419 protein-coding genes, 10 tRNA genes, 1 pseudogene and 3 riboswitches (2 of these 433 running past the window's edge) are annotated in these 454,673 nt (G+C 62.4%); of the genes and pseudogenes, 217 read left to right on the top strand and 213 right to left on the bottom strand.

All coding sequences use genetic code 11. The features are described 5' to 3' along the window. From VWY60_RS12045 to glmM, 7 genes are all read left to right on the top strand, one after another. A protein-coding gene (locus VWY60_RS12045) for a DUF6446 family protein (protein ID WP_416540584.1) crosses the window boundary here: on the top strand, window positions 1-88 show its end. It extends 446 nt beyond the left edge of the window; 88 of the gene's 534 nt are visible here — the last part of the coding sequence; its start codon lies off the left edge, out of view; its stop codon occupies window positions 86-88. 145 nt (window positions 89-233) lie between these two features. Beyond that, window positions 234-2,462, top strand: coding sequence for a glycine--tRNA ligase subunit beta (glyS, locus tag VWY60_RS12040; protein WP_416540583.1), 2,229 nt, complete (start codon window positions 234-236; stop codon window positions 2,460-2,462). Window positions 2,463-2,657: 195 nt separating this feature from the next. After that, a complete protein-coding gene (locus VWY60_RS12035) occupies window positions 2,658-5,237 on the top strand; it encodes a putative PEP-binding protein (RefSeq protein WP_416540582.1) in 2,580 nt (859 codons plus the stop codon). 135 nt (window positions 5,238-5,372) lie between these two features. After that, window positions 5,373-6,056, top strand: a complete 684-nt coding sequence (locus VWY60_RS12030) for a cell wall hydrolase (RefSeq protein WP_340546285.1) — start codon at window positions 5,373-5,375, stop codon at window positions 6,054-6,056. Window positions 6,057-6,206: 150 nt separating this feature from the next. Continuing rightward, entirely contained in the window at window positions 6,207-7,127 is a 921-nt protein-coding gene (locus VWY60_RS12025) for a dihydroneopterin aldolase (protein ID WP_340544682.1), read from the top strand. Further along, window positions 7,124-8,119 (top strand): dihydropteroate synthase, encoded by a 996-nt coding sequence (gene folP / locus VWY60_RS12020; RefSeq protein ID WP_416540581.1) that lies wholly within the window; start codon window positions 7,124-7,126, stop codon window positions 8,117-8,119. Before VWY60_RS12025 ends, folP begins: the two co-directional genes overlap by 4 nt. 21 nt (window positions 8,120-8,140) lie before the next feature. Beyond that, window positions 8,141-9,487, top strand: coding sequence for a phosphoglucosamine mutase (gene glmM, locus VWY60_RS12015; RefSeq protein WP_416535785.1), 1,347 nt, complete (start codon window positions 8,141-8,143; stop codon window positions 9,485-9,487). A gap of 117 nt (window positions 9,488-9,604) precedes the next feature. Here the strand turns inward: glmM and VWY60_RS12010 are convergent, their stop codons facing one another. The 3 genes from VWY60_RS12010 to ilvC all read right to left on the bottom strand — a co-directional run bounded on the left by VWY60_RS12010 (window position 9,605) and on the right by ilvC (window position 12,636). Continuing rightward, window positions 9,605-10,522, bottom strand: a complete 918-nt coding sequence (locus VWY60_RS12010) for a DMT family transporter (RefSeq protein WP_416540580.1) — start codon at window positions 10,520-10,522, stop codon at window positions 9,605-9,607. Between the two features lie 93 nt (window positions 10,523-10,615). Beyond that, complete coding sequence (locus VWY60_RS12005; RefSeq protein WP_416540579.1) at window positions 10,616-11,524, bottom strand: DMT family transporter; 909 nt, start codon at window positions 11,522-11,524, stop codon at window positions 10,616-10,618. Between the two features lie 89 nt (window positions 11,525-11,613). Further along, window positions 11,614-12,636 carry a ketol-acid reductoisomerase gene (ilvC, locus tag VWY60_RS12000; protein WP_340544688.1) on the bottom strand — a complete coding sequence of 341 codons (1,023 nt, stop codon included), beginning with the start codon at window positions 12,634-12,636 and terminating at the stop codon, window positions 11,614-11,616. Window positions 12,637-12,768: 132 nt separating this feature from the next. On the opposite strand from ilvC, the gene VWY60_RS11995 reads away from it, so the two are divergent. Further along, window positions 12,769-13,224: an Lrp/AsnC family transcriptional regulator gene (locus VWY60_RS11995; RefSeq protein ID WP_340544689.1), complete on the top strand. Its 456-nt coding sequence runs from the start codon at window positions 12,769-12,771 to the stop codon at window positions 13,222-13,224. Beyond that, a complete protein-coding gene (locus VWY60_RS11990; protein WP_340544690.1) occupies window positions 13,221-13,679 on the top strand; it encodes an Lrp/AsnC family transcriptional regulator in 459 nt (152 codons plus the stop codon). Before VWY60_RS11995 ends, VWY60_RS11990 begins: the two co-directional genes overlap by 4 nt. A gap of 88 nt (window positions 13,680-13,767) precedes the next feature. On the opposite strand, the gene VWY60_RS11985 is transcribed toward VWY60_RS11990, so the two are convergent. The 3 genes from VWY60_RS11985 to VWY60_RS11975 form a co-directional block, all read right to left on the bottom strand. Beyond that, window positions 13,768-14,964 (bottom strand): UbiH/UbiF family hydroxylase, encoded by a 1,197-nt coding sequence (locus tag VWY60_RS11985; RefSeq protein ID WP_340544692.1) that lies wholly within the window; start codon window positions 14,962-14,964, stop codon window positions 13,768-13,770. Window positions 14,965-15,075: 111 nt separating this feature from the next. Continuing rightward, a complete protein-coding gene (locus VWY60_RS11980) occupies window positions 15,076-15,318 on the bottom strand; it encodes a hypothetical protein (protein ID WP_340544693.1) in 243 nt (80 codons plus the stop codon). 181 nt (window positions 15,319-15,499) lie between these two features. Continuing rightward, entirely contained in the window at window positions 15,500-16,141 is a 642-nt protein-coding gene (locus VWY60_RS11975; protein ID WP_416540578.1) for a pyrimidine 5'-nucleotidase, read from the bottom strand. 180 nt (window positions 16,142-16,321) lie between these two features. On the opposite strand from VWY60_RS11975, the gene VWY60_RS11970 reads away from it, so the two are divergent. Continuing rightward, window positions 16,322-16,975, top strand: coding sequence for a GntR family transcriptional regulator (locus tag VWY60_RS11970; RefSeq protein WP_340544695.1), 654 nt, complete (start codon window positions 16,322-16,324; stop codon window positions 16,973-16,975). On the opposite strand, the gene VWY60_RS11965 is transcribed toward VWY60_RS11970, so the two are convergent. Both VWY60_RS11965 and carA read right to left on the bottom strand, forming a co-directional pair. Further along, entirely contained in the window at window positions 16,972-18,924 is a 1,953-nt protein-coding gene (locus VWY60_RS11965; protein WP_416540577.1) for a glycosyltransferase, read from the bottom strand. The genes VWY60_RS11970 and VWY60_RS11965 overlap by 4 nt on opposite strands. A gap of 137 nt (window positions 18,925-19,061) precedes the next feature. After that, complete coding sequence (carA, locus tag VWY60_RS11960; protein WP_260087337.1) at window positions 19,062-20,225, bottom strand: glutamine-hydrolyzing carbamoyl-phosphate synthase small subunit; 1,164 nt, start codon at window positions 20,223-20,225, stop codon at window positions 19,062-19,064. A gap of 220 nt (window positions 20,226-20,445) precedes the next feature. Here carA and VWY60_RS11955 point away from each other — a divergent pair, with 220 nt between their 5' ends. Next, window positions 20,446-20,919 carry a GatB/YqeY domain-containing protein gene (locus VWY60_RS11955; RefSeq protein ID WP_260087338.1) on the top strand — a complete coding sequence of 158 codons (474 nt, stop codon included), beginning with the start codon at window positions 20,446-20,448 and terminating at the stop codon, window positions 20,917-20,919. A 27-nt stretch (window positions 20,920-20,946) separates the two neighbouring features. On the opposite strand, the gene VWY60_RS11950 is transcribed toward VWY60_RS11955, so the two are convergent. The 3 genes from VWY60_RS11950 to VWY60_RS11940 all read right to left on the bottom strand — a co-directional run bounded on the left by VWY60_RS11950 (window position 20,947) and on the right by VWY60_RS11940 (window position 24,321). Further along, a complete protein-coding gene (locus tag VWY60_RS11950) occupies window positions 20,947-21,768 on the bottom strand; it encodes a prephenate dehydrogenase/arogenate dehydrogenase family protein (protein ID WP_416592522.1) in 822 nt (273 codons plus the stop codon). Window positions 21,769-21,998: 230 nt separating this feature from the next. After that, window positions 21,999-22,490 carry a DUF2244 domain-containing protein gene (locus VWY60_RS11945; RefSeq protein ID WP_340544699.1) on the bottom strand — a complete coding sequence of 164 codons (492 nt, stop codon included), beginning with the start codon at window positions 22,488-22,490 and terminating at the stop codon, window positions 21,999-22,001. Window positions 22,491-22,647: 157 nt separating this feature from the next. Next, window positions 22,648-24,321, bottom strand: a complete 1,674-nt coding sequence (locus VWY60_RS11940) for a cytochrome c oxidase subunit 1 (RefSeq protein ID WP_340544700.1) — start codon at window positions 24,319-24,321, stop codon at window positions 22,648-22,650. Window positions 24,322-24,647: 326 nt separating this feature from the next. On the opposite strand from VWY60_RS11940, the gene VWY60_RS11935 reads away from it, so the two are divergent. Both VWY60_RS11935 and VWY60_RS11930 read left to right on the top strand, forming a co-directional pair. Beyond that, complete coding sequence (locus VWY60_RS11935; RefSeq protein WP_416540799.1) at window positions 24,648-25,076, top strand: HIT family protein; 429 nt, start codon at window positions 24,648-24,650, stop codon at window positions 25,074-25,076. A 451-nt stretch (window positions 25,077-25,527) separates the two neighbouring features. Next, entirely contained in the window at window positions 25,528-27,441 is a 1,914-nt protein-coding gene (locus tag VWY60_RS11930; RefSeq protein WP_416540575.1) for an alpha/beta fold hydrolase, read from the top strand. 29 nt (window positions 27,442-27,470) lie between these two features. Here the strand turns inward: VWY60_RS11930 and lipB are convergent, their stop codons facing one another. After that, window positions 27,471-28,142 carry a lipoyl(octanoyl) transferase LipB gene (gene lipB / locus VWY60_RS11925; protein ID WP_416539331.1) on the bottom strand — a complete coding sequence of 224 codons (672 nt, stop codon included), beginning with the start codon at window positions 28,140-28,142 and terminating at the stop codon, window positions 27,471-27,473. Between the two features lie 124 nt (window positions 28,143-28,266). On the opposite strand from lipB, the gene VWY60_RS11920 reads away from it, so the two are divergent. Next, entirely contained in the window at window positions 28,267-29,940 is a 1,674-nt protein-coding gene (locus VWY60_RS11920; RefSeq protein WP_416540574.1) for a peptidoglycan-binding domain-containing protein, read from the top strand. A 156-nt stretch (window positions 29,941-30,096) separates the two neighbouring features. After that, a tRNA-Leu gene (locus VWY60_RS11915) sits at window positions 30,097-30,183 on the top strand. A 533-nt stretch (window positions 30,184-30,716) separates the two neighbouring features. On the opposite strand, the gene VWY60_RS11910 is transcribed toward VWY60_RS11915, so the two are convergent. Then, the gene (locus VWY60_RS11910) at window positions 30,717-33,011 is read right to left on the bottom strand and encodes an adenosylcobalamin-dependent ribonucleoside-diphosphate reductase (RefSeq protein WP_416535840.1); all 2,295 of its coding nucleotides are present in this window, start codon (window positions 33,009-33,011) and stop codon (window positions 30,717-30,719) included. Window positions 33,012-33,196: 185 nt separating this feature from the next. Here VWY60_RS11910 and VWY60_RS11905 point away from each other — a divergent pair, with 185 nt between their 5' ends. Further along, on the top strand, window positions 33,197-33,628 hold the full coding sequence (locus VWY60_RS11905; protein WP_416538417.1) for a DUF1489 family protein: 432 nt from the start codon (window positions 33,197-33,199) through the stop codon (window positions 33,626-33,628). Window positions 33,629-33,763: 135 nt separating this feature from the next. Here VWY60_RS11905 and VWY60_RS11900 read toward each other — a convergent pair whose 3' ends face one another. Together VWY60_RS11900 and VWY60_RS11895 are read right to left on the bottom strand one after the other, a co-directional pair. Continuing rightward, window positions 33,764-34,081, bottom strand: a complete 318-nt coding sequence (locus VWY60_RS11900) for a DUF1244 domain-containing protein (protein ID WP_416535842.1) — start codon at window positions 34,079-34,081, stop codon at window positions 33,764-33,766. A gap of 89 nt (window positions 34,082-34,170) precedes the next feature. Further along, window positions 34,171-34,908, bottom strand: a complete 738-nt coding sequence (locus VWY60_RS11895; protein WP_416540573.1) for an N-formylglutamate amidohydrolase — start codon at window positions 34,906-34,908, stop codon at window positions 34,171-34,173. Between the two features lie 120 nt (window positions 34,909-35,028). Here VWY60_RS11895 and pyk point away from each other — a divergent pair, with 120 nt between their 5' ends. The 7 genes from pyk (at window position 35,029) to pheT (ending at window position 42,229) form a co-directional block, all read left to right on the top strand. Beyond that, on the top strand, window positions 35,029-36,474 hold the full coding sequence (gene pyk / locus VWY60_RS11890; RefSeq protein WP_416540572.1) for a pyruvate kinase: 1,446 nt from the start codon (window positions 35,029-35,031) through the stop codon (window positions 36,472-36,474). Window positions 36,475-36,511: 37 nt separating this feature from the next. Further along, window positions 36,512-36,733, top strand: coding sequence for a hypothetical protein (locus VWY60_RS11885; RefSeq protein WP_340544710.1), 222 nt, complete (start codon window positions 36,512-36,514; stop codon window positions 36,731-36,733). A gap of 190 nt (window positions 36,734-36,923) precedes the next feature. Continuing rightward, window positions 36,924-37,124, top strand: a complete 201-nt coding sequence (rpmI, locus tag VWY60_RS11880; RefSeq protein ID WP_014873788.1) for a 50S ribosomal protein L35 — start codon at window positions 36,924-36,926, stop codon at window positions 37,122-37,124. Window positions 37,125-37,139: 15 nt separating this feature from the next. Further along, window positions 37,140-37,505: a 50S ribosomal protein L20 gene (gene rplT / locus VWY60_RS11875; protein ID WP_014873789.1), complete on the top strand. Its 366-nt coding sequence runs from the start codon at window positions 37,140-37,142 to the stop codon at window positions 37,503-37,505. A gap of 215 nt (window positions 37,506-37,720) precedes the next feature. Then, window positions 37,721-38,794 carry a phenylalanine--tRNA ligase subunit alpha gene (gene pheS, locus VWY60_RS11870; protein WP_340544717.1) on the top strand — a complete coding sequence of 358 codons (1,074 nt, stop codon included), beginning with the start codon at window positions 37,721-37,723 and terminating at the stop codon, window positions 38,792-38,794. 127 nt (window positions 38,795-38,921) lie between these two features. Next, window positions 38,922-39,743, top strand: coding sequence for an alpha/beta hydrolase family esterase (locus tag VWY60_RS11865; protein ID WP_416540571.1), 822 nt, complete (start codon window positions 38,922-38,924; stop codon window positions 39,741-39,743). A gap of 89 nt (window positions 39,744-39,832) precedes the next feature. Further along, window positions 39,833-42,229 carry a phenylalanine--tRNA ligase subunit beta gene (pheT, locus tag VWY60_RS11860; RefSeq protein WP_416540570.1) on the top strand — a complete coding sequence of 799 codons (2,397 nt, stop codon included), beginning with the start codon at window positions 39,833-39,835 and terminating at the stop codon, window positions 42,227-42,229. A gap of 67 nt (window positions 42,230-42,296) precedes the next feature. Here the strand turns inward: pheT and VWY60_RS11855 are convergent, their stop codons facing one another. Continuing rightward, on the bottom strand, window positions 42,297-43,175 hold the full coding sequence (locus VWY60_RS11855) for a LysR family transcriptional regulator (protein ID WP_416540569.1): 879 nt from the start codon (window positions 43,173-43,175) through the stop codon (window positions 42,297-42,299). Between the two features lie 87 nt (window positions 43,176-43,262). Here VWY60_RS11855 and VWY60_RS11850 point away from each other — a divergent pair, with 87 nt between their 5' ends. The 3 genes from VWY60_RS11850 to VWY60_RS11840 all read left to right on the top strand — a co-directional run bounded on the left by VWY60_RS11850 (window position 43,263) and on the right by VWY60_RS11840 (window position 45,050). Next, the gene (locus VWY60_RS11850) at window positions 43,263-43,898 is read left to right on the top strand and encodes a class I SAM-dependent methyltransferase (protein ID WP_340544723.1); all 636 of its coding nucleotides are present in this window, start codon (window positions 43,263-43,265) and stop codon (window positions 43,896-43,898) included. A 178-nt stretch (window positions 43,899-44,076) separates the two neighbouring features. Continuing rightward, window positions 44,077-44,526 (top strand): YtoQ family protein, encoded by a 450-nt coding sequence (locus VWY60_RS11845; protein ID WP_416535848.1) that lies wholly within the window; start codon window positions 44,077-44,079, stop codon window positions 44,524-44,526. Beyond that, window positions 44,523-45,050 (top strand): GNAT family N-acetyltransferase, encoded by a 528-nt coding sequence (locus tag VWY60_RS11840; protein ID WP_416540568.1) that lies wholly within the window; start codon window positions 44,523-44,525, stop codon window positions 45,048-45,050. Before VWY60_RS11845 ends, VWY60_RS11840 begins: the two co-directional genes overlap by 4 nt. 60 nt (window positions 45,051-45,110) lie before the next feature. On the opposite strand, the gene VWY60_RS11835 is transcribed toward VWY60_RS11840, so the two are convergent. Together VWY60_RS11835 and mscL are read right to left on the bottom strand one after the other, a co-directional pair. Next, the gene (locus VWY60_RS11835) at window positions 45,111-45,917 is read right to left on the bottom strand and encodes a mechanosensitive ion channel family protein (protein ID WP_416538424.1); all 807 of its coding nucleotides are present in this window, start codon (window positions 45,915-45,917) and stop codon (window positions 45,111-45,113) included. A gap of 130 nt (window positions 45,918-46,047) precedes the next feature. Continuing rightward, window positions 46,048-46,482 (bottom strand): large conductance mechanosensitive channel protein MscL, encoded by a 435-nt coding sequence (gene mscL / locus VWY60_RS11830; RefSeq protein ID WP_340544729.1) that lies wholly within the window; start codon window positions 46,480-46,482, stop codon window positions 46,048-46,050. 409 nt (window positions 46,483-46,891) lie between these two features. Between mscL and VWY60_RS11825 the strand changes: the two genes are divergently transcribed. Further along, the gene (locus VWY60_RS11825; protein ID WP_416540567.1) at window positions 46,892-49,261 is read left to right on the top strand and encodes a Hint domain-containing protein; all 2,370 of its coding nucleotides are present in this window, start codon (window positions 46,892-46,894) and stop codon (window positions 49,259-49,261) included. 37 nt (window positions 49,262-49,298) lie between these two features. Here VWY60_RS11825 and VWY60_RS11820 read toward each other — a convergent pair whose 3' ends face one another. Then, the gene (locus tag VWY60_RS11820; RefSeq protein ID WP_340544732.1) at window positions 49,299-50,843 is read right to left on the bottom strand and encodes an alanine/glycine:cation symporter family protein; all 1,545 of its coding nucleotides are present in this window, start codon (window positions 50,841-50,843) and stop codon (window positions 49,299-49,301) included. 19 nt (window positions 50,844-50,862) lie between these two features. After that, entirely contained in the window at window positions 50,863-51,297 is a 435-nt protein-coding gene (locus VWY60_RS11815; RefSeq protein WP_416535851.1) for a universal stress protein, read from the bottom strand. A 146-nt stretch (window positions 51,298-51,443) separates the two neighbouring features. On the opposite strand from VWY60_RS11815, the pseudogene VWY60_RS11810 reads away from it, so the two are divergent. Beyond that, window positions 51,444-51,575 (top strand): annotated as a pseudogene (locus VWY60_RS11810) (AsnC family transcriptional regulator); the annotation flags it as partial. Window positions 51,576-51,578: 3 nt separating this feature from the next. After that, entirely contained in the window at window positions 51,579-51,899 is a 321-nt protein-coding gene (locus VWY60_RS11805) for an Lrp/AsnC family transcriptional regulator (protein WP_416543842.1), read from the top strand. 90 nt (window positions 51,900-51,989) lie between these two features. On the opposite strand, the gene VWY60_RS11800 is transcribed toward VWY60_RS11805, so the two are convergent. The 6 genes from VWY60_RS11800 to VWY60_RS11775 form a co-directional block, all read right to left on the bottom strand. After that, on the bottom strand, window positions 51,990-53,210 hold the full coding sequence (locus tag VWY60_RS11800) for a cytochrome-c peroxidase (RefSeq protein WP_416540566.1): 1,221 nt from the start codon (window positions 53,208-53,210) through the stop codon (window positions 51,990-51,992). Beyond that, window positions 53,207-53,956 carry an SCO family protein gene (locus tag VWY60_RS11795; protein WP_416540565.1) on the bottom strand — a complete coding sequence of 250 codons (750 nt, stop codon included), beginning with the start codon at window positions 53,954-53,956 and terminating at the stop codon, window positions 53,207-53,209. Before VWY60_RS11795 ends, VWY60_RS11800 begins: the two co-directional genes overlap by 4 nt. Before the next feature lie 72 nt (window positions 53,957-54,028). Then, the gene (locus VWY60_RS11790; protein ID WP_416540564.1) at window positions 54,029-55,342 is read right to left on the bottom strand and encodes a selenium-binding protein SBP56-related protein; all 1,314 of its coding nucleotides are present in this window, start codon (window positions 55,340-55,342) and stop codon (window positions 54,029-54,031) included. Window positions 55,343-55,364: 22 nt separating this feature from the next. Then, entirely contained in the window at window positions 55,365-56,177 is an 813-nt protein-coding gene (locus VWY60_RS11785) for an IclR family transcriptional regulator (RefSeq protein ID WP_416540563.1), read from the bottom strand. Between the two features lie 177 nt (window positions 56,178-56,354). Beyond that, complete coding sequence (locus VWY60_RS11780) at window positions 56,355-57,320, bottom strand: NAD(P)-dependent oxidoreductase (protein ID WP_416538430.1); 966 nt, start codon at window positions 57,318-57,320, stop codon at window positions 56,355-56,357. 225 nt (window positions 57,321-57,545) lie between these two features. Beyond that, window positions 57,546-58,583, bottom strand: a complete 1,038-nt coding sequence (locus tag VWY60_RS11775; RefSeq protein WP_416540562.1) for a LacI family DNA-binding transcriptional regulator — start codon at window positions 58,581-58,583, stop codon at window positions 57,546-57,548. A gap of 94 nt (window positions 58,584-58,677) precedes the next feature. Between VWY60_RS11775 and VWY60_RS11770 the strand changes: the two genes are divergently transcribed. Beyond that, a complete protein-coding gene (locus tag VWY60_RS11770; protein ID WP_416540561.1) occupies window positions 58,678-59,862 on the top strand; it encodes a phytanoyl-CoA dioxygenase family protein in 1,185 nt (394 codons plus the stop codon). Between the two features lie 12 nt (window positions 59,863-59,874). Here the strand turns inward: VWY60_RS11770 and iolG are convergent, their stop codons facing one another. Genes iolG through iolD form a run of 5 tightly spaced genes read right to left on the bottom strand, consistent with a single transcriptional unit; the run spans window position 59,875 to window position 65,426 of the window. Further along, window positions 59,875-60,861 carry an inositol 2-dehydrogenase gene (gene iolG, locus VWY60_RS11765; RefSeq protein ID WP_416540560.1) on the bottom strand — a complete coding sequence of 329 codons (987 nt, stop codon included), beginning with the start codon at window positions 60,859-60,861 and terminating at the stop codon, window positions 59,875-59,877. Beyond that, the gene (locus VWY60_RS11760; RefSeq protein WP_340544747.1) at window positions 60,855-61,694 is read right to left on the bottom strand and encodes a class II fructose-bisphosphate aldolase; all 840 of its coding nucleotides are present in this window, start codon (window positions 61,692-61,694) and stop codon (window positions 60,855-60,857) included. Before VWY60_RS11760 ends, iolG begins: the two co-directional genes overlap by 7 nt. Continuing rightward, window positions 61,691-62,548 carry a 5-deoxy-glucuronate isomerase gene (locus VWY60_RS11755; RefSeq protein ID WP_416535861.1) on the bottom strand — a complete coding sequence of 286 codons (858 nt, stop codon included), beginning with the start codon at window positions 62,546-62,548 and terminating at the stop codon, window positions 61,691-61,693. The genes VWY60_RS11760 and VWY60_RS11755 overlap by 4 nt, the downstream gene beginning before the upstream one ends. A gap of 11 nt (window positions 62,549-62,559) precedes the next feature. Then, window positions 62,560-63,552 carry a 5-dehydro-2-deoxygluconokinase gene (gene iolC / locus VWY60_RS11750; RefSeq protein WP_416540559.1) on the bottom strand — a complete coding sequence of 331 codons (993 nt, stop codon included), beginning with the start codon at window positions 63,550-63,552 and terminating at the stop codon, window positions 62,560-62,562. Beyond that, on the bottom strand, window positions 63,552-65,426 hold the full coding sequence (gene iolD, locus VWY60_RS11745) for a 3D-(3,5/4)-trihydroxycyclohexane-1,2-dione acylhydrolase (decyclizing) (RefSeq protein WP_416540558.1): 1,875 nt from the start codon (window positions 65,424-65,426) through the stop codon (window positions 63,552-63,554). The genes iolC and iolD overlap by 1 nt, the downstream gene beginning before the upstream one ends. Window positions 65,427-65,545: 119 nt before the next feature. On the opposite strand from iolD, the gene VWY60_RS11740 reads away from it, so the two are divergent. Genes VWY60_RS11740 through VWY60_RS11730 form a run of 3 tightly spaced genes read left to right on the top strand, consistent with a single transcriptional unit; the run spans window position 65,546 to window position 68,734 of the window. Beyond that, window positions 65,546-66,649, top strand: a complete 1,104-nt coding sequence (locus VWY60_RS11740; RefSeq protein ID WP_416540557.1) for a Gfo/Idh/MocA family protein — start codon at window positions 65,546-65,548, stop codon at window positions 66,647-66,649. A 22-nt stretch (window positions 66,650-66,671) separates the two neighbouring features. Continuing rightward, window positions 66,672-67,565 carry a sugar phosphate isomerase/epimerase family protein gene (locus VWY60_RS11735; protein ID WP_416540556.1) on the top strand — a complete coding sequence of 298 codons (894 nt, stop codon included), beginning with the start codon at window positions 66,672-66,674 and terminating at the stop codon, window positions 67,563-67,565. An 11-nt stretch (window positions 67,566-67,576) separates the two neighbouring features. After that, a complete protein-coding gene (locus VWY60_RS11730) occupies window positions 67,577-68,734 on the top strand; it encodes a Gfo/Idh/MocA family protein (RefSeq protein ID WP_416540555.1) in 1,158 nt (385 codons plus the stop codon). A gap of 64 nt (window positions 68,735-68,798) precedes the next feature. Here the strand turns inward: VWY60_RS11730 and VWY60_RS11725 are convergent, their stop codons facing one another. Then, window positions 68,799-69,800, bottom strand: coding sequence for a LacI family DNA-binding transcriptional regulator (locus VWY60_RS11725; protein ID WP_416540554.1), 1,002 nt, complete (start codon window positions 69,798-69,800; stop codon window positions 68,799-68,801). Window positions 69,801-70,025: 225 nt separating this feature from the next. Between VWY60_RS11725 and VWY60_RS11720 the strand changes: the two genes are divergently transcribed. The 3 genes from VWY60_RS11720 (at window position 70,026) to VWY60_RS11710 (ending at window position 72,948) form a co-directional block, all read left to right on the top strand. Continuing rightward, the gene (locus VWY60_RS11720) at window positions 70,026-70,976 is read left to right on the top strand and encodes a sugar ABC transporter substrate-binding protein (protein ID WP_416535867.1); all 951 of its coding nucleotides are present in this window, start codon (window positions 70,026-70,028) and stop codon (window positions 70,974-70,976) included. A gap of 63 nt (window positions 70,977-71,039) precedes the next feature. Further along, a complete protein-coding gene (locus VWY60_RS11715) occupies window positions 71,040-72,161 on the top strand; it encodes an ABC transporter permease (protein WP_340544756.1) in 1,122 nt (373 codons plus the stop codon). A 1-nt stretch (window position 72,162) separates the two neighbouring features. Next, complete coding sequence (locus VWY60_RS11710; protein WP_416540553.1) at window positions 72,163-72,948, top strand: ATP-binding cassette domain-containing protein; 786 nt, start codon at window positions 72,163-72,165, stop codon at window positions 72,946-72,948. A 63-nt stretch (window positions 72,949-73,011) separates the two neighbouring features. Here VWY60_RS11710 and VWY60_RS11705 read toward each other — a convergent pair whose 3' ends face one another. The 10 genes from VWY60_RS11705 to VWY60_RS11660 form a co-directional block, all read right to left on the bottom strand. Further along, window positions 73,012-74,928: a beta-galactosidase gene (locus tag VWY60_RS11705; RefSeq protein WP_416540552.1), complete on the bottom strand. Its 1,917-nt coding sequence runs from the start codon at window positions 74,926-74,928 to the stop codon at window positions 73,012-73,014. An 8-nt stretch (window positions 74,929-74,936) separates the two neighbouring features. Next, a complete protein-coding gene (locus tag VWY60_RS11700) occupies window positions 74,937-75,809 on the bottom strand; it encodes an SMP-30/gluconolactonase/LRE family protein (RefSeq protein ID WP_416540551.1) in 873 nt (290 codons plus the stop codon). Beyond that, window positions 75,799-76,410 (bottom strand): 2-dehydro-3-deoxy-6-phosphogalactonate aldolase, encoded by a 612-nt coding sequence (locus VWY60_RS11695; RefSeq protein WP_416540550.1) that lies wholly within the window; start codon window positions 76,408-76,410, stop codon window positions 75,799-75,801. Before VWY60_RS11695 ends, VWY60_RS11700 begins: the two co-directional genes overlap by 11 nt. Beyond that, the gene (locus VWY60_RS11690; RefSeq protein ID WP_416535871.1) at window positions 76,407-77,384 is read right to left on the bottom strand and encodes a 2-dehydro-3-deoxygalactonokinase; all 978 of its coding nucleotides are present in this window, start codon (window positions 77,382-77,384) and stop codon (window positions 76,407-76,409) included. The genes VWY60_RS11695 and VWY60_RS11690 overlap by 4 nt, the downstream gene beginning before the upstream one ends. Continuing rightward, a complete protein-coding gene (locus VWY60_RS11685) occupies window positions 77,381-78,151 on the bottom strand; it encodes an SDR family NAD(P)-dependent oxidoreductase (protein WP_416540549.1) in 771 nt (256 codons plus the stop codon). Before VWY60_RS11685 ends, VWY60_RS11690 begins: the two co-directional genes overlap by 4 nt. Then, entirely contained in the window at window positions 78,151-79,866 is a 1,716-nt protein-coding gene (locus VWY60_RS11680; RefSeq protein WP_416540548.1) for an IlvD/Edd family dehydratase, read from the bottom strand. The genes VWY60_RS11685 and VWY60_RS11680 overlap by 1 nt, the downstream gene beginning before the upstream one ends. After that, a complete protein-coding gene (locus VWY60_RS11675; protein WP_416540547.1) occupies window positions 79,863-81,962 on the bottom strand; it encodes an alpha-galactosidase in 2,100 nt (699 codons plus the stop codon). The genes VWY60_RS11680 and VWY60_RS11675 overlap by 4 nt, the downstream gene beginning before the upstream one ends. Further along, entirely contained in the window at window positions 81,959-82,807 is an 849-nt protein-coding gene (locus tag VWY60_RS11670; RefSeq protein ID WP_340544765.1) for a carbohydrate ABC transporter permease, read from the bottom strand. Before VWY60_RS11670 ends, VWY60_RS11675 begins: the two co-directional genes overlap by 4 nt. Further along, window positions 82,807-83,745 (bottom strand): carbohydrate ABC transporter permease, encoded by a 939-nt coding sequence (locus VWY60_RS11665; protein WP_340546288.1) that lies wholly within the window; start codon window positions 83,743-83,745, stop codon window positions 82,807-82,809. The genes VWY60_RS11670 and VWY60_RS11665 overlap by 1 nt, the downstream gene beginning before the upstream one ends. A 160-nt stretch (window positions 83,746-83,905) precedes the next feature. Then, complete coding sequence (locus VWY60_RS11660; RefSeq protein ID WP_416540546.1) at window positions 83,906-85,156, bottom strand: ABC transporter substrate-binding protein; 1,251 nt, start codon at window positions 85,154-85,156, stop codon at window positions 83,906-83,908. A 134-nt stretch (window positions 85,157-85,290) separates the two neighbouring features. Here VWY60_RS11660 and VWY60_RS11655 point away from each other — a divergent pair, with 134 nt between their 5' ends. Together VWY60_RS11655 and VWY60_RS11650 are read left to right on the top strand one after the other, a co-directional pair. Next, entirely contained in the window at window positions 85,291-86,082 is a 792-nt protein-coding gene (locus VWY60_RS11655; RefSeq protein WP_340544767.1) for an IclR family transcriptional regulator, read from the top strand. 17 nt (window positions 86,083-86,099) lie between these two features. Continuing rightward, entirely contained in the window at window positions 86,100-87,161 is a 1,062-nt protein-coding gene (locus VWY60_RS11650; protein ID WP_340544768.1) for an ABC transporter ATP-binding protein, read from the top strand. 31 nt (window positions 87,162-87,192) lie between these two features. Here VWY60_RS11650 and VWY60_RS11645 read toward each other — a convergent pair whose 3' ends face one another. After that, a complete protein-coding gene (locus tag VWY60_RS11645) occupies window positions 87,193-87,789 on the bottom strand; it encodes an SDR family oxidoreductase (protein ID WP_416540545.1) in 597 nt (198 codons plus the stop codon). A gap of 62 nt (window positions 87,790-87,851) precedes the next feature. Continuing rightward, window positions 87,852-88,466, bottom strand: a complete 615-nt coding sequence (locus VWY60_RS11640) for a glutathione S-transferase (protein WP_340544770.1) — start codon at window positions 88,464-88,466, stop codon at window positions 87,852-87,854. Between the two features lie 266 nt (window positions 88,467-88,732). Between VWY60_RS11640 and VWY60_RS11635 the strand changes: the two genes are divergently transcribed. Beyond that, the gene (locus VWY60_RS11635; protein ID WP_340544771.1) at window positions 88,733-89,002 is read left to right on the top strand and encodes a DksA/TraR family C4-type zinc finger protein; all 270 of its coding nucleotides are present in this window, start codon (window positions 88,733-88,735) and stop codon (window positions 89,000-89,002) included. 201 nt (window positions 89,003-89,203) lie between these two features. Then, window positions 89,204-90,325, top strand: coding sequence for a serine/threonine protein kinase (locus VWY60_RS11630; RefSeq protein ID WP_416540544.1), 1,122 nt, complete (start codon window positions 89,204-89,206; stop codon window positions 90,323-90,325). 162 nt (window positions 90,326-90,487) lie between these two features. Here VWY60_RS11630 and VWY60_RS11625 read toward each other — a convergent pair whose 3' ends face one another. The 6 genes from VWY60_RS11625 to VWY60_RS11600 form a co-directional block, all read right to left on the bottom strand. Further along, window positions 90,488-90,949 carry a DUF995 domain-containing protein gene (locus VWY60_RS11625; RefSeq protein ID WP_416540543.1) on the bottom strand — a complete coding sequence of 154 codons (462 nt, stop codon included), beginning with the start codon at window positions 90,947-90,949 and terminating at the stop codon, window positions 90,488-90,490. Window positions 90,950-91,081: 132 nt separating this feature from the next. Then, window positions 91,082-91,318, bottom strand: a complete 237-nt coding sequence (locus VWY60_RS11620) for a hypothetical protein (RefSeq protein ID WP_416540542.1) — start codon at window positions 91,316-91,318, stop codon at window positions 91,082-91,084. A gap of 51 nt (window positions 91,319-91,369) precedes the next feature. After that, window positions 91,370-91,564, bottom strand: a complete 195-nt coding sequence (locus tag VWY60_RS11615; protein WP_416540541.1) for a hypothetical protein — start codon at window positions 91,562-91,564, stop codon at window positions 91,370-91,372. Then, window positions 91,561-93,405 (bottom strand): M3 family oligoendopeptidase, encoded by a 1,845-nt coding sequence (locus VWY60_RS11610; RefSeq protein WP_416540540.1) that lies wholly within the window; start codon window positions 93,403-93,405, stop codon window positions 91,561-91,563. Before VWY60_RS11610 ends, VWY60_RS11615 begins: the two co-directional genes overlap by 4 nt. A gap of 162 nt (window positions 93,406-93,567) precedes the next feature. After that, entirely contained in the window at window positions 93,568-94,530 is a 963-nt protein-coding gene (locus VWY60_RS11605; protein ID WP_416540539.1) for an alpha/beta hydrolase, read from the bottom strand. Further along, window positions 94,530-94,817 (bottom strand): SCP2 sterol-binding domain-containing protein, encoded by a 288-nt coding sequence (locus VWY60_RS11600; protein ID WP_340544777.1) that lies wholly within the window; start codon window positions 94,815-94,817, stop codon window positions 94,530-94,532. Before VWY60_RS11600 ends, VWY60_RS11605 begins: the two co-directional genes overlap by 1 nt. Before the next feature lie 97 nt (window positions 94,818-94,914). Here VWY60_RS11600 and VWY60_RS11595 point away from each other — a divergent pair, with 97 nt between their 5' ends. The 6 genes from VWY60_RS11595 (at window position 94,915) to VWY60_RS11570 (ending at window position 101,158) form a co-directional block, all read left to right on the top strand. Next, on the top strand, window positions 94,915-95,484 hold the full coding sequence (locus tag VWY60_RS11595) for a tetratricopeptide repeat protein (protein WP_416540538.1): 570 nt from the start codon (window positions 94,915-94,917) through the stop codon (window positions 95,482-95,484). Between the two features lie 41 nt (window positions 95,485-95,525). Beyond that, on the top strand, window positions 95,526-98,534 hold the full coding sequence (locus VWY60_RS11590; RefSeq protein ID WP_416540537.1) for a helicase-related protein: 3,009 nt from the start codon (window positions 95,526-95,528) through the stop codon (window positions 98,532-98,534). A gap of 19 nt (window positions 98,535-98,553) precedes the next feature. Next, complete coding sequence (locus tag VWY60_RS11585) at window positions 98,554-98,928, top strand: RNA-binding S4 domain-containing protein (RefSeq protein WP_416540536.1); 375 nt, start codon at window positions 98,554-98,556, stop codon at window positions 98,926-98,928. Window positions 98,929-98,991: 63 nt separating this feature from the next. Beyond that, window positions 98,992-99,330: a ferredoxin FdxA gene (gene fdxA / locus VWY60_RS11580; protein WP_008559821.1), complete on the top strand. Its 339-nt coding sequence runs from the start codon at window positions 98,992-98,994 to the stop codon at window positions 99,328-99,330. A gap of 364 nt (window positions 99,331-99,694) precedes the next feature. Further along, on the top strand, window positions 99,695-100,204 hold the full coding sequence (locus tag VWY60_RS11575) for a CarD family transcriptional regulator (RefSeq protein ID WP_340544782.1): 510 nt from the start codon (window positions 99,695-99,697) through the stop codon (window positions 100,202-100,204). A 180-nt stretch (window positions 100,205-100,384) separates the two neighbouring features. After that, window positions 100,385-101,158 carry an ion channel gene (locus VWY60_RS11570; RefSeq protein ID WP_340544783.1) on the top strand — a complete coding sequence of 258 codons (774 nt, stop codon included), beginning with the start codon at window positions 100,385-100,387 and terminating at the stop codon, window positions 101,156-101,158. A gap of 20 nt (window positions 101,159-101,178) precedes the next feature. Here the strand turns inward: VWY60_RS11570 and VWY60_RS11565 are convergent, their stop codons facing one another. Next, on the bottom strand, window positions 101,179-101,937 hold the full coding sequence (locus VWY60_RS11565; protein ID WP_416540535.1) for an adenosylcobinamide-GDP ribazoletransferase: 759 nt from the start codon (window positions 101,935-101,937) through the stop codon (window positions 101,179-101,181). Between the two features lie 99 nt (window positions 101,938-102,036). Between VWY60_RS11565 and cobT (VWY60_RS11560) the strand changes: the two genes are divergently transcribed. After that, window positions 102,037-103,053, top strand: coding sequence for a nicotinate-nucleotide--dimethylbenzimidazole phosphoribosyltransferase (gene cobT, locus VWY60_RS11560; protein ID WP_340544785.1), 1,017 nt, complete (start codon window positions 102,037-102,039; stop codon window positions 103,051-103,053). Window positions 103,054-103,082: 29 nt separating this feature from the next. Here cobT (VWY60_RS11560) and VWY60_RS11555 read toward each other — a convergent pair whose 3' ends face one another. From VWY60_RS11555 to VWY60_RS11545, 3 genes are all read right to left on the bottom strand, one after another. Next, window positions 103,083-104,975, bottom strand: a complete 1,893-nt coding sequence (locus VWY60_RS11555) for a monovalent cation:proton antiporter-2 (CPA2) family protein (protein ID WP_340544786.1) — start codon at window positions 104,973-104,975, stop codon at window positions 103,083-103,085. 247 nt (window positions 104,976-105,222) lie between these two features. Next, window positions 105,223-106,443, bottom strand: coding sequence for a PAS domain-containing protein (locus VWY60_RS11550; protein WP_340544787.1), 1,221 nt, complete (start codon window positions 106,441-106,443; stop codon window positions 105,223-105,225). Window positions 106,444-106,505: 62 nt separating this feature from the next. Beyond that, complete coding sequence (locus VWY60_RS11545) at window positions 106,506-106,961, bottom strand: Lrp/AsnC family transcriptional regulator (protein ID WP_340544788.1); 456 nt, start codon at window positions 106,959-106,961, stop codon at window positions 106,506-106,508. A gap of 144 nt (window positions 106,962-107,105) precedes the next feature. On the opposite strand from VWY60_RS11545, the gene hppD reads away from it, so the two are divergent. After that, complete coding sequence (gene hppD, locus VWY60_RS11540; protein ID WP_340544789.1) at window positions 107,106-108,206, top strand: 4-hydroxyphenylpyruvate dioxygenase; 1,101 nt, start codon at window positions 107,106-107,108, stop codon at window positions 108,204-108,206. A 111-nt stretch (window positions 108,207-108,317) separates the two neighbouring features. On the opposite strand, the gene VWY60_RS11535 is transcribed toward hppD, so the two are convergent. Then, entirely contained in the window at window positions 108,318-110,981 is a 2,664-nt protein-coding gene (locus VWY60_RS11535) for a hypothetical protein (RefSeq protein ID WP_416540534.1), read from the bottom strand. 169 nt (window positions 110,982-111,150) lie between these two features. Here VWY60_RS11535 and VWY60_RS11530 point away from each other — a divergent pair, with 169 nt between their 5' ends. Continuing rightward, complete coding sequence (locus tag VWY60_RS11530) at window positions 111,151-111,867, top strand: SIMPL domain-containing protein (RefSeq protein ID WP_340544792.1); 717 nt, start codon at window positions 111,151-111,153, stop codon at window positions 111,865-111,867. A 60-nt stretch (window positions 111,868-111,927) separates the two neighbouring features. On the opposite strand, the gene VWY60_RS11525 is transcribed toward VWY60_RS11530, so the two are convergent. Together VWY60_RS11525 and VWY60_RS11520 are read right to left on the bottom strand one after the other, a co-directional pair. Continuing rightward, complete coding sequence (locus VWY60_RS11525; RefSeq protein ID WP_416540533.1) at window positions 111,928-113,220, bottom strand: O-acetylhomoserine aminocarboxypropyltransferase/cysteine synthase family protein; 1,293 nt, start codon at window positions 113,218-113,220, stop codon at window positions 111,928-111,930. 172 nt (window positions 113,221-113,392) lie between these two features. Further along, window positions 113,393-114,382 carry a hypothetical protein gene (locus tag VWY60_RS11520; RefSeq protein ID WP_416540532.1) on the bottom strand — a complete coding sequence of 330 codons (990 nt, stop codon included), beginning with the start codon at window positions 114,380-114,382 and terminating at the stop codon, window positions 113,393-113,395. A 379-nt stretch (window positions 114,383-114,761) separates the two neighbouring features. Between VWY60_RS11520 and VWY60_RS11515 the strand changes: the two genes are divergently transcribed. The 3 genes from VWY60_RS11515 (at window position 114,762) to VWY60_RS11505 (ending at window position 117,683) form a co-directional block, all read left to right on the top strand. After that, a tRNA-Thr gene (locus VWY60_RS11515) sits at window positions 114,762-114,837 on the top strand. Window positions 114,838-115,242: 405 nt separating this feature from the next. Next, window positions 115,243-116,925 (top strand): ATP-binding protein, encoded by a 1,683-nt coding sequence (locus tag VWY60_RS11510; protein ID WP_416540531.1) that lies wholly within the window; start codon window positions 115,243-115,245, stop codon window positions 116,923-116,925. Between the two features lie 155 nt (window positions 116,926-117,080). Further along, a complete protein-coding gene (locus VWY60_RS11505; RefSeq protein ID WP_416540530.1) occupies window positions 117,081-117,683 on the top strand; it encodes an acyl-homoserine-lactone synthase in 603 nt (200 codons plus the stop codon). Between the two features lie 35 nt (window positions 117,684-117,718). Here VWY60_RS11505 and VWY60_RS11500 read toward each other — a convergent pair whose 3' ends face one another. The 11 genes from VWY60_RS11500 to VWY60_RS11450 form a co-directional block, all read right to left on the bottom strand. Then, window positions 117,719-118,828, bottom strand: a complete 1,110-nt coding sequence (locus tag VWY60_RS11500) for an alpha-hydroxy acid oxidase (RefSeq protein WP_416540529.1) — start codon at window positions 118,826-118,828, stop codon at window positions 117,719-117,721. Next, complete coding sequence (gene comE / locus VWY60_RS11495) at window positions 118,828-119,382, bottom strand: sulfopyruvate decarboxylase subunit beta (protein WP_416534739.1); 555 nt, start codon at window positions 119,380-119,382, stop codon at window positions 118,828-118,830. The genes VWY60_RS11500 and comE overlap by 1 nt, the downstream gene beginning before the upstream one ends. Beyond that, window positions 119,379-119,885: a sulfopyruvate decarboxylase subunit alpha gene (comD, locus tag VWY60_RS11490; protein WP_416540528.1), complete on the bottom strand. Its 507-nt coding sequence runs from the start codon at window positions 119,883-119,885 to the stop codon at window positions 119,379-119,381. Before comD ends, comE begins: the two co-directional genes overlap by 4 nt. Window positions 119,886-119,924: 39 nt before the next feature. Next, window positions 119,925-120,335 (bottom strand): universal stress protein, encoded by a 411-nt coding sequence (locus VWY60_RS11485; RefSeq protein ID WP_416540527.1) that lies wholly within the window; start codon window positions 120,333-120,335, stop codon window positions 119,925-119,927. Between the two features lie 30 nt (window positions 120,336-120,365). Continuing rightward, a complete protein-coding gene (locus VWY60_RS11480) occupies window positions 120,366-121,346 on the bottom strand; it encodes an alcohol dehydrogenase catalytic domain-containing protein (protein WP_416540526.1) in 981 nt (326 codons plus the stop codon). Further along, the gene (locus VWY60_RS11475) at window positions 121,343-122,104 is read right to left on the bottom strand and encodes an SDR family NAD(P)-dependent oxidoreductase (RefSeq protein WP_416540525.1); all 762 of its coding nucleotides are present in this window, start codon (window positions 122,102-122,104) and stop codon (window positions 121,343-121,345) included. Before VWY60_RS11475 ends, VWY60_RS11480 begins: the two co-directional genes overlap by 4 nt. Continuing rightward, a complete protein-coding gene (gene hisD, locus VWY60_RS11470; RefSeq protein ID WP_416540524.1) occupies window positions 122,097-123,404 on the bottom strand; it encodes a histidinol dehydrogenase in 1,308 nt (435 codons plus the stop codon). Before hisD ends, VWY60_RS11475 begins: the two co-directional genes overlap by 8 nt. An 11-nt stretch (window positions 123,405-123,415) precedes the next feature. Further along, the gene (locus VWY60_RS11465; protein ID WP_340544842.1) at window positions 123,416-124,744 is read right to left on the bottom strand and encodes a TRAP transporter large permease; all 1,329 of its coding nucleotides are present in this window, start codon (window positions 124,742-124,744) and stop codon (window positions 123,416-123,418) included. A 13-nt stretch (window positions 124,745-124,757) separates the two neighbouring features. Then, window positions 124,758-125,270 (bottom strand): TRAP transporter small permease, encoded by a 513-nt coding sequence (locus VWY60_RS11460; RefSeq protein ID WP_340544843.1) that lies wholly within the window; start codon window positions 125,268-125,270, stop codon window positions 124,758-124,760. A 113-nt stretch (window positions 125,271-125,383) separates the two neighbouring features. Further along, window positions 125,384-126,529 carry a TRAP transporter substrate-binding protein gene (locus VWY60_RS11455; RefSeq protein WP_416539260.1) on the bottom strand — a complete coding sequence of 382 codons (1,146 nt, stop codon included), beginning with the start codon at window positions 126,527-126,529 and terminating at the stop codon, window positions 125,384-125,386. A gap of 23 nt (window positions 126,530-126,552) precedes the next feature. Next, on the bottom strand, window positions 126,553-126,738 hold the full coding sequence (locus tag VWY60_RS11450) for a hypothetical protein (protein WP_340544846.1): 186 nt from the start codon (window positions 126,736-126,738) through the stop codon (window positions 126,553-126,555). A gap of 128 nt (window positions 126,739-126,866) precedes the next feature. On the opposite strand from VWY60_RS11450, the gene VWY60_RS11445 reads away from it, so the two are divergent. The 4 genes from VWY60_RS11445 (at window position 126,867) to argE (VWY60_RS11430) (ending at window position 131,929) form a co-directional block, all read left to right on the top strand. Next, window positions 126,867-127,892, top strand: a complete 1,026-nt coding sequence (locus VWY60_RS11445) for a LacI family DNA-binding transcriptional regulator (protein WP_416534747.1) — start codon at window positions 126,867-126,869, stop codon at window positions 127,890-127,892. 298 nt (window positions 127,893-128,190) lie between these two features. Continuing rightward, the gene (locus tag VWY60_RS11440) at window positions 128,191-129,564 is read left to right on the top strand and encodes an aspartate aminotransferase family protein (RefSeq protein WP_416592521.1); all 1,374 of its coding nucleotides are present in this window, start codon (window positions 128,191-128,193) and stop codon (window positions 129,562-129,564) included. A 21-nt stretch (window positions 129,565-129,585) separates the two neighbouring features. Continuing rightward, window positions 129,586-130,770, top strand: a complete 1,185-nt coding sequence (locus tag VWY60_RS11435) for a M24 family metallopeptidase (RefSeq protein ID WP_416540522.1) — start codon at window positions 129,586-129,588, stop codon at window positions 130,768-130,770. A 4-nt stretch (window positions 130,771-130,774) separates the two neighbouring features. Further along, window positions 130,775-131,929 (top strand): acetylornithine deacetylase, encoded by a 1,155-nt coding sequence (argE, locus tag VWY60_RS11430; RefSeq protein ID WP_416540521.1) that lies wholly within the window; start codon window positions 130,775-130,777, stop codon window positions 131,927-131,929. A 27-nt stretch (window positions 131,930-131,956) separates the two neighbouring features. Here argE (VWY60_RS11430) and VWY60_RS11425 read toward each other — a convergent pair whose 3' ends face one another. Next, the gene (locus tag VWY60_RS11425; protein ID WP_416540520.1) at window positions 131,957-133,288 is read right to left on the bottom strand and encodes a GH1 family beta-glucosidase; all 1,332 of its coding nucleotides are present in this window, start codon (window positions 133,286-133,288) and stop codon (window positions 131,957-131,959) included. 39 nt (window positions 133,289-133,327) lie between these two features. Continuing rightward, on the bottom strand, window positions 133,328-134,356 hold the full coding sequence (locus VWY60_RS11420; protein ID WP_340544854.1) for a substrate-binding domain-containing protein: 1,029 nt from the start codon (window positions 134,354-134,356) through the stop codon (window positions 133,328-133,330). Between the two features lie 247 nt (window positions 134,357-134,603). Here VWY60_RS11420 and VWY60_RS11415 point away from each other — a divergent pair, with 247 nt between their 5' ends. The 5 genes from VWY60_RS11415 (at window position 134,604) to VWY60_RS11395 (ending at window position 141,113) form a co-directional block, all read left to right on the top strand. Next, complete coding sequence (locus VWY60_RS11415; protein WP_340544856.1) at window positions 134,604-135,956, top strand: ABC transporter substrate-binding protein; 1,353 nt, start codon at window positions 134,604-134,606, stop codon at window positions 135,954-135,956. Between the two features lie 140 nt (window positions 135,957-136,096). Continuing rightward, window positions 136,097-137,104: a carbohydrate ABC transporter permease gene (locus VWY60_RS11410; RefSeq protein WP_416540519.1), complete on the top strand. Its 1,008-nt coding sequence runs from the start codon at window positions 136,097-136,099 to the stop codon at window positions 137,102-137,104. A gap of 13 nt (window positions 137,105-137,117) precedes the next feature. After that, entirely contained in the window at window positions 137,118-138,266 is a 1,149-nt protein-coding gene (locus VWY60_RS11405; RefSeq protein WP_416540518.1) for a carbohydrate ABC transporter permease, read from the top strand. A gap of 65 nt (window positions 138,267-138,331) precedes the next feature. Next, a complete protein-coding gene (locus VWY60_RS11400) occupies window positions 138,332-139,990 on the top strand; it encodes an alpha-amylase family glycosyl hydrolase (protein WP_416540517.1) in 1,659 nt (552 codons plus the stop codon). Window positions 139,991-140,021: 31 nt separating this feature from the next. Beyond that, the gene (locus tag VWY60_RS11395) at window positions 140,022-141,113 is read left to right on the top strand and encodes an ABC transporter ATP-binding protein (RefSeq protein ID WP_416540516.1); all 1,092 of its coding nucleotides are present in this window, start codon (window positions 140,022-140,024) and stop codon (window positions 141,111-141,113) included. A gap of 22 nt (window positions 141,114-141,135) precedes the next feature. Here VWY60_RS11395 and VWY60_RS11390 read toward each other — a convergent pair whose 3' ends face one another. From VWY60_RS11390 to VWY60_RS11380, 3 genes are read right to left on the bottom strand one after another with little or no spacing between them, the layout of a single operon-like run. Further along, a complete protein-coding gene (locus tag VWY60_RS11390; RefSeq protein WP_416540515.1) occupies window positions 141,136-142,215 on the bottom strand; it encodes an ABC transporter substrate-binding protein in 1,080 nt (359 codons plus the stop codon). Next, on the bottom strand, window positions 142,185-143,600 hold the full coding sequence (locus tag VWY60_RS11385) for a sensor histidine kinase N-terminal domain-containing protein (RefSeq protein WP_416534755.1): 1,416 nt from the start codon (window positions 143,598-143,600) through the stop codon (window positions 142,185-142,187). The genes VWY60_RS11390 and VWY60_RS11385 overlap by 31 nt, the downstream gene beginning before the upstream one ends. Further along, window positions 143,597-144,262: a response regulator transcription factor gene (locus VWY60_RS11380; protein ID WP_260090142.1), complete on the bottom strand. Its 666-nt coding sequence runs from the start codon at window positions 144,260-144,262 to the stop codon at window positions 143,597-143,599. Before VWY60_RS11380 ends, VWY60_RS11385 begins: the two co-directional genes overlap by 4 nt. Window positions 144,263-144,393: 131 nt before the next feature. On the opposite strand from VWY60_RS11380, the gene VWY60_RS11375 reads away from it, so the two are divergent. The 3 genes from VWY60_RS11375 (at window position 144,394) to VWY60_RS11365 (ending at window position 147,533) form a co-directional block, all read left to right on the top strand. Then, window positions 144,394-145,371 carry a Bug family tripartite tricarboxylate transporter substrate binding protein gene (locus VWY60_RS11375; protein WP_260090143.1) on the top strand — a complete coding sequence of 326 codons (978 nt, stop codon included), beginning with the start codon at window positions 144,394-144,396 and terminating at the stop codon, window positions 145,369-145,371. Between the two features lie 148 nt (window positions 145,372-145,519). Further along, a complete protein-coding gene (locus VWY60_RS11370; protein WP_416540514.1) occupies window positions 145,520-146,014 on the top strand; it encodes a tripartite tricarboxylate transporter TctB family protein in 495 nt (164 codons plus the stop codon). A gap of 1 nt (window position 146,015) precedes the next feature. After that, on the top strand, window positions 146,016-147,533 hold the full coding sequence (locus tag VWY60_RS11365) for a tripartite tricarboxylate transporter permease (RefSeq protein ID WP_340544868.1): 1,518 nt from the start codon (window positions 146,016-146,018) through the stop codon (window positions 147,531-147,533). Between the two features lie 58 nt (window positions 147,534-147,591). On the opposite strand, the gene VWY60_RS11360 is transcribed toward VWY60_RS11365, so the two are convergent. Genes VWY60_RS11360 through VWY60_RS11330 form a run of 7 tightly spaced genes read right to left on the bottom strand, consistent with a single transcriptional unit; the run spans window position 147,592 to window position 154,230 of the window. Further along, entirely contained in the window at window positions 147,592-148,524 is a 933-nt protein-coding gene (locus tag VWY60_RS11360) for an AEC family transporter (protein ID WP_416540513.1), read from the bottom strand. 51 nt (window positions 148,525-148,575) lie between these two features. Beyond that, window positions 148,576-149,373 (bottom strand): MBL fold metallo-hydrolase, encoded by a 798-nt coding sequence (locus VWY60_RS11355; protein ID WP_340544870.1) that lies wholly within the window; start codon window positions 149,371-149,373, stop codon window positions 148,576-148,578. Next, window positions 149,373-150,194, bottom strand: a complete 822-nt coding sequence (locus tag VWY60_RS11350; protein ID WP_416540512.1) for a TatD family hydrolase — start codon at window positions 150,192-150,194, stop codon at window positions 149,373-149,375. The genes VWY60_RS11355 and VWY60_RS11350 overlap by 1 nt, the downstream gene beginning before the upstream one ends. Before the next feature lie 44 nt (window positions 150,195-150,238). Continuing rightward, a complete protein-coding gene (locus VWY60_RS11345; RefSeq protein ID WP_416540511.1) occupies window positions 150,239-151,360 on the bottom strand; it encodes a DNA polymerase III subunit delta' in 1,122 nt (373 codons plus the stop codon). After that, window positions 151,357-152,061: a dTMP kinase gene (tmk, locus tag VWY60_RS11340; protein ID WP_416540510.1), complete on the bottom strand. Its 705-nt coding sequence runs from the start codon at window positions 152,059-152,061 to the stop codon at window positions 151,357-151,359. The genes VWY60_RS11345 and tmk overlap by 4 nt, the downstream gene beginning before the upstream one ends. Then, window positions 152,058-153,248 carry a D-alanyl-D-alanine carboxypeptidase family protein gene (locus VWY60_RS11335; protein ID WP_416540509.1) on the bottom strand — a complete coding sequence of 397 codons (1,191 nt, stop codon included), beginning with the start codon at window positions 153,246-153,248 and terminating at the stop codon, window positions 152,058-152,060. Before VWY60_RS11335 ends, tmk begins: the two co-directional genes overlap by 4 nt. A gap of 52 nt (window positions 153,249-153,300) precedes the next feature. Continuing rightward, entirely contained in the window at window positions 153,301-154,230 is a 930-nt protein-coding gene (locus tag VWY60_RS11330) for an SPOR domain-containing protein (RefSeq protein WP_416540508.1), read from the bottom strand. Window positions 154,231-154,563: 333 nt separating this feature from the next. Between VWY60_RS11330 and VWY60_RS11325 the strand changes: the two genes are divergently transcribed. Further along, window positions 154,564-154,653 (top strand) — tRNA-Ser (locus VWY60_RS11325). A 75-nt stretch (window positions 154,654-154,728) separates the two neighbouring features. Here VWY60_RS11325 and cobF read toward each other — a convergent pair. The 7 genes from cobF to cbiE form a co-directional block, all read right to left on the bottom strand. Beyond that, the gene (gene cobF / locus VWY60_RS11320; protein WP_340544877.1) at window positions 154,729-155,496 is read right to left on the bottom strand and encodes a precorrin-6A synthase (deacetylating); all 768 of its coding nucleotides are present in this window, start codon (window positions 155,494-155,496) and stop codon (window positions 154,729-154,731) included. 69 nt (window positions 155,497-155,565) lie between these two features. Then, the gene (locus tag VWY60_RS11315; RefSeq protein ID WP_416534760.1) at window positions 155,566-156,243 is read right to left on the bottom strand and encodes an energy-coupling factor ABC transporter permease; all 678 of its coding nucleotides are present in this window, start codon (window positions 156,241-156,243) and stop codon (window positions 155,566-155,568) included. A gap of 27 nt (window positions 156,244-156,270) precedes the next feature. After that, window positions 156,271-156,487, bottom strand: a riboswitch (cobalamin riboswitch). Window positions 156,488-156,674: 187 nt separating this feature from the next. Beyond that, window positions 156,675-157,439, bottom strand: coding sequence for a uroporphyrinogen-III C-methyltransferase (gene cobA / locus VWY60_RS11310; RefSeq protein ID WP_416540507.1), 765 nt, complete (start codon window positions 157,437-157,439; stop codon window positions 156,675-156,677). After that, entirely contained in the window at window positions 157,436-158,755 is a 1,320-nt protein-coding gene (locus VWY60_RS11305; protein ID WP_340544880.1) for a cobyrinate a,c-diamide synthase, read from the bottom strand. The genes cobA and VWY60_RS11305 overlap by 4 nt, the downstream gene beginning before the upstream one ends. A 4-nt stretch (window positions 158,756-158,759) precedes the next feature. Next, on the bottom strand, window positions 158,760-159,554 hold the full coding sequence (gene cobM, locus VWY60_RS11300) for a precorrin-4 C(11)-methyltransferase (RefSeq protein WP_340544881.1): 795 nt from the start codon (window positions 159,552-159,554) through the stop codon (window positions 158,760-158,762). Then, window positions 159,551-159,928, bottom strand: a complete 378-nt coding sequence (locus VWY60_RS11295; protein ID WP_416540506.1) for a cobalamin biosynthesis protein — start codon at window positions 159,926-159,928, stop codon at window positions 159,551-159,553. The genes cobM and VWY60_RS11295 overlap by 4 nt, the downstream gene beginning before the upstream one ends. After that, the gene (gene cbiE, locus VWY60_RS11290) at window positions 159,925-161,121 is read right to left on the bottom strand and encodes a precorrin-6y C5,15-methyltransferase (decarboxylating) subunit CbiE (protein ID WP_416540505.1); all 1,197 of its coding nucleotides are present in this window, start codon (window positions 161,119-161,121) and stop codon (window positions 159,925-159,927) included. Before cbiE ends, VWY60_RS11295 begins: the two co-directional genes overlap by 4 nt. Here cbiE and VWY60_RS11285 point away from each other — a divergent pair. Further along, window positions 161,120-161,860: a cobalt-precorrin-6A reductase gene (locus VWY60_RS11285; RefSeq protein ID WP_416540504.1), complete on the top strand. Its 741-nt coding sequence runs from the start codon at window positions 161,120-161,122 to the stop codon at window positions 161,858-161,860. The two genes, cbiE and VWY60_RS11285, sit on opposite strands and share 2 nt — an antisense overlap. Here the strand turns inward: VWY60_RS11285 and cobJ are convergent. The 7 genes from cobJ to VWY60_RS11250 form a co-directional block, all read right to left on the bottom strand. Continuing rightward, window positions 161,857-162,621, bottom strand: coding sequence for a precorrin-3B C(17)-methyltransferase (gene cobJ, locus VWY60_RS11280; protein ID WP_416540503.1), 765 nt, complete (start codon window positions 162,619-162,621; stop codon window positions 161,857-161,859). The genes VWY60_RS11285 and cobJ overlap by 4 nt on opposite strands. Continuing rightward, complete coding sequence (locus tag VWY60_RS11275; protein ID WP_260087413.1) at window positions 162,618-163,346, bottom strand: precorrin-2 C(20)-methyltransferase; 729 nt, start codon at window positions 163,344-163,346, stop codon at window positions 162,618-162,620. Before VWY60_RS11275 ends, cobJ begins: the two co-directional genes overlap by 4 nt. A gap of 3 nt (window positions 163,347-163,349) precedes the next feature. Further along, complete coding sequence (locus VWY60_RS11270; protein ID WP_416540502.1) at window positions 163,350-163,979, bottom strand: precorrin-8X methylmutase; 630 nt, start codon at window positions 163,977-163,979, stop codon at window positions 163,350-163,352. A 1-nt stretch (window position 163,980) separates the two neighbouring features. After that, window positions 163,981-165,159, bottom strand: a complete 1,179-nt coding sequence (cobG, locus tag VWY60_RS11265; protein ID WP_416540501.1) for a precorrin-3B synthase — start codon at window positions 165,157-165,159, stop codon at window positions 163,981-163,983. Next, complete coding sequence (gene cobN / locus VWY60_RS11260; RefSeq protein ID WP_416540500.1) at window positions 165,156-168,401, bottom strand: cobaltochelatase subunit CobN; 3,246 nt, start codon at window positions 168,399-168,401, stop codon at window positions 165,156-165,158. The genes cobG and cobN overlap by 4 nt, the downstream gene beginning before the upstream one ends. A 91-nt stretch (window positions 168,402-168,492) precedes the next feature. Further along, window positions 168,493-169,572, bottom strand: a complete 1,080-nt coding sequence (gene cobW / locus VWY60_RS11255) for a cobalamin biosynthesis protein CobW (protein WP_416534771.1) — start codon at window positions 169,570-169,572, stop codon at window positions 168,493-168,495. 4 nt (window positions 169,573-169,576) lie between these two features. Next, complete coding sequence (locus VWY60_RS11250; RefSeq protein ID WP_416540499.1) at window positions 169,577-169,984, bottom strand: DUF1636 family protein; 408 nt, start codon at window positions 169,982-169,984, stop codon at window positions 169,577-169,579. A 97-nt stretch (window positions 169,985-170,081) separates the two neighbouring features. After that, window positions 170,082-170,302, bottom strand: a riboswitch (cobalamin riboswitch). 50 nt (window positions 170,303-170,352) lie between these two features. Between VWY60_RS11250 and cobO the strand changes: the two genes are divergently transcribed. Together cobO and VWY60_RS11240 are read left to right on the top strand one after the other, a co-directional pair. Further along, window positions 170,353-170,988 (top strand): cob(I)yrinic acid a,c-diamide adenosyltransferase, encoded by a 636-nt coding sequence (cobO, locus tag VWY60_RS11245; protein WP_340544893.1) that lies wholly within the window; start codon window positions 170,353-170,355, stop codon window positions 170,986-170,988. A 247-nt stretch (window positions 170,989-171,235) separates the two neighbouring features. Then, window positions 171,236-172,468, top strand: a complete 1,233-nt coding sequence (locus VWY60_RS11240) for a PAS domain-containing protein (protein WP_340544895.1) — start codon at window positions 171,236-171,238, stop codon at window positions 172,466-172,468. Window positions 172,469-172,774: 306 nt separating this feature from the next. Here the strand turns inward: VWY60_RS11240 and glpD are convergent, their stop codons facing one another. The 12 genes from glpD to VWY60_RS11180 all read right to left on the bottom strand — a co-directional run bounded on the left by glpD (window position 172,775) and on the right by VWY60_RS11180 (window position 185,862). Continuing rightward, window positions 172,775-174,364 carry a glycerol-3-phosphate dehydrogenase gene (glpD, locus tag VWY60_RS11235; protein ID WP_416540498.1) on the bottom strand — a complete coding sequence of 530 codons (1,590 nt, stop codon included), beginning with the start codon at window positions 174,362-174,364 and terminating at the stop codon, window positions 172,775-172,777. Further along, complete coding sequence (locus VWY60_RS11230; RefSeq protein WP_416534773.1) at window positions 174,357-175,142, bottom strand: DeoR/GlpR family DNA-binding transcription regulator; 786 nt, start codon at window positions 175,140-175,142, stop codon at window positions 174,357-174,359. The genes glpD and VWY60_RS11230 overlap by 8 nt, the downstream gene beginning before the upstream one ends. A 94-nt stretch (window positions 175,143-175,236) precedes the next feature. Further along, window positions 175,237-176,331, bottom strand: a complete 1,095-nt coding sequence (locus VWY60_RS11225) for a DUF1513 domain-containing protein (protein WP_416540497.1) — start codon at window positions 176,329-176,331, stop codon at window positions 175,237-175,239. A 3-nt stretch (window positions 176,332-176,334) separates the two neighbouring features. Continuing rightward, entirely contained in the window at window positions 176,335-177,465 is a 1,131-nt protein-coding gene (locus tag VWY60_RS11220; RefSeq protein ID WP_416540496.1) for an imelysin family protein, read from the bottom strand. Next, window positions 177,465-179,099, bottom strand: a complete 1,635-nt coding sequence (locus tag VWY60_RS11215; protein ID WP_416540495.1) for a di-heme oxidoredictase family protein — start codon at window positions 179,097-179,099, stop codon at window positions 177,465-177,467. The genes VWY60_RS11220 and VWY60_RS11215 overlap by 1 nt, the downstream gene beginning before the upstream one ends. A 216-nt stretch (window positions 179,100-179,315) precedes the next feature. Next, a complete protein-coding gene (locus VWY60_RS11210) occupies window positions 179,316-180,584 on the bottom strand; it encodes an imelysin family protein (RefSeq protein WP_416540494.1) in 1,269 nt (422 codons plus the stop codon). 78 nt (window positions 180,585-180,662) lie between these two features. Then, window positions 180,663-181,169, bottom strand: a complete 507-nt coding sequence (locus VWY60_RS11205; RefSeq protein WP_416540493.1) for a hypothetical protein — start codon at window positions 181,167-181,169, stop codon at window positions 180,663-180,665. Then, on the bottom strand, window positions 181,166-181,333 hold the full coding sequence (gene hemP / locus VWY60_RS11200) for a hemin uptake protein HemP (protein WP_317961085.1): 168 nt from the start codon (window positions 181,331-181,333) through the stop codon (window positions 181,166-181,168). The genes VWY60_RS11205 and hemP overlap by 4 nt, the downstream gene beginning before the upstream one ends. 427 nt (window positions 181,334-181,760) lie before the next feature. Beyond that, a complete protein-coding gene (metG, locus tag VWY60_RS11195) occupies window positions 181,761-183,479 on the bottom strand; it encodes a methionine--tRNA ligase (protein WP_340544907.1) in 1,719 nt (572 codons plus the stop codon). A gap of 107 nt (window positions 183,480-183,586) precedes the next feature. After that, window positions 183,587-184,810: an MFS transporter gene (locus VWY60_RS11190; RefSeq protein WP_340544909.1), complete on the bottom strand. Its 1,224-nt coding sequence runs from the start codon at window positions 184,808-184,810 to the stop codon at window positions 183,587-183,589. A 162-nt stretch (window positions 184,811-184,972) separates the two neighbouring features. After that, complete coding sequence (locus tag VWY60_RS11185; RefSeq protein WP_416540492.1) at window positions 184,973-185,374, bottom strand: rhodanese-like domain-containing protein; 402 nt, start codon at window positions 185,372-185,374, stop codon at window positions 184,973-184,975. 86 nt (window positions 185,375-185,460) lie between these two features. Next, window positions 185,461-185,862, bottom strand: a complete 402-nt coding sequence (locus tag VWY60_RS11180; RefSeq protein WP_340544911.1) for a rhodanese-like domain-containing protein — start codon at window positions 185,860-185,862, stop codon at window positions 185,461-185,463. A gap of 180 nt (window positions 185,863-186,042) precedes the next feature. Between VWY60_RS11180 and VWY60_RS11175 the strand changes: the two genes are divergently transcribed. Then, window positions 186,043-187,086, top strand: coding sequence for an aldo/keto reductase (locus VWY60_RS11175; RefSeq protein ID WP_416540491.1), 1,044 nt, complete (start codon window positions 186,043-186,045; stop codon window positions 187,084-187,086). 68 nt (window positions 187,087-187,154) lie between these two features. Here the strand turns inward: VWY60_RS11175 and VWY60_RS11170 are convergent, their stop codons facing one another. After that, the gene (locus VWY60_RS11170) at window positions 187,155-188,246 is read right to left on the bottom strand and encodes a GlxA family transcriptional regulator (RefSeq protein WP_416540490.1); all 1,092 of its coding nucleotides are present in this window, start codon (window positions 188,244-188,246) and stop codon (window positions 187,155-187,157) included. A gap of 132 nt (window positions 188,247-188,378) precedes the next feature. Here VWY60_RS11170 and VWY60_RS11165 point away from each other — a divergent pair, with 132 nt between their 5' ends. The 3 genes from VWY60_RS11165 to VWY60_RS11155 all read left to right on the top strand — a co-directional run bounded on the left by VWY60_RS11165 (window position 188,379) and on the right by VWY60_RS11155 (window position 191,641). After that, window positions 188,379-189,296: a 3-keto-5-aminohexanoate cleavage protein gene (locus tag VWY60_RS11165; protein ID WP_340544914.1), complete on the top strand. Its 918-nt coding sequence runs from the start codon at window positions 188,379-188,381 to the stop codon at window positions 189,294-189,296. 102 nt (window positions 189,297-189,398) lie between these two features. Then, a complete protein-coding gene (locus VWY60_RS11160) occupies window positions 189,399-190,871 on the top strand; it encodes a carnitine 3-dehydrogenase (RefSeq protein ID WP_416540489.1) in 1,473 nt (490 codons plus the stop codon). A gap of 11 nt (window positions 190,872-190,882) precedes the next feature. Further along, a complete protein-coding gene (locus VWY60_RS11155) occupies window positions 190,883-191,641 on the top strand; it encodes an SDR family oxidoreductase (protein WP_416540488.1) in 759 nt (252 codons plus the stop codon). A 78-nt stretch (window positions 191,642-191,719) separates the two neighbouring features. On the opposite strand, the gene VWY60_RS11150 is transcribed toward VWY60_RS11155, so the two are convergent. After that, complete coding sequence (locus VWY60_RS11150; protein ID WP_416540487.1) at window positions 191,720-192,592, bottom strand: helix-turn-helix domain-containing protein; 873 nt, start codon at window positions 192,590-192,592, stop codon at window positions 191,720-191,722. Window positions 192,593-192,700: 108 nt separating this feature from the next. Between VWY60_RS11150 and VWY60_RS11145 the strand changes: the two genes are divergently transcribed. From VWY60_RS11145 to VWY60_RS11135, 3 genes are read left to right on the top strand one after another with little or no spacing between them, the layout of a single operon-like run. After that, window positions 192,701-192,907 carry a DUF2061 domain-containing protein gene (locus VWY60_RS11145; protein WP_340544921.1) on the top strand — a complete coding sequence of 69 codons (207 nt, stop codon included), beginning with the start codon at window positions 192,701-192,703 and terminating at the stop codon, window positions 192,905-192,907. Further along, window positions 192,900-193,841 carry a fatty acid desaturase gene (locus VWY60_RS11140; protein ID WP_416540486.1) on the top strand — a complete coding sequence of 314 codons (942 nt, stop codon included), beginning with the start codon at window positions 192,900-192,902 and terminating at the stop codon, window positions 193,839-193,841. Before VWY60_RS11145 ends, VWY60_RS11140 begins: the two co-directional genes overlap by 8 nt. A 17-nt stretch (window positions 193,842-193,858) precedes the next feature. Then, window positions 193,859-194,761, top strand: a complete 903-nt coding sequence (locus VWY60_RS11135; RefSeq protein ID WP_340544924.1) for a DMT family transporter — start codon at window positions 193,859-193,861, stop codon at window positions 194,759-194,761. Between the two features lie 32 nt (window positions 194,762-194,793). Here VWY60_RS11135 and VWY60_RS11130 read toward each other — a convergent pair whose 3' ends face one another. Together VWY60_RS11130 and VWY60_RS11125 are read right to left on the bottom strand one after the other, a co-directional pair. Continuing rightward, the gene (locus VWY60_RS11130; RefSeq protein WP_416534784.1) at window positions 194,794-195,561 is read right to left on the bottom strand and encodes an NUDIX hydrolase; all 768 of its coding nucleotides are present in this window, start codon (window positions 195,559-195,561) and stop codon (window positions 194,794-194,796) included. 28 nt (window positions 195,562-195,589) lie between these two features. Beyond that, the gene (locus VWY60_RS11125) at window positions 195,590-196,006 is read right to left on the bottom strand and encodes a DUF983 domain-containing protein (protein WP_416540485.1); all 417 of its coding nucleotides are present in this window, start codon (window positions 196,004-196,006) and stop codon (window positions 195,590-195,592) included. Between the two features lie 235 nt (window positions 196,007-196,241). On the opposite strand from VWY60_RS11125, the gene VWY60_RS11120 reads away from it, so the two are divergent. The 4 genes from VWY60_RS11120 to VWY60_RS11105 all read left to right on the top strand — a co-directional run bounded on the left by VWY60_RS11120 (window position 196,242) and on the right by VWY60_RS11105 (window position 198,378). Next, window positions 196,242-196,745, top strand: coding sequence for an EF-hand domain-containing protein (locus VWY60_RS11120; RefSeq protein WP_416540484.1), 504 nt, complete (start codon window positions 196,242-196,244; stop codon window positions 196,743-196,745). A 64-nt stretch (window positions 196,746-196,809) separates the two neighbouring features. After that, window positions 196,810-197,433 carry an RNA polymerase sigma factor gene (locus VWY60_RS11115; protein WP_416540483.1) on the top strand — a complete coding sequence of 208 codons (624 nt, stop codon included), beginning with the start codon at window positions 196,810-196,812 and terminating at the stop codon, window positions 197,431-197,433. Then, a complete protein-coding gene (locus VWY60_RS11110; RefSeq protein WP_416540482.1) occupies window positions 197,426-197,902 on the top strand; it encodes a hypothetical protein in 477 nt (158 codons plus the stop codon). The genes VWY60_RS11115 and VWY60_RS11110 overlap by 8 nt, the downstream gene beginning before the upstream one ends. Further along, complete coding sequence (locus VWY60_RS11105; protein ID WP_416540481.1) at window positions 197,899-198,378, top strand: periplasmic heavy metal sensor; 480 nt, start codon at window positions 197,899-197,901, stop codon at window positions 198,376-198,378. The genes VWY60_RS11110 and VWY60_RS11105 overlap by 4 nt, the downstream gene beginning before the upstream one ends. Before the next feature lie 318 nt (window positions 198,379-198,696). Here the strand turns inward: VWY60_RS11105 and VWY60_RS11100 are convergent, their stop codons facing one another. Continuing rightward, window positions 198,697-200,127 (bottom strand): diguanylate cyclase domain-containing protein, encoded by a 1,431-nt coding sequence (locus VWY60_RS11100; RefSeq protein ID WP_416540480.1) that lies wholly within the window; start codon window positions 200,125-200,127, stop codon window positions 198,697-198,699. 115 nt (window positions 200,128-200,242) lie between these two features. On the opposite strand from VWY60_RS11100, the gene VWY60_RS11095 reads away from it, so the two are divergent. The 6 genes from VWY60_RS11095 (at window position 200,243) to VWY60_RS11070 (ending at window position 206,849) form a co-directional block, all read left to right on the top strand. Further along, window positions 200,243-200,527, top strand: coding sequence for a DUF3572 domain-containing protein (locus tag VWY60_RS11095; RefSeq protein WP_340544939.1), 285 nt, complete (start codon window positions 200,243-200,245; stop codon window positions 200,525-200,527). 297 nt (window positions 200,528-200,824) lie between these two features. Continuing rightward, on the top strand, window positions 200,825-201,514 hold the full coding sequence (locus tag VWY60_RS11090; RefSeq protein WP_416539306.1) for an HAD family hydrolase: 690 nt from the start codon (window positions 200,825-200,827) through the stop codon (window positions 201,512-201,514). 202 nt (window positions 201,515-201,716) lie between these two features. Then, entirely contained in the window at window positions 201,717-203,276 is a 1,560-nt protein-coding gene (locus VWY60_RS11085) for a trimethylamine methyltransferase family protein (RefSeq protein ID WP_416540479.1), read from the top strand. Window positions 203,277-203,369: 93 nt separating this feature from the next. Further along, entirely contained in the window at window positions 203,370-205,157 is a 1,788-nt protein-coding gene (locus tag VWY60_RS11080; protein WP_416540478.1) for a DUF4153 domain-containing protein, read from the top strand. A 94-nt stretch (window positions 205,158-205,251) separates the two neighbouring features. Continuing rightward, on the top strand, window positions 205,252-205,839 hold the full coding sequence (locus VWY60_RS11075; RefSeq protein ID WP_416540477.1) for a heme NO-binding domain-containing protein: 588 nt from the start codon (window positions 205,252-205,254) through the stop codon (window positions 205,837-205,839). Beyond that, window positions 205,839-206,849, top strand: a complete 1,011-nt coding sequence (locus VWY60_RS11070; RefSeq protein WP_340546291.1) for a diguanylate cyclase domain-containing protein — start codon at window positions 205,839-205,841, stop codon at window positions 206,847-206,849. Before VWY60_RS11075 ends, VWY60_RS11070 begins: the two co-directional genes overlap by 1 nt. Before the next feature lie 292 nt (window positions 206,850-207,141). On the opposite strand, the gene VWY60_RS11065 is transcribed toward VWY60_RS11070, so the two are convergent. The 6 genes from VWY60_RS11065 to VWY60_RS11040 form a co-directional block, all read right to left on the bottom strand. Next, window positions 207,142-207,216: transfer RNA gene (locus VWY60_RS11065), tRNA-Glu, on the bottom strand. A gap of 272 nt (window positions 207,217-207,488) precedes the next feature. Beyond that, window positions 207,489-207,563: transfer RNA gene (locus VWY60_RS11060), tRNA-Glu, on the bottom strand. Between the two features lie 134 nt (window positions 207,564-207,697). Beyond that, window positions 207,698-209,440: a single-stranded-DNA-specific exonuclease RecJ gene (recJ, locus tag VWY60_RS11055; protein ID WP_416540476.1), complete on the bottom strand. Its 1,743-nt coding sequence runs from the start codon at window positions 209,438-209,440 to the stop codon at window positions 207,698-207,700. A gap of 143 nt (window positions 209,441-209,583) precedes the next feature. Continuing rightward, entirely contained in the window at window positions 209,584-210,567 is a 984-nt protein-coding gene (glpX, locus tag VWY60_RS11050) for a class II fructose-bisphosphatase (protein ID WP_416540475.1), read from the bottom strand. A gap of 133 nt (window positions 210,568-210,700) precedes the next feature. Continuing rightward, on the bottom strand, window positions 210,701-211,987 hold the full coding sequence (locus VWY60_RS11045; protein WP_416540474.1) for a homoserine dehydrogenase: 1,287 nt from the start codon (window positions 211,985-211,987) through the stop codon (window positions 210,701-210,703). 213 nt (window positions 211,988-212,200) lie between these two features. Then, the gene (locus VWY60_RS11040) at window positions 212,201-212,530 is read right to left on the bottom strand and encodes a hypothetical protein (RefSeq protein WP_416540473.1); all 330 of its coding nucleotides are present in this window, start codon (window positions 212,528-212,530) and stop codon (window positions 212,201-212,203) included. A gap of 97 nt (window positions 212,531-212,627) precedes the next feature. Here VWY60_RS11040 and VWY60_RS11035 point away from each other — a divergent pair, with 97 nt between their 5' ends. Then, the gene (locus VWY60_RS11035; protein ID WP_340544955.1) at window positions 212,628-213,245 is read left to right on the top strand and encodes a TetR/AcrR family transcriptional regulator; all 618 of its coding nucleotides are present in this window, start codon (window positions 212,628-212,630) and stop codon (window positions 213,243-213,245) included. Between the two features lie 62 nt (window positions 213,246-213,307). On the opposite strand, the gene VWY60_RS11030 is transcribed toward VWY60_RS11035, so the two are convergent. Continuing rightward, window positions 213,308-214,219: a pirin family protein gene (locus VWY60_RS11030; RefSeq protein ID WP_340544957.1), complete on the bottom strand. Its 912-nt coding sequence runs from the start codon at window positions 214,217-214,219 to the stop codon at window positions 213,308-213,310. A 236-nt stretch (window positions 214,220-214,455) separates the two neighbouring features. On the opposite strand from VWY60_RS11030, the gene VWY60_RS11025 reads away from it, so the two are divergent. Further along, a complete protein-coding gene (locus VWY60_RS11025; protein WP_340544958.1) occupies window positions 214,456-214,971 on the top strand; it encodes a hypothetical protein in 516 nt (171 codons plus the stop codon). A 90-nt stretch (window positions 214,972-215,061) separates the two neighbouring features. On the opposite strand, the gene VWY60_RS11020 is transcribed toward VWY60_RS11025, so the two are convergent. From VWY60_RS11020 to VWY60_RS11010, 3 genes are read right to left on the bottom strand one after another with little or no spacing between them, the layout of a single operon-like run. Continuing rightward, window positions 215,062-215,661, bottom strand: a complete 600-nt coding sequence (locus VWY60_RS11020) for a TadE/TadG family type IV pilus assembly protein (protein WP_416540472.1) — start codon at window positions 215,659-215,661, stop codon at window positions 215,062-215,064. 3 nt (window positions 215,662-215,664) lie between these two features. Continuing rightward, window positions 215,665-216,225, bottom strand: a complete 561-nt coding sequence (locus VWY60_RS11015; protein ID WP_416540471.1) for a TadE/TadG family type IV pilus assembly protein — start codon at window positions 216,223-216,225, stop codon at window positions 215,665-215,667. Continuing rightward, window positions 216,222-217,904, bottom strand: coding sequence for a pilus assembly protein TadG-related protein (locus VWY60_RS11010; RefSeq protein WP_340544962.1), 1,683 nt, complete (start codon window positions 217,902-217,904; stop codon window positions 216,222-216,224). Before VWY60_RS11010 ends, VWY60_RS11015 begins: the two co-directional genes overlap by 4 nt. A 359-nt stretch (window positions 217,905-218,263) precedes the next feature. Here VWY60_RS11010 and VWY60_RS11005 point away from each other — a divergent pair, with 359 nt between their 5' ends. The 9 genes from VWY60_RS11005 to VWY60_RS10965 all read left to right on the top strand — a co-directional run bounded on the left by VWY60_RS11005 (window position 218,264) and on the right by VWY60_RS10965 (window position 230,527). Further along, window positions 218,264-219,694, top strand: coding sequence for a Glu/Leu/Phe/Val family dehydrogenase (locus tag VWY60_RS11005; protein ID WP_340544963.1), 1,431 nt, complete (start codon window positions 218,264-218,266; stop codon window positions 219,692-219,694). A 528-nt stretch (window positions 219,695-220,222) separates the two neighbouring features. Beyond that, window positions 220,223-221,476 carry a sarcosine oxidase subunit beta family protein gene (locus tag VWY60_RS11000; protein WP_340544965.1) on the top strand — a complete coding sequence of 418 codons (1,254 nt, stop codon included), beginning with the start codon at window positions 220,223-220,225 and terminating at the stop codon, window positions 221,474-221,476. An 81-nt stretch (window positions 221,477-221,557) separates the two neighbouring features. Continuing rightward, on the top strand, window positions 221,558-221,818 hold the full coding sequence (locus VWY60_RS10995) for a sarcosine oxidase subunit delta (RefSeq protein ID WP_416534798.1): 261 nt from the start codon (window positions 221,558-221,560) through the stop codon (window positions 221,816-221,818). Continuing rightward, a complete protein-coding gene (locus tag VWY60_RS10990; protein WP_416540470.1) occupies window positions 221,818-224,739 on the top strand; it encodes a sarcosine oxidase subunit alpha family protein in 2,922 nt (973 codons plus the stop codon). Before VWY60_RS10995 ends, VWY60_RS10990 begins: the two co-directional genes overlap by 1 nt. Then, a complete protein-coding gene (locus VWY60_RS10985; protein ID WP_416540469.1) occupies window positions 224,732-225,277 on the top strand; it encodes a sarcosine oxidase subunit gamma in 546 nt (181 codons plus the stop codon). Before VWY60_RS10990 ends, VWY60_RS10985 begins: the two co-directional genes overlap by 8 nt. A gap of 37 nt (window positions 225,278-225,314) precedes the next feature. Then, window positions 225,315-225,653 (top strand): hypothetical protein, encoded by a 339-nt coding sequence (locus tag VWY60_RS10980; protein WP_416534801.1) that lies wholly within the window; start codon window positions 225,315-225,317, stop codon window positions 225,651-225,653. Window position 225,654: 1 nt separating this feature from the next. Further along, the gene (gene dnaG, locus VWY60_RS10975; protein WP_416539315.1) at window positions 225,655-227,880 is read left to right on the top strand and encodes a DNA primase; all 2,226 of its coding nucleotides are present in this window, start codon (window positions 225,655-225,657) and stop codon (window positions 227,878-227,880) included. A gap of 131 nt (window positions 227,881-228,011) precedes the next feature. Then, window positions 228,012-230,000 (top strand): RNA polymerase sigma factor RpoD, encoded by a 1,989-nt coding sequence (rpoD, locus tag VWY60_RS10970; protein ID WP_340544973.1) that lies wholly within the window; start codon window positions 228,012-228,014, stop codon window positions 229,998-230,000. 227 nt (window positions 230,001-230,227) lie between these two features. After that, window positions 230,228-230,527 (top strand): hypothetical protein, encoded by a 300-nt coding sequence (locus tag VWY60_RS10965; RefSeq protein ID WP_416539316.1) that lies wholly within the window; start codon window positions 230,228-230,230, stop codon window positions 230,525-230,527. Window positions 230,528-230,642: 115 nt separating this feature from the next. On the opposite strand, the gene VWY60_RS10960 is transcribed toward VWY60_RS10965, so the two are convergent. Beyond that, complete coding sequence (locus tag VWY60_RS10960; RefSeq protein ID WP_416534804.1) at window positions 230,643-231,317, bottom strand: SDR family oxidoreductase; 675 nt, start codon at window positions 231,315-231,317, stop codon at window positions 230,643-230,645. A 246-nt stretch (window positions 231,318-231,563) separates the two neighbouring features. Here VWY60_RS10960 and VWY60_RS10955 point away from each other — a divergent pair, with 246 nt between their 5' ends. The 5 genes from VWY60_RS10955 to ribD all read left to right on the top strand — a co-directional run bounded on the left by VWY60_RS10955 (window position 231,564) and on the right by ribD (window position 234,654). Then, window positions 231,564-231,974, top strand: coding sequence for a hypothetical protein (locus tag VWY60_RS10955; protein ID WP_416539317.1), 411 nt, complete (start codon window positions 231,564-231,566; stop codon window positions 231,972-231,974). A 34-nt stretch (window positions 231,975-232,008) separates the two neighbouring features. Further along, a complete protein-coding gene (locus VWY60_RS10950; RefSeq protein ID WP_416540468.1) occupies window positions 232,009-232,500 on the top strand; it encodes a hypothetical protein in 492 nt (163 codons plus the stop codon). A gap of 34 nt (window positions 232,501-232,534) precedes the next feature. Beyond that, window positions 232,535-232,951, top strand: a complete 417-nt coding sequence (locus tag VWY60_RS10945; RefSeq protein WP_416540467.1) for a secondary thiamine-phosphate synthase enzyme YjbQ — start codon at window positions 232,535-232,537, stop codon at window positions 232,949-232,951. Between the two features lie 120 nt (window positions 232,952-233,071). Beyond that, entirely contained in the window at window positions 233,072-233,539 is a 468-nt protein-coding gene (gene nrdR, locus VWY60_RS10940) for a transcriptional regulator NrdR (protein WP_340544979.1), read from the top strand. A gap of 38 nt (window positions 233,540-233,577) precedes the next feature. Further along, window positions 233,578-234,654: a bifunctional diaminohydroxyphosphoribosylaminopyrimidine deaminase/5-amino-6-(5-phosphoribosylamino)uracil reductase RibD gene (gene ribD, locus VWY60_RS10935; protein WP_416540797.1), complete on the top strand. Its 1,077-nt coding sequence runs from the start codon at window positions 233,578-233,580 to the stop codon at window positions 234,652-234,654. Between the two features lie 19 nt (window positions 234,655-234,673). On the opposite strand, the gene VWY60_RS10930 is transcribed toward ribD, so the two are convergent. The 3 genes from VWY60_RS10930 to VWY60_RS10920 form a co-directional block, all read right to left on the bottom strand. Continuing rightward, on the bottom strand, window positions 234,674-236,704 hold the full coding sequence (locus VWY60_RS10930) for a capsular polysaccharide biosynthesis protein (RefSeq protein WP_416540466.1): 2,031 nt from the start codon (window positions 236,702-236,704) through the stop codon (window positions 234,674-234,676). Between the two features lie 4 nt (window positions 236,705-236,708). After that, on the bottom strand, window positions 236,709-237,845 hold the full coding sequence (locus VWY60_RS10925) for a polysaccharide biosynthesis/export family protein (protein ID WP_340544981.1): 1,137 nt from the start codon (window positions 237,843-237,845) through the stop codon (window positions 236,709-236,711). 96 nt (window positions 237,846-237,941) lie between these two features. Next, complete coding sequence (locus tag VWY60_RS10920; RefSeq protein ID WP_416540465.1) at window positions 237,942-239,234, bottom strand: capsule biosynthesis protein; 1,293 nt, start codon at window positions 239,232-239,234, stop codon at window positions 237,942-237,944. A 254-nt stretch (window positions 239,235-239,488) separates the two neighbouring features. Here VWY60_RS10920 and VWY60_RS10915 point away from each other — a divergent pair, with 254 nt between their 5' ends. The 6 genes from VWY60_RS10915 to VWY60_RS10890 all read left to right on the top strand — a co-directional run bounded on the left by VWY60_RS10915 (window position 239,489) and on the right by VWY60_RS10890 (window position 244,157). Continuing rightward, a complete protein-coding gene (locus VWY60_RS10915; protein ID WP_340544983.1) occupies window positions 239,489-240,082 on the top strand; it encodes a riboflavin synthase in 594 nt (197 codons plus the stop codon). 427 nt (window positions 240,083-240,509) lie between these two features. Then, window positions 240,510-241,631 carry a 3,4-dihydroxy-2-butanone-4-phosphate synthase gene (ribB, locus tag VWY60_RS10910; protein ID WP_416534810.1) on the top strand — a complete coding sequence of 374 codons (1,122 nt, stop codon included), beginning with the start codon at window positions 240,510-240,512 and terminating at the stop codon, window positions 241,629-241,631. 1 nt (window position 241,632) lies between these two features. Then, on the top strand, window positions 241,633-242,184 hold the full coding sequence (locus VWY60_RS10905; RefSeq protein ID WP_340544985.1) for a 6,7-dimethyl-8-ribityllumazine synthase: 552 nt from the start codon (window positions 241,633-241,635) through the stop codon (window positions 242,182-242,184). Next, window positions 242,181-242,672: a transcription antitermination factor NusB gene (nusB, locus tag VWY60_RS10900; RefSeq protein ID WP_416538353.1), complete on the top strand. Its 492-nt coding sequence runs from the start codon at window positions 242,181-242,183 to the stop codon at window positions 242,670-242,672. The genes VWY60_RS10905 and nusB overlap by 4 nt, the downstream gene beginning before the upstream one ends. A 237-nt stretch (window positions 242,673-242,909) precedes the next feature. Then, the gene (locus VWY60_RS10895; protein WP_416534812.1) at window positions 242,910-243,239 is read left to right on the top strand and encodes a hypothetical protein; all 330 of its coding nucleotides are present in this window, start codon (window positions 242,910-242,912) and stop codon (window positions 243,237-243,239) included. Between the two features lie 447 nt (window positions 243,240-243,686). Further along, a complete protein-coding gene (locus tag VWY60_RS10890; protein WP_340544988.1) occupies window positions 243,687-244,157 on the top strand; it encodes an MmcB family DNA repair protein in 471 nt (156 codons plus the stop codon). A gap of 63 nt (window positions 244,158-244,220) precedes the next feature. Here VWY60_RS10890 and VWY60_RS10885 read toward each other — a convergent pair whose 3' ends face one another. Next, window positions 244,221-244,409 carry a DUF6324 family protein gene (locus VWY60_RS10885; RefSeq protein ID WP_340544989.1) on the bottom strand — a complete coding sequence of 63 codons (189 nt, stop codon included), beginning with the start codon at window positions 244,407-244,409 and terminating at the stop codon, window positions 244,221-244,223. Between the two features lie 204 nt (window positions 244,410-244,613). Between VWY60_RS10885 and VWY60_RS10880 the strand changes: the two genes are divergently transcribed. Then, window positions 244,614-244,690, top strand: a tRNA-His gene (locus VWY60_RS10880). 117 nt (window positions 244,691-244,807) lie between these two features. Here VWY60_RS10880 and VWY60_RS10875 read toward each other — a convergent pair. After that, window positions 244,808-245,122, bottom strand: a complete 315-nt coding sequence (locus tag VWY60_RS10875) for a DUF6476 family protein (RefSeq protein WP_416538355.1) — start codon at window positions 245,120-245,122, stop codon at window positions 244,808-244,810. Here VWY60_RS10875 and VWY60_RS10870 point away from each other — a divergent pair. From VWY60_RS10870 to VWY60_RS10860, 3 genes are all read left to right on the top strand, one after another. Continuing rightward, the gene (locus VWY60_RS10870; protein ID WP_416538356.1) at window positions 245,121-246,155 is read left to right on the top strand and encodes an RluA family pseudouridine synthase; all 1,035 of its coding nucleotides are present in this window, start codon (window positions 245,121-245,123) and stop codon (window positions 246,153-246,155) included. The two genes, VWY60_RS10875 and VWY60_RS10870, sit on opposite strands and share 2 nt — an antisense overlap. A gap of 220 nt (window positions 246,156-246,375) precedes the next feature. Beyond that, on the top strand, window positions 246,376-247,272 hold the full coding sequence (rpoH, locus tag VWY60_RS10865; RefSeq protein WP_340544992.1) for an RNA polymerase sigma factor RpoH: 897 nt from the start codon (window positions 246,376-246,378) through the stop codon (window positions 247,270-247,272). A gap of 263 nt (window positions 247,273-247,535) precedes the next feature. Continuing rightward, window positions 247,536-249,470 carry a methyl-accepting chemotaxis protein gene (locus VWY60_RS10860; protein WP_416540464.1) on the top strand — a complete coding sequence of 645 codons (1,935 nt, stop codon included), beginning with the start codon at window positions 247,536-247,538 and terminating at the stop codon, window positions 249,468-249,470. A 294-nt stretch (window positions 249,471-249,764) separates the two neighbouring features. Here VWY60_RS10860 and thiD read toward each other — a convergent pair whose 3' ends face one another. The 7 genes from thiD to thiC are packed head-to-tail and all read right to left on the bottom strand — an operon-like array spanning window position 249,765 to window position 255,866. Then, a complete protein-coding gene (gene thiD, locus VWY60_RS10855; protein WP_416538090.1) occupies window positions 249,765-250,559 on the bottom strand; it encodes a bifunctional hydroxymethylpyrimidine kinase/phosphomethylpyrimidine kinase in 795 nt (264 codons plus the stop codon). Continuing rightward, window positions 250,556-251,545: a ThiF family adenylyltransferase gene (locus VWY60_RS10850; protein WP_416540463.1), complete on the bottom strand. Its 990-nt coding sequence runs from the start codon at window positions 251,543-251,545 to the stop codon at window positions 250,556-250,558. Before VWY60_RS10850 ends, thiD begins: the two co-directional genes overlap by 4 nt. After that, a complete protein-coding gene (locus tag VWY60_RS10845) occupies window positions 251,521-252,114 on the bottom strand; it encodes a thiamine phosphate synthase (protein ID WP_416540462.1) in 594 nt (197 codons plus the stop codon). Before VWY60_RS10845 ends, VWY60_RS10850 begins: the two co-directional genes overlap by 25 nt. A 30-nt stretch (window positions 252,115-252,144) precedes the next feature. Further along, window positions 252,145-252,912 (bottom strand): thiazole synthase, encoded by a 768-nt coding sequence (locus VWY60_RS10840; protein WP_416540461.1) that lies wholly within the window; start codon window positions 252,910-252,912, stop codon window positions 252,145-252,147. 2 nt (window positions 252,913-252,914) lie between these two features. Beyond that, window positions 252,915-253,112, bottom strand: coding sequence for a sulfur carrier protein ThiS (gene thiS, locus VWY60_RS10835; protein ID WP_416540460.1), 198 nt, complete (start codon window positions 253,110-253,112; stop codon window positions 252,915-252,917). After that, entirely contained in the window at window positions 253,081-254,055 is a 975-nt protein-coding gene (locus VWY60_RS10830; protein WP_416540459.1) for an FAD-dependent oxidoreductase, read from the bottom strand. The genes thiS and VWY60_RS10830 overlap by 32 nt, the downstream gene beginning before the upstream one ends. Further along, entirely contained in the window at window positions 254,052-255,866 is a 1,815-nt protein-coding gene (thiC, locus tag VWY60_RS10825; protein WP_340545000.1) for a phosphomethylpyrimidine synthase ThiC, read from the bottom strand. Before thiC ends, VWY60_RS10830 begins: the two co-directional genes overlap by 4 nt. A gap of 121 nt (window positions 255,867-255,987) precedes the next feature. Then, a riboswitch (TPP riboswitch) is annotated at window positions 255,988-256,116 on the bottom strand. 209 nt (window positions 256,117-256,325) lie between these two features. On the opposite strand from thiC, the gene bioB reads away from it, so the two are divergent. From bioB to VWY60_RS10790, 7 genes are all read left to right on the top strand, one after another. Then, the gene (bioB, locus tag VWY60_RS10820; protein ID WP_416535518.1) at window positions 256,326-257,303 is read left to right on the top strand and encodes a biotin synthase BioB; all 978 of its coding nucleotides are present in this window, start codon (window positions 256,326-256,328) and stop codon (window positions 257,301-257,303) included. Continuing rightward, window positions 257,303-258,442: an 8-amino-7-oxononanoate synthase gene (locus VWY60_RS10815; protein ID WP_416540458.1), complete on the top strand. Its 1,140-nt coding sequence runs from the start codon at window positions 257,303-257,305 to the stop codon at window positions 258,440-258,442. The genes bioB and VWY60_RS10815 overlap by 1 nt, the downstream gene beginning before the upstream one ends. Beyond that, window positions 258,439-259,158, top strand: coding sequence for a dethiobiotin synthase (gene bioD, locus VWY60_RS10810; protein WP_416540457.1), 720 nt, complete (start codon window positions 258,439-258,441; stop codon window positions 259,156-259,158). Before VWY60_RS10815 ends, bioD begins: the two co-directional genes overlap by 4 nt. Continuing rightward, on the top strand, window positions 259,155-260,453 hold the full coding sequence (bioA, locus tag VWY60_RS10805; RefSeq protein WP_416540456.1) for an adenosylmethionine--8-amino-7-oxononanoate transaminase: 1,299 nt from the start codon (window positions 259,155-259,157) through the stop codon (window positions 260,451-260,453). The genes bioD and bioA overlap by 4 nt, the downstream gene beginning before the upstream one ends. A gap of 3 nt (window positions 260,454-260,456) precedes the next feature. Then, the gene (locus VWY60_RS10800; protein ID WP_416540455.1) at window positions 260,457-261,077 is read left to right on the top strand and encodes a pimeloyl-ACP methyl esterase BioG family protein; all 621 of its coding nucleotides are present in this window, start codon (window positions 260,457-260,459) and stop codon (window positions 261,075-261,077) included. Further along, entirely contained in the window at window positions 261,074-261,862 is a 789-nt protein-coding gene (locus tag VWY60_RS10795) for a methyltransferase (protein WP_416540454.1), read from the top strand. Before VWY60_RS10800 ends, VWY60_RS10795 begins: the two co-directional genes overlap by 4 nt. Window positions 261,863-261,958: 96 nt before the next feature. After that, the gene (locus VWY60_RS10790) at window positions 261,959-262,486 is read left to right on the top strand and encodes a DUF2478 domain-containing protein (RefSeq protein WP_340545007.1); all 528 of its coding nucleotides are present in this window, start codon (window positions 261,959-261,961) and stop codon (window positions 262,484-262,486) included. Between the two features lie 224 nt (window positions 262,487-262,710). On the opposite strand, the gene VWY60_RS10785 is transcribed toward VWY60_RS10790, so the two are convergent. Beyond that, a tRNA-Tyr gene (locus tag VWY60_RS10785) sits at window positions 262,711-262,794 on the bottom strand. Between the two features lie 120 nt (window positions 262,795-262,914). On the opposite strand from VWY60_RS10785, the gene rlmB reads away from it, so the two are divergent. The 3 genes from rlmB (at window position 262,915) to VWY60_RS10770 (ending at window position 265,362) form a co-directional block, all read left to right on the top strand. After that, complete coding sequence (gene rlmB / locus VWY60_RS10780; RefSeq protein ID WP_340545008.1) at window positions 262,915-263,691, top strand: 23S rRNA (guanosine(2251)-2'-O)-methyltransferase RlmB; 777 nt, start codon at window positions 262,915-262,917, stop codon at window positions 263,689-263,691. A gap of 218 nt (window positions 263,692-263,909) precedes the next feature. Further along, window positions 263,910-264,524 (top strand): YHS domain-containing (seleno)protein, encoded by a 615-nt coding sequence (locus VWY60_RS10775; RefSeq protein WP_416540453.1) that lies wholly within the window; start codon window positions 263,910-263,912, stop codon window positions 264,522-264,524. A gap of 367 nt (window positions 264,525-264,891) precedes the next feature. Then, window positions 264,892-265,362 (top strand): CoA-binding protein, encoded by a 471-nt coding sequence (locus tag VWY60_RS10770; RefSeq protein WP_416535524.1) that lies wholly within the window; start codon window positions 264,892-264,894, stop codon window positions 265,360-265,362. Window positions 265,363-265,575: 213 nt separating this feature from the next. Here the strand turns inward: VWY60_RS10770 and VWY60_RS10765 are convergent, their stop codons facing one another. Genes VWY60_RS10765 through VWY60_RS10755 form a run of 3 tightly spaced genes read right to left on the bottom strand, consistent with a single transcriptional unit; the run spans window position 265,576 to window position 267,169 of the window. Beyond that, complete coding sequence (locus tag VWY60_RS10765; RefSeq protein WP_416540452.1) at window positions 265,576-265,893, bottom strand: phosphoribosyl-ATP diphosphatase; 318 nt, start codon at window positions 265,891-265,893, stop codon at window positions 265,576-265,578. After that, window positions 265,890-266,651, bottom strand: a complete 762-nt coding sequence (gene hisF, locus VWY60_RS10760) for an imidazole glycerol phosphate synthase subunit HisF (protein ID WP_340545012.1) — start codon at window positions 266,649-266,651, stop codon at window positions 265,890-265,892. The genes VWY60_RS10765 and hisF overlap by 4 nt, the downstream gene beginning before the upstream one ends. A gap of 35 nt (window positions 266,652-266,686) precedes the next feature. Then, window positions 266,687-267,169 carry a DUF2867 domain-containing protein gene (locus tag VWY60_RS10755; RefSeq protein ID WP_416535526.1) on the bottom strand — a complete coding sequence of 161 codons (483 nt, stop codon included), beginning with the start codon at window positions 267,167-267,169 and terminating at the stop codon, window positions 266,687-266,689. Window positions 267,170-267,442: 273 nt separating this feature from the next. Between VWY60_RS10755 and VWY60_RS10750 the strand changes: the two genes are divergently transcribed. Then, window positions 267,443-267,889: a DUF302 domain-containing protein gene (locus VWY60_RS10750; RefSeq protein WP_416540451.1), complete on the top strand. Its 447-nt coding sequence runs from the start codon at window positions 267,443-267,445 to the stop codon at window positions 267,887-267,889. Window positions 267,890-268,007: 118 nt separating this feature from the next. Here the strand turns inward: VWY60_RS10750 and hisA are convergent, their stop codons facing one another. Next, complete coding sequence (gene hisA, locus VWY60_RS10745) at window positions 268,008-268,730, bottom strand: 1-(5-phosphoribosyl)-5-[(5-phosphoribosylamino)methylideneamino]imidazole-4-carboxamide isomerase (RefSeq protein ID WP_416540450.1); 723 nt, start codon at window positions 268,728-268,730, stop codon at window positions 268,008-268,010. A gap of 193 nt (window positions 268,731-268,923) precedes the next feature. Between hisA and VWY60_RS10740 the strand changes: the two genes are divergently transcribed. Further along, complete coding sequence (locus VWY60_RS10740) at window positions 268,924-269,310, top strand: DUF2147 domain-containing protein (RefSeq protein WP_416536739.1); 387 nt, start codon at window positions 268,924-268,926, stop codon at window positions 269,308-269,310. 72 nt (window positions 269,311-269,382) lie between these two features. Here the strand turns inward: VWY60_RS10740 and VWY60_RS10735 are convergent, their stop codons facing one another. Further along, a complete protein-coding gene (locus VWY60_RS10735) occupies window positions 269,383-269,634 on the bottom strand; it encodes a WGR domain-containing protein (RefSeq protein WP_416536740.1) in 252 nt (83 codons plus the stop codon). Between the two features lie 172 nt (window positions 269,635-269,806). Then, complete coding sequence (locus VWY60_RS10730; protein WP_416540449.1) at window positions 269,807-270,343, bottom strand: peroxiredoxin-like family protein; 537 nt, start codon at window positions 270,341-270,343, stop codon at window positions 269,807-269,809. A 102-nt stretch (window positions 270,344-270,445) separates the two neighbouring features. On the opposite strand from VWY60_RS10730, the gene VWY60_RS10725 reads away from it, so the two are divergent. Continuing rightward, window positions 270,446-271,177 carry an AraC family transcriptional regulator gene (locus VWY60_RS10725; protein WP_416540796.1) on the top strand — a complete coding sequence of 244 codons (732 nt, stop codon included), beginning with the start codon at window positions 270,446-270,448 and terminating at the stop codon, window positions 271,175-271,177. 94 nt (window positions 271,178-271,271) lie between these two features. On the opposite strand, the gene hisH is transcribed toward VWY60_RS10725, so the two are convergent. After that, on the bottom strand, window positions 271,272-271,910 hold the full coding sequence (hisH, locus tag VWY60_RS10720; RefSeq protein ID WP_340545020.1) for an imidazole glycerol phosphate synthase subunit HisH: 639 nt from the start codon (window positions 271,908-271,910) through the stop codon (window positions 271,272-271,274). Further along, window positions 271,911-272,498, bottom strand: coding sequence for an imidazoleglycerol-phosphate dehydratase HisB (gene hisB / locus VWY60_RS10715; protein ID WP_340545021.1), 588 nt, complete (start codon window positions 272,496-272,498; stop codon window positions 271,911-271,913). It lies immediately after the preceding gene. A gap of 203 nt (window positions 272,499-272,701) precedes the next feature. On the opposite strand from hisB, the gene VWY60_RS10710 reads away from it, so the two are divergent. Then, window positions 272,702-272,941: an Lrp/AsnC family transcriptional regulator gene (locus VWY60_RS10710; RefSeq protein ID WP_340545022.1), complete on the top strand. Its 240-nt coding sequence runs from the start codon at window positions 272,702-272,704 to the stop codon at window positions 272,939-272,941. A 508-nt stretch (window positions 272,942-273,449) separates the two neighbouring features. Here the strand turns inward: VWY60_RS10710 and VWY60_RS10705 are convergent. The 6 genes from VWY60_RS10705 to VWY60_RS10680 all read right to left on the bottom strand — a co-directional run bounded on the left by VWY60_RS10705 (window position 273,450) and on the right by VWY60_RS10680 (window position 277,685). Beyond that, entirely contained in the window at window positions 273,450-274,802 is a 1,353-nt protein-coding gene (locus tag VWY60_RS10705; protein WP_416540448.1) for an aminotransferase, read from the bottom strand. Between the two features lie 201 nt (window positions 274,803-275,003). Further along, window positions 275,004-275,078: transfer RNA gene (locus VWY60_RS10700), tRNA-Gly, on the bottom strand. 243 nt (window positions 275,079-275,321) lie between these two features. Further along, window positions 275,322-275,396 (bottom strand) — tRNA-Gly (locus VWY60_RS10695). Between the two features lie 67 nt (window positions 275,397-275,463). After that, complete coding sequence (locus VWY60_RS10690; protein WP_416540447.1) at window positions 275,464-276,375, bottom strand: NaeI family type II restriction endonuclease; 912 nt, start codon at window positions 276,373-276,375, stop codon at window positions 275,464-275,466. Between the two features lie 102 nt (window positions 276,376-276,477). Next, entirely contained in the window at window positions 276,478-277,452 is a 975-nt protein-coding gene (locus VWY60_RS10685; protein WP_416540446.1) for a DNA cytosine methyltransferase, read from the bottom strand. Between the two features lie 158 nt (window positions 277,453-277,610). Then, window positions 277,611-277,685: transfer RNA gene (locus VWY60_RS10680), tRNA-Gly, on the bottom strand. A gap of 233 nt (window positions 277,686-277,918) precedes the next feature. Here VWY60_RS10680 and VWY60_RS10675 point away from each other — a divergent pair. Beyond that, window positions 277,919-278,125 carry a hypothetical protein gene (locus VWY60_RS10675; RefSeq protein ID WP_416539190.1) on the top strand — a complete coding sequence of 69 codons (207 nt, stop codon included), beginning with the start codon at window positions 277,919-277,921 and terminating at the stop codon, window positions 278,123-278,125. A gap of 115 nt (window positions 278,126-278,240) precedes the next feature. On the opposite strand, the gene VWY60_RS10670 is transcribed toward VWY60_RS10675, so the two are convergent. The 3 genes from VWY60_RS10670 to VWY60_RS10660 form a co-directional block, all read right to left on the bottom strand. Then, entirely contained in the window at window positions 278,241-281,681 is a 3,441-nt protein-coding gene (locus VWY60_RS10670) for a pyruvate carboxylase (protein ID WP_416536747.1), read from the bottom strand. Between the two features lie 126 nt (window positions 281,682-281,807). Next, complete coding sequence (locus VWY60_RS10665) at window positions 281,808-283,013, bottom strand: alpha-hydroxy acid oxidase (RefSeq protein WP_416540445.1); 1,206 nt, start codon at window positions 283,011-283,013, stop codon at window positions 281,808-281,810. Between the two features lie 585 nt (window positions 283,014-283,598). Then, window positions 283,599-285,395, bottom strand: coding sequence for a diguanylate cyclase (locus tag VWY60_RS10660; RefSeq protein WP_416540444.1), 1,797 nt, complete (start codon window positions 285,393-285,395; stop codon window positions 283,599-283,601). 230 nt (window positions 285,396-285,625) lie between these two features. Between VWY60_RS10660 and VWY60_RS10655 the strand changes: the two genes are divergently transcribed. Further along, a complete protein-coding gene (locus VWY60_RS10655) occupies window positions 285,626-287,986 on the top strand; it encodes an ATP-dependent helicase (RefSeq protein ID WP_416540443.1) in 2,361 nt (786 codons plus the stop codon). A 335-nt stretch (window positions 287,987-288,321) separates the two neighbouring features. Here the strand turns inward: VWY60_RS10655 and VWY60_RS10650 are convergent, their stop codons facing one another. Further along, on the bottom strand, window positions 288,322-288,540 hold the full coding sequence (locus VWY60_RS10650; RefSeq protein WP_340545031.1) for a DUF1127 domain-containing protein: 219 nt from the start codon (window positions 288,538-288,540) through the stop codon (window positions 288,322-288,324). 328 nt (window positions 288,541-288,868) lie between these two features. On the opposite strand from VWY60_RS10650, the gene VWY60_RS10645 reads away from it, so the two are divergent. From VWY60_RS10645 to mraY, 8 genes are all read left to right on the top strand, one after another. Continuing rightward, window positions 288,869-289,939 carry an Mrp/NBP35 family ATP-binding protein gene (locus VWY60_RS10645; RefSeq protein ID WP_340545032.1) on the top strand — a complete coding sequence of 357 codons (1,071 nt, stop codon included), beginning with the start codon at window positions 288,869-288,871 and terminating at the stop codon, window positions 289,937-289,939. Window positions 289,940-290,637: 698 nt separating this feature from the next. Next, entirely contained in the window at window positions 290,638-291,141 is a 504-nt protein-coding gene (gene mraZ / locus VWY60_RS10640) for a division/cell wall cluster transcriptional repressor MraZ (RefSeq protein ID WP_340545033.1), read from the top strand. 3 nt (window positions 291,142-291,144) lie between these two features. Further along, window positions 291,145-292,149 carry a 16S rRNA (cytosine(1402)-N(4))-methyltransferase RsmH gene (gene rsmH, locus VWY60_RS10635; protein ID WP_416540442.1) on the top strand — a complete coding sequence of 335 codons (1,005 nt, stop codon included), beginning with the start codon at window positions 291,145-291,147 and terminating at the stop codon, window positions 292,147-292,149. Beyond that, entirely contained in the window at window positions 292,149-292,523 is a 375-nt protein-coding gene (gene ftsL, locus VWY60_RS10630) for a cell division protein FtsL (protein ID WP_014874069.1), read from the top strand. Before rsmH ends, ftsL begins: the two co-directional genes overlap by 1 nt. Beyond that, window positions 292,520-294,307, top strand: a complete 1,788-nt coding sequence (locus tag VWY60_RS10625) for a peptidoglycan D,D-transpeptidase FtsI family protein (RefSeq protein ID WP_416540441.1) — start codon at window positions 292,520-292,522, stop codon at window positions 294,305-294,307. The genes ftsL and VWY60_RS10625 overlap by 4 nt, the downstream gene beginning before the upstream one ends. A gap of 15 nt (window positions 294,308-294,322) precedes the next feature. After that, the gene (locus tag VWY60_RS10620) at window positions 294,323-295,807 is read left to right on the top strand and encodes a UDP-N-acetylmuramoyl-L-alanyl-D-glutamate--2,6-diaminopimelate ligase (protein ID WP_416540440.1); all 1,485 of its coding nucleotides are present in this window, start codon (window positions 294,323-294,325) and stop codon (window positions 295,805-295,807) included. Continuing rightward, the gene (locus VWY60_RS10615; protein ID WP_416540439.1) at window positions 295,804-297,216 is read left to right on the top strand and encodes a UDP-N-acetylmuramoyl-tripeptide--D-alanyl-D-alanine ligase; all 1,413 of its coding nucleotides are present in this window, start codon (window positions 295,804-295,806) and stop codon (window positions 297,214-297,216) included. The genes VWY60_RS10620 and VWY60_RS10615 overlap by 4 nt, the downstream gene beginning before the upstream one ends. 27 nt (window positions 297,217-297,243) lie before the next feature. Further along, on the top strand, window positions 297,244-298,326 hold the full coding sequence (mraY, locus tag VWY60_RS10610; RefSeq protein ID WP_061048820.1) for a phospho-N-acetylmuramoyl-pentapeptide-transferase: 1,083 nt from the start codon (window positions 297,244-297,246) through the stop codon (window positions 298,324-298,326). Between the two features lie 331 nt (window positions 298,327-298,657). Here mraY and VWY60_RS10605 read toward each other — a convergent pair whose 3' ends face one another. After that, window positions 298,658-299,572 carry a glutaminase gene (locus tag VWY60_RS10605; protein WP_416536756.1) on the bottom strand — a complete coding sequence of 305 codons (915 nt, stop codon included), beginning with the start codon at window positions 299,570-299,572 and terminating at the stop codon, window positions 298,658-298,660. 129 nt (window positions 299,573-299,701) lie between these two features. Between VWY60_RS10605 and murD the strand changes: the two genes are divergently transcribed. Then, complete coding sequence (murD, locus tag VWY60_RS10600) at window positions 299,702-301,132, top strand: UDP-N-acetylmuramoyl-L-alanine--D-glutamate ligase (RefSeq protein WP_416540438.1); 1,431 nt, start codon at window positions 299,702-299,704, stop codon at window positions 301,130-301,132. Next, complete coding sequence (locus tag VWY60_RS10595; RefSeq protein ID WP_340545040.1) at window positions 301,132-301,473, top strand: thiamine-binding protein; 342 nt, start codon at window positions 301,132-301,134, stop codon at window positions 301,471-301,473. The genes murD and VWY60_RS10595 overlap by 1 nt, the downstream gene beginning before the upstream one ends. Window positions 301,474-301,529: 56 nt before the next feature. On the opposite strand, the gene VWY60_RS10590 is transcribed toward VWY60_RS10595, so the two are convergent. Beyond that, complete coding sequence (locus VWY60_RS10590; RefSeq protein WP_416540437.1) at window positions 301,530-302,711, bottom strand: NAD(P)/FAD-dependent oxidoreductase; 1,182 nt, start codon at window positions 302,709-302,711, stop codon at window positions 301,530-301,532. Window positions 302,712-302,843: 132 nt separating this feature from the next. Here VWY60_RS10590 and ftsW point away from each other — a divergent pair, with 132 nt between their 5' ends. From ftsW to VWY60_RS10510, 16 genes are all read left to right on the top strand, one after another. Then, a complete protein-coding gene (gene ftsW / locus VWY60_RS10585) occupies window positions 302,844-304,013 on the top strand; it encodes a putative lipid II flippase FtsW (protein ID WP_416536759.1) in 1,170 nt (389 codons plus the stop codon). An 84-nt stretch (window positions 304,014-304,097) separates the two neighbouring features. Beyond that, complete coding sequence (locus VWY60_RS10580; protein ID WP_340545042.1) at window positions 304,098-305,195, top strand: UDP-N-acetylglucosamine--N-acetylmuramyl-(pentapeptide) pyrophosphoryl-undecaprenol N-acetylglucosamine transferase; 1,098 nt, start codon at window positions 304,098-304,100, stop codon at window positions 305,193-305,195. After that, window positions 305,192-306,589: a UDP-N-acetylmuramate--L-alanine ligase gene (murC, locus tag VWY60_RS10575; RefSeq protein ID WP_340545043.1), complete on the top strand. Its 1,398-nt coding sequence runs from the start codon at window positions 305,192-305,194 to the stop codon at window positions 306,587-306,589. Before VWY60_RS10580 ends, murC begins: the two co-directional genes overlap by 4 nt. Before the next feature lie 58 nt (window positions 306,590-306,647). Then, window positions 306,648-306,902, top strand: coding sequence for a DUF2484 family protein (locus VWY60_RS10570; RefSeq protein WP_340545044.1), 255 nt, complete (start codon window positions 306,648-306,650; stop codon window positions 306,900-306,902). Continuing rightward, window positions 306,899-307,150, top strand: a complete 252-nt coding sequence (locus tag VWY60_RS10565) for a DUF2484 family protein (protein WP_340545045.1) — start codon at window positions 306,899-306,901, stop codon at window positions 307,148-307,150. The genes VWY60_RS10570 and VWY60_RS10565 overlap by 4 nt, the downstream gene beginning before the upstream one ends. A 193-nt stretch (window positions 307,151-307,343) precedes the next feature. After that, on the top strand, window positions 307,344-308,267 hold the full coding sequence (gene murB / locus VWY60_RS10560; RefSeq protein ID WP_340545046.1) for a UDP-N-acetylmuramate dehydrogenase: 924 nt from the start codon (window positions 307,344-307,346) through the stop codon (window positions 308,265-308,267). Between the two features lie 286 nt (window positions 308,268-308,553). Continuing rightward, window positions 308,554-309,474, top strand: a complete 921-nt coding sequence (locus tag VWY60_RS10555; RefSeq protein ID WP_340545047.1) for a D-alanine--D-alanine ligase — start codon at window positions 308,554-308,556, stop codon at window positions 309,472-309,474. Beyond that, window positions 309,462-310,355 (top strand): cell division protein FtsQ/DivIB, encoded by an 894-nt coding sequence (locus VWY60_RS10550; RefSeq protein ID WP_340545048.1) that lies wholly within the window; start codon window positions 309,462-309,464, stop codon window positions 310,353-310,355. Before VWY60_RS10555 ends, VWY60_RS10550 begins: the two co-directional genes overlap by 13 nt. 1 nt (window position 310,356) lies before the next feature. After that, window positions 310,357-311,691: a cell division protein FtsA gene (gene ftsA, locus VWY60_RS10545; protein ID WP_014874087.1), complete on the top strand. Its 1,335-nt coding sequence runs from the start codon at window positions 310,357-310,359 to the stop codon at window positions 311,689-311,691. A 438-nt stretch (window positions 311,692-312,129) separates the two neighbouring features. Next, entirely contained in the window at window positions 312,130-313,908 is a 1,779-nt protein-coding gene (ftsZ, locus tag VWY60_RS10540; protein ID WP_340545049.1) for a cell division protein FtsZ, read from the top strand. Between the two features lie 213 nt (window positions 313,909-314,121). Beyond that, window positions 314,122-315,057, top strand: a complete 936-nt coding sequence (gene lpxC, locus VWY60_RS10535) for a UDP-3-O-acyl-N-acetylglucosamine deacetylase (RefSeq protein WP_416536765.1) — start codon at window positions 314,122-314,124, stop codon at window positions 315,055-315,057. A 641-nt stretch (window positions 315,058-315,698) separates the two neighbouring features. Next, window positions 315,699-316,547 carry an outer membrane protein assembly factor BamD gene (locus VWY60_RS10530; RefSeq protein WP_340545051.1) on the top strand — a complete coding sequence of 283 codons (849 nt, stop codon included), beginning with the start codon at window positions 315,699-315,701 and terminating at the stop codon, window positions 316,545-316,547. Between the two features lie 28 nt (window positions 316,548-316,575). Beyond that, entirely contained in the window at window positions 316,576-318,222 is a 1,647-nt protein-coding gene (gene recN / locus VWY60_RS10525) for a DNA repair protein RecN (protein WP_416540436.1), read from the top strand. Between the two features lie 113 nt (window positions 318,223-318,335). Beyond that, window positions 318,336-320,027 carry a chloride channel protein gene (locus tag VWY60_RS10520; protein ID WP_416540435.1) on the top strand — a complete coding sequence of 564 codons (1,692 nt, stop codon included), beginning with the start codon at window positions 318,336-318,338 and terminating at the stop codon, window positions 320,025-320,027. A 216-nt stretch (window positions 320,028-320,243) separates the two neighbouring features. Then, window positions 320,244-320,435: a hypothetical protein gene (locus tag VWY60_RS10515; protein ID WP_416540434.1), complete on the top strand. Its 192-nt coding sequence runs from the start codon at window positions 320,244-320,246 to the stop codon at window positions 320,433-320,435. A gap of 168 nt (window positions 320,436-320,603) precedes the next feature. Beyond that, window positions 320,604-320,747 carry a hypothetical protein gene (locus VWY60_RS10510; RefSeq protein ID WP_416540433.1) on the top strand — a complete coding sequence of 48 codons (144 nt, stop codon included), beginning with the start codon at window positions 320,604-320,606 and terminating at the stop codon, window positions 320,745-320,747. A 90-nt stretch (window positions 320,748-320,837) separates the two neighbouring features. Here VWY60_RS10510 and VWY60_RS10505 read toward each other — a convergent pair whose 3' ends face one another. The 4 genes from VWY60_RS10505 to cobS all read right to left on the bottom strand — a co-directional run bounded on the left by VWY60_RS10505 (window position 320,838) and on the right by cobS (window position 326,324). Next, window positions 320,838-321,179: a DUF427 domain-containing protein gene (locus VWY60_RS10505; RefSeq protein WP_340545056.1), complete on the bottom strand. Its 342-nt coding sequence runs from the start codon at window positions 321,177-321,179 to the stop codon at window positions 320,838-320,840. A gap of 62 nt (window positions 321,180-321,241) precedes the next feature. Next, entirely contained in the window at window positions 321,242-323,032 is a 1,791-nt protein-coding gene (locus VWY60_RS10500) for an aminopeptidase P family protein (RefSeq protein ID WP_416540432.1), read from the bottom strand. A gap of 235 nt (window positions 323,033-323,267) precedes the next feature. Beyond that, the gene (gene cobT / locus VWY60_RS10495; protein WP_416540431.1) at window positions 323,268-325,145 is read right to left on the bottom strand and encodes a cobaltochelatase subunit CobT; all 1,878 of its coding nucleotides are present in this window, start codon (window positions 325,143-325,145) and stop codon (window positions 323,268-323,270) included. Window positions 325,146-325,337: 192 nt separating this feature from the next. Continuing rightward, window positions 325,338-326,324 (bottom strand): cobaltochelatase subunit CobS, encoded by a 987-nt coding sequence (cobS, locus tag VWY60_RS10490; protein ID WP_416536769.1) that lies wholly within the window; start codon window positions 326,322-326,324, stop codon window positions 325,338-325,340. 429 nt (window positions 326,325-326,753) lie between these two features. On the opposite strand from cobS, the gene VWY60_RS10485 reads away from it, so the two are divergent. Then, window positions 326,754-328,847: a DEAD/DEAH box helicase gene (locus VWY60_RS10485; RefSeq protein WP_416540430.1), complete on the top strand. Its 2,094-nt coding sequence runs from the start codon at window positions 326,754-326,756 to the stop codon at window positions 328,845-328,847. Between the two features lie 224 nt (window positions 328,848-329,071). On the opposite strand, the gene VWY60_RS10480 is transcribed toward VWY60_RS10485, so the two are convergent. Then, entirely contained in the window at window positions 329,072-329,695 is a 624-nt protein-coding gene (locus tag VWY60_RS10480) for a DnaJ domain-containing protein (RefSeq protein WP_340545061.1), read from the bottom strand. A gap of 118 nt (window positions 329,696-329,813) precedes the next feature. Here VWY60_RS10480 and VWY60_RS10475 point away from each other — a divergent pair, with 118 nt between their 5' ends. Then, on the top strand, window positions 329,814-330,068 hold the full coding sequence (locus VWY60_RS10475; protein WP_416540429.1) for a BolA family protein: 255 nt from the start codon (window positions 329,814-329,816) through the stop codon (window positions 330,066-330,068). Window positions 330,069-330,142: 74 nt separating this feature from the next. Here VWY60_RS10475 and VWY60_RS10470 read toward each other — a convergent pair whose 3' ends face one another. Next, complete coding sequence (locus VWY60_RS10470) at window positions 330,143-330,814, bottom strand: DUF4177 domain-containing protein (RefSeq protein ID WP_416540428.1); 672 nt, start codon at window positions 330,812-330,814, stop codon at window positions 330,143-330,145. A gap of 232 nt (window positions 330,815-331,046) precedes the next feature. Further along, window positions 331,047-332,558 (bottom strand): Asp-tRNA(Asn)/Glu-tRNA(Gln) amidotransferase subunit GatB, encoded by a 1,512-nt coding sequence (gene gatB / locus VWY60_RS10465; RefSeq protein WP_416540427.1) that lies wholly within the window; start codon window positions 332,556-332,558, stop codon window positions 331,047-331,049. Window positions 332,559-332,845: 287 nt separating this feature from the next. Here gatB and VWY60_RS10460 point away from each other — a divergent pair, with 287 nt between their 5' ends. Beyond that, on the top strand, window positions 332,846-335,239 hold the full coding sequence (locus VWY60_RS10460) for a Tex family protein (protein WP_416540426.1): 2,394 nt from the start codon (window positions 332,846-332,848) through the stop codon (window positions 335,237-335,239). Window positions 335,240-335,258: 19 nt separating this feature from the next. Here VWY60_RS10460 and VWY60_RS10455 read toward each other — a convergent pair whose 3' ends face one another. From VWY60_RS10455 to pepN, 3 genes are all read right to left on the bottom strand, one after another. Further along, complete coding sequence (locus VWY60_RS10455; protein WP_416540425.1) at window positions 335,259-336,593, bottom strand: hypothetical protein; 1,335 nt, start codon at window positions 336,591-336,593, stop codon at window positions 335,259-335,261. A gap of 177 nt (window positions 336,594-336,770) precedes the next feature. Beyond that, window positions 336,771-337,247: a hypothetical protein gene (locus VWY60_RS10450; protein WP_416540424.1), complete on the bottom strand. Its 477-nt coding sequence runs from the start codon at window positions 337,245-337,247 to the stop codon at window positions 336,771-336,773. A gap of 105 nt (window positions 337,248-337,352) precedes the next feature. Next, entirely contained in the window at window positions 337,353-339,917 is a 2,565-nt protein-coding gene (pepN, locus tag VWY60_RS10445; protein ID WP_416540423.1) for an aminopeptidase N, read from the bottom strand. Window positions 339,918-340,038: 121 nt separating this feature from the next. Here pepN and VWY60_RS10440 point away from each other — a divergent pair, with 121 nt between their 5' ends. The 4 genes from VWY60_RS10440 to VWY60_RS10425 all read left to right on the top strand — a co-directional run bounded on the left by VWY60_RS10440 (window position 340,039) and on the right by VWY60_RS10425 (window position 344,083). After that, window positions 340,039-340,239: a hypothetical protein gene (locus VWY60_RS10440; RefSeq protein ID WP_340545069.1), complete on the top strand. Its 201-nt coding sequence runs from the start codon at window positions 340,039-340,041 to the stop codon at window positions 340,237-340,239. 236 nt (window positions 340,240-340,475) lie between these two features. After that, window positions 340,476-342,608, top strand: coding sequence for a malate synthase G (locus tag VWY60_RS10435; protein WP_416540422.1), 2,133 nt, complete (start codon window positions 340,476-340,478; stop codon window positions 342,606-342,608). A 66-nt stretch (window positions 342,609-342,674) separates the two neighbouring features. Then, complete coding sequence (locus VWY60_RS10430; protein ID WP_416540421.1) at window positions 342,675-343,100, top strand: GlcG/HbpS family heme-binding protein; 426 nt, start codon at window positions 342,675-342,677, stop codon at window positions 343,098-343,100. Between the two features lie 203 nt (window positions 343,101-343,303). Next, the gene (locus VWY60_RS10425; RefSeq protein WP_340545072.1) at window positions 343,304-344,083 is read left to right on the top strand and encodes a gamma-glutamyl-gamma-aminobutyrate hydrolase family protein; all 780 of its coding nucleotides are present in this window, start codon (window positions 343,304-343,306) and stop codon (window positions 344,081-344,083) included. 87 nt (window positions 344,084-344,170) lie between these two features. Here the strand turns inward: VWY60_RS10425 and VWY60_RS10420 are convergent, their stop codons facing one another. Together VWY60_RS10420 and VWY60_RS10415 are read right to left on the bottom strand one after the other, a co-directional pair. After that, window positions 344,171-346,411 (bottom strand): molybdopterin cofactor-binding domain-containing protein, encoded by a 2,241-nt coding sequence (locus VWY60_RS10420; protein ID WP_416540420.1) that lies wholly within the window; start codon window positions 346,409-346,411, stop codon window positions 344,171-344,173. A 3-nt stretch (window positions 346,412-346,414) separates the two neighbouring features. Beyond that, complete coding sequence (locus tag VWY60_RS10415) at window positions 346,415-346,879, bottom strand: (2Fe-2S)-binding protein (RefSeq protein WP_416540419.1); 465 nt, start codon at window positions 346,877-346,879, stop codon at window positions 346,415-346,417. Between the two features lie 102 nt (window positions 346,880-346,981). Here VWY60_RS10415 and VWY60_RS10410 point away from each other — a divergent pair, with 102 nt between their 5' ends. Continuing rightward, window positions 346,982-347,563 (top strand): TetR/AcrR family transcriptional regulator, encoded by a 582-nt coding sequence (locus VWY60_RS10410; RefSeq protein ID WP_416540418.1) that lies wholly within the window; start codon window positions 346,982-346,984, stop codon window positions 347,561-347,563. Between the two features lie 86 nt (window positions 347,564-347,649). Here VWY60_RS10410 and kynA read toward each other — a convergent pair whose 3' ends face one another. From kynA to VWY60_RS10390, 4 genes are all read right to left on the bottom strand, one after another. Then, window positions 347,650-348,483: a tryptophan 2,3-dioxygenase gene (gene kynA, locus VWY60_RS10405; protein ID WP_416540417.1), complete on the bottom strand. Its 834-nt coding sequence runs from the start codon at window positions 348,481-348,483 to the stop codon at window positions 347,650-347,652. Window positions 348,484-348,635: 152 nt separating this feature from the next. Further along, complete coding sequence (gene kynU / locus VWY60_RS10400) at window positions 348,636-349,829, bottom strand: kynureninase (RefSeq protein ID WP_416540416.1); 1,194 nt, start codon at window positions 349,827-349,829, stop codon at window positions 348,636-348,638. A 99-nt stretch (window positions 349,830-349,928) separates the two neighbouring features. Further along, window positions 349,929-350,312 (bottom strand): MmcQ/YjbR family DNA-binding protein, encoded by a 384-nt coding sequence (locus tag VWY60_RS10395; protein ID WP_416540415.1) that lies wholly within the window; start codon window positions 350,310-350,312, stop codon window positions 349,929-349,931. Next, a complete protein-coding gene (locus tag VWY60_RS10390; protein WP_416540414.1) occupies window positions 350,312-351,064 on the bottom strand; it encodes an SDR family NAD(P)-dependent oxidoreductase in 753 nt (250 codons plus the stop codon). The genes VWY60_RS10395 and VWY60_RS10390 overlap by 1 nt, the downstream gene beginning before the upstream one ends. Before the next feature lie 248 nt (window positions 351,065-351,312). Here VWY60_RS10390 and VWY60_RS10385 point away from each other — a divergent pair, with 248 nt between their 5' ends. The 8 genes from VWY60_RS10385 (at window position 351,313) to VWY60_RS10350 (ending at window position 358,871) form a co-directional block, all read left to right on the top strand. Beyond that, window positions 351,313-352,266 carry an MBL fold metallo-hydrolase gene (locus tag VWY60_RS10385; RefSeq protein ID WP_416540413.1) on the top strand — a complete coding sequence of 318 codons (954 nt, stop codon included), beginning with the start codon at window positions 351,313-351,315 and terminating at the stop codon, window positions 352,264-352,266. A gap of 299 nt (window positions 352,267-352,565) precedes the next feature. Next, a complete protein-coding gene (locus tag VWY60_RS10380; RefSeq protein WP_340545081.1) occupies window positions 352,566-353,027 on the top strand; it encodes a methyltransferase family protein in 462 nt (153 codons plus the stop codon). Window positions 353,028-353,164: 137 nt separating this feature from the next. Continuing rightward, window positions 353,165-354,736, top strand: coding sequence for a Re/Si-specific NAD(P)(+) transhydrogenase subunit alpha (locus VWY60_RS10375; protein WP_416540412.1), 1,572 nt, complete (start codon window positions 353,165-353,167; stop codon window positions 354,734-354,736). A gap of 13 nt (window positions 354,737-354,749) precedes the next feature. After that, complete coding sequence (locus VWY60_RS10370; RefSeq protein WP_416539218.1) at window positions 354,750-356,183, top strand: NAD(P)(+) transhydrogenase (Re/Si-specific) subunit beta; 1,434 nt, start codon at window positions 354,750-354,752, stop codon at window positions 356,181-356,183. Between the two features lie 98 nt (window positions 356,184-356,281). Beyond that, complete coding sequence (locus tag VWY60_RS10365) at window positions 356,282-356,656, top strand: VOC family protein (protein WP_416536785.1); 375 nt, start codon at window positions 356,282-356,284, stop codon at window positions 356,654-356,656. 70 nt (window positions 356,657-356,726) lie between these two features. After that, the gene (locus tag VWY60_RS10360) at window positions 356,727-357,095 is read left to right on the top strand and encodes a MerR family transcriptional regulator (RefSeq protein ID WP_416540411.1); all 369 of its coding nucleotides are present in this window, start codon (window positions 356,727-356,729) and stop codon (window positions 357,093-357,095) included. After that, a complete protein-coding gene (locus tag VWY60_RS10355; protein ID WP_416539221.1) occupies window positions 357,088-357,459 on the top strand; it encodes a carboxymuconolactone decarboxylase family protein in 372 nt (123 codons plus the stop codon). Before VWY60_RS10360 ends, VWY60_RS10355 begins: the two co-directional genes overlap by 8 nt. A gap of 131 nt (window positions 357,460-357,590) precedes the next feature. Continuing rightward, window positions 357,591-358,871 (top strand): DUF3422 family protein, encoded by a 1,281-nt coding sequence (locus VWY60_RS10350; RefSeq protein WP_340545087.1) that lies wholly within the window; start codon window positions 357,591-357,593, stop codon window positions 358,869-358,871. Here VWY60_RS10350 and VWY60_RS10345 read toward each other — a convergent pair. The 4 genes from VWY60_RS10345 to VWY60_RS10330 all read right to left on the bottom strand — a co-directional run bounded on the left by VWY60_RS10345 (window position 358,807) and on the right by VWY60_RS10330 (window position 363,972). Next, window positions 358,807-359,880: a YeeE/YedE family protein gene (locus VWY60_RS10345; RefSeq protein ID WP_416540410.1), complete on the bottom strand. Its 1,074-nt coding sequence runs from the start codon at window positions 359,878-359,880 to the stop codon at window positions 358,807-358,809. The two genes, VWY60_RS10350 and VWY60_RS10345, sit on opposite strands and share 65 nt — an antisense overlap. Window positions 359,881-360,146: 266 nt before the next feature. Continuing rightward, entirely contained in the window at window positions 360,147-361,118 is a 972-nt protein-coding gene (locus VWY60_RS10340; RefSeq protein ID WP_416540409.1) for an ABC transporter permease, read from the bottom strand. Continuing rightward, window positions 361,111-362,118, bottom strand: coding sequence for an ABC transporter permease (locus VWY60_RS10335; RefSeq protein WP_416536790.1), 1,008 nt, complete (start codon window positions 362,116-362,118; stop codon window positions 361,111-361,113). The genes VWY60_RS10340 and VWY60_RS10335 overlap by 8 nt, the downstream gene beginning before the upstream one ends. A 153-nt stretch (window positions 362,119-362,271) precedes the next feature. After that, window positions 362,272-363,972, bottom strand: coding sequence for a peptide ABC transporter substrate-binding protein (locus tag VWY60_RS10330; protein WP_416536791.1), 1,701 nt, complete (start codon window positions 363,970-363,972; stop codon window positions 362,272-362,274). A 329-nt stretch (window positions 363,973-364,301) separates the two neighbouring features. Here VWY60_RS10330 and VWY60_RS10325 point away from each other — a divergent pair, with 329 nt between their 5' ends. The 5 genes from VWY60_RS10325 (at window position 364,302) to VWY60_RS10305 (ending at window position 371,128) form a co-directional block, all read left to right on the top strand. Continuing rightward, window positions 364,302-366,122 (top strand): ABC transporter ATP-binding protein, encoded by a 1,821-nt coding sequence (locus VWY60_RS10325; RefSeq protein ID WP_340545092.1) that lies wholly within the window; start codon window positions 364,302-364,304, stop codon window positions 366,120-366,122. Window positions 366,123-366,126: 4 nt separating this feature from the next. Then, on the top strand, window positions 366,127-367,293 hold the full coding sequence (gene argE, locus VWY60_RS10320) for an acetylornithine deacetylase (protein WP_416540408.1): 1,167 nt from the start codon (window positions 366,127-366,129) through the stop codon (window positions 367,291-367,293). Between the two features lie 241 nt (window positions 367,294-367,534). After that, window positions 367,535-368,701 carry a M20 aminoacylase family protein gene (locus VWY60_RS10315; RefSeq protein ID WP_340545094.1) on the top strand — a complete coding sequence of 389 codons (1,167 nt, stop codon included), beginning with the start codon at window positions 367,535-367,537 and terminating at the stop codon, window positions 368,699-368,701. A 10-nt stretch (window positions 368,702-368,711) separates the two neighbouring features. After that, window positions 368,712-369,875, top strand: coding sequence for a M20 aminoacylase family protein (locus VWY60_RS10310; protein ID WP_416540407.1), 1,164 nt, complete (start codon window positions 368,712-368,714; stop codon window positions 369,873-369,875). Window positions 369,876-369,964: 89 nt separating this feature from the next. After that, window positions 369,965-371,128, top strand: a complete 1,164-nt coding sequence (locus VWY60_RS10305) for a M20 aminoacylase family protein (protein WP_416540406.1) — start codon at window positions 369,965-369,967, stop codon at window positions 371,126-371,128. 84 nt (window positions 371,129-371,212) lie between these two features. Here the strand turns inward: VWY60_RS10305 and VWY60_RS10300 are convergent, their stop codons facing one another. The 3 genes from VWY60_RS10300 to moaA are packed head-to-tail and all read right to left on the bottom strand — an operon-like array spanning window position 371,213 to window position 374,622. Beyond that, window positions 371,213-372,256, bottom strand: a complete 1,044-nt coding sequence (locus VWY60_RS10300; protein WP_416540405.1) for a glycosyltransferase family 4 protein — start codon at window positions 372,254-372,256, stop codon at window positions 371,213-371,215. A gap of 13 nt (window positions 372,257-372,269) precedes the next feature. Further along, window positions 372,270-373,613: a 3-deoxy-D-manno-octulosonic acid transferase gene (locus VWY60_RS10295; RefSeq protein WP_416540404.1), complete on the bottom strand. Its 1,344-nt coding sequence runs from the start codon at window positions 373,611-373,613 to the stop codon at window positions 372,270-372,272. 1 nt (window position 373,614) lies between these two features. Then, window positions 373,615-374,622 carry a GTP 3',8-cyclase MoaA gene (gene moaA / locus VWY60_RS10290; RefSeq protein ID WP_340545099.1) on the bottom strand — a complete coding sequence of 336 codons (1,008 nt, stop codon included), beginning with the start codon at window positions 374,620-374,622 and terminating at the stop codon, window positions 373,615-373,617. Window positions 374,623-374,724: 102 nt separating this feature from the next. Between moaA and VWY60_RS10285 the strand changes: the two genes are divergently transcribed. Further along, window positions 374,725-375,195: a hypothetical protein gene (locus VWY60_RS10285; RefSeq protein ID WP_416536798.1), complete on the top strand. Its 471-nt coding sequence runs from the start codon at window positions 374,725-374,727 to the stop codon at window positions 375,193-375,195. A gap of 117 nt (window positions 375,196-375,312) precedes the next feature. On the opposite strand, the gene VWY60_RS10280 is transcribed toward VWY60_RS10285, so the two are convergent. Genes VWY60_RS10280 through glmU form a run of 3 tightly spaced genes read right to left on the bottom strand, consistent with a single transcriptional unit; the run spans window position 375,313 to window position 379,192 of the window. Continuing rightward, window positions 375,313-376,032, bottom strand: coding sequence for a DNA alkylation repair protein (locus VWY60_RS10280; protein WP_416540403.1), 720 nt, complete (start codon window positions 376,030-376,032; stop codon window positions 375,313-375,315). Continuing rightward, window positions 376,029-377,837, bottom strand: a complete 1,809-nt coding sequence (gene glmS, locus VWY60_RS10275; RefSeq protein WP_340545102.1) for a glutamine--fructose-6-phosphate transaminase (isomerizing) — start codon at window positions 377,835-377,837, stop codon at window positions 376,029-376,031. Before glmS ends, VWY60_RS10280 begins: the two co-directional genes overlap by 4 nt. Continuing rightward, complete coding sequence (glmU, locus tag VWY60_RS10270) at window positions 377,837-379,192, bottom strand: bifunctional UDP-N-acetylglucosamine diphosphorylase/glucosamine-1-phosphate N-acetyltransferase GlmU (protein ID WP_416540402.1); 1,356 nt, start codon at window positions 379,190-379,192, stop codon at window positions 377,837-377,839. Before glmU ends, glmS begins: the two co-directional genes overlap by 1 nt. Window positions 379,193-379,324: 132 nt before the next feature. On the opposite strand from glmU, the gene VWY60_RS10265 reads away from it, so the two are divergent. Next, complete coding sequence (locus VWY60_RS10265) at window positions 379,325-379,990, top strand: HAD-IA family hydrolase (protein ID WP_340545104.1); 666 nt, start codon at window positions 379,325-379,327, stop codon at window positions 379,988-379,990. Between the two features lie 94 nt (window positions 379,991-380,084). Next, window positions 380,085-381,293, top strand: a complete 1,209-nt coding sequence (locus VWY60_RS10260; protein WP_340545105.1) for a DegT/DnrJ/EryC1/StrS family aminotransferase — start codon at window positions 380,085-380,087, stop codon at window positions 381,291-381,293. A gap of 21 nt (window positions 381,294-381,314) precedes the next feature. On the opposite strand, the gene VWY60_RS10255 is transcribed toward VWY60_RS10260, so the two are convergent. Further along, the gene (locus tag VWY60_RS10255) at window positions 381,315-382,379 is read right to left on the bottom strand and encodes a Hint domain-containing protein (protein WP_416540401.1); all 1,065 of its coding nucleotides are present in this window, start codon (window positions 382,377-382,379) and stop codon (window positions 381,315-381,317) included. 198 nt (window positions 382,380-382,577) lie between these two features. Here VWY60_RS10255 and VWY60_RS10250 point away from each other — a divergent pair, with 198 nt between their 5' ends. After that, window positions 382,578-383,738 (top strand): isovaleryl-CoA dehydrogenase, encoded by a 1,161-nt coding sequence (locus VWY60_RS10250; RefSeq protein ID WP_416540400.1) that lies wholly within the window; start codon window positions 382,578-382,580, stop codon window positions 383,736-383,738. 152 nt (window positions 383,739-383,890) lie between these two features. Here the strand turns inward: VWY60_RS10250 and VWY60_RS10245 are convergent, their stop codons facing one another. After that, entirely contained in the window at window positions 383,891-384,493 is a 603-nt protein-coding gene (locus tag VWY60_RS10245) for an OmpW/AlkL family protein (protein WP_416540399.1), read from the bottom strand. A 149-nt stretch (window positions 384,494-384,642) separates the two neighbouring features. Between VWY60_RS10245 and VWY60_RS10240 the strand changes: the two genes are divergently transcribed. The 28 genes from VWY60_RS10240 to VWY60_RS10105 all read left to right on the top strand — a co-directional run bounded on the left by VWY60_RS10240 (window position 384,643) and on the right by VWY60_RS10105 (window position 412,438). Beyond that, entirely contained in the window at window positions 384,643-386,184 is a 1,542-nt protein-coding gene (locus tag VWY60_RS10240; protein WP_416540398.1) for an AMP-binding protein, read from the top strand. A gap of 152 nt (window positions 386,185-386,336) precedes the next feature. Beyond that, a complete protein-coding gene (locus tag VWY60_RS10235; protein ID WP_340545110.1) occupies window positions 386,337-386,657 on the top strand; it encodes a hypothetical protein in 321 nt (106 codons plus the stop codon). Beyond that, window positions 386,654-388,258: a carboxyl transferase domain-containing protein gene (locus VWY60_RS10230; RefSeq protein WP_416540397.1), complete on the top strand. Its 1,605-nt coding sequence runs from the start codon at window positions 386,654-386,656 to the stop codon at window positions 388,256-388,258. Before VWY60_RS10235 ends, VWY60_RS10230 begins: the two co-directional genes overlap by 4 nt. 90 nt (window positions 388,259-388,348) lie before the next feature. Then, entirely contained in the window at window positions 388,349-390,298 is a 1,950-nt protein-coding gene (locus VWY60_RS10225; RefSeq protein ID WP_416540396.1) for an acetyl/propionyl/methylcrotonyl-CoA carboxylase subunit alpha, read from the top strand. Window positions 390,299-390,389: 91 nt separating this feature from the next. Beyond that, complete coding sequence (locus VWY60_RS10220) at window positions 390,390-391,250, top strand: hydroxymethylglutaryl-CoA lyase (protein WP_416540395.1); 861 nt, start codon at window positions 390,390-390,392, stop codon at window positions 391,248-391,250. A gap of 90 nt (window positions 391,251-391,340) precedes the next feature. Beyond that, window positions 391,341-392,123, top strand: coding sequence for a crotonase/enoyl-CoA hydratase family protein (locus VWY60_RS10215; RefSeq protein WP_416535937.1), 783 nt, complete (start codon window positions 391,341-391,343; stop codon window positions 392,121-392,123). Between the two features lie 238 nt (window positions 392,124-392,361). After that, window positions 392,362-392,727 (top strand): NADH-quinone oxidoreductase subunit A, encoded by a 366-nt coding sequence (locus VWY60_RS10210; protein ID WP_014874151.1) that lies wholly within the window; start codon window positions 392,362-392,364, stop codon window positions 392,725-392,727. Then, window positions 392,718-393,251: a NuoB/complex I 20 kDa subunit family protein gene (locus VWY60_RS10205; RefSeq protein WP_082996117.1), complete on the top strand. Its 534-nt coding sequence runs from the start codon at window positions 392,718-392,720 to the stop codon at window positions 393,249-393,251. The genes VWY60_RS10210 and VWY60_RS10205 overlap by 10 nt, the downstream gene beginning before the upstream one ends. A 24-nt stretch (window positions 393,252-393,275) precedes the next feature. Next, entirely contained in the window at window positions 393,276-393,881 is a 606-nt protein-coding gene (locus tag VWY60_RS10200) for an NADH-quinone oxidoreductase subunit C (protein WP_340545115.1), read from the top strand. Beyond that, window positions 393,881-395,092: an NADH-quinone oxidoreductase subunit D gene (locus VWY60_RS10195; RefSeq protein ID WP_416540394.1), complete on the top strand. Its 1,212-nt coding sequence runs from the start codon at window positions 393,881-393,883 to the stop codon at window positions 395,090-395,092. Before VWY60_RS10200 ends, VWY60_RS10195 begins: the two co-directional genes overlap by 1 nt. After that, on the top strand, window positions 395,092-396,285 hold the full coding sequence (locus VWY60_RS10190; RefSeq protein ID WP_416540393.1) for an NADH-quinone oxidoreductase subunit E: 1,194 nt from the start codon (window positions 395,092-395,094) through the stop codon (window positions 396,283-396,285). Before VWY60_RS10195 ends, VWY60_RS10190 begins: the two co-directional genes overlap by 1 nt. 52 nt (window positions 396,286-396,337) lie before the next feature. Further along, window positions 396,338-396,565: a DUF5337 domain-containing protein gene (locus VWY60_RS10185; RefSeq protein ID WP_014874156.1), complete on the top strand. Its 228-nt coding sequence runs from the start codon at window positions 396,338-396,340 to the stop codon at window positions 396,563-396,565. A 6-nt stretch (window positions 396,566-396,571) separates the two neighbouring features. Next, window positions 396,572-397,870 carry an NADH-quinone oxidoreductase subunit NuoF gene (gene nuoF, locus VWY60_RS10180; protein WP_027247636.1) on the top strand — a complete coding sequence of 433 codons (1,299 nt, stop codon included), beginning with the start codon at window positions 396,572-396,574 and terminating at the stop codon, window positions 397,868-397,870. A gap of 16 nt (window positions 397,871-397,886) precedes the next feature. After that, on the top strand, window positions 397,887-398,237 hold the full coding sequence (locus tag VWY60_RS10175; RefSeq protein ID WP_340545119.1) for a hypothetical protein: 351 nt from the start codon (window positions 397,887-397,889) through the stop codon (window positions 398,235-398,237). A gap of 113 nt (window positions 398,238-398,350) precedes the next feature. Next, window positions 398,351-398,755 (top strand): DUF5333 domain-containing protein, encoded by a 405-nt coding sequence (locus VWY60_RS10170; protein WP_340546294.1) that lies wholly within the window; start codon window positions 398,351-398,353, stop codon window positions 398,753-398,755. 3 nt (window positions 398,756-398,758) lie between these two features. Beyond that, window positions 398,759-400,777 (top strand): NADH-quinone oxidoreductase subunit NuoG, encoded by a 2,019-nt coding sequence (gene nuoG / locus VWY60_RS10165; RefSeq protein ID WP_416540392.1) that lies wholly within the window; start codon window positions 398,759-398,761, stop codon window positions 400,775-400,777. Beyond that, window positions 400,774-401,160 (top strand): hypothetical protein, encoded by a 387-nt coding sequence (locus tag VWY60_RS10160; RefSeq protein ID WP_416535934.1) that lies wholly within the window; start codon window positions 400,774-400,776, stop codon window positions 401,158-401,160. The genes nuoG and VWY60_RS10160 overlap by 4 nt, the downstream gene beginning before the upstream one ends. 6 nt (window positions 401,161-401,166) lie before the next feature. After that, on the top strand, window positions 401,167-402,204 hold the full coding sequence (nuoH, locus tag VWY60_RS10155; RefSeq protein WP_340545122.1) for an NADH-quinone oxidoreductase subunit NuoH: 1,038 nt from the start codon (window positions 401,167-401,169) through the stop codon (window positions 402,202-402,204). A 3-nt stretch (window positions 402,205-402,207) separates the two neighbouring features. After that, window positions 402,208-402,702, top strand: coding sequence for an NADH-quinone oxidoreductase subunit NuoI (gene nuoI, locus VWY60_RS10150; protein WP_340545123.1), 495 nt, complete (start codon window positions 402,208-402,210; stop codon window positions 402,700-402,702). Beyond that, entirely contained in the window at window positions 402,699-403,118 is a 420-nt protein-coding gene (locus VWY60_RS10145; protein ID WP_340545124.1) for a carboxymuconolactone decarboxylase family protein, read from the top strand. The genes nuoI and VWY60_RS10145 overlap by 4 nt, the downstream gene beginning before the upstream one ends. Further along, entirely contained in the window at window positions 403,115-403,717 is a 603-nt protein-coding gene (locus VWY60_RS10140; protein ID WP_416537793.1) for an NADH-quinone oxidoreductase subunit J, read from the top strand. The genes VWY60_RS10145 and VWY60_RS10140 overlap by 4 nt, the downstream gene beginning before the upstream one ends. 4 nt (window positions 403,718-403,721) lie before the next feature. Further along, the gene (gene nuoK, locus VWY60_RS10135) at window positions 403,722-404,027 is read left to right on the top strand and encodes an NADH-quinone oxidoreductase subunit NuoK (RefSeq protein ID WP_014874166.1); all 306 of its coding nucleotides are present in this window, start codon (window positions 403,722-403,724) and stop codon (window positions 404,025-404,027) included. A gap of 6 nt (window positions 404,028-404,033) precedes the next feature. Then, on the top strand, window positions 404,034-406,151 hold the full coding sequence (nuoL, locus tag VWY60_RS10130) for an NADH-quinone oxidoreductase subunit L (RefSeq protein ID WP_416540391.1): 2,118 nt from the start codon (window positions 404,034-404,036) through the stop codon (window positions 406,149-406,151). Then, window positions 406,151-407,698, top strand: a complete 1,548-nt coding sequence (locus tag VWY60_RS10125; RefSeq protein ID WP_340545127.1) for an NADH-quinone oxidoreductase subunit M — start codon at window positions 406,151-406,153, stop codon at window positions 407,696-407,698. The genes nuoL and VWY60_RS10125 overlap by 1 nt, the downstream gene beginning before the upstream one ends. A 13-nt stretch (window positions 407,699-407,711) precedes the next feature. Continuing rightward, entirely contained in the window at window positions 407,712-409,151 is a 1,440-nt protein-coding gene (nuoN, locus tag VWY60_RS10120; protein ID WP_340545128.1) for an NADH-quinone oxidoreductase subunit NuoN, read from the top strand. Between the two features lie 70 nt (window positions 409,152-409,221). Then, the gene (locus VWY60_RS10115) at window positions 409,222-409,971 is read left to right on the top strand and encodes a biotin--[acetyl-CoA-carboxylase] ligase (protein WP_416540390.1); all 750 of its coding nucleotides are present in this window, start codon (window positions 409,222-409,224) and stop codon (window positions 409,969-409,971) included. A gap of 21 nt (window positions 409,972-409,992) precedes the next feature. Continuing rightward, window positions 409,993-410,781, top strand: a complete 789-nt coding sequence (locus tag VWY60_RS10110) for a type III pantothenate kinase (protein ID WP_340545130.1) — start codon at window positions 409,993-409,995, stop codon at window positions 410,779-410,781. Then, on the top strand, window positions 410,771-412,438 hold the full coding sequence (locus tag VWY60_RS10105; protein ID WP_416540389.1) for a ribonuclease J: 1,668 nt from the start codon (window positions 410,771-410,773) through the stop codon (window positions 412,436-412,438). Before VWY60_RS10110 ends, VWY60_RS10105 begins: the two co-directional genes overlap by 11 nt. Window positions 412,439-412,630: 192 nt before the next feature. Here the strand turns inward: VWY60_RS10105 and VWY60_RS10100 are convergent, their stop codons facing one another. From VWY60_RS10100 to VWY60_RS10070, 7 genes are all read right to left on the bottom strand, one after another. Beyond that, window positions 412,631-412,804: an RSP_7527 family protein gene (locus VWY60_RS10100; RefSeq protein WP_416535930.1), complete on the bottom strand. Its 174-nt coding sequence runs from the start codon at window positions 412,802-412,804 to the stop codon at window positions 412,631-412,633. Window positions 412,805-413,020: 216 nt separating this feature from the next. Next, the gene (locus VWY60_RS10095; protein ID WP_416540388.1) at window positions 413,021-414,574 is read right to left on the bottom strand and encodes a DEAD/DEAH box helicase; all 1,554 of its coding nucleotides are present in this window, start codon (window positions 414,572-414,574) and stop codon (window positions 413,021-413,023) included. 179 nt (window positions 414,575-414,753) lie between these two features. Further along, window positions 414,754-415,719, bottom strand: coding sequence for a glycosyltransferase family 2 protein (locus VWY60_RS10090; protein ID WP_416540387.1), 966 nt, complete (start codon window positions 415,717-415,719; stop codon window positions 414,754-414,756). Beyond that, entirely contained in the window at window positions 415,716-416,477 is a 762-nt protein-coding gene (locus VWY60_RS10085) for a hypothetical protein (protein ID WP_416540386.1), read from the bottom strand. Before VWY60_RS10085 ends, VWY60_RS10090 begins: the two co-directional genes overlap by 4 nt. 21 nt (window positions 416,478-416,498) lie before the next feature. Beyond that, window positions 416,499-418,106, bottom strand: a complete 1,608-nt coding sequence (locus VWY60_RS10080) for a peptide chain release factor 3 (protein ID WP_416540385.1) — start codon at window positions 418,104-418,106, stop codon at window positions 416,499-416,501. A gap of 89 nt (window positions 418,107-418,195) precedes the next feature. Beyond that, window positions 418,196-418,627, bottom strand: a complete 432-nt coding sequence (locus tag VWY60_RS10075; protein ID WP_416540384.1) for a nuclear transport factor 2 family protein — start codon at window positions 418,625-418,627, stop codon at window positions 418,196-418,198. Window positions 418,628-418,794: 167 nt separating this feature from the next. Then, window positions 418,795-419,763 (bottom strand): Hint domain-containing protein, encoded by a 969-nt coding sequence (locus VWY60_RS10070; protein ID WP_416540383.1) that lies wholly within the window; start codon window positions 419,761-419,763, stop codon window positions 418,795-418,797. A gap of 295 nt (window positions 419,764-420,058) precedes the next feature. Between VWY60_RS10070 and VWY60_RS10065 the strand changes: the two genes are divergently transcribed. From VWY60_RS10065 to VWY60_RS10055, 3 genes are all read left to right on the top strand, one after another. After that, entirely contained in the window at window positions 420,059-420,838 is a 780-nt protein-coding gene (locus VWY60_RS10065; RefSeq protein ID WP_340545139.1) for an SDR family oxidoreductase, read from the top strand. Between the two features lie 13 nt (window positions 420,839-420,851). After that, the gene (locus tag VWY60_RS10060) at window positions 420,852-421,979 is read left to right on the top strand and encodes a hypothetical protein (protein WP_416540382.1); all 1,128 of its coding nucleotides are present in this window, start codon (window positions 420,852-420,854) and stop codon (window positions 421,977-421,979) included. Window positions 421,980-422,150: 171 nt separating this feature from the next. Next, window positions 422,151-423,278 (top strand): ABC transporter ATP-binding protein, encoded by a 1,128-nt coding sequence (locus VWY60_RS10055; protein WP_340545141.1) that lies wholly within the window; start codon window positions 422,151-422,153, stop codon window positions 423,276-423,278. Window positions 423,279-423,288: 10 nt separating this feature from the next. Here the strand turns inward: VWY60_RS10055 and VWY60_RS10050 are convergent, their stop codons facing one another. Together VWY60_RS10050 and VWY60_RS10045 are read right to left on the bottom strand one after the other, a co-directional pair. Continuing rightward, complete coding sequence (locus VWY60_RS10050) at window positions 423,289-423,996, bottom strand: helix-turn-helix transcriptional regulator (RefSeq protein WP_416537781.1); 708 nt, start codon at window positions 423,994-423,996, stop codon at window positions 423,289-423,291. Between the two features lie 134 nt (window positions 423,997-424,130). Continuing rightward, on the bottom strand, window positions 424,131-424,439 hold the full coding sequence (locus VWY60_RS10045; RefSeq protein ID WP_416535921.1) for an antibiotic biosynthesis monooxygenase family protein: 309 nt from the start codon (window positions 424,437-424,439) through the stop codon (window positions 424,131-424,133). Between the two features lie 225 nt (window positions 424,440-424,664). Between VWY60_RS10045 and tatA the strand changes: the two genes are divergently transcribed. The 5 genes from tatA to VWY60_RS10020 all read left to right on the top strand — a co-directional run bounded on the left by tatA (window position 424,665) and on the right by VWY60_RS10020 (window position 427,877). Further along, entirely contained in the window at window positions 424,665-424,883 is a 219-nt protein-coding gene (gene tatA / locus VWY60_RS10040) for a twin-arginine translocase TatA/TatE family subunit (RefSeq protein ID WP_260080776.1), read from the top strand. A 6-nt stretch (window positions 424,884-424,889) separates the two neighbouring features. Continuing rightward, a complete protein-coding gene (gene tatB, locus VWY60_RS10035; RefSeq protein ID WP_260087519.1) occupies window positions 424,890-425,375 on the top strand; it encodes a Sec-independent protein translocase protein TatB in 486 nt (161 codons plus the stop codon). Beyond that, a complete protein-coding gene (tatC, locus tag VWY60_RS10030) occupies window positions 425,372-426,346 on the top strand; it encodes a twin-arginine translocase subunit TatC (RefSeq protein WP_416540381.1) in 975 nt (324 codons plus the stop codon). Before tatB ends, tatC begins: the two co-directional genes overlap by 4 nt. 185 nt (window positions 426,347-426,531) lie before the next feature. Beyond that, entirely contained in the window at window positions 426,532-426,987 is a 456-nt protein-coding gene (rpiB, locus tag VWY60_RS10025) for a ribose 5-phosphate isomerase B (protein ID WP_416535920.1), read from the top strand. Window positions 426,988-427,034: 47 nt separating this feature from the next. Next, window positions 427,035-427,877, top strand: a complete 843-nt coding sequence (locus VWY60_RS10020; RefSeq protein WP_416540380.1) for an ATP-binding protein — start codon at window positions 427,035-427,037, stop codon at window positions 427,875-427,877. 108 nt (window positions 427,878-427,985) lie between these two features. Here the strand turns inward: VWY60_RS10020 and VWY60_RS10015 are convergent, their stop codons facing one another. From VWY60_RS10015 to VWY60_RS09925, 19 genes are all read right to left on the bottom strand, one after another. Next, window positions 427,986-429,206 (bottom strand): LysM peptidoglycan-binding domain-containing protein, encoded by a 1,221-nt coding sequence (locus tag VWY60_RS10015; protein ID WP_416540379.1) that lies wholly within the window; start codon window positions 429,204-429,206, stop codon window positions 427,986-427,988. 139 nt (window positions 429,207-429,345) lie between these two features. Next, window positions 429,346-429,993 carry a protein-L-isoaspartate(D-aspartate) O-methyltransferase gene (locus tag VWY60_RS10010; RefSeq protein WP_340545148.1) on the bottom strand — a complete coding sequence of 216 codons (648 nt, stop codon included), beginning with the start codon at window positions 429,991-429,993 and terminating at the stop codon, window positions 429,346-429,348. Then, on the bottom strand, window positions 429,990-430,772 hold the full coding sequence (gene surE / locus VWY60_RS10005; protein ID WP_416535917.1) for a 5'/3'-nucleotidase SurE: 783 nt from the start codon (window positions 430,770-430,772) through the stop codon (window positions 429,990-429,992). Before surE ends, VWY60_RS10010 begins: the two co-directional genes overlap by 4 nt. Before the next feature lie 270 nt (window positions 430,773-431,042). Further along, entirely contained in the window at window positions 431,043-431,696 is a 654-nt protein-coding gene (locus tag VWY60_RS10000) for an SDR family NAD(P)-dependent oxidoreductase (protein WP_340545150.1), read from the bottom strand. Window positions 431,697-431,795: 99 nt separating this feature from the next. Then, a complete protein-coding gene (locus tag VWY60_RS09995) occupies window positions 431,796-432,065 on the bottom strand; it encodes a hypothetical protein (protein WP_340545151.1) in 270 nt (89 codons plus the stop codon). A 241-nt stretch (window positions 432,066-432,306) separates the two neighbouring features. Continuing rightward, a complete protein-coding gene (locus tag VWY60_RS09990) occupies window positions 432,307-432,849 on the bottom strand; it encodes a DUF2199 domain-containing protein (protein ID WP_340546295.1) in 543 nt (180 codons plus the stop codon). 113 nt (window positions 432,850-432,962) lie between these two features. Next, entirely contained in the window at window positions 432,963-434,420 is a 1,458-nt protein-coding gene (gene purF / locus VWY60_RS09985) for an amidophosphoribosyltransferase (protein WP_374015315.1), read from the bottom strand. Window positions 434,421-434,710: 290 nt separating this feature from the next. Further along, window positions 434,711-435,421 carry a Hint domain-containing protein gene (locus VWY60_RS09980; RefSeq protein ID WP_416540378.1) on the bottom strand — a complete coding sequence of 237 codons (711 nt, stop codon included), beginning with the start codon at window positions 435,419-435,421 and terminating at the stop codon, window positions 434,711-434,713. 575 nt (window positions 435,422-435,996) lie between these two features. After that, a complete protein-coding gene (locus tag VWY60_RS09975; RefSeq protein ID WP_340545154.1) occupies window positions 435,997-436,551 on the bottom strand; it encodes a CvpA family protein in 555 nt (184 codons plus the stop codon). Between the two features lie 40 nt (window positions 436,552-436,591). After that, on the bottom strand, window positions 436,592-437,956 hold the full coding sequence (gene radA / locus VWY60_RS09970) for a DNA repair protein RadA (protein ID WP_340545155.1): 1,365 nt from the start codon (window positions 437,954-437,956) through the stop codon (window positions 436,592-436,594). A 187-nt stretch (window positions 437,957-438,143) separates the two neighbouring features. After that, entirely contained in the window at window positions 438,144-438,587 is a 444-nt protein-coding gene (locus VWY60_RS09965; protein ID WP_416535914.1) for a paraquat-inducible protein A, read from the bottom strand. A gap of 127 nt (window positions 438,588-438,714) precedes the next feature. Further along, on the bottom strand, window positions 438,715-439,461 hold the full coding sequence (locus tag VWY60_RS09960) for an ABC transporter ATP-binding protein (protein ID WP_340545157.1): 747 nt from the start codon (window positions 439,459-439,461) through the stop codon (window positions 438,715-438,717). Further along, entirely contained in the window at window positions 439,458-440,258 is an 801-nt protein-coding gene (locus tag VWY60_RS09955) for an MlaE family ABC transporter permease (RefSeq protein WP_340545158.1), read from the bottom strand. The genes VWY60_RS09960 and VWY60_RS09955 overlap by 4 nt, the downstream gene beginning before the upstream one ends. Continuing rightward, window positions 440,255-441,292, bottom strand: a complete 1,038-nt coding sequence (gene alr, locus VWY60_RS09950) for an alanine racemase (RefSeq protein WP_416540377.1) — start codon at window positions 441,290-441,292, stop codon at window positions 440,255-440,257. Before alr ends, VWY60_RS09955 begins: the two co-directional genes overlap by 4 nt. 338 nt (window positions 441,293-441,630) lie before the next feature. Continuing rightward, entirely contained in the window at window positions 441,631-443,151 is a 1,521-nt protein-coding gene (locus tag VWY60_RS09945) for a replicative DNA helicase (protein WP_416535911.1), read from the bottom strand. A gap of 273 nt (window positions 443,152-443,424) precedes the next feature. Then, window positions 443,425-444,105: an orotate phosphoribosyltransferase gene (locus VWY60_RS09940; RefSeq protein WP_416535910.1), complete on the bottom strand. Its 681-nt coding sequence runs from the start codon at window positions 444,103-444,105 to the stop codon at window positions 443,425-443,427. A gap of 77 nt (window positions 444,106-444,182) precedes the next feature. Next, window positions 444,183-445,223: a dihydroorotase gene (gene pyrC, locus VWY60_RS09935; protein ID WP_416540376.1), complete on the bottom strand. Its 1,041-nt coding sequence runs from the start codon at window positions 445,221-445,223 to the stop codon at window positions 444,183-444,185. 81 nt (window positions 445,224-445,304) lie between these two features. Then, a complete protein-coding gene (locus tag VWY60_RS09930; RefSeq protein ID WP_340545163.1) occupies window positions 445,305-446,264 on the bottom strand; it encodes a phosphoadenosine phosphosulfate reductase in 960 nt (319 codons plus the stop codon). 198 nt (window positions 446,265-446,462) lie between these two features. Further along, window positions 446,463-447,542, bottom strand: coding sequence for a glycosyltransferase family 2 protein (locus VWY60_RS09925; protein WP_416540375.1), 1,080 nt, complete (start codon window positions 447,540-447,542; stop codon window positions 446,463-446,465). Between the two features lie 310 nt (window positions 447,543-447,852). Between VWY60_RS09925 and VWY60_RS09920 the strand changes: the two genes are divergently transcribed. The 3 genes from VWY60_RS09920 (at window position 447,853) to VWY60_RS09910 (ending at window position 452,147) form a co-directional block, all read left to right on the top strand. Next, on the top strand, window positions 447,853-448,866 hold the full coding sequence (locus tag VWY60_RS09920; RefSeq protein ID WP_416540374.1) for an AAA family ATPase: 1,014 nt from the start codon (window positions 447,853-447,855) through the stop codon (window positions 448,864-448,866). 18 nt (window positions 448,867-448,884) lie between these two features. Continuing rightward, window positions 448,885-450,150, top strand: a complete 1,266-nt coding sequence (locus tag VWY60_RS09915) for a vWA domain-containing protein (protein WP_416537766.1) — start codon at window positions 448,885-448,887, stop codon at window positions 450,148-450,150. Window positions 450,151-450,272: 122 nt separating this feature from the next. Continuing rightward, window positions 450,273-452,147, top strand: coding sequence for an OmpA family protein (locus tag VWY60_RS09910; RefSeq protein ID WP_416540373.1), 1,875 nt, complete (start codon window positions 450,273-450,275; stop codon window positions 452,145-452,147). A 90-nt stretch (window positions 452,148-452,237) separates the two neighbouring features. Here VWY60_RS09910 and rsgA read toward each other — a convergent pair whose 3' ends face one another. Both rsgA and VWY60_RS09900 read right to left on the bottom strand, forming a co-directional pair. Next, window positions 452,238-453,329, bottom strand: coding sequence for a ribosome small subunit-dependent GTPase A (gene rsgA / locus VWY60_RS09905; RefSeq protein ID WP_416537764.1), 1,092 nt, complete (start codon window positions 453,327-453,329; stop codon window positions 452,238-452,240). Between the two features lie 252 nt (window positions 453,330-453,581). Continuing rightward, window positions 453,582-454,673 carry the 3' portion of a vWA domain-containing protein gene (locus tag VWY60_RS09900; protein ID WP_416535903.1) on the bottom strand. It continues 93 nt past the right edge of the window, so 1,092 of the gene's 1,185 nt are visible here — the last part of the coding sequence; its start codon lies beyond the right edge, outside the window; it ends in the stop codon at window positions 453,582-453,584.

Here is a 454,673-nt window from a genome sequence, read left to right as displayed (position 1 = left end):
GCTGAACGATTGCGGCCAGAAAGCCTATGACGGCACGGTTGTGGGCGAGGAATGCCCGCCCTGGCCAGAGGCGGTCGGAGGCGAATGATGCTTGCCTTTCTGAAGAGTACCGCCCCTCTGGGGCAGCGCAATAGCGCCACCCCGCGGGACGGCGCAGCCCTTCGTTCAGAAGCGGCTCCGTTCCGTCAACACGTATTTTCCGCGCCGCGCGCGGCCATCCGTAAGGACATCTGATGCCTGATCTTCTGATTGAACTGTTTTCCGAGGAAATTCCGGCCCGTATGCAGGCGCGTGCGGCGGAGGATCTGAAAAAGCGCGTGACCGATGGTCTGGTCGAAGCGGGGCTGACCTATGCCGGTGCCCATGCGCTATCGACGCCGCGCCGTCTGACGCTGGCGCTTGAGGGGCTGCTGGAGCACTCCCCGACAGTGCGCGAGGAGCGCAAGGGGCCGAAAGTGGGCGCGCCGGACAAGGCCATCGAAGGCTTCCTGCGCGGTGCGGGCCTCACACGCGAGCAGCTGGAAGAGCGCGACACCCCGAAGGGCGCAGTCTATTTTGCGCTGATCGAAAAGCCGGGGCGCCCGGCGGCAGAGATCATTGCAGAGGTGCTGGAAGACACCATCCGCAATTTCCCCTGGCCGAAGTCCATGCGCTGGGGATCGGGCGCCCTGCGCTGGGTGCGCCCGCTGCATTCGATCCTCTGTCTCCTGTCCAAGGAGGATGGCGCCGAGGTTGTGCCGCTGGAGATCGACGGGATTGCATCGGGCAAGACCACATTTGGCCACCGTTTCATGGCGCCGGATCAGATCACCGTATCCAGCTTTGACGATTATGCCGCCAAGCTGAAGCGGGCGCATGTGGTGCTGGATCCGGCCGAGCGGGAAGCGGCCATCTGGCAGGAGGCCACCAATCAGGCCTTTGCCAGCGGGTTGGAGGTTGTCGAGGACAAGGGTCTTCTGGCCGAGGTCGCTGGTCTGGTGGAATGGCCGGTGGTGCTCATGGGGGCCATCGACGATGAATTCCTGGCGCTGCCGCCGGAGGTCTTGCAGACCTCGATGAAGGAACATCAGAAGTTTTTCTCGGTGCGCAATCCGAAGACCGGGCGGATCGAGAAGTTCATCACCGTCGCCAACCGCGAGACCGCCGACAATGGCGCGACCATCCTGGCGGGCAACCAAAAAGTTCTGTCGGCACGGCTGGCGGATGCGAAGTTCTTCTGGGAGAATGATCTGCGCACGGTGACCGAGCAGGGGTTTGAGCCCTGGGTTGCGAAGCTGGGCAATGTGACCTTCCACAACAAGCTGGGCACGCAGGCGGCGCGGATTGACCGTATTGCCGCGCTGGCCCGCGAGATCGCGCCGGTTGTCGGCGCCGATGCCGATCTGGCAGAGCAGGCTGCACGGGTTGCAAAGGCCGATCTGAGTTCCGAAATGGTCTATGAGTTCCCGGAATTGCAGGGCCTGATGGGGCGCTACTACGCGGAGGCGGCTGGCCTGCCGCAAGAGGTGGCCAATGCCTGCGAGGCGCATTATTCGCCGCTTGGCCCGTCGGATGATGTGCCTTCCGAGCCGGTCTCGGTTGCCGTGGCGCTGGCCGATAAACTGGACACGCTGACCGGGTTCTGGGCGATTGATGAAAAACCCACCGGCTCCAAAGACCCCTTTGCCCTGCGCCGTGCTGCGCTGGGGGTGATCCGGCTGGTGCTGGACAATGATGTGCGGATGCGGCTGGACGGGGCAATTGATGCCCATCTATTGCGCCATGAAATGGCCCAGAACGGTGGTGACCCGGTTGCAACGGGGCTGATGCAGGACATGCTGAACGAGATCGCCGATCACGGTGTCTTTGGTTCTGCTGTGCGCACGGTGCTGGATGCCTTTGACGGGGATCTGCCCAAACATATCGAGCGGCTGAAGACGCAGCTGCCGGATGTGTCGCGTGACCTCCTCTCCTTCTTCCACGACCGTCTCAAGGTGTTCCTGCGTGATCAGGGCATCCGTCATGACGTGATCGACGCCTGCATCGCGATGGAGGCCAACGATGACCTCACGCTGCTGGTGAAACGCGCCCGTGCGCTGGAGGAGTTCATGGCCTCCGAGGATGGCGAGAACCTGTTGCAGGGCTTCAAACGGGCCAACAATATCCTGGCGCAGGCCGAGGAGAAGGATGGCGTAGAATATTCCTACGGCGCGGATAAGAAATTCGCCGAGGATGACAGCGAAGTGGCCCTGTTCGATGCGCTTGCGCAGAGCGAGGGGGCGATCTCTTCGGCCATCGAGGCCGAAGATTTCGCGGCTGCCATGGGCAGCATGGCCGCATTGCGCGCCCCGGTGGATGCGTTTTTTGAAGCGGTGCAGGTCAATTCCGACAATGAGGTGGTGCGCCGCAACCGCCTGAACCTGCTGAGCCAGATCCGCAAGGTCTGCGGGCAGGTCGCCGATCTGACCCGGATCGAGGGCTGAGCCCCCCCGCAGGGCCGCGATCTGACCGCGCAGTCCCGGCAGTCCGGGCAGGCAAAACAACGAGAAACCGGGGTGATCGCAGGGTCGTCCCGGTTTTCTCCTTTTGGTCCACGTGCTTTTCCTTGCGGGAATGGACGACAGGGCTATGCTGCATAGCAAAGGAAAGGCGCCGCAGTGCAGAAAAATGATCGAGACATGGCTCGTGCCCCACAGGATGAGACGCCGGATTCCGTGCTGATCACGCCGGTGGCACCCATTGCCAATCACACCCATGGCGGGCGGGCGAAATGCCTGCAACGTCTGGTGCGGCTGGATCTGCCGGTGCCGCGCACCGTGGCGCTGTCGTTTCAGGCGGTGCACGGGATCGCCCAGGGCGAGATGCCCGATATGGCGGCGATTGTTGACGCCTTTCCGTCGGATGCGCTGCTCTGTGTGCGCCCGTCGTCACAGGATCCCGATTGGGGCGGCCCCGGTGCGATCCTCAACATCGGCATGAATGATGCGCGCTATGTCGACCTTTGCGACAGTCTTGGGCGCGACGGGGCGGCGGCCTTGTATCTGCGGTTTGTGCAGTCTTATGCGGTGCATGTGGCGCGGCTGGACCCGGATGTCTTTGACGATGTGGAGGACGGTGGGCCGGATGCGCTGAGCGAGGTTCTGCACGCCTATGAGGCGGAGACCGATGAGCCGTTTCCACAGGATCCGGCGGAGCAGCTGGCGGCGGTGTTGCGGTCGATGGCGCGGGCCTGGGAAGGCACCTCGGCCCGGCTGTTGCGGCAGGCCAAGGGCGCGCCTGCGGATGCCGGGCTGGGTCTGGTGGTGCAGGAGATGGTGCCGGGCTTTGGTCAGGGCGAATGCGGTTCGGGTGTGTTGCAGCTGGTCAATACCAAGACCGGTGAGCCGCAGATCACCGGGCGGTACCTGAGCCAGAGCCAGGGGCGCGATGCGCTCGGGGCGGGGGCCGAGGCGCTGTATCTGGAGCGTGACCCGCGCGGGCCATCGCTGGAGGAATCGGCGCCCGAGGCCTTTGCCGATCTGAAATCCCATGCCCGGCTGATGCGACAGCGTCTGCGCGAAGAGATGCAGGTTGAATTTGTGATCGTGAGCGGCGCGGTGCATATCCTGGACGGGGTGCGGGTCACCCGGTCGGCACAGGCGGCGGTGCGGATCGCGGTGGCGCTGGCCGAGGATGGCATTATCCCGCGGCAGGAAGCGGTGATGCGGGTCGACGCGCATATTCTGACCGAGCTGCTGCACCGGCAGGTGGCGCCGGGGGCGACCCGTGATGTGATCGGAAAGGGCATTGCCGCCAGCCCGGGTGCTGCCACCGGGCGGCTGGTGTTTACCGCTGCGGAGGCGCAGGCCAGTGCGGCGCGCGGTGAGCCCTGCATTCTGGTGCGGCGCGAAACCTCGCCCGAGGATGTGCGGGGTATGCACGCGGCGGTCGGGGTGCTGACGGAGCGCGGCGGGATCACCAGCCATGCGGCGGTGATCGGTCGCGGTCTCGGGCTGCCATGTATCGTCGGGGCCTCTAACCTGAAGTTCCACAGTCGGCGCAAGCAGCTGGTGGCCCAGGGCGACCGGGTGTTCAGCCGTGGCGATATCATCACCATCGACGGCAGCAGTGGCGAGGTGCTGGCGGGCGAGCCGGAGATGCTGGAGGCGGCGGAGGACGGCGCCTTTCAGACCCTTCTCACCTGGGCCGATGAGGTGCGCGATATCGACATCCGCGCCAATGCCGACACGCCGGAGGATGCCGAGACCGCGCGCAAGTTCAACGCGCAGGGGATCGGCCTGTGCCGGACCGAGCATATGTTCTTTGATCCCGGCCGGTTGACGGTGATGCGGGAGATGATCTTTGCCGAGACCTCGGAGGGGCGGGCTGCGGTGCTGGCGCGGTTGCTGCCGATGCAGCGGGAGGATTTCTTTGCGCTGTTTCGCATCATGGAAGGGCTGCCGGTCTGTATCCGGCTGTTCGACCCGCCGCTGCATGAATTCCTGCCGACCTCCAAAACCGGGCAGCGGGAGCTTTCGGAAGCCTTGGGCATCCCGGTGAGCGATGTGACCCGCCGGGTCGAGGAAATGGAGGAATACAACCCCATGCTGGGCCTGCGCGGCGTGCGGCTGGGGGTGACGGTGCCGGAAATCTACGACATGCAGGCACGGGCGATTTTCGAGGCCACTCTGGATGCCTCCAAGGAGGGCGATCCGGTGGTGCCGGAGATCATGATCCCGCTGGTCTCGGCCAAACGTGAGGTGGAGCTGGTGAAGGCGCGCATTGATGCCGTCGCGCTGGCGGTGAAGGCCGAGCGTGGCGAGGATTTCACCTATCGTCTGGGGGTCATGGTGGAGACCCCGCGTGCGGCCCTGCGCGCGGGTGAGATTTCGCCGCATACCTCGTTCCTCAGCTTCGGGACCAACGACCTTACCCAGATGACCTATGGCATGTCGCGGGACGATGCGGGGCGGTTTATGTCGGCCTATGTCAATCAGGGCGTCTTTCCAGAGGATCCGTTCCACGTGCTGGATACAGACGGGGTCGGCGAGCTGCTGAAACTGGGGGTTCAGCGGGGCCGTGCAGAGAACCCGCAGATCACGCTATCGATCTGTGGCGAGCATGGCGGCAACCCCGAATCGATTGCGTTCTGTCGCGAGGCCGGGTTCGATTACGTCTCCTGTTCCCCGTTTCGGGTGCCCGTTGCACGGCTTGCTGCGGCGCAATTGGCGATTTCCAGCCAAACCGGAGATTCACCACGCGAATCTCTAAAATCGTAAAGAAAACAAGGGGCTTTCGCAGGGGCAGCAGAAAGCAGCGGATTGGCGCTTAACCAAGGGGCAGCGGGGTGCGCTGTCCCGTCGCTGGACGTTTGGAGGGATTTCCACTAGGAGGTGCGATCGCGTGACGTTGGGATGGCCGTGCGCGATCTGTCTAGTGGGGATGCCCTTATGAAGATTCTGACTGTAGCTGCCGTGTTTGCTGCCGCCTTGGCAGCGGCCAAAGATGTATATGCGGATTCCGGTTTGGACGCGCTGTTCGAACGTGAGCAATCCACCCTGAACGCCGTGCCGACCGGGCGTTTGAACAATTTCTTCAACTTCAACCGCTCGGCCAAGAAGGCCAAGGCGACCGAAGTGAAATTCACCAAGGCATGGCTGGACACCATTCCGGCCGCCAAGGGGGGCGAGAATTTTGCCTGCCTCGCCGAAGCGCTGTATTTCGAGGCGCGCGGTGAAACCGTGAAGGGCCAGTTCGCCGTCGCCGAGGTGATTATGAACCGCGTGAAATCCTCGCAGTTCCCTGACAGCCTGTGCGGCGTGATCAACCAGGGGACCGGGCGCAAGTATCAGTGCCAGTTCACCTACACCTGCGACGGCCATAAGGAAGTGATCCGCGAGAAAACCGCATTTGAGCGGGTCTCCAAAGTGGCCCGTCTGGTGATGGATGGGGCGATCACCGGGATCACCGATGGCGCGACCTATTACCATACCACAGCGGTGCGTCCGCGCTGGAGCAAGAGCTTCACCAAGACCGCGCGGATCGGCGTCCATCTCTTTTACCGCGATGATCGTTTCCGGACTGCGCTCAACAACTAAGGCGTGTCAGGGGCGGGTGCTTGCCGTGGTTGAAACCCTGGCAGCGCCGTTTTCGGCCACTGGTATGGCGCATGAAGGCCTGTTATGCGGGCGCGGCATGTTTATGCTGGAACCTCACCGCCAGATAGCCAGTTCAGGGGCTCGACCGTCATGTCTTCAGAAATTCGTCTCGCATTTGCGCATCCTTCCGAACGGTCGGAGGCCACTGCAGCGCGCGGACCGCTGGATCGGATTTCGCTCAGGGATCACATCGTCGAGGTGGAAATCGGCGCCTTTCAGGCAGAACGCGGAACCACCCAGCGTATCTGCTTCAATGTGGTTGTTGAAGTTGCGCCGCTGCCTGCGGATCTGGATGATGATGTCGATCGCATCCTGTCGTATGACCGGGTGACAGAGGCGATTGCGCGTGAGCTGTCCGAAGAACGTCTGAACCTGCTGGAAACCCTGGCGGAGCGCGTGGCCGAGCGGATCCTGCTGGAACCGCAGGCCGTGCGGGCCTTTGTGCGGATTGAGAAACTGGATCGCGGGCCGGGGGCGCTGGGTGTGGAAATCGTGCGCGCCCGCAATCAGGTCGCGACCGGTGTCGACAGTGAAGAGCGCCCGCATCCGCGGCTGATGTATTTGTCCAACCGTGCCATCGACAGTGACCACCTGACCGGCTGGATCGACCAGATGCAGTGCCGCAAGCGTCCGTTGATCCTCTGTGTTGGGGCGCATGAGCTGGCCACGCCGCAGACCGGTCACAAATGGACCCAGCGCCGGATTGATCTGCTGGCGATTGAACAGAACGCCTGGCGGCTCGCGGCAAAGGATGATCGCTGTGTCGTCGTTTCAACGAGAACGGAGCTGGACTGGGCCATGAAAAACGGGCAGATTTGCGTCTGGGCTCCGTCAAAAATCGTTTTGGATGCGGTAGATGGCCCTTCGGCGGCGCCCTCTGACGCGGTGGCGCTGGCTGCTTGGTTCGCCGCCACATTCGAGGCCGGCGAGATGATCGTGATTGGCGCCGCACTGCCTGGCAATCCGGGGGTGCCGCTGCGCGCCGTGGATGTGGAGCAGACCCAACTGTGAGTTATTACCGACCGCTGGTACAACATGGGGACAATCGCCCCGAGGGGGCGTTGTCGCTGATCAGTGGCGGGCTCTGGTTTACCCAGGTGGAAGTGCTGGAGCGCGGCGCGCCACCGCGGCTGATGCCTGCCGGTCTGCTGCCCGAGGATGTGCGCCACCGGCTGACGGCGCGGCGGGCAACGATTGCCGGGCTGGATATGACACAGCCGCAGATCATGGGCATCCTGAATGTGACCCCTGACAGTTTCTCGGATGGCGGGCAGCATGATGAGGTCGGCGCCGCCTGCGCGGCGGCTTTGCAGATGGTTGCCGATGGGGCAAGCATCATCGACGTTGGCGGAGAATCCACCCGCCCCGGTGCCGCGCTGGTCCCCGAAGATGAGGAGATCCGCCGCACCGCTCCGGTGATTGAAGCGATCCGCGCCCGTTCGCAGGTGCCGATCTCCATTGATACGCGCAAGGCGGTCGTTCTGGCCGAGGCGCTGGATGCCGGAGCGAGCCTGACCAACGACGTGTCGGGATTTACCTTTGATCCGGCTCTGGCACCCTTGACTGCGCAGGCCGGGGTTCCTGCTTGTATCATGCACGCCCAGGGCGACCCGGCGACGATGCAGGAAGATCCGACCTATGAGAACGTCCTGCTGGATGTCTATGATTTCCTGAAGGGGCAGATCGACAGGCTGGAAGATATCGGGGTGGTGCGCGAGCAGATCGTGGTTGATCCGGGCATCGGGTTTGGCAAGACGCTGGACCACAATCTGACCCTGTTGCGCAATCTCAGCCTGTTCCATGGGTTGGGCTGTCCAATCCTGCTGGGGGTGTCGCGCAAGGGTTTTATCGGCAAGCTGGGCCATGAGCCGGATGCTGCCGCCCGCGCGCCGGGCTCTATCGCGGTAGGGCTTGCAGCCCTGGCCCAAGGCGTGCAATTCCTGCGGGTGCATGATGTTGCCGAGACGGCGCAGGCGGTTCGCCTGTGGCAGGCCGTCCGATAAGACCCGACCGAAAGGGCTGATATGCGCAAGTTTTTTGGCACGGATGGCGTGCGTGGCACGGCCAATATCCATCCTATGACAGCGGACATGGCGCTGCGCATTGGCGCGGCTGTCGGCCGGTATTTCCGCCGCGACGCCTCAGGGGTGCACCGTGTGGTGATTGGCAAGGACACCCGCCTGTCGGGCTACATGTTCGAAAGCGCACTGACCGCGGGGCTGACGTCGACCGGTATGAATGTGCTGCTGCTTGGCCCGGTGCCGACACCGGCGGTGGGGCTGATGACCCGCTCGATGCGCGCCGATCTTGGCGTGATGATCTCGGCCAGCCACAATCCGGCGGCGGATAATGGGATCAAGTTCTTTGGACCGGATGGTTTCAAACTGTCTGATACCGTCGAAATGGAACTGGAAGCTCTGATCGAGGCCGGTGTCGAACCCGCGCAGGCGCAGAATATCGGGCGTGCGAAACGGATTGATGACGCGCGGTTCCGCTACGGTGAGCGGGTCAAAAGCTCGCTGCCCCGCGATATCCGGCTGGACGGGCTGAAGGTGGTGATTGATTGCGCCAATGGGGCTGCCCACCGGGCTGCGCCGGAAATCCTGTGGGAGCTGGGCGCCGATGTGATACCGGTGGGTGTTTCACCCGATGGCACCAATATCAACCGCGATTGTGGCTCTACTCATCCGGGGACCGCGGCGGAGACCGTTGTGGCCCATGGCGCCCATGTGGGGATCTGTCTTGACGGGGATGCCGACAGGGTGATCCTGATCGACGAGACCGGAAAAGTGGCGGATGGCGATCAGCTGATGGCGCTGCTGGCGACCCGCTGGGCCGAGGATGACCTGCTGTCCGGCAAGGCTCTGGTGGCGACGGTGATGTCCAATCTGGGGCTTGAGCGGCACCTCGACGCGCGCGGGATCGGGCTTGAGCGGACGGCAGTTGGTGATCGCTATGTCGTGGAACGGATGCGCGAAGGCGGCTTCAACCTCGGCGGCGAGCAGTCCGGCCATATTGTCATGTCGGATTACGCGACCACCGGGGACGGGCTGATGGCAGGGCTGCATTTTCTTGCGGAGATGATCCGCTCCGACAGCCCGGCATCGCAGCTGGCGCAGCAGTTCACCCCGGTGCCGCAGCTGCTGAAGAATGTCCGATTTGCCGCCGGGCAGACACCGCTGGAAACAGATCAGGTGCAGAGCGCAATCCAGAGCGCCGAAGCCTCTCTTGCGGGGCAGGGACGTCTGCTGATCCGCAAGTCAGGCACCGAACCGCTGGTTAGGGTCATGGCCGAATGCGAAGATGCTGCCGTGCTGAGAGAGGCGGTGAATAGCGTGGTTGCTGCGGTTGAGGCGGCTGTGGCTGAATAGTCCGGTCGTCGGACATGCCCTGTGACAGGGCTTGTGACATTACAGGGCTTGTGACAGGCCGATGGACAGCTGAGATGGACCCGCTACCCGTGACCGGGTGGCGGGTTTTGCCTTGTCTCAGGGCCGCAGCTTGCGCGGGGAGCCAAACAATCGCCGCAACGCACCGAACTGGCTGATGCCCAGACCGCCGAGGATCAGGGCCATCGCCAGCAGCATGGAGGGCGGAAGTTCCTCGCCCAGAAATATGGCCCCCAGAACCACCGCCCAGACCGGAACCTGATAGTTGGTCAGTGTCATGAAGGTGGGGCCTGCTTCACGAACGACAATGACCCGCAGCAGATTGGCAGCGGCGGTGGGGATCAGGCCCAGAACCGCTGCAATGCCCAGGGTTTGCATGTCCGGGATCACCGGTGGTCCCTCCAGCAGCCAGGCCGCAGGCAGGGTCACGGCAGAACCGATGATGAGCAGGATGGCGGCCAGCCCCAGCGGATCCACTGGCGGCAGGCGTCGGGTCAGGATGGAGCTGACCGAATAGCAGGCGGCGGCGGACAGGCAGGCGGCCCGGCCATAGCCCTCCAATGCGGCGCCGGTGCTCTGAAACGCCTTGCTGCCGATCAGGACCGCGACCCCGACAAAGCCGATGGAAAACCCGATCAGGCGGCGCGGGGTCATCTGCTCTCCCGGCACAAAGACATGCGCCAAGGGCAGCACCATCAGCGGAATCGCCGCCATGCTGACGCCGGTAAATCCGGAGGAGACATGCTGCTGGCCCCATGAAATCAGCATGAAGGGCAGCGCGGTGCTGAGGACGCCGATGATCACCAGCGATGGCCAGTTGGTCTCATCCTTGAACAGCCTGAACCCGCGCAGACCCCAGATCGCGGTCAGCAGCAAAGCTGCAAACCCGATGCGACTGGCCGCGAGCCAGAACGGCGTCGTGCCCGTCAGGGCCAGCTTGATCAGCAGGAATGTCCCACCCCAGACAAAGCCCAGGGTGGCGATCATCAGCCAGTAGCGCGGGGCGATATCGGGCATCGCGATCTCCCTTTGTGGTGTCGCGCGACAAGACCCCGACGGAGTGGCCGGGTCAATCGCAATTGCTTTGTCCGCTATCGAACGATTTGCGGTTCAGGCCATGCGCGGGCGGCGGCTGCGGCTGAGGAGCAGGCCGCCGAGGATCAGGGCCAGCGCGGCAAACAGCTGCGGTGGCAGGGTTTCCCCCAGCAGCGCCGCACCAAAGATCACCGACCAGACCGGCACCTGATAGTTCACGGTGGACAGGAAGGCCGGGCCTGCGCTGCGGGCGACCTGCACCAGCAGCACCTGGGCGAGCGCGGTGGGCAAGAGGCCGAGGTAGATCACGGCGCCCAGTGGCAGGGCGGCGGGCAGCTCTGGCAGCCCTTCGACCCAAAGCGCGGCCGGCACCATCATTGTGGCTCCGCACAGGAGGGTTGCTGCCGAGAGCGAGAGCATATTCACCTGTGGGCAGAGCCGGGTGATGATCGCACCGATGGCATAACAGAGCGAGGCCCCAAGGCAGGCGAGGCGGGCCAGCGATTCAAAATCCGTTCCGGCAGAGCGGAGGGCGTCGACCCCGATCAGCAGCACCACGCCGGCAAAGCCGATCAGGAAGCTGATGCTGCGGCGCAGGGTCATATGCTCGCCCGGCACCAGAAAATGCGCCAGCGGCAGCACAAACAGCGGTACCACCGCCATGCAGACCCCGGCAAAGCCGCTGGCCACAAAAGTCTGCCCCCAGCTAAGCAGGGTGAAGGGCAGCGCATTGGTAAAGAGCCCCATGCCAGCCGCGCAGGCCCAGATGATGCGGCCGTCGCGGTTGCGCAGGGTGGGCAGGCCGATTCCCATGGCGTAGACAACCGCCAGCAGACAGGCTGCACCGATGGAGATCCTGAGCGCGGCAATGGTCAGCGGCGCAAAGCCCCTGAGCGCCAGTGACACCGCCATGAAGGAGGCGCCCCAGATCACACCTAGGAACAACAGCTTGGCCCAATTGGCGGCACCGGGGGAGTCTGGCATCGGATCACCTCAGTGAAATAAATGAAAAAGGGCGCCCCAAACAGGAGCGCCCCGGAGAGCTAGGGTGTGCGAGCAGTCTCGCGGGCGCCTTAGTTCTTCTCTTTGTCGACCATCTTGCCTGCGGAAATCCAAGGCATCATGTCGCGCAGCTTGCCGCCGACCACTTCGATCTGGTGCTCGTCGTTGGCACGACGCGACGCTTTGATGGTGGGCTGGCCCACAGCGTTTTCCAGCATGAAGTCGCGCACGAATTTGCCCTGCTGGATGTCTGTCAGCACGTCCTTCATGGCTTTTTTGGTCTGCTCGTAGGGCAGGATGCGCGGGCCGGTGACATACTGGCCGTACTCTGCGGTGTTGGAGATCGAGTAATCCATGTTTGCAATGCCGCCTTCATAGATCAGGTCAACGATCAGCTTGGTTTCGTGCAGGCACTCGAAATAGGCCATCTCGGGTGCGTAACCGGCTTCGACCAAAGTTTCGAACCCGCAACGGATCAGCTCGACGATGCCGCCGCAGAGAACCGCCTGCTCGCCGAACAGGTCGGTTTCGCATTCTTCGCGGAAGTTGGTCTCGATGATGCCGGAGCGGCCGCCACCGATGGCGGAGCAATAGGACAGGCCGATTTCCAGCGCTTTGCCGGTGGCGTCGGTGTCAACAGCCACCAGGCAGGGCACGCCGCCGCCTTTGGTGTATTCACCGCGCACGGTGTGGCCGGGGCCTTTGGGGGCCATCATGATGACGTCGACGCCTTCTTTCGGCTCGATCAGGCCGAAGTGCACGTTCAGGCCGTGGGCAAACGCGATCGCGGCACCCGGACGGATGTTGTCGTGGACGTATTTCTTGTAGGTTTCTGCCTGCAGTTCGTCGGGCATGGTGAACATGATCACGTCACACCAGGCCGCCGCTTCTGCGATACCCATCACCTGCAGGCCTTCGCCTTCGGCTTTCTTCGCGGAAGGGGAGCCTTCGCGCAGGGCGACGACAAGGTTCTTGGCGCCGCTGTCGCGCAGGTTCAGCGCGTGGGCGTGGCCCTGAGAGCCATAGCCCAGGATGGCCACTTTCTTGTCCTTGATCAGGTTAACGTCGCAATCGCGGTCATAGTATACACGCATGATCATCGTCCTTTTGGTTCGTGTTTGGATGCAGCATAGGCATGTTTTCAATAAAGGAGAGGCGTATCTGGCGCGAAAATCTGCAAATTATTGCAATGGTCATTCGTGTATTATGCAATTATAATGAAAATCATGCTTGATGACTTGGACCGACGCATACTTCGCCATCTTCAGGCGGACCCAGAACAATCGCTGCCTGATCTGGGGGATCGCCTTGGCCTCACCGCCTCGCGCCTGTCGCGGCGGCTGGAGAAGCTGCGCGAGACCGGCGTGATCCTTGGGCAGCGGGCGGTGATCGACTGGCGTGCGCTTGGCTATGAGGTGGAGGTTTCGCTGCGGATCACGCTGGACAAGACCAATCCCCGCGCCTTTGATGAATTCATCCCCGCCGCGCGTGAGATCCCGGAGGTGCTGGAAATCCAGACCTTCCTCGGCCAGGTCGATGTACGGCTCTCGGTGATTGCGCGGGACATGGCACATTATCAGGGGATTTACCGCAGCCAGATCCTGATCCTGCCGCATATCACCGACATCGAGGCGCTGATGCATGTGGCACGCATCAAATCGGACGAGGCGCTGCCGATATGATGGCTCTGGATGACATCGACCACGCGCTGCTGCGCGCATTGGGACGGGATGCCACGCAATCGGCCGGCGCCTTGGGGCGCGAACTGGGGCTGAGCCAGCCCGCAACCTGGCGCCGCATCCGCCGCCTGCAGGAGACGGGGATCATCCGGGGCCGCAAGCTGGATCTTGATGCCGGCAAGCTGGGCTTTGGTGTGACGGTCTTTCTGGGGCTCAAACTGGCCACCAAGGGGCGCGTCTCGCTTGAGGATTTCGAACGTGCGGTGACTGCCATCCCGGAGGTGCAGACGGTCGAACATGTGCTGGGCATGTATGACTATCGCCTGCGGGTGACGGCGCGCGACATTGCTGATTTTGAACGCGTGCTGCGCCGCCGGATCATGACCCTGCCCGGGGTGGGCAATGTGGATGCCAATGTGCTCTTGAGCGAAGAGCGCCGACCCGGCCCGCTCGGCTAGACGCCGCCGTCGCCCGGATGCGACAGCCCTGTCATCTTTCCCCAAATACTCTCGCCGAAGGCACCGGTCCCCGCAGGGGGGCGGATCCTTATTTTACCCCAAGCCCCATCTGCATCAGGGTCTTGCGTACGGGGGCCATGGAATAGAGCGCATTCAGGCCAAACGCGCGTAAATCGCGCAGCGGGCGAGGCGACAGCATCGAGGTCCGGTTCAATAGGTCGATCCCCTTCACCCGCATCAGAATGTCGCCATGGCGGGCCTTGTGATAGCTCTCGAGCATCCTGGCGTCGCCCAGGGCCTCGGGCCGGGTCTGTGCCAGATCCAGCAGCACCCGCAGATCTCCCAGCGACATATTCAGGCCCTGGGCGCCGATTGGTGGCACCACATGGGCGGCTTCGGCCATCAGGGCAAGGCGTTCGCCCGACATGCGGGCGGCAGACTGGCTGATGATCGGCCAGATGCTGCGGCGGGAGGCCAGCCGCAGTTCTCCCAGCACACCGCAGCTGCGCCGGTTCATCTCGATTTCGAACGGGGCCTGATCCATCCGCTGCAATGCCTCGGCTCTTGGGCCGCGTTCCATCCAGACAATCGCAGAGGAGGGCCGACCGTCGTGATCGGGCAGCGGCACCAGAGTGAAGGGGCCGCCGGAGCGGTGAATTTCGGTCGAGACATTCTGATGGGGCAGGTCGTGGGTCACGGCGAAGGCCAGCGCCTTCTGTCCGTAACGGGTGGTCCGCACAGGGATGCCCGCTGCCCGCCGCATCGGGCTGTCGCGCCCGTCACAGGCGAGCACAAGACGGGCCGTGACCCGGGTGCCATCGCTCAGGGTGACCTGGGCGGAGTCCGTGCGCGTGAACAGGCCGGTGGTGCCCAGACCCGCACGGAAATCCACCGTCTCCAGATCGTCCAGACGCGCCAAAAGTTCCCGCCGCAGGAGCCAGTTGGGCAGGTTCCAGCCAAAGGGCTGATCGGAGATATCGGCGGATTTGAAATCCTTGGTGACACGGGCCACCGGCTCTGCCCCGCCAGCGTCGATGATCCGCATGATGTCCAGCGGCGCGGCGTGGGCGTCGAGCCGGGTCCAGATCCCGGCGTCCTGCAACAGCGCCTTTGCCGGTTGCAGTATTGCGGTGGTTCGCAGATCGGCACCGGCCTCGTCGCGCAGTGTTACGGGCGCAGTCGGGTCGACGCAGATCACCCGGAACCCGGCGGCGCCAAAAGTTGCGGCGGCGGTGAGCCCGGCGATACCGCCACCCGAAATCAGAATGTCACAGCTGTCAGTCATCAGACCTGCCTTTCATCACTGGTCCTGAGATAGGCCGCTGGCAGCTGGAATGACAAGCGACATACTGTCCTTATGCCGGGCCTTTTTCGGGGTTCAATTGGCGCCGCGCCCCTAGCCACGGGTGATCATCACCAAGACGACAAACATGATGCCGGTCTTGGCGACCGCAGGGAGGAACAGCGCGGGCAGGCCCCAGATCGCAACAGCGAGGCCCCAGAGCAGAACATAAAGGAGGATAGCCAGAAGCGCCTTTGTGGCGCCACTGTTATGGCTGTCGGCAGGCACGGGAGCCGCGGCCGGGGCTGCGGTCACAGTGGTGCGGTGCTGGCTGTGGTCGAACGTCAGGTCATTCATCGGGCGGGCATCCTTGGCTGTGGCGGAGTGCGCAGCCTGATGGCGGAAGGGCCGGGCCTGCGCGGAAAAGATACCTGCCATATAGAGGTTAGCACTCCCGGAAAAAGTCGGGTGCGGCGGCGCGCCACGGGGGTGCGACAGGATGCGCAGGCCGGGGCCACCTTACGCGGTCCGCAGGCGGCTACAGCAGCCCGAGAAACCCGGTCAGATCATCCGTGTGGTGGTGAATATGCGCGCCGGTCGCCGCGGTTGGTGCCACATGCACCGTACGCATCCCCAGATCATGCGGCGCCTGCAGATTGCGCGGATCGTCCTCGAACATCGCAGCTTTTGTCGGGTTGATCTTTGCCTTGGCAAAGATGATGTCAAAGGCCTGACGTTCGGGTTTGGGGCGGTAATTGGCATGTTCGACCCCGTAGATCTCGTCAAAGCAGCCCTCAAGACCCCGCGCCGCCAGCACCCGCTCGGCATAGGGGGCGGTGCCATTGGTATAGATGATCCGCTTGCCCGGCAGATCCCGGATCCGTTCGGCCAGCAGGCTGTCCGGCGTCAGATGATCGAAATTGATGTCGTGGACCTCGATCAGGAACGGGTCCGGGTCCAGATCGTGATGGGCCATCAGCCCGGCAAGGGTGGTGCCATGTTCGCGCCAGTAGTCATCTCGCAGCTTATTGGCCATCTGCTGGTCGACGCCAAGCGCGGTCATGACGTAGTCCGTCATCTTGACCTCGATCTGATCGAACAGCCGGGCGGAGGGGTGATAGAGGGTGTTGTCGAGATCGAACACCCAGTGGCGGACGTGAGAAAAAGATTGCGATACCATGGCCTGTGACCTAGGTCGCCCGCCGCATGATTGCAACTGTCGCCATGCGCCGGTGCACTACATCGTCGTGGCGTCTTCGGGTCGATCCGAGGGGCTGATTTTAACTGCGTGGTCGGGGCGGGGTTGATTGCACGGCGGCCGGACCTGTAGACATCGGGGGTCAACAACCCAAGGATCGACATGAACCTGACCCGCAGCACCAGCCAGACCGACGCTTACGCGCTGATCCTTGAAGCCATTGATGTCGGGGTTTACCGGCCCGGAGACCGTCTGGTCGAGAGCGACCTTGCCGAACGGTTCGGTGTCTCGCGCACGCCCATCCGCGAGGCGTTGCAGCGGCTGGAGACCCAATCGCTGCTGGAGCGCGATGGCCGGTCGCTGATTGTTGCCTCGCTGGATCACAACCAGATGGCGGAGCTATATGTGGTGCGGCGCGAGCTGGAAGGGCTGGCGGCCAGCCTTGCGGCGCGGCACGCTACCGAGGAGGAGGTCCGGGTGCTGCAGGAGATGGTCGCCTCTGACGATGCCTTTGTAGACAATCCGACGGAGCTTGCGAAGGCCAACCGCCGGTTTCACGAGCAGATCCATCTGGCGTCACATAACCGGTATCTGGTGCAGCAGCTGAACCTGGTCCACCGCACGATGGCGCTGATGGCGACCACCTCGCTGGCGGCGGAGGGGCGGGGCCGGATTGCGCAGGCCGAACATAAGACCATCGTGAACGCGATCGAGCGTCGCGATGAAGAGGCGGCGGGGCGGGCGCTGAAGGATCATATTTCTGTCGCCTTCATGACCCGGCTGAAACAGGACGCGGGCGATCGCAGCAAGGGCTAGGTGCCACCGGTCGGGAGCCTCGGGGCGAGCGGCTTGCGAGCCTTCGCAGGTTGGCCGTGCGCGGTCTTGTCCCAGAAGAACGGTTTGAAAATCAGCTCGTAGAGCGCCTTGTAGACGGCAATCACACCCATCGGAAAATAGAGCATCATGCTGGGCGCCCAGAGCGCCAGCGATCGCCGACCGCTGGCAAAGGCCGCTGTAACGGCGATGATGATGCCAAGGAGTTCAAAGAAAACCAGGGCGGCAGCGGCCAGATAGGGCGCGCCTGCGGGCAGCAGCGGGGCGCTGGGATGGCCAAGGCCGAGGGTGATCAGCCAGAAGGTCCAGAGGCAGGGCGCCAGCAGGAACTGGCCAACGGTGCCGAGGAAGAAGGCCTGAAGGCCGAGGAACTGGCGCCAGCCCAATTGCCGCGCCAGTACGGCGGGGCGGCGCATATGGACCAGATAGGTGACCATGAACCCCTTCAGCCAGCGCGAGCGTTGCTTGATCCAGGGCCATGCGCGGCAGTTGGCCTCCTCATAGGTGGTGGTGGGCAGCATTTCCGTGCGATAGCCAAGGCGGCTGAGGCGGACGCCAAGATCGGCATCCTCGGTCACGTTATGGGCGTCCCAGCCGCCCAGCTGTTCCAGAACGTTACGGCGGATAAACAGCGTGGTGCCACCCAGCGGAACCACCAGCCCAAGGCGGGCGATGCCCGGCAGTACGATGCGGAACCAGCTGGCGTATTCGAGGGTGAAGCAGCGCGAGATCCAGTTCTGATCCGGGTTGTAGTAGTCGAGCGCGCCTTGCAGGCAGGCCAGATCGTTATCGCCCTGCGCAAAGGCACGTGCGACCTGTTCCAACTGGTCGGGATCCGGGGCATCTTCGGCATCCCAAACACCGATAATTTCCCCCCGGCAGTAGTTCAGCGCGTAGTTCATCGCCCGTGGCTTGGTGGTCAGGCCGCCGTGGGCGGGCACTTCGATCACGCGGAACCAATCGGGTAAATCGGCGCAATGGATGGCGTTGCGGGTGACCTCGTCGTCTTCTTCGAGGACCAGCAGTACTTCGAGCAGGCTGCGCGGGTAGGTGAGTTTGCACAGGCGTCGCAGGAGGGCGCGGCCGATTTCGGCCTCTTTGTAGAGCGGGACAAGGACCGACATGCGCGGCAGGCGCCGTCCCGTGGCCGCCAGCTGTAGAGGGCCTGCGCTGGGCGGCTGCTTTGGTAGAGGCTGCGTGCTCTCGTGCAGACGTCGCCGCCGCCGGTCCTGCAAATGGGATACGAATCCTGCACATTTCAGCAGAATGAACAGCAAGAGCGTAAAGAGCGCCAACCCGCAGAGCAGGGTGAAAACCAGCCTTGGCCGGGTCGCGGTCAGGCCAAGGCCGGCGAGTCCCGTCAGCAGCGGCAGGCCTAGCCAGTTCGGCTGGCGCAAAGTGCGGCAGCTATAGCGCAGCGGTACAGAGGCGCTGGCGTCGCGGGCAAGATCCTCGCGGAAATGACTGCTGAGCAGTTCGGTGATCTGCGCTTCGCTTGCGATCACCGGCCGCACATCGTCAAAGCTTTCTGCAAGGTCGTGCTGCACCTCGGCAAAGGCGGCTGGATGCGCTATCGCGACGATCACGGTCTGCCCCAGTTGCATGTATGGCAGCGCACAGCGACGCAGCCAGAACCGGGCGGGTTTGCGCGCGAGCAGACGCGCCTGGGGGCGATGCCCGCCCAGATCAACCCGTGGCATCCCGTGCTGGGACGACAGCGCATCCAGAACCTGCTCCTGACTGGCCCATCCTTCGGAAACAAGGATCTGATCAATCGGAGCGCGCTGATGCTGACGCAGAACCAGCGCCCGCATCAGGTGATCCTTGCTGACGGCGTGATCTTCCACCAGCCGCCGTTCAAAGGAGGTCTGGCGTTCGCGCCGAATGAGGGGTCGTGCCGCCTCTAGGAATTTGAGGTTGTGTTCAACCATGACAGCACAGTTTATGCGGTCATGGATTCGAGCAAGAGGTTTTTACAGGGGCGCATTTATCAAGCCCTTGTTTTCCATGGCAAAAGCTTGCCATGGAACCGTGTTTTTTGCGTAGGCTTATCTCAGCCCCGCTGAATTTACGCAGATTTGCGCGCAGCCATAGCCTCGGCGAAGCGCTCGAACAGGTAGAAACTGTCCTGCGGGCCGGGGCTTGCTTCGGGGTGGTGCTGCACCGAATAGACCGGACGATCGGAGATGCGAATGCCACAGTTGGAGCCGTCGAACAGCGACACATGCGTCTCTTCGACACCGTCAGGCAGGCTCTGCCCGTCGACGGCAAACCCGTGGTTCATCGATGTGATCTCAACTTTGCCGGTGGCATTTTCCTTCACCGGGTGGTTGGCGCCGTGGTGGCCGTGGTTCATTTTGACGGTCTTGCCGCCAAGCGCCAGTGCCAGCATCTGGTGGCCGAGGCAGATCCCGAACATCGGCAGATCCGTGGTGTCGAGGATCTGCTGGATCATCGGCACGGCATAAACGCCAGTGGCGGCGGGATCACCGGGACCATTGGAGAGGAAGACACCATCGGGGTTATGGGCCAGCACCTCATCAGCGGTGGCAGAGGCCGGCAGGACGGTCACGTCACAACCCGCCGATGCGAGGCAGCGCAGGATATTGCGCTTGGCACCGTAGTCGATGGCGACAACCTTGTGCTTGGGGTCTTCCTGACGGGTATAGCCCTCGGGCCAGGCCCACCGCATTTCGTCCCAGCGATAGCTTTGCGCGCAGGTAACGTCCTTGGCCAGGTCGCGTCCTTCGAGGCCCGACCATTCGCGGGCCTTGGCGATCAGTGCTTCGATGTCGAAATTGCCGTCGGGATCATGGGCCAGGGCCACATGCGGGGCGCCCTGCTGGCGGATCGCACGGGTCAGGCGGCGGGTGTCAACGCCGCCGATGGCGATACGTCCGGTGCGGGTGAGCCAGGTTTTCAGCTCTTCGGTGGCGCGCCAGTTGGAGGATTGTGTCGGATCCCATTTCACCACCATGCCTGCGGCGACGGGATCGGCGGTTTCGTCATCCTCGGGGGTGACGCCGGTGTTGCCGATGTGAGGGAAGGTGAAGGTCACGATCTGCCCCGCGTAGGAGGGGTCGGTCATGATTTCCTGATAGCCGGTCATGGCCGTGTTGAAGCAGAGCTCTGCCACGGTTTCGCCGGTGGCACCAAAGCCGTTTCCATAAAAGATGGTGCCATCAGCCAGTGCCAAACATGCGGTGGGCTTGGGTGGGACGGTATCGGCCATGGCGCGACTCTCCAATATGGGCAAAATTCACGGGTATCTAAGGGGTGTGCGCCAAGCCGTCAAGCCTCCGTCGCTGCGATCTGGGCCTGTTTGCGGGGCGAGGCCGGCACCATCTAACGGTGTTTGGGTGCCCCAACGTCATTTGTCTGGCCCCAACTTGAACTTGACTACCACTTTAGGTAAAGATCCGGTTTCCGACTCCGTGGGAATGGACAGATAAATGGATACGCGAACTCGGGTCAATATGGCCCTGAAACAGGCCATGAAGGACCGCGCAGCTGCCCGACTGGCAACCTTGCGTCTGATCAATGCCGCGATCAAGGACCGTGAAATTGCCGACCGGGTCGATGGTGAAGGGGGCGGAATTGGCGATGCAGAGATCCTCGCCATTCTGGGCAAGATGACCAAGCAGCGCAACGAAAGCGCACGCGCCTACGAGGAAGGCGGACGGCTGGACCTGGCCGAACGCGAGCTGGGTGAGATTGCTATCATTGAGGAGTTCCTCCCCAAACAGCTGAGCGACGACGAAATCGCCGAGGCGGTCAAGGCTGCGGTTGCTGATACTGGTGCGCAGTCGATCCGTGACATGGGCAAGGTGATGGGCGCCCTGAAGGGCAAATACACCGGCCAGATGGATTTCGGCAAAGTCGGCCCCCTGGTGAAGGATCAGCTCTGCCACAGCGGCGACTGCTGACGCTGATCTGAGCCAATCGCTGTCAGATCAGAAGCCCGCCACCTTTGGCGGGCTTTTTGCTGGGCATTGGGTTGCCGACCAGGGGGTTGCCCGGGGCTGGTATGTGGATGATTGGCCGAGGTCGGCCGCGCATTGCAGGAAGGTGGCGCGCACCTCAGCGGCAAAGGGATTGTCGCGCAGGATCGCCTGCTGCACGTTGGGGGCATCTCCGGCGACCATCCGGCTGGCCTGTTGCATCAGTTCGAAACTGGCTGTGGTCATCCGCAGGGGACCCGGGGCAACCTGACTGAGCGCCTGGGCGATCAGATGGGTCAGACCCTGTACTGTCGCCAGCTCGCGATCATGGGCCTCGGGTGTGGTCCAGATGACATCGAGCCCGAAGACATGGCGCAGCAGCGCCGCCAGACGCAAGGGGCGCCCGCCGCGTAAGGGGCAGAGAGCGATTTTCTGACCGGCGAGACCCTGCGCGGCGCTTTGGGGGCCGAACAAGGGATGGCTTCCCAGAAGCTGGACCTCAGGCGGCAGGGTCCGCAGCATCACCTCCGCCGGCGCCATTTTGACAGAGCCGACATCCATCACCAATGCGCCGGGGGTGAGCAGCGGTGCAATCTCGTGGCAGAGCTGCTCCATCGCACTGACAGGGACGGCAAGAATGACCAGCGGGCAGGCGGCGGTTTCGGCAAGCGGGCAGAAACGCAGGGACGGGTGTTGCGGCAGGTCACAGCCTGAGGCTGGATCATGCACGCAGATCGGCACCAGCGGCGACAGGTGACGGGCGATCAGCTGGCCAAAGGCGCCAAAACCAATCAGGCCAACGCGGGGGAATCTGGTGGAAAGCGACATCGACATCGGGCTCCAGTCTGTGCCGCGCTGCCGTTGGGATGATGTGAGATGCTGCCTCTGTCCGCCGGAACGCGGCGGGATGAACATCAAGAAATGAGAATACGTCCGCCGTTATGAAAACAGCGGATAATACTGGATCGAAAAGGATACGGACGTATTGAACATATGCCTCTGATACGCGGCGCCCCGGCCAAAGTCAAAGGCGCAGTTATGCGGGGCGCTCCGGCATCGGGGTGTCACGGGCTGTGCCGGTGCAGCGCGGTCTTCAGATCCTCATAGAGCGCCTTGCGTTCCTCCTCGGACAGGAAGGCGCCGATTTCGACCTCTCGGCCACTGCCGCGCAGGGTGACGTAATTCGGCACGGGTCCGTCATCGGCATGCAGTTCGACCTGTGTCCAATAGCGGTTACAACGCCAGTTCTGGCGCTGTCCGGTCGGGTTGATGCGCTCCAGATGCGCTTCGGTGGAGTCCAGCGTCAGCACTTCCAGCACATGCCGGTCACGGCGACTGCGATCCAGCGCCCATTTCACCGCAAACAGCGTCGCTGTTACAAAGGGCAGAACTCCCCAGAGCGCCGCACTGCCCAAAAGGGGGATCATCGGGATGGTGATCAGCGCCGCAAGCACCCCCAGAAAGCGGACATAGCCCTCTGGCGGCAGCGACTGATGCGGCCAGAGGTGCAGCTCTTGGTTGCTGTCGGTTCGGGCTGTGATCCATTGATACGGCATGGCGTGAATTTAGCGTCCGCCAGCGGCCTGTCCAGCATCTCGACAGGGCCATGCGTCGCAGCTGCAAAAGGGGGGAACCGGGTCGGTGCTGCGGGCAAAAAGGAAGGCCCCGAAGCGGGTGCTCCGGGGCCTGTCTGTCATTCAGTTCATCAACACCTTAGTGCGAATGGGAGCGATCCCAGTCTTCCTGCTTGGGCAGGATTTCGAAGGTGTGCTCCGGCGGCGGAGAGGGCAGGGTCCACTCCAGCGTATCCGCATATTCGTTCCAGTAGTTGTTCTGGGTGATGCGGGCACCGCGCAGCAGCGAGTAGATCACAACGCCAAAGAACAGCAGGAACGATGCAAAGGACAGGAACGCGCCATAGGACGAGATCTTGTTCCAGTACGCAAAGCCTTCCGGGTAGTCGATGTAACGACGTGGCATGCCCTGACGGCCCAGGAAGTGCTGGGGGAAGAAGGTCAGATTGGCGCCGATGAAGAACATCCAGAAATGGATCTGGGCGCCCAGCTCGGAGTACTGACGACCGGTCATCTTGCCGAAGTAGAAGTACACACCGGAGAAGATCGCAAAGACAGCACCCAGCGACATCACGTAGTGGAAGTGCGCAACCACATAGTAGGTGTCGTGATAGGCGCGGTCGACAGCCGCCTGCGACAGAACCACACCGGTCACACCGCCGACGGTGAACAGGAACAGGAAGCCGAAGGCGAACATCATCGGTGCTTTGAACTCGATCGAGCCGCCCCACATGGTGGCGATCCAGGAGAACACCTTAACGCCTGTGGGCACCGCGATCACCATGGTGGCCAGCATGAAGTAGGCCTGCTGGTTCAGCGACATGCCGACGGTGTACATGTGGTGCGCCCAGACGACAAAGCCCAGAACACCAATCGCGATGATCGCCCAGACCATCGGCAGGTAGCCGAAGACCGGTTTGCGGGCGAAGGTCGCGATCACGTGGGAGATGATGCCAAAGCCCGGCAGGATCACGATGTACACTTCCGGGTGGCCGAAGAACCACAGGATGTGCTGATACAGGATCGGGTCGCCGCCGCCGGCAGGGTCAAAGAAGGTGAACCCAAAGTTGCGGTCCATCAGCAGCATGGTGATCGCGCCGGCCAGAACTGGCAGGGACAGCAGGATCAGCCAGGAGGTGACGAAGATCGACCAGGAGAACAGCGGCACCTTGAACAGGGTCATGCCGGGGGCACGCATGTTCAGGAAGGTGGTGATCATGTTGATCGCACCGAGGATCGAGGACGCACCAGAGACGTGAACGGCGAAGATCGCCAGGTCCATGGAGAAGCCGCCTTCGTTGGTGGACAGCGGCGGGTAGAGAACCCAGCCGACGCCGGAACCGGCCTGGTCGTTGCCGCCCGGTGCGAGGACCGAGGCAACCGCCAGCGAGGTGCCCGCGACATACATCCAGAACGACAGGTTGTTCATCCGCGGGAACGCCATGTCCGGCGCGCCGATCTGTAGCGGCATGAAGTAGTTGCCGAACCCGCCGAATAGCGCGGGAATAACCACGAAGAACATCATCAGGATGCCGTGGCCGGTGATCAGAACGTTCCACAGATGCCCATTGGGGGTACATGCCGCAGACGCATCTGCAAAAAGACGTGCACCTTCAAGGCACATGTACTGAACGCCGGGATCCATCAGTTCAAGCCGCATGTAAACGGTGAACGCGACGGAGATGAAACCAACGATCGCCGAAACGATCAGGTAGAGAATGCCGATATCCTTATGGTTCGTGCTCATGAACCAGCGGGTGAAAAAACCGCGCTCGTCTTCGTGGCCGTGACCATGAATGGCTGCATCTGCCATTAAGGTGCCTCCTGTTGCATAACGATAGGCCAACAAACACCGTCCCCGGCGGGCCTAGACTCATCCTGCGTTTTAGTTCGCCGGCAACAGGCCTTCAATGGCGGAGTTTGATATGGATCAAGAATAATTGTCGCGGGCAGGCCCTTTCGGGCTGCCTTTCTGATCCTTTGGCGCCGCGGTCCGGCGTATGTCACGGCGAAGCGCCCCCCGGCCTTGGGTCGTCCGGGAAGGATTTAGCCGTGTTTTATCGAACGGGCGGTTCTTGCGTGCTTGACCAGCGGGCGATAGCCGCGCAAGTTCCCGTTGATAGCTACGGAGGGCAGATAGTGGCGGTGTACGATCCAGACAATATCTTCGCAAAAATTCTGCTCGGAGAACTGCCAGCGCACAAAGTCTACGAAGACAATGACACCCTGGTGTTCATGGATATCATGCCGCGCTCCGACGGGCACATGCTGGTGATCCCCAAGACGCCCTGCCGGAATGTCCTTGACGCATCACCGGCCCAGCTGGCTGCGGTCATGGCGACCGTGCAGAAGATCGGTCGGATCGCGATGCAGGCATTTGACGCCCAAGGGATTACCATTCAGCAGTTCAACGAGGCTGCGGGTGGGCAGGAGGTGTTCCATCTGCATTTCCACGTGTTGCCACGTCGCGACGGCGATACAGTGCGACCACCGGGCATAATGGCCGATCCGGGTGTTTTGCAGGCACATGCGGAGATAATGCGCAAGGCCGTGGACGCCGCCGCCTGATAGAGGCCGCATGTTCTCAGAGTAAGCGATTACCGGCGGGCTGTCCTGGCCTGTCGCGGCTCGTGCTGCTGTGCTGATGCACAGGCGCGAAGTCGCGGACCAGTTATTCTACCTTTGGATGAAATTTATATTGATATGTGTGACCCGTTTATCCTAGGGTCCCGGCAGTCTCGGCCATAGGGCCTGAAGAACTGAGAACTGAACCGATATCGGGAGGGGGCTTGGCAGCGCAGCTGTCCAGGCGGAGCGATGTGGGTTTCATGTTTATGGCGGCCTGTCCCTGGCCTGCCCGTGGTGTCTTTGCAGCGCCCGGCGAAGGGGAACCGGAAATGAAAGTTGCGGCAGTCTCGTATTGGTCGGGGCTGGTTGTGTTCATACCAACCTGCGCAGATGCGCCATGGTTTTGCAACGTGACGGGCGTTTGGCCTGTGTATGTTGCTGAGGAGGGGCCGTGGGTAAGACGGCAGAGGATAGTGGTGATCTAAGGGGGCTGTCGGACGAGACAGTGGCAGCGGCCGTCTACGGCTCTGTTCTTGGCGCGTCCAATGCGGTCGCCTGGCGGGACCGGCTGATCCGTGCGGGCTATGATGGTGTCGCCGGGAAAGCCAAGAGCGCACTGATAGGATCGACGCCGGTTGGCGCCGGTAAGGCGGTTGCCAGCTCCTGGCAGGGATCTGCGGGCTCTTCTGATGGGGTGGGGCTTTCGGCGCATTTGTCACCTGAAGGCGAGCTTGCCGGGGCGGCGCTGATCGGACGTCACTTTGACCGCGCCATCTATCTCAGGAGTCGCCTGATCGCGGCGCAGAACCATGGATCCTGGCCAGAGCTTCAGGCAGTGCTTCCCTGCGGTGCGAGAAACTGGCTGCTGGTATCGCGCGAGGCGGAGATTCTGGCCGCAGGTGATGACTGGCCGAGTCGTGGGCGCATCACCGCGCCCTGGATCGCTCAGGCCATCGGGGTTGCGGATGCCAAGCTGCCGCTGTGGCACACGCTTTTTGATGAGGATAGCCCGCGCCCTGCACTTACGTTGCTGCGGGGCGAGGGGGGGCGGCTGCTGATGTGCCAAGCGGTGGGCGGCCGCGGGGAGAGGCTGGGCGCCGTCGATGGTGTTTCTGGCGCGCGCCCGTCTGACATGGCTGCATGGCGCGGCCGATTACGGGCCGTGGACCCCTCGGCACCGGCGGTTCTGGTGGAACAGCTTACGACCGGCTGGTCGGATGTGGCGGCAGATCAGGTGGCATTGCGGTTCGGCTTTGATCCGGAGGAAATGTCGCTGCTGCGTCATCTGTTGATTGAGGCCGACTGGATTGAGCTGCGCATCGGGACCGGTGCCGAACGCGGGCCTGAACTTGCCCTTCTGGGCCAGATGCTCAGCAAAACTGCAGCGCCAAACTGCCCTGAGATGCTGCGGTTCCTTGCCTATCTCATGCAGCAGACGACTCGCGATCACGATATAGCTGCGGGTCGCGCGTCACCCCCACAACGCGTACTGAGCCTGGCGTCCGGGCTGACTTCACAATATTTGCAGTTTGGCGCCGAGCGCGGCCAGCCGGTGATCTTTGTCCATGGTATCTTTGACGGGGTTGCGGCGATCCAGCGGCTGCAACCGCAGTTGCGGGCGCGTGGCCTGCGGTGTCTTGCACCTTTGCGCTGCGGCTATGGTGGCTCGGACAGTTTGCCGAGCGGGACTGATCCGATTGATTTATTCGTAACCCAGTTGGATGCGCTGATCGACGCGGAGGGTTTGGTCAATCCCATCCTGATGGGGCATCGCAGCGGATGCCTGTTTGCCGCCGCCGCCGGGCGCAGGCTGCGTGACCGGCTGGGCGGGGTGGTCTGTATCGGCGCGACACTGCCATTGCCCAGTATCGGACATGCAAGGGCCCTGCGCGGGCATCAGCGCGCGCTAGCGCTGAGCGCGGTCCATGCCAGCGCGGTGCTGCCGCTTGTGGTGCGCAGCTGGTCACGGTCCGTGCGGCAAAAGGGGCCGCAGGTCCTGGTGTCGCGCCAGATCGCCCGCGAAAGCGCGGACCGTCAACTGCTGGCTGACCCCGCGTTGAGCGCGGTTCTGGACCAGAGCCACAGGATGATGATGCAGCAGGGGCGCGGCGGCTACGAAATTGATCTGCGGCTGGCGGTTCGCTCGCGCGACATGCGCCATTGTGCCAAGGCCGCGCCGACCATCTATCTGCATGGCGGAGAAGATACCGTGACGCCGGTCGACAAATTGCAGGCCGCGCTGGGGAGTGGTCACGCCAACCTTCAGATCCGGGTCAGCAAACGCGCCGGTACCATGCTGCTCTATGCCCAGCCGGAGCTGGTGTTTGCAGCGATCGACGACCTGCGTCAGCGCATGACGTCATGATCGGCCTGTCCCGCAACGGGGGCTGACGCCTAGTCGAGGGCACAGGTATCGGTTGTGGCAAAGGCGACATCGAAACATTGCTTCAGCGCCACATCCACATCCGTCATCGTGACCGGCAACCCCAGATCCACGAGGCTGGTAACGCCGAATTCGGTGATGCCGCAGGGGACGATGCCGTCAAAATGGCTGAGGTCAGGCTCCACGTTGATCGAAATGCCGTGAAAGCTCACCCATTTGCGCAGGCGGATGCCGATTGCAGCGATCTTGTCCTCGGTCTTCTCTCCGTTGGGCCGCAGGGGTTTGTCGTCCCGCTCCACCCAGACGCCGACACGGCCGTCGCGGATATGGCCGGTCACGTTGAACCGGTCGAGCGCCAGGATCACCCAGCGCTCCAGCTGGCGGACGAAACAGCGCACATCGCGGCCCCGTTTGGCGACATCCAGCATGACGTAAACCACGCGCTGGCCGGGTCCGTGGTAGGTATATTGTCCGCCGCGCTTGCTTGCGTAGACCGGGAAACGGTCGGGGTCGGTCAGATCGCCGGGCCGCGCCGAAGTGCCGGCCGTATAGAGCGGGGGATGTTCAACCAGCCAGATACATTCCTCGTGGGTTCCTGCGGCAATACCCGCCGCACGCTCCTCCATGAAGGTGACGGCCTCGTCATAGCCGGTCAGGCCGGAGGTGGTGATCCATTCAACCATCGACGGTGTCCTTTGTTATGACTTTTGTAACCACTATAGAGCAATGCGCGGAATTTTCTGGCCTGCGTGATGGGTCGTGCGCTACCGTGATTGCGTGTATTCATCAATGGGGGGGACGCGTAATATGTTCTCAAAATCTCTTAAAACTACATTGGCAGCATCAATTCTGGCGACCTCCGGGGCTGCTCCGGCGGTTGCCGACAATCTTGGCGCGGCGCTGGTCGGCAGTATCATCGGCGGCGTGATCGTCAATGAAGCGCATAAAAACCGCGCGCGCAAACAGCCAGTGACCCGCAAACGGACCTATTCGCCCGCGCGGGCACAGAACCGTGAAACGCAGACGGCGCTGAATTACTTCGGCTTTCCCGCCGGCTCCCCCGATGGCGTGATGGGGCGCAAATCCCGCAGCGCCGTGGCGCAGTATCAGGGGCATATGGGTTTCCCGGCGACCGGGCAGCTGACACAATATGAACGGGATTTCCTGGTGTCGTCCTACAGCCGCGCCCAGATTGGCGGCCCGCAGGTGATCAAGGCGATGCAGGGTCCCAATGGCGTCCGCGGGCTGTTGCGGATCTGGCGGGATGAGGCGACCGGCACCCGCAGCGCGAGTGCAGCCGGTTATGGCAGCTACGGCGGCCTGCCGTTTGAAGTCAGCCAGGCCGTGGATGAAATCGCGGCCAGCGCCGATCCTAGCGCCGAACAGCTGTTGCAACGTTCGGGTTTCATGCAGCTGGCGGATCTGAACGGCGATGGCAAGAACGACTACATGATCGACACCTCGGTGTCCGGCAGCTCCTTCTGGTGCGGTGCGTCGCATTGCTCCGTCATGGTCTTTGCCTCAACGCCGCAGGGCTATCAGCGCAATGACTTCATGGCGCGGGGCGTCACGACGGCAAACTTCGCCTGTCATCAGGGCGTCTGCCGGATGACGGATGAGCCGACGTCTGGCACGGTTCAGGCGGCTGTGCCAACCCCGGCCCCTGCGCCCGCACCCGCTCCGGGAGCAACTGTGCTGGCCTCCGCGCCGCAGGCCGTCGCTCCGGCGCCTGCTCCCGCACCCGCTCCTGCCGGAGGCGGGCTGGCCGGCATTCAGCTGTTCCAGCAACCGGCACCGGCGGCAAGCACCGCGTCGCTCACCAGCCATTGCAGCAAGGTCAGCCTGCTCACCAGTTCCAACGGTGGCTATATGACCGTTGCCAATCTGCGCGACCCGGAGCTAGCATTGGGTGAGCAGTTCTGCCTGACCCGGTCCTATGCGATCAATTCCGGCGAAGCGCTTGTGGCCAAGGTGCAGGGAGTGAGCCAGGCACAGGTCGACAGCCAGTGCGACGCCTTTGGGCCTGCTGTTCAACCCTATCTTGCCAAACTGGCGACCACGGGCAGTGACGCCTTGATTTCCGACGTGCAGAAATTTGTGCTGCAATCCAACATGTCGATCGAGCAGCTGTCCAATACCGCCGGGATCTGCCTGTTCTCGGGGTATCGCCGTGACAATATGGAGGTGGCGCTAGGAGCGGCGCTCATCATGGTTGGTGTCGGCCAGCGTCCCTATGCCGAGCTGATTGGCCATCACCTGGCGCAGGGCTTTGGTGTTGCGAAATCGCGCGAGCAGGCACAGGGCTGGTATCAGACAGCTGTTTCCGCGCTGGAGGCCGGGGTTGATCCGGTCTTCGCACCCGGACAGCCGGAACGAGTCGCCCTGATCAGGGCCGCCGCTGCGGGCCTGACCGGCGCATTGGCGCAACCGGTACCGGCGTCCAGCACCGCAGCCGCGCTGCCGAGTTTCTCAACGGACTGATCGGTTTTCACACCATCAGACCTGTCAACGGGGGCGGAATGATCATCCGCCCCCGTTCCTTTTTCGGGCGAGCAGAAAAGCCTGAGAAATGATCATTTTGCATCTTCACAACCGTCCCGCGCTCGTCTATACGCCGCTACACCAAGTCAAGACAGTGCGGTCGTGGCGGAATTGGTAGACGCGCAGCGTTGAGGTCGCTGTGGGGTAACACCCGTGGAAGTTCGAGTCTTCTCGACCGCACCATTTCACATTTTGATGTGAAGATATCCAAAAATCCAAAACTCTCAGCAGCTTGCGCCCTGCGGCAAACGGTCTATCTGTCGTAGGCCCATGGTGATTTGATGGTCGCGTTGAAGATGGTTCTTGTCCCAAGAGCCATCGCTTTTCTTCGGTATTCCAGGGGCTTGACAGGAAATCGCTCACAGGCTCGATCGTTTCACCGAGGGGGAGGCCGATTGGTTTCTGACAGGATGCGTGACTCACGGTTCGAAAACTGAGTGTTGACCATGTCTGATCTCTTCTAGCTGACGGATGCGCAGCTAGCGAGTTTTTTCCCTCTTCCCGGGAGCCGATGGCGAACTCCACGTTGAAGGCAGGCTGCTTTTCCTGAAAGAAACCTCCAACAAAGTCGGTGTTTTGCAGAAAGTATGCTTAATAGAAAACCACCGAGAGCGGGGCTCCCGGTGGTCTATTTACTGTGCATCAGAAGGCTAAGAAGCGCCTCTGAATGGGCAGGTCATGCTGCGTCCGACTGTCGAGACATCAGGTGCCGCAGGTTACCCGCATTTGCTGTGGCCGCAGCTGCGGCAGGTCATGCAGCCTTCCACCATCTGCAGATCGTATTGGCCGCAGCTGGGGCAGGGTTTGCCGCGTGGAGCATTGAGGGAAACCACTTCCGCTTGCGGATCTGATTTCAGCCCCATGCCTTCACCTTCGAGGAAGCCGGTTGCCACCATATGGGTTTCAATCACGCCGCCGATCGCCGCCAGAATGGAGGGGATGTATTTGCCTTGCACCCAGGCGCCGCCCCGCGGATCGAAGACCGCTTTCAGCTCCTCGACGACAAAGGACACATCGCCGCCACGGCGGAACACGGCCGAGATCATCCGGGTCAGCGCCAGGGTCCAGGCGTAATGCTCCATGTTCTTGGAGTTGATGAAGACCTCAAACGGGCGGCGGTGGCCGTTGATGATGATGTCGTTGATGGTGAGGTAAATGGCGTGCTCGGAATCCGGCCACTTCAGCTTGTAGGTGTGACCTTCCAGAGACTGCGGGCGGTCCAGCGGCTCTGACATATAGACCACTTCGGCGCCATTCTCGCCCATATCACTTTGATGCGGTGCATCGGCGCTTTCGCCCGGCGCCTTGTCGGAGCTTTCGCTGACGGTCAGGACTGAGCCGGTTACGTCATTGGGGCGATAGGTGGTGCAGCCTTTGCAACCGAGGTCCCAGGCCTGCATGTAGACGTCCTTGAACTCATCAAAGGAAATGTCTTCGGGACAGTTAATGGTCTTGGAGATCGACGAGTCGATCCATTTCTGCGCCGCCGCCTGCATCTTGACGTGGTCGGAGGGGGGCAGGGTCTGGGCGTTGACGAAATAGTCGGGCAGCTCCTTGTCGCCGAACTTGTCGCGCCACATCTGCACGGCGTAATCCACGACTTCCTCTTCAGTGCGGCTGCCGTCCTTTTGCAGGACCTTGCGGGTATAGGCATAGGCAAAGACGGGTTCGATCCCCGAGGACACGTTGCCCGCATAAAGCGAGATGGTGCCGGTCGGTGCGATGGAGGTCAGCAGCGCGTTGCGGATACCGTGTTCGCGGATTGCGTCGCGCACATCCTCGTCCATATTCATCATGGTGCCCGACGCCAGGTAGGCGTCCGCATCGAACAGCGGGAAGGCGCCTTTCTCCTTGGCCAGATCCACCGAGGCCAGATAGGCCGCGCGGGCGATCGCGTGCAGCCAATCCTCGGTCTGACGCGCGGCTTCGTCCGAGCCATAGCGCAGCCCCAGCATCAGCAGTGCGTCGGCAAGGCCTGTTACACCAAGACCGATGCGGCGCTTGTTCTGGGCCTCCTGTGCCTGGGCCTCCAAGGGGAATTTCGACACGTCTACAACGTTGTCCATCATCCGCACCGCGGTGGCGACCAGCTCTTTCAGGGCCTGCGGATCCAGTTCGGAGTCTTTCTCGAAGGGGTTCTTGACCAGGCGCGCCAGATTGATCGAGCCAAGCAGGCAGGCGCCATAGGGGGGCAGGGGCTGTTCGCCGCAGGGGTTGGTCGCCGCGATCTGTTCCACGTAGGACAGGTTGTTGGCCTTGTTGATGCGGTCGATGAAGATCACACCGGGTTCGGCGTAATCATAGGTCGCCTGCATGATCTTGTTCCACAGGTCCCGCGCCTGGACGGTGTGATAAACCTTGTCACCAAAAACCAGATCCCAGGATCCATCTGCCTTTACCGCTTCCATGAAGGGGTCGGTGACCAGCACGGACATGTTGAACATGCGCAGGCGGGCGGGGTCGGATTTCGCGGTGATGAAGGCCTCGATATCGGGATGGTCGCAGCGCATGGTCGCCATCATCGCGCCCCGGCGCGAGCCTGCGGACATGATGGTTCTGCACATGGCGTCCCAGACATCCATGAAGCTGAGCGGGCCAGAGGCGTCTGCGGCAACACCTTTCACATCGGCGCCGCGCGGACGGATGGTGGAGAAGTCATAGCCGATGCCACCGCCCTGCTGCATGGTCAGCGCGGCCTCTTTCAGCATGTCGAAGATGCCAGCCATGCTGTCGGGGACGGTGCCCATCACGAAGCAGTTGAACAGGGTCACCTGCCGCGCTGTGCCGGCACCGGCGGTGATCCGGCCAGCGGGCAGATACTGGAAGTCCTCAAGCGCACCGTAGAATTTGTCCTCCCACATCTTGGGATCGGTCTCAGCCCGTGCCAGGTCGCGGGCGATGCGGCGCCAGCTGTCTTCGACGGTCTGGTCGATGGGGGTGCCATCGGCCTGTTTGAAACGGTATTTCATGTCCCAGATCTGTTCGGCAATCGGGGCGGCAAAGCGGCTCATATGGCGAATCCCTATGGTCGGTCGTGGCAAGGTGGCGGCCTGACTACACCAGCCGCGCCGATATCCTCAACGCAGAAATCGCGCGGAGGCGTAAATTTATCATCATCGTACCACAACACCTTGTCGATCTGCCAGTCTGACCTACAATATAGAGTTGATCATCTGGACGACTCTGTGGGCATCTTGTGGATAACTATATCAACCTCGTGAAACTTTCCGTTGGGACTGAAACTGTTGACGGGCTGGCAGCCTGGCAGGCGGAGTACCGCAAGCAGTTGCCGGAGGGATTGCCGCGCCATGTTACGCGGATGTGGCCCAAGCGCGAAGCGGAGATCCTCAATGGTGGGTCGATCTATTGGGTGATCAAGGGACAAATCCAGTGTCGTCAACGCATTCTGCGGCTGGACGAGGTGATCGGTGGCGACGGAATCCGCCGCTGTGCAATTGTTCTGGAGCCGGAAATCCACCGTACACAGGTCGCAACGCGGCGGGCTTTTCAGGGGTGGCGCTATCTGAAGCCGGAGGACACGCCGCCGGATCTGCGAAAAGGGCGTGTGGCGGAAAAGCCGTTGCCGCCTGAGCTGTCGCAGGCGCTTGCGGAAATCGGCGTGATCTGACCAGCCGGCGACCAATCGGCTATGATCGCCTATGTGTCAGGGGCGCAGTGACGCAAAAAAGGCCCCTGACGGGGCCTTCATCAGGTCGCTTCACGCGGCAGCAACCTCGCGGTCCGTGGTGGCGGCGCTGGACCGTCAGGAGGGCTCTTTTCCTACATTCTCTTGAAATGCGGTCTCAAAAGCGGCCTGTTTCTCGACAGAGGCCTCGGTCTGATAGTTGGCTTTCCATTCATCCATGGTCATGCCGTAGAAGCTTTCACGTGCCTCGGCTTTTCCCATCTCGATGCCGCGTTCATTGGCGGCTTCCTGATACCAGCGCGACAGGCAATTGCGGCAGAACCCTGCGAGATTCATCATGTCGATGTTCTGCACATCGGTGCGGTCTTCCATCAGGTGCTGGCGCAACCGGCGGAAGGCGGCCGCCTCTAGTTCGATCTGGGTCTGCTTGTCCATGTCGGGCTCCTTCCATGACACTATCTGCGTGACTAGCAGTTGCACCCGGGCGGGGCAACTCGCACCGGTGGTCGCGCCCTAATCGGGTGTCAGAGACCTGATTTGTCCAAGGCGCAGGGCAGTACATTGGCCAGACGTTCGGCCCAGCCCTGCTGCTCGGCTGCACTGGCAATCAGATCGTTGCGCAGTTCGATCAGCGTGTTTGGGCGCGCATGGGCGGTGCCATGTCGATCCAGCGTATCGCCGGGCAGATAGCCTGTGTAGGGCGCATTCACGCCGACGCAGAGGTCCGGCTGCGCCTTCAGCTCGGTGACGATATGGGGCGACAGGGGTTCGTTGTCAGGTGACAGGATTCCGATGTGCCAAGGGCGTGGCGGGCGTCCGCGCAGCTGGCGGGTGAAGGAGTGGATGGACACTAGAATTGCGCCGGGCCGCATCAGCAGCTCGGCCAGGGCATCATGATAGGGGTGGTAGCAGGCCGCCATCCGCGCCGTTCGCTCGGCCGCATCGGCGTGGCGGTTGCCGGGAATGATGGTCCCGTCGTAGAGTTTCATAAGCAGGGTCGGATCATCCGGGCCACGGTTTGGATCAATCACCAGTCGCGAGAAATTGGAGGCGATGACCGGCGCATCCAGAAGCTGCCCCAACTGCTGTGCCACCCCATAGGCGCCGATATCATAGGCAATGTGGCGCTCCATGTCCGCGCGCGGCAGGCCAAGTTCGCCGTTGTTCACAAAGGGGGGGACATGATTGGTGGCGTGATCGCAGCAGATCACCCAGCGGGCAGGGCGCCCGGCCCCATGCAAGAAGAATGGTGAATATGTCATCTGTCCGTCGCCATTTGATGATGAAGCTTTAGGGGAGTTGCGGCAAAATGGGAATTAGGCGATAAGCGCCGCAGCAATGTTTGCGATAACACCGTTCCAGCCGATGAAGAGGATGACCCCATGAGAAGATCGCGCAATGTAAAGATTGTTGCCACCCTTGGGCCGGCATCCGAAACCTATGAGACCATCCGTGCCCTGCATGAGGCGGGTGCAGATGTGTTCCGTCTGAACATGTCGCACGGCAGCCACGAAGAGATTGCCGCCAAACATGCGATTATTCGCAAGGTCGAGGCTGATCTGGACAGCTCGATTGCCATCCTCGCCGACCTTCAGGGGCCGAAGCTGCGTGTCGGCGTCTTTGCCAATGGTTCGGAGGAGCTGATCGAAGGCGCGTCCTTCCGGCTGGATCTGGACAAGGCAGAGGGTGACGTGAATCGCGTCTGTCTTCCCCACCCCGAGATTTTCGAAGCCCTGCAGCCCGGTGCCCATCTGCTGGTCAACGATGGCAAGATTCGCCTGAAGGTGGAGACCTGCGGCAACGACTTCGCCAATTGTACCGTCACCACAGGTGGGACAATCTCCAACCGCAAGGGGGTGAATGTTCCCGATGTGGTGCTGCCGCTGGCGGCCCTGTCGGAGAAAGATCGCGGCGATCTGGAATTTGTCTGCGGGCTGGGCGTCGATTGGCTGGCGCTGTCCTTTGTTCAGCGCGCCAAGGACGTCTACGAGGCACGTGGTCTTGCGGATGGTCGCGCGGCAGTGCTGTCGAAAATCGAAAAACCGGCTGCGGTCGACAATTTCGATGAAATCCTAGATGCCTCCGACGGGATCATGGTTGCGCGCGGCGATCTGGGTGTTGAACTGCCGGTTGCTGCAGTGCCGCCGATCCAGAAACGTCTGGTGCGTCGCTGCCGTGCAGCTGCCAAACCGGTGATCGTGGCCACCCAGATGCTGGAAAGCATGATCGAAAGCCCGATGCCGACCCGCGCCGAAGTCTCCGATGTGGCAACCGCGATCTACGAGGGGGCGGATGCAATCATGCTCTCCGCTGAATCCGCGGCAGGCCAGTACCCGATCGAAGCGGTGAAGACGATGGATAATGTCGCCACCGAGGTAGAGGTGGATCCGACCTATAGCCAGATCATTGCCTCTTCCCGCTCGGCCAAAGGCGATACCGTCGCCGACGCCATTGTCGCTGCCGCGCGTGAAATCGCCGAGAAGACCGAGATCAAGGCGATCTGCTGCTATACCCAAAGCGGCACCACCGCGCTGCTGACCGCACGTGAGCGTCCGGGCGTGCCGATCATTGCGCTGACGCCGCTGAACCGGACAGCCCGCCGTCTGGCGCTGAGCTGGGGCTGCAACTGTGTTGTGACGCCGGATCAGGAACGCTTCAAAGGCGCTGTGGTCGGTGCCGCGCGTGCCGCCCGTTCCGGCGGGTTCGCCGGGGAAACCGATCAGATCGTCGTGACGGCCGGTGTGCCTTTCAACGTTCCGGGCACCACCAACATCCTGCGTGTGGCACCCTGCGATGAACGTTTGATCTACAGCACCGACCCGGAGTAACCTGAACGCGTCTTAGTCTTCTGCGAGGACGCGCAGCATGGATACGGATCTGGCACTGGTGCTTGGGTTGTTGCTGGCTTTTCTGGCAATACCCGCGCTGTTGTCTGCCGCTACCGACCGCCGCACCCCCAGGGTGTCGGCGGTTTTTCTTGTCGTGGCGGTGGGTCTGCTCCTATATGCGTTCAGTACCAAATCCGGCGGGTATCAGATCGACGATATCCCGAAAGCCATTTTCCGGGTGATTGGCCGCTTTACCTGAGCGTCATGGCGCGCGCTGACTGTCGAGGCCGCGCTGACTGAACCTCAAGGAGGGCGGATTGGCCGCCTGCTCGAAGAATCTGCTTGCCCTTATGGTCCAGCTTGCGTAAACGGCAGCCCTGTTCGCGTGGCCGGCCCAGTGTGGCATGCCGAGTCGCGCATAGACCGAACCCGCATTGAAGGAGACGGAAATGCCCAAAATGAAGACAAAATCGAGCGCCAAGAAGCGCTTCAAAGTGACCGCGACCGGCAAGGTCCTCGCAGGTCAGGCCGGCAAGCGCCATGGCATGATCAAGCGGACCCGCAAGTTTATCCGCGACGCCCGCGGCACCACTACCCTGTCGGCACCCGACGCAAAGATCGTCAAGGGCTTCATGCCCTACGACCGCTAAGAGGAGATCTGAGATATGTCCCGCGTTAAAGGTGGTACCACAACTCACGCCCGTCACAAGAAAGTCATCAAGGCCGCAAAAGGCTATTATGGCCGTCGCAAGAATACCTTCAAGGTCGCGCGTCAGGCTGTTGACAAGGCAAACCAATACGCAACCCGCGACCGTAAGAACCGCAAGCGGAATTTCCGCGCGCTGTGGATCCAGCGGATCAACGCAGCTGTGCGTAGCCACGACGAGGCTCTGACATACTCCCGCTTCATCAACGGCCTGACCCTGGCCGGTATCGAAGTGGACCGCAAAGTGCTGGCCGATCTGGCCGTACACGAGCCCGAAGCATTCGGTGCCATCGTGAAGCAGGCACAGAGCGCACTGGCAGCCTAAGCTTAGGCGCAAGACAATTCCGAAAGGGCCGCTCTGCAAAGGGCGGCCCTTTTGCTGTTGCTGATCTGCTAGAGAGGCAGGCTATACGGTCTGACGGAGGCGGGGAGGCTGCCGGATTGTCGCGATTGCCGCCCGATTGGCAGAGAACCGGTTCAAAAGCTTGCTTTCAGCTTCTGCTGTGGTAGCAGGGCTGCAGCATTATTCAGGGGACCGTCATGGACGATCTTAAAGCAAAATATCTCGGGCAGATCGCCGATGCTGCCGATGAAAACGCGCTGGAGACCATCCGGGTTGCAGCTGTTGGGAAAAAGGGCGAAGTCGCGCTGAAGATGCGTGAGCTGGGCAAGATGACGCCTGAAGAGCGTCAGGTTGCGGGTCCGGCCCTGAACGCGCTGAAGGATGAGATCAACGCCGCACTCGCCGCCAAGAAGGCCGGGCTGGCCGATGCCGCATTGGATGCGCGCCTGCGGACCGAATGGCTGGACGTCACCTTGCCGACCCGCCCGACGCGCAGCGGGACTCTGCATCCGATCAGCCAGGCCAGCGAGGAGTTGACCGCGATCTTTGCCGAGCTGGGTTTCTCCGTTGCCGAAGGTCCGCGTATCGACACCGACTGGTACAATTTCGATGCGCTGAATATTCCCGGTCACCATCCAGCACGCGCTGAGATGGACACGTTCTACATGCACCGCGCCGAGGGCGATAACCGTCCGCCGCATGTGCTTCGCACCCATACCAGCCCCGTCCAGATCCGCTCGATGGAGAAGATGGGTGCGCCTTTGCGCATCATCTGTCCGGGTGGCGTTTACCGCGCTGATTACGACCAGACCCACACGCCGATGTTCCATCAGGTCGAAGGCCTCGCGCTGGACAAGAACATCTCCATGGCGAACCTGAAATGGGTGCTGGAAGAATTCGTGAAATCCTTCTTTGAGGTGGACAGCGTCGATCTGCGTTTCCGTGCGTCGCATTTCCCCTTCACCGAACCGTCGGCCGAGGTTGATATCCGCTGTTCCTGGAAAGATGGCACCTTGAAAATCGGTGAGGGTGACGACTGGCTTGAAATCCTCGGCTCCGGCATGGTGCACCCCAAGGTGATTGCCGCTGGCGGGATCGACCCGGACATCTATCAGGGGTTTGCGTTCGGGATGGGGATCGACCGGATCGCGATGCTGAAATACGGTATTCCTGATCTGCGCGCCTTCTTCGACAGCGACCTGCGCTGGCTGCGCCACTACGGTTTCCAGTGTCTCGACGTGCCAACGCTGCACGGTGGTTTGAGCCGCTAGGCCCGGATGACGGACTTCTGAACGCCTGCCTCGTACCTGAGGCGGGCGTTTTGGTTTGGGGGCCTAGGTTCACCGCCCCACAAACATGTGAAATGACAGGGGCGTGGTGTCGGGTAGTCTCCCGTCTATGACACGTTTTCTACTCTTGCTCTCAACCGCTTACATGTACGCCACCTCTGTCGCGGCCATGGGGCCGTGGAAGGCAAATGCAGACCCCTGCGGCGAAGAGCTGGCCTGCGCGCTGGGAGATCGCAGCTATCACGTGATGGAGCCTGATAACTGGGACGGTGTCGCGCCGCTGCCTGTGCTGATGCATTTTCATGGCTGGTCGCGAACAGGCAAACATGCGCTGCGCTCCGATCGGGTCGGGGCCTCGGCCAAACGGCGGGGCGTATTGCTGGTCACCCCGAATGGCCGTGGCAAGAGCTGGAATTTCTGGACGGCAGACACCGAGGATGTGACCTTTGCCGATGCGGTGCTGGCGGATGTGGCAAAACGCTACCCGGTCGATGCCGAACAGGTCTTTGTCTCGGGCTATTCCTACGGATCCGCCATGGCCTGGCGTTACGCCTGCCAGAGCGGCAAGGGGATTGCGGCATTGCTGGCGGTGGCGGGCAGTATTGATCAAACCGAAACCTGCGCCGAGGCCCCGCAGGAGGTTCGGCATGTGCACGGGCTTGCGGACACGGTGATGGATTTTCCGATGGGGCCGGGGGGTGATGTGACCTATCCGGTGGCCTTGTGGCGGCGGGCGTTCGACTGTTCCGGCGGAGGCGAGGCGCAGGGAGATTGGCAGGTCCGCAGTTTCCTGACGTTTTCGCGCACCGGCTGGAGCTGCGGTGGGCATGATGTCACCCTGGATCTGCACTCGGGCGGGCATTTCATCCCGCATGGTTGGATCGGTCGGCAGCTGGATGAGCTTTTGGGTCTCACCCCCAGCTATCCTTAGGCCGAGAGCGGAGCCAAGGCTTGCACATGGGGGCAATCTTTGTCATTGCCTGCTGCAACATGCATGGCTTGCCATAGGAAACCGGACCGATGAAATTCACTCTTTCTTGGCTGAAAGACCACCTCGACACTGAGGCCTCCGTCGAGGACATCACCGAAACACTGACCGACCTCGGGCTTGAGGTCGAAGGTGTGTCGAACCCTGCGGACCGGCTGAAGGATTTTACGCTCGGCTATGTGAAACATGCCGAGAAACACCCCGACGCGGACAAGCTGCGGGTGTGCAAGGTCGACACCGATGAAGGCGAGATGCAGATCATCTGCGGCGCGCCCAATGCCCGTGAAGGTATCACCGTCGTGGTTTGCAAACCGGGCATGTATATTCCCGGTCTCGACATCACCATCGGTGTGGGCAAGATCCGCGGTGTCGAGAGCTTTGGCATGATGGCGTCCGAGCGCGAGCTGGAACTGTCGGATGAACATGACGGCATCATCGAGCTGCCTTCGGGCAATGTCGGCGATCGCTTCGTCGATTGGCTGGCCGAGAATAGCCCGGCCAAGGTCGATCCCGTTATTGAAATCGCCATCACGCCGAACCGCCCGGATGCGCTGGGGGTTAGGGGGATCGCGCGGGATTTGGCCGCACGCGGGCTGGGCACATTGAAGCCGCTTGATATCGAGCCGGTCGACGGCGGATTCGAAAGCCCGATCAAGGTCAATATCGACGCAGATACGCTGGATGGCTGCCCGCTGTTCACCGGTCGCCTGATCCGCGGCGTGAAGAACGGCCCTAGCCCGCAGTGGCTACAGGACCGGTTGAGCGCCATTGGTCTGCGTCCGATTTCGACACTGGTTGATATCACCAATTATTTCACCTTCGATCAGAACCGCCCACTGCATGTCTTTGACGCAGCCAAGGTAGCGGGCAATCTGCGCATCCACCGGGCAGCGGGTGGCGAGACGCTGACCGCGCTGGATGAGAAGGACTACACCTTCGCCGAAGGGCAGATGGTCATCTCCGACGACAACGGCCCGGAGAGCATTGCGGGCATCATGGGCGGGGCCGACACCGGGTGCACCGAGGAAACGACCGATGTGTTCCTTGAGAGTGCATTCTGGGACCATGTGCAGATCGCGACCACTGGCCGGGCGCTGAAAATCAACTCGGACGCGCGCTACCGTTTCGAGCGGGGCGTCGACCCCGAATACACCCGTGAAGGTCTCGATCATGCCACCCGGATGATCCTCGACCTCTGCGGTGGCGAGCCGTCGAATGTGGTGATCGCAGGCGCTGTACCGGATCACGCGCGCGCCTACAAGCTGGATCCCGAGCGGGTCCAGTCGCTGGTCGGGATGGATATCCCGGAATCCGAGCAGCGCCAGACCCTGACCCGTCTGGGTTTCCGGCTTGAGGGCAATATGGCCCATGTTCCGAGCTGGCGCCCGGACGTGATGGGGGAGGCTGATCTGGTGGAGGAGGTGGCGCGTATCGCGTCGCTCACGAAACTGGAAGGCAAGCCGTTGCCGCGCCTGACAGATGGCGTCCCTGCACCGGTGATGACCCCTGAGCAACGCCGCCAGCAGATCGCGCGGCGGACCTGCGCCAGCCTCGGCTATAACGAGGTGGTGAGCTACACCTTCATCGACAAGGCCTCTGCAACGCTGTTTGGTGGCGGGGACGATGCGACCATGCTGGCCAATCCGATCTCCTCCGAGATGTCGCACATGCGTCCGGCACTGTTGCCCGGGCTGTTGCAGGCTGCCGCACGCAATCAGGCGCGTGGCTTCATGGATCTGGCGCTCTTCGAGGCGGGACCTGCTTTTCACGGTGGTGAACCGGGTGAGCAGCATAACCTGATTTCCGGCCTTCTGGTTGGCCGTACCGGCCCCAAGGACGTGCATGGCACCAGCCGCGCGGTCGACACGTTTGACGCCAAGGCAGATATCGAGGCGGTTCTGGCCGCAATCGGTGCGCCGGCCAAGGTCCAGATCCTTCGCGGGGCAGAGCCCTGGTGGCATCCGGGGCGGCATGGCAAAATCTGCCTGGGTCCGAAGAAAGTGCTGGGTGTCTTTGGCGAACTGCACCCGAAGGTTCTGAGCGAAATGGGGATCAAGGGGTCCGCTGTTGCCTTTACCATATGGCCTGACGAAGTTCCGATGCCACGCAAAACCGGGGCCAATCGTGGTGCGCTGGTTCAAAGCGACCTGCAAGCGGTCGAGCGTGATTTCGCCTTTGTCGTGGCCGAGGACGTCGAAGCCCTTACCCTGGTCAATGCCGCCGCAGGCGCCGACAAGGCGCTGATTGATGATGTGCGAGTTTTTGACGAGTTCATCGGCGGCAGCCTGGGAGAGGGCAACAAGTCTCTGGCCATCACGGTCCGCTTGCAGCCGACCGAAAAAACCCTGACCGAAAAGGATATCGAAGCGGTCAGCGACAAGATTGTCACAAAAGTCACCAAGGCCACCGGCGGAACATTGCGCGGATAACGGCGCCTGTGACCTCTGGCTGAAACCTGTATTATTCTGGAAACGCGCCCAGGTTGAGGGCGCGTTTTCAGTTCTGGGCGAGAAAATCTGCCAGAAGGTCAAAGACCAGCCGGATGCGGCGGCTGGTGTGGAGCTCGCGGTGAGTGGTCAGCCAGATCGGAAATACGATTGGATCCAGCCGCGGCAGTAGCCGTTCAATGCCGGGCGTGGGCTCGGCCACATCCTCCATCATCGGGCAGATGCCGAAGCCCTGTTTGACCAGCTCCCAGGCGGTAAGACCGCTGGAGGACTTGATCCGAAAGTTTTCCGGCGCAAGATGGATTCCAAGCGGTGCCAGGAAGTCAATCGAACGGTCCACATCGGCAAAACCGACAAAATCGTGGTCTGCCAACTCCTTGGTTGATGCCGGACGACCCCGTCGCTCCAGATAGCTCGGGGCCGCGTAGAAATGCGCCCGGGCTTCGCGCACGAGGCGCGCGATCAGTTCCGGCTGGTCAGGGCGCACATGGCGGATGGCAATATCCGCTTCGCGTCGCATCAGGTCCCGGATGTCGTTGGCGGCCACGACATCAATCGTCAGCCGCGGCGCGCGCTGTCGGATCTGGCGCAGCACAGGCGGCAGCACATAGGCCGACACGACGTCGCTTGCGGTAATCCGAATGGTGCCTTCGATGGTTTGGGCCGAGGCGCTGGCCGCCAGTGACAGGCCCTCGGCTGCGGCCCCCATCCTGCGGCTGTGGTCCAGCAGATCCTGCCCTGCGGAAGTCAGTGCCAGACGGCGCCCCGGACGTTCAAACAGCATCACACCGAGATCGGCTTCGAGGGCTGCGACCTGTCGGGACAGGGTCGGTTGGGTCAGCCCCAGCTTGCGCGCACCGGCGGAGAGGGAGCCGGTTTCTGCCGTCGCCAGAAACGCCCGGATATGATTCCAGTCGAGTTTATCCATACAAATATGTATACCTCAACTGCAAATTTTGGCAATTTTACTTATGTTTCTGCATGGGTAGCCTGTAGCCATCTTAGGAGGACAGAGATGACAACCGATGCGCGCTTCTGGGACAGGACTGCCCCCAAATACGCCAAATCCAAAATCCGGGATGAGGCCGCCTATCAATACACGTTGGAGCGCACGAGAGCCTATCTGAAGGCGGGCGACCACGTGCTGGAAGTGGGCTGCGGTACGGGATCCACCGCGATCGCACTGTCGGACGCGGTTTCGGCGATGACCGCAACCGATCTGTCGGAGGGAATGCTGCGCATCGGTCGCGACAGGGCCGCGCAGGCCGGTGCGGACAACGTGACCTTTGAACATTGCGGTGACGACGCGCTGCCAGCCGGACCGTTTGACGTGGTGATGGCTTTCAACCTTCTGCATCTGGTTCCGGATGTGGATGCCGCACTTGCGTCGGTCGCCGAACGCGTGCCGAGTGGGAAGCTGTTCATTTCCAAGACACCCTGTCTGGGCGAGGCGCGTGGCAGCCTGAAATACTGGATGTTCTCGGTACTGATCCCATTGATGCGTCTGGTCGGAAAGGCGCCGAGTTCGGTGGCTTTGCTAAGTATTGCTGAGCTGGAGGCCGCTGTGGAGCGGGCCGGGTTCGAGATTATCGAGACCGGCAATTACCCGATCTCGATACCGAGCCGTTATCTGGTGGCACGGCGGCGCTAGCTTCCTGACCTGACGCGAAGCGGTGGACGAATTGTTGCAGCTGTTGGATACTCTGCCTGCTGGCCGAACGGGCTGTGGTCCCGGCGCCAGGGCACATCACATTGGCGGGGCCAGGAACAGACAGCATCTGGCAGGGCGGGCCGAAACCGTCAGCTGCTCGCGCAGGAAAGGACATTCCGTGACTTTGAACGTATATCTCTCAGGCGAAATTCACACCGATTGGCGGGACCAGATTATTGATGGTGCAGCGGGCCTGGATGTGCATTTTGCCAGCCCGGTTACCGATCATGACGCCAGCGATGACTGCGGTGTGGCTATTCTGGGCAGTGAGCCGAACAAGTATTGGCACGACCACAAAGGCGCGATGGTCAATGCCATTCGCACCCGCAAGGGTCTGTCAGACGCGGATATCGTCGTGGTCCGCTTTGGCGAAAAATACAAACAGTGGAACGCGGCCTTTGATGCGGGCTATGCGGCCGCTCTGGGCAAGTCGCTGATTGTCCTGTCCCAGGATGAGCATCAGCATGCCTTGAAAGAGGTACATGCCGCTGCCTTGGCTGTCGCGAAAGAACCGCGGCAGGTTGTCGAAATCCTGCGCTACGTGTTGCAGGGGAGCCTGCCTGCGTGACCGGGCCGACATTGACGACGGAGCGGCTGTCGCTGCGCCCGCACCGGCTGGAGGATTTTGATGCGCTGACGGCGTTGTGGATGGATCCGGTGGTTGTCCGTCATACGATCGGTCGCCCGGCCAGCCGCGAGGAAACCTGGACGCGCCTGTTGCGCTACATCGGACATTGGCAGGTGCTGGGTTACGGTTACTGGGCGATCACCAGCCACGACGACGGACGCTATCTCGGCACCGCCGGCTTTGCCGATTATCAGCGCGATATCGACCCTCCGCTCGGCTCGGTGCCCGAGGCGGGCTGGGGGCTGATGCCAGCGGAGCATGGGAAGGGGCTGGCGACAGAGGCGGTCGAGCGCATACACCGGTGGGCTGCCGAGGCGACCCAATGGCGATCAACCTGTTGTCTTCTGGATCCTGACAACGCAGCCTCGATCCGAGTCGCCGAGAAGATGGGCTACAGCGCCAGTCACGAAGCCAACTACCGTCAAGAGCCGACACTGGTGATGACCAGAGCGATCCCGCGCTAACACGCTTTCGAAGCCATAGACAGCCGCCCTGCACGTAGATCCGGGGCGGCTGCCGGGAGATCAGCCCTCTTTCTTGATTTCCACGCTGTGCGGGTAGGGGATTGAGATGCCCTTGTCGTCAAAAGCCTCTTTGACGGCTTGGGTCATTGCGAACTTCAGCTCCCAATAATCCGCGGCCTTGCACCACAGACGTGCGGTGAGATCGACCGAGCTGTCGCCAAGATTGGTCACCCGGACCCAAGGAGCAGGATCCGCCATGACCCGTGTATCGGCCTCGGCGAGGGCCATGATGATCTCCTTGGCGTCATCGGCGCTGTCGCCATAGTCGATACCAAAGACCATATCCACGCGGCGGGTGTCATGGGCGGAGTAATTGGTGATGATTGCACCCCAGGCCTGACCGTTGGGAATGATGATCTGGACGTTGTCCGGTGTGACCAGTTCGGTCACGAAGAGGTTCAGGTCAACCACGGTGCCGGAGGTGCCGCCGATATCGACATACTGGCCGAGCTTGTAGGGGCGAAATAGAACCAGCATGACGCCCGCAGCCAGATCGCTCAGCGTTCCCTGGAGAGCAAGGCCAATCGCCAGGGTCGCAGCGCCGAGCATGGCGACCAGGCTGGTGGCCTCTATCCCAAAGATGCCAAGCACGGCGACCAGCACGATGGCCAGCAATATCCAGCGGACGGCACTGGCGGCAAAATTACCGAGTGTTTGATCCAGATGTGGCGTCGCGTTGATGCGACGGCGCACGGCGCTGCTGATGATACCGGCGGTTATCCAGCCAAGCACCAGCACAACCAGCGCCTTGGCCGTACTGATTAGCAAGGGCCAGAGCGCGCCCAATTGTTCGATCCATTCTTCCATGTCGTTGTCTGGTCCCTGCCATTGTCTCAAAGGAATGCCCGATCACCGGCAACGCGAGGTCGCCGGTGCCCGAGATGTGGCCTTAGTCCGACCGGCCGCAGGATGCCACCTGCGGATCGTCTGTGTCTGCTTACCGTTTCAGGGAGTCGCGGATTTCCAACAGGACATCCAGCTCTGTGGGGCCGGCGGGGGCTTCCTCGGCGGGCATGGCTTCCTGCTTGCGGAAAGCGGCGTCTTTGACCTTGTTGACGTAGCGCACCAGCATGAACACCACGAATGCGATGATCAGAAAGTTGATCACTGCCATCACAAAGGCACCGTGAGCAAACACAGCGGCGCCCGCCTCACGTGCGGCCTCCAGGCTGGCACCTTCAGGGACGTTGCCCGCAAGGACCAGGTAGGAGTTGGTGAAATCGATCCCGCCAGTGAACAATCCGATGATGGGGTTGATCAGGTCGTTGACCATGCTGCTGACGATCGCGGTAAAGGCGGCGCCGATGATGATGCCGACGGCCATGTCCATCACATTGCCCTTGGCAATGAAATCTCTGAATTCCTGAAGCATGTTGTTTGTCCCTGTTAACGAAGTCATTTTCATTGAGCAGACGTCGCGACCATCTGCGCGCTGCATGAACGCAGTTTAGTCAGGTTTTGGCCGCCGCTGCTATTGATTTTGCATTGAAAACTCTAGCCGTAGCCCTGTCGCGCGGACCATCGCAGCGGCACCGGTCCGGCGTTTCGCCATATTCTGACCGCAAAATGGGCCAGCACCGGTCCCAGAGCGGTCCTGTGTTGGACGTGTTTGCCGGGTAAATCTTGGCCGTTGGATGTGTTTTTCCCTGGACCCGAACAGCGCGCCGCCTGTGGGATCTGGGCGCGGGCGCGTCATCGGGGGCGCCGGCTGTATCGGCGCGGGGTGTCCGCTGCTGTTGCTGGAGCGGAGTTAATTGTTAGGTACAAGGTAGACGCGAGACATGGCCATTCTTGACAATGCGATCTGGTTGACCGGCATCAACGGCACCGCGCAAAGTGGGTCTACCTCACTGAGTGAAGGCGGCAATACCACGGTTGTGACAGGCACGTTCACAGCGGACAGCTGGGACAGTTCGCAGGATGGCTACGCGGTTTCCGATTTCGGTGCCTTTGGCGTCAGCGATCCCATCACCGCAAGTTACGGGTTCTCCAATCCTGTCACAAATTTACGGTTTGATCTTCAGCATGTGAATTCGAACGGCAGTTCGAATGACGATAAGTTTACGCTTCGGGTGCTGGACGCAAGCGGTGTGTTGATCCCCGCATCGCAGATCATTGCCGGGTTGACCGGGGTTACCCACCATCAGGTCACGGTCAACGCCGATGGTACGGTCTCGATCGAGGCTGAGGGCAGCACAGCCGCCGATATCGGTATTGCAATCGACGGCCCCGTTTCGCAGCTGGATGTGATCTTTGACAATGGGGGGGACGCACCTGTTTCCGGCGGAGCGGGACTGTCCGATCTGACGTTCACGATCCCGCCGGCCTTGGATTACATCGTCGAAGGCACCGAGTCCGGCGAGCGCATCGACGTCAACTATCTGGGCGATCCCGAAGGCGATCGGGTCGACAGCGCCGACGCGGCTGATGGCTCCCAGGATGACGTGATCGAGGCCGGCGGCGGCAATGATACCGTTATCGCAGGTGAGGGGGATGATCGGGTCGATGCAGGCGCCGGCGATGACTCGGTCGAAGGGGGTATCGGGTCGGACACCCTGCTTGGCGGCGATGGGAACGATCTGCTACAGGGCGGCGCTGGTGATGATCTGCTGCAAGGTGGCATCGGTAGCGACACGCTGGAGGGCGGCGCCGGGCGCGACACGCTGGAAGGTGGTATCGGGCATGACTCGCTTAGCAGCGGCGACGATAACGATCTGCTGTTGGGCGGCGATGGCAACGATACGATCACCGCAGGCTATGGCGATGACACGATCTATGGCGGGGCTGGCAATGACCAGCTCGAAGGGCTCTATGGCAACGATCTGATCTATGCGGGGGAAGGGGACGACCATGTCTTTGGCCGCGATCAGGATGACCTGATTTATGGTGAAGACGGCAATGACACGCTGATCGGCAGCATGGGAACCGACACCGTCTGGGGCGGGGCTGGCAATGACATTCTGGCGGGCAGCCAGGGCAATGATGAGATCCATGGCGGCGATGGCGACGACCTCGCCTTTATCGGTGTCTATGAAGATTCCGACCGCATCTTCCTCGACGATGGCAATGACTATCTCGATGGGAGCACCGCCGGGTCATCCTTTTATGGCGAAGGTGGCCGTGGCGACGACGTGATGAACAGCGGCGTCGGCAATGACACGTTGCTGGGCGGCGAGGGCTATGACCAGCTGAGTGGCGGCGCAGGCGGCGACTCGTTGGATGGCGGCAGCGAAGATGACATAATCGAAGGCGGAAGCGGCGCTGATACGCTGATCGGCGGTGCGGGTGCGGACAGCCTATACGGCGAGGATGACCGGGATCTGTTGATCGGCGGGGCCGGGGATATCGTCGATGGTGGCGAAGGTGGTGATGATTACGACCGGCTTGATATCAGCGAGCTGCGCGCGCTTGGAAACACCCGGATCATCTATACCAGCGCTGACCGCGAGGACGGCCGGGTCGAGGTCACGAACAACAACAATGACACCGTTGGAACGTTGACCTTCTATAACATCGAGGAGGTCATTCCCTGTTTTACGCCGGGCAGCCTTGTCCTGACACCTCAGGGTGCGGTTCCGGTTGAGGATCTGGAGATTGGTGATCGCGTCCTGACGCGCGACAGCGGGTTGCAAACCCTGCGCTGGACCGCGCGACGGGTGGTTACAACGGCAGAGTTGGCACGCCGCCCTCAGTTCCAGCCGATCCTGATTGAGGCCGGGGCGCTCGGCCAGGAGGGGGCCGAGCTTGTGCCGAACCAGGATATGATGGTGTCACCGCAACACAGGATGCTGCTGACGGGAAGCCGTGCCGAACTGCTGTTCGGCTCAAACGAGGTGCTGGTGGCGGCTGTGCATCTGATCAACGATCGCGATATCCGCCGGGCGCGAACACTGGATGTGACCTATATTCATCTGCTCTTCGATCAGCACGAAATCATCTGCGCCGATGGAGCCTGGAGCGAGAGTTTTCAGCCCGGTGACCTGACACTGGCGGGGATGGATATGGCCCAGCGGTCAGAGCTTTGCCAACTGTTCCCGGAGCTGGAGAGTATGGGGCAGGCCTTTCCGACGGCGCGGCGGTCCTTGCGCAGCCATGAGGCGCGGGTGTTGCTGTCCGAAGGTCGGCACAATCGCGGCGACGGATCAGCCTAATAACCCGGCCACCATCGGCGGCCGGGTTGCTGCTTTGTTACTGGAACTTCTTGATTTCACCGGTCTTGAGGCGTGCCATGTAGCTGTTCAGCTCACCCTTGACGATTGGCATCAGGAAGTAGAGCGCGACGATGTTCACCACGGCCATGGCAAAGATTGCCGCATCGGAGAAGTCGATGACCGGACCCAGGCTTGCCGCGGCGCCGATGATGACAAACAGGCAGAAGATCACCTTGAAGACCAGTTCAGTGGTCTTGCCCTCACCGAACAAGAAGGTCCAGGCTTTGAGGCCGTAGTAGGACCAGCTGATCATGGTGGAGAAGGCAAACAGGATCACCGCGATGGCCAGAATATACTTGAACCAGCCAAATGCCGACGAGAAGGCCGCAGATGTCAGAGCCACGCCGGAATTGCCATCCACGGTCTGGATCGCGCTTCCTGCCTCGTTCAGCACGTAGAGACCGGTTTCAGGGTTGCTGACCAGCTGGCCGGTGATGATGATCACCAAGGCGGTCATGGTGCAGATCACCACGGTGTCGATGAACGGCTCCAAGAGCGAGACGAAACCTTCGGTGATCGGCTCCTTGGTCCGCACGGCGGAGTGGGCAATTGCCGCGGAGCCAACGCCCGCTTCGTTGGAGAAGGCCGCGCGTTTGAAGCCCTGGATCAGTGCGCCAACCATGCCGCCCGCAACGCCAAGACCGGTAAAGGCACCGTCGAAGATCTGGCCAAAGGCCCAGCCGATTTTGTCAAAGTTCATCAGGATGATCACCAGCGCGGTCAGCACATAGAGCACGCCCATGAACGGCACCACTTTTTCGGTGACTTTGGCGATCGACTTCAGGCCACCAATGATCACGGCAAAGACGACACCAGCGAAGATAACGCCGGTGACCCAGCCCGGATAGTCGCCCAGAACATTGGTCAGCTGGGCATGGGCCTGGTTGGCCTGGAACATATTGCCGCCACCAAGGGCGCCCAGAATGCAGAAGATCGAGAACAGGACCGCCATGAACTTGCCCCCGGGCAGGCCACGTGCAGCAAAGCCCTTGGTCATGTAGTACATCGGGCCACCGGAAACAGTGCCGTCAGGGTATTCGTTGCGGTATTTCACACCGAGCGTACATTCGGTGAATTTCGACGCCATCCCCATCAGACCCGCGAGGATCATCCAGAAGGTTGCGCCAGGACCACCGATGCCAACCGCAACCGCGACGCCTGCGATATTGCCAAGGCCAACGGTGCCGGAAAGCGCAGTGGCCAGAGCCTGGAAATGGCTGACCTCGCCTGCGTCATTCGGGTCGGAGTAGTCGCCCTTCACCAGCGAGATCGAGTGCGGGAAGGCGCGGAACTGGATCAGGCCGAAATAGATGGTGAAAATCGTCGCTGCAATTACCAGCCATGCCACGATCCACGGGAAGCTGGTGCCCGGAAATGGGCTGAAGATGAAATTGACAAACCAGCCCGTGGAACTGGCAAAGAGATCGTTGACCTTCTGGTCGATGCTCTGTGCCATTAGCGGACCCGACAGCACTAGGGCGCCGGGGACGGCCAGTGCGGCCGCTTTGGAAAAACTGTTCATGATGACCCCTGTCGATCAGTTATGGGACAATGGTGACCGGAACCGGCGCAGCCTGCGCCAGACTGCCTGCGACCGAACCAAACAGCCGCGATGACAATGCGGAATGGCCGGTGCGCCCGATAACCACGTGATTGGCCCCTTCGGACTTCGCGATGGACACGAGAACCTCGGCGATATTACCGTATTTCACGGTGGCCGTGACCTCGACACCGCTGGTCTCAAGATCCTTGAGCAGGGGCTGGATCAGCGCGGTCTCGGCGCGTTCAAGCTCTTCGGTGCGGCGCTTGTGGCGCTCTGCCAGCTCGGCTGCGGATAGAAAAGAATATGGTGACCATTCCAGCACATGCGCGACTACGATGCTGCCGCCCTGTGCCTTTGCTACACCCAGCGCAAAGTTGAGCGCACTCCGCGCGCTTGTGCTGCCGTCGTAGCCAACTACGATTTTTGAGGCCATCTGCCCCTCCCTTGGTTACGTCATCCCTGTGACGAAGTGTCTCAATTTTATGACGTCGTTGATAGGAAAGGTTCTCGATTTCCTTGCCTATTCGGAAAATTTCGGAAAAATGTGCGGATAACGATTAAGTACTGGGAAAATTTCCGATGGACATGCTGGATTCTCGTATTCTTTCCGCCCTACAGCAGGATGGTCAGATATCAATGGCGCGCCTCTCGGAGAAAGTAGGGCTGTCTTTGTCCGCATGTCACCGTCGTGTCAAGTTGATGGAAGCCAGCGGTATGATCGAAGGCTATGCCGCGCGGCTGGATCGCAAGAAGATTGGTCTGGAGCTTCAGATCTTTATCGAGATCAAGCTGGTCGGTCAGCAGCGCGAGCATATCCAGGCCTTTGAGAACACCATTGCCCGTATGCCCGAGGTGTTGGAATGCCACCTGATTTCGGGGGAGTTCGACTATCTGATACGTGTCGCGGCGCGCAATACGGAAACCTATGAAAACCTCTATCGCAACCGGTTGTCGGACATCCCGTCGGTCGCACAGATGAAGACCTTGCTGGCGGTTTCTACGGTGAAGGAGTTTCGCGGCTATCACCTAGAGTGAGACGCGCCCTCTTCAGGTCTGTTTCGGCTATTGATCATGGAGTTTGGGCGATTTCAGGACGCCCGACCGGTTTCGCGGGCTGTTCGGCGCCTATCGCTGGCGTGCCTCCGCGACGAGGCAGTCCAGTCCCGAAGAGGTGAGCGTCTCGAGGAAGCTCAGCAGGTCTCGCTGTTCGCCATCGGTCAGACGGAGCGGTCGAATGCGCGGATCCTGACCGGGCAGATTGGCACCGCCACCATTGTAGAAGTCGATCACCTCAGCAAGGGTGCCGAACCCGCCGTCGTGCATATAGGGCGGCGAGACGGCGAGATTGCGCAGCGTCGGCGTGCGGAAACGCCATCGGTCGCGTGGATCCTCGGTGACTTCGTAGCGCCCCAAATCGGCCTCCCGCGGACCGCTGACGGCGCGAACCAGCGCGTAGTCGATCTGATGGACCACGCCGGGAGCGACCTGAACCGGCAGGGTTTCGGGCGGGTTCTGTCGCGCCAGTTCGCGCATCTGCCCGTAGCCTGTGTCGTGGAACTGCTGATCGGTGAAGAGCGCGTCATCTGGTCCGATGCTGTGGCAGGAGACGCAGCCTGCCTTGCCGCGAAAGACGTCAAAACCACGTTTGGCGGCCGAAGAAACAGCAGCGCTGTCGCCGCCATAAAACCACCGATCGAACGAGCTGTTGCCCAGCGTCAACGCGCGCTGGTAGGCCGCGAGCGCCATACCTATGCGATCCAGAGACGCGGAGGCACCAAATGCCTCGCGAAACAATCGGTCATAGTCAGCCTGCTCCTGAAGATAGGCAACCACGTGGTCCACCGATGGGTTTGCCATCTCGTTGCGGGCGGTGAGCGGTCCGATGAACTGGGTTTCCAGTGTAGGGTCGCGCCCATCATGAAACAGGGGCCGCAGCAGGCCGACATTGATCAGGCTGGGAGCATTCCGCTTCACGCTGCGCCCCTCGACGCCGATGGAGGTCGCCAGCTCCCAATTGGCAAATCCCTGTTCCGGCACATGGCACATGGCGCAGGACATGGTGTTGTTGATCGACAAGGCGCGATCAAAAAAGATCCGTCGGCCAAGCGCAATGCGTGCTGCTGTGGGCGGGTTGTCGGCCGGATGTTGCAATGGCGGTAGGCCGAGCTGCGGCGTCAGGCTACGTCTTGACGCAGCTTCAGCCCAATTATCGGGTGAGCGTTCACAGGTTTCCGCCGAGATCTGTAGCGGTGCCGCAGTCGATGCCGGGACGGTCCAGAGCAGAGCCAGAAGCGCCGCACATGGTGCAAGACGTTGACGCAGCAAGGCGGGCGGGCGGCGGGTCACTCTGCGGCCTCCGCCATCAGTAGGGTCTCCACGTCGGTCATCAAAAGGCGCGGGTCGATCAGGCCAAGACCATAGACGTTGCGGATCATGCCTTGGGTGTCGACCAGATACATCCGCAGCAGGTGATTGATCTGATCATCCGAGGATCCGCGATCAATCACCTGGCCAAATCCATCCAGCAAGGGGCGCAGCGCCTCCGCGTCAGCGGTGGTCAGGATGTGCCAGTCCAGTTTCTGCGCGCTGGCGGGGTCGCTGCTGACCGGGTGGGCAAAAGCGGCGATCGCCTCTACCGTGTCGCGCTCGGGGTCAAAGCTGATGGTCATAAGCTGCACCTTCTGGCGCAGTCCGGGCAGCTGGGCGCTGGCATCATGGATGTCATAAAGCGTCGAGAAGGCCAGCGGGCAGCCGTCCACATCGCCACAGGTAAGATAGACAAAGCTGACGAGGGTGATTTTCTCGTCGAACAGCTGGTGCAGGCGGGTTTGTATTCCGTTTGTGGTCAGAACCGCGCCATCGGGTGCGGGCTTCAGCCGGTTCAGCCTATAGGATCCCGGTTCCGGTGGGCTGAACTGGAAGGCGGGATCGCTCGGGAAGATATCGGAAAAGGGAGTGGTGGCGGTCCGCAGCGCAGCAGGTGTCAACCGTGCGAGCAGATCTGAGGGACGCCAGGTGTCGGCCAGGGCGACAACGCCCGTCAGCAAGGCCGCAGCGGCGGTAATGGAAACAGCGAGTGTTGTCTTGCGCATGGAGATCCTCCGGCAAGTTTAGGTCCGCAAGGGGAGACCGGAGCGGCAGCTGGCCGCCCCGGGAACTGGCAGTCAGGCTGAGTAAAGCGCCGAACTGCCAAAGCGCATGATGTGAGCGCGGCCCAATCCAGCGGCATAGAAGTCGATATTGAAATCTTCGACCAGATCTGTGCCGTCCCATGTATAGGCGCGCAGATATTGCACATCGTCCTCGCCCTTCTTGTCCCAGTTGGCGAGCAGCGACGACGAGAAATAGACCCGTTTGCCATCCCAGCTCTGGCTGACCATATTGACCTGCCGGTCGATGGTCTTCTCGTAGATTTGCGACGGGTTATGCGGGTCCGAGATGTCAAATAGGCGGGTTTTGCCATCCATGAAGGAATTGACCCAGAGCGTCTGATCATCCGCAGCGATGGAGATATCGACGGGCAGGGGGATGTCCTCCGGGTTGCCGATATCCGCGACCGATTTGGCCTGCCATTCGCCATCATCGTCTTCGTAGATCAGCCACAGCTGCGAGGTGAGCGCGGTGGTGGAGAAGGCATAATTGGCATTCGGACCCCAGGGAAAGCGCACTTCCAACGGTGCGCCGGGCACATTGAATACCTTGCGGGGCTGGCGGGTGTGCAGATCCCACAGCACCATCGTGTTTCCAAAGCGTTTCATCGCTTCGGGATCCTGCAACATCTGGCCAAAATCCATCATGTAGTTGGACCAGCCCGTGAAGGAGGAGGTGAGCATGACATTCTTGCGGATCAGCGCGCGGATATCGTAGCCGTAGCCATCGGCAACCGCGCCATCCACCGCAACGGCGCCCTGCATGTCATTTGCGGTGGGCATCCAGTAGGTGGCGACGTAATCTCCATCATCGTTATATTCGACCAGCGCGGTGCGACCGCCGTGATCGTCCTGATTGCTGAGCCCGGTGATCATCATGCTGCCGGGCAGGGCAAAAAACGTGTGGGGACCAACCACACCGCCGGAATCGGTGACGAAGGTTTCAATCACCTTGTGCAGCTTGGGGGCCGCCGGGTCGCTGTGAATGTCAAAGATGAAGATGCGATTGGTATCAAGCCCGCCGGTCCAGAAATACCGACGATCTGCGGAGAAGCCGCCATGATGGGCCTCGTTTCGGCCCCCTACAGAGAGGCTGTGGATGACCTCTCCACGCGTGGATGAGCCAGGGCGGAGGTCGACGGTTACCATCTTGTCCTGCTCGTCGCCCATCCCCTCGACACCGAGGGTCCAGACGTACACAAATTCTTCTTGGCCCGTAATCTTGGGCATATAGGGGGATTGGCAGGTCTCGTCTGCAAAGGCGCGAAATGGACCGGCCATGGCCAGTGCAGCAGCAGCGGTCAGCCCGCCGAATTCTCTTCTGTTCATGTTCTTTCTCCCTTCAATAAATTCAGTGTTGTTGGTTCGACCTTTCCTTTGCTGCAGCCAGTGACATGGCATTTGTGGTTTCCGCCTCAACGACCGAGCAATGCTGAATGGCCGCAGCGGCGTGAAAGGCTTCTTTCGACAAAATTGGCAGAATGCGGGGGTGAATGGCCGGAGTGATGCGGGCAGATGGCCCGACCACGCCCACGGAAAAAACCGCGCCGAGACGATCAATAATGATTGGTACGGCGATGCTGGTGATACCGACGTTGATCTCGCCGTCGCAGGTTGCATAGCCGTGGCGGCGCACCTGCTGCAATTCGCGGGTGATCTGCTCGGGGTCGGTGCGGGTCTTGTCGGTAAAGCGCGTGGGTTGCGTTTCAATCAGATCACACTGGAGCTCCGGTGCCAGAAATGCGGCAATAACCTTGGCCGAGGAGCAGGCATGAACCGGACGCGCGCCCAACCCGGGGTAGATATGGGGAACAGAAGGATCTGTCGGGACCTGCGTATGGATGAGGTCAACGCGCCCAGCTCGGTAGCGCGCCAGAAATGCGGTTTCTCCCAGGTCTTTGACCACCCGTAGCAGCACGGCGGAGACCGCGTTGATCACATGAGTGTCCGATTTTCCGGTCAGCGCAATCTTGATGAACCGCATGCCCAATACGTAACGGTTGCCGGTGTCGATCTCTTCCAGGAACCCGCAGGCCAGCAGGGTGGCAATATGGCGATAGAGGCTGGCCCGAGGGGTCGCCGTCATTCTGGCCAGCTCGCTTGCGCTCACTGGCGTCGCGGACGACGCTACCGCTTCCAGAAGGAGGATCTGACGGTCCTGCATGTGAATCCCATAATACGGACAATAGTACCGTAATTCGGGAAAAATGAGTCCGGCAAGACTCTATAGGGTGTGTCGGCGGAACTATGCGCAACTAGCCCGCGAGCCAACGCACCGGGCACAGGTGCCTAAAGGGGGGCACCGCCAGACGCCCCCACTACCATTTTCCGTATCGGAGATTTAGCTGCCGCTAGCTGCGTTGCGGCCCGTGGGGATCACCTCGTAGCCCGGTTCCTCCGGCTCGTCGTCGACCATCTCAGCCGGAAATCCGGGCGCTCTGATGTCTAGCCCTGTTGCCTCTTCCAGCCGCCGGATGATGTTTGGCGACAATTCGCGGCTGCCGAAACGGGCTTCGCCGTCCTTGAAGATCTTGATCATCAACGGGTTGATTTCGAGGGGGACGTTATGCCGATCCGCCACTGCCTGAAACAGGCCGATATCCTTTGAAACCAGATCCATGGTGAAGGAAATATCGCGGGATCCATTCAGGATCACTTGGCTTTCCGTTTCATGCACGAATGAGGTGCCGGAGGAGATCTTGATCGCCTCATAGGCGGTGTTGAGATCCATGCCTGCAGCCTTTGCCGTGACCAGCGCCTCGCAGCAGGTCAGCAGGTTGGCGGTGGCCAGATAATTGGTGATGACTTTCAGCACCGACGCCGAGCCGATCGGCCCAGTGTGCAGAATGCGCCGCCCCATGGTTTTCAGCAGGGGGACGATCCGTTCGAAGGTTTCGCGGTCACATCCGGCGAAGATCGAGATGTTTCCGGTATCGGCCCGGTGGCATCCGCCCGACACCGGGCAGTCTACGGCTGTGCCGCCCGCCTGCGCCACCAGCTCGCCGAGGCGTTTGACCTCTGCCTCATCGGTGGTGGACATCTCCATCCAGATCTTGCCGGGGCCAATCTCCGGCAGCATCTGCTGCATAACCTGATCCGAGGCCGCAGGCGACGGCAGGCAGGTGATCACCGCGTCACAGCTGCGCATCAATTCGGCGGGGTTCTTCGCTGCCGTCGCTCCCGCCTCGGCCGCCTTTGCGACCAGCGTGTCGTTCAGGTCATAGACGCTGAGGTCGATACCATTGCGCAGCAGGCTGCCGCTCAGTTTGCCGCCGACGTTGCCAAGGCCAATAAATCCTACTTTCATGCCGCTCTCCCTGCTGGCTATTGTCGAAAGCATTCCAAGAATGAGCGCAAAGAGAAACAAGAATTGCATCTTCGAGGCTGAAAAATCGGCCTTAGGCGAGACGGCCTTTCAGCGCCAGGACTGGCGCTTGCAATCAAAAGGGCATTTGCGTCGCAGGCTATGTTGAAAGCGCCAGCGCAGAAATATTCTTGTGTTCCGGAAGAAGCCGATAAAGGCACGCTTTGGTCAGCTTTCGCTGGCGTCGAAGGGCGTAACCATGGAGATCCGGCTCTGAGTCGCGGGGGGAGGTGCCTTCAGGATGTGGTTGGCATGGAGCAGGCTGAGAAAGGCATTGCGCATATCGCTGGCGATGTCGTGTTGCAGGACCACGGTGATCTTGCCCTGACGCATCAGGGTTCGATTTTCCGCATCCAGATCATGGGCGATATAGGCGCGGGGCTGGTGGCCAAAGGCGCTCAGCTGTTCGATGATGGCGCGATTGGCGCCGCCCATTGAATAGACCGCTACTATCCGGCCGAGATCCGGTTCGGCCAGCCGTTGACGCAGCAGCTCCGTGGTTTCCAGCGCAAGGCCTGCACCGGCACTGAGGGTGACCAGTCTCAGATCCGGGCGGCGTTCCTGCAAGACGCGCAAGAAGCCGCGCCGCCGTTGTTCCTCACCGTGGAATGCCATCTGGCTAAGGGTGGTCAGGATGGTTGCGCCCGGGTCAGGGATGCCGGGAAGGCATTTGTCGATCATGTAGGCGGCAGACTGGCCCGCCGCATAATTGTTGGGTCCGCAATAGAGCCTGCGGGGGCTGTTTGGCAGGTCGGTAAAGACACAGACAACAGGAATGCCTTTGCTGTCCAGTTCGGCCACCGTTGCAATAATCTGAGGCAGATCCCGTGCCTTCAGCACAACCCCATGGCTGCCGCGCCGGGCGATCTGCCCGAGGATTTCAACGCAGTCATCGGCGGACATAATCTGTCGGAAACTGTAGCGGGTATGGATCACCGCCGGACCGATGGTTGGAAGGACGGCCTCGGTCGCGAGACGGATTTCCCGGCTGAACCGTTCGGGAGCCTCGACAACAACGTCGAAATAGAGGCGTCGCCCACGGGCTGAGAGCTGCTGTTCCTGGCCCTCCAGCTCGGCGATGGCCGCCGCGACCCTGGCGCGACTGCGGGCGCTGACATTGGCGCGCCCGTTCAGGACGCGGTCCACGGTTGCCGTGCTCAGCCCGGACTGCCGAGCGATATCCTTAATCGGGAAGCGATGGCTCATTGATGTATTTTTGATGGATCATGCGGCTGACCACAAGTGATTACACCGGCAGTCTGATGGCAGGAGATTTGAAACCACGCAAAGGAGAACATGGATGGCGGACAGAGCAGCAAGGAGAGGAGATACCTATTTCGACCCTGCCGGATCTGACTTGAGTGATTTTCGGAAGCTGGTTGAACAGGGTTTGACGGCGGATCAGGTGCCGCTCGCGGGTGCCATCGAGAAGAATATCCCGATCTACGACATGGCGGCCCTCAGCGGGATGCTCGGCAACAGTGATGACCGGCGGCGGCTGATGGCGGAATGGGCGCAAGGTTTGGGCGAAGGGGCCGGCGTATTGGTGCTGAAACAGGCCTATCAGGACACGGCTGCTATCGACAGCGCGAGCGCGATATATGAACAGATCATCGCGCAGGAGAAGCCGGCCAATGGTGGCGGTGCGGATCACTTCGCGGCGGCAGGCTCGAATGACCGGATCTGGAACTCTCTTCAGAAACTCTGCGAGGCCGCGCCGGAGGTCTTCGCGCGTTACTTTGGTAATGTGGCGTTGGCCGCAGTTTGCGAGGCTTGGCTGGGGCCGAACTACCAGATGACGGCGCAGATCAATCTGGTTCGGCCGGGCGGTGAGGCCCAGCAGGCGCATCGCGACTATCATCTGGGCTTTCAAACGGCGGAAACATCCTCGCAGTATCCAGCCCATGTGCATGATCTGTCGCCGGTTCTGACCTTGCAGGGGGCGGTCGCCCATGGGGACATGCCTGTTGAAAGTGGCCCAACCAAGCTGCTGCCGTTCTCGCAGAGATACCGGGAGGGCTATGTGGCCTGGCGGCGGCCGGATTTCCGCGCCTATTTCGAGGAGCGCTATGTCCAGCTGCCACTGGCCAAGGGCGATGCGGTGTTTTTCAACCCGGCTTTGTTTCATGCCGCAGGCGCCAACCGGTCGCAGGATGTCCAGCGCATGGCGAATTTGTTGCAGGTCTCGTCTGCCTTTGGTCGCGCGATGGAAACCGTGGATCGGCTCGGCATGTCCGAGCGGCTTTATCCGGCGCTGGTGCAATTGGAGGCTGAGGGCGCGATGCCAGAGGCGGAGCGCGCCGCGGCAATCGCAGCCTGCGCCGAGGGCTATTCCTTTCCGACCAATCTGGATAGAGATCCGCCGACGGGAGGTCTGGCCCCGCAGACGCAGGCGGATTTGCTGCATCAGGCGCTGGCTGAGGGCTGGCCGCCCGAGCGTTTCAACGAAGCGCTGGCGGCGCAAGACGCGCGCCGCCGGGCATAATGATCTGACCCGCTACAGTTTGACCGGTGCCCCCGTCTCAAGCGATTTGGCGGCGGCATCGGCCAACATCTGAGCGCGAAGCCCGTCGTCGATACTGGGCGACGGGGTGGTGCCTGCCTGAACAGCCTCGACGAAGCGGGCCATTTCGTTGCGATAGGCAGCCTCGTAGCGCTCAAGGAAGAAATGCTGCGCGGGCGCTGTCTGGAAGCCATTGGCCCCGGCAACCTCGACCGTGTTTTCCAGCATGTTGGCAGCGCGCAGCATCCCTTTGGAGCCATGCACCTCAACCCGCTGATCGTAGCCATAGGTGGCCCGGCGCGAGTTCGAGATCTGGCAGATCTTTCCGCTGGCCGTGGTCAGGGTGACGGCGGCAGTGTCCACGTCACCTGCCGCGCCAATAGCCGGGTCGACCAGGGCCGAGCCGACTGCGAAGACCTGAATTGGCTCTTCGCCCAGCAGAAAACGCGCCATGTCGAAATCATGGATCATCATATCCCGGAACAACCCGCCTGAGGTCTTGATGTAGCTGACCGGGGGCGGAGAGGGATCGCGCGACAGGATCGAGACGATCTCCACATCACCAATCTCGCCCGCGCGCAGACGCTGCTGCAGATTGGCAAAGTTGGGGTCAAACCGTCGGTTGAACGCGGTCAGGAACGCAACCCCTGCCTCCGCCACCACCTTCTGGCAATCACGGATGCGGTCGGCGGACATATCGACCGGTTTTTCGCAGAAAATTGCCTTACCCGCCGCTGCGGCCTGATGGATCAAGTCGTAATGGGTATCGGTAGGTGTGCCAATCACCACCGCGTCTACGTCCGCGCTGGTGATCAGCGTCGAGGCGTCGCGCACATCCGCGCCGATCTTGCTGGCCAGCGCGCTGGCGGCTTCCGGCACGGCATCGGCGACGGCTGTCACACGCACGCCGTCCAATTGTCCAACAGAACGGGCGTGGACCTGACCGATGCGCCCGCAGCCCAGAAGGCCGATATTCAACATTGTGTTTCTCCCTTGAAGGCGCGAAGAACGCCGCGCGCCGCGGCAACGACCGGATCGTGGGTTTCCGACAGGATGCTGACCCTGTCAAAGCGGTCCGGGTCCCGGTTGACCGCATCGCGCATGGCGGCGCCGAAAGCCATGCGCAATTCGGTGCCGATATTGAATTTGCAGATACGCGACTCGCGGGCCAGCATTCTGCGCTGAGCGACCGGTACGCCGGAGCCGCCATGGATGACCAGCGGCACCTCGGTGAGGGCCTCGATGGCGCGGATCCGGTCAATATCCAGCCCGCCGTCCTTGTCCTGTTGCAGATGCACATTGCCGACCGAGATTGCCATCGCGTCCACGCCGGTTTCCAGTGCAAAGCGGCGGGCCTCTTCAGGATCAGTTCCTGCCGACCCTTCGCCGCCCGAGTAGCCGACAAATCCGATTTCACCCTCGCATGAGACACCTGCGGCATGGGCCATTTCGGCGATGGCAGCGGTTTCGGCGATATTGTCCTCAAGAGGTTTGCGCGAGCCGTCGAACATCACGGAGGTAAAGCCGCTGTCGATGGCAATACGGCAATCCTCTGGGGTGTAGCCATGATCGAGATGTGCAACCACCGGAACCGATGCGGCCTCGGCCAGATGGTGGAACATCTTGCCCAGGATTGGCAGCGGCGTATGGGCGCGACAGGATGGCCCCGCCTGCAAGATCACAGGCACGCCTTCGGCCTCTGCCGCTGCCACATAGGCGCGCATGTCTTCCCAGCCCAGCGTCACCAGCCCGGCGACGGCATAGCCATCGCGCAGGGCCGGTTGCAGGACCTCAGCCAGAGTTGCAACGGTCATTTGAACTTGGCCACCATATCCTTGATGCCGGGGATCGTTTCGACCTGATAGGCATGGGTTGGCTGGAAATACTGGATCAGGCTGCGCTGGCTCAGACCGCCAAGGATGGTGAAATAATACATCTCATATCCCGGCATCACGGCGCAGGGGTGATAGCCCTTGTCGATCATGATGGTAGAGCCGTCCATCAGTTGGTAAGCATCCCCCGGCTTGCCTTCTTCGCGTTGCAGGATCTGGACGCCGGAACCATGGTTGGGGCGGAAGCGGAAGTTATAGGTCTCGTCATGACGCGTTTCGATGATATTGCCATCGGCGTCCTTGCGATCGGTGTCGTGCTTGTGCGCCGGAAAGCCGGACCAGCCGCCTTGACCCACAGTGAACAACTCCGAAACCAGCAGGCGTCCGACCTTGTCATGCTGCTTCTGTCCGAGAATATGTTTGATCTTCCGGTGAGTCTTGGTGTCATCAGATCCGTATTGCACGAGGTCGATGCCATCCGCACGGACGTCGAACGGCTCCAGAACCTTGTCGTATTTTGCACCGGCAACGAAGGTTTCCGTTGCGTCGGTGGTGCAGGTTATCGTGACCTTTGCGCCGACCGGGATATAGACGCCTTCTGGTTCGCCATCCCAGACGTCCGCGGTTCGGTTGCCGATCCCGGCATAGCTCAGACCTTCCACTTCGATATCCACGGTACCGGTGGCGGGAACGATGCAGGTCTCATATCCGGGGACCTGATATTCGAATGTCTGGCCCTTGGTCAGCTTGACGATGTTGAAATAGTTGAGCGGCACCAGATCGTTGTCGGCATCGACGATGGCTTTGTTCTGGTTGTCATGGGGGGCGATATGCATGGGGGGTCCTTTCAGATTTCGGTGGCGCCGGGGTGCGTTGCGAGGAACGCCTCCAGTGCAGCAAGATCGGGCATCGCCGGGGCGCAGCCGGGTTTGGCTACAACAACGGAGGCACAGGCGGAGCCGCGTAGAATGGCCTCTTTCGTATGGCGTCCTTCGGAAAGCGCGGCGAGGAAGCCGGCCATGAAGCTGTCGCCCGCGCCGGTTGGTTTCAGCGCATCAACAGGGTAGATGCCGGTGCGGATTTCCTGCCCGTCGGCAAAGGTGATGGCGCCCTCTGGACCCATCTTGTAAACCACGACGGAGGCGGTGGTTTGCGCAAGGCTGCGCGCCTTGGCGAGCCCCATGTCAGCGCCACCGGCCATGAACCCGAATTCTTCGTCGTTGCCGACGATGATGTCGGACAACTCACCAGCACGCGACAGAACATCAGCGGCCACCTCGGCCGAGGGCCAGCTGTAGGGCCGGTAATCGACGTCAAAAATGATTGGTAAGCCCGCAGCGCGCGCCAGTTCAAAGGCGCGGAAGGTCGCGCTGCGCGATGGTTCGGCAGCAAAGACCGTGCCTGCGGTGATCAGCGCGCTGTATTGGCTGTAATCCACCGCCTCGACATCAGCGATGGTCATCTGAAAGTCGGCGGCGTTGTTGCGGTAGATCACGCTCTGGTGGTCTTCCACACGGCTTTCGTAGATCGCAAGCGATGTCCGATATTCGCCGGTGATGCGTTTCACGTGAGTCCTGCCGATCCCGTAGTGATCCAGCTGGTTCAGGCAATACCAACCCACGGCATCGTCTGAGACGCTGGTGACCAGCGCGGCACGGCATCCCATTTTGACCAGTCCAGCGGCGATATTTGCGCTGCTGCCGCCCATCGCCACCATCATGTCTTGGGCATCTTTTGTTGCGGTGCCTGCCGGGGTTGGACAAAGATCCATGCCCACCCGCCCGATGACCAGAAAGTTGCGCCCTGACAGATCGCCATGGGCTTTGGATGGGGTGTTCATCAGACCCCCCGCCGTTGTTTGCTGCGGCTGGATTCCCATTCGACATGGGCCTCCTGCACATCGGGATTGTTGGTGATATGCGGCGTGCCGACTTCCCACCAGGCGTGACCTTCCGTCGTCCAGCCCTCGTAGGCATCGACGTTCATCACGATGACGGTGGTTCGGTCGTTGCCCTGAGCACGCTTGAAGGCCTCTGCCAGCTCGCCCGGATTGGCGACCGTTTCCGCAATCGCGCCCATAGCGGCTGAATGCGCGGCGAAGTCCACGCCAAAGGCCTCAGGGATGGTCGGGCAATCGGCGAGAAGGTTGTTGAAACTGGTGTTGCCCGTATTGTTCTGCAGCTTGTTGATGACGGCGAAACCGCCATTGTCGAGCACGAGGATGATCAGTTTCTTTCGGCTCAGTACGCTGGAGTAGATATCAGAGTTCAGCATCATATATGAGCCATCGCCGACAAAGACGATGGTGTCACGCTCCGGCTCACGCTCGGTTTGGGCGATGCGAGCTCCCCAGGCACCGGAGATTTCATAGCCCATGCAGGAAAATCCGAACTCGACATCGACCGTGCCAGGTTCCAGCGTGCGCCAGTTGGCGGTGACCTCGGCGGGTAGGCCGCCCGCCGCTGCCACGACGCGGTCGCGCGGGTCGCAGAGCGCGTTCACCACGCCGATGGCCTGGGCATAGGAATTGGGCCGGTTGTCGCCATAGGATATATTGTCAGCCACATAGGCGACCCAGCTGCGTCGTTCCTCCTGTGCGCGGGCCACCCAGTCCTGCGGGGCGCTGTAGCCTTGGCAGGCAGAGCCGAGGTCGAGCAGGGCGCGCTGGGCGTCACCGACAACCGGCAATGCACAGTGCTTGCCTGCATCATGGCGTGCCGCATTGATCGAGATGAACTGGGCATCCTGCGCAAATGCGGTCCAGGAACCGGTGGTAAAATCCTGCAACCTTGTGCCCACTGCGAGGATCACATCCGCCTCTGCCGCGATGGCATTGGCGCTGTCCGACCCGGTCACGCCAATCGGGCCGATGTTCAGCGGATGGGTGTCGCGCAGGTTCGCGCGGCCTGCGATGGTTTCCACGACGGGGATCTGATGGGCCTCGGCAAAGGCGGTCAGCTCAGCCACCGCGCGGCTGTATTGCACGCCACCGCCTGCGATGATCATCGGGCGTTTGGCACCGCGCAGCGCTGCTGCGGCTTCGGCAATCTCGGCGGTGTCCGGTGTGACACGGCGAATGCGATGGGTCTTCTTTTCAAAGAAAACCTCCGGGTAATCATAGGTCCAGCCCTGGACGTCCTGTGGCAGGCCGAGGAAGGCCGGGCCACAGTCGCCGGGATCCAGCATCGTGGCAATCGCGGCGGGCAGAGATTGGATGATCTGCGCCGGATGGGTGATGCGGTCCCAGTAGCGCGACACGGGCTTGAACGCATCATTCACGCCAAAGGTCGGATCGTCGAAGTTCTCCATCTGCTGCAACACCGGATCGGGCAGGCGGGTTAGGAAGGTATCGCCGCAGAGCATCAACATCGGCAGCCGGTTGGCGTGCGCCAGCGCCGCCGAGGTCACCAGATTCGATGTGCCGGGACCGGCACTTGCCGTGCAGAACATGAAGCGTTGGCGCAGCCATTGTTTGGCGTATCCCGCGGCGGCAAATCCCATGCTCTGTTCATTCTGACCGCGATAGAGCGGTAGCGCCTCGCGCGCTTCATAAAGGGCTTCTCCGAGGCAGGTTACGTTGCCATGGCCAAAGATCCCGAAGCCGCCGCCGCAGAGGCGCATTTCCTCCCCGTCGATCACAATGAACTGATTGGAGAGCCATCGGATGATGGCCTGGGCGGCGGTCAATCTTATCGTATTCGGCGGCGTCGTCATAGGCAGGGATCCCTGGGATGGTCGGTGGTCGGGTCGATTTGATCTTGCGAGATATCGAATCCCAAGATACAAGTTTTGCAACCGGTTGCAAATCGAATTTCATGGATTGGGAGGCCTGAATGACCGAAATCGGTATCGGAATTCTAGGCGGTGGGTACATGGGCAAGGCTCATGCCGTCGCGATGGCCGCAGTGGGGGCGGTGTTCGATACGTCTTTGCGCCCACGGCTGGAGATGGTCTGTGCCTCAACCCCCACCAGTGCAGAGCGATATCGGCGGGCCTATGGTTTTCGTCGTGCGACGGATGACTGGCAGGTATTGGTCAATGACCCAAAGGTTGAGGCGATTGTGATTGCGACCCCGCAGCAGACACATCGTGCGGTGGCAGAGGCGGCCTTTGCGCTGGGTAAACCGGTTTTCTGTGAAAAACCTCTCGGCGCTTCGCTGGCGGACAGCCGTGCGATGGTCGAGGCGGCCCGGGTTTCGGGCTGTCCCAACATGGTAGGCTTTAATTACATCCGTACACCGGCTAGCCAATTTGCCCGCCAGTTGATTGCAGATGGCGTGATCGGCGAGGTCACCTGGTTTCGTGGCGAACATACCGAGGATTTCTATGCCGATCCCCATACCCCGGCGAGCTGGCGGACCAAAGGAGAGGCGAATGGCACGATGGGGGATCTTGCCCCGCATATGATCAATGCAGCGATAGCGCTGATCGGGCCGATAGCAGAGCTGATTGCTGAGGTTGAGACCGTCCATAGCGACCGCCCCGGTGGCCTTGTCACCAATGACGATCAGGGCCAGATGATGTGCCGCTTTGCCGGTGGGGCAATGGGGCAGATGTTTTTCAGCCGGATCGCGACGGGCCGCAAGATGGGCTATGCCTATGAAATTACGGGAACAAAGGGTGCGATCAGGTTTGACCAGGAGGATCAGAACGCACTTTGGCTCTACCTCAGCGAGGGCGAGGACGCTACCCGTGGCTTCCGCAAGATCCTGACCGGTCCCGCGCATCCCGACTATCTGCCGTTCTGCCAGGGCCCTGGACATGGCACTGGCTATCAGGATCAGATCCTGATCGAGGCGCGCGACTTCCTGCGCGCGATTGAGACACAGACACCGATTTGGCCGACATTCGAGGATGGCATGGCCGTAAATCAGGTGGTTGCCGCTGCCATGGCGTCGTCCAAGGCCCGGTCGTGGCAAACCGTATCAAAGTTCTAAGCATCTAAGAAAGCACTGCAAAATGACGATCAGAATTGGCAATGCCCCATGCTCCTGGGGGGTGGAATTTGCACAGGATCCCCGCAATCCGGAATGGCGCAGCGTTCTGAAGGACTGCGCCGATGCTGGCTACAAGGGGATCGAATTGGGACCAGTTGGGTATATGCCTGAGGACCCTGCGATCCTGCGGGACGCGCTCGCCGAGCATGATCTGGAACTGATCGGTGGCGTGGTCTTCCGTGCCTTCCACGATCCGGCCCAATGGGAGGATGTGCTGGACGGGGCGCACCGCACCTGCAAGGCGTTGAAAGCCCATGGAGCCGAGCATCTGGTGCTGATCGATTCGATCTCGCCGCGCCGTGCGCCGACTGCTGGCCGCGCTGATGAAGCCGAGCAGATGGATCGCGACGAATGGTCGGCATTCCGTGACCGGCTCGCCACCGTCGCGCGGATTGGCACCGAGGACTACGGTCTCACCGTCGGCATCCACGCCCATGCGGCGGGGTTCATGGATTTCGAGCCGGAGCTGGAGCGGCTGCTGGATGAGGTCGACGACAGGATCCTGAAGATCTGTTTTGACACCGGCCACCATTCCTACGCCGGTTTTGATCCCGTCGCTTTCATGAAACGGCACATGGATCGTATCAGCTATATGCATTTCAAGGATATCGACCCGAAGGTGAAAGCCGATGTGATCGCCAAGCGGACGAACTTCTATGATGCCTGCGGGCAGGGGATTTTCTGCAATCTCGGCGAGGGTGATGTGGATTTTTCGGCGGTGAGGCAACTGCTTTTAGACGCTGGATTTTCCGGCTGGTGTACGGTTGAGCAGGATTGCGATCCAACGCTGGATCCCGACCCGGTGGGGGATGCGCAGGCCAACCGTGAATATCTTGAATCCATTGGTTTCAACTAGGGGGTAACACCATGGCAAAGCTGAAGTGGGGCATGATCGGCGGTGGTGAAGGCAGCCAGATCGGACCGGCCCATCGTCTGGGAGCAGGGCTTGACGGGGCGTTTGAATTCGCCGCAGCGGCATTGGATCACCGCCCCGACGAAGGGCGCGCCTACGGTCAGCGGCTGGGGCTGGCCGCAGACCGCGCCTATGGCGACTGGCAGGAGATGCTGGAGGGGGAACGTCATCGCAACGACCGCGTTGATCTTGTCACCGTTGCCACACCCAATGCCACGCATTTTGAAATCACCAAGAGCTTCCTTGAAGCCGGTTTTCATGTGCTGTGCGAAAAACCGATGACAATGACCGTGGAGGAAGGCGAGGAAATCGTCAAAATCGCCAAGGCGCAGAGCAAGATCTGCGCGGTGAACTATGGCTATTCCGGCTATTCGCTGGTCCGCCACATGAAGGCGATGGTGGCGCGTGGTGATCTTGGAAAGATCCGCCTTGTGAAGGCCGAGTTTGCCCATGGGCATCATGCTGATGCGGCTGATGCGGACAATCCGCGGGTGCGCTGGCGCTATGATCCGGCTCAGGCCGGGGTTTCTGCTCAGTTTGCCGATTGCGGCATCCATGCGCTGCATATGGCCAGTTTTGTGATCGGGCAGGAACTGGAACGCCTTTCTGCGGATACGGTCAGCTGTATTGAGAGCCGGGTTCTGGAAGACGACGCCATGGTCAATATGCGCTTTGATGGCGGCACCGTCGGGCGGCTCTGGACCTCGTCTGTGGCAATCGGACGCCAGCATGGGCTGACCTTGCAGGTGTTTGGTGAAAAGGGCGGTCTGCGCTGGTCGCAGGAGCAGCCGAACCAGCTCTATTGGATGCCGCTGGGCGGCCGCTTGCAGGTAATCGAACGTGGTGAAGCCAAACTCAGCCCCGAAGCGGATCGCACCAGCCGCGTGACAATTGGCCATGCCGAGGGGATGCCTCTGGCTTTTGCCAATATATACAGCGATTTGGCCGAAGCCATCGGCGCGCGGAAAACCGGGCGATCCATGGACCCGGCGGCGGATCTTTATCCACGGGCCGAAGATGGGCTGCGGTCCATGGCGGCTGTTTTTGCCGTCGCCGAAAGCGGCGCAACAGATGGCGCCTGGGTTGATGCCCGGCCGCCGATGTTTCGCTGACACAGTGGTCTAAGCAATCGCAGGGCACCCGGCAGCGGGTGTCCTTTTCATGCCTAGGATCGCTTCAGGATGTCAGCGGTCGCAATGTGCCGCGATCCACCACATGGCAGGGAAAGATGCGGGCTTCAGGATAGCGATCCGGCTCGTCGAGCATGGCAACAACCAGCTCGATTGATGAATTGACGATCTGTTCGATCGGCTGGTGGATGGTGGTCAGGTCTATGTTCTCCCAACGGGCCATTTCCATATCGTTGAGACCGATGACCCCGATGTCACCTGGCACCTTTAGGCCCTGTTCGCGGATCGCGCTGAGCGCCCCGATTGACAACACGTCATCCCCACAGAAATAGGCTTCGGCCGGGTCGTCCTGCAACAGGCGCAGCATTTCCCGGCGACCGGCCTCAAAGGAGTAATCATCCGCAAAACTGTAGGAGGAGACGATATCCGGATAAGCTTCCATTTCCAGCGTGAATCCCTTCCAGCGATCCTGAGTCGAGGTCGCGCTCTGTGGGCCGCCCATGAAGGCCAGTTTGCGATAGCCGCGATCAATCAGCGTTCGCGCCGCCATTCGTCCGCATTCGACGTTGTCGATCCCAACCACATGCACCTGCGGCGTGGAGGAGGAGCGGCCGAAACTGTGAACTACAGGCACGCCTGCATCTCGAAAGGCCTTGGCAAACCCCGGCGGCAGGGTCGACGAGGCGACAACAACGCCGTCAACGGAATATTGCCGCAACATACGAACCGAGTTCTCGGGGTCGGTTTCGTCAGAGAGGTTGACCAGCAGCGGGCGCAACCCCTTGTCCTGAAGCCGTCGCGTAAACCGGTCGAAGACTTCGAGAAAAATCGGGTTGTGAAAGTTGTTGGACACCAGGCCAATCAATTTGGTCCGCCCGGTTGTCAGGGAGGAGGCCAGCGCGTTCGGACTATAGCCGAGCTCCTGGGCGGCTTTCTCAACCTTGCGGCGCATCTTCTCCGATACCGATGCGCCATCGGTGAATGTGCGCGACACCGCCGAACGCGAGACCTGCGCCCGTTCAGCCACATCTTTTAACGTAACAGCCATTCCTGCTCTTCCTCTTGTCAGGGCCATCGTGGGCCCATCCACCTGTGCAACCGGCTGCGCACCGGATCAGACTATCTATCGCGGATCGAATTCAAGTTCAGCAGAAAAAATGCTGCCACAATTTGCAACCGGTTGCAAAAAAAATCGATTCGTGGTTATGCTGATCCCCGACGCGGATGGGACCGCCCGGACGCGATCGTGACGGTAAAACTTTGGGAGGAAAGAATGACGTCAATTTTCAAGACATTCCTGCTGGCGACAACGGTTGCAGCGGCGCCGATGATGCTGGCAACCACCGCCTCGGCAGAAGGCGAAAAATACATCCTTGTCAGCCACGCGCCCGATAGCGACAGCTGGTGGAACACCATCAAGAACGGCATCGCCCTCGCGGGTGAGCAGATGAATGTGGAGGTGGAATATCGCAACCCGCCGACCGGTGACCTTGCCGATATGGCGCGGATCATCGAACAGGCGGCGGCTTCCGGGCCCAATGGCATCATCACCACCCTGTCCGATTACGACGTCCTGTCCGGTCCTATCAGAGCGGCTGTCGACAGTGGTGTGGATGTGATTATCATGAACTCCGGCACCCCGGAACAGGCCCGCGAGGTGGGGGCTCTGATGTATGTTGGTCAGCCAGAATATGACGCCGGTCACGCGGCCGGCCTGCGCGCCAAATCCGACGGTGTTGGCAGCTTCCTCTGTGTGAACCATTATATCAGCTCGCCCTCTTCGACAGAGCGCTGCCAGGGGTTTGCAGATGGTCTTGGGATCGAACTGGGCGACCAGATGATCGACAGCGGTCAGGATCCGGCTGAGATCAAGAACCGGGTTCTTGCCTATCTGAACACCAACCCGGAAACTGACGCGATCCTGACATTGGGGCCGACATCGGCTGATCCGACAATGCTGGCACTGGAAGAAAACGGTATGGCCGGTGACATCTATTTCGGCACCTTTGATCTGGGCGAGGAAATCGTCAAAGGTCTGAAATCCGGTGTTATCAACTGGGGTATTGATCAGCAGCCCTTCCTGCAGGCCTATCTGCCCGTGGTGGTTCTGACCAATTACCACCGCTACGGCGTTCTGCCGGGCAACAACATCAACTCTGGCCCTGGTTTTGTCACCAAGGACGGCCTGGAAAAGGTCGAGGAGTTCGCGGGCGAGTACCGCTGACAATCTCCCCCAGGTGCGGGCGGCCGAAGCAATTTGGCCGCCCTTGTTTTTAGAGAGAGTAAAATGTCTGACGCACATACCCAATTTGCGGAGGACGAACGGATCAAGAGCCGTTCGAAGTTCCGCGAAGCCATGATCCGTCCAGAACTCGGCGGCATTATCGGCACCATCGCCGTCTTTACGATGTTTATTATTTTTGCCGGTGACAGCGGCATGTTCAACAGTCAGGGCGTGCTGAACTGGAGCCAGATCTCTGCCCAGTTCATGATCATTGCGGTTGGTGCCTGCCTGCTGATGATCGCAGGCGAGTTTGACCTGTCTGTCGGCTCCATGATCGGTTTTACCGGCATGTTGATCGCAATCTTCAGCGTGACTCTGGGTTGGCCGGTCTGGCTTGCGATCCTGGTGACTTTTGTGCTGGCGATGGCGATCGGGGCATTGAACGGCTTTATCGTAGTGCGGACGGGGTTGCCCAGTTTCATCGTCACGCTGGCGTTTCTGTTCATTCTGCGTGGGTTTGCGATCTACCTGCCGCAAACCATTGAACGCAAAACCATTATCGGTGGCGTGGCAGACGCAGCTGAGGGTGATTGGCTGGCCGCTCTGTTTGGTGGCAAGATCCTGACGGGATTGTTCCAGTGGCTGGGTGACAATGGTTGGATCGCCGTTTTTGAACGCGGCACCAGAAAGGGACAGCCGGTGGTCGACGGGCTGCCGATGTTGATCGTCTGGGCCATTCTGCTGGTTATCGTCGGACATATCATCCTGACCAAGACGCGGTTCGGGAACTGGATTTTCGCGGCCGGTGGCGATGCCGAGGCCGCGCGCAATTCCGGCGTGCCAGTGAACCGCGTGAAGATCCTGATGTTCATGTTCACCGCTTTCTGCGCGACGGTCTTTGCGACCTGTCAGGTTATGGAATTTGGTGGCGCGGGATCGGACCGGGGCCTGCTGAAAGAGTTCGAAGCGATTATTGCGGTGGTGATTGGCGGTGCCCTTCTGACTGGCGGTTACGGGTCTGTGCTTGGCGCCGCCCTGGGTGCGCTGATCTTTGGCGTCGTGCAGCAGGGGTTGTTCTTTGCTGGCGTCGAAAGTTCGCTGTTCCGCGTTTTCCTAGGGCTGATCCTGCTGTTTGCCGTGATCCTCAACACCTACATTCGTCGCGTCATCACGGGGGAGCGCTGATATGTCCATGTCTCAACCCTTGATCCGGATGCAGGGCATCGAGAAGCATTTTGGCAGCGTCATTGCGCTTGCCGGGGTTTCGGTCGATGTCTTTCCGGGCGAATGTCACTGCCTGCTTGGCGACAATGGCGCCGGGAAATCGACCTTTATCAAGACCATGTCCGGTGTGCATAAACCGACCAGAGGCGAGATCCTGTTTGAGGGTCAGCCACTTCATTTCGCGGATCCTCGCGACGCGATTGCCGCTGGAATCGCCACAGTACACCAGCATCTGGCGATGATCCCGCTGATGTCGGTCAGTCGCAACTTCTTCATGGGCAATGAGCCGATCCGCAAGATCGGCCCGCTGAAACTGTTTGACCATGAATATGCCAACCGGGTCACCATGGAAGAAATGCGCAAGATGGGCATCAACCTGCGCGGCCCGGATCAGGCGGTTGGAACCCTGTCGGGAGGGGAGCGTCAAACGGTTGCCATCGCCCGTGCGGTGCATTTCGGGGCCAAAGTGCTGATCCTGGATGAACCGACCTCGGCACTTGGGGTGCGCCAGACAGCGAATGTTCTGGCCACCATCGACAAAGTCCGCAGGCAAGGTGTTGCGGTTGTCTTCATCACCCATAACGTCCGCCACGCTATGGCCGTTGGTGATCGGTTTACCGTTCTCAATCGCGGGCAGACTCTCGGTACTGCAAAACGCGGCGAAATCACGCCAGAGGAATTGCAGGATATGATGGCCGGCGGGCAAGAGCTGGCGACACTGGAGGGGAGCCTCGGCGGTACGGTCTGAACCAATGTCGGCTCAGAAGATAACCACCCGCCGGGGCTTCTGCCCGGGCGGGTGGTTGTACGGTCAGTTGCCTCTTGCTCTGCGCAGAACGCCCGCAGGTGGCAGAGTGCCGACCTCGGTCTCTACCGCTTCAGCCAGATGATTGAACCAGAACTCTTCGGTCGCGGTCTGGCGCCGACGCACGCCCAGCGGCATCTTGCAGATGCGCAGCTTCGCACGTTTGCAAAGCATTGCGACAAGGTGATCCAGACCCGCCGCGTCCAGCCAGCCCGCGCAGTAGACTTTGTTTCCTGCGGCAACAGCCACGGGCTGACCGTTGGCCGTCTCGATCAGAGTCTCTCCCTGACGATCCAGTGTTTCCAGATAACCGGTGACGGCCCCGTCGACCTGCGCCAGCGGCAGCGGCATATCCGGTCGCAGGCTTTCGACTGCGGCAACGACAATATCTAACCCGTCCAATGCTGGGGGCAGGGGGCTGGTCGGGATGTTGAAGTCCGCATCCCGCGCGCCTGTTCGCGGCCCATAGAGCACCTGAGCCGCCGCTGTTGCCAGGGCTGCGCGCAAATGGTCGGGGAGGTGCATCAGACCGGGTGCAAGGATCAGGGCGTATCCTGCAAAATCGCTCTGTGTCGGGGGAACGATGTCCACAGACAGGCCGGCCCGTCGCAGTGCACGGTAATGCGCCAGCACAAGGTCGAAATAACTCAGACCCTGGCCATGTGGCTGCACCTGCCAGGCCCATTCGGCGTCATAGTCGAAGATCAGCGCCACGGGAGCTTGAGCCGGTGCCACCGCGCCCGCTGCGGCCAGTTCATCGGCAACCAGACGCGCCTCGGCGATGGCAGGGGCATCTTGGCTATCGGGACGCAGCAGACCGGCGTGAAGTTGTTCCTGCGCAAACGGCGCCTGGCGCCAGCGGAAATAGCAGACCGCCTCCGCACCATGGGCAAAGGCCTCCCAGGTCCAGAACCTGACCATGCCGGGCAGCGGTGCGGGATTGTAGGGTGCCCAGTTCACCGGTCCGGGTTGCTGTTCCATCACCCACCAGCGTCCGCGCCCGACGGCACGATAGAGATCATGATGGAAGGCTTGAAAATCAGGGTCGCCCTGACGCGCGTAGCGGCGCTGGTCCTCGGGGTTGGCGCCCACTCGATCTTCGAGAAAGCCCAAAGGGTAGCTGTCCCAACTGGCGATGTCGAGATCCTCGCCAACCTTGTAGTGATCGAAATCGGTCACCCGCCCCATGTAGTTATGGGCAATCGGCGCATCGGAATAGGCACGCAGAATCTCGACCTGATCGCGGTTGAAGCTCACCACCTGATCCGAAGAAAACCGCCGGAAGGCCTGCACATGCGCCGGGTTCGGTTCGGTCACGGTCAGGTTGGGCAGGCCGATCTGATCAAAGCGATCATAGTTCATCGACCAGAAATCATTGCCCCAGGCACTGTTCAACGCATGAATATCGCCGTCATAACGCGCCTCTAGCCAGCGGACAAAGGCGATCTGTGCCGCCGGGGAATAGCTGATTGTTGTGTCGTGGCAACCGTATTCATTGTCGGTCTGCCAGGCGGCGATACGGTCACCTGGGCCATAACGTTCCGCCATCAGGGAGACGATCCGCCGGGCTTCGGCGCGGTAGCCCTCGTGACTGAAACAATAGTGGCGGCGCGAGCCAAAACCGCGCGGTTTGCCGTCGGCGTCCAGCGCAAACATATCGGGGTGGCGGTCCACCATCCAGCGGGGTGGCGTAGCGGTGGGGGTGCCCAGCACCACCTTCAATCCGGCCGACACCAGCACATCAATGGCGCGATCAAGCCAGCCCCACTGCAGATCGCCTGGGCTAGGTTCAATGCGCGACCATGAAAACTCGCCAATGCGAACCCAGGTGAGCCCGGCCGCAACCATGCGCTCGGCGTCCTCCTGCCAGATGTCTTCGGGCCAATGTTCGGGATAGTAGCAGGTGCCAAGTGTGCGCTGCATGGAGATCCTCAGAGAATGACGCGGTGTTCGCGCTGGCCTTTGGCCGTTGTTTGAATGCGATAGGTCCTACCTGCAGCCGCATCATTCAGCCCGTCTGCGGCGGTGGTAACGAACAGCTCTGACAAGGTGTCCCCGCCAAGCGAAGGGCAGGAGGCCTGGGAGGTTGGGATCGGATAGATCTCAGACAGCGCGCCAGTCGAGGTATAGACAGCGACACGGCCGGCCCCCCATTGGGCATTCCAAAAGCGGCCTTCGGCGTCGACAATCGCGCCATCAGGGCCAAAATTCTGGTTGCTGAGGTCGAGGAAGACCGATGCCGCGCCAACCGGCCAGCCGTCTTTGGTCGCCAGAGGCTGGCGCATGATCTTGCCGGTCGTTGTATCGGTGAAATACGCGCAGGATTTGTCAGGGGCAAAACAGATGGCATTGGTGATGGTTTGCTGTGCGACCAGCTGGCGCAATTCGCCCCGATAGTAGCGGTAGATGGCGCCAAGGCCGGGTTCCGCTTTGTAGCCCATCGTGCCAATCCAGAACCCGCCCCAAGGATCTGCGCGCCCATCGTTGGAGCGGGTTAGCGGCTGATCGGCCTCCAGATCAATCAGATGCGTGCGGGTGCCGGTTTCGATGTCAAACCGCCATAGCGCGCGGGCGCTGGCCATGATCAGGGTCTGATCATCGACCCAGCCTGCGGCGGAAACGCAGTCGTCAAACTGCCAGTGAATCTCCGTTTCTCCGGCAACGCTCAGCAGTTGTTTTTCAAGGATATCGAACCAGAACAACTGTTTGCGCGTCGGATGCCACAGCGGACCTTCCCCCAGCGTGCAGCGCGTTTCGCTGAAGACCTGAGCTGTCATGGGATGGAGCGCCGGATCATGTGCCATCGAAGGCCTCGTCGTAGGCCGCGACGGTTTCTGCAGCGAGGAGGGCGACATCTTCGACAGAGCGGCCGGGTTTGTAGAGAGAGGACCCGATGCCAAAACCGGTGATGCCTGCCCTGTGCCAATCGGCAAAATCCGCAGGCCCGACACCGCCTACCGCGTAGGTTTCAGCATCAGCGGGCAGGACCGCTTTCAGCGCCGAAAAACCGTCCAGTCCCAGTTTGAGGGCAGGGAAGAACTTCAGACCATCAGCACCGGCTCGGAGAGCCGAAAAACACTCTGACGCAGTGAAGACACCCGGATAGGACAACATGCCTGCGGCTTTGGTTGCACGGATCACATCAGGGTTGCAGTCTGGCGAAACCACCATCTGCGCCCCCATGGCCGCGAGTTGAGCCACTGCGCCGGTGTTGAGCACCGTTCCAGCGCCGACTGTGGCGCGCCCCTTTGCCTGATCCAGCATGACGGCGATGCTGTCATAAGGCTGGGGAGAGTTCAGCGGCACTTCGATCTTGGTGATACCTGCATCAATCAGGGCATCGGTCATGGCGCGCGCCTCTTTGGGACGCAGACCGCGCAGGATGGCGATGATGTTACGGCTCATTGGGTTTGGCCTTTTTGCAGTTGGTCATATGCGGCGCATAGGCCCGCGAGTGTCAGGGATTCGGCGTCAACGCGACGGGGCTTGCACCCCAGCGCGGATAGGGCGGTTTCATAGCAGCGGGCCAGCGCATCTGTGCCGAGTATGGTGACGGATTGGTGAGACCAGTAGCCCCGGGTCGCGGCAAGCTCCGCACCGATCAAAAGCCCTGACAGGCGCGCTCTTCCGGTCTCCGCGTTCTGCCCGGACAACAGCGCATCCGCACGGATACGAAACAGCTGTGCCGAGATCGCAGCCGGCGAGGAGAGCGCCTTGGCCACGGCCTGTTTGAACGCCTTTTCGTCCCAGCCATCCTCAGAGACGCAGTGTCGAAGTACGGATTGGCCTTGCAGCAGTGCGAACATCTCGCCGGTCATGAAGGTCGAGAAGCTGGTGACCTGGCCCCGATCCAGTTTGACCCATTTGCTATGGGTGCCGGGCAGGCAAATGACCTGAGGCGCGGTCTGATTGCTGTCTTGTGCGAGGTACCCCGCAATCTGGGTTTCTTCCCCGCGCATCACATCCGCCGGATCGGTTGTCTTGATCCCGGGCAGCAGGTAAACGGTCAGGCGTTTGTCCTGTATCAGCGGTCGGGTCGCCTCGGCTATTCCCGGCGGGGGGCAGGGCGCGGTGGCATAAGGGGCCTCGGCCCAGCCCTGACGCGAACCTGCCATTCCGCAACAGATGACCGGGACCGCCCGGACATCGCTGTTGCTGCCGGGCGCCAGACGATCGCCAAGCAGGCCCAGCAGTGTCGGTTCATAGTCCTGCGGGCCAAGCCGCGACATGCCGCGGTCAGAGGAGATGCGGTCGAGGACCTGATTACGGTTGTCCATCACCCACAGCCGCAGCTGGCTCGTCCCCCAGTCAGCCGCAATCCATGCAGGCGTCGGGCCAGCTGGCATCATGTCAAAGGAACGGTTGGGATCGGCCGTCATCCTGTCACCACAACCCCGCCATCCACCACCAGCGTCTGTCCTGTGATCATGCGGCTTGTTGCCGAGGCCAGAAAAAGCGTGGAGCCGACGATATCCTGAGGGGTGAGATGATCCTTCAGGCATTGGCGATCGAGATGGGCGGCAAGCGCCTGGGGCGTGGCCCATTTATCAAGCTGCTTGTCGGTCAGCACCCACCCGGGCGCCAGCGCATTCACCCGCACGTGATCCGGCCCGAACTCGCGGGCAAGGCTGCGGGTCATGCCATTGATGCCTGCATTTGCAGTCGTATAGGCGGGGTAGCCGCTGTTGCCCATCATATAGCTGATGGAGGTGAAGTTCACGATTGACCCGCCACCGGCGGCCTGCATCCCTGGCAGCACAGCCTGACAGGTAAAGAAATAGGCCTTAAGATTGATCGCCTGCGCCCAGTCCCAAAACTCTTCGTCCACATCCAGCGTGGCGTGGCGCTGATCGTTGGCGGCGTTGTTCACCAGCGTGGTGATCGGGCCATGTGCCTCTGCCGCCTGCTCAATCGCGGATTTCAGCGCCGGGATATCGGTGATGTCGCATTGGATGAACAAGGGGCGGTTGCCGGTCTCGGCTTCCATCCGTTGAACAAATGCGGAGGCATCGGAGCGTCCGACAAAGGCGACCTTGGCGCCCTGACGCAGAAACCCCTCGCTCAGCGCGGCCCCAATGCCGGAACCGCCGCCGGTGATGAAAACCGATGTGCCCTTCAGGTCCGGAAAGATTGCAGTATCGCTCATCAGTGGCTCTCCCGTGTGACGGGGCGGGTGTCTTTGCCCACGAGAAAATCAAGATCAGCGCCTTTTTCAGCCTGAAGGACGCTGTCGACATAGAGTTTTGCATAGCCGCGCGTGTAATGCGGCGGCTCTGGTCGCCAGGCCTCCCGGCGCGCGGTCAGCTCTTCTTCCGAAACCAGAAGGTCAAGCGTGCCGTTCTTTGCGCTGACCCGGATCCGGTCGCCGGTCTGGACCAGACCAAGGGGACCACCAGCCTGCGATTCTGGCGAGACATGCAGGATCACGGTGCCAAATGCCGTGCCGGACATGCGACCATCGGAAATGCGGATCATATCGCGTACCCCGTCGCGCACCAGTTTGCGCGGGATCGGCATATTGCCGACCTCGGGCATGCCGGGATAGCCTTTTGGGCCGACGCCTTTCAGCACCAGAATGCTGTCTTTGGTCACCGGTAGATCGTCGCGGTCAATATTGGCTTTCATGTCCTCAATGGTCTCGAAAGCATGGGCGACGCCTTCGTGCTCCAGCAGATGATCGGTCGCGGCTGAGGGTTTGACGATGGCGCCATTGGGGGCGAGGTTGCCGCGCAGGACACGCAGGCCCGCGGCCGGTTTGACTGGGGTGTCAAAGCTCTTGATGACATCATCGTTGAAACATGCGGCGCCCTCGGCATATGCCGTGATGTCGCCCCCCAGAACGGTGGTGTTGCTGCGCAGGTGCCCATTATCGGCAAGTTGCTTCAGCACAACAGGCATGCCGCCCGCATAGCAGAAATCTTCCATCAGGTATTTGCCAGAGGGCATGCAGTTCACCAAGAGGGGGATGTCGCTCCCCAGACCAAAATCATCCAGGGTCAGCTCCACCCCGACACGGCCAGCCAGTGCCAGAAGATGGACAACCGCATTGGTCGAGCCGCCAACCGCTGCATTGGCCATGATCGCGTTGATGAACGCATCGCGGGTCAGAATGTCGGAGGGTTTGAGATCTTCCTCCACCATTTCGACAATCCGCTTTCCGGTGAGATGCGCCAGCGCCATGCGGCGGGCGTCCACTGCTGGCAGGGCGGCATTCGTCGGCAGGCTCATCCCCATCGCTTCGACGAGGGACGCCATAGTGGAGGCCGTACCCATGGTCATGCACACGCCCTTGGATCGGCTCATCCCGGATTCAGCCGCCATGAAGTCCTGCAAGGTCATCTCACCCGCGCGCACCGCTTCGGAGAATTTCCAGACGTCTGTGCCGGAACCGATATCCTTACCCTGCCATTTGCCGTTCAGCATTGGGCCCGAGCTGACCACGATGGCAGGCAGATCGACCGAGGCCGCTCCCATCAGCTGGCCCGGTGTGGTCTTGTCACAACCGCCAAGCAGGACAACGCCGTCAATCCCATAGGCCCGGATCGACTCTTCCACATCCATGGCCAGAAGGTTGCGGAACAGCATCGCGGTCGGTTTCATCTGGGTTTCGCCAAGCGACATGACCGGGAACTCAACCGGGAAGCCGCCAGCCTCCCAGACTCCGCGCTTCACTCCTTCGGCGAGATCGCGAAGACCGGAGTTGCAGGGGGTCAGTTCGGACCAGGTATTGCAGATCCCGATGATTGGTCGGCCGTCAAAGGCATGATCGGGAAAGCCCTGATTTTTCATCCAGCTGCGATGGATAAATCCGTCCTTGTCCAGTTTGCCGTACCAGGCGCGATTTCGTCTGTCTTTGGTCATAGGCGTGTTCCTTCAATCACCCAGATCGACTGTGGGAATGTCCAGGGCAGGGTGATCCCTTGGTGCATCAGATATTGGCCGCTAAGGGGGGCAGTGCCGGTTTTCAAAAGAGGTGAACCGCGTGACAGGCCGGGGGCATCCTTGCGGTTCAGCAGGCTGATTTCATATAGTGTATCCGGCTCCAGCCCGGTCAGGCGAAGCGGGCGGGGCAGGATCTGTGCGCTGGCCTCACAAACCCCGGCAAAGACGACAAACCGACTGCCATCCTCTGCGCGCTGTAGCTCTGCGATTACCGCCGGATCGTCACTGTCGAGCCGCAGAATATCGGCCCGCTGCATCCAGTGGCGGTTGTCTTTCCACCAGGAAGTTACCTTGCGCAGGATGTCTGCCTCTTCCTCGGTCAGCTCGCGCGGGTCCATTTCAAACCCCATGTGGCGCTGCGCTGCGACCCAGGCGCGCAGGCGGATGTCTGTCACCCGGCCAGAGGTGTGGCATTTTCGGGGCCCTACGTGGCTGCCGGTGACCACCATCGGCAGGAAAAGCGCCGCTTCATGCTGGATCCGCAGCCGTTCCAGCGGATCGTTGCTGTCCGAAAGCCAGACGCGATGGGTGCGCGATAGGATCCCAAAGTCTATACGCCCGCCACCCGAGGAGCAGCTCTCGAATTCCACCTTGGGGAAGTCTGCCCGCAGGCGGTCAAAGAGCGCATAGGCTGCCTCGGCCTGGGCGCTGTCCGGCTCGGGCAGGACACGGTTGTGGTCCCATTTCACATAGTCGATTGGGTGATCTGCCAGAACCGCTGCAATGCGGTCGTAGAGATAGGCCTGTACCTCCGGCAGGGCGATATTCAGTACCATTTGCTGGCGACCAAGCACCTGATCCAAGTCGCCCAGAACCCAGTCGGGATGGGCGCGGAACAGATCGCTTTCAGGATTGATCATTTCCGGTTCAAACCAGATGCCAAATGCCATGCCTTCGGCGTGGACATGGTCGATCAGTGGCATCAGCCCATCGGGGTATTTGCGTCTGTCAATTGTCCAATCGCCGAGCGATGTGGTATCGTCATCCCGCCTGCCGAACCAGCCATCATCCAACACAAACCGCTCTGCCCCTAGTGCCGCAGCCCGGCTTGCAATATCGCAGAGCGTGGCGTGATCATGGTCGAAATAGACCGCTTCCCAGCAGTTGTAATGCACCGGACGCGCGCGCACAGGCTCAGGTGGTCGCAGGATCTCATCGCGCAGGTGGCGTTGGAAGGTGACAGCGCAGCCATTGATCCCCCGATCCGAGAACACCGCATAGAGTGGCGCGGTCTCAAAACGCGTGCCGGATGTGCGGCGGCTGCCGGTGGCGTGTCCCCACTGGATTTGGCGACGCCCGTCGGGGAGTTCCTCTGCCAGCATTCTATGGCCCCCGGACCAGCCGTAGTGGAAGGCATAGGCGGATCCTTGGCTGTTCGTGGCACCACTGCAGGGCACAATCAGACCGGGGAAATGCTCATGCCCGGTGCGCCCTGTGGGGTTGTCCCTTAGCCGCGCGCCTGCGCTCCAGGCGGTGCGGCTGGTTTGAAATTCACCGATCCAGCGGCCATGGAAGTCGATCATCTCATGGCTGTTCTGAGGTGCCGGAAAGACCGGAGCGGAGAGCCAGTTCACGCTGACGGGCTGCTCCGAGGTGAGAGCGGCCTGCGCAGTGATCATGCTGGTTGCGGGCGTCAGCTCAAACTGTGCCTGATAGTGCAGGCCATTATTGGCATCGCGATAGTGGAGTGTGAGGGTCCGAGTGCCTTCCTCCGCCCGCTCGAAGGTGAAGCGTGGCAGCAGTGCCTTGCCCGCGCCATCCGTCAGCGACAGACCGGCCTGGCCGGGGAAGGTGCGGCGTGCCTCGGGGCAGATCGACAGCGGCGGCACCTGATCCAGCATCCCCCCCGTCACATCCATGCGCGAGGCGGCGGCGAGCACGTCCAGATCGGTTCCACCCGGCAGCCGCGGTCCCCAGTAGATGACCTCTGCCAGATCGGTGCCACGGGCGGCGAGGATCAGGCTTTGGCACTGATCCTGAAGCGCCCAGCAGCGGATGTCTCTCACCGTGCTCACTTCACGGCTCCCAGCGTCAGACCGGCGATAAAGTGGCGCTGCATCAGGAAGAACATCGCAACCGGCGGCAGGGCCGCGACGATGCTGCCCGCGCTCATCAGATGGTACGCTGCCCGGTATTGCGCGTTGAAGGAAGTGATGCCTGCGGTCACCGGCTGGCTCTCGGCGCCCTGGGTCAGAACAACTGCCCAGAAATAATCATTCCAGATGAAGGTAAAGATTAGCACGCTGAGCGCCGCAATTGCGGGTTTCATCAGCGGCAATACCACGAACCAGAAGATCCGCCATTCCGCGACCCCTTCGACGCGGGCGGCTTCGATCAGCTCAAAAGGCAGGGCGCGGATGAAGTTGCGCATAAAGAGCGTGCAAAACCCGGTCTGAAAGGCGATATGAAACAGCACGAGGCCAGTTTTGGTGTTGTAGAGCCCCATGTCCAGCGTCAGATCGCGTACCGGAACCATCAGGATCTGAAACGGCACGAAGTTGCCTGCCACAAACATGAAAAACAGCAGCAGGTTGCCACGGAATTTATACACGCCAAGTGCAAAGCCGGTCATGCAGGAGAGTGCTACGGCACCGATCACCGTCGGCACCGTGATCAGGACGGAGTTCAGTAGGTAGCGCGGCATGTCGGAGCCAAAGAAAACCTTGCCGTAATTGCTGGCGCCTTCAAACGAGCTCGGCATTCCCCAGTAGTTGCCGGTGGTAAAGTCCACATCCGGTTTGATCGAGAAGATGGCCACCGCGATCAGCGGCAACAGCCAAAGGACGAGCGCAGTCGGAACCAGGGCCTGATAGGTGGCCTGCCATCCGCGAGAACTGTTCTGAATGGGTTTCGGAAACATCAGCGGCCCCCTTTGTCGTCTTGGTACATGGACCACAGGAAGTAGGCGATGAAGCACAGCATGATCAGGAACAGCACCACTGCAATTGCTGCGCCATAACCCATGCGGAAGCCATATTCCGACAGGGCCTTTTCAAACATGTAGAACGACAGCACCCGGCTGGAGCCGAACGGGCCGCCGTTGGTCATGATGGAGATCAGATCAAAGCTGCGCAGTGCGCCGATGATTGTCACGACAAAGGCGACAAAGGTCGCCGGCCGCAGTTGCGGGATGATCACATACCACAGCATCTTGGCGCCTTTGGCACCGTCCAGCCGCGCCGCCTCGACCTGTTCGGGATCAACCGCATTGAGGCCCGTGAGGTAGAGGATCATGCAATAGGCCGTCTGCGGCCACAGGCCTGCCGCGATGATGCCATAGGTCACCAGCGTCGGATCCCCCAGTACATTCAACGGCCCAAGACCAACCCAGCCCAACACTTGATTGAGCAGGCCAAAGGTCGGGTCATAGAACCAGCTGAACACCAGGCCGACAACAACTTGACTGATCACAAATGGAAAGAAGAACAGAGACTTGTATAGGCGAATGCCGGTTACTGTCTGATTGAGGAACAGCGCGATGAACAGGCCTGCCGGGATTGCCAGCAAATACAGCAGAAGCCATTTCAGGTTATTCCAGAGCGAGACCTCAAACGCGCGATCATCCATCAGCTCCCGGTAGTTTTCCATGCCGACGAACTGTGGATCACCGAGCCCGTCCCAGCGGTAGAACGACAGGTTGAAGCTCTGTACGATCGGGAAAATCACGTAGAAGAGAAAGAAAATCACGCCGGGCGCCAGAAAGAGCCAGGGCGCAAGGGTCTGACGATTGCGCCTTAGCCAGCTGTCACGGCTGCCTGATGCGCTGGCAGACGATCTGGTTTCTGGAGCGAGGTTCATCTCAGCCACGGGAATTCTCCCTTGTTTGTCGATTGATATCAGCCTGTCGACTGGGAAGGGCCGATACGGTTCAGCATATTGCGCGCTCCGGTCCGTGACCGGGCTGCGCAGGGCCGATAGGCAGATCGGCCTTGCGCGTTGTTTTGGCCAGCAGCAGTGATCAGTAGACGCGCTCGCGGGTCTTTTCCAAACGGTTCAGGATATCATCCAGATTGTCCGGGAAGACCATGAACTCCTGGAGGCCCTCCATGGCAACGGAGGCCATTTCCGCTGGTGCATCGCGGTCAAAGAACTGCGCGATACCGCCGGGCGCGTTGGCGGACAGCATCTCGAAGCCCTGATTGAGCATTTCGTCATCATCGACGGAGGACTTTGAGTTCACAGGCAGCTGGCCGAGTGCTGCGCCGCCGTTGATCTTGGTCTGATTGTCCGCCGAGACGACGAAACGCAGGAACTCGCGCGCGGCTTCTTTGTTCTGGGCGCCGGATGGAATGTGGAAGGTGTCGGTTGGTGCGTCTTCAGCCAGCTCGACATCGGGATTGATGGTCGGGAACTGGTAGAAATCCAGCTGATCGGTGCCAAGACCGGCTTCGCGCAGCGGTGCTACGGCAAAGTTGCCCATCAGATAGGCGGCGGCTTCACCTTTGACCAAGAAGGGCAGGGCCTCCTGCCAGCTGTAGGACTGATGGTTGTCGATAAAGGCCCCCATGTCGATCAGTTCCCGCCAGTTGGCAAAGGTCTGCTTTACACGGTCATCGGTCCAGGCGACTTCACCATTGGTCAGCGCCATATGGAAATCATAGCCGTTGGTGCGCATGTTCAGGTAGTCAAACCAGCCGCCGGCCGTCCACAGGAACTTGGTGCCGATGGTGAAACACTTGCGACCTGAATCGAGAATCTTCTGGCAGTTCGCTTTGAAGGTCTCCCAGTCCTTGGGCTCTTCGAGGCCAAGCTCGTTGTAGATGTCCTCGCGGTAGTAGACGCCCCACTGGTAGTAGGTGTAGGGTACGCCCCATTGCTTGCCGTCCAATGTCATTGCGCCCTTGGTGGAGGCCAGCGCATCAGCGATTTCCGGCTCTGCCCAAAGGTCGGAAATGTCTTCGAACAACCCGGCAGAGACGTAGGGCCGCATCCGGTTTGCCGCATACCAGTTGGCCACGTCCGGTGGGTTGGCAGATAGGAAGTTGCGAATCTGCGTCTTGTAGGCCTCGCGGTCGATCACCGTCAGCTCAACGGTCAGGTTCGGGTGCATCGCGTCGAATTCAGCCGCCATCCCCTCCATTACTGCGCGCGGCGCAGGATTGGACATATCTGAGAAAATCTTGAGCGTGCCGCTCAATTCAGCCTGTGCCGCAGTGGCCAGGCCGAGGCTGAGAGCCAGGCCCGCAACTGTTCCTTTCAAAGTCTTCATGACGTCCTCCCTGTTGACGTGTTTCGTTTGGTTTCATATATTGGAACCAAATTCCAACTATTGAAACTATGACCGCGCTCGGCTAAGGATGTCAACAGTTACATCGGCCCCGCCCGATCAGAGAAAGGACAATGATGGCGAAAGCTGCGCCCCAATCGCGAGAGACAGATGGCACCGTTGGCAAGGCTTTGGCCGTGTTGGATCAGATCGCTGAAGCGGGCCGCCCAATGCGGTTCGGCGAGGTGCTGGCGGCCTCGGATCACCCAAAGGCGACGCTGTACCGGCTGGTGCAGACGCTGACCAATCAGGGGATGCTGTCCTATGATGAGACCCATCAGACCTATGCTCCGGGTTTGCGCCTGGTGCGATTGGCTCATGCTGCCTGGCGGCAAAGCGCGCTGGCTCCGGTGGCGCGGCCCTATCTGGACAAGCTGTCACAGGATATCGGCGAGACCATACATCTGGCGCAGCTGGATCGGGGGCAGGTACTCTACGTCGACAAGCGTAATGCGGCCACACCGATTGAGATGTTCAGCCAGGCGGGCAAAATAGGGCCGGGCTACTGTACCGGGGTGGGTAAGGCGATGATCGCGTATCTGTCGCGGGAGGCGCAGCAGGATGCGATCCGCAGGCAGGCGTTTTTTGCCCATACGCCCAACACGTTGGCCACGCCAGAGGCGCTGATGGACGAGTTGCAGCAGATCCGCAAAGACGGCGTTGCCTTCGACCGTGAAGAGCATGAACCGGGCATCATCTGCATTGCCGTTCCGATCCTGTCGGAGGCGGGCAAAGTGATGGGCGGGCTGTCGATCACCTCCTCCGTGCAGCGTCGCTCGCTGGAGGAGCTGGAGACGCTTCGACCGGCCCTGATGACAACCGCCAAGGAAATCGCGGCAGCGGCCGAGACCTGGCAATTTCCGAATTAACCCGAGGGAGAGAACACATGACAGGGGTCACTCTGGCCAAGGCCGTCAAGAAATATGGTGACGTTCAGGTGATCCACGACGTGGACCTCACCATTGAGGACGGTGAGTTCTGCGTCTTTGTCGGCCCATCCGGGTGCGGAAAGTCGACGCTGCTGCGGATGATCGCCGGGTTGGAGGAGACCAGCAGCGGCAGCATCCATATCGGTGAGCGGGATGTCACACGACTGGATGCGGCTGACCGTGGGGTTGCGATGGTTTTCCAGTCCTACGCGCTATATCCGCATATGACGGTTGAGGATAATATGGGGTTCGGGCTTAAGATGACCGGTCATCCCAAGGATGCGATCCGGGAAAAGGTGGCAGAGGCCAGCCGGATCCTGAAGCTGGATCAATACCTTAAACGCAAACCCAAGGCGCTGTCGGGCGGGCAGCGCCAGCGCGTCGCCATCGGACGTGCGATCGTGCGCGGGCCGGATGTCTTTCTCTTCGATGAGCCGCTGTCAAATCTCGATGCCGAGCTGCGCGTGGATATGCGGGTCGAGATCGCTCGGCTGCACAAGGAAATTGGCGCCACGATGATCTATGTGACCCATGATCAGGTGGAGGCGATGACGCTGGCAGACAAGATCGTCGTGCTTCGGGCCGGTCGCGTCGAACAGGTTGGCAGCCCGATGAAGCTATACGCCGATCCCGACAACCGCTTCGTCGCGGGATTTATCGGCTCGCCGAGCATGAATTTCCTTCAAGCGACCGTTTCCGGCGGCGCGGTCACGGTACCCGCTCTTGGCGGCCGCCGGATCGCGGCCTCTGTCACGCTGCCTGAAGAGGGTGCATCGGTCCTTGTGGGATTGCGCCCGCAGCATCTCTCTGTCGTCGCCCGTGACAGCGATCTGATCCTTGATCTGCGCGAGCGGCTGGGCGGTGTGTCCTACGACTATCTACGCACCCCAACAGGCGAGAAGATCATTGTCGAAACACGGGGGGACGAGGCGCTGCCCGAAGGAAGCGCCGTCGCCTTGGATTTTGACGATGCTGACGCCTATTTCTTTGACGGGACGACAGAGCTGCGTCTGCGCTAGAAGGAGGAGGGCTGTCAGCGATGGTCCGCGGCTACAGTGACTGCATCCGCTTTGTCTTTCCCGACCATGCCGGGTTGCTGACGGCATCTGCGAGGGTTGCGGCGACATCGCCTCGTGCGGCGACGCCTTCGGGATCGACCTGCTCGCCGAACAGCAGGTCTCCGCTGCCGTCGCCATTAGTCAGACGTACTGGGCGCAGGATCGCGTAGTCCAGTCCCGACTGTTCCAGATAAACATCCGCGTCGTGTTTGGCCTGCAGGTAATTGGCAAGTTCGCTCTCGGGATCGGGATCGCCGGCTCCTATCGAACTAAGCATGACAAACCGGGCCACGCCCGATGATTTTGCAAGATCCACAAGCGCCTTCGCGCCATCACGATCAACCTTGTCCGTCATCTCGCGAGAGGTGTCGCCACCAGATCCTGCTGCAAAGATCACGCCGTCGCACCCCTCGCAGACATCCGTAGGCAGGTCGGTAAGGTCGCCGCGCCGCGTGCCAGTCCCGGGTGGAAGCGTGCTGGTATCCGACCCCTCCCGGATCAATGCGATGGGCTGATGGCCCAGGCGCTGAAGTTTTTCCACCACCCGGCGGCCTGTATTGCCAGTAGCACCTGCGACAAGAACTTTCATAACGGTCTCCTCATTTCGATAATGGGATTGGGACAATTGGGGGGACACAGCGGGGCCACGGGTCAGAACGACGGGGCCATCGGTCCCACCTTCGCCACTGCGGCCTTGTAGCCATCCTGTGCCTGCAGATCGGTCCAGTAGCGCGCGACGCGCGGCGCATCCTTCAGCGCGCCAATCGCCGCCAGATTGGCGAGGATGTACGAGAACTGGATATCGGCGAGCGCGGCCTGATCGCCAAACAGCAAACCCGTTTCAGGAAGCTGCTGGGCGATGTAGTCCAGATGCAGGTCCAGAGCTTTCTTGGCCTCATCTCCAGAATCCTCTCCCTTCAGGGCCGGTAGGAGCACGCCCATCGCAACCTCGGCAAAGGAGCTCTCGACGTAGTCGAGCAGCTCGTCGTGGCGCAATGCGTCTGCTGTCCCCGGAGCTGGTTGATGGCGGCTGTCACCATAGCGATCAGAAAGATACCGCAGGCAGGTCGCCGATTCCGCTATCTTCATGTCGGCGTCCTCAATCACAGGCGATTTGCCGAGCGGATGAATCTTGGCAAGGCTTTCAGGCGCCCTGAAGTTATCCGTGCGGTCGTAGGTTGTGACATCATAGGGTTGCCCGAGGTCTTCCATCAGCCAGATCAGGCGAATGGCGCGGGAGTAGGCGAGGCAGTGGATCTTCAGCATGAGCGGCGTCTCCTTCAGAGTCGGTCAATTCCGCGCTCGGCTCAGATACTTGTCATGCCAGTGATGCGCGGTCACAAAAGAAAGACGGCATCGGTGCCGTCGTCGAATACTCAACAGCCCGGATCGCGATTTCGTTCCCGATAAAGCGCCCGCATTGTAGACTGCGATCCGGCGGATACCGGAACCCGAGCGGTGCGGAGGGCGTTTCGCAGCCAGGGGTGCAGCAGGTCGAAACCAGTAAATCGCAGGACAGGAGGAGAAACAGCATGGCCGGAGGATGGACCCGCGATGGTGCGGTGAGTGAACAGATCGAAGCGTCAATCAGTGACGAGCTGGCGCGTCTCAGGTCGAGGCGCGCTCCGGTCGGTGAAAGCCTGACACATTGCGCCGATTGCGAGGAGCCGATCCCCGAACCGCGGCGTAAGGCGATCCCTGGCGTCAAACTCTGTATCGAGTGTCAGCAGGAACGCGACGGCGCCCAGCAGGCGCGTGGCGGAATCAATCGGCGCGGCTCCAAGGACAGCCAGCTGAAGTAACATGGTCCTTTCGCCGGCTTGATCGCGCCGAAGTATCTTCCCCGCGCCATCTGCGGATGCTATATCCCGAGCCGGGCTCACAGGCGATGGCGTCGCCGCAGGCAGACTGCTCTGGCCCAAAACCACGCTCCTGTACGCCGGGACTTTCAATCGGGAGATTGAAGGCCCCGCCTTTGCCTCCCGAGATCAAGGGAGGCATCCATGGCCTGGTCGCCGGAAAAAACTGAAGTCAAAAGCTGGAATGAATGGGACACGCTGCGCCATGTGATCGTGGGCCGTGCCGATGATTGCCACATCCCGCCGGAAGAACCCGCGCTGGATGCCAAGGTGCCGGAAGACAGCGACATGCGCGGCCAGTGGGGCCGCCGCCCGCAGGAGACCATCGACCGTGCCAATGAGCTTTTGGACAATTTCGCCAGCCAGCTGCAGAACCGCGGCATCCGGGTGGACCGGCCGGTTTCGATTGATCATTCCCAGCCGGTGACCACCCCGGACTTCAACACCGACAGCCAGTTCGGCTGCATGCCGCCGCGTGACGTGCTGCTGACTGTCGGCCATGAGATGCTGGAAGCGACGATGTCCTACCGCTGTCGCTGGTTCGAATACCTGAACTACCGCCCGCTATTGCAGAAGTACTGGGAAGAAGACCCCAGGTTTCGCCACGAAGCCGCCCCCAAGCCGCGCCTCACGGACGCAGATTACCACCCGGATTACCTCAGCGAGAAGATCGGCGTGGCCAAGCGGCTGGAATGGGCGGCGGAGAAATTCTTTGTCACCACCGAGGAAGAGCCGCTGTTTGACGCCGCCGACGTGTTGCGCTTTGGCAAGGATCTGGTGGTGCAGCACGGCTTCACAACGAACCTCAAGGGCATTGAGTGGCTGCGCCGCCACTTCCCCGACCACAGGGTGCATACGGTTAACTTCCCGGGTGACCCGTACCCGATCCACATCGACGCAACGTTCACGCCGCTGCGCCCGGGCCTGATCCTGAACAACCCGCAGCGCCGTCTGCCGGAAGAGCAGCGCGAGATGTTCAACAAGAACGGCTGGGACATCGTTGATGCGGCGCAGCCCGCCCATAACACCCCGCCGCCACTGTGTTATTCTTCCACATGGCTCAGCATGAACGTCCTGGTGCTGGACCCCAAAACCGTCTGTGTCGAGAAATCCGAGGTCTATCAGGCCGAGCAGATGGACAAGCTGGGCATGGAGGTGGTCGAGGTCGAGTTGCGCGACGCCTATGCCTTTGGCGGCGGGTTGCACTGCTGTACGGCAGATGTCTACCGCGACGGCGACTGCGAAGATTACTTCCCGCATCAGTGAGCAGTGGCGCGCCGTCAGCTACGGCGCGCCACTCTTCGACGGTTAATCTTGACCGTACTTGTCTACCGGGAGCAGGTCTCCAGTGCAGGTATCCTGCGGACCAGTTTCGCATGCGTTGCTAACCGTAGCTACTCAGTCGGTCCGGCTCGCTGTCTGAGGCTGTCAGATGCCGTATTTCTTGCGCAGCTTGCGGACCTGTGACGAGATCTTGTTCCCGGGCTTCACGCGTTCGGCGAACTCCTTCGTCGGCTTGTACCATGATTGGTCCTTGTCGCTGTACTTCCACAGCTGGCCCTTGCTGTCTGCTCCATGGCGGAAGCATTCTTTGTTCTGATCCCCGGACCCGCCTTCGCTGCTGTACCAGAGCGCCTCATAGCACAGCTGACCCTTTGAGGTTGCGTACCATTTCCCCAAGCCAACGCTGTCTTCCCAAACGGCTTGGAAGCTCCCGTCAGGCGCCCAATACGAGCCCCCTTTGCTCCAGATCCATGTCTTGCCGGAATAAAGCTCGACAACCGTTTGTCCGCTTACGCGGTTTTTCCGGTCGGGGCCCGCTGCGAAAACCGGCGTCGCTGCCAGGGCTGACACAATCGCCAATACACAAATTTTTTTGAAAATAAACATTACTCATCCCCTCAAACTGGTGAACGGCGAAACTATACCATAAATTGTCCGAAAATCCGACAGTGCGGTTCCAGGAGTGTAAAGGCTTTTGCTGCCTGGGGTGACCGCCACCTGGCGGCGATTGATGATGGTCTATTCGCGCGGTAGGGCCATCCGCAGGATGTGCCGGGGGTCGGCAAGGCGATGGGGATAGATGCCGCCGGTGTCCTGAAACCCGCCTTTCAGATAGCAGCGAACCGCCGGAGAGTTTTTGAAATTCACCGTCAGCACCACCGCATGGCGGGCCGGGTAATGGGTCGGCAGATTGCTCTGTAAAGCAGAGACGGCTGTGGGGGCAAAACCTTTACCCTGAGCGCCGCGGTCGATCATCAACGCGCGCAGGCCCAGCTCATCTGCCGAGGCGAAATCATAGGTTTCGTGTTAAAGGCGGTCGATCTTCAAGAACCCCAGCGCGCGGGGCCCGTCGAGGATGGCGTAAAAATCCACGCCGTCCTCGTCTTCTTCAAAGGCCTGCGAAACGGTGCCAGAGAAGCGGACCTGATCCGGTTCCACACTTATATGGGCGACCAGATCAAGCTCGCTGCACGCCACCGAGCGCAGGGTAATGGGCTTCACCCCTCCATCGCTTCCAGCTCATCAATCATCTCGGAGATCATGCTTAGGCCCTTGTCCCAGAAGGTGGGATCAGAAGCATCCAGGCCAAAGGGCGCCAAAAGTTCCTTGTGGTGTTTGGAGCCGCCTGCCTTCAGCATGTCGAAATACTTGTCCTCGAACCCTTCGGCCCCCTCGGCGTAGACGGAGTAGAGCGCGTTCACCAGCCCGTCGCCAAAAGCATAGGCGTAGACGTAGAAGGGCGAGTGGACAAAATGCGGTACATAGGTCCAGAAGGTCTCGTAGCCGTCCATGAAATCAAAGGCTTCACCAAGGCTCTCGGCCTGTACCGACATCCACAGCGCGTTGATGTCATCAGGGGTCAGCTCGCCTTCGGCGCGGGCGGCATGCAATTTGCATTCAAAGTCATAGAACGCGATCTGGCGCACGACCGTGTTGATCATGTCCTCGACCTTGCCTGCCAAGAGGATCTTGCGCTCGTTCTGGTCCTTGGCGTTTTCTAGCATCTTGCGGAAGGTCAGCATCTCGCCGAACACAGATGCGGTTTCCGCTAGCGTCAGCGGCGTTGACGACAGCATTTCGCCCTGCTCGGCTGCAAGTACCTGGTGCACGCCGTGGCCCAGCTCATGCGCGAGCGTCATCACATCGCGCGGTTTGCCGAGGTAGTTCAGCATCACATAGGGGTGCACATCGGTGACGGTCGGGTGAGCAAATGCCCCCGGCGCCTTGCCCGGTTTCACGGCGGCGTCGATCCAGCCCTTGTCAAAGAATGGCTCTGCCAGATCGCCCATGCGCGGATCAAAAGCGCTATAGGCATCCATCACCATCTTGCGTGCCTCCTCCCATTTGACGGTGCGGGAGGTCTCCATTGGCAGCGGCGCATTGCGGTCCCAGACCTGCATCCGGTCCAGCCCCAGCCATTTGCGCTTCAGCTCGTAATAGCGATGCGACAGCTTGGGGTAGGCGGCCACCACAGCTTCGCGCAGGGCCTCGACGACCTCCGGCTCGACGTGGTTGGAGAGATGGCGTCCCATCTGCGGAGAGGGCATCCCGCGCCAGCGGTCCAGGATTTCCTTTTCCTTGGCCTGGGTATTGTGGACACGGGCAAAGATCTTGATGTTGTCGGAGAACACCCGGGCAAGTTCGCGCGCCGCGGCTTCCCGCTTGGTGCGGTCTTGTTCGGTCAACAGGTTCAGCGTGCCTTCGATGTTCAACTCTTCGCCGTCAACGGTGAAGGTGAGGCCGGCAATCGTTTCGTCAAAAAGCCGCTCCCAGGCGTCGCCTACAACGCCCAGATCATGCAGGAATTTCTCCAGCTCGTCAGACAGCTGATAAGGCTTCATCGCGCGAATACGGTCAAAAATCGGTTTGTAGCGGGCGAGATCGCTGTTGGCGGCGAAATGGGCCTCCAGTGCCGCGTCTTCAATCCGGTTGATTTCAAGCGAGAAGAACACCAGCGGCGTGGTGAAGATCGTTACCTTCTCCTGCATGTCGGACATGAATTTGGCGCGACCGGCATCGGTGGTCAGCTGATAATAGCGCAGACCAGCAAAGGACATGATCCGCCCGGCGATGGCGTTGATCTTCTCGTTGCGCAAGACGCAGGCCAGCAGACCGTCGGCATCCAGATCGGCCAGTTTGCCTTCGTAGTCACTGGCGAAACTGGCGCATTCTTTCTCCAGCCAGTTGAGGTCGCGATCCAGCTCTGCCGCATCCTCAGAGGTGTAGAGGTCGCTCAGATCCCACTCAGGCAGATTGCCCAGCCCATCCGGCCCGGCACCGCCCGCAGCATTGGCGTTGGCGTCTCGCATCAGGTCGCGGTCAAGGAAGGGAGCGTTGAACATCAGGGCACCTCGGGCTGTTGTGTGTCTTCTACGACATCTAAGCGCGAGGGCTGGGGATCACAAGCAAGCGGCCCGCGTCGGGCGGCGATTTATTGGCCGGGCAGGGGGCACTGCGCGCGAGATTTTAAGAACGCTGATCGCGTCAGCCTGTTCGGGGTGAACCTAGTCTGCGTATTGATCGAACAAACGGGTGATCTTGTCAAAAATGGCGCGGCGGGTTTCAGCCCCTTCCATCATCACCTCATGCTGCGCCGCCTCGACCAGATCCAGTTCGCCGCCCGGCCAGCGCGCCATCCGGTCATGAATGGCTGCCGTATTGACGATCTGTTCCTGTGTGCCGAGGAAGGTGATGCAGGGCAGTGCGGGTGAGGGCATTTTCGCAAGGGCGGCACATTCTCGCAGGCTTTCGCCCAGCCATCGGACGGTCGGCCCGCCAAGCGACAGATCGGGCTGTGCCGCAAGCTGATCCTGCATCAGGCGGTACATCTCAGGATCATTGGTGAGCGAATTGCCCTCGAACGGGCTGGCCTGCACATATGGGGCTAGGGTTGTCGTCGGGGTCCGCATTGCGCCGATGCCGAACCGGTCACCCATAGAACTGAGCAGCCGCGCCACGGGCCGCAGCGCGGGCGGGATCTGAATTCCCCACATCGGGGCGGAAAAAATGCAGGCTTTGACCGGAAGCCCTTCCATGACTGCGCGCAGACCAATGGCGCCGCCCATAGAATGGCCGAGGACGAACCATGGTTTCGGCAGAGCGAGCCGATCGGCCAGCTCGACCGCCGCTTGGACGTCTTTCTGAAAATCGCGAAAGGCGACGACGTGACCCAGCAGCCGCTCCGGCAGCATCCTGTCCGCCAGCCCTTGGCCGCGCCAGTCGATTGCCAGCGTTGCATAGCCTCGGCTTGCCAGATCCTGGGCAGCTCCGCCGTATTTTTCGATATATTCGGTGCGCCCGGGAAACAGCAGCAACGTGCCCTTCTCAGCGCCCGCAGGGCGCCAATGGCCCACGCGGATGCGCAGGCCATCGCTGGTGCTCACCCAATGGGCCTGCCCGCCGTCTGGTCCTCGCGCGATATCGGCAAAGAAGGGAGCGGGGGTCAGATCCATCGGGCGCGCGTCCATCAGGCCATCGCCGATGCCAGTTTCATCGCGGTGCCCATGTCACCGTCGATGGTCAGCTTGCCGCTCATGAACGCGGTGGTCGGGTTCAGTTCACCCTCGATGATGGACTGAAACGTCTCTGCGTCGGCGGTCATGGTGACCTCTGCCTCTTCGTCGGCGACGCGGGCCCCGTTCTGATCCAGCATGATGGTGCCCATGCCGGTGATGTCGAATTTGGCGGAGCCGTCAAAGCCACCATCCATTTTTGCGTTCAGCGTTTCTGCTGCTTGGGTCAGCGTTTCGCTCATGTTCAGTCCTCATTTTGATCCGCAGCCTGCAAATTTATGTGAAGGATGTCCTTCCCACTCTGGAAAACGCAGGCTGCGCGGTTACACTTAACCCATCATGGTTGCAAAATTCTCCAATCTCAAAGCTATCGTGGCGGCAACGTCTTTGACAGTCCTGTTTTCCGTGCCTTTGCAAGGTCACGCTCAGGAGGTTCAGGGCGAGGCGGACCTGCTGGCCGCTTTGTCCGATGCCGACCCGCAGGAAGCCATCGGTCTGGACAGATCCCTGCAGGCGCTCTGGAACAGTAGCGGCTCGCCTGCGATGGACCTGCTTTTGAAACGTGGCAAGGACGCGCTGGACCGCGGCGATACCCGGATTGCCATTGAGCATCTGACTGCGCTGACCGATCATGCGCCAGGATTTGCCATGGGCTGGTACGAGCGCGCACGGGCGTATTTCACCGCGGGCCTCTATGGCCCTGCCGTGGCCGATCTGGAGCAGACGCTGATGCTGAACCCCAACGACTACAATGCGATTTTTGCGCTGGGGGCGATGTTCGAACAGTTCAATGACCGGCAAAACGCCTATGAGGCCTATAAAAGGGCGCAGGCTATACATCCGCACCACGAGGCGATAACCAGCGCGCTCGACCGGCTGAAGACCGAAGTCGAGGGCAAAGAGCTTTAGGGCGGACAGTTGAGCTCGGTTCGGGCGTTGAGGGCAATATCATGACAGGCACGCAGAGTTCCGGGAGCGCCCGGGTCCTGGCGGTTTTGGGGCCGACCAATACCGGCAAGACGCACTATGCGATTGAACGTATGCTGGGGCATCGCACGGGTGTCATGGGATTCCCGTTGCGGCTTCTGGCGCGCGAGGTCTATGACAAGGTCGTCGCCGCCCGTGGCCCGTCGGTGGTGGCACTTATCACCGGTGAAGAGCGTATCGTGCCGCCGCGCGCACAATACTGGATCTGCACTGTTGAGGCGATGCCCGAGGGGATGGGCTGCGATTTCCTTGCGGTGGATGAAATCCAGCTCTGCGCCGACCCGGAACGGGGCCATGTCTTTACCGACCGTCTGCTAAGGGCGCGTGGCACTCATGAGACGCTGTTTCTTGGCGCTGACACCATGCGCGGGCCGATTGCTGCGTTGGTTCCGGGCGTGCAGTTTATGCGCCGCGAACGGCTTTCGGATCTGGTCTATGCCGGATCCAAGAAGCTCAGCCGGATGCCTGCGCGCACCGCTATCGTCGGGTTCTCCATCGACAATGTCTATGCCATCGCCGAACTGTTGCGCCGACAGAAGGGCGGGGCAGCCGTTGTGATGGGCGCGCTCAGCCCCCGGACCCGCAACGCCCAGGTCGAGCTCTACCAGAATGGCGAGGTGGACTATCTGGTCGCGACCGATGCCATCGGCATGGGTCTCAATCTGGATATCGATCACGTCGCCTTTTCTTCGCTCAGCAAATTTGACGGTCGCCGGATGCGGCAATTGGCCCCGAATGAACTGGCCCAGATCGCGGGGCGGGCAGGGCGCGGGATGAGTCACGGCAGCTTTGGGGTTACCGGCGATGCCCCGCCGCTGGAGGATGGCGTCGCGCAGGCGATCATGGAACACCGGTTCACGCCGTTGAAGAAATTGAACTGGCGTTCCTCGGCGCTGCAATTCGGCACGGTAGAGGCACTGATCCGCTCTCTCGAATCAGCGCCTGACGATCAGAACCTGATCCGCGCCCGCGAAGCGGACGATCTTATCGCCTTGAAATCGTTGTCCCAGCAGGATGAAATTCTGGCGCGCACAACCAACGCGCCCTCGGTACGATTGCTCTGGGATATCTGTCGCATCCCGGATTTTCGCGGTATCTCGCAATCGGAACATTCGGGGCTCTTGGGCGTTTTGTTCCAGTATTTGCACGACTCAGGCGTTGTCCCGGACGACTGGCTGGCGCGGCAGGTCAAACGGATTGATCGGGTTGATGGCGACATTGACGCATTGTCGAAACGTTTGGCCTTTATACGTACATGGACCTATGTCGCACAAAGGAACGGCTGGGTCCGTGATGAAAGTCATTGGCGCGGGGAGACGCGCGCTGTAGAAGACAGATTGTCGGACGCCTTGCACGAACGTCTGACTCAGCGATTTGTGGACCGGCGCACATCCGTGCTTTTGCGCCGGCTCAAACAGAAGGAGGCCCTTTTGGCCGAAGTGAATGATAAGGGTGAAGTGACCGTCGAAGGTGAATTCGTTGGTCGTCTTGAAGGGTTCCGGTTCTCGCCGGACAAGGGCGCACAAGGCGCCGAGGCAAAGGCGTTGAAATCCGCCTCCCTGCAAGCACTCGCACCGCATTTCCATCTCCGGGCTGACCGTTTTTACAACGCGCCGGATACCGAAATTGATTTTACCGATCAGGGCGGCCTGATGTGGGGTGAATATGCTGTCGGCAAATTGGTGGCCGGCGCTGACCCGCTGAATCCGCGCATCGAGGTGTTTGTCGACGATACTGCGGGCCCAGATGTGGCCCAGAAGGTCGAACGCCGCCTGCAACATTTCATCTCACGCAAGATCAACGCGCTGTTTGAGCCGCTGCTCAACCTGCAGCGCGACGAGGAGCTGACCGGCCTGGCCCGTGGCTTTGCCTTCCGCATGGTCGAGGGTCTGGGTCTGCTGCCGCGCGGCAGTGTCGCGCAGGAAGTGAAAGATCTGGACCAGGACGCACGTGGCGCGTTGCGCAAACATGGCATCCGCTTTGGCCAGTTCACCATCTTCATGCCGCTGCTTTTGAAGCCGGCGCCGACCCGCCTGCGGCTGGTGCTCTGGGCTCTGTCCGAGGGTCTTGGTGAATTCCCCGATGCACCGCCTGCCGGTCTGGTGACCGTTCCTGTGATCAAGGATGCTCCGCAGGGCTATGATACCATGTGCGGGTATCGCAACGCGGGCGAACGCATGATCCGTATCGACATGCTCGAACGTCTTGCAGACATGCTGCGCGCCGAAGACAGCCGCGGCGGGTTCGAGGCCAAGGCCGACATGCTGTCGATCACCGGCATGACGCTGGAGCAGTTTGCAGATTTGATGCAGGGGCTTGGCTATCAGGCCGACAGGGGCGAGCGGGTCAAGGCCAAGGCGGTTGACACGGTGGTCACCGAAACCAGCACGCCTGATGCGGATATCCCGGTGATGGACGCGGCGCAACAGGTTGAAAACACGCCTGCCGCCGCCCCGGATGAGACCGATACCGCTGCCGTTACGGAAACAGTTACCGCTGATGCAGACGCGCCAGCTGATGTTCCGGCTGATGTTGCGGCGATTGAGGACGCAGGGGTGGCACCGGTTGCAGAAACCATGGCCGACCCGGCAGCTGTTGATCCGATCCCCGAGACCGCCGAGATCGAGACCCCGGTTGGCGAAGCTGCCGATGCCAATGTCGACGAGCTGGAGATGGAGGTGTTCTACACCTTCACCTGGGGGCGCGCCCGGAAGACGGGCGGCCACCGCGGCGGTGGCCGTCGCGGTCAGGACGCTGGCGAGAGCGGCGCAAAGCGTGGCGGCGACGCTGCGCGCGGCAAGGGCAAACCACGTGGCGGCAAGCCTGGCCGCGATGGCAAGCCCGGCAAGAAGGGTGGCCGTCAGGATCAGGGCAGCAAAACCTATTCGGCCCGCCCGCCGAAGAAGGAAAAGCAGATTGATCCCGACAATCCCTTTGCAGCGGCGCTGATGGGACTGAAACAATCCGATTGATCGGCTGCTGGTGCCATGGATGACGCAGGTCTCTGAAAAGATCAGGATCGACAAATGGTTGTGGCAGGCGCGGTTCTTCAAGACCCGTAGCCTGTCCGCCAAGATGGTTAGCGCGGGCCATCTCCGTCTCAATGGCAACAAGATTGCAAAACCGGCTCAGAACGTCTCTCTTGGGGACGTTCTGACCTTCCCTCAAGGGCGCATCATCCGGACCGTCCGGGTCGAAGCACCTGGAACACGGCGCGGACCTGCTCCAGAGGCACAGGCGCTGTACTTTGATTTGACCGAAAAACAGGACCCCGTGCCGCGTAATCCGCGCTACGAAGGAAAAGGTCGCCCGGATAAGAAAGAGCGCAGGGCGCTTGATCTTAGTCGCCGGGATGGCGCGTTTTGACATCTTGAAGCCGGCGCTCGGGTGAATTAGCTACAAGCCAAACAGCTACGGGACTCGGCCACCATGACTTATGTCGTTACGGATAACTGCATCGCCTGCAAATACACCGACTGCGTCGAAGTCTGTCCGGTCGATTGTTTCTACGAGGGCGAGAATACCCTGGTGATTCACCCGGATGAATGTATCGACTGCGGCGTCTGCGAACCGGAATGCCCCGCCGATGCGATCCGCCCGGATACCGAGCCGGATATGGACAAATGGGTTGAGTTCAATCGGAAATACTCCGAAATGTGGCCAGTCATCGTCTCCAAGAAAGATCCACTGCCAGATGCAGAGGAACGCGACGGAGAAGAAGGCAAGTTGGAGAAGTACTTCTCCGAAGCTCCCGGCGAAGGCGGCTGATAACAGCAGGTGTCTGCGGCTCCAGCTGGCTGGTTGCTTCGCGACTCACCTTTGCAAGACTGCGCGGTCCGGGAACGGGCCGCACCGGAGACCCGCCGTTTTATGGCATTTTTCGGGTCTGGATCCATTGGGACCATGATGTTTCACGGAGCGCTGCCTTTTTGTGGGGCAGAAAATATGATATACTCTTTCAGTAAATGACCAACCACGGATGTCCGCCTTGACTGTGCGCCCTGCGACGCACGGGTCCTATGGCGGTTTTTCTGCGGCATTTCTGTGGGTGCGGGTATTCGGATCACCGCGCGCGTGGATGTGTGGCAGCCCAGCCGACCCGAAGGTCGGCACAGAGCGAGGAAAGACCTGTATGACTAAATCGAAGAAGCCTGAATTCCGCCCTGACGACTATGTTGTGTATCCTGCCCATGGCGTTGGCCAGATCATCTCGATCGAAGAGCAGGAAGTGGCCGGCTTCACGCTGGAACTGTTTGTGATCACCTTTGAGAAGGACAAGATGACACTGCGGGTGCCGACCAATAAAGCCACCGAAATCGGCATGCGGTCGCTCAGCTCCCCCGATGTGATCGCCAAAGCCATGACCACGCTCAAAGGCAAGGCGAAAGTCAAACGCGCCATGTGGTCGCGTCGCGCCCAGGAGTATGAGCAGAAGATCAATTCCGGTGACCTGATCTCCATTGCTGAAGTGGTCCGTGACCTGCACCGCACCGATGACCAGCGTGAACAAAGCTATTCCGAGCGTCAGCTCTATGAAGCGGCACTTGAGCGTCTGACGCGCGAGGTTGCGGCGGTTTCAGGTGGTGACGAAATCTCCGCCGCCAAGCAGGTGGACGAGGTGCTGACCTCCCGCGCGGCCTGATCCAGATCTGATCGCCGCAGGGTCCGATCCATCGGATATACGAACAAAGAAACCTAGGCCGCGCTCCAGGGCGTGGCCTTTTTCGTTTTTGCGCTATGCTTTAGGCGCTGACATGTGGATCGTGACGGCGTTCGTGTGTGACACATCGAGCCAAGACCCAAAAAACGAGCAGAGAACACCATGACGGACCTAAAGACTCGCCTGACCGATCTCTATCGCGGGACCGACAGTGCGTCGGTCCGGTTTCGCTACGGGCTGATCGGATTTGATGCGGTTACAATTCTATTCTTCATGTCGACGGCCCATATTCCCCATGGTCCCTGGCTGATCGGGCTGAGCTGGATGGCCGGTGTCGTCATCGCTTTGGATCTGGCGGCGCGGTTCTGGATCAGCGGCAACCGCCGCAAACTGCTCTGGCGCATCTATACGCTGGCCGACATTGTGGTGCTGATCTCACTGCTGCTGGAGACGATCCTGCCGGGAGGGCTGGCTTTCCTACGTATCCTGCGAGGGCTACGGCTGATCCACTCCTATCATCTGCTACAGGACCTGCGGCGCGACAGCCGGTTTTTCCGCCGCCATGAAGATGCAATCATCGCGGGGATCAACCTCTTCATCTTTGTCTTCGCAACCTCGATGACGGCTCTGGTGTTCTTCATGGATACATCCGGCAGCGATTATCCTTACATTGACGCGCTGTATTTTACCGTGGCGACACTGACCACGACCGGCTTCGGCGACATCACCATGGCCACACCAGCTGGCAAGACATTTTCGGTTTTCGTCATGGTTGTGGGGGTGACTTTGTTCGTGCGGCTGGCTCAGGCGATTTTTAACCCCCAGCGGGTGCGCTACACCTGCAGCCAATGCGGATTGACGCGCCACGATATCGACGCGGTGCATTGTAAACATTGCGGCGGGCAGCTGAAAATCCGCACCAGCGGGGTGGAGTGACCGGAACCAGGCATGGCTGTTCAGCCAAGCGCCGCCGCAAGGACCAGCAACCCGGAAAGCTCGCTCAGCTGTTGCGTCGCCCCCAGTACATCCCCGGTTTGTCCGCGAATCTTGGTACGCGCGGTTGCCGCGATCACGGCTGTCGCGGCAAGCATGGCCAGCAATACGCCCCAGCCTGACCAGCCCAGTATCAGCAGCGCCACCAGACCCGCAATCGCCAGCCCCAGCCCGCAGGCACGCCAAGGCGGTCGGCCGACGGAGGATGACAGACCCGAGCCGCGCGCATTCGCAAGCGCGGCCATCACCAGTGGCATCATGGCCCGGCTCAGCATTGCAACAGGCAGCAGGGCCCACGGGGCGGCCGCCGCCAGAATGCTGGCGTACGCCATCCAGCGCAGGCCAACGCTCAGGATCAGGGCCAGAACGCCATAGGTGCCGATATGGCTGTCCTTCATGATCTCCAGCCGCCGCTCCCGCGTGAAGCCACCCCAGAACCCATCAGCTGTATCGGCCAGCCCGTCCTCATGCATCGCCCCGGTCAGCACCGTCTGCGTCAGCAGCGCAATCCCCGCCGCGACCATCGGGCTGAGCCCGAAGGCCAGCGCCATCATCGACAGAATGCAGGCAGGTAACGCAACGGCAACCCCGGCAAAGGGGAAGGCCCAGACCGCGTGCGCATGGCGCGCAAACTGTTGTTTTTGCAACTTTGGCATCGGCAAACGTGTCAACAAGATCAACACGAGTAGAAAATCTATGCCAGATATGTCGTTTTTTCGCATTTGCGGGCCTCACAGAGGGCTTGCGGTGTCAAGATGAACGGGTACATACGGATGATCCGCTTTACCTGCGACGACCCCTTCGATGCAATGAGGCTTTCAATGCTGTCACCGCTCTTTTCGCTTGATCACTTTCGTGCGCAGCTTGCGCAGGCCCCGGGGGTGGACGAACAGGCTGAGACCGCTGCCGCCGAGCGCAACAGTCAACTGACCAAACCGCCCGGTTCGCTGGGGCGGCTTGAGGATCTGGCAATCTGGTACGGCAGCTGGCGCGGAAGCGAGCGTCCGGTGATCCGCGCGCCGCAGGTGATCGTCTTTGCCGGCAACCACGGGATTGTGGAGCAGGGGGTGTCTGCCTTTCCCAGTGAAGTGACAGCGCAGATGGTCGCGAACTTCAAACACGGCGGCGCGGCGATCAATCAGCTGGCCAAGCTGGCAGGCGCCCGGCTGGATGTTCACAGCCTTGATCTTGAAAAACCGACTCAGGATTTTACCAAAGGCGCTGCCATGGACAGCGTCGAGCTGCTCAGCGCGCTTCAGACCGGGTGGAAGTCGGTGGATCCGGCTGCGGATTTGCTTGTTGTCGGCGAAATGGGCATCGGCAATACGACCCCCGCCGCAGCGCTGGCCTGCGCGCTGTTTGGCGGCGACGCTGCGGATTGGACCGGCCGGGGGACCGGTATTGATGATACCGGGCTTGCCAACAAAACCCGGGTCGTGGCCGAAGGAGTGGCCTTGCATGGCCCAGCCATCACCGACGGTGTCGAGGCGCTGCGCCGTTTGGGCGGGCGTGAGATTGCAGCCATGGCCGGGGCGATGACTGCGGCCCGCATGATGCGTATCCCGGTTATTCTTGATGGCTTTATCTGCTGTGCCGCTGCGGCCTGCCTGATGCGGACCCATCCGGCGGCGCTGGATCATGCGGTCGCGGGTCACCAGAGCGCCGAAAGCGCCCATGCCGCGCTGTTGACCCACCTGGGCAAGCCGCCGTTTCTCTCGCTTGACCTGCGCCTTGGCGAGGGATCGGGTGCGGCTTTGGCGATCCAGGTCCTGCGGGCCGCCGTTGCCTGCCACAGCGGTATGGCGACATTTGAAGAGGCGGGCGTCTCGGTCAGCTAGGCCGGGGCGCGACGGGGCAGGATCGGCGCTCAGGCTGACTTCTGGTCAGTGGACTTCTTGGCTTCGGCAAGCTCCAGCAGGGCTGTTTCCAGATCTTTTTCCAACTCGCGGGCGCGGGCGATGTAGGCTGGGTTTTCACTGGCCGGCGTGCCCGGGATCCAGAGGCTCGCCAGTTCCCGCACAGTATGGCGGTCATGCGCATAAAAGGTCTGTTCAGCCTGTGCGGCCTCATATTCGCTTAGGCCGATCTGCTCCAGAACGTAGCGCCCCGCGCGAAGCGAGCTGTCGAACATCTCGCGGACGATATCATTCGCCCCCGCCTTATAGAGCTCAAACACGTGGTTGCGGTCGAAGGCGCGCGCAACGATATGCAGCTCCGGATGGCCGCGACGGGCATGGGCGACCAGCCTCAGCGCGGCCTCGCGATCATCCAGTGCGACAACCAGAACCTTGGCCTTGGCAATCCCCGCGGCTTTTAGCAGCTCTGGCCGGGTCGGATCGCCGAGGAAGCTCTTCACCCCGAACCGGCGCATCAGCTGTACCGAGGCCATATTGCTATCGAGCACAACCGTGTTGAACCCGCTGGCGCGCACCAGACGATTGACAATCTGACCAAAGCGGCCAATCCCGGCTATGATGACGGGACCTTCTTCGTCGATTTCGTCGGCGGCCTGTTCCTTGGGGTTGTCCTTGCTGTATTTCGACAGCACGTCATAAAGGATGAACAGAAGCGGGGTGATCAGCATCGACAATGCAATCACCAGAAGCAGCTTTTCCGACAGCTCGGGCGGCACGACATTGAGCTGCCGCGAAAATGCCAGCAGGACAAAGCCAAACTCCCCCGCCTGTGCAAGGCCCAGCGTAAACAGCCAGTGATTTCGTTTCTTCAGGCCGAAGGCCTTGCCGACAAAATAAAGCACTATGCCTTTTGCAAGGATGACGAGAAGCGCAAGGCCGATCAGATCGCCCGGCTCGGCCAGGAACAGGCGGTAGTTGATGCCAGCCCCGACCGTGATGAAGAACAGCCCCAGCAGCAGCCCTTTGAAAGGGTTGAGATCGCTTTCGAGTTCATGGCGAAATTCGCTGTTGGCCAGAACAACCCCGGCCAGAAAGGCGCCAAGCGCAGGCGAGAGACCAACCAGCGTCATCAGGAAGGAAATGCCGACGACGATCATCAGCGCCAGGGCGGTGTACATCTCCCGTAGATTCGATGCGTGGATGAAGCGGAAGACCGGGCGGGCAAGATAGACACCGGCCAGCACAATGGACGCAATCGCCCCAATGGTGACCAGCGTCACGGCCCAGCCGGGCAGCCCTTCGACCAGAGAAAGCGTTGCGTGGCCGGAGGCCGCATGGGCTTCCTCGGCGCTGCGCGCAATGGATCCATCGCCAATGATCTGAGCGCCATGCTGGGCAGCGAGCAGGGGCAGCAGTGCAAGAATCGGGATGACCGCGATATCCTGTGTCAGCAGCACCGAGAATGTCGCCCGCCCGCCACCGGTACGCATCAGGCCTTTCTCCGAGAGGGTCTGCAAGACGATCGCAGTTGACGAGAGCGAGAGCGCCAGACCAACGGCCAGGCTGACCTGCCAGGTCTCCCCCGCCAGCATGGCCGCGCCCATCAGGGCCACGGTGCTGAGAAGGATCTGTAATCCCCCAAGGCCAAGCAGTTTGTTCCGCATTGCCCAGAGCGCGCGCGGCTCAAGCTCCAATCCGATCAGGAACAGCATCATGACGACGCCGAATTCGGCGAAATGCCGCAGGTCTTCTGCTTCGCTTCCGACGAAGCCAAAAACCGGTCCGATGATGATCCCGGCCGCCAGATAGCCAAGCACGGAACCGAGGCCCAACCGCGCCGCGATGGGCACCGCAATTACAGCGGCTGCTAGGTAAATTGTCGCCTGATAAAGAAATGCGTCCATAGGCTTTGATATCGCAAGCGTAGGGCGTGTTGGCAACGTCTAACATGCCGCCGTCCCGATAGCGGAGCGTTGCCGCCGGTCGGCCTTTCACACCACCGATCATGAGACCGGGCGGGGACACGGCCGTGGATGTCAAAATGCGGAGGGATCAACGAACCCCGGAGGCGCTCCAAAGCAAGGAGCGCCCCCGGTCAGGCGCGCGAAAGCGCCATGCGAAAGAATGAGCCGCGTAACAGCTTGGTCAGTGTCAGCGTTCCAGCGAGCGGATTTCATTGCTCAATTTGGCGATACGTTCCAGGCGATGGGAAATACGTTCCTGAAACACGCCGAGCTGGTCGATGATATCGGCAAGTGTCTCGCCCGATTCCGGCAGGCGGGCGCTTTCAATCTTACACAGGACACGGGTTGAGCTGAGGCCAAGAAAATGTCGGTGCATGACCTGGCAGGCATGCATGATGCGCGAGGCCTCGCGGTCCACCTGATCCAGTCCTTTGCCCGCGCGCTCAAGCTGCGCAGCCACCAGTTCGGCCAGTACCTCACGCTCGCCCTGCATGTCGACATCGCCAAGGCTGCGCCGCTCTTTCTGCAGCTGGATGTCGCATTCCTTCAGAACGCGAACCATACATTCGACAAACAGTGAATCATCGACGGCGGTTTCAATCACCGCAAAATTGCTGTCTTTCCCCATTACATGGGCCGCGAACCAATCCGACATCTCGCGCGACATAGCACCGTAGTTCTGCGAGAGCACGGTGACCGGACCGCCTGACGGCTCAATGCGTGACGCGATGACCCGCAGGTTATGCGGGATCGTGTGCATGGCGTCGAAATCTTTGATCAGACCTTCGGTTTCCGCAACAAGCGTCTTGGCGTTGGCCAGCATCTTGCACAGATCGACGATCATCTGATCCGGCTCGTTCTCCAGCCCGATGTCTCGTGCGATCAGTTCTTCGCTCATCGCTTTTGTGGCGAATTGGCGGTAGTTTTCGTAACCATGTTCGACGATCCAGCTCTTCAGCCGTTCGGCGCTTTCCTCTGGCGACAGACCTTCGTCTTTTTCAGCAGCCAACAGCTTGGTATATAGGGCGCGCACGTTGTCAAAGATCTTGCTGCTGGGTTTGAGGCGGGCCGACAGATAGCCATCGCCGCAGGGCACGACAACCGCATAGACCCAGTAATACAGGCCATCCTTCGATTTGTTTTTGACGTAGGCGCCCATGGTCTGGCCGCTTTTGATCGTGTCCCAGAACAGTTGAAACACGCCCTTGGGCATGTCCGGGTGGCGAATGGTGCGATGCGGCGCGCCCAGCAGCTCTTCCCAGTCGTAATTGGACACCCTTTGAAATACATAGTTACCGGCAAGAATGACCCCGCGGCTGTCAGTGCGCGAGAAAAATACTTCGTTCAGCCCAAATGGGGCTTCTCCGCGGGAGGGGCGGCTTTCAATGCGACGATCTACAAAGGACACGGTCTCTATCCAATCTCTGAGTCTGTACCGTGTTTGTATATCGCACGAGTGTTCACGGAACCTTAAGTTGGCAGGGGGCCATCGCTTTTTAATTGTGCCATGACGATCTGACTTTGGACCCGCGCAACAGTGGGATGTGGCAGTAAAATTTCATGCAAAAGTCGATTCAGGGCGGCCAGATCAGTGCAAAATACCCTAAGTAAATAGTCCGCTTCGCCCGTCATCGTCCAGGCGGAGGTGATTTCCGGGCGCGATCTGACCAACCGGGAAAATCGCTCAGACTGTTCGGGTCCGTGGCTCTCCAGATGAACCTGAACAAACCCCTGCACGCTCAACCCCAACTTGTCAGGATCAAGCCGCGCCTCGTAGCTGCGGATATAGCCATCGGCCTCCAGTCGCTGCCTGCGTCGCCCCGCCTGACTGGCAGAGAGATTCAGCAATTCTCCCAGCTGCTGCGCGGTAAGATGGGCATCCTTCTGCAAGGCTGCCAGCAGTTTCTGATCGGTTGCGTCCAACATGTGCGGAACTTTCACGTAAATCACTAGATGAATGCGCGTTCTGCGCATCTGGTCCTAGGTGTAACCTAAACTATGCGCAAAACAAGCATCGGAATTGCGGTATTCTGGATGCAGCTACACCATTCCCGATCTGGAGGAAGCCGCATGGGTCCATTCCCGCATAATGCCCCGAAGTCCGTCATCAGCGCCGAAAACCCGGCCGGCACCGATGGTTTTGAATTTGTCGAATTCGCTCACCCCGAGCCTCAGGAGCTGCGCGATCTGTTTACGCGCATGGGCTATGAGCTGGTTGGTCATCATAAGGCAAAGCCCGGCGTGGAGCTGTGGCAGCAGGGCGATATCACCTATATCCTGAATGCCGAGGCCGGTAGCTTTGCCGAGAAATTCGTGGCCGAGCATGGTCCCTGCGCACCCTCGATGGGCTGGCGGGTGGTTGACGCGCAAAAAGCGTTCGAACATGCCCTGTCCAAAGGCGCCGAAGCCTATGAGGGCGACGACAAGACCATGGATGTGCCCGCGATCAAGGGGATCGGCGGCTCTCTGATCTACTTTATCGACCAGTACTATGACACCTCGCCCTATAACGAAGAGTTCGAGTGGCTGAAGCAGTCCAAACCACGCGGCGTCGGCTTCTACTACCTCGATCACCTGACCCACAATGTCTACAAGGGCAATATGGACAAGTGGTTCAAGTTCTACGGTGAACTGTTCAACTTCAAGGAAATCCGCTTCTTTGATATCGAGGGCAAGTTCACCGGCCTGTTGAGCCGCGCGCTGACCTCCCCCTGTGGCCGGATCCGCATTCCGATCAACGAAGATCGTGGCGAAACCGGGCAGATCGTGTCCTATCTGAAGAAATACAACGGTGAAGGTATCCAGCACATTGCTGTCGGGACCGAGGATATCTATGGGGCGACCGACGAAATCTCCGAACGCGGGATCACCTTCATGCCGGCGCCGCCCGCGAGCTATTATGAGATGAGCCATGATCGTGTCGTCGGTCATGACGAGCCTCTGGACCGGATGCAGAAACACGGCATCCTGATCGACGGCGAAGGGGTCGTTGACGGAGGCGAAACCAAGATCCTGCTACAGATCTTCTCCAAGACCGTGATCGGGCCGATCTTCTTTGAGTTCATTCAGCGCAAGGGCGACGATGGTTTTGGAGAGGGGAACTTCAAGGCTCTGTTTGAGTCGATCGAGCGCGAGCAGATCGCCAATGGAGAGCTTACAGGGGTAGAATAACTGTCCCTTACCCCACTGAACCAAAGAAGCCGGGCCTATGCAGGTCCGGCTTTGACAAGTCAGCTTCGAATGAGCGTCTTCAGTTAAGATGCAGCCCATAGCCACTCGGAATTAGCCACTCGGAATTTTCAGCGTCAGATTTCGATTGCCTTTCTGGTATTGCAGCTGGCTGTCGCCGATAGCGACAACGCGGCCACCGTCGATCCGGTCTCCGACCTTCACCTTCTTGTAACGCCCATTGGGCATCAGGATCAGCGCCCGGCGATTTGAAGGGGTGCCATAGACACCAATCAGGTTCACGCGCCGCAGGTTGATCGCGTTGTCGATCGTGGCCTGACGGGCCACGGACGCGCTGGACGGGATCCGGGGCGTCACGGTCTGCGGCGGGCTGCTGGCAACGGCTTCGGCAATGCTCGGCTCCGCGTTGCGCTGCGGGTTGCGTTGGGCACGATCGACCAGATTGGCAAAATTGGCCGGCCGCGCGCGCGGAACCACGGAACGCGCAATGGCCTGTGCGGTTGCAGGCAGGCTGTTCTCTTCAGCGGGCTTCAGTCCGGGCGGGCGCGGGCGGGGACGTAAGGCGCCCAGCTCGGCGCGGCTCAACCCGCCGAGCTGGGCCCGTTCGTTCTGCTCAACCAGATCCCTTGGGCGTTGCTTCGGCCGGAGTTCCGACAGGATCGCCTGTCGCGCGGCTTCCTCTGCTGCCGCTGCAACTTCGGGGTCGGGGCGGGCCGGTGTCGGCGGCGGGACTTTCTCCGGGCGACCGAGGAACACCATGACCCCATCCGGGTTCAAGCTGCCTTCCGGAGTCGCTTTGACCAAGCCGCGCTCATCCAGTTCAAACTGCTGACCGGGGGCCGTTGGCGTGCTGACCGAACCAAGTTGCAGGTCGGTCGCGTAGAGATCCGGATCCGGCAGCGCGATGGCATCTTCGGAAATATCTGTCGGGTCAATCGAGGCCACGTAAAGCGTCTCGAGGTTCTCCGCCCCCGGTGCCTCCGGCGTTTCGGGGGCGTGCTGCCAGATACCTGTGGCCGCATATTGGGCGGCGCGGGTCAGCGGTGTATCCTGTTCGGCGTCGCCCATTTCTGGGTCCGCCTCAGGTGCCAGCTCTGCCAGATCGAGGTCTTCGGTCAGCGTCTGCTCCGCCGCTTCGGGTCCCTCCTGTTCAAGCCGCAGGGCATCCAGAACCGCCGTATCGGTACTGGAAAGCCCATCCACGTCGCTCTCTGCCGGGTCGGAGGGCACGGCGGCGGCGTCATCGGAGATGTTGTCCAGCGGTAGCAGGGAACCATCGTCCGGCTGATCGGGAATGGCGCTTACCTGTGGGGCAATGTCGCCAGCCTCAGCGGTCTCGGGCGTGTCCAGAGGGACCGCGGTGCCATCAGTCACGGCGTTGCGCGTCTGCTTTTCCGCAAGTATGGCCCAGGCGGCCACGATTGCCATGAATAGGAGCAGAGCCGTCACTAGAGCAAGCCCCAGGAAACGTGGTTTGCCGCCGATTTTTTTCTTTCTGACGCCGGCCAGCAGAGCAGCCTTGCCTGCTTCATGCAGGGATTTCTTATCCTTCGGGGTGTCCGTCAGGGAAATCTCAACCATTTCATCGCGGGGCAGGACAGGCGCTGGACCCGATGGTTTTGGCGCCGGGGGGATGATGGCCTTGGCGGCTGCGGGCGGCGAAACTATGGCCGGGGCCTTGCCCAGACCACCACCAGACCCGACAGGGCTATCTGCCAGGGCGATCGTGCCAAACGCCGCATGCGGGACCACGCGACCAGCATCAGGGGATTTGCCATTAGCAGTCAGCCCTGGTGTTGTAGCAGCGACCTTGTCCGACGGTTTATCTGACGGTTGCGCCGCGTCCGTGGAAGTTCCAGCCGGGATCGACGCCACATCCGCAGCGGCGGTCGTGGCGCGCAGCGTTGGTTCGCTCCGGACTGCGCCCTCCTTGCGCCTGCGCGTGGAAAACCCGGTCGCGGCAGCGGGTTCGGCGGGGTCGCTTGGGGTGTCGGCTGTCGCTGATGGTGCGGTCTCCACCGCAGAGGTTTCGACAGTGTTGCTCGCTTCAGGCGCGGTTGCAGCCGTGTTCACAACCGCTTCGTCCGCCGTTGCGTCCTTGGCGGCAGCAGCGGCATCGGTCGGCAGGGCATCCGGCTGCTCGCCGGGTCTGGCCTCGGTGCCGTCAGACGTGCTTTCCACAGGCTCAGGCTCAGGCTCAGGCTCAGGCGGCGCGGCGGGGCCTATGTTGACGACCGCAATTCCATCAGGCTCAGCTGGTTCTTCCCCTGATTGCAGCAACGTCTGCGAGGCACCAAAGTAGGGCTCTCCCAGAAAATCCATATCGCCCGGTACCGCCACGAAACCAACCGGCAGAAACCCGTGCATCAGAGCAAAATCTTCGGCTTCCTGCAGTGTCTCCCGGGCCACTGCGGCCACATGCGTCTGCGATCCATCCTCGCTGAGGTCAAAGGCTAGTTCATCGACCCGATACGGGGTCGCCCCGTCCAGTCCCCGTTCGGCGGCGGCACGACGATCCGCAGTGTCAGTGACGCCGGTCTGAAGGGTCAGATAGCGGATCTGATCATTGGGGATGATGAGCTTGCAGGCGATCGGCCCCTGGGCGTACCGTTCGCCCAGTCGGCGCAGGTCTGCCAATGCCTCACCCAGATCCTCCACATCCAGCGCAACCGTGCCAATCTGACGCCAGCCACCAGCGGCTCGCTGCAACAGGCAAACGCCGGTGGAGGACAGAGAGAGTGCAAACCCCGGTTTCATGATGCAAACACGCCTTCAGCTCTAATGTGCCCATACCCCAGTGTGGCAAGGCGATCTTGGCGCAGACCATACGGCAGAGCGGGCGCAAGGGAAAGGAAAAGACACCATTTCCCCCTTGCAGGCGGTCAATTGCCATCCCCATGTAACACCTCAGAAAGGGAGCAGTTCTATGAAAGCGACACATATTTTGGCCTCGGCCCTGGCCGTCGTGCTGGCAACAGGTCTGGCAAGTGCCGATGAAACCCGCATCGACCGGCAGATTGCCGTCACCGGGGACGCACGTATCGCGGTCACGCCCACGCTGGCAACAATCACGCTTGGCGTGACCGAAGAAGCTGATGAGGCCGCGCTGGCCATGTCGGCCGTCTCGACCAAGATGGTGGAGGTCGTCGATGAGTTGAGAGCGGCCGGCATCGCGGCTGAGGATATGCAGACCCAGCAGATCTCGCTCAACCCGGTCTGGTCGCAGGATCGCAGCTATGACGACGGGCGCCGCAAGATTACCGGGTTCTCGGCGTCAAATACCCTGGCCCTCAGGATCCGCGATCTGGATCGCCTGGGCGAGGTGCTTGATCAGGTGCTGAGGGTCGGCGCCAATGATTTCCGCGGGCTTAGCTTTGGTGTAGCCGATCCGGCCAAGGTGCAGGACCAGATCCGGGGGGCAGCGGTAAAGGATGCCCTGCGCAAGGCGACCCAGCTCGCCGAAGCCGCTGGGGTCGAACTGGGGCCGGTACGGTCGATCCATGACCGCGAGACCGGCGGTGGCCAGCCGATGATGGCGATGGAGATGGCCCGCAGCGCCCCTATGCCGATCGAGGCGGGCGAGCTGAGCTTTAGTCACAGCGTGTCGGTTGTCTACGATATCAAATCCACCGACGCCGACTAACCACATAGCAAAAAGGCCGGGGTAACCCGGCCTTTTTCATGTTTTGGCAGTGCCGTTGCCCTAGCTGGTGGCGGCGGTCAGCGCCTGATCCAGATCGGCGATCAGGTCTTCAGCATTTTCGATCCCGATCGAGACACGCACGACATTGGCCCCGGCGCCGGCGGCTTCCTGCTGTTCCGGCGTCAGCTGACGGTGGGTGGTGGAGGCCGAGTGGATGATCAGCGACCGGGTATCGCCAAGGTTCGCGACATGGCTGAAAATCTCGAGAGAGTTCACCAGTTTGACACAGGCGTCATAGCCGCCCTTGACCGCAAAGGTGAACAGCCCGCCGGTGCCCTTGGGATAGTGCTCCTTGGCACGGGCGTGATATGGCGACGAGGGCAGCCCCGCATAGGTCACATAATCAACCCGCGGATCCTGTTCGAGCCAGGACGCAACGGTTTTGGCGTTCTCGCAGTGGCGTTCCACCCGCAGGCTAAGGGTTTCGACCCCCATCAAGGTGTAATGCGCGGCCTGTGGGTTCATCGTCATGCCGAGGTCACGCAGACCGATGGCAATCCCGTGGAAGGTAAAGGCCAGCCCGCCAAAGGTCTCGTGGAACTTCAGCCCGTGATAGGCCGGTTCGGGCTGCGACAGCGACGGGAATTTGTCATTTGCCGACCAGTCGAATTTGCCGGAATCGACAATCACGCCGCCGGTGACGGTACCATTGCCGGTCAGGTATTTCGTGGTGGAATGCACCACCAGCGTCGCACCATGGGCAATTGGATTGCAGAGGTATGGCGTGGCAGATGTGTTGTCGATGATCAGCGGCACGCCCGCCGCATCTGCAACATCCGCAATCGAGCGGATATCGGTCACATAGCCGCCGGGGTTGGCGACCGATTCCCCAAATACGGCCCGTGTATCGTCATCAATTGCGGCAGCAACCGCATCCGGGTCGTCAAAATCGACAAATTTCGCTGACCAGCCAAAGCGTTTGATGGTCTGGCTGAACTGGGTGACGGTGCCTCCATAAAGGCGCGTCGATGCAACGACGTTACGGCCCGGGCCCATCAGCGGGAACAGCGCCATGATCTGTGCTGCGTGGCCGGAAGAGCAGCAGACCGCGCCGACGCCGCCTTCCAGGGTCGCAATGCGCTCCTGGAGTACGGCGACCGTGGGGTTGGTCAGGCGCGAATAGATAAAGCCAACTTCCTGCAGATTGAACAGGGCGGCGGCGTGATCTGCATCGCGGAACACATAGGCCGTGGTCTGGTAGATCGGTGTCTGCCGCGCACCGGTGGCCGGATCGGGCTTTGCGCCCGCGTGAATCTGCAATGTGTCGAACCCGTAGCTTGGCGCTTCAGACATGGATGTGCTCCCCTTGGATGGTCGAATACGTCTCGCGCGTAAGAACACTCCGCCACGGCGCGTAAGGCAAGGCGCAATTTGGACGCGCCTCTTGATCGGTGACGCCGGGGCCGATTGAAACAGCGCTGCCTGGCCCTTGGTCCTGATCCGGGGCTGCCAGCGGCGGCGCCGGTTATCGCATCCAGAAGCCTGCGGATTTGATCCGATTGCGCAGGGCCTGCTCCTTGCGAGGCAGGTTGTCGCGGTCAAACATCGCGCGCAGCTTGGCACCGCGCCCCTGGTAGATCATCCGTTTCATCGGCTCATATTGCTTCAGAACTTTCTTGATTTTGTTCGGGCTTGCCACGGTCTCCAGCGCGTCGACAACGGCGTCGCTCTCGCGCGCATATAGCAGCGGGAAGCTGCGGTAATGGCAGCTGGTCACCCCGTCGAGATATCCCTCCGGCAGCGTGTCGCGGCCACCGCCCAGGCTGTGGATGACAAGGGGCAGGGCGATCTGGTCCAGCCAAGGGTCAAGTGACTGCCCGATCAGCGCCATGGGCAGGTCGTCGCGGATTGATGTCGCATAGTCGAGAAACCGGCGCCCAAAGACCTGCGGACAGGCACCATAGAAATAGCCGGCATTGAAGTAGAGATAGCGGCGCCAGAAATTTTCAGGCTGGCTGAGATCGAGGCTGCTGTCAAAATCCAGATCGAAACGGTCATAGAGCGCCCGCCAGATTCCTGTCATGTCGGGCCCATAGAGCGTGGGCTTCGGCCAGGTGCCTTCGCGCCGCAGCGATGCCGAGGGCCGGCCAAAATCAAACGGCACCTGATCAATTGGACCGGTGATCAGCGTATCACTGTCAAAGAAGACAAAAGGCTGCCCCTCAGGAAGCGACAGAAGCGCCTCGATCTTGTTCCCATAGGGGTAGGCCTGACCAAAGACGTCGGACTGAAATGGCAGGAGTTGCGCCCCAAGCATATCCAGCGCCTGCAAGACCGGCTGGCTGCGGATGCTCGGGTCCTTGTGCCACTTGGGTCCAGGCTGCGGAACCGCCACATAGAGCCGCCCGGCAAAATCGGGAGCATAGTGTCGCAGAGAGGCGGCAAACAGCACCGCCTCATATTGCAACCGTCCGGCCTGTCCGATGATCATAATGTTGAAATGGGGATCGGTCATGTTGTGGCGTCCGGTTTTCTGGCGATGCGGTGTTCATATACTTTCGGCACGTATGCGGCATCCCCTGCAATGCGGTTGCGGCCATGATCATATATTTCCACCACCGCTGCCAGTAGGTCTCTGGAGAGATTGGCATTTGCTGCCTGACCGCCTGCCTGTCGAACCAGCAGGCGCAGGTTTCGCCTGAGCGCTACTATTTCGTCAATGCGCCTGCAAGGCAGGGCTTCAGTGGCCTCCTGTCTGACCACGACGAACACTGCGCCGATCGCTACGAGAGGGCACGGGCTCTGCTGCGAAATTGACGCCGCGAAATTCTCGGGTGGGTGACGAATTTTTCGTCTTGCACCCTCCATCCAGAGACGCTATTTCGCTGCCCAAGGCCCCTATAGCTCAGCTGGTAGAGCAACTGATTTGTAATCAGTAGGTCCGCGGTTCGAGTCCGTGTGGGGGCACCATTTACCTGACATAGCTGGTATGATCGATTGATTTACGCTCTTTGCAGTCGCAATCAGTTGATGGGATGCCCTCAGGCGACCTTCGGTCATGACGTGGGTCTTTCCGGCCCTTGCACTGCGGGCTGGCCTTTTCGGTACAGGACCTATCCGATCCACCGCCACCGCGCAGGGTAATCGACCTGACTGTGTCAATAGGCCAGCGTGACTGTATTAAGTCATCCGTCATTATTTGACTGCAATTTAACGGTAGGGACGAATCGGTTAGCAGTGATGCAGTCAGGTGAGGCTTGTTTTCACGCTTGGGCGTAACCGAAGGGACAGCGCCAAAGAAACACGGGAAGGAGGATGCGTTTGTTTTCTTTATCGCCAGACCTCGTGAACTCCGTGTCCAGTCAAAACCAGCTTGTGCGCTCGGATCTTCCGTCGCGGTTTGCCTCCATCAGCCTGGTCTCGCTGTTGTCGCTCTACTTCCTGTCGTTTCAGGCCGTCGCGGTGGTCTATGGCGCCTATGTCCTTGTCGAAGTTGTTGGGCTGCGGGTCTATCGCAGGCTGATATCTGAGGTGACCGTCCGCAACACGCTGCTGTTTGCCGGCTCCGCATTCGTCGGCGTCTGCGTCTTTAACTCCCTGTCATTGCTGTTGTTTCTGCACCCGGAACCCTTTCCGAAACTGATGGGCGCAATGCTGCTGATCATCGCGCTCAACCACTGTGTTGTTGCGCGGTCAGCCTGGCTTCATTTCGGTATCATCACGGCGGTGCCGATCATCTGCACGGTTGGCTATATGATCAGCGCGACGCTGTCCCGGTTTGCCAGTGCGGGAGAGATGGTCATAGCAGCGGTGGTCGCCCTGCTGGGGGCCGCCTACATGCTTCATGCCATGTGGGTGCAGCACCGGCTGACCGCCCGCCTGCAAGAGGCCCTGCGTGCGGCAGAAGCTGCAAGCCGCGCGAAGAGCCGTTTCCTCGCAGCGATGAGCCATGAGATCCGCACACCTTTGAATGCGATCTGCGGCATGTCCGAGCTGATCGAGGAGGAAAACTCCGGCTCTGAAACGCTGAGGGAGCAGACGCAGCTTCTGCGCAAATCGTCTCAGGCGCTGACCGGCATTCTTGATGACGTATTGGATCACGCCAAGATCGAGTCCGGTCAGTTCGAGCTGAACCTCGCGACAGCGGTCCCGAGCGAAGAAATCTCCAGTGCCGTTGAAATGTATCGCGCACGGGCGGATGAGAAGGGGCTCAGGCTTCATATCAGATTGGAGCCGGGTATTCCCGACTATGCCGAATGTGATGCGCTGCGCCTGCGTCAGGTGATCGGAAACCTTGTTTCGAATGCCGTGAAATACACCGAGGCTGGCCATGTCGAGGTCGTCGCCGATATCGAAGAGTTCGAGGGGCGTGCGATGCTGCGTGTCGCGGTGTCTGATACCGGACGTGGCATGACACCCGAGCAGAGCGCCAAGCTGTTCACGGATTTCTATCGTGCCATCGACAAGGCTGCACCAAATGTGCCGGGCACCGGTCTGGGCCTGGCGATCGCCCGCCATCTGGCACGCATCATGGGGGGCGATATCACCGTTCGGACCAGCCCCGACTGGGGCAGCTGCTTTACCTTTTTCTGTCCGATAAAAAGCCTCGACCCTGCGGAGGTTGAGACCCTTCAACAGCCGACAACCGGTAGCGAGATCAGCGATCTCGGGGGGCTGTCGATCCTCGTGGTGGATGATACCGCCTCCAATAGAATGGTCGTTCGCGCCTTCCTCAAAAACAGCAACGTCCAGATCACAGATGCCGAAAATGGCGTCGAGGCGCTTGCCTGGCTTGAGCAGAACCCGGTTGATCTTGTGCTGTTGGACATGAAGATGCCGGTCATGGACGGTCGCGAAACACTGACCGAAATGCTGCGGCGTGGTGGACGGATCGGGGCCACCCCGGTGATCATGTTGACAGCGAATGCGGCCCCTGAGGAGCAGGAGCTGTTTTTGCAGCTGGGTGCGGCCAGTTACCTTGCCAAACCTGTCAAGAAATCGGTTCTACTGTCGGAAATTCGCAAGATAGCGATGCCGTCGTTAACTCGCACGGTCTGATCGGCTCTCACACCGACAAGAACCGTTCGTAAAAAGAAGTTCAACCCACAGGAATTAATTCAAAATTTACGATTGCCGGATAGGTTGAGTCAAATTTTCGATAAATTTGCAGAATGCACGCCCGCGGGCGGCAGGAACAGCTGGCCGGATCGCGGATGCAGTCGACAGATATTACATTTGATAATTTTGGGGAGACCGGCGCGCTCTTTACCGAGCTTTTGCGCGCGCGCTACCGTCATTTCGTCAAGCTACGGCGCTGGGATCTGCCCAATGTGCGTGGATTGGAGTTCGACCAATATGACACGCCCGAGAGTATCTACTGTGCAGTTCACGACGGGATGGCTGTTCTCGGCGGCTTCAGGCTGACCCCCACAACAGCGCAATGTATGAACACCAGCTATATGTTGCGGGATGCGCAGCTGGGCCTGCTGCCGGGGCTGCCCTCCAATGTGCTGGATGACGCCGCGCCACAGGATCCGGGGATCTGGGAGGTCAGCCGGTTCTTTGTCGAAGACACTCTGGGAGCCCGTGATAGAATGCGGGTGCGGCGGCTGCTGGAACAGGGGTTTGCCCGTTTCGCCCGGGATTGGAATATTGATACGTTCTTGTGTATCACCTCGGTGACGGCGGCGCTGCTCATGCGCAGGGCCAGCCTCTCGATAAGCTCGGCAGGCCCCCGGTTCGAAGCGGGTGGAGAAGTCTGCCAAGCCTACCACCTTAGCGTCGTTGCAAAAAGCCAGCGCAGCGATGCGGCGTGAATGCGCAGGGCGTCACGCGCGGGTATTCCGTTATCTTAGCAGATCTGATGGTCACGGCGATCCAGTGAGTTGCGCCCGGTCTGTGCCATGGCAATACTCAACTCGTCGCTGAGCGCCTGCCAAAGCTGGGTCAGCCCGGATTCTCCTTTTGCAGCAATCGCAAACTGCAAAATGCGGCCCAGAAATACAAAATCAGCCCCCATGGACAAGGCTTTCAGGACGTCTTCACCCGACCGGAGGCCGCTGTCATAGAACACCGGGAATTCCGGCCCCAGCGCGGCCCGGATCTTCGCGAGCATTTCGATAGGAGCAGGTGCTGCCTCAAGCTGCCGGGCGCCGTGGCTGGAGACTTGAATGGCATCGACGCCCGCCGCCACCAGCGCGCGGGCGTCTTCAACGTCCAGCACGCCCTTTATCACCAGTTTGCCGGGCCAGAGGTCGCGCAGCCGTGCCAGCGTGTCCCATGTGGCGCGCGCCCGGCTTTCGGTGCGGTCGAAGTCATAGCCCTCCATCTGGAAATTCGCCATCACCGGCTTGCCCTTCAGCAGGGTGGTCAGCGACCAGCGCGGGTGCAGGGCAAAATCGACGAACTGCCGCGGGCCGATGCGGAACGGCATTTTGAAGCCATGGTGCAACTCGCGCGGGCGGCGGCCCACCTCGGGCACATCGACCGTCAGCACCAGCGTCTGATAGCCGGCCGCGCGGGCGCGCTCCGCCAGTTTGAAGGTGCCGCTGCCGTCGCCGCTGAAATAAAGCTGGAACCAGGCATAGCCCTCCGCCGCCTCCAGGATAGTCTCCAAAGGGGTCGAGGCAACGGTCGAGACCCCATGCGGCACCCGGTGGCGGGCGGCCAGCCGGGCCAGCATCAGGTCGGCGCCGGGGGCGGCGAGGTTGCACATGCCCATGGGGGCAATCCCGAAGGGCCGGTCCGCCTCGGCGCCGAAGATGCGGACCGCCAGCGAGCGCCGGCTGACATCGCGCAGGATGCGGGGCCGCAGGGTGATGGCATCCAGGGCCGCACGGTTGCGCGCCGCCCCGGTCTCCTGCCCGGCGGCCCCGTCGATATAGTCAAACACCATCCTGGGCAGCCGCCGCCGGGCCAGGCGGCGGGCGTCCTCGGCCGAATGGATGGCGCCTGCACCCATCAGTCGGCCACGGCCTTCATGAAGCGGTCGCGGATTACCACCGGGTCCATCGTGATCACCGGCATCTTGGCGTTGCCGCTGTCGCATTTGACGACCAGTACCGTGGCCTCGCCGCTGGCCAAAGCCTCCTCCAGCGCAGGGCCGGTGTCCTTGTCCTGCACCTCCACCACCCGGGCGCAGCCGGCGGCGCGTGCCATGCCGGCCAGATCGGTGCGCTGGCTGGTATAGGTCGGCTGATCGCCGGTGGAGCCATAGGAGCCGTTGTCGATAATCATCAGGATATAGTTGCCGGGCGCGTTGTTGCCGATGGTGGGCAGGGTGCCGAGGTTGGTCAGGATCGAGCCGTCCCCGTCGATCACGATCACAGGCTTCGGCTGCGCCAGCGCCAGTCCCAAGCCGATGGAGGACGCCAGCCCCATGGTGCCCAGCATGTAGAAATTGCTGGGCTGGTCGTCGATGGCGTGCAGCTCTTGCGACGGAATGCCGATGTTGCAGACCACCAGTTCGTTGCGCAGGATCGGCGCGATCTCTTTCAGGATTTCGGAACGGATCATTGGTCGCCATAGCCTCCCCAGAAATTGGCGTCGGTCAGGATGGCAACGGGCTTGTTGCACATGAAGGTGTATTTCAGGATGTTGTCCAGCTCCTCGACATCTTTCTGCCAGTGGAAGTGGTATGTCGGGATGTTGAGCTGGGCCAGCAGCGCCTTGGTATGCACCGCCATTTCGACCTGGCAGGCCACCGGCTCGCGCAGCTCGCCGCGGTAGGAGATCAGCATCGGCAGCGGCATCCGGTAGTACTGGATCAGCGTCGCCAGCGTGTTGATGGTGACCCCGATGGCAGTGTTCTGCATGATGATGGCCGGGCGCTTGCCGCCCATCCAGGCGCCGGCGCACAGCCCCATGCCCTCATCCTCCTTGTTGGAGGGGATATGGAAGATGTCGTCGCGCTGGTCGATCTCCTCGATCACCCCGGCCAGCTGCTTGCAGGGCACGGTGGTGACGAAGGAGACGCCGTTGGCCGCCAGATCGTCAGCGATCCTCTTGTCTATGGTCATGGTTGGTTGCCTTTGCTTCGGGTGTCTTGTTTCTCGGGGTCAGGTGGTGCGGCAGACATGCACGGCGCAGGGCGCGTGGCGGACCACGCGGGCGGCAGTCGAGCCGAGGAAAAAGTCGCTGAGGCCCGGTTTGTGGGAGCCGACGACGATGCAGTCCATGCCGTGCTGCTGCGCGTATTCGACAATGGCGCGGTAGGACCGGCCCTTGACGATTTCCGTCGATACATCGCCATGATCGGCGGTTTTCTTTGTCAGCTGCTGGCGGGCATTGGCCAGGCCTTCGCGCAGGGTGTCCTCGTCGAGGTAGGTGCTGACGGATCCCTGTGGTGCCTCATAGACATGCAGCGCCGTGATCTGCCCGCCGGGGTTGCACAGGGTGGCGGCGGCCTTCAGCGTTGTCCCCGACACCCCGTGATCCAGAGCCATGGGAACCAGGATTTTGTCATACATCGTTGCTCTCCGTTTGTTAGGGGCGCGGGCTCAGGCCCAGGGGTCGAGGATGATCTTGGGCGCCGCCACCGCGCCGCTGCGCAGATCGCGAAAGGCAGCGGCGCCCTCTGACAGCGGACGCAGCTCAGACCAGCCCAGCGGCCCGAGACGGCCGTCAAAGATCGCCTGCGCGGTGTCGCGGAAATCCTGCGCGGTATAGGTGTAGGTGCCGATGAAGGTGATTTCCTGCAGCGTCATGCGGCGGATATCCAAGCCGCCGGTGTCCTCGCCCAAGCCAACATGAGCAATCACCCCGCCGGGCGCGGCAGTGGCAGAGGCGGCAGTGCGGGTGGCGGCATAGCCCACCGCGTCCACCACCAGCGGCACCATGCCCTGAAACTCCGCCACCGCCTGCTGGTCGCAGCGATCTGTCAGAAAGGCACGGCGCGCGGCGTTGGGTTCTTGGATGGTCACGTCCTCCACCCCCATCGCGCTGAGCGCCAGCGCCGCCGCCAGCCCGATGGCACCGCCGCCGATCACCAGCGCGCGGCGTTCGGTGTCCGGGTGCAGCGCCTCCAGCGCCAGCCGGGCGGCGTGCCAGCTGACCGCCAGCGGCTCCGCCAGCGCGGCCTTTGCCAGCGGGACCGCGTCCGGCACGGTCACCAGATTGCGTTCCGGCATCGCCACGAACTGGGCAAAGGCGCCCTCGCGCGGGGGCATCGAGATGATCTGGCGGCTGGCGCAGAGGTTTTCGCGCCCCGATGCGCAGGCGGTGCAGCTGCCGCAGGTGACCAGCGGGTTGATGGTGACGCGGCGGCCTGCCTGCGGCCCGTCCTCGACCACCCCCGCGGCTTCGTGCCCGAGGATCAGCGGTGCGGGCCGGCGGCTGTCGTGGCCTAGATAGGCGTGCATGTCCGACCCGCAGATGCCGGAGGCATGGATGCGGATCAGATGCTCGCCCGGCTGGCCCGCGGCCATCGGCACATCGCGGACGGCAAGCGTCTCAACCCCTTCATAAACCAAGGCTTTCATTTCGCGGTGAACCCCCCGTCAACCATCAGGATTTGCCCGGTGACATAGGCCGAAGCCTCCGAGCACAGGAACAAGAGCGGCCCGTCGAGATCGTCCAGCCGCCCGTTGCGGCCGATGCAGGTCTGGGCGGCGTTGCGGGCCGCGCGCGCGTCATCCTCGAATACTGATTGGGTCAGCTCGGTCGGGAAGAACCCCGGCCCGATCGCGTTGGCGGTGATGCCGTGGGGCGACCAGGCTTCCGCCATGGCGCGGGTCAGCTGGCCGATCCCGCCCTTGCTGGCGCCATAGGCGATGCCACCGGGAAAGGCGCGGGTTGTCTGGAGCGAGGCGAAATTGACAATCCGCCCCCAGCCCCTGTCCTTCATCGCAGGCACAAACGTTTGGCTAAGGAAGAAGGGCGCCGTCAGGTTCAGCGCCAGTGTGCGGTCCCAGCCCTCCGTGGTCACCTCATCCGCAGGCTGCCGCGTGTTGACGCCGGCCGCGTGGATCAGGATGTCCGGCGCGCCGAAGGGGGCCGCAACGGCGTCCCGCAGTGCCGCCAGCGCGCTGCGGTCGGCCACATCGGCCACCGTATACGCCGCGCCTGCGCCGATCTCCGAACAGAGGCTTTCCAGCGCCTCCGCCCGGCGCGCCACCGCCACCACCTGCGCCCCGGCGGCGGCCAGCGCGATGGCCGCGCGCCGCCCCAGCCCGGAGCTGGCGCCGGTGATGCAGGCGGTCCGGCCCGTCAGATCGAACAGGGCGCGCGGGTCAGCCATTGGCGGTCAGGTCAAAGGTTTCGTCCGGGAAATACTTGGCCAGCCGCACATCAGCGGCGCGGGCGTGACCCTCCATCCCCTCCAGCCGTGCGATCCGGGCCGTGGCCTCTGCCACCGGTTTCGAGCCTTCGCGGGTGGCGCGCTGCCAGGTGACGATCTTCATGTATTTGTGAACGCTGAGGCCGCCTGTATAGCTGGCCGCGCGCGAGGTCGGCAGCACGTGGTTGGTGCCCGCCGCCTTGTCCCCGTAAGAGACCGTGGTCTCCTCGCCCAGAAACAGCGAGCCGTAGCAGGTCAGCTGCTCCAGCCACCAGTCCAGATCCTTTGCCTGCACGGTCAGATGCTCGGGCGCGTATTCGTCGGAGCAGGCCGCCATATCCTCGCGGTCTTTGCACAGGATCACCTCGGCATAGTCGCGCCAGGCGGCGGCGGCGTTCTCGCGGTTCACCTCCGGCAAGTCGTCGATCAGCCCCGGCACCAGCCGCATGACGTCCTCGGCCAGGGCGCGATCATCGGTCACCAGCCAGACCGGAGAGTTATAGCCATGCTCGGCCTGGCTCACCAGATCGGTGGCGACGATATGGGCGTCGGCGGTGCCGTCGGCCAGGATCAGGCTGTCGGTGGGGCCTGCGATCATGTCGATGCCGACGCGGCCGAACAGGATGCGCTTGGCCTCCGCCACAAACTGGTTGCCGGGACCGACCAGGATATTGGCCTTGGGCAGGCCAAAGAGGCCAAAGGTCATCGCCGAAACCCCCTGCACGCCGCCCATCGCCATGATCTTGTCGGCGCCGCAGATATGGGCGGCATAGACGATGGCGGGGGCCACGCCCACGCCGGGGCGCGGCGGCGAACAGGCGGTGATGTGCTTGCAGCCCGCGACCTTGGCGGTGGTCACCGTCATGATGGCGCTGGCGATATGGCTGTAGCGCCCGCCCGGCACATAGCAGCCCGCCGCATCCACCGGGATCACCTTTTGCCCGGTGACGAAGCCGGGGGAGATTTCGGTCTCCACGTTCTGCATCGTGCTTTTCTGCAGCTCGGCAAAGCGGCGCACGTTGTCGTGGGAAAACCGGATGTCGGCCTTGAGCTTCTCCGGTACCTGCGCGCAGGCGGCTTCGATCTCCTCTGCCGTCAGCAGCACGTTGCCCTCGTATTTGTCGAACTTCGCGGCATACTCCAGCGCCTTGGCATCGCCGCCGGCCTCAATGTCGTCCAGGATGCCCTGCACGATTTTATGGGTCTCGGACGCGTCCGACTTGGGGGTCAGGGCCGCCTTTTTCAGGTATTCACGGGTCATGTCAGAGGGTCCTACTTGTAAATATCAGGAAGCAGCGTGGTCGAAATCGCGGGGATATAGGCGATCAGCAGCACCACAATCAGCATGGTCAGCACAAAGGGAATGGCGCGGGCGGCGATCTTGAGGATGGACTCGCCGGTGATGCCGGAGACGACAAAGAGGTTCAGGCCCAGGGGCGGGGTGATAAAGCCGACCCCCAGCGCGGTGATCATCATGATGCAGAACTGGATTTCGTTCATGCCGATGTTGTCGGCGAGCGGCTTCAGGATCGGCGCCAGGATCACGATGTTGGGGGTTGTCTCCATCACGCAGCCGGCCGCAATCAGGATGCAGATCATCAGCAGGATCAGCACAGAGGGGTCATCGGTCAGCCCGGTCACAGCCGTCACAAACCCCTGCGGCACACCCATGATCGCCAGCGCCTCGGCCAGCGGCGCGGAGAAGGCGATGATCGGCAGGATCACCCCGTTGACCTTCGCAGAGCTGACCAGCATCGCGGGGAAATCCGCCAGTTTCAGGGTGCCGAGGACAAAGCCCATCAGGATGGTGACGACCACTGCCGTGGCGCCGGCCTCTGTCGGGGTCAGGCGGCCTGAGAAGATGCCATAGAAGATGATCCCTGGCACGATGAAGGCATACCAGCCGGATTTCAGCGACTGGCCCAGATTGCCCAGCCATTCACCGAACCCCATGTTGCCGCCTGTCTCATAAGTGTAAAGCCGGTTCATGATGATATTGGTGACCAGGATCGACACCAGAATGGCAATCCCCGGGATCAGCGCCGCCAGGAACAGGGTGGAGGCGGAAATGCCCAGCACCAGACCGATGATGATATAGGCGATGGAGGGCGGGATCAGGATGCCGGTACAGGCGCCTGCAGCCACCAGCGCGCAGGCATAGGGGCGGGGGTAGCCGCTTTCGACCAGCCGGTTGATGGTCATCCGTCCAACGGCGGCAGCACCGGCCGCATCGGAGCCGGAGATCGCCGCGAACATGCCGCAGACCAGCACCGTGGCCGAGCCGAAGCCTCCCCGCGTCCAGCAGGTCAGCGCCTCTGCGACATCCAGAAATTTCTTGCTGAGGCCGGTGCGCACCAGCACGTCGCCGGTCAGGATGAACAAGGGCACCGCGGTCAGCGCAAAGGCATCAATGCCGGTGAACAGGCTTTCGCCGATGGCGCTCAGCGGCAGGTCGCCCGACATAACCAGCATGGTGATCGCCGCCGCGCCGATGGCGGCCCAGACCGGTACCGCCAGCGCAATCAGCGCCACGAACATGATCACCGGCAGGTAGAAGTCCCATCCAAGTTCGACCGTTTGATTGAGTGAATTCCACAGCATCGCTTAACGCCCCTCAATCAAACAGCTTGTCGCCTTCGAAGACGGGGGTGCCGTCGCGAAGGCTGCGCCAGTCGCGCAGGAAGGATTGCAAGAGCCGCCAGACCATCAGCGCAAAGCCCACAGGCACCGCCATCAGGAACCAGACCATCGAAATCCGCAGCCCGTGGCTGACCGATCCGAACTTGGCGGAGACCAGAACCGTCTCGAATGACCAGTAGAGCGCCACCAGCGCCACGATGAACATCACCAGATCGCCAAAGATATAGAGCAGCGCCTTGGGCCGTGGGCCGAGGTAGTGCATCAGCACATCAATGCGGATATGCGCACGTTCCTTGACCGCGGCGGCGGCACCGATCCAGGCCAGATAGATGAAGGAATAGCGGACGATCTCCTCGCCCCAGATCGAGGAGAAGGCAAACAGCTCGCGCCGGATCACCTCGATTGCCATGGTGATGACCAGCATCACGTAGAACACCAGAAGCAGCCAGCGCTCCGCGTTCTTGTCGATCGTTCGCAGGATCTGCATTGCCGTTCCCGTGGTTCAGGCGCACCCCCGCAACCAGCCCGGGAGACTGTTGCGGCGGCGGCTGTTGGAATAAGGACGGGCGGGGTGGCTTCGCGCTGCCCGCCCGGTCCGGCTCAGGCGTCGTGGACGAAGTATTTGCCCTGGGTGCCTGCGGCCTCCTCCAGCTTGGCGAAATTGTCCATTGAGCCTGCCAGCTCGGTCTTGAAGGAATCCCATTCGCTGCGCTGATAGCCGCCGGCCTCTTGCCATTCGCCCAGCTGATCGTCGCTGAGACTATGGAATTCGACACCGGCCTTGGTCAGTTCCGCCATCGCATAGGCGCGGGCGGAGGGCACTTTGGACAGGTTCTGATGCGCGGTCATTTCAGACCCCCACATCACGCCCTCCTGCACATCGGCGGGCAGTGAATTGAACCATTCCAGATTACAGGAATAAACTTGGCTGTCCGGCACCGCCTGGGTAAAGGTCACATGGCTGAGAATATCCTTGAAGCCAAAGACATAGAGCGCCCCGACCGATGGATCGAGCGCATCCGCCACACCCTGTTTGATGGCCGATGGCGTCTCGCCCCAGGCCACCGGCGTCGGATTGGCGCCGACCATGCGGTAATACTGCTGAAGCATCTTCGAGCCTGGCACCCGGAATTTCACCCCGGCCATGTCACCGGGTGACATCACCGCGTTGCCACCCTTGCGCACCGCCACCACACGGGGGTCGATGTTCACATAGAACAGCGCCTTGAACCCTGCGGCCTCCACTTTCGGATGCACCTCCGAGTTCCAGAAATCTGAGGTCACCAGATTGGTGAACCGCTGGTTGGAACCGCAGAGATAGGGCATGTTGATCAGGTCTACGGTAGAGGCAAAGGGCGCGAAATTTGACAGCGAATGCTGCGCTGCCTGGATGGTGCCGCCCTGTACCTTCTGCACCAAAGCGCCGCCCGCGCCGAGCTGCCCGCCGGGGGCTAGCTTCACGTAGACCTTGCCGTTGGTGGCGTTCTGGATGTTTTCCTTCAGATCCAACTGCATGATCGGATAGCTGCGCGAAGCGCCCAGCACATAGGCGGTTGCCACGGTCATGATATGCTCGGCCGCACCCTCACGTTCCTTTTCCTCCTTGGCGGTTTGCGCAACCGCCTCAGTGGACCAGAGCACACCGCCAGCCCCTGCGACCATCGCCGCAGTAAAAGAACCGGTCGAGGCCAGTTTCAGAAAATTGCGGCGCTCCGCAGATTTGAGGCCATCCTTGCCATTTGTCATTGTCTTCCTCCCTTGGAAATCCGTCAGCTGCCGTTTTGATTTTTCTGGTCAGCCTCTCGCTTGAGAATTGCCGCCACAAACAGAATGGAAGCTGCAAACAGGACCACCATTTCGCCGACATCGCCCAGGAAGCCGCCGCCGCCAAACGCGCCGAGGGCAACATTGGCAAAGAACACGACAAATACGCAAACAGACGCCATCAGAAACATCGCAAGATCCCGGTTTGTATCTCAACATCATTTGTAAGCGCTTACATCAATAATGCAAGCGCTTACATTGGTAGCTGGCAGCTGCCCCGATTTATGCTAACATACGCCAAAGACATGGCAGGTAAGACATGGGAAAAATCCCCTCAGCTCCAACACTTAACGATGTTGCCAAGGCGGCGGGCGTTTCCACCGCGACGGTGTCGCGCTGCCTGAATTCACCTGACCGGGTGATCAAGGCAACCCGCGACCGGGTGATGGAAGCGGTCGAATCGCTGGGGTACACGCCGAATTTCGCCGCGCGGGTGATGGCTGCCAAACGCAGCTTCACCATCGGGGCGATCATTCCCACCATGGACAACGCGATCTTTGCCCGCGGCCTGCAGGCCTTTCAGGACCAGCTGCGCGAGGATGGCTATACGCTTCTCGTCTCCAGCTCCGCCTACAGCCCAGACGTGGAGGAGGAGCAGATCCGGGCTTTGGTTGCGCGCGGGGCCGACGGTCTGCTGCTGATTGGCCATGAACGGGACGAGAAGATCTACCAGTATCTTGCGAAACATCAGGTGCCGGTTCTGGTGGCCTGGTCATATGCGCCCGACCTGCCTCAGATCTCCGTCGGCTTCAGCAATACCGGGGCCATGTATGAGCTGGCGCAGGCGGTGCTAACGGCGGGCCACCGTCGCATCGCCATGATCTCGGGTATCCGGCAAGGCAATGACCGGGCACAGAACCGCGTCAGCGGGGTCCGCGATGCCCTCCAAGCGCAGGGCTGCGATCCGCAGGCGCTGACATTGATCGAAACCCCCTATGAAATTGAAAAAGGCGCCAGGGCATTTGCTGAGTTGATGGCCCGTGATCCTCGTCCGACCGTGGTCATGTGTGGCAATGACGTCCTTGCAGCCGGTGCGTTGGGCGAGGCGCACCGCCTTGGCATCGCGGTGCCGCAGGATGTCTCGATAACCGGCTTTGATGATATTGAACTGGCGGAGATCGTCAGCCCGCCGCTGACGACGGTGCATGTTCCGCACCGTGAAATGGGGCGCAAGGCGGCTCAACAGCTGATCGCCATGGTTGAAGGCCGCTCCGACGGTCAGTCGATCTGCATCAACACAGCTGTTGTCAGACGGAACTCCCTGGCGCCGCCGCCTGCCGGATAGGGCTGCCGTCGAATCTGTGATACCGCGCGGTTTGGAAACAGATCTGCGGCGTCGACCATCGGGGCAGGGGCCGGCGACCACCGGTCCTAGCCACGGCGCAAAAAAATCTGTTGCCATCGGCCGGTCTCTCATGGTCCAACTGCTGCACGACCCTGGCAATAAAGGCATTGCGCGCTGCTGTCCGGGTGAGCGGAGCCTTCTTCTGCTCAAAAACAGGCCGCCCCGCTGGCCTGTCGCGTGCAACTGGCTCCCTTCATGTGACCAAAGGCGGCGCGCCGCCATAGCCAAGGACAGAGCCATGCTGCACAACGATCAACTGGACCAATGGGACCGCGACAGTTTTTTCCACCCTTCCACGCATCTTGCCGAATTTGCCCGTGGAAACCTGCCGCAGCGGGTGGTGACCGGTGGCAGTGGCTGCCATATCGAGGATCGCGATGGCAATCGGATGCTGGACGCCTTTGCCGGGCTTTACTGCGTCAACGTCGGTTATGGGCGCCCTGAGATTGCCGAGGCCATCGCCACCCAGGCCCGCGATCTGGCCTATTACCACTCCTATGTCGGCCATGGCACCGAGGCCTCGATCACCCTCGCCAAGATGATCATGGACCGGGCGCCCGATCACATGTCGAAAGTCTATTTCGGCCTTTCCGGGTCCGATGCGAATGAAACCAACATCAAGCTGATCTGGTATTACAACAACATCCTCGGCCGCCCGGAAAAGAAAAAGATCATCTCCCGCTGGCGGGGCTATCACGGATCCGGGCTGATGACGGGGTCGCTGACCGGGTTGGAGCTGTTTCACAACAAATTCGATCTGCCGCTGGCGCAGGTGGTGCATACCGAGGCGCCATATTACTTCCGCCGTGCGGATTGCAGCCAGAGCGAGGCCGATTTTGTCGCCCATTGCGTAGCTGAGCTTGAGGCGCTGATCGAGCGTGAGGGGGCCGACACCATCGCGGCCTTTATCGGTGAGCCGGTGCTGGGCACCGGGGGCATCGTGCCGCCGCCTGCCGGGTACTGGCCGGCCATTCAGGCGGTGCTGGAGCGCCACGATATCCTGTTGGTCGCGGATGAGGTGGTGACAGGTTTTGGCCGGTTGGGCACGATGTTCGGCTCTGATCACTACGGCATGCGACCCGATCTTATCACCATCGCCAAGGGGTTGACCTCAGCCTATGCGCCGCTGTCGGGCTCTATCGTGTCAGACAAGATGTGGCAGGTTCTGGAGCGCGGCACAGATGAGAACGGCCCGATTGGTCATGGCTGGACCTATTCGGCGCATCCCATCGGCGCCGCCGCTGGCGTGGCCAACCTCAATCTGATCGACCAGCTCGGACTTGTCGAAAACGCCGGTGCCATCGGCGCCTACCTCAATGATGAGATGCGCAAGGCGCTGGGAGACCATCCCAATGTGGGCGACGTGCGCGGCGAGGGGATGCTCTGCGCGGTGGAATTCGTGGCCGAGCGCGATGATCGCCGTTTCTTTGACGCCAGTGACAAGATCGGACCGCAGATCGCGGCCAAACTGTTAGAGCAGGACAGCGTGATTGCGCGGGCGATGCCGCAGGGGGATATCCTCGGCTTTGCGCCGCCGTTCTGCCTGATCCGGCAGGAGGCAGATCAGGTGGTCGCGGCAACGCACCGGGCCGTCACTGCGGTTTTGGGCTGAGGGCAGGAAGGGAAATACAAAATGGTCAAGCCAAATACCCCGTTTGAGCAATCCGAATACGAGCAGCGGCTGGCTAAGACCCGGGCCGCCATGGCTGCCGCCGGTCTGGATGCGCTCTTTGTCACCGATCCCTCCAATCAGGCCTGGCTCACCGGCTATGACGGCTGGTCCTTCTATGTCCATCAGGGGGTGATCGTCACCCATGACGATGACCCGATCTGGTGGGGGCGGCATATGGACATGATGGGGGCCCGCCGCACCTGCTGGATGGCTCAGGACAGGCTTCTCGGCTACGGCGATCACTATGTTCAATCAATCGACCGCCATCCGATGCAGGATCTGGCCGAGCGTCTGCGCGCGCAGGGGCTTGCGGGCGCCCGCATCGGTGTCGAGATGGAGAATTACTACTATTCAGCCAAGGCACATGCGGTACTGGCGGCAGAGCTGCCTCACGCCGACCTTCAGGACGCAACCGGAGTGGTCAACTGGCAACGGCTGATCAAAACCGAGGCTGAGCTGACCTTCATGCGCAAGGCGGCGCGGATCACCGATCGGGTGATCCAGACCGCCATCGACCGCGCCGAACCCGGGGTGCGCAAAAATGATCTGGTCGCGGATATTATTCATGCGGGCATCACCGGCGTGGGCGAGGACTGGGGGGATTATCCCGCCATCGTGCCGCTGACCCCTTCGGGGCTGGATGCCACCGCAGCGCATCTGACCTGGGACGGCACCCCGATGCGCGCGGGCGAGGCGACGTTCTTTGAACTCTCCGGCTGCTATCGCCGCTATCATGCGCCACTGTCGCGCACGGTCTTCCTCGGCACTCCTCCGGCGGAGATGCTGCGAACCGAGGCTGCCCAGATCGAAGGCATCGCCGCCGGAATCGAGGCGGCGCGCGCAGGCAATCGCACCTGCGACATTGCCGACGCCTTTATGGCGGTGATGGCCAGACACGGCATCGAACGCTCTGGCCGCATGGGCTACCCGGTTGGCCTGTCCTACCCGCCGGACTGGGGCGAACGAACGGCGTCGATCCGCAGCGAAGACACCACCGTGCTGCAACCGGGCATGGTGTTCCACTTTATGCCGGCGCTTTGGATGGACAGCTGGGGGCTTGAGACCACCGAAACCCTGCTGATCCGCGACACCGGCGCCGCCGAACCGCTCTGCACAGTGGAGCGGAAACTGTTCATAAAAGGATGAGCCGGTGATTGATGAAACCACCCGGATCCTGTCGGATCTCATTGCCTTTCCAACGGTCTCGGCTGACAGCAATCTGGAGATGATTGCCTATCTTGCCAACCGGCTTGAGGACTGCGGCGCCAGTGTTGATGTGCTGTTTGATGCCAGCGGTCAGAAGGCAAATCTCTTCGCCACGCTTGGTCCGGACGCCGATGGCGGGATCGTGCTGTCAGGCCATAGCGATGTGGTGCCGGTGACCGATCAGGACTGGAGCAGTGACCCCTTCACGATGGTGGAGCGCGACGGGCGGCTCTACGGACGCGGCACCTGCGACATGAAAGGTTTCATCGCGGCGACCCTCGCCATGGCGCCGCAGTTCGCCGGGCAGATCGGCAAGCGTCCCCTGCATTTCGCCTTTACCTACGACGAGGAGGTGGGCTGCGTCGGTGCCGGTCATCTGGTTCAGACGCTGCGCGACCGCGAGATCAGGCCACGACTGGCCCTGATCGGTGAACCGACAAGTATGCGCATCATTGAGGGCCACAAAGGCTGCCACGAATACACCACACGTTTTCAGGGGCTTGAGGGTCACGGGTCGGATCCGTCACGAGGGGTCAATGCGGTGGAATACGCGGTGCGCTATGTCAGCCGCCTGCTCGATCTGCGCCTGGATTTGCAGCAGCGTACCCCGTCGGACAGTCGATTTGATCCGCCCTGGACCACGCTGAACATCGGTGCGCTCAACGGTGGCAGCGCGCATAATGTCATCGCATCAAAGGCGCAGGTCGATTGGGAGATGCGTCCGGTCCAGCAGGCCGACGCCGACCATGTGAAGGACACGATGGCACGCTATTGCCACGATGTTCTGCTGCCTGCCATGCGCGCGGTCTACCCCGAGGCCAGCATCGACACCGAGGTGGTGGGAGAGGTGGCAGGGCTGGTCCCCACCACGCGGAATGAGGCCCGCGACATCATGGCGGAGCTGCTGGGCAGCAAGAGCGCGGATCTGGTGCCCTTCGGCACCGAGGCGGGCTTGTTTCAGGCGCTGGGTATGGATGTGGTCGTCTGCGGGCCAGGGTCCATCGCGCAGGCGCATAAGGCGGATGAATACCTCGCCATTGACCAGCTCGGGCAATGCCTCAGCGTGCTGGACCAGCTGGCAGCGCGACTGGCGGACTGACGCCCGCCCGCGATCGAAGCACCGGTATCACGGCGGGGGTGCCAACGCCGATTGCAGCGCGCGGTATGATGCCTTGGGGGTGCGGGTCAGCGTGTCGAAATCCACATGTATCAGCCCGAACCGTTTCTCATACCCCAGCGCCCATTCATAATTGTCCAGAAGCGACCACAGGAAATAGCCCTGCACCGGCACGCCATCCGCAATGGCACGGCGCACCGCGTCCAGATGGTCATCGACAAAGGCGATCCGGGCGTCGTCCTGCACGGTGCCATCTGTCACCATATCCGCGTTGGCCATGCCGTTTTCGGTCACGATCAGCGGCAGATCTCCCGTATAGTCGCGGGCCGTCCGGGTCAGAAAATCATAAAGCCCTTGCGGATAGATCTCCCATCCCATCTGGGTCTTGGGCAGCGGGCCATCGACCTCGGCGTAATGGGGCCAGGCGCCGCTGCCCGGCGCAATCAGCTTGCGGGTATAGTAGTTGAGGCCGCACCAGTCGACGGGGGCTGAGATGGTGGCAAAATCATCCTGCCAGCCGTGCGGCAGATGCGGTTCCAGCCCTTCCAGCGCCAGATCCGGGTAGCGCCCGTGAAAGGCACCGCCAAGGAAAAAGCCATTGTAGATCGCATCATAGCGCGCAGCGGCCTGCCGGGCGGCCTCGCTGTTGTCGGCGGGGGCTGCCCATTCCAGATTGAACACGGCGCCAAGGTTCTCCATGCCAAGGCCGCGCATCGTTTCGATGGCGGTGCCATGGGCTACCATCACATGGTGCATCGCCCGCGCCGTTGCCCGGATATCACGCAGGCCGGGCGCATGATGGCCAAGGAAATGCGACAGCCAGCCTACGCACCATGGTTCATTGATCGGCGCCGCGGAATACATCCGGTCGCCAATGCGGCCCATGATGACCGCGGTAAAGTCGCCAAACCATTTGGCGATATCGGCGTTGCGCCAGCCTCCCATATCGGCCAGCGCCTGTGGCAATTCCCAGTGGTAGAGCGTCACGCAGGGTTTCAGCCCCCGCTCCAGCATCGCATCCGTCAACCGGTCGTAGAAATCCAGCCCGTCGGGGTTGGGTGTGCCACGCCCCTCGGGCAGAACCCGCGCCCAGCTGGTGGAGAACCGGTAGCAGTCAAACCCGGCAGCTGCCGCCAGATCCAGATCCTCAGCGTAGCGGTGGTAATGATCGCAGGCGCGCTGGCCGTGCTCGGCTCGCACTACATTGCCGGGGGTGGCGGCGAAACTGTCCCAATGGGTCGCCCCGGCGCCGCCAAACCCGTGTCCTTCGATCTGATAGGCTGAGGTTGCCGCGCCAAAGAGAAAACCCTCGGGGAAGTCCTGGCGGCTGTTGCGTAACATGGCGGCTCTCCTGATTGGATGGTGCGGGCAGCGGTGAGCCTAGCGCGACGGCGCAGGCCCGGTGGAGCGGCCAACCGTCAGCTGCGCTTCCAGCAGGCGTGTCAAAGGGGCGTCACCCGGATCGCGGATCTGCGCCAGCAGCAGGTCGGCCAGCTGTCGGCCGGCCTCCTGCACAGAAGAAAGCGTCGCGGTGAATTGCGGCAGCTCATCGCCATTGCGCAGATAGGAGAGATCATCGTCATGGGTGATCACCGAAATATCGCGCCCCATCTGGCGCCCCGAATCCTCGATTGCGCGGCGCACACCCATCGCCGGGATGATCGACGACACCAGATAGGCGGTGGGCGGATCGGCCATGGCCTGAGTGTGTACGACGGTGCGGTGACCGTAGCTTTCGGTCATTTCCTCGGCAAACATCAGCGCGGGATCCAGGGGGATGCCCGCTGCGGTCAGCGCGCATTCGTAGCCTGCGCGACGACGCCATGCGAAATCCATGCTCTCCAGACCATTGACCAGACAGATCCGCCGATGCCCGAGATCGAGCAGGAATTGTGTCGCCCGTTCAAAGGCGCTTTTGTTGTTCACATCCAGCCAGCTGTACGGCCCCTCCAGATCGGAGGCCCGGCCATGCACCGCAAAAGGCAGGCCAATATCGCGCAACAGTGCAATCCGCGGGTCCGACATGCGCGGCGCATGCAGCACGATGCCATCGACGTTCCGCTTCGCCGCCATCTCGCGATAGGCCTTTTCCTGTTTGCTGTCCTCGACCAGCGACAGCACCATGTCATAGCCGGCCTTGGCGTAGCTCTCGCCCGCTCCGGCGATGAAATCGCCAAAGATCGGGTTCACCATCTCATGCTGCGATGACAGCGGAATCACATGGCCGATGGCCATTGCCCGCCCGGTTGCCAGCGCCTTGGCGCGGGTGTTGGGGCGGTAGTTGTGCTGCTCCGCCGCCGCCGCAACCCGCCTGCGGGTGGCTTCGCTTACTTCGGGAAACCCATTCAACGCACGGCTGACCGTTGTCTGTGACAGGTTCAGATGGGCGGCCAGTTCCTTCAGATTCATACGGAAAGTCTCCAAAGCGCTTTGATATTTCGGGCGCATATCGCAACGCAGTGCTCATGCTCAGGTAGTTATGGCAGGGGTGAGGTGAGGCTGGCAAGGGCCGTTTGAATTAAGAGATAAGAGGTGTTTCTTGGTAATTTGTTGACAGCGCCGCGCGAATCTAGAAGTGTAGCGAAATCCAAAGCGCTTTGGATAACCGGATCAAACAGGATCTGGCAGGGCGTTGTGATTATCGGGAGGAAATATCATGAAACGCAGGCTTACTGCCGCTGCGGGCGTGTTGGCATTGACAGCCGGACTTGCGCAGGCCGACGGGGCGCTGACCTTTCCGGTCGGTGAGGGAGAGTTCAACTGGGACAGCTTCGAGGCGCTAAAGGCGACCGATCTTGCCGGTGAACAGGTCACCGTCTTCGGACCCTGGCTTGGCCCCGATCAGGCACTGGTCGAGAAAGTGCTGGCCTATTTTGCCGAGGCTACCGGCGCCGATGTGCGTTACACCGGCTCCGACAGTTTCGAACAGCAGATCGTCGTGGACGCCGAGGCCGGCTCCGCACCCAACATCGCCGTCTTCCCGCAGCCGGGACTGGTGGCGGACATGGCGCGGCGCGGCTTTATCTCGCCTCTGGGCAGCGACACCGCTGACTGGGTGCGTGAAAACTACGCCGCTGGCGACTCCTGGGTCGATCTCAGCACCTTCAAGGGGCCGGATGGCAACGAGGATCTCTTTGGCCTGTTCTACAAGGTCGATGTGAAATCCCTTGTCTGGTACGTACCTGAAACCTTTGAGGATTTCGGCTACGACGTGCCGCAGTCGATGGAAGAGCTGAAGGCGCTGACCGATCAGATGGTCGAGGACGGCAATACGCCCTGGTGCATTGGTCTGGGGTCCGGTGGCGCCACGGGCTGGCCTGCCACCGACTGGGTCGAGGATATGATGCTGCGCACCCAGGACCCGTCCGTCTATGACCAGTGGGTCAGCAACGAAATCCCCTTCACCGATCCCCGCGTCATCGGTGCGATTGAGGAATTTGGGCATTTCGCCCGCAATGACGCCTATGTATCGGGCGGGGCAGGGGCGGTGGCCTCCACAGATTTCCGCGACAGCCCCAAGGGCCTTTTCGCCAGCCCGCCGCAATGTCTGATGCACCGTCAGGCGTCCTTCATCCCGGCCTTCTTCCCCGAAGGCACCGAGGTGGGGCTGGATGCGGATTTCTTCTACTTCCCGGCCTATGAGGAAAAGGATCTGGGCAGCCCGGTTCTGGGGGCAGGCACCCTGTGGTCGATCACCAACGACAGCAAGGGCGCGCGCGCCTTGATGGAATTCCTGAAATCCCCTATCGGACATGAGGTCTGGATGGCGCAACAGGGCTTCCTGACCCCGCACAAGGGCGTCAACACCGACCTTTATGCCACTGATACGCTGAAAAAGATGGGCGATATCCTGTTGTCCGCAGACACCTTCCGCTTTGACGCATCGGATCTGATGCCCGGCGCGGTCGGCGCGGGTTCCTTCTGGACAGGCATGGTCGGCTACGCTGGCGGCACCCCGGCAGAAGAGGTCGCGGCCGAGATCCAGTCCTCCTGGGATGCTTTGAAATAAGTCACAGGTGCGGGCTGCCTCTATCAGGTCGGCCCGCACCATTTGCAGTTTTCCCATCGAAGATCCGCGCCGATCTGCCCGCCTGCGTTGCTGCCGGGGGCTGATCTGCCCACTCCACCCCACCGCGAAGGGAGTTTCTCATGCACCCAGCCATTCAGGGCCTGCTCACAATCGCCTTTGGCGTCGGAGGGTGTGTCGGCTATTTCTACTTCTCCAATCTGGTGCTGGACCGGGTGATCTTTCCGGCACGCGGTGCGCATATCGCCCGCAATATCCGCCGCGCCAATATGATCCGACCATGGCTGTTCCTGTTGCCCGCGCTGCTGGCGTTGGGGCTCTATCTGGCCTACCCGGTGGTTGAGACCCTGCGCCTGTCGGTTACAGAACGGGTTCCCGGCGGCGGATCTGAATTCGTCGGTCTTGCCAACTACCAGCAGATGCTGGCCGAGGCGAAATTCTGGGAGGCGCTCCAAAACAATTTCCTGTGGCTTCTCGTGGTGCCTGCCGCCTCGACCGCCTTCGGCCTGCTGGCCGCACAGCTGACGGACCGGTTGGCCTGGGGCAATATTGCGAAGTCACTGATCTTCATGCCGATGGCGATCTCCTTTGTCGGGGCTGCGGTGATCTGGAAACTGGTCTATGACGCCCGCCCCGAGGGCACCGAGCAGATCGGCGTTCTGAACGCGCTCTACATCTATTTCGGCGGCGACGGGCCGATGCAGTGGCTGACCATCCCGTTCTGGAACAACTTCTTCCTGATGATGGTGCTGATCTGGATCCAGACCGGTTTTGCCATGGTGATCCTCTCCGCCGCCCTGCGCGGCATCCCCGAAGAAACCGTTGAAGCCGCCATCGTGGATGGGGCCGGACCGTTTCAGATCTTCTTCAAGATCAAGGTGCCGCAGATCATGGACACGATCGTCGTCGTCTGGACCACCATCACCATCGTTGTGCTCAAGGTCTTTGACATCGTCTTTGCCATGACCAACGGCCAGTGGGAGACGCAGGTTCTGGCCAATTACATGTACGACAAACTGTTCCGCGCCAATGACTGGGGCGTCGGCTCCGCCAGCGCCATGGTCATCATGCTTCTGGTCCTGCCGATCCTGGTCTGGAACGTCTACAACGCCCGCCGCGAAATGCGCTGAGGAGAAGACCGCCATGACAATGATTGCCGGACAAAAACCTGCGCTGACCTGGGCCTTACGCCTTTCCGTGGTGCTGCTCGTGGGGCTGTGGCTGTTCCCGACGCTGGGCCTCTTGGTGTCCTCCTTCCGCACCGCCGATCAGATCGCGACCAGCGGCTGGTGGCGCGCGATGTTCCCCAGTGAACAGAACCTGACCCTGCGCATTGACCTGCCCAGCGAACAGCTGCGACAGGGAGATCTCTTTGTGATTGAGGGCCGCCTCTTTGCCGAAGACACCAGCAGCGAGATTTCCGCCTGGGGCACCTCGGCGCGCGAGCCTGCCGCCTATCAGCCCGGTGAAACGGCCGAGCTGCGCCGTGGCGGCACCCTGTCGGTTGCGGCAGATGGCGCCTACCGATTGGAAAGCACCGAGGAAATCAGCGGCAAACGCGGCCCCCGGGTGTTTGTCACCGCAACCGTGCCGCCGGAATTCACGCTGGAGAACTATGAAACAGTGCTCATCTCCGGCAATTCAACCGACAATATGGCCAAGGCATTTTTCAACACGCTGACCGTCACCATTCCGGCAACCATCATCCCGATCCTTGTTGCCGCCTTCGCGGCCTATGCGCTGGCGTGGATGGAATTTCCGGGCCGCGCCCTGCTGGTGGCGGCCATCGTTGGCCTGCTGGTGGTGCCATTGCAACTGGCGCTGATCCCGCTGCTGAAATTCCACAATGAGATCGGCATCGGCAAAGGCTACATCGGCGTCTGGATGGCCCACACCGGCTTTGGCCTGCCGCTCGCGATCTACCTTTTGCGCAACTACATGGTAGGCATCCCACGCGATATCATCGAAAATGCCCGTGTCGATGGCGCGACCGATTTCATGATCTTCACCCGCATCATCCTGCCGCTGTCCTTTCCGGCGCTGGCCTCATTTGCGATCTTCCAGTTCCTGTGGACCTGGAACGACCTTCTGGTGGCCATGGTGTTCCTGATCGACGCCACCGGGGAAACCACCGTGATGACCAAACAGATCGTTGAGCTGCTGGGCACCCGTGGCGGCAATTGGGAGATCCTCGCAACCTCCGCCTTTGTCTCGATTGCGGTGCCGCTCGGTGTCTTCTTTGCCATGCAGAAATACCTCGTCCGTGGCCTCCTTGCAGGCTCGGTCAAGTGACGTGATCCGCAGGCCGGATCACACCGGTCCTGCCTCTTACTCTACAGACTATGGAAACAGCTGATATGAACGCTCAAGCTCAACTCGACCCGGCACAGGTTCTCGCCGCTGACCCCGATTGGTGGCGCGGTGCAGTGATCTATCAGATTTACCCGCGCAGCTATCAGGACAGCAACGGCGATGGCATCGGTGACCTCAGAGGCATCACCCAGCGCCTGCCGCATATTGCTTCGCTTGGGGTGGATGCGATCTGGATCTCGCCATTCTTCACCTCCCCGATGAAGGATTTCGGCTATGACGTCTCCGACTATTGCGACGTCGATCCGATGTTCGGCAGCCTGTCCGACTTTGACCAGCTGGTCGCAACGGCGCACGGCCTGGGCCTGCGGGTGATGATTGATCTTGTGCTGTCGCATACCTCTGACCAGCACCCGTGGTTCGGCGAAAGCCGCCAGAGCCGCGACAATGCCCGCGCTGACTGGTACGTCTGGGCCGACCCGCAGCCCGATGGCACGCCGCCGAACAACTGGCTGTCGATCTTTGGCGGCTCTGCCTGGCAATGGGATCCCCGGCGGGAGCAGTATTACCTGCACAACTTCCTTGTCTCGCAGCCGGATCTGAATTTTCACTGCCCCGCCGTGCAGGACGCGCTGTTGGATGTGACCCGCTTCTGGCTGGAGCGCGGCGTTGATGGCTTCCGTCTGGATACCATCAACTTCTATTTCCACGACGCTGAGCTGCGGTCGAACCCGGCCCTGCCGCCAGAGCAGCGCAATGCCACCATCGCGCCCTCGGTGAACCCCTATAATCACCAGGAACATCTCTACTCCAAGAACCAGCCGGAAAATCTGGCTTTCCTGGGCCGGTTCCGCGCGCTTCTGGATGAATACCCGGCCAAGGCGGCCGTGGGCGAGGTGGGCGACGCGCAGCGCGGTCTTGAGATCATGGGCAGCTACACGGCAGGCAACAGCGGCGTTCACATGTGCTACGCCTTTGAACTCCTGGCCAAGGATGTGCTGACCGCCTCCCGGCTGGCCGAAGTCTTTGCCGAGGTGGACCGTGTGGCCGCAAATGGCTGGGCCTGCTGGGCGTTTTCCAACCACGATGTGATCCGCCACAGCAGCCGCTGGGATCTCAGCCCGGAGGCGCAGCGCCTGTTCACCACCATGATGATGTGCCTGCGCGGCACCACCTGCATCTATCAGGGCGAGGAGCTGGGCCTGCCAGAGGCAGACATCGCCTTTGAAGATCTGCAGGACCCCTATGGCATTGAGTTCTGGCCCGAATTCAAGGGCCGCGACGGTTGCCGTACGCCAATGGTCTGGGAACCGTCAAACAGCGCAGGCGGCTTCAGCGAAGGCAAGCCATGGCTGCCCGTCTCGCCCGAGCATCTCAGCCTGAGCGTCGCCAGTCAGGAAGCCGACCCGCAGGCCATGCTGCACCACTACCGCCGCGCCATCGCCCTGCGCAAGGCACATCCGGCGCTCGCGGTGGGCACTCATGACCAGCTGCGGGGAGAGGGCAATGTCGCCTTCTTCACCCGTCAGGACCGCGACGAGGTGATCTTCTGCGCTTTCAATCTGGGGGACACCCCGGCAGAGATCACCCTGCCGGAGGGCACATGGCGCAGGCCCGACACCGACATCGCCCTGGCCGACCTGCCGCAAAGCGGCGCCCGTGTCGCGCTGGCACCGTGGCAGGCCTGCCTTGCGGTGCGGGTCTGACAGAAACGACGAGCAGGGGAGGGACCAGTAGATGGCAAACCTGAAATTGACCAATGTCGCCAAGACCTACGGGGGCGGCGTCGAGGTCCTGAGAGATATCAATCTCGATATCAAACAGGGGGAGCTGATCGTCTTTGTCGGCCCCTCCGGCTGCGGCAAATCCACCCTGCTGCGGATGATCGCGGGGCTGGAGCGGATCAGCGGCGGCACGCTGGAAATCGACGATGCGGTGATGAATGATATCCCGCCCGCCCAGCGGGGCATCGCGATGGTGTTCCAGTCCTATGCGCTCTATCCGCATATGACCGTTCGCGACAACATGGCCTTTGCGCTGAAAATCGCCAAGAAGAGCAAGCCTGAGATCGACGCCGCCATCGACCGCGCCGCCAAGATCCTGCAGCTGGAGCCTTATCTCGACCGCCTGCCCAAGGCGCTGTCGGGCGGGCAGCGCCAGCGGGTCGCCATCGGTCGCTCCATCGTGCGTGATCCGAAGGTCTATCTCTTTGACGAGCCACTCTCAAATCTGGACGCGGCCCTGCGGGTCGCCACAAGGATCGAAATCGCCCAGCTGAAAGAGGCGATGCCGGACAGCACCATGATCTATGTGACCCATGATCAGGTGGAGGCGATGACGCTGGCCAGCCGCATTGTGGTTCTGGCCGACAAAGGCATCGCACAGGTCGGCACGCCACTGGAGCTGTACCAGCGCCCGGAGAATGAATTTGTGGCCCAGTTCATCGGCTCGCCCGCAATGAACCTCATTCCCGGCACTGTGATCGCCACTGGCCCACGCACCACCGTGCGGCTCAACAGTGGGGAAGAGGCCATCGCCGATATCCCCACGACCGACGCCGATCAGGGGCTCGCGGTGAATGTCGGCGTCCGGCCCGAGGATCTGGTCGAAACCGGCACAGGCGGCGCGCTGATCGACAGCCGCGTCGATATTGTGGAGGCTCTGGGTGAGGTGACGGTGCTCTACATCGCCGCAGGTGAGGGCAAGGATCCCCTGATTGCGAAACTCCCCGGCATTCACAAGGGGTTGCGCGGCTCCTCTGTGCGGCTCTACGCCGACCCGGCCAAGCTGCATCTGTTCCACAACGGCCAGTCGCTGCTCTATCGTTGAGCGGTGCGGGCGGCAGGCGGGCTTATTTCTGCAACACGGTGCTGCGCCATTCTTCGATAAAACGCGCCCGTTTCAGCCGGTCCAGAAACACCAGCAGCCCCGGTCCCATCTGGATCGGGCGCAGCGCCGCCTCGGGGCTGGCGGTCCCGGTTGGATACCTTGGGAACGGATAGGCCGGATCGCGGCTGCTTCCCCAGGCCGCGCGCAGCAGATGGTCGATAAAGGCGCCGGCCAGATCCGGCCGCTCAGCCCCCTTCAGCACCACGGCGGTGCGCAGCATCATGTTGGTGTAATCCTGCGGATCCACGATCTCGATCCGATCCGCCAGATCATCCCGCGCGCGGGCGTAGCTGCCCAGCACGTTATAGGCAATCGCCAGATCTCCCCGCGCGACCGCCTCGATCATCTCGCCGGAACAGCAATAGAGCCGCAGGTCAAGACTGCCGAAAATCTCCATCATCCGCCAGAAACTCTCTGAGGTGCGCAGATCCTGCGTCGCAAACAGATAGCCAAGGCCGCTGGTCTCGACATCATAGGTGCCGATGCGGCCCCGGAACCGGTTGGGGTATCGCCGTAAGAGCGACATCAGCGCCTGCCGGCTGCGCGGCATCTCCAGCCCCTCAAAGGCCGCCGGCGACAGCACAATCGACGCAGGCTCCTGCGAGAAGGCAAAGACATGATCGCGCCAGTTGCCCCAGACCGGCAGCTGCGCCGTCGTGGTGGAGCGGTGCGCCAGCGTATAGCCGTCATTGGCCAGTTTGGTCTGCAAATCCAGCGCCGAGGAAACGGCCAGATCAAACGGCGCGTTCTCCTCCACGACCGCCCGCATCAGTTCGGCACTGCTGACAGCGACATAGTCCACCACCACGGTCGGTCGCGTCCGCAGGAAGCTATCGACAAGCGGCGCCAGCAGATCGGTGTCTGTGGTTGACAGAACCCGCAGCAAATCCGGTGCCGCCTCGGCTGCGGCAGGCCCAAAGCGACGGCGATCTTCGATCTCAAACGCCTGCGCTGCGATCCCCAGCTGAACAAGCGCCATTAGCGCCAGACACAGACCCCGCACCGGGCGGCTCACGATAGCGGAAAATACAAGGATACGCATGATCCCTCCCGTCTTGGGGCCGCCGCTGGCGGGCCGGTGGTGGCGTCGCTGGGGGCAATGCTCAGCCGTCCGCCATGGGCTTCCACCACCTCGCGCGCGATGGTAAGGCCAAGACCGGAGCCGATGGTGCCTTCGGCGTTTGTGCCACGGGCAAACCGCGCGGTCAGCGCGTCGGTGTCGCCATCCGGAAACCCACCGGCCTCATCGATGATGCTCAGCCGCAGCGCCTGTCCCTCCCGGCGCAGGATCACCTGTACATCGCTTTCGCCCGGCGCATATTTGATTGCATTGTCCAAGAGGTTGCGCACCGCGTTCTGGATCAGGATCGGATCACCCGACAGGGCCGGTGTCTGCGGCAGGTCGCAATGCAGCGCTATGTCCTTCAGCTCGGCAATCGGACGAAGCCGGTTCAGAAGCTCCCGGCAGAGCGCCCCCAGATCCACCTCTTCGCGCAAGAGGCTGTCAGTGCGAAAGGTCACCATCGCATGATCCAGCAGCTGACCCGCCGCGCGCGAGCTTTCGTCAATTGCGCGGATCATCTCGCGCAGCGAGGCGCGGTTTTCGTCCCGCTCAACCCGGCGCAGCGTGATCTCCGCCTGGGTGCGCACAGTGGCCAGCGGCGTGCGCACCCGGTGCGCGGCCTCGGCGATGAAATCCTCCGACCGAGACAGCGAAATCCGCAGCCGGTCGATAAACCGGTTGAGCGAGGACACCAGTGGGATCATCTCCGAGGGCACGGGCCTGCGCACCGGGCGCAGATCCTTGGGCCCGCGCCGCGACACCGCCCCGGCAAGTTCGGCCAGCGGCCGCACACTGGATTGCGCCGCCCAGATCGCGAGGACTGCGGCAATGACAAAGAAACCGACCCCCAGCTGCAAGGCGCGGCGTGTCAGCTGCGCCAGCTGCGCCGATTGCCCCTCGCGGGTCTGCGCCACCGAAATAATCAGGTCGGATGCCTGCCCGCCCAGCGAAACCCGCCGCGCCAGCGTCACCATCCGAATGCTGTCGCCCTTGTAGCTCAGCGTTTGAAACCGGGGCGCCCCCTGTCGCGGCAACGGGTCGGGTCGGGGCAGGTCGTCGTAACCGGTCAGCACCAGCTGATCCTGCGCCACGCGATAAAATACCCGGTCATTGCTGACGTTGCCCAGCATCGACAGCGCCGCATAGGGGATATCCACTGTCACATCGCCCGAGCGGACCGAAACGGAATCCATGATCGAGGTGGCCGAGGCCTGTAGAATGCTGTCATGGGTCTGCTGCGACACATCGCGGGTGAAGACCAGCACGATAAAGAACAAGAGCGACGCCAGAAAGGCCGCACTCCCCACCAGTTGCAGCGTCAGACGCCGCCGGATCGACCCACTGGTGCGGATGGCCTCGCTCATGCAAGCGACATCCGGTAGCCAAGGCCGCGCACCGTGGTGATCTCCACCTCAGATCCGGCCAGATGCTTGCGCAGCCGCGCCACATAGACCTCGATCGCATTTTCCGAAACGTCCTCCTCATAGGAGAACAACCGGTCCACCAGTTTCGACTTGGAAAAGATACGGTCCGGCGCGTTGATGAAAATCTCCAGCAGCCGCAGCTCCTTGTTGCGCAGCGATACGGTTCTGCCGCCCACCGTCAGGGTTCCGGCAAGCGGATCAAAGATCAGCGCACCGAATCGTTTCTGGTTGGAACTGCCGCCACCATGGCGCCGCAGCACCGCCCGGCAGCGCGCCTCCAGCTCGGAAAAATCAAAGGGTTTGGTGATGTAGTCATCCGCCCCCAGATCCAGCACACCAACCCTGTCCGATACCTCGGACCGTGCCGTCAGCACAATCACCGGCGTTGTGCCCTGACGGTTGCGATGGGATTTCAAGAAGCTGCGGCCATCCCCGTCTGGCAACATAATATCCAGTAAAATCAAATCGTAATCCGCGGTCGCCGCATAGTCATCCGCCACCGCCAGATCCGGGGCGTGATCCACCACATGGCCATCCATCCGCAGTCGGTCCTCGACGGCGGCCGCAAGGCTAAGATTGTCTTCAACCAGCAAGAAGCGCATGGGAGTCCATTCATCCAGGTGGCCGGGCAGGTGGCGGCTGCATCGGGTGTGACAGGTTTGTGTCAGCTTAACGTGTTCCCTTCCAGTCATGAGCGGCCAAGCCGCCATTTGTCAAATGGGAGGACAAACAGATGAAAACGACTTTGACCCGGCGCGCCCTGATGGCCGTGACTGCCGCGACACTGGCCTTTGCGGCGCCGGTTTCTGCGGATGAGATGGTGGACAGCATCCACTTTCTGATCCCCGGCGGCGCAGGCGGCGGCTGGGACGGCACCGCGCGCGGCACCGGTGAGGCGCTGACCAAGGCGGGGCTGGTGGGCAATGCCTCCTACGAGAACATGTCCGGCGGCGGCGGTGGCAAGGCGATCGGCTATCTGATCGAAAACGCCGAGAGCAACCACGGCACCCTGATGGTTAACTCCACCCCGATTGTGATCCGCTCGCTGACTGGTGTCTTCCCGCATAACTTCCGTGACCTCACCATGGTCGCAGGCACCATTGGCGATTACGCGGCCATCGTGGTGGGCAAGGACAGCCCGATCAACTCGATGTCCGATTTGATCGCCGCCTATCAGGCCGATCCGCGCAAGACCGCCATCGGCGGTGGCTCGGTACCCGGTGGCATGGACCATCTGGTTGCCGCAATGGTGATGAAGGCCGCAGGCGAAGAGCCGACGGCGGTGAAATACATCCCCTATGATGCAGGCGGGGTTGCCATGGCGGCGCTGCTGTCAGGTGAAATCGCAGCACTCTCCACCGGTTTCTCCGAGGCGATTGATCTGGCCAACGCAGGCGAGGTGAAAATCATCGGCGTCACCGCCGAGGACCGCGTGCCGGCCTATGCAGACGCCCCCACGATGAAAGAACAGGGGATCGACGCAACCTTCGTCAACTGGCGAGGTTTCTTTGGCGCCCCCGGCCTTCCGCAGGAAAAGGTCGACGCCTATCGCGCGGCCCTGGCCAAGATGTATGACACCCCCGAATGGGAAGAGGTCCGCGCCCGCAACGGGTGGGTCAACATCCACAACAGCGGCGATGATTTCGTCAGCTTCCTGGAAGGTCAGGAAGAAGTCATCAAGAGCCTGATGCAGGAACTCGGCTTCCTCTAAGTCTGGCAGAGCAGACAGGCGTCCGGTCCGAGAGGTGTCGGGCGCCCGCCTCTGACGACAGAAACCGGCGGCGCAGATCTTCGGGAGGAGCCGCGCTGCCTCTCAGGTTTCATTCTGAACATATCTCACCAAAGGGGGGGAGAGCCTCATGGCGCTCGACCGATGGATCGCGCTGGTCATCCTCATGATCAGCCTCGCCTATGGCTACACGGCCTTTTTCACCATGGACGAAGGGCTGCCGCCGTTCATGAAATTCAATGCCATCTGGCCCAGCACCTTCCCCAAGGGGTTGTCGGTACTGGCGGTGATCTGTGCTTTGATCATCCTGCTGTCGCCGCAGAAATCCGATGCAGGCCCAAAGACGGGTGACATCGATTACCGCCGCCTGCTGGATTACAAGCTGGGGCAGGCCGTTGCACTGCTGGCGATGATGGTGATCTATGCACTGGCGCTGCGCCCGGTTGGGTTCCTGATCGCAACCGTCGGCTTTCTGGTGATCAGCGCCATGATCCTGGGCGAACGCAAACTGCATATCCTGATCCCCATCGTCGTCCTTGCGGCAGGCGTGGTCTGGTATCTCGTGCAGGGGGTGCTGGGCATCTACCTACGCCCGCTCCCGCTCTTCCTTGGCAATGGAGTCTGATATGCTGGACGGTATTCTGATCGGCCTCGGCACCGCCTTTTCCCTCAGCAACCTGCTGATGGTCATCGGTGGCTGCCTCATCGGCACCTTCATCGGCATGTTGCCGGGTCTCGGCCCGATGAGCATCATTTCCATCATGATCCCGGTGGCGATTTCCATCGGAGATCCTTCGGCGGCGCTGATCCTGCTGGCCGGGGTCTACTATGGCGCCATATTTGGCGGCTCCACCTCGTCAATCCTGATCAACGCACCGGGCGTGGCCTCGACAGTGGCAACGTCCTTCGATGGTTACCCGCTGGCGCGGCAGGGGAAGGCCGGCAAGGCGCTGACCGTGGCCGCGATCTCCTCCTTCTGCGGCGGCACCATTGGTGCCGTCCTGCTGATGATTTTCGCGCCTGCACTGGCCAGCGTCGCGCTGCTGTTCCACTCCGCCGAATACTTCGCCTTGATGGTGGTGGGGCTGTCGGCCATCGCCGCCTTTGCGGGGACCGGCCAGGTGGTGAAGGCGCTACTGATGACGGTGCTTGGCCTGATCATGGCCACCGTGGGCGAGGGCGCGCTGTTCAACATGCCCCGCTTTACCATGGGCATCATGGATCTTCAGTCTGGCTTCGGTTTCATCACGCTGGCGATGGCGATGTTCGCCCTGCCGGAGGCGCTTTATCTGGTGCTTGATCCCAGCCGCTCTGCCAGCGAAGGCGGCAGCAGCGAGATCAAGGATCTGCGCATCACCAGAGCGGAGGCCAAGTCCATCGCGCCGGTGATTGGCCGTCAGTCGATCCAGGGCTTTCTGATCGGCGTCCTGCCGGGGGCCGGAGCCACCATCGCTTCCTTCCTGGGCTACGCGGTGGAGCGCAATATCGCGCCTAAGGACGAACAGAAAGAGTTCGGCAAAGGCTCGATCAAAGGCCTCGCCGCGCCCGAAAGCGCCAATAACGCGGCCTGCACCGGCTCCTTTGTGCCACTGCTGACGCTGGGCATTCCCGGCTCCGGCACCACTGCGATCCTTCTGGGCGCGCTGATTGCGCTCAATGTTTCGCCCGGTCCGCGCCTGATGGTGGATGAGCCGGAGATCTTCTGGGCCGTGATCATCTCGATGTATGTCGGCAATCTGGTTCTGCTGATCCTCAATCTGCCGCTGATCCCCTATATTGCCAAGGTGCTGGCGGTCCCGCGCAACTACCTGATCCCCTTCATCTTCTTCTTTACGTTGATGGGGGCCTATATCGGGCAGAACAATGCGACAGAGTTGCTGATCCTTGTGGGGCTGGGGATCTGTGCCACGGTGCTGCGCTTTGCCGACTATCCGCTCGCGCCCTTGCTGATCGGCTTCATCCTGGGGTCGATGCTGGAGGATAATTTCTCCCGCTCGATGCAGCTCTATGATGGGCTGGGCTTCCTGATGGAACGCCCGATGACCATCGGCCTGCTGGGGCTGGCAGCCATTCTGGTGATCCTGCCCAGCTACCGCGCCCGCCGCGCGCGGCTGCGTCAGGCCGGGGTGGCGGACGGCGACTGACCGGCACCATGGAAACAGACCATCGGGGGCGCTGCGGCGCCCCTGTTTGTTTGCCCCCTCAGCCCAGGATCAGCAGCCACAGCCAGACTGTCAGGATACAGCTGCCGGTCGCAATCAGCACCGAGGAGGCCGCCACCCGTTTCGCGCGCCCATACATATTGGCAAAGATATAGGCGTTGAACCCCGGCGCCATGGCCGCGTTCAGCACGCCGGAGCGGAACAGATCCGGCTGCACCTTCAGCGCCGTGCCCATGCTCCAGACAATTGCCGGATGCACCATCAATGAGATCGCGCAGACAAAGCCAATGGCGCGCAGATCGCCCTCTGGCCGGTATTGCACCAGCACACCCCCCAGTGCGAACAGCGCCGCAGGCAGGGCGGCGCGAATGACCAGCGACAGCGCCTCATCCACCGCCTGCGGGATCCACAGGCCCGAGAGATTGACGACAAACCCCAGGGCGATGCCCAGGATCAGCACATTCTTGAACATCGCGCTCAGCACGGCCTTCACCGTCTTGCTGCTGCCAGCGCCCCGGCTGCGCACGATCTCCATCACCGTGATCCCCAGCCCGTAGCAAAACGGCGAGTGAAAGGCGATGATCGCATAGTTGCCGGTCAGATTGTCGGCACCATAGGCCCGTTCCGTGATCGGCAGCCCCAGCAGGACCGAATTGGAGAACAGGCAGCAAAACCCGATCGCCACGCAATCTTCCCACTCGCGTTTGAAAATCAGCCGCGCGCCCGCCATGCCCAGACAGAAACAGGCCGCGGCGCCGGTGTAGAAACTGATCAGCAGGCGCGGATCGAAACTCGCCGACAGATCCAGCGTCGCAATGGCGCGGAACAACAGGCAGGGGATGGCAAAGCTCTGGGTGAATTTCATCAGCCCATCGACATGACTGGCCTGAAAATACCCCCGCCGGGTGGCGATATACCCCGCACCGATGACCAGAAATACCGGCAGGATGACATCAATCAGGCTCTGAAACATGACGTGCCTTCCTATCGGCGGGAGAGGGGTCTGCCCACCGGCGGACGCGGATCAGATCGGGTATTCGATCACCATCCCGTCATAGGCCGGGTCGATGTGATCGGGGGTCTCTGCGGCGACCTCGGCATAATCGAGATCAATGTGCATATTGGTCAGCACCGCGCGTTTTGGGGCCATCCGGTCGATCCACTCCAGCGCCTCGTCCAGCGACAGATGGGTAGGATGTGGCTTGCGGCGCAGCGCATCCAGAATCCAGCAGTCCAGATCCTGCAATTCCACCAGCGCGCTGTCGGGGATCTTGGCCACATCCGGCAGATAGGCCAGATCGCCAATGCGGAACCCCAGCGCATCCATGGAGCCGTGGTTGACCTCAAACGGGCGCAGGGTGATATCGCCACCGGGGCCGGAGATGGTCAGCGGTCCATCAATGCTGCGCAGGTCCAGAATGGGCGGGTAGGGAGAGCCTTCGGGCTGCACAAAGGCATAGCCGAACCGCGACAGCAGCGCGTTCTGCGTTTCACCATCGGCATAGACCGGAATGCGGTCGCGCATGTTGAAGACGATCATGCGCAGATCGTCAATGCCATGCACATGGTCGGCATGGGAATGGGTGTAGACCACCCCGTCCAGCCGCCCGATACCACTGTCCAGCAACTGGCTTCGCATATCCGGGGAGGTGTCGATCAGCACCGTTGTGGTGCCCTCCGGCCCCTCACGCTCCACCAGCAGCGAACAGCGCCGCCGGGTGTTGCGCGGATTGGTCGGGTCGCAGGCACCCCAATGCCCGCCAAGACGCGGCACCCCACCGGAGGAGCCGCAGCCCAGAATGGTAAAGCGCAGCACGCCCATCAGGCGGCAGCCTCATATTGGGCGACTTTCCAGAACAGCCGGTCGAAATTTGCCTGCGTCTGCGCGGCAAAATCGGCGTAATCCACACCAAACACCTCGGCACCCACGCGGGCGGTATGGGCGGTATAGGCCGGCTCATTGCGTTTGCCGCGATAGGGGGGCGGCGCCAGATAGGGCGCGTCGGTTTCCACCAGAATACGCTCCAGCGGGGCGGCGGCAAAAATATCGCGCAGCTCCTGGCTCTTGGGGAAGGCGGCGATGCCCGACATCGACAGGTAGAACCCCAGATCCAGCGCCGCCCGTGCCAGTTCGGGCGAGGAGGAGAAACAGTGCATGACGCAGCTATAGGCGCCCTTGGCCATCTCATCGCGCAGGATCATCGCCATATCATCATCCGCCGCGCGGGCATGGATGATCAGCGGCAGGCCGGTTTCCCGCGCTGCCGTGATATGGGTCCTGAGCGAGGTCTTCTGCACCTCCGCACTCTCAGCGGTATAGTGATAGTCCAGCCCGGTCTCGCCGATGCCGACAAACTTGGGATGCTGGGCCAGCGTCACCAGCTCATCAACCGACACCAGCGGCTCATCCGCGGCGCTCATCGGGTGGGTGCCGGCGGCATAGAACACCGGCGCATGCGCTTCGGCGATGGCGCGCACGGTGGGTTCATTGCGCAGCTTGGTGCAGATAGTGACCATCCGGGTGACACCGGCCTCTGCCGCGCGCGTGATCAGCGCGTCCAGCTCGCCCTCGAAATCGGGGAAATCCAGATGGCAATGGCTGTCCGTGATGGACGGGGTCATGGGGGAAAGGCTCTCGGTCATCTGTGCTCTCTGTCGCGTCCTGCGGGGCGGTCCGGTCGCCCGGATCAGCGCGCCGCAGTGTCCTGCATCTTGAAAACCGTATCTAGAACAAGTGCTGCGGGGTCAAGGTTCACCGCCTGACCGTGGCGCATCCGGGCTGTCACCTGCGCTGCCAGATCCGCCCAGGCCCGCGCCTTCTGCGGTGTTGGTGAAAGCCGCGACAGCACCGCGGCCTCCTGCGGGGCGGCCTCCGGCTGCGGCGCCATTCCGGTGGCCCCGGTGCGCGCCAGCCGCGCCAGCGCGGTGTCGATCAGCGTCAGCAGCAGCTCGAATTTGTCGGCCGCACCGCGCGCTGCGGCCTGTTCCGCCAGCGCCATGGCGCGCTGCCGATCCAGCCGGGGCATACTGTCCAGCAGCCGCACCACATCGCTATAGGCCTGTAGGCCGCCAAGGTTCAGCAGCCGCAGCGCCGCCCCGACAGAGCCATTGGCCAATGCGGCCAGATGATCGGCCTGACCGGGCAGCTCGGCCCCCGCCTGATTGAGCGCGGCCAGCATATCCTCAGGCCCCAGCGGCGACAGCCGCAGCAGGCGACAGCGCGACCGGATCGTCGGCAACAGCCGCGAGGGCTGATGCGACACCAGCAAGAGCGTCGTGCGGGCAGGCGGCTCCTCCAGCATCTTCAGCAGCGCGTTGGCGGCGCTGGTGTTCATCTCGTCGGCGGCATCGACAATCACCACCCGGCGCCCGCCGTCAGTTGCCGACAGGCCAAAGAACTTGTTCAGTGCGCGGATGTCATCGACAACGATCTGATCGCGCAGCTTTCCCTTGTCGTTGATGCTGTGGGTGATCGAGGCCAGCCCCGGCTCCGCCAGCGCCTGAATACGGTGCTTCACCGGGTGGTCCGCGCCAATCTCCAGCGAGGTGGCAGGCGGCGGCGCGCCAAACAGACCGGCATCCTCCGCCGGGGGCTGCGCCAGCAGAAAGGCCGCGATCCGCCAGGCCAGCGTCGCCTTGCCCACACCCTGCGGTCCGGTCACGAGCCAGCCGTGATGCAGCCGGTCCGAATTGAAGGCGGTCAGGAAATCCTGCTCTGCCTGATCCTGTCCGAACAGTTGAACCGTCTCGCGCGGGTGCGGCGCGCCAACGGTCTGATCCGCGCGCAGGGGGGCGTCATCCTTGCTCATCTCGCCGCGCCATTCTCTGCGGCGGCTGAGGTCACGCCGGGCAGCGACGGGGTGACGGTCGCCAGGACATCCTCGGCCACCAGCTCAATCGGGCGGTCCCCGTCAATGACGCGAAACCGGTCGGCAAACTCCTCCGCCAGCGCCAGAAATCCCGCGCGCATCCGCTGTTGCAGATCCAGACCGAAATCCTCGAACCGCTCCTCGCTGCCCTGACGCCCCTTGGCGCGGGCCAGCCCCTTGGCCGGGTCCATGTCGATCAGCACGGTCAGATCCGGTTCCTGCCCGATCATCAGCGCGTGCAGCTGGTCGACGCTGGCGCGCAGATCGCCGCGCGACAGCCCCTGATACATCCGGGTGCTATCGGCAAAGCGGTCGCAGACCACCACCTTGCCTGCCGCCAGCGCAGGCAGGATCCGCCGTTCCATATGGTCGCGCCGTGCCGCCGTGAACAACAGCAGCTCGGTCTCCGCAGACCAGCGGTCAGGATCCCCCTCCAGCACCAGACGGCGGATTTCCTCGGCACCATCGGAGCCTCCCGGCTCACGGGTCAGCACCACCTCATGGCCACGCGCCTCCAGCGCCTCGGCCAGCAGCCGGCATTGTGTCGATTTGCCGGACCCGTCGATTCCCTCAAAGGTCACGAACAGGCCGGGGTAAGCAGAGGCACCGCCGGAGCCAGCGGCAGGTTTGGCTGCTGTCACTGGCTGACCTCGGGACCGCTGAGGAAGCGTTTCACCAGCACCTGGGCTGCGGTTTTCACCCGCACCGGAAAGCCGCCGGTCGGAATGTCCTTCTCCGCCACCAGCGGCAGGCGCACCTCGGGCAGCTCATCCGGTTGCAGCACCAGCTCGGCCAGTTTCTGGCCCTTTTCGATGGGGGCATCAATCGGCCCGGTATAGACCACCTCGCCGGTGATTTCGCGGCCCGCAAGCGCAGGCAACAACACATTCAGATCCTCGGCAGGCACCAGCCCTACGGTTGTCTCTGCCCCGCGCCAGACCTCGGCTTCTGCGACCGGAACACCCGCTTTAGCCACCGTTTTTTTGGCAAATTGGCGAAACGACCAGTTAACGATGGCCTCGGCCTCCTCTGCGCGGGCGGTGGTGCTGTCCAGACCGGTGATCACAAAAATCACCCGTCGGTCACCCTGTGCCGCGGAGCCCACCAGACCATACCCCGCCTCGGATGTGTGACCGGTCTTCAGACCATCCGCGCCAATGCCCAGACCCAGCAGCGGGTTGCGGTTGCGCACATTGGAGGGCGCGCGGCCATCAAATTCAAACTCCCGCTCGGCAAACAGCGGATAATACTGGGGGAAATCCTCGATCAGCTTTTCCGCCAGAATCGCCAGATCCTGCACCGACATACGGTGCCCGGCGGCGGGCCAGCCGTTGGAATTGGCAAAGGTGGAATTCTCCATCCCCATTTCCTGCGCCCGCTTGGTCATGTAGCGGGCAAACCCCGCCTCGGTGCCATCCGGGCTCAGCGCTTCGGCCAGCACCACACAGGCATCATTGCCTGACAGCACGATGATCCCGCGCAACAGATCCTCGACCCGGACCCGGTCCTGGGTGTTGAGGAACATGGTCGAGCCCTTGTAGCTCATCGCGTGTTCACTGACCGGCAGCCGCTCATCCAGCGTCAGGCGGCCATCGCGGATCGCCTCAAACGCCACATAGAGCGTCATCAGCTTCGACATCGACGCAGGCGGCAGCGCCAGATCGGCGTTCTTGGCCAGCAGCACCGTGTCGGTCTCCTGATCCAGCACATAGGCGGCGCGGGCGCGGGTATCAAAAGCCGCCGCCGACAGCGCCGAGAGGCTGACCAGAAGGCCAGCCGCACAGGTCAGTTTCAAGGCAGAGCGAAACGGGGGGGGAAGAAAGGTCATGACAGGGTCGTCTTTCCGATTGGTCAGGTCAGGCAGCGCCGCACAGGCAGGGTCAATTGGTGACCGCATAGGCATCGGAGAAGCCGACGTCCTTTACGCTCTTCAGCAGCTGACTGCGTTCTGATTTCGATTGAGCCGGACCCACAAGCACCCTCCAGAACGGCTTGCCGTTGCTGGATTGGGCCAGGACAGAGGGCACAAGCCCGGCGTTGCGCATCTGATCGGCGGTGCGTTTGGCATTGGCCTCAACGCTGAAGATGCCGATCTGGATATAGGGTTTGCTCAGCGATGAGCTGGCCGCCGCCACCTTGGCTGTCGCAGCGGGTGCTGCGCTCACGGCGGCGGGCGCCGGGGCAATGGCGGTGGGGGCTGCGGCATCAATCGCAGCGGCTGCATCGGCAATCGGATCAAGCGGCTGGATGTCGATGTCAGCGGCATCGCTGATTGCGATATCCCCGTCATCCAGCAGCTCCGGCGCAGGTTGATCCGGGTCGGCCACAGCTTCGCGGCGCAGGGCGGTCACATTCAGTTCAACCGGCGCGCCCGCCAGCATGCCAAGCGCCTCGGCGGCATCGGAGGAGACCTGTAACCGGGGGCCGGGGATCTCCCGCTCGCGCCGGAACAGCGCGCCGATCACAAATTTGCCATTGGTCTGATTGCGGATGATCACCTGTTCGGGATCTTCGGCATCCGGATGCGCCACCCAGACCCCGCCCAGCGACGGGCGACCATCCCAGAGACCCGCTTCGGTCACCTGGAACACTTCCGGCGCCTCGACCTCGCGTTCCACCAGCCGGGTGCTGCTTGAGGGCGTGACGGCGCCTGCGTCCTGCGCCTTTGGTTTCAGAAAGGCCAGCCCGGGGCCGTCCTCGCAGGCACCAAGGATCATAAGCCCGGCCAATGCCGCAGCCAGCCGCGCCCCGCGACGCGGCGCACCGAGGCGTCGCGCGCTGTGTTTCCGTGTCGACATAGCGTGAACCATGTGTGCTTCCTTGCCTGTATCTGACGGCGTCCCGCGCCCGGTCTTGTGCTCAGCCATATGACCAGTCACCCACCCCGAGCCGGTTGCTCCGGCGTCAGCTGTTCCTGTACCGGTTGTTCCGGCGCCCTTATGCTGGGCGCAGCATAGCCGTCAGGCAATCGCATGGAAACCCTGCCGCCGCCTGCTCGGCAAGATTTCGAAGATCGCGGATCCGCCCGCCCTCCACGTCCCCGCAGGGGGCCAACAGCGGCTGAGCACGGCGCTGCAGAAATGCCGCCCGCTGCAATTCCCTCTTGCCAGAACGGCAACCAGCGCCTAAACCCTGCGCCGACCGGGGAGGTGGCAGAGTGGTCGAATGCGGCGGTCTTGAAAACCGTTGAACGTGAGAGCGTTCCCAGGGTTCGAATCCCTGTCTCCCCGCCACTCCAGCCGCCCTAAGCTCAAGCGCATGGCCATAGGCATAGCCGAGCGCGAGACCGGACATCTGCGCAGCTGTTGTCAGCTGCGCCGCAGCAGGTAGATATCCATGATCCAGCCGTGATCCGCACGCGCCTTGGCACGGGTCTCGATGATCTGATCGGTGACCTCGGCCAGCGGACCCGAGATCGAAATCTCATTCGCCATGCCGGCATAGGCCGTCCACCAGATGTCGATGCCGTCAGCCTCAAGAGACTGGAACGAACAGGCGCCATCCAGCATCACAACCACGGTATCTGCAGTGGCAGGCCAGCCGGCATCGCGCAGCTGTCGTCCGGTGGTGATGGTGAAGGGGCCGTTGATCGTATTGATCGGGATCGCATGGGCCGCCGTCAGCGCCTGAATGGAGGTGATGCCGGGAATGACGCGCAGGGCAATCTCGGCCCGTGTTTTCAGCCGGTCCGCAATCCGCATCGTACTGTCATAGAGCGACGGATCCCCCCAGACCAGAAACCCGACCGCGCCGCCCTCGGGCAGGTGGCTGGTGATGGTCTGCCACCAGATCTCGGCAATGGCGTCGTGCCAGTCATCCACCCGTTGGCGGTAATCCTGTGTCGCCTCATCGCGCACCGGCAGGTCGAATTCCACGATACGGGGGCCATCGCCCTGCTGTCCGCGACTGCGGATCGCCTCGGCGCAGATCGCCTGTCGCAGTCCCGCCAGATCATCTTTCCCGGCCCCTTTGTTGGGGATCAGGATCAGATCCTGCGCGTTCAGTGCCTCAACGGCCTGCAGGGTCAGATGCTGCGGGTTGCCAGTGCCAATGCCGATCAGGGTGAGGTCAATCATTGCGGGGCCTTTCAGACGAAAACACGGCCCCGAAGGCGGGGCCGTGCCGGTTCACTCATGTGCCAAGGATCAGGCGTTGTTGTAAAGACGCGGCGTGACCAGCGCGCTGCCATTGAGGCCACGCGTCGCCTTTGCCGCCGCCAGAACGGCCAGATCGGCAATCGGCTCGATCAGGATGACCAGCATATAGGCGCCGCCAAAGCTCAGCACCGAGGTCACGGTCGCGCTGCCAAATCCCTGACCGTAGAAGGCCCAGAACGCCACCCAGGCCACCACGCCGCCCTGATAGGCGGTGCTCAATGCCAGCGCCTGGCTGTATTTCAGGTCGATATAGGCGGTGCCCGGCGCGATGATGCGGCTGGCCAGCGCCTGCAGCGCAAACAGTGGCACCAAGAGCGTGGTCAGGTTGATGAAGTACATCGGCAGATCAAACGGCGCAAAGAACACGCCCTGGATCAGCAGACCCATCGCCAGACCAAAGGCCGCAGGCGCGGACCCGAGGATCAGGAACAGGGTCGAGCCGAGAATGAAATGCACCTCGGAGACGCCCACCGGGAAATGCGGCAGCACTTCAAAGAACACCAGCACACCCACGGTCGCGATCATCGCGCGCATCGCGTAGGAGGCGATATTGGTCCTTTTCAGATCCACAAAGGTCTCTTTTGCAGCATAGGTCGCGGCACCGGCTGCGGTGGCATAGGACAAGCCAATTTTGGTGGCATCAACGATGCCCGGTTCGATATGCATATCTGTCTCCTCTCCGTCTCACCCGACGGGTTGATTATGTGGTATGGCCGGTCTCCTGACTCGCGGGTCGCTGCTTGCTTTCCCCCTTCCCAGCCAGTTGGCCAGTGGGTGTTGGAAAGCTGCTCGCCGCTCACAGTCGCGGGGGCGGTTGAGGCTTCGGTGCCGCAATTGGGTCCACCGTTCCTCATTCCCGTTTCAGTCCTGACGCTTCGCGCCGTTGGACACCATATGGCGCCTATGTGGCCCCTGCGCCCCGACTCGGTCAAGTTTGAATCCGGCCCCGGAGAAGGCGATTGCGACGCGCCCTTGGGTCAGCTGCGGCGAACACGCGAAAATGGAAATGCCCCACCCGCAAAACACGGGGAGGGTGTGGCGCTCTCAGAGCGGGATGACCTCTGGTCCGGGCGCAGGGATCGCGCGGTGACGGCGGGTCAGTGGTCGTCCTTGGCCTTCACGGCGGCATGGGCCGGATCCGCAGGCTGATCGGCAAGCGGGCCATAGAGGATCAGCACCGGCGCGGTGGTCTCCATCGCACGCAGCACCTCCGGCAGCTCGCCCACCGTGTGGCAATGCAGCTCCTGCTCCGGCGTCGACACCCCCAGTGCAATCAGCGCATGGGTCTGCGGGGGCAGCCCCGCCTCCAGCAGCTTCTCCGCCAGCGCCGCAAAGGTCCGCTTGCCCATATAGACCACGGTGGTCGCATCCGGGTCCGCCAGTGCGGCGAGGTTCAGCTGATCGGGCAGCCCACCGGTCACATCATGGCCGGTGATGAATTGCAATCGCCGCGCCGTCAGCCGCCGGGTCAGCGGGATATTCGCCGCCGCCGCCGCTGCCGAGGCCGCGGTAACGCCGGGCACGATCTCGAACCCGATACCCGCCTGCCGCAGCGCGGTGATTTCTTCCTCCAGCCGGCCAAAGACACCGGAATCGCCCGATTTCAGCCGCACCACATGCAGCCCACTTTGGGCATAATCCACCAGAAGCTGGCTCACATGGTCCTGCTTGGGGGAGGGACGTCCGGCCCGTTTGCCCACGCCCACCAGATCCGCGTCGGCGCGGGCATGGGTCAGGATCGGCCCCGAGGACAGGTCGTCAAACAGCACCGCATCCGCAGCCTCCAGCCGTTTGACCGCCTTCACGGTCAAGAGCTCCGGGTCGCCCGGACCGGAGGAGACAAAGGAGACAAAACCGCTCATGCGCGCTCTCCCGTGATCAGGTGAAAGAACGTGCCGGTAACATGGCCCTTGATCGAGCCGGTCTCTGGCACCGGGCCGCCGTCGGCATCCATGACATTGGCCAGCGGCGCATCGGGTTCTTCCAGAATGGTCGAATAATGGAACTCATGGCCGCGCAGTGCTGTGCCTGCGTCAAATCCGGGCATCGCCGCCTGAAGCACCGCACGGCGGTAGCCAAGGTGGAACTTGCGCTTCTCGTAGGAGGTCACGAGGCCCAAGAGGCCCAGCATCCGGTGGCGGTTGCCCTCCTTGTCGATCAGCGCCTCGCCCAGGGCCATGTAGCCGCCGCATTCGCCATGCACCGGTTTGGTCTCGGCGTGCTTGCGGACACCGGCGCGGAAGGTCTCCGCCGCCGCCAGCGTGCCGCCGTGCAGCTCGGGGTAGCCGCCGGGCAGCCAGACCAGATCGGCATCCGCCGCAGGGGCTTCATCGGCCAGCGGCGAGAACGGCAGGATCTCTGCTCCCGCCGCGCGCCAGCCTTCCAGCAGGTGCGGATAGGTGAAGGAAAACGCCGCATCCCGCGCCAGCGCAATCCGCTGGGCAGGTGGCTTTGGCAGGCTGGCCGGCGCGGGTGCGGGACCTGCCAGGGCAGCTGCCTTGATCGCGTCGAGGTCGACATTCTCGCGCAGGAACGCCGCATAGCCCGCGATGGCGGCTTCCAGATCGGGATGCTCCACCGCCTGGATCAGACCCAGATGCCGCTCCGGCAAAGCCAGATCGCCGCGTCGGGGCAGGGAGCCGAGCACCTTGATGCCTGCCTTCTCCATCCCCAGCCGGGTCAGCCGCTCATGGCGCGGGCTGGCTACACGATTGAGGATCACCCCGGCAAAGGGCACTTCGGTGTCATAATTCTTGAACCCCAGCGCCGTGGCCGCCGCCGATTGCGCCTGTCCGCCCACGTCTACCACCAGCACCACCGGCCAGCCCATCCGCTTGGCGGTCTCGGCGGAGGAGCCAAAGCCCGACTGCCCGCGCGTCGCCACACCGTCATAAAGGCCCATGGAGCCTTCTCCGACGCAGATTTCCGCCCCCGCAGATTGCGCTGTGACTGCATCCAGCAGGCCGCCGTCCATCGCCCAGGTATCGAGGTTGAAACTGGGCCGTTTCGCCGCCGCCAGGTGAAAGGCCGGGTCGATATAATCCGGCCCGCTCTTGTAGGGCTGCACCACCAGCCCGTCTTCGGCCAGCGCCCTGAGCAGGCCCAGCATCACGGTGGTCTTGCCGGTGCCCGAAGAGGGGGCCGAGATCATCAGTCCGGGAGGGTTCATATTTGTCATGGCCTTAGTCGTCCCCATGGCTCCAGCTCGACCACGGGCTGTCGGCGCTCTGCGGCCGGTAGCGGCGATCGTATTCGGTGGAATAGAGGCAGCTTTCGTCAAAGCCTTCGCCCTTCAGCACCGGTCCAACAAGGATCAGCGCGGTGCGGGAGATTTTCTCGTCCAGCGCATCCTTCAGGGTCTCCAGCGTGGCGCGGATGATCTGCTGATCCGGCCAGCTGGCGCGGTAAACCACCGCCACCGGACAATCCGCGCCGTAATGGGGCGCGAGGCTGTCCACCACATGGTCCAGATTGCCGATCGACAGGTGAATGGCCAGCGTGGCACCGGTACGGGCGAAATTCTCCAGCGTCTCGCCCTCGGGCATCGAGGACGCGCGCCCCGGCGTGCGGGTCAGCACAACCGACTGGCCAAGGCCCGGCAGGGTCAGCTCGGTGCCGAGCGCCGCCGCCGCAGCGGCAAAGGATGGCACACCGGGGGTGACGCTCACCGGAATGCCCTCCGCCTTCAATCGGCGCAGCTGTTCGCCCATCGCCGACCACACCGACAGATCGCCCGAATGCAACCGCGCCACGTCCTGTCCCGCCTCATGCGCCGCCTTGATCTCCGCCACGATGGCATCCAGATCCATCGCCGCGGTGTTCACGATCTTTGCATCCTCGGGGCAATGGCTCAGGATCTCCTCCGGCACCAGCGAGCCCGCGTAGAGGCACACCGGGCAGGCGGCGATGATATCGCGCCCGCGCAGGGTCAGAAGGTCGGCAGCGCCAGGTCCGGCGCCAATGAAGTGAACGGTCATGGCTCAAGTCTTTCTGCTATGGCCGCGGTGGCAAGCCCATCCGCGGTGACAACTCTCGGGGAAACAAGGCGCGCGCGCGCGCCCTTCACCCCATGGCGCGCCCCGGCCAGCGCCGCGGCTTCCGCCAGCGACCCGGTGCCGAACCGCGCCTTTATCCTTGGCGAGCAGGTCAATGTCTGCTCCCCGGCTATATCCTGTTCCTGCAACGAAATCACCGGCAGCCCAAGGCTGCGCGCAAACTCCTGCATAGCGGGGGCGTCGGCCTTCTGAGCGATGGAGGCCAGCGCATCCACCCGCTCCCCGGTCAGCGCCAGCGCGGCCTGCAAATCCGCCGCAGTGGCCGCTCTGCGGAACCCGATGCCTGCCACTTTCATCGCGTGACACTCCATTGTATGACAGGCCGCGCCCGGCGCCAGTCGCGCATGGAGCCCAGCGGTCCGGCCTCGGCGATCTCCGCTTTCAAGAGATGCCCGCCACGGTCCGCATGGGCGCGCATCAGCAGGGTTTCGGTTTCCAGCGTCACCCCATTGGCAACCAGCCGGGTGCCTGCGGGCAGGATGTCCCACAGATGATCCAGCAGCGCCTGCGACCCGCCGCCGCCGATGAACACGCAGTCGGGCATCTCAAATCCGTCCAACACCTCCGGCGCCTTGCCCAGCACAGCGGTCATCCGGTGATCCAGCCCAAAGGCGGAGGTATTGGCGCGAATGTTTTCCAGCCGGCTTTCGCGCGGCTCGAAGGTGATCGCCCGCGCGCTGCGTGCCGCCAGGCACCACTCCACCGAGACGGACCCAGACCCGCCGCCGATGTCCCACAGCAGCTCACCTGCGCGCGGGGCCAGCGCCGACAGGGTCAGCGCCCGAATGGGGCGTTTGGTGATCTGCCCGTCACTGGAAAAGAGGTCATCCGCCAGCCCCGACGCCTGCGGCAGCCCGGGCCGCATGGCCTCGATGGCCATAAGGACCGGCGCTTCTGTCTGCGGCAGATCCCAGGCTTCGGCTGTTGCTTGGCGCAGCCGTTGCCTTGGCCCGCCCAGCCGTTCCATCAGATGAAGCCGCGCGTCGGGCTGGCCGTTTGCAGCCAGCCATTGCGCCAGCTCCGCCGGTGCCTTGCCATCGCGCAGGGTGCAGATCAGGCGCACGCCCCGGCCCAGAAGCGGCAGCAGCCGCGCAAAAGGTGCGGCATGAAGGCCAAGGCACAGAACCTCCTCCAGCTTCCAGCCCAGAAGATTGGCGGCCAGCGCAAAACAGGATGGCGCCGGGTGCGACACCCATTCACCCGCCTCCAGATCCCGCATCAGCGAGCCGCCGGCGCCATGCCAGAACGGATCGCCGGAGGCGAGAACAGCGACTCTGCGCCCGCGCATCGCCAGCACCGGCCCGGTGGAAAACGGCACCGGCCAGGGCTGACCCTTGCTGCCGGCCTCCACCAGCTCCAGATGCCGCGGGCCGCCAAAGATCACCTCGGCCTGCTCCAGCGCCTTCCGGCTTGCATCGCTTAAGGAATCCAGTCCATTTTCGCCCAGACCAATGATTGTGAGCCAGTGCTTGGAAAGGCCATCAGACATGACACGCATCCTTCTGCTGGGCGGCACCACCGAGGCCTCGCAATTGGCCAAAACCCTTGCGGAAACTGGCGCGGATGCAGTGTTTTCCTACGCGGGCCGCACAGCCAAACCGGTCAACCAGCCGCTGCCCACCCGCATTGGCGGCTTTGGTGGCGTGGAGGGGCTGGCGGCATACCTTCAGGCCGAAAACATCACCCATGTGGTCGACGCGACCCACCCGTTCGCGGCGCAGATGAGCACCAATGCGGTGCACGCCTGCGAAGCGGCGGGCGTGCCGCTCTGTGCCTTCGAACGCCCGGCCTGGCAGGCGGGGGAGGGCGACCGGTGGGTTCACACGGACAGCATCGAAGGCGCGGTAAATGCTCTGCCGGATTCCCCCGCGCGGGTGTTTCTGGCGATCGGCAAACAGAACCTTGCGCAATTCGCCGCCAAACCGCAGCACCACTACCTTCTGCGGCTGGTGGACGAACCTGAGGCCGACTTGCCGCTGCCAAACACCACGGTCGAAATCGCCCGCGGGCCGTTTGACGTGGCGGGCGACACAGATCTGATGCAGCGCCATGCCATCACCCATATCGTGGCCAAGAACGCCGGCGGTGCAGGCGCAGCCGCCAAACTCACCGCCGCGCGCACCCTCGGTCTGCCGGTCATCATGATCGGCAGACCCGAGGTGCCTCAGCGGCCCGTATTGGGCAGCGTGGCAGAGGTGATGGCCTGGCTGTTGCATTCCGCCGCTTAACCCTCAGCCGCGTAGCGGGGGGTGTAAACGTAATGGCCCACCCGCCGCGTGTCGCGGTTGCCGACAATAACCACCGTGCGCATGTCGGCCATCTCGGGCGTTGCGTCCTTCAGCGGCACGGTCAGCAGCTCCTGCCCGGGCTTGGTCACGTCGCGGGCAAAGGTGATCAGCGTCTCCGCACCGCAGGCCTCGCGCAGGATCTCCAGCGCGCGGGCAAACTGATGCGGTCGCGACTTGGAGCGCGGGTTGTAGAACGCCATCGCCAGACCGGCCTCGCCAACCAGTTGCAGGCGTTTTTCAATGAGGCTCCAGGGCTTCAGATTGTCGCTGAGGTTGATGGCGGCAAAGTCATGCCCCAAGGGCGCGCCGATGGCAGCAGCGGCGGCCAGCATGGCGGTGATACCGGGCAGCACCTTGATCTCCAGATCCAGCCACTCGGGGTTGCTTTCGGCACTGTTCTCCAGCGCCTCAAACACAGCGGAGGCCATGGCGAACACCCCCGGATCACCGGAGGAGACAACGACAACCCGCTTGCCCTCGGCGGCCATTTCCAGCGCATGGGTGGCGCGGTCCACTTCGACACGGTTGTCGGTGGCGTGCAGGATCAGGCCCTCACGCGGCGCGACCCGGTTGACGTAAGGGATATAGCCAACGATATCCGTGGCCTCATCAATGGCGTCGCGCACCTCCTGCGTTACCAATGCCTCGTTGCCGGGCCCAAGCCCCGCAATCACCACCCAGCCGTTTTGCGATACAGTCATGGCCGGCGCCCCTGTCCGTGAACCAAGACGATAGAGAAATAGGGCACCTCGCCGTCGATCTCCGACAGCTTCTGCACGGTTTGCCCGGGCATGGTGCCGCGTTCGACCAGCCAGGCGTCATCGGCGCGGCCCGCACGTTCCAGGGCGCGGCGCAGCTTGGGCAGGTTGCGGCCGATTTTCATGACGACCAGCGCGTCGGTTTCCGCGGCGCGTTTGGCCAGCTCATCCTCGCTGAGGGTGGCCATCGCCACGGTCAGCACATCATCGCCCCAGGTGATCGGCTGGCCGGAGGCGGTCCAGCAGCCGGACATGCCGGTGATGCCGGGAATGATCTCCTGCGCGGCCCGGCCCTGAAGGCGGGTATATAGGTGCATGTAGGAGCCATAGAGGAACGGATCCCCCTCACAGAGCACCACGACGTCCTCGGTCTGGGCAATCTCGGCCAATGTGTCGGCCCAGCGGTCATAGAACTCCGCCAGTACCCGGTTGTATTCGGGATCGGAGAAATGGATCTCGGTGGTGACCGGGTATTCCATCGCGTGTTCGGTGACGCCGTCTGCCAGCATGCCTTCGACAATCGCGCGGGCCTGGCCCTTGCGGCCGGCCTTGCGGAAATAGGCGATGTGACGCGCGCCGGAAATCATCCGGTGCGAGCGCAGGCTCATCAGATCGGGATCGCCGGGGCCGAGCCCCGCGCAGATGACTTTGCCCTTCGCAATGGTCATGGCTTACTCTTTCCAGCTCGCCAGCGCGTTCACGGCAGCGACAGTGATTGCAGACCCGCCGAGGCGCCCTTTGACGATCATCGACGGCACTGGCAGATCTTCCATCAGCGCCTCTTTGGATTCCATCGCACCGACAAAACCGACGGGACAGCCGATAATGGCGGCGGGGCGGGGGCAATCGGGGTCTTTCAGCATGTTCAACAGGTGAAACAGCGCGGTTGGGGCATTGCCGATGGCCACGACCGCACCTTCCAGTTTCGGGCGCCAAAGCTCCAGCGCGGCGGCGGAGCGGGTGTTGGACATCTCCTTGGCCAGCTCCGGCACCTTTGGGTCGCGCAGGGTACAGATCACCTCATTGTCCGCGGGCAGGCGCGGGCGGGTGATGCCCTCGGAGACCATATACGCATCGCAGAGGATCGGCGCGCCCTTGGCAAGGGCTGCGCGGGCGGTTTCGGCCATGCCTTCGGAAAACCGCACATGCTCCTCCAGCCCCACCATGCCTGCGGCGTGGATCATGCGGACGACGACAACTTCCTCGTCCTTGCTGAAGCGCGCCAGATCGGCCTCGCGGCGGATGGTGGCAAAGCTTTCGGCATAGATCGCGGCGCCATTGGTTTCATAGGTGTGGAGCATATCAGCTGCCCTCTGTCATAAGGTCTGGAGCGGCGCGTAAGCGGGCGGCGCTCAGGGAGGTGTTTAGCGGGTGATCGGCGGCAGTGCCATTGCGGATCAGGTCAAATTGGTCGTCACCGGTGGCGGTCAGCACCAGATCGGCGGGGCGGGGGTGGGCGCAGCCTTTGGCGCAGCCGGAGACATGCAGATGCAGGCCCGCAGGCACCGCAGGGGCCAGATCGCGGGCCAGAGCGCGCGTCGCCGCGCGCGCCTGCGGGCAGCCGGGTGCCCCGGTGCAGGCGCTCACCCGCAGGCGGGGATCGGTTGCATCCAGGATCAGGTCGGGCAGGGGGGGCAGGGTGCTGGCGCCTTCGACAAGCAGCATCCGCCAGGGGGTGAGCCGCAGCGCGCCGTGATCGGCCAGCGCCGCCAACGTGCGGGCAGGCATCTGGCCAAATTCCAAAGCCACCAACAGCCCCTGCGCCGATGCGCCCGGGAGAGGCCGGAAGGAAGACGTTGCGGCACCGACCGTTGCCGCATGCGCAGCAGGGGGGCCGCGGCGAGCAATCAGCCGGTGCATTCTGCCACGCCCCCCGGACGCGCCGCCTTGGTCGAGAAACCAGCGCGCCAGCGCGAGGGCGTCGCCTGCGGCACTGTCAGCCGTGACCGGCAGGCCCCTGTCTGCACCATCGGCGCGCAGGATCAGCCCGTCAGGGCCACGTTCGATGCGGATATCTGCGGCTGTCTCGGCCAGCACGGGCAGGTCACCACAGTCCACGGCAAAGCCGAACTTGCCGGGAAGCGCCAGATCGCGGGCCTCCGTCAGCGCGGTGGCCAGCGTCTGCGCAATCTGGTGGCTGTCGTCGCCTGCGCGCCAGAACGGCGTCAGGGTGATATTGCGACGCGCTTCGGCCTCTGCATCCTCATCGACCAGACCCAGATCGCCAAGACCTGCGATCAGTGGCAGATGGGCGTCCTCGCGAATGCCGCGCAGTTGCAGATTGGCGCGGGCGGAAATATCGACAATGCCGGATCCACAGCGCTGCGCCAGATCGGCCAGACCGCGCGCCTGATCCGGTGTGAGCCGCCCCAAAGGTGCGCGCACCCGCACCACCAGCCCGTCGCCCGACATCATCGGACGCAGCGCACCGGGGCACCAGCCATAGACTTTGGGCGCTGGGGAGGCGGCTTGCTCAGTCACACCGCGCCCTCCAGCTCGGCCATGATCGAGTTGCGCCGCGTGCTCCACAGGCCGGCATCAAACAGCGCGCGAAAGCGGTCGCGCATGGCAGCCAGCGCGTCGGGGTTCTCGCGCTCCATGAAGTCGACCAGATCCTTGCGGCCCAAAGTGGCCTCGAAATAGAGATCAAAGAGATGCGGCTGCACCACCTGCGCCAGATGGGCAAAGGCCGCCATATGATCCAGCGTCGCCGCGATTTCCGCCGCGCCGCGAAAGCCGTGGTTCATCATCGAGGTGGCCCAATCCGGATTGGCGGCGCGGGCGCGCGTCACGCGGGCGATCTCCTCGCCCAAGCTGCGCGCCTGCGGTTTGTCAGGCCGGGTGGCATCCATGTGGTAGAGCGCCGGTGCCTTTTGGCCGATGCGCGCCATGGCGGCGGCAAATCCGGCCTCATGCGCGGCATAATCCGAGGCCACCAGCAGGTCGGTTTCCGGCAGATCCTGCAGGTGGACAAAGCTGTCGGCGGTTTGCAGGCGGACCTCCAGGGCCTCGCGGGCATCGGTGATGGTGCCCTTGGCATCAATCGCGTGCGACGACGCGTTGAGCCAGGCCTCGCCCGCTGCCGCGCGGGCCGCGTCGCTGTAGTCATCCAGATGCGGGTTCATCGACAGGCCGTATTGTCCCGGTTTCGGGCCAAAGACGCGGGGCGTCTGCGCCAGATAGGGATTGTCGCTCGCACTTTCCTCGCGGCCTGCCAGCGCGGCGGCGGCGGCCTCGAACATCTGCGCCAGACCGGGGAAGACGTCACGGAACAGACCGGAGACCCGCAGGGTGACATCAATGCGTGGCCGGTTCAGCATCGAGAGCGGCAGCACCTCGAAACCGGAGACGCGCTCGGAGCCTTCGTCCCACTTGGGCGCCAGCCCCGCCAGATGCAGCGCCATGGCAAATTCCTCGCCCGCGGTGCGCATGGTGGCCGAGCCCCAGAGATCAATCACCAGCCCGCGTGGCCAGTCGCCATGGTCCTGAAGATGGCGGCGCAGCAGCTCTTCTGCCAGCTTGACCCCTTGCGCCTGCGCCGCGCGCGACGGCACCGCGCGGGGATCCGTGGTAAAGAGGTTGCGCCCGGTCGGGATCACATCCGTACGGCCGCGAAACGGCGAGCCGGAGGGGCCGGGGGCCACCATCTGGCCATTCAGCGCGGCCACCAGCCCGGCGCGTTCCTCAGCGCCGCATTGACCGGCGCCAAAGATATGCAGCCCTTCCCCATATTGGCTTTCCTTGATGTCGCAGACAAAGGCGTCGATCCGGGTGATCGCCTCGGCGGGCGAGGTGTCTGGCGTGAGGCCCAGATCAGCCTCCACGCCTGTGCCCTGCGCCTCGGCCCGGATGCTGTCGATCAGCCGGTCGCGGCGGGCCGGATCCAGTCCGTCAGCAGTGGAATATTCATCAAGCAGGCTTTCCAGCCGCGCCATGCCTGCGGGCAGATTGGTCTGCGCCAGCGGCGGCGGCAGATGGCCCAGGGTGACGGCGCCAATGCGGCGCTTGGCCTGTGCGGCCTCGCCCGGATCATTGACGATAAAGGGATAGGCAACAGGCAGCGGCCCGGTCAGCACCTCGGGCCAGCAGTGCTCCGACAGGGCGACGGCCTTGCCCGGCAGCCACTCCAGCGTGCCATGGGCGCCGATGTGGACAATGGCGTCGGACTGGCTGCGCAGCCACATGTAGAACGCCACATAGGCATGGCGCGGGGTGCGGTCGAGATCGTGGTAATCATCGACGCGGGTCTTGACCTCGCCGCGTTCGGGTTGCAGCGCGATCAGCGCCTTGCCTGCCCGCAACGCCTTGAAGTGAAAGGCACCATCGCGGCAATCCGGGTCTTCCTCAGCGGCACCCCAGGCCTCCGACAGCCTGTCCTGCAACACCTTCGGCAGGGTCGCCAGCGCAGCCCGGTAGCCCTTTAGCGAGATGGTCTGCGTCTCCGCCATCAGCCGCAGGCCGGTGCTTTCCAGCGGTTCCACGACATAGCCCTGATCCCAGAGCTCGCGCAGGATTTCATCGCAGGAGGCCAGCGCATCCAATCCCACCGCATGGGCCAGATTGTGATCGCGGCCCGGATAGGTGGACAGCACCAGCGCCAGACGTTTGTCATGATTGGGCAGCTGCGCCAGCCGCAGCCAGCCCTCGATCCGGTCAACGGCTGCGGTGATGCGGCCGGGATCGGCGCGATGGGCAAAGCGGGAATATTGCAGATCCGGGTCTTTCTTGCCCGGCGCCTTGAAGCTGACCAGCCCGGCGAAAATGCGGCCATCCACCTCGGGTAGCACCACATGCATGGCGAGGTCGGCCGGGGACAGCCCGCGATCGGCCTCGGCCCAGTCCTTGCGCCGCGCGGTGGACAAGGCGACCTGGAACACCGGACAGCCGGTGGTGGAGAGCGGCGACGCGCTGCCATCGGTGCCCTGCGCCGAGAAGGCGGTGGCGTTCACGATGGCTGCCGGGGCCAGTCCGGGCAGTTTGTCACGCAGCCAGTCCGCGCTGGCCGGTGCCTTGAGGCTGGCAGCAAAGGCGCCATAGGCCGCATAACCCCGTCCGCGCAGCTCATTGATCAGCGCATCCACCGGGGCGGTATCGGCCGCCGTCAGATAGGAGCGGTAGAAACTCACCAATATGAGGGGTTTGTCCTGCGCTGGCAGATCCGCCAGCACGCCTTTTTCCGGGTCATAGAACCCGTGTTCGGGCGTGCTCTTGAGGCCAAGGACCGGACCGGCATAAAGCCCCGCCGCCAGCGACAGCTGGGCAAGTGCCGCCTGTGCCGCCACCGCACCGCCGGCATCACATAGATGCTGGAGCCGGCGCAGAGTTGAAACCGGCAGGGTCGAGAGGGCGTCCAGACGGGCATCTTCGCGCCCGTCAGCCGGCAGGATCGCCAGCGCGATGCCCTTGCGCCGGGCCAGATCCTGTAGCGTGGCAAGCCCGTAGGACCAGTAGCTTTCGCCGCCGATCAGACGTACCAGAACGCCCTTGGCGCCCTCCAGTGTCTGTTCGGCATAGACATCGACCGAGAGCGGGTGTTTCAGCGCCACCAGATTGGCAAGGCGCAGGCTGGGCAGCTTGCCCTCGGCCCGGTGCCAGCCCGCCGCAAAGGCCCCGAGATCGCTGTCGGAGAACGACAGCACCACAAGGTCCGCAGGCGTCTGCCCCAGATCCTGTGGTGTATCACTCTCGTCGAGGCCGTGGCTTTCGCGGAAGACGACATGCATGGGTCAGGCCTTTGTATTCTGGCAGGCGGCGGGCGCTCTGTGGGCTGCGTCCGAGCCTGGGAGGGTGCGAATGCGCCCGACCGGCATCGGCTCAGGCCCCCAGCTCGGCGCGGATGGCGGCGGCGTCGATGTTGTCATGCTCGGCAATCACCACCAGCTGGGTACGCCGGGGCATGTCACCCCAGGGCTGGTCATATTGCGCGCGCAGGCGTTCGCCCACGGCCTGAACAAGCATCCGCATCGGTTTTCCTTCCACCGCCACATAACCTTTGACGCGCAGGATATTGCGCTCGCGGGCGAGTTTCACGATGGCATCTTGCAATGCCTGCGGATCGGAAACTTCGCCGAGGTCGACCACGATTGTATCAAAATCGTCATGGCTGTGATCATGGTGGTGATGATCGTGATCGTGGTCGTGATCATCGTCATGGTGGTGATGATGCTCATGGTGCGACGGACGCGCATCCAGATCATCTTCGGCCGCGGCCTCAAGCCCCAGAATGACGCGCGGGTCGATCACGCCTTCGGACATCGACAGGATCGGCAGTTTGCGCGGCGCTTCGGCCTCGATCATCGCGCGGGCCTTGTCCAGGCCCTCTTCACCGGCCAGATCGGCCTTCGACAGCAGGATGATGTCCGCGCAGGAGATCTGATCCTTGAACAGCTCCGACAGCGGGGTTTCATGGTCGATGCCCTCATCGGCTTCCCGCTGGGCCTGCACCGCATCCAGATCGGTGGCGAACTGGCCCTTGGCGACCGCTTCGGCGTCGGCCAGCGCAACCACGCCATCCACGGTGATGCGCGACCGGATCGCGGGCCAGTCAAAGGCCTTCAACAGCGGTTTCGGCAGCGCCAGACCGGAGGTTTCGATCACGATGTGATCGGGTTTTTCCGGCAGGTTCATCAGCTGTTCGATGGTGGGGATGAAATCATCGGCCACGGTGCAGCAGATACACCCGTTGGCGAGCTCCATGATGTTCTCTGCCGGGCAGTTCTCATCGGCGCAGGATTTCAGGATTTCACCGTCCACACCGGCGGTGCCAAATTCATTGACCACCACGGCCAGACGCTTGCCCTGCGGGTTCTGCATCAGATGGCGGATCAGGGTGGTTTTGCCCGCACCAAGGAAGCCGGTGATGACGGTGACGGGGATTTTGTTCAGATCGCTCATGGGGTCAGTCCTTGGATAAGGAGGGAGGAGTGGGAGAGGTCGCCGCAGGTGCGGGCGCAGGCGGGATACGGGCGATGGATTGCTTGCGGAACACCACGGGGCGTTCGCGCCAGGGCACCAGACCATCCGTGGTGGCGGCATAGGCGGCAGCGCCGCTCAGGATGTCGGGCACATGTTCGTCGGGATCAAGATCACCGTAGATGTAGCTCCAGCGGGCGTCGCCGCCGCTCAGCACGATGGAACAGCCACGGGTGCAGGCCGAGAGGCATTCGACACCGCGCACCGCAACGCCTTCGGGCAGATCGGCCTCTTGCAGGGCGGCCAGCATACGGGCACCGGGGCGGGGGGCCTCCGGGTCGGTCACCTCGCCGCGACGGCAGGTGGTGCAGATCGTCAATGTTACCTCGGCCATGAGCGCCCTTCACTTGGTTCAGCGAGGGGGCTGCGGGCCAGCGGGGGCGCGAGGGTCGCGCGCGGATCCCAGCCGGTCGCGGAACACCCCGTCCGCCCGTTGCATTTCGTGCGTTGGCAGGTCTCCCGGCTTGCGGATGCCAGGACCTTTTTCGGGTCCTGACGGTCATCCTGCCTTCCCGAGTGGTACTCAGTGGCGTCGGAGACCTCTCCGGTCACGGTCGCGGGGGCGGCTGTGCTTTGACGGACCCTGATGGCCCAACTGTCACATTCCCTCTTCGCCTGCCAAATGGCAGGAACCAACAAAACCCCCTTGCGCCATTGCCCCTGTCTTTGTCAAGAGATGGGCGAACCAGTAGGAGAGCCACAATGAGCGATACGCCCGAGACCGACATTTCCGAAGCAGAAGCGGCACGCCATGCGGCGAAAATGGCCAAGAAGAAGGCCGCCCGCGACCGCATGATGCAGAACAAGGATGGCGAAAAGGGGCTGATCATCGTCCACACCGGTCCGGGCAAGGGCAAGTCCAGCTCCGGATTTGGCATGATCATGCGCTGCATTGCCCATGGGATGCCCTCGGCAGTGGTGCAGTTCATCAAAGGCGCCTGGCAGACCGGTGAACGCACCCTGATAGAGGAGAACTTCAGCGAGCTGTGCCAGTTCTACGCGATGGGCGAAGGCTTTACCTGGGAAACCCAGGACAAGGCGCGCGATATTGCCGCCGCGCAGAAGGGCTGGGAGAAGGCCAAGGAGATGATCCGCGACGAGCGCAACGCCATGGTGCTCCTCGATGAAATCAATATCGCGCTGCGCTATGACTACATCGACATTGCCGATGTGGTGGAATTCCTTGAGACCGAGAAACCGCCGATGACCCATGTCGTCCTGACCGGTCGCAACGCCAAGGAAGAGCTGATCGAGATCGCTGATCTGGTCACCGAAATGGGTCAGATCAAACATCCTTTCCGCGACGGCATCAAAGCCCAGAAGGGTGTGGAGTTCTGATTTCCTGACGTGATCGTGACATGAGGCGGAAAGCTCCTGCACTATTTTGCGGGGGCTTTTTTTGTTGGCGGTTGTTGTTCGGATGCGGGGTCAGTGGCAGGCGGTGAAAGCGGACCCGCAGGGCGGGCTCCGGGCCGGGAGAGTCCGAATTCTTGAAATTTATCTCGATTTTCCACGGTGAATTTACGGCTGTGTAACGCACAAGGTTTAGGCAGGTCACCTACACAAGTAGCGATGGGAAATCACTTTGACGTTCATGGACAGCCGGATCGAAGCGCGCCCGCTCAGGGGAGAGGCTCCCTTTGCGCTCAATGAAGTATTCTACTCCAGAACGGATGGCCGTGGGGTTATTCAAATCGGAAACGAGATTTTCCGGCGGGTGTCAGACTACCCGTGGGGCGATCTGATCGGAGCGCCACATAAGATCATCCGCCACGAGGATATGCCGCGCGGGGTGTTCCAGCTGTTCTGGGAGACCATCCAGGCCGGCGATTTCTTTGGCGGCTACATAAAGAACAAGTCCCGCGATGGGCTGCACTACTGGGTTTATGCAGTTGTTGTCCCCTGCGAAGAGGGGTTTCTTTCGGCGCGGATCAAACCGACCAGCAAACTGTTTGATAAGATTGCACAAGGCTATGCGGATCTGCTGAAAGCCGAGCAGGACGGCGGGCTCAGCCCTGAGGAAAGCCGTGACAGGCTGCTGGACTGGTGTCGTGAACTGGGTTTTGAGAACTACCAGCAGTTTGCCGCCAACGCGCTGGCAGATGAGCTGGCGGCCCGCGATCAGGGGATGGAAAATGCGCCTGATCTGGCGATTGAACGCCTGCGGACCATGCTCGCAAACTCGGATGTTCTTGCAGAAGAAACCCGTGGTCTGATCGACGATTTTGCGGCGATGCGCACCATTCCCCACAACCTGCGGGTCCTTGCGTCGCGGATTGAACCGTCGGGCGGCCCGGTGACCGTGCTGTCACAGAACTACGGGTCCATCTCGCAGGAGATGTCGAACTGGTTCGCCACCCATGTTATGGGCAAGGACAGCAATTTTTCAAAGATCAAGGGGCAGGTCAGCCAGAGCCTGTTCGTGGCAGGCGTCGTACGTATTTTCAGTGAATGCAGCAAGCAGCTTCAAAGCGAAAATCATGCAGTGCTGGGTGAGGAGGGCCGGGCGCATGAGCAATCGCTGCTGCGGGCGCTAGCCATGGTACAGGAAGAACATGCTCGCACACAGCTGTCGGATGTGAACCGCGAGGCGGAGCGGATCACCAAGATCTGCGAAAACATGCAGCGCCAGCTGCTGGGGCTGAGCTCGACGCGGGTGCTGTGCAAAATCGAAAGCGCGCGGCTTCCCGAGGATGGTCATTCTCTGTCTGACATCATCGACCAGCTGGGACGATTCCAGCAGCGTATCTCGCAGCGGCTTCAGCACATCAGCAAGCTGTGCTCCAACGATCCGTCGCCCGCAGATCAGACCGCATGAGGCGCGAGAGATCCTTGGGTCGTGCCGGGACATAGCACCGGCAGGCCGCGCCGGACGAAGGCCGCTGCGGATTGTTGACCGAAGGAATATGGCAACGCTTGCTCACCCCGGGCATTGCCGCTCTTGCTGCCAACAATGTCAGCCCCTCTGACCAAATGTTTCGCGTGCGAAACAATCGGACAGGGGGGCTGATACTTTTTGTAGGCGTTGCGCAGGCTGCGGGCGCATAGGGCTGGGATGTGTTGCCGCGGGGTTAAGCCGCGCAGGCTGAAACGAGCTGAGGCGCGCCTGCTCTGCAACTGGACCTCAGGCGGTCAGATTGGCGGCCCTTGCACGGATATAGCCGTCAACTGCGGCGCGCTCTTCCTCGGTCAGGCGCAGGGCGAGTTTGGTGCGGCGCAGGAGGTAATCCTCGCCGGTGCGGACCCATTCGCGGGCGATGGTCCAGTCGAGTTCACGCGCGGTGATGGTGGCGCCAAAAGCCTGGCCAAGATCCTCGGCTGAGGTTGCCTCGCCCAATACGTCCCAGGCCTCGGTGCCATAGGCGCGGATCAGGCGGCGGGTCGCGTAGGGGCTGAGGAAGGGATAGTCCTGCGCCAGTTTCGCGGTGAGTTTTGCCACATCGCCGACCGGGAAATCGCCGCCGGGCAGGGCGACACCTGCGGTCCAGTCGCGGGGGAGGTCGGGAAACTGGGTGCCGATTTTCTCCAGCGCGGCCTCGGCCAGTTTGCGGTAGGTGGTGATCTTGCCGCCAAAGACATTCAGCAGCGGCGCGGCAGTGTTGTCCAGCGTCAGCACGTATTCGCGCGTGGCAGCGGTGGCCGAGCTGGCACCATCGTCATAAAGCGGACGCACGCCGGAATAGGTCCAGACGATATCGTCAAGGCTGAGCGGATTGGCGAAATACTGCGAGGCGAAATTGATCAGGTAATCCTGTTCCTCGGGCGTGCAGGTCGGGGCGGTTTCGGGATCCGGGTGGTCGGCATCGGTGGTGCCGATCAGCGTGTAGTCCTCTTCGTAGGGGATCGCGAAGATGATGCGGCCATCGGTGCCCTGAAAGAAATAGCAGCGCCCGTGATCGTAGAGTTTCGGGACCACGATATGGCTGCCGCGCACCAGCCGTACGCTTTCGCGGCTGTTCTGGCCCAGTTTCTGGCGCAGCACATCGGCAACCCATGGGCCGCCGGCATTGACCAGCATCTTTGCGCGCCGTTCGAAGGTCTCGCCGGTGGCGATATCCTGAAGCTGGATCACCCAGTGGTCATCGCGACGCTGGGCGCCGGTGACCTTGGTGCGGGTCATGATCTCGGCGCCTCGGGCCTCGGCGTCGCGGGCATTCAGCACCACGAGACGGGCGTCTTCAATCCAGCAGTCGGAATATTCAAAGGCGGTCTTGAACTTCGGGTCCAGCGGGCGGCCTGCGGGGTCGCTGGCGAGATCCAGTTTGGAGGTGCCGGGCAGGATGCCGCGTTTGCCGAGGCTGTCGTACATGAACAGGCCAAGGCGGATCAGCCAGGCGGGGCGGCGGCCCTTCATCCACGGCAGAAAGGTGGTCAGCAGTTTCGACGTCGGCGTGGTGTTGTCAAAGCGCATGTCCTTGTGGAAGGGCAGGACAAAACGCATCGGCCAGGAGATATGCGGCATTGCCTTCAGCAGCACCTCGCGTTCGATCAGCGCCTCGCGGACCAGACGGAATTCGAAGTATTCAAGGTAGCGCAGGCCGCCGTGGAACAGTTTGGTGGAGGCCGAGGAGGTGGCGGAAGCGAGGTCGTTCATTTCGGCCAGCGCCACCGACAGGCCGCGCCCTGCGGCGTCGCGGGCGATGCCGCAGCCGTTGATGCCGCCGCCGATGATGAAAAGATCGGTGATCTGGTCTTGCGCGTGAGTATCAGGCATTTTCGCTACTTTCGTTTTCGCCAACCCAGAGGATTTGCGTGTCCGCAGCCTCGGCTGCGCGGGAGAATTCAGGGGGGACGGGGCGGTCGGTGATCACCACGTCAAGATCGGCAACATCGCAGATGCGGACCGGGGCGGTGCGCTCGAACTTGCTGCCGTCGCAGACCAGCACCCGTTTGCGGGCGTTCTTCAGGATGGCGCGGGCAACCGAGACTTCGCGTGCATCATGGTCGAGAATGGCACCGTCGGCGTCCATGGCCGAAGCGCCGATAACGGCGATATCGACCTTGTAGCGGGCGATAAATTCCAGCGCGTCCTCGCCCACGATGGCGCCATCGCTTTGCCGGATGGCACCGCCGACAAGTATCAGTTCTTTGCTCTCGTCCTCCATCATCATATTGATAATGTTGATATTGTTGGAGAGCACCGTGAGGCCGCGATGGCCGGAGAGCGCGCGCGCGACCTGTTCGGTGGAGGTGCCGATATTGAGGGTGATGGCGCAGTTGTCAGGGATCAGATCAGCGGCAAGGGCCGCCATGGCGCGTTTGCCGCGGGCGTTCAGCTTGCGCCGTTCGGCGTAGTCGCGGCTGGCGCCACTGCTGCTGCGCACCGCGCCGCCGTGCACGCGGGAGAGTGCGCCACGGGCGGCCAGATCGCGGAGGTCGGTGCGGATGGTTTGTAATGAGACGCCAAAGCGCTGGGCGAGGTCCTCGACCTCGACCCGGTCCTGCCGGGTCAGCAGGTCCAGAATTGCCGTTTGTCTTTCGGTTGCGTCCATAGCCCGTCCTCTCGCAGGCTTATCTAGGCCTCCGATTGCGAAAAGTCACGAGTTATTTTCGTTTTGCTTTCGTTTTGCTTTCCGCTGGGGCGCGTCAGGGGATTGGAACCAGATGATTGTCCCAGGCGAGATCGGCCCGGCCCAGATGGGTCAGCGTGCCGTCGCGGATCGTGCTGACCTCACCGGTGCCGGTGGTCACGATAAAGCCCGCGCCCGCGCCAGTAAGCCCGCAGACGTCGGCCAGCCGGACCTCATGCAGCAGCGCGCCGCTGGCGCAGTCGGCGATCTGCACCACGCCGCCGCGTGGCGAGGTGACGGCGATCTGTGTTCCATCGCGGGAAAAGGCGAGGGAGCCGCCATAGCCATCAAGATTGCGCAGGCGGGGGTCATCCTCGGCCATCAGGCGGGGGGCGGAGCCGGGATTGTGCAGGCCGATGATTGGCAGATCGGCGCCCGCATCGCCCTGCCACTGCATCGCAAAGCCGACGGTGCCGGAGGCGCTGATGGCAAGGTGGCGGATCGAGTTCAGGCGCATGTCGGGGTTCAGGATCAGCTGATCGTCCAGGGTGCCATCAAGGCTGAGGTAGCTGAGGTTGGGCTGCATGGTGGCGAGGTTCAGCTTTGCGCGGCCGCTGTCGGGGTGGGTCTGGATGCCGCCGTTGGCCACCACCAGATTGTGCTGGCCGTCAGGGCTGGTGCGCAGGCGGATATCATGCGGTCCGATCCCGCCGGAGGCATGATCGCCAATGCGGCGGTAGCCCGCGCTGGCGTCCCAGATCCCGATGCGACCATCGCCACTTTCATAGGCGTTTTCGGTGGTGAACAGATAGGCGCCGTCCGGTGAGAAGACGCCATGGCCGTAGAAATGATGCCCGGTCGGTGGCGTCAGCCGCGCCAGCGCCGCGCCGTTGCGGCAGTCGATCACATCCGCGAACTGGCCGGGGCGGCGGGCAAAGGCGACCGCCTCGGGGCGGCTGGGGTGTGCGGCTGCGGCATGGCCACGGGCGGGCAGGGCGTGGCGGAACAGGATGGCGCCGCCGCGGTCCAGACCGGCGAGGAGGAAGCGGCCATCGGGGGTTTTACCGGCGGCGAGATAGGCCGGGTGGCCAAGGTCGGCCCAACTGGCCTGCGGGGCCATGCCTGCGGCGAGTAGACCGGCGAGAAAGCCGCGACGGGAGGGGCCTGCCATGGATCAGTCCCCGTCGAGCGAGTTGAACCCGGCAGTGACGCCAAGGGCCGCGCCCAGCCGGGTGGAGATCAGGTCGCGCAGGTCGTTGATATCCTGCTGTAGGGCTTCGATGCGAAAGCGGCGGGCGGGATCGGCAACCCCGGCGAGGGACGGATCGTCCAGCGCGGAGGCGCGTTTCAGCGCCTTGGCAAAGCCTGCGTCGATATCCTGCATCAGCGCGGGGTCGCCTGCTGCGAGGGCAAGGGCAAGCGGTTCCATCGCGGCGAGGTTCAGCGCGATATGGCGCTGGCTGCGGGCGGAGCGGCGGGCCTCGGCGCGGTTGGGGCGGGGGGCGTCGAACTGACCCAGCGGACGGCCCAGTCGCATGTCGGAGAGCACCTGAAACCCGGTGGTGAGGGTTTTGAACAGCTCCTGCCGGATTTCCGCCTGGGACCGGTAGCGATAGCCCGGCCCGGCGGTCACCAGCGTTGCGGCATAGCTGTTGTGCCAGTCGTTGCGGATCGCGGCACTGGTGCGGGCGATATCGCTGGTGATGGCGGCCACCAACGCGCAGCGTTGTGCGGCGCTGCCTTCGGTCTGCATGTCCGCATCGAACAGCAGATATTCCAGCGCATAGAACCCGCGCAGGGCCACCGATTGGCTGGCAAAGATCTCGGGGGTGGTCAGCTCTTCGCGCGGGGTTTCGGTGACGGCGCGGCGCAGGGTGCCGGGGATCTTGTTGCGGCTGTCGGGCCAGAAGGCGAGGGCAAAGGCACGATTGTCGGTTTCGGTGGGACCAAAGCGCAGATGGCTGACTTTGATCCAGGCATCAAAGGCACGGCCAAAGGCATCGCGCAGGGCCGGATCATCCGGGGTGCAGTGGCGGGCGCCGACCTCGGCCAGGGTGGTGCTATGGGCGGCCAGCTCGTCAAAGCCGGGGAGGATGTGGTGGGTCAGGATCCAGTCCACCTGAAGCGCGCGGCTGAGCGACGCGGGCGGCAGCTCCGGCGCGGTGATCTGAAGCGGCGCCGCGGTCTGGGCCAGCAGCGGCGGCGCGGGGAGGGTTGCGCCAAGGGTTGCGGCCAGAGCGAGACCGGTGAGGAGCGCGCGGCAGCGGCGCGATGGCGCGGGGGTGGCGTTGGGGGATGCGGGCATCAGAGCGACTCCAGAAAGCGGATCAGATCGGCGCGGTCTTCGGGCGCAAGGCCCACCACGGTGTCTCGGGCGGATTGGGCTTCGCCGCCATGCCAGAGGATTGCCTCCAGCAGGGTGCGGGCGCGACCATCATGCAGGAAACCTGCGCGGGGATTGACCTGCTGCACCAGCCCCAGCCCCCAGAGCGGCGCGGTGCGCCATTCGCGCCCGGTGGCGCGGGCTTCGGGGCGGTTGTCGGCAAGGCCGTCGCCCATGTCATGCAGCAAGAGGTCGCTATAGGGCCAGATCAGCTGGAAGCTCTGTGCGGGTTGCGCCTCCAGCCGGTTGGTGACGAATTTCGGGGTATGACAGCTGGTGCAGCCTGCGCCGTAGAACTGCGCCTTGCCGCGCAGCACGGCGGGGTCGTCCGGGGTGCGGCGCGCTGGCACGCCGAGGTTGCGGCCGTAGAAGGTGACCAGATCCATATTGGGCTGGTCGATCTCGGTCTCGCGGATGTCATCACCGCCATGGGGCGCGCTGAGGCAGCTGGTCTGCGCGGTGGTGCAATCGCCTGCATGGGCCGGAAACAGCGGCGTGGAGATGCCGATATCGCCGGAGAAGGCGGCGGCGGATTGTTCATGCACCGTGGGCTGCCCGGCCTTGTAGCCAAAGCGGCCGAGCATGATCCGGTTGTGTTCTACAGACCAGACCAGATTGGCGCGCCCGGAGATGCCGTCGCCGTTGCTGTCATCCTCGTCGGCGCCCGCCAGAATGTCGGCGGCCGGGATCGCCTCCAGCAGGCCGAGGCCGATCATGCTGGGGGCGACGCGGGGGGAGAGCATGGCATCGGGGTGCAGCGGGCCATAGCCGAGGGTATTGGCGCTGTACTCGGGGCGTTGCAGGGTGGCGATCTCGCCGCCTGCAAGCGCGATGGTGTCTTCGGTGTAGGTGACGCCGAGGCGGTATTCCGGGGCGATGCCGGGGGCGGAGAAATCCTGCATCTGGCCGCCATAGGTCGGCTCTGGCGCGGTTCCGATATAGTCGGCGATGGTTTGCATCTGCTCTGGCACCGGGCCGGGAACAGAGACGCGCAGGAACATCGTGGTCGAGGCATAGTCCGGCCTCTCCGGCACATGGCCGCGCCCGTCCTTCAGGTGGCAGCGCTGGCAGGCGCGGGAATTGTAGAGCGGGCCCAGCCCGTCGGAGGCCAGGGTGGAGGCGGGGGAGAAGACCCAGATTTTCTTGAACAGCCCGTTGCCGAGCTTGAATTCCAGCTCTTCCTCGAAGCTGAGATTGGCGCTGTGCTGCGAAAACGCCTCGTCATCGGTGCGGGCGCGGACGGTGGCGGCCCCTGCGGGCAGCGCCTCATAGGGTTCGGTCTGGTCGAACTGATTTGCCGGGCGGGTGACGGCGCGGATGCGGGTCTGTTCCTGGGCGGTGCGGGGAAGGGTGGCGAGATGCGCGTCAGTCAGAATGTCAAAGGGGGAGGATTGGCGCGCCGTGGTATTGGCAACATCCCCGGTGAGGGTCTTTGACAGCGGGGTGGCCTGCGGATTTGCCGAGGCGGGCGCAAGCGGCGCGGCCAGTGCGATCAGGCTGAGCCCCACCAAGAGGGAGGGCAGGTGCGGACGGCAGGGCGGCGGGACAACTCGCATACGGGCAGGACAACTTTTCTTGGGCGGGCGCTGTGCCTCCTTTCCATGGATAGGGGGAACCGCAGCTGGCATCAACTCTTGCCGGGGCACTAAAGTGCCCCGGTGGGCCGGGGCGGGTCCGGGGGGCAGCGGACCGGCGGGCCGACCCCCGGATAGAGGGGCCACGCGATGCGCGGCCCCTGCCTGATCAGTGCTGCTGGCGCAGTGTTTGCGGGGTTACTGGAAAACCGCCGATGGGTTGTCGAGCGAGTCGGAGCCTTCGATGGCGACGCCGTCGAGGTCCAGCGCGGTGACCACCCGTTCGATGGAGCGGGTCTGATCGACCAGACCGTTGACGCCGCCCATGATCAGCGCCTCGCCGGCCTCATTGCCCTGTTCCAGCATCTGGTCGTAGGAGAAACCAGCCTCGGCTGCGGTTTTGATCTGACCCAGCGCACGCATGGTGGTCGCAAGCTTGCTGCGCATTTCAGCGTCCAGCGCCGGGTCGATATCCTGCACCAGATCGGAGAGCGAGGCGCCGGAGACCAGGCTGCCATCGGCGCGGATATATTCGCCGAGATAGACATTCTGCACGCCCAGACCGTCGTAGTAGTGGCTGTTGTGGGTATTGTCGGAGAAGCAGTCATGCTCTTCCTCGGGGTCGTTCAGCATCAGGCCAAGGCGCATACGTTCGCCTGCGGTCTCGCCGTAGGAGAGCGAGCCCATGCCGGTCAGCATGGCGGTGATGCCTGCGTTTTCGTCCGACAGAAGCGTGGTTCTGGCCTCGCCTTCGGTGCTCCACTGTGCGGCCATCCACTCCAGATCGGAGATCAGCAGATCGGTCGCCGCCTTCAGGTAGTCGCCCCGGCGGTCGCAGTTGCCGTTGGTGCAGTCCTCGCCTGCGGCGAAATCGGTCCAGGCGCGGGTGCCTGCGCCATGGTCGGTGCCGTTCAAGTCCTGCCCCCAGAGCAGGAATTCGATCGCGTGATAGCCGGTGGCGACATTGGCCTCGACGCCGTCGGCCTCATGCAGGGTGGTTTCCAGCAGTTCGGGGGTGATGGTGCTGGCGTCGATGGTGGTGCCGGACAGCTCAAAGCTCGGATTGGCGATGATGTTCAGCGCGGCGAGGGTGTTTTCATCGGTCGGACCGCCATAGCTGGCATCGACATAATCAATCAGGCCTTCATCCAGCGGCCAGGCGTTCACCTTGCCCTCCCAGTCGTCAACGATGGCATTGCCAAAGCGGAACACCTCGGACTGCTGATACGGCACGCGGGCGGCGAGCCAGGCCTTGCGGGCGGCTTCCAGCGCCTCGGCGGAGGGTTCCGCGATCAGGCTGTCCACGGCTGTTTGCAGGGTTTTGGCGGTTTCAAGGCTGTCCTGGTATTTGGCCTGGGCAATATTTGCGTAGGTGGTCAGCACCTCAGCCTTGTCGGCCGCAAAAGCGGGAGCCGCAACTGTGGCGAGCGCTGCAACAGCGGTGCCTGCGAGGAAATGCGATGTCATCTGGTTGGTCCTTAGGTGATCGTCGAAACGGGTAAAGTGGAACGGGTTAAGCGACGGGTGCCGGTCGGCGCCGGACCGTCAGTGAAGAGTTGCCGACAGCGGGGTGAGCGGTGCCGGATGCGCGGAGGGGCGGGCCTGCCGATCCGCGAGCTGGTCGAGTACCAGGCCGATCTTGGCGGCGAGAACGGTGGCGCGCTGCGCCTGTCGGGGCTGCACCATCAGCGCGGCAAAGAGATTGGCATCCTCATATTCGCCACGCGCGGCAGCGGCGACCAGATTGGCAAAGCAGTTTTCGTCAGCGCCAAGGCAGGTGCAGGTCATCCCGTGGCGCACCAGCGGGCGGCGGCCTTCGGTCACGCAGAAGTTGCAGAGGCGGCCAAAATTCTCATAGGTCTGACGGCCAAGAACCGGGCCAAGCAGGTCTTGCAGCTGGTGGCGCAGGGCGATGCGGGTTTCGGCCCCGCTGAACCAGTGGCGCAGATGGCGCACGACCATGGCTTCCAGGGCGGGCAAGTCGGTCAGCAGACCAACAGTGGCCCCGCCCCGTGAGACCGCAGATGCGGCTGTTGCAGTATTAGAAATCATTTTGTCAGGATCAGCTTTCCGGCGCGGGTGATCCGCAGGCTGTAGATCTGGCCGTTGAGCAGAATGCGGGCCTGGTTCCCGCCACGGGCCAGTTCCTCGGCGTGGTAGGTTGGGAAGACTTCGGTGGCCGCAGTTGTCGTGGTGGTGGCGTGGTCAAAATTCATCTGGTTCATCAGGGTCACCCGTTTCTGTTTTCCGACCGATCCAGATACCACTCCAGGCAAAACCCCTGATCGCCGCGCGGCAGCCCGTAGGCGTTCAGGCTGTGCGGTATGCTCCGACCCTCGGCGGGGCGGTGGCGCAGGGAAAAGAATTGCAGAAGAAACGACACTGGACGATCTCGGTTGAATTGCTATCAGTCGGGCTGGCTGCACAATCACAGGTTGGCTGAACTGCGCTAAACCTGACCGATTTAATCGGAATCGTCAACCTGACTTTTTTAGTCAGATTAAGGTTTTTTGCGCGCCTTGATATTTTGTCAGCGCGCAGGTGTGGGTGGTGGCGGTGCTGGGCGGAATGGCCCGCATCTGACGAAAAAGGCCGCTCCCGGTGGAGCGGCCTTGGTCTTTGTCACGGGGCGCGGCCCTGAGATCAGTCGCGGGTGCCGGAGAAGCGCTCCTGCCAGTCTTCGCGCTGTTCGTCGGTGATCTTGGCAAAGAGCACCTCCGGCACGGTGAAGGCATGACCTGCGGGCAGCGCGCTGAGGGCGGCGGCCACATCGTCGGGCCAGCTGCGATCCTCGGTCTGAAGGGCGGCCAGCAGACGCTCGGTCGCGTCGGGGATGAAGGGGGCGGACAGCACCGCATAGAGCCGGATCAGGTTCAGCCCCAGACGCACCTGAGCGGCGGCCTGATCGGGGTCGGTTTTGAAGACGGACCAGGGGGCTACGGATTGCAGGTATTCATTGCCTGCGACCCAGATCGCCCGCAGCTCCTGCGCGGATTTGCGCACATCCATGGCAGCCATATGGCCCTCATAGGCGGTGACGCGGGTGCTGATTTCGTCAATCAGCGCCTGTTCGGCCTCGCCGTAGTCATTGCCTGCGGGAACCGCCTCGCCGTATTTGGAGCGGCAGAATTTTGTGATGCGGCTGACAAAGTTGCCCAGCACGTCGGCCAGATCCTTGTTCACGGATTGCTGGAAATTCTCCCAGGTGAATTCGGAATCACTGCTTTCCGGCGCATGGCTCAGCAGCCACCAGCGCCAGTAATCGGCGGGCAGGATGTCCAGCGCCTGATCCATGAACACACCGCGCCCCTGCGAGGTGGAGAACTGGCCGCCGTCATAGTTCAGGTAGTTGAAGGATTTGAGGTGGTCGACCATCTTCCACGGCTCACCCGAGCCAAGGATGGTGGCCGGGAAGGAGAGGGTGTGGAAGGGGACGTTGTCCTTGCCCATGAACTGGACGTATTTGACGTCCTCAGCGCCCTTGTCGGTGCGCCACCAGCGTTCCCAATCGGCGTCGGTCTTGCCGTTGGCGTCGGCCCATTCCTTGGCGCAGGCGATGTATTCGATGGGGGCATCGAACCAGACGTAGAACACCTTGCCCTCCATGCCGGGCCAATCTTCATCGCCTTTCTTGACCGGGACGCCCCAGTCGAGATCGCGGGTAATGCCGCGGTCCTGAAGGCCGTCGCCGTCATGCAGCCATTTCTTGGCAATCGAGGTGGTGAGGACCGGCCAGTCCTTCTTGGAGTCGATCCAGGCATCCAGCTGGTCCTTCAGCTGCGACTGGCAGAGGTACAGGTGCTTGGTCTCGCGCACTTCCAGATCGGTGGAGCCGGAGATCGCGGAGCGCGGGTCGATCAGATCGGTCGGGTCCAGCTGCTTGGTGCATTCCTCGCATTGGTCGCCGCGCGCCTTCTCATGGCCGCAGTTGGGGCAGGTGCCTTCGATATAGCGGTCGGGCAGGAAGCGGCCGTCGGCGTGGGAATAGACCTGTTTTTCGGTCACTTCTCGGATCAGACCCTGTTCGGCCAGCTTGCCTGCGAAATGCTGGGTCAGCGCATGGTTCTGCGCGCTGGAGGAACGGCCGAAGTGGTCAAAGCTGAGACCAAACCCCTTGGCAATACCGGCCTGAACCTCGTGCATTTCGGCACAGTATTCCGCCACCGGCTTGCCTGCCTTGGCGGCGGCCAGTTCGGCGGGGGTGCCGTGTTCGTCGGTGGCGCAGAGGAACATCACCTCATGGCCGCGCGCCCGCTGGTAGCGGGCATAGAGATCTGCGGGCAGCTGACTGCCGACCAGATTGCCCAGATGCTTGATCCCGTTGATATAGGGGATCGCCGAGGTAATGAGAAAGCGCGCCATATCATCCATCCAACTAAAGCTCTGCTGGCCCGTCTAGCGCATGGCGCTGCCGCCGAAAACCCCGTGGTGCGCTTTGCCGCCATTTTCCCGTATCGGGTCGCGGCGGGCTAGCGGCGCTCGCGGGAGCGTTTCAGCAGGCGGCCAATGGTGAAGGAGGTGCGCGGCGCATAGACATAGCGTGTGCGATCCTCGGGGGCGGGGCGGGCGCGCATCCGCAGCAGGCCAAAGACGATCAGCCCAAGGTGGCCCACGGCGACAAAGGCAAACAACGCGCCGGGACCGTAGTTTTCGATCAGCGCCGAGGTGATCAGCGGGGAGGCGATGGCACCAAGGGCGTAGAAGAACATCAGCGCAGCGGAGAGTTCGACGCGCTGCTGCGAGGTGGCAAAGTCGTTAGCGTGTGCGGCCGAGACCGAGAAGATCGGCATGGTGGTAAAACCGAAGAAGGCGGCAGAGGCCATCACCGCCAATGTGCCCATGCCGCTGGCCGCCATGGTGACGCCACAGGACAGGATCGCCACCACCGACAGCCAGATCAGCACCCAGCGGCGGTCGTATTTGTCGGCCAGCCAGCCGAGCGGATATTGCGCCAGCGCGCCGCCCAGGACAAAGGTGGCGAGGAAGAAGGCGATCTGGCCGACCTCCAGACCGACCTCCTGACCGTAGATCGGCCCCACCATACGGAAGGAGGCTGAACTGAGCGCGGCGACGATCACCCCCGCGACGGCGAGTGGCGAGCAGGCCCAGGCCAGTTTCGGGCGCAGGCGCGGGGCGTCGGGGATCTCCGGCTGGCTCGCCTTGGTCATGGTGAGTGGCAGCAGCGCGGCACAGCAGAGGATGGCCAGCAGGTTGTAGGACACGTAGGAGGCGGGCGGCAGCACCGCGATCAGCAGCTGTGCCGCGAGCGAGGCGGAGAGATCCGCGATCCGGTAGGTGCCCATGGCGCGGCCACGGCTTTCATTGGTGACCTTGGCGTTCAGCCAGGCTTCGATCACCGTGTAGCAGCCCGCAACGCAGAGGCCGGAGGCCATGCGCATCACGGCCCAGGCCATTGGATCCTCGGTCAGGGTGTGGCCGATCAGCCCCATGGCGCCGAGCGCGGTACAGACGGCAAAGGCGCGGCTGTGGCCGACATTGCCCATCAGGCGCGGCACCCACCAGCAGCCGACAAAAAAGCCAAGGAAATGCGCCGAGCCGAGAAAGCCGATCTGCTCCTTGTCAAAGCCAAGCGTCAGGCCAGAGATCGCGTCCAGCGGGCCAACGCCGCCGGTCGACAGTTGCAACAGGATCACCGAAAGAAACAGCGCCGCAAAGGAAATCATCATCCGCATAATGGCCAGTCATGACCGCTGCGCCGCGGGATTGCACGGGTGTTTCCGACATTTGCCGGTCAGGAATGTCGTATTGTGCAGCGGCGCGGCAGATTTGCCGCGCAGGCCTGTCAGGCGCGGGTTATTCCGGTGCAGGTCATTCCGGCGCAGGTGGGGTGCGGGTCAGTCGTCGCGCTGGGCGATTTCGCCGCCGGCCTTGCTCCATGCGGTAAAACCGCCCTCAAGGTGCATCACCGGTCCGAGCCCCATCGCCATCGCCGCCTTGGCGGCCAGCGCGGAGCGCCAGGCGCTGGCACAGTAGAAGACATAGGTCTTGTCCTGATTGAACACCGGTTTGTGGTAGGGGCTGTCCGGGTCGATCCAGAATTCCAGCATCCCGCGCGGGCAGGAAAAGGCGCCTGGAATCATGCCACTGGCCTGCAATTCGCGGATATCGCGCAGGTCGATGAAGGCATAGGCGTCATCATGGATGGCCTCTTTTGCGGTCTCCACGGACAGGGTGTCCACGACGGCGTTGGCCTCGTCAAGGAGCGCCTTGACGCCTTTTGTGATGGTTTGCGGCATGCTGTGCTCCCTCCGGCTGTCAGAGGCACAGGCTGCCGGGTTTTGCGCGGGGTGACAAGCACCGCTTGTCCGGTATCAGCCGGTATTTACCACTTGTAAGGGATGGCATCGCCCCCGTCGGCGATCCAGGCATCAAAGCCGCCTTTCAAAAAGACCACCCGCTGCAATCCCATTTCCAGCGCGGTGCTGGCAGCCAGGGCCGACCGCCATCCGTTGTCACAATAGAAGATGAAGGCCCGATCCTCGGCAAAGACCGGTTTGTGGTAGGGGCTGGAGGGATCAATCCAGAACTCCATCAGGCCGCGCGGGCAGGACAGGGCGCCGGGGATGACGCCGGTGCGTTCAACTTCGCGGATTACCCGCAGGTCGACAAACAGGCTGTCGTCACGGCCATGCAGATCTGCCGCCTCTGCCGGGGAAATCGACACCACGATGGCTTCAGCTTCTGCGATCAGGTCTTTGTAGCTTTTGGACATAGAGAACGTCATGTTGTCACTCTCCTTTTCTAGATTTGCGACAATTTTAATCATATCATATCCATCGAGTTTCACGTCTGGATTGTGCATGAAAGGTTAACGCCCTGATGCATGACGGAGGCGATCTGGTTGCACTGGGCCGCGGGTGGGCTAGGGTCTGTTGCGAGTTGCAACACGAAGGATCTGCGCGAAATGAAAAAGAACCCGCTTGGCCGCACCGGTATGGAGGTGTCGCGTATCTGTCTTGGCACCATGACCTTTGGCACCCAGACGGATGAGTCTGACGCCCATGCGCAGATCGACCTGGCGCTGGCGGCGGGGGTGAATTTTCTGGATACCGCCGAGATGTACCCGGTGAATCCGATCAGCGCCGAGACGATCGGGGACAGCGAGGCGATCATCGGCAATTGGAATGCCCGCAGTGGGCGGCGCGGGGATTACATCCTGGCGACCAAACATTCCGGCGAGGGGTTGCAGGCGGTGCGCGATGGCGCTGCGATCACCGCAGAGACCATTCCGGCCACCATCGAAGGATCGCTGCGGCGGCTGCAGACGGATTACATCGACCTCTATCAGTTTCACTGGCCCAATCGAGGCAGCTACATGTTCCGCAAGAACTGGCAGTATGATCCGGGTGGCGATGACCGGGCCGAGGTGCTGGACAATATGGCCGGCTGCCTGGAGGCGCTGAAAGCGCAGGTGGACAAGGGCAATATCCGCGCCTTTGGTCTGTCCAACGAAAGCGCCTGGGGCACGGCGCACTGGCTGCGGCTGGCGGAGGAGATGGGCGGGCCACGGGTGGCCTCGATCCAGAATGAATACTCGCTGCTGTGCCGTCTATACGATACCGATCTGGCGGAGCTGAGCGCCTATGAGGACGTCGGGCTGCTGGCATTTTCACCGCTGGCAACGGGCCTGCTCACGGGGAAATATCAGGATGGTGCGGTGCCTGAGGCCTCCCGCAAGACGCTGAACCCGGAACTGGGCGGGCGTGATACGCCGCGGGTCTATCCGGCGGTAGCTGCCTATCTGGAGATTGCCGCGCGCCATGGTCTGGACCCGGTGCATATGGCGCTGGCCTGGTGCCATACCCGGCCGTTCATGGCGTCGGCCATTCTGGGTGCCACCACGCTGGCGCAGCTGGAGCACGCGCTGGCGGGCGATGATCTGACGCTGTCGCCGGAGGTGATGGACGAGATCGACGCGGCCCATCGCGCCCATCCGATGCCTTATTGATCTGGCGGTGCTGCTGGCAGAACGGGCACGCCCGCCGGGGCGTCCGTTCTGATCTGCAAAAGGCTCAGTCAGCAAGAACCGGTTGAGTGCCGTGGCAGCGGTCCGCTCTGGCGCAGCGAGGTCTGGCCCTGCGACAGGGGGGCTTGGCTGAACAGCGGTTTGCTTGCCGCCAGACGTGGCGTTGCGGCGGTTGCGAGGCTGGTCTGGCGCAGTTCGCGCGCGGTGATGCCATGGGCGGTGCGGAAGGCGCGGGCAAAGCTCGACTGCGAGTTGAAGCCGGTGGCCAGCGCGACCTCCATGATCGGCAGATCGGTGTCGGTCACCAATCGGCGTGCCTCGGCCAGACGCAGTTGCAGATAATGGTCCTGCGGCGTCGTATTCAGCCGCAGGCGGAACTGCTGTTGCAGGCTGCGGGTGCTGGTTCCCAGTTCCTCGGCAATCTCGCTGAGCGGTTTGGGATCGTCCAGCGCGGCCTCCATCAGGGCGTTGGCCCGTGCCGTGAGCGAGGAATGTCTGGAGCTGCCAAGGCGGCTTTGTGGCCGTTCGGTCGAGCCGGGGCCATCGTAGAGGAACAGGCCGGCCACGCGTGAGGCAAAGCCCGCACCATGACGGCTGCCGATGATATGCAGCATCATCTCGATCGCCGGGGTCGCCCCGCCGGAGGTCATCCGCCCCTCGGAGAGCGTGAAGCGATCGTTGCGGCTTTGCACGCCCGGAAAGCGGCTGGCGAAATTGTCCAGATCTTCCCAATGTGTCGTCGCGGGGTGGCCGTCCAGCAGGCCGGCCTCGGCCATCAGCCAGGGGCCGCCGTCGATGCCCGCGATGGTCGCGCCACCTGCCGCCAGACGGCGCAGACCGGCGAGCAGGCTGGGGGTCGCATGGCGCGCGAGCTGGAAGCCGGCGATCACGATCAGCAATTCGCAGCTTTGCAGCCGGGCCAGCGGGATGCCGGGCACCGAGAGGCCGCTGGTCAGCATCGCAGGCTCGCTGGTGGCGGTGACATAGTCCCAGTCAAATGCGCCGCGACCTGCCAGCCGATTGGCCGCGCGCATCGGATCGACGGCAGCTGCGAAGGACAGCGTATTGCTCTCATCAAGCACCAAAACAGCGGTTTTTAGCGGCTGATTCTCGGGCTGGAGGATGTTTTTTGCGGATTTCATCAAGTTCGATTCGCATGTTGACTAGTGGGTGCACCAAGGCTGCGGCACTGTTGAAAGCAACACAAACAGGAATCTGGGGGCAGGCTTGGGGATAACTCGGGCACAACCCTGTACATCGAGGGGAAAACCAAAATGCCTCTGAATATGGCCAAAAACGTCTTTATCACCTGCGCCGTGACCGGCTCTGGCAGCACCCAGGATCGCAGCCCGCATGTGCCCAGATCACCCCAGGCGATTGCCGATAGCGCGATTGCGGCGGCCAAGGCCGGGGCGGCGATCGTGCATTGCCACGTGCGTGATCCCGAGACCGGCGCCCCCAGCCGACGGCTGGATCTGTACCGCGAGGTGACCGAGCGGATCCGCGATGCGGATGTCGATGTGGTGCTGAACCTGACAGCGGGCATGGGCGGTGACATGGTGTTTGGCGACACCGAAAACCCGCTGCCGCTGAGCGAGGCTGGCACCGATATGATCGGCGCCACCGCCCGGATGGCGCATGTGGCGGAGTGCCTGCCGGAGATCTGCACGCTGGATTGCGGCACGATGAACTTCGCCGAGGCCGATTACGTGATGACCAACACGCCGGGCATGTTGCGCGCCATGGGCCAGATGATGACCGATCTGGGGGTGAAGCCGGAGATCGAAGCCTTCGACACCGGTCATCTGTGGTTCGCCAAGGAGCTGGTGAAGGAAGGCGTGCTGAACAGCCCGGCGCTGGTCCAGCTGTGCATGGGGGTCCCCTGGGGAGCGCCCAATGACCTCAACACCTTCATGGCGATGGTCAATAATGTGCCGGGTGACTGGGACTGGTCGGCGTTCTCGCTGGGGCGCGATCAGATGGCCTATGTGGCGGCCTCCGTGTTGGCGGGCGGCAATGTGCGGGTGGGTCTTGAGGACAACCTGTGGCTCGGCAAGGGGCAGCTGGCGGAAAACTGGCAGCTGGTCGAACGGGCGGGCACCATCATCGAGAACATGGGGGCCCGCGTGATGGGGCCGCAGGACGTGCGGGAGCAGCTGGGTCTGGTGAAACGCGCACCGGTGGCGGGTTGAGCGGCGTTTGAGCCGAGTTGTAGCGGCGGACTTGGGGGCTAGCCCCCAAACCCCCAGGATATTTCAGGCCAGAAGAAACGGCCGGTTCCGAAAGGACATCACATGAAAACAGCAGCAATCATCGGCGGCGGGGTTATCGGCGGCGGCTGGGCCGCGCGGTTCCTGCTGAATGGCTGGAACGTGCGGGTGTTCGACCCGGACCCGGAAGCGGAGCGCAAGATCGGCGAGGTGCTGGCCAACGCCCGCCGCTCGCTGCCGGGCCTGGGCAATGTGGCGCTGCCTGCGGAGGGCAGCCTGACCTTCCATGATACCATTGCGGAGGCTGTGGACGGCGCGGCATGGATCCAGGAGAGCGTGCCGGAGCGGCTGGACCTGAAACAGAAGGTTTATGCCGAGCTGCAGGCGCATTGTGCGCCGGATGCGGTGATCGGCTCTTCCACCTCCGGCTTCAAGCCGTCGCAATTGCAGGACGGGCGCGAGAACCCCGGTCAGATCGTGGTCGCGCATCCGTTCAACCCGGTCTACCTGCTGCCGCTGGCGGAGCTGGTCACCACCGGGGCCAACCCGGCGGGTGTTGTCGACCGCGCCAAGGCGATCATCACCGAGATCGGCATGTACCCGCTGCACCTGAAGAAAGAGATCGACGCCCATGTGGCGGATCGCTTTCTGGAGGCGGTCTGGCGCGAGGCGCTGTGGCTGGTGAAGGACGGTATCGCCACCACCGAGGAGATCGACAACGCGATCCGCTACGGCTTTGGCATCCGCTGGGCGCAGATGGGTCTGTTCGAGACCTACCGGGTGGCGGGCGGCGAGGCGGGCATGAAGCATTTCATGGCGCAGTTCGGCCCCTGCCTCAGCTGGCCCTGGACCAAGCTGATGGATGTGCCGGAGTTCACCGATGAGCTGGTCGACCTGATCGCGGGCCAGTCGGACGAACAGTCCGGCCAGTATTCGATCCGAGAGCTTGAGCGGCACCGGGACGACAACCTGGTGGGCATGATGCGGGCGCTGGGCGCAAACAACTGGGGTGCGGGCGCGCTGCAGAACAGTCATGACCTGAACCGCGAAGGCGAGGCCGGGCTGGTGCGCCGGATCGAAGACCTGAAAGACCTGAGCCAGCCGGTTCTGACCCAGAGCCGCGTGGTGCCGCTGGATTGGACCGATTACAACGGCCATATGACCGAGAGCCGCTATCTGGATGCGTTCGCGCAGTCCACCGACCGGCTGATGATGATCATCGGCTGCGATGCGGAGTATATCGCCAGTGGCGGCAGCTATTTCACCGCTGAGACCCATATCCGCCACATCGACGAGGTGCATGCTGGCGACCCGATCCAGGTGCGGACACGGGTGATCATGGGCGCTGGCAAGAAGATGCACCTGTGGCATGAGATGTATTCGGGCGAGCGTCTGCTGGCGACGGGCGAGCATATGCTGCTGCATGTGGATCTTGCGACCCGCCGCTCTGCTCCGCCTGCGCCGCATATCGAGGCCAATCTGGTGAAGCTGGCCGAGGCGCATTCCGCATTGCCCGCGCCCGACGGGCTGGGCCGCGCCATCGGCGCGCCACGGTGAGTTCTGAAGGCATGAGCCGGGTTCTGATCACCGCCGGCGGGTCAGGAATTGGCCGCGCCCTGGCCGAGGGCTTTGCCGCCGCCGGCCATCAGGTCTGGGTCACGGATGTGAGCGCCGTCGCACTGGCAGACGTGCCGGAGGGCTGGAGGGCGACGGCAGTGGATGCCACCGATGAGGCGGGCGTCAAGGCGCTGTTTGCGGAGATCGCTGACGCCTGGGGCGGGCTCGATGTGCTTTGTGCCAATGCGGGCATCGCTGGGCCGACCGCATTGATCGAGGATATTGCGCTGGAGGACTGGCGCAAATGCGTGAGCGTCAATCTGGAGGGCTGCTTTCTGGCGGCGAAATACGCCGCACCTTTGATGAAGGCGGCAAAGGCCGGGTCGATCATCGTGACATCCTCAACTGCCGGGCAGTACGGTTATCCGAACCGGGCACCTTATTGTTCGGCCAAATGGGCAGTGATCGGGCTGATGAAGACGCTGGCGATGGAGCTTGGCCCCTTTGGCATCCGCGCCAATGTGATCTGTCCCGGAGCGGTGGAGGGGCCGCGGATGGAAGGGGTGCTGGAGCGCGAGGCGGCGGCCAAGGGCATGACCCGGGATGAGGTCTATGCGGGCTATGCGTCCGGCACCTCGATGGGCCGGTTTGTCGAGGCCGAAGACATTGCCAATATGGCGGTTTTTCTGGGGTCGGACTCGGCGCGGCTGGTATCGGGGCAGGTGATTGCGGTTGATGGCCACACGGAGAATCCGGACCCGAAGCTGTGACGGTGGAGCGGCGGGCGGAAAGGCCTGCCCAACGGTGAAATGTTCTGCCCGGCTGCAAGGCAGGCGCAGCCCTCGGTGTTAGGTGGAACCTCTGCTGATCGCGGCGCTGAGCGCTCTGAGCCGTCCCGGCAGCTGCCGGGCGGTGATATCGGCCTCGCGCACCAGATTGTCGAAATGGCTGGTGAAGGTGGCAATCCGCTCCTTGTCGCGGAAGGCCAGATAATGCGAGCCGGCATAGAACACCCCTAGGAGCGGGCCGAAGATGGTGATCGGTGAGGAATAGAGCCGCTTGGCATCAAAGAGATAGATGCGCAGGCGGGGGTAGAGTTGCTCACAGAGGCGTTCAAAGTGGGTAAGCTGCTCCCGCCGGATCTCTGCCGACAGCCCCTCATAGTAGCCGACGCCCTGAGCAAAGCTCTCCAGCTCATAGATGGGCATGGCGATTTCATAATCGGAGGCTGATTGGCGCATCCATGTCAGACGATCCTCCGACGCGCCGATGGCCTGATCGGCGGTGCGGCCCAGATGCGGGGCATATTCCCATTCCAGCAGGGCGCGGGTTTTCAGCATGTCGGGCAGGGCGGCGGGTACATGGCGGATCTTGTAGCCCTGTGCCTCCTGGTGCCATTCAAAGATACGTTCATCCACCAGCGCGCGGGGGGCCTCGGTCATCGTCAGGCTGGCGGCCACCAGATCGGCGGCGTTCTCCGGGCGGTCCGACAGGCTGAGGAGCCAGTCGGCAGAGACGCCGAGGGCCGCAGCGCAGGCGCCGACCACATGGGCGTTCGGCAGCCGCGCGCCGGCGTCGGTCAGCAGTTGCGAGATGGTGGAGCGGTCGACGCCGATGGCGCGGGCCAGCGCGCTCTGGCTGAGGCCGCTGTCGCTGAGCGCGCGGTTGAGACGCAGGCGGAACTGTTCGGCGCGCAGCCGTTTGTCCAGAATTTCAATCATGTGGTGATTATTATCATTGTTGCTGAATTTTGTTAATCATATTCCGAATTCTGCATTGTGTCGCGCCGGGGTAGGCCTGAGGGGAGCCGGAAAGACAGGAGGATGCGGATGGAAACGCGGGCGCGATCCGTGGCGAAGGCGGTGATCTGGAACCTGCTTGGCCTGATAATGATGGCGGGCGTTGGCTGGCTGGTGACCGGATCTGCCGGGCTGGGCGGCAGGCTTGCGATCCTGAACAGCTGCGTCGGGTTCCTGTGCTATGTGATCTATGAACGGGTCTGGGCAGGCGTGGGCTGGGGGCGGCGGCATGTCTGATCCGCATACCGCCCGCAGCGCTGGCCTAGACCGTTTCGTGCTCAATCCGGGGCGGGTCGAATGGGGCACGCTGGGGCTGATGCTCGGCTGTTACGCGGTCTGGGGCGCGGCGCTGATCTGGCTGCCACCTCTATCTGTCTGGCTGGCGGTGCCGGTTCTGGCCTGTCTGATCACGTTGCATTCCTCGCTTTGTCATGAGGCGCTGCATGGGCATCCGTTCCGCCTGAGGGCGCTGAACGAGGCGCTGATGGCGCTGCCACTGAACCTTGCCATTCCTTATGGCCGGTTTCGCGACACCCATCTGGCGCATCACCGGGATGAGCGGCTGACCGATCCTTATGATGATCCCGAAAGCAATTACCTGGATCCGGCGCGCTGGCGGCGGCTGGGGCTGCCGGCGCGGCTGCTGCTGCGGGTGAACAACACGCTTCTGGGGCGGGTGCTGCTGGGGCCGCTGCTGGGGCAGATCCGTTTTATGGTGGCGGACTGGCGGCTGATCCGGGGCGGGAGCATGGCAGTGCTGCGCGACTGGCTGCTGCATATCTTGGGGGCTGGGCTGACGTTGTGGCTGGTGGGACAGAGCGCGCTGCCGCTATGGGCCTATCTGCTGGCGGCCTATCTGGGGCTTGCGATCCTGAAGATCCGCACCTTTCTGGAGCATCGCGCCCATGTCAGCCCGGCGGCGCGCACGGTGATCATCGAGCGGGGCGGTGTTCTGGGGTTTCTGTTTCTGAACAACAACCTGCATGTGGTGCACCATAGCCATCCGGGGGTGCCCTGGTACGCGTTGCCGAAGCTGTACCGAAGTCGGCGCGCGGAGTTTCTCAGGCGCAACGAAGGCTATGCCTATCCGTCTTATGGCGCGGTCCTGCGCCGATATGCGCTGCGCGCAAAGGATCCAGTGGCACATCCGATCTGGTCAGAGCGCCCATAGCGCCCCATAAGGGCGGTATGACATTGTGGATCCCCATCGCTATCGCCGCGGCCAGTTTCCAGACGGTTCGCTTCATGCTGCAAAAAGTGCTGAGCAGCGTCACGCTGTCGTCGGCCGGCGCGACCTTTGCCCGGTTTGTCTATTCGGCGCCGGTGATCTGGGCTGGGCTGCTGGCCTATCTGGCGATATCGGGGCAGGGGATGCCCGCGCTGACCGGGCGGTTCTGGGTGTTTGCCACCATTGGCGGGACGGCGCAGATCCTTGCGACCGTCTGCGTGGTAGCGCTGTTTCGCCAGCGCAATTTTGCCGTGGGCATCACCTTCAAGAAAACCGAGGTGATTCAGACCGCGCTGGTGGGGCTGGTGGTGCTGGGCGATCAGATCACACCGCTGGGCTGGCTGGCCATTGTCATCGGGCTTTGCGCGGTGCTGGTGCTGTCGAAGACGCCCGAAAGCAAGGGGCCGTGGTGGCGGCATCTGTCCAGCCCGGCGTCGCTGCTGGGGCTGGGATCGGGGGTGCTGTTTGCCTTTTCCGCGGTGAGCTACCGCGCCGCCTCGCTTGAGCTTGACGCGCTGGCGCCTGCGTTTCGTGCCGGGGTCACGCTGGCCATTGTGGTGAGCCTGCAGACGCTGTTCATGCTGGTCTGGCTGAAGTGGCGGGAGCCGGGCGAAATCGCGCGGGTCTGGGCGGCGCGGCGGGTGGCGATCTGGGTGGGCCTGACCAGCATGGCGGGATCCTTCTGCTGGTTCTGGGCCTTCACCCTGCAGAACGCGGCCTATGTAAAGGCGCTGGGACAGATCGAATTGCTGTTGTCCCTGCTGGCATCGGTGCTGTTTTTCAGGGAACAGATCACGCGCCGGGAAATCCTGGGCATGGGCTTGCTGATCCTGTCCATTCTGGCACTGCTGCTGGCGATCTGAGCGATCGTGCGGGCAAGGCAACTGGCCGGGGGTCAGCCGTCCTGCGGCATCGGATAGCCGTTCAGCCGCAGAAAATGGCTCGATTCATCATCATTGCGAAAGAACGGCACGCTTGCGGGCGGGCCTTCCTGGCGGATGCGGCGGGTGACCTCGGCGAGCACCACCTCGGTGATGAAGGGCAGATCATAGGTGCGCACCTGGCTGAGCGGGATCCATTGCAGGTGCGACAGCTCATCCGAGGCGCGGGAGAAATCGTCGATATCGCTGCTGACATGCGCCGCATCCACCAGAAAGAACCGCGCATCAAAGCGGCGCGGGCGACCGGGGGGCGTGATGGCGCGAAAGACAAATTGCAGCGCCTCGGCGGCAGGCAGATGACCGGTGGCGGCAAAATCGACCCAGTCGGGGGTGGGGGCTGTCGGCCAGCTGCCGGGCTGCCCGAGGATGAGGCCGGTTTCCTCCCACAACTCGCGGATGGCTGCGGCGGCAAGGGCGTGATGCAGATCCTCCTGCGCCTGCTCCGTCAGCCGTTCGCGACAGAGGGGCGGCAGGGCGCTGGCGAGCGGGACATCGGCGTCGCCCGGATCGACGGCGCCGCCGGGAAAGACCACCTTGTTGGGCATGAAGGCGGCCTTTGCCCCGCGCTGCCCCATCAGCACCTGAGGGTCGTCGCCCATCCGGTCGCGCACGGCGATAATTGTCGCGGCGTTGCGGATCGGTGTTGTGTCCCGGCGGGCAGTGGCGGCATCGGCGTAGCCGGTGTCCATGGTTGCCTGGGCCGGGCTGGGCGATTTGCTCATGTCTGGGTCTTCCTGTCGATTTTCGGGATCAGCTGTTCTTGCCGAAGCCGTGCATCCGGCGTGCCCATTGATAGGCGATCACGATGCCTTTCATCCGTGGCAGGAGGAACAGCGAGGACAGCAAACAGCCCAGCGAGAACACCGTGAAGGTGACCATCGGCTCGGGCCGCCAGGTGAAATAGACCACATGCAGCAGCGGGGCCATGATGTGGCCGACTAGCAGAATGGTCAGATAGGCCGGGCCGTCATCGGCGCGCGCATGGGTGAGATCAAGCCCGCAGTTGGAGCAGCTGTCGTTCACCTTCAGATAGGAGTGCAGCAGCTTGCCTTCGCCGCAGTTGGGGCATTTGCACCGCCAGCCGCGCAGAACGGCGGGCATGGTGGGGCGGTCTTCCTGATCGTTCGATTGAATATCGGCCGAAAGGGCCACAGATGACTCGGTCATGACAAATCCTATCTTTTGTTCGCTTATCTGAGCGTTTCTCCCATAAGTTTAAAGAGGCAGTGCGCCACAGTGCGTCGGCATGCCGCAAGACTGCGCTGCCAAGTGCTTCAGTGCAATGGACGGTTGAAACTTTCTGCGACGGTTTTGAAGTTTTTGCGACGGAACCCGGATGGGGCTGCGTTTTGTTTCTGTGATCGGCAGCATGGGGCTGCCTGCTGCAAGAGGACGCGCAGATATGAAGCATACCAATTTTATTGCCGCTGTTGTTGCTGTCGGAGCTCTGATCGGGGCCACCGGTGCGATCGCCAAACCGGGGTTTGCGGGCAAGGGCGGGCATGGTCCACGGATGAGCTTTGAGGAGATGGACACCAATGGTGATGGTCAGGTCACCAAGAGCGAGATGGAAGGTCTGCGCGAGGCGCGCTTTGCTGCTGCGGATGCGGATGGCGATGGCAAGCTGACGCTGGCGGAGATGGAAAAGGCTGCCGAGGCCCGTGCCAAGACCCGTGCCGCAGCGATGCTGGAGCGGATGGACGCCAACAAGGATGGCGCGCTGAGCCTGGATGAGTTGCCGAAACCGCGCCGGATCGGAAAGATGTTTGACCGCGCCGATGCCAATGACGATGGTGCAATCAGCAAGGATGAATTCGAAGCTGCCCGGGCAAAGCTCCGTGACCGCCATGGCGCTGGTCACCGACCACGCGCCGGGGCGCAGGACAGCGGGACGGAACAGAACTGATCCGATACGAGAGGTGCATAATTCTGCCGATACCCTGCAGCGGGCCCGTGATGAGGGCCCGCTGATGTCACCGCCTGACGTCAAGGCGGCGGCTGATGCGGGCGCTGTGGATGGTCCTGTGTTGGATGATCCCGATGGCGCCTTACTGATCCGATTTGCGGCGGGCGACCGCGATGCGGCCGGTTTGCTGACCTCGCGGCTGGCGCCTCGGGCCTTAGGGGTCGCGATGCGAGTTCTGGGCAACCGGGCCGAGGCCGAGGATATCGCCCAGGAGGCAATGGTGCGTCTGTGGCGACAGGCGGAACATTGGGAACCCGGACGGGCGCGGCTGTCGACCTGGCTCTACCGTGTGGTGATGAACCTCTGTATCGATCACAAGCGCCGCCTGCGCGGGGGGCATGTGGATCTGGATGCGATACCCGATCCGCCCGATCCGTCGAAATCCGCCGCAGAGAAGATGCAGGATGGCGCGCGGCAGGATGCTTTGCAGGCGGCTTTGATGCAGCTGCCGGAGCGTCAGCGGCAGGCGGTGGTGCTGCGCCACATTGAGGATCTGCCGAACCCGGAAATTGCCGGGATCATGGACATCAGCGTCGAGGCGGTCGAAAGTCTGACCGCGCGGGGCAAGCGGGCGCTGGCGGCTCTTCTTGCCGGGCGGCGGGCTGAACTGGGGTATAGTGATGGTTGATAAAACTGGAAAAACTGCGCCCGCGGATATGGGCGATGATGCGCTGCATGAGCTGGATCCGGCGGCGCTGGAAGCTGCGGAGCTGGCGCTGGACGATCTGTTTGCCGAGGCGCGAACCGCCGCACCGATGGCGCTGCCCCCGGCATTGGAGCGCGCGATCCTGAGCGATGCACAGGCGACGCAGGCGGCGATCCTGCAGCGCAGCGTGCCTGTGGGGGATCTGGCGGCTGAGCCCGCTGATATGCGCGACCGGATTTTTGCCGGGCTGCGGGATCTGTTGGCCGGGCTGGGCGGATGGCCTGCCCTAGGAGGCCTTAGCGTGGCGGGCTCGGCGGGGCTGTGGATCGGGCTGGCGCCGCCGTCGTTCCTGCCCGACCCGGTGAGCCTTGCCGGGCTGGAGATGAGTGAGGATGCGTTGCCGGATGACAGTTACGATCTGGCGATGGTGCTGAGCGAGGAGATGGAATGACCAACGAACCCCCCAGACCTGAGCGGCGTCGCTGGATGCGCTGGCTTCTGATTGCCTCTCTGGCGCTGAACCTGGTGATTGTCGGCATTGTGGGCGGGGCCGCCTGGCGGTTTGCGGGCGGCAGGGCCGCTGCCGGGATGCCACCGCCGGTGGGCGCGATATTGTTCCGGGATCTGGAGGCCGAGACCCGCCGCAGCCTGCGCAAAGCGGCAGAAGGCGAGCACGGCAGCTATCAGGGACGGCGCCAGGCCGAGGCGCGCAAGGTGGTGGATCTGCTGCGGGCCGACCCCTTTGATGCCGAGGCGCTGAGCGGAATGCTGGATGAACACGCCGAGCGGCGGCATGGGTTCCAGCGCTCGGTGCAGGCGGCCTGGCTGGATCAGGTGGTGGCGATGAGCCCGCTCGAACGGGCGGCCTATGCCGACAATCTGGAACAGCGGATCAAACATCCGCGTCGGCGCCGGTGGCCGCATTGAGCCATTTCTGCGCAGGCTAACAGGCATGAGGTGCGAATGATCGGGATATAGCACCTCGTCTAATTGCAGCCATACCAAACGGGGCAGTGAGAGGATCGCTGCCCCGTTTCATGTTTCTGGACCCTTCGGCTGCTCGGCCGGTCCTGCCTGCGTCTGTGCCAGTGGCCTGCCGGGTTGTCCCGGTCTGTGGCCGCTGGCGCCCATAACACTGTCCCGTGTCTGGTGGTCGTGGTCTGTGTCCTGCGCCGCGCCATGGTCCGCGCGGATATCTCTGAGCCATTTGCCCCGCAAGAAGTCCCGGAGCCGTGGTGGACTGCGTCAGGCGGCAAGCTCCGCGAGCGAGACCTGATTGCGTCCGGCATGTTTGGCCGCGTAAAGCGCCCGGTCGGCATTGGTGATCAGGGCGCTGACGGCGCTGTCCTGATCCTGAGGCGACAGCGCGGTGCGGCTGTGCTGATCTGCCGGGGTCGATCGCCCGCCGATCACCGCACCGATGCTGATGGTCACATAGATCGGTGTCTCGACACCGGCGATGTGAAACGGCTTGCTGTTGATCCGGTTACAGAGATCGCTGGCGGCGGCCTCGGCCATGGCCTCGCCGATCGCGGGCATCACGATCATGAATTCCTCGCCGCCGATGCGGGCGAGCAGGTCTACCGGGCGCAGCGCGGTCTGCAGGCGCTTGGCCGCTTCGATCAGCACGGCGTCACCAACCGGGTGGCCGTAGAGATCATTGATCTGCTTGAAGTGGTCCAGATCGGCCAGCATGACGGCAAATGTCTCGCCGGTCTTGGCCGATGTCTGCGCGACGCGCTCCAGAAATGGCTTGGCATAGCGGCGGTTGAAGAGGCCGGTCATCGGGTCTTCGACGGCGGCGCGCAGCCCGTTGCGCAGATTGTCGCGCAGCTGGTCGATCCGCGCCTTGTTGCGCAGCTGGCTATCCAGTCGCAGCGCCAGTTCGGCGACATCGAACCCGGACTGGAGCACATCATGAGCGCCCCGGTCCAGAGCTTCTGCGGCGATGGCGGGATCGGCGGGGTGGACGACAGCGATGACGACGGATTTCCGGGTGGCGGCGCGGGCGCGCAGGTCGGCCAGCAGGCGCAGGCCCTGCGCCAGCGTATTGCGGCCGAGTTCGATCACGATGGCATCCGGCACCGGTTCGCGCATCAGCGGATGCACGGCGCTGAACTGGTGGTTGCACAGGTGGTAGGGAACCCGCGGCGCGAGCTGCGCCTGCCAGTAGACCGCAGTGGCGGTCTGTTCGGTGACCAGCGCGACATGGGCGCCGCTCAGACCGGCGCTGATATGCGGGCTGGACAGGGGAAGGGCATAGCCATGCGAGCCGCCCTGTTGCAGATGCAGCTCTTCCTGGGTGCTGCTGGCGCGCAGCAGGCTGCGGATGCGGGCCTGAAGCATGGTGTCGTCGAGCGGCTGGCAGAGCACGTCGTCGATGCCGGTGCTGAGAGCGGCCAGACGGCGGTCGGCGTCGCTGTCGCGATCAATGGCGATCATCGGGATTTCGGCAAGCTGGTCATCTGCGGCCAGCGCCTGTTTCACATCCATCGCCTCGCCATCGGGCAGTGACATCGCGCTGAGGATCAGGTCGGGGCGGCAGCGTCTGGCGGTCTTGGCAATATCGGCGACCGTTTCGGCCTGAACCACCCGGTAATAGGCGGCGGACAGCTGGACCTTTAGCATGATCCGGTTGGTCGCAACCCCGTCGATGATGAGGATAGTGCCTTGCACGTGGTGCCCTTTCGCCCCTTGCATTGGAATTGACTCAAGTTTTAATGAGACTGGTTAACAAACCCTTTCGTATTTTCATCAATTTGACAGCGAAGTGTCAGGAATGTGTGCCCATATGCTATTTTCCGCCGATGCAGCCGAGACTTTGGGCTTAAAAGCGCTTGCCTGGCTGGCGGGCAATGATGAGTTGCTGCCGGTTTTTCTGGGCGCAACCGGAGCGAGCGAGGCGGATCTGCGCGATCAGGCCGCAAATCCCGAGTTTCTGGGATCCGTCCTTGATTTTCTGACCATGGATGACGCCTGGGTCATGCAGTTCTGCGACAGTGTCGGGCTGGCCTATGATCAACCGATGCAGGCGCGGATGGCGTTGCCCGGCGGTTCGCAGGTGCATTGGACCTGAGCCACGCGGCGGGGACGCCCAGCCACGACTCCCAGCCGGGACGGCAGGTCTGCAACGGCTGTGATGGCGGGAATGTGACGCTGACGTGCGCGGCCGGTGGGCGCGGTGTTAACCGGTTTGATTAACCTCTCTGAACCAGGCGATCTGGGCGGTGCTGCCGCGCTCTGGTGTGGGGCGTGGCAATCGCCTATGACTCGGGCGACGTCTCCGGCAGCCTGCGGGCAACCGTTCCGCGTCTGACCCGTTGCGCTGATGTCAGGGCGCGGGATGAAACAGAGCTTTGATCTAGGAGAGCCCATGCCCGTTGATGCCCTGTTGTTCGACAAGGACGGAACCCTGTTCGACTTTGCCGAGACCTGGAACCGCTGGACCCGGCGGATGCTGGAGCTGCTGTCGGACGGCGATGCCGAGCGGTTGCAGGCGATGGCGGCGGCGATAGATTTTGACCTGGAGACGGGAAAGATCCTGCCCAGCAGTCTGGTGATCGCCTCGACCAATCGACAGGTTGCCGAGGCTCTGGCGCCATATGTGTCGACGATGGATCTGGATGCGCTGGAGCGTTACATGGCTGAAAGCGCCGGGGCGGCAGAGCTTGCAGAGGCGGTGCCATTGGCGGCCTTCCTTGATGATCTGCTGGCGCGGGGCAAGGTGCTTGGGGTGATGACCAATGATGCGGAACTCTCGGCCAAATCGCAGCTGAGCCGCGTCGGTGTGCTGGATCGCTTTGCCTTTGTGGCGGGGTTCGACAGCGGCCATGGCGCAAAGCCGGATGCCGATCCGCTGCTGGCCTTCTGCGCCGCCACCGGGATCGCACCTGAGCGGACGGCGATGGTGGGCGACAGCCTGCACGATCTGGAGGCCGGTGCGGCGGCGGGGATGCGACGGATCGCGGTTCTGACCGGCCTTGCCGGGGCCGCAGAGCTGGAAGCGCACGCCGATGTGGTCCTGCCGGATATTGGCCATATCCCGGCCTGGCTGGATCGCTGACCGGCGGTCAGGGTTTGACGGACTGGACACATATGCCCAGAAATATGTGTTCTGAGACGGTTTGGCGCTGAAAAGCGACAAAACCTGTCGGGAACAGGCATTCCTGCCCGGTGTGAACAGGGCCTGCTGAGAGACATGAGCCGGCGGTCGGGCGCATCTCAATGTGTCTGCTGCGGCTGGATGACAGCAGGGGAGGGCCGCCATGACATCCGAGACCAGATCCAGACGGCGCGGTGGTGGGCGCGCGGGGGCAGCTGCCCGGCGCGGCGATGCGGTGATCGAACAGATGCCCTGGTCGATTCCGCGCAACATCGACCGCCCGGTGGAACCGCTGGGGCCTGAGGGGGTTGCGGCGATCCATGATGGCGCGATGCGGATCCTGGAAGAGATCGGCATCGTGTTCCTCAACGATGAGGCGCTTGCGATCTTCAGGGAAGCGGGTTGCAAGGTGGTCGGCGACCGCGTGCATCTGGATCGTGAGTTCGTGATGGAGATGATCGCCAAGGCACCGTCTGAGTTCACCATCACCCCGCGCAACCCGAACCATAGCCTGCCGGTGGGCGGCAATCACCTGCTGTTCGGCAATGTCTCCTCGCCACCGAACTACTGGGACATGTCGCTCAATGCGAAGGTGGCTGGCACCCGCGAGCAGTGCCAGAACCTGCTGAAGCTGACCCAGTATTTCAACTGCATTCATTTTGCCGGTGGCTATCCGGTGGAACCCGTGGATATCCATGCCTCGGTGCGGCATCTGGACGTGGTTTATGACAAGCTGACGCTGACCGACAAGGCGATGCACGCCTATTCGCTGGGCAAGGAGCGGGTCGAGGATGTGATGGAGATGGTGCGCATCGCCGCAGGGCTTACTCATGAGGAGTTCGAGGCCCGTCCGCATATGTATACCAACATCAACTCCACCTCGCCGCTGAAACATGATCAGCCGATGATCGACGGCTGTCTGCGGCTGGCGCGCCGTGGTCAGGCGATTGTCGTGACGCCCTTTACCCTGGCGGGGGCGATGGCGCCGGTGACCATAGCCGGTGCAGTTGCGCAATCCATCGCGGAGGCGCTGTCGGCCATTGCCCTGTTTCAATATGTGCGCCCGGGGACGCCCTGCGTGATCGGCACCTTTACCTCCAATGTGGATATGAAGTCCGGCGCCCCGGCCTTTGGCACGCCGGAATATATGCGCTCGACCCAGATGACCGGGCAGATGGCGCGCTACTATGGGCTGCCGATGCGATCCTCCGGTGTCTGTGCGGCGAATGTGCCTGATGGGCAGGCGATGTGGGAGACCTCCAATTCGCTCTGGGCGGCGGTGCAGTCCGGCACCAATATGGTCTATCACGCGGCGGGCTGGCTGGAAGGCGGGCTGATCGCCAGCCCCGAGAAATTCATCATGGATTGCGAAATTCTCCAGCAGATACAGCGCTATATGCAGCCTGAGATCATTGGGACCGGCCCTGAGGATATCGCGTTGGACGCCATTCGCGAGGTCGGGAACGACGGCCATTTCTTTGGCATCCAGCACACGCAGGACCGCTACAGCACCGCGTTTTACCAGCCCTATCTGAGCGACTGGCGCAATTACGAGGCCTGGGAGGCGGCAGGCGCCATCTGGACCCCGCAGCGCGCCCATAACCTGTTCAAGGAGATCATCGCCCGGTTTGAGGCTCCAGCGCTGGATCCCGCTCTGCGCGAGGAGCTGGCGGAGTTTGTCGCGCGGCGAAAATCCGAGGGAGGTGCCCCGACGGACTTCTAATCCCGGTTGAGGGGAAGTTTCGCCTGTTCGGACCTCTGCCATTAATTGATGCGATTGTATAAATCAGGACGGTCTAACGAGAGAATCGCAACCATGACTGATCCGGATACCGCGACCTTGCTACGGGCCCGCTTGCCGATGGTGGCGTTGGGGGCTGGCAGCGGGTTTGCCTTCTGGCTGCTGGCGCGGTCCTGGGATCAGACGGTCCTGCCGGAGGCCGGGTTCCTGGCGGTATTTGCCTTTCTCTCCAGCTTTTGCGGTGCGGCGCTTGCGATGATTGGCCCGGTATCGCTGGCGCGGGCGCTGCGGGGGGCGCTGTGGATCGCGCTGCCGATCACGGGTCTGATGCTGCTGGCGGGAACGCGGTACGAGGTCGCAACAGGTCTCTTTGACAACCAAGTTCTGGTCCTGGTGGCCGTGGTGCTGGTGGCGATCGCCTGCCCCTTTGTTCTGTTGCGGATGGCGCAGCCGGGGCGCTGGATGCGTTTTGCTGATCTGTCGTCGGCCAGCTGGGGGATGCTGTTCCGGCTGTCCTGTGGCGCCGGGTTTGTTCTGGTGTTCTGGATCCTGGGATTCCTGTCCCATGCGCTTCTTGATCTGGTGAACATCACCCTGCTGGAGGATATCGCCGAGATCGACTGGCTGGCGCTGATGCTGAGCGGCGCTGTCTTTGGGCTGGGGCTGGCGGTGGTGCAGGATCTGGGTGGCAGCGGTGCGCCTCAGCTGCTGTTCCGGCTGCTCAGCCTGCTGTTGATCCCGGTGGCGCTGGTGGTCGGCCTGTTCCTGGCCGCTATCCCTGTGCAGGGGCTGTCCAGCGCCTTTGGCCAGCTGTCGTCGGCGGGAACCCTGATGGCGATGGCTCTTGTGATGATGATGCTGGTCTGCGTGGCGCTGACCTGGCAACAGCACCCGAGCGGGGTCAACGGGGCTGCCGCGCGCCTGCTGGCGGGTGCGCTGATGCTGGTGACCGGGCTTGCCGTCTGGGCGGTGCTGATGCGCGTGCGGCAATATGGCTGGACCCCGGATCGGGTCTATGCGCTGTGGTTCGCGGCGGTCTTGCTGCTGCATGGGCTGGCCTATGCCGGCTGTGCCGTCTTTGGCGGGTCAGGGTGGCCCGGTCGGCTGCGCCGGGCGGCTGTTGGCCTTGCGCTGGTGACCGGGGCCGCCTTGGCCCTGATCCTGACACCGGTTGTGGATGCCGGGCGCATTGCCGCCAAGAGCCAGGTGGCGCGGGTGCTGGCGGGCGAGGCCGATGCGGCGGAATTGCCCCTGTGGCAGATGGCGCATCGGTGGGGGACGGCCGGGCGCGACGGGCTGGAGCAGCTGGCGGCCTATGCCGAGGCCTCGGGCAACACGGATCTGACGACCCGGCTGCAAGAGGCGCGCAGTGCCGCGACCTATTGGGAACTGGCGGCGGATGTGCAGGATGTCACCGATGATCTGCGCCGGGACCTGCTGGAGGTGATGCCGGTGCAGCCAGCCGGAGCGGCGCCGACCCCTGAGGATTTCAGGGGGCTGAGACGTTATCAGCTGGTCCGCTGGATCCGGGGCTGCAAACAGCTGTTGCCGGATGGCGCCGCCGGATGCGTGCTGGTTCGCGGGCCACTCGGGGTGAGTGCTGATGCGGCCGACGATCAGGCGCTGCTGTTGTTCAGAGAGGGCCGCAACGGTGCCCAGCTTGAGAGTCTGGCCCTGCGGTTTGGCCCGGATGGGGCCGAGATGCTGGGCAGCGTTCTGCTTGGAGAGGCGGCCCGGACAGAGCAGACCATAGCGCAGGTCGAGGCCCTGCTGGCGGCGGCGCAGGCGGGTCGTTTCGAAATCTCGCCCGCGCGGCAAAATACGTTGAAATTGGGCGATTTGGAGGTTCTGATAACCCCCTGATCGACGGTTGAGGGAAAACCGTAGCAATTTTAATTGTTGGCCCTTTATTAACCAGGCTGGGCCAAAAGTAGAGACATGTAGCAAGGGGCCAGTGATGCACGGTCTGATCAACAGGGCATTCCAGGCGTTTGTCAGCACCACCTTCGGAACGGAGAGCTGGCAGGCGATTATGGATACGGCAGAGCTCGGCTTCAGCGAGTTCGAAGCCATGCTCACCTACACGGATGAACAATCCCAGACCATGCTGCGCACCGCCGAAGAGCTACTGAGGCGTCCGCTGCCTGAAATGCTTGAGGATATGGGCACGTTTCTGGTGTCGAACCCGCAGTTGGAGTCGCTGCGCAGATTGCTGCGGTTTGGCGGGGTTAACTATGTGGAATTCCTGCATTCTCTGGACGATCTGCCGGATCGTGCGCGGCTTGCGGTATCGGATCTGAACCTGCCCGGACTGGAACTGATCGAACAGGCACCGGGGCAATTCGAACTGCACTGCCAGCCGGGTCTGCCGGGCTATGCCCATGTTTTGATGGGCGTGCTTCGGGCGATGGCGGATGACTACGGCGATCTGGTCTTCCTTGACCACTCCGGCACGCAGGACAATGCCGAGGTGATATCGATCACATTGGTCGAAACCGAATTTGCCGAAGGCCGGGCCTTCGATCTTGGGGCCCATTCGCTATGATGCTGAGCATGCAGGAAATCTCCTCCATCGCCAATGAAATCTGCCCAATGCATGTGGTCATTAACCATGAGGGTCGGATTACCGGGGTCGGACCGACGCTGCGAAAGCTGCGCCCGGATACGGAATGGCTGGGCAGCAGGTTCTTTCGGATCTTTGATCTGGCGCGGCCGCGCCGGGTGCGCTCGACCGAGGATCTGATGAAGACGGCAGGGGCCAAACTGCACCTCAATTTCCGCGATGCGCCGCAGACCGGCCTGAAGGGGGTTCTGGCACCGTTTCCAGAGGGAAAGGGTGGGTTCATCAACCTGTCTTTTGGTATTTCCGTGCTTGAGGCCGTGCGTGATTATGACCTGACCAGCGCCGATTTCTCCCCCACCGATCTGACCATCGAGATGCTCTATCTGGTTGAGGCCAAATCGGCCGCGATGGAGGCGTCACGCCAGCTGAACCTGCGCCTGCAGGGGGCAAAAATTGCCGCCGAGGAACAGGCCTTCACTGATACACTGACCGGGGTCAAGAACCGCCGCGCGATGGATCATATCCTCAACCGGCTGATTGCCTCGGGCCGGGATTTCTCGTTGATGCATGTGGATCTGGATTTCTTCAAAGAGGTCAACGACACGCTTGGTCACGCCGCCGGCGATACCGTGCTACAGCGGGTGGCAAAGCTTATGGTGCAATGTACCCGCCAGAACGACACCGTTGCCCGGGTCGGCGGGGATGAGTTTGTTCTGATCTTCGAGGGGCTTATTGACCGGATCCAATTGTCGGGCATCGCGCGCCGTCTGATCGCCAGCATTGAAGAGCCGATCCCTTTTGGCGACAAGACCTGCAAGATCTCGGCGAGCGCAGGCACCGCGCTTTCTACGATGTTTTCTGCCGGGCTGGATGCCGCGACACTGCTCAATCAGGCCGATGTGGCGCTCTATGCGGCGAAAAACGCCGGGCGCGCGCGCCATTTCTTTTACCAGCCGGGTATGGAAGACAAAGACACCGTCAAGCCGATTTAAGCGGCTGTTCCGCGGCGGCGCGACCTGCGCGCGGCCTTCAGGCGTCTGATGCTCCCTGTGGCCTGATTTCGCGACCGGCGAGTTGGACCTGTCTTGTCGGCAGACGTCGCTGGAGGCGCATCGGAGGCAGTTTTTCAGATGGATTTGCCAGATCACCCGTTGCGCAGGGGCTCAGCATCTGCGGGGAAAACGGGTGATATATTCGAGACCCGGATACCCTTTGAACCCACCAACAGGATCAATCGGGTCTCAAGCGCGTAGGCATCTCGAAGCAAAATCGGGGGAGATACAGTGGCAGCCCGTAGGGGAATCGAACCCCTCTTTCCAGGTTGAAAACCTGGCGTCCTAACCGATAGACGAACGGGCCACTTGGTCTGTGAGGGGGTGTTTACTGAGTACGCTGCCCCGGTGCAAGAGGGATTTTCACAAGAAGACCAGTTTTTTTCCAAATCGCAAAAATCTCTGCAAGCTTCTGAAAAACCTCAGAATATAATCAGAGCTTTTCGGATTTATTCGAACGGGCCGTTTGCCGGTGTTGCAAGGGAACATGACGGCGGGAGACCCGCAGGCAGGCCACGCAGACGCGCAAAAGGCAACAGGGGCGTCACGATCAGCAGGGATATGCAAGGGGAGGAAAAGTGGCAGCCCGTAGGGGAATCGAACCCCTCTTTCCAGGTTGAAAACCTGGCGTCCTAACCGATAGACGAACGGGCCACTTGGTGTGAGCGGGTGTTTAGTGGCTCAGGCCGGAAGCCGCAAGCCAAAAAACACCGGCATCGCGATTTATTTTGTCCCCGCCAAAAGCTGGAGATTGTTGTGCTCTCCCTGGCTCTGCTGGCGGCGCGCGGTCAGGCCTCTGCCGCATCCTCCAGTCGCAGCTGCACCGACTGTCGGCCGCCCCAGGTGTTGATTTCAAGGCGCCCGGCAAAATGGAACCGCGCGCCGCCGTGGTCCAGCAGGCGCTGTCCCAATGGGGTGTCAAAGGCACCAAAGCAGATGGCGTCAATCCCGCTGCTCAGCCCGTCGCTGAGCGAGAGTTTCAGATGGCTTTCACCAACCCGTTTGGCAAAGCGTACCTGCAGATCGGGGAACCCGTAGCGCGGGGCCGGCGCGCCCGCGCCGAAGGGGCCCGCCTGTTCAATCTGTTCGATCAGCGATACCGTGGCGGCGCCCGGCATCAGCATTCCGTCGAGCTTCAGGTCGCTGGGCCCCAGATCACCGGCACCTTGCTTCGCCAGCAGCTCGCTCAGCCGTGCCATGGCGGGCTCCAGCTGGTCGCGCGCGACAGTCAGACCAGCGGCCATCTTGTGACCGCCGCCCTTGATCAGCAGCCCTTCGGCTGCGACCCGCTGGATCGCGGCGCCAAGGTCGATGCCGCTGACAGAGCGGCCCGACCCCTTGCCCTCGTCGCCGTCAAGGCCGATGACAATGGCGGGGCGACCTGCGGCTTCCTTCAGGCGAGAGGCGACAATGCCGACAACGCCCGGATGCCAGCCCTCGCCTGCGGCCCAGACCAGCGGTGCATCCAGTCCGCGCGCCTCCGCCTGTTCCAGCGCCGCGGCGCGAACGGCGTTTTCAATATCACGACGCTCGGTGTTCAGCTCATCCAGCCGGGCCGCGATTGCCTCGGCCTCGGCAGGATTCGTGGTCGCCAGCAGGCGCGCGCCCAGATCGGCCTTGCCGATGCGGCCACCTGCATTGACCCGAGGCCCAAGCAGGAAGCCGAGGTGATAGGTCGAAGGGGCCGAATCCATCCGCGAGACATCGGCCAGCGCCACCAGGCCGGGGCGCTGGCGGGCGGCCATCACCTTCAGCCCCTGACGGACCAGCGCCCGGTTGGCCTCGATCAGCGGCGCCACGTCCGCAACGGTGGCCAGCGCCACCAGATCCAGCAGCGCCATCAGGTCCGGCCCGGTGCCAAGTCCCTTGTCGCGCATCTGGCGGCGCAGCTCGACCAGCATCAGGAACACCACACCCGCGGCGCAGAAATAGCCCAGATCGCCGTCCTCATCCTGACGGTTGGGGTTCACCACCGCCACGCAGTCGGGAAGGGTTTCACCGCCCAGATGGTGGTCCAGAACCACCACATCGGCGCCTTTGGCGGCGGCAATCGGGCCGTGAGACAGCGTGCCGCAATCGACGCAGACGATCAGATCGTGATCTCGCGCCAGGGCGGCCATCGCCTCGTCATTGGGGCCATAGCCTTCGTCGATGCGGTCCGGGACATAGAGCGTGGCGCTCAGGCCGACCTGGTTCAGCCAGACCAGAAGCAGTGCGGCAGAAGACCCGCCATCCACATCATAATCGGCAAAGACCGCAATCCGCTCGCGCCGCTCCACCGCCTGCAGAAACCGGGCGGCGGCCTTTTCCATATCTTTCATCCGGCGCGGATCCGGCAGCAGCTCCTTCAGCTGCGGGGTCAGAAAGCCGCTGGCCTCATGCGCCGGGACGCCGCGTCGGGCCAGCACCTGACAGACGGCCGGGGGCAGGGTGGTCTGCTGTTCCATCATTTCGGCGGCGCGGGCGGTGTCCACGTCGGGACCGATCCAGCGACGACCGGTGAGCGAGGTCTCAACTCCCAGAAAGCTCATATCTGCGCCCCTTTCCTGCGTGCCCGCCCCTAGTCCGATACCGGGGCTGACCATGGCAAAGGCCGGATCTGCGCGGACCCGGCCTTTCACCTTTCTTCAAATACTCAAATCCCGACCGGTGCTGCAAGCCGCACGGTCAGAGCTTACTGATGCGCGCTCAGCGGAGTGCGATAGCTCATCCGGCGCACCGAGCCTGTCTTGGATCGCATCAGCAAGGTGGTGGTCTCAACCCAGCCCGGCTGGCGCTTGATCGACGGCAGCAGCGAACCGCCGGTGACGCCGGTCGCGGCAAAGATCACATCGCTGGTCACCATTTCATCACGGCTGTAGACCCGATCCAGATCGGTGATGCCAGCCTTGGCGGCGCGGGCTTTCTCATCGTCGTTGCGGAACAGAAGACGGCCAAAGATCTGCCCGCCCATACATTTCAGCGCAGCGGCGGCCAGCACGCCCTCAGGCGCGCCACCCTGGCCCATATACATGTCGATGCCGGTGATCTCGCTTTCGGCGCAATGCATGACGCCCGCAACGTCGCCATCGGTGATCAGGCGGATCGAGGCCCCGGTTTCGCGGACCTCGGCGATCATGGACTCATGACGCGGCCGTTCCAGAATGCAGACGGTGATGTCGCCGGGCGCGCAGTTCTTGGCCTTGGCGAGGGCTTCGACCCGTTCACGCGGGCTCATGTCGAGGGAGACGACATTCTCGGGCAGGCCTGGGCCGACAGCCAGCTTGTCCATATAGGTGTCAGGTGCGTGTAGCATGGAGCCGCGCGGTCCCATGGCAATGACGGTCAGCGCATTGGGCATGTCCTTGGCGGTCAGCGTGGTGCCTTCCAGCGGGTCCAGAGCGATATCGACGCCGGGGCCGTTGCCGGTGCCGACTTCCTCGCCGATATAAAGCATCGGCGCCTCGTCACGCTCGCCTTCGCCGATGACCACGACACCTGCGATGTCCAGCAGGTTCAGCTGCTCGCGCATGGCGTTGACGGCGGCCTGATCGGCGGCTTTCTCATCGCCGCGACCGATCAGCGGTGCCGAGGCCAGAGCGGCCTGTTCGGCCACACGGGCCAGGCCGAGCGACAGCAGGCGGTCGTTGAATGCGGCGTCGTTGGTGTCAGAAGTCATAGCCAATGTCCTATCTCAATCCCGGGTCGGTGCCGTCGCATACCCTGCATCTGGCAGCGCGGGCAAGGGCAGTTGGCGGTAACGGCGCGCTGCAATCGGCGCCGCTACCGTTGTTTTTCTGCGTTTGGGCCTGTCAGACCTCTTCAATCCGCAGGGCAACGGGTTCGCTTGCCACCACATCGGTCTTGGCGAGGTCTTCCAGCGCGGTCTGCAGGGTGCTGGAGGTGCATTTGTGGGTGACGATCAGCACAGGAGCGGTCGGTTCGGTATGGCCGTATTGGCGCATCCGGTCGATCGAGATGCCGGCATTGCCGAGGGCCGCCGCCACCTTGGCCAGCGCGCCGGGTTTGTCCAGCAGCGCCAGGCGCAGGTAATGCGGTGCGGCCAGGCTGGTGCGGGCGGCGGGGGCATCCTCCAGCGAGGTGGCAGGCTGACCAAAGGTGGCCAGACGAGTGCCACGGGCCAGATCGCAGATATCGCCCAGGACCGCGCTGGCGGTTGGGCCCTCGCCGGCGCCGGGGCCGCGCAGAACGATCTGTTCAACTGCGTCACCTTCGATCACGACCATATTGGTGCCGCCTTCCAGCTGGCCAAGCGGTGAATCCGCCGGCACCAGACAGGGTGTCATGCGCTGTTCCAACCCACGCCCGGTGCGCTGTGCAACGCCGAGAAGCTTGATGCGGTAGCCCATGTCGGCGGCGTGGCGGATATCATCCAGGCTGATGCGCTGGATGCCTTCCAGCTGCACGTCGTTGAAGGCGGGCTTGGTGCCGAAGGCGATGGCCGAAAGGATCGCAAGCTTGTGCCCAGCATCAATGCCGCCCACATCAAGGTTCGGATCGGCCTCAAGATAGCCCAGGCGGCCGCATTCCTCGAACAGGGCATTGTAGCCCTGACCGGTGGCTTCCATCTGGGTCAGGATGTAGTTGCAGGTGCCGTTCATCACGCCCATGACGCGGGTGATCTGATTACCGGCCAGACCTTCGGTCAGGGATTTGATCACCGGAATGCCGCCGGCCACAGCGGCCTCGAAACGGATCACGCGGCCTGCGGCCTCGGCCTGTTCGGCCAAAGCCTGACCGTGGATCGCCAGGAGCGCCTTATTGGCGGTGACCACATCCTTGCCCGCGGCCAGCGCGGCCTCGGTGGCGGCTTTTGCGGCGCCTTCATGGCCGCCCATCAGCTCGACAAAGACATCCACATCGTCGCGGGTTGCCAGCGCCACGGGATCGGTTTCCCAGGCGTAGTCGCCGAGCGGGACGCCGCGATCCTTGCTTGCGTCGCGCGCCGAAACCGCGGTGATCTCGATGCGGCGTCCGGTGCGGGCCTCCAGCATGGCCGCCTGCCGACGGACGATCTTGACCACGCCGGTGCCAACCGTGCCCAAACCTGCGATACCAAGGCGAAGCGGCTCTGTCATAGCTGGGGATCCTTTAATTCCGAAAGACGTCTCCCCGCCTTAGCGGGTTCGGCGCAGCGGTGCAACGGCAGCGGCGGCTCCGGGCGGACAATTCCGAAGAGCGGGTTTTGGCGGCAGCAATGCAGCCGCATGAGACGGATCAGCAGGGGCTGGGACCAGCGCGGAGGATCCACGCGCAGGGGGATCTCGACCGGCGCCCAAGGCAGGTGCCGCTTAGGGCTGGGCAGCGCGCAGCGCATCGGCGCGGGCCTGAAGGCGGGCAGCGCGGGCCTCCAGCGTCTGCTCGAGCGCTTTGCTCTCCTCGGCGGGGGGCGTCTCGGGGGTCAGGGCCTGCTCCAGCGGAACAAGGGCCGGATAATCGGCACCGCGCAGGTCTGGGGTCAGCCGGTCTTCCAGCTCCGGCACCCGCGCGCAGCCGCAGAGCAGCACGGCCGCGGTCAGCAAGGTCAGGCGCATGGTGGTCCCGTGGCTGATCCATGCCGCCCGCTCGTCATCAGTTGCGGGCATCTGCGGCCGGTTCTCGGGCTCTGCGGTCAACTGCATCAAAACCATCCTTGTTCGCTGTTCCCTTGATGCACATATTGGTGAAAAGGCACAAGCGGGGCTTTTATCTGAACATCTGTTCAGATATTGTTGAGGCATGGCACGTACCCAAGGTTCACATTCCGATATCACAGGCCCACGCATCCGTGCCGCCGCCCTGCAGCTGTTTGCCCAGCATGGGTATGCGGCTGTTTCAATGCGCCAGATCGCATCAGAAGTCGGGGTGCAGGCGGGGGCGCTCTATAACTATACACCAGACAAGCAGAGCCTGCTGTTCAGCCTGATGGAAGGTCACATGACCGAGCTGTTGCAGGCCTGGCAGGATCAGCGCAGCCCCGATCAGGCGGTTACAACCGGCAGTGCCGAGGACCATGTGGTGGCGCGGCTTGAGGCCTTTACCCGGTTTCACATTCGCTTTCACCTAGAACGGCCCGATGCGGTGTTCATCGCCTATATGGAGCTGAGAAACTTGTCAGAGGACAATTTCGCAGCCATCGAATCCCTGCGCCGCGAATATGAAAATACGCTGGAGACCATCTTGAAGGATGGCGTGCGGCTGGGGGTGTTTCACATCCCCGATACCAAGATCGCGACGCTGGCGGTGATTGCGATGCTGAACGGTGTGATGACCTGGTATCGCAGCGGTGGACGTCTGTCGCTGGATGAGGTCGAGGCGATTTACTGGGATATGGTGCAGAAATCCGTGCGCGCCTGACAGCCCGACAGCGGGCGCGGCGCTGTTTGCGTCGCACCCGCCGGGGCGGTGGTGTTTGAGGTCTAATGCGCCGGACGGATAAAGCTGCCGTTGCGCAGATCCCTGAAGGCCTGCCGCAGCTCTTCCTGGGTGTTCATCACGATCGGGCCGTGCCAGGCCACGGGTTCCTCGATCGGCGCGCCTGAGATCAGCAGGAAGCGTAGGCCATCGGGGCCTGCCTGCACGGTAATTTCCTCGCCGCTGCCAAAACGCACCAATGTGCGATCCCCTGACATGTCGCGGATATGCAGCTCTTCGCCTGCGACCTCTTTTTCCAGCAGGACCCCCTGTGGCGGGGCGGCATCGACAAAAGCGCCCTGACCGGCAAAGACATAGGCAAAGGCCCGTCGATAGGTGTCGATGGAGAAGGTCTTTTTCACGCCGGGAGGCACCGAGACATCCAGATACTGCGGGTCGGCGGCAATTCCGTCCACCGGGCCGCGCTTGCCCCAGAATTCGCCCACGATGACCTTTACGCGGGTGCCGTCATCGTCGATGACCTCGGGAATGTCCTTGGCGGTGATGTCCTGATAGCGCGGCGCCGTCATCTTCTGGCTGGCGGGAAGATTGCCCCAGAGCTGGAAGCCGTGCATCTGACCCTTTGCGTTGCCCTTTGGCATTTCCTGATGCAGGATGCCTGACCCTGCGGTCATCCACTGCACGTCACCTGCGCCCAGGACACCGTTGTTGCCGAGTGAGTCGCCGTGCTGAACGGTGCCGTCCAGAACATAGGTGATGGTCTCGATCCCGCGGTGCGGATGCCAGGGAAACCCCGCTTCGAAATCCGCAGGGTGGTCATTGCGGAAGTCGTCAAACAGCAGGAACGGGTCCAGTTCACTGGGGTCGTGGAAGCCGAAAGCGCGATGCAGTTTGACGCCTGCGCCCTCCAGCGCCGGAGTGGCGGGGCGGGTCTCTAGGATAGGGCGGATCGACATAGCGGGTCTCCGGTTGCTGATTGCTCCGTCATAAATAGGCCTGTGCGAGTGTGTCGAAAAGCCCTTCCGGTTAACGGCTGATGTGCGGGAGCGCACAGCCGCAGTCGGTACGGCCCCTGGTGCAGCGGTGCCGCGACAACAGGGGGGCTATGCGGTCAGACGCAATCAGGGTACATCCGCCCGGACCAACCCCGTGATGCAGGCGGGGTGCGACGAACAGGCTGAGGGAGCAGGTGATGGGCGAGATGACTGGATCGGGCGAGATGAGCGATGAGATTTTGGCAACCGTCAATGCCTCGGCACCGCGACGGCTGCTGGCGACAGTGATGCTGGTCGTGGTGGGGGCGCTGGTGATCTATGTTGCACTGGCCACGCCGCCTGCCGCGCATTGGCTGGTGTTCCTGCTGGCCATCGGCGGTTTCTGCCTGTGGCTGGCGATGCGTCTGTGGCAGGCGACAGCGTTGCGGATCGAGCTGACAGAACAGGTGCTGCGCAGCTCTGACGGGGCCGTGATCGCCGAGGTCGCAGATGTCGTCGCGGTGGACCGCGGCGTATTTGCGTTCAAGCCGTCAAACGGGTTTCTGATCCGCACCGCCTCAAAGGGCGACCGCAGCTGGCGGCCCGGGCTTTGGTGGCGGTTGGGACATCGCATTGGCATTGGGGGTGTGACGCCGGGGGCGCAGAGCAAATCCATGGCCGAGATCCTCGCCATCATGATTGCACGGCGTGAGGCGGGACAACCACAGGTCTGAGACCGAATTTGTTCGACGAACATAGTAAGGCGCCACCGTTACCGGAGGCGCCTTTGTTGTTCGATCCACTCTTGGGTGGTCCGTAGGGTGTCAGTCTGTTGACGGTGTGCTGTCGTCATGGCCGCCGCCGCTGCCATCCTGACCTTCGAATTTTACCTGTGGTGCAAAGCGGGGTCGGGTGAAGACGAAGTTCTCGATGTCCATGGCTGGCAGGCCGATGTTGAACGCAGGATCGATGTCGTTGCGGGTTTCCACCAGAATGACCCGCTCCTGATCGGGCATGTTTGGCAGGTTGGCTTTTACCTGCTGGATCGTGGCGTCCTGCCATTCGGCGAACTGTCCGCCGCGCACCTTGGACCAGTCAACGTAGTAGCGGTTGTCCGTCTCGTCCCAGCGGATCACCGAAATCCGCAGGGAGATCGACGAATCCACGCGGATCAGCAGCTTGGCCAGCTCGTGCATACTGTCGATATAGTCCTCGTTGAGCGTGGAGGTCTCCCGCGAGATGAGGTCCGAGATCGTATAGGCGGCCTTGAGGTTCACACCTTCCTGCCGGAAAGCATCGAAATAGGTGTAGATCGCCGCAAAGACACCGAGCAGCAGTGGCATGTAAAAGGCGAATTCCACCGAGACGGAACCGTCGGTCTCTCGCCTGTAGCGGCGAAACAGGGCGCGGATATTGGTCAACATGGCTTACCGAGGCTCCTGAACAAAGGCGGAGGTCGCATAGAGGCGGATCCGGCCGTCGGCGTCATTGTCCATGTCATCGGCAAGGCCCCAGTGGGGAAAGACCGGTTTGAACGCCATGCAGGCGCGGATGAACATCAGCTCGTTTGACGCCCCTGTCACGAAGGTTCGGACCGGCTGCACGTCCTCGACCCGGTTGATGCAATCGGGCTCGGGATCGACGGGCATCCAGGCGTAGGGGTCGACCTGGACCATTTCCAGCCTGAGCGATGTGCCGCAGTCGCGGATAAACCCGGACCGGCTACAGACCTCATCGCGGATTTCATTGTGCTGTTTGGGCACGCCGGTCGACAGGCGCAGGCCGCGCACGGTCTGATCCAGCGCCCGCTCCAGCATCGACTGCTGGATGGTGATCATGCCCAGTTCCACCGTATTCATCAGCAGGAACAGAAAGGCCGGGATCACGATGGCAAATTCAACCGTGGCATTGCCGTCTTCGCGATCGCGAAACAGGCGCAGCGCCCGGCGCAGCCGATGGAGGCCCTTATGCGGGAGGTGACAGGTCATTGGGTCAGCCTCAGCTGGCGGATCGACGTGGCGATCGAGGCAAAAGCGTCGTTGATCTCCAGCCCGTTGACGTCAAAGTGATGGGCATCCGAGCTGGCACAGTCCTTCAGCACCGCAGTGCCGCCGCTGGGCGCTTCAAAGCCGATGGTATAGACCACGATGCCCTGGTTCTTGGCAGCGGTGCAGATGGCGCTGGTGCGGGCGTTTTTGACGCTGGTGTTCCAGTAGTCATAGACACCGTAGTACCAGACGCTGCGCGCCGAGGACTGCCCCATCCAGTCGCCATAGAGGTTGGAATAGAGATACTTCAGCGACGTGTCGGCAAAGAGATCCGCGTAGCTCAGCCGTTGCACATTGGCAGGCTCGCCCTGTTCGTCCTGCCACCAGCAGCTATAGCTGTCGCATTTGCGGTAGCTGCCCTGACCATAGGCGTGGTCTTCCCAGCGGTTGAGGCGATCCCACCAGTATTTGTCGCGCTGCGGGTCATAGAGCGAATAGCGCGGATTGGATCCGGTCGCCGCAGAATTGTACCAGACGTCGGATGGCCCCTCGCGGTGATCCTGCTCCACATAATACTGCGCGGTGTTCTGACCGTCGGTCATCAGGACGATGACCTTGACGGTTTCACTGTCGTTGAAATTCGCAGGCCGGTTGGCAAAGGTTGCCGGAACCATAGAAGCGCCCCCCGAGGCCAGCGCGCTGATGGCCGGGCGGGCGGAGGGATCGAGCAGGGCGGTCCCCCATTTCATACCGACGTCAATCGACGTATTGCCTCTTGCGTAGAGGTTGTCGATGAAGGTTTTCAGTGTGTTTGCATCTTTCTGGAGCGGCAGCGTCTCGCGGTCTGCGCGATCTTCGCAGACGGGGCTTGCGACGAGGTCCGAGCTGCGACGGTAATCACCGCTGGACCATGGGCTGAAGTGCATTGTGCGCTGCAGCTCGATCCCGGTCGACAGGGCGGTGCTCTGGAAATGGGCGCCGGTGAAATTCACACAGTTGGAGTATTCGTGTTCATCGGTCGTTGTGTATTGGTCCATCAAATCCGCCGGGAGGCTGACCTGAGTGGCGTAGGGGATGATCGAGATCGACATCTTGTTGTCGATGGTATTGGCGACCATCGTGTCGATGAAGTCTTTGGCTGCAACCTTGAGGTTGGTCAGGCGGCTGTTGGAGTTCATCGAGCCGGAGACATCCAGCACCAGTGAAATCTCCAGCCCGTCAATGCTCTCTTCTGCGCGCGAGGTCGCGTAGAGAGGCATGTCCTGACCGCTGGAGAATTTCAGCATATGGGTTTCAAATGTGGTGTCGATGGTGCTCTGCACCTTTTTGAAACCGATCCCGGTTTCGGCCACCGGTGGGGTGTAATATTTGTTCAGCCCGGCCTTGTTGAGATAATCCTGAACAACCACTGCAGGCGGCAGTGGCTGATCGAGGTCAGCTGCTGCCAGAACCGCACGGTCGAGCGTATATTGCAGGATGGTCCGGTCGCGCTCCATGCGCATCAGATCGACGCCGATCCCGCCGACGGCCAGCATCGACAGCAGAAATCCCACCATGGGTTTCAGCAGCACGCCCGATTCATCCGCGCGGAACGCCCGCAGCCGCGCATCGCCACGGACACAGGCGGTCAGGCAGGCCTTGCGGGCCGCGATGGATATCTTGTCAAAACGCGTAGTCATAAGTCGAACCCCCAGCCGCTTAACCCCCCGGCACAGCGCCATCAGAAATGGAATTTCACACTTATTAATGCTTTATGAAGGTGGCGGAATTGGGGCGTATACCGGACCAAATCGCGCGAATTGTCGTCAATTCCAGGCCCAATGAGGTCTCGGCGCGCCGGTTGTTCGGGCGCTGCGAACAAATCGACGGTAGCTGCGAGCAAGAGGCGACTCAGTCAAATGCCCACTGTTTTCAAATTGCCTAAAAATAAATCTTTTTGCATGGGAATGGTCAAAAAGGTCGCACCTTCTTAATCCAAGAGTCATAGTGTCCGAACACTATCTCACTGAGTCGACGCAGAAGCACGGAGTACAGCCTGATGAGCAGTGCAACAGAACCCAGTTTTCGCCAGAGTGTGGACCTGATGTTCAACAGGGCAGTTGCCCTGATGGACCTGCCACCAGGCCTGGAAGAGAAAATCAGGGTTTGCAACGCGACCTATACGGTGCGTTTTGGCGTTCGCCTGCGTGGAGGCATCCAGACCTTCACCGGCTATCGCTCGGTTCATTCCGAACATATGGAACCCGTCAAAGGCGGTATCCGCTATTCGATGGGCGTGAACCAGGATGAGGTTGAGGCGTTGGCGGCGCTGATGACCTATAAATGTGCGCTGGTCGAAGCGCCGTTTGGCGGCTCGAAGGGCGGGCTCTGCATTGATCCGCGCCAGTATGAAGAACATGAGCTTGAACTCATCACCCGCCGTTTTGCCTATGAGCTGGCCAAGCGCGACCTGATCAACCCGTCGCAGAACGTTCCGGCCCCTGATATGGGCACCGGCGAACGCGAGATGGCCTGGATCGCCGACCAATATGCGAGGATGAACACCACCGACATCAACGCCAAGGCCTGTGTTACCGGCAAGCCGCTGAATGCCGGCGGGATTGCCGGCCGTGTGGAGGCCACCGGCCGTGGCGTGCAATACGCTCTGCGCGAGTTTTTCCGCAACCCCGAGGACGTGGCTGCGGCCGGTCTCGAAGGGAAGCTGGACGGCAAGCGGGTCATTGTTCAGGGTCTGGGCAACGTGGGCTACCACGCGGCAAAGTTCCTGATGTCCGAAGACGGTGCCAAAATCACCGCAGTGATCGAACGCGATGGCGGTCTGGTCGATGAAAACGGTCTGGACATCGAAGCGGTGTCCCATTGGATTGCCAACCATGGCGGCGTCACCGGTTACCCGGATGCCCGCTACGTCGAAAACGGCGCGGTTCTGCTGGAGGAGGCCTGTGACATCCTGATTCCGGCGGCGCTGGAAGGGGTGATCAACCTCTCCAACGCGGCAAACGTGAAAGCGAACCTGATCATCGAGGCGGCCAACGGTCCAATCACTGCAGGCGCTGACGAGATCCTGCGCAAGAAGGGCGTGGTGATCATTCCCGACATGTATGCCAACGCGGGTGGTGTGACGGTTTCCTACTTCGAGTGGGTGAAGAACCTCAGCCATATCCGTTTTGGCCGGATGCAGCGCCGCCAGGAAGAGGCACGCCATCAGCTGGTCGTGGATGAGCTGGAAGCGCTGTCGGAAAGCCTGGGCAAGACCTGGACGCTGGATCCAAAGTTCAAGGAACGCTACCTGCGGGGCGCCGATGAGCTGGAGCTGGTGCGGTCGGGGCTCGATGACACCATGCGCACGGCTTATCAGTCCATGCGCGAGGTCTGGCATGGCCGCGACGATGTCACCGATCTGCGCACCGCCGCTTATCTGGTGTCCATCGACAAGGTCGCCAAGAGCTACCGCGCCAAGGGGCTTTGATCGTCACGCGAAGGACCCGAACCGGATCGGGTCCCCGCAAACACACCGAGCGCTGACGCGGTTTTGCGCCCGACCTACAGGAAACCTCGCCAGCTTGGCGGGGTTTCTTGCGTTTTGGATGTCCGCTGCGACGCGTTGGAATGCCGCCGATGCCCTTCGGAAACCCCGATAAAGCAGTAGCGCTGCGATCAAGGCGGCCCGCTGGCCAGGCCCGAGGCGCGATCCGGCAACGCTGGCTTCTTTGCTCTGGACACATGTGTATTGAATGTGCTGCTGATAGCGGGCGGTGTCGTTTGCAAGGGCGGATCAGGGCAGGTGCAGCGCCGGTCGGCACGGGTGTCCCGGCCAGGGCTGGAACCGGGAACAGGGCGCGGGCCAATCGGTGTATCAGGGCTGGTATCGGGATGCGGAACGCGCCAGACTGTCGCCCGAGAGGGCGCGGCGGCTGGCATGAGATCACCGCGGGTGCAGGTGGCCTGGCCTGCGGACGACCGGGGGATCAACCGGGATGCAAAGGGGGGAGCGGGGATGCGATTTTCTGGCTGGCGTGTGCTGCGCGAAGGGCTGACAGGCAACCGGGGCTGGCAGGCCCATTGGCGCGACCCGGATCCCAAACCCGAATATGATGCGGTGATCATCGGCGGCGGTGGTCACGGGCTGGCCACGGCCTATTACCTGGCCAAGGACCACGGGATGCGCAATATCGCCGTGCTGGAGCGCGGTTATATCGGCGGTGGCAATGTCGGACGGAACACCACCATCGTGCGGGCGAATTACTATCTGCCCGGCAATTCGGAGTTCTACTCCCATTCGTTGAAGCTCTGGGAGGGGCTGGAGCAGGATCTGAACTACAATGCGATGATGTCGCAGCGGGGGATCCTGAACGTGTTCCACAATGACGCGCAGCGCGACAGCGCGGTGCGGCGGGCGAATGCGATCATCAATCAGGGCGATGATGCCGAGATCCTGTCCCGTGACCAGCTGCGCGAAATGGTGCCGCTGCTGAACTATGACAATAACCGGTTTCCCATCCAGGGGGCGCTGTTGCAGCGGCGGGCGGGCACGGCGCGCCATGATGCGGTCGCCTGGGGCTTTGCGCGGGGGGCGGATCAGCGCGGTGTCGATATCCTGCAGAATTGCGAGGTCACCGGCATTCGGACCGAGGGCGGCAAGGTCATCGGGGTGGAAACCCCCCGTGGCCTGATCCGCGCGGGCAAGGTTGCGATGGCCGCCGCCGGGCGCTCCAGCCAGGTGGCGGCCATGGCGGGGCTGACCCTGCCGATCGAGAGCCATGTGCTCCAGGCCTTTGTCTCCGAAGGGCTGAAGCCGATTATCGACCACGTCATCACCTTTGCGGAGGGGCATCTCTATATCAGCCAGTCCGACAAGGGGGGGCTGGTGTTTGGCAGCTATCTCGACCTCTATGCCTCTTATGCGGCGCGAGGCAATCTGCCGATGGTGGAACACACGATGGAGGCCTGCATGGCGATGCTGCCGGCCATCGGCAAGGCGCGGCTGCTGCGCAGCTGGGGCGGCATCATGGATATGACGCCGGACGGATCGCCGATCATTGATCGCACGCCGATTGAGGGTCTCTATCTCAATGCGGGCTGGTGTTATGGCGGCTTCAAGGCAACCCCCGCCTCGGGGCAGTGTTATGCGCATCTGATCGCCACGGATCGCCCGCATCAGGCGGCGGCAGCGTTCCGGCTGGACCGGTTTGAGACCGGTCGGGGCCTGATGGATGAGGAGGCGACCGGTGCGCAGCATAACCTGCATTGACCGTCGCGTGGTCCGCGCCGGCGTCTTGGCTGGCGTGACGGCGTATTTGAGTATTTCTGGAAAGGTGAAAGGGCGCCCGTCATGAGGATTACCTGTCCGCTCTGCGGTGAGCGTGATCGTCGCGAGTTCTATTATCGCGGGGCGGTGCTGGAGGCGCCGGAGGAGGGCGCGCCCCTCGAGGTCTGGCATGCTCATGTCCATCTGCGGCTCAACCCGGCAGGCCCGCTGGAGGAATGGTGGTATCATCAGCACGGCTGTGGCAGCTGGATCAGGGTGCGGCGCGACACCTCAAATCACGAGATGCTCGCCGCCGCGCCTGCGGCAACCGGGGAGGCGGGCTGATGCGGGTTGCAGGTTGGGGCGGCATGGCAGAGCCGCGCGAGGTCGATTTCAGTTTCAATGGGCGTGTGTTGCGGGGGCATGAAGGTGAGCCGCTGGCGGCGGCGCTGTTGGCCAATGACATTCACCTTGTCGGGCGCTCGTTCAAATATCATCGGCCACGCGGCATTCTGACCGCGGGCAGTGAGGAGCCCAATGCGCTGGTTACCCTGGGCGAGGGGGCGGCGCAGGAACCCAATCTGCGCGCCACCACCCTGCCGGTATACCAGGGGTTGGCGGCGCGGAGCCAGAACTGCTGGCCCTCGGTGGGCTTTGATGTGATGGCCGTCAATGATCTGGCGGCCCCGTTTCTGGGCGCGGGGTTCTACTACAAGACCTTCATGTGGCCTGCGGTCTTCTGGGAGAAGATCTACGAGCCGGTCATTCGTCGTGCAGCAGGGCTGGGGGCGTTGTCCGGGGCGCCGGATGACGGGACCTACGAAAAGGCATTTGGGTTCTGTGATCTTCTGGTCATCGGCGCGGGACCTGCGGGTCTGATGGCGGCGCTGACGGCGGCGCGGGGTGGTGCGGATGTGATCCTTTGTGACGAAGATAGCGCGCCCGGTGGTCGCCTGCTGAGCGAGCGCGAGACCATCGCAGGGCAGCCGGCACAGGACTGGGTGGCGGCTGTGGTTGCGGAGCTGGACAGTCTGGACAATGTGCGGCGCATGGCCTCGACCACGGTGACCGGGGTCTATGATCAGGGCACCTATGGTGCGCTTGAAACCACAGCTGCCGGGTCCGGCAAGGCTGCGCGCAGCTGTTTCTGGCGGCTGGTGGCAAAGCGCGCGATCCTGGCATCCGGCGCGCTGGAGCGGCCGGTGGCCTTTGCCAATAACGACCGACCCGGCATCATGATGGCAGGTGCGGTGCGAAGCTACCTCAATCGGTGGGGGGTGGCGCCCGGTGAGCGGGTGACGGTGTTTGCCAACAATGACGATGCTCATCGGACGGCACGGGATCTGGCGGCGGCGGGTGTTCATGTCGCGGCGGTCATCGACAGCCGCCATGACGCACCACAGAGCGATGAGTTCCGGGTGATCCGGGGCGCTCAGGTCTGCAATGCCTCAGGCCGTCAGCGATTGGAAAGCCTGACGCTGCGCTCCGTTGCGGGGGAGGAAAAGCTGCAGACCGACTGTCTGGCCATGTCCGGTGGCTGGAATCCGACGCTGCATCTGACCTGTCACCTGAACGGGCGGCCGCGCTGGCGGCGCGATCTGGCCTGTTTTGTGCCGCAGGAGGGCGCGGTGCCGGGGCTGGCGGTTGCCGGGGCCTGTGGCGGAGCTTTCTCCACTGCGGCGGCCTTGCGGGACGGGGCGGAGGCGGGCGCACGCGCGCTGGAGGCGCTGGGCAGGCGCGCTGTGCCCGTGGAGCTGCCGGAGGCCGAGGATGCGCCCTGCCGGGTGACGCCGCTTTGGTCGGTGCCGGGGCGCGGGCGGGCCTGGGTGGATTTCCAGAACGATGTGACGGTCAAGGACATCTGTCAGGCGGGGCGCGAGAATTTCCGCTCGGTCGAGCATATGAAGCGGTACACCACGCAAGGCATGGCCACCGATCAGGGCAAGAGCTCCAATGTGGTGGCTCTGGCAGTGCTGGCCGAGGCCACGGGCCGCAGCATTCCCGAGACCGGCACCACCACTTTTCGCCCGCCTTATGTGCCGGTGCCGATCGGGGTGATGGGGGCAGGCGCGCAGGATCACGGCTTTGCGCCGCGTCGGCTGCTGACATCCCATGCGCTGGCCGAGGATATGGGCGCGCATATGATGGAGGTGGGGCTGTGGTATCGCGCCAGCTATTTTCCGAAACAGGGTGAAACCAGCTGGCGGCAATCCTGCGACCGCGAGGTCGGGTATGTGCGCAATGCGGTTGGGGTGGCGGATGTCTCCACCCTTGGCAAGATCGACATTCAGGGGCCGGATGCCGCCCGGTTGCTGGACTATGTCTATGCCAATGGGTTTGCCACGCTGCAACCCGGTCGGGTGCGCTATGGGCTGATGCTGCGCGAAGACGGGTTTGTCATGGATGACGGTACCACCGCCTGTCTGGCGCCAGACCACTATGTGATGACCACCACGACCGCAGCGGCCGGGCAGGTGATGGCGCATCTGGAATTCGTGAGCCAGGCGCTGCACCCGGAGTGGGACGTGCGGATCCAGTCTGTGACCGAGCAGTGGGCGCAGTTTTCCATCGCAGGCCCGAAGGCGCGGAGGCTGTTGCAGGATCTCCTCGGCGCGGCATTTGTTAGCGAGGACTGGCCGTTCATGGCCTGTGGCGTAGTGGCGCTGGGAGAGGTCACGGCCCGGCTGTTCCGCATCTCTTTCTCGGGCGAGGAGGCCTATGAGCTGGCGGTTCCTGCGCGCTATGGCGAGAGCCTGTTTGGCGAATTGCTGCGCCGGGCGGAAGCGCTTGGCGGTGGGGCCTATGGGCTGGAGGCATTGAATGTGCTGCGCATTGAAAAAGGGTTTCTGACCCATGCCGAGATCAACGGCACCGCGACGCTGCATGATCTGGGGTTCGGTGGGATGCTCCGCTCCGGCAAACCCTGTGTCGGTCGCGCGATGGCCCTGCGCGAGGGGTTGGTCGCCAAGGCGCGGATGCGGCTGGTCGGGATCAGACCCACCGGCGCGGTGCAGCAGCTGACCGCCGGGGCGCATCTGTTTGACCCGGAGGATCCGGTCGACCGGCCACATGATCAGGGTTATGTCACCTCGGTCTGCTATTCGCCGACCTTGGGGCATATGATTGGTCTGGCGCTGATAAAGGCCGGTCCAGACCGGATTGGCGATCCGATCCGCATGGTGGATCACACGGCAGGGCTGGACGTGCTCTGCGAGATTGTCGAGCCGGTGTTCTTTGATCCAGAGGGGGAGCGTGCGCGTGGTTAAGCTGATTGCAAAATCGCCCTGTGCGGGGCTGCTGCCTGTGCAGGTGGGGGATCTGTCGCTGAGGGAGGCGACGCTGGAGGAGATGACCACCCTCGCGCCCTATGCCGGTCAAGAAGCCGCGCTCTCCGAAGTGCTGTCGGCCGCGCATGGGCTGCGCTGGCCGATGCCGGACCGAAGCAACAGCAAGGCCGGGGCGCGGATTATCTGGTTTGGCCGTGAGCTGGCGCTGCTGTCCGGCGTGCGGCCGGATCCTGCGCTGGCAGATCATGCCGCGCTGACCGATCAGAGCGATGGCTGGGCTGTGGTGCTTCTGGAAGGTGCGCAGGGCGACGCGGTGTTGGCACGGCTCTGCCCGGTGGATTTGCGGCCCGCCGTGTTCAAACGCGGCCATACCGTCCGATGTGAGCTGAAGCACATGGCGGCCTCGGTCACCCGGCTCGGGCCAAAGAGCCTGCAGATCATGGTGTTCCGCTCCATGGCGGAGACACTTGTGGATGATCTGAAAACAGCGATGGAAGCTGTTGCGGCACGGGGGTAATCTCAGGGATCACCAACTGATTCCGGGAGCCAAGTGTATGATCCGTCTTGCCCTTGTCGCAGCTTTGCTGGCCGCGCCAGCCTATGCCGCTGAAAAAAAAGAAGAAAGCTGCAAGTATCAAGGGCAGGTCATGGCGGCCGTGCAGCAGGCGCGGCTGGACCGTGTGAAACAGGCTGATGTTGCCCAGACGATTCTGGACAGTGATCCCGCCTGGCCCGAGCAGTACAGCAAAGCCATTCCGCAGCTGACCGCGCATATCTACAGTCTGCGCAAGCGCGATCTGCGCGACAATGACTTCGGCGCGCTGCTGGAGCAGCAATGTCTGGCGAATTGGGATCAGATCCAGAAGATGCAGAAGCAGTTGCAGAGCAACTGAGATGTCGCTTCCCCCCGGGTTCCTTGATGAATTGCGCACTCGCGTCAGCCTCTCTCAGGTTGTCGGGCGCAAGGTCATGTGGGATCAGCGAAAATCGAATCAGGGCAAGGGCGACATGTGGGCGCCATGCCCCTTCCACCATGAAAAATCCGCCAGTTTCCACGTCGATGACCGCAAGGGTTTCTATTACTGCTTTGGCTGTCATGCCAAAGGGGATGCGCTGAAATTCGTGCAGGAGACGGAGAACGTCGGCTTCATGGAGGCGGTGCAGATCCTGGCGCAGGAGGCGGGGATGGAAATGCCCGCCCGCGACCCCAAGGCCCAGCAGAAGCAGGACCACCGGGCCCAGTTGGCCGAGGTGATGGAACAGGCGGTGCGGTTTTTCCGCCTTCAGCTCAACACGCGGTCGGGTGAGGCTGCGCGCAGCTATCTTGCGCGGCGCGGGCTGACGGGTCAGGCCCTGGAACGCTGGGAGATCGGTTTTGCCCCTGACGGCTGGCAGAACCTATGGGACGCGCTGCGCGGCAAGGGTGTGCCGGAAGAGCTGATCATGGGTGCGGGGCTGGCCAAACCCTCGAACAAAGGCGGCAAGCCCTATGACACCTTTCGCAACCGGATCATGTTTCCAATCCGCGATGCGCGCGGGCGGGCGATCGCCTTTGGCGGCCGAGCCATGGATCCGCGCGACAATGCGAAATATCTGAACTCGCCGGAGACCGCGCTGTTTGACAAGGGGCGCAGCCTTTACAATCACGGGCCTGCGCGCACCGCGTCGGGGAAATCCGGCCAGCTGCTGGTCGCCGAAGGCTACATGGATGTGATCGCCCTTGCAGAGGGCGGATTTGAGGCGGCGGTGGCGCCTCTGGGCACTGCGATCACCGAAAACCAGCTCCAGATGCTGTGGCGCATTGCGGATGAGCCGATCATCGCGCTGGACGGCGATACCGCTGGTCTGCGCGCGGCGATGCGGCTGATTGATCTGGCATTGCCCTTGCTTGAGGCGGGGAAATCCCTGCGGTTTGCGCTGATGCCCGAGGGCAAGGACCCCGATGACCTGATCCGAGCCGAAGGGCCGGAGGCGGTGCAGAGGGTGCTTGATCAGGCGATGCCGATGGTGCGGCTGCTGTGGCAGCGCGAAACGGAGGGCAAGGTTTTCGACAGTCCCGAGCGCAAGGCCGCGCTGGACAAGGCGCTGCGCGACAAGATCCGGCTGATCCGCGATCCCTCGATCCGCCGCCACTATGGCGAGGATCTGCAGGATCTGCGCTGGCAGCTGTTTCGCGGCGGCCGCCCGCGCGAAGCGACAGCGGCACCGGGGCTGGACGCCGGGTTCGATGCGCTGCCGGATCCGGGGTTTGATACCGGTTTTGATCCGGGGCCAAGCTTTGATCCGGGCTTTGGAGCTGCGGGCGATCCCGACTTTGGCGGCGATTATGGCGATTATGATAGCGGCTACGATCCGGGCTACGACAGTGGATTTGATCCCGGTTATGAGGCGCCGCCGCCGCCCGTCACCCCGGCTCAGGCGGGCAATCAGGGCAATTACAGCGCTGGAAAATTCCGCAAGGCTGGTGGTTTCCGCGATGGTGCCCGGATGCCCTGGCGCGGCAAGAACGCCCCACCACAGCCGCTGGAGACGACCCGTAATTCGCTGCTTGCTGGCGGCAGCGAGGAAGCGCTGGTGCGCGTCCGTGAGGCAGTGATTCTGGCGACGGTGATCACCACACCGGCGGTGATTGCAAAATATGAGGTCAATCTGGAACGTATGGCCTGTGTCGGCTCGGATCACGCGCTGCTGCGCGATCTGGTGCTGCGTCATGGTGTAGATGCGCCTGAACGGCTGAAAGAGGAAATTGCACAGGCTGCCGGCAGCCATGCCCTTGAAAACCTCTTTGCGCTTCGCCATGTGGCAATCAGCCCCTGTCTGCGTCGTCCCGGCGATGTGGAAATCGCCAGCCTGACCCTGGCGGAGGAATTTGCCAAGCTGGAGGCAAGCCGGGGCCTGGATGCAGAGCTGGCCGAGGCGGAAGAGGATCTGGACGGGCTGGCTGATGAGGCTGTGACATGGCGGCTGGGACAGGCTGCCGAAGCGCGCAACAAAGCCGTGCGCAGTGAGAACGAAGACCGAGCGCAATATGATGTGGGGGAGAACGGAGCGCGTCTGAACCGTGAGGAACGCGACGCTTTCGGAGCCCTTTTGGAACGAATTGGCTACTCCAAGAAGTGACCGCTGCGCCGCAGTCAGGTCGTTTTGCTAAGGAAGAGCGAAAGAAAAACGGGTAAACCGGGTGACGAATCAGCGGATCGCGATAATGATTCGCGAAACCGAATCGCCCCAGCCCCGACGAGGAGCATTGAATGGCCGCCAAAGATACCGACGACCGCAAACCTGACGATCAGGAGCCCGAAATCTCTCTCGACATGAGCCAGGCTCAGGTCAAGAAGATGATCGCCGAAGCGCGCGAGAAGGGTTACATCACCTATGATCAGCTCAATCAGGTCCTGCCGCCGGATCAGGTAAGCTCGGAGCAGATCGAGGACGTGATGTCGATGCTCTCCGAAATGGGCATCAACATCATCGAAGATGAGGAAGCCGAAGAGGAAGAGCAGAAGGGCTCGACCGATCTGGTGACCACCGACAGCAACCGCGAAGTGGCGGTGGCTGGCGCGGCAGCTGAGAAGCTGGACCGCACCGACGACCCTGTGCGCATGTATCTGCGCGAAATGGGATCGGTCGAACTGCTGAGCCGCGAAGGCGAGATCGCCATCGCCAAGCGGATCGAAGCTGGCCGCAACACGATGATCGCCGGTCTCTGCGAGAGCCCGCTGACCTTTCAGGCGATCACCATCTGGCATGACGAACTTCTGTCCGAAGACATTCTGCTGCGCGATGTGATCGACCTTGAGGCGACGTTCGGCAACCAGCTGGACGAAGACGGTGAGGTTGGCGAGCCGGTGGTGGATACCTCTGTCGTTGCCGCGAGCAAACCTGTGGCGAAAGACACCGGTCCAGAGCTCGACGCTGACGGCAACCCGATTGCATCGGACGACGACGAGGACGAGGACGATCAGGCCAACATGTCCCTTGCCGCGATGGAAGCGGCGCTGAAGGACAAGGTGCTGACCACGCTGGAACAGATCTCCTCCGACTATGCACAGCTGAGCGAAATGCAGGACAGCCGGATTTCGGCCACCCTGAACGAAGATGGCTCTTTCAGCGCGCAGGATGAGCAGATCTATCAGTCTCTGCGGTCTGAAATTGTTCTGCTGGTCAACGAGTTGCACCTGCACAACAACCGGATCGAAGCGCTGATCGACCAGCTTTATGGCATCAACCGCCGTGTCATGCAGATCGACAGCTCGATGGTGAAACTGGCGGATCAGGCCCGTATCAACCGTCGCGAGTTCGTGGATGCCTACCGTGGCCGCGAGCTGGATCCGAACTGGCTGGCCGATATGGCGGAGAAGCCGGGACGGGGCTGGCAGATGTTTGTCGAACGTTCCACCGACAAGGTCGAAGAGCTGCGCGCCGATATGGCGCAGGTCGGTCAGTATGTCGGTCTCGACATCTCTGAATTCCGCCGCATCGTGCAGCAGGTCCAGAAGGGTGAGAAAGAAGCCCGTCAGGCGAAGAAGGAAATGGTTGAGGCCAACCTGCGTCTGGTGATCTCGATCGCCAAGAAATACACCAACCGCGGCCTGCAGTTCCTTGACCTCATTCAGGAAGGCAACATCGGCCTGATGAAGGCGGTGGATAAATTCGAATACCGCCGGGGTTACAAGTTCTCGACCTATGCGACCTGGTGGATCCGTCAGGCGATCACCCGCTCCATCGCGGATCAGGCCCGGACCATTCGTATTCCGGTCCATATGATCGAGACGATCAACAAGCTGGTCCGCACCGGCCGCCAGATGCTGCATGAAATCGGCCGCGAGCCGACGCCGGAAGAACTGGCAGAAAAGCTCCAGATGCCGCTGGAAAAGGTCCGCAAGGTGATGAAAATCGCCAAGGAGCCGATCTCTCTCGAAACCCCGATCGGGGACGAGGAAGACAGCCAGCTGGGCGATTTCATCGAGGACAAGAATGCCGTGCTGCCGCTCGACAGCGCCATTCAGGAAAACCTCAAGGAAACCACCACCCGCGTGCTGGCTTCGCTCACCCCGCGTGAGGAGCGGGTTCTGCGGATGCGTTTTGGCATCGGCATGAACACCGACCACACGCTGGAAGAGGTGGGCCAGCAGTTCAGCGTGACCCGCGAGCGGATCCGCCAGATCGAGGCGAAGGCGCTGCGCAAGCTCAAGCACCCGAGCCGGTCTCGCAAACTGCGCAGCTTCCTCGACCAGTAATGCGGCAGTTGATATCCGAACAGAACAGGCGCCCCGGTGGGGCGCCTTTTTGCTGTGTGCCTTGCAGCAGGGGGCGGTTCGGCATGGATTTTGCGGGTCCAGCCCGTCGCAGCCCGGCCCGCCTGTCTGGGTGGCGTTGTTAACCATTCCTAACAGTCAGCAATTGTTTTTGGGCCGCGAATACCTAAGTTACCAATATGTTAACTTTGCGAGATCGGAGGGGTCCAATGGCGCATCATTCGAATTTGAACGAGGCACTTAATGTGCTGGACGACAAGCTCCGCTCGCTCAGCGCGCTGACCAAGGCGAATGCCTTTCTTGTCGAAATCATGCGCAAAGATCGCGCCCTGCTTGAACAGATGGAAGCCCCTGCTGCCCGGGCGATGTTGATGGACCGCGCCTGCCAGTGCTTTGGTGAGGGCGCAGGAGATGCCGCAGATCCAGATGTTCTGGAGGTGCTGGCGACCGCCCTAACCGAAGGGCAAACAGCTGAAATCATTCCGTTCCCCACCGACCGACGTCATTGAGCGGGCCATAGGCACCGCCGCGTCACCGCGCCTGAGGTGACACATCCGGAAGGGGTGACCCTTCCGGATGTTTTTATGGGCGTTACTCCCCCGCAGTGCTGCGGCGCGTGCGGCCTCAGCCGGTCGGCATCAGGAAGACCTCCCGCACGGCATTGCGCGGGTCGGCCTCCAGCGCAAAGACAACGGCATCGGCCACGTCTTCGGGCTGGAGCTTGTCGGGCTTGGCTTCGTCGAAGAACGCGGTGTCCACCATCCCCGGCGCAACCACGGTACAGCGCCCGCCCCAGTCCTTCATCTCTTCGGCCAGATTGCCGCCATAGCCATGGACGAACCATTTTGAGGCGCCATAGATGGAGCCGGGGATATGCACCCGCCCTGCCGCCGAACCGGTCAGCACGATGTGTCCTTTCTGCGGTTTCAGATGCGGGATAGCGGCTTTTGCCGTGTAGAGCAGGGCCATGATGTTGATATGAACCATGTCATGCCATTCCGAGGGGTCGCCGTTTTCCGTCCCGGGAGTGTTGAGACCGGTCCCGGCATTGGCAAAGGCTGCGTCGATCTGGCCGAAACTGTCGCGCAGATGCTGTAGGGCGGCGACCTGATCCTCGAATTTGGTGGCATCTCCCGGCAAGGCCAGGGCGCCGTCGCCCAGTTCCTCGGCGAGGCTGTTGAGCTTGTCTTCGGACCGGGCGAACAGGCCGACGTTCCAGCCTGCCTTGTGGGCCGCACGCGCGGTTGCTGCGCCGATGCCGCTGGATGCGCCGGTGATGAACAGGGTTTTCTGAGCCATGGGAGGATCCTCTGTCTTGTGGTTGTTTGACCGCTCAACGCGGCGAGTGCCCGATTGGTTGCGCAGGTGATGGGCCTGTTTCGGCAGCGTTGAATGTGAACAGTTGTGACTGGCCGTGGTCGGCGGTATCTGGAATCCTGCCGGTGGCCCTCTATCTCTAACCTGTGGGCTTCGCGCAGATCGCAGGTCAGCTTGCGCGCGCATCCTCAGAGCCGCGGGCTGAATTACTCATCAAGGATAGGCATCATGCGACTATTTTCTGTGACTATTGCGGCGGCGCTTGCGCTGTCAGCCTGCGCCGAAGCAACCCCGACCGGCCATGTGACCGTCGATCAGGCGCGTGTCTTTGCTCTTCCTGACGGCAGTTTCGAAGTGGTCCCGCCGCAGGGCGCAGTGCGCTCGGCATTCTGGTGTGGCGCGGCGGACTACGCGCGCCGCGCGCTTGGTGCCGACTGGGGGCAGAGCATCTATGTCGTGCGCGGTATCGGCGAGGGCGTCGCCGTGAACCGTAAATCCACCGTGCATTTCAGCCTGAGCCCGGTTGCAAGTGATCGTCCCGACAGTTGGCTGAAACGGACAAATGCCTATCGCGTTGGTGACCGGCTCAGCGTTCAGGAGGCCGATCACCAGTGCACCACCGCCTTTGTTCGCTTTTGACCGGCGCCCTCATTCGCAATCGGCGAGGTTCATCATGACCGGTTTTCCCAGTTTCAAATCCCGCAGAGCGCGTCAGATCTCCAGGGGCCGTCGGGCTGGACCACGCCGGACGGCACTCGCCGTTGTGGGTGTTGGGCTTGGCCTTCTGGCGCTGGCGGTGCCGGCATCCGCCTTTCGTGCGATCAACCGGCTGGAGGTCGTGCCCGCGGGGGCGAGTCAGTTTGAGGTGATCGGACGGGCCGGGGCGCTGAAATCCGACTACTGGTGTGCCGCCGGAGACTATGTGCGCAAATCGCTCGGACTGCCCTGGCAGACAAAGATCTACGCCGTCGACGGCATCGGGGCCAGCAGCACCACCGGTGCACGTTCCGCCGTGCGGTTCACCTTGGATCCGGCCGCCGCCGGGGTGACGCCATTCTCCGGCAACTGGACCGGTGATATCCTGACGCCCGGCTATGCGTTTCGTGCCAATGCGGCCTATGGCAAATGCGAAGACTGGATTTTCCCCTTTCGCAGCCGTAACTGATAGCCGGGCAGAAGTTTGGGCATCGAGGTGATCCATGCAGGCAGAGTTCACCGTCTCCACCCGCGGGCAGGGGCTGTATGAAATCACCGATCAGATTGTGGACTGGGTATCGCGCGCACACTGCGACGCCGGGCTGCTGACGCTTTTTGTGCGGCACACCTCCTGTTCGCTGCTGATCCAGGAAAACGCCGATCCGGAGGTGCAGGGCGATCTCCTCGCTTATCTGTCGCGTCTGGTGCCGCCCGCGTCCGATCCGTCGATGGCCTATCTGCGCCACACCTATGAGGGGCCTGACGATATGCCTGCCCATATCAAGGCGGCGATCCTGCCTGTCAGCCTGTCGATCCCGGTGACCGCCGGGCGGCCTGCCTTGGGCACCTGGCAGGGCATCTACCTGTTCGAGCATCGCGACGCAGCGCACAGCCGCAGGGTGATCGCGCATTTGGTTTAAGCCCCGGCATCTTGTGGTCTTAATTCACCTCTACCCAAACCCTAGAGGCTGCCATATAGTTGTGGATAAGGGCGCAGCGGCGTCCGGTTGACCGGCGGACTGGAACAGGGGGGACAGCTGATGCGCTGCCCGTTTTGCGGAAATATCGACACCCAAGTAAAGGACTCGCGCCCTGCTGAGGATCACGTTTCGATCCGGCGGCGCCGGTTCTGCCCGGCCTGTGGTGGCCGCTTCACCACCTATGAGCGGGTGCAGCTGCGTGACCTCGTGGTGATCAAGACCAATGGCAAACGTGAAGATTTCGACCGCGACAAGCTGGAGCGCTCGATCCGCATTTCCATGCAGAAACGCCCGATTGAACCGGAACGCATAGATCAGATGATCTCGGGCATCGTGCGGCGCTTGGAGAGCATGGGTGAGACCGATATCCCGTCCAAGAAGATCGGTGAAATCGTGATGGAGGCGCTGGCCCGTATAGATACCGTGGCCTACGTCCGCTTTGCCAGTGTTTACAAGAACTTCCAGGCGGCGGATGATTTTGAGGATTTCGTTCACGAGCTGCGCCCGCCGGAGGCGCCGGAAGAGTGAACGCCTCCGGACGGATGCGGGCTGGGGATACGCGCTATATGTCGCTGGCCCTGTCGCTGGGACGACGGGGGCAGGGGCAATGCTGGCCGAACCCGGCTGTCGGCTGTGTGATCGTGCGCAAAGGCCGCATTGTCGGCCGGGGCTGGACCCAGCCGGGGGGCCGCCCTCATGCGGAGACCGAGGCATTGCGCCAGGCCGGTGCACTGGCGCGCGGCGCTACCGCCTATGTCTCGCTGGAACCCTGTTCTCATACCGGTAAGACACCTCCCTGTGCTCAGGCCCTGATCGACGCTGGCGTGGCGCGGGTGGTGGCAGCCATGGAAGATAGTGATCCACGGGTTTCAGGCCACGGGTTTGCGATGCTGCGCGATGCCGGTATCGAGGTCACCACCGGGGTGTGCTCGGACGCGGCGGCACGGGATCATGCCGGGTTTTTTCTGAAGACGGAACAAGGGCGCCCCTTTGTGACGCTGAAGCTTGCGAGCAGCTTTGATGGCCGTATTGCCACCGCTGCGGGCGAGAGCAAATGGATCACCGGACCCGAGGCCCGCCGTGCCGTCCACGCGATGCGGGCACGCCATGATGCGGTGATGGTGGGTGGTGGGACTGCCCGTGCGGATGACCCGTCACTGACCGTGCGGGATCTTGGGGTGAGCCGTCAGCCCGTGCGGGTGGTGATTTCGCGACATCTCGACCTGCCGCTGATGGGGCAGCTGGCACGCAGTGCACGCAATATCCCGGTCTGGATCTGCCATGGGACCGGCGCCGATGCTGAGCGCCTGCGCGCCTGGGAAGGGTTGGGCGCGCGGTTGCTGCCCTGCGCCGCAGAGGGTCAGCAGCTGGATGCGGCTGATGTCTTGCAGCAGCTGGGGCAGGCGGGTCTGACACGCGTCTTCTGCGAAGGCGGCAGCGCGCTTGCGGCCTCGCTTCTGGCGCAGGATCTGGTGGATGAGCTGATTGGCTTCACTGCCGGGCTGGCCATCGGGGGTGATGGTCTGTCCTCAATTGGCAGCATGGGCCTAAAGGGTTTGGCCGATGCGCCGCGCTTTGATCTGATCGACATGCGTCCCGTTGGGGCAGATATCCAGCACCGTTGGGCCCGTTCACTGGGCTAGGTCGCCTAATGGCAGCAGCCTAGCGCCAGAGATGCGCATAGGTGGAGAATAGCCCCTGAAGCTTTGCCAGGGTCCGGGTGGCGGTGCCCGGGGCAGGAATATCGCCCTTCGCCAGCCGCTCCACCACCAGTTCGACCTGACAGGGCAGGCCGCTGACCGGATCCACATAGCGCGGATAATCAATCAGCGCGGCATGTACCAACCCCATCAGGGAGGGGCGGGCCTGCCGTCGGGCAACGGGCACCGCGCCCAGATCCCGGGTCAGCCCCCAGCCCGCATAGAACGGCGCGCCAACCGTGGTCACCTTGACCCCACGCAGCAGCGCTTCAAAGCCCAGAAGCGAGGTCATCGTCCAGACCTCATGCACCATGTCAAGAAGCGCCATCGGGTCACTGTCGGGCACGACCACATCCGCCAGCCCCTCGGCGGCGATGCTGCCGTCGCGCAGCCCGGCCTCCACATCCGGGTGCGGCTTGTAGATCAGCACGGCGTCCGGGTTGGCCGCACGGGCCGCCCGCAGCAGGTCGGCATTGGTTGCGATTTTCTCACATCCCAGACGGACCGAGGCATCATCTGCCACCTGTCCGACCACGAGAATGCGGTGCCCCTCGGGCAGGTTCGGGACCGTTCCGCCGAGGTTGTATTTCGACAGGCTGTCCTGCACCAGCCGCCGGGTCAGGTTCTCGGCGCGCTGTTGCTGCTGGGCGGTCAGGGTCGCGCGGGCGGCGATCAGGTCTTCCAGGTCGCTGGGCTGATGCGGATCGTAGTAGATACCCTGCCGGTCGACGACCAGTGACAGTGGCGGCACCAGTGCCGCCCCCAGCCCGCGGGACCGCAGAAACCCGTCCTCGACACGATGGGCGCCCGGAGATTGCCCGGTGCCGGTGCGCCCGGCCCAGATCATCCAGTTGCGCCCGCTGGCGCGCGCGACCTTGGGGCTGTCGCTAAACCGCAGACGTCGGTAGCGGCCAAAGAACTGTTGCAGCGTCCGTCGTTTCCACAGCCGCATTCCTGAGGCGATCCAGCCTGCGCGATCCTGCTGCCAAGCGCGGGCTTCGGCCTCCAGCGCGTCGATCACCTCCTCCAGCTCGCAGAGCCGGTCGTGATAGGGGCTGTACCAGGTCGGATAGAGGATCATCGCCGCCGCAAACAGCTGCGCGCGGGTCAGGCGGCGCTGGCGCCGGGTGATCGGGAATTCGTCCTCGCTGAGGCCCCAGCCTGCGTAGAAGGGCTGGCCAAAAACGCGGGGTTTGTGACCGCAGAGGATGGCCTCGAACCCCATCTGCGAAGACACGGTATAAACGGCGATGGCGCCCTCCAGCAGCGCCCAGGGCGAGACCGGCGCATCAAGGATCTCGACCCGTCTCTGCGCGTCTGCGGCGGTATAGTAACCGGGGCGATGGCCTGCGCGGTCCTCCGGATGGGATTTGATGATGATGCGGGCGCCGGGATGTTCGTCCTGCGCATAGTAGAGCATCTCCTGAAAGCGCGCGTGATCGGTTCCTTCATGAGGGGTGGATGCGCGGACGGAGGCGTCGCCGCGGGCCTGATCAATCACCAGAACATAACCCGGTTCCGGCACCGGCGCGTTTGGCGAATAGGCGTTGTATTTGCTCAGATGGGCCTCCTGTAGCCGGGCAATCGCGCGCCGGGCGCGGCGCATCAGCGCGCTGTCATCCAGCGGGTGCGTGGCCAGCAGCTGCTCCAGATCCGAGGGGGTGGCGGGATCGAAATGCAACCCTGACCGGTCGAGCAGCAAGCCCAGCGGCGGCTCTCCCTCACGGCCGGGATGGATCGAGCGCAGAAACGCGTCTTCGACCCGCAGCAGGCCACAGCCCTGTGCCGCCGCCACGGCCAGACCACGATGAGCGGTATCGGCATTGCCCCAGACCGCGACAAGATCCTCTGCCGTCGGCTTGCCCAGCCGCAGGTCATAGCCCGCCAGTGACAGGATGCGCCGCAGCCGCCGCTGGCGCAGGAAACCGGCGTTGAAATAGTAAAGCCGGGAGCGAATGCCCCCGGCCCTTGTCGTCGGGTCTGTTCCCGTCATGTCATCAGCCGCCGCTGGCCAAACTTTCGACGCTGGCGATCGGCGCCAGCGGGCTGGCCAGAAGCGAGATGGTCTTGGTCCACTGGGCGTAGGGAGCCTCGGTCACATAGAGCGTGTCGGCATCGCGGATCACGAAGTCGCGCGCCACGAACAACCCGTTGGGCTTGGTCAGGTTCAGCACGTAGACCAGCCGCTGCGCCCCGATCAGATCGTTGCGCCCGAGCACCTGATTGGCAATTTCCGCAGGCTCATTACGCAAGACGAAGACGCCTGTCGGATCTGATGCGGTGGAGACCAGACCGCCGACCTGGGCGATGGCCTCAAGTGCGGACAGGTTCTGGCTTTCAAACGGGACACGCGCCTGCGCGCTGGTTGCGCCCAAAGCAGTAAAGGAGCGACTGTCCTCTTCCACCAGGATCTTGTCGCCGCCGCGCAGGGCGATGTCCAGCTCGGGGTGTTTGAACAGATCCTGGAACCAGATGGTACCGCGCTCCGCACCACGAATAACGGTGATCTGGGCGTTCTCCGGCTCAATCGCGACGCCGCCAGCGCGGGCCAGCATGGTGGCAAGCGTCCGTGTCGGACGTTCGATCGCGTAAACCCCCTGTCCTCCGACAGCCCCGGTCAGGCTGACAGTGGCGCCATCGCCTGCGAGGCGGCGGACCTGAACCTGCGGGTCGGGGGTCTGATCTTCGAGTTTCTTGGTGATGGTGCGGCGCAGCTGATCCGGCGTATTGCCTGAGGCGCGCAGCCGACCGGCATAGGGCACGAAGATAAAGCCGGCGCTGTCGACCTGCACCTCTTCCAGCACCGTGGCATTGGTGGCCTCTGCCGCCAAGAGCCCGTCATCGACGTTTTCCCAGACGGTGAGGCCCAGAACGTCACCGGGGCGGATCACGTCGGAGGTCAGCTGACCGGCGCTGCGGAAGCTTTCGGAAAAGCCAAGCGCCGGGACAACGGCGGTGGCGCGGGTCACGCGATCATTGACCGATACAATGAAGGCATCGCCTTCTTTTTGCACGGAACCGGCATAAATCTGACGCTTATTCGGGCCGACCTGGGGCAGGCCACAGGATGCTGCCAGCGTGACTGCGGCCAGAATCGCAACCGGGCGCGCCCATTGCAAGGGAACGGTTTTCACTGCTCGGTCTCCTCGACCTATTATTGTTCTGCCTCAAGTTTTAAGGCCAAGCTAGCGCAGTGTTTTGGAAAAATCCAGCCTTGGAGGTCTGGCTCGTCAGTTCACCACACGCAACTGTTGCCGCGGTGCCGCTGTCCCCTGGATCAGCGCCTGATAGGGGTCCTCCGGCGCCAGCATCATATCCACCACCTGCCGCAGCAGCTGGCGGCGGCCCTTGCGGGAATAGAAGCCACCGGGGAGCTGCGAGGTTTCCAGAAGATAGCGGCGATAATCCTTGTAGGCGCGATTGTCCGGTCGTGCGGGCGCGGCAAAGAACTCCGGCAGGGGTTGGGTGGAGACAAATTCGGGCTTGTCGTAGACCGCCTTGCCAAACACCTTCAGCGGGATGCCGCGCCAGAGTACCTGCTGGCCGGCCGTTGAATTCACTGTGACCGCTGTGCGGGCCTCGTTCAGGAGGGCGGCGAGCTTGCCGCCACGCACGTAGTGGACGCGGTGTTCCAGCCCATAGTGTTTTGCCAGCTGGCGCACCGCGCGCCGGATCGGAACACGGCCATCTTCCAGCGGATGCGCCTTGACCACCAGATGGTGATGGCGCGGCGCGCCCTCGGCAAAGCCCTGGAACACCTCGGTCAGGAAATCTGTGAGGCTGGCAAAGGGGGAATGCTCCTGAAAGGCGCTGTCATGTTCCAGTTGCAGCAGGGCCAGATGATAGGGAAAGCCGCCGTTGCGGATGCGCCGGGTCGCCAATCTGCGTTCCAGCGCCTGAATTGGCATCAGCAGCAGGCGGCGCAGATAGAGCTGAAATTCGCGGGTGACCGGCAGCGCCCGATGCGGGCGGAACTGGCGGTACCCCTGATTGAGCAGCATGACACAGCCGTGGTAAAGCGCGCCGTAGAAGACATGTTGCCGGGTATCGCCCCAATGTGAAGGGGGCAGCGGCGCCTCCATATCGGAGAGCGCAAGCGCTGAGGTCATTTGCTCCACGGGCATGTCCATCAGCCGCGAGTTGCCGTTGGAGCCGTCCCGCTCATAGGTGACCCAATAGGGGCGCAGATAGCCTTCCTCGAAGACATGTACCCGGATGCCGCGGCCCCGCGCGATGCTCACCGCCTTGGCGTGGATCGGGCGGGTATCGCCGTAGAGCACCAGATCGGTGATCTTCTTGTCGTCCAGCATCGTGTCCAGATGGGCGGGCCAATCCTGTGGGGCGCCGCGATAGGGCAGGTAGCTGGCCCGGTCGCGCCAGAACGCCTGATCGCCGGCGTTGAACCCCACCCGCCACACGTCTGAGCCCGCAGCCTGCAACATCTCTGCCAGGCTGGCAAAGAACGGGCCATGAGGCCCTTGCAGAAACAAAAAGCAGCGTTGTGGATGGTCGGTCTTGTGCATAATGGGCCGAATATATCCCGATTGTACAAACAATGGCTTAACCCCTAATCGGATTTAACCATCTTTCCGCGCAAGGGTAGGCTGGCGCGGCTGGGCGAGGCAAGCCCAGTGGCGGCCTGTTCTGCGCCACAGGGGGCCGGGCGCGCCTATCCGGCAACAGCGGGGCTTGCCGCGCGGCGGTCCAATGGCTACCAGAGAGGCGCCGGCCGACCAAGACGGCCATAACCGCATATGCAACCTGCAGGAGCCCGCCCATGTTCACAGGCATCGTCACCGATATCGGCATCATCACCGAGCTGGAGCAGCAGGGAGACCTGCGGGCGCGGATCAAGACCGGCTATGACACTGCAACCATCGACATCGGGGCCTCGATCGCCTCTGACGGTGTCTGCCTGACGGTGATCGCACTGGGGGAGGATTGGTATGATGTGCAGATCTCTGCCGAGACCGTGTCCAAGACCAATATCGGCGGCAACGGCTGGACTCTGGGCAAGCGCGTCAATCTGGAACGCGCGCTGAAGGTCGGTGATGAGCTGGGCGGCCATATCGTGTCGGGGCATGTCGATGGCGTGGCCGAGGTGGTGGATCTCCGCGATGAAGGGGACAGCACCCGCGTGACTCTGCGCGCGCCACAGGAGCTGGCGCGCTTTATCGCGCCAAAGGGATCGGTGGCGCTGAATGGCACCTCGCTGACTGTGAACGATGTCGACGGATGTGATTTCGGCATCAACTTCATCCCGCACACCAAGGAAGTGACGACCTGGGGAGATGTCGCGATTGGCGATGCGGTGAATCTTGAGATCGACACGCTGGCCCGTTACGTGGCCCGGCTGAACGAGCAGGGCTGAGCCTCTTTCACGCGCGCCCCCGTGCAATCTGGGGCTGTCTGCCTGGGGCGTCGCAAAAGGCTCCCGCCCCCGTTCCCCGGCATCGCGGATGCCGTCTCAGGCGTTGGGCGTGGCGCGCCGCAGGGGCGGCGCGCGTCAGCGATCTCCCGCGACGAGGGGAGCTGATCTTGCGGCGTAGTTTGACCTTTGTCGTGGCTGCGTCGTGCCTGTGCAAGGGGCCATCTGCCGCCGCAACCGCTGCCCCTGAAACAGCCTCTGACAGGGGAACGCGCCACCGCGACGCCGCGTCCGGAACATGGGCTGCCGCAAGCGGGGCTGGTATTTACGCTGCGGCTGGTCTATCCCGCTGGGGTATCCACGGCCTTGCTCGGGGTTGTGGAGGTCGCACTGACCATTGTCCACGACTGCCCACCGAAAGGTTGCCTGAATGAGCTTTGAAACACCGGGGCCGATTGAAGCCCAGTTGCGTGACGCAATCAGCCCTATTGAAGAGATCATCGAAGAGGCCCGTCAGGGGCGGATGTTCATCCTGGTCGATCACGAGGACCGCGAAAACGAGGGCGATCTGGTGATTGCCGCCGAATTTGCGGATGCTGCGGCGATCAACTTTATGGCGACTCACGGACGCGGTCTGATCTGTCTTCCGATGACGGCGGAGCGGGTCGATGCGCTGGGGCTGCCGATGATGGCGGTGAACAATTCTTCGCGCCATGAAACAGCTTTCACCGTGTCGATCGAAGCCCGCGAAGGTGTCTCGACCGGGATTTCCGCTGCCGACCGTGCACTGACCGTGGCGGCGGCCATTGACGAGAGCAACACGATGGCCGCGCTGGCGACACCGGGGCATGTGTTTCCGCTGCGGGCCAAACGCGGCGGTGTGCTGGTGCGCGCAGGCCATACCGAGGCGGCGGTTGATATCTCTCGTCTGGCTGGTCTGAACCCCTCGGGCGTGATCTGCGAGATCATGAATGAGGATGGCACCATGTCGCGGCTGCCGGAGCTGGTCGATTTTGCCCGGACGCACGGGCTTAAAATCGGCACCATCAGTGATCTGATTGCCTACCGCGCGCGCAACGACAATCTGGTGGTGGAGACCTCGCGCAAGACCGTCACGTCTGAAATCGGTGGCGATTGGGAACTGCGCCTGTTTACCGACCAGACCCACGGCATTGAACATGTGGTGATGACCAAGGGCGATATCACCACCCCTGAACCGGTCCTGACCCGCACCCATGCGCTGCATGAGGCAACGGATCTTCTGGGACTTGGTCCCAAACCGGGCCGGCAGCTGCCGCGCGCGATGGAACTGATCGCGGCCGAGGGGCGCGGCGTCGTCTGCCTGTTCCGCGAGCCGCGCAATTCGCTCTATGCGCAGGACGACGAAGGCCCGCGCACCATCAAGCAGACCGGGCTGGGCGCGCAGATCCTGTCCAAAATGGGTCTGCATGAGCTTGTATTGCTGACGGATTCGCCCTCGACCACCTATGTTGGACTAGACGCCTACGGCCTGAGCATCGTTGGCACCAAACCTCTTCTGAAGGACGCTTGATATGGCTGCACATGAAACTCACTATACGCTGGACCGTCCGACATTCGACAAACCGGTCAAGCTGCTGATCGTGGTCGCGCCTTATTACAAGGATATCGCCGACAATCTGGTGGCCGGCGCCCAGGCCGAGATCGAAGCCGTCGGCGGCACCTGCGAACTGATCGAAGTGCCGGGTGCGCTGGAGGTGCCGACCGCGATCGCGATTGCCGACCGCAGCTCTAACTTCGACGGCTACGTGGCTCTGGGCTGCGTGATCCGTGGCGAAACAACCCATTATGAAACCGTCTGCAACGACAGCAGCCGCGCGATTCAGTTGATGGGGCTACAGGGGCTGTGCATCGGCAATGGCATCCTGACGGTGGAAAACCGCAAGCAGGCGGAGGTCCGCGCCGATGTGAACGATCAGAACAAAGGTGGCGGTGCTGCGGCTGCGGCCTTGCATCTGATCGCGCTGACGCGTAAATGGGGCGCCCAAACCAAGGGAGTCGGCTTCAAAGCCCCTTCCGAGGCCATCAGACTGGCCGACTCAGACAATGGACCCACCACCGTATGACCACTTCGGAAAGCCAGGGCGCCGCTCGCAAGGGCAGCGACAAGCATAAAATGAAATCAGCGTCCCGGCTCTATGCCGTGCAGGCGCTGTTTCAGATGGAACATAGCAACCTGTCTTTCGACAAGGTCATCGTCGAATTTGAGGACCACCGTTTTGGGGCGGTCTACGAAGGCGATGAGATGGCAGAGGGCGATCCGAAAAGCTTTCGCAAGCTGATCGAGGGCGCAGTCAATAATCAGGCCAAGATCGACCAGATGACGGACCGCGCACTGGTGGCCAAATGGCCGATTGCACGGATCGACCCGACGCTGCGCGCCCTGTTCCGGGCCGCGGGTTCTGAGATGCTGGCAGGCAAGACACCGCCCAAGGTGGTGATCAATGAGTTCGTGGACATCGCGCGGGCCTTCTTTCCAGAGGGCAAGGAGCCGAAATTCGTGAATGCCGTTCTGGACCATATGGCGCGTGAGGCATGCCCCGAAGCCTTCTAACCAGGGCAATCTGACTGGGGCCTTCTGACCGGGGCTTGCGACAGGCGCCAGCTGCTGTGGCGCAACGAGGATCGAGAAGCGTGCCCGATGGGCGCGCTTTTTTCGTCTGCCGCCGGGCTGCCGGCACACTGCCGTAAAATGCTGGTCGACATGCGTCACATCCCGCCGATCCGGCAATTGCCGCTGGACCATGTCGCAAAGAGTGCTACCGTTTTGGCCGAAGCAGGAGGGTATGTCATGCCAAAGCTGGTGAGTCTTTATATTCGCAACGTGGTGATCGGCTTTGCCATTGCCGCAGCTTTTGTCGGGCTGCTGTTGTGGTTCAACGTGATGAACCTCTGGCATCTGGTCAGCACATCGGACAGTGGCGTTCTGGCGGTTGCGATCCTGTGGTTCATGAACGGTATCGTTTTTGCCGGGGTGCAGTTCGGCTATGCGGTGATGTCGCTGGCGCAGAAAGAAGACACCCCGCGCGGCGGGATGCGGATCACCCCCGATATGCACTCTGAGATGGTCCCGGTGCGCGTTCCGGCCAAGAAAGCCTCTCGGCAGCTGCCGCGCCGCTGATCCGCAGATCTGGACACAAAACGTCCAGACCAGCAAGCCGTCAGTCAGCCGTGCCCCTCAGGCGCGGCTTTTCTTTTGTCAGCCAGAACAGTGGTGGAATGCGGCGGGACCACCAGGCAACCGTGCGGTTATGATTCCCGAGGACCTGTATGTACAGGTGGGCGCCAGGTAAAAGGACCAGGGTCCAAACAGAGCCAGCTCCCTCGGAATTGCTTAAGGCCACTGGAATGCTACCTGTCACGAGAAGGGCAGAACCCGCCTCCGTTCTAACTAGGCGTCGGGGCAGGCAGAGACAAGGGGCGTCCGCCGTCTTTTCGACATGGCCCTCTCACCGTGGCGGATGTGGCATGGCCGCAGGCTGTCTTGATACAATATCTGACCAGTGCGTTTGCAAGGTGCCTGCGCCATGGTCTTGCCATTTGTTCATGAATTGTTCACATTGACCCCATGATGCAAGATCTTGCCCCCGGTCAGCGCCTCGCGCGTGGTGTGGCCCGCCATATGGCGGCGCTTGGTTTTGTCACGGTCGAAGAATTCGTTCCCGCCCGTGGTCTGCGGGTCGATGTCATGGCGCTTGGCCCCAAGGGTGAGCTATGGGTGGTCGAATGCAAATCCAGCCGCGCCGACTATCAATCCGACAGCAAATGGCGGGGCTATCTTGAATGGTGCGATCGCTATTTCTGGGCGGTGGATCTGGCGTTTCCGAATGAGCTGTTGCCTGACGACAGCGGTTTGATCATCGCCGATGACTATGACGCCGAGATCATCCGCATGGCGCCGGAACAGAAACTGCCCGCCGCCCGTCGCAAGAAGCTGATCCAGAAATTCGCAATGGACGCCGCCAGCCGCCTGCACCGGCTGCGCGACCCGCGACCGGGGATGGATGGGATATGGGACAGCGCGGCGCGCGGCGCCTGATTGCTGGCGGCGCGTCGGTTGGCAGGGCGGGCGCGTCAGCCCGCCGCCGGGTGTTCGTGAGGCTCAGGTATCGAGGCTGCGCGCTGCCTGGGCTGCGGCCATGATTTCTTCGGCGATTTCATTGGCCTCATCCGGATCAAAATCCATCGGGATTTCGATCCCGTCGGCTTCGATGAAGATGCGGACCATGCCTGCGTCGGTGGGGCCGATCTGCATATTGGCTTCGATGTCGCGCTCGGTGTTGATGCTCATGCGGCACTCCTGTCATGGGGCTTGCGGTGACGGGTTCTGCTAGCCTGCTGCCACTGTAATGGCAAGCACTCGCGGCTTCCAGATGGACCTCGCGGGCGGGGCAGAAGATCGCAAGCGTGACGGCAAATCTCTTCACATTCGGGGTAAAAAACTTGCCGCTTGCCTCTTGCGCTCTCATCGCCCCTGTATTAAATCGCCCTCAGTGCCGCCTTAGCTCAGTTGGTTAGAGCGCCTGATTGTGGATCAGGAGGTCCCCCGTTCGAGCCGGGGAGGTGGTACCACCCTTCAGCTGATATTGATATGACCACATCGGACCGCCAGAGGCACGATTGCCTGTTTTCATGTCGGTAATTCAGCAGCTTACCCTGTGTCAGCTTACATGAACGAGCCGGTGAAGATCAGTCGCTGACCGGTTGGATCGCCACGCGTTGCTCGATTGCGCCGCTCAGATTGTTCAAGATCAGGATCTCATCCCCATCGGTGACCACAGCAATCCAGCCGTCGCCAAAGGTCACGGCGCGCGCGCTGACCCCCGCTGGCAGCGTCACCGTTTCGGGCAGCTTTGGACCTGACGCAGACAAACGGATGACAAGCAGGGTCAGAACCACTAAGAACCCGCAAATCATGATCACCGTCAATGTGGTCACCATCCGCCGCAGGAACACCAGCTGGGGCGGTTCACTTTGAATATCTGTCTCAGAAGGATGTGTCATGGCCCGCCGCCGGATCGAGTTTGTCATCGCGGAAAACCCGCCTAAACGGCTTGATAAAGCGGTTTCGCGTGATGTGCCAGAGGAAGCCACCCTGTCGCGCACCCGTCTGGCGCGGCTGATCGAGGCAGGGCAGCTGCAGGTCAATGGCACGGTCGTGACCGACCCCAAGGCCAAGATCGAGGAAGGTGCGCTGATCGAGATCACCGTGGAAGAGGCCGAGGACAGCCACATCGGCCCCGAGGATATCCCGCTTGAGGTGATCTATGAGGATGACGATCTGATCGTTGTCAACAAACCCGCAGGCATGGTTGTCCATCCCGCCCCCGGAACACCATCGGGCACGCTGGTCAACGCATTGCTGCACCATTGCGGCGATAACCTCTCCGGCGTTGGTGGCGTCAAACGCCCCGGCATCGTGCACCGCATCGACAAGGAGACCAGCGGGCTGCTGGTGGTCGCGAAATCCGATGTCGCCCATCAGGGTTTGGCCGCTCAATTCGAGAAACATACGGTCGAACGCTATTACCGCGCTATCTGTTATGGTGTGCCGGATGCCAATGATCCGCGCCTGCGCGGGGTAAAGGGGACGAGCTTTGAACCTGGCAATATCCTCAAACTGACCACACAACTCGCGCGCCATAGAACCGACCGGCAGCGGCAGGCGGTGCTGTTCCAGGGCGGCCGCCATGCTGTCACCCGCGCCCGTATCGTCGACAGCTACGGCACGCCGCCGGTGGTGGCGCTGATCGAATGCTGGCTGGAAACCGGCCGCACCCATCAGATCCGGGTGCATATGGCCCATGCAGGCCATGGGCTGGTCGGCGATCCGGTCTATGGCGGCAAGCGCAAACTTGCCGCAAAATCGCTGCCCGAGGCCACTGCGGCGGCCATCCAGTCATTCCCGCGTCAGGCACTGCATGCTGCGGTTCTGGGCTTTGTCCATCCTGTCACCGGTGACGACATGCGATTTGAAGCGCCGGTACCAGAAGATATGACAGATCTGCTGCAAATGTTGGCAACGCCCGCGGAATAGTCACGCCTGCGACCAGCGAGCTCCTGATTTATTGCAGAAAAACCGAGGTCCCGCCGCGCGTTGCGGCGGGTCGATGGTCTGCAACTTGCTGTGAACTTCGTCACAGACCGCTTTTCTTATGATTCCTATAAGAGATAAACTTGGCAACTCTTGAACGGGGCTGTGCGTTAACCCATATGACGAGATGTTAAGTCCTTATACATTGGGAGGGACACAAAGAATGGCAAATTATGCAAATCTGCCCGCACCGACACCCGAAGGCGGGCTGAACCGGTACCTTCAGGAAATCCGCAAGTTCCCGCTGTTGGAACCGGAAGAGGAATATATGCTGGCCAAGCGCTGGGTCGAAGAGCAGGACAGTGCCTCGGCCCATAAGATGGTGACATCGCACCTGCGTCTGGCGGCGAAAATTGCCATGGGCTATCGCGGCTATGGTCTGCCGCAGGCCGAGGTGATCTCCGAAGCCAATGTCGGTTTGATGCAGGCGGTCAAACGCTTTGATCCCGAAAAGGGCTTTCGCCTGGCGACCTATGCCATGTGGTGGATCCGCGCCTCGATCCAGGAATATATCCTGCGGTCCTGGTCGCTGGTGAAACTCGGCACCACCTCGGCGCAGAAGAAGCTGTTCTTCAATCTGCGCAAGGCCAAGGCCCGTATCGGCGCGCTGGAGGAGGGTGACCTGCACCCCGACACCGTCAAGAAGATCGCCACCGACCTCGGCGTGACCGAGACGGAGGTGATTTCGATGAACCGGCGGATGTCCGGCGGCGATGCCTCTCTCAATGCCACCGTCGGCAGCGAGGGCGAAGGCACGATGCAGTGGCAGGACTGGTTGGAGGATGAGGATGCCGATCAGGCCGGCGACTACGAGGCGCGCGATGAGCTTGAGGCCCGCCGCGAGCTTCTCGCCAATGCGCTGGATGTGCTCAACGATCGCGAGAAGGATATTCTGACGCAGCGCCGACTGGCCGATCAGGCGAAAACGCTGGAGGACCTCAGCACGCAATATGGCGTCAGCCGCGAGCGTATCCGCCAGATCGAGGTGCGCGCCTTCGAGAAACTTCAAAAGAAGATGCGCGAGCTGGCGTCCGAGAAGGGCATGTTGCCGGTGAGCTGACCCGTCCGGAGCGGTCCGCGAATCGCAGATTAAACGGCCCCCTTTGCGGGGCCGTTTTTCCTGTGCCGCGAGGGGCGCCACAGCGCCGCCGCGACCAGCTGTGGCCCGAGGCGGGCGAAGGTTTCCAAACTCTTAAGATAAGAGATTGAAATTCTATGCAATAATGGCGTGAAGCCTGCGATTTTGGGTCTTTGCCTAACGCTTTGTTAGGGGCGCCGGTCCTAGTGTTCGGGGATGTAATTCCTCAAAGGACCAAGTAACCGATGCCGTCCATATTCTTTCGTCTTCCCATCCGTATCTACGCTGTGGTGGCGATGGCACTCGCGCTCTCTGTGCTGCTGACCGTCCTGCTGCTGTCACGCGCAGTCGACAACGCCTATGCCATGCGCGACCGTGAGCTCAGCAATATCATCGATACCTCAATCAGCCTGCTTGCCGATCTTGAGGCGCGGGTACAGTCTGGTGAGCTGACAGCCGAGGAGGCGCGCGCTCAGGGCCGTGAAGTGATCGAGAAAATTCGCTTCGAAACTTCCGGCTACCTCTTTGCATTCGACAAGGAACTAATCGTGCGTGCGCACCCCATGGTGCCAGACTGGGTCGGCACTGACCGGTCCGGCTTCGAAGACGTGAAGGGTATCAAGGTGTTCCAGGAGCTGGGCAAGGTTGCCGCAGCTGATGGTGCCGGCTCGGTCCGCTATTGGTTCCAGAAACCGGGTCAGACCACTCCAGAGCAGAAAATCGGCTATGTGAAGGCCTTTGAACCCTGGGGCTGGGTCATTGGCACCGGCTCCTATGTCTCTGACATTCGGGCGGATCTTGCCCAGATGCGGACCGAAGCGATGGCCACCCTCGCGATCAGCCTGATTCTTCTGGTGATTGCCTCGACGGTCCTGCTGCGCAGTGTTACTGGCCCGATCAACGGTCTGAAGGCGCGGATGGCCACGATGGCCGACGGCGAGACGGCGACGGATGTACCCTATACTCGGGCGCGCAGCGAAATCGGCGAAATGGCCCGAACGCTGGAGGCATTCCGCGGGAAGCTGCAGGAGCAAGACGTGCTGAAAGGCCAGCAGCAGACCCGCGACGCCGAGCGGTCCGATGTTGTGTCGATCATCTCCAGCCGTCTCGCGGCACTGTCGCAGGGCGATCTGACCGTGCGTATCAACGAGACCCTGCCGGAGGATTACGCCCAGCTGCAGCGTGACTTCAACCGCACCGCGGAAACGCTGAGCGCCACTGTGACCCAGGTGATCGATACCGCCGAAAGCATCCGCAACGGCGCCAATGAGATCAGCCAGGCCTCCGACGACCTGTCCAACCGCACCGAAAGCCAGGCCGCCACGCTGGAAGAAACCGCCGCCGCCCTGGACGAGATGACGGCCAGCGTGAAATCCGCCGCCGAAGGCGCCCGCAGTGTCGAAAGCATCATGCAGGAAGCCAAACAAGAGGCCGAAACCAGTGGCACCGTGGTGCAGAGCGCCGTCTCCGCAATGACCGAGATCGAGCAGTCCTCGACCCATATTTCGCAGATCATCGGGGTGATTGACGACATCGCCTTCCAGACCAACCTCCTGGCGCTGAACGCCGGTGTCGAGGCCGCGCGGGCCGGCGAGGCGGGCAAGGGCTTTGCCGTGGTCGCCAGCGAGGTGCGCGCCCTGGCGCAGCGGTCCTCGGATGCGGCGATGGAGATCAAGACGCTGATCGGCGACAGCACCAAACAGGTGGAGCGGGGCGTAGATCTGGTGGGCAAAACCGGCGATGCGCTGCAAAGCATCGTGGAGCGGGTCGGGCATATCTCGAAACTGGTTTCGGGTATCGCAACCGGTGCCAGCGAACAGTCGACCGGTCTGCATGAGATCAACACCGGCGTGACCCAGCTTGACCAGGTCACCCAGCAGAACGCCGCCATGGTCGAAGAGGCCACCGCCGCCGGACACATGCTCAATGCCGATGCCACCAAGCTGGCCCAGCTGGTCGCCCATTTCCGGGTCGCGGCGGGGGGCAGACCGGCCTCGGAACCTGCCCGCAAGACCCCAGCAGCGGCCCCGGCGTCGCGGGTCACCAGAAATGACCCCAAACCGGCGGCGCCCAGTGCCCATGGCGATGACTGGGATCTGGAGGCGGTGAAACCGACCCCGGCACCGGCGGTAGCCAGCACCAGTGGCAACGCGGCCAAGGATATCTGGCAGGATTTCTGACCCGGAAACGGGCCTTGAAAGCCAGAATTTCAACGACCGAGACAGAGACCGCGCCGGACCATCCCGGCGCGGTTTTTCCATGCCAGCGGTTTGGGTGGCGGCCTGCCGCGATGATGCCGCGATTCCCCAGTGCTCCAGTGCCATGATCCATCGGCCCTGGTGTGGCGCCGGATGCCGATCGTCGCGATCAACGGCCAATGTCAGTCTCAAAGCGCTCCAGAAATCTGCGGCTGGAAACCGACATCACGGCAGCGAGCACCGGAAACAGGCGGCGGGGAACCGACCATGCGCCAATCAGGCTGGGATCTCTTTCAGCCATTCATGCACATAGTCGCCAGCCGCCCGGCAGGCTGTCTCGATCTGTTGCGCGGCCATCAGCTGGACTGCGATTGCGGTGGCCAGGGTGCAGCCGGTGCCGCGCTTGGTCTGTTTCAGTCTTGGCCGCGGGAAGGCGACATGGGTGGCGTCGCAGAAAAGATGGTCCACTGCCATCGCGTCGGTCCCATGTCCTCCTTTGATCAGAACCGCTCCGGCGCCCGCCTGGTGAAGCTGGCCCGCCTGCGCTGCCATGCCGAAGTGCTGCGGGTCAACGCGGCTCCCGCCGCCCGGAACTGCGCCGTGCAAGCCTGGGCATAGCTGCGATGCTTCGTGCAAGTTGGGGGTGATCAGATCGGCGCGGGCCATTAACGGTGCCAGATCACCGGCGTGCATCAGCCGACCGCCTGAACTGCTGCGCAGAACCGGATCCAGCACAACCGGACAACTCGGCGGGAGCAACCGCGCCAGAGTTGCGGCAATTGCCTCGGCAGCTGCCGCGCTTCCGACCATGCCGATCTTCACCGCGCTGATCGGGCCGGTCTCAACAGCGGCCTGTATCTGACCCAGAATACCGTCAACCGGCGTCGGGTAGATCTCCTGCAAGGCCTGGTTGGTCTGCACGGTCACGGCTGTCACCACCGGTCGCAGGCTCAGCGATCGGGCCGCGAACTGCGGGATCATGCGGGCCATCGCCGTGGCGGCGGCGATATCACGGGTCAGCCCGGCGCCGCCGCTGCTGTCGGTGCCTGCGATGATCAGCAGCGCGCTCATTGCCGCCGCCCCGCTGCCAAGAGCGCCAGATCTCCGTCAAAGTCAGGCGCAAGCTCCGCCGCCTTGCGCCAGGCCCGCAGGCCACTATGACAGGCAAGCACAACCCGGCGGTCCGTCGGCAGATCAGCCGCCGTCAACCGATCCGGCAGGATGTGGACAGCGGTCGTCGTGGCCGGTTCAGCGGCCTCATCCTCCGGGCGCAATTCTATCACGTAATCGGCTGCGGTCACGCTGTTCATCCCGATAAAGGGCAGCGACCGCGCAGGCTCTGCAGCCGTGGCGAAATCAAACCCGCCCATCTGAAGCCCGGCAAAGTCGAGGCTGAACATCCGCCCCAGCGGGGTTGGCTGATGGCCCAGTAGCAACTTCAGGGCAAGCTGTGCCTGCAGGGCGCCAATCACCCCGACAACCGGCCCCATAATCCCGGCACTGGCGCAGGTGGCGCTCCTGTCGGGCGGGTCGGGGAAGACGGCGCGTAGCGAGGGGCCGCCCCCGCAAAAGACGCCGACATAACCCGATTGCGCCAGTGCCGACGCGCTGATCAGCGGACGCCCCAGCGGCTGACAGCAATCCGAAAGCGTGTAGGACACCGCATAGCTGTCGGCAGCATCTATCACCAGATCGGCGGGGCCGACCGCAGCGGCGACATTGTCCGGTGTCAGGTCGCGTGCATGGGGGTGCAGCCGCAGCTCCGGCGCCATTGCGGTCAGCCGCCTGCGCGCGGCTTCGACCTTGTAGCGGCCAACGTCCGCATATGTATAGAGCGGCTGGCGTGGCAGGTTGGTTGCCTCAACCCGGTCCCCGTCCATCACCGTGATTTCGCCAATACCGGCACCGGTAAGATATTGCAGAACCGGACAGCCAAGCCCGCCGGCCCCGACAACAAGAATATGGGCGCTGGCCAGCCTCTGCTGTCCCTCGGCGCCCACCTCCGGCAAAGCGGTCTGGCGGTCAAAGCGGCTCATCTCGCGCAGGCCCGGATCCATTCCAGGGTCCGCGCCTCCGGGTTGGCGGCCTGCTGGATATCCGTCACCACGGCAGCGCTGTCTGCACCTGCGGCAAAGACCCCGGGCAGGCGTTCGGGCGTCAGCCCGCCAATGGCAACCAGCGGTGTGTCTCCCGCCATGGCTTTCCACCGGCGCACCCGGTCAAGCCCCTGTGGGGCCCATTTCATCTGTTTCAGCAGGGTTTCATAAACCGGACCAAGCGCCACATACCCAGGGCCATGGGCGAGGGCGCGCTCTAGCTCCGCTTCGTCATGGGTCGACAAGCCAAACCGCACGCCCTTGCGGCGCAGGGCCTCGAAATCGGCCGTGTCCATGTCTTCCTGCCCCAGGTGCACAAAGCTGCAGTTCAGATCCAGTGCGGCCTGCCAATAGTCATTGACCACCAGCTGCGTGCCATGCACGGCGCAGAAATCCCGCGCGCGGGCAATCTGGCGGCGGATCTCCGGCTCCGGCAGGTCCTTCAGCCGCAGCTGCACCAGTCGCACGCCATGAGGCACCAGCAGTTCCAATTGGCTGACATGACCAACGATCAGGTAAAAACGCTCCATTGTCGTCTCCGTGAATAAGGGGGGCGCAGCTCAGCTCAGCGCTGCGAGGCCAAGAACAGGGGTGGAGGGCACCGCCATATCGCGCCGCTCCATCGGGTCTGCGTGATATCCGGCGCGCCCGGCCTCAATCGCCAGCGCCATGGCGTGCGCCATTCCGGCAGGATCCCCGGCCTTGGCCACAGCGGTGTTCAGCAGCACGGCATCCATGCCCAGCTCCATCGCCTGCGTCGCATCCGACGGGCGGCCAATGCCCGCATCCACGATCAGCGGCACCTCAGGGAAATAGGCCCGCATCGCGCGCAGGCCATCCGGGTTGCGCAAGCCCTGACCGGATCCGATCGGCGCGCCCCAGGGCATCAGCACCTCACAGCCCGCCTCAAGGAGTTTCTCTCCGACCACCAGATCGTCGGTGGTGTAGGGGAAGACCTGAAACCCATCGTCAGACAGCGTACGCGCGGCCTCGACCAGCCCGAACACATCCGGTTGCAGCGTGTCGCAATGGCCGATCACTTCCAGCTTGATCCAGGGCGTGCCGAACAGCTCGCGCGCCATCTGGGCGGTGGTCACTGCTTCCTGCACGGAGTGGCAGCCTGCGGTATTGGGCAGGATGCGGCAGCCGGTATCGCGCAGGCCGTCCCAGAATCCCGCGCCGGAGCCATCAGCGGTCTCGCGCCGCAGGGACACGGTGATGATCTCGCTGCCACTGGTCCTGATTGCCTCGCTCAGGACCACAGGCGAGGGGTATTGGGCGGTGCCCAGCAGCAGCCGCGAGGTGATCTCTTCTCCATAGATCTGCATCGTTATCCCCCCTGCATCGGGGCGAGCACTTCGATGCGGTCGCCCTCGTTCAGCTCGGTGTCAGCGCGTCGGGTGCGGGCCACAAAGGCGCCATTCAACGCGGTGGCGACCGACGGGCTGAAATAGCCCAGCTCGCGCAGCGCAGCTTCCAGCGTCCGGGCGCTCACCTCATGCGCTTTGGCGTTCACGGTGATGTTCATCTGATGTCTCCGGTCTAAGGCGGTCCGCCACCTGCTGCGCCATCGCGGGCGCCAGCAGAAATCCGTGGCGGTACAGCCCGTTGAGGAATAGCGTCCCGCCGTCCTGATGAAGGCGGGGCAGATTGTCGGCAAAGGCGGGGCGCAGCCCGGCGCCTGTTTCCACAACGCTGGCCTCGGCAAATCCGGGATGCAGCGTGAAGGCAGCATTTAGCAGCTCGCTGAGCGAGCGCAGGGTGATCGCGCGCGCTGATGTGCTTTCAACCATGGTGCCGCCGATCATGAACAGCCCGTCGCCGCGTGGGACGAGGTACAGCGGTATTCTCGGGTGCAGCAGCCGCAGCGTGCGGCTGATCTTCACCTCCGGGCAATGCAGAATGGCCATTTCTCCGCGCACCGGGCGCAGATCTGCTAGCTGTCCTGCGGCGGCGATGCCTCGGCAATCCAGATCAACGCTTCCCGGCGCATCAGCCCCCAGACAGATCTCAACGCCAAGGGCAGAGACCGCAGCCGCCAGATCCCGGATCGCCTGTCGCGGGTCCAGATGTGCCTCCTGCTCAAAGAACAGCCCCTGCGCAAACCGCCCCGCCAGCGCCGGCTCCATCGTCGCGATCTCGGCCTCGTCCACGCCCCGATGCCCGGTGGTGCGGCGGGCAAAGCGGGTCAGCTCGGCCCGGTCGCGGGCAGGCGCCACCATCAGCGTGCCGCGCCTGTGGACGCTCGTGACCTTGGCCCACCAGTCGATGGCGCGGCCACCGAGGGTGATCACCGCCTCCTCGGCGCTTTCGCGTTCGCACCAGGGGGCGAGCATGCCGCCGGCATAGCGCGCGACACTGCCTGCACCGATCGCAGCCGCGCGTTCGTAGATCCGCACGGCGGCCCCGCGCTGCGCCAGCTCATAGGCGCAGGCGAGACCGGCGAGGCCTGCGCCTGCGATGGTGATCATTCCGCCGGTTCCGCAGCCTCAGGTGCAGGCACATATAGCTCGCCGCCCTCGCGGAACTTGGCCGCCATTGCCTCCATGCCTTCCTTCTGCGCTTCGGCGCGGATGTCGTGGCTGATCCGCATGGAGCAGAACTTCGGCCCGCACATGGAGCAGAAATGCGCCACCTTATGGGCCTGTTTCGGCAGAGTCTGGTCGTGGAATTCGCGCGCAGTATCCGGGTCCAGCGACAGGTTGAACTGATCCTCCCAGCGGAACTCAAACCGCGCGCGGGAGAGCGCATCATCGCGGCGCTGGGCCCCCGGCAGACCCTTGGCCAGATCGGCGGCATGGGCTGCGATCTTATAGGTGATCACGCCGGTTTTCACGTCGTCCCGGTCAGGCAGGCCCAGGTGCTCCTTCGGCGTCACGTAGCACAGCATCGCGCAGCCGAACCAGCCGATCATCGCCGCCCCGATGCCGCTGGTGATGTGGTCATAGCCCGGCGCGATGTCGGTGGTCAGCGGCCCAAGCGTATAGAACGGCGCCTCGTGGCAGCACTCCAGCTGCTTGTCCATGTTTTCCTTGATCTTGTGCATGGCGACATGGCCCGGCCCCTCGATCATCACCTGGCAATCCTTGGCCCAGGCGATCTTGGTGAGTTCCCCAAGGGTTTCCAGCTCGGCAAACTGCGCCTCGTCATTGGCGTCGGCGATGGAGCCGGGGCGCAAACCGTCGCCCAAGGAGAAGCTCACGTCATACTGGCGGCAGATGTCGCAGATCTCCTCGAAATGCTCATAGAGGAAGCTTTCCTTGTGGTGATGCAGGCACCACTTCGCCATGATCGAGCCGCCGCGCGAGACGATCCCCGTCACCCGGTTCACGGTCATCGGCACCATGTGCAGCCGCACACCCGCATGAATGGTGAAGTAATCGACGCCCTGTTCCGCCTGCTCGATCAGCGTGTCGCGGAACACTTCCCAGGTCAGGTCCTCGGCGATGCCGTTCACCTTCTCCAGCGCCTGATAGATCGGCACGGTGCCGATCGGCACCGGCGAGTTGCGCACGATCCATTCGCGGGTGTTGTGGATGTTGCGCCCCGTGGACAGGTCCATCACCGTGTCAGCACCCCAGCGGATCGCCCAGACCAGCTTGTCCACCTCTTCCTCCATCGAGGAGGTGACGGCAGAGGTGCCCATATTGGCGTTGATCTTCACCTTGAAATTGCGGCCGATGATCATCGGCTCGAGTTCGGGGTGGTTGATGTTGGCCGGGATGATGGCGCGACCGGCGGCGATTTCGGAGCGAACGAATTCCGGAGTCACGTAGTCGGGGATATTGGCGCCAAAGTCATTGCCGTCGCGTTTGCCGTGGCAGGGCGACAGCTCGCGCAGCTGGTTTTCGCGGATCGCCACGAACTCCATCTCCGGCGTGATGATACCGGCGCGGGCATAGGCCAGCTGGGTCGGCGCGGCGCCGTCCTTGCCGCGCAGCGGGGCAGGCTTCACCGGGAACTCAGGCACCAGCCGGTCGCCCTCGACAAAACCGTTGTCCTCTGGCTTCACATCGCGGCCCTGATAGCTCTCGACGTCGCCGCGCGCGAGGGTCCACTGGCGGCGCAGGGCGGGCAGGCCCTGTCGGATATCGGTCAGCACGTCAGGGTCGGTGTAGGGGCCGGAGCTGTCATAGACCGGCAGCGGCGCCTCGCCCGCAGTGGGGTGGGTGGCGATCTCGCGCATCGGCACGCGGATGTCCTGATGGACCTCGCCTGCAACGTAGATCTTGCGCGATGCGGGCAGGCCACCTGTGGTGATCTTTGGGTTGGGGACGTTCATTATGGTGCTCCTCGAAGCCTAGACTCAGAAAAGACACCAGATGAGGCTTGGCTCGGGAAACAGAGAGCGCGCGGCCCTCTTGTTCGGTCAACGCAGGGTGGTCGGGGTGTATTTGTCCCGGCGCCATGCATGCCTAGCTTCCTACGCCAGTATCAACTGGGTCAGGTTCAAAGGGTCGCGCCGCCGGTTTGGGTTGCCCCGCACCAAAACGCCTCTCAGTCCCCTTGGCGGGACTCCCCTGCGTGCCTTAGGGGTAGGGGAGATGCTGTCATCCCGTCAACCTGTAATTTTATAGATTATTTATATGTATAAATAACAATGCACTAAATCCAAGATGACTCCTCCGGTGGGGCAAATCGCTGCATCGCAGCTTTGCGCTTGATCGCAACCCTACAAGTTATCTATAAAACCGCAACGCCATCCGCGCATGGCCGACAGGTATAGAGAACAGGAGACAGCATGCTGGACGCTGCACCCATCCGCACCGACTGGACCCGCGAGGAAGCGGAAGCGATCTACAACAAACCGTTCATGGATCTGCTGTTTGAGGCGCACAGCGTGCACCGACAGTATTTCGATCCCAATCAGGTGCAGAAATCCAAGCTCCTGAGCATCAAGACCGGCGGCTGCGCCGAGGATTGCGCCTATTGCTCGCAGTCGGCGCGCAACGGCGCGCAGCTCTCGGCCTCCAAGCTGATCGAGGTGCAGCGGGTGATTGCCGAGGCCAGGAAAGCCAAGGAAGGCGGCGCGACGCGCTACTGCATGGGGGCCGCCTGGCGCTCGCCCAAGGACCGCGACATGGCCGCACTTGAGGCGATGGTGCAGGGGGTCAAGGACCTGGGCATGGAAACCTGCATGACGCTGGGCATGCTGGACGAGGAACAGGTGTTCCGCCTGCGCGACGCAGGGCTGGATTATTACAACCACAATATCGACACCTCGGAGCGGTATTACTCCGAGATCATCACCACCCGCACCTTTGCCGACCGGATCGACACCCTGAACCGGGTGCGCGAGGCGGGCATCAAGGTCTGCTCCGGCGGCATCGTCGGCATGGGCGAGCAGCAGCTGGACCGCATCGACATGATGCTGGCGCTGGCGACGCTGGAGGTGCATCCGGATTCGGTGCCGGTCAACATGCTGATCCCGATCGCCGACACGCCGCTGGCCAATGTCGAGAAGCTGGATCCGATCGAATTTGTCCGCTCCGTGGCGCTGGCCCGCATCTTGATGCCGAAGTCGCATGTGCGCCTGTCGGCCGGCCGCACCGATATGTCGGACGAGATGCAGGCGATGTGCTTCTTTGCCGGCGCCAACTCGATCTTTGTGGGCGACACGCTGCTGACCGCCGACAACCCCGAAGAGGACAAGGATCAGCAGCTATTCGACCGTCTGGGCATCACCGCCATGGCTGCGGGTTGCGACGGCAGCCGCTGATGGCGGGCGCCTTCCCAAGGCATGACAGATCGCTGGAAGCGCTGCGCACACGCGGACGCTACCGGCAACTGATGCCGCGGGACGGGCATGACTTTGCCTCCAACGACTACCTTGGGCTGGCAGGCAGCGATGTGCTGCGCGCCGCCGCTTCAGATGCGCTGGCGCGCGGGGTGCCGGTGGGGGCGGGCGGTTCGCGCCTTTTGCGCGGCAATGACGCCGAACACCAGCTGCTGGAGACGGAGGCGGCCGCGTTTTTCGGCACCGAGGCGGCGCTGTTCATGGGCGGCGGCTTCAACGCCAATCAGGCGATCTTCTCCACCCTGCCGCAGCAGGGGGATCTGGTGCTCTATGATGCGCTGATCCATGCCAGCACCCATGACGGGATGCGGCTGGGCCGGGCAGAGACCCGCAGCTTCGCTCATGGCGATGCGGAGGACGCGGCACGGGTGCTGAAGGATTGGCGCTCGACAGGCGGTTCAGGCCAGGTCTGGATCGCGGTAGAGGCGGTTTATTCCATGGACGGCGACCTGGCGCCGCTCGGTGCGCTGATGGCGCTGGCGGATGCAGAGGGCGCAGTGCTGGTGGTGGATGAGGCGCATTCGACCGGCGTGTTCGGCGATCTGGGCCGCGGGCTGGCACATGACATCGCCCACCGCCCCAACGTCCTTTCCTTGCACACCTGCGGGAAGGCGCTGGGCGCTTCCGGCGCTTTGATTTGCGGCCAGCAGGTTTTGATCGAGACTCTGATCAACAAAGCGCGCGGCTTCATCTTCGCAACCGCGCCGTCGCCGCTGAACGCGGCACTGGTGCGGGCCGCCTTGCAGGAGCTGCAACAGAACCCGGGCCGCCGCGAGCGGGCGTGGCAGGGGATTACTCATGCGCATGATGAGGCCAAACGCCAGTGCGGGCTGGAGGGTTTCCAGAGCCAGATCCTGCCGGTGGTGATTGGCGACGATAAGCGCACCATGGCGCTGGCCGCGAGGATGCAGGCCTGCGGCTATGACATCCGCGGCATCCGCCCGCCGACGGTGCCGCGCGGCACCTCGCGGCTGCGGCTGTCGATCACGTTGAATACGGGGGCAGAGGTCATCACCCGGATGTTCGAAGACCTCGCCCGGGAAATGGAGAGTGCAGCATGAGCGCGCTGATTGTCACCGGAACCGATACCGGCATCGGCAAGACCATCTTTTCCGCCGGTCTGGTGCAGGCGCTGGGCGCGACCTATTGGAAGCCGGTGCAATCCGGGCTGGAGGAGGAGACCGACAGCCAGATCGTCGCCCGCCTGTCGGGCCGCCCGGCGCTGCCGGAGGGGTACCTGCTGCAACTGCCCGCCTCGCCGCATCTGTCGGCGAAGGCCGAAGGGGTGGAGATCGACCCGGATACGCTGCCGTTGCCCGAGGTGGACGGCGTGCTGGTGGCCGAGGGCGCGGGCGGGCTGATGGTGCCCTTGAACCGCAAGCTGCTGTACCTCGACCTGTTCGCCCGCTGGCGCGCACCGGTGATCCTCTGCGCCCGGACGCAGCTGGGGACCATCAACCATACGCTCCTGTCACTGAAGGCGCTGCGCGATGCAGGCTGTCCGGTGGTCGGCGTGGCCTTCATAGGCGACGCGGAACCGGCGGTGGAGGAAACCATCTGCCAGTTCGGCCAGGTGGCACATCTGGGGCGGCTGCCCTTCATGGAAGAGCTGAGGGCCACGCCCGAGCCTGGGCGGGTGCGAAGCGCCCTCCCGGGGGGAGGGTCGGGCGCGGCCCGGTCTATCGACCGGACCAGAACGGTGCTCGAAGATACCTTTGCCGAAAGCATCAACGTGGACCTGATCAAGGAGGCCTTGGACCAAGGAGAGATGGCATGAGTGCGGCAGACCTCACCCAGCTGGAATTCGACCAGCAGCACCTCTGGCACCCTTACACCAACGTGGCCAAGCCCGGCCCAACCTTTGTGGTGAAGGAAAGCGAGGGCATGTACATCACCCTGGACGACGGCACCCGGCTGATCGACGCCATGTCGTCTTGGTGGTGCATGATGCACGGGCATAAAAATCCGGCAATCACCAAGGCGATCCACACCCAGCTCGACACCCTGCCGCATGTGATGTTCGGCGGGCTGACCCATGACCCCGCCATCGACCTGGGCCGCAAGCTCTTGGAGATCGCGCCCGAAAGCCTGACGCGCATTTTTTACTGCGACAGCGGCTCGGTCTCGGTCGAGGTCGCGATGAAGATGGCGGTGCAGTACCAGCACGCTATCGGCCAGCCGGACCGCCAGCAGTTCGCCACCATCCGCGCCGGCTATCACGGCGATACCTGGAAGGCGATGAGCGTCTGCGACCCCGACACCGGCATGCACCACCTGTTCCAGGGCGCGCTGAGCGTGCAGCACTTCGTCTCCCGCCCGCCGGTCCGCATCCATGAGGACTGGGTGGACGACCCGGCCCGGAACGGCCTGGGTGAACTGCGCGATGTGCTGGAGGCCAACGCAGAAAGTATTGCCGCCTTCATCCTGGAACCTGTGGTGCAGGGTACTGGCGGTATGTATTTCTACCACCCGGAATATCTCAATCAGGCCCGTATCATCTGCGATGAGCTGGGTATCCTCCTGATCTTCGACGAAATCGCCACCGGCTTTGGCCGCACGGGGGAGCTGTTCGCTACCAATTTTTGCACAGTGGAGCCGGATATCATCTGCCTTGGCAAGGGGCTGACCGGCGGCCATATCTCCTTTGCCTGCACCATGACCAACGACCGTGTGGCGGAAGGCATCGGCGGCGGCAGTCCCGGTCTGTTCATGCACGGGCCGACCTACATGGGCAATCCGCTGGCCTGCGCCGCGGCTAAGGCCTCTCTGGATCTGCTGACCGGACAGGACTGGCGCGGCACCGTGGCGGCCATCGCTGAGCAGTTGCAGGCCGAACTGGCCCCGGCCCGCGATCTACCCAATGTGGCTGATGTGCGGGTCTTGGGCGCCATTGGTGTCATCGAGATGAAGCACCGCGTCTCGGCGGATGAGGCGCACGCGCGGGCGCATGAGATGGGCGTGTTCCTGCGCCCCTTCGGCACCAACATCTACACGATGCCGCCCTTCATCACATCGCCGGAGCAACTGAGCGAAATCACCGCAGGCATGCTGCGGCTGGCGCGGGAACTCTAGGCGATGGAATTCCGCTGGCTCAAACAGAACGAGGCAGCCGAGGCCATTGTGGTCTTCGGCGGCTGGGCGATTGGGGCGGATGTTTTTGCGCATCTCACCGGCCCTGAGGATGTTCTGTTTGTCAGCGATTTCCGCAGCCTTGATGCCGATCTCCCCGATCTGTCTGGCTACGATCATGTCACGCTGCTGGCCTGGTCTTTCGGCGTTGCGGGTTATGCCCATTGGCAGCAGGGGCGCGGCGATCCCTTTGATCGCAAGGTCGCGGTCAACGGCACCCTTGCGCCTGTGGACGAGACGCGCGGCATCCCGCCGGAGGTGATGGCCAGGACCGCAGAGGGGCTGAGTGAGCAGAGCTTTGCCCAGTTCCTGCGCCGGACATTCAATGCGCCGCAGTCTCCCCATGAGATCGACATTGACGCTCGCCGGGCCGAGCTGCATGCGGTCGCGCAGCGCGGACCGGCGCCGGCTGTCGGCTTTGATCTGGTCTGGATCGCTGGGCGGGACCGAATCTTTCCGCCCGCAAATCAGCACTGGGCCTGGGCGGGCGTGGCGCTCAGGGAGCTGCCCACAGCCGCCCATGCGCCGTTTGATCACTTCGACAGCTGGCAGGCCCTGCTGTCATGAGGGATCTGGCCCCCCCAACCGTGGATGCCGCCCGCGTGGCCCGCGCCTTTCGCCGTGGGCTTGGGAGCTACCACGATGCTGCCAGCGCGCAGGCACAGATAGCGGCAGAGCTGTCGGCGCTCCTCGCTGCACATATCGGCACCTCACCCGTCGCACATCTGTTTGAATTCGGGGCAGGGACCGGCCATCTGACCGATGCGCTGTTGCGGGATCTGTCGGTCCGCCATCTCACCCTCAACGACCTTGTGCCAGAGGCAGAGGCAGGCCTTCAGCCGGTTCTGGCAGCGCATGGGCAATCGGCGCTCTTCCTGCCGGGACGGATCGAAACCCTCGCGCTGCCCGAAAACCTGGACCTGATCGCGGCTGCCTCGGTTGTGCAGTGGATCGGCGACCTGCCTTCCCTCCTGCAAGGGTTTGAGACCGCGCTGCGCCCCGGTGGCTGGCTGGCGCTCTCTGGCTTTGGGCACGCGCATTTCCACGAATTGGTCGCGCTGGGGTCCGGGGCGGCGGCGCCCAACTACATGGATCACCACGAATGGGCGCAGCATCTGCCGCCGGGGCTGCGACTGGTCGAGTTGCGGCAGGCTCCGATCACGCTCAGCTTTGAGACCCCGCGCGCCGTGCTGCGCCACCTGCGGGCAACGGGCGTGAATGGCCAGTCTCGGGGAGGCTGGACCCGCAGAAGGCTGCGCCAGTTCGAGGAGGACTATCGTCGCCGCTTTGGCCATCAGGGGGGCGTGCGGCTGACCTATGATCCGGTGCTGATGCTGGCACAGCGTGTCTGATGCCAAAGTCGTGTATCGCGCGGCAATCGGGCCTCTGGCTGTCATGTGCATTTGGGGTTAGCCTGCGGGCACGCAATTTCCTAGCAAGAGGCCACAATGCATCTGTCCTACGTGATGACCCAGGAACGCGGTGCCACCGATAAACTGCTCAGCGCCCTGGCGGAGCGGTTGCAGGCCGATGGGCTGCGGCTGGCTGGCATCGTCCAGACCAACACCGAATGCTACGACAGCCAGCTCTGTGACATGGATGTGCGCGTTCTGCCCGCGGGCGAAACCATCCGCATCTCGCAGTCTCTCGGCCCCGAGGCACGCGGCTGCCGCCTGAACCCCGAGGCGCTGGAGCGCGCGGTTGGACAGGTCACGGCAGCGCTGGGGCAGGACCCGGCGCCGCAGGTTCTGCTGGTCAATAAATTTGGCAAACACGAAGCTGACGGGCGCGGGATGCGCCCCGTTATAGGCGAAGCGCTGGCGCGCGGCGCGGTCGTGGTTTCAGGTGTGAACCGGATGAATGTGGAGGCGTTTCAGAGCTTTTCCGACGGGCTGGCACAGGAGGCCGAACCGGACCTTGAGGCGTTGGTGAGCTGGGTCCATTCCGCCGTCGCACAGGCCGAACAGGACCGCTGAAGCCTTCGCGTCCAACCTCCAATTCGATGAGGCCGGCGCAGATTGCTGCGCCGGTTTTCTTCTGCCGCAGCCACGGATCATCAGCAGATGACATGGAAAGCAGCTCGGCGGCCGAGCGTCTTGATGTGCCGGAATAGTGATATGTATCAGAGGCTTGCGAGATGCGCCCATGGTCCGGGCGGCTGCCACCATCTTCTTGCTTACCGTCACTGAAAGAGAGAAGATGGTGGGCGACCCTGGAATCGAACCAGGCGTGCGTCTCCGCGAGGGAGTTACAGTCCCCTGCCACACCTTGCGGCCTGTCGCCCACAATCAGTTGCGTGTTGCACCTGATGTGGAGGCGTGATTACAAGCAGGCCAAAGGGGCGTCAACAGGAAAATCGCCAGATTTTCACACGGGTCCGGATTTCTTTCTGCTGGAGAGCAAAATGTCTAAAAAACCCAAATGGGTCGTCGAAAAAGAGCAGTCCAAAAAGGCAGCCTCGGCGGAAACGGTATGGTTGTTTGGTCTGCATGCGGTGCGCGATGCGCTGCTCAATCCCAAGCGCGAAAAACTGCGTCTGATGGTGACCCAGAACGCCGAGGCGAAACTGGCCGATGCCATCGCCCAGTCGGGCATCGAAGCCGAGGTGATCGACCCGCGCAAGTTCAATCCGCCGATCGACAAACAATCCGTCCATCAGGGCGCGGCGATGGAGGTCAAGCCGTTGAACTGGGGCGGTCTGGCGGAAAACTGCATCGGTGCCGAACGCCCGCGTGTGGTGCTGCTGGACCGGGTCACTGATCCGCATAACGTCGGTGCCATCCTGCGCTCGGCCGAGGTGCTGGGCGCCAGCGCCGTGATCGGCACGCGGCACAACTCGGCACCGGAAACCGGCGCCCTTGCAAAAACCGCCAGCGGCGCGCTTGAGCGCCAACCCTATCTGCGGATGCGCAATCTCGCCGATACCATCGTCGAGTTGCAGCGGATGGGGTTTCTGGTGCTCGGCCTTGATGGCGAGGCGGAAGAGACCATCGAAACCGTGCTTGAGGGGCGCAAGGGGGATCCGGTAGCCCTCGTGCTGGGGGCAGAAGGGCCGGGCCTGCGCCAGAAGACCAAGGAAACTGTGGATCATCTGGTGAAGATTGATGCGGCGGGCGGATTCGGATCGCTGAACGTCTCCAATGCCGCGGCGATTGCGCTTTATGCCTCCATTGCGCGCTAAGCCTTGTCTGCCTGTCGATGCCGCCAGCTGAACCGCTAGCGGCGGCCCAGCCCCGATCAGGGGTTGGGCGCATCTGTGCAAAGGTCACGGATCCATCACAAATGCGTATCCACCCTTTGCAGCGGCCTGCGCGCCGGGCAGACTTGGCCGGGTAAGAGCGACTGTTCTTGCTGCGCTTTCATTCCAACCTCAGTTGCCTGACAAGGACCTGCACGCCCGTGACGTTCTCGACTGCCATCATCTGCCGGAGCTGGCGCGCCTGCGCGCAGCCCGTGTTGGGTGCCTCGGCAGGATTGGTGGCTGGTTTGCTGGCCAGTTTGCTGGTCGGTCTGGTGGTCGGCGGGGCCGCATCGCGAAGCGATGGCAAGGCGGGATCCAGGCTCGCCGCCCTGTGCCTGGGCGCGCTGATCACCCTGGCCGCAGCGACGCTGACAGCCGCGCCGGCACGGGCGGAGGTTGCACTGGTCTCCGCGCCGCGGGGGCTGGCGGTGGGCGGCCATGACGTGGTGGCGTTCTTTCAGGATGGCGCGGCAATCCCCGGTCAGCAAGACCATGCGATCCTGTGGCGCGGGGCGATCTGGCGCTTTGCCTCATCGCAGAATCAGGAAGAATTCGAACGCAATCCCAGAGCTTTTGCGCCACGATTTGGCGGCTATTGCGCCTATGCGCTGTCGCAGGGATATCTGGCGCCCGGCAATCCGACGCTCTGGGTGATTGCTGACGGGCGACTCTATCTCCTGAACAACCCCAGCGCATTGGCCGCCTGGGAGGCGGAGCGGCTGAGGTTGATCGCTGATGCCGAACAGCAGTGGCCAGCCGTCCTGCGCAAATGACCGCCTCGAACGCCTGCTTGTGCTATGGGCCTATGTGACTGGCCCCGCAGGAGAAATGTCACGAATTTGAGAGGATCCCTTTCAAAACGCGATGACCATCCCATATTATTAACAGACTGCGAATTGGAACCTTCGCAGATCTTTTTCACTGTCCCTCGTTCCATACCTCGCGCCCAGGTTTGTCCTGGGCGCTTTTTTATTGTCTGACCGGGCTTTATCTCTCGTTCTTGCACCAACAGGCTGGTCCGCCAGCGGGCGTCAGAGCCGTTGCAATTCATCTTGCACCTCGTGTCCCAGCCGATAGGGTCAGGCAGATCGAAGCGCGATGAGGGCGCCTTGATACAAGGCCAGAACAGCCGGGGGAGCGATGCCAGACTATTCCGATCGACATCTGAAGGACGTGCTCACACGGAGCAAGACCATTGCCGTGGTCGGGGTCTCCACGAACCCGGTGCGTCCCAGCTACTATGTGGCCCGCTATCTCGGGCTCAAGGGCTATCGCGTCCTGCCGGTGAATCCCGGTCATGCCGGCAAAACCCTGTTCGGCCAGACCATTCACGCCAGTCTACGGGACATCGACGAGCCGGTGCACATGGTCGACATCTTTCGCCGCTCAGAGGCAGTCCCACCCATTGTCGAGGAGGCGCTGGAGGTCTGCGAGGGGCTGCAGACGATCTGGATGCAGATCGGGGTCGAACATGCCGAAGCGGCTGAACGGGCAGAAGCGGCGGGCCTCACCGTGATCCAGAACCGGTGCCCCAAGATCGAATATCAGCGCCTGTTTGGCGAGCTGCGCATGGGTGGGTTTGCCACCGGAATCATCTCGTCGAAACTGTGATGCCCGACCGCCGGGCAGGGCGCTCCCGCCCATTCCCGCCGCCCTGACGGGCGGCATACACGGTTGGGCCGGGCGCCGCTGCGCGGCGCAGACGATGTGTTGGGATCCCCTTGAAGGACCTTAACGATTGTAAGGGGTCTTTGCGCGTCAAGGGCAAGCCGCGCGTGCCGCGCGGAGGCAGCGCCTCCCCTGATCCGCCGCATGGCCTGGATTTCAGCCCTTGGGGCGGGCGGCCTTCTCGGCGATGCCGCTCAGACCCTGACGCTCGGCCAGCACCTTTAGCACATCATCCAGCGCCACATCGCGGGCCGCCAGCATCACCAGAAAATGATACAGCACATCGGCGCCCTCGGAGGCAAGTCCGGCCGTGTTGTCCTTCACCGCCTCGATGATGGCCTCAATGGCTTCCTCGCCGAATTTCTCGGCGCATTTCTCTGGACCCTTGGCCAGCAGTTTGGCGGTCCAGCTGCTCTCCGGATCAGCCCCCTTGCGGGACCGAATGGTAGCTTCGAGATCGTGCAGCAGGCTCATGTCAGCCTCATCGGGATACCGGCCTTGGCCATATGCTCTTTGGCCTCCTGGATGGTGTATTCGCCAAAGTGGAAGATCGACGCCGCCAGAACCGCGCTGGCGCCGCCTTCGGTGACGCCCTCGACCAGATGGTCGAGCGTGCCAACCCCGCCAGAGGCAATCACCGGCACGTCAACCGCATCCGAAATGGCGCGGGTGAGCGGCAGGTTGAAGCCAGATTTCGTGCCGTCGCGATCCATCGAGGTGAGCAGGATTTCCCCGGCGCCCTTGGCAACGACCAGCCGGGCGAAGTCCACCGCATCAATGCCGGTTTCGCGGCGCCCGCCATGGGTGAAGATCTCCCATTTGCCGGGGGCCACGGTCTTGGCGTCGATGGCGCAGACGATGCACTGGCTGCCAAACTGATCGGCCGCCTCGCGGATCACATCCGGGTTGGCCACGGCTGCGGAATTGAACGACACCTTATCGGCGCCTGCCAGCAGCAACGCGCGCACATCATCCTTTGTGCGCACCCCACCGCCCACGGTCAGCGGCACAAAACACTGCTCTGCGGTGCGCCGCACCATATCGAACATGGTGCCGCGATTTTCGTGGGTTGCATGAATGTCGAGAAAGCAGATTTCATCCGCGCCTGCCGCGTCATAGGCCTTGGCTGCCTCAACCGGGTCTCCGGCATCGCGCAGGCCGACAAAATTGACACCTTTGACCACGCGGCCGTCAGCCACGTCGAGACAGGGGATGATACGGGTCTTCAGCATGGCGATCCCTTTGCCGCTGGGGGTGCCTTGTGTCTTTACTGCGCGGGTGGTTGGGATGCAATCATCGGGCGGTGCCGCGCGATGCGGCGCATGCTGTCACGGATGATCAGGATGTGAAACGGCATCACCAGCGCCAGATAGATCCGTCCCAGCAGATTGTGACGATGCACCCAGGTGGCCATGTGAATCCGTCCTTCGTGCCGCAATACGGTGATCCGGAAATCGAGATGAGCATCATCGGCGCCCAGGATCAGCTCGCGGCTGTCCTCGAATGTCACCGGAAAAATCGCGCCCTCGCCGCTGTCGCTCACCTCGGTCTTCAGTCCGAGCGGGCGGACCAAGGCATTGCGCAGCCGCAGGAGTGCGGCTGCCCAGCCCGGCATCGACAGGCCGATATCGGCGGCTTCACGCGGGGTGAGCGGACTGTCGACCGCATAGCCATCGACAAAATCACCGGGCGATACCATCTGCCACAAACGGGCGCTGTCTGGGAGGCGGGTCTTGCGGACGCGGGGCATGGGAGAACTTTCGTGTCTGTGATCGCAACCGGAGGCGCCGGTTGCGCTGTCGCCGCGCAATAGACGCCATTACGTGAGGAATGGAAAGCAGGCGCGGTGCCGCAGGCCGCGCGTGGCCCTGGGGTGTCGACCGCGGGTCTTGCCTGGCAGAGGGTGGGCCACAGAGGGGCGGTCAGGTCAGCGACACTCTGCCGATGCCTGAGATGTGAATTGCCTGTTTGCCCTGCTTGGCCTGTGCTGCTGGCATGTTGTCATTTTCTCGGAGCCATCGCCATGATCAAATCCCTTGCCCTTGCCGGAACTCTTGCTGCGCTCTCCGCGATCCCGGCCGCAGCCGAACTGATGACGGTTCCGAGCCCGAGTTCCGTGTCTGACACCATGGATGCGCTACAGACGGCGGTCGAAGGCGCCGGGGCCACGGTTTTTGCCCGGGTGGACCACGCTGCGGGTGCGGCAGCCGTGGATATGTCCCTCGCCGAGGCGCAACTCCTGATCTTTGGCAATCCCCAGCTGGGCACCCCCGCGATGCAGGCGGATATGCGGGCGGGGCTTTTCCTGCCGCTGAAGGTTCTGGTCCATGAGGATGCCGAGGGGCAGGTCTGGCTGACCTATGAAAACCCGTCAGAGATGCTGGCTGGTCTGGATATGGCGGCTGATGCCGATGTCATCGCCAAGATGCGGGGCGCGCTGGCAAAACTGACGGCGGCCGCCGCGCGCTGATCCGCTGCGGGGGCAGCTGGAGCCAACCGGGAGCGGGGGCCGGGGCGGGGGCGCTGCCCCCTCTGGGCCTTTGGCCCATTCACCCCCGGGATATTTTCGGCCAGAAGAAGACCAGGTCTCAGCCCTTCAGGACCTTCAGCGCCTGCGCGAGGTCGATGGCCCCATCGTAGAGGGCGCGGCCGGAAATCGCGCCATTGAGCGGCGCGCCGCAGGATTTCAGGGCCTGCAAATCGTCGAGCGAGGACACGCCGCCCGAGGCGATCACCGGGATGCTGACGGCATTGGCCAGATCTGCCGTTGCCTCGATATTCGGCCCCTTCATGGCGCCGTCGCGCAGAATATCGGTGTAGATGATCGCGGCAACACCTGCGTCTTCGAAGGATTTTGCCAGATCCGTAACCATCACATCGGTTTCCTCGGCCCAGCCTTTGGTCGCTACGCGGCCATTGCGCGCGTCAATGCCGACGGCAACCTTGCCCGGGAATGCACGTGCCGCCTCGCGGACCAGATCGGGATTTTCCACCGCCACGGTGCCAAGGATCACCCGCGCCAGCCCCTTGTCGATCCAGCGTTCGATGGTCGCCATATCGCGAATACCGCCGCCCAGCTGTGCGGGCACCTGGCACCGTTTCAGAATGTCCTCGACCGGGGCCGCATTGACCGGCTCGCCTGCAAAGGCACCGTTGAGATCGACCAGATGCAGCCATTCGCAGCCTGCGGCGACAAACTCCAGCGCCTGTGCGGCCGGATCGTCGTTGAAGACCGTTGTCTTGTCCATATCGCCATGCAGCAGGCGAACGGCTTGCCCGTCCTTGAGATCAATTGCGGGGTAGAGGATCATATCGCGTGCCCTTATCGGTACTGCCAGAACTGTCTGAGCCGGGGCCGCTGCCTCCGGTCGCCGGTGATCGGGGGCGGGCCTGCTCTGACGCCTCTTTTGCACAAGGCGGCCCGTGATTGCAACGCGACCCGAGGTCAAGCTTGCCTGAATTGCCTGTTGGCGGCCAGACTGGCTGCAAAAGGGAGGATGACACATGAAGAAACTGGCACTTGGCGTGACATTTGCACTGGGGCTGGCGGGCATGGCCGCGGCGGATCCGGTACTGGGCACCTGGAAGACGCAGACGGATGACGGCTCTTATGCGCATGTCACCATGGCGCCCTGCGGCGCGGCGGTCTGCGGCAAGATCAGCCGGACCTTCAATGCCGAGGGAGAGTATAAATCCCCCAATATCGGCAAGACATTGGTGATCGATATGGTGGCCAATGGCGACGGGTCTTATGCGGGCAAGGTCTGGCGGCCGTCGAACAACAAGATCTACATCGGCAAGATGAACCTGTCGGGCGCATCGCTGGCTCTGCGGGGCTGTGTCGCGGGCGGGCTGATCTGCTCCAAACAGACCTGGAGCCGCGTGAAGTAAACAGCCGGATTGCTGTGAGTGATCGGACGGGCGGCGTGGACGGTATGTCTGCGCCGCCTTTTTTGTGCCCGTCTAGAACAGCCCCAGCTGAACCGGAATCGGGACAAAGCCGCGTTTGATCTGACGGTCGCGCTGCTGCGCCGCTGCGGCCAGCGCGATCTCCTGCGAGGCATAGTAGCTGCGCCGCTGCTGCCCTCCGGCCTCACCCAAGGGCCCGCTGGTCTGCTCGACACACCATTCGCCAAACAGGGTTCGGCTCAGATGCAGCACGCAATAGCGGTGCTGGCCTTCCTGGTGGTCGAATTTTTCAAGACGGATCTGCACCGGACGGTGACCTGCAAGCGACTGGGATAATCTGGGTCTGCGGTGTATGCCCTTGTGCGGCACCGCTGTCCATCCATTCTTGCCCGGATTTCTGCCTGTCGACCTGAGGCAGGTGGCGATCCGGCCACAGCACGCCGTGGCCGACTGGCGCCGCGACCTGGCGCAGCCCGCGTCAGACGTCGCCGTCGTATTCGCCGCGCGCCGGATAGTCGTTGGCGATGGCGAAATCCAGCGCCGATACCAGCTCTGAAAAATGCGGCCGGACAAAGGGCATGGTCTGCACCGACCCATAGTAGAGCGTCTGCTCCGGGGTCACCATGAACAGGCCCGGTTCGGAGAACAGCGCCGGCTCCTCGATCCCGATTGATGTCTTCCCGCGTGAGGTCGACAGGTACAGACCCCATTGGCGGGCGACATTCAGGGGCAGATCATAGCCAAACCGTAGGTTCTTCGCCTCGATCTTCTCGGCCATGGCGCGGGTGCGCTCTTCGCCGTCCGAACTGACCGCAATGCAGTTCACGCCACGGCTGGCGAAATCGGTCACCCGTTTTTCCAGTTCCTTGAGGTAGTTGGCACAGATCGGGCAGTGCAGTCCGCGATAGAAGCAGATCACGGTGCCGCGCTGGCTGTCTTCCCGCGACAGGTCAAACGGTCCATGGTCCAGCGTTGGCAGGGTCAGATCGGGCGTGGGTTGGCGTGGCATCAACATGTTGTCGCTCCTTGTTCGAAGTCAGCTCTGGGGGCTTGTCTCGAAGTATGACGCAGCATAGTGTCAGATAAATCCGAAAAACCTGACGGAAACACCGATGCCATGGACCGCCTGACCACATTGATGGAGCGTTTCCAGCTCTCCGTTCGCGCTGCCGCACCGGGAGAGGCCAATCTTATCGCTCTGGCGGATGCGTCGGGGGAGCCGGTGCGGCTGCTCTACAGCAGTTGTGATGATGCCCCGGCGCAACCGCCCGACAGGGTGATGTGGGCGGCACGGGTGGATTGGTCAGGGCGCCGCAATCCGCTCATCGCCGCACTGCCCGGGCTGGTGGATTATGACATCGCCGACAAGCCGGAGGCCCGGGATCTGCTGTGGTTGATGCGGGATGAGGCTGATGCGCAGCGCTGCGGGGCACAATCGGTGATCAACCGGCTGGGGGAGGTGCTGATGGTGCGGCTGCTGCGGCATCAGATCCGCGAGGGTGCTACGGAGCCGGGGCTGCTGGCAGGGCTGTCCGACCCGCGTCTCAGCCGGGCGATTGTGGCGATGCACGATCACCCCGGCCGCCTTTGGAGCAATGCCGATCTGGCCGAGGTCGCCGGCCTGTCGCTGTCCCGCTTTGCCGAGCTGTTCGGGGCCGCTGTCGGCGAAACCCCGATGGGGTACCTGCGCCGCTGGCGGTTGATTCTGGCGCATCAGGATCTCACGCGCGGCGACCGGGTGGAGGCCGTGGCCCGCCGCTATGCCTATGCCAGCCCCGAAGGCTTCAGCCGTGCCTTTCGCAAGGCCTATGGCGCGGCGCCGCTCTCGCTGCGCAGGGCAGCGGCCTGATCGCGCCCCGCCTGTCATCTTTCCATAAATACTCAAAAACAAAAGCCGCCTGTGCAGCAGGCGGCTTTTCATATGCTGCGGGCCAACCGCTGTGTCACGGTCGCCAGGTCAGAAAGTTCCCGATCATCCGCAGGCCGATATCCTGGCTTTTCTCCGGGTGAAACTGCATCCCCACCATGGTGTCGCGCCCGATGACGGCCGTGACATCGCCGCCATAGTCCACATGCGCCAGCCGTTCCGCCGGATCGGTGACGCGGAAATGATAGGAATGCACGAAATAGCAGTGATCGCCTGAGGAAATACCATCAAAAATCGCGTGGTCATGGTCGATCACCAGATTGTTCCAGCCCATATGCGGTACTTTCAGACTGTGGTCGCTGGGGGTGATCTTGACCACATCGCCCTCAACCCAGCCAAGGCCGGGCGTCTCGCGATACTCATGACCGGTGGTGGCCATCAGCTGCATGCCGACGCAGATGCCGAGGAAGGGTCGGCCGTTCTGCTCGACCGCCTCCACCATCGCCTCATAGATGCCGCGATGGCCGCGCAGTTCTTCTGCGCAGGCCGGAAAGGCGCCGTCGCCGGGCAGCACCAGCCGATCGGCCCGCGCCACCACATCCGCGTCAGAGGTCACGATCACCTCGCCGCCATTCACCTCCCGCGCCATGCGCTGAAAGGCTTTTTCGGCGGAGTGGAGATTGCCCGATTCATAGTCGATGATCGCGGTCAGCATTTACAGAGCGCCTTTGGTGGACGGGATCGCATCCGCCTTGCGCGGGTCGGTCTCAACGGCGGTGCGCAGCGCGCGCGCCACCGCCTTGAACGCGGCCTCGGCAATATGGTGGCTGTTGAACCCGTGCAGCTGGTCGATGTGCAGGGTGATGCCGCCATGGGTGCTCAAGGCTTGAAAGAACTCGCGCACCAGCTCGGTATCAAAGCTGCCGATCTTCTGGGTTGGCAGCTCAACGTTCCAGATCAGGAAGGGGCGTGCCGACAGATCCAGCGCACAGCGCACCTGGGCGTCATCCATCGGCAGGTGGCATTCGCCATAACGGTTGATGCCTTTCTTGTCGCCAAGTGCGGCAACCAGCGCCTGACCCAGTGCAATGCCGGTGTCCTCCACCGTGTGGTGGTCGTCGATGTGATAGTCACCCTTGGCGCGGATGGTCATGTCGATCAGCGAGTGGCGCGACAGCTGGTCCAGCATGTGATCAAAGAAACCGACGCCGGTCTGATTGTCATAGGCACCAGTGCCATCGAGGTTGATCTCGACACTGATCTCGGTTTCGGCGGTCTTGCGGGTGATCTGAGCGGTACGCATGGTCGGCATGTCCTTGATATCCTGCCGCTGCTTATAGGGGCAGGGCGGGGCCGCGCTCAAGCCTGCCGCGTCAATTGGCGCAAAACTGTTGCGCCAATTGTCTGCGGCCAGCCTCTCATGCCCGTCGCCGGGGATTGCCTCTGCTGCGCCCGCATGCCAGCTTGGCGCGCAAACCACGCATTCCCAAACAGTTGAGGGCCATCATGTCCACCTGCGTCTTTATCCAGATCCGCTGCAAACCCGGCACCACCTACAAAGTGGCCGAAGAGATTGCCCTGCGTGAAATCCACTCCGAGCTTTATTCCACCAGTGGCGATTATGATCTCCTGATGAAACTCTACATTCCCAGCGATCAGGATGTTGGCAAATACATCAACGATCAGCTGCTCGATATCGAGGGAATCGAACGCTCGCTGACAACGATGACCTTCAAGGTCTTCTGACCTGGGATCCGGCTCATAGGCTCAGACAGGAAGCTCTGAGGCCCGCAGCCTGTCAGGCAGAACTTCACGCAGAGTTTCAGCCAGACTGTCCGGCGGCAGGGAGTGACGCGGTCCGTGCCGCCTCACGTCCCATGCCCCGGTTCCCCCGACCTACCGGATACAGTGGTCCCCGGACCCATTGGTCTCCGTATCCCACAGGTCCCGGACCATCAGGTTCCCCCCGAAACCATCCGACCACAGGGCCATGCGGGATCGCGAAATGCGCTGGTGCTGAAATGCAAGGTTTGGAACACCCTTGGGATAAGACAAACCTCGCAGTAATTTGTGATCCTTTCACGGGGAAAAACCGCAAGATTGTGACATTACCGGATATCGCACAGATCTCGCGGGTGTCGCGATCAGCCTGTTGTCTGGCTAGGCGGAGGTCTTGGGGGCGATAAAAAAGCAGCGCCTCAGCCGGGGCGCTGCTCTTGTCGGTCCGTCGTTGCACACCGGGGCGTCTGCGGCCTCAATGCGCCAGGTGACCGGCTGCTTTCAGCTCTTCGAAACTGGCGTCGATCGCGGTTTTCAGGCGTGCCAGCATGTCGTCCACCTCATCCTTCGTGATGATCAGCGGCGGGCAGAGCGCGACCGCATTCCCGGCCACGGCCCGCAGGATCAGACCATTGTGCTGACACAGCCTTTGCGCGGTCGCCCCGGCAAGACCCCTGTCAAAGCTTGCGCCGGTGGTTTTGTTCGACACCAGTTCCAGCGCCGCGATCAGGCCCTTGCCACGCACTTCGCCCACCAGCGGATGGTCGGTGAAAATCTCGCGCAGCTGCGTTTGCAAATAGCTGCCCACCTCGGCGGCATGCTCAAACAGGTTGTCACGCTCGTAAATCTCCAGTGTTTTCAGCGCTGCCGCACAGGCGACCGGGTGCCCGGAGTAGGTATAGCCATGCCCAAACACGCCGACCTGATTGGTCTGATCCACCATCGCCTCATACATCCAGCCCGGAATGACCGAGGCCGAGATCGGGAAATAGGCCGAGGACAATTGCTTGGCAAAGGTCATCAGATCCGGCTTGATGCCCATGGTGGTGCAGCCGAAATCGGCGCCGGTGCGCCCAAAGCCACAGATCACCTCATCGGCCCAGACCAGAATGCCATATTTGCGCAGCAGCGCCTGTAGCCCCTCATAGTAACCCTCCGGCGGCACGATCACGCCAGAGGCGCCGGTGATCGGCTCTACGATCATCGCCGCAATCGTTTCGGGATCTTCCGCCAGGATCTGGTCTTCGAGGTTCTGAAGGATGCGCTCGACAAACTGCGCCTCGGTCTCATTGCCCTTGCGGGCGGTGTAATAATGCGGCGAGTCGGCGCGCAGGATCGACAGCGCCTCCAGCGGGGCATCAAAATGCGCGAGATTCGCGGGCAGGGAGGTCAGCGAGCCGGCTGCAACCGTGACCCCGTGATAGCCGCGCTCGCGGGTGATGATCTTGCGCTTCTCCGGCTTGCCGATTGCGTTGAAGTAATAGCGCAGCATCTTGTAATGGGTGTCATTGGCGTCGGAGCCTGAGTTGCCAAAGAAGATATAGGCGTCCTCCACCGGCACCATCGCGGCCAGCTTCTTCGCCAGATCCTGGATCGGCTGATGGGTCTTGCCGCCAAAGGTGTGCGAAAATGGCAGCCTATGCAGCTGCTCGGTGATCGCATCCATCACTTCGGTATTGCTGTAGCCCAGCGATGTACACCAGAGCCCGGCCAGCCCTTCGATATATTTGTTGCCCTCGCTGTCGAACACATAGATGCCCTCGCCGCGCTCAAGGCAGAGCTGTTCGGTGGCGGTGAAATTGGTGGTGGGATAGATGACCGGGGCCATGGGCTGTTGTCCTCCTGAGCTGAAGCGCCAGACCTGCGGCGCATAGGCGATGGGGCTCTGGCCCCTTTGGCACAGCATTGGCGGGTTTTGAGAGTCGCGTCAAAGGAATTTGATCAAATGTTCGCGCAAGCGCATCGTGGCGCTGATCCGGGTGCGGAAACGCAAAAGGCCGCTCGGAAAGAGCGGCCTTTGCAGTCCAAATGGAGCGGGCGAGGCGATTCGAACGCCCGACCCTAACCTTGGCAAGGTTATGCTCTACCCCTGAGCTACGCCCGCGCTGCCATTTGGTGAGGCGGTGTTTAGGAAATTGCCGCAGCACCTGCAAGAGGAAAAATGACAGCTGCGTGAAGAAATTAATCGGACGCCCACCCGCACGTCAGCCCTGCACGTCAGCCCTGTGCGCAGATCCAGATCGCCGCAATCGTCATCGCCGTAAAGACACCTTAGATGGCCGGGTAACCCTGTGTTTTTGGTAGAAAAACAAAAAGCCGCTCAAAAGAGCGGCCTTTGTGATCCCGATGGAGCGGGCGAGGCGATTCGAACGCCCGACCCTAACCTTGGCAAGGTTATGCTCTACCCCTGAGCTACGCCCGCGCTGCCATCCGGTGAGGCGGTGAATAGGCAATTGCGCGCAGGGCTGCAACCGAAAAACAGCGGGTTTTCACCTCGGATCGAAAAAATCTTCGCGGATCGTGTGACCAGCGCTGGCGGCCAGCCGCGCCTGCGTCAGGTTGGAGAGCTGCGCCGATATGAACTCCGAGCCGCCGCAATGGGGCAGGTCAAGCGCGCGGATCAGCTGCGCATCCTTGCGCCCCTCGAGGATAACGATGCCCTCCCGCCCCAGCAGGTCCCGCGTGCCATGGCCGCCATCCGAACGGATCCGTCGCATGAAATCCTTCTGCGCGGCCACCGCCTCGACGACGTCACGAGGAATCGGCTGACGCTGCACCTCCCGGAACAGCGTCGCCATCCGGGCATTGCCGCTCTCCCCGGCAAAGATACGCGCCACCACCCGCTCCGGCAGCAGGCGCCAGAAATTGGCCGGATAGGGCTGATCACAGAGCAGCCAGAGAATATTGCCAAACCCCTCGGCCGAGATCGAGCGTTTGGCGTCCTTGTTCTGACCGGCGGTCAGATAGGCCTGCCGCGCGACGATCAGCCCGAGGTAACAGCGCGCCCGCGGCTCATCCGCCGCCACCAGGATACAGGGCTGGTCGACGGCTTCGGTCGGGATCATCCAATTGCTGCCCATGGTGTGTTTGATATCCACATCATGGCCGAGGATCACGGTATCCAGCCGCCCCTTTGGCAGGCGCAGCAGCGCCCGCAGCTCAATCTCGACACGGGTGCCGATATAGGTCTTCTCGGTTTTTTCCAGATCCTCATAGGCGCGCCGCCCGGTCTTGGCGGTCAGGATCACATCGTCGATGCACGTGCGCAGCATCAGCGGAAAGTCGGCCGCCAGCTCCATCGGGCCGCCTGCGCGGCTGGTGATCTCCTGTGCCAGCGCGCTGAGCAGCAGGTGATCGGCATGGCCGGGATGGATCCGGCTGGGCGGCAGTTTCTGTTTCATCGCAGAGCCTGTTCCCGGTTGCAGCCGTGGCTTGAGTATTTTGGGAAAGGTGACAGGGCAGGATGTGGCCCTACATCGCGCAGCGCCATCACGACGGCCCGATCAACGCCCGGTGGCAGGGCTGGTCACCACCTTCAGGCTGGGGCGTGCGATGGCCTGACGGATCTGCCGGGCCACGGCTTCGGCCACCGGCGGCGGAAAGGCATTGCCGACCTGGCGATAGGCGTTGGTCTTGGCCCCGGTGAAATGCCAGCTGTCGGGGAAGCCCTGAATGCGCGCCACCATCCGCACGGTGAGGCGCGGCATGTCGTTGTGAAAGGGATCCGGCGCCTCATAGGCGATGGTGCGCCCCTCGACGCCCAAGGCGGCCCAGGCGCGCCGCGCCCGGGTGGGGCCGAGGTCCGGCCCGCCATGTTTCTTGGAGCCGCCCACAATCGTTGGCGCAATCTCATCGGCCCTGGCGGCCCAATCCTCGGCCCCGCGCCAGCCGCGTTCCTTCATCAGGTCAAGCAGGGTCTCGCCCACGGTGCGGGGATTATGCGGCAGCGGCTCGGGCCAGTTGAACTGGCCCGAGAATTCCTTGCGCAGGGCGACGATGGCCACCCGCGGGCGCAGCTGCGGCACGCCGAAGTCGGAAGCATTCAGCAGGCGCCAGTCGGTCTCATAGCCCAGTTTGGCCAGCTGTTTCTTCAGCTTCTCGCGGTAGTCATGGAATACTGCATCCAGAAAGCCGCGCACATTCTCGATCATCACCGCGCGGGGGCGGGTGGCGGCGACGATTTCGATGGCATCGTCAAAGAGGTTGCGCTCGTCCTTCTCGCCCAGCTGTTTACCTGCCACCGAAAATGGTGGGCAGGGCAGCCCGCCAGCCAGCAGGTCAATGCCGCGATAGGCGTCGGCATCCGCCTTGAAGGCGCGCACATCCTCTTCCAGCACATTCCACTGGGGCCGGTTGTGGCGCAGGGTGGCGCAGCAATGTTTGTCGATTTCGACCAGCGCGGTGTGGTCAAAGCCGGCTTTCTCAAGCCCCAGTGCCTGGCCGCCTGCACCAGCGCAGAGTTCTACCGATGTGAGCATGCTGCCGTATCACCTGTTCTCATGCTGCCGTTGCAGCTGTTCGCGCTCTGTTCTTAGGCGCTGAAGTGATTCCGCGCAAGCCAGAGGCTATGTCGTATTTCACAAACGCGAAAGGCCACCGTTGCGTCTGCATACGGTGGCCTTTTCATGTATCCAAATGGAGCGGGCGAGGCGATTCGAACGCCCGACCCTAACCTTGGCAAGGTTATGCTCTACCCCTGAGCTACGCCCGCGCTGCCATTCGGTGAAGCGGATTTAGTCATTCACAGGCAGGGCTGCAAGGGAAAAACGCAAAGCCGTCGGCAAAAAATGACCGTCACGGTGTTTTGAGCGACGGAAGCCGCCACGTGCGGCGTTTTACCCTTATGATGATGACATGAGCCTGGCCAAGACGACCTGATGTTTGCGAGCCAACGAGCCGGGCCAACCCGCGGAGATATCTGCGAAACCGAAAGGGAGCCCCGAGATGACACTGCTTAGCAAACCGCTGCGCGACCGGATGGGTAAATCCTTGGACGACAGGCTGGACACATTGCGCATCCTTGGCCTGACCGTCGCCATTGGTCTGGCGATCGGTGCCAAACTCACCACGGATGGGCAGGCTGCGGGTCTTCATACCGCCGAGGCGCCGGTGATGATGCCACCACAGATCGAGACACAGGCGCTGATCTGACCACCGCGCATCTGGCAGACCGCGCCACCTGACAGAAAAAGGCGCCCCCGGAATGCGGGGACGCCTTCATGTGATAGTCGCAGTGCCTGTCATCGGTGACAGGCGCGGGCTGTGATCACTCCAGCTCGATCAGCAGATCCTTGGCGTCGATCTGCCCGCCTGCCTGCACATGCAGGGCCTTCACCACCGCATCGCGCTCGGCATGAATGCCGGTTTCCATCTTCATCGCCTCGATGGTCAGCAGCAGGTCGCCCTCATGCACCGGCTGGCCAACCTGCACGGCAACGGTGGCCACGACGCCGGGCATCGGCGCGCCGACATGGTTTGCATTGCCCTGCTCGGCCTTGGGCCGGGCCTGCGTCGTCGCCTTGACCAGACGGTTCGGCACGCGGATGACGCGGGGCTGGCCGTTTAGTTCAAAGAAGACTTTCACCTCGCCCTTGTCATCGGTATCGCCGATGGCCTGCAGGCGGATTTCCAGCGTCTTGCCGGGGTCGATTTCTGCGGTGATCTCCTCGCCCGGTTCCATCCCGTAAAAGAAGGTGCGGGTGGGCAGGCTGCGGACCGGACCATATTGGCGATGGCGGCCCATGTAGTCGAGGAAGACCTTGGGATACATCAGGTAGCCGTTCAGATCCTCGTCATCGACGGCCTTGCCTTCCAGCTCCCGCGACAGCTCCGCACGGGTCGCTTCCAGATCGACCGGGTCCAGATGGGCGCCGGGGCGATCCAGATTGGGCGCGTCGCCTTTCAGCACCTTGGAGACGATCCCCTCAGGGAAGCCACCCGGAGGCTGGCCGAGGTTGCCGCGCATCATGTCGACAACCGAGTCCGGGAAGGCCACATCACTCTTCGGATCCTCGACGTCGTCACGGCTCAGACCCTGGCTGACCATCATCAGTGCCATGTCGCCAACCACTTTGGACGAGGGCGTCACCTTCACGATATCGCCGAACATCTGGTTCACATCGGCATAGGTCTGGGCGACCTCATGCCAGCGATCCTCCAGCCCCAGGCTGCGCGCCTGTGCCTTCAGGTTGGTGAACTGGCCGCCGGGCATCTCGTGCAGATAGACCTCCGAGGCGGGCGCCTGCAACCCGGATTCAAAGGCGGCATATTGCATCCGCACCTGTTCCCAATAGTCCGAGATTTCGCGGATCTTGGCGATGTCCAGCCCGGTGTCGCGGTCGGTGTTGCGCAGCGCTTCGACGATGGAGCCGAGGCAGGGCTGCGAGGTGCCGCCACTGAAGGCGTCCATAGCGGCGTCCACCGCATCGACGCCGGCATCCGCTGCCGCCAGGATGGTGGCACCAGCCACACCCGAGGTATCATGGGTGTGGAAATGGACCGGCAGGCCGACCTCTTCCTTCAGCGCCTTGACCAGCTGGCGGGCAGCGGCCGGCTTCAGCAGGCCCGCCATGTCCTTCAGGCCCAGAATATGCGCGCCTGCCGCTTCCAGCTCCTTGGCCATGCCGACATAATACTTCAGGTCGTATTTGGCGCGCTTCGGATCCAGGATATCGCCGGTGTAGCAGATGGTGCCTTCGCAGATCTTGCCGCTTTCAACGACCGCATCCATGGCGACGCGCATGTTCTCGACCCAGTTCAGGCTGTCAAAGACGCGGAACACATCAACGCCGGTGGCCGCCTGTTTCACAAAGCTCTGCACCACATTGTCGGGATAGTTGGTATAGCCGACACCATTGGAGGCGCGCAGCAGCATCTGGGTCATCAGGTTTGGCATCCGCTCGCGCAGGTCGCGCAGGCGCTGCCAGGGGCACTCCTGAAGGAAGCGATAGGCCACGTCGAATGTCGCACCGCCCCAGCACTCGACCGAGAACAGCTGGCTCAGGTTCTGGGCATAGGCCGGGGCCACCTTGATCATGTCATGGCTGCGCATCCGGGTGGCCAGCAGCGACTGGTGGCCGTCGCGCATGGTGGTATCAGTCAGCAGCAGCTGACGCTGCGCCTTCATCCAGTCGGCCACGGCCTGCGCGCCCTTTTGCTCCAGCAGGTTGCGGGTGCCATAGGGCTGCGTCGCGGCATCGGCCTTGGGCGCGCGCGGCTCTTTCAGATCGGGATGAGGCGCCGGGCGACCTTCGGTTTCGGGATGCCCGTTCACCGAGATATCAGCGATATAGGTCAGCACCTTGGTGCCGCGGTCGCGGCGCTTGGCGAATTGGAACAGCTCCGGCGTCTCGTCGATGAATTTGGTGGTGTATTCATTCGACAGGAAGGTCGGGTGTTTCAGCAGGTTCTCGACAAAGGCGATATTGGTGCTGACACCGCGCACCCGGAATTCACGCAGCGCGCGGTCCATGCGGGCAATCGCCTTTTCCGGGGTGGGGGCCTTGGCCGTCACCTTGGTCAGCAGCGAATCATAGTAACGGGTGATCACGCCGCCCGCATAGGCGGTGCCGCCATCCAGACGGATGCCCATGCCCGTGGCCGAGCGGTAGGCGGTGATTCGACCGTAATCCGGGATGAAGTTGTTGAGCGGATCCTCGGTGGTCACCCGGGTCTGTAGCGCATGACCATTGAGCTGGATCTCGTCCTGCGATGCCTTGCCGGTGGCCTCGGCAATGGTCTTGCCCTCGGCGATCAGGATCTGCGCCTGCACGATGTCGATGCCGGTGACTTCCTCGGTCACCGTATGCTCCACCTGCACCCGCGGGTTCACCTCGATGAAGTAGAATTTGCCGTCGTTCATATCCATCAGGAATTCGACGGTGCCTGCGCATTCATAGTTCACATGCTGGCAGATCTTGCGGCCCAGATCGCAGATTTCGGCGCGCTGTTCCTCGGTCAGATAGGGGGCGGGCGCACGCTCGACCACTTTCTGGTTGCGGCGCTGCACCGAGCAGTCCCGCTCATAAAGGTGGTAGATTTGCCCATGTTTGTCGCCCAGGATCTGTACCTCGACGTGGCGGGCGCGGGTGATCATCTTTTCCAGATAGCCCTCGCCATTGCCAAAGGCCGCTTCCGCTTCGCGGCGGCCTTCCAGCACCTTTTCCTCAAGTTCGGATTCGCTGTGGATCGGGCGCATACCGCGACCGCCGCCGCCCCAGGAGGCTTTCAGCATCAAGGGATAGCCGACCTCAGCCGCTTCGGCGCGGATCGCATCCATGTCATCGCCCAGCACTTCGGTGGCGGGGATCACCGGCACGCCGGCCTCGATTGCGACGCGACGGGCACTGGCCTTGTCGCCGAGCGCGCGCATGGTTTCCGCCTTCGGACCGATAAAGGTGATGCCGTTGCGGGCGCAGGCATCCACGAAATCCGGGTTCTCCGACAGCAGGCCGTAGCCGGGGTGGATCGCATCGGCGCCACTTTCCTTGGCCACGCGGATGATCTCGTCAATCGACAGATAGGCGGCAACCGGTCCCAGACCTTCGCCGATCCGATAGGCTTCATCCGCCTTGAACCGGTGCAGGCCCAGCTTGTCCTCTTCGGCATAGACGGCAACCGTCTTCTTGCCCATCTCATTGGCTGCCCGCATGACGCGGATGGCGATTTCGCCGCGGTTGGCGATCAGGATTTTCTTGAAGTCAGTCATGGCTTCCTCGGGGTCGTGCAGTTTGGCGGAGTGATAAGCGCAAATTAGGGTCCGGTATAGACGTAGTTCTGGGTATGGACAGCGTGATAGCGCTGACCTGAGGCCAGAATCCGGCAAAAAATACGATTACGGCGGAGATTTTAGGTCCGTATCGGTCTTAAGTGTCGCAAATGGCGGCGCAATCGGCTGAAGTGGGAGCGGTTGCGGCAGCATCGTCAGGTCCTCCGCCCCCAGCTGGCCCATGTTTGCCAGCAGATCCAGGCGCAAAAGATCGATCAGATGGTCCGGCCCCTGCGGGCCAAGCGCTGCCAGGGCAAAGTGGAACGCGCGGCCTAACATGACGTAGTCCGCCCCCAAGGCCAGGGCGCGCAGGATATCCAGACCACCTTCGATACCGCTGTCGAAAATCAGCGGCAGGGTGGTGGCCGCACGGATATCCGGCAGGGCCTCGATGGTGGCGCGGGCCGCATCGAACTGGCGCCCGGCATGGTTCGATACCCACAGCGCATCGACGCCAAGCGCCTCCAGCGGTGCGGCATCCTCGGCGCGCATCACCCCCTTGATGATCAGCGGCCCCTCCCAATGATCGCGCAGCCATTTCACATAGTCCCAATCGGGCGAGGTGCGCAGCAGATAGCCGACATGGGCCGTCGACGACAGGCTGCCGCTCTGGCCGGTCACATATTTATCCAGCGTCCGCATATGCGGCATCCCCCGGCGCGCCATGCCCATGGCCCAGGCCGGTCGCATCGCCACCTGTGCCAGCAACCGGGGCGTCAGCCGGGGGGGCTGCGTCAACCCGGAGCGCGTCTGCCGTTCCCGGCGCGAGGCCACGGGCACATCAACTGTCAGCACCAGACCGGCAAAGCCTGCGGATTTGGCGCGCTGCAGCATATCGCGGCGGATGGCGGGATCCTTCGGCGGGTAAAGCTGGAACCACGGCGCCGCCCCGAGGTCATCGGCCAGATCTTCGGGGGACTGGCTTGCCACGGTCGACAGGCAGTAGGGCAGGCCCTGCGCCGCGGCGCAGCGGGCCAGCTGGCGTTCCGCGTCGGGCCAGATCAGCCCCGACATGCCAACTGGCGCAATGCCAAACGGCAGCGGGCGCGACACGCCCAGAAACTCGGAGCTGAGCGAGGGCTGTTGCGGCCCATGCAGAATCGACGGGGCAAAGCCGATACAATCCAGCGCTTTGCGGTTGCGGGCGGTGGTCGCCTCTCGCCCGGTGCCACTGTCCAGATACTCCCAAACGAAACGGGGCAGGCGCCGCCGGGCGCGCTGGCGAAGGTCACTGAGAGCGGGGTAACGCTGGTGCAGATCCATGCTGCGCATTTGTCGCTGCCTTGCAGCAAAAGTCTAGTGTGGAGTGCAGCATTGAAACATTTTTGTAACTATTTGGACCGCACCCGTTCCAGCTCCTGCGCTGTTGTCGTCCGTATCGGCCACCCGCTGCGCGCCCTTTCTGGTGCCTCGCTCGCGGGTCGCTGCCATCCGTTACCCACCCCGGTGCATTGTGCGGGCCTCTATTGCTTGCGAGCCTTCTGATCGGTGTCTTGTTGCGGCCCTGCGGGGATCACGCCGGGTCGAGGGGCCACGCCAGGCCCAGAGCCAGGCCCATCGGGCGCGCGATGTGTCCGCCAATTGTAAAAGAGGGCTATTGCGCGCCCGATGGGCCAACGGTCGGCGTCGGGGCGTGTCATCCTGTTGGCTGGTCAATGACCGATCCGAAGGATCGCGCAGCGAGCGCGAAGCCCGTGTCGAAGGCGGTCTGCCCACGCGCCCAGTTGCCCGGTCACGCCGTCAATCCAGCCGCCGCAACTGGGGCGCTGGCGCCGGGTGCATCGCTTGGTCGCTGTGACGGGGCTTTGGTCAATGCCCGTCGGCCCGGTTCCTGCTGCGGGGGCAGGGGTCTCCGGCCTACTCCGCAGCGATCGAGCTGCCCGAATCCGACGGCTTTGAGGGACCTGTCTGCGCGGCAGGGTTGCGTGGCGCCTGCTCTGCGGCGGAGGCGACACAGACCTGGTTGCGGCCTTTCGCTTTTGCATCGTAGAGCGCCTCGTCGGAGGCGCGCAGCAGGTCCTGTGGCATCGTGCCGTGGCGCGGGTAATGGGCCACGCCAAGCGAGATCGAAATCCCGGGCAGCGCCTTCTCGCCGTAGCGGACGACAATCGCCTCCACGGCCTGGCGCAGCAGCTCGGCCTTGGTCATCACATCCTGCTGGCTGACCCCGGGAAGGATCAGCGTGAATTCCTCTCCGCCCGGACGGCAGGCCACTTCATCGCCGTCACAGGCCTGTTCCAGCACCGAACCGACCGCCCGCAGGACCATGTCACCGGCATCATGGCCGTGATTGTCATTGAACTTCTTGAAATGATCCACATCCACCGCAATCAGGCTCAGCGGTGTGCCGCTTTTCTGGCTGCTGGAGATGCTCTTGCGCAGGGTCTCCGTCATGTGGCGACGGTTGAACAGACCGGTCAGCGGATCACGCACCGACTGATCATGCAGCTGGTCGCGCATCCGCACATTGGCGATCGCCATGGAGATCTGTTCGGCGCACATCTGGGCCAGTTTCTTGCTGCTGCGGAACTCTTCGGTGGCGTCGCTCAGCGCGCGCAGATGCATCAGGCCGACGGTCTCGCCATGGGCCAGAATCGGGAAACAGTAATAGGCGCGGCCGTCATGCGGCTCGGCATGTTCGCAGACAAAATCAATCTCGGAGGAGCCGAATTCATAGCTGCGGCCGCGACGCAGACCCCAGCATTCTTCCGGGTGGATATGGTCCTTGTGACTGCCGCCATTCCAGCTGGCACAGCCGTCAAGCACATCGCGCGAGTTGGAGTAGACATAGACGCTGCCCTCGGCCGTCGGCAGGATATGGGTCATGAAACGGGCCACCATGTCGAACAGCTCGTCGAGCGAACGGCTGGATTGCAGCCATTCGTTCAGCTCGCCCAGCAGCTGCACTTCACGGGCCAGCCGCAGCTGCTCGTCCAGGATCTCGCGCTCCGTCTCGTTGCGCTGGCGCAGCTGATTCATGCGGAATCGGTTCGATTTGAACACGACATAAACAGCAATCGTCATTGCCAGCAGCGCAATGGATGTCAGCACGATCAGCGACAGTCGCACCCGGTTGATGAAGATATTCCGCAGCTCGGTGATATCGGTATAGAAATCAATCGCACCGTCGAAATGCCCGTTATGAATAAGGGGCATGTATACCTGTGCGATCTCCCGCGTGACCTCGCTGTTGTAGTTGCCGGTTGCCAGGGTCAGCCCGTCGACGTCATAGGCGGGCAAGGCATCGTGCATATAGTAGACCTCACCTTTGGCGACCTTGGTGGTGAAAAAGACATTTGCCTCAAACTCGCCGATTTCATCGCTGCGCGAGGACCAGAAAATTTCGCCCGAGCTGGTCAGCAGGCGATAGCGGTAGACATCGGTTTCCTCGGTGAACAGCGCCAGCATATGGGCGTCATGCGGCTGGATGATGCCCTCCTCGAACGACTCCTCCGGGTTTGCCATATGCAGGACGATCCGCCGCTGCCAGAGTTCCGCCTGTTTGCGGATGTCGGCTTCCAGCATGTGATCGACGATGGGGGTTGGCACCGCAAAAACGGCCCAGACCGAGGCGGCCGCGGCCACAACCAGCACGAAAAGGAGTGACATGCTGCGGGTTCTCTCCGCGACGCTGGTTTTGAGATCAGGTTTCATGGTGCCGTCTGCCGTCCGATTGAGAGTGCCCTCACGGCGCTATGGCCGCTGGTCCATGCTGGTCGGTTGAGTTTTCAATTGTGTTAATCGTTAACCTAAATTCCGGTGTCTCGGGATTTAAACTACTGAAGATTTTCGGGATTTGCTCGGTTGACCTGTTGCAGATGTCTGCGGAACAGACTGTGAACGCCCTCTTTCCGCCGGGATTGAATCACGTTAATGTCCTGCCCATGAGCAGTTTTGACGATATCGACCCCTATGAGGGGATTTCGCTGTCCGCGCGGGCCATGGCGGCGCGGCCGATGCCCTATCTTGACGGGCTGAACCCCGCACAGCGCGCCGCCGTCGAATGTCTGGAAGGGCCCGTACTGATGCTGGCAGGGGCCGGCACCGGCAAGACCAAGGCGCTGACTGCGCGGATTGTCCATCTGCTGACCACCGGCACGGCCAAACCAAACGAGATCCTTGCTGTGACCTTCACCAACAAGGCCGCGCGCGAGATGAAGGAGCGCGTCGCCGGAATGCTGGGGCAGGCGGTTGAGGGGATGCCCTGGCTCGGAACCTTCCACTCGATCTGCGTGAAACTGCTGCGCCGTCACGCCGAACTGGTCGGGCTGAAATCCAATTTCACCATTCTGGACACCGACGATCAGATCCGGCTGCTGAAACAGCTGATCAAGGCCGAAGGCATAGATGACAAACGCTGGCCTGCGCGGATGCTGGCGGGGGTGATCGACGATTGGAAAAACCGCGCGCTGACGCCTTCCCGGGTGCCGGTCGCGGATGCCAGCGCCTATAATCACCGTGGCGTGGACCTCTATGCGCAGTATCAGGTGCGGCTGAAGGATCTGAATGCGGTCGATTTCGGCGATCTTCTGCTGCATATGGTCACCATCTTTCAGGACAACCCGGATGTGCTGGAACAATACCAGCGCTGGTTCCGGTTTATCATGGTGGACGAATATCAGGATACCAACGTGGCCCAGTATCTCTGGCTGCGGCTTCTCGCGGGCGCGCATAAGAACATCTGCTGCGTTGGTGACGACGATCAGTCGATCTATGGTTGGCGCGGGGCCGAGGTGGGCAATATCCTGCGGTTTGAAAAGGATTTTCCCGGCGCCAATGTGGTCCGGCTGGAACAGAACTACCGCTCGACCGAACATATTCTCAGCGCCGCCTCCGGGGTGATCCGGGGCAACAGCGGACGTCTGGGCAAGGAACTCTGGACCGAGGCACGCGGCGGCGAGAAGGTGCGTCTGATCGGCCATTGGGACGGCGAGGAGGAGGCCCGCTGGATCGGCGAGGAGATCGAGGCGATGCAGCGCGGCACCCGTGGCCTTGCCCCCATCGACCTCAACGATATGGCGATTCTGGTGCGGGCCTCGCATCAGATGCGCGCGTTTGAAGACCGCTTTCTGACCATTGGTCTGCCGTACCGGGTCATCGGCGGGCCGCGCTTCTACGAGCGGCTCGAAATTCGCGATGCCATGGCCTATTTCCGGCTGGTGGTCAGCCCGGAGGACGATCTGGCGTTTGAGCGGATCGTCAATACCCCCAAACGTGGTCTTGGCGACAAGGCGCAGCAGACCATCCAGACCATGGCGCGCAGCAATGGCGTCTCATTGGTCGAGGGCGCGCGGCTTGCGGTGGAGAGCGGCCAGATCAAGGGCAAGGGCGGCAATGCCCTGCGCCAGCTGGTCACCGATCTTTCCCGCTGGGGACGTCTGGCGGGCGACGCCGACATGACCCATATGGAGCTGGCCGAAACCATCCTCGACGAGAGCGGCTACACCACCATGTGGCAGACCGACAAGAACCCGGATTCGCCGGGCCGTCTGGAAAACCTCAAGGAACTGGTCAAGGCGCTGGAGGCGTTTGAAAACCTGCAGGGCTTCCTCGAACATGTCAGCCTGATCATGGACAATGACAAACAGGATGCGGCGCAGAAGGTCTCCATCATGACGCTGCACGCCGCCAAGGGGTTGGAATTTCCTGCTGTTTTCCTGCCGGGCTGGGAGGATGGTCTCTTTCCCTCGCAGCGCTCGATGGACGAAAGCGGCCTGAAGGGCCTCGAGGAAGAACGCCGTCTGGCCTATGTCGGTATCACGCGGGCCGAGGACATCTGCACGATCTCCTTTGCCGGCAATCGCCGTGTCTTTGGTCAGTGGCAATCGCAGCTGCCCTCCCGTTTCATTGATGAGCTGCCCGAAGAACATGTCGAGGTGCTGACCCCGCCCGGTCTCTACGGCGGCGGCTACGGCGCGGCGGCTCCGGGCGGTTTCGGGGGCGTGCGCTCCACGATTGAGGATCGCATGGCCTCTGCCGATGGGTACAACTCACCGGGCTGGAAACGCATGCAGTCCCGCGCCGGAGAGCGTGGTCTGTCCCAGCCCAAGGAAAGCAAGTCCAGCGTCATCGACCTCACCGCCACCTCCGCCTTCACTGCCGGTGAACGGGTGTTCCACCAGAAATTCGGCTATGGCGCGATCACCGCGATCGAGGGGGACAAGCTGGAAGTCGCATTCGAGAAGGCCGGCACGAAGAAGGTTGTCGCCCGTTTCGTCACCGCAGCAGAGGACGTGCCGTTCTGACCGCGCCGACTGCGGGTCTGATCCAGCACCGATAGATCCCCGCCATCGGCAGGCGGGCACCAGCTCGGGCGTCGGCAGTTTGCCGGCGCCTTTTTTGCGTCCTGTCATCAATGGCAGGCGCTGCCGATCAGGCAATCAGGCACAAAAAAACGGCGGTGCCAGGGAGGAGGAGGGCACCGCCGTTCTGTACAACACCATACCATCAGGGAGGAGGAGGCATGGTGTATCAGGGTCCGGCTATGACGCCGGTATAGGGTGCGGTGACATCAGGGAGGAGGAGGATGTCACCGCGATAGCAGGCTCCCAAGGGAGGAGGAGAAGAGAGCCTGATCTCTTTATTTCGTGCCGTATGCGGCCTCATAGGCGACGCTGCGCAGCATGGAGCGGCTCAGCCCCAGGTCAGCCAGCTCGCGACCGGAGAGCGTCGACAGCTCATCCATGGTCTGGCGATACAGGCGGTAGCGTGCAATCTTGCCTTTCAGCTCGTCGAACATGGCGCGCGGGCTGAAGGCCAGAGCGCCTTTGCGGGTTGTGATATTGTCAACAGCGGCCATCGGTGTTGTCCTTAACGTCTATGAATGTCTGGCCGTTCCCGGCCTCTCTTGGCCTCATAAATATGATAATGCTGCGCACGCACAATCCCTGAAAGGGGCATTTCTGCTATGCAGCAAATGCATGGGTTTCCTTGCGGAAACCGGGTTGATCTTGCCGAGGTATGCGCCAATCGGTGTGCTGATGCCTAAATTCGCGGCAGGCGGCAAACGGGCAGGCTACAGGCCGCGCGCAGATTGGGGCCGACCGAGAGCCTGTACAGGGTCCGATGCGGTCTTGGGCTTGTCGGCCGCAGGTCTTATATGGCGGGTAACCAACAGGAGACAGGCCATGACCCCCACCCAGGATGAGATTCGCGACGCCCTTGCGCGGCTGCAACTGCCCGATGGCGGAACGCTGGTCTCGCGCGACATGCTGCGCGCGCTGATGGTGGAGGGAGGTCGCGTCAGCTTCGTGATCGAGGCGCCCAGCCCGCAGATCGCCGCCCAGATGGAGCCGCTGCGCCGCGCTGCCGAGGCAACCGTTCTGGCGCTGCCGGGGGTGGAGAGCGTCTCCGCGGCACTAACCGCCCACTCCGATGCCGCCGCGCGGCCCGCGCCGACCCTGAAACTGGGCGGCCACCCCAAGCCGCAGCAGGGGCCGCTGAAACCCAGCGGGGTGAAACGCATTCTCGCCGTGGGATCGGGCAAGGGCGGCGTGGGTAAATCCACCGTCAGCGCCAATCTCGCCGTGGCGCTCACCCGGCAGGGGCGCAAGGTGGGCCTGCTCGACGCTGACATATATGGACCCAGCCAGCCACGTATGATGGGGGCGAGCGGCCGCCCCGCCAGCCCTGACGGCAAGATCATCGAACCGCTGCACGCCCATGGCGTCACGCTGATGTCGATCGGCTTCATGGTTGACGAGGCCAAGGCGGTGGTCTGGCGCGGCCCGATGCTGATGGGCGCGCTTCAGCAGATGCTGGGGCAGGTGAACTGGGGGGAACTTGACGTGCTGATCGTCGATCTGCCGCCCGGCACCGGCGATGTGCAGCTGACCTTGTGCACCAAGGCCGAGCTGTCCGGTGCCATCGTGGTCTCCACCCCGCAGGATGTGGCGCTGCTGGATGCGCGCAAGGCGATTGACATGTTCAACACCCTGAAAACACCGGTGCTGGGCCTGATCGAAAACATGTCCTTCTTTGCCTGCCCGGATTGTGGCGGCGAACATCACATCTTTGGTCACGGAGGGGTTGCTGCCGAGGCTGAGCGCATCGGGGTGCCCTTGCTCGGGGCGCTGCCGATTGATCTTGAGACCCGGCTGGCCGGTGACAATGGCACTCCCATCGCTGCCGGTGACGGTCTGATGGCCGAGGCCTATGCAAAAATGGCCGAAGGTCTGATCCGCGGCGGCATGGCCTAGATCGCGAAGCTGAAACGCTCCCGGCGCTGCTGGGAAATCATGGGCCGCGTGGGAATTGATGGGCCATGTGGGAAATTATGGGCGGCGTCGAGACATTTTGGCCCGCTTTCCCGAATCACTGTGCTGTTCTGGCGTGATTTTCAGGCGATATCGCCCGGATCACGGGAATTGCCCCGGTCCAACTGCCACATGCGCCCGTGAACGAAATGTGAACATTCTGATTCTCCAGACTCGCTCTCAAAATTTCTGGGAAATCATGGCACTTTTTCCAAAACAGATGTGACCCTACATATAGTGGCCTTTATGGTGACTTAATCTACCACTGGGCGCATCTGCGATTCTTTCCCGTAGAATCGGCGCGTCGTTATCTAGATGTTCAGATGTGGTCCATAAAAAACAGTTGTCGCCCACGTATTCCCATAGTATCCCTAGTTCATCGAATGAGACGAAGAGCAGGGGCACCAAACGACCCCAACCAAGACTACTAAGAAGCAGGTTTCATACAGGCCTTCGCTTTCATCGAAAATAGAGAGATCCGGCGCGCGAGCGAGCAGACATCCCCCCAGGTGGCGCGCGCAGTCGGACACCCCGCAAGTCGGGACAAGGAGGCGGGTTGATCAGTGGCAGCAGATCAGCCCGCCCCTTTTGCTTCTGGGGATAGCTTCGGCACGAGGGACGCTGAAAAAAGGGACGATAGATTGGGCCGTAGGTTCAGAGGTGAAAGCCACCACAAGGTGGATACAAAGGGGCGGGTCTCGATTCCGGCCTCCTTTCGCCGTGTTCTGGAAGCGGGTGACCCCAACTGGCAATCCGGCAGCAACCCCGAACTGGTCATCGTCTATGGTGACCACCGCCGCAATTTCCTGGAATGCTACACGATGGAGGCGATCGAGGAAGTCGACGCCAAAATCGACGCCTTGCCGCGCGGCTCGATGCCGCGCAAGATGTTGCAGCGCATGTTCCACGGTCAGTCCTTCCCGACCACCGTTGATGAAACCGGGCGGCTGGTGCTGCCCGCCAAGCTGCGCAACAAGATCAATCTGGAGGCCGAGGCGTTCTTCATCGCCGCCGGCGACACCTTCCAGATCTGGAAGCCTGAAACCTATGAAGAGGAAGAACTGGCAAAATCCGAGGAGTGGCTGGACGATCTGCCCGAGGACTTTGACCCGGCGGAATTCCTCGATGGCGCCGGAGGCGCTTGATCCATGACAACGGACCGCCCAACCTCAACCGGTCCTCACGTACCGGTCCTTCTGCGTCCGCTGCTGAAAGCCGTGGCGCCGGTTTCCGGGCGCTGGCTTGATGGCACCTTCGGGGCCGGGGGCTACAGCCGGGGCCTGCTGGAGGCGGGGGCCGATCACGTGATCGGCGTTGATCGCGATCCGCTGGCCTTTGAAATGGCTGAAAGCTGGATCGGCGACTATGCCGGCCGCCTGACCCTGCAACAGGGGGTGTTCTCCCGCATGGATGAATATGCGCAGGATCTCGACGGCGTCGTCCTCGATCTTGGCGTCTCCTCCATGCAGCTGGATCTGGCCGAACGCGGCTTTTCCTTCATGCGCGACGGGCCGCTGGATATGCGGATGTCGCAGGATGGCCCCTCTGCCGCCGATCTGGTCGCGGAACTGGACGAGGCGGCGCTGGCCGATATCCTGTTCCTCTTTGGCGAGGAACGCGCCAGCCGCCGTATTGCCCGCGCCATCGTGAAGGCCCGCACCGAGGCGCCGATCACCACGACACTCCAGCTCGCCGGAATCATCGAGAGCTGCCTGCCGCGCTCCAAACCCGGCCAGTCACATCCGGCAACCCGCAGTTTTCAGGGTCTGCGCATCGCGGTGAACGCCGAATATGAAGAGCTGTTCGAGGGGCTGCTGGCCGCCGAACGCGCGCTGAAACCCGGCGGCCTCCTGGCGGTTGTGACCTTCCATTCCATCGAAGATCGCATGGTCAAACGCTTCTTCCAGCATCGCGCGGGCAAAACCGGTCGCGCCAACCGCTACGCCCCCGAGGTCGAGGAAACGCCGTCGCAATTCACGCTGGTCACCCGCAAGGCCGTCGGGCCGGACGATCAGGAGCTGGCGGACAACCCGCGCTCCCGCTCCGCCCGGCTGCGCGTCGGTCGCCGCACCGGGGCCGCGCCGATTGCGATCAGCGCCAAGGATATTGGCATGCCGCAGCTGAAACAGGCGCAGGCAAGAGAGAAACGCTGATGAAGACCCTGCTTTATATCGCCACCTGTCTCGCCGTCTTTGGGCTGGCTTTCTGGGCCTACCGCGAGAATTACACCACCCAGCAGGTACTGAAGGAAACCCGCAGCCTGCAACGCCAGATCGGCGCATCGCAGGTCCGGCTCAGCGTGCTGCGCGCCGAATGGGCCTATCTCAACCGTCCCGACCGGCTGCGCGAACTGGCGGAACTCAATTTTGATCGCCTCAGCCTGCTGCCGCTGCGCCCGGAACAGTTTGGCCGCGTGGATGAGGTCGCCTATCCGCCGCAGGAGGATGAGCTGCTGGATTTCACCAATGGGGTTGAGGTTTCCTCGCTTGGGGCCAATGGGCAGACCGCAACGGGGACACAGCCATGATCCGCACGCCGCTACGCCCGCTGGCGCGGATCCTGACCGCGCGCGCGCGGGGCGAGAACCCGGATGCAATCGAACGCGAAAACCTGCGCCAGCGCCACGCCGAGATGCAGGCCCATGCCCGCCAGCGCGCCGAGGGGCGGCTGCTGGTTCTGGGCATGTTCTTCCTCTGCGCTTTCACCGCGATTGGCGCCCGTATGGCAACGCTGGCCACCTCGGAGCCGGTCGAACCGGTCGCCAGTGCGCCGGGCAGCGCCATTGCCATGCAGCGCGCCGATATCGTCGACCGCAAGGGCCGCATGCTGGCAACCAACTTCGAGACCCATTCGCTCTATGCCCAGCCACCGCAGATGGTCGACCCGGAAGGGGCGGCGCGGCGTCTGGTGGAGATTTTCCCCGATCTGGAGCTGGAACGCCTGCTGAAGGATTTTTCCGGCAAGCGTAAGTTCATCTGGATCAAGAAAAAAATCAGCCCCGAACAGAAACAGGCCGTCCATGACATCGGCGATCCGGGGCTGCTGTTTGGTCCGCGCGAAATGCGTCTTTACCCCAATGGCAGCCTGGCGGCCCATGTGCTGGGCGGCGCCGGTTTCGGCAAGGAAGGCGTCAGCGCCGCCGAGGTGATCGGTGTTGCCGGGGTCGAAAAACAGTTCGACGACTACCTGCGCGACCCGGCCAACGGCGGGCGGCCCTTGCAGCTCTCGCTGGATCTGACGGTGCAGGCGGCATCCGAGCGGGTGCTTTTCGGCGGCATGAAGCTGATGAACGCCAAAGGCGCCACCTCGATCCTGATGGATGTTCACACCGGCGAGGTGATTTCGGTGGTGTCGCTGCCGGATTTCGATCCCAATGACCGCCCACGTCCGCCGACCTCCGGTTTCGATCCCTCCGACAGCCCGTTGTTCAACCGCGCGGTGCAGGGGGTCTATGAACTCGGCTCGACCTTCAAGATTTTCACCGCAGCTCAGGCCGTTGATCTGGGGCTGGTGAATTCCGAGACCATTATCGACACCTCCGGTCCAATGCGGATCGGGCGCTTTCCGATTGGCGAGTTCCACAACAAGAACTACGGCAAGCTGAGTGTCGCCGATATCATCGTCAACAGCTCCAACCGGGGCACCGGGCGCCTGGCGCTGCAGATCGGTGCCCAGCGGCAGCAGGATTTCCTGCGCGCCATGGGGATGTTTGATCCGACGCCGATCGAAATCGCCGAGGCCGCAGGCGGTAAGCCGCTCAAACCCAGCAAATGGGGCGAGCTGAGCACGGTGACGATTTCCTATGGGCACGGGCTGTCCACCAGCCCGATGCATCTGGCGGCCGGTTATGCGGCCATCGCCAATGGCGGCCAATATGTCAGCCCCACCATCCTGCGCCAGAAGGGGCCGCAGCTGGGCCACCGGGTGATGTCGGCTGAGGCGGCCCGTCAGGCCCGCGCCATGCTGCGCAAGGTGGTGACCAGCGGCACCGCTTCCTTTGGCGAGGTTCCGGGTTATCAGGTGGGCGGCAAGACCGGCACCGCCGATAAACCCAAACCACGCGGCGGCTATTACGAAAGCAAGGTCATCGCCACCTTCGCCGCGATGTTCCCGGCCCATGATCCGAAATATGTGCTGGTGGTGACGCTGGATGAACCCTCGGTCATCGCCCATGGCGAGGAGCGCCGCACCGCAGGCTGGACCGCTGTGCCCGTCGCTGGCGAAATGATCGGTCGGATCGCGCCGCTGCTTGGCCTCAGACCGCAAGTTGAACCGGATGAGATGGCTGCTATAACCCTCACCTCAAACTGATCAGGTGGGGTTGCTATGGGCACCATTGAAAACCGTCCTCTTAGCCAGCTGGGGCTGACCGCTCGCGGCGGTGTCGATCCGACGATCCATGGCATTGCCGTGGACAGCCGCAAGGTGGTCGAAGGGGGGCTGTTTGCAGCCCTTCCGGGCAGTCAGGTGCATGGCGCCAAATTTGTGCCCGCCGCTCTCGGCAATGGGGCGGCTGCGATTCTCACCGATGCGACAGGCGCGTCGATTGCGGCGGAGCTGCTGCGCGAGTCGACCGTGGCGCTGGTGGTGGTCGAAGACCCGCGTCAGGCGCTGGCCTATGCCTCGGCGCTGTGGTTCGGCGCACAGCCCGAAACCATGGTGGCAGTGACCGGCACCAATGGCAAAACCTCGGTGGCGAGCTTTGTACGCCAGATCTGGGTGGAGCTGGGCCATAAGGCGGTGAACCTCGGCACCACGGGGGTTGAGGGCGCCTGGAGCCATCCGCTCAACCACACCACCCCGGAGCCGGTTACCCTGCATGACGCGCTGGCAAAAGCGGCGGCGGCGGGGGTTACCCATGCCGCAATGGAGGCCTCCTCGCATGGGCTGGATCAGCGGCGTCTGGATGGTGTGCATCTGGCGGCGGCGGGGTTCACCAATTTCACCCAGGACCACCTCGATTACCACGAGACGTTTGAGGCATATTTCGCCGCCAAGGCGGGCCTGTTCCGCCGGGTGCTGCCCGATGATGGCGTGGCCGTCATCAACATGGACGACCCGCGCGGCGCCGAGATGCGGGCGGTCGCCGCTGCGCGCGGGCATGAGGTGATATCGGTCGGGCGCGGTCTCGGTGATCTGAGCCTTGTCGGTGCGCGTTATGACGCCTCGGGGCAGGACATGCGCTTTACCTGGCACGACCGGCCCTATCAGGCGCGGCTCAACCTTATTGGCGGCTTTCAGGCGGAGAATATCCTTTTGGCCTGCGGTCTGGTGATTGCAAGCGGCGAGGACCCGGATGCGGTCTTTGCGACGCTGCCGCATTTGCAGACCGTGCGCGGCCGGATGCAACTGGCGGCCACGCGCGAAAATGGCGCGACGGTTTTTGTGGATTACGCCCATACGCCTGATGCCGTGGCCACCGCGATCAAGGCACTGCGCCCGCATGTGCTGGGCCGGCTGGTCGCCATTGTTGGTGCCGGTGGTGATCGCGATGCCGCCAAACGCCCGCTGATGGGGCAGGCGGCGCAGGACAATGCCGATCTGGTGATCGTGACCGATGACAACCCCCGCAGCGAGGACCCGGCCGTGATCCGCGCCGCCGTCAAGGGCGGCGCGCCGGATGCGATGGAAGTTGGCGACCGGGCCGAGGCGATCCTGCGCGGCGTTGATGCGCTGGGGGCGGGTGACGCGCTGCTGATCTGCGGCAAGGGCCATGAAACCGGCCAGATCGTTGGCACTGATGTTTTGCCCTTTGATGATGTGGAGCAGGCCAGCATGGCGGTCGCGGCTCTGGACGGGAGGTTGGTATGAGCCTTTGGACAGCTGAGGAGGCGGCAGCGGCCACCGGTGGTCAGGCGATTGGCGACTGGAGCGTGAATGGCATCTCCATCGACACCCGCAGCATTGCGGCGGGCGATCTCTTTGTGGCGCTGAAGGCGGCGCGCGATGGCCATGACTTCGTGGCGCAGGCGCTGGAGAAAGGCGCTGGTGCGGCGCTGGTCTCGCGCAGGCCCGAGGGCGTCGGTGAAGATGCGCCGCTGTTGCTGGTGAATGACGTGCAGGCCGGGCTGGAGGCTCTGGGCCGGGCAGGTCGTGCGCGCACGGATGCACGGGTGATTGCCGTCACCGGATCGGTCGGCAAGACCTCGACCAAGGAAATGCTGGCGCGGATGCTGTCCGATCAGGGGCGCACCCATGCGGCTGTTGCCAGCTATAACAACCATTGGGGCGTGCCGCTGACGCTGGCGCGGATGCCGCGGGACACCGAATTTGCCGTCATCGAGATCGGCATGAATCACCCCGGTGAAATCAGCCCGCTTGCCAAGCAGGCGCGTCCGCATGTGGCGATGGTCACCACCGTGGCGCCGGTGCATCTGGAGGCCTTTGACGGGATCGAGGGCATCGCCGCCGAAAAAGCCGCCATCATCGACGGGCTGGAGCCGGGCGGTGTTGCGGTGCTGAACGCCGATATTGCCGAGGCTCCGATCCTGCACTCCGTTGCCGAGGAGGCTGCGCGCCCTGCGCAGTGGTTTGGCACCGGTCAGGGGCCGATCGTGCCGGGCTATCGCCTGACCGAAACCGCCTCACGCGGGGATGAGACAGAGGCCGAGGTCACGCTGCCGGATGGGCAGCGATATCGCCTGAATATCCAGTCGCTTGGCGCCCATTTTGCGATGAACGCGCTTGGCGCGCTGGCCTGTCTGGCGGCGCTGGATCTGGATCTGGCCAAGGCCGTGCAAAGCCTGTCGCTCTGGTCGCCGGTCACCGGGCGCGGGGCGCGTGAAACCGTGACGCTTGGCGCGGGGCGGGGCGAGATCCTGCTGCTGGATGACAGTTACAACGCCAATCCGACCTCGGTCGCGGCGGCGCTGGCGGTTCTGGCCGCGACCCCCTGCGCGGGACGGCGGATTGCCTATCTGGGCGATATGAAGGAGCTGGGACCGCAGGAGGCCGAGCTGCACGCGGCCCTCGCCGATCTGCCCGCGATGGCGGATCTCGATGTGGTGCATTGCATCGGCCCGCTGATGGGGGCGCTCCATGCGGCGTTGCCTGCGAACAAACGCGGTGGTCACTATGCCAGCAGCGGTGATGTGCAGGCGGATCTGGCGGGTCAGATCGCGGCGGGGGATGTGGTTCTGGCCAAGGGATCGCTCAGCATGGCGCTGGCCAAGGTTGTTGACGGCATCCGCGAATTGGGCCATGGCGAGGCCACTTTCTGAACTTTGACGAACTGAGGACCGGCTGACATGCTCTATTGGTTAACCGCGCTGTCGGATGGGGGCGATCTTTTCAACCTCTTCCGCTACATCACCTTCCGCGCGGGCGGGGCGTTTCTGACGGCGCTTCTGTTTGGGTTTCTGTTTGGGCCACCGCTGATCAATGTGCTGCGCAAGAAGCAGGGCAAGGGTCAGCCGATCCGCGATGACGGCCCCGAAGGGCATCTGGCAAAGGCCGGCACGCCCACCATGGGCGGGCTGCTCATCGTCGGCGCGCTGGTGACGGCGACGCTGCTCTGGGCGCGTTGGGACAATCCCTTTGTCTGGCTGGTGCTGTTTGTGACGCTGTCCTTTGCGCTGATCGGTTTTGCCGATGACTATGCCAAGGTCTCCAAGCAGAACACCGCAGGCGTACCGGGCAAGCTGCGGCTGGCGCTTGGGATCACCATTGCGGTGATCGCCGCCCTCTGGGCCTCGGCCTATCATCCGGTGGAGTTGCAGAACCAGCTGGCGCTGCCGGTGTTCAAGGATACGCTGATCAACCTTGGTCTGTTCTACGTGCCGTTTTCGATCTGCGTGATCGTCGGCGCGGCCAATGCGGTGAACCTGACCGATGGGCTTGACGGGCTGGCGATTATGCCGGTGATGATTGCCACCTCGACCCTCGGGGTGATTGCCTATGCGGTGGGGCGTGTCGACTTTACCGAATATCTGGATGTGCATTACGTGCCCGGCACCGGGGAAATCCTGATCTTTGCCGCGGCGCTGTTTGGCGGCGGTCTGGGCTTCCTTTGGTACAATGCGCCGCCAGCGGCGGTGTTCATGGGCGATACCGGCTCGCTCGCCCTTGGCGGGGCCTTGGGCGCCATTGCGGTGGTCACCAAACACGAGCTGGTGCTGGCGATTGTCGGCGGGCTGTTCGTGGTGGAGGCGCTGTCGGTGATCATTCAGGTGCTCTATTTCAAGCGCACCGGCAAACGGGTCTTCCTGATGGCGCCGATCCATCACCACTATGAGAAAAAGGGCTGGGCGGAGCCGACCATCGTGATCCGCTTCTGGATCATCTCGCTGATCCTCGCGATGATCGGTCTGGCCACGCTGAAAGTGCGCTGAGCCACGCCGGATCGCCGCCGCGCAGGTCATCCTGCGGGGCGGTGTGCCGATCTGGTCTGATATCTGAAACCGCTCGGGGCTGAAAATGCCTTGGGCGGTTTTGCGTAAGAAGAAGGCGGCGCCGCCGGAGGGGCGGAGGGTGGATGACCTTTGCCAGGGGTCATCTCCGTCTGTCGGCCTGTGCGGATCCCCATACGCCCGGAGTCTTGACCTTGAAAGGGTCAGTTGGGCGGGGACGTTCTCCTGATCTTGGTGTTGCAACGGATGTGAGCATAGCGCTGCCGCCTGAACGGATGGTAAGCCCTGCGTGCGCCGGGCTGGCAACGGCGGCTCAGAACACCGACCAGTCCATCTCCCGCGCCAGCCGCTCCATCGCTTCGGTGCCCAGTTTCGAATTGCCGTTGCGGTCCAGCCCCGGCGACCAGACGGCGATGCTGGCCTTGCCCGGTACGCTGGCCAGAATACCACCGCCAACCCCGCTTTTGGCGGGCAGGCCGACGCGATAGGCGAACTCGCCCGAGCCATCGTAATGCCCGCAGGTCAGCATCAGCGCATTGAGCCGCCGCACCCGGTCCAGCGAGACCAGCCTCGGACCGACACCGGCGCCGATCAGGAAACGGCCGGCACGGGCCAGCTGGGTGGTGGTCAGCTCGGTGGCGCAATGGTGGAAATAGGTGCCGAGCACCTTGTCCGGGTCATTCTTGAGATTACCGCAGGAGGCAAGGAAATGGGCATGGGCGAAATTGCGGTGCCCATGGGCGGTTTCGGAGCGGGCAACCGCGCCATTGATGTGGATATCGTCATCCTCGGCGGCGGCGCGGATAAAGCCCAGGAATTCGGCCAGCGCATCGCGCGGTTCGCGGCCTGCCAGCACCTCATCCGTGGTGACAATGGCGCCTGCATTCACAAACGGATTGCGCGGTCGGCCGCGTTCATGTTCCAGCTGCACGATGGAGTTGAAGGCGGTGCCGGAGGGTTCGCGACCAACCCGCTGCCAGAGCTGATCGCCGGAGCGCCCGAGCGCAATCGCCAGCGTAAAAAGCTTGGTGATGCTCTGGGCCGAGAACCGCGTGGCGGCATCCCCGGCGCTGTAGATCTGGCCGTCGGCGGTGGCCACGGAGATGGCAAACTGGTGGGGATCGACTTGCCCCAGTTCGGGAATGTAGCTGGCCACCTCGCCCCGGTCGGGATCGTCGCGAAGATCGCGGTTGATGGCATCGAGGATCTGCTGCAATCGCGCGTCCATGGCTGTGGGGCCTCCCAATTTTTGGCCGACACTAGCCGGGTGTCGGCGGACTGGCAAACGCAACGGGACTGGTGTTGGTTCCCCTGATCGGGTAGCGATTCGAGCAAAGATCAAATGGGAGGGCAGGCGATGATCCCTGTGACCGGATTCGAAGGCGCAACTGTAGCGGTGCTGGGGCTTGGACGGTCTGGCCTTGCCACCGCGCGGGCCTTGCGTGCAGGCGGGGCAGAGCCGGTCTGCTGGGATGACAACCCCGGCGCGCGGGCCCGGGCCGAGGTCGAGGGGTTCACCTGCCGGGATCTGCTGAAATCCGGCGCCTTTGACGATGTTGCATCGCTGATCGTCTCGCCGGGTATTCCGCATCTCTACCCCAAACCCAACCCGGTGATCCGCGCAGCGCTGGTGGCGGGGGTGCCGGTGGACAATGATATCGGGTTGTTCTTCCGGTCCATCGCGACCCAGGGCTGGGAGCAATACGATCAGGCGCCGCGCATCGTGGCGGTCACTGGCTCCAACGGCAAATCCACCACGGTCGCGCTGCTCCACCATATTCTTCAGGAGGCCGGTCGCGAAAGCCAGCTGGCGGGCAATATCGGCCGCGGTGTGCTGGATATTGATCCGCCGGGCTCCGGGGGCGTGGTGGTGCTGGAGCTGTCGAGCTATCAGACCGATCTGGCGCGGGCGCTGACGCCGGATGTGGCGGTGTTCACCAACCTCAGCCCCGATCATCTGGACCGGCACGCGGGCATGGGCGGCTATTTCGCGGCCAAACGCCGGCTGTTTGCCGAAGGCGGCCCGGATCGTGCGATCATTGGCGTCGATGAGGATGAGGGGCTGTATCTGGCCGGTCAGCTCTCGGAGGCGGCCAGCGATGACCGGGTGATCCGCATTTCGGCCAGCCAGAAACTGACCGGACCGGGCTGGCAGGTCTTTGCCCGCAAAGGGTTCCTGAGCGAATACCGCAAGGGGCGGCAGGCGGCCTCGATTGATCTGCGTCAGATGCAGGGGCTGCCGGGCGCGCATAACCATCAGAATGCCTGTGCGGCCTATGCGGCAGCGCGGGCACTGGGGCTGGCCCCGCGCCTGATCGAGGAGGCGCTGGCCAGCTATCCGGGTCTGCCGCATCGCAGCCAGACCATCGCGACCCATCAGGGGGTGCGCTATGTGAATGACAGCAAGGCCACCAACCTTGACAGCGCGGCCAAGGCGCTGAGCGCGTTTGACAATATCCGCTGGATCTGTGGCGGGCTGGAGAAAGAGGGCGGCCTGGACGCCCTGCGCGGCCAGACCGGCAAAGTGCGCAAGGCCTATGTGATCGGTCGCGAGGCGGCAGGCTTTGCCATGCAGCTGGATGTGGAGGCCGAGGTCTGCATCACCATGGCGCAGGCGGTGGCCCGGGCCGCCGCTGAGGCGGAGGCGGGTGATACCATCCTTCTGGCCCCGGCGGCAGCGAGTTTCGACCAATATGACAACTTCGAGCAGCGCGGAGAGGATTTCATCGCCGAGGTGCAGAAGCGACAGGGGGAGGCCCCGGTGCAACCCGATGGGGAGACAATCTGATGGCCGAGACGACAGCGCCGCAGAACACGGTGATGCTGGCCTTTCAGGTCATTCCCCGGCTGCGTGAGGGCAATAACTTCGAGGTTGTGGACCGCGCGATTGATGTGGTGAAGGCCTCAGGCCTGCCGTTTCAGGTGGGGGCGATGGAGACCACGATGCGTGGTGAGCTGGATCAGCTGCTGGGGATCGTGAAACAGGCCGAACAGGCCTGTCTCGATGCCGGGGCGGTGGAGGTGATCACCAATATCAAGATCCATACCACCACGCCCGATGCGCATGACACCTTCTGCACCTATACGCGCGGCGTCACGCCGGCCAATAAGGTGTTTATCGAGGAGTGACGCGAGGGGTGAACGGGGCGGCGTTTCTTGCTGGCCCGAGCGGAGACTCCCGAGGCTCAGCCCTTGGCGGCGATTGCGGTTCCGGCCGCGACACCGGAGGCCCAGGCCCATTGGAAGTTATAGCCGCCCAGCCATCCGGTCACATCAACCGCTTCGCCAATCGCATAAAGCCCTGGAACCGTCTTGGCCTCCATGCTCTTTGACGACAGCGCATCGGTGTCGATACCGCCCAGCGTCACCTCGGCGGTGCGATAGCCTTCGCTGCCCGAAGGGGTGAGCGTCCAGTTTTCCAGTTGGTCGCAGAGATCGCGCAAGGCGGCGTCGGACTGGTCGGCGAGCCGCCCCTTCAGGGCGAATTCAGGGGCCAGGAACTCCACCAGCCGTCCGGGCAGGTGACGGGCCAGTTCGGTGGTCAGATCCTTGCGCCCGGTTTCCTGACGCTGGCGGCGCAGGTGATCAAACAGCGGCGTTTCCGGGATCAGGTTGACGCGGATCTGCTCCCCCTCGCGCCAGTAGGACGACAGTTGCAGCACCGAGGGGCCGGAGAGGCCGCGATGGGTGAACAACAGCGCCTCGTCAAAACTGGTGCGCTCATTGGAAAGCCGTGCGGGCAGGGCGACGCCCGCAAGAGGTTTGAAGCGGTCTTCGGAGAACGTGAACGGCACCAGTGCCGGGCGGGTTTCGGTCAGCGGCAGCTCAAACTGGCGCGCCAGATCATAGGCCAGACCGGTCGCGCCCATCTTCGGGATCGACTTGCCGCCCGTGGCAATCACCAGATTGCGCGCGGTCAGCACCTGCGGCTTGCCCTCTCGCTCCACCGCGACGCGAAACCCATCCGGGCTGCGGCTTACCGAGGTGACGGAGGTCTGCAACCAAAGCTCGGCCCCGGCGGCCTGCATCTCCTGCACCAGCATGGCGACGATCTGTTTGGCCGAGCCATCACAGAACAGCTGGCCCAGTGTCTTTTCATGCCAGGCGATGCCGTGGCGGTCCACCAGCTCGATGAAATCCCACTGGGTGTAGCGCGCCATGGCGGATTTGCAGAAATGCGGGTTCTGCGACAGGTAGTTTTCGGGGCTGGCGTACATATTGGTGAAATTGCAGCGCCCGCCGCCGGAAATGCGGATTTTCTCGCCCGGCGCCTTGGCGTGATCAATCACCAGCGTGCCTGCGCCGGAGCGGGTTGCACACATCATGCCGGCCGCGCCGGCGCCAAGGATCAGGGTTTCATATGCCATGCCCGGCCATAGGCGCGGATAACTGCCAAAGGCAAGAGGAAGAGGGTGGCCTGAGGCAAAGTTTCCGGTTACTGTTTGCCTAACGATCCCGAAAACGGGACGGATGACGAGGCAGATAGTGGCGGTACTTCCATGACTGAAATGGTCTATGGCGCGCTCCCCGTACAGGCGGGCGAGCCGATTCTACCCAAATGGTGGCGGACGCTGGACAAATGGACGATGTCCTGCGTCCTGATGTTGTTTGTCATCGGGCTGCTCTTGGGGCTGGCCGCTTCGGTGCCGCTGGCCGAGCGCAATGGGTTTGACAATTTCCACTATGTCGAGCGGCAGGCGATTTTTGGTATCACCGGGCTGGTGGCGATGCTGATCACCTCGATGATGTCGCCAACGCTGGTGCGGCGACTGGCGGTGATCGGGTTTATCTGCGCCTTTGTCGCGCTGGCGCTGCTGCCGGTGTTTGGCACCGATTTCGGCAAGGGCGCGACGCGCTGGTACAGCCTCGGCTTTGCCTCGTTGCAGCCGTCGGAGTTCTTGAAGCCCGGATTCATCGTGGTGGCGGCCTGGATGATCGCCGCGAGCCAGCAGATCAACGGCCCGCCGGGCACGCTGATGTCCTTTGGCCTGTGCCTGACGGTGGTGCTGATGCTGGTGATGCAGCCTGACTTTGGTCAGGCCTGTCTGGTGCTGTTTGGCTGGGGCGTGATGTATTTCGTGGCCGGTGCGCCGATGCTGCTGTTGGTGATCATGGCGGCGGTGGTCGTGATGGGCGGGGTTGTGGCCTATTCCAGCTCCGAGCATTTCGCCCGCCGGATCGACGGCTTCCTGAACCCTGAAATCGACCCGACCACCCAGATGGGCTATGCCACCAATGCCATCCGCGAAGGTGGGTTGTTCGGTGTCGGCGTTGGCGAGGGCGAGGTGAAATGGTCGCTGCCGGATGCCCATACCGATTTCATCATCGCAGTGGCGGCCGAGGAATACGGGCTGGTGCTGGTGGTGATCCTGATCCTGCTTTATTCGGCGGTGGTGGCCCGCACGCTGTTCCGGCTGATGCGGGAGCGCGACACGTTTATCCGGCTTGCCGGAACCGGTCTTGTCTGTACCTTTGGCGTGCAGGCGATGATCAACATGGGCGTTGCGGTGCGGCTCTTGCCGGCCAAGGGCATGACTCTGCCGTTTGTGAGCTACGGTGGCTCCTCGCTGATTGCCGGCGGGATCGCGGTGGGGATGTTGCTGGCGTTTTCGCGGTCGCGCCCGCAGGGCGAGATTGCAGACTTCCTGCGCGGACACGGGCGCGGCTGAGCCTGCCCGATTGAAGCGCACCCCTCGGTCTGCCCTGCGCGGTCGGGGGGGTGAGTGAGCAGAGACAGAAAGACCGAAAATACGATGGCGCAGAAATTGCTCTTGATGGCGGCGGGTGGCACCGGGGGGCATATGTTCCCCGCGCAGGCCCTGGCCGAGGCGATGCTGAGACGCGGCTGGCGGGTGAAACTGTCAACGGACGCGCGGGGCGCGCGGTACACCGGCGGCTATCCGCATACCACCGAGATTGCCGAGGTGCCCTCGGCCACCTTTGCCCGCGGCGGGCTGCTGGCCAAGGCGATGGTCGCGCCGAAGATCGCCGCAGGTGTCACAAGGATGGCGATGCAGATGCGGCGGGACCGGCCTGACGTGGTGGTCGGCTTTGGCGGCTATCCGTCGATCCCGGCATTGGGGGCTGCGACCCTGCTGAAGCTGCCGCGTATGATCCATGAACAGAACGGTGTGCTGGGCCGGGTCAATCAGCTGTTTGCTCCCCGTGTGGCCGGGGTGGCCTGTGGCGTCTGGCCCACGGCGCTGCCGGAGGGGGTTGATGGCGTCCATGTCGGCAACCCGGTGCGCGCTGCGGTGCTGGAGCGGGCAGGGGCCGGTTATATTCCGCCGGGTGACTATCCGATGTCGGTGCTGGTGATGGGCGGCAGCCAGGGCGCGCGGATTCTGTCGGACGTGGTGCCCGCAGCGATTGCCGCACTGCCAGAGGCGCTGCGCAGCCGGTTGCGGGTCTCGCATCAGGCGCGCGATGAAGATGGTGCGCGGGTTGCGCAATTCTACGCCGAACAGGGGATCGCGGCGGATGTGCAGCCGTTTTTCACCGATGTGCCCGCCCGCATGTCGGAGGCGCAGCTGGTGATCTCGCGCTCCGGTGCGTCGTCGGTTGCGGATATCTCGGTGATCGGCCGCCCGTCGATCCTGATCCCCTTTGCCGCGGCGGCTGGCGATCACCAGAGCGCCAATGCCCGTGGGTTGGTCGATGCCGGGGCGGCGATCCTGATCCCGGAAAGCGCTCTTGACGTTTCGGCGCTGACAGAGCAAATGAGCGCGGTTCTCAGCAATCCCGATGGTGCCAGCCAGATGGCACGGGCCGCCTTGCAAGTGGGTATTCCCGATGCGACCGAGCGGCTGGTGGGGCTTGTTGAACAGCTGTCCGAGGAAGGAATGACATGAACCCTGCGACCAAACTCCCCGGTGATGTGGGCCCGATCCATTTTGTTGGCATCGGCGGCATCGGCATGTCCGGCATCGCCGAAGTGCTGCTGAACCTTGGCTATGTGGTGCAGGGCTCGGATCTGAAGGCGTCAAAGATCACCAACCGGCTGGAAGAGCTGGGCGCGCGGATCTTTGTCGGGCAGGCGGCGGAAAACCTGGAAGACGCGGCGGTTGTGGTCATTTCCTCGGCGATCAAACCGGGCAATCCAGAGCTGGACGAGGCGCGCCTGCGTGGCCTGCCGGTGGTCCGCCGGGCCGAAATGCTGGCCGAGCTGATGCGGCTCAAATCCAACATCGCCATCGCAGGCACCCATGGCAAGACAACGACCACCACCATGATGGCGGAGCTGATGGTGGCCGGTCATTTCGACCCGACCATTGTCAATGGCGGCATCATTCACGCCTATGGGTCGAACGCACGGATGGGCCAGGGCGAGTGGATGGTGGTTGAGGCCGACGAAAGCGACGGCACCTTCAACCGCCTGCCCGCAACCATTGCGATCGTCACCAATATCGACCCTGAGCATATGGAGCATTGGGGTGATTTCGACACGCTGCGCGACGGGTTTTACGACTTTGTCTCCAATATTCCCTTCTACGGCGTCGCGGTCTGCTGCACCGACCATCCCGAGGTGCAGGCTCTGGTTGGCCGGATCACCGACCGCCGGGTCGTGACCTATGGGTTCAACGCGCAGGCAGATGTGCGGGCAGTCAACCTGACCTACAAGGCGGGCGTGGCGCATTTTGATATTCATCTTCAGGCCGAGGATCGCGTGATCGAGGGCTGCACTCTGCCGATGCCGGGGGATCACAATGTCTCCAACGCGCTGTCGGCAGTGGCCGTGGCGCGCCATCTGGGCATGAAGAGCAGCGAGATCCGCGAGGCTCTGGCGGCCTTTGGCGGCGTCAACCGCCGCTTCACCAAAGTGGGCGAAGTGGACGGTGTCACCATTATTGACGACTACGGCCACCACCCCGTCGAGATCACTGCCGTGCTGAAAGCGGCCCGGCAGGCCTGCGAGGGCCGGGTGATCGCGGTGCATCAGCCGCACCGTTATTCGCGCCTGTCCAGCCTGTTCGAGGATTTCTGCGCCTGTTTCAACGAGGCCGATGTGGTCGCCATCGCCGAGGTCTTTGCCGCGGGCGAAGACCCGATCGAGGGCGCCGGGCGCGACGATCTGGTGGCCGGTCTGATCCGTCATGGCCATCGCCACGCCCGCGCGCTGCTGGACGAACCCGATCTGGAGCGGCTGGTGCGTGAACAGGCCCGACCCGGCGATATGGTCGTCTGCCTTGGGGCGGGTACCATCAGCGCCTGGGCCAATGGTCTGCCCGAGCGGTTGCGGGGCTGAGGGTGGCTGGCGTGATCTCCTATCCGCGGGCGAGGGTCCCGGCGGTTGAGGCAGCGCCATGCTGAGCCTGCTGGCCTCTGTCCTGTGGGTGTTCATTGCCACCGGCGTGGCCGCCCTGCCGGTTCGCTGGCAGCGAGGGCCGGGGATTGCGCTGGTCGCTGTGGCGCCGGTGCTGATCTATTTCCTGGGGCGAGACCACGGCTGGTTTGCCGCTGCCTTTGGCTGTTTTGCGCTGGTGTCGATGTTCCGCCGTCCGCTGCTGCATGTGCTGTCGCGCCTGCGCCGAGCCTCCGGGCCGGAGGTTGGCGAATGACGCAGTCGCTGATCCTGGCCTGTCTCTGGGTGGTGGCCGCCAATGTGCTGGCGATGCTGCCAAGCCGGGACAATCACTGGTCGCGCGCCTATCTCCTGATTGCCTTTGGCATCCCGCTGCTGGGCTATGTCACCTATGAAAACGGTCCCTGGTGGGGGCTGGCGGCGCTGTTTGCGGGCATGTCGATGCTGCGCTGGCCGGTGATCTATCTGGGCCGCTGGCTGCGCAACCGCCTGAGCCGCAGCTGAACCCCGCCGATTTCCACGAATGAGCGCTCTGCCCTTTGCGCCGGGCTGTCGGCTGGGCCATTGTGTGCATGGGCAAAACCAGAGTACACGCAGGGCCGGTCCGGGCTGCTGAGTCTCGTCGTCGTTTGCCCGCTGGGTGCTGCGTCGGCTCGCTTGGCCGGGGTGGACGCCAAGACAGGCAGGGGCAGAGCATATGAACATCGACGGGCTGCGCGGCAAGCTTCATCCGAATCGCGATCTGGCAGGGTTGACCTGGCTGCGGGTTGGCGGACCGGCGGACTATCTGTTTCAGCCTGCCGATGTGGAGGATCTGGCGCATGTTCTGCGGTCTCTGGATCCGTCGGTGCCGGTGTTCCCGATGGGGGTCGGCTCAAACCTGATCGTGCGTGATGGCGGGTTGCGGGCGCTGGTGATCCGGCTGGGGCGCGGGTTCAACGCGATTGAGGTCGAGGGCGACACGGTGACCGCTGGCGCTGCTGCGCTGGACGCCCATGTGGCCCGCAAGGCCGCGGATGCGGGGGTGGATCTGACATTTCTGCGCACCATCCCCGGTTCGATCGGTGGCGCGGTGCGAATGAATGCCGGTTGCTATGGCAGCTATGTCGCAGATGTCTTTCAGTCGGCAACGGTGGTGCTGCGCAGCGGTGAAGTGGTGAGGCTGAGCGGAGAGGACCTGAAGTTCGCCTACCGTCAGAGCGACCTGCCGGAGGGGGCGGTGCTGGTTTCGGCGGTGTTGCGCGGCCCGATGGGCGATCCCGAAGCCCTGCATGCGCGCATGGAAGAGCAGCTGGCCAAACGCGATGCCACCCAGCCGACAAAGGACCGGTCAGCCGGGTCGACCTTTCGCAATCCGGCGGGGTTTTCATCGACCGGTCAGGCCGATGATGTCCATGATCTGAAGGCCTGGAAAGTGATTGATGATGCCGGAATGCGCGGCGCCCGGCGCGGCGGTGCCCAGATGAGCGAGAAGCATTCCAATTTCTTGATTAACACAGGTGGCGCATCTGCCGCAGATCTTGAGGGATTGGGCGAAGATGTCAGAAAAGAGGTTTACGCCAATTCTGGCATAACGCTAGAGTGGGAAATCATGCGGGTGGGGGATCCGCTTTCCAAATAGCCGATAAAGGCCATGTTTTTCAGAGAGTTATCTCTGATCAGCAGGTTGTTCCTGTGGGAATCGCAGCAGCTGGCGAACTGGAAAAGCGCGATCTTGGTAAAGGCACTGTTAACGGGCCGGTAACGTTTATGACGTTAATGTGGTGACAGCGAACCACAGTGGTCCGTCCGGTGCGGGGAATAGACCTCGCAAGACGAAAAAGCAGGCCTTGGCCTGCGCGAATTGGGGTCAATTTACGACCGCATAACAAGGGGCGAGAAGCCCCGGAACATTTGAGGCGCTTGTCGTGAGTAAGTCGAGCAGGACACTCCCGAAAGTGGCGGTATTGATGGGTGGCCCCTCGGCTGAACGCGAGGTGTCTTTGTCCACAGGGCGCGAATGCGCCACCGCGCTGCGGGACGAGGGATATCAGGTTACAGAACTGGACGCGGGTCCGGATCTCGCGGCGCGTTTGCAGGCGGATCGTCCTGACGTGGTGTTCAACGCCCTGCATGGCCGCTGGGGCGAGGATGGCTGCGTGCAGGGGCTGCTGGAATGGCTCGGCATCCCCTATACCCACTCCGGCGTGCTGGCCTCTGCCCTGGCGATGGACAAGCAGCGGGCCAAATCCATCTATCGCGCCGCAGGTCTGCCGGTTGTCGAAAGCGGCATCTATTCCAAGACCGAGGTGATGGCCGGCCATGTGATGGCGCCGCCCTATGTGGTGAAGCCGAATAACGAAGGCTCCAGCGTGGGGGTCTATCTGGTGAATGAAGTCGCCAACGGTCCGCCGCAGCTGTCGCAGGACATGCCCGATCAGGTGATGGTCGAGAGCTTTGCCCCCGGCCGCGAGCTGACCACCACCGTACTGGGCGACAGACCACTGACGGTGACCGATATCCTGACCGACGGCTGGTATGACTATGACGCCAAGTACAAACCCGGTGGCTCGCGTCATGTGCTGCCTGCGGATCTCCCGGAGGAGATCTTTGCGCTCTGTCTCGAATATGCAGTGAAGGCCCATGAGGCGCTGGGGTGCCGGGGCATCAGCCGCACCGATTTTCGCTGGGACGAGACGCGTGGCGCCGAGGGGCTGATCCTGCTGGAGACCAATACCCAGCCCGGAATGACGCCGACGTCGCTGACGCCGGAGCAGGCGGAACATGTGGGTATGACATTCGGGCAGCTCTGCGCCTGGCTGGTTGAGGATGCGACATGCCCTCGCTGATCACGCGGTTTCGCAAACCCCGCGAGGGGCGTTCCGATCCTGCCCCCTCCCGTCTGACCTATCGCATCCAGCGCTGGATGCTGACCCCGGGCATTCGCTTTGGTGTGCGTTTTGGCATTCCCTTCTGTCTGGTCTTTGTGGCCGGCACCGTGTTCATGGCGGATGAGGCGCGACGCGACCGGTTGCAGGTGATGATCAGCGATCTGCGGGCCTCGATCGAGGAGCGCCCCGAATTCATGGTCAATGTGATGGCCATCGACGGGGCGGGGCGCAGCGTGGCCGAAGATATTCGCGAAGTGGTGCCGATTGATTTTCCCATCAGCTCCTTCGATCTGGATCTGGCCCAGATCCGCGATGAAATCACCGGTCTGGATCCGGTGCGGACGGCGGATGTGCGGATCCGCCCGGGTGGGGTGCTTCAGGTCACGGTGGAAGAGCGCAAACCCGCAGTTGTCTGGCGCAGCCGCGAAGGTCTGGCGCTGCTGGATGCCAATGGCGTGCATGTGGCTGAGCTGGGCGCGCGCAATATGCACCCGGATCTGCCGCTGGTGGCCGGGCGCAATGCCGACGACGCCATTGAGGAGGCGCTGCGGCTGTTTGCGGTGGCCAAGCCGCTGGGACCGCGGATGCGTGGGCTGGTGCGGATTGGCGAACGGCGCTGGGATCTGGTGCTGGACCGTGGCCAGCGGATCATGCTGCCGGCCGAAAATCCGGTGCCCGCATTGGAGCGGGTGATTGCCGTCAGCGAAGTGCGCGATCTTCTGGAGCGTGATGTGGCGGTGGTGGATATGCGCCTGGCGGCGCGTCCAACCGTAAGAATGACCGAAAACGCCGTCGAGGACTGGTGGCGGATCCGACAGTTGAACGCAGGCGGGCTATGATATGACCGATCTCTACCAATCCCAAAGAGCCATGCGGCAGATGCGACGCCAGGCGATGCAGCGCGGTGTTGTGGCCATTCTGGATGTGGGCAGTTCCAAGATTGCCTGTCTGGTGCTGCGTTTCGACGGCACCGGGCGGCTGAGCGAGGATAATTCCATTGGGTCCCTGGCGGGGCAGTCAGGGTTCCGGGTGATCGGCGCGGCCACCACGCGCTCGCGCGGGGTGCAGTTCGGCGAGATCACCGCCATGCAGGAAACCGAACGTGCGATCCGCACGGCGGTTCAGGCCGCGCAGAAGATGGCCGAGGTGCGGGTGGATCACGTGATCGCCTGTTTTTCCGGGGCCAATCCGCGATCCTACGGGCTGGATGCGCAGGTGGATCTGGAAGGTCAGGTGGTGACCGAGAATGAAATCGCCCGCGTGCTGGCGGCCTGCGAGGTGCCGGAATATGGCGCTGGACGCGAGGTGCTGCATGCCCAGCCGGTGAACTTTGCGCTGGACAACCGGTCGGGTCTGAATGACCCGCGCGGACAGATGGGGCAGACGCTGGCGGCGGATATGCACATGCTGACGGTTGATGCGCTGACCGTGCAGAATCTGGTGCGCTGCATCCAGCGCTGTGATCTGGAGCTGGCGGGCATCGCGTCCTCCGCATACGCGTCCGGGTTTGCGGCACTGGTTGAGGATGAGCAGGAGCTGGGGGCGGCCTGTATCGACATGGGCGGCGGCTCGACCTCGATTTCGGTCTTTATGAAGAAACATATGATCTATGCCGATGCGGTGCGTATGGGCGGTGATCACATCACCAGCGATATTTCGATGGGGCTGGGGGTGCCGACGGCCAACGCTGAGCGGATCAAGACCTTTCACGGTGGCGTCCATGCCACCGGCGCCGATGACCGCGAGATGATTGATATCCACGCCGATACCGGCGACTGGGAACATGACCGCCGCACTGTCAGCCGGGCCGAGCTGATCGGAATCATGCGTCCGCGTGTCGAAGAAATCCTTGAAGAAGTCCGCGCGCGTCTGGATGCCGCCGGGTTTGACAGCCTGCCAAGCCAGCAGATCGTGCTGACCGGAGGCTCCAGCCAGATTATGGGTCTGGACGGGCTGGCGAGCCGGGTTCTGGGGCAGCAGGTGCGCCTCGGCCGGCCTTTGCGGGTTCACGGCCTGCCGCAGTCGGCAACCGGTCCCGGCTTTGCCTCCGCCGTTGGTCTCAGCCTGTTTGCCGCCCATCCGCAGGATGAGTGGTGGGATTTTGAGATGCCGGTGGACCGCAACGCCAGCGGCACGCTGAAACGGGCGGTAAAATGGTTCCGCGACAACTGGTGAGGCCTCTGTCGGAGCAGGGGGTGCAGGCCCGCTCCGCGCCTTCGCAGCGCCGCCTTCATTAATCAAATGTTAACGAAAAACTTCGCTGGCAAGGCGGTTTCGCGGGTGACAGCGAAATCCTGCCGCGTTAATGTTCCGGTAACGACCGCATCATGCGGCGCATGTAGGCCGAGCAGTGGCCACCAGTATCAGTGACGAGATGTGCTTTCGAGGGCTTTGGTTTTCGGAGGCTGCCGTCATGTTGTGGTGTGTTGCTGGGCTTTCCACAGCATTTGCCAAAATCGGCGAAATGTCGCGAAATTAGACAATACTATGTCTATATTTTGTGGAAAATAGCGCTTTTTTGGATGACGCGACTCGTGCTGCGCGGTAGGATTGTCGCAAAGATGGACAGGAATAGGCCCTTGCGGGAGGGCTGATAACACAGGCGGAACGAGCATGACCTTGAACCTTTCGATGCCCGGCCAGGAAGAGCTGAAGCCCCGGATTACCGTGTTTGGCGTCGGCGGGGCAGGCGGCAATGCCGTCAACAACATGATCGACAAACAGCTGGACGGCGTGGATTTTGTCGTCGCCAATACCGACGCGCAGGCGCTGCAGCAAAGCGCCTCCAAAAGCCGCGTCCAGCTGGGCATCAAAGTCACCGAAGGTCTGGGCGCCGGCGCGCGCCCCTCGGTTGGGTCTGCCGCTGCTGAAGAAAGCATTGAACAGATCGTTGATCACCTCGCGGGCGCGCATATGTGCTTTATCACCGCAGGTATGGGCGGCGGCACCGGCACCGGGGCTGCGCCGATCATCGCGCAGGCCGCCCGTGAACTGGGTGTGCTGACCGTTGGTGTTGTCACCAAGCCGTTCCAGTTCGAAGGCAACAAGCGGATGCGTCAGGCCGAGGAGGGTGTCGAAGCCCTGCAAAAGGTCGTCGATACGCTGATCATCATTCCGAACCAGAATCTGTTCCGTCTGGCCAATGAAAAGACCACCTTCACCGAGGCGTTCTCGATGGCGGATGATGTCCTTTATCAAGGTGTCAAAGGCGTGACCGATCTGATGGTGCGTCCGGGTCTCATCAACCTCGACTTTGCGGACGTGCGCGCCGTGATGGACGAGATGGGCAAGGCGATGATGGGCACCGGCGAGGCCGAGGGCGAAGATCGCGCCGTGCAGGCCGCCGAGAAGGCCATCGCGAACCCGCTGCTGGACGAAATCAGCCTCAAGGGCGCGAAGGGTGTTCTGATCAACATCACCGGCGCACATGACCTGACGCTGTTTGAACTGGACGAAGCGGCCAACCGCATTCGCGAAGAGGTCGATCCCAACGCAAACATCATCGTCGGCTCGACCCTCGACACCGCGATGGAAGGCAAGATGCGGGTTTCCGTTGTGGCGACCGGTATTGATGCCGTGGATGTGCACTCCGACATTCCGGTGCCGCGCCGTCCGATGTCGGCACCGCTGAAGCAGACCGTCAGCGTCGAAGACAGCCGCAGCGCCGCGCCGCTGGAGCTGAGCACCCCGGTTGAGCAGCCCGCAGCTGCCGCCGAACCCGTGGCCGCCGCTCAGGAAGAGCCGTCGCTGTTTGCGGAGTTCGACGATGGTCAGGCCGCCGCTGAAGGTCACTATGAAGAGGTGCTGGAGGACGCAGGCGAACAGCTGGGCGCCGACGGTCTGCCCGCACCGGCCTATCAGGGCACGCCCGCGCCGGAATTCCAGCCGCAGGCCGAAGTTGCGGCCCATCAGGCCGAGAGCTTTGTGGCACCAAAGGCGCCCGCACCCGGTACCCCGTCGCCAGAGGCGATCGTGCGGCTTCAGGCGGCTGCGCAGCGCGCCCAGCCTCAGCAGCCGATGCAGCAGACACAGATGCAGCAGCGCCCGTCGATCGACACGGTTCAGCCGCGGGCTCCGCAGCAGGTGCAGCAGCAGCCTCAGCAGGTGCAGCAGCCTGCCGCAGCGGGTCACGAACAGCGCCGCTTTGGGCTCAATTCGCTGATCCATCGCATGACCGGCAGCGCCGCTGAAGGCCAGGCCGCCAAGCCGCAGCAACCGGCACGTCAGCAGCCGCCCATGCAGCAGGCCGCCGCACAGCAGGCCCCGATGCACCAGCCCCAGGTTGCGCATCACGGCCAGCAGGCGGCACCCGCAGCGCAGCCGCAGCGGCAGGCGAACCCTGAGCAGGAACGCATCGAAATTCCCGCATTCCTGCGCCGTCAAGCCAACTGAGCTGATCACATATAAGTCAAAAAGGTCGCCATAGGGCGACCTTTTTTCGTTTTGAATCAGCGAGTTGGTGCCGGTTGGGCAGGGTTTTGCCGATCTGTTACAGGGATGTTTCATTCCGTTACAAAGATTGAGTTGAGCCTAACGAAGTGACACCTTACCTCTGTTCCGCAACAAGGGCCCAAGTACGGCCCACCCTTACGGAATGAGGCCATCGTGCAGAATACGCTTAAAGCATCAGTGACGTTTGACGGTGTGGGGCTCCACTCCGGCAAACCCGTTCGCATGATCCTGAAGCCTGCATCGGCTGGCCACGGCATCTGCTTCCGGCGCACTGACATCGCTTTGGGCAACACCATGGTGCCGGCGCTTTGGGACCGGGTCGAGCGGACGCCATTGTGCACGCGGCTGGTCAATGCCTCCGGTGTTTCGGTTTCCACGGTGGAGCATATCATGGCCGCGCTGGCGGGCTGTGGCATCCACAATGTGATGATTGATATCGACGGCCCGGAAGTGCCGATCATGGATGGGTCTTCGGCGCATTTCGTGCGGGGCATCATGCAGACCGGTATTCAGCGCCTTGCGGCGCCGGTCACCGCCTATCAGATCCTGAAGCCGGTGAGTGTCAGCCATGACGGTGCCACCGCCACCCTGTTGCCGAGCAACCGCCTGACCATCGAGTTCCACATCGACTTTGCCGAGACGGCGATTGGCCGTCAGAGTAAGACGCTGGATCTGCGCAATGGTGCCTTTGCGCGTGAGCTTTGCGACAGCCGCACCTTCTGCCGTCGCGTTGACGTCGAAAGCATGCAGGCCAATGGTCTGGCGCTGGGGGGTGTCCCCGGCGAGAACGCGGTTGTGTTCGACGGCCCGCAGGTCGAGAGCGGCGCGGGTCTGCGCCACTCGGATGAGCCGGTGCGCCACAAGATGCTGGACGCGCTTGGTGATCTGTCGCTGGCGGGTGGCCCGGTCTTTGGCCACTATATCGGCGAGCGTGCCGGTCATTCGCTGACCAACACATTGCTGCGGGCGGTCTTTGCGACACCCGGCGCGGTGCGTCAGGTGAGCTGCGATGCGGCGATGACAGCGCGCCTGCCGGGGCAGGGGCTGGTCTGGGCGGAGATCCCGACCGATGCGCGCCGCGTAGCGTAACTGAATTGAGGCTATCGGGCGGGAACGTCGGCTGGGGGGCCTGACGTTCAACCTGGGTTCCCCCGGACAATCGGGGTGCACCCGGCGCCAACCGGACCGCGGGCTGCAACGACAGTACTCCGGTCACTCGCGAACTGATGATTGCAGCACAGACGCCGGGCGCAGACTGCACCACAGTTCGATCCAATACAGGCCTATGCGTTGGCGCAGCCCGACCGGGGCAGATTGCGCCGGGGGCACCGGGGGAGATCTTCGAGCCGTCCTTAGGTCGTGACCCTAGAGGGGCGGGGCGGTTCGAAGATCACACCGGCGGCTTCACGGCGCAGCGCGCGGCCTCAGCGTGCCCCAACGCGGCTTGCCGGGATTTGTCCAGATCCCGTTTGGTTCGGATCCTTGCAGCGCTCACCTCATATTGACCAATGTTTTCGGATGCGGCGAACCCCGGCGCGGCATGGGGTATCGGCTGGCGTGGGCCATGTTGTGGCGGGCGGGGGCTGTTTCGCACTCTTGACCCCGCCGCGCTTTCTCTGCCAAGTGGGCGGGAAATCGGTTAAAGACGTTTTGCGCGTCAATTGAATGTGCTAGACCGGGCAGAACCGGGGTTCACACCCGTAAGTAAATGACGGTGAGGTTAGGCGAACATGATGGGCATGGGGGCGGCAGCCAAAACCATCGGCGCGGTTCTACTCGTAGCTGCGCTTTCGGGATGTGGCGGAGACGGGGGCGCGGCCAAGAGTTCGCAGCCACTTGACGGGTTCACCCCGGAGCAGATCTACGAGCGCGGCGAATTCGAGATGGAGCGCAACCGGACCGAGGATGCGGCCTTTTACTTCTCCGAGATCGAACGTCTTTACCCCTATTCCTCCTGGGCGAAACAGGCCCTGATCATGCAGGCCTATGCCTATCATCTGGGGCGTGACTACGAGGACAGCCGCGCTGCCGCACAGCGCTATATCGACTTCTACCCGACCGAAGAAGACGCCGCTTATGCGCAGTATCTGCTGGCGCTGAGCTACTATGATCAGATCGACGAAGTGGGCCGCGATCAGGGCCTGACCTTTCAGGCGCTGCAATCGCTGCGCACCGTGATCGAGGTCTACCCGGACAGCGAATATGCGAGCTCGGCAATCCTGAAGTTCGATCTTGCCTTTGACCATCTGGCGGGCAAGGAGATGGAGATCGGCCGCTACTATCTGCGCAAGGGGCATTATACCTCGGCGGTGAACCGGTTCCGCGTTGTGGTCGAGGATTTCCAGACCACAACCCATACCGCAGAGGCGCTGCACCGTCTGGTCGAGGCCTATCTGTCGCTGGGGCTGGTGAATGAGGCGCAGACCGCCGGTGCCATTCTGGGCCATAACTATCAATCGACCGAATGGTATGAGGACAGCTTTAAGCTGCTGACAGACAACGGGCTGAAAATGCGCGATGTCGGCAACAACTGGTTGAGCCAGATCTACCGTCAGTCCATCAAGGGGGAGTGGCTGTAATTGCCACTTCCGCAATTGGGGCCGGGCCATGCTGCGCGCGCTTGATATTCGCGATATCCTGATCATCGACCATCTTGAGCTGAATTTTCAGCCGGGTCTCAACGTGCTGACCGGGGAGACCGGGGCCGGCAAGTCGATCCTGCTGGATTCGCTTGGTTTTGTGCTGGGCTGGCGGGGCCGGGCCGAACTGGTGCGCCAGGGCGCAAAACAGGGGGAGGTGCTGGCCGAGTTCGAGCTGTCGCCAGACCATCCGGCCCATGCGGTGCTGGCTGAGGCGGGGCTGCCCGGAGGCGATACGCTGCTGTTGCGCCGGGTGAACACCGCCGAGGGACGCAAGACCGCCTGGGTGAATGACCGGCGCTGTTCGGGCGAGGTACTGCGGGCGCTGTCGGACACGCTGCTGGAATTGCATGGCCAGCATGATGACCGGGGCCTGCTGAACCCGCGCGGCCACCGCGCCATGCTGGATGAGTTTGCCGGTCTTGGCGATCTTCTGCGGACCGTCCGTGATCGCTGGGCCGCTGCCAGCCGCGCCCGAAAGAGCGTTGCCGAAACCCGCGCCGCGCTGGAGGCCATCCGCGCCGAAGAGGATTTCCTGCGCCATGCGGTGGCGGAGCTGGACGCGCTTGACCCGCAGCCCGGCGAGGATGCTGCACTGGATCAGCGCCGCCGCGAGATGCAGTCCGCCGAGCGGATCCGTGGCGATATCCAGCGCGCCCAGAGCATCCTGACCGATGGTGCCGAGACGGCACTGGGGGATGCGCAGCGCTGGCTGGAAGGGGTCTCTGCGCAGGCAGACTCGGCGCTGGATGCGCCGATTGCGGCGCTGTTGCGGGCGATGATCGAACTGGGTGAGGCGCAGGATGGCGTTGCCCGTGTGCTCGACGGGCTGGAGTTCAATCCCGGTGAGCTGGAAGAGAGCGAGGAGCGGCTGTTTGCCATCCGCGCGCTGGCCCGCAAACATGATGTGCTGCCTGATGATCTGGGCGGCTATGCTGAAACCCTGCGCGAGAAACTGGCGGCGGTGGACGCCGGGGATCAGGATCTCGCCGATCAGGAGGCCGCACTGGCCGAGGCCGAGGCGGCCTATGCGGGGGCGGCGGCGCAGCTGTCGGCGGCGCGGCGGGAGACGGCGGCGGCACTGGATGCGGCGGTGATGGCTGAGCTGGCCCCGCTCAAGATGGAACGCGCGGTGTTTGAAACACGCCTGACCGAGGCCGAGCCGGGACCGGAGGGCAAGGACGCGGTTGCCTTTACCGTGGCCACAAACCCCGGCGCGCCGGCGGGGCCGCTGAACAAGATCGCTTCGGGCGGTGAGCTGAGCCGCTTTTTGCTGGCGCTGAAGGTCTGCCTGCGCGGCGAGACCGGCAATCAGACGATGATCTTTGACGAGATCGACCGCGGCGTGGGCGGCGCGACGGCGGATGCCGTGGGGCGGCGGCTGAAGGCGCTGGCCGATGGCGGGCAGGTGCTGGTTGTGACCCATTCGCCGCAGGTGGCGGCCCAGGGCGCGCATCATTGGCGGGTGCAGAAGCAGGTTGTCGACGGGCAGACACTGTCGCAGGTGGTGCCGCTGGATGAGGACGAACGGGTCGATGAGCTGGCGCGTATGGTTTCAGGTGATACAATCACCTCGGAGGCCCGCGCCGCCGCCAGGGCGCTGCTGGTGGGCTGAGCAAAACTGTTGCCCGGATCGTTCTAAGCTGTTGAGTTTTCACGATGGCTTAACCAACCTGCCGATAGTTTGCCGCGTAAACAGACAAGAACGACACCGGGACAATCGGGTTCATGCCACAGACCATACGCTCCGCCATTTCCGCCCAGCTGGCTCAGGGGGTTGCTGGCGTGCGGGATGTCTGGCGGGTGCTGCGCCACCGGGGGCCGAGCCAGTTTCAATTCTGGTTTATCGCCTTGCTGATCGGGATCGCCGCCGGGTTTGCGGCGCTGTTCTTCCGCAAGGGGATCACTGCCTTTCAGGCCTGGGTCTATGGCGCGGAGGATGTGAATTTCCTGCATAGTTTCGCACAGGACATGCCCTGGTACTGGCTGATGATCATTCCGACCCTTGGCGGGCTGGTGGTGGGGCTGATCCTGCACCGGTTTACGCCGGATGCCCGGGTGCGATCCGTTGCCGATGTGATCGAGGGGGCTGCGCTTGGCGATGGGCGGGTGGAAATTCGCGCCGGTCTGGCGTCTGCCTGTGCCTCTCTGATCACGCTCAGTACCGGCGGATCAACCGGTCGCGAGGGGCCGGTGGTGCATATGGCGGGAGTGATCTCGACCTGGGTCAGCAATCGCATTCAGGCCGATGGCATCACCGGGCGCGATCTCCTGGGCTGTGCGGTGGCGGCGGCGGTCTCTGCCAGCTTCAATGCGCCTATTGCCGGGGCGCTCTTTGCGCTGGAGGTGGTGCTGCGGCATTTCGCGGTCCATGCCTTTGCGCCCATTGTCATCGCCTCGGTGGCCGGAACCGTGATCAACCGACTGGAATACGGCGATGTGACCGAATTCGATCTGATCACGCCGGGGGCGCTGCAATTCTACGTCGAGCTGCCGGCCTTTCTGATGCTTGGGCTGATCTGCGGGATCGTGGCGGTGGTGCTGATGCGGTCGATCTTCTTTGCCGAGGAAATCGGCAATGCTGTGCAGACAAAGCTGGGTCTGCCGCGATGGCTGCGTCCGGCGGCCTCTGGCCTGCTGCTGGGCGGGCTTGCGGTCTGGTTTCCCCATATCATTGGCGTTGGCTATGAAACCACGGTTCTGGCCCTCACGGGCGCGCTGGTGCTGCATCAGACCATTCTCTTTGCCATGGTCAAAACCGCGGCCGTGGCGATCACCATGGGCGGGCGCATGGGGGGCGGGGTGTTCTCGCCGTCGCTGATGGTCGGGGCGCTGACCGGGCTCGCCTTCGGGCTGATTGCGACCGCTGTGCTGCCGGATGTGTCGGGGACGCATACGCTCTATGCCTTTGCCGGGATGGGCGCCGTGGCGGCGGCGGTGCTTGGCGCGCCGATTTCCACGACGCTGATCGTGTTCGAGCTGACCGGCGACTGGCAGATCGGCCTGGCGGTGATGGTGGCGGTGTCGATGTCGACGGCGCTGGCGTCGCGGATTGTCGACCGGTCGTTCTTTCTCACCCAGCTGGAGCGGCGCAATATTCATTGCGCGGCGGGGCCACAGGCCTATCTGCTGTCGATGCTGCGCGCCGGAGCGGTGATGCGGCCCCTGGGCGATCCGCGCTGCGCCAGCGGGGAGGACTGCGCCGCGCTGATTGACCAGGGGCTGTCGGTCCGCGCCTCTGCCTCGCTGGAGGCGGCGATGCCGATCTTCGACCGGGCCGATCTCAGCTATCTGCCGGTACTGGCCGAAGGGGAGGGCGGCGATAATCCGCCGAATCTCATCGGGGCCCTTTACCACATTGATTCGCTGAAAGCCTACACCCGCGCGCTGGCTGCGGCGGCTGCGGAGGAGCATAGTTGAGGATTGAAAACTACGGCGGCTCATCGTCAATTTGCGACATTTCCCATAAGGCCGTCGCTTAAAGACAAGTTTACCCGCAAAAGACGATCCCAAATATGTGATATTTCTGAAACGGGTGTTCGCTTTTTTCCAGAAGAAATTTTAACCTTTATCGGCCCAGCGGCTTAAATATGGTTAACATAAGGATAATGGTGATCATTCTTCGGAAGTGAAAACATGCAAAACAAAACAATCAGCCCGACAGAGGCTGAAACAGTGGCGAAGGCAGTAGAGCAGGAAAATGAACGGGCGTCTTATGAGGCCCTGATCGACTATGTCGTTCAAAGCGCACGGGATGCACAGATGTTCTGTACCGGTGAGGCCGTCGAGGCCGCGCGTCAGCATCTTTGTCAGACCATCCTGAACTAGGGGGACATGCGACATCCGTCGCGCCTATTTGTTTCTTCGTCGGTATCTTATTTGGTCCTGGGGCAGGGGTCCGGGCGGGCTCTCTTCGGCCTGCAAAAACGGTAGCGAAATAACGATCAATATGATCGTTATACGTGCATCTTTCTAATTTCTGTGTCGGGAGAATATGTGAAGTCCGAATTTTCCGACCACGTCAGTGGCCGTTTTTCGGATCCGTTCGTGACCCATCAGATGGCGTTTTCCGACAATCGCGCGCCGCTGCGCCGGGGCCTGCGGGCGGTGGGTTGCCCGGTTCCCAGCGCGGTTTCCTGATGAGCGAAAGGCTGCTTATCCACGAAAAAGGCGCCCCGAGACGGGGCGCCCTGACTGCATAAGAGCGTGTTTTTGCCGATCGAGCCGGGCCTAGATCCGCTCCACTTTCACGGTGTCACCGGTGACGAAGGCAAGGTGGTCCTTGATCTGCGCTACGGCCTCATTGGGGGTTTCGTAGCTCCAGACCGCGTTTTCGGTCACGGATGATTTGTTCACAATCGAGAAGTAGCTGGCATCGCCCTTGGCCGGGCAGTGGGTGGTCTTGTCGCTACGGTCGAGGAAGGCTGTCGCGATGTCGCCACGGGGAAAATAGATGACGGGCGCCAGATCGCCCTCGCTCAGCTCAAGCGCGTTGCTGCTCTCGCCCAGCACGGCACCACCGGAGCGCACCACCCAGGTGCCTTCTGCTTTGCGAATATGGATCTTTGTCATGGTCTTTTCCTTCACGTCGTTCGTCACGGATCAATGTCGTCTTCAGATGTAACACTGCGGTATCACAGCGGCGCCGTTGCGGCATCCAGCCAGCGTTGTGCTGGGTCTGTTACGTTGGGTCCTATCTTGGCGGCTACATCCGCATGATAGGCGTTCAGCCAGTCCCGCTCTGCCGTGGTGAGCAGGTCCACCACGATCAGGCGGCGGTCCAGCGGGGCGTAGGTCAGGGTGCGCCAGCACAGCATTTCGCGTTCGGCGTCGGCGCTGTCCAGCTCAGGCGCCGGTTCTACCACCAACAGGTTCTCAATGCGAATACCAAAAGCGCCTTCGCGGTAATATCCCGGTTCATTGGAGAGGATCATGCCGGGTTCCAGCGGTACGGTGCCGGCACGGCTGAGCCGCTGGGGGCCTTCATGTACGCTGAGGAAGGCGCCGACCCCGTGGCCAAGCCCGTGGTTGAAGTCCTGCCCGGCGAGCCAGAGCGGCATTCGTCCCACCGCCTCGATGTCGCGACCGGCAAGCCCCTTTGGCCAGCGCAGGCGGGACATGGCGATCATGCCTTGCAGAACGCGGGTATAGGCCTCGCGGGCCTCCTGCGGTGGGGTGCCGATGGCGAGGGTGCGGGTGATGTCGGTGGTGCCGTCCAGATATTGCCCGCCGCTGTCCAGCACCAGCAGATGCCCGTCCAGCAGCGCGGCATTGCTGTCCTCGCTGACCCGGTAGTGGATGATGGCGCCATTGGGGCCGGTGCCCGAAATGGTTTCAAAGCTGATGTCGCGCAGTTTCGGATCCCTGCGGCGGGTGGCTTCGAGATGTTTGACCACGTCGATTTCGGTGATGCTGCCGGGGGGCTGGGCGTCCAGCCAGGCGAGGGTTTCCACCACGGCGGCACCATCGCGCAGATGAGCGGCGGCGCTGCCTGCGATCTCGGCGGCGCATTTGCGGGCCTTGGGCAGGGCGCAGGGGTCACCGGCCGCAACCAGCGCATCGCCGAGCTGATCGGCGACGATCCGGGGCAGGGTCGTCAGATCGACGGTGACGGAGGCATCTTTGGCCTGCGCCAGCTCAGCCACGGCTGACAGGAAGCTCTGCGGCGCATGAACGGCCACATCCGCGCCGAGGTGATCCCTGACACCCGTCAGCTTCTCTTCCGCCATGAACAGATCGACCCGCGCGTCGGCGTGCAGGATGGCAAACCCGTGGGCGACCGGGTTGTGGGCGATATCGCTGCCGCGGATGTTCAGGAGCCACATGATGCTATCTGGCAGGGTGATCACGGCGGCGCAATGTCCGGCGTCGCGCAGCTCTTGGGCCAGAGAGGCGGTCTTTTCGGAGGCGGATGTACCTGCATAGCTGAGCGAATGGGCGATGACGGGCTGCATCGGCGGGGTGGGCTGATCCTGCCAGATGCGATCCACCAGATTGTCGACCGGCACGAATTCAAACCCGTGCAGATCGAGCCCCTGCATCTGGCTGGCCGAATGCAGCCAGGGGTCATAGCCGATGCGCCCCCCGGTCGGCAGCTGCTCCTTCAGCCAATCGGCCAGCTGTACCTCGGGCCAGTGCACCGGGGTAAAGACCCCCGCGACCTGCTGTTTTACCTGCGTGCGGTAACGCCCGTCGATAAACACCCCGGCCACATCGCGCAGCACGACACAGAAGCCCGCAGAGCCAGTAAATCCGGTGAGCCAGGCCAGACGTTCATCGCCGGGGGCGACATATTCGCCCTGATGGGCATCGCTGCGCGGCACCAGAAAGCCGTCGAGCCCCTCGCGCTGCAATTCGGTGCGCAAAGCCTTGAGGCGGGGCGGGCCCTGTTCCGGGCGGGCTGTCACGTCGAAGGTCTGGAACATCGGCTCCCTCCATCTGTTTCGGGTGGTCCGCGACGGTTGGTCAGGGCGCAGCGGCCGGCCCTTCTGGGCGGGTGTTGCGCAACGTCGGCAGGAACAAGGAAATGGCGCGGCGGTCATGGCGCGCTCTGTCGCGAACACTTGTTCCAAATCCGGCGACGTCCCGCAACCCCTGTAACACAAAGCCCCGCACCGAAGCGGCGCGGGGCTTTGATTCAGAGCGGCGCGGCTGGGGTGCTCAGCTCGCGCGTTTTATGCCCATCACCCGGGCGCGGGCGCGCGGGTCACTGTCAAAGAGAGCGGCCAGCTGCTCGGTCATGGCGCCTGCCAGCTGTTCAACATCGGTGATGGTCACGGCGCGATCGTAATAGCGGGTGACGTCATGGCCGATGCCGATGGCCAGCAGTTCAACCTGTTTGCGCCGCTCGACCATCGCGATCACATCACGCAGGTGTTTTTCCAGATAGTTGGCCGGGTTCACCGACAGCGTGCTGTCATCCACCGGCGCGCCATCGGAGATCACCATCAGGATCTTGCGGGCTTCCTGACGGGCGACCATGCGGCGGTGCGCCCATTCCAGCGCCTCGCCGTCGATATTCTCCTTCAGCAGGCCCTCTTTCATCATCAGGCCAAGATTGTCGCGGGTCCGGCGCATCGGCGCATCGGCGGCTTTGTAGATGATGTGGCGTAGGTCGTTGAGGCGTCCCGGCAATTGTGGGCGGCCGTCATTGAGCCAAGCCTCACGCGCGAGCCCGCCTTTCCACGCGCGGGTGGTAAAGCCGAGGATTTCGACCTTCACGTTGCAGCGCTCCAGAGTGCGGGCCAGAACGTCGGCGCAGATCGCGGCGATGGAGATTGGCCGACCGCGCATGGAACCGGAGTTGTCCAAGAGGAGCGTCACCACGGTGTCGCGGAATTCGGTGTCTTTCTCCCGTTTGAACGACAGCGGCGTGGTGGGGTTGGCCACCACGCGGGCCAGACGGCCGGCGTCCAGAATGCCCTCTTCGAGGTCAAACTCCCACGAGCGGTTCTGCTGCGCCTGAAGGCGGCGCTGCAATTTGTTGGCAAGCCGCGAGACGGCCCCTTTCAGCGGTTCCAGCTGCTGGTCCAGATAGGCGCGCAGCCGTTCCAGCTCCGCCGGTTCGGCGAGATCCTCGGCGGCGATTTCCTCGTCATGGGCATCATCGAAGACCTTATAGTCGGGATCAGCCTCCGACACGGCGGGCGGCGGTGGCGGGTCCAGCGGAGCCTCGCCATCGGGCATTTCGGTATCTTCAGCAAGCTCTTCATCGGCCATCTCGTCCATCGAGACCTGCGCCTGGCTTTCGTCCTGCTGCTGTTCCTGAGCCTGCTCGGGGTTGGCGTCGGCCTCTTCCTCTTCGGAGTCGTCCTGACCGCTGCTGTCGGGGTCCTGCTGCTCCTCGGCGTCGTCTTCGGCGTCGCTGTCCTGTTCGTCGTCGAGCTGATCCGGGTCGTCGCCCAGCTGGTCGCCATAGCCCAGATCGGTGATCACCTGCCGCGCGAATTTGGCGAATGCGGCCTGATCCTCGATGGTGCCACCGAGATTGGCCAGCGTGTCGCCGGCCTGCTGCTCAATGAAACCGCGCCACAGTTCCATCACATTGGCGGCGGCCTCGGGCATCGGGCGGCCGGTCGCCAGATGGCGGATCAGATAGCCGGCGGATACCGCCAGCGGCGCCTCGGTTGCGGATTTGATCTGGTCGTAACCCCTGCGCAGGGCTTCGTTCTGGATCTTCACGTCGATATTGGAGGCGGTGCCGGGCATGTGCCGCGCGCCCATCGCCTCGCAGCGGGCGGATTCCAGCGCCTCGTAGAGATCAAGCGCCATGTCGCCGGGCGGGGCATAGCGGGCATGGGTGGCGGGGTCGTGGAATTTGTGGCGCAACGCCAGCGCATCGGCGGTGCCACGGGCCAGCAGCACCTCTTCGCGGGTCATCCGTCGGGAGACCTGAGGCAGCCGCATATTGTCGCCGGACAGACCGGCAGGGTCGACCGAGTAGGAGACGTTCAGCTCGGAATCATTGGCCATGACCTTGGTGGCTTCGGCCAGCGCCTTCTTGAACGGATCGGCGGGGTTGTCGTTGGGCTTTTTCATGGTCGCACCTAGTCCCTTGTGAGCATCCCCCCTCGTGTCGGAAAAGTCCAGTGGCACTGCTGCGGATAGGGCAGCGCCTGTCCCGGCGGGGTGAGAGGCGAAGCGCCCGCCCGTTTTGCCGGAGGCAAACCTTCGGTCTGGCGGGGGCAGTTCGGGCGCTGCCCGGCCTTGCGGCCGGGCGGCACATTGCTGTTAGCCCAGCGAAACGCTCGCGGCGCTTTCCGGCAGCTCTTCGTCAAAGCAGCGCTGGTAGAACTCGGCCACGGTCTGGCGCTCCAGCTCGTCACATTTGTTCAGGAACGACAGGCGGAAGGCATAGCCCACATCGCGGAAAATCTCGGCGTTCTGCGCCCAGTTGATCACCGTCCGCGGCGACATCACGGTGGAGAGATCGCCGTTCATGAAGGCGGTGCGGGTGAGATCGGCGACGGTGACCATCTGGCTGATGGTCTTGCGACCCTTCTCGGTGTTGTAATGCGGCGCCTTGGACAGGACGATCGCGCTTTCGGCGTCGTGGCTGAGGTAGTTCAGCGTGGCCACCAGCGACCAGCGGTCCATCTGGGCCTGGTTGATCTGCTGGGTGCCGTGATAGAGGCCAGTGGTATCGCCCAGACCAACGGTGTTGGCGGTGGCAAACAGGCGGAAGAACGGGTTCGGGGTGATGATCTCGTTCTGATCGAGGAGCGTCAGCTTGCCGTCATGCTCCAGAACGCGCTGAATCACGAACATCACGTCCGCGCGGCCCGCGTCATATTCGTCGAACACGATGGCAACCGGGTTGCGCAGCGCCCAGGGCAGGATGCCTTCGTGGAATTCAGTGACCTGCTTGCCGTCGCGCAGCTTGATCGCGTCCTTGCCAATGAGGTCGATCCGGGAGATGTGGCTGTCGAGGTTCACCCGGACGGAGGGCCAGTTCAGGCGCGCGGCGACCTGTTCGATATGGGTCGATTTACCGGTGCCGTGGTAGCCCTGGATCATCACGCGGCGATTGTGGCTGAAGCCTGCCAGAATGGCCAACGTGGTCTCGGGATCGAATTTATAGGTCGGATCCAGAGCCGGAACCCGGTCGGAGCCGTCGGCGAAGCCCTTGACGGTCATATCCGTATCAATTCCGAACACATCGCGCACCGAAAGGGTCTCGGTGGGTTTCGCGTTCATATCCAGCATACCGTCGGTCATCGCAATCGATCCTTATCCTCATCCGCGCAGCGTCCGTCGGCTGGCGGCAATCCGGTGGATTGGTGCCTGATCTTGTCTGCAATCGCAAGGGGCCAAGGCCGGGTTTGACCAGCTGTCGTGACGTTTGGTCTCAATCTGGCACTAAGGCCGCGCCTGGCCGGGCCAGTTGCGCGCGTGTCGGGCGGGGGCATTCCGGCCCGCGCCCCTGTGTTCTGCCGGTGGCAGGGTGTGGCGGCAAACGCATAGCGGGGTTGCGTCTGCTGGTGGCTTCTGGTGCCGGATGAGCCAAATGAACCCTGTACAAAAGGGGGCAAAGCCGATATCAGCGCGCACTTGGATGATGCCATCCGCGTTCCTGCGCAGTCGGGGACATTCCCGATATTCGGCGTGCCCTTTGGCGGCGCGCCCCGCAGCAAGCGAAATGAAATCTTGAAAACAGCACTCGAACAAGCGCTTCAGGCGCGCGGCTACGAGCATTTGACACCCGTTCAACAGGCCGTCACCGCGCCCGAGCTGGATCAGTCCGACCTTCTGGTGTCGGCGCAGACCGGTTCCGGCAAAACCGTAGGCTTTGGCCTGGCGATGGCCCCTACATTGCTGGGTGAGGCCGAGAAACTGGACCGGGCCGAGCTGCCGCTGGCGCTGGTCATCGCGCCGACGCGCGAACTGGCGTTGCAGGTGAAACGCGAACTGGGCTGGCTCTATGCCGAGGCCGGTGCGCAGGTCGTCTCCACCGTGGGCGGTATGGACATGCGCGACGAACGCCGCGCGCTGGAGCGTGGCGCGCATATCGTCGTGGCCACCCCCGGCCGTCTGCGCGATCACATCATGCGCGGCTCGATCAACCTGTCGCAGGTACGCGCCGTGGTGCTGGACGAAGCAGACGAGATGCTGGATCTGGGCTTCCGCGAGGATCTGGAGTTCATTCTGGGCGAATCCCCGGAAGACCGCCGCACCCTGATGTTCTCGGCAACTGTGCCGACTGGTATCGCGCGTCTGGCGGAGACCTATCTCAAGGATCACCAGCGGATCAAAACCGTGGCTGAAGCCTCGCAGCACGCGGATATCGAATACCAGATGCTGGCTGTGGCGCAGCGCGACGTCGAAAACGCCGTAATCAACGTGCTGCGCTTCCACGAGTCGCCCAATGCGATCGTGTTCTGCAACACCCGTGCGGTGGTGAACCGGATGACCACGCGGCTGAGCAATCGCGGATTTTCCGTGGTTGCCCTGTCGGGCGAGCTGTCCCAGGCGGAGCGGAGCAACGCGTTGCAATCCCTGCGCGACGGGCGGGCGCGGGTCTGCGTGGCCACCGATGTGGCGGCGCGCGGGATCGACCTGCCGAAGCTGGATCTGGTGATTCATGCGGATCTGCCGTCCAGCCACGAAACCCTGTTGCACCGCTCTGGCCGTACCGGCCGTGCCGGGCGCCAGGGTGTGTCCGCGCTGATCGTGCCCCCAAAGGCCAAGGGCAAGGCCCTGCGCCTGCTGCGTGCCGCCAAGATCACCGCAGAAACCAGCCCGGCCCCCAGTGCCGATGATGTGCGCGCCCGCGACTTTGAACGTCTCTTGGGTGACAAGGCCTGGAGCGAGCCGGTCAGCGAAAATGAGACCGCCCCGGTGGCGGAACTGGTCGAGCGTTTCTCTCCCGAGCAGCTGGCCGCCGCCTATCTGCGCCTGTTCCACGACCGCCACAGCGCGCCGGAAGAGCTGAGCGATCCGCAGATGGACAAGCGCGAGCGGGAAGAGCGGGCGCCCTTTGGCCCCTCCGTCTGGTTTGCGGTCAGTGGTGGTCGCAAGGCCGGTGCAGAGCCGCGCCGCCTGCTGCCGATGCTGTGCAATGCCGGCAATCTGACCAAAGACGACATCGGCGCGATCCGCATTCAGTTCGACCAGAGCTATGTCGAGGTGCGCGAAAGCAGTGCCGATGCGTTCTGGGGTGCGGTCAAACATGGTGAGCTGGAAGAGGGCGCCACGGTAACGCGTCTGGACAAGGCGCCAGATCTGCCGAAATCGCCGCGCCCGCAGAACCGGGACCGCGATGGTTTCCGCGATGACAAGCGTGGCCCCCGTGGCCAGGATCGTGGTGAGCGCAAGCCCTACGGCGACAAACCCAGCTATGACAAGCCGCGCGGTGACAAACCCCGGGGCGACAAACCTGCCTATGGCGACAAACCGGCCTACGGTGACAAGCCACGGAGCAGCAAGCCCTATGGCGACAAACCCCGTGGCGACAAGCCCAGCTATGGCGACAAGCCGCGCTTTGACAAACCAAAGCGTACTGGCGAAGGCGGCAAGGCCACGGTGACTGCGCGCGGCCCGTCGGATCGTGCCGCCAGCCCCTCAAAACCCGCCAAACCGGCGGTTCCGGGCAAGCCCAAGGGCGATTGGTCCAATCCGGGGAAATCGGGCCGCAAGGGCGCACCGCCACCAAAGGGCAAGCCGACCAGCAAGAAGAACAAGGCCCGGGCAGCAGTTGCCAAAACAGGCGGAGCGGCGCGGCCGCAGCGCAAGGGCAGCTAACATCCGAGCCTGTCAGCAAGACAGAAAGCCACGGCACCGATCTGCCGTGGCTTTTTCATTTAGGGACAAATCTCTGCCCCGCGACTTTCCGTAGCTGTCGCGTGGCGGGCGTCTGAACGCTGCAAGCTTCCGGCGTTGCAAAGCCCAGAGGTTGCACAAAGAAAAAGCGCCGCTTGCGCGACGCTCTGGTTTTCTGTCTGGCTGGTTCGGGGCGCAACTACCGCTTATTTGAAGCTGCGGCTGTCCTTGATCTGGTCCCAGGCCCAGACCACCTCTTGCAGCTGTTCTTCCTGGCTGCGGTCGCCACCGTTCATGTCGGGGTGCAGCACCTTGATCAGCTTCTTATAGGCTTTGCGGATGTCTGCCTTGCTCCAGTCGTCCTTGGCCTCAAGCACTTCCAGCGCGCGGCGTTCGGTCGGGGGCAGGCGGCGCCCGGCCTGGGCTGAGCGCCCCGGATTCCGGGTGGCGTTCTGGCCCAGCACCTGATGCGGATCCTCGATGCCCAGCCGCGCCCAGGCGCGCGCCTCGGGGTCACCCATCGGTTTGGTCTGGCGTTCCCAGACCTTGTCCTTGGATTGCTGGGCGTTCAATTCGGCCTCGGTGGTGCCTTCAAAGAAGTTCCACTTGGTATTGTATTCGCGCACGTGCTCCTGGCAGAACCAGTAGTAATCATCCAGCACATCCGGTGCCTTGGGCGCGCGGAATTTGCCGGGTTCATCGCAGCCATCCTTGTCGCAGATGCGCTGCGAGGTCTCGGACGCGCCGGTGGCGGCCCGCCGGCCGCGGGGGTTCTTTTTCTTCGCTGACCGGATGGACATATCGAAACCAAAGGGATCTGACTTGGTCATGGGGCGCACCTTCTAGACGCAACTGTTCGACTCGGAGGCAGCAGTTTAGTCTAAGGGGCGGCAGATTGAAGGGGGCTGGGAAAATTAATACGGGGATTTTTATGCAGGACACGCCAGAATGAGCATCCGTGAAGAGATCGAGACGCGTCTGCGCGAGGCATTTGCACCACGCGCATTGCGGGTTGAGGATGAGAGCGACCAGCACGTCGGCCACGCCGGTCACGACGGGCGTGGCGAAAGCCATTTCAACGTATATATCCGGGCCGATGGCTTTGCCGAGATGTCCCGCGTGGCGCAGCATCGCGCCGTGCATAAGGCGCTGGGCGATATCGTGCCGCGCATCCACGCGCTGGCGCTGGATATCGGGGTCTAGCGGCGGAAGTCAGGCAAAGCCCCGCCGATGTGCCACAATGGCAACGCTGGCGGGGAATTGCATCCGGGGGCTGGTCAGCTGTTTGCCGGATCCTCGGAGGATTTTTCCGATCTGGTCAGTTTTGGTTCTGCTTTTGGCGCGGGTTTGGCGGCGCCATCTTTCGGGGTGGCGGCAAGGCTGGCGCGGGCTTTCAGGGCGGCGGTCAGGCCGGAGACCGGGCTCAGCTCCTCGACGCCGTCATCGGCGACCATGGAGCGGGCGCCCCGGCCCGGAACGGCAATGGCGCCTGCCGGGGCCTCTGGGTCGCCGGCGATGGCGATGGGTGGCGCGACAGCGCTGGTGGTGGCCGGGCCAAGCGTCGGGACTGCTGGTGTCTCCTCCGCGGGGGTCGCTGTGGCAGCTGCTGCTGTGCCGTGATCCGCCGCTTGGGCGGGGGACTGCGCTGCGAGCTGCGCGGTGATCTGGGCGGCCAGCTGAGCCACGGCCTGAGCCTGCAACTGCTCGGCGGCGGCTGGCAGCGCACGGCGGAAGATCAGCACGTTGCGCCAGTTCGTCGTCGAGCCGGTCAGCCCGCTGCGCTCTTCGGATGGCAGCAGCTCCGCGCGCTGATATTCCCAGCCCTCTGCCGCCATGTCGTTCAGCAGGATATCAATGGAATTGGCAAAGCGGGCTTCGGCGGTTTTGACGCCCTTGGCCTTGGTGCCCTTGGCGGGGGCGGGGACAACTTTGTATTCAAAAGCTTGCATAAACGTCTCCTGTGTCGGCGGCAGGTTTAGCGCAAGCGTGCGGGGGGTCAAGCGTCCGCGTTCCCCATGGGCGGGGACCTGTCGGGCGGCAGTATACCCCAATTGCCGCTGCGGCTTCCAGATCATCGCGTTCGGGTTGGGGTGTGGCAGCGCCTTTCACACGACAAAGGGCGCCACCGGGGCGCCCTTGCGTGGTTCTTATCTGAGGGGCGTCGCGTGCCCGGTGGCCGGATCAGCCGCCCAGTTTCTGCGCCACCAGCTTGTTCACGGCGGCCGGATTCGCCTTTCCGCCGGTGGCCTTCATCACCTGGCCGACAAACCAGCCTGCCAGTTTCGGGTTCACCTTGGCCTTCTCCACCTGCGCGGGGTTGGCGGCGATGATCTCGTCCAGCGCGGCTTCGATGGCGCCGGTATCTGTCACCTGCTTCATGCCGCGCTCTTCGACGATCTGAGCGGGGTCGCCGCCTTCGGTATAGACGATCTCAAAGAGGTCCTTGGCGATCTTGCCGGAGATCGCGTCGGAGGCGATCAGGTCGATGATGCCGCCCAGCTGGGCAGGTGAGACCGGGGAGTCGGTAATCGTGTGGTCTTCTTTCTTCAGGCGGCCGAACAGCTCGTTGATGACCCAGTTTGCAGCCAGCTTGCCGCTGCGGCCCTTGGCGGTTTCCTCGAAGAAGGCCGCCGATTCCACATCCGCGGTCAGTACCGAGGCGTCATAGTCGCTGAGGCCGAAGTCTTTGATGAAACGTGCCTTTTTCTCGTCCGGCAGTTCCGGCAGGTTTGCCTTGATCTCATCCACCCAGGCCTGTTCGATTTCCAGCGGCAAGAGGTCGGGGTCGGGGAAATAGCGGTAGTCATGCGCCTCTTCCTTGGAGCGCATGGAGCGGGTTTCGCCCTTGTCCGGATCGTACAGGCGGGTTTCCTGCATGATCTCGCCACCTGCCTCGATGATGGCGATCTGGCGACGGGCTTCGACCTCGATCGCCTGCTGGATGAAGCGCATCGAGTTCATGTTCTTGATCTCGCAGCGGGTGCCGAGGTGGGAGAAGTCCTGGGTTTCCTGATACTTCTCGTACTGGCCCGGCAGGCAGACGGAGACGTTGACGTCGGCGCGCAGGTTGCCGTTCTGCATATTGCCGTCACAGGTGCCGAGATACTGCATGATCTGGCGCAGCTTGGCGATATAGGCGGCGGCTTCTTCCGGGCCGCGAATGTCGGGGCGCGAGACGATCTCCATCAGGCAGACGCCGGTCCGGTTCAGGTCGACAAAGGACATGTTGGGATCCATGTCGTGGATCGACTTGCCCGCGTCCTGCTCCATGTGGATCCGCTCCACACGCACGTTGCGCGCGGTGCCGTCGCCCAGTTCCACCAGCACTTCGCCTTCGCCCACGATCGGGTGGTAAAGCTGGGAAATCTGGTAGCCCTGCGGCAGGTCGGGGTAGAAGTAGTTCTTGCGGTCAAAAGCCGACCACAGGTTGATATCGGCCTTCAGGCCCAGACCGGTGCGCACCGCCTGTTCAATGCAGTATTCGTTGATCACCGGCAGCATACCGGGCATCGCCGCGTCCACAAAGGCCACGTTGGAGTTCGGCTCGGCGCCGAATTTGGTGGAGGCGCCGGAGAACAGCTTTGCATTGGAGCTGACCTGAGCATGCACCTCCATACCGATGACCAGTTCCCAGTCATGCTTGGCGCCCGCGATCACCTTGGGCTTGGGGAGTTCATATGTCAGGTCGAGCATGGTTTTCCGCCGTATCCGAATGTCCGATGTTGGCAAGCGTTCTAGGCCCCCGCGCGGGCAGGGGCAAGGGGGCATTGAGGGGCAGAAGGGTACATTGATTTGCCCTTTTGCATGGGCCGCAGGTCCGGGCAGCGCCCGTCCCGCGCCCCTGGGCGGGCGCTTCACGCCCACCCACGGGACGGACTCTGCCCTTCGCAATGGTTCGCTCGGGGCTGATTCAGCCTCTTGGCGAGACGTTCCGGCAGGGCTAGTACTGGCAGCCCGAGCAGAATTTTCAGGAGGCCGCCTTGGACACATCCGCCCGCATCAGCCAGACCATTGCCACGGAAATCGGCGCCGCCGCCAAACAGGTGAGTGCCGCCGTTGCGCTGCTGGATGAAGGCGCCACAGTGCCCTTTGTCGCGCGCTACCGGAAGGAGGCCACGGGCGGGCTGGATGACACCCAGCTGCGCACGCTGGCGGAGCGGCTGGACTATCTGCGCGAGCTGGAAAAGCGTCGGGCGGCCATCCTCGACTCGATCAAGGGGCAGGACAAGCTGACCGACGATCTGGCCGCCTCGATTGCTAAGGCGGAGACCAAGGCGCAGCTGGAGGATATCTATCTGCCCTACAAGCCGAAGCGGCGCACCAAGGCGATGATCGCCAAGGAGAACGGGCTGGAGCCGCTGGCGGATGCGATTCTGGCCGACCGCAGCACCGAGCCGGAGGCGCTGGCCGAAGGCTATGTTACCGAGGCGGTCGTGACGGTGAAGGACGCGCTGAACGGCGCGCGGGATATCCTGACCGAGCGGCTGACGGAGAATGCAACCCTCTTGGGCCGACTGCGGGAGTTCCTGCAGAAGGAGGCGGTGCTCACCGCCAAGGTGGTCGAGGGCAAGGAGCAGGAGGGGGCGAAATTCTCCGACTATTTCGCGCATTCCGAACGCTGGGCGGATGTGCCCTCGCACCGGGCGCTGGCGATGCTGCGGGGATCAAACGAGGGCGTGCTGACGCTGGACGTCGGGCCGGAGCCGGAAGAGGGCGTGGCGCGGGCGGAAGGAATGGTCGCGGCGGAGCTTGGAGCGGGCGGCAATGGCCCGGGCGACAAGTGGCTGCGCAAGGTCGCGGGCTGGACCTGGCGGGTGAAGCTCAGCCTCTCGATGATGCTGGAGCTGATGGGCGATCTGCGCGGCCGGGCGCAGGAGGACGCCATCCAGGTTTTTGCCCGCAATCTGAAGGATCTGTTGTTTGCCGCGCCAGCCGGTGCGCGGCCGACTCTCGGGCTGGACCCGGGCATTCGCACCGGCGTCAAGGCGGCGGTGGTTGACGCAACCGGAAAACTGGTGGCCACCGAGACGTTGTACCCGTTCCAGCCGAAGAACGATCTGCGCGGGGCGCAGGTGTCGATTGTGAAGCTGATTGCCGAACATGGCGTTGAGCTGATCGCCATTGGCAACGGGACCGCCAGCCGCGAGACCGAGCGGATGGTGGCGGAGGTGCTGCAACACCTGCCGGCCAAGGTGAAGGCGCCGACCAAGGTGGTGGTGTCTGAGGCTGGTGCCTCGGTCTATTCCGCCTCTGAGCTGGCGGCGCGGGAGTTCCCGGATCTGGATGTCTCCTTGCGCGGTGCGGTCTCGATTGCCCGCCGCCTCCAGGATCCGCTGGCGGAACTGGTGAAGATCGAGCCCAAGAGCATCGGCGTTGGCCAGTACCAGCATGATGTGGACCAGCACAAACTCTCGAAATCGCTGGAAGCGGTGATCGAGGATGTGGTGAACGCCGTTGGGGTAGACCTCAACATGGCGTCGGCGCCGCTGCTGAGCCATGTCTCGGGGCTTGGTCCCGGCCTGGCGGAGGCGATTGTGGCGCATCGCGACATGAACGGCGCGTTCAACTCGCGCAAGGAACTGCTGAAGGTCGCGCGCCTCGGCCCAAAGGCGTTTGAGCAATGCGCAGGTTTTTTGCGGATCCGCGATGGCAAGGAGCCGCTGGATGCGTCCTCAGTTCACCCCGAAAGCTATGATGTGGCGCGCAAGATCGTGGCGGCCTGCGGCCGTGATATTCGCCAGATCATGGGCGATGGTGCGGCGCTGAAAGGCTTGCGGGCAGAGGATTTTGTGGGCGGCGACGTGGGCCTGCCGACGGTTCGGGATATCTTTGCGGAACTGGAGAAACCGGGCCGCGACCCGCGCCCGTCTTTTGTGACGGCGTCCTTCAAGGATGGGGTGGAGACGATCACCGACCTGAAACCCGGCATGGTGCTGGAAGGCACGGTCACCAATGTCGCGGGTTTTGGGGCATTCGTGGACATTGGGGTGCATCAGGATGGGCTGGTGCACGTGAGCCAGCTGGCCGACCGCTTCGTGAAAGACCCGCATGAGGTGGTGAAGACAGGACAGGTGGTCAAGGTCACTGTCACCGAGGTGGATGTGCCGCGAAAGCGCATCGCCCTCACCATGAAGAAGGACGGCGGTGCCTCAGCCAGAGAGGAGCGCAATGCTCGCGGCCCGGCCAAGGGCGCAGCTCCGCAGCGTGGTGGCAAGCCCGGTGGGCATTCGGGCGGCGGCAAGCGCCAGATGTCCGCTGGCCCGAAGGGTGGTCAGGGCAGGGGGCAGGGTTCAGGTCAAGGCTCTGGGCAAAGCTCTGGCCAAACCACAGGCGCGCTGGGTGCGGCCCTGTTGGATGCGTTCAAAAAAACCTGAGCGATGCTGCGCGGCCCGCCTAATCAGGCGAGACGCGCAGCCCTTTGGCGGAAAACTCCACCCGCTGGCCGGCCTCGATTTCGCTGCGAAACAGGTCGGCGATGAAGCGCAGCGCGTCCCGGCGGCCATGGTCGGCAAACCGGCGCGGTGAGGCGATGCGCAGGTTGTTGTCGAACCGCTGCGCGGCGTGGGCCCAGATCAGCGGATGAATTTCGCGCAGGTGGTCGCGGATCAGCCAATCCGCCGCCCCGGCGATCTCGCCGCGCTGCCCGGTGGTGGTCGTTGCGGTCTCTTCGACATAACGCAGCGCCACCGCGCAGTAAGAGGCCAGCAGGTTGATCATTTCCTGATCCGGTCGGCGTGAGACTATATCGCGCAAGCCATCCATGAAGAAGTCGATGTCGACGCGGGCGCAGGCTTCCGGGTCCAATGCGATGGCGTCGAAATAGACCCAGGCGTAGCCGCCGTCGCCCCAGATCTCTTGTGTACGGGCGGCAGTGCGGCGCGCTTCGAGGTCGAGGGCATCGTAGCTGCCGAACCAGCGCGGCAGCATATGGGTGCCGAGACTGCGCATGTGGCGGTGATTGTCGGGGTCCAGGTCGATGAGTGCGGCGAAATCATCCGCCACCTGCGTCGCGCTGGCGGATCGTTGCCCGGCGAGCAGCGCGGTTTTCGCTGCGGCAATAAACGGGCTGTCGAGGGCAATACCATCCAGCGGATGCAGTAAGGCGGCTGCCCTGTCGAAATGGGCGGCGCAACGCTGGCCATTGGCCACGGTGATTGACAGGACATCGGAATAGCCGCGCCAGATCCAGGCCACATCAATATGGGCGAGGGCCACCAGAGTGCGCAGATAGGGATCGTCGCGGTGTTCCACGCACATCGTCTCCAGCCCCATGACGCCTTCGATCATCTTGCGCCGGTCCCCGGCGTGGCCAAGGCTGAGCGCATGTTCGACGGCATTGACCACATCGCTGCGCGCGCCATGGGCCAGAAGCTCGGCAACGGGCAGGCCATGCGGCGTATTCTGGCGGGCCTTGTCGGCTTTTGCGATCTCTGCGGAGAGGTCCGTCCAGCGGTCCTGACGGGCCAGAAACTGTCCCTTGTCCTGAAGCGTTGCGCAGTCGCTTTCGCCCTGATCCGGCTCGCAGACCGGCACGATGAGCTGCTGCTGGGGGTGATCCGGGCGGTCTGCGGCGCGGCGGGGGGCGGTTGCCTGATCCTGCCTGCTGCGGGCGGCAGCGCAGGGGGGCGCCGCTGTGTTTTGCGTGAGGGTCGCCCGACCTTCACCGGGTAGCAGAGTTGAAAATACCTGTCTGATAAGGTCGCGCGCTGGGGTGTTTTTGTTGAGCATATCCATGTCCGCGTGCTGGCAGCTGAAATCACTGCAATCAGACTGGCCGTTCTTTGGGGCGCAATCATGGCGGGCGCGCGCCATTGCGATGGACGATTGGGATATTCCAGTGGCAGGTTAACGCGGGTTAAGATTTGCCTGTTTGGCGGCGGGGAGTCGTTTTGGGGAGGTCCGCGCTCAATAGACGCGGAAGTGATGCCGCCTGACGGGCAGGCCTGCTGCGGTGAGGGCCTGTTCAAGGATCTGATGCGGTGGCAGGCAATCGGGGGGAATGCGCAACCGCTTGCCCGCCTCCGTATGAATGGTGGCGCGGTGAGAAAAGTCCCAGCGCCGGTCGAGCGTGACATGGCTTATCCGATTGATCGGCAGGTCTACGGCGCCTGAGGCATTGCGCCAGCAGAGCCGTGTTGCATCCAGCTTCAGGCTGGCAGTCGGGTTGCGCCAGAGTTCCCAGAGGCCGGGCAGCATTGGCAGGATCAGCAGCAGCGAGATCCAGAGCGCGACGGACAGCGCCAGCGACAGCGCCGCAATCCCGGCCCCCCACAGGCCGAGGGCGAGCAGCAGGCGTGGCGAGCGGGCGGCCCGGCTGTAGCGATAGGCGGGAATGACTGCCCGGCGGCTCGTCGGCGGATCTATCATCGGAGCATCAGCCATGAGGCGGGGCCTCGATGACAGATGGTTCGCGCCGGGGTGCGGAGGAGCGGCGGCGGATTGCGAACGGGCCATGATATGGCCCGCTCCTCTGCGCGGCCTGTCGCATCACCCCTTCAGGATCCGGCTGACCATTTCATGGGTGTCCCGGCTCAGCCCGTCAGTGGCCAGAATGCGCTCCAGCTCGGCCCGGACCAGCGCCTGACGCGCGCTGTCGTAGCGCGTCCAGGTCTGGAAGGCAGCACACATCCGTGCGGTGGTCTGCGGGTTCAGCGGGTCCAGCGCGATGAGGTTCTGCGCCAGCAGGGAATAGCCTGCACCGCTGTCGTGGTGAAAGCCTGCGTGATGGCCGGCAAGCGCGCCCATGACGGCGCGGAACCGGTTGGGGTTCTTCATGCTGAACAGCGGGTGCTGGGTCAGCTCTGCGGCCGTGCGAGCGGCGGCGTCTGGCGCGGCGCAGGCCACTTGCAGGGCAAACCATTTGTCCATCACCAGACGGTCGTCCTGCCATTGATCAAAGAAGGCCTGGCTCTGGTCCGCGCCTTTCTCCGCCTTCATCAGGCTTGCCAGTGCGGCATATTGCTGGGTCATGTTGTCGGCGGTCTGATACTGGCGCGCAGCCTGATCGCCACCGTCGAGACGGGTCAGCAGCGCCAGAATACGGCCGTTCAGCGCCCGCAGGCCCGCGCCATGGGCGTCGGGCTGATAGGGGCCATCGACAGTGGTGGCGGCATAGAGCCGGGGCAGGCTGGTTTCCAGCTGCTGCGCCAGGGTCTGGGTGAAGGTCTCCGCCGCGTCGTAGATTCTCTGCGGGTCGGGCGTGACCCCACGATCGTGCAGGGTCTGGGCGATTTCCGACTGGCTGGGGGGAGACAGAACCAGCGCGCGGAAGGCGGGGTCCAGCGCATCGTCGCGCACCAGTTTGACCAGCGCATCAAGATAGGCCGTATCGGGGGCGATGCCATCGGTCACCATGGCGACGCGGGTTTCTGTCGCGAGGAGATTGCCGGCCTCCCAGCGGTTGAAGGGATCAGTGTCGTGGGCCAGCAGGAAGGCGCGCTCTGTGTTGGTGGTCTCGCGCTCCAGGATCACCGGGGCCGAAAACTCCCGCAGGATGGAGGGCACCGGTTTCGAGGCGAGGCCGTCAAAGGTGAAGCTCTGTCTGGCTTCGGTCAGCTCCAGCACTTCGGTGCCGCGCAGGTCGTCGCCGTTGGGGGACAACAGGCCCACCGCGATCGGAATGACCCGCGGCGCCTTGTTCTGCTGGCCGGGTGTCGGCGGCGTCGATTGCTCAAATGTCAGGGTATAGGTGCCGTCGGCGTAATCCTCGGACACTTTTACCCGCGGCGTGCCTGCCTCGCTGTACCACAGCTTGAATTGGGTCAGGTCGCGGCCGGTTGCGTCCTCGAACACCTTCAGCCAATCCTCGATGGTGCAGGCCTGCCCGTCGTGGCGCTCGAAATAGAGCTTCAGCGCCTTGTAGTAGTTTTCATCGCCGACCAGCCGCTTCAGCATGCCGATTACCTCGGCGCCTTTTTCATAGACGGTGGCAGTGTAGAAGTTGTTGATTTCCTGGAACTGTTCCGGGCGCGGCGGATGGGCGAGGGGGCCGCCGTCTTCCGGGAACTGGCGGGCGCGCAGGGCGATGACGTCTTCGATCCGCTTCACCGGCTCCGATCGCATGTCGGCGGTGAACTGGGCGTCGCGATAGACGGTCAGCCCTTCCTTGAGGCAGAGCTGGAACCAGTCGCGGCAGGTGATGCGGTTGCCGGTCCAGTTGTGGAAATACTCATGCGCGATGATCGCCTCGATCCGTTCGAAATTGGCATCCGTGGAGGTTTCGGGTGATGCCAGAACGCAGGAGGAGTTGAAGATATTCAGCCCCTTGTTCTCCATCGCACCCATGTTGAAGTCGTCAACCGCGACGATGTTGAACAGATCGAGGTCATATTCGAGGCCATAGACGTCCTCGTCCCATTTCATCGACTTCTTCAGCGCCTCCATGCCAAAGGCGCATTTGCCCTCATCCCCCGGACGGACCCAGATGTTCAGCTCGACATCCTTGCCGGATTTGGTGGTGAAGCGGTCGGGGTGGTTCACCAGATCGCCGGCCACCAGCGCAAAGAGATAGGCCGGTTTGGGCCAGGGGTCATGCCATTCGGCCCAACCCTCGCCTGCGCCCACCGGGTTGCCGTTCGACAGCATCACCGGCGCGTCGCCTTCAATCCGGACCGAGAACGTCGACATCACGTCCGGGCGGTCCGGGTAGTAGGTGATCTTGCGGAACCCTTCGGCCTCGCATTGGGTGCAATACATGCCGCTGGACATATAAAGCCCTTCCAGCGCGGTATTGGCGGCGGGGTCGATTTCCACCTCGGCCTCCCAGACGAAGGGAGTATCGGGGGTGGCGCAGGTCAGCCCGCCGTCGATCAGCTCGGGTGTCACCGGCGCGCCGTCGATTTTGGCCGAGATCAGCTTCAGCGCTTCGCCATGCAGGAAGAACCGGGGATCGGCGGCCTCGGCTTTGGGCGAAAACCGGATCTTGCTCAGAACGCGGGTGGCATTCGGCGAGAGTTGAAACGTCAGCTCGACCTTCTCCACCTCAAATCCGAAGGGTTTGTAATCCTTTAGATAAATCGTCTCCGGTGCGGTGGCGGGCGCGGCATCTTTCATGGTTTTTTCCTGTTCCATGGAACCCGGATGGGTCCGTCAGCGTATCTATACCAAGACTATGTACCAGCGGCTGCGGCCCCGCGCCAGCAACCGCGCAAACTTGTAGACAAAGGAGCGGCCCATGTCGGCACCTGACACCAATGTTGAACGCGAAGAGAAACTGCACAAACCGGCCCTGTTGGGCATTCGGGGCGTCGTTGTTGCGGTGCTTTTGATGTTCGCCGTCTTCCTGTTGTGGGTTTTCAACAAAGGTGGCGAGCAGGACGTGGTCGAAGCACCGCAGACCGCCGCCGAAGTGCAGGCGACCATCGCCGGTGACTGACCCTGTATGACAATCTGATATTCCTCCCCGACTTGCCCGGTAGCTCGCTACCGGGCTTTTTCTGTTTGGAGAGTGTCGCTAGTCTGAGAGACGGTCAGCGCTGTCGGGCATCTGTAGAGATTATTTGAAGCAGTTTCGCATGAATTGGTAAACTAATATTACCGCCGACGTTGATGATACGGAACTATTGGTGTATCGGGGGCAGTAATACGCCCAGTTAACAGGAGGATGGCCCCATGAGCGGGATGCAGGAACGTCATGATATGCAGGTGGCTGACACGCTGGTGTCCTTCATCGAGGACAAGGCGCTGCCCGGCACCGGTGTCACGACAGATGCCTTCTGGGGTGGTCTGGATGGTCTAGTCAACGGCATGGGTGACGAAAATCGCGCATTGCTGGCCAAACGCGCCGATCTTCAGGGACAGATTGATGCCTGGCATATCGCGCGCCGGGGCCAGGCCCATGACGCGGCGGCCTATGAGGCGTTTTTGCGCGAGATCGGCTACCTGCTGCCCGAAGGGGATGATTTCGAGATCGAGACGCAGAATGTTGACGATGAAATCGCCAATGTTCCGGGGCCGCAGCTGGTGGTGCCGATCACCAACGCGCGATTTGCCCTGAATGCGGCCAATGCGCGCTGGGGCAGCCTGTATGATGCGCTTTATGGCACCGATGCCATGGGCGACCTGCCGGAGGGCAAAGGCTATGATGCCGGGCGGGGCGCGCGGGTGATCGCATGGGGGCGTGGGTTCCTCGATCAGACCTTCCCGCTTGCTGACGGGTCGTGGTCGGACTGCACTGGCCTGTCGGTTGAGGATGGCGCGCTGGTGCCTGCGCTCAAGGATGGGACGCAGTTTGCAGGCTATGACGGCGCCGCCGCCACGCCGGGCAAGATCCTGCTAAAAAACAACGGGCTGCATGCAGTGATCGTGGTCGATGCCGAGGGCAATATCGGCAAGGGCGATCAGGCGGGGATCAACGATATCATCCTGGAATCCGCGCTGTCGACCATCATGGATTGCGAAGACTCCGTTGCCTGCGTGGACAGTGAGGACAAGGTCACGGCCTATTCCAACTGGCTGGGCCTGATGAAGCGTGACCTTTCCGAGGAGGTGAGTAAGGGCGGGACCACCTTTACCCGCGTACTGAATGACGATCTGTCCTTCACCGCGCCGGATGGGTCCGACCTGCGGCTGAAGGGGCGCTCGCTGCTGCTGGTGCGCAACGTCGGCCATCTGATGACCAATCCAGCGGTTCTGGACAGCGAAGGCCGTGAGGCGGGCGAAGGCTTCATGGATGCGATGATCACCGTGCTCTGCGCCATGCACGACCTCCAGGCGGAGGGCGGCAATTCGCTGCATGGTTCGGTCTATGTGGTGAAGCCGAAGATGCACGGGCCCGAGGAAGTCGCCTTTACCAACCGGATCTTTGACCATGTCGAAGACGCGCTGGGCCTGCCGCGCCACACGGTCAAGATTGGTATCATGGATGAGGAACGCCGCACCTCGGTGAACCTCAAGGCATGTATACGCGCGGCCAAGCATCGTGTGGCCTTTATCAACACCGGCTTCCTGGATCGGACCGGCGATGAGATCCACACCTCGATGGAAGCAGGCCCGATGCTACGCAAGGGCGAGATGAAATCGACCCCCTGGATTGCCTCCTACGAGGATCGCAATGTCGATATCGGTCTGACCTGCGGTCTGAAGGGTCGGGCGCAGATCGGCAAGGGGATGTGGGCGATGCCGGATCGCATGGGCGAGATGCTGGAGGCCAAGATCGGCCACCCGAAATCCGGCGCGACCTGTGCTTGGGTGCCGTCGCCGACGGCGGCGACCCTGCACGCCACCCATTACCACCATGTTGATGTCCACGCGGTGCAGGACAGCCTGAAGGCAGCCGGTGCGCGCGGAACCCTTGCGGATCTGCTCACCATTCCGGTGATGGATGGTCAGAACCTTTCGGACGCCGATATCGCGCAAGAGATCGAGAACAACGCGCAGGGCATCCTGGGCTATGTGGTGCGCTGGGTTGATCAGGGCGTCGGCTGCTCCAAGGTGCCCGATATCCACGACGTCGGGCTGATGGAAGATCGGGCGACCTGTCGGATTTCCAGCCAGGCGCTGGCCAACTGGCTGCATCATGGCGTGGTGGACGAGGCGCAGGTCATGGCCGCAATGCAGAAAATGGCGGCGGTTGTGGACCAGCAGAATGCGGGTGATCCGAGCTATACGCCGATGGCACCCGGATTTGACGGGGTTGCCTTTCAGGCGGCCTGCGATCTGGTGTTCCGCGGTCGCGTTCAGCCCTCCGGCTATACCGAGCCGGTGCTGCACGCCCGCCGCCTGGAGCTGAAGGCGCAGGGCTGAGAAAAACGACTGGGGTCGGGCGGTCTGCCCGGCCCCTTTTTTATGTGCACATCAAGGACAATAGACATGACCCTCACTCTGGATCAGGCCCGCAGCATCATCGAACATACCCGCGCCAAGGGGCGGGAGATGGCGCTGAAACCGCTCTCTGTCGTCGTCTTGGACGCGGGCGGACATGTGCTTGCCTTTGAACGCGAGGACGGCGCCGCGCCCGGCCGCTTTGCCATCGCCCATGGCAAGGCCTATGGCGCGGTGATGCTGGGCATGGCTGGCACTGCGCAGATGGCGCGCGCTGAACAGCAGGTCTATTTCATGGCGGCCGTGAACGGTGTCTACGGCGGGCAGGTCGTACCGGTCCCCGGTGGCGTATTGCTGCGCAGTGATGCAGGTGCGGTGATCGGGGCTGTGGGGGTCACCGGCGATACCTCCGACAATGACGCCGAGGCGGCGATGGCCGGGATCCGCGCCACCGGGCTGACCGGGGAAGCGTGAGCCGGGGCGCCCGCTGACGAGCTGGCAGACGATCGCGATCTGCCGAAAGCTGCGGCGGAGATACAGCTTTTTACGGCAAAGCGGCAGGTTGCGCCCCATAGGGGAATTGCAACCCGCCGCGGCAGGGCTGTAGGATTGCGGTGATCCGGAGATGCTGTCCGAGGATGGACAGAAGGGCCGGCGCCCAAACCGCTGAGGACAGAATGACACGCCCCAAAGTCGGCATTATTGGCAATTCCTATCTCATCAATGATGAATACCCCGCCCATGCCGGGGGGACGATGAACTCCGAGGCGGTGGCCGAGGTTGCAGGCTGTATGCCACTGCTTATTCCGTCGGATCCCCGGTTTCTGACGGTGGAGGAGCTGCTGGAGAGCTTTGATGGCTTTCTATTGACCGGCGGGCGGCCGAATGTGCACCCGCATGAATACGGCGAGGCCGAGACGGATGCCCATGGCGCCTTTGACCGGGCGCGTGATGCCATCACCCTGCCGCTGGTGCGCGCCTGCGTCGAGCGGGGGCAGCCGTTTCTTGGCATCTGTCGTGGCTTTCAGGAGGTGAATGTGGCCATGGGTGGCACGCTTTACCCGGAAATCCGCGATCTGCCGGGACGGATGAACCACCGGATGCCCCCCGACGGGACACTGGAAGAGAAATTCGCCATGCGCCACATCGTTGAGCTGAGTGAAGGCGGCGTTTTCCATCGTCTGTTCGGTGCGGCGGAGGTGATGACCAATTCGCTGCATGGGCAGGGGATCAAGGTGCCGGGCAAGCGGATCGTCATCGACGGAACCGCCCCTGACAGCACACCCGAGGCGATCTATGTGAAAGACGCTCCCGGTTTTACCCTTGCGGTGCAATGGCATCCAGAGTGGGACGCCGCGAATGACCCGGTGTCGCGGCCTTTGTTCACCGCCTTTGGTGACGCGGTGCGCGCCTGGGCGGAGGGTGCGGGCAGACCAACCCAACGGAAATCGGCCTGAGGCACGACATCGGCCTGAGGCATCCGGTCTTTGACTACCCGTAGACACCTCAATCGGCACCGCCTTTAGGGCGGTGCCGTTGGTCTTTCAGACCAGCAGATCAAACTCATGTATCAGCGGCAGCTGACGGGCGCGTTTGCCGGTCAGATCGAAGATCGCATTGGCCAGCGCCGGGGCCGCCGGGGGCGTGCCGGGTTCCCCGGCGCCGCCCATGCGGGGTTGGTTTTCCAGCAGCGCGACCTGCACCTCGGGCATTGTGTGCATGCGCAGGGCGTCATAGTCGGGGAAATTCTGCTGCTGGACCGCGCCACCGTCAAAGGTGATCTCGCCAAAGCAGGCCGCAGACAGACCGTAGACCATGCCGCCAAACATCTGCGCGCGGGTGTTCTGCGGGTCGATGACACGGCCCAGATCTGCGGCGATCCAGGCTTTGGTCATGCGAATCTGCCCGTCCTGGTCGGCGACCTCGATGACCTGCGCCACCGGCGTGCCGAAACTATAGGCAAGCGCCACACCCCGGCCGATGCCATCGGCTGTCTTGCCGGTCCAGCCGGACATGTCGCGCACGGTTTCCAGCACCTTGGCAGCAGGCTCCCACTCGGCGCGGGCCAGCTCCAGCCGGAATTCCAGCGGATCGCGCCCGGCGGCATGGGCCATTTCGTCGATGATACAATCGGAGAAGAAGCCGTTGAAGGAGGCCCCCACCGAGCGCCAGAAGCCGACGGGAATCATCGGTTTGGCCAGATAGCCTTCGACGCGGAAATTGGGGATGGCGAGCGGCTGGTTGAAGGCGGTATCCACATGCCCCTTGTCCGGGCCGGACATTGGCAGGCCGAGCATCCGGCCAGCGCCTTCGACGGTGGTCGATTGCGCGGCGATTTTGCCGTGGACCATCACCGCCTTGCCGTCCTTTACCGCGGCGCGGTAGCGGGCGATGGCGCCTGGGCGGTAGAAGTCATGGGTCATGTCTTCCTCGCGGCTCCATGTCAGCTGCACCGGGGTGTCGGGCATCTGCAATGCGATCTGAACGGCGCGGTCGGTATAATCGGTTTCAATCCGCCGCCCAAATCCGCCGCCGAGGTAGGTTGTATTGACCTCAACCGCCTCGGCATCGAGCCCGGCAAGCGCTGCGGTGTTTTTCTGCACCACGGTGGGCCCCTGATTGGGCGCCCAGATTTGCAGCGCATCCCCGGTGTAAAGCGCGGTCGCGTTCATCGGCTCCATCGTGGCATGGGCCAGATAGGGCAGGCGATATTCCGCTTCGATCACGGTTGCGCCCTCTGGCAGCTCGTCGACATCGCCGTCATCGCGCAGGGTCGAGTTGGGGGCAGTGTCAAAACTGCGGGCGATCTCGTCAAAAATCGCGCCGGTTGTCTCGGGGTAGGGGGCTGCCTCCCACGTTACGTCAATGGCATCCACGGCCTGCTGCGCGAGCCAGGTGTTGCTGGCAACCACCGCGACAGCATCGCCAAGATCCAGTACCTTTTCCACACCGGCCATGCCTTCGGCTGCGCTGGCGTCAAAGGCGGTCTTGCCCACGCCGAAATGCGGGCTTTGTTTGATGGCGGCGAATTTCATGCCCGGCAGGCGGACGTCGACGCCGAATTCTGCGGTGCCGGTGGATTTGGCAACCATGTCGATGCGGGGCACATCCTTGCCGATCAGGCGCCAGCTCGACGCCGGGCGCAGATCCGCCTCGACAGGGTCAAGGGCGGCGGCTGCAACGGCAAGGCTGCCATAGGGCAGGCGGGTGCCATCCGGCGCGATGACATGACCATCTTCGGTGGCGAGCTGATCGCGTCCGACTGCCAGCTGCTCCGCAGCGGCCTGTTTCAGGGTCTCGCGGGCGCTGGCGCCCGCATGGCGCATCCGCTCAAAGCCGTCGCGCATGGAAGAGGAGCCGCCGGTGACCTGAAGATCAAGGAACTTGGCCATGTGACCGACGATTTCGCCCAGTGAATGCTGCAGAGGCGAGCTGTCATAGCCCCGTCCGGGCAGCGCCTCTGACATCATGGCGCTGTTGTAATAGGCCTTGGCGGCGGGGCCGTGCAGGACCGTGACCTTGGCCGGATCCACGTCCAGCTCTTCGGCGATCAGACTGGCCCAGGCGGATTTGACGCCCTGTCCCATCTCCGCCCGGGGCGCAATCAGAGTGACGCCGGATTGATCCACAAACACAAAAGGGTTGAGCACCGCGCGACCATCCTTCTGGTCGAGCGGGTTGGGAGCGGGCTGGTGGTACTTATAGGTGCCAAAGGCGACGCCACCTACGATGGCAGCAGAGCCGATGAGAAAGCTGCGGCGGGCGATTTTCCTGATGCTGGCCATGGCTCAGACCTCCTTCATCATTTTGGCGGCGTCATGGATGGCGGCGCGGATTCGGGGGTAGGTGCCACAGCGGCAGAGGTTGCCCTGCATCGCCTCTTCGATATCGGCATCCGAGGGGGCGGGGTTTTCCGCCAGCAGGCTTGCGGCCTGCATGATCTGGCCGGACTGGCAGTAGCCACATTGCGCGACTTGATTGGCGACCCAGGCTATTTGCACGGCGGCCATGGCGTCGGGTGTGCCGATCCCCTCGATGGTGGTGACCTCACCCCAGACATCGGACAGCGCCACCTGGCAGGAGCGCACGGCCTCGCCGTCAATATGCACGGTGCAGGCGCCACAGGCCGCGACGCCACAGCCGAATTTGGTGCCGGTCAGGCCGACTTCATCGCGCAGCACCCAAAGAAGCGGCACGTCGTCAGGCAGGTCAATCTGATGGGATTTCCCGTTGATGCGAAGGCTGGTGGACATTGGGTGTCCTTTCTGTGCTGGCTGCGTGACTTTGTGACAAAATGGTGCATATGTGTCAGTGTGTCAATTGACAAATTTGGTATCGAATGTCAGAACTGCGCTATGGACATGCAGCAGATCGACCCCAAACAGCGCAACATTCTGGAATCCGCCTGGGAAGCCTTTGCGACCTATGGGTTTCGCAAGACTTCAATGGATGACATTGCCAAGCGGGCGGGGATGTCTCGCCCTGCGGTCTATCTGCATTTCAAGAACAAGGAAGCCATCCTGAAGGCGCTGATTGATGCCTATTACGCCGAGACAGTGCGAGCGGTTCACGCAGCGCTGACCGCAGACGGGGATCTTCAGTCGAAGGTTCTGAACGCATTCGACGCGCAGGGCGGCCCGGCTATAGAGGCTATGCTGAGCACGCCCCACGGGATGGAAACGCTGGAAGCCAGCATGAACGCCGCCGGCGATCACATTGAGGCCGGCGAATGCCTGATGCGCGGGGTTTATGCGGATTGGCTAAAGGATATGGCTGCTGCGGGACTGGTGCGGTTGGCCGGCACGCCGCAGGATGTGGCGCGCAGCTTTTGCAGTGCCATGAAGGGCGTCAAACATACCTCGGCAGATTATGCCGCCTACCGCTCGGGCGTTCGCCAACTGGCGCTGTTGTTTGCGGCTGCGCTGTCGCCGCGCTGACTGGAGCAGGTTGACTGAGGGCAGGTCCAAATGGGGCAGCCTTGGGGGGGCGGGCAGGGCTGGCCTGCCGCCGATCCCATCTGGCGTCAGAGCGTGGTGCGCAGGTGCCAGAGCTCGGGGAACAGCTCCACCTCCAGCATCCGTTTCAGATAGCTGACGCCACCGGTGCCGCCGGTGCCGCGTTTGAAGCCGATGACCCGTTCCACCGTGGTGACATGGTTGAAACGCCAGCGGCGGAAATAATCCTCAAAATCCACCAGTTTCTCGGCCAGCTCGTAGAGATCCCAATGCGCTTTGGTATTGCGGTAGACCTCGGTCCAGGCCGCCTCAACCGCCGGATTGGGGCTATAGGTTTCGGAGAGGTCACGGTTCAGCACCTCTTCGGGCAGCTCAAACCGCTTGGACAGGGCGCGCAGGGCAACATCATAGAGCGAGGGCTGGCGCAGTTCTTCTTCCAGAAGCGCCAGAATGTCGGGGCGGTGGGCGTGCGGGCGCAGCATCGCCTTGTTGCGGTTGCCGAGCATGAATTCGATCTGGCGATACTGATGCGACTGAAAGCCGGAACTCTGTCCCAGTTCATCGCGAAAGGCAGAATAATCCGAGGGTGTCATGGTGCGCAGCACATCCCAGGCAGAGTTCAGCTGTTCGAAGATCCGCGCAACGCGGGCCAGCATCTTGAACGCCTCATGCGGTTTTTCCGCCAGCAGGCGCGCGCGCGCGGCGGTCAGCTCGTGAATGGCGAGGCGCATCCAAAGCTCTGAGGTCTGATGCTGGATGATGAACAGCATCTCGTCATGGGTGTTGGTCCAGGTCTTCTGCGCGGTCAGCAGCGTGTCGAGCGACAGGTAGTCGCCATAGGACATGCGCCCGTCAAACGACATCTGCGCGCCTTCCTTGGCGGGATCATAGGGGGTGGACATGGAAAGGCTCCTTGGTGTTCCGGTAGTGTATCAGATTGCGGGAACGGGGGCCTTTCTTGCGTTGAGCGTACCGCATTGGGCCAGTCGTCGCCACAGGGCGATCCAGCCCGCTGGTCGGCAGAGTGGCAGGTGATATGCGGGCAGGCTCGCCATCAGGTGACTGCGTTGCGGGTTTTGTATTCCGGGCGATCCCAGAGCGCGTTTGTCATCACGTCCTCGATGATATCAACAGCGGCCCTGACGTCGCCTTCGTCAATGTAGAGCGGGGTGAAGCCGAAGCGCATGATATCCGGCGCGCGGAAGTCTCCCACCACCCCACGGGCGATGAGCGCCTGCATGGCGGCATAACCTTCATGGAAGCGGAAGGACACCTGGCTGCCACGGGCGTTGCCGTCGCGCGGCGACGCAAGAGTGAGATCGGGGCAGCGGGATTCCACCTCGGCAATGAACAGATCGCAAAGTTCGATGGATCTGGCGCGCACATCGGCCATATCGGCCATGTCCCAGATATCCATCGAGGCCTCGAGTGCGGCCAGCTGTAACACCGGCGGCGTGCCGACGCGCATCCGTTCGATCCCGCTGCCGGGTTTGTAATTCAGGTCGAATTCAAACGGCGCGGCGTGACCCAGCCAGCCGGAGAGCGCCGGGCGGGCCGTGTCGGCATGGCGCGGCGCCACATAGATGAACGCTGGACCACCGGGGCCGCTATTGAGGTATTTATAGGTACATCCTACGGCGAAATCGGCCTTGCAGCCTGCCAGATCGACCGGCAGCGCACCTGCGGAATGGGCCAGATCCCAGACCGTCACGACACCGGCAGCATGGGCCTGTTCGGTTAGCGCCTTCATATCGTGCTTGCGACCGCTGCGGTAATCGACTTCGGTCAGCATCAGCACGGCAATGTCGTCGGTGATATGGGCGCTGACCTCTTCCGGTGCGACCACGCGAAGCGAATAGTCCGGGCCAAGCGATTTCACCAGACCTTCGACCATATAGAGATCGGAAGGGAAGTTGCCGCTGTCAGACAGGACCACCTTGCGCGATGGGTTCAGCTCCAGTGCCGAGGCGACGGCCTGATAGACCTTGATCGACAGGGTGTCACCCATCACCACATGGCCGGGTTCTGCGCCGATCAGCCGGGCAATCCGGTCGCCGATGGCGGTTGGTTTCTGCATCCACCCGGCCCTGTTCCAGCCGGTGATCAGCATCTCGCCCCATTCGTCCTCGATCGTGCTGCGCACCCGTTCGGCGGTTGCACGCGGCATCGGACCCAGAGAATTGCCATCGAGGTAGATCATCCCTTCGGGCAGGGAAAACATAGCCTTGGTTGCGGCGAAATCGGTCATCTGAACCTCGTGATCATGGGCGGCCTGACGGACGGAGTGGTTTATTTTAGGCTTAAAGCTTCTCGAGTGCTACCGCATCGGATCTGTCCTGTCCAGAGATTAGCGGCTGGTGGGATCCAGCTGCGGTTCCGGAATGCCCAGTTCAGTTCGTTTTCGTTTCGACAGACCGGCGGTCACCAGACTGTACGACAGGCTGATCTGCTCTTTCAGCTCGGCATCGGTCAGGCCGGGATCTTTGAAATGTTGCAGCCACTTCATTCCGCGCGAGGCCAGATAGGGCGCCGGGCGGACGCCCGGTCGCTCCTGCAAAACCTCAAAGGCGATCTCGCCCGTCTTGAAGGTAAAGGCGTCCTTGCCCTCGGCCCAGCCGCAGATGGCAAAGACCTTGCCTCCTGCCTTCCACACATCGGCATCGCCCCATTGGACGACATGCGATGTAGCGGGGAAGCTGGCGCAGAAGGCGTTGAACTCCTCGCGGGTCATCAGGTCTGCCCACCTGCGATTTCGATGGTTTGCCCGTTGATAGACTGAGAGCCGGGACCACAGAGCCACAGCAGCGCGGCGGCAACCTCATCCGGTTGGATCAGCCGCTTGTGCCGGTTCGCAGAGACCATGATCTTCAGCGCCTGTTCTTCGCTCACTCCGGCGCGCTGAGAGATCGAGGTGACGTTGCGGTCGATGATCGGCGTATCGACATAGCCCGGGCAGAGCGCGTTGAAGGTATAGGGCGTGCCCAGATAATCCTCGCTCAGCGATCGGGTCAGGCCGATCAGCCCGTGTTTGCTGGCCGAATAGCAGGGCGCGCCCTGCAGCCCGCGCAGGCCTGCGATGGAGGATACGGTGATGACACGGCCCCAGTCGGTCTGGCGCATGGATTTCATAGATTCGCGGATCGTCAGAAAAGCGCCGTCGAGGTTGGTTGCCATCATGTTGCGCCAGAAGTCCATCGACATCTTGTGCAGGGCCTTGCCCTCGGCGATGCCTGCATTGGGGACGCAGATCTGCACCGGACCGCGAGCTGCGGTGGCGGCGTCAATTTTTGCGATCACGTCCTGTTCGTCGCGCACATCCATGGCGAGCGGATGCAGCCCGTCGGTTGCGACCTCCTCCAGCACCTCCTGCCGACGGCCGGTGATCGTCACCGCAGCCCCCTCGGCGGCCAGCGCCTTGGCCATCGCCAGACCAATGCCGGTGCCACCGCCGGTGATCAATGCGTGTTTTCCCTTGAGTGTCATGGTGTTGCTCCGCTGTTGTTCGTAACTGTTGGGGCCATGCGGGTGATCCCCACATGCAACCCGGATCTTCATATGAGCCTAACCGCCGCAGGGAGGCTGGCAAGATCTCCGTTCCGTCACTTTATCAACCGGCACGGGCACAACGCTTGTGGCGGCGGGTCTCGGAGAAACGGTTTACAGAAATATTCCAATGTGTGAATGTCACGGCATGTGGCGACGAACCGCCACCAAGGCTGACGGAGGATCCCATGAAAGCTCTTGTCTGTGGCGTGGCAACCGCGCTGATGTTGCCTCTATGCGGGCTGGCCAGCGAAGATATCGCGGATCAATACCCGCAGTCCGAGCTTTACTCAAAGCCGGTGGAGGTGATCCCGCATGTGTTTTCGGCCATTGGAGCCACCGCGCCGCCAACCTATGAAAATGCCGGCCATAACAATAACCTGAGCTTCGTTGTGACCGAGGCGGGTGTTGTGGTGATCAATGCGGGGGCGTCTGATGCGCTGGCTGCCGCGCTCCATGCCGAGATCAAGGCGGTGACCGATCAGCCGGTGGTTCTGGTGATCAATGAAAACGGGCAGGGCCATGCGATGCTGGGCAACGGCTATTGGCGCGATCGGGGCGTTGACGTTCTGGCGCATGTAGATGCCACGGCCGAGGTGACGCAGAACGGTCATTTTATCCTTCAGGGGATGCAAGGCTACAATAAGGACAGGGCCGGGGACACGCGGGTGGAGCCTGCGAACCTGAGTTTTGAAGATCGTTACGATCTGTCGCTTGGCGGGGTCGACTTTCAGGTCCTGCATCTTGGTCCAGCCCATGATCCGGGTGACACGCAGGTCTGGATTCCGCAGTGGGGGATGCTGATCGCAGGCGATATTGCCTTTCACGAGCGGATGTTGCCGATTTTTGAACATACCTGCACCAGCTGCTGGATCGAGACCTGGCAGGACAAGCTGGAACCGCTGGCGCCCACCTATGTGATCCCCGGCCATGGTCATCCGACCAACCTGGATCAGGTCCGGCGCTACACGCTGGAGTATCTGCTCGATCTGCGCAGCAAGATTGGCGCCCATATCGAGGAGGGCGGCGATCTGGCCTCGGCCTATTACGTGGATCAGGCCCGCTGGCAGCAGCTCGATACTTTTGAGGAACTGGCGACCAAGAATGCCGGGCGTGTCTATGAGGAGATGGAGTGGGAATAGCGCGCCCACCCGGTGATCTGCGCCCATCGTGATCCTTGCGACAAGAACTGTGAGCGGTAGCAGAACTCAGCATGCCGATCAGTTGCGGCAGGCATGCAAAAGTATACGTGGTCATTCGCAACAATATATGCAGGATCATGCCGCAAACGGAACGGATTCGCCGTTTCACGACCATTTTGGGCAATCTGTCCTTATCCTTCGGAAGTCATCTCCGAAGGCTGGACGTTCTGGCCACATGAGGGAAAACTGCCGCTGATGCGCATCAAGACCGACAAGGATCACCTGGAGTGCCGTCTGCAATGAAATGGATTGACGTGCCTCCTGTGTGGTTGCTGGGGTTTGCAGTGCTGGCCTGGTGTCAGGCACGTTTCCTGCCTATGGGGCTCGAATTGTCGCATGGCGTGATCGGCGCCGTCGTCGGGCTGGTCAGCGGCCTCTTGATCGGAGCGGGAGTCATTCTGATGCTGCTCGCGGTGATGGAAATGCGGCGTCATAGGACGACGCTGCATCCACACGGGCAGCCAAGCCAGCTGGTTCAATCGGGTATTTTCAAACGCAGCCGCAATCCGATCTACCTAGGTGATTGCCTGCTGCTGCTCGGACTGATCCTGCGGTTTGACGCGGTGCTGTCGCTGATACTGCTGCCGGTCTTTGTCTGGGTGTTGGAACGCCGTTTCATCCTGCCCGAGGAAAACCGGTTGCGGCGGCAGTTCAGGGCGCAGTGGGGGCGCTACGAAAAAGACACAGGACGATGGCTGTGACGGATTTGCGGCACCGCAGCAAAGTGTTGCGGCGACGCAGCGAAACTGTTGCGCAAAAATATTGCGCAATGTAGTCAAAATATTTGCGATCCGTGCTCAGTCAGTCTGATGCGGACACAAAGAGGGGGACCGACAAGGTGAAAATAGGCACACCAAAAGAAGTGTTTGACGGCGAGGCGCGGGTTGCGATGACCCCGGACTCCGCGGTTCAACTGCAAAAGCTGGGGTACGACTGCGCGATTGAAAGCGGTGCCGGGGCAGCGGCAGGTTTTTCTGACGCCACCTACGAGGCTGTCGGCGTCGAGATCATCAAGACACCGGCCGCATTGTGGAAAGCCTGCGATATCGTTGCCAAGGTGCGTCAGCCCACCGAAGCGGAGCTGAAGCGGATGACAGCGGGCAAGACGCTGATCTCCTTCTTCAATCCCGGCGGCAATAGCGAAGGTCTGGAACTCGCCAAATCCAAGGGCGCCAATGTGATCGCCATGGAAATGGTGCCACGTATCAGCCGTGCCCAGAAAATGGACGCGCTGTCGTCGATGGCCAATATCGCAGGTTACCGCGCCGTCATTGAGGCCGGGAATAACTTTGGCCGGTTCTTCACCGGTCAGATCACAGCTGCGGGCAAGGTTCCTCCGGCCAAGGTTCTGGTGGTTGGTGCAGGGGTTGCAGGCCTTGCGGCGATTGGCGCCTCTACCAGCCTGGGTGCGGTGACCTACGCCTTTGACGTGCGCCCCGAAGTGGCGGAGCAGGTCGAAAGCATGGGGGCCGAATTCGTCTATCTGGATTTCGAGGAAGACCAGCAGGATGGCGCGGCAACCGGCGGCTATGCTGCGGTCTCCAGCCCGGAGTTCCGTGAAGCGCAGCTCGCGAAGTTCCGCGAACTGGCTCCCGATGTCGATATCGTCATCACCACCGCGCTGATCCCCAACCGCGAGGCTCCCAAGCTGTGGCTTGAGGATATGGTCGCCGCGATGAAGCCGGGTTCGGTGATCGTTGACCTTGCAGCCGAAAAGGGCGGCAACGTCGAAGGCACGGTGATGGACGAGAAAGTGGTAACCGAGAATGGCGTGACCATCATCGGCTATACCGATTTCCCGAGCCGGATGGCCGCGCAGGCCTCGACGCTTTATGCCACCAACATCCGCCATATGATGACTGACCTGACGCCCGAGAAGGACGGTCAGATCAATCACAACATGGAAGACGACGTAATCCGCGGCGCCACGGTGACCTTTGAGAAGGAAATCACCTTCCCGCCGCCACCGCCCAAGGTGCAGGCCATCGCGGCCCAGCCGAAGAAAGAGGTGAGGGAACTGACGCCCGAAGAGAAGCGGGCGCAGGAGGTCGAAGCCTTCAAGCAGCAGACCAAGAACCAGGTCACCCTGCTGGCTGTGGGCGGTGCCTTGGTGCTGTTTGTGGGGCTGTTTGCCCCCGCGAGCTTCATGCAGCATTTCATCGTGTTTGCACTGGCCTGTTTCGTGGGCTTCCAGGTGATCTGGGGCGTTGCCCATTCGCTGCATACGCCGCTGATGGCTGTCACCAATGCGATTTCCTCGATCATCATCCTTGGCGCGTTGATGCAGATCGGATCCGGGTCGTTCCTGGTGATCTTCCTTGCGGCGCTGTCGGTGTTCATGGCCGGGATCAATATCTTCGGCGGGTTCCTCGTCACGCGGCGCATGCTTGCCATGTTCCAGAAATCTTAAGGAGGCCGGGAGTATGGACTTTGGCTTTACAACTGCCGCCTATGTGGTTGCGGCTGTTCTCTTCATCTTGTCGCTGGGCGGCCTGAGCGGTCAGGAAAGTGCGAAACGCGCGGTCTGGTACGGCATTGCGGGTATGGCGCTGGCGGTTCTGGCAACCCTGATTGGTCCCGGTGCCGGTCTTTGGCTGTTGTCGATCGTCCTGATCGCCGCAGGCGGTATCATCGGCTACTACGTCGCCAAACGCGTGCAGATGACCGAAATGCCGCAGCTGGTGGCGGCGATGCACTCGCTGGTGGGTCTGGCTGCGGTGTTCGTGGGCTTCATCGCCCATATCGAGCTGGGCCGCGTTCTGGCGATGGATGATACTGCGAAAAAGGCGCTCGAAGGCTTTGGTGCGCTTCTGGCCAAGAAAGACGGTGTCGAGATCGCGATCCTGCGGGTGGAACTCTTCCTCGGTGTCTTCATCGGTGCCGTGACCTTCACCGGGTCGGTGATTGCCTACGGCAAGCTGGCAGGCAAAGTGTCCTCGGCGGCGACCAAGCTGCCCGGCGGCCATATGCTGAACGCCGGTGCTGCGGGTCTCTCGCTGATCTGTCTGATCTGGTATTTTAACACTGGCGGTTTCTTCCCGCTGTTCCTGATGACCCTGGCAGCGCTGTTCATCGGCTACCACCTGATCATGGGAATCGGCGGCGCGGATATGCCCGTGGTTGTCTCTATGCTGAACAGCTACTCCGGCTGGGCCGCGGCGGCGATTGGCTTTTCGCTCGGCAACGATCTGTTGATCGTGGTTGGTGCGCTTGTGGGCTCCTCCGGTGCGATCCTCAGCTACATCATGTGTAAGGCGATGAACCGGTCCTTCATCTCGGTGATTCTGGGCGGCTTTGGCGGCACGGCTGGTCCGGCGATGGAAATCGACGGCGAGCAGATCGCGATTGATGCCGATGGTGTGGCCGCTGCCCTGGATGAGGCCGACAGTGTCGTCATCATCCCCGGCTACGGTATGGCAGTGGCGCAGGCCCAGCAGAATGTGGCTGAGCTGACCCGCCGTCTGCGTGCCAAGGGCAAGAACGTCCGCTTTGCGATCCATCCGGTTGCAGGTCGTTTGCCGGGCCATATGAACGTGCTCCTCGCCGAGGCGAAAGTGCCCTACGATATCGTGCTGGAAATGGACGAGATCAACGAGGACTTCCCGGACACGGATGTGGCGATCGTCATTGGCTCCAACGACATTGTGAACCCAGCGGCACAGGAAGACCCGAACTCGCCCATCGCCGGTATGCCGGTGCTGGAATGCTGGAAGGCGAAACAGGTGTTCGTCTCCAAGCGCGGGCAGGGTACGGGCTACTCGGGCATCGAGAACCCGCTGTTCTTCAAGGAGAATACCCGCATGTTCTATGGCGATGCCAAGGCCAGCCTGGATAAACTGCTGACCATGATCAGCTGATTGTTCGGCGTATCGCTGCACATACCGAAAGAGCGCTCCTGCCGGGGCGCTCTTTTTTCGTGATCCTGTGGTATCATTCGCCAGCCGAGGAGGATGATATGGAAAAGGCCCAAGGCATAGGTGGCGTGTTTTTCCGCGCCAAAGACCCCGAAGCGCTGAGCCGGTGGTACAATGACCATCTGGGGATTGACCCCGTCGGCGGAACCCCCTGGATGCAGGGCGGCGGCTATACCGTCTTTGCTCCATTTGCCGAGGATACCGATTATTTCGGAGATACCAGCAAACAGTGGATGATCAATTTCCGGGTGACGGATCTGGCCGCGATGATCGCCCAGCTCACTGCCGCCGGTATCGCTGTTGAGACCCGGCCGGAGTGGGACGGCGAGATTGGCTATTTCGCGCGGTTGCATGACCCGGAGGGCAATCCGATAGAACTCTGGCAGCCGATCGGACGCGCCGCAGATACCGCTTGAGCTGGAGTGTACTCCAACCGCTAGGGTGTCCCGACTCACCCATGAGGGGTGGGCAGCAAGAGAGATGTGCATGAAGATTTCAGAGGTGGCGATGGCCACGGGGCTGAGCGTGGATACCCTGCGCTTTTACGAGAAGATCGGGTTGATTGATCCGCCGGCGCGGGATGCCGCCGGGCGGCGGGTTTATGATCGCGAAATCCTCGGCTGGATCCGCTTTCTGGGGCAGCTGAACGCCACCGGAATGAAACAGGCGGATCGGGTCCGCTATGCCCGGTTGCGGGCGCGGGGGCGCGAAACCCTGGCCGAACGCCGCGCAATGCTGGAGGCCCACCGCGAGGTGATCCGCCAGCAGCTGGAGCAGCTTCATGACACGCTTGCCCTGATGGATCGCAAGGTTGCGATCTACCACGAGCTGGAGAAGGAAAGCTCAGATGTCTGACGCAGTGACCAAGGGCCGCAATCTGTTGGCCGAATTGAATCCGGAGTTGGAGAATATCCTGGCAGAGCGCTATGACGCCCATCTGCCCGGAATGTCGGAGAGCCTGGTGGAATGGGCCTATGGGCGCCACTACGCACGCGCGGGGCTGGACCTGCGGACACGGCAGCTCTGTACGGTTGCGGCGTTGACTGCGCTTGGCGGTCAGACCGCGCCGCAGCTCAAGGTGAATATCGCCAACACCCTCGCCGCAGGGGCAAGTGAAGGCGAGATTCTGGAGGTCATCTGGCAGATGGCGGTCTATGGCGGCATGCCTGCGGCCATCAATGGTTTGAATGCGGCGATTGAGGTGTTCGAGGCGGCATAATGTCGGCAAGAGCTGAGGGCTGCCTCATAATTGTATACGGTTGTATCCAGTTAAGGTATTGAAAAAACGTAATTCTTTACAGGTTGCTCCACCTCGGCTAACCTGTGGTCTGCTGCTCAGGGAGACCATAGATGCCGCCGATCCAAGACCACCCGCTGCGCTACCAGCTGGCCAATGAGCTGCACGCCCGCCCGTTCCCGACGATGAGCAACCCCTCGACGGTGATCTACCTGGCGATCAAGCAGCCACAGGAGGCCGTGCATCGGGATCGCAGCCGGGACCTTGCGCATCTGGTCGATCTCTTGGACCGTCACGGTGTCGCCCACCCGACGCCGGGGGCGACCCATCATTCGGTGCAGCTGGGCCGCCATACGCTCAAATGGGAACAGCATACTGAATTTGTGTCCTACACCCTGTATTTCGACGGTATCAGCGCCCGCCCGTATGATCCTGCGGATTTTGATGTCTTCCCGTCGGACTGGCTGGCGGAGGCTCCGGGTCAGCGCATCACTTCGATCATGCTGCGGGTCTTGCCGCGTGGCGAAACCTCTGACGTTCGGGCGGCTCTGACCGATTGGTTCGTGCCGGAAAGCCTCGCCGTGGCCCGAGTGCTGGACGACAGCTGCGTGGTGGCGGGGGATTTCCGCATTGATCCGGCTGGGCATATGCGGTTTGCGGTTTTCCCGAACCGGGAAACCGGCGCCCAGCGGATCGGCCGGGTGGTGCAGCGCCTTTGCGAGATTGAGACCTATCGGGCGATGTCGATGCTCGGGTTTTCGCGGGCGCGCGGGCTGAGTCCGACGATTGGCGCGCTCGACACCCATCTGAGCGAGATGATGGCCGAGATGACCGGGGATCGTATGCCGGCGGAACAGACCCTTGCGCAGCTGCTCACGGTCTCGGCTGAGCTGGAGGCGATGGCGGCGCAGGCAGCGTTCCGCTTTGGTGCGACAGGGGCCTATGATGCGCTGGTCAACCAACGGATCGCCCTGCTGCGCGAGACCCGGTTTGAAGGGTATCAGACCTTTGCCGAGTTCATGCTGCGCCGATTTGAACCGGCGATGCGCACGGTGAAGTCAACCGAAGGGCGGCTCGCTACGCTGGCAGACCGGGCGCGTCGCGCCGGGGAGCTGCTGCGAACCCGTGTCGATGTGGAACGCAGTGCCCAGAACCAGGCCCTTCTGGAAAGCATGGACCGCCGCGCCGATATGGCGCTGCGGCTGCAACATACGGTGGAAGGGCTGTCAGTGGTGGCGATCAGCTATTACGCTGTGTCGCTGGCGTCTTATGCGCTCTATCCCCTCGCGGCGGTGCTGGACCTCAGCAAGGGGATGATGACGGCAGCACTTACTCTGCCGGTTGTGCTGCTGGTCTGGCTCGCGGTGCGGCAGATCCGGAAGCGGCTGCATTGAGCAGGGCGTCTGCCGCCAAACCGCCTGCGCCAATCGACAGCAGTGCCAGAACAGCCGCTAGGCTGAGGGTTGGGATACCGGCGAGACCGGCCCCGACTGTGCAGCCGCCAGCCAGTACACCGCCAATCCCCATCAGCACCGCCCCAGTGAGGTAGCGGCCGGTCTGTCGCGGGCTATCAAAGCTCTGCCACTGGAAGCGACCGCTCAGCAGGGCGGCGACCAGCGCGCCAATCAGCACACCGCCCACCAGCCCGGTCCCGAAGCCCGCAGGCACGGCGCTGGACGCCAGCGTGTAGAATAGTGTTTCCGCCGAAGGCGCGGTGAAGGAGAGGCTCTCCATGGCGATGGGGTCAAATTCATCATACAGCACATAGCCGGTGCCGACCCAGGCCAGCGGCACCAGCGCGCCGATGGCGGCCCCCCCGGCCAGCATCAGAGGATGATTGCCCGAGCGCAGAGCGATGACAAGAGCGGCCGCAACGATCAGCCCGGCGCCCGTCAGCGCGCCGCCGGGCAGTGCGGTGAGAGAGGCGAAATCCCCAATCGGCACCGTGATGCCGCCGATCCAGCTGCGCAGCGGTGCCAGCACGCCTTTGAGCGTGGCGTGGGCGACAATTGCAAAGGTCACGATCACAACCAGCGCCCGCAGGTTGCCGCTGCCGGTCAGAACCATCAGGCGCGAGACGCAGCCACGGGTCAGCACCATGCCGACCCCGAACATAAGGCCGCCCAGTACCACCGCAGCAATCGGCAGATCCGCGACCATCAGGCGGTGCTCGGCAAAGCTGATCCAGCCCTGCGCCACGGCGGCCTGCGTGCCCAGAACAGCAACGGCCAGCGCCATTGTCCAGACGCCTGCGGCCTGACGGCGATCCGCGCCGACAACAGCGCGGCGGAAACAGAAGCGGGTCAATTGCGCCAGCCCGCCTAACAGGACACCGACAGAGAGTGCAAACAGTACCGAAACCGCCCGCGCGGTGGTGTCTTCAAAGCCAAGTGTCTCGAACATATGCGGCCTCCATTGCTGCGAGCGGATTCGTCGCGTTTGGAATATTTTCCCGAAATGGCCGGTTTCTCTGATCTGAGCAACCCTATGGCACCAAGCTGGCGCGGCATCCGGCAGAATGATGTTCTCTGCCAGGTGTCCTTCGCAGGCTATGTGTCCCAGCCCTGCCGCTGCGGGCAAAAACAAACCGGCCACCTGGGAGAAGTGGCCGGTTGATATGTTTTTATTTGAATGTGTTGAGCTGTTCTGCCCTCACATCTCTGGTATGGTCAGCGCCCGCGGATCCGTGGATCCAAAGCGTCGCGCAGACCGTCGCCGAGGTAGTTCACGCTCAGCACGGTGAGCGAGATCGCCATACCGGGCCAGAACACCCGCTCCGGGTATTGCTGGAGATAGTCCGTCGCATCATAGAGCAGACGCCCCCATGTCGGGAAATCAGGCGGGAAGCCCAGGCCGAGGAAGGACAGGGCGGATTCGGTGATGATCGCGGTTGCAATCCCCAGTGTGGCCGAAACCATGATCGGTGACAGCACGTTGGGCAGGATGTGCCGCGAAATCAGCTTGCTGTTGGTGGTGCCGATGGAGCGGGCCGCAAGAACGAATTCCCGTTCCTTGATCGCCAGCACATCGCCACGCACGATCCGCGCGGTGGGCATCCAGCTGGTGATGCCGATCGAGGCCACGATCAGGATAAAGATCCCCTGTTCCGGGCCGAAGGCGGCGTTGAGCGGCTCGCGGAACAACAGCATCATCACCAGCAGAAGCGGCAACAGCGGCAGCGCCAGGAACAGATCGGTCAGGCGCATCAGCGGTCCGTCGAGACGTTTGAAGAACCCTGCGAGAACGCCAACCAATGAGCCGAGGAACAGCGCCAGCAGCATCGCGGTCAGGCCAACGGAGACCGAGGTCGCGCCGCCTGCCATCATCCGGGCCAGCATGTCACGTCCCAGCTGATCCGTGCCAAAAGGATGCGCCCAGCTTGGGCTCTGGTTGCGGGCACGGATATCAATGCGGGTGGCATCAATGTCCCAGAAAAACGGGCCGAGATAGACGGCCAGTACGATCAACAGGAACAATGCCCCGCCAAGCATGGCGCCCTTGTGTGACTTGAACTGATCCCACACATCCAGCCACTGGCTGCGGGGGGGTTGGTCCAGTTCTTCGACCACGCCCGCCGCAGGTAGCGCGGTCGAGGCGGGCACAATCCCTTCGTCGGGCACCAGACGGTCCTTATCAGTCATAGCGGATCCTCGGGTCTAGAATGCCATAGAGCACGTCGGCAATCAGGTTGAACAGCACGATCAGCACGGCAAAGATGAAGGTCAGCGTCTGCACCATCGGCAGGTCGTTGGCCTCGATCGCGCCGATCAGCAGCTGGCCGATGCCGTTCACCTTGAACACCTGTTCGGTGATGATGGCGCCACCGAAGATCGACGGAATCCCCAGCGCGATCACGGTCACGACCGGGATCATCGAGTTGCGCAGAACATGGACCATGACGACCACATATTCGCTGAGGCCCTTGGCGCGGGCGGTGCGGACGTAATCCTGATTGAGGTTGTCCAGCATCGAGGCCCGCATGAACCGGCTCAGCTGTGCGGTGATTTGCAGCGCCAGCACCATGACCGGCATGATCATCTGTTGCAGCTGCTTAACAAAAGACTCCCAGCTGTTCACAACATGAGTGGTGTCGTAGATCGATGGGAACCAGCCCAGCTGGACCGAGAAGATCACAATCACCAGTACGCCGGAGAAGAAGGGCGGCACCGAGAAACCCACCATCGACACAAATGTGCCGACCTGATCGAACCAGCTATACTGGCGATAGGCCGAATAGATGCCGATGGGCAGGGCGATGGCGATGGCGACCAGATAGGCGGTGCCCACGACCCACAGGGTCTGGGGAATACGCTGCACGACGATATCCATCACCGGCGAGCGGGTCTGCCAGGAGATCACCCGCAGGTCACCTGCGGAGAAGCTGGTGCCAAAATAATAATCGATCAGAACCTGAGGTTCGATCCAGAAGAACTGCACGATCCATTTCCAGAATCGGATATGCGCGGGTTGGCCAAGGCCAAGCGCTTCGCGCATCTTTTCTTTGACTTCGGGGGGGACGGTCAGAGGGACCTGAGCCATCGGGTCACCGGGCGCAAGTTCAAGCAGCAGGAAGATCACCAGGCTGATGAACAGAAGCGTCGGTACCGACAGGACAAGGCGTCTGATTGTAAAGGTCAGCATCCAGTAGGCGCCTTTGCAATTGGAAGAATGGGGTGGAACTGGGCGGTCTTTTGCCTGAGATCCATTTCTGGCCGACGCAATGACGTCATTCGGACGTGAATGGCAAGAGGCCCCAGCGCGTTAACCGGGGCCTCTGCAGGCGTTTGACGCTGCTTACTCGGTGCGGTGCCAGTCAGCGGCGTTCCACAGTTCGCTGTCCCAGACGTTCAGATCCACACCGCCAAGGGTGTTGGAGCGCGCGGAGAGGCGACCACGGTGCACCAGCGGAATCATACCACCTTTTTCGACAATGATGTCGTTCAGGCGCTTGGCGATTTCCGCGCGGGCTTCCAGACCTGCGGTCTGCGCCAGCTCTGCGTGCAGCTTGTCGAACTCTTCGTCACAGAAGCGGGAGATGTTCTCGCCCTGCCACTGGGTCTCGGGACGCGGTGCCTTGTCGCACAGACCGTTGCCCAGGTAGGACTGCGGATCGGTGCCATTGAAGGTGTTGGCGTACATTTCGACGTCAGCATAGAACTTCTGGAAGGTGTCGGGGGAACCCGGATCACCACCGAAGAAGACGGATGCGTTGATGTTGCGCAGCTCGGTTTCGATGCCGATTTCGCTCCACCACTGTTTGATCAGCGCCTGGAAGTCCTGACGCACAGCGTTGGTCGAGGTCTGATACAGGATCTTCATCGGCTTGCCATCGGGGGTTTCCCGTACGCCGTCGCCATTGGTGTCCTTGTAGCCTGCTTCGTCCAGCATGGCGTTTGCGCCTGCGATGTCCTGAGTGTCACAGGTCATCGAGTCGGAGTTGAAGGCCGCAGGTGCCGGCACCCAGTTACAGGTGACCTTACCAGCCTTGCCATAGCCGATTTCCACCAGCAGCGGGCGGTCGATGGCCATCGACATGGCTTTGTAGACCGCAGGATCGCTGAGGAACGGATGCGGGCGGATCACCGAACGCTCATCCGGGCCAAGTGCCGGATCGGGGTTGGTGTTGTTCAGCATGATGCGTTCGACCAGCGGGCCGAAGCCAGCAACTGGCACGCCTTTGCCGCCGGCTTCCATCTGGGCGACCACTTCGGGCGCCAGCTGAAGGTTCCAGGCGTAGTCGAATTCACCGGTTTCCATGACCGCACGGCCCGCAGCAGTTGCGTCGCCGCCCCCTTTGAACAGGAGCTTGGCAAAGGCCGGCTTGGCCGGGTCGCGGTAGTTGTTGTTGGCCGACATGGTGATCACGTCGTTGGGCTTGAACTCATCCACGACAAACGGGCCGGTGCCGATCGGGGCAAAGTTCGCTTCGGTACACTCAGGTGCCTTGGCGCCCAGGCATTCGGCAAATTGTGCCGCCTGAATGATCGGGCTTTCGCCGCCGACAAACGGGCCATAGGGGAAGGGGGTCGGCTTGTCGAAGGTGACCTTGACGGTCAGATCGTCAACGGCCTCGACATTGGTGACTCCTTCGAATTTGGTCACCTGCGCGCAGCCGCCCTCGGGGTGCATACAGTATTCGGCGGTGAATTTCACGTCATTCGCGGTGAAGGGCGTGCCATCGGACCACAGGATGCCGGGTTTGATTTTCCAGGTGATCGAGGTGAGGTCTTCGCTCACGCCGCCATTGTCGACGGTGGGAATGTCCTCAACCAGGTAGGGAACCATCTCACCTTGCGGGTCGTAGCGGGCCAGCGGCTCGATCACGAGGGAGGCGGATTCCACATCCTTGGTGCCACCCGAAAGGAAGGGGTTCAGGATCGAGGGCGCTTGCCAATAAATAATGTTAACCTGGCCGTCGGATCCCCGTTCGGCAAAGGCTGCGGGAGCAAGCGCGGCTGACGCAATTGCACCCAGCAAAAGGGTCTTGATTTTCATAATTCACTCCTTGTCGGACACGTAAGTGCCTTCTTTATGACCGGGGCTTTGGCGCCCCGGAGATTTGCCACATCACTGCGGTCTGTGCGTTTGAGCACGCGCTATCTGCCGGGCGTTGGCTGCGATCACGTTACCGCGATCATGGCTTGCAACCGGAGGCAGGCGTGGCTGCACTGAAGGTATCGAATACAGACTCCTGCCAAATTGCAAGACTTCCGTCGGAGAAAAAATCGCGCAGGGTTAGGAGGTGGGTTTGACGGGGTCAACGCAGGTGCGTACACATTTCTGTTAACGCCATCGAAAAAGAAGAACACGAAGGGGACGTCACGGTGCTGGATCAACCAATCGCGCAAATTAAGGGACTCCGGGTGGAGTTTCAGACAAAGGACGGTCCGGTTGTGGGGGTGAAGGATGTCTCCTTTGACATCAATCCCGGCGAAACCGTTTGCATCGTTGGCGAATCCGGGTCCGGCAAATCGGTGTCCTCACTGTCGCTGATGCGGCTGGTTGAGTTCGGCGGCGGCGACATTACTTCGGGGCAGCTGCTGTTTGACCGTCGCGACGGCGAGGAGGTCGACCTCGGCAAGACCGATCAGGCGCTGATGAAACAGATTCGCGGCAATGAGATCGGAATGATCTTTCAGGAGCCGATGACCGCGCTCAACCCGGTGTTCACCGTCGGCCGTCAGCTGACCGAAGGGTTGCGGATCCACAAGAACCTCAACAAGAAACAGGCCGAGGCCCGTGCGCTGGAACTGCTGCGTGAAGTGCGGATCCCCGAGCCGGAGCGCCGCCTGAAGCAATATCCACACGAACTGTCCGGCGGTATGCGCCAGCGGGTCGTGATTGCCATGGCCATGGCCTGCGAACCGCGCCTGCTGATCGCGGATGAGCCGACAACCGCGCTTGATGTGACCATCCAGGCCGAGATCCTGGCGCTGATGGACCGACTGAAGCGCGAGACCGGCACTGCGGTGATGTTCATCACCCACGACATGGCCGTCGTGGCGCAGATGGCGGATCGCGTTGTTGTCATGTATCGCGGCAACAAGGTCGAGGAAGGCACCGTCACCGAAATCTTCGAGAACCCGCAGCACGACTATACAAAGGCGCTGCTGGCCGCCGTTCCCAAACTGGGCGAGATGCGCGGCAAGGACTACCCGGAGCCGATGAAGCTGATGGGTGTGGAACAGCAGGAGATCAAGCCGATCAAGGGCAGCGACGAGGTGCTGCTGGAGGTGCGCAACCTGGTGACCCGCTTCCCGGTAAAAGGCGGCGTTCTGCGCCGCACCATAGCCAATGTTCACGCGGTGGAGGATGTCTCCTTCAAGGTGTTTAAAGGGCAGACGCTGTCGCTGGTCGGGGAATCCGGCTGCGGCAAGTCCACTGCCGGACGGTCGATCCTGCGGCTGGTGGAGCCGCTGTCCGGGTCGGTGGAATTTGAAGGGCGCGATATTCTGGGTCTGAACCCGCGGGAGCTGCACAAGGCGCGCCTTGATATGCAGATGATTTTTCAGGATCCCTTTGCCTCGCTCAATCCGCAGATGCAGCTGCTGGATCAGGTGGCGGAGCCGATGCGCAACTATGGGCTTGCCTCCGGCTCCGAATTGCAGGACCGCGTCGCCAATCTGTTCGACAGGGTGCATCTGCCGCGCAGCTTCATGCGCCGTTATCCGCACGAAATGTCCGGCGGTCAGCGGCAGCGCATTGCCATCGCCCGCGCGCTTGCGCTCAACCCGAAACTGATCGTCGCGGATGAGGCCGTTTCGGCGCTGGATGTGTCGGTGCAGGCGCAGGTGCTTAACCTGATGATGGAACTGCAATCAGAATTGGGCCTGTCCTTCTTGTTCATCAGTCACGATATGGCGGTGGTCGAACGGGTCAGCCATCAGGTCGGTGTGATGTACCTTGGCCGTATCGTGGAACTGGGACCGCGGGCGCGGGTCTTTGAGAACCCGCAGCACGCCTATACGCAGGCCTTGATGAAGGCGGTGCCGATTGCCGATCCAAATCAGCGCAAATCGGAGAAGGACCTGAATTTCAAACCGATCCCATCGCCGATCCATGATCTGAACTACGAGCCGGAGCCATCGCAATATATCGAGGTGGAACCGGGGCATTTCGTTCTGACAACTGACAGCGGCTACTAAGGGTATGGCAGATCAGCTCAGCCCGCTGGAGATCATGACCAAGCTGATCTCCTTTCCCACTGTCAGCAGCGAAACCAACCTGCCGCTGGTGGATTGGGTTGAGGGCTATCTGGCAAGCCACGGCATCACCACGCATCGCTGGGTCGATCCCGAGCAGCCGCATAAAGCGGCGGTCTTTGCCCATGTTGGCCCCGAGGTCGAGGGGGCTGTTGTGCTCTCGGGGCACACGGATGTGGTGCCCATCGAAGGCCAGCCCTGGGACAGCGATCCCTTCACCGTGGTCGAGCGGGATGGCAAGTATTACGGGCGCGGCACCTGCGATATGAAAGGCTTTGACGCGCTGGCGATCTGGGCGCTGGTGGCCGCCCATTATCGCGGCGTCGCGCGGCCCTTGCAGCTGGCGCTCAGCTTTGACGAAGAAGTCGGCTGCACCGGCGCGCCGCCCATGATTGTCGCGATGCAGGAGGTCCTGCCAAAAGGATCCTGTGTCATCGTTGGTGAGCCTTCGGTGATGCGACCGGTGACCGGGCACAAGGGCGGGATCGGCTACAGCACCCATCTGGTGGGTTTTGAGGTGCACAGCTCGCTCATGCACACCGGTGTCAGCGCCATCATGCAGGGCGCACGGCTGATCGACTGGGCCAATGCCCGCAATTCCGAGAATATGGCTAAGGCGCCGGATGAGGTTGCAGCGCTGTTCACGCCTCCCTTTACCACCTGTCATGTCGGGATGATCAACGGCGGAACCGCGCATAATATCACCGCAAAGGACTGTCGCTTCGTGATGGATTTCCGCGTGGTGCCGGGCGAATCTGCCGCCGACTGGGAGGCCGCCTATCTGGCCAGGGTGCGTGAGGTTGAGGCGGAGATGCAGGCGATCCATCCCGACACCCGCATCGACGTCAGCAAGAAATTCAACGTTCCGGGGCTGGTCCCCGAGGTCGAGGGCGAGGCAGAGACGCTGGTGCGCTCTCTCACCGGGGATAATGGCACCCATGTGGTGAGCTATGGCACCGAGGCCGGACAGTTTCAGGAGGCGGGCTATTCCGCCGTGATCTGTGGCCCGGGTGACATTGCCCAGGCCCATCAGCCCAATGAATATATCGAGGTGTCGCAGTTCGACGCGGGCCACCACTTCATGCAGCAGCTGGTCGACCGGCTGGCATCCTGAGCCCAGAACAACGGCGCGTCGGCGGCAGCTGTTTGGGCTGATCACGGCCTAAGGAGATCTGCTTGCACGTCGATACTTGATAAGGCAACTTTTCTGGCAGAGAGTGGCCGCAGACCCCGGACGTTAGCGCTGTCGCCGGTCTGCACAGCCTGACTCAACGCGCATCGCCGAGGTGCAGGCTCAGTGCGCATCAGCCAGCGGTGCGATTGGGGAACGACGGATCAAGTGTAGGGAGACACCCATGCCGATCAAGAATCGCCTGTCCGAAATGCACGCCGAAATCACCGGCTGGCGACGTCACCTGCATCAGATGCCCGAGCTGCTCTATGAGGTGCATAAGACAGCGGCCTTCGTCGAGGAAAAGCTACGCAGCTTTGGCATCACAGACATTACCACCGGGATTGGCCGGACCGGGGTTGTCGCTGTGATCGAGGGCAAGGCGAACACCTCTGGCCGGGTCATTGGCCTGCGCGCGGATATGGACGCGCTTCCCATCACCGAGGCGACCGGGCTGGACTATGCGTCGCAGACACCGGGGCTGATGCACGCCTGTGGCCATGACGGTCATACCTCTATCCTGCTTGGGACCGCCAAATACCTGGCCGAGACCCGCAATTTCGACGGCAAGGTTGTGCTGATCTTCCAGCCCGCCGAAGAAGGCGGCGCCGGGGGAAAGGCGATGTGTGACGATGGCATGATGGATCGCTGGAACATTCAGGAAGTCTATGGCTTGCACAATGCTCCGGGGATCCCTGTTGGCGAATTTGCCATCCGGTCCGGGCCTCTGCTTGCCTCCTCCGATGAGTTCGAGATCAGGGTGACTGGGGTCGGCGGCCATGCAGCAACCCCGCATGAGGCAATTGATACCACGCTGGTCGCGGCACAGATCGTGGTCTCGCTCCAGTCTATCGTGGCGCGTAATATCGACCCGCTGAAACGTGTGGTGTTGACCGTTGGCACATTTGAGACAGACAGTACCGCCTCTAATGTCATTGCCCATACCGCGCGTCTGCAGGGGACGGTGCGGACGCTGGAAACGGAGTGCCGCGGTCAGGCCGAGATCCGTGTGCGCCGCATTGCGGAGGATATCGCCTCTGCCTATGGCGCCCATGCCGAGGTCATCTGGACGCCGGGCTATCCGGTCACCGTAAATACCGAGGCTGAGACCGGATACGCGGTTGAGGCCGCGCGCGCTGTTGCGGCCAAGGTCAGCGATGACACCGACCCGATCATGCCCTCCGAAGATTTCGCCTATATGCTGGAAGAACGTCCGGGCGCCTATATCTTCCTCGGCAATGGCGACACCGCCATGTGCCACCACCCGGCCTATGATTTCGACGATGAGGCAATTCCGCTCGGATGTAGCTGGTTTGCCGAACTGGTCGAACGACGTCTGCCCGCAGCCTGAGGATTACCCGATGCCCGTGAAGAACCGCTTTGCCGAAATGCACGCTGAAATCACCGCCTGGCGTCGGGATATCCACCAGCACCCCGAAATCCTGTATGAGACGCACCGCACCAGCGCGCTGGTTGCCGAGAAACTGCGGGCCTTTGGCTGCGACGAGGTGGTGACCGGTGTTGGCAGGACCGGGGTTGTCGGGGTGATCCGGGGGCGCAGCGACACGCAGGGCCGCGTGATCGGCCTGCGGGCCGATATGGATGCACTTCCTATGGCGGAGGATACCGGCCTGCCACATGCGTCGAAGATCGACGGGGCAATGCACGCCTGCGGCCATGACGGTCATACTGCGATGTTGCTCGGGGCTGCGAAATATCTGGCGGAGACGCGCAATTTCGATGGTGCGGCGGTGGTGATCTTTCAGCCCGCAGAAGAGGGCGGCAACGGTGCGGAGGCCATGTGCAAGGATGGGCTGATGGACCGTTTCGGCATCGACGAAGTCTATGCCATCCACAATTCGCCGGGGCTGGAGCTGGGCCAATTCGCGCTGCGGCCCGGCCCCATTCTGGCATCGGTCGACGAGTTTATCATCCGTCTTCAGGGGCGCGGCGGCCATGCTGCCAAACCGCAGGAAACCGTCGATACCACGGTGATGATGTGTCAGCTGATCACCGCCCTGCAATCCATCGTGTCGCGGAACGTCGATCCGGTGATGCAGGCAGTTCTATCGGTCACCTCGGCAGAAACGTCATCGAAGGCCTATAACGTCATTCCCGACCGGGCCGAGGTAAAGGGCACCATTCGCACCCATTCTCCGGACGTTCGGGCGCAAATCCCGGAACGGCTGCGCGCGGTGACTGCCGGTATCGCGCAGAGCTTTGGCGGTTCGGCGGAGGTGGAGTTCGTGAACGGCGTGCCGGTGACCATCAATGACGCTGCCGCAACCGAATATGCCCATGCGGCTGCGGTGGCTGTGGCCGGTCGTTGCGCGGAGGTGCCCCTGGCGATGGGGGGCGAGGACTTCTCCTTTATGCTGGAGGAACGCCCCGGTGCGATGATCCGCGTCGGCAATGGTCCCTCTGCTGGGCTGCATCACCCGGCCTATGATTTCAACGATGACGCAATTCCCAGCGGATGCAGCTGGTTTGTCACCCTGATTGAGCAGCGCCTGCCGCTGCCCTGACGGGCAGGCGCGCTGCGCCCTGATCCAATTACCCGAATACGGCGCAGACCATGACGGTCGGCGCATTGAGCAAAAAAGAGGATATTATCATGCCTGTGAAGAACCGCTTTGCCGAACTGCAAGAGGAAGTCACCGCCTGGCGCCGTGACATTCATGAAAACCCCGAAATCCTGTTCGAGACCCATCGCACCAGCGCTCTGGTCGCTGAGAAGCTAAAAGAATTCGGCTGCGACGAGATTGTCACCGGCATTGGCCGGACCGGTGTTGTGGGCGTGATCAAGGGCAAGTCTGACAGCTCCGGCAAGGTCATCGGTCTGCGCGCCGATATGGACGCGCTGCCGATCCATGAGCGGACCGGTCTGGATTATGCCTCCAAAACCGATGGCGCGATGCATGCCTGTGGCCATGACGGCCATACTGCGATGCTGCTGGGGGCGGCCAAATACCTGTCTGAGACCCGCAATTTCGACGGTACTGTCGTGGTGATCTTCCAGCCCGCCGAAGAAGGCGGCGGCGGCGGCAAGGAAATGTGCGACGACGGCATGATGGATCGCTGGAATATCCAGGAGGTCTATGGGATGCATAACTGGCCGGGTCGGCCGGTTGGATCCTTTGCGATCCGCCCGGGTGCTTTCTTTGCAGCGACGGACCAGTTCGACATCACCTTTGAAGGGCGCGGTGGCCATGCCGCAAAGCCGCAGGAAACCATCGACACCACCGTGATGACGGCGCAGGCGGTGCTGGCGCTGCAAACCATCGCCTCGCGCAATGCGGACCCGGTGCATCAGATCGTTGTGTCCGTAACCTCCTTTGAAACCTCCTCCAAGGCGTTCAATGTGATCCCGCAGAGTGTCCAGATCAAAGGCACCGTGCGTACGATGTCGGGCGATATGCGGGATCTTGCGGAGAAGCGCATCAAAGAGATCTGTGCCGGTGTGGCAGCGACCTATGGCGGCACGGCTGAGGTGACCTATCACCGCGGCTACCCGGTGATGGTCAATCATGAAGAACAGACCGAATTTGCAGCCAAAGTGGCCCGCGACATCTCCGGCAGCTGCGATGACGCGCCGCTGGTGATGGGGGGCGAAGACTTTGCCTTCATGCTGGAAGAGCGCCCCGGTGCCTATATTCTGGTCGGCAACGGCGATACCGCCGCCGTGCACCACCCGGAGTACAACTTCAACGATGAGGCGATCCCGGCGGGCTGTAGCTGGTGGGCCGAAATCGTCGAGCAGCGCATGCCTGCTGCCTGATCAGCCCGTCATCCAGTCGGTGACCTGCTTGCCTGTCCCATCGGGGCAGGCAATTTGCGTTCTGGCCGGTGAAGGGGAGCTGGATCAGCCTGCGGACCAGAGGTCCTGATAGACCGCGTCAATCCCATCGGCCTCGGCGCTTGCGCTGAAGGTCGTTACCGCGAGGTCACGCCCGGCGCGCCCGAAATCCAGCAGCTGATCGGGTGTCGACAGCAGGCGATCTGCAGCTGCCGCCGCGGCCTCGGCAGCTTCCAGCGGCACCACCGTCCCAACCGTTCCCTGTGCGGAGAACGCGCGGTAGTAGCCTGTGTCTGACCCGACAAAGGGGACGCCGCTTGCCAGCCCCTCCAGCGGAGCCATGCCATAGCCCTCATAGCGCGGCAGCTGCATCACCAAGGACAGCGCCCGTATCACACGCGGCAGATCGCCAGCCGGAATTTCGCCGGGAAAGAGGATGCGATCGCCAAGGCCAGCCGCCGCAATCCGGGCCTGCAGCCCCTTCAGAAAGCCCTGATGCTCCCGCGCAGCGCGGCCGACCACCAGAGCCACCAGACCGGGGTGATCCGGCAGCAGGCGCAGCATGGCGTCCACGAATAGATCGGTGCCCTTCTCGGGGCGAATGCGCCCGATGGTGGCAATCCCCTGCTGGCCTCCATACCCCAGCGCGGCCCAGGCGGAACTGCGGTTTTCCGCCGGTGTGAACAGATCTGTATCGACGCCATGTGGCACCACCGCGCGGACATGCGGGACATAGGCCGCTGCGGCCTCGGTGGTTGCGATCACAGCGTCCATGCGCGAGATCAGCCAGCGCGGAAAGGCCGAGTGGCGCCGCTGCGCCGCCGAGGTGAAGACAATGCGGATGGGCAAGCGCAGGACGTCGCGTGCCCAGATCGCCGCACGCATTTCGGTGTTGCGCCTCACATGCCAGATGGCAAAGTGTTTGGCGGGATCATGCCTGCGTGAGGCCGCGCGGGCAGCGGCGATGCTGATGGGGTCCGGGCAGCCGGGCAGGGCGCGTCCGACGAGCGCCATATCATAGCGGCCCGCCTGCTGACGGATCACATTGGCGGCGGTTGCCGAAACGCCGGTGAAGTTGCGATTGAAATTGGTGACAAGAAGGTCGGCCATCTGCGGGTCCCGTTCAATGGGGCTGGCTGGCGGGCGACAGCGCCAGATTGTCGATCAGCAGATCAACCACGCCATCAAGCGCTGCCGCCTGTGCCGCGACCACGCCCCGCGCCGCGTTGCGCGCTGCGTTGAGGGCGGCATCATCAACCATCCAGTGGCTTACGGCACCTGCTAGCCCCTTGGCATCATTGACCTCGACCGCGCCGCCCGCGCTGATCAACGGCGGATAGGTCTCGGCGAAGTTGGAGTATCCCGGACCCGTGATCACGGCAGCGCCTGCCTGTGCTACCTCAAAGGGGTTATGGCCGCCGATGGGCGCAAGGGAGCCACCAAGAAACACGATGGGCGACAGCGCATACCAGGTGCCGACTTCGCCCAATGTGTCGGCAAGATAGACCTGGGTATCCGCTGTCAGCGGCTGACCGGCGCTACGGCGCGCAACGCTGAGGCCTGCCTGCTCGATCAGCGCGATGATGTCCTCGGCTCGTTCCGGGTGGCGGGGGGCCAGCAGCAGGCAGATGTCCGGGTCCTCGGCCAGCAGCGTCTTATGCGCGGCGATCACCGTCTCTTCCTCGCCCCGGTGCGTGGAGCTGGCCACCCAGAGCGGGCGCTCGCCAAGCTCTGCGCGGACCGCATCAAGGGCCGCCTGATCGACGGGCAGCGGAGCGGAACCGGCCTTGAGGTTGCCGCTGGGATGGACTTTGTCCGGTGTGGCGCCCAGCTCGATCAGGCTTTCCCCCATCTGCGGGTTCTGGCTGAGCAGCAGATCAAACTTCTGCATCACAAACGCCGCGGTGGCCGGTTTCGATTTCCACCGCGCCACAGACCGGGCCGAGAGGCGGGCATTGACCAGCGCGAGCCGCACAGCAGCCTGTTCAGCGGCATGGAGCGTTACCGGCCAAAGCTCGCTTTCGACAAAAAGCGCTGCATCGGGCTGCCAATGGCGCAGGAACCGATCGACCGGGGCGGTGGCATCCAGCGGGGCGAACTGGTGGCGACAGTTGGCGGGCATACGCTTGGCCATCATCTCAGCCGAGCTGGCGGTGCCGGAGGTCAGCAGAAACTCCGCGCCGGGCAGCCGTGGGGCCAGTTTGTCAATCAGGCTGAGCGCTGCGAGGCTTTCACCGACCGAGGCCCCGTGCAACCAAAGCAGAGGCGCAGGCCTGCCGTCCGGTCCGCGTGGGGTCGGGCGCGGCTGGCTGGCATAGCCCAGACGCTCGCGCTGCCGTGTGGGAGAAACGCCATGGTCGGCGAGCTTGCCCGCCACCTTGCGAAACGCGAATGGTGCCAGCAGCGAAGTGACGCCACGGTAGAGGTGAAACAGCAGCGTCGGCGCGCTGGTCCTGCGGCTGGCCATGTCAGCCGCCGGTATGGCTCATGTGGCGTGGCATCTGCCCGTCCAGTTTTTGCCGGGAATAGTCGAAATCATGGCCCTTGGGTTTGAGCGTGATCGCAGCCCGTATGGCCGCTTCCAGCGCCTGATCATCCTCGGGGTGATCCCGTAGCGGCGCGCGCAGGTCCGCCATGTCTTCCTGCCCCAGGCACATGTATAGCTCACCGGTGCAGGTCAGGCGTACCCGGTTGCAGCTTTCGCAGAAGTTATGCGACAGCGGCGTGATAAATCCGATCTTCTGGCCGCTCTCCTCCAGGCGGACATAGCGCGCCGGTCCGCCGGTCCGTTCGGTCAGATCAGTGACGCTGTAGTGATCCTCATAGGCGCGGCGCACGTCTTTCAGCGACCAATATTGACCCAGTCGGTTTTCATTGCCGATATCGCCCATCGGCATGACTTCGATCCAGGTCAGATCCATATCGCGCTCGGCGCACCAGCGGGTGATGGCGGGCAGCTCGTCCTCGTTGAAGCCTTTCAGGGCAACAGCGTTGATCTTGATCCGCAGCCCGGCCTTCTGGGCCGCATCAATCCCGCGCAGAACCTGGGGCAGGCGGCCCCAGCGGGTGATCTCGGCAAATTTGGCCTCGTCGATGGTATCGAGCGAGACATTCACCCGCCGCACACCGGCGTCATAAAGATCCTGCGCGTATTTTTCCAGCTGCGAGCCATTGGTGGTCAGCGTCAGCTCCTTCAACGCCCCGCTTTCCAGATGCCGGGTCATGGCGCGGAAGAAAGTCATGATGCCCCGGCGCACTAGTGGCTCACCACCGGTGATCCGCAGTTTCTCAACACCAAGATTGACGAAGGTCGAACACATGCGATCCAACTCTTCCAGTGTCAGAAGATCCTTCTTCGGCAGGAAGGTCATGTTTTCGGACATGCAGTAGACGCAGCGAAAATCGCAGCGGTCGGTGACCGAAACGCGCAGATACGTAATGGCGCGGGCGAAGGGATCGATGAGTGGCGCTGTCATTCTTCTTAGGTAAAGCGGGGCGGCGCTTGCGGCAAGGGCTGAGTTTGGCCGAACCCGGGATTGCCGCTGGCAAAGCCGTGAGCGCGGAGCTAGTGTCGCGATATGCGTTATTCTGTTTTGATCCTGTCGTCTGTCGTGCTGCTTGGAGCCTGTGGCCAGTTGCAGTGGAATTCCTCGGTTCTGGGTGGGGGTAGACCCTCTGGCCCGGTTGGTGATCCGGTCAGTGATACGGCCGCTACGGTCCCGCCGGCGCCGGGTGTCGAACAGACACCGCTGGACGCTGCGAACGGTTCGGTTGCCCCGGTCGGCGCGGCTGCGGGCTATACCGGGCGCGCCTCAACCGTGGCCAGCCTCGGGGATCCCTCGCAGCCCGGTCTGTGGATGGATACGCCTTTGGTCGATAGTGCGCAGGTGGCGCGCGTGCGCTCGCCTCGGGGCACCGAGGTCACGCTGACTCTGCGTCCCATCGGCGGGGATACCGGCGCCGGAAGTCGGCTTTCGATTGATGCGATGCGCGCACTTGGGCTGCCGCTGACGGAGCTGGTCGAAGTTGAGGTCCTGCCTGCCGCCTGATCGGCCCTGAGGTTGTCACCTCCGGCGAGCCCCCCCAAAAAAGAAATGGCGCGAAGGATATCTCCTGCGCGCCTATTTTGTTGGTAACAGCTGTTGCGAGATTCCTGCCTGCGCGGTTCAGTCGGCGTGACTGGCAGCAGGCAGATGTTTGGCCGCTTCCTTGCGGGCAAAGGGCTTCATCGCTGCGCCATGTTCGGTAAGGAATGCGCGGGTGCGCTCAGCGTCATGTTTGCTCAGATCGCGCAGCCACCAGGCGATGGATTTCTGAATGAACCAGTTGCGATCCGGCACGTAGCCAGCGGCCCAGCCGAGGATCCGCTCGCGTGCGGCCAGTTCTTCAGCTTTTGGGTTGGGCAGCTTGGCCCAGGGCAGGGTGGCAACCAGGGCTGCCCGGCGGGTCCACATGTGATCAGAGCCGGTCCAGCCCTCGACGATATCCAGACGTGCGGGCTCAGCCTGAAGGCGTTTCTGGATGGCCGAGGCTGCGTGGTCTGCAATGGCCCAGCTGTCAAAATCCGGCAGCCAGCTTTGCAGCAGGTCCCAGACCGGTGCGTCGTCCCTGATCCGCGCCTGTGTCAGCAGCTTTGCCGCCGCGATGCGCGCTTCGAACACATCGCTGGCCCAGAGCTCTTGCGCCAGCGCGCAGCGCGCGGCAACCCCATCGTCGCCCGAACTCAGCTGCTTGCGCCACTCCTGGCTCAGGCTGTTGATGGTGGGATTCGGAACCCCCAGCACAACGCGCTTCTGCTTGTGATAGCTGGCCATCTGAGCCGCGCGCGCAGGCTCGGCGGCGCTCTCCAGCGCGGCCAGTGCCACCTCCAGTGTCAGATCGCTCATTCCACTGTCACCGATTTTGCGAGATTGCGGGGCTGGTCCACATCGGTGCCCTTGGCGATTGCGGTGTAATAGGCGATCTGCTGCGCCGGCACCGCATAGAGGATCGGGGCCAGCGCATCGGGCACCTGCGGCATCACGATCACCTCATGGGTGCCATCACCGGCGATCTTGGCGCCTTCGGTGTCGGTCACCAGGATCACCTTGCCCCCGCGTGCCATGACCTCCTGCATGTTTGACACTGTCTTGTCGAACAGTGCATCACGCGGCGCCAGAACCACCACCGGCACCTTCTCGTCAATGAGCGCGATGGGGCCGTGTTTCAGCTCGCCGCTGGCGTAGCCTTCGGCATGGATATAGCTCAGCTCCTTGAGCTTCAACGCGCCTTCCAGCGCCAGCGGATAGAGCTGCCCCCGCCCGAGGAAGATGATATCCCGTGCCTTCGCCAGCCCGCGTGCCGTAGCGGTGATCTGCTTGGCGCCCGTCAGTGACTGGTTGATCAGACCGGGCAGCGCGCGCAGATCGTCGGGCATTCCGGCAGGCAGGGCGATGCCGCGCTGTTGGGCCGCCCGCAGGGCGAGCAGCAGCAGGATGGTCAGCTGGCAGGTAAATGCCTTGGTCGAGGCAACAGAGATTTCCGGGCCGGCGTGCAGCGGCAGAAGCACATCGCTTTCCCGCGCGATGGAGCTTTCGGGGACATTGACCAGCCCCACGATCTGCTGCGCCTTGCCGTCCATGTAGCGCAGGGCGGCCAGGGTGTCGGCGGTCTCTCCCGATTGTGACACAAACAGCGCCATCGTCTTCTCCGACACCGGCGGCTCGCGGTAGCGGAACTCAGAGGCGACATCGACTTCGACCGGCATCCGGGCGATCTGTTCGAACCAGTATTTCGCAACCATACAGGCATAATAGGCGGTGCCACAGGCCACCATGGTCAGCCGCTCGATCCTGGTGAAGTCCAGCTCGGACGGCAGCGCCAGCTGGCCATCCTCGCTCAGATAGGCTTTCAGCGCGCGGTCAATGGCAACCGGCTGTTCGGCGATTTCCTTGGCCATGAAATGCTTGTGGCCGTCCTTGTCGACGCGCGCATTTGCCAGCTGGATCTGGCGTTTTTCGCGGTTGGCGATGGCGCCGCGCTGGTCCCAGATATCGAGGCTGGTCCGGGTCAGTACCGCAAAATCGCCTTCTTCCAGATAGGTGATCTGGTCGGTGAACGGAGCCAGCGCTATCGCGTCCGACCCGACGAACATTTCGCCCTCGCCATGGCCGATGGCAAGCGGCGAACCCTTGCGGGTGGCGATCATCAGATCCTCTTCGCCCTCAAACAGGAAGGCCAGGGCAAACGCTCCGTCCAGACGCGACACGGTTTCGCGCGCCGCTTCGACCGGGGACTTGCCGTCGCTGATCAGCGCCTCGCAGAGCAGGGCGACGGTTTCGGTATCTGTCTCGGTCTCAAAAGTGATGCCTTTCTGACCCAGCTCCACACGCAGCTCTTTGAAGTTCTCGATGATGCCATTGTGGACAACGGCAACCCTGCCGGCCCGATGCGGGTGGGCGTTGCTGACCGTCGGCGCCCCATGGGTGGCCCAGCGGGTATGGCCGATACCGGATTTGCCGCGCAGCGGTTCATGAACAAGAAGATCGGAAAGGTTCACCAGCTTTCCCACCGCACGGCGGCGGTCCAGCGCGCCGTCACTGACGGTGGCGATCCCGGCGCTGTCATAGCCGCGGTACTCCAGCCGCTCGAGAGCCTTGACCAGGATTGGGGCCGCTTCATGATTGCCAAGAACGCCGACGATGCCACACATTATTCGGCTCCTTTGCCAAGACGGGCCTTCTTGGCGCGCAGCATGTCCATCAGCTTGCGCGCCCGCCCAGGTTTGTTCTGTTGCTCGGCGCGCGCAATGGCCAATGCGCCGTCCTCGACGGATTTCGTGATCACGGCTCCGGTCGCGGTCATGGCCTGATTGCCGACGCGCACCGGGGCCACCAGCATGGTGTTGGACCCGATAAAGGCACCCGCTCCGATTTCGGTCCGGTGTTTCATCACGCCGTCGTAGTTGCAGGTGATCGTTCCCGCGCCGATATTGGTACCGGCACCAACGCTGGCATCGCCGATGTAGCTGAGGTGGTTGACCTTGGCGCCCTCGGCAATTTCAGCATTCTTGATCTCAACGAAATTGCCGATGTGGGTGTTCTCTGCCAGCTCTGCACCGGGGCGCAGGCGGGCATAGGGGCCGACCTTGGAGCCGCGCGAGATATGGCAGCCCTCAAAATGTGAGAATGATCGGATGAAGACACCGCTTTCGACCGTGACATCGGGGCCGAAGACAACACTGGGCTCGATGATCGTGTCGCGGCCGATGACGGTGTCAAAGGCCAGATAGACCGTCTCAGGATCCATCAGCGTGACGCCATCCTCCATCAGCGCGGCACGTGCACGGCGCTGGAAGATGCGGTCGGCTTCGGCCAGATCCGCGCGGGAATTGATGCCAAGGGTCTCGGCCTCGTCGCAGGAGACCGCAGTGACCCGAAGCCCATCGGCGCAGGCCAGCTCCACAAGATCAGTGAGATAATACTCGCCGGAGGCATTGGCGCTGTCGACACGGTCAATCAACGCAAACATCTGCTCCGCATTGCCGGCCATCAGCCCGGAATTGCAGAAATCAATCGCGCGCTCGGCCTCGGTTGCGTCCTTGTATTCGACAATACGTTCCAGGCTGTCGCCATTCATGACCAGGCGGCCATAGCGTGCCGGATCAGCTGCGGTGAAGCCCAGAACCACCAGATCGGCGTTCTGCCGTGCGGCGATCATATGTTCGAGCGTTTCGGCGCTGACAAAGGGCGTGTCGCCATAAAGCACGACGATATCGCCCTCGAAACCGGTCAGTGCCTCACGCGCCTGCGCGACGGCATGAGCTGTGCCAAGCTGTTCGTCCTGAACGACAATTTCGACATCTTCGTCGATATCGGCCAGGGCTGCCCGTACATAATCCGCGCCGTGGCCGGCCACCACGATGGTGCGCTCGGGGGCCAGCGCGCGACCGGCGGACAGCGTATGTTCCAGCATCGGGGCGTGGGCAATGGGATGCAAAACCTTGGGCAGGTCGGAGTTCATCCGGGTGCCTTTGCCTGCGGCCAGAATGACGAGGGCGGTGCTCATGTGATGTTTTCTCTTTGTCTTTTCAGCGCCCCCGTTTTATCCGCTAACAGCAGGCGCGCAAGGCAAAGCGCCATCAAACAAGGTTGCGGCTTGCAACAAGCGGTGGCGGAAACGCGCCGAGAGAGGGCAGATATGCGAACGGTTATCTTCGATCTCGATGGTACTTTGGCGGATACATCCGGTGATCTTCTGGCTGCGGCGAATGCCTGTTTCCGTCAGATGGGACTGGGGGACCTGCTGACCTTGCCACGGGATGCTGCGGTTGCCCTGCGCGGCGGCAAGAGCATGTTGACCACCGGGCTGAAACGCGCCGGGGAGTATCGTGAAGAAACCGTCGAGGAATACTATCCGCGGCTTCTGGAGTATTACCGTGATGCGATTGACCATCACACGGTGTTGTATCCGGGCGCCATGGCGGCGGTGGAGCAGTTGAAAACCGACGGGTTCCGGGTGGGGATCTGCACCAACAAGCCGGAGGCGCTGGCGGAGAAGCTGATGCAGAGTCTGGGCGTACGTGATGCGTTCCACTCTCTGGTCGGGGCGGATACGCTGCCGGTGCGCAAGCCTGACCCGGAGCCGCTGCGGGAGGCTGCCCGGCGGGCCGGGGGTGATCCTGAGCGTACCATTCTGATCGGTGATACGGACACCGACCGCAAGACCTCGGCAGCGGCCGGGGTGGCCTCGGTGCTGGTGACCTTTGGTCCGTCCGGCGACGACCTTGAGGCGCTGCGCCCCGAGGCGCTGTTACAGCGTTTTGAGGATCTTCCGGCACTGGCGGCCCGCTTGCTGCCTCTTTGATGTCAGGCGATGTCGTCATGACATCGTCGCCGTCTTCTCGGGTGGTTCCATGGCAGGGCTTGACCTCGTGTGATCAGGGGCAGACAAAAACACCATGACAGAGATATTCAGCGGTAGCTTTACCCAGCAGGAACCCATCCCCGAAGACGCCATCGAAGCCGCCGTCGCGGTGATGCGCCACGGACGCCTGCATCGCTACAATGTGGTGGCGGATGAGGCGGGCGAGGTAACCCTGCTGGAAGAGGAATTTGCGGCACAGATGGGCGCGCCCTATGCCCTGGCCGTGGCGTCGGGGGGCTATGCGCTGGCAACCGCCCTGCGCGCGGTCGGGGTGCGGCCTGGCGACAGGGTGCTGACCAATGCCTTCACCCTCGCGCCGGTACCGGGGTCGATTGCCGCTGTTGGCGCACAGCCGGTCTATGTCGGGGTAACCGAAGCGCTGACCCTTGATCTTGAGGATCTTGAGCGTCAGCTGGCGGCGGATGGTCACCCAAAGGTTCTAATGCTGTCGCATATGCGGGGGCATCTTTGCGATATGGATCGGTTGATGGCCATTTGCGATGCTGCGGGTGTCACCGTGATCGAGGACTGCGCCCATACCATGGGGGCGCGGTGGAACGGGGTACTGTCCGGCCGTCATGGCGCTGTTGGCTGCTATTCCTGCCAGACCTATAAGCACGTCAACTCGGGAGAGGGTGGTCTGATGATCACCTCGGACCCCGAAATCGCGGCCCGCGCCATCATGCTGTCGGGGTCTTATATGCTCTACTCACGGCATCGGGCTGCGCCCGGACCTGAGGTGTTCGAGCGGATCAAATATGAAACCCCCAATATTTCGGGCCGTATGGACAACCTGCGCGCTGCGATCCTGCGCCCGCAGCTGCGGCAACTGGACCAGCAGGTGCAGCGCTGGAACGAACGCTATCAGCAGATCGAGACAGGGCTGCGAGACACGCCCGGCCTGCAGGTCGTCGAACGCCCGCAAGCGGAGCTATATGTCGGCTCCTCCATCCAGTTCCTGCTGCTGGACTGGTCGGCTGACAAGATCCGTGAGGTGCTGCGCCGGTGCAGCGCTCGCGGGGTCGAACTCAAATGGTTTGGTGCGGCTGAGCCGGTCGCATTCACCTCCCGCTATGACAGCTGGCGCTATGCGGCGGCACCGGCAATGCCCGCAAGTGATCGTGTGCTGCACGGGATCATCGACATGCGGGTGCCATTGACCTTCTCGCTTTCCGACTGTGCGCAGATCGCGCGCATCATCCGGGCTGAGGTGGCGGCGGTGTTCCAGGCCGGAGAGCGCTGACGGGTCGGCTGGCTGCTCGGCTCAGATAGGATCCACGACAGCGCGATTGTTTTTGCCGATCCGTTCCAGAAGCCGCTTTTGTCTGGGCTGTGGCGGGATGGGTCTGGCGCTGGCAGGGCCGTGCTGGGCCGCGCCAACCAGATCCGGAAACAGCTGTTTCAACTCCTGCCGCGCGGCGGGGGAGAGGGCGGCCAGCGACGGTTCGGTGACCAGCAGGCTTTCGCTGGGGGCACCATTGGCGAGAACGATCTCGTGGTTGTCGAACAGCATGTGGAAATAGGCGATGCCCTCCTGCGGTGCGGATACATAGATCCCCGGCAGGGCCGTAAGGCGAATGGCCGGGATCAGCACCTCGAATTGGCCAAACATGCGCTGCGCCACGCGTGATCGGATCAGCATCCGATGCTGCCGCGAGACCAGCAGCGGTTTCTTGGGCAGTCCCGGCCCGAGGGCGCCGGCCTCGATCCGCACCGGGCGGAGCCTGGGGTCGTCCCTCATCTCGTTCGCCGAGACACGCCGCCTGCCAATCCAGCGCAGCGGCTTCAGCCCGTCCTCGGTCATGACCATGTCGCCCGGCGTGAGGGTTTCGATGGCGCGGGGACCGTCGGCCGTTTCGATCAGGGTGCCATTGCAGAAGCATACCAAGAGCGAGATATTGTCGACGATCGCGCCGAGACTATCGTCGCTGCCAAGTTCGGTCAGGCGCAGCGTGTAGTCTCCGGGGCTGGTGAAGTTCACATTCAGGCTGGCCTGGGTAAAGCTGCTGGTGGTCGGCAGCACCGACATGGAGGCGATAACGGCTCCGCTCGCATCCAGAATTTCGACGGTAAATCCCTCGGTGCCCGCCTGACTCAGCGAGGCGGTGCGCAGGGCGGCGTCCAGCGTCAGCGTGGTCTGGATCGGAGCAGTGACGGTAAAACTCTGCTCCATCACGGTGGTCTGGCCGGATTGACCGTCCATTTCGGCTACGCGATTGGATGAGCCATTCCCGAGATAGGCGCTCTCTGTATTGCTGGCCTCCAGGTCGGTGCCGCTCCAATTGGCGGAGCCGCTGTCAAATGTTCCGTTGATGATCAGATTTTGCATCGCGCTGGGCCTCTGCCTGCTTTTGGTAAACAATGCGTTAATCGCAAAGTAAGGCGCCAGTGTGGCAATCGCACCGCCGTGGCGGCGGGTATACGCAGATTATTTCTGCACGCTGAGGTGTCATCTTATTGACTGAAGGCCAGGGATGTGGCTATTAATGAACAACTGTTCAATAACCGGCGACTTCGGGAGAAAACGATGTTTAACGCAAGCATGACCTTTGATTTGGGCGAAGATGTGAATGCCCTGCGCGACATGGTGCACCGCTGGGCGCAGGAGCGCGTCAAGCCAATGGCGCAGGAGATTGATCAGAAAAACGAATTCCCCGCCGAGCTATGGCAGGAGATGGGTGAGCTGGGATTGCTGGGTATCACCGTGCCTGAGGAATTCGGCGGTGCCGGCATGTCCTATCTGGCCCATACCGTCGCGGTTGAGGAGATCGCCCGGGCCAGCGCCTCGGTGTCGCTGTCTTATGGCGCGCATTCGAATCTCTGCGTCAATCAGATCAAGCTCAACGGCAATGCCGAACAAAAGGCAAAATACCTGCCGCGGCTGATTTCCGGCGAACACGTCGGCGCGTTGGCCATGTCCGAGGCAGGCGCCGGTTCCGATGTCGTCTCGATGAGCCTGCGCGCGGAGAAGCGCAATGATCACTACCGCCTGAACGGCAATAAATACTGGATCACGAACGGTCCCGATGCCGACACGCTGGTGGTCTATGCCAAGACCGACCCCGAAGCGGGATCCAAGGGGATCACAGCCTTCCTGATCGAAAAGGAATTCAAGGGCTTCTCGACCTCGCCGCATTTTGACAAGCTGGGGATGCGCGGCTCCAACACCGCCGAACTGGTGTTCGAAGACGTCGAGGTCCCATTTGAGAATGTGCTGGGTGAAGAAGGCAAGGGCGTGCGCGTCCTGATGTCTGGTCTCGACTATGAGCGCGTCGTTTTGGCGGGCATCGGCACTGGCATCATGGCCGCCTGCATGGATGAGATGATGCCCTACATGAAAGAACGCAAACAATTCGGCCAGCCGATTGGAAACTTCCAGCTGATGCAGGGCAAGATCGCCGACATGTATACCGCGATGAACACCGCGCGGGCTTATGTCTACGAAGTGGCAAAAGCCTGCGACAAGGGGACCGTGACCCGCCAGGATGCCGCCGCCTGCTGTCTTTACGCCTCTGAGGTGGCCATGACGCAGGCGCATCAGGCGGTGCAGGCCTTTGGTGGGGCGGGCTATCTCTCCGACAACCCAGTGGGCCGTATCTTCCGGGATGCCAAGCTGATGGAGATTGGCGCGGGCACCTCGGAGATCCGCCGGATGTTGATCGGCCGCGAGCTGATGGGCCAGATGTAAGCCGACACCGGGGCAGATGCCCCGGGTGACTGCTGTCTTGCGGCTTGGTGATGCAACACGCCTGCAAGGCGCAAGACAGAGAAAGCGGCGCCCCATAAGGTGCGCCGCCTCTCCCTGAACCACTCGTTCTAATCAGTTACTCGTCAAAGGGATCAGAAACGGTGAACGTAGCCAAACCCAACAGTGACCGGATCAATCTCGGCGGTGCCGATCCTGGTGCCGTTCAGGGTCACATCGGTTTCGATATCCATGTAGCGGACGTTCACCCGCAATGCGCCACGATCCGAGATCTGCCAGTCGGCGCCAAGGTTCAGTGCCAGCCCGACGCTGTCATCAAGCGAAATAACCCCCGCGGGCGAGCTTTCCTCAAAGAAGGTCGTGTAGTTGATACCAACGCCGACAAAGGGTTTGAACTTAGTCTGCGTCGGGAAGTGATAGTTGACCGACAGGGTCGGCGGCAGATGCTTCGTAGTCGCGATATAGGCGCCGTTCAAAGAAATATCATGTTCGAACGGGCTGGCGGCCAGAAGTTCAATCCCGATGTTGTCGCGGATGAAGTACTCCGCGGTGAAGGTCAGAGCAGTATCGTCGTCAATCGTGGCAGCAGCACCGGCGAGCGTACCATTGTCGGATTTCGGATTGACGTTGGCGATGCCGATGCCAAGGGTCCAATCCCCCTGGGACTGGGCAAGGGCGGGGCCGGCCAGGGCTGCCAGTGCAGCGCTAAGAGCCAGGGCGGAAACCATACGGGTCATTGGGACTATCCCTCTTCTTTCGTGTACGGGGGATCTATGCGCTCATCCGCCGGGTGTCACACTGATCTGGATCAAACCCGCGCGGGCTTTCCCCTTGGGAATGCAGTGAAAAAACGCATGGCGGCCATGCAACCTGCGAGGGGCTGTTAATGATCAAGCAGACGACATATCCCGGGTTGACGGCCGCAGGCGGCTGGGCGTTTCCTGCGCGCCTCAACATGGCTGAACAAGCTCTGGACCACCCGGACGATGCGCTTGCGCTGATTGATCTCACAACCGCAGACCGCCGGGATGTGACCTACGGGATGCTGCGTGGACAGGTGGACCTGCTGGCCCGCCACCTGTCGGCGCAGGTCGCCCCCGGAGATCGTGTCGGTGTACTGCTGAGCCAGTCTGTCGGCTGCGCAGTTGCGCATCTGGCGATCTGGAAGATTGGTGCCATCTCGGTGCCGTTGTTCAAGCTGTTCCAGCAGGATGCGCTGGCCTCACGCATCGGCGATGCCGGATTGGACCTTGTGCTGACCGATACGGCTGGGGCCGCCCAGCTGGGTGAGCTGGCACAGCCGCTTCTGGTGGAGGAGGTCCTGACCAAAACCCCGGCGCACAATGGCGATCTGCTGCCCTATGCCGAAACCACCCCGGAGACGCCAGCGGTGTTGATCTACACCTCCGGCACCACAGGCAGCGCCAAGGGGGCATTGCACGGGCACCGGGTTTTGTCGGGCCATCTTCCTGGTGTTGCGATCAGCCATGATCATCTCGGCCAACCTGGCGATTGCCTCTGGACCCCTGCGGACTGGGCCTGGATCGGCGGTCTGTTCGATGTGCTGATGCCGGGTCTGGCGCTGGGCGTCGCTGTTGTCGCCGCACGGTTGGACAAATTTACGCCGGAGGCTTGCGCCGACATCATCCGCCGGGGGGACGTGCGCAACGTCTTCTTCCCGCCGACCGCATTGCGCCTGCTGAAGGCGGCGGGGCAGGGGCTCGACGGTCTGCGCTCGGTCGCGTCTGGTGGAGAGCCCCTGGGCGCAGAGATGCTCGCCTGGGGCCAGCGGAGCCTGGGCGTGACCATCAACGAATTCTACGGTCAGACCGAATGCAATATGACGGTTTCCTCCTGCGCCGCTGATTTCCCGGTCCGTCCGGGCTGTATTGGCAGGCCGGTTCCGGGGTGCGTGGTCGAGGTGATCGACGCCGACGGCACCCCCACGCTTGCTGAGGGCGATGTCGCCGTGCGCCGGGGCGCGGCGTCGATGATGCTTGAATACTGGAACCGCCCCGACGCGACGGCTGAAAAATTTCATGGCGACTGGCTGGTCACCGGGGATCGCGGCATCTGGGAGGGCGACTATCTGCGCTTTGTCGGGCGTGAGGATGATGTCATTACCTCCGCTGGCTATCGCATCGGCCCAGCGGAGATTGAGGATTGTCTGATGACCCACCCGGCCGTGGCAACCGTGGGTGTGGTGGGTAAGCCGGACGAGCTGCGCACCGAAATCGTGAAGGCCTATGTGGTGCTGAAACCCGGTCACTCACCATCCGAGAAAGATCTGCAGGACTACGTCAAATCCCGTTTGGCAAAGTATTCTTACCCACGCGAAGTGGAGTTCTTGAACGCCCTACCTATGACTGTGACCGGTAAGGTGATCCGCAAGGAACTGAAGGCGCGGGCAGCGGGGGAGGTGAATTGATAAGGCAACTCGCAATATCGGCTCTTCTGATCGCAGGCGCCGCCGGTGCAGCTGCGCAGAAAGCACCAGAGCAACTCGATGTGCCACTTTGGTTTGACCGTTGTACTGCCCTTTCGAGCACTCACATTGCCAGTGAGATGGATCGTCGGTGTATGTCCACCGCATACGACTATTGCGAATATGGGAGGCTGTATGATGAAAGGCGGCCCTGCATTGAGGAGCTGACCCTCCATATTCGAGGTCGAACTGAGGCGATCGCAGCGGTACTTCCTGAACAGGCATCGTTGTCTGACGCCTTCTTGGAGCAATCGTATCATCAGAGATTGGCAACGCTTATGAACGATGAGTTGGCCCCCAACTGCGCGCAGATGACGAAATTTATGTGTGAAACCCTGAAAGTCGTGTTGCGATGGAGCACGGCTCGCGAATTGGCACGCACTGCCGGTGTAGCAAATGAATTGGATGTGAAATGAAACTCAATTCCAAGGCGATGCCTTCCTCGGAAGGCTTCAAACAGAACCGCGAGGCGCATCTGGACGCGCTCGCGCAGATCAGCGAGGCGGCAGAGGCCGCGCGTATGGGGGGCGGCGAGAAGTCCCGTGCCCGGCACGAAGGCCGCGGCAAGATGCTGCCGCGCCGCCGAGTGGCGAACCTCTTGGACCCCGGCTCTCCGTTTTTGGAGATCGGCGCCACTGCGGCGCATGCCATGTATGACGGCGCCGCTCCTGCGGCGGGCGTGATCGCGGGCATCGGTCGGGTTCACGGCCAGGAGGTCATGGTGGTCTGCAACGACGCCACCGTGAAGGGCGGCACCTATTACCCGATGACGGTGAAGAAGCACCTGCGCGCGCAGGAGATTGCCGAGGAAAACCGTTTGCCCTGCATCTACCTGGTCGACTCGGGTGGTGCCAACCTGCCCAACCAGGATGAGGTCTTCCCCGACCGTGACCACTTCGGGCGCATCTTCTACAATCAGGCGCGGATGTCGGCCAAGGGCATCCCGCAGATTGCCGTCGTCATGGGCTCCTGCACTGCGGGCGGTGCCTATGTGCCGGCGATGTCGGATGTCACCATCATCGTGAAGGAGCAGGGCACCATCTTCCTCGCGGGCCCGCCGCTGGTGAAGGCCGCCACGGGCGAGGTGGTCAGCGCCGAGGATCTGGGTGGCGGCGATGTGCACACGCGCCTCTCCGGTGTGGCGGATTACCTCGCCGAGGATGATGCCCATGCGCTGGCACTGGCGCGGCGCGCGGTGCAATCGCTGAATATCACCAAGCCGTTGACAGTGAACTGGGCCAGCCCAGAGGAACCCGCCTACGACCCCGAGGAAATCCTCGGCGTGGTGCCGGGCGATCTGCGCACGCCTTATGACATCCGCGAGGTGATTGCGCGGCTGGTCGATGGCTCGCGCTTTGATGAGTTCAAGCCGCGCTTTGGCGAGACCCTTGTGACCGGCTTTGCCCATGTGAAGGGCTGCCCGGTCGGCATCATCGCCAACAACGGTGTCCTGTTCTCCGAAGCCGCCCAGAAAGGCGCGCATTTCGTGGAGCTGTGCTCCCAGCGCAAGATCCCGCTGGTGTTCCTGCAGAACATCACCGGCTTCATGGTCGGCCGCAAATATGAAAACGAAGGCATTGCCCGCCACGGCGCCAAGATGGTGACAGCGGTTGCCACCACCAATGTGCCGAAGGTTACGATGCTGGTTGGCGGCTCCTTCGGTGCCGGCAATTACGGCATGTCGGGCCGCGCCTATTCCCCGCGTTTCCTGTGGACCTGGCCGAATTCCCGTATCTCGGTGATGGGTGGCGAGCAGGCGGCGGGCGTGCTGGCGACAGTGAAACGTGACGCGATCGAACGTATGGGCGGCAGCTGGAGCACTGAGGACGAGGCCGAGTTCAAACGCCCCACCATCGAGATGTTCGAGGAGCAGAGCCACCCGCTTTACGCCTCGGCGCGGCTTTGGGACGACGGCATCATCGACCCGCGCAAGAGCCGCGACGTGCTGGCCCTGTCGCTGAGTGCCGCCCTGAACGCCCCGATCGAAGAGACCAAATTCGGCGTCTTCCGGATGTAAGCGCCCCGCGTTTCTTCTGGCCCAAAATATCCCCGGGGGTCCGGGGGCAGGCAGCCCCCGGTCCAGAGCTCCAGACAAAGGACCAACCCCATGTTTGACAAAATCCTGATTGCCAATCGCGGCGAGATCGCCTGCCGTGTGATGGAAACCGCCCGCGTCATGGGCGTGAAAACCGTGGCGGTCTATTCCGACGCCGATCGTGGCGCAAAGCATGTCGCCATGGCGGATGAGGCCTGCCACATCGGGCATGGCCCGGCGCCGGCCGACAGCTATCTCCTCGGCGATGAGATCATCGCAATCGCCAAGGCGACCGGTGCGCAGGCCATCCACCCCGGTTATGGGTTTCTTTCGGAGAACCCGGGCTTTGTGGATGCGGTAGAGGCTGCGGGCCTTACCTTCATCGGCCCTTCTGCGGAGGCGATCCGCAAGATGGGTCTGAAAGACGCCGCCAAAGTGCTGATGGAGGCGGCTGGCGTGCCGGTGGTCCCGGGCTATCACGGCGCCAATCAGGATGCCGATTTCCTCAGGGATCAGGCGGATCAGATTGGCTATCCGGTGCTGATCAAGGCAGTTGCCGGTGGCGGCGGCAAGGGGATGCGGCTGGTTGAGAAACCTGCCGATTTCGCCGACGCGCTCAAAAGCGCGCAGGGCGAGGCCACCACCGCCTTTGGCAACCCCGATGTGCTGATCGAGAAATACATCCAGCAGCCGCGCCATATCGAGGTGCAGGTTTTTGGCGACGGCAAAAGTGCCGTGTATCTGTTCGAGCGCGACTGCTCCCTGCAACGCCGCCATCAGAAGGTGATCGAGGAAGCCCCCGCGCCGGGCATGACCGCAGAAATGCGCGCCGCGATGGGCGAGGCGGGCGTGCGCGCGGCCGAAGCCATCGGCTACAAGGGCGCGGGCACGGTTGAGTTCATCGTTGACGGCTCTGACGGGCTGCGCCCTGACGGGTTCTGGTTCATGGAAATGAACACCCGCCTGCAGGTGGAGCATCCAGTGACCGAGCTGATCACTGGCGTTGATCTGGTGGAATGGCAGCTGCGGGTTGCATCGGGCGAGAGCCTGCCTGCCAAACAGGAAGACCTCACCATCACCGGCCATGCGTTTGAGGCACGGCTTTACGCCGAAGACGTGCCCAAGGGCTTCCTGCCCGCAACCGGCACGCTGACGCATCTGTCCTTCCCGGCTGAGGCCCGCGCCGACAGCGGTGTCAGGGCAGGGGATACCATCAGCCCCTGGTATGATCCGATGATCTCGAAGGTGATCGTACATGGTCCCACCCGCGCAATCGCCCTGTCGCGCCTGTCGCAGGCGCTGGCGGCAACCGAGGTCGGCGGCACGGTGACCAACCTTGCCTTCCTTGGCGCGCTGGCGGCGCATGAGGGCTTTGCGGCGGGGAACGTCGACACGGGCCTTATCGCGCGCGATCTGGATCAGCTGGTGCAGGCGCCTGGGGTGACGCCCGAGCAGAAGGCCGCCGCCGGTATGCAGGCGCTTGGCCTCCTCGAGGGCGGCTGGGAGACCGGCTTTACCCTTTGGTCCGATATGCGCCGTTCCGTTCACCTCAGCCATCAGGGTGATGTGTTTGAAGCCACGGTTGAGGTGGATGGACCGGATCGCCAGATCTGGGAGTTCCCCCAGGACCCCGAATCCCAGGTCTGCGCCACCAGGATCGGTGGACATTGGGTGCTGGGCGGTAATCGTCTGCCCTCGATCGCCCAATCGGGCAATACGATCACCGTATTTGATAGCTATGGCCTCGAGTTCGAGGTGATTGACCCCCTGGACCGCGCATCGGCAGCGGGCGGGGATCAGAATGTGATCGAGGCCCCGATGCCCGGTCTGGTCAAGGCGGTTTTTGCCGAAGCAGGCCAGAGCGTCAAAGAAGGTGAACGACTCGCTATCCTTGAGGCGATGAAAATGGAACACTCGCTTCTGGCGGCCCGCGACGGTGTGGTGGCCGAGGTGCTGGCCTCGGCTGGTGATCAGGTCGAAGCGGGGGCCGCGTTGGTCCGCCTGGAGGAGGCGGACAGCTAAACGGCTGGCATGGGCGCGATCTCGGGTCGTGCCCGCGCCCTGCGGCCTGATGGGCCATTTGATTTGTGAATTGAGCTTGGGAGGATGTGCTGTGGGTGAAAGCGTCGAGATTTTCGAAGTCGGACCACGCGATGGTTTGCAGAATGAAAAGCGGGACATACCGGTATCGGAGAAGGTCGCGCTGATCGACCGCCTGACGCAGGCGGGCTTCCGGCGGATTGAAGTGGCGAGCTTTGTCTCGCCCAAATGGGTGCCGCAGATGGCCGGATCGGGCGAGGTGCTCGCCGGGATCAACCGTGGGGCGGATGTGCGCTATGCCGCGCTGACGCCGAATATGCGCGGTTACGAGGATGCCTTGGCGGCCAAAGCGGATGAGATCGCGGTCTTTGCCTCTGCGTCGGAGGGGTTCTCCAAGGCCAATATCAACGCCAGCGTGGCCGAATCCATCGAACGGTTCACGCCAATCATAGAGGCCGCGCGCCATATCGACCTGCCGGTGCGCGGATATATCTCCTGTGTGACCGAATGCCCGTTTGACGGGCCAACGGACCCCGACGCTGTTGCGGCGCTGGCGGATCGGCTGTTTTCCATGGGCTGCTATGAGATTTCGCTGGGCGACACCATTGGTCAGGCAACACCGGATTCGATTGCACGCATGTTGCTTGCGGTGCGTGAGCGGGTGCCGGTCAGCCGCTTGGCGGGGCACTATCATGACACGGCGGGGCGGGCGATTGACAACATTGATGCGTCGCTTTCGCTTGGTGTCCGGGTGTTTGACGCGGCCGTCGGCGGCCTGGGCGGTTGCCCCTATGCGCCGGGGGCGGCAGGCAATGTCGCAACCGAGGCGGTGCATGAGCATCTGACGCGGCTTGGCTACGAGACGGGGCTTGACGGTTCTGTGCTACTGGACGCGGCGAAGATGGCCCAGGCAATGCGCAGCGACGGAAGCTGATTCACACCGAAGCGTAAACTACAGCGGACCGAAACCAAAATCGCAGCCCGCCGGCAGTGGGCTGCTAGCAGGACAGGCAGGACGACCCCTATGTACACCACACTCACGCTGACCACCGACGATCGGGGTGTTGCGACCCTCATGCTCAACCGTCCCGAGAAGCACAACGCCATGTCAGGCGAAATGCTACAGGAGCTGAAGGCTGCCGCAGCTGCGCTGGCTGCGGACCGGTCGGTGCGCGTTGTCGTGCTCACTGGGGCGGGCAAAAGTTTCTGCGCGGGCGGCGATCTGGGCTGGATGCAGGCACAGATGACTGCGGATGCCGAAACCCGTGCGCGCGAAGCCAGGGTTCTGGCGGAGATGCTGATGGCCATCAATACCCTGCCGCAGCCGGTGATTGGGGCGGTTCAGGGCAATGCCTTTGGCGGCGGTGTCGGCATGGCCTGTGTCTGCGATGTCGCGATTGGGGCCGACCACATCAAGATGGGTCTTACGGAGACACGGCTGGGCCTGATCCCGGCCACGATTGGCCCCTATGTCGTCGCCCGCATGGGTGAGGCGCGGGCGCGGCGTGTCTTTATGTCGGCGCGTCTGTTCGGGGCTGATGAGGCGGTCGATCTGGGGATTCTTGCGCGGACCGTGCCCGCCAGCGAGATGGACGCCGCAATCGAGGCCGAGGTGACCCCCTATCTGAGCTGCGCGCCCGAGGCGGTCGGGGCCGCAAAGGCATTGGTACGTGATCTGGGGCCGAAAATCGACGATGCGGTGATTGATCACACGATTGCCGCATTGGTGGAGCGCTGGGAAGGCCGGGAGGCACCCGAAGGGATTGCCGCGTTTTTTGCCAAGGAAAAACCAAGCTGGCAGCGGTAGCCCCGTTAAAAATGCCTGATTTCTTCGCTTGGGGCGTGCCTTTTGCCGGGTACGCCTTATCCTATGAAAACAATAGGGTTTAAGGCCCATGATGTGGATCTGCCGCGCCCGTTACAGAAGGTTTATCCATTAACGATGCGTTGGTTGACGGTGAGGGGGGAGGGGAGTAGACACTGCCCCAAGTCAACACGCCAATTGACGGCGCGCAGAAATCCGCGCGCACGGAAAGGAGCCACTCGTGGAAGAGATGTTGCGGGAATACCTCCCGATTCTGGTGTTTCTGGCCGTAGCGGTCGGGCTTGGAATTGTTCTTATTTTGGCGGCAGTTGTGCTGGCCGTCCGCAATCCGGACCCTGAAAAGGTCAGCGCCTACGAATGCGGGTTCAACGCATTCGACGACGCACGGATGAAGTTTGATGTCCGGTTCTACCTGGTGTCGATTCTGTTCATCATTTTTGATCTGGAAATAGCGTTTCTGTTTCCCTGGGCCGTCGGCTTCAAGGATATGAGCGATGCGGGCTTCTGGTCGATGATGGTGTTTCTCGCTGTGCTGACCATCGGTTTTGCCTATGAGTGGAAGAAAGGGGCCCTCGAATGGGAGTGATGACCGGAGCCAATACGGCTGGCGTCGACAAGGAAGTTGTCACCCAGGCCCTGAATGCCGAACTGCAGGACAAGGGGTTTCTGCTGACCTCGGCAGAGGATATCATCAACTGGGCGCGCACCGGCTCGCTGCACTGGATGACCTTTGGTCTGGCCTGCTGCGCGGTTGAGATGATGCACACCTCGATGCCGCGCTACGATGCCGAGCGTTTCGGTATCGCGCCGCGTGCCTCTCCGCGCCAGTCGGATGTGATGATCGTCGCGGGGACGCTGACCAACAAGATGGCGCCCGCCCTGCGCAAGGTCTACGACCAGATGCCCGAGCCGCGTTATGTGATCTCGATGGGGTCCTGCGCCAATGGCGGCGGCTATTACCACTACAGCTATTCCGTGGTGCGCGGATGTGACCGGATCGTGCCTGTGGATGTCTATGTGCCCGGTTGCCCGCCGACGGCAGAGGCGCTGCTGTATGGCCTGATGCAATTGCAGCGCAAAATTCGCCGCACCGGCACGCTTGTGCGTTAAGTGGCTTTGGTTGGAGAGACAAATATGACTGAAGCTCTGAAAGAACTCGGCACCCAGATCGCTGCCAAACGTCCTGATTGTGTCATCGACTGGGATGTCAGCTTTGATGAGCTGAATGTCGATGTTGCCCCGTCGAACCTTGCAGGGTTTGTCGAATTTCTGAAAGCCGATGCGACGTGCAAGTTCTCGTCGCTTGTCGATATCACGGCCGTTGACTACCCGGACCGCGCCAAGCGGTTCGACGTAGTCTACCACTTTCTGTCGATGTATCAGAACCAGCGGATCCGCCTGCGCGTATCGATCCGCGAGGATGAGATGCTGCCGTCGATCGTGACGATCCATCCCTCGGCCAATTGGTTTGAGCGGGAGGTGTTCGACATGTTCGGCATCCTGTTCACCGGCCACCCGGATCTGCGCCGCATCCTGACCGACTATGGTTTCCGTGGCTATCCGCTGCGCAAGGATTTCCCGACCACCGGCTATACCGAGGTTCGCTACGACGAGGCGCAGAAGCGCGTTGTTTATGAACCGGTCAGCCTGGTTCAGGAGTACCGCCAGTTTGACTTCATGAGCCCGTGGGAGGGTGCCGAATACATCCTGCCCGGCGACGAGAAAGAGGGGGCGAAGTAATGGACGGCTCCAAAATGGATGACGCCCTGACCGGCGAACAGAAGATCCGTAACTTCAACATCAACTTCGGACCGCAACACCCTGCGGCGCACGGCGTTCTGCGTCTGGTGCTGGAGTTGGACGGCGAAATCGTTGAGCGCTGCGACCCGCATATCGGCCTGTTGCACCGTGGCACCGAAAAGCTGATGGAGAGCCGGACGTACCTGCAGAACCTGCCGTATTTCGACCGCCTCGACTATGTGGCGCCGATGAACCAGGAACACGCCTGGTGCCTGGCCATCGAAAAGCTGACCGGCGTGGAAGTGCCGCGTCGCGCGTCGCTGATCCGTGTGCTCTATTCTGAAATCGGCCGGATTCTGAACCACCTGCTCAATGTGACGACGCAGGCGATGGACGTTGGCGCGCTGACCCCGCCGCTGTGGGGCTTTGAAGAGCGCGAGAAGCTGATGATCTTCTACGAGCGGGCCTGTGGTGCGCGCCTGCACGCGGCGTATTTCCGCCCCGGTGGTGTGCATCAGGATCTGCCCGACGCGCTGATCGACGATATCGAGGCCTGGACCCATAGCTTCCCATCCGTTCTGGATGACATCGACGGGCTGCTGACCGAGAACCGCATCTTTAAACAGCGGAATGCCGATATCGGTGTCGTGACCGAGGAGGATATCCTCAACTACGGGTTCTCCGGGGTGATGGTGCGCGGCTCCGGCCTTGCCTGGGACCTGCGCCGTGCGCAGCCCTATGAGTGCTATGACGAATTCGATTTCCAGATCCCGGTTGGCAAGAACGGCGACTGCTACGACCGCTACCTTGTCCGTATGGAAGAGATGCGCCAGTCGCTGTCGATCATTCGTCAGTGTATCGGCAAGCTGCGCGAAACGCCCGGCGATATTCTGGCCCGTGGCAAACTGACCCCGCCCAACCGTCGCGACATGAAAACCTCAATGGAGAGCCTGATCCACCACTTCAAGCTCTATACCGAGGGGTTCCACGTGCCCGCCGGCGAGGTCTACGCCGCTGTTGAGGCACCCAAGGGCGAATTTGGCGTCTATCTGGTTGCAGATGGCTCCAACAAACCCTATCGCGCCAAGCTGCGTGCGCCGGGCTTCCTGCATCTGCAGGCCATGGATTATGTGGCCAAGGGCCACCAACTCGCCGACGTCGCGGCCATCATTGGCACCATGGACGTCGTATTTGGAGAGATTGACCGCTAATGCTTCGTCGTCTGCATTCCGAACAACCCGATAGTTTTGCCTTCACGCCCGAGAACCAGACATGGGCCGAGGCGCAGATCACCAAATTCCCTGATGGCCGTCAGGCCAGCGCGATCATTCCGCTGCTGTGGCGCGCGCAGGAGCAGGAAGGCTGGTTGACCAAACCTGCGATTGAATATGTCGCGGACATGCTGGGCATGGCCTATATTCGCGCACTTGAGGTTGCCTCCTTCTACTTCATGTTCCAGCTGCAACCCACTGGTTCGGTTGCACATGTTCAGATCTGCGGGACCACGTCCTGCATGATCTGCGGCGCAGAGGATCTGATTGCCGTCTGTCAGGATAAGATTGCCAATAAGCCCTTCACCCTGTCGGCGGATGGTAAGTTTACCTGGGAAGAGGTCGAATGCCTTGGCGCCTGCACCAACGCCCCGATGGCCCAGATCGGCAAGGATTATTACGAAGATCTGACCGCTGAAGACTTTGCCAAGCTGCTGGATGATCTGGCTGCAGGTCAGGTCCCGCTGCCGGGTCCGCAGAACGGGCGCTACGCGGCTGAACCGAAGTCGGGTCTGACCTCGCTGACCGAATATGAAAGCGGCAAGACGCAGTATAACGCGTCGGTCCAGCTGGCGGCGGATATTGGCGATACAGTCAAGCGTATCGACGGGACTGAGGTTCCGATCCTGACGCCCTGGATTGGCAAGGACGGCAAGGTTGCCGGTCGCGACAGTGCCGATACCCCGCCGCCCGCGCCGAAAACACCGCTTCCGGCGGTGAAACAGGCAGAGGTTGCCAAGGCAAAGAGCGATGCCCCAAAGAAAGCGGCACCGAAAAAAGCGGGCGTTGGCGAACCGGCCTCTCCTGAGGGCGCCGCCGCAGAAGCCGGGGTTTCGGTTGAAGAAAAACCGGAAACCCTGACCTCAGCACGCGATGGCAAGGCCGATGATCTGAAGATGCTGAAAGGTGTCGGTCCCAAGCTGGAGCAGACCCTTAACGATCTGGGATTCTTCCACTTCGACCAGATCGCAGCCTGGACCGATGAGCAGGTCGCTTGGGTCGACAGCCGGTTGAAGTTCAAGGGCCGCATCGTCCGCGATGGCTGGATCGAACAGTCCCGGCAGCTCGCGGCAGGTGAGGAAACGGACTTCGCAAAGAAGGCCAAAGCTGACGATCGCTACAAAAACGACTGAAACAAGATAACCGCCGCTGCCCATCGGGGCAGGGGCCAAAATTCAGGACCATATGAGCGTAGAACACGACAAAGCACTGGCAGCAAAGGGGCGGCACATCGCGTTGGTGATTGCCGCAACCATGCTTGGTTGGCTGGCAATGTCGTTGTTCATCGGCCCCGCGCTGGGGCTCGCCGGACGCTACGCTCTGCTGTTTGATTTCGCAGCCCTTGCAGGCTTCATCTATGCAGCGGTCAACATTTTTCAACTCTGGCGGATGCGCCAGGACAGCCAAAGGTAGGCAGACATGCTGAAGGACCAGGACCGGATCTTTACCAACCTTTACGGGATGCATGAGCGCACATTGGCAGGCGCAAAACAGCGGGGCCATTGGGATGGCACTGCGGGCATCATCGAAAAAGGGCGGGACTGGATCATCCAGAACATGAAGGATTCCGGCCTGCGCGGACGCGGTGGTGCGGGCTTCCCGACCGGCCTGAAATGGTCCTTCATGCCGAAGGAGAGCGACGGGCGTCCCTCCTATCTGGTCATCAACGCCGATGAATCGGAGCCGGGCACCTGCAAAGACCGCGAGATCATGCGCCATGATCCGCACACGCTGATCGAGGGCGCGCTGATCGCCTCCTTCGCGATGAATGCGCATACCTGCTACATCTATCTGCGCGGCGAATACATCCGCGAGCGCGAGGCGCTGCAGGCCGCGATTGATGAATGCTATGACCAAGGTCTTCTGGGTCGCAATGCCGCCGGATCCGGTTGGGACTTCGACGTCTTTCTGCACCATGGTGCAGGGGCCTATATCTGTGGCGAAGAAACTGCGCTGATTGAAAGCCTTGAGGGCAAGAAGGGCATGCCACGTATGAAGCCGCCGTTCCCGGCTGGTGCTGGCCTCTATGGTTGCCCGACCACGGTGAACAACGTGGAGTCTATCGCCGTGGTGCCGACCATTCTGCGCCGTGGCCCGGATTGGTTTGCAGGCTTTGGCCGTCAGAACAACGCGGGCACCAAGCTGTTTGCGATCTCCGGTCATGTCAACAACCCCTGTGTGGTTGAGGAAGCAATGTCGATCTCCTTTGAAGAGCTGATCGAGAAGCATTGCGGCGGTATCCGGGGCGGTTGGGACAACTTGCTGGCGGTCATTCCCGGTGGCTCTTCTGTTCCCTGCGTGCGCGGCGAGAAGATGAAAGACGCCATCATGGACTTCGACTATCTGCGCGGCGAACTGGGCTCCGGCCTTGGCACCGCAGCGGTCATCGTGATGGATAAGAACACGGACATCATCAAGGCGATCTGGCGTCTGTCCAAGTTCTACAAACACGAAAGCTGTGGCCAGTGTACGCCGTGTCGTGAAGGCACCGGCTGGATGATGCGCGTGATGGACCGTCTGGTGAAGGGCGAGGCCGAGCTGGAAGAGATCGACATGCTGTGGGATGTGACCAAGCAGGTCGAAGGCCACACCATCTGTGCACTTGGCGATGCTGCGGCCTGGCCGATCCAGGGTTTGATCCGCAACTTCCGCGAGGAAATCGAGGACCGTATCAAGGCACAGAAGTCAGGGCGCATGGGCGCCATGGCAGCCGAATAGGGTCGGGGGGCAGCGGATGATCACGGGTGTGACCAAAACCATGGCTGTGCTGGCCGTCTGCGGCGGAGTGCTGGCGGGGTGTGACGGTATCGTCAACAATCGCCCGACCTACGCGGGCGTGCCCTTCTCGGCGAAGTCCAAAGCGGTCAACAAGAAAGAGACGCTGGCGGTGTTTACCACTACGGTATCCAAAGCCTCGCGCTCGCTGGAAGGCGCGCGGCTGGCCGCTCATCACGAAAGCACCCGTTACTGCATCGAAAACTTCGGCACGTCGCGCATTGCCTGGCAGGTCAACCCGCTTGATGCGGATATTGCCGTGCCGCTGGATGGCGATACGGCCGTCTATGGCGGAACCTGCACCCCGTGATCGCAGGCCGGGCATATCCCTTGGCCGCGCAATCTGCGCCCACGCCGGTGTTATTGCATAACGCCGTCGCCTGCGCGCGTTCTGGTCGCTCCCTCACCAAGGAGTGTTCACCAATGCGAATCCTGATTGCGACATGTGCCGCCTGCCTGATGCTGCTGCCGTCGATGGGCGCGGCAAAGCCGTCCTTGCGCGATGTGCAAGAGATCGAAGACCCGCTGTTCGCGGTCGCTCTGGCCAAGGAAGTGGCCGACCACTGTGATGCGATTACCGCGCGTTACTTCAAGGGTCTGACCGAACTGCGGCGCCTGCGGGCACGTGCCAATGCTCTTGGCTATACGGATACGGAAATCCGCGCCTACATCGGCTCGGACGAGGAAAAAGCCCGGATGCGGGCCAAGGGAGAACGCTTCCTGGCGCAAAACGGGGTCTCATATGAGAAAACGGAAACATTCTGTACGTTTGGTCGTGCGGAAATCAAGAAAAACAGCGCGATCGGCGTTTTACTGAGGGCGAAATAGACCATGTCTGACCTCCGCAAGATCAACATTGACGGAACCGAGATTGAGGTGGATGGGGCGATGACCCTGATCCAGGCCTGTGAAGAGGCCGGGGTGGAAATTCCCCGCTTCTGCTACCACGAGCGCCTGTCCATCGCCGGCAATTGCCGGATGTGCCTGGTTGAGGTTGTCGGCGGCCCGCCGAAACCTGCCGCCTCCTGCGCCATGCAGGTCCGCGACCTGCGTCCCGGTCCCGAAGGCCAGGCGCCGCAGGTGAAGACCAATTCGCCGATGGTCAAGAAGGCCCGTGAGGGCGTGATGGAGTTCCTGCTGATCAACCATCCGCTGGATTGCCCGATCTGCGATCAGGGTGGCGAATGTGATCTTCAGGATCAGGCGATGGCTTATGGCGTTGATTTCTCGCGCTTCCGAGAGCCAAAGCGCGCCGTCGACGATCTCGATCTCGGTCCGCTCGTCGGCACCGCAATGACCCGCTGCATTTCCTGCACGCGTTGCGTTCGTTTCACCACCGAAGTCGCAGGCATTACCCAGATGGGCCAGACCGGTCGTGGTGAGGATAGCGAGATTACCTCCTATCTGAACGAGACGCTGGATTCGAACCTTCAGGGCAATATCATCGACCTGTGCCCGGTGGGGGCGCTGACCTCGAAACCCTATGCCTTCACGGCCCGCCCGTGGGAGTTGACCAAAACCGAAACCATCGACGTGATGGACGCGCTGGGGTCGAACATCCGTGTCGACACCAAGGGCCGCGAAGTGATGCGCATCCTGCCGCGCAACCATGACGGCGTGAATGAGGAATGGATCAGCGACAAGACCCGGTTCGTCTGGGACGGGCTGCGTCGCCAGCGTCTGGATCGCCCCTATGTGCGTGTCGACGGCAAGCTGAAGCCCGCGACCTGGCCGGAGGCCCTGGAGGCAGCGGCCGCCGCAATGAAGGGCAAGAAGATTGCCGGCCTGATCGGTGATCTGGTCCCGGTTGAGGCGGCTTTTGCGCTGAAACAGCTGGTCGAAGGGGAGGGTGGCAAGGTTGAGTGCCGGACGGACAAGGCCCGTCTGCCGATCGGCAACCGCGCGGCCTATGTCGGCACCGCAACCATCGAAGATATCGACAGCGCCAAGGCGATCATGCTGATTGGCACCGATCCTCGCAATGAGGCGCCGGTTCTGAACGCCCGCCTGCGCAAGGCCTGGATCAACGGCGCCAATATCGGCCTGATCGGCCAGCCGGTCGATCTGACCTATGACTACGCCCACCTCGGCACCGACCGCGCAGCGCTCGAGACACTGCTCAACGGCGAAACCGAAGGCGCGATTGGCAAAGATACGCTGGTCATCGTCGGCCAGGGCGCCCTGCGTGAGGCCGATGGTCTGGCGGTACTGGCCCATGCGCAGAAATACGCGGCCATGACCGAGAGCAAACTGCTGGTGCTGCACACCGCTGCCGGCCGTGTTGGTGCGATGGATGTGAATGCGGTCACCGAGGGTGGCCTTGAGGCGGCCATCGACGGCGCAGAGGTGATCTACAACCTCGGCGCTGATGAGGTCGAAATTGATGCAGGCGCCTTTGTGATCTACCAGGGCTCGCACGGCGATCGTGGTGCCCATCGCGCCGACGTCATCCTGCCCGGCGCTGCCTATACCGAAGAAAACGGTCTGTTCGTGAACACCGAAGGGCGTCCGCAGCTGGCCATGCGCGCAAGCTTTGCCCCCGGTGAGGCCAAGGAAAACTGGGCGATCCTGCGGGCGCTCAGCGCGGAGCTGGATGCCAAGCTGCCATATGACTCGCTGGCGCAACTGCGCAGTGGGCTGGTCGCAGAGGTGCCGCATCTGGCGCGCATTGACGAAGTGGCGGCAAATGACGGCCCGGCGCTTGAGGTTGAGGCCATGGGCAAGGCGGCATTCCTGCCTGCGGTCAAGGACTTCTACCTGACCAACCCGATTGCGCGGTCGTCGCAGCTGATGGCGGAACTCTCCGCCAACGCAAAGGCGCGTAGCGCCGAGAAGATCGCGGCGGAGTGATCCGTGCGAGCATCATATCGCCTCTGCTGCTGGCAGCCTGCGTGCAGGCCCCGCAGACGTCTCGGGCGCCGTTCACCCCCGATTACAAAGGGGTAGAGACACGGCTACTGGATGGCGATCTGGTGCAATTCCACGTGGCCATGACCGGCGCCCGCAATGGTGCCGATCTGGACAACTATGCGGAATGCGCGGCGGCGCAATATGCGCTGATCCGCGGTTATGGATTTGCACGTCATGTGCGCACAAAAATGAAACAAGAGGGTGGCAATCAGACGGCAGATGCTGTCTACACCATCTCGCCTTCCCTCCCGCGCGGACTGCGCACCATCGACGCCGAAGTCGTGGTCGCGGATTGCGAGGCTAACGGAATACCCACGGTGTGAGGACCTATGGCTGAATTCTTTAACACCCCAGGCGGCATCGCTGTTCTGATCCTGGCGCAAGTGCTTGCAGTTGTTGCATTTGTCATGATTTCGCTGCTGTTCCTCGTCTACGGGGACCGCAAGATCTGGGCGGCTGTCCAGATGCGTCGTGGCCCCAATGTCGTAGGCATCTACGGCCTGCTGCAAACGGTGGCCGACGCGCTCAAATATGTTGTCAAAGAGGTGGTGATCCCCGCCGGTGCCGATCGCACCGTGTTTATTCTGGCCCCATTGACCAGCTTTGTGCTGGCGATGATCGCCTGGGCGGTGATCCCCTTCAACGACGGCTGGGTCCTGTCGGACATCAATGTGGCGATCCTCTATGTTTTCGCGGTCTCCAGCTTGGAGGTCTACGGCGTGATCATGGGCGGCTGGGCGTCGAACTCGAAATATCCGTTTCTCGGTTCCTTGCGCTCAGCGGCGCAGATGATCTCTTACGAGGTCTCGATTGGTCTGATTATCGTTGGGGTCATCATCTCCACCGGCAGCATGAACTTCGGCGACATCGTACGTGCGCAGGACGGCGATCTGGGTCTGCTGAACTGGTACTGGATCCCGCATTTCCCGATGGTCTTCCTGTTCTTCATCTCGGCACTTGCGGAAACCAACCGCCCGCCGTTCGATCTGCCGGAAGCGGAATCGGAGCTGGTTGCAGGCTACCAGGTGGAATACTCGGCGACACCGTTCCTGCTGTTCATGGCCGGGGAATACATCGCCATCTTCCTGATGTGCGCGCTGACAACACTGCTGTTCTTCGGCGGCTGGCTGTCTCCGATCCCTGGGCTGCCCGACGGCGTCCTGTGGATGGTCGGCAAAATGGCGTTCTTCTTCTTCCTCTTCGCAATGGTGAAGGCAATCACGCCCCGCTACCGCTATGACCAGCTGATGCGTCTGGGTTGGAAAGTGTTCCTGCCGTTCTCGCTGGCCTGGGTGGTCTTCGTATCCTTTGCTGCAAAATTTGACTGGTTCTGGGGCATCTTCGCCCGCTGGACCGTGGGAGGCTGATCAATGGCGAACATCGACTACACCCGCGCCGCCAAATACTTCCTGCTGCAGGATTTCTGGGTCGGCTTCAAACTGGGGATGAAGTATTTCTTTGCCCCTAAGGCCACCCTGAACTATCCGCACGAGAAGGGCCCGCTCTCGCCGCGTTTTCGCGGCGAGCACGCGCTGCGTCGCTATCCGAACGGCGAGGAGCGCTGCATTGCCTGTAAACTGTGCGAGGCGATCTGCCCGGCGCAGGCGATCACCATCGACGCGGAACCGCGCGAGGACGGCAGCCGCCGCACCACGCGGTACGACATCGACATGACGAAGTGTATCTACTGCGGTTTCTGCCAGGAAGCCTGCCCGGTGGATGCAATTGTCGAAGGCCCGAACTTCGAGTTCGCCACCGAGACCCGCGAGGAGCTGTTCTATGACAAGGACAAGCTGCTTTCGAACGGGGAGCGCTGGGAAGCCGAGATCGCGCGCAATCTCGAACTGGACGCGCCGTACCGATGAGCGATGCCAAGAACCCATTTGAGGCCATGATGGCCCAGGCCCAGGACATGGCCAAAGCCCTGAACCCGGCGTTGGAGAGCTTCTCTCCCACCGGAGCGTTCAAGGAGTTTGAAGCGCTGTGGCCGACGATGCCGAAGGATGTCATGGAGATGATGTTCGGCAATACCGTCAACAAGGGCGGGCTGGATGCCAAAACCCGGCTGCTGCTGACATTGGCCGGGCTGACAATGCAGGGCGCACAGGCGGATTCAGCCGTGCGCCAGACCGTACGCCATGCCCTGGAGGCGGGCGCTAAGAAACAAGAGATCGTTGAAACGATCGGACAGATGTCGGTGTTTGCCGGCATCCCGGCCATGACCCGCGCGCTGGAACTGGCGCAAGAGGTTCTGGACGCCAAAGGGGACGATGAAACATGACCGTTTTTGCCTTTTACCTCTTTGCCATCAGCGCCATCACCGGCGGGCTGTTCACAGTGATCAGCCGCCAGCCGGTGCATTCTGTGCTGTGGCTGATCCTGGCCTTTATTTCCTCGGCCGGGCTGTTCGTGCTGCTGGGCGCCGAATTTGTCGCCATGCTGCTGGTCATCGTCTACGTCGGTGCCGTTGCGGTGCTGTTCCTCTTTGTGGTGATGATGCTGGACGTGGATTTTGCCGAGCTGAAAGCAGAGATGGCGCGCTATATGCCGCTGGCGCTGCTCATCGGTCTGGTGATCCTTATGCAGTTCGTGATGGCTTTTGGTGTGTGGGAAACCGCACCGGCGGCGGCCACGCAGCTGGCCCAGCCGATCCCGACTGACCAGCATAACACCGAGGCGCTTGGCCTCATCATTTACGACCAATATTTCCTTCTGTTCCAACTTTCCGGCCTGATCCTGCTGGTTGCGATGATCGGCGCCATTGTGCTGACCCTGCGCCACCGCACCGACGTCAAGCGTCAGGACGTTGTCGCCCAGATGATGCGCGATCCGGCCTTGGCCATGGAACTCAAGGATGTGAAACCGGGGCAGGGGCTTTGAGACAATGATCACACTCGAGCATTATCTAACCGTCGCGGCGACGCTGTTCGTCATCGGCATCTTCGGGCTCTTCCTGAACCGCAAGAACGTCATCATCCTGCTGATGAGCATCGAACTGATGCTCTTGGCGGTGAACATCAACCTTGTGGCTTTCTCCAGCTTCCTTGGGGATCTGGTGGGTCAGGTCTTCACCCTCTTTGTGCTGACCGTGGCCGCCGCCGAGGCCGCTATTGGTCTTGCGATCCTGGTTTGCTTCTTCCGCAACCGCGGCACCATCGCCGTGGAAGACATCAACGTGATGAAGGGCTAAAGCGTCATGGAAACCATCCTTCTCTTTGCCCCTCTGGTCGGGGCCATCATCTGTGGCTTTGGCTGGAAGTTCATCGGCGAGACCGCAGCCACCTGGACGGCGACCGGGCTTTTGTTCCTGTCGGCGCTTCTGTCGTGGATCGTCTTCCTCAGCTTTGACGGGGTGACCCAGTCGATCGAGATCATGCGCTGGATCGAAAGCGGCTCGCTGTCGACATCCTGGGCGATCCGTCTGGACCGGATGACGGCGATCATGCTGATCGTGGTGACCACGGTGTCATCGCTGGTGCATCTCTATTCCTTTGGCTACATGGCCCATGATCCGCAGTGGAAGGACGGGGAGAGCTACAAGCCGCGCTTCTTTGCCTATCTGTCGTTCTTTACCTTTGCGATGCTGATGCTGGTGACCTCCGACAACCTGGTCCAGATGTTCTTTGGCTGGGAAGGCGTGGGCGTTGCCTCCTACCTGCTGATCGGTTTCTACTACCGCAAGCCTTCGGCCAATGCGGCAGCGATGAAAGCCTTCATCGTCAACCGCGTGGGTGACTTTGGCTTTGCCCTCGGTATCTTTGCCCTGTTCTTCCTGACTGACAGCATCAATTTTGATGACATCTTTGCAGCGGTGCCGCAGCTGGCGGAAACCCAGCTGACCTTTCTCTGGTCGGAGTGGAATGCCGCCAATCTGATTGCAGTCCTGCTGTTCATTGGCGCCATGGGCAAATCGGCGCAGCTGATCCTGCACACCTGGCTGCCGGACGCGATGGAAGGCCCGACCCCGGTGTCGGCCCTGATCCACGCCGCCACCATGGTGACCGCCGGTGTCTTCCTGGTCTGCCGCATGTCGCCGCTGATGGAGTTCGCACCCGAAGCGACAACCTTCATCACCGTGCTGGGTGCAACCACGGCCTTCTTCGCGGCGACTGTGGGTCTGGTTCAGACCGACATCAAACGCGTGATCGCCTATTCGACATGTTCGCAGCTTGGCTACATGTTCGTTGCAGCCGGGGTAGGCATGTACTCCGCTGCGATGTTCCACCTGTTCACACATGCCTTCTTCAAGGCGATGCTGTTCCTTGGTGCAGGCTCCGTGATCCACGCGATGCACCATGAGCAGGACATGATGAACTACGGTGGTCTGCGCAAAAAGATCCCCTACACCTTTGCGGCGATGATGATTGGCACGCTGGCCATCACGGGCGTTGGTATCCCGCTGACCCACTTTGGCTTTGCCGGCTTCCTGTCCAAGGATGCCATTATCGAGAGCGCCTATGCTGGCGGGTCGATGTATGGTTTCTGGCTGCTGGTCATCGCGGCGGCAATGACATCCTTCTACAGCTGGCGCCTGATCTTCCTGACCTTCTACGGCAAGCCGCGCGGCGACAAGCATACGCATGATCACGCGCATGAAAGCCCGATGGTCATGCTGATCCCGCTGGGTGTGCTTGCCCTTGGTGCGATCTTCTCTGGCATGCTCTGGTACAACAGCTTCTTCGGCCATGCTGATAAGGTTGGCAAATTCTACGGCATCCCAGTGGCAGAAGCCGCGGCATATGGCGATGCGGCAGCGGATTCGGGCCACGGCGCTGATGACAGCCATGCCAGCACGGCGGATGACGGTCACGGCACAGCTGACGCATCCGGTGAGCATCACTATGTATTCGCAGGCCAGCCGGGCGAAGGCGCGCTGTATTTCGGTGCCGACAACACTGTTCTGGATGACGCGCACGCCGCTCCGAAATGGGTGAAAGTTTCGCCCTTTTTCGCGATGCTGCTTGGCCTTGGTCTTGCGATCCTGTTCTACATCGTGAACCCAAGCCTGCCGGGCCGTCTCGCCAAGCAGCAGCAGCCGCTCTACCTGTTCCTCAAGAACAAGTGGTATTTTGACGAGCTCTACGATTTTGTCTTTGTCAAACCGACGCTGATGATCGGCCGCTTCTTCTGGAAGCGCGGTGACGGCAAGACCATTGATGGCGCGCTCAACGGGATCGCCATGGGCATCATTCCCTTCTTCACCCGCCTCGCCGGTCGCGCACAGTCGGGTTACATTTTCACCTATGCTTTCTGGATGGTGCTGGGCATTGCTGCCCTGGTTACCTGGATGTCGATCGGCGGAGGAGCGCACTGATGGACAATCTCCTTTCTATTGTCACCTTTATCCCGGCGCTTGCGGCGGCCATTCTGGCCCTGTTCCTGCGCGGCGAGGATGAGGCGGCGCAGCGCAACGCCAAGTCTGTTGCGCTTTTTGCCACCACGATCACCTTCCTGGTGAGCCTTGGCATCTATTTCCAGTTCGACCCCTCCGACACAGGCTTTCAGTTTGTGGAAGAGGCCGAATGGATCTTTGGCCTGAAGTACAAGATGGGCGTCGATGGCATTTCGGTGCTGTTTGTGATGCTCACCACCTTTGTGATGCCGCTGACCATTTTGGCGAGCTGGGGTGTGAACACCCGCGTCAAGGAATACATGATCGCCTTCCTGATGCTGGAGACGCTGATGCTTGGCGTGTTCATGGCGCTGGATCTGGTGCTGTTCTACCTGTTCTTTGAGGCGGGCCTCATTCCGATGTTCCTGATCATCGGCATCTGGGGCGGCAAGGAACGGATCTACGCGTCGTTCAAATTCTTCCTCTACACCTTCTTTGGCTCGGTGCTGATGCTGGTGGCGATGGTCGCGATGTACGCAGATGCAGGCACCACCGATATTGCCCAGCTGCTGACGCACAGTTTCTCTGCCTCCGGCTTTGATCTTCTTGGTGTGCATGTCGTTGGTGGGATGCAGACCCTGTTGTTCCTCGCGTTCTTTGCCTCCTTCGCGGTGAAAATGCCGATGTGGCCGGTGCACACCTGGCTGCCCGATGCGCACGTGCAGGCGCCGACCGCAGGCTCCGTGGTGCTGGCGGCGATCTTGTTGAAGATGGGCGGCTACGGCTTCCTGCGCTTCAGCTTGCCGATGTTCCCCGTCGGGGCCGACGTGATGACGGATCTGATTCTGTGGATGTCGGCGATTGCGGTGGTCTATACTTCGCTGGTGGCGTTGGTGCAGTCGGACATGAAGAAGCTGATCGCCTATTCTTCGGTGGCGCATATGGGCTTTGTGACCATGGGCATCTTTGCGGCGAACCAGCAGGGCATTGATGGCGCGATCTTCCAGATGCTGAGCCACGGCTTCATCTCGGCGGCGCTCTTCCTCTGCGTGGGTGTCATCTATGATCGGATGCACACCCGTGACATCGACGCCTATGGTGGCCTTGTCATTCGTATGCCTGCCTATGCGCTGGTCTTCATGTTCTTCACGATGGGCAACGTCGGCCTGCCGGGCACCTCGGGCTTCATCGGGGAATTCCTGACGCTGATGGGCACCTTCCAGAAGAACACCTGGGTCGCAGCAGTTGCCGCAACCGGTGTCATCTTCTCGGCAGGCTATGCGCTGTGGCTCTACCGCCGCGTGGTCTTTGGCGACCTGATCAAGGGCAGCCTCAAGACCATCAAGGATATGACTGCCCGCGAGCGGTTCATCTTTGCACCGCTGGTGGTGATGACCATCCTTCTGGGCGTCTACCCGGCGCTTGTCACCGATATCATCAGCCCGTCGACCGAGGCGCTGATTGCAAACTTCAATGAATCTCTGGCTGCCGCGGACCTGTCCCCGGCGACCCAGATAGCTTCGCACTAAGGGGGCGTGGGCGATGATCCCAGCTGATCTCACCGTTATCCTGCCAGAGATTGTTCTGGCGCTCAGCGCAATGGCGGCGCTCCTTGGCGCCGTCTACACCGGCAAGGACAAACTGGCCCCGGCGTTGATCTGGCTGATGGCCGGTTTGATGTCGGCGCTGGCCATCTGGATCGCCACCGGATCCTCGGGCAGCCGCGAGGCATTCAACGGCATGTTCGTCGACGATGGTTTTGCCCGCTTTGCCAAGGTCGCCATCCTGCTGTCGGCCTCTGCCGTGCTGGTCATGGGCCAGGACTACATGTCACGCCGTGGCATGTTGCGCTTTGAATATCCCATCCTCGTCGCGCTGAGCGCGGTAGGCATGATGGTGATGGTCTCGGCCGGCAACCTGATGTCGCTGTACATGGGCCTTGAGCTGCAGTCTCTGGCGCTCTACGTCGTGGCGTCGCTGCGTCGTGACAGTGTAAAATCCACCGAAGCCGGTCTGAAGTACTTCGTGCTCGGCGCGCTTTCGTCCGGTTTGCTGCTCTATGGCGCATCGCTGGTCTATGGTTTTGCCGGGACCACCGACTTTGCCGGTATCTACGCGGTGGCCAAGCATGGTGAAGTCTCCGTCGGTCTGCTGTTCGGCCTGGTCTTCCTGATCTCCGGCATGGCGTTCAAGGTGTCTGCCGTGCCGTTCCACATGTGGACCCCTGACGTCTACGAAGGCGCGCCGACCCCGGTTACCGCATTCTTTGCATCGGCGCCGAAGGTTGCGGCCATGGGTCTGTTCGCCCGCGTGCTGCATGATGCCTTTGGTCATGCGGTACAGGACTGGAGCCAGGTTGTGGCCCTTCTGTCGCTGCTGTCGATGTTCGTCGGGGCCGTTGCCGCCATCGGCCAGCGCGATATCAAGCGTCTGATGGCCTATTCCTCGATCGCCCATATGGGCTATGCGCTGATGGGCCTCGCCGCGGGCACCGCTTATGGCGTGCAGGCGCTGCTGGTCTATATGGCGATCTATGTCTCGATGAACATCGGCACCTTTGCCTTCATCCTGATGATGGAGAAGGACGGTAAGCCGATCACTGACATTCGCGCGCTCAACCTCTACTCCCGTCGCGAGCCGGGCAAGGCGCTGGCGATGCTGATCCTGTTGTTTTCTCTGGCGGGTGTACCGCCGATGCTGGGCTTCTTCGGCAAGCTTTATGTGCTTAATGCGGCCTATCAGGCGGATATGGCGTGGCTGGCGATTGCCGGTGTGATCGCATCGGTTATCGGCGCGTTCTACTACCTGCGCATCGTGTACTACATGTATTTCGGTGAAGAGGGCGAGGAGCTGGAAACCAACCGCTCGCCGATCCTTTGGGGGTTCCTGATGGCCTCGGCGGCCGTGATGCTTCTTGGGATCATCAACATGTTCGGCATCGAGGGTGCAGCGGCTGCGGCGGCTGCCACGCTGGTCAACTGACGGTTTCGACACAGAACACACAAAGGCCTGGTCTGCGGACCGGGCCTTTTTGCCTTGAAGGGACAGCATCATGAGTGATTGGCCAGAGGGATACGAGCGGAGCCTGCTTGACGAGGTGGACAGCACCCTCGATGAGGCGGCGCGCCGCGCGCCCACATTGACCGGCCCTGAATGGATCATGGCCAAACGCCAGACAAAGGGGCGGGGGCGCCGTGGCCGTGCCTGGAAGGAGCCCAAGGGGAATTTTGCCGCAACACTCGTCATGCGGCCGGAGGGGCCACCCGATCAGGTGGCGCTGCGCAGCTTTGTTGCGGCGCTGGCGCTTTATGATGCCTGTGTCGCGCTCTGCGGCGAGACGGCTGGACTTGCACTGAAATGGCCCAATGACGTGCTGCTGAATGGTGGCAAGCTGGCGGGGATCCTGCTGGAAAGCGCGGGGGCCGCCGCCGGTGTGACACATCTTGCGATCGGGATTGGTGTCAATCTGATCGAGACGCCGATGCAGGAATGGCTGGAACCGGGTGCTGTCTGGCCTGTCTCGCTGCTGTCGGAAACCGGGGTCCAGGTCACCCCAGAGGCGTTCCTGACCGCGCTTGCTGTCGCCTATGACCGCTATGAACGACAGTTCGTCACCTATGGGTTCGAGCCGATCCGCACCGCCTGGCTGGCCCGTGCTGCGCGCCTGGGCGAGGTGGTGGTGGCCCGCACCATGAACTCCGAAACCGAAGGCACCTTTGAGACAGTGGACGGCGGCGGCAACCTCGTCCTAAACACCGCCAAGGGCCGTGTCAGCATTCCGGCGGCGGATATCTTTTTCTAGGGCATAGGAACGGGGCAGGTCATGCTTTTGGCAGTCGATTGCGGCAACACCAATACTGTCTTCTCAATCTGGGACGGGGAGAATTTCATCGGCACCTGGCGTACCGCCACCGATTGGCGGCGCACGGCGGATCAGTATTTTGTCTGGCTCAATACGCTGATACGGCTACAGGGGATCGAAGCGGATATCACCGATATGATCATCTCCTCCACGGTCCCGCGCGTTGTGTTCAATCTGCGGGTGCTGGCGGATCGTTACTTCCACACTCGCCCCCTGGTGGTGGGTAAGCCTGACTGCCTGCTGCCGGTTGCGGTGCGGGTTGATCAGGGAACCAATGTCGGCCCGGACCGTTTGGTCAATACAGTCTCCGGGTTTGACAAATATGGCGGCAACCTCATCGTCGTCGATTTTGGCACGGCGACAACCTTTGACGTGGTGGCCGAGGATGGCGCCTATATCGGCGGTGTGATTGCGCCGGGGGTGAATTTGAGCCTGGAAGCCCTACATCAGGCAGCAGCGGCCCTGCCGCATGTGGATATTTCCAAACCCCAGTCGGTGATCGGCACCAATACGGTTGCATGTATGCAGTCAGGTGTGTTCTGGGGATACGTAGGACTGGTGCGCGAAATCTGCGCCCGCATCAAAGCGGAGCGCGATGTGCCGATGAAAGTAATCTCGACAGGCGGGCTGGCGCCTTTGTTCCAGCAAACAGCAGATCTGTTTGACGCATTTGAGGATGATCTCACGATGCATGGGCTACAGATCATACACAAATATAATAAGGATAACGGTCTCGAGGATGAGCACTGAACGTTTAATCTACCTGCCCCTCGGCGGGGCAGGCGAAATTGGTATGAACGCCTATATCTACGGCTACGGCAAACCGGGCAAGGAACGCCTGGTCTTGGTTGATCTTGGCGTTACTTTCCCGGACATGGACAGCACGCCCGGCGTGGATCTGATCATGCCGGACATCAGCTGGCTGAAGGAACGGGCCGACCAGCTGGAGGGGGTGTTCATCACCCACGCCCATGAGGATCACATCGGCGCCGTGGCGCATCTCTACCGTGACCTGAATGTGCCAATCTATGCCCGTGCCTTTACCGCAAATCTGGCGCGCCGCAAGATGGATGAGGCCGGTCTGGACAGCGAAGAGGTGAAAACCGTCTCCGCATGGCCAGAGGTCACCAAACTGGGGCCGTTTACCATCGGCGTTGCACCGATCTCACATTCCATTCCGGAGAGTGGCGGTCTGGTGATCGACACGCCTGCGGGCCGGGTCGTTCACACCGGTGATTTCAAAACCGACCCGACGCCGATTGTCGGCGAGGCATTTGATCCCGACATGTGGAGCGAGATTGCCAAGGATGGCGTCAAGGCGCTGGTCTGCGACTCCACCAATGTATTCTCGCTGCATCCGGGCCGGTCTGAGGTCGATGTCGGACCCGAGATCACCCGCCTGGTGGGCGAGGCTGAGGGGATGGTGGTTGCCACCACATTTGCCTCCAATGTCGCGCGGGTGAAAACCCTCGCCGAGGCCGGTCAGCGGGCCGGGCGCTCCATCGTGCTGCTGGGCCGCGCCATGCAGCGCATGATCGAAGCCGCCACCGAAACCGGCGTGCTCAAGGACTTTCCGAAGGTGGTCAGTGTCGAGGCCGCGCAAGAGCTGCCGCGTGAGAACCTGATGCTGATCGTGACTGGTAGCCAGGGCGAACGCCGTGCGGCGTCCGCCCAGCTGGCGCGCGGCAAGTATCGCGGGATCGAGGTTAAGGAGGGCGACCTGTTCCTGTTCTCCTCAAAGACCATTCCGGGCAATGAGCGTGGCGTCATTCGCATCATCAACCAGTTCTCCGAAAAGGGTGTGGATGTGGTCGATGACAGCTCCGGTCTCTACCATGTCTCCGGTCACGCAAACCGCCCCGATCTGGAGCGGATGCACGATATCATCAAGCCGCAGATGCTGATCCCGATGCACGGCGAGCACCGTCACCTGCGCCAGCACGCCCGTCTCGGCGAGGCCAAGGACATTGCCAGCGCGGTTGTGGTCAACGGCATGATGATGGACCTGACCGGTGATCGCCCCAAGGTCGTGGATTATGTCGACACCGGTCGCACCTATCTGGATGGGTCGGTCAAATACGGTGCGCTGGATGGCGTGGTCCGGGACCGGATTCGCATGGCGCTGAACGGCCATATCATCGTCACCGTCATTCTTGACGAGGAAGATGAGCCATTGGGCGAACCTTGGTGCGATATCAAGGGGTTGGCCGAGACAGGCCGCTCCAATGCCGCGCTGGTCGAGGTGATGGAAGAGGATCTCAACCAGTTCATCATGCGCGCCGGTGCCAAAACACTGCGCGATGACGACAAGCTGGAAGAAAACCTTCGCCGCGTTGCCCGCCAGACAGCACAGAACGAGATTGGCAAGAAACCGGAAGTTACCGTGGTGGTCAGCCGGATGCGCTGATCGCTTCGGATCAAGTTGATAGACAGGCCCGCCGCAGTTTCTGTGGCGGGCTTTTTTTATGTGCACATCGGCCCTGTGGGCCACAGCCCACGCGCTTTATAGAAAAAGCCCCGGCGGTGGGGCCGGGGCTTTGTTCGGCTGCTATAGGGGCAACCGTCAATCTATACTGCGCAGGCGTCGCTGCGGATGGGGTCAGGCGTGCCGGGGGCGCGACAGCAGCGCTGCAAGCTTGCCGGGCACGCTGACGATCCCACGGCCCAGGCTGCGCAGGAAGGAAGCCATCGCCTGTGCGCGCAGCTCATGTGCGCGGGCTTCGATGGCGCGGATTTCGTCGGCGGTCACAGTGGGGAACTCAAGGTTGTTCATGGCGGCTCTCATCTTGCTTAAGTGCGTCTTGTTGCCCTCCAGATAGGCGTTCCTGCCGGGGGCGACATCTGCAAAAATGGGCAATCCTGCCATGCCGCAAGTGCAAAGCTCATGAGAGAATTCGGGCGCTGTTTGCGGTCAGGTTCCTGATCACACATATGAAAAAGGGCCGCCCCAAGAGGCAGCCCTTCGGAATACGACTATGCGGTAGCCAGTTTAGCCGGCGCGGCGCTCGGCAAAGCTGAGTGCGATAAAGCTCGGCATATGGTCGCCCATGCCAACCACATTGTTGCGGTCGTTGCCACCACGTCCCCGGCCGGATTTCTGGTTGCCCTTCTGCCCGGTCTTGGGGGTGGAGGGTTTCTCAGCCGATTTCTGACGGGAGGAAGAGCGGCTATCGCTGCGCTTCTCCTGCTCGCCTTGCGGCTGCTCCGGCGTTGCCGCTTTGGCTTCAGCTGTCGGGGTATCCTTGGCCTGTGCCTCTGGCGCTGCGGTCTCTTCCTTGGCGGCTGATTCCTTGGCAGCCGATGCACGGGTGGAAGACCTGCGGCTGCGGGTCTTGCGCTCTGTGGTCTCGCCGGTCGCTGCGTCCTTGCTGTCTTTTGCCGCTGGTTCGGCCTTTTTCAGCGGGTTCTCAAGACGCGGGATCTCGTTCTGGACAAGGCGCTCGATATCTTCGAGGTTCCTTTCGTCCTTGGGCACGCAGATCATCATCGCGGTGCCGTTACGGCCTGCGCGACCCGTCCGGCCGATGCGGTGAACATAGTCCTCAGCATGGCTCGGCACATCGAAGTTGAACACATGGCTGACGCTGGGCACATCAAGCCCGCGGGCGGCCACATCAGATGCCACCAGAAAGCGCAGCGACCCTTCGCGGAAGCCTTCCAGCGTCTTGGTGCGCTGGCTCTGATCAAGATCACCGTGGATCGGTGCCGCGTCATAGCCGTATTTCTTCAGCGATTTCGCAACGATATCCACATCCGTCTTACGGTTGCAGAAGATGATCGCATTGGTGCATTTCTCGCCTTCCTGATCAATCAGGTGGCGCAGAAGCTTCCGTTTCTCGCTGCCTTCACGATCGCGGCGCGAGGCTTTGAACAGCACAACACCCTGGGAAATATTCTCAGAGGTGGTTGCCTGCCGCGCCACTTCGACACGCTCCGGGGCGGAGAGGAAGGTATTGGTGATCCGCTCGATCTCCGGCGCCATGGTGGCGGAGAAGAACAGGGTCTGACGGGTGAAGGGCGTAAGGCCGAAGATGCGTTCGATATCGGGGATGAACCCCATGTCGAGCATACGGTCGGCTTCATCCACCACCATCACCTTGACGTCAGACAGGATCAGCTTGCCGCGCTCGAAATGGTCGAGCAGGCGACCGGGCGTTGCGATCAGAACGTCAACCCCCTTGTCGATCAGCGTGTCCTGTTCCTTGAAGGAGACACCGCCGATCAGCAGGGCCTTCGTCAGTTTCAGGTGTTTGGTATAGGTGTCGAAGTTCTCCGCCACCTGGGCTGCCAGCTCCCGCGTGGGGCAAAGCACCAGGCTGCGCGGCATCCGCGCACGCGCGCGGCCACGCGCCAGCAGAGTGATCATCGGCAAGGTGAACGAAGCCGTCTTGCCGGTGCCGGTCTGTGCGATCCCCAGCACATCGCGCCCTTCCAAGGCGGGCGGAATCGCCCCTGCCTGAATGGGGGTGGGGGTTTCGTAACCCGCTTCCTCAATCGCTTTGAGGACTTTGGGGTTCAGGTTCAGATCTGAAAATTTTGTCATATGCGTCCGTTTTTGCGGACACTGACCTGGCCCGCGCGTGTATGTCAGGGCCGATTCCGCATGGTCTTGCGTCCTGTCTCTATCGGCTTGCGCGGGGCATAGCAAAATCCGCTGCAATCGTCAAACGAAGCCGGGTTTTCGGCGCGTATTGATTGAAAAACGGGCAAACTCGAAACAGTTTATTCAAATTGCGGGAAATGTTCACGCCGTTTGGCGGTCAGATCCAGCGGGCAGTGGTGGATCATCCCACGCTTTTGCAGCCGTTGATAGATGTCTGGCGCCTCTGCGTTGATTTCGCCAAAGAAACGCTTCAGCCCTTCAGAACCGTGCTCTTCCTCGATCATCGACAGCAGATCATGGGTGTTCAACCCGCCGAGGTTGCGCGAAAACCCGGCAGCTAGACCCGGACGATAAGAGCCCTGCTTGAGCCGGAACCGATAGCTGTCCTGCCAGGCCTCCCAGCTCGGGGCGTGGCGATGACAGATCTGCAGGGCGTTCTGCTCCTGCTCGCGCGTGTTTTTTTCACCATGCTGGAACAGGTTGTGGATTCGGAACTGAATGTCAGGCAGGCCGGTGCGGGCGAACAGCTTGCCCGCAGTATGGCTGAGGAACCCGCCTTTCAGGAAGACACCAAATTCGGGATAGATCGCGCGGACCTGCTGTTCGCGGTCGGCTGCACTGGCAATCATGGATTTATACATATCCACCCGCCCAGCAAGCGCTTCCAGCGGGCGCATCCGCAAGACATCGGTTTCAGCGGGCAGGGCAGCCAGTATTTCGCCAATCTGCGGCCTCGCACCTCTTGCCGAGATATGGGGCCAGAGAAATTCATCCACATCTATATGGGCGACCCAATCGGCCTGGATCCGGCCGTAGGCATGGGTCGCATTCATCGTCTGGCGCGCCTGGTGCATCTTCGGGCGCGGTTTCTTGCGCTGGCTCCAGTGGCTGTCGTCGCAGGTGGTGACCCGCACCTTTGGATGTGCTTTCAGATGCGGATAGGCCTCAGGATTCGGCGCATCCAGATAGAGATGAAGCCGATGGGCCCCCAGATCCAGATGATAGGCGGCGAAATTCAGGATGGTCTCTGCATCGGACTTGATCGTGCTGACGATGCCCCATTTCGGATCGTTGGGCCTGCTCATGATTTGCGGGGTTTCTTGTAACGCTGAATGCGGCCGAAAATGCTGCGGGGATCGTCCATGACCATCCGCAGCATCCGCACACCAAGCGGGCGCAGCACGGCATCGTCCTCGACCTGGCGCCAGAGCCGCGCCAGCATGTACCGATCCAGATCTCCGTGGGGCAGGTGATAGGGCTTCATGCCAAAGCCGATATCGTCAAGCTTCTTGCCTTTCACCCGAGGAAAGCCGCTGTCGGTCGGCCGTCCTGACAGCCGACGTTCGCTATCGTGCAGTGCGATCAGGTGAAACAGCATCTGGAGCCCCTGACCACCAAGCCGCTGCTCCATGGTATCCCCATGATCGGCAAAGGTGGCGGCGGCGGAAATCAACCAGCGTGTGGGCAGCTCGGCGGCGAGCATCGCGCCCTGTTCGCGCCAGATCCGCAGAAAGAGGCTGCGCGCTTGCTCTGGCGGATCCCGGCGCCGCAGAATCGCGATGCACAGCGCATGTCGTGCCCAAAGTTCGGGCTGACCTGCGAACTCGGCTCGCAGGGCCTCCCATTTCCGCGCGATATGCCGACTGGGCAGATCGTCCTCTGGTGACTGTAGTGCGGCCTCGGGCAGGGGGGCGAGCAGCGACGAGAGATCCTCATCCACCGGCGGCAGCGCCGACGCCGGATCTATGAAGGGGGTCTCTTTTTTATCAAGCTGGCGCAGCAGGCTGTAGAACCCGCCAGGATAGGTTTCGTTGTCGATATCCATGGCGGGGTCTGATGTCACCTATGTGTCAGGGTGCTGGTCTTAAACCATCATCTCCTTGGTCGCCGTCAGTTTCAAGTCTGGATAGTCGCGCTCTACACGGTCGATATCCCACTGCAGGCGGGTCAGATAGACCACGTCGCCGTCATGGTCATGGGCAATGTGCTGCTTGTTGGTATTGATGAATTTATCAAGCGCGGTCTTGTCGCCACTGACCCAGCGGGCCGAGGTGAACTGCGAGGCTTCGAAGCGCACCGGCAGGCCGTATTCCATCTCGATACGGCTCGCCAGCACTTCGAATTGCAGCTGGCCGACCACACCCACGATAAAGCCGGAGCCGATCGAGGGTTTGAAGACCTTTGCGGCACCTTCCTCGGCAAATTGCATCAGCGCCTTTTCCAGGTGCTTGGCCTTCATCGGGTCACCCGCGCGCACCCCCTGCAACAGTTCCGGCGCAAAGGACGGAATGCCGCTGACACGCAGCGCCTCTCCTTCGGTCAGCGTGTCGCCGATGCGCAGCTGGCCGTGGTTCGGGATGCCGATGATGTCACCAGCCCAGGCTTCCTCGGCCAGCTCGCGGTCAGAGGCCAGGAACAACACCGGGTTGGAGATGGCCATCGGCTTCTTTGAGCGCACATGGGTCAGCTTCATACCGCGTTTGAAATGGCCCGAGGCCAGCCGGACAAAGGCCACACGGTCGCGGTGCTTGGGATCCATATTGGCCTGCACCTTGAATACAAAACCGGCAACCTTCGTCTCATCCGGCGCAATCTGGCGCGGCAGCGCCGATTGTGGCTGCGGCTCGGGTCCGTAGGTGCTGATGCCATCCATCAGTTCCTTCACGCCAAAGGAATTGATCGCCGAGCCGAACCAGATCGGCGTCATATGCCCCTCAAGCACCGATTGCGGATCCAGTGCAGGCAGCAGCTCGCGGGCCATTTCGACCTCTTCCAGCAGCTTCTCAAGCAGATGTGCAGGCACATGCTCGGCCAGCTTGGGATCGTCCAACCCCTCAATCGCGATGCTTTCGGCGATCTTGTTGCGATCCGCGCGGTCCATCAGTTCCAGCCGGTCGCGCAGCATGTCGTAACAACCGATGAAATCACGGCCAACGCCGATCGGCCAGCTGGCGGGCGTCACGTCAATCGCAAGGTTCTGCTGGATCTCGTCGATGATCTCAAAGGTGTCCCGGCTCTCTCGGTCCATCTTGTTACAGAACGTCAGAATCGGCAGGTCGCGCAGGCGGCAGACTTCAAACAGCTTCTGGGTCTGGCTTTCCACACCCTTGGCACCGTCGATCACCATCACCGCCGAGTCCACCGCCGTCAGCGTGCGATAGGTATCTTCCGAGAAATCGGAGTGACCGGGTGTGTCCACCAGATTGAAGCGGTAGCTGTTGTAGTCAAACGACATGGCCGAGGCTGAGACGGAGATCCCGCGGTCCTTCTCCATCTGCATGAAATCCGACCGCGTGCGCCGTGCCTCGCCTTTGGCGCGCACCTGACCTGCCATCTGAATAGCACCGCCATAAAGCAGGAACTTTTCAGTCAGCGTGGTTTTGCCGGCATCCGGATGCGAAATGATCGCAAAGGTGCGGCGCCGGGCAATTTCGGCCGGCAGGTCGGGGCGGTTTGGGACGATATCGAGCATGAGCGCGCGTATATCAGGATGGCGGGCCGAGGCAAGAAAAACAGGGCGACAGCCGTTGCGTCGCGGTCCTGATAGCTGAGGCCGGCTGGTTACTCCCAGACCAGCGTCTGCCCTCCAAGGCAGGCCGGCATGGCATCTGGCGGCAGCTGACCCAGCTGTTCAAAAAAGGTGAAGGCATCGAACTTGGAACTCAGCTCGGCGATTTTGCCGTCCGCAAACCGAATCATCATGATCCCCTCGGCACTGACCGGCGTCATCCCGTCCGGGCCATCAGAGGTCAGCAGATAGCGTGTCGAGGTCCAGTCGCCATCCTCGATATACTGCAGGATCTGAACGCGGAATTTGCCCGCAAGCTTGTGAACGACGTCAATCAGGACAGGATAGTCCTGACGTGGATTGGGGAGCCCGTCGAGCAGTTCGGTCGTATCCAGAGAGGGGGCCAGCATCTCGGCAAACGCGGCCATGTTGCGTTTCTCCCAGACCTCGAAAAACCAGCGCTGCACCAGTTGCTGTTTTGTCATCGTCAGGCAAAGTCCCATAGAGTCCATAAGGAGAGAATTCCCCATATGGTTGAATTGTAGGGGCAATTCTATCAGTAATCGTAAACTCGCTTCGCCTCTCGCCCAGTTCCCGGGCATCTGTTGCGGCCCCGCACATCCCGGCGCGAAGGGGCCATATACCAGCGTGTTTACATCGGGCGCGGCTCCAGGCCCGAGATGCGCGGTGGTTGACCGGGGATCAGGCCCGGCGTGCGGATCAGCTTCTCCTGCGGCAGCGCAGCCCGTGTCAGCGGATCAAGCAGCAGGCTCTCAGCGGCGATCCCTTCGGCAAAGATGATCTGGTGGCGATCAAACAGCAGCTGGAAATAGTCGATGAAGCCGCCGGTTCGTTCGACAATGTCGATGCCATTGACCAGTTCGCGTGCGCGCACCAGCTGATCTGGTCGGCCACGGCGGCGACCTTCACGACAACGATGCACCAGCAACCGGTGGTCCGGGCTGACAAGCAGGTCATTTGCGTTGTTGAGCGCCCCGGCCCGGATCAGGATCGGAGCCATTTCTCCAACCGCACGGCTGGTGCATTGGCCGATCCAGCGCACCACTTGGGCACCGGCATCGCGGGTCAGAACCCGGTCGCCTACCTGTAGATCCTCAATCGGTCGCTGGGCGCCGGTGTCCAGGGTGATATGTGTTCCGCGCGTGAAGGAGACACAGGCCAGCTGTGCAAGCCGCTGGCGCGTGCCCTCGCGGGTCTTGCGCACAAGGGTATAGCCGGTCTGCGGCAGCAAGGGGGCAAGCGGCAGCAGATAGATCGCCGCGATCAACCCGTCGTCATCGACCTCAACCACCACCAGCGCCTCCACATTGGCGCCGATATCCGGCATCAGCGTTAACAGGCAATCCAGATGCAGCCGGGCACCGGGTGCACCGGTTGCGCTGTCCTGACCAAGAACAAGCTGCCCGTCCGCGCGTGCGGTCAACGACAATTGGCGCGGTGGCGCGTCGCGCATCAGCTGATAGACGTCGTCCAGATGCAGGTCATCATATACCCCAAGCCCATCGCCCATATTCGCGCCCATCTCGACGCAGAAATCGGCGGCAGGAAAAACAGCAAGAATCTGGGCGGCAACGGGGCTCTGATGCAGCTGTGTCAGCATGAATAACCTAACCAGTATCGTGTGCGCATCCTGCGCGTATGACCTTCTATCTTGCGGCGAAATGTGGCGAGATGCGGACCAGAGCGGGGTGGTTTTGCGAAGCCGCAGGGGGAAACTGCCAAAGCCGGCAGGGCAGGGGACGACCACCGGGTCGCCGATGGCATCGGGGCTGGTCAATCCCGGGGCGAGTGTGCAAGCTTCGGGCAACAGAACAGATGCGTGATCCGGTCCGCTACATCAGCCCATCGGGCAGCTGACAGGCGGACGACGACGCGCCGTAACAGGGAGAGATCTGATGGATTTGGGATTGTCGGGAAAGCGGGCGTTGGTCTGTGCCAGCAGCAAGGGGCTGGGGCTGGGCTGTGCTGAGGCTCTGGCCGAGGCGGGCGTGGATCTGGTGATGAACGCGCGCGGCGAAGAGGCGCTTCTGGCGTCAGCCCAGTCGATCCGCGATGTGCATGGTGTCAATGTCGAAACCATTGCTGCTGACATCACCACCGAGGCAGGGCAGGCCGAGGTTATCGCCGCGGCAGAGGGCGTCGATATCCTTGTCACCAACGCGGGCGGGCCGCCACCGGGCATGTGGTCCGATTGGGGCCGTGATGATTTCATCAGGGCGCTGGATGCGAACATGCTGACGCCGATCGCGCTGATCAGGGCGCTGGTCCCCGGCATGATGGAACGCGGATGGGGCCGTGTCGTCAACATCACCTCACAGTCGGTGAAGGCACCGATAGCGGTTCTGGGCCTCTCCAATGCGGCGCGCACCGGGCTGACCGGCTATGTGGCAGGCACCTCGCGCCAGGTCGCGTCCAGGGGCGTGACCATCAACAATCTGCTTCCCGGCATCCATGCCACTGACCGCGCGGTCTCGCTGGATACGGGCGTGGCCCAGCAACAGGGGATATCGCTTGAGGAAGCGGCCGAACAGCGCGCCGCCAGCATTCCCGCCGGGCGCTACGGCACGCGGCAGGAATTTGGCGCTACCTGCGCCTTTCTCTGCTCCCAGCATGCGGGTTTTATCATTGGCCAGAACATCCTGTTGGATGGCGGCGCCACCAATATGACCATCTGATGGGGGCGGCAGCGTGGCATCCGGTTTCTCACTGAAGGATCAGTTGTTTAATCTTGAGAAGACCCGCTATCTCGCGGGTCTCTTTGCGGCGGCGGACCCGGGGTTTGAAGCGGACAGATTTGTGTCCGAGGTGATGGCGGATCTGCCCGATCTGGAGCTGAAGCAGCGCATCGCGCTGATTGCCGATGTGCTGGCCCGCCACCTACCGGAGGATCTGGAGGCCGCAGCACCGGTGTTGCGGCGCGCCTTGCCACCGCCTCTGGACCCAAGCCTGAGCGATGATGACTTCGGTGATTTCATATTTGCGCCTTTGGGGGAATTTGTGGTGCTGCGCGGGCTGGACCAGGCGCCGGAGCTGTCGTTGCAGCTGCTCCGCGACATCACGCAGCGGTTCTCGATGGAATGGGCGATACGTCCCTTTTTGACCCGCTGGACCGATCTGACGCTGGCAGAGATGCAGCACTGGGCCACGAGCGACAATTATCATGTCCGCCGTCTGGTGAGCGAGGGCACCCGTCCAAGGCTACCCTGGGGGCAGTCGGTACCGCTGTCTCTTGCGCAGCCCTTGCCGCTGTTGGATCAGCTTCACGCAGATCCAACCCGCTATGTCACCCGCTCGGTCGCCAACCACCTGAATGACATCTCGAAAAAGGAGCCGGAACTGGTGCTGGACCGGCTACGCAGCTGGCAGGCGGCCGACCAGCAGCGCCCGGAGGAGCTGGCCTGGATCACGGCCCATGCCCTGCGCGGTCTCGTCAAAGAGGGTCATACAGGCGCCATGCAGATGCTGGGCTATGATCCCGAGACCGCCGTCAAGGCGACGCTGGCGCTTGCCAAGGAGCCGGTCCGTATCGGCGGAGCCCTGCAATTTGACTGCCATCTGGACGGCGCGCCCGGCGCCCCTGTGCTGGTGGATTATCGCCTGCATTTCCAGCGCCCCGGAGGCAAGGTCTCGGCGAAGGTCTTCAAACTGAAACAGACGGCGATCTCCGATGGCGGCACCCGTCTCAGCAAGCGCCATCCGCTGAAAGCCGGGGCCAGCACCTTTACGCTGGTGCCGGGGCCGCATCGGCTGGAGTTGCTGGTCAATGGCCGGGTGCGGGATGATCTCACCTTTGATCTGCTGGAGCCTATGAGCTAGCAGTCAGCCCTCGGTTTACCCTCTGCCAGCTGCCCCTCCGTCAGCGGTGAGTTTGCCCGATCCAAAGCGCGATCTGTCGCGCCGCGCCCCGTTCCCTTGCATGGGGGCAGCGGGGTTGATATCTGCGAGCTAAACCAGATCGTTTTGATCAGAAACCAGTTACGAGGTCGCATGACATCTGCCCCCCTTGATCCGATGGTTGGCACCGATAGACCCGCCGTGACCGCACCACGTCTGGAGATCCGCAACCTGCGGCGCTTCTTTGACGGGCGGGCGGTGGTGGATGACGTGTCGCTACAGATCCAGGCCGGTCAGGTGACCTGTCTTCTGGGGCCTTCGGGTTGCGGCAAATCCACCACTTTGCGGATGATTGCCGGCGTCGAGATGCAGGACAGCGGCGAGATTTACGTCGATGGCAAGCTGATCTGCGACACCGTGTTCCGCGTTCCGCCCGAACGCCGGGAAATCGGGCTTATGTTTCAGGACTTTGCCCTGTTCCCGCATCTGAGCGTGGCCGACAATGTCGCCTTCGGACTGAAGGGCAGCAAGGACGAGAAACGCCTCCGGGTGCAGGAGCTGCTGCAGAAGGTGTCGCTGTCGCAATATATCGACGAATTCCCCCATCAGCTGTCGGGCGGCGAACAGCAGCGGGTGGCCCTGGCCCGCGCGCTGGCGCCCAAGCCGCGCATCATGCTGATGGATGAGCCGTTCTCCGGGCTGGACAATCGCCTGCGCGACGGCATTCGCGACGAGACCCTGACATTGCTGAAGGAAGAGGATGCTGCCGTCCTGCTGGTCACCCATGAGCCGGAAGAGGCGATGCGGATGGCTGATGAGATTGCGCTGATGCGGTCCGGTAAGATCGTGCAGCAGGGGGCGCCCTATAATGTCTATACCCGTCCGGTCGATCGTGCGGCGGTGGGGTTCTTCAGCGACACCAATGTTCTTCATGCCGAAGTGAATGGCGCTCTGGCCGAAACGCCCTTTGGTCAGTTTCTGGCGCCGGGTGTGCCTGATGGCACCAAGGTCGACATCGTGTTCCGCCCCCAACATCTGCGCATTGATTTTGATCGGAACGGGCGCGGCCCGCACCCGACCCCCAGCGACGGGGTAGCCGCGCGCGGCGTGGTCGAGCGGGCGCGCTTTCTAGGGCATGAGAGCCTGGTTGAATTTCGCATGGATTTCGATGGCAGCGTGCTGAAGGCGACAGTGCCCAATGTATTCCTGCCGGATGCAGGCCGGGTGATGTGGCTCACGGTTCGGCGCAACCGCTGCTTCGTCTTCCCGACCGGCAGCTGAGCTACATCCATCAGCCGGTCGTTGGCCCCGCAGCGGCATCGGACGAGTCGGCATAGGGCTGGTAGTCCATCAACCGTTTGCCGGGCTCATCCACGAACAGCTCGGGCAGGGGTTTGGCCGCTTCGATCAGGTCGACCCGGAACACCCGGAAATCGCCACGCGTTTCGCACCAGGCGGTCAGCGTCCAGACCCGGCCCCAATACTCCATATGCAAGGGGCGGATGACGCGCTCGGTCAGCGTCTCATCAATGCGGCGATAGGTCAGATGCAGCTTCTGGCGGGCCTTTATCGCGGCCCGCAAGGTTGGCATCTGCGTAAAGCCCCGCGCAGCATCGGCAAAGGGGTAGACGGCAAACTTCCACGCATCCGCCTCGGCGATGGTGCCTTCGGGCAGCACCGCGTCCACCTTGGCGGCCAGCCTCTCGGCGGCGGCCTTCAAATCCGGATCGGCGGCCTCGGCCACAATCGCCATGCCCAGGTTCAGCGCCTCCAGCTCCTCCGCAGTCAGCGTCAGCGGCGGCAGCGTGATCGCTTCGCGCACCATATAGCCGACCCCTCGTGCGCCCTCCACCGGGACACCGCTGGCAACCAGCGTATCCATGTCGCGGTAGATCGTCCGGGTCGAGACTTCCAGCCGTTCGGCGATATCCTGTGCGCGGTGCAATTTCCCGTCGCGCAGGATCTGGATAATATCAAAGAGGCGATCAGTACGGCGCATGATCTAGCCTTGGAACGGCGCGGGGAGGAGGTCAAGGCCCGACACCACGCGCAGTGATTGACGCCCCCCGCCGGATAGAGGGCGGATGCAGCGCATCCACCCTCCGTACTTGACCTGAGCCTGGCTCGCGCCCCTCAGGAGGCCATGCTCCACTGTACCTCCTCATGACGCATCTGCGCAGTGCCCTCGGCAATCGCCTGCATCAGGCTGGCGCAGAAGTCCTGCTTGTGGAACTCAGCCGCGACCGACTTGGCGGTTTCCATGTCTGCCCAGATGACATAATCGGTCCAGCGCCCGTCCTCGCCGCAGCTCAGCTGTCGGTGAACAAATCCGGGCTGGGCGCGAACGAAGGATTCGCTGGCCTGGCTCAGCACGATGAATTCCGCTTCGCTCACACCTTCGGCCAGTTTGAAGGTCACAATCTCTGCAACATGTTTGCTCATCACGTCTCTCCTTGAATGCTGTGATGGGGGTGGTGTAGAGCAGTCCAACTGACATAAACCTGTCAGTTGTGTTTTCAGCAGCGCGCAAAAATGCAGTTTTGCGTGGAATCCACGCCCCTGCCGATGTCTCACCGCTTTTCCCGCCGGGGGCTCGGCGCTTAATAACAGGTCAAACAACAACGCAGACCGTCTCCCGGCGGATCTGCCGCAGAAGGAGACGCTCTCATGCTTAATAATATTGGCCTTCCCGGCCTGCTGCTCATCGCCGTCGTGGTTCTGGTCCTCTTTGGCCGCGGCAAGATTTCCTCGCTGATGGGTGAGGTCGGCAAAGGCATCACCGCCTTCAAAAAGGGTGTGAACGACAGCACCAAGGAGCTGGAAGAAGAGACCACCGCCGAGACCGCGCGCGACGTGACGCCCGAGACCGAAAAAGACAAGGTCTAAGCCGCGATGTTTGATCTTGGGTGGACCGAACTCATGGTTATCGGCGTTGTGGCGCTGATTGTTGTCGGGCCCAAGGACCTGCCGGTTTTGTTCCGCAATGTCGGACGGTTCGTGGGCAAGGCCAAGGGCATGGCGCGCGAATTCAGCCGGGCCATGAATGACGCCGCCGATGAGGCGGGCGTCAATGAGATGGCCAAGGGGCTGAAAGCAGCGGCCAACCCGGTCAATACCGCAATGGACGGCGTCAAACAGGCCGCGCAGGATATGGCAAAATCCATCGACCCGACCAAGTTCGACCCCGACAGTGAAACCGGGAAACTGGCCGCTGAGCGGGCTGAGGATGCCAAGAAGATCCAGGCGGCCACTGCCCGTGCCGCTGCGGACCGCAAGGCACGCGAGGCCGCAGAGGCCCAGGCCAAGGCAGCCGAAGCGGAGGCGGCCCTGGCTGCCACAGACACGTCGGCGACGTCAGAAAGTGAGACCAAGACATGAGCGCGTCCGAGGATATCGACGACAGCACAGCGCCGCTGATTGAGCATCTGGCCGAATTGCGCACCCGCCTGATCCGGGCGGTTGGCGCGTTCATCGTGGGGATCGTGCTGGCCTTCACCGTGGCAGAGCCGATCCTGCAGTTCCTGCTTGGCCCGATCGAGGAAACCCTGCGCAGCCTCGGCGACCCGTCGCCAACGCTGCAATACACCAGCCCGCAGGAATATCTGTTCACGCTGTTCCGCATCTCCATGGTGTTTGGCTTTGCGCTGTCATTCCCGGTTATCGGCTTCCAGCTCTGGCGCTTTGTGGCACCGGGGCTCTACAAGACAGAGAAGAACGCCTTTTTGCCCTTCCTCATCGCATCGCCGGTGATGTTCCTCTTGGGGGCCAGTTTTGCCCATTTCGTGGTCACACCGCTGGCGATGGCGTTTTTCCTTGGCTTTGCCGATGTGTCATCCATCTTTGCCAACCTCTTGTCCGGCGCGGTCGACAACCTGCCTGCGGATGCCGCCGTGGTGCCGGAAACCACAGAAGGTGTGCGCATCACCTTCTTTGGCAAGGTCAACGAGTCGCTGGACATCACGCTGAAGTTCATTATGGCCTTTGGCCTGTGTTTCCAGCTGCCGGTGCTCCTGACCCTGATGGGCAAGGCTGGGCTGGTCAGCGCCGATGGTCTTGGCAGCGTGCGCAAATACGCGGTTGTCGCCATTCTGGTGCTGGCTGCGCTGGTGACGCCGCCGGATGTGATCACCCAAGGCATCCTGTTCTCGGTGGTCTATGGCCTTTACGAGCTGTCGATCCTGTTGGTGCGTCAGGTGGAAAAGACCCGCGAGGCCAAGCTGCGCGCAGAAGGCTACTATGATGACGAGGATGATGACGGCGACGATCTGTTCGAGGAGATGGACCGGCATCCCGAAGACGACCCGTTGATGGCCGAGTTCGACGATGAGGACGACGGCAAGACCCGGTAATCCAGACCGGATCTGCTCCTGCCAGATCTGGACCAGCATATCGAGGAAGGGCGCGCCGGAGACGGTGCGCCCTTTCTCATGCGGCCGGGGCGCCAGGGCGGATCGGGCAGGGGTGTATAGGCTGCCCCCTTGCTCGCGCAGCCGGAACATGCTTTGACGCCGGTAACCCACCGACGGAGACACCCATGGACCAGACCAAACCCACCCGCGTTGTTCTTTCCAGCGATCACGCCGCAATCGACCTGCGCCAGGCCATTGCCACGCATATTGCCGCAAACGGATATGAGGTGGTTGATATCGGTCCGACAACACCGGAAAGCACGCATTACCCCAAACATGGCGCGGCGGCGGCAGAGCGCGTTGCCTCGGGTGATTGCGATCTGGGCATTATCCTCTGCGGCACCGGCCAGGGCATCATGATGGCCGCGAACAAGGTCAAAGGCATCCGCTGCGGCGTCTGCTCGGAGACTTTCTCGGCCAAGATGATCCGCCAGCACAATAACGCCAACATGCTCTCTATCGGGGCGCGTGTGGTGGGCGACAGCCTGGCGATTGAAATTGTCGATGCCTTCCTTAATGCTGAGTTCGAGGGCGGCCGACATGCCACGCGCGTCGACATGATCGAGCCGCAGGACAGCTGAGCCCGAGCGCGCCGATACGCCCCACGTGCAATAGACCGGAGGCCCCGATGGATGACACAAGCCTGAGCCGCATCGCCGATGCGCTGGAACGGATGGCACCTGCGCCGCTGAAGGCGCCTGATTTTGGTGCTGCCTCTGCCTTTGTCTGGCATGTGGCCCCGGACCGGCTGGAGGCTGTCGAAACCGTGAACCGCGTCGATCTTGAGCTGCTGCTGGGGATCGACCGCGCGCGCGACACGCTGCTGGACAATACCCGCCGCTTTGCCGCCGGGTTCGGCGCCAATAATGCACTGCTCTGGGGCGCGCGGGGGATGGGTAAATCCAGCCTTGTGAAAGCGATCCACGGACAGCTGTCGCCGGAATTCCCCGCTCTGAAACTGGTGGAGCTGCAGCGCGAGGATCTGCCATCGGTCGCGCGTCTGCTGAACCATCTGCGGGCAGCGCCCGAGCGGTTCATCCTGTTCTGCGATGACCTGTCCTTTGGCCATGACGATCAGCACTACAAAAGCCTGAAAGCGGTGCTGGATGGCGGCATCGAAGGTCGGCCGGACAATGTGCTGTTCTATGCCACCTCCAATCGCCGTCACCTGATGCCGCGTGATATGATCGAGAACGAACGCTCCAGCGCCATTAACCCGTCGGAAGCCGTTGAGGAAAAGGTCTCTCTCTCGGATCGGTTCGGGCTGTGGCTGGGTTTCCACCCCTGCGATCAGGATGAATATCTCGCCATGATTTCAGGCTATTGCGCGGCCTATGGCGTTGTGGTGCCGGAACCGGTTCTGCGCGCCGAGGCGATCGAATGGCAGGCCACGCGCGGCGCCCGCTCGGGCCGGGTGGCCTGGCAGTTCTTTACCGATCTGGCCGGCCGCCATGGGGTGAAGGTCAGCTGACCGCAAAGACGGCAGCAGCCATGATTGAACAGCTGTGATCAACCAAAAGACGGCGCTCGGGATGACCCGGAGCGCCGTCTCTTTATTGCCTGTTGCCGCTTGCGACGTTTATTGCAGATAGGGCAGCGGATCGACGCTTTCAAAGCCGTTGCGCACCTCGAAATGCACATAGGCTGCGGGTCCGTCCCGCAATGCGGCGATGGTCTGACCGCGTGAAACGGTGTCGCCCTTGTTCACCTCGATCTTGTCGACATTGGCATAGACCGTCAGCAGCTTGGCGTCGTGGCGGATCACAATGATCGGAATATTGTTGGAATCCTTGGTGATCGCCGCCACCGTACCGCCATCGGCGGCCTGCACCGGGGCGCCCGCTGCACCTGCGATATCAATGCCGTCGTTCTTGCCCTTGGAATAGGTGCGGATGATCTTGCCCTTGACCGGGAAGCCCATCGCGGCGCTGGAGCTGCGGGTCGGGGTCGGGACCTCTACCTTAGGCAGCGCTTTCGGCGCCTGGGCCGCGGGGGCGACGGTTTCCTGCGGCAGTGGCTTGGTGGCGCTTGGCGGCAGGGGCGTATTGGTGCCTTCACCCGGCGCGGTGACGGTGGCGGCGGCTGGAACCGCCGCTGCGGATGCTTCCTTGCGCGGGGCTGGGCGGTCCTTCAGCGGGATCAGCAGGAACTGGCCCTCACGGATGGCAAAATCGCTGCCGAGGCCGTTCCATTCCGCAAGGGATTTCACCGGCACCTGATAAAGCCGCGAGACGGTATAAGCGGTTTCGCCGCGCTTCACCTTATGGCGCACCGGCTCTGGGCCGCTTTGGACCTGCGGCTTGCTTGCGGTCGGCTGCGGTGCCAGCGGCGTTGTGCTGACGGTGCTTGCCGCCGAGGGTGTGGTCGATGGGGCGCTGTCGATCGCATCCCCCGCCAGCGAGGCGATATCGACGCCGCCGCTGGTCGCCGTACCGGGTGCGCGGCGGGGCAGGGCAATGATCTCCCCCTGCCGCAGCGGATCGTCGGGCTTCATCCCGTTGAACCGGGCCAGCTCGCTGGCGGGCAGACCAATGCGGCCTGCCACATCGTTCAGCGTATCGCCGCGACGGGCAACGGCCACCTGATAGGATGGATAGGTGATCAGCCCCTTGGCATCGGGTTTCGGGCGGCTGGCGGTTGCGGTCTGCGCCGCCTTTGTCGTGTTGAACGCACCGATCTGGCCGCGCAGATCGTAATCCAGCGGTGCCTCGCAGGCCGCCAGCAGGGCCACCAGTGGAAGCGCCATCAGCGCCTTGCGTCCTGTCACACGATTGCGGTGGGTGGGTACAGTCACTGTCATTTCGCTCTCCTCGGAACGCCGTTCCCGTCTTGCGGGCCCCCATTATCCCTGGGGCTTGCCAATAGTCTGTCGGCCAGCCACGCGATCCCGCTCGAGGATGTCCGGAGCGGTTGGGGTGGGCGGGTCTCTTGCCCCTCCCTTACGTGTCTTTGCCGATCCCCTCAAGCAGGGGAACAAAACGCACCGGGCGCAATTCGTCGTATTCGAGGCCGCTGTCGGTTTTTTGAACACGGATCAGCGTCTGTACAGTGTCGGACTGCCCCACGGGCACCACCATAATACCGCCGGTCTTCAGCTGCGCCAAGAGTGGGCCGGGCGGGTCTTCGGCGGCAGCAGTCACGATGATTCGATCAAAAGGCGCCTGTTCGGGGAGGCCGTGGCTGCCATCGCCGACCAGCGAGGTAATATTGGACAGGTGCAGTTGGTCGAAGATCTGCCGCGCCTCCCGCACCAGCCGCGCATGACGATCCACGGTATAGACCCGCCGCGCCAGCTTGCTCAGGATCGCGGCCTGATAGCCAGAGCCGGTGCCAACCTCCAGCACCGTATCGCGGGGCGAGATCTGCAAGGCCTGGGTCATCAGACCGACAACAGAGGGCTGCGAAATGGTCTGCCCGCAGGCGATCGGCAACGGCATATCCTCGTAGGCACGCGCCGAAAACAGCCCCCGCACAAAGGGGCCGCGGTCGATCTGTTCCATTGCATCGAGGACCTGCGCATCCGTCACCCCGCGCGAGCGCAGGGCAAACAGGAACTGCATTTTGGTTTCAGCTGTCGGGTCGCTCATTCAATGCCCTTCAGGCGCTCCAGCGCATCTGTCGCGGTCAGATCCGCCCGCATCGGCGTCACGGAGATATAGCCTGCCAGGTTCTGCGCTGCGTCACTGCCCTCGGCGGTGGCAACATGCTGGTTGCCACCACGGATCCACAGGTAGCGCCGCCCGTTGGGCGAGGTCTGCTCCTCGGCCGAGAAATGGCTGCCGCGCCGGAAACCCTGCGGTGAAATCCGCCGTCCCTTCACATCAGCGGCAGGAACAGGTGGGAAATTAATGTTGTAAAACAATCGGTAATCGGCGTCTTCCTTGGGCTGCGCTTCCAAGATGGAACGGATCAGATCGGCACCATGTTGGGCGGCTGCCTCAAACGGGTTTTCAAGCTGCGCGTTCTGAGGCCCGAAATACTGCGACAGGCCCATGGCCGGAATGCCCTGCAATGCCGCCTCCATCGCCCCGCCAAGGGTGCCGGAGTAGAGCGCGTTCTCGGCAGAATTGTTGCCCCGGTTTACCCCGGACAACACCAGATCCGGTTGCTGGTCTTTCATCACCACATGCAGCCCGGCCAACACACAGTCCGCAGGCGATCCTTCTGCGGCAAAGCGATGTTCGCCCAGCTGGCTCAGCATGAAGGGGCGGGTGTAGCTGATGCAATGACCAACGCCGGATTGCTCAAACGCCGGTGCCACTGTCCAGACCTCTCCGCCGGGACCTGCAACCTCGCGGGCGATCTGCTCCAGAACCGCAAGGCCGGGGGCGCTGATGCCATCGTCATTGGTGATCAGAATTCGCATGGACGGGGCCTCTCGTCTGGCTCTGGCAGCCTATGTGTCGGGCGTGATTACGCCGATCTGCACTCCAGACCTGAATAAGATGTGGGGCAAAAGGGGGCAAGCCTTTCCCCGTCGTGATCCCGACCAGAGCGCCCGGCGCCAGCCCCTGCGGCACAGAGGTCACAGATTTTCTGGCCCGCTTGAAAACCAGAACGACCGGCGCCCGTTGCAGGCACCGGTCGGCGGAAAGCCGCGTGTTCGCGCAGTTCGCGGGTGTCTTTGACCCTCAGATCAGTCGGCGGCGGCCAGAATCTCGGGGAGCAGCCGTGCGGCCTCGGCCTGCGGCGTGCTCAGGGCATCGCGATCTTCACCCGGAAAGAACCGTGCGCGCACCGCTGTCGCCATCGGATTTGGCGTCAGCACCTGCACCTTGGGGCCGGTCTTGGCGCTTTCGACCTGCCAGCTGTTGGCCAGCGACATCTGCGCGGCCTTGCTGGCGCCATAGGCTCCAAAGAATTTCTCGCCCGCGCGGGGATCGTCAAAGAATACGGCCTGACCGGTCTGCCCCAGAAGCGGCGCGACATAGGGGATCAGAACGGAGGGTGCCGTGGCATTGATCGCGATGGATTTCTGCCAATCCTTGGCCGCCACGAATTGCGCCGGGCTCAGCGGCGCGGCGTGAATGGCGGTGTGCAGCCAGAGGTCCAGCTGTCCCCAGCGATCATGGATGCCCCGGCAGAGCGTGGCCATGGCCTCCGGAACGGTGATATCCATAGGGGCCAGAGTCGCCGAGCCACCGTTGGCCTTGATACGATCGTCCAGCTCTTCCAATGCGCCTGTGGTGCGGGCCACGGCGACGATGTGATGCGTCGGCGCCAATGCCTCTGCGAGGGCGGCGCCCAGGCCCCGTGAGGCCCCGGTGATGAGAGCGAGTTTCTGTGTCATGGGCGCCTTGTGCGGCGCAGCGCGGCGCGGGTCAAGGGGCCAAAGCGGCGCAGCGGTCTCAAGCCTGGGCGTGATGCCCGTCCGCGCGCCGGTTGCGGGTCACCCGCCCGGCATCGCCAGACGTGATGCCTTGCCGTTTTTCTGAAGGATCAGGCCGTCGGCATCAATGGCAACAACTTCGCCACCGGACAGGCGGCTGCCGCGGGTCACGATCTGCATGCGGCCGTTCGGCATCCGAACCATGGCGCTCAGGTTGTCGTTGGCGCCGAACAACCCCAGAAGGCTGAGGCGGTTGCGGTGCAATGCGTCTTTCTGGGTGGCATGACCGGCGACATTGGCCGGCGTCTTGCCATTCTCACGATTTGCCATTCTGGACAGGATTTCTTTCTTGTGCGGTATCGCCCTTCGGCTATCAGCTGTGCACTGCCGGGAACAGGGGGCGCCGAGAGCGTGGGCAAGCCCATGCCGGTGCGCCCCGGCGCCCTGCGCAAACGCCCGCCCATTCCGCCAAGTGACCCTGCGCAATTGCGCGCAGGGGGCTTGAAGTCTCAGGTGTGGCATCTTGCAAGAGCGACAGTGCAGCGCCTAGGCGGCGCGCAGAGCAGCCTCCTCAGGCATCATAGATGAGCGAGGGCAGATCGTGGCCATAGGCATAAAGCAGCCCCAGCAACTCTTCCATCTGCGCGCCGACCATCTGCAGATTGTAAAGCGGGTGATCCGGCTCGGAGATCTGTAGCTCAGGGTATTGCCCTTCGGGCCGCATATGCAGCATCGCTTCAACAGACTCGCTGTCATCGGGCGGAATGGCATTGGCCAGCCAGGCCCGCTTGCTGTCCATATCTTCGGTGTCCTGCATCTCGAACCGGTCGAGATAGGCATCGAAATCCTCTTGGCTGAGCCGCGCCCATGTGCCCAGAATGAACTCTTCTCCACGGGTGTCCGCCAGCGGTACAGCCAGCACCGCCCGCACAAAGCGCAGATGCCCCAGGCGGCAGAAATCTTCGGTCAGCACATCCCCCGCCTGCGCCGAGATCGCCGTGTTGTCATGCACAAACATATCCTCCGGGCAGACGTCGGGCCGGTCGCAGCTGAGGCTCAACAGCTGGGCAAACGTCGCTCCGCAACAGCGACACTGGCGCTGCGAGCCAAGCATGCGGGCGAGATGTGGATCCAAGGGGGCGGCCTTTCGGGGGCAGGGGCAAAAAGGAAAGAGGCGCCGATCCGGTGATCAGCGCCTCATGAGTCGAACTGATATCGGCTGCGCTCTTACTCTGCCGGCGACTTCATTTCAAACCCCCGTTCGACCATATCGGTCGGAACAACAGGGTATTCGCCCGAGAAACAGGCGTCACAATACTGCGGGCATTTGCTGTTACGGCCCTGATCCTGCCCGACGGCCCGGTAAAGCCCGTCCAGCGAGATGAACTTCAGGCTGTCCACGGCCAGATGTTTGGCCATCTGATCCTCGGACATGGTTGCGGCCAGCAGCTTGTCACGTTCGGGTGTGTCCACACCATAGAAACAGGGCCAAGCGGTCGGCGGCGAGGCAATGCGGAAATGCACCTCGCTGGCCCCGGCATCCAGGATCATCTCCTTGATTTTGCGCGATGTTGTCCCACGCACCACGGAATCATCCACCAGGATCACCCGCTTGCCCTCGATCAGCGCGCGGTTCACGTTCAGCTTCAGGCGCACGCCCATGTTGCGGATCTGCTCGGTCGGTTCAATGAAGGTCCGGCCCATGTACTGGTTGCGGATGATCCCCATCGCATAGGGAATGCCCGATTGCAGCGAATAGCCGATCGCTGCGGGCGTGCCGCTGTCCGGCACCGGGCAGACCAGATCCGCCTCGACCGGGTTTTCCTTTGCCAGCTCGCGACCGATGGCTTCGCGGGTCTCATAGACGGACCGCCCGCCAAGGATCGAATCAGGGCGGGAGAAATAGACATGTTCAAAGATGCAGAACTTGGACGACTGGCGGCGGAACGGGAAATGGCTCTCGACACCTTTGTCGGTGATCACCACCATTTCGCCCGGCTCAATCTCGCGCAGGAACTCGGCGCCGATGATGTCCAGCGCACAGGTTTCCGAACTCAGCGCATAGCCTTCGCCGACCCGACCCAGCACCAGCGGGCGCACGCCCAGCGGGTCGCGGACACCGATCAGCTTGGTCCGGGTCATGGCGACAACCGAGAAGGCGCCTTCGACCCGGCGCAGCGCATCTTCCATCCGCTCCGGGATATTGCGCTGCAACGAGCGGGCCATCAGATGAATGATGCACTCACTGTCGGACGAGCTCTGGAAGATCGAGCCGCGCTCGATCAGTTCGCGGCGCAGGGCATTGGCGTTGGTGATATTGCCGTTGTGGGCAATCGCTGCACCGCCCATAGCGAATTCGCCAAAGAAAGGCTGCACGTCCCGGATCGCAGTCTGACCCTTGGACCCGGCGGTGGAATAGCGCACATGGCCAATCCCGATGGGGCCGGGCAGGGTGGACATCACATCCTGCGAGGTGAAGTTGTCGCGGACATAGCCGAAACGACGGGCGCTCTGGAACCCTTCGACAGGATCATGGGTGACAATGCCGCCGGCCTCCTGTCCCCGGTGTTGCAGGGCGTGCAGGCCGAGCGCGACAAAGTTGGAAGCGTCCTGGACGCCGACGACGCCAAAGATGCCGCATTCTTCGCGCAGCTTGTCATCGTCAAACGGGTGGGCGGGGGGCATCTGCGGCATCGGCAAGGCGGTGTAGCTCCGAATCCGGTTGTCAGGATGTCCCCCACATAGAGGGTCCGTCCGCGCATGTCACCCAAGGATCACGGTTTCACGACAGTTGGGTAAAAAAACCGCAGCCCTGACCGCCGTCGGACAGCCGCCAAAAACAAAAAAACCTGCGAAATATCGCAGGCCGCAGGAGGGGGGTGCCGGAGCATATTTATTTGGCGAACAGCGTGGCATATGCAGATCCCGTGACCGGCAACGTCCAGATCCGTGTCCGGTTCGCGCCCGCGTCAGCCTCAGGCGGCCAGCAGCCCGCGCAGCATGTCAAAGGCGGAGAGCACATCGTCACGGTCATCTTCGCGGCTGTCGGTCTCGTCCTTGCCCGCGTCAGAAAGAGCACGCCCGTCCTCGCTGGCGAGGATCTGACGGGTTTCGGCCAGCGACAGCGCCCGGAAGGCACCATCATCGGCGCTGTTGGCGGTGTTCTCATGTGCAACATGTACCAGCATCCCGCAGGCAGCCCAGATCATTTCTTCCTCGGCAAAGGACAGATAGATGCGGGCCATCTTCTCCGGCATGGCGGCAGAGATGCCGTTGTAGCCAATCAGCGACACCACCTTGGTGATCGCGGTGGGCACATCAAACAACCGCTCGACGGCAGCCAGTTCCAGACCAACCTGCTGATCGGCGGGCAGCATCAGATCGTCATCATTGCCCAAAGCGCCGGCGGGCACATGCACCAGAGAAGTGAGGCGCGGCACCGCGTGTTTGACACCGGTCACCTCCTGCGCACCGCCATCCAGGGTGTAGACCTTGTCGCCGGGCTTGACGTGACGGGCCTGTACAAACCCACGCTCGGTCTCGACCATCATATGCGGCAGCAGACCGCCGGTGCGCGGACGCAGGCGGCTGCGGTTGGATGCGGCAGGGCGCGCAGCTGTCGGGAAATCCATCAGAAGACCAACCGGCTGACAGTCCGCAAATGATGTCGAGTGATCCAGCAGCATGGTGTTGTCCTTCTGAGCGATAGGCCTGACGTTCTGTCCGGCGTCTTGTTGACACCAATGTGCGCTCCGAATTTGGACGGAATTGGGGCAAGGATCGGGCCGATTGGGACAACAGCGGGGTTTTTGGTCTCCAAAGCTGCCTCATTCCCCAAATTGTTGCCGAAAAACACCTCCGATCACAGGATTTGTTAACTTTTATCGGTTTGCCCCCGCGCTCAGCACATGGAGCAGGGAGGCGATCAAGCGCCAAAAACGCGATTCTAATTGGTTAATAAAGCGTTAATGGGCGTTCTTGATGTTAGGAAAGGTAAACGCCAGTCGGGGCTGGAATGTCGGAATTGGATAAGCCGCCATCGCTCCAAAGCCCGCACTGCGCAGCCCTAACCGGAGGCTGTCATCGCCAGTCGAGGCGGCGCTTCCCATGGGCGACACAACGCGCCTCCTGTCCCGGACGTAACCCGACGTATTAAAAAAGGGCGCCCGAAGGCGCCCCGTTTCAGTCCGGTTGTAATCCCGTTTCTCGCCCGCATCCGTGATCCGCGCAGCCACCCACTGGTGGCGGATCGGCGTCCGCCTCACTTGTCGCAGGAGCCGATCAGGCTTTCATATTGTGTGGTCACCCAGCCAAGCGCCTGCTCGGGGTTGCGGTCTTCGATCTTGCCGATCATCCGCTCAAACACCACCGCAGAGCGGCTCTCGTCCACGATGGTAAAGCTCTGGCCGGTCATCACCACATTATAGAGGAAGAAGGCAATCGCCACCAACAGGATGCCGCGCAGCACCCCGAAGAAGAAGCCGATCCCCTGATCCAGCCCGCCAAGCGCCGAGCGCTGGACCAATGATGAGAACAGCGGCGTGAAGAACGACACCACAATCAGCGCCAGCGCAAAGACCGCGGCAAACGCCGCGATGATCGACAATTCGCAGCTGTCCGCAATGAACTCCCCGATGACCGGGATCTCGGCCATCAGCGGCTCAACCTGTGGCGCAAACAGAAAGGCCAAGATGGCGGCGGCGATCCAACCAGCGATGGCCATCGCCTCACGCACGAAACCGCGCGAATAGGCCAGCAACGCTGATACAACAATGACCAGGGCCACGACCCCGTCGATAATGGTGAAACCTTCCATGTCCCTCGCCCGTTAACCTGCGATTAGAATTCTTGCGACTTTAGCCAGCCCCAAAGTATTCGCCAACAAAACCGGCGAGATCAGAGGCCTGCCGCACCGCAAGTCCGGGGACCGCGACGGATTTGCCACCACTTGGAGCTATCGCTGCGGTGAAACCAAGTTTTTGCGCTTCTTTCAACCGGTTTTCGGTCTGCGGGGCCGGTCGCAGGGCTCCTGAGAGCGATATTTCTCCGAATACCACCGTATCAGAGGGCAATGCGGTGTCTTCACGGGCGCTGAGCAGCGCCGCCGCCACCGCCAGATCCGCCGCAGGTTCCGATATCTTCATGCCGCCGGCCACATTCAGATAGACGTCGAGCCCGGCAAAGGGGATGCCGCAGCGCGCTTCCAGCACGGCAAGGATCATCGCCAGGCGCGAAGAGTCCCAGCCCACCACGGCCCGGCGTGGCTGCGAATGCGGCGAGGGCGCGACCAGCGCCTGCATCTCGACCAGAACCGGGCGGGTACCTTCAATGCCAGAAAACACCACAGAACCGGGCGAGGGTGTGCCGCGTTCCGACAGAAACAGCGCCGAGGGGTTGCGGACTTCGCTCAGCCCGCCACCGGTCATCTCGAAGACGCCGATCTCATCCGCCGGACCAAAGCGGTTCTTGACCGCGCGCAGAATGCGGAACTGATGCCCGCGCTCGCCTTCGAAATACAGCACGGTATCCACCATATGCTCGACCACCCGCGGACCGGCAATCTGGCCTTCCTTGGTGACATGGCCCACCATGATGATAGAGATCCCATTGGTCTTGGCAAAGGTGGTCAGCTCATGCGCCGCGGCACGGACCTGGCTTACGGATCCCGGCGCGCTGTCCACATGATCGGCCCACATGGTCTGAATGGAGTCGATGATCGCCAGCTGTGGCCGCTCCGCCTCCAGCGTGGTCAGGATATCGCGCAGATTGGTCTCCGCCGCCAGCTTGACCGGCGCTTCAGCCAATCCCAGCCGCTGCGCCCGCATGCGTACCTGCGCACTGGCCTCTTCGCCGCTGACATAGATCGTCTTGAGGCCTGAATGGGCAAACTGCGCCGCCGCCTGTAGCAGCAGCGTCGATTTCCCGATCCCGGGATCGCCGCCCACCAGAATGGCCGAGGCAGGCACCAGCCCGCCGCCCAGCACCCGGTCCAGTTCCGCAACCCCGCAGCAGGTGCGTGGCGGCGGTGTCTCCTCGGTTGCAAGATCGCTGAGCGGAATGGTCTTGCCCCGGCGCATGCCCAGAGATTTCGACGCCGGGCCGCCTTTGGACAGGCCCTTGTCTTCGGTGATGGAATTCCACTCGCCACAGCCATCGCAGCGCCCGGACCACTTTGAAAAAGATGCTCCGCAGGCAGAGCAGGAATATGTTGTTTTTGCCATCCGGTAGATCTGGCAGATGTTTCCGGTTTGTTCAAGTGTCGCGGTCGCTGAAACCGATCCTGCGAGGCGCTGCCTCGCGCTCCGGGATATTTGACGCCAGAAGATGGGAAGTAGCGGATTTCTTCTGGCCGGAAGTATCCCGGGGGAGGCCGCAAGGCCGGGGGCAGAGCCCCCGCGGACCCGGTTCTTACTCGGCAGTTCTGACCCGCCGCTCGGTTATCAGCCCCAGCACCACCGAGGCCAGGATACAGCCTGTAAACAGATAAAGCCCCCAGGCGGTTTCGATCGTCGCGTAGCCGATCCCCTTGGCCAGGGTGATATAGAGCGCGATCAGAAAGACATCGGCCATCGCCAGCTTGCCCAGAATATGGAGGACGGGCTGTAGCCGTATATCCAGCAGGCCCCATTGCACCAGCGCCAGCCCGATGGTTTTGAGATAGGGGGCGAAGATCGCAAAAGCCGTGACCGTCAGAGCAAGGATCACGTCACTACCCCACAGGCTCTGCAAGCCGGTGATCACCGAGATCTCGCTGAGGCCGAAGATCGGCAGCAGACCCGCCCGCATCAACGGCGCAAACCAGGCGACGGGGTAGAGGATCAAGAGCGAAAGGGTGAGGAGGCGGAGGATCATGGCAGCTCGTTTTCTGGGGTCGGCCAAGACTTGCGCGTTTAGTGCCGGATTTGAAGGGGGAAGGGTGCGAGCGAACGCCAGACGCGGTGCCAGAGACAGCGACCCTCGCAAAAAAAGGCCGCGAGGCCTAACGCACCGCCTCGATCGGCCCCTCGGCACGCCCATGGATGAACTGCTCCATGTAGGGATCGCCAGAGTTGTCCATCTCGCTAACCGGGCCGGTCCATTGGATCACGCCTGCGTGCAGCATCGCCACATTGTCGGCAATGGCGCGGACCGAGGACATGTCGTGGGTGATGGTCATCGCCGTTGCGCCCATTTCCACCACGATCTCGCGGATCAGGTCGTTGATCACGCCGGACATGATCGGGTCCAGGCCGGTGGTCGGCTCGTCAAAGAAGATGATTTCGGGCTCGGCTGCAATCGCACGGGCAAGTCCCACACGCTTCTGCATGCCGCCCGACAGTTCTGCGGGCAGCCGGTCCGCCACATCAGCCTTCAGACCCACCCGGCGCAGCTTCTCGATGGCGATTTCGCGCGCCTCTTCGGTGGGCCGCTTCAGCGCGCCGCGCAAGAGGCGGAAGGCCACGTTTTGCCAGACCGGCAAGCTGTCAAACAGCGCGCCGCCCTGGAACAGCATCCCGAAGCGGGCCAGAAACATGTCGCGGTCGCCGGATCCGGCGGGTTTGCCATCGACAAGGATCTCACCGCTGTCGGGCTGGATCAGGCCAAGGATGCTTTTCAGCGCCACCGATTTGCCGGTACCGGAGCCGCCGATGATCACCATTGAGGTGCCTTTGGCGATCTCGAGATTCATGCCATTGAGCACGCGGTTGTCGCCAAAGGCCTTATAGACGTCTTTCATCTGGATCATAGCGAGAAGAAAATCCCTGTAAGGACAAAATTGGCGGCCAGGATCAGCACGGCTGCGGCCTCAACCGAGCCTTTGGTGGCGCGGCCGACGCCCTGCGCGCCGCGGCCCGACTGCATGCCGTAGTAGCAGCCCATCGTGGCGGCGATGGTGCCAAAGGCGGCGCCTTTGACCAGGCTCGAGACGATGTCGCGGGCTTCGAGGAAATCTACGGTGTTCTTCAGATAGGCAGCCGGGTTGAAGCCCAGATTCTGGGTCGCCACCACATAGCCGCCCATAATGCCGATGATGTCACCAACCCCGACAAGCACCGGCACTGTGATCAGCGCGGCCAGCACCCGCGGCGCCACCAGGTATTTCATCGGATGGGTGGAGAGCGTCACCAGCGCGTCGATCTGCTCGGTCACCTTCATGGTGGCGATCTCCGCCGCGATGGAGGAGGTGACGCGCGCGGCGATCATCAGCCCGACCAGAACCGGGCCGAGTTCGCGAACCATGCCGATCGCCACGATCTGCGGAACCACAGCCTCTGCGTTGAAGCGGGCGCCGCCGGCATAGATCTGCAAGGCCAGGGCCGCGCCGGTGAAAATCGCGGTCAGCCCAACCACCGGCAGCGACAGCCAGCCCACCTGCAACAGCGCATTGAGCAACTCGCGCGGGTAGAAGGGCGGGCGCAGCATGTGGCTGAAGGTCGAAAGACCAAAGAGCGTGACCCGCCCCACAGCCCCCAGTCCGGCAAGGGCCATCTGTCCCAGCCGGGCAAGCAGGCTGAGGGGCGAGAGACGCGAGAGGGTGCTCATCCGGTGTAGCTCCGTGCATAGCGGCTGCCGAGGGCAGTGAGAATTTCATAGCCGATGGTGCCGGCCGCATCGGCAAGCGTATCGACGGTCTGGCGTTCATTCAGAATGGTCAGATGACCCGGCTCGTCGCCAAGGTCGGTGACATCGACCGTGATCAGATCCATCGACACCCGGCCGACCACGGGGCAGGGCGTGTCGCCCGCGTAGACCTTGATCCCACCATTGCCAAGCGCGCGGTGCAGCCCGTCGGCATAGCCTGCGGCGACGGTGGCAATACGGCTGGGGCGCTGCGCAGTCCAGCTGTTGCCATAGCCGACGGTCTCGCCGAGATCCAGGCTGCGGATCTGGATCACCGGCAGATCGAGTTGCACCACCGGCAGCGCATCACCGAAGGGCTGGCCACCATATAGGCCGATGCCCGGACGGCAGAGGTCGAAGTGATACTTGCGCCCCAGCAGCAGCCCGCCGGTCGCGGCGAGGGAGCGGGGCAGATCAAGCCCGTCGGTCATCTCGACGAAGCGCTGCAACTGCTGGTCGTTCATCGGATGGGCCGGCTCATCGGCGCAGGCCAGATGCGACATCAGCAGCACCGGCCCCTGGCTGAGCGCGATGTCGCGCACGGCGCTCCACTCGGCGGCTTCCATGCCGAGCCGGTTCATGCCGCTGTCGAGCTGCACGCCAAAGGGGTGCCCCGGCAGGCTTTCGAAATGGCGCAGCATCTGGTCCAGCGAATTGAGCATCGGCGTCAGCTGGAAATCACGCAGCAGTTTTGCATCGCCTTCCATATGGCCTGCAAAGACCGAGATGCCGGGGCCGGGCCCGATGGCGCGGCGCAGGGCGACGCCTTCCTCTGCCATGGCCACGAAGAAATTGCGCGCGCCCGCCTTGGCCAGCGCCTTGCCAACGCGGCCTGCGTCCAGCCCATAGCCATTGGCCTTGACCACGGCGGCGGTTTCGCAATTGGTCAGCGCATCGAGATTGCGCCAGTTGGTCACCAGCGCATCGAGGTTGAGTGTCAGTCTAGCAGTCGTCATGTGCTGTTCATGACATGGGGGGCACAGGGGTCAAGGGGGAAACCGCATTCCGGCTTTGCTGCGGGCGTGCTTGGCGGAGTTTCGGCGCTGACCTGACACATATCGGCCTGCGGGGAGACCGGGCCTGCAGGGGCTGTCACGGCAAGTGCTGATCTGCGCCGCGATCGGGGATTTCGAGTATTTCTGGAAAGGTGACAGGCAAGACCTGGACCATGACCGAGGACAAGCGCCGAGCTGCGGCCCAAGTCGGCAGGGCGCGCGGGGCAGGGCCGCGGCATAACAACAAGGCAGCACAATAGATCTGCGCCGCCTGATGTCGATTGCCGAATTATCAGCGCTCAATATTCGGGCGCATGGTCCTGCTGCCAGGCTTTGGCGAGATTGCCGAAACGGGTGAACTGCGCCTCAAACGCCAGTTCCACGGTGCCGATGGGGCCGTGACGCTGCTTGCCGACGATCACCTCGGCCTTGGCGTGCAGCCGTTCCATGGCCTGTTTCCATTCTTCCATCTTGTCCAGCTCGTGATCGCCGGGCTTCTCGCGCTCCTTGTAGTATTCCTCGCGGAACACGAACATGACCACGTCGGCATCCTGCTCGATCGAGCCTGATTCCCGCAGATCCGACAGCTGCGGACGTTTGTCTTCGCGGCTTTCCACCTGACGCGACAGCTGGGAGAGGGCAACCACCGGAATGTTCAGCTCCTTGGCGATGGCCTTCATGCCCATGGAGATCTCGGCGATTTCATTGACCCGGTTGTCAGCCATGCCGCGACAGAGCTGGAGGTAGTCGATGACCAGCAGATCCAGCCCATGGGTCCGCTTCAGGCGTCGTGCCCGGGCCGCGAGCTGCGAGATCGGCAGCGCCGGGGTGTCGTCGATAAACAGCGGACAGCTTTCCAGATCCTTCGCCGCCTGAACGAACCGGCGGAACTCTTCCTCGGTCATATCGCCCTGACGGATCTTGTGGGAGGAAATTTCCGAAGCCTCGGCGAGGATACGGCCGGCCAGCTGTTCGGCCGACATCTCCAGCGAGAAAAAGCCAACCACCCCCCCGTCAATGGCGCCTTCGGTGCCATCGGGTTTCACACCCCGCTTATAGGCCTTGGCCACGTTGAAGGCGATGTTGGTCGCCAGCGAGGTCTTGCCCATCGAGGGCCGCCCGGCGAGGATCAGGAGGTCCGAGGGGTGCAGGCCGCCGAGCTGTTTGTCGAGATCAGCCAGACCGGTGGAAATCCCGGCCATGCCGCCGCCACGCTGATAGGCTTCATTGGTGACATTGACCGCTTCGGTGACCGCCTTGAGAAAGGATTTGAAGCCACTTTCCGTCTGCCCCTGTTCGGCCAGTTTATAAAGCGACTGTTCCGCCTCGACGATCTGCTCCTTGGGTTCGGAGGCGACATCGACGCGGCGTGCCTTGTCGGCGATGCTGCGCCCCAGTGCGATCAGCTCGCGGCGGATCGCCAGATCATAGATCATCTGCGCATAGTCGCGCACCGCAAAGGCCGAGATCGAGGCGCCTGCCAGTTTTGCCAGATAGGCAGGGCCGCCCAGTTCCTTCAGCCCCTCGTCATCCTCCATGAACGCCTTCAGCGTGACCGGGGAGGCCAGCGTGTTCTTTGAGATCCGCGCAGCGGCGATCTCGTAGATGCGGGCATGGACCGGATCGTAGAAATGCGCCGAGGTGATGATCGAGGCAACGCGGTCGTAGACGTCGTTGTTGGTCAGGATGGCGCCGAGGAGCTGCTGTTCGGCCTCGACGGAATGGGGCAGGATGCTGACGTCGTCTGCATTGCCCTCGCCAGTGGCATCAGGCTGCGGGGCGGCGGGCAGATTGGGGTCAAAAGGCGTAATATCGTTCATCGCTGCTCTCGTCTTTGGCCCCGCGTTATACCGGCGTGGCGCGCGGTTTGGCTATCTGGAAAACTCTGTGGATGAATTGTGAACAGCCTGTGGATATCCGCAGGCTGGCCTGTGCGCCAAATCCACAGAGACCGGCTTGGGCTGGGCGTATTCTATATCATGTGGTGTAATCTGGAAAGCGATCTATATCTGGGAGATTGCCTGTGGCAGAGACGATTCGAGGGCAGCCCTGTCCACAGGCCGCCCCCGGTGCATCACTGCGCTGATTTCAGATCAGGCGGATTTATGCGCGTCCTGCCAGGCGCGCGGATCCTTGAGGAAACGCTCCACCTCATCCAGCGTCTCGCTGGAGAAGGCCTGCTGCGCGCGCGCCTCGGCCAGCACGTCCCACCAGGTGCACAGATAGTGCAGCGATACGCCGTGGTCGCCCAGCGTCTTTTCGGTTTCGGGGAAGATGTCGTAGTAGAAGACCACTGCCGTATGGCCACAGGAGGCGCCGGTTTCGCGGATCGCATCGACAAAGGACAGTTTCGAACCGCCATCGGTGGTCAGATCCTCCACCAGCAGCACCCGCTCGCCATCGCTCATCGCGCCTTCGATGCGGGCGTTCTTGCCATAGCCTTTGGGCTTCTTGCGCACATAGGTCATCGGCAGCGCCATGCGCTCGGCGACCAGCGCGGCAAAGGGAATACCTGCGGTTTCGCCCCCGGCAATATTGTCAAAGGCCTCAAAGCCGGCATTGCGCATCACTGTGACGGTCATGAAATCCATCAGCGTCGAGCGGATCCGCGGAAAGGAGATCAGCTTGCGGCAGTCGATATAGCTGGGCGACGGCAGGCCGGAGGCCAGGGTATAGGGCGTCTCGGTATTGAAATTCACCGCGCCGATCTCCAGCAGCATACGGGCGGAAAGACGGGCGATTTCTTCGCGGGAAGGGTAGGAGGAGGGGATCATTCTATCATCCTTGTGGTCGGCGCGAGCCGCCGGTGGCAGGAGCCTCCGGCGGGGATATTTGGAGCCAGAAGATATGGTCAGGCAACTTTCCAGAATACATCAAACCCCGGATCAAAGACGGTCACCGGGCCATCGGCGGTGCTGATCTGGTCGGGGAACACTACGGCATTGTCCTGCTTGATCAGGGTCAGCCTGTCTGCATTGACGGGCAGGCCGTAGAAGGCCGGGCCATGTTCCGAGGCAAAGCCCGCCAGCTTGTCCAGCGCGGCCTCTTCTTCGAAGACATGCGCGAGCAGCGACATCGTATTGGGGGCCGTGAAACAGCCGGCACAGCCGCAGGCGCTGAGTTTGTTGGGGTCGGTATGGGGCGCGGAATCCGTGCCGAGGAAAAACCGCCGATCGCCGGAGGTGGCGGCCGCGCGCAGGGCGATCCTGTGCTCCTCGCGCTTGGCCACCGGCAGGCAGTAGTAATGCGGTTTGATGCCGCCGGCCAGGATGTGGTTGCGGTTGATGATCAGATGGTGCGTGGTGATTGTCGCGCCGAGGTCTTCGTCCTGGCTGGTGACATAATCGGCGGCGTTTCTGGTGGTGATATGTTCCATCACCACCCGCAGGCCCGGTGTCGCCTTGCGGATCGGGTCCAGCACCCGGTCGATGAAAACCGCCTCGCGGTCGAAAATGTCGATATCATGGTCGGTGACCTCGCCATGGGTGCAGAGCGGCAGGCCGATCTCTGCCATCGTCTCCAGCACCGCACGGACCTTGTCGAAATTGCTCACCCCCGAAGCAGAGTTGGTGGTGGCCCCGGCCGGATACAGCTTCACCGCCTTGACCAGACCGCTGGCGTGGGCCGCTGCCACATCCGCAGGATCGGTGTCCTCGGTCAGGTAGAGCGTCATCAGCGGTTCAAATGCCATGCCGTCGGGCAGGGCCGCCAGAATACGGTCGCGGTAGGCGGCGGCCTGGTCACCGGTCACCACGGGCGGCACCAGATTCGGCATGATGATCGCACGGCCGAAATGGCGGGCGGTTTCGGGGAGAACGGCCTTCAGCATCGCGCCGTCGCGCAGATGCAGATGCCAGTCATCGGGGCGGGGGATGGTGAGCTGAACGGTCATGGCGTTCGCCTAGCACAGGGCCGCGCGAAGGGGAAGCGACGGGATCATCTTGTCGCGCCGCTGGCCTGTCCCCAGTGTCGCTCAGCGCTCGGGTGGCAGGGTGATCTCGCCCTCGGCAGCGCGTTTCCGGAGCGCCTCAAGCCGACGACGGAAGCGCGGGGCCCGCAGCCTGCCGGTGACATTGCGGCAGAGCAGCGCCATCAGATAGGGGCGGTCTGTCTGTTCCAGCTCTGCCATCAGCTTTCGCAGATACGGGCCATTGGTGCGGCGGGCGCGATAGAGTTTGTAGAACTGCTGTTCCGTCAGCCGGTCGGCACCGGCCAGCGCCAGAATATTATAGAGGATTTCCATCTCGATCAGCCGGGTCTGCACAGTGTCGCCCAGATGGGGCGTGCGCAGGCGCATCACGTTTTTGCGCGCAAACAGGGCGGCATGCATGGAATCCAGCCGCTCACGCGGATCGTAGATCACAAAGCCCTGCCGGGCCGCATCCATCATGTCGGGGGCAAACCCGTAGCGATGGCTGAAATCGACACGGCGCATCTCGGTGAAGCGGTCGTCCCAGTCTGTCAGCCGGGGATCAAGGGTTGCTTGCGGCTGGATCGCGACCACGGTAGCGCCGGGCGCGGCCACGGAGAAGGCGGCCGCGGCATAGCCGCAGGGACCGGCGCCGTAGAACACCACCTTGTCGAATTCGTCAAAGAAACCATCATCGATCAGCTGGTCGAAAAACCCGAAGATGCGGTCATTGCGAAACCAGGTGTCGCCGTTGGAGATGAGGCACAGATGCGACCAGCCCAGGTTCTTGACCAGATCAAACCCGAGGGGCTGCGCCAGATCTGACAGGTTGTGGATGCCTTGGATTGTCTCAAAGCTGACCAGCAGCGTATTGCCCTGATCGATGAAGCTGGCAAAGTGACGGTTCCCGAGCGGCTGATACATGCCGTTTTCTTCGGCCAGCGCGGCCATGCGGGCCTGCCACTGCGCGGGCTTCAGCCCGGACAGATCCTCGTCCAGCGTGTCCAACGTATCCTGCTGCATAGCCTCGTCCTCTCGCCCCGTCCTGGATCGGACGGGTTTGCCTCCAGCAACATCTAAAGGCGAAATAAGGCTAAAATTGGAAATTGTAAGGCCGGTTTGTCGGCCATTGTTGCGCGCAAAAGGAGGCGGAACGGCTTGCTGCGCGGGCGGCGGGGGCGGGCCGATCGCATCCGGTCAGGGCTCAGCTCTGCCCACTGCTCAATCCTGCCCATTGTCGGGTTTGTCGCTGCCCTGCTGCGCGCTGTGACGGCCCAAGGTAGCAAAACCGGCGAGAGTGCGGGCGGTTCCGGGGCTGATCAGCCGCGAAGGCGGAGTCATCAGCAGGCGCGAAAACAATGTCCGATAGGCGTCCTGCTGCATCAACATGCGAAAGCGGTCGTGGCGCCACTGCACCGCGCGTTCGTGCAGGCGCTGCAGCTTGGGGTCTTCGCGCAGCAGCTCGGCGATCGCCTCACGGGCGGGGCGATAGCGGGCGATGCTGCCGTCCTCATCGGTGTTGAAATTGCGTTCCACCCAATAATCCATGCCCAGCTCGCCCGGGCGGTTGACCCGTCCGCGGTCGGCTTTCAGCACATAGCTCTCCATCGCGCCAAGCGGGTAGTGGTTGAGCTGCACCAGATCGAAATTCGACTGACCATAGTTGGAGTAGATCCGCTGCGTCCTGAAGTCCTGACCCAGTTCACGACCCGATCCGTCGAACCAGCGATACCGCGCCAGCGCGGCCTCCTCCTGTGGGCTTCGCGGGCGATGCACCCCCAGTTTGCGATAGGTGCCGTCATTGCGATAGAGCGTCTTGAACATCGCCGCGCGCCACGGCCAGTGGATCACCTCCGGTGCGCAGCGGGTAAAGCTGTCGGTCACCGGCTGGTCCTGATAGCGCACCGTTTCGCCATTGCCGAACAGCCGCCAGGTGAGGGTGATCGCATCCGCCTCCGGCAGCGCGTCATGCAGGTCGGTCAGGCGGCCGTCTCCGACGTGGATATTGACGAACTCATCCACGTCAAACGCCATCACCCAGTCCGCCTTGCGCATCAGCCGGTGTTTGTCCGCTTTCTTCAGCCCGGTGAACTGGATGCCGCCCTTGTCATAGGGGCCGTCGTTGCGCAGATGGGTGATATGGCCCAGTTCATCCAGTCGATCCAGCATCCGGTCGGTGCCATCCGCGCAGTCATTGGACAGGATCAGAATATCGCTGAAGCCGACGGCCTTGTGATGGGCGATCCACTCCAGCAGGAAAGCCCCTTCGTTCTTTACACATGTTACGGCCAGTGTTCGCATGCTGTCTCCCGCTACGTCTGTGCCGTCGCCGCCTTGGGGGCATGGCGCGCCCTTGGGGCGGATGGCCTGCCTCTGTCATCGCATTGCAGCGAAAGCCGGTCAATGTCATGCGCCGCTGCGCCGGGTGTTTGGGCCTTGCTGTGCAGATCGGTACATGCGGTGCGGGCGTGGTCGGCGGGGCGTCTATGAGACCAAAGTGGCATCGACAAGCGCTTGACCCGGCCGGTTCGGCGTGGCCTCTTGGTGCTGAACATATGGCCTGTTGGTCAGGGGCCAGATGTCTCCTGATCAGGGACCAGAAGGGGGGCAGATGTCGCAGGAAACACGGGCGGTCGAGCCGGAAAATCCCACCCGCCACGCAGCGGACAGTGCCCAGGCTCGGGGACGGGCTCAGGGGCAGGCTCAGGCCAACGGTCTGCCCGGCTCCATTGATGCGGTGCAAACCCTGCTGACAGGCGCGGGCTATGTCGCGGATCGCGGGCTTGCCACGGTGGTCTTCCTGTCGCTGCGCCTCGGTCGGCCGCTGTTTCTGGAGGGCGAGGCCGGGGTCGGCAAGACCGAGATCGCCAAGACACTCGCCGCCGCGCTTGGACGTCGGCTGATAAGGCTGCAATGCTACGAGGGGCTGGATGTCGCCAGCGCCGTCTATGAATGGAACTTTGCCGCCCAGATGATGGCCATCCGCACCGCCGAAGTCGCCGCCGGGGAGGCAAGCGACCGTGCTGCGCTTCAGGCGGAACTCTTCAGCGACGACTATCTGATCCGCCGCCCGCTGCTTGAGGCGATGCAGCCGGACCCGGCGGGCGCACCTGTCTTGCTGATCGACGAACTCGACCGCACCGATGAGCCGTTCGAGGCCTTCCTGCTTGAGGCGCTCAGCGATTTTCAGGTCACCATCCCCGAACTCGGCACCATCAAGGCTCCCGAGCCGCCCATTGTGATCCTCACCTCCAACCGCACCCGCGAGGTGCATGACGCGCTGAAACGCCGCTGTCTCTATCACTGGGTGGATTACCCGGACTTTGAGCGCGAAATGGAGATCCTGACCGCCCGCGCTCCCGGTCTCGCACCGCGTCTGTCGCAGGAGGTCGTCGCCTTTGTGCAGGCCCTGCGCACCGAGGATCTGTTCAAACGCCCGGGCATCGCCGAAACCATCGACTGGGCCAATTGCCTGCTGGCGCTGGATGTGATCGACCTGTCGCCCGAGGTGATCGCCGACACGCTGGGGGCCATCCTGAAATATCAGGATGATATCAGCCGCCTGCATGGATCAGAGGCCAAACGCATTCTCGATCAGGCCCGTGCCGCGCTGGGTCCCGCCTGATGCGCCAGCCCTGTCCATATGCCTGAATACCCGCCATTGCCGCTGCCGGAAACGCCCCGGCTGGCGCAGAACATCACCCATTTCGCGCGGGCTTTGCGCCGCGCTGGGCTGCCTATCGGTCCGGGCCGGGTGAGCGAGGCGGTGGAGGCTGTTGCCGCTGCTGGCTTTACCTCGAAACAGGATTTCTACTGGACACTGCACGCCTGTTTTGTCTCCAAGCCGGAGCATCGTCAGGTCTTTGCGCAGATCTTTCGCCTCTATTGGCGCGATCCGCGCTTTCTGGAGCATATGATGGCGGCGATGCTGCCCGCAATCCGTGGCACGCAGGAGGAGAAGGCCGCCAAACCGGCCCAGAAACGCGCCGCCGAGGCATTGCTGGACGGGGCTGAGGCACCGGATCGCCCTGACCCGCCGGAGGGGGAGGAGCCACCGGAACAGCTGGAATTAAACGCCGAACTCACCATGTCGCGCGAGGAACGGTTGCGGCAGCTCGACTTTGAGCAGATGAGCACCGCCGAGGTGGCCGAGGCCAAGCGGATGCTGGCCAAGATGCAGCTGCCGATCCGCCCCATTCAGTCGCGCCGTTTGATGGCGGCTCCCTCTGGCAGCCGGATCAACTGGCGACGCACGCTCGCCCAGGCCGCACGTCAGGGCGGAGAGGTCACGACCCTCGCACGGGCGCAGCGACGACTGCGCTGGCCCAATCTGGTGGTGATCTGCGATATCTCCGGCTCGATGAGCCAATATTCCCGCCTGATCCTGCATTTCTTGCATGCGGTCGCCAATCGCAAGGGGCCGGGCTGGGCGCGGGTCCATGGTTTTACCTTCGGCACACGGCTTACCAACATTACCCGCCATCTGGCGCAGCGCGATGTTGATGCCGCCCTGGCCGCAGCCGGGGCCGAGGCGCAGGACTGGGAGGGTGGCACAAGGATCGGCGCCTGCCTGCATGATTTCAACCGTGACTGGTCGCGCCGCGTCATGGGGCAGGGGGCCGTGGTCCTGCTGATCACCGACGGGCTGGACCGCGACGACAGCGATCAGCTCAGTGCGGAAATGCAGCGGCTGCATCTCTCCGCGCGCCGTCTGATCTGGCTCAACCCCTTGCTGCGCTTTGACGGGTTCGCCCCCAAGGCGCGCGGCATCCGCGCCATGCTGCCTCATGTCGACAGCTTTCGCGCAGGCCATTCCATTGCCGCGCTTCAGGATCTGGCGGATATGCTCGCGCGTCAGGATGACAGCGGCGAAAAACAGCGCCTGATGCAGATGCTGACCGCCGACTGACCCCGGCGCCCGACGCCCGCATCGGCAGGCTCTGGCCGAAAAATGACCCTCACAGGCAACTTATTTGCTTTGCCGCGAGTTGGCTCCTTAGGCTTTGCACCGCACAGCGAAAGGAACACCGCATGGTTTCGCAGCTTCTCAGATCCTCGACCGCATTGGCGGTCATCGTCTCTCTCAGCCTTCCGGTCGCCGCACCGGCGCAGTCCAAATCGGATCCGACCGATCTCAGCCAGATGACGGCGGAGCAGATCACCGAGGCCGTGCAGCGCTGCCTGCGTTGGCTGCAAAACGGCCGCATCACCCCCGAGGGTGAGATCCTCAAAGGCAAGGGCAAAGGCGCCAAGGCAGAATTCTGCCAGGCCTATGTCACCGGAGAGCTGGACGCAGCATTGGATCCGGCGCTCGCGTCCGTTGCCCTGATGGCGGGCGCTGAACAGGCTGAGCCTGCACCTGAGGCAGGCGAACAGGCTGAGCCAGCAGCCCCGACCGAGGCCGAGCAGGCCGCCGCCGCTCCGGTTGAACCTGCCCCAGAACCTGCCACAGACGCTGCCGAATCTCAGACCGCGCCGACCGAAGCTCCGGCCGAGACGGCAGAGACAGCCGTTGAACAGAGCGCAGGTGAAACCACCGCAGAGGCAGAGACACCGGTGGAGCCGGCAGCCAATGACGGGGTGGATGCAGCCGCCAGCACAGAGGCAGGCGCCGCCGCCGCACCCGAGGCTACGGCTGAGGCCGAGACCACCTCCGACACCGAACTGGCCGCAGCGCTGGCAGAGGCGGAGGCCGTGACCGACCCTGCACCTGCGTCCGATCCTGAACCCGAACCCGAGGTTGAGCCGCTCGACAGTCAGGCGCAGGCCGACGCCCTTGCCCAGACCGAGGAGGCAGATGACAGCGCCGCCGCCGCAGCGGCCAGCGCCGCCGCCACCGAGGAGGCAGAGGTTGTCGAGGAAACCGTGACCGAGGACAGCGCGCGCAGTTCGGATGAGGAGTTTGAAACTGCGGTGAACACCCCGGCGGCTGAGGCCGCGGCCACTGCCGAGACGTCTGCAAACGCTGAAACTGACAGCAACAGCGCCGCTGCCACCGCAGACAACGACGATGACGGTCTCAGCAAGTTGCAGAAGGCCGCTCTGCTTGGACTGGGGGCCGTGGCCATCGGCCAGCTCCTGAAACAGGGCGAAACCGTTGTCAGCAATTCCGGCGACCGCGCGGTGGTTGAACAGAACGGCCAGTACCGGGTGATCAAGAATGACGACGCCCTGCTTCGCCAGCCCGGCAGCAATGTCACCACCTACAAGTTCAAAGACGGGTCCACCCGGACCGTTGTCGTACGCGAGGATGGCGCTGAGGTGGAAACCATCCGCGCCCGCGATGGCCGCGTCCTGCGCCGCACCCGCACGCTGACCGATGGCAGCACCGTGGTCCTGTTCGACGACACCCAGCGCAGCGACAATGTTGTGGTCTCCGAACTGCCCACCGCCGCGCCGCGTCAATCAGGTTTCAGCAGCGACGCGATCAGCGCCGATGAGCTGGCGCTGGCCCTGGCGGCAAAGGAATCGCCACAGGTCAACCGCCGCTTCTCCCTGCGCCAGATCCGCAATATTGACGCGGTGCGCCGCTTGGTGCCGGAAATCACCGTGCAATCCATCAACTTCGAGACCGGCTCTGCCGTGATCCGCGCCGCCGAGGCCGAAGAGCTATCGGCGCTGGGCAATGCCATGCGCGAGATGATTGCAAAGAACCCGCAGGACGTGTTCCTGATCGAAGGCCACACCGATGCGGTCGGTGCCGCGCCCTATAATCTGGCACTATCGGACCGCCGCGCCGAGAGTGTCGCGCTGGCGCTCACCGAATATTTCAACGTGCCGCCGGAAAACATGGTGGTGCAGGGCTATGGGGAAACCGATCTGGCCGTGGTGACACAGCGCGCCGACCGCGCCAACCGCCGCGCTGCCGTACGCCGCATCACGCCGCTGCTACAGGGCGGTAGCTGACCGGGTGGCAGGGGGCAAAACCCCCGCATCTGCACATAGTAAAAGGGCGCCCCAACGAGGCGCCCTTTCTGTCTTGATCGCGCAGCGCGGTTACTTCCGGTTGCGTTTCTTGATCGACTTCACGGTTTTCACCATCTTGCCAAAGCTCTTGTCCTTGGCACGGCGCTGCGCCAGCGAGGCCGAGTTGAACGCCTCCTCCGCCGCCAGCTTGCGCCAGCGGTCAAGCCGCGCCGGGTCCACCTCGCCGGCTGCGATACCGGCCTGCACCGCGCAGCCCGGTTCGCCCTCATGGGCGCAGTTGCGGAACCGGCACTGGGTGGACAGCTCTTCAAGATCGGCGAAAACATCGCTCACCCCCTCGGCGGCATCGGTCAGCTGCAACTCCCGCATTCCCGGCGTGTCCAGCACGCCGCAGCCGTTTTCGATGAAATAGAGCTGCCGCCGGGTGGTGGTGTGGCGCCCGCGCGCGTCATCTTCGCGGATGCCTTGGGTTGCGATATCCAGATCATCGCCCAATGCCTTGGTCAGCGTGGATTTGCCCACGCCGGAGGTGCCGAGAAAGGCAATCGTCTGCCCGGCCCGGACCCAGGGCGCCAGCGCCTCGCGCGCGGTCTCGCTCTTGGCGTTCAGCGGAACCACCTCAACCAGATCGGAAATCGCCTTTGCCTTGGTGACATAGGGCTCAAGATCGTCGCAGAGGTCGATCTTCGTCAGCACGATCACCGGCGTCACCTCCGCGTCAAAGGCCATGGCGATAAACCGTTCCAGCCGCGCGACGTTGAAATCCGCGTTGCAGGAGGTGACCACGAACATGGTGTCGATATTGGCCGCAATCAGCTGGATCTTGCGATCCTTGCCCGGCGCGCGGCGGCGGATCAGGCTCTTGCGCTCCAGCACCCGGCTATGGGTCGGCAGCTCGGCGTCCAGCATCAGCCAGTCGCCCACCGTGGCCTCGGGGCCGGGGGGGATCACCATGTCGATGCCATCGCCAAGGGCGCGCAGCCCGCTGCGGTTCACCTCGGTGATACGCACGGGCGGATGGCTGGCGATCTCTTCGAGATCGGTTTGCTGAGAGAAAAAGCTCTGCCAGCCCAGATGCTCCAGCGGGCTCAGCGGCCGCGCGGTATCGGCAGATCCGTCAGTGGAGGCGGGGCTCAGGAATTGGGAATAGTCCCTTGTCATTGGGAATGTCTTTCTTGGTGTGATCGCGGGGCCTGCCCGGATCCGTGTCTCTGATGAATGTCGCGCAGATCTTTCCTGACACCTGCGGATGAGCGCAGGTGGTCTTCACCGGGGCAATCTGCAAACCGGGGTGGCCTCTGCCGCCCCTTCTTCACCAGGACATAAACTCTCCAATTCTCTGGCGCTTGGTCTACCCGAGGCAGGGTGACTTGGCAAGCTTTCGCCGCGCGTGGCCAGTGCGGGCTGCCGGGCCTAGCGCGTCAGCTCCCGCATGCCGCGCTCCAGTCCCGCCAATGTCATCGGCACCATCTGATCCTCGAAAATCTCCCGGATCATCTGGATCGAATGGGTATGGCCCCAATAGGCCTCCGGCACCGGGTTGATCCACAGATGTGAGGACCACTGCGCCCGCGCCCGCTCCAGCCAGACCTGACCTGCCTCCGGGTTCCAATGCTCATTGGCGCCGCCGGGATAGGCGATTTCATAAGGCGACATCGAGGCATCGCCGACAAAGATACATTTATAGTCCGCCCCATAGGTGCGCAGCACCTCATGGGTGGGGATCTGCGCCTCCCAGCGGCGCCGGTTGTCGCGCCAGACCCCTTCATAGAGGCAATTGTGGAAATAGAAATATTCCAGATGCTTGAACTCGCTGCGCGCCGCCGAGAACAGCTCCTCCACCACCTTGATATGCGGATCCATCGACCCGCCGACATCCAGAAACAGCAGCACCTTCACCGCATTGTGCCGCTCGGGCCGGGTCTTCACATCCAGATAGCCATGTTCGGCGGTGGCGCGGATGGTGCCGGAGAGGTCCAGCTCCTCGGCAGCGCCCTCGCGCACCCAGCGGCGCAGCCGTTTCAGCGCCACCTTGATATTGCGGGTGCCCAGTTCGACATCGCCGTCGAGGTTCCTGAACTCGCGCTTGTCCCAGACCTTCACGGCGCGCTGGTGGCGGCTTTCCTTCTGGCCGATGCGCACGCCTTCGGGATTGTAGCCATAGGCGCCAAAAGGCGAGGTGCCAGCGGTGCCGATCCACTTGTTGCCGCCTTGATGGCGGCCTTCCTGTTCCTTCAGCCGCTCTTTCAGGGTTTCCATCAGTTTTTCAAACCCGCCAAGCGCCTCGATTTCGCGGCGCTCTTCCTCGCTCAGATGCTTTTCCGCCATCTTGCGGATCCACTCCTCGGGAATATCCACGGCCTGCATCACCGCCTCGGCGGGGATCGCCTCCAGTCCCGAGAATGTCGTGGCAAAGGCACGGTCGAATTTGTCGATATTGCGCTCATCCTTCACCATGGCGGCGCGCGCCAGATAGTAGAAAGCGTCGATATCATAGGTCGCCAG

Origin of the sequence: Phaeobacter sp. JH20_26, from assembly GCF_048056275.1 — a bacterium.
Taxonomy (GTDB): domain Bacteria; phylum Pseudomonadota; class Alphaproteobacteria; order Rhodobacterales; family Rhodobacteraceae; genus Phaeobacter; species Phaeobacter bryozoorum.
This window is presented reverse-complemented; position numbering and strand designations above follow the sequence as displayed.

Coding starts and splice junctions, on each gene's coding strand:
- VWY60_RS11045 (WP_416540474.1), bottom strand. CDS start 211,987: ATGACAGAGCCGCTTCGCCTTGGTATCGCAGGTTTGGGCACGGTTGGC.
- VWY60_RS10960 (WP_416534804.1), bottom strand. CDS start 231,317: ATGGCTCAGAAAACCCTGTTCATCACCGGCGCATCCAGCGGCATCGGC.
- VWY60_RS10385 (WP_416540413.1), top strand. CDS start 351,313: ATGAAAGCTCTTGTCTGTGGCGTGGCAACCGCGCTGATGTTGCCTCTA.
- VWY60_RS11420 (WP_340544854.1), bottom strand. CDS start 134,356: ATGAATCTGAAGGAACTGGCCGCCCATCTGAACCTGTCACAGACAACG.
- hppD (WP_340544789.1), top strand. CDS start 107,106: ATGGGTCCATTCCCGCATAATGCCCCGAAGTCCGTCATCAGCGCCGAA.
- VWY60_RS11250 (WP_416540499.1), bottom strand. CDS start 169,984: ATGGCCGAGGTAACATTGACGATCTGCACCACCTGCCGTCGCGGCGAG.
- cobA (WP_416540507.1), bottom strand. CDS start 157,439: ATGAGCGGTTTTGTCTCCTTTGTCTCCTCCGGTCCGGGCGACCCGGAG.
- murB (WP_340545046.1), top strand. CDS start 307,344: ATGAACATCGACGGGCTGCGCGGCAAGCTTCATCCGAATCGCGATCTG.
- VWY60_RS10980 (WP_416534801.1), top strand. CDS start 225,315: ATGATCCGTCTTGCCCTTGTCGCAGCTTTGCTGGCCGCGCCAGCCTAT.
- murC (WP_340545043.1), top strand. CDS start 305,192: ATGAACCCTGCGACCAAACTCCCCGGTGATGTGGGCCCGATCCATTTT.
- pyrC (WP_416540376.1), bottom strand. CDS start 445,223: ATGACCGTTCAGCTCACCATCCCCCGCCCCGATGACTGGCATCTGCAT.
- ftsW (WP_416536759.1), top strand. CDS start 302,844: ATGACTGAAATGGTCTATGGCGCGCTCCCCGTACAGGCGGGCGAGCCG.
- VWY60_RS11995 (WP_340544689.1), top strand. CDS start 12,769: ATGCTTGATGACTTGGACCGACGCATACTTCGCCATCTTCAGGCGGAC.
- VWY60_RS10250 (WP_416540400.1), top strand. CDS start 382,578: ATGTTTAACGCAAGCATGACCTTTGATTTGGGCGAAGATGTGAATGCC.
- VWY60_RS10515 (WP_416540434.1), top strand. CDS start 320,244: ATGCAAAACAAAACAATCAGCCCGACAGAGGCTGAAACAGTGGCGAAG.
- VWY60_RS11670 (WP_340544765.1), bottom strand. CDS start 82,807: ATGTTTCCGAAACCCATTCAGAACAGTTCTCGCGGATGGCAGGCCACC.
- VWY60_RS11225 (WP_416540497.1), bottom strand. CDS start 176,331: ATGGCAGGCCCCTCCCGTCGCGGCTTTCTCGCCGGTCTACTCGCCGCA.
- VWY60_RS11230 (WP_416534773.1), bottom strand. CDS start 175,142: ATGGACGCAACCGAAAGACAAACGGCAATTCTGGACCTGCTGACCCGG.
- VWY60_RS10455 (WP_416540425.1), bottom strand. CDS start 336,593: ATGCTCAACAAAAACACCCCAGCGCGCGACCTTATCAGACAGGTATTT.
- VWY60_RS10110 (WP_340545130.1), top strand. CDS start 409,993: ATGCTTTTGGCAGTCGATTGCGGCAACACCAATACTGTCTTCTCAATC.
- thiS (WP_416540460.1), bottom strand. CDS start 253,112: ATGAACATCACCGTGAACGCCAAAGCGCATGAGGTGAGCGCCCGGACG.
- VWY60_RS11485 (WP_416540527.1), bottom strand. CDS start 120,335: ATGTATGACAAAATCCTGGTTCCCATGGCTCTGGATCACGGGGTGTCG.
- VWY60_RS10125 (WP_340545127.1), top strand. CDS start 406,151: ATGGACAATCTCCTTTCTATTGTCACCTTTATCCCGGCGCTTGCGGCG.
- dnaG (WP_416539315.1), top strand. CDS start 225,655: ATGTCGCTTCCCCCCGGGTTCCTTGATGAATTGCGCACTCGCGTCAGC.
- VWY60_RS11295 (WP_416540506.1), bottom strand. CDS start 159,928: ATGAAAGTGGCAGGCATCGGGTTCCGCAGAGCGGCCACTGCGGCGGAT.
- VWY60_RS10895 (WP_416534812.1), top strand. CDS start 242,910: ATGCCAAAGCTGGTGAGTCTTTATATTCGCAACGTGGTGATCGGCTTT.
- VWY60_RS11410 (WP_416540519.1), top strand. CDS start 136,097: ATGCACCCAGCCATTCAGGGCCTGCTCACAATCGCCTTTGGCGTCGGA.
- VWY60_RS11185 (WP_416540492.1), bottom strand. CDS start 185,374: ATGCCGCAAACCATCACAAAAGGCGTCAAGGCGCTCCTTGACGAGGCC.
- VWY60_RS10000 (WP_340545150.1), bottom strand. CDS start 431,696: ATGACACAGAAACTCGCTCTCATCACCGGGGCCTCACGGGGCCTGGGC.
- VWY60_RS10725 (WP_416540796.1), top strand. CDS start 270,446: ATGGACCGCCTGACCACATTGATGGAGCGTTTCCAGCTCTCCGTTCGC.
- VWY60_RS10930 (WP_416540466.1), bottom strand. CDS start 236,704: ATGACGGGAACAGACCCGACGACAAGGGCCGGGGGCATTCGCTCCCGG.
- VWY60_RS10140 (WP_416537793.1), top strand. CDS start 403,115: ATGACCGTTTTTGCCTTTTACCTCTTTGCCATCAGCGCCATCACCGGC.
- VWY60_RS10480 (WP_340545061.1), bottom strand. CDS start 329,695: ATGACCAAGTCAGATCCCTTTGGTTTCGATATGTCCATCCGGTCAGCG.
- VWY60_RS11785 (WP_416540563.1), bottom strand. CDS start 56,177: ATGCAGGACCGTCAGATCCTCCTTCTGGAAGCGGTAGCGTCGTCCGCG.
- thiD (WP_416538090.1), bottom strand. CDS start 250,559: ATGAGCGCGCTGCTGATCATCGCAGGCACCGACAGCAGCGGCGGCGCC.
- VWY60_RS10580 (WP_340545042.1), top strand. CDS start 304,098: ATGGCGCAGAAATTGCTCTTGATGGCGGCGGGTGGCACCGGGGGGCAT.
- VWY60_RS10410 (WP_416540418.1), top strand. CDS start 346,982: ATGGACATGCAGCAGATCGACCCCAAACAGCGCAACATTCTGGAATCC.
- VWY60_RS11020 (WP_416540472.1), bottom strand. CDS start 215,661: ATGTTGACCAATATCCGCGCCCTGTTTCGCCGCTACAGGCGAGAGACC.
- VWY60_RS10845 (WP_416540462.1), bottom strand. CDS start 252,114: ATGGAGCGTTTTTACCTGATCGTTGGTCATGTCAGCCAATTGGAACTG.
- kynA (WP_416540417.1), bottom strand. CDS start 348,483: ATGTCCACCCCCTATGATCCCGCCAAGGAAGGCGCGCAGATGTCGTTT.
- VWY60_RS11835 (WP_416538424.1), bottom strand. CDS start 45,917: ATGGAAGAATGGATCGAACAATTGGGCGCGCTCTGGCCCTTGCTAATC.
- ribB (WP_416534810.1), top strand. CDS start 240,510: ATGAGCTTTGAAACACCGGGGCCGATTGAAGCCCAGTTGCGTGACGCA.
- VWY60_RS10830 (WP_416540459.1), bottom strand. CDS start 254,055: ATGATCACCATCGCAGGCGCAGGCCTCGCCGGTCTCGCCTGCGCCTAT.
- VWY60_RS11445 (WP_416534747.1), top strand. CDS start 126,867: ATGGGAAAAATCCCCTCAGCTCCAACACTTAACGATGTTGCCAAGGCG.
- metG (WP_340544907.1), bottom strand. CDS start 183,479: ATGGCGCGCTTTCTCATTACCTCGGCGATCCCCTATATCAACGGGATC.
- VWY60_RS10645 (WP_340545032.1), top strand. CDS start 288,869: ATGACCCCCACCCAGGATGAGATTCGCGACGCCCTTGCGCGGCTGCAA.
- hisA (WP_416540450.1), bottom strand. CDS start 268,730: ATGATCCTCTACCCCGCAATTGATCTCAAGGACGGGCAAGCCGTTCGC.
- VWY60_RS11725 (WP_416540554.1), bottom strand. CDS start 69,800: ATGGCTGTTACGTTAAAAGATGTGGCTGAACGGGCGCAGGTCTCGCGT.
- VWY60_RS11165 (WP_340544914.1), top strand. CDS start 188,379: ATGCCTCTGAATATGGCCAAAAACGTCTTTATCACCTGCGCCGTGACC.
- VWY60_RS11920 (WP_416540574.1), top strand. CDS start 28,267: ATGTTCTCAAAATCTCTTAAAACTACATTGGCAGCATCAATTCTGGCG.
- VWY60_RS11480 (WP_416540526.1), bottom strand. CDS start 121,346: ATGAAAGCCTTGGTTTATGAAGGGGTTGAGACGCTTGCCGTCCGCGAT.
- VWY60_RS10750 (WP_416540451.1), top strand. CDS start 267,443: ATGATCAAATCCCTTGCCCTTGCCGGAACTCTTGCTGCGCTCTCCGCG.
- VWY60_RS11375 (WP_260090143.1), top strand. CDS start 144,394: ATGAAAACGACTTTGACCCGGCGCGCCCTGATGGCCGTGACTGCCGCG.
- nuoG (WP_416540392.1), top strand. CDS start 398,759: ATGTCTGACCTCCGCAAGATCAACATTGACGGAACCGAGATTGAGGTG.
- VWY60_RS10675 (WP_416539190.1), top strand. CDS start 277,919: ATGACACTGCTTAGCAAACCGCTGCGCGACCGGATGGGTAAATCCTTG.
- mscL (WP_340544729.1), bottom strand. CDS start 46,482: ATGCTTCAGGAATTCAGAGATTTCATTGCCAAGGGCAATGTGATGGAC.
- VWY60_RS11945 (WP_340544699.1), bottom strand. CDS start 22,490: ATGCCGTATCAATGGATCACAGCCCGAACCGACAGCAACCAAGAGCTG.
- VWY60_RS11710 (WP_416540553.1), top strand. CDS start 72,163: ATGTCCATGTCTCAACCCTTGATCCGGATGCAGGGCATCGAGAAGCAT.
- VWY60_RS10195 (WP_416540394.1), top strand. CDS start 393,881: ATGGACGGCTCCAAAATGGATGACGCCCTGACCGGCGAACAGAAGATC.
- VWY60_RS10295 (WP_416540404.1), bottom strand. CDS start 373,613: ATGGCCAGCCGCAGGACCAGCGCGCCGACGCTGCTGTTTCACCTCTAC.
- moaA (WP_340545099.1), bottom strand. CDS start 374,622: ATGACAGCGCCACTCATCGATCCCTTCGCCCGCGCCATTACGTATCTG.
- radA (WP_340545155.1), bottom strand. CDS start 437,956: ATGGCAAAAACAACATATTCCTGCTCTGCCTGCGGAGCATCTTTTTCA.
- rsmH (WP_416540442.1), top strand. CDS start 291,145: ATGACAACGGACCGCCCAACCTCAACCGGTCCTCACGTACCGGTCCTT.
- VWY60_RS10100 (WP_416535930.1), bottom strand. CDS start 412,804: ATGAACAACCTTGAGTTCCCCACTGTGACCGCCGACGAAATCCGCGCC.
- VWY60_RS11825 (WP_416540567.1), top strand. CDS start 46,892: ATGGCCATTCTTGACAATGCGATCTGGTTGACCGGCATCAACGGCACC.
- VWY60_RS10615 (WP_416540439.1), top strand. CDS start 295,804: ATGAGCCTTTGGACAGCTGAGGAGGCGGCAGCGGCCACCGGTGGTCAG.
- VWY60_RS10875 (WP_416538355.1), bottom strand. CDS start 245,122: ATGACACATCCTTCTGAGACAGATATTCAAAGTGAACCGCCCCAGCTG.
- VWY60_RS10255 (WP_416540401.1), bottom strand. CDS start 382,379: ATGCAAAATCTGATCATCAACGGAACATTTGACAGCGGCTCCGCCAAT.
- VWY60_RS11730 (WP_416540555.1), top strand. CDS start 67,577: ATGGCAAAGCTGAAGTGGGGCATGATCGGCGGTGGTGAAGGCAGCCAG.
- VWY60_RS09960 (WP_340545157.1), bottom strand. CDS start 439,461: ATGATCCAGATGAAAGACGTCTATAAGGCCTTTGGCGACAACCGCGTG.
- glmU (WP_416540402.1), bottom strand. CDS start 379,192: ATGAGCACCGCCCTCGTCATTCTGGCCGCAGGCAAAGGCACCCGGATG.
- VWY60_RS10650 (WP_340545031.1), bottom strand. CDS start 288,540: ATGGCCGCTGTTGACAATATCACAACCCGCAAAGGCGCTCTGGCCTTC.
- VWY60_RS11855 (WP_416540569.1), bottom strand. CDS start 43,175: ATGGATAAACTCGACTGGAATCATATCCGGGCGTTTCTGGCGACGGCA.
- VWY60_RS10300 (WP_416540405.1), bottom strand. CDS start 372,256: ATGGCCGACCTTCTTGTCACCAATTTCAATCGCAACTTCACCGGCGTT.
- VWY60_RS11610 (WP_416540540.1), bottom strand. CDS start 93,405: ATGTTCAACGCTCCCTTCCTTGACCGCGACCTGATGCGAGACGCCAAC.
- VWY60_RS11330 (WP_416540508.1), bottom strand. CDS start 154,230: ATGGTTCACGCTATGTCGACACGGAAACACAGCGCGCGACGCCTCGGT.
- VWY60_RS09980 (WP_416540378.1), bottom strand. CDS start 435,421: ATGCTGCTGGATCACTCGACATCATTTGCGGACTGTCAGCCGGTTGGT.
- VWY60_RS11645 (WP_416540545.1), bottom strand. CDS start 87,789: ATGAAAGTTCTTGTCGCAGGTGCTACTGGCAATACAGGCCGCCGGGTG.
- surE (WP_416535917.1), bottom strand. CDS start 430,772: ATGCGAATTCTGATCACCAATGACGATGGCATCAGCGCCCCCGGCCTT.
- VWY60_RS10230 (WP_416540397.1), top strand. CDS start 386,654: ATGAAACTCAATTCCAAGGCGATGCCTTCCTCGGAAGGCTTCAAACAG.
- VWY60_RS10840 (WP_416540461.1), bottom strand. CDS start 252,912: ATGCAGATCTATGGAGAAGAGATCACCTCGCGGCTGCTGCTGGGCACC.
- VWY60_RS10335 (WP_416536790.1), bottom strand. CDS start 362,118: ATGCTGACCTTTACAATCAGACGCCTTGTCCTGTCGGTACCGACGCTT.
- VWY60_RS11900 (WP_416535842.1), bottom strand. CDS start 34,081: ATGGACAAGCAGACCCAGATCGAACTAGAGGCGGCCGCCTTCCGCCGG.
- VWY60_RS10015 (WP_416540379.1), bottom strand. CDS start 429,206: ATGACAGTGACTGTACCCACCCACCGCAATCGTGTGACAGGACGCAAG.
- murD (WP_416540438.1), top strand. CDS start 299,702: ATGATCCCTGTGACCGGATTCGAAGGCGCAACTGTAGCGGTGCTGGGG.
- VWY60_RS11500 (WP_416540529.1), bottom strand. CDS start 118,828: ATGGGTGCAGGCGCCATCCATTCGGCCGAGGACGCCCGCCGCCTGGCC.
- rpmI (WP_014873788.1), top strand. CDS start 36,924: ATGCCCAAAATGAAGACAAAATCGAGCGCCAAGAAGCGCTTCAAAGTG.
- VWY60_RS10380 (WP_340545081.1), top strand. CDS start 352,566: ATGAAATGGATTGACGTGCCTCCTGTGTGGTTGCTGGGGTTTGCAGTG.
- VWY60_RS11980 (WP_340544693.1), bottom strand. CDS start 15,318: ATGAATGACCTGACGTTCGACCACAGCCAGCACCGCACCACTGTGACC.
- kynU (WP_416540416.1), bottom strand. CDS start 349,829: ATGACCGATTTCGCCGCAACCAAGGCTATGTTTTCCCTGCCCGAAGGG.
- VWY60_RS10215 (WP_416535937.1), top strand. CDS start 391,341: ATGTACACCACACTCACGCTGACCACCGACGATCGGGGTGTTGCGACC.
- VWY60_RS10660 (WP_416540444.1), bottom strand. CDS start 285,395: ATGAAACCTGATCTCAAAACCAGCGTCGCGGAGAGAACCCGCAGCATG.
- VWY60_RS10200 (WP_340545115.1), top strand. CDS start 393,276: ATGACTGAAGCTCTGAAAGAACTCGGCACCCAGATCGCTGCCAAACGT.
- cbiE (WP_416540505.1), bottom strand. CDS start 161,121: ATGTCTGATGGCCTTTCCAAGCACTGGCTCACAATCATTGGTCTGGGC.
- VWY60_RS10915 (WP_340544983.1), top strand. CDS start 239,489: ATGTTCACAGGCATCGTCACCGATATCGGCATCATCACCGAGCTGGAG.
- VWY60_RS10225 (WP_416540396.1), top strand. CDS start 388,349: ATGTTTGACAAAATCCTGATTGCCAATCGCGGCGAGATCGCCTGCCGT.
- VWY60_RS11460 (WP_340544843.1), bottom strand. CDS start 125,270: ATGCAGATCCTGCGAACGATCGACAAGAACGCGGAGCGCTGGCTGCTT.
- VWY60_RS11000 (WP_340544965.1), top strand. CDS start 220,223: ATGCGATTTTCTGGCTGGCGTGTGCTGCGCGAAGGGCTGACAGGCAAC.
- VWY60_RS11170 (WP_416540490.1), bottom strand. CDS start 188,246: ATGAAATCCGCAAAAAACATCCTCCAGCCCGAGAATCAGCCGCTAAAA.
- VWY60_RS11005 (WP_340544963.1), top strand. CDS start 218,264: ATGAGCAGTGCAACAGAACCCAGTTTTCGCCAGAGTGTGGACCTGATG.
- VWY60_RS10730 (WP_416540449.1), bottom strand. CDS start 270,343: ATGTTGATGCCACGCCAACCCACGCCCGATCTGACCCTGCCAACGCTG.
- VWY60_RS11755 (WP_416535861.1), bottom strand. CDS start 62,548: ATGCATATCGCCCCCCATGACAACCAGAACAAAGCCATCGTCGATGCC.
- VWY60_RS11520 (WP_416540532.1), bottom strand. CDS start 114,382: ATGACCGATCCCCATTTCAACATTATGATCATCGGACAGGCCGGACGG.
- VWY60_RS10470 (WP_416540428.1), bottom strand. CDS start 330,814: ATGCAAGCTTTTGAATACAAAGTTGTCCCCGCCCCCGCCAAGGGCACC.
- cobM (WP_340544881.1), bottom strand. CDS start 159,554: ATGACCGTTCACTTCATTGGCGCCGGACCTGGCGCTGCCGACCTTCTG.
- VWY60_RS10685 (WP_416540446.1), bottom strand. CDS start 277,452: ATGCTCACATCGGTAGAACTCTGCGCTGGTGCAGGCGGCCAGGCACTG.
- ftsA (WP_014874087.1), top strand. CDS start 310,357: ATGACCGATCTCTACCAATCCCAAAGAGCCATGCGGCAGATGCGACGC.
- pepN (WP_416540423.1), bottom strand. CDS start 339,917: ATGAAAGATGCCGCGCCCGCCACCGCACCGGAGACGATTTATCTAAAG.
- cobF (WP_340544877.1), bottom strand. CDS start 155,496: ATGATTGACCTCACCCTGATCGGCATTGGCACTGGCAACCCGCAGCAT.
- VWY60_RS11105 (WP_416540481.1), top strand. CDS start 197,899: ATGACCAACGAACCCCCCAGACCTGAGCGGCGTCGCTGGATGCGCTGG.
- VWY60_RS11895 (WP_416540573.1), bottom strand. CDS start 34,908: ATGACATATTCACCATTCTTCTTGCATGGGGCCGGGCGCCCTGCCCGC.
- VWY60_RS10690 (WP_416540447.1), bottom strand. CDS start 276,375: ATGAAACAGAAACTGCCGCCCAGCCGGATCCATCCCGGCCATGCCGAT.
- VWY60_RS10605 (WP_416536756.1), bottom strand. CDS start 299,572: ATGGACGCGCGATTGCAGCAGATCCTCGATGCCATCAACCGCGATCTT.
- VWY60_RS11680 (WP_416540548.1), bottom strand. CDS start 79,866: ATGACCAAAGACAGACGAAATCGCGCCTGGTACGGCAAACTGGACAAG.
- nusB (WP_416538353.1), top strand. CDS start 242,181: ATGACCACTTCGGAAAGCCAGGGCGCCGCTCGCAAGGGCAGCGACAAG.
- VWY60_RS10800 (WP_416540455.1), top strand. CDS start 260,457: ATGGAATTCCGCTGGCTCAAACAGAACGAGGCAGCCGAGGCCATTGTG.
- VWY60_RS11395 (WP_416540516.1), top strand. CDS start 140,022: ATGGCAAACCTGAAATTGACCAATGTCGCCAAGACCTACGGGGGCGGC.
- VWY60_RS11595 (WP_416540538.1), top strand. CDS start 94,915: ATGGTTGCAAAATTCTCCAATCTCAAAGCTATCGTGGCGGCAACGTCT.
- VWY60_RS09955 (WP_340545158.1), bottom strand. CDS start 440,258: ATGAGCACCCTCTCGCGTCTCTCGCCCCTCAGCCTGCTTGCCCGGCTG.
- VWY60_RS10145 (WP_340545124.1), top strand. CDS start 402,699: ATGAGCGATGCCAAGAACCCATTTGAGGCCATGATGGCCCAGGCCCAG.
- VWY60_RS11950 (WP_416592522.1), bottom strand. CDS start 21,768: ATGTCGATGTCGCTTTCCACCAGATTCCCCCGCGTTGGCCTGATTGGT.
- rpoH (WP_340544992.1), top strand. CDS start 246,376: ATGGCAAATTATGCAAATCTGCCCGCACCGACACCCGAAGGCGGGCTG.
- VWY60_RS09940 (WP_416535910.1), bottom strand. CDS start 444,105: ATGATCCCCTCCTCCTACCCTTCCCGCGAAGAAATCGCCCGTCTTTCC.
- VWY60_RS11735 (WP_416540556.1), top strand. CDS start 66,672: ATGACGATCAGAATTGGCAATGCCCCATGCTCCTGGGGGGTGGAATTT.
- tatA (WP_260080776.1), top strand. CDS start 424,665: ATGCTTAATAATATTGGCCTTCCCGGCCTGCTGCTCATCGCCGTCGTG.
- cobS (WP_416536769.1), bottom strand. CDS start 326,324: ATGACCGACGGTATGCTGGATATGAACGCGAAACCCACCGAGACCCTT.
- iolD (WP_416540558.1), bottom strand. CDS start 65,426: ATGACGACGCCGCCGAATACGATAAGATTGACCGCCGCCCAGGCCATC.
- VWY60_RS10475 (WP_416540429.1), top strand. CDS start 329,814: ATGAGCATCCGTGAAGAGATCGAGACGCGTCTGCGCGAGGCATTTGCA.
- VWY60_RS10770 (WP_416535524.1), top strand. CDS start 264,892: ATGCCAGACTATTCCGATCGACATCTGAAGGACGTGCTCACACGGAGC.
- ftsZ (WP_340545049.1), top strand. CDS start 312,130: ATGACCTTGAACCTTTCGATGCCCGGCCAGGAAGAGCTGAAGCCCCGG.
- VWY60_RS11910 (WP_416535840.1), bottom strand. CDS start 33,011: ATGAGCCGCTTTGCCGCCCCGATTGCCGAACAGATCTGGGACATGAAA.
- VWY60_RS11130 (WP_416534784.1), bottom strand. CDS start 195,561: ATGAGCAAATCGCCCAGCCCGGCCCAGGCAACCATGGACACCGGCTAC.
- VWY60_RS10625 (WP_416540441.1), top strand. CDS start 292,520: ATGATCCGCACGCCGCTACGCCCGCTGGCGCGGATCCTGACCGCGCGC.
- VWY60_RS10435 (WP_416540422.1), top strand. CDS start 340,476: ATGAGCGGGATGCAGGAACGTCATGATATGCAGGTGGCTGACACGCTG.
- pheS (WP_340544717.1), top strand. CDS start 37,721: ATGGACGATCTTAAAGCAAAATATCTCGGGCAGATCGCCGATGCTGCC.
- VWY60_RS10070 (WP_416540383.1), bottom strand. CDS start 419,763: ATGCTGACACAGCTGCATCAGAGCCCCGTTGCCGCCCAGATTCTTGCT.
- VWY60_RS11505 (WP_416540530.1), top strand. CDS start 117,081: ATGCAGTCGACAGATATTACATTTGATAATTTTGGGGAGACCGGCGCG.
- VWY60_RS11150 (WP_416540487.1), bottom strand. CDS start 192,592: ATGATTGAAATTCTGGACAAACGGCTGCGCGCCGAACAGTTCCGCCTG.
- VWY60_RS11455 (WP_416539260.1), bottom strand. CDS start 126,529: ATGACAAATGGCAAGGATGGCCTCAAATCTGCGGAGCGCCGCAATTTT.
- VWY60_RS10950 (WP_416540468.1), top strand. CDS start 232,009: ATGACCGGTTTTCCCAGTTTCAAATCCCGCAGAGCGCGTCAGATCTCC.
- VWY60_RS11080 (WP_416540478.1), top strand. CDS start 203,370: ATGACTGATCCGGATACCGCGACCTTGCTACGGGCCCGCTTGCCGATG.
- VWY60_RS11270 (WP_416540502.1), bottom strand. CDS start 163,979: ATGCTCCACACCTATGAAACCAATGGCGCCGCGATCTATGCCGAAAGC.
- VWY60_RS11655 (WP_340544767.1), top strand. CDS start 85,291: ATGGCGAAAGCTGCGCCCCAATCGCGAGAGACAGATGGCACCGTTGGC.
- VWY60_RS11190 (WP_340544909.1), bottom strand. CDS start 184,810: ATGCGGATGATGATTTCCTTTGCGGCGCTGTTTCTTTCGGTGATCCTG.
- VWY60_RS11955 (WP_260087338.1), top strand. CDS start 20,446: ATGGATACGCGAACTCGGGTCAATATGGCCCTGAAACAGGCCATGAAG.
- VWY60_RS10850 (WP_416540463.1), bottom strand. CDS start 251,545: ATGGATCCGGGCCTGCGCGAGATGAGCCGCTTTGACCGCCAGACCGCT.
- VWY60_RS11555 (WP_340544786.1), bottom strand. CDS start 104,975: ATGGACGCATTTCTTTATCAGGCGACAATTTACCTAGCAGCCGCTGTA.
- VWY60_RS10920 (WP_416540465.1), bottom strand. CDS start 239,234: ATGCACAAGACCGACCATCCACAACGCTGCTTTTTGTTTCTGCAAGGG.
- VWY60_RS11985 (WP_340544692.1), bottom strand. CDS start 14,964: ATGACTGACAGCTGTGACATTCTGATTTCGGGTGGCGGTATCGCCGGG.
- VWY60_RS10665 (WP_416540445.1), bottom strand. CDS start 283,013: ATGCGCAGCATGGATCTGCACCAGCGTTACCCCGCTCTCAGTGACCTT.
- VWY60_RS10105 (WP_416540389.1), top strand. CDS start 410,771: ATGAGCACTGAACGTTTAATCTACCTGCCCCTCGGCGGGGCAGGCGAA.
- VWY60_RS11110 (WP_416540482.1), top strand. CDS start 197,426: ATGGTTGATAAAACTGGAAAAACTGCGCCCGCGGATATGGGCGATGAT.
- VWY60_RS12030 (WP_340546285.1), top strand. CDS start 5,373: ATGGCCGTGCGCGATCTGTCTAGTGGGGATGCCCTTATGAAGATTCTG.
- VWY60_RS10285 (WP_416536798.1), top strand. CDS start 374,725: ATGCGTTATTCTGTTTTGATCCTGTCGTCTGTCGTGCTGCTTGGAGCC.
- VWY60_RS11435 (WP_416540522.1), top strand. CDS start 129,586: ATGGTCAAGCCAAATACCCCGTTTGAGCAATCCGAATACGAGCAGCGG.
- rpiB (WP_416535920.1), top strand. CDS start 426,532: ATGGACCAGACCAAACCCACCCGCGTTGTTCTTTCCAGCGATCACGCC.
- VWY60_RS10090 (WP_416540387.1), bottom strand. CDS start 415,719: ATGAGCAGGCCCAACGATCCGAAATGGGGCATCGTCAGCACGATCAAG.
- cobO (WP_340544893.1), top strand. CDS start 170,353: ATGAGCGATACGCCCGAGACCGACATTTCCGAAGCAGAAGCGGCACGC.
- VWY60_RS10565 (WP_340545045.1), top strand. CDS start 306,899: ATGACGCAGTCGCTGATCCTGGCCTGTCTCTGGGTGGTGGCCGCCAAT.
- VWY60_RS11415 (WP_340544856.1), top strand. CDS start 134,604: ATGAAACGCAGGCTTACTGCCGCTGCGGGCGTGTTGGCATTGACAGCC.
- VWY60_RS11605 (WP_416540539.1), bottom strand. CDS start 94,530: ATGGACGCGCGCCCGATGGATCTGACCCCCGCTCCCTTCTTTGCCGAT.
- VWY60_RS10590 (WP_416540437.1), bottom strand. CDS start 302,711: ATGGCATATGAAACCCTGATCCTTGGCGCCGGCGCGGCCGGCATGATG.
- VWY60_RS11205 (WP_416540493.1), bottom strand. CDS start 181,169: ATGATTTCTAATACTGCAACAGCCGCATCTGCGGTCTCACGGGGCGGG.
- VWY60_RS11790 (WP_416540564.1), bottom strand. CDS start 55,342: ATGAACAGAAGAGAATTCGGCGGGCTGACCGCTGCTGCTGCACTGGCC.
- VWY60_RS11175 (WP_416540491.1), top strand. CDS start 186,043: ATGAAAAAGAACCCGCTTGGCCGCACCGGTATGGAGGTGTCGCGTATC.
- VWY60_RS09965 (WP_416535914.1), bottom strand. CDS start 438,587: ATGATCCTCCGCCTCCTCACCCTTTCGCTCTTGATCCTCTACCCCGTC.
- VWY60_RS10415 (WP_416540419.1), bottom strand. CDS start 346,879: ATGTCCACCAGCCTTCGCATCAACGGGAAATCCCATCAGATTGACCTG.
- VWY60_RS10530 (WP_340545051.1), top strand. CDS start 315,699: ATGATGGGCATGGGGGCGGCAGCCAAAACCATCGGCGCGGTTCTACTC.
- VWY60_RS11125 (WP_416540485.1), bottom strand. CDS start 196,006: ATGACCGAGTCATCTGTGGCCCTTTCGGCCGATATTCAATCGAACGAT.
- VWY60_RS10345 (WP_416540410.1), bottom strand. CDS start 359,880: ATGTTCGAGACACTTGGCTTTGAAGACACCACCGCGCGGGCGGTTTCG.
- glyS (WP_416540583.1), top strand. CDS start 234: ATGCCTGATCTTCTGATTGAACTGTTTTCCGAGGAAATTCCGGCCCGT.
- VWY60_RS11220 (WP_416540496.1), bottom strand. CDS start 177,465: ATGCCCGCATCCCCCAACGCCACCCCCGCGCCATCGCGCCGCTGCCGC.
- VWY60_RS11085 (WP_416540479.1), top strand. CDS start 201,717: ATGACATCCGAGACCAGATCCAGACGGCGCGGTGGTGGGCGCGCGGGG.
- VWY60_RS11400 (WP_416540517.1), top strand. CDS start 138,332: ATGAACGCTCAAGCTCAACTCGACCCGGCACAGGTTCTCGCCGCTGAC.
- VWY60_RS11390 (WP_416540515.1), bottom strand. CDS start 142,215: ATGCGTATCCTTGTATTTTCCGCTATCGTGAGCCGCCCGGTGCGGGGT.
- VWY60_RS09925 (WP_416540375.1), bottom strand. CDS start 447,542: ATGCGAACACTGGCCGTAACATGTGTAAAGAACGAAGGGGCTTTCCTG.
- VWY60_RS10620 (WP_416540440.1), top strand. CDS start 294,323: ATGGGCACCATTGAAAACCGTCCTCTTAGCCAGCTGGGGCTGACCGCT.
- VWY60_RS11545 (WP_340544788.1), bottom strand. CDS start 106,961: ATGTTGGACGCAACCGATCAGAAACTGCTGGCAGCCTTGCAGAAGGAT.
- tatC (WP_416540381.1), top strand. CDS start 425,372: ATGAGCGCGTCCGAGGATATCGACGACAGCACAGCGCCGCTGATTGAG.
- VWY60_RS11440 (WP_416592521.1), top strand. CDS start 128,191: ATGCTGCACAACGATCAACTGGACCAATGGGACCGCGACAGTTTTTTC.
- VWY60_RS10235 (WP_340545110.1), top strand. CDS start 386,337: ATGTCCACCGCATACGACTATTGCGAATATGGGAGGCTGTATGATGAA.
- VWY60_RS10265 (WP_340545104.1), top strand. CDS start 379,325: ATGCGAACGGTTATCTTCGATCTCGATGGTACTTTGGCGGATACATCC.
- VWY60_RS10065 (WP_340545139.1), top strand. CDS start 420,059: ATGGATTTGGGATTGTCGGGAAAGCGGGCGTTGGTCTGTGCCAGCAGC.
- VWY60_RS10365 (WP_416536785.1), top strand. CDS start 356,282: ATGGAAAAGGCCCAAGGCATAGGTGGCGTGTTTTTCCGCGCCAAAGAC.
- VWY60_RS11815 (WP_416535851.1), bottom strand. CDS start 51,297: ATGGCCTCAAAAATCGTAGTTGGCTACGACGGCAGCACAAGCGCGCGG.
- tatB (WP_260087519.1), top strand. CDS start 424,890: ATGTTTGATCTTGGGTGGACCGAACTCATGGTTATCGGCGTTGTGGCG.
- VWY60_RS11215 (WP_416540495.1), bottom strand. CDS start 179,099: ATGCGAGTTGTCCCGCCGCCCTGCCGTCCGCACCTGCCCTCCCTCTTG.
- nuoK (WP_014874166.1), top strand. CDS start 403,722: ATGATCACACTCGAGCATTATCTAACCGTCGCGGCGACGCTGTTCGTC.
- VWY60_RS11385 (WP_416534755.1), bottom strand. CDS start 143,600: ATGAGCGAGGCCATCCGCACCAGTGGGTCGATCCGGCGGCGTCTGACG.
- comD (WP_416540528.1), bottom strand. CDS start 119,885: ATGACCATAGACAAGAGGATCGCTGACGATCTGGCGGCCAACGGCGTC.
- VWY60_RS11350 (WP_416540512.1), bottom strand. CDS start 150,194: ATGACCGAGAGCCTTTCCCCCATGACCCCGTCCATCACGGACAGCCAT.
- glmS (WP_340545102.1), bottom strand. CDS start 377,837: ATGTGTGGCATCGTCGGCGTTCTTGGCAATCATGAAGCGGCCCCAATC.
- VWY60_RS10755 (WP_416535526.1), bottom strand. CDS start 267,169: ATGCCCCGCGTCCGCAAGACCCGCCTCCCAGACAGCGCCCGTTTGTGG.
- VWY60_RS11630 (WP_416540544.1), top strand. CDS start 89,204: ATGGCCTGGTCGCCGGAAAAAACTGAAGTCAAAAGCTGGAATGAATGG.
- VWY60_RS11635 (WP_340544771.1), top strand. CDS start 88,733: ATGGCCGGAGGATGGACCCGCGATGGTGCGGTGAGTGAACAGATCGAA.
- VWY60_RS10045 (WP_416535921.1), bottom strand. CDS start 424,439: ATGAGCAAACATGTTGCAGAGATTGTGACCTTCAAACTGGCCGAAGGT.
- VWY60_RS10655 (WP_416540443.1), top strand. CDS start 285,626: ATGAGCAGTTTTGACGATATCGACCCCTATGAGGGGATTTCGCTGTCC.
- VWY60_RS11620 (WP_416540542.1), bottom strand. CDS start 91,318: ATGATCGACCGCGGCGCTCAGGGTAAAGGTTTTGCCCCCACAGCCGTC.
- VWY60_RS11155 (WP_416540488.1), top strand. CDS start 190,883: ATGAGCCGGGTTCTGATCACCGCCGGCGGGTCAGGAATTGGCCGCGCC.
- VWY60_RS10305 (WP_416540406.1), top strand. CDS start 369,965: ATGCCTGTGAAGAACCGCTTTGCCGAACTGCAAGAGGAAGTCACCGCC.
- lipB (WP_416539331.1), bottom strand. CDS start 28,142: ATGGTTGAATGGATCACCACCTCCGGCCTGACCGGCTATGACGAGGCC.
- VWY60_RS10965 (WP_416539316.1), top strand. CDS start 230,228: ATGGCGCATCATTCGAATTTGAACGAGGCACTTAATGTGCTGGACGAC.
- VWY60_RS11775 (WP_416540562.1), bottom strand. CDS start 58,583: ATGAGCCATCGCTTCCCGATTAAGGATATCGCTCGGCAGTCCGGGCTG.
- VWY60_RS09990 (WP_340546295.1), bottom strand. CDS start 432,849: ATGCTTGGCTCGCAGCGCCAGTGTCGCTGTTGCGGAGCGACGTTTGCC.
- VWY60_RS10170 (WP_340546294.1), top strand. CDS start 398,351: ATGCGAATCCTGATTGCGACATGTGCCGCCTGCCTGATGCTGCTGCCG.
- nrdR (WP_340544979.1), top strand. CDS start 233,072: ATGCGCTGCCCGTTTTGCGGAAATATCGACACCCAAGTAAAGGACTCG.
- bioB (WP_416535518.1), top strand. CDS start 256,326: ATGCTGGACGCTGCACCCATCCGCACCGACTGGACCCGCGAGGAAGCG.
- VWY60_RS10570 (WP_340545044.1), top strand. CDS start 306,648: ATGCTGAGCCTGCTGGCCTCTGTCCTGTGGGTGTTCATTGCCACCGGC.
- hisD (WP_416540524.1), bottom strand. CDS start 123,404: ATGACCCGTGAATACCTGAAAAAGGCGGCCCTGACCCCCAAGTCGGAC.
- carA (WP_260087337.1), bottom strand. CDS start 20,225: ATGGCCGATACCGTCCCACCCAAGCCCACCGCATGTTTGGCACTGGCT.
- ilvC (WP_340544688.1), bottom strand. CDS start 12,636: ATGCGTGTATACTATGACCGCGATTGCGACGTTAACCTGATCAAGGAC.
- rlmB (WP_340545008.1), top strand. CDS start 262,915: ATGTCTAAAAAACCCAAATGGGTCGTCGAAAAAGAGCAGTCCAAAAAG.
- VWY60_RS11570 (WP_340544783.1), top strand. CDS start 100,385: ATGACGGACCTAAAGACTCGCCTGACCGATCTCTATCGCGGGACCGAC.
- VWY60_RS10080 (WP_416540385.1), bottom strand. CDS start 418,106: ATGCTCGATATCGTCCCAAACCGCCCCGACCTGCCGGCCGAAATTGCC.
- VWY60_RS11210 (WP_416540494.1), bottom strand. CDS start 180,584: ATGACATCGCATTTCCTCGCAGGCACCGCTGTTGCAGCGCTCGCCACA.
- VWY60_RS10075 (WP_416540384.1), bottom strand. CDS start 418,627: ATGACAAAACAGCAACTGGTGCAGCGCTGGTTTTTCGAGGTCTGGGAG.
- VWY60_RS10055 (WP_340545141.1), top strand. CDS start 422,151: ATGACATCTGCCCCCCTTGATCCGATGGTTGGCACCGATAGACCCGCC.
- VWY60_RS10260 (WP_340545105.1), top strand. CDS start 380,085: ATGACAGAGATATTCAGCGGTAGCTTTACCCAGCAGGAACCCATCCCC.
- VWY60_RS11370 (WP_416540514.1), top strand. CDS start 145,520: ATGGCGCTCGACCGATGGATCGCGCTGGTCATCCTCATGATCAGCCTC.
- VWY60_RS11525 (WP_416540533.1), bottom strand. CDS start 113,220: ATGTCTGAAGCGCCAAGCTACGGGTTCGACACATTGCAGATTCACGCG.
- VWY60_RS11565 (WP_416540535.1), bottom strand. CDS start 101,937: ATGCGAAAAAACGACATATCTGGCATAGATTTTCTACTCGTGTTGATC.
- comE (WP_416534739.1), bottom strand. CDS start 119,382: ATGATCCGTTCCGAAATCCTGAAAGAGATCGCGCCGATCCTGCGCAAC.
- VWY60_RS11715 (WP_340544756.1), top strand. CDS start 71,040: ATGTCTGACGCACATACCCAATTTGCGGAGGACGAACGGATCAAGAGC.
- VWY60_RS11425 (WP_416540520.1), bottom strand. CDS start 133,288: ATGTTACGCAACAGCCGCCAGGACTTCCCCGAGGGTTTTCTCTTTGGC.
- VWY60_RS11805 (WP_416543842.1), top strand. CDS start 51,579: ATGATCGAAGGCTATGCCGCGCGGCTGGATCGCAAGAAGATTGGTCTG.
- VWY60_RS11535 (WP_416540534.1), bottom strand. CDS start 110,981: ATGAAACCGGGGTTTGCACTCTCTCTGTCCTCCACCGGCGTTTGCCTG.
- VWY60_RS11585 (WP_416540536.1), top strand. CDS start 98,554: ATGACGCAGGTCTCTGAAAAGATCAGGATCGACAAATGGTTGTGGCAG.
- VWY60_RS10355 (WP_416539221.1), top strand. CDS start 357,088: ATGTCTGACGCAGTGACCAAGGGCCGCAATCTGTTGGCCGAATTGAAT.
- VWY60_RS10955 (WP_416539317.1), top strand. CDS start 231,564: ATGCGACTATTTTCTGTGACTATTGCGGCGGCGCTTGCGCTGTCAGCC.
- VWY60_RS10360 (WP_416540411.1), top strand. CDS start 356,727: ATGAAGATTTCAGAGGTGGCGATGGCCACGGGGCTGAGCGTGGATACC.
- VWY60_RS11305 (WP_340544880.1), bottom strand. CDS start 158,755: ATGACAAATATGAACCCTCCCGGACTGATGATCTCGGCCCCCTCTTCG.
- VWY60_RS11450 (WP_340544846.1), bottom strand. CDS start 126,738: ATGTTTCTGATGGCGTCTGTTTGCGTATTTGTCGTGTTCTTTGCCAAT.
- VWY60_RS09995 (WP_340545151.1), bottom strand. CDS start 432,065: ATGGCAAATCGTGAGAATGGCAAGACGCCGGCCAATGTCGCCGGTCAT.
- ftsL (WP_014874069.1), top strand. CDS start 292,149: ATGAAGACCCTGCTTTATATCGCCACCTGTCTCGCCGTCTTTGGGCTG.
- cobT (WP_340544785.1), top strand. CDS start 102,037: ATGCTGTCACCGCTCTTTTCGCTTGATCACTTTCGTGCGCAGCTTGCG.
- VWY60_RS11040 (WP_416540473.1), bottom strand. CDS start 212,530: ATGCAGTTGACCGCAGAGCCCGAGAACCGGCCGCAGATGCCCGCAACT.
- nuoI (WP_340545123.1), top strand. CDS start 402,208: ATGGCGAACATCGACTACACCCGCGCCGCCAAATACTTCCTGCTGCAG.
- iolG (WP_416540560.1), bottom strand. CDS start 60,861: ATGTTGAATATCGGCCTTCTGGGCTGCGGGCGCATCGGTCAGGTCCAC.
- VWY60_RS10050 (WP_416537781.1), bottom strand. CDS start 423,996: ATGCGCCGTACTGATCGCCTCTTTGATATTATCCAGATCCTGCGCGAC.
- VWY60_RS11115 (WP_416540483.1), top strand. CDS start 196,810: ATGTCACCGCCTGACGTCAAGGCGGCGGCTGATGCGGGCGCTGTGGAT.
- VWY60_RS10280 (WP_416540403.1), bottom strand. CDS start 376,032: ATGAGCGATCTGACACTGGAGGTGGCACTGGCCGCGCTGGAGAGCGCC.
- VWY60_RS11275 (WP_260087413.1), bottom strand. CDS start 163,346: ATGACCATTGCGAAGGGCAAAGTCATCTGCGCGGGGCTCGGCCCCGGC.
- VWY60_RS11575 (WP_340544782.1), top strand. CDS start 99,695: ATGACTAAATCGAAGAAGCCTGAATTCCGCCCTGACGACTATGTTGTG.
- VWY60_RS11030 (WP_340544957.1), bottom strand. CDS start 214,219: ATGTCGATCCGCCCTATCCTAGAGACCCGCCCCGCCACTCCGGCGCTG.
- VWY60_RS11720 (WP_416535867.1), top strand. CDS start 70,026: ATGACGTCAATTTTCAAGACATTCCTGCTGGCGACAACGGTTGCAGCG.
- alr (WP_416540377.1), bottom strand. CDS start 441,292: ATGACGACTGCTAGACTGACACTCAACCTCGATGCGCTGGTGACCAAC.
- VWY60_RS11135 (WP_340544924.1), top strand. CDS start 193,859: ATGACATTGTGGATCCCCATCGCTATCGCCGCGGCCAGTTTCCAGACG.
- rpoD (WP_340544973.1), top strand. CDS start 228,012: ATGGCCGCCAAAGATACCGACGACCGCAAACCTGACGATCAGGAGCCC.
- VWY60_RS11285 (WP_416540504.1), top strand. CDS start 161,120: ATGACACGCATCCTTCTGCTGGGCGGCACCACCGAGGCCTCGCAATTG.
- VWY60_RS11970 (WP_340544695.1), top strand. CDS start 16,322: ATGAACCTGACCCGCAGCACCAGCCAGACCGACGCTTACGCGCTGATC.
- VWY60_RS11070 (WP_340546291.1), top strand. CDS start 205,839: ATGCTGAGCATGCAGGAAATCTCCTCCATCGCCAATGAAATCTGCCCA.
- nuoH (WP_340545122.1), top strand. CDS start 401,167: ATGGCTGAATTCTTTAACACCCCAGGCGGCATCGCTGTTCTGATCCTG.
- VWY60_RS11625 (WP_416540543.1), bottom strand. CDS start 90,949: ATGTTTATTTTCAAAAAAATTTGTGTATTGGCGATTGTGTCAGCCCTG.
- VWY60_RS12025 (WP_340544682.1), top strand. CDS start 6,207: ATGTCTTCAGAAATTCGTCTCGCATTTGCGCATCCTTCCGAACGGTCG.
- VWY60_RS10670 (WP_416536747.1), bottom strand. CDS start 281,681: ATGACTGACTTCAAGAAAATCCTGATCGCCAACCGCGGCGAAATCGCC.
- purF (WP_374015315.1), bottom strand. CDS start 434,420: ATGCCCCCCGCCCACCCGTTTGACGATGACAAGCTGCGCGAAGAATGC.
- VWY60_RS11685 (WP_416540549.1), bottom strand. CDS start 78,151: ATGAGCGATACTGCAATCTTTCCGGACCTGAAGGGCACATCGGTTTTC.
- VWY60_RS11095 (WP_340544939.1), top strand. CDS start 200,243: ATGCTATTTTCCGCCGATGCAGCCGAGACTTTGGGCTTAAAAGCGCTT.
- VWY60_RS11780 (WP_416538430.1), bottom strand. CDS start 57,320: ATGAAAGTAGGATTTATTGGCCTTGGCAACGTCGGCGGCAAACTGAGC.
- VWY60_RS11180 (WP_340544911.1), bottom strand. CDS start 185,862: ATGACGTTCTCTATGTCCAAAAGCTACAAAGACCTGATCGCAGAAGCT.
- VWY60_RS11465 (WP_340544842.1), bottom strand. CDS start 124,744: ATGCTGTGGAATTCACTCAATCAAACGGTCGAACTTGGATGGGACTTC.
- cobJ (WP_416540503.1), bottom strand. CDS start 162,621: ATGACTGTATCGCAAAACGGCTGGGTGGTGATTGCGGGGCTTGGGCCC.
- VWY60_RS11380 (WP_260090142.1), bottom strand. CDS start 144,262: ATGCGCTTCTTGCTGGTTGAAGACAATCTTAGCCTTGCGGCCGCCGTC.
- pheT (WP_416540570.1), top strand. CDS start 39,833: ATGAAATTCACTCTTTCTTGGCTGAAAGACCACCTCGACACTGAGGCC.
- VWY60_RS10595 (WP_340545040.1), top strand. CDS start 301,132: ATGGCCGAGACGACAGCGCCGCAGAACACGGTGATGCTGGCCTTTCAG.
- pyk (WP_416540572.1), top strand. CDS start 35,029: ATGAGAAGATCGCGCAATGTAAAGATTGTTGCCACCCTTGGGCCGGCA.
- VWY60_RS12035 (WP_416540582.1), top strand. CDS start 2,658: ATGGCTCGTGCCCCACAGGATGAGACGCCGGATTCCGTGCTGATCACG.
- bioD (WP_416540457.1), top strand. CDS start 258,439: ATGAGCGCGCTGATTGTCACCGGAACCGATACCGGCATCGGCAAGACC.
- VWY60_RS09910 (WP_416540373.1), top strand. CDS start 450,273: ATGGTTTCGCAGCTTCTCAGATCCTCGACCGCATTGGCGGTCATCGTC.
- VWY60_RS10890 (WP_340544988.1), top strand. CDS start 243,687: ATGATGCAAGATCTTGCCCCCGGTCAGCGCCTCGCGCGTGGTGTGGCC.
- VWY60_RS11770 (WP_416540561.1), top strand. CDS start 58,678: ATGGCGGACAGAGCAGCAAGGAGAGGAGATACCTATTTCGACCCTGCC.
- VWY60_RS10390 (WP_416540414.1), bottom strand. CDS start 351,064: ATGACACTCAAGGGAAAACACGCATTGATCACCGGCGGTGGCACCGGC.
- cobW (WP_416534771.1), bottom strand. CDS start 169,572: ATGAGCGATCTGAACAAAATCCCCGTCACCGTCATCACCGGCTTCCTT.
- VWY60_RS11590 (WP_416540537.1), top strand. CDS start 95,526: ATGACAGGCACGCAGAGTTCCGGGAGCGCCCGGGTCCTGGCGGTTTTG.
- hisF (WP_340545012.1), bottom strand. CDS start 266,651: ATGCTGAAGACCCGTATCATCCCCTGTCTCGACGTGGCTGACGGCCGC.
- VWY60_RS10330 (WP_416536791.1), bottom strand. CDS start 363,972: ATGAAAATCAAGACCCTTTTGCTGGGTGCAATTGCGTCAGCCGCGCTT.
- VWY60_RS11650 (WP_340544768.1), top strand. CDS start 86,100: ATGACAGGGGTCACTCTGGCCAAGGCCGTCAAGAAATATGGTGACGTT.
- VWY60_RS11665 (WP_340546288.1), bottom strand. CDS start 83,745: ATGAACCTCGCTCCAGAAACCAGATCGTCTGCCAGCGCATCAGGCAGC.
- VWY60_RS10205 (WP_082996117.1), top strand. CDS start 392,718: ATGGGAGTGATGACCGGAGCCAATACGGCTGGCGTCGACAAGGAAGTT.
- rsgA (WP_416537764.1), bottom strand. CDS start 453,329: ATGACAAGGGACTATTCCCAATTCCTGAGCCCCGCCTCCACTGACGGA.
- VWY60_RS11360 (WP_416540513.1), bottom strand. CDS start 148,524: ATGTTTCAGAGCCTGATTGATGTCATCCTGCCGGTATTTCTGGTCATC.
- VWY60_RS09915 (WP_416537766.1), top strand. CDS start 448,885: ATGCCTGAATACCCGCCATTGCCGCTGCCGGAAACGCCCCGGCTGGCG.
- VWY60_RS10370 (WP_416539218.1), top strand. CDS start 354,750: ATGGACTTTGGCTTTACAACTGCCGCCTATGTGGTTGCGGCTGTTCTC.
- VWY60_RS10350 (WP_340545087.1), top strand. CDS start 357,591: ATGCCGCCGATCCAAGACCACCCGCTGCGCTACCAGCTGGCCAATGAG.
- VWY60_RS11120 (WP_416540484.1), top strand. CDS start 196,242: ATGAAGCATACCAATTTTATTGCCGCTGTTGTTGCTGTCGGAGCTCTG.
- VWY60_RS11355 (WP_340544870.1), bottom strand. CDS start 149,373: ATGGGCGTGCTGCGCTTTACCATTCTGGGCTGCGGCTCCTCCGGTGGG.
- VWY60_RS10010 (WP_340545148.1), bottom strand. CDS start 429,993: ATGAGCGACCCGACAGCTGAAACCAAAATGCAGTTCCTGTTTGCCCTG.
- VWY60_RS11075 (WP_416540477.1), top strand. CDS start 205,252: ATGCACGGTCTGATCAACAGGGCATTCCAGGCGTTTGTCAGCACCACC.
- argE (WP_416540408.1), top strand. CDS start 366,127: ATGGCAGATCAGCTCAGCCCGCTGGAGATCATGACCAAGCTGATCTCC.
- VWY60_RS10500 (WP_416540432.1), bottom strand. CDS start 323,032: ATGTTCCAGACCTTCGACGTGACAGCCCGCCCGGAACAGGGCCCGCCC.
- VWY60_RS11640 (WP_340544770.1), bottom strand. CDS start 88,466: ATGCTGAAGATCCACTGCCTCGCCTACTCCCGCGCCATTCGCCTGATC.
- VWY60_RS11145 (WP_340544921.1), top strand. CDS start 192,701: ATGGAAACGCGGGCGCGATCCGTGGCGAAGGCGGTGATCTGGAACCTG.
- VWY60_RS11405 (WP_416540518.1), top strand. CDS start 137,118: ATGACAATGATTGCCGGACAAAAACCTGCGCTGACCTGGGCCTTACGC.
- VWY60_RS11090 (WP_416539306.1), top strand. CDS start 200,825: ATGCCCGTTGATGCCCTGTTGTTCGACAAGGACGGAACCCTGTTCGAC.
- glpD (WP_416540498.1), bottom strand. CDS start 174,364: ATGCCTGATACTCACGCGCAAGACCAGATCACCGATCTTTTCATCATC.
- hisH (WP_340545020.1), bottom strand. CDS start 271,910: ATGCTGACCGCGATCATCGACTATGAATCGGGCAATCTCCACTCCGCC.
- ribD (WP_416540797.1), top strand. CDS start 233,578: ATGTCGCTGGCCCTGTCGCTGGGACGACGGGGGCAGGGGCAATGCTGG.
- VWY60_RS10395 (WP_416540415.1), bottom strand. CDS start 350,312: ATGACCCGCGAGGAGTTCAACGCCTTCTGCGCCAGCTTCCCCGCTACA.
- VWY60_RS10945 (WP_416540467.1), top strand. CDS start 232,535: ATGCAGGCAGAGTTCACCGTCTCCACCCGCGGGCAGGGGCTGTATGAA.
- VWY60_RS10315 (WP_340545094.1), top strand. CDS start 367,535: ATGCCGATCAAGAATCGCCTGTCCGAAATGCACGCCGAAATCACCGGC.
- VWY60_RS10095 (WP_416540388.1), bottom strand. CDS start 414,574: ATGACAAAATTTTCAGATCTGAACCTGAACCCCAAAGTCCTCAAAGCG.
- VWY60_RS10020 (WP_416540380.1), top strand. CDS start 427,035: ATGGATGACACAAGCCTGAGCCGCATCGCCGATGCGCTGGAACGGATG.
- VWY60_RS11035 (WP_340544955.1), top strand. CDS start 212,628: ATGGCACGTACCCAAGGTTCACATTCCGATATCACAGGCCCACGCATC.
- VWY60_RS10450 (WP_416540424.1), bottom strand. CDS start 337,247: ATGGCTGATGCTCCGATGATAGATCCGCCGACGAGCCGCCGGGCAGTC.
- rplT (WP_014873789.1), top strand. CDS start 37,140: ATGTCCCGCGTTAAAGGTGGTACCACAACTCACGCCCGTCACAAGAAA.
- VWY60_RS11530 (WP_340544792.1), top strand. CDS start 111,151: ATGAAAGCGACACATATTTTGGCCTCGGCCCTGGCCGTCGTGCTGGCA.
- VWY60_RS11760 (WP_340544747.1), bottom strand. CDS start 61,694: ATGACCGTTGCAACTCTGGCTGAGGTCCTGCAACCGGCCCTGCGCGAT.
- glmM (WP_416535785.1), top strand. CDS start 8,141: ATGCGCAAGTTTTTTGGCACGGATGGCGTGCGTGGCACGGCCAATATC.
- VWY60_RS10505 (WP_340545056.1), bottom strand. CDS start 321,179: ATGACAAAGATCCATATTCGCAAAGCAGAAGGCACCTGGGTGGTGCGC.
- bioA (WP_416540456.1), top strand. CDS start 259,155: ATGAGTGCGGCAGACCTCACCCAGCTGGAATTCGACCAGCAGCACCTC.
- VWY60_RS11940 (WP_340544700.1), bottom strand. CDS start 24,321: ATGGCAGATGCAGCCATTCATGGTCACGGCCACGAAGACGAGCGCGGT.
- VWY60_RS11160 (WP_416540489.1), top strand. CDS start 189,399: ATGAAAACAGCAGCAATCATCGGCGGCGGGGTTATCGGCGGCGGCTGG.
- VWY60_RS10860 (WP_416540464.1), top strand. CDS start 247,536: ATGCCGTCCATATTCTTTCGTCTTCCCATCCGTATCTACGCTGTGGTG.
- VWY60_RS11015 (WP_416540471.1), bottom strand. CDS start 216,225: ATGACCTGTCACCTCCCGCATAAGGGCCTCCATCGGCTGCGCCGGGCG.
- VWY60_RS11795 (WP_416540565.1), bottom strand. CDS start 53,956: ATGCGCAAGACAACACTCGCTGTTTCCATTACCGCCGCTGCGGCCTTG.
- VWY60_RS10425 (WP_340545072.1), top strand. CDS start 343,304: ATGACACGCCCCAAAGTCGGCATTATTGGCAATTCCTATCTCATCAAT.
- VWY60_RS11660 (WP_416540546.1), bottom strand. CDS start 85,156: ATGAAGACTTTGAAAGGAACAGTTGCGGGCCTGGCTCTCAGCCTCGGC.
- VWY60_RS11025 (WP_340544958.1), top strand. CDS start 214,456: ATGGGCGAGATGACTGGATCGGGCGAGATGAGCGATGAGATTTTGGCA.
- VWY60_RS11990 (WP_340544690.1), top strand. CDS start 13,221: ATGATGGCTCTGGATGACATCGACCACGCGCTGCTGCGCGCATTGGGA.
- VWY60_RS10705 (WP_416540448.1), bottom strand. CDS start 274,802: ATGGCCCCGGTCATCTATCCCACCACCAATTTCACCGCCACCGAACAG.
- VWY60_RS11965 (WP_416540577.1), bottom strand. CDS start 18,924: ATGGTTGAACACAACCTCAAATTCCTAGAGGCGGCACGACCCCTCATT.
- thiC (WP_340545000.1), bottom strand. CDS start 255,866: ATGAACGTCCCCAACCCAAAGATCACCACAGGTGGCCTGCCCGCATCG.
- VWY60_RS09975 (WP_340545154.1), bottom strand. CDS start 436,551: ATGGAAGGTTTCACCATTATCGACGGGGTCGTGGCCCTGGTCATTGTT.
- VWY60_RS11700 (WP_416540551.1), bottom strand. CDS start 75,809: ATGGCACATGATCCGGCGCTCCATCCCATGACAGCTCAGGTCTTCAGC.
- VWY60_RS11820 (WP_340544732.1), bottom strand. CDS start 50,843: ATGAACAGTTTTTCCAAAGCGGCCGCACTGGCCGTCCCCGGCGCCCTA.
- VWY60_RS09930 (WP_340545163.1), bottom strand. CDS start 446,264: ATGCAGCAGGATACGTTGGACACGCTGGACGAGGATCTGTCCGGGCTG.
- VWY60_RS11345 (WP_416540511.1), bottom strand. CDS start 151,360: ATGAGCAAGGATGACGCCCCCCTGCGCGCGGATCAGACCGTTGGCGCG.
- VWY60_RS10340 (WP_416540409.1), bottom strand. CDS start 361,118: ATGACTGATAAGGACCGTCTGGTGCCCGACGAAGGGATTGTGCCCGCC.
- VWY60_RS10190 (WP_416540393.1), top strand. CDS start 395,092: ATGCTTCGTCGTCTGCATTCCGAACAACCCGATAGTTTTGCCTTCACG.
- cobT (WP_416540431.1), bottom strand. CDS start 325,145: ATGAAAAAGCCCAACGACAACCCCGCCGATCCGTTCAAGAAGGCGCTG.
- cobN (WP_416540500.1), bottom strand. CDS start 168,401: ATGCATGTCGTCTTCCGCGAAAGCCACGGCCTCGACGAGAGTGATACA.
- VWY60_RS10420 (WP_416540420.1), bottom strand. CDS start 346,411: ATGGCCAGCATCAGGAAAATCGCCCGCCGCAGCTTTCTCATCGGCTCT.
- glpX (WP_416540475.1), bottom strand. CDS start 210,567: ATGACTTCTGACACCAACGACGCCGCATTCAACGACCGCCTGCTGTCG.
- VWY60_RS11315 (WP_416534760.1), bottom strand. CDS start 156,243: ATGCATATCGAACCGGGCATCGTTGATGCCACCAAAATTGGCTTGTCC.
- VWY60_RS11740 (WP_416540557.1), top strand. CDS start 65,546: ATGACCGAAATCGGTATCGGAATTCTAGGCGGTGGGTACATGGGCAAG.
- VWY60_RS11335 (WP_416540509.1), bottom strand. CDS start 153,248: ATGACCTTTCTTCCCCCCCCGTTTCGCTCTGCCTTGAAACTGACCTGT.
- nuoL (WP_416540391.1), top strand. CDS start 404,034: ATGGAAACCATCCTTCTCTTTGCCCCTCTGGTCGGGGCCATCATCTGT.
- VWY60_RS11475 (WP_416540525.1), bottom strand. CDS start 122,104: ATGGCTGACCCGCGCGCCCTGTTCGATCTGACGGGCCGGACCGCCTGC.
- hisB (WP_340545021.1), bottom strand. CDS start 272,498: ATGCGTACCGCTCAGATCACCCGCAAGACCGCCGAAACCGAGATCAGT.
- VWY60_RS11365 (WP_340544868.1), top strand. CDS start 146,016: ATGCTGGACGGTATTCTGATCGGCCTCGGCACCGCCTTTTCCCTCAGC.
- VWY60_RS10440 (WP_340545069.1), top strand. CDS start 340,039: ATGTCGGCACCTGACACCAATGTTGAACGCGAAGAGAAACTGCACAAA.
- VWY60_RS11885 (WP_340544710.1), top strand. CDS start 36,512: ATGGATACGGATCTGGCACTGGTGCTTGGGTTGTTGCTGGCTTTTCTG.
- VWY60_RS10815 (WP_416540458.1), top strand. CDS start 257,303: ATGGCGGGCGCCTTCCCAAGGCATGACAGATCGCTGGAAGCGCTGCGC.
- VWY60_RS10990 (WP_416540470.1), top strand. CDS start 221,818: ATGCGGGTTGCAGGTTGGGGCGGCATGGCAGAGCCGCGCGAGGTCGAT.
- VWY60_RS10310 (WP_416540407.1), top strand. CDS start 368,712: ATGCCCGTGAAGAACCGCTTTGCCGAAATGCACGCTGAAATCACCGCC.
- VWY60_RS11975 (WP_416540578.1), bottom strand. CDS start 16,141: ATGGTATCGCAATCTTTTTCTCACGTCCGCCACTGGGTGTTCGATCTC.
- VWY60_RS10115 (WP_416540390.1), top strand. CDS start 409,222: ATGAGTGATTGGCCAGAGGGATACGAGCGGAGCCTGCTTGACGAGGTG.
- recN (WP_416540436.1), top strand. CDS start 316,576: ATGCTGCGCGCGCTTGATATTCGCGATATCCTGATCATCGACCATCTT.
- VWY60_RS10765 (WP_416540452.1), bottom strand. CDS start 265,893: ATGAGCCTGCTGCACGATCTCGAAGCTACCATTCGGTCCCGCAAGGGG.
- gatB (WP_416540427.1), bottom strand. CDS start 332,558: ATGCTCGACCTGACATATGAACTCCCCAAGCCCAAGGTGATCGCGGGC.
- nuoF (WP_027247636.1), top strand. CDS start 396,572: ATGCTGAAGGACCAGGACCGGATCTTTACCAACCTTTACGGGATGCAT.
- recJ (WP_416540476.1), bottom strand. CDS start 209,440: ATGAGCTTTCTGGGAGTTGAGACCTCGCTCACCGGTCGTCGCTGGATC.
- VWY60_RS10520 (WP_416540435.1), top strand. CDS start 318,336: ATGCCACAGACCATACGCTCCGCCATTTCCGCCCAGCTGGCTCAGGGG.
- VWY60_RS11600 (WP_340544777.1), bottom strand. CDS start 94,817: ATGAGCGAAACGCTGACCCAAGCAGCAGAAACGCTGAACGCAAAAATG.
- VWY60_RS10710 (WP_340545022.1), top strand. CDS start 272,702: ATGTCCACCTGCGTCTTTATCCAGATCCGCTGCAAACCCGGCACCACC.
- VWY60_RS10245 (WP_416540399.1), bottom strand. CDS start 384,493: ATGACCCGTATGGTTTCCGCCCTGGCTCTTAGCGCTGCACTGGCAGCC.
- VWY60_RS09945 (WP_416535911.1), bottom strand. CDS start 443,151: ATGAACGATATTACGCCTTTTGACCCCAATCTGCCCGCCGCCCCGCAG.
- VWY60_RS10790 (WP_340545007.1), top strand. CDS start 261,959: ATGCATCTGTCCTACGTGATGACCCAGGAACGCGGTGCCACCGATAAA.
- VWY60_RS10430 (WP_416540421.1), top strand. CDS start 342,675: ATGACCCTCACTCTGGATCAGGCCCGCAGCATCATCGAACATACCCGC.
- VWY60_RS10175 (WP_340545119.1), top strand. CDS start 397,887: ATGATCACGGGTGTGACCAAAACCATGGCTGTGCTGGCCGTCTGCGGC.
- VWY60_RS11865 (WP_416540571.1), top strand. CDS start 38,922: ATGACACGTTTTCTACTCTTGCTCTCAACCGCTTACATGTACGCCACC.
- VWY60_RS10740 (WP_416536739.1), top strand. CDS start 268,924: ATGAAGAAACTGGCACTTGGCGTGACATTTGCACTGGGGCTGGCGGGC.
- VWY60_RS10550 (WP_340545048.1), top strand. CDS start 309,462: ATGCCCTCGCTGATCACGCGGTTTCGCAAACCCCGCGAGGGGCGTTCC.
- VWY60_RS10795 (WP_416540454.1), top strand. CDS start 261,074: ATGAGGGATCTGGCCCCCCCAACCGTGGATGCCGCCCGCGTGGCCCGC.
- VWY60_RS11690 (WP_416535871.1), bottom strand. CDS start 77,384: ATGACGGCCGATCCCAACCGTTCCTTTGACATGATGCCAGCTGGCCCG.
- mraY (WP_061048820.1), top strand. CDS start 297,244: ATGCTCTATTGGTTAACCGCGCTGTCGGATGGGGGCGATCTTTTCAAC.
- VWY60_RS10185 (WP_014874156.1), top strand. CDS start 396,338: ATGAGCGTAGAACACGACAAAGCACTGGCAGCAAAGGGGCGGCACATC.
- fdxA (WP_008559821.1), top strand. CDS start 98,992: ATGACTTATGTCGTTACGGATAACTGCATCGCCTGCAAATACACCGAC.
- VWY60_RS10870 (WP_416538356.1), top strand. CDS start 245,121: ATGGCCCGCCGCCGGATCGAGTTTGTCATCGCGGAAAACCCGCCTAAA.
- VWY60_RS09920 (WP_416540374.1), top strand. CDS start 447,853: ATGTCGCAGGAAACACGGGCGGTCGAGCCGGAAAATCCCACCCGCCAC.
- VWY60_RS10240 (WP_416540398.1), top strand. CDS start 384,643: ATGATCAAGCAGACGACATATCCCGGGTTGACGGCCGCAGGCGGCTGG.
- VWY60_RS10885 (WP_340544989.1), bottom strand. CDS start 244,409: ATGAGCATCAACACCGAGCGCGACATCGAAGCCAATATGCAGATCGGC.
- hemP (WP_317961085.1), bottom strand. CDS start 181,333: ATGAATTTTGACCACGCCACCACCACGACAACTGCGGCCACCGAAGTC.
- VWY60_RS11010 (WP_340544962.1), bottom strand. CDS start 217,904: ATGACTACGCGTTTTGACAAGATATCCATCGCGGCCCGCAAGGCCTGC.
- VWY60_RS10905 (WP_340544985.1), top strand. CDS start 241,633: ATGGCTGCACATGAAACTCACTATACGCTGGACCGTCCGACATTCGAC.
- nuoN (WP_340545128.1), top strand. CDS start 407,712: ATGATCCCAGCTGATCTCACCGTTATCCTGCCAGAGATTGTTCTGGCG.
- VWY60_RS11850 (WP_340544723.1), top strand. CDS start 43,263: ATGACAACCGATGCGCGCTTCTGGGACAGGACTGCCCCCAAATACGCC.
- iolC (WP_416540559.1), bottom strand. CDS start 63,552: ATGAACACCCCATCCAAAGCCCATGGCGATCTGTCAGGGCGCAACTTT.
- VWY60_RS12010 (WP_416540580.1), bottom strand. CDS start 10,522: ATGCCCGATATCGCCCCGCGCTACTGGCTGATGATCGCCACCCTGGGC.
- VWY60_RS11695 (WP_416540550.1), bottom strand. CDS start 76,410: ATGAGCCGTAACATCATCGCCATCCTGCGCGGTCTGCGTCCCAAAGAG.
- VWY60_RS10995 (WP_416534798.1), top strand. CDS start 221,558: ATGAGGATTACCTGTCCGCTCTGCGGTGAGCGTGATCGTCGCGAGTTC.
- VWY60_RS11705 (WP_416540552.1), bottom strand. CDS start 74,928: ATGCAGCGCACACTTGGCACCTGCTACTATCCCGAACATTGGCCCGAA.
- VWY60_RS12005 (WP_416540579.1), bottom strand. CDS start 11,524: ATGCCAGACTCCCCCGGTGCCGCCAATTGGGCCAAGCTGTTGTTCCTA.
- VWY60_RS11140 (WP_416540486.1), top strand. CDS start 192,900: ATGTCTGATCCGCATACCGCCCGCAGCGCTGGCCTAGACCGTTTCGTG.